A 371,228-nucleotide genomic window follows, 5' to 3' on the forward strand; every position below is an offset into this window, starting at 1 on the left:
CGCGCCATCGCCACACGCTACGAGAAGACTGCCGTCAGCTTCATGGGCGTCCTCTCCCTCGCAGCCGCCCTCGATTGGCTCAAGCGATGACACGCCCTAGGTGACGGTGCCACTTAGGCCTAAGCTGTCAGGATTGTTGGCCGATACACTCGGGCGCCAACGACAGAGAGCCGTCATGTGCTCCCGCCTCGGATGATGGGCGGCAAGCAATGACTGACAGCGAATCGAATCGCCAGGGCGTGACTGCGCTCCGCTCAGCCCCTCGCTATCGGGCGTTTCTCCTCGACATGAACGGTCGGATTCTCCGTGAGAGGCGGATCGATGCGCTGTGTGATGAGGACGCTATTTCCGTTGCTGCCACCATGATGGATGGCAGGGCAATCGACCTTTGGGACGGCCTACGCTTCATCGAGCATTTCCCGCCGATTGATTGAGACCCTGGGCAGCGGTGCTAGGCACTCGCACGAGGGCGGCCAAGCAGTTCACCCCCGCCGCCCGCATCAGCCGCCGCCGGACCTCAACTCTCCCTACTGCACCCGACCCTCGCCTGCCGGCTCGTCGAGGTTCCGCGCGATCACCCGCCCAACTCGAAGCATCAGGACCCGCATGATCGCGTCGAGGTGCGGGTCGGCGAGGGTGAAGATGTCCTCGGCGAGCGCGAGGGTCCGTTCCCCCATCTGCTCGCGGGCTGCGGCGTCCAAATCTTTAGGCTCTTGCGGGTCGGACATTGCGGCTCCTGGTTGCAGATGCGTAATCAGGCACACGTGAACGGCAGCGTCTAGGCTTGGTAGTTTCATAAGGACCGGGGTCGTTACCGGCCCGCCATCTCAACCGCCCTGCAGGCTCTCCGCGAAGTCCTCCGGGATCTCGCCGAACTGGCCGAGAATCGTCGCCGCCTCAAGTTCACCGGTCTTTTCGTCCGCCACAACCTTCAGGGCCGCCTCTCATAGCGCCTGGCCGGCAGCCAGCTTGGCCGCGTGGCGATACTCGCTCGGCGTCATTCCGAAACGGTCCCTGAATCGGCGGGAGAAATGCGCCTGACTTGAGAAGCCGCATCCATACGCGAGCATGCCGAGGGCAGTGCGACCAAAGGAGGGATCTGCCAAGCGCAGGGCTGCGATCTCCAACCGCCGTCCCCAGATCCAGTCGGATACGGAACGGCCTCGTTCGTGGAAGAGCTCCTGCAGTCGGCGCAGGGATACGCCAACCGCCGCCGCGAGGTGCGGTGGGTCGAGCGTCTGATTGTGCAGGTTGGATTCGATGTAGGCCTTGGCCCGCTGCACCACCAAGTTGCTGTGCACATGCTTTGGAACATCGCTCGCCATATGCTCAGCAATGCCGGCCACGATGAGGTCAATTCCTATGGAGGCCATCCGCGCCGCCGCATCGGGGGCAAGACGGGACTGGACCCGAACATACTCGTTGAAAAAAGCTGCGGCGATCGACGTAGATGCCTGGTTCGCCCCGATCGTCATGCAAGAGAACAATTTGACGGACCCAAGCATGCCTTGCAGCCGGTCTCGGGGAATTTCTAGGATCAGCGAACTGCTGTCGGCCCGCGTAGCCATGACCGTCGGGATACGGTCGAGAACCACGATCTCCCCCGCCCGCTGCACAGCTTGCCGATCACCTTGCAGGCTCGTCACCTCGCCATTGAGTACAAAGCCGACGGTGAGCGTGTCGTGCTTGTTGTGACGGCGGATCGTATCAGGCGTCGCAACCGTTCGCATGGCGCTCTGGGTCACGCGGGTGATTATCAAGGGACCGACATCAGCGGCCTCCAAGGTCCCGTTGAATGGACGATGATCGAGTGGGGTCAGCTCAACGGGAACAATTCGCTCAACGACCGCCTCCTGCCACGTCTTGAACGCGGTCCGAGGTGAGACGTCAGCAGTTGAAAGGATCGTCCGCATCACCTCCTCTACCTCGAAACCATTGCGCTTAGGTCTTGAACCCGAGGATAAATTTTTATGCTGTCGGGTATTCAGCGCTGCAAATCTTCGTGCCACTGCATGAAATCAAATTCCAAATGGCCGGCCGTGGCGCTACAGCAAGGCAAGCCCCATCACAACCGTCATGATGCCACTGGAGGGCTCACCGCGGGCTGATCGGCCAGCTTGACCGCGAGCGCAGCGGCCCACTCATGGCGGCGATGGACGAATGCAACAGGCGCTTCGGGCGGGGGTCGGTGGTGCCAGCGCGCGCAGATGCGCAGCCCACGCTACACCACGCAGGTGGCCGAGCTGCCGACGGCGCACGCGTGAGGGGCCGAGATAACGACCCCGCCGCCCGATCTGATCACGGGCCGGCGGGGTGGGACGCCCATCTCACGCTCGAGCCGATACGCAACTTGGCTCAAGGTCAGGATGCGGACAGCGAGTTATTGTCGGCTCAAAGGGCCAGTGGCGGACATCTCCCGATTCGGGATCACACCTTCTCCGGCCGGGCGAGCAGGATCGCGGTGCGTACGGCCTCGGCGAGGTCGATCCGGTAGCCCTCGCCGAACAGGAACGCCGACGTGCTCGGGTCAACCATGAAGGCGTCCACCGCGGCGGCCCCATCCGCTACGGCGGACACCTCTCCGGCGACGTCACCAGGCTGTAGAGGTTGCACACCCGCTCAGGTCCCCGCCGGCAAGCCGCCCTTCGCTGCCGTGTCTGTGGTCGATTGCCGCATGTCGGCCGAGCGGGACCGCGAGAATGTGCTGCCCAGGCGCTGCCCAACCAGAAAAAGCGCTGACGGCATGAAAGCCGCAGCGCCATCTAACTTATTGATTTCGTTGGGAAGAGCGTGGTGCTGCTGGACAGGATTGAACTGTCGACCTCCTCATTACCAATGAGGTGCTCTACCACTGAGCTACAGCAGCGGGGTGTCCGGGGTTCGCCGCGGCGTCTCCGTCTGGACGAGCGGGGGATTAGCCCATCGTTTCCGGCTTGGCAATCGCCTGGGCGGACTCAATCGCACCGCCGGTGAACTTTCGTGTCGGCTTCCGATTTCAGCGCAACACATCCGCGTCGCGCTTGCACGCGGCACGGATGATCGCGGCGAGGCCCGGTTCGGCCACGGCGTCGGCGGCCTCGGTGGGCGAGAACCAGTGATCCTCCCGCTCGTCCTTCTCGGGCCACGATTTCAGCTGCTTGCGCACTTCGAGCGGGAAGACCTTGACCTGACACAGGACGGAATCACGGCTCTTCAGGCGTTTCTCGTAGAGATAGAAGCCGAGCGGACGCTTGCCGATGGAACCGATGAGCCCGGCCTCCTCGTAGGCCTCGCGGGCGGCCGCCTCGAAAGGCTTGCGCCCTTTCATCGGCCAGCCCTTCGGAATCACCCAGCGTCGGCTCTCCCGCGAGGTGATGAGCAGGATGGTGTAGGTTCCGTCACGCATCCGCCGGTATGGCAGTGCGCCCACCTGCCGCCGAGGCTCGCGGTCCGTGTCGGCCAAGGTCGCGTTCATCGGGGACAAACGCCCGGGAGCCTTGCGGGTTCGCCGGACGGGCGCTTTCCCGTGCTCGTCCGCCGGGCAGGAGGCGTCGGTGCTCCGGCCATGAGACCGACGAGACGGCCGACTTCGTTCGCGTTCGGTGTCCGCACCGCTGGTCCTCGAAGATCGATGATCGAACGAGGGCATAGCCGCCGTCCGCTCCCGCTTCCATGGAGATACTTACCCGGCTAAAATAGGGCGGTCCGAGACACACCGATGCCGCTGTCGCGAACGGCGCGCGGATGAGGGGAGAGACCGCAACGCCGAAGGATTCCTGGCGTGCCGCAGCCGAATGCCCGGCTTCCGCCGCATCTCCTGAGCCCGAAGACCCGGCGGAACCCCTGCGAGGGGCGTTTACCCGGCGGCGCTCAGATTCTCGATGAGGGCATTGAGGTCGGCCCGCATGGCCTGGACTTCGGGTTCGGACATGTTGAGCTGGCACATCACCGATTCCCGCACGGTCGTGGCCTCGCCCCGCAACGCCCGGCCTTGCGGGGTGAGGGCGATCTCGACCTCGCGCTCGTCCGTGCGTCGCCGGCTGCGCAGGAGGAACCCCGCCGTTTCGAGGCGCTTCAGGACTGGCGTCAGGGTCCCGGAATCGAGGCGCAACCGTCGGCCGATCTCCGAGACCGTGATGCCGTCCGTCTCCCACAGAACGAGGAGGACGAGATATTGCGGGTAGGTCAGGCCCAGGCGCTCGAGCATCGGACGATAGGATTTCGTCATGCGATGGGCCGCGGCGTAGAGGGCGTAGCAGAGCTGATTGTCGAGGAGCAGGGGATCGATCTGCGGAGGCGTTTCTGGAGCAGGAGCGTCGACCATGCCAAACCATGCCATCTGTTCCCGGGCCGTGAATGGAGCGGCTGGGACCCTGCCGAAAAACCGGGCCGGGAAACCTGTGACGAAAAATCTGTCCGGGAGAACAGGATAGCCGACCTGGGACGTTCCGGTATATGGCCGATCCACCCCCATCCGCGGTGAATACACGCATATCCCGGACCGGCCGGCGCTTTTTGCTTGTGAGGCCGCTCCCGTCACGCTTCGGCGGGCGCGGACATGCGAGCGGCCGCATCCGGCATCACCGTCGCGAGAGGACCGGAGGCCACGAGGCGCCCGCCATCGAGGACGTGGACCGTATCGGTGCCCAAGAGGCTCGTGAGGCGGTGGGCGATGAGAATGATGGTGCGGGTGCCGTTCAGGGACGCGAGGGCACCCATCACCGCCGCCTCGGTCTCGCCGTCGAGGGCGCTGGTGGCTTCGTCGAACACGATCACGTCGGGGTCGTGGTACAGGGCCCGGGCGATGCCGAGGCGCTGGCGCTGACCGCCGCTGAGGCGGATGCCGCGTTCGCCGACACCCGCATCGTAGCCCCCGTCGAGGCCCAGCGCGACCTCGTGGAAGCCGGCGAGCCGCGCGGCCCGCTCCACGGCGGCCTCGTCCACGGCTTCGGGCGAAACGCCGAGGGCGATGTTCTCGCGCACGGAGGCATCGATGAGGAACACGTCCTGGGGCACGTATCCGATGCGGTTCTGCCAGGCCGGCAGGGTCTCGGCGTCGAGGGGGACGCCGTCCACGGTGACGGACCCGGTGGTGGGCGTGAGGAGGCCGAGGATGAGCCCGACCAGGGTCGACTTGCCCGATCCCGTGCGGCCGACGAGACCGACCGTGGTGTTGACGGGGATCGTGAGATCGATGTCCCGCAGGGTCGGACGCTCGGGCGTGTAGTCGAAGCCGATGCCGGTCAGGCGGATGTCCCTCCGAAACGGCAGGCGCGTCGCCGGGCGCGGGCGCGGCGTCCGCTCGCCGGCGAGTTCGTCCACCACCATCCTGACGGCCGGGAGGTAGAACCGCAGGAGGGCAAGCGACGTGAAGATGTTCTGGAAGGCCGGCAGCATCCGGTAACCGGCGAAGGCGAACAGGCCGAGCAGCGGGAGCAGCCCGGCGGTGTCGAGGCCCTGGGAGAGGGCGAACAGCACGACCACGATGACCCCGCCGAAGGCCAGGGATTCGATGACGAAGCGTGGCAACTGGCCCGTGAGCAGGCTCGCTGCGGTGGCCTTCGCGTAGGCCCGGGCGGGCCCGTCGAACCCGGCGGCGAAGGCTTCGGCCCGGCCGTAGAGCTTGAGTTCGGTCAGCGCCCCGAAGGTCTCCTGCACCACGCGGTAGCGCCGCTCGTTGTCCGCCACGGCCCTGGCCCCGAGGCGGGCGAGGCGCACCCGCATGACGAGGTAGAGCAGCACGTAGAGGCCGCCGAAGCCGCCGCCGAGGATCAGGGCGAGGCGGGGTGCGTAGAAGATCAGGAAGGTGACGACGGCGAGCGCCGAGACGCTGCGCGAGGCGATGACCGTGGTGGGGGTGAGGACGCCGACCACGAGGCGGTCGGTCTCGCTCAGCACGTTCTTGGCGAGTTCGGCGCTGTTGGCATGGGCGAAGAACAGGCGCTCGCGGTCGACGTAGCGGGCGAGCAGGCGCCGGGCGAGGCCGTAGCCCGTGAGGTTGGTGAACAGGAGCTGCGCGAAGGTGAGGCCGGCATTCACCACGCTGGTGGTGAGGATGGCGGCCAACGCCGCCCCGCCCGTCACCATGAGGAAGGTGCGGTCGTCGGTCAGGCCGAGGCCGTCGCGCAGGGTCGCGAGATAGGGGATGCGGCTGGCGGCGGACGGGTCGCCCACGAGGGTCAGGAACGGCACCACGGAGGCGACGCCCACCACCTCGAACAGGGCGGCGCAGGCGAGGCCGAGGGCGATGAGGGCGAGCCGGCGCCGGTCGCGCGGCCGCAGGACGCGCACGAGGTCGATCAGGGCGCGCATGGCGGGGCTCCTCGGGTGAAGGCTCCGGCGGCCCTGCGGACGAGACCGTCACGATCGGGGGCGGAGCCACTCGGCCCTGCCCCTTAGAGGATTTTGACGCCCATTGAAGCCGGCCGACCGCGAATCGCAGCCGGCCGGCCCGGTCAAGGGCCCGAGCCGGCGGCCGCGCGGGTGAAGGCGTCGGCGCCGATGTCGTCGGTGCCCGTCATTCCCAAGGTCTCGATGAGACGGCCCCGGGCGCGGCTGACCCGGCTCTTCATGGTGCCCACGGCGACACCGCAGATGGCGGCGGCCTCCTCGTAGGTGAAGCTCTGGGCGCCGACCAGCACCAGGGCCTCGCGCTGGCTCAGGGGAAGGCCGTCGAGGGCGGCCTGGAACTCGCGCATCTCCACCCGGATCTCCTGCTCGGGCAGGCTGGTGAGGCGAGCCGCATGGACACCGTCGCCATCCTCCACCTCGCGCTTGCGCTTGCGCTGTTCCGAATAGAACAGGTTGCGCAGGATGGTGAACAGCCACGCGGTGAGGTTGGTGCCGCGCTGGAAGCTGTCGGCCTTGGTCCAGGCCCGCACGAGGGTGTCCTGGACGAGGTCGTCGCTGCGGTCGAGGTTGTAGGTCAGCGAGTACGCGAACGCCCGCAGGGCCGGGATGGCGCCGAGGAGGAGATCGCGCATCTCGGCGTCGGCTCCGCCCTGGGGGGCAGCCGGCCGGATCGATGGGCACGTCATTGGGACCCCTGCGAATCGGATTGCGACGACAGGCTGTCGAGGAGCGCCGTGAAGCGATCCGGCAGCGGCTGATGGAGGACGTCCCCGTAGAGCAGGCGCAGGTTGCGCCCGATCCGGCGCCGCGCTTCGCGTCCCAACGGCGGTGCCGGTTCTCGGACCGTGGGCGGCAGAGCTGGAATGATCCCCGACCCGTCATGCGGAGCTGCCGTTGCGGGAACGGCGTCGAGGCCTGAATCGCTCGCGTGTCTGGTCATCGCTGCCCATTGTCCGAGGGCGGATGCGCGGCGCCGTGCTTTCGTAAGGCATGCACCGCCGGCCCTGCGTATCGGGGCCGTATCCGAAATCCTATCGACGGCGGTGCTAACGAAGAGCGATTTAACGTGTACTGAAAAATGCATTCATCGGATCTTAAGCCCCTGAATCCGGAGGCTTGTTTCCGAACTGTTGCTGATCGAAAACACAGGCCGATCAAGCTCGGCCATAAGGAAGGCTTAAGCGGAGCGATCTGTCTGTTCGCTGAACGCGGGTCCTGCCGGCGCGACCCCGCGATGTACGGGCAGGGAGAGGCCGGGGCTTGCGCAGGGCGGAGCGCGCTGGTAGCGCAACCTTCAGCGCCGGTTTAGCTCAGCTGGTAGAGCAACCGCCTTGTAAGCGGTAGGTCGCGAGTTCAAGTCCCGCAACCGGCACCACTTTTCCGATCCAGATTCGACCGCCCGACACTGGGTCGTCATTCCGGCGCACCGCATGCATTGCCGTGGCCGGCCGTTCCGGCCTATCCCACCCCATGACCGAAAAGCTGACGATCCTCGCCCTGTGCGATCTCGGACTCATCGCGGAGGCCGAGGTGGAGGCCGCCATCGCGGCCTTCATGGCCGATCCGATGGCGCTGCCCTACACGTTCAAGGAGGGCTACCGGCTCAATCTCGGCAAGGCGATACGCCGACACCCGGGTGCCAACGATTTCGTCAACCGCTCCGACGCCGGCCCGCAGCTCAAGCGTCCGTTCGTGCGCGCCGCCATCCTGCAGGCCCGGCCCGAGCGGGAATAGGTCTACGCCTCGGCCTCGCGGGTGTCCTGCCAAGCCCGGAGGCCCGCGAGGGTGACGACGTGACCGGGCCAGGCGGTGCCGGACAGCAGCGTGTGCGGCGCGTCCGGTTCGCCGAGGTCCGAAACGGCCGAGAACGCGCCGTCGAGGCGGTGGGTCCCGGTGTAGCGGCTGCGGGTGGCGATGACCGGCAGCCCGGCATCGAGGGCCGAGCGGATGCCGGCCACGGAATCCTCGAACGCGATGGCCTCGGAGGCATCGACGCCGAGGCGCGCCAGGGCGAGTTCGAACACGTCGGGCGCCGGCTTCTTGCGGGCGGCCTCGTCGCCGCAGGCGATCACGTCGAAGGGGACGTCGCCCCGGGGGAAGTTCATCCGCAGCAGGGCCTCGACGTTGGGCCGGCTCGTGGTGGAGGCGACGGCGAGACGCAGGCCGGCGGCCCGGGCTTCCGCGACGAGTCGGGCGATGCCGGGGCGCAGGCCGAGGCGCCCGTCCTCCACCAGTTCGCCGTAGATCCGGGTCTTCCGATCGTGGATCTCGGCCAGGCGTGGACGAAGGGTGGGCAGATCCCCGGCATGCCGGGTCTCGACGTAATGGGCGAGGCGCTCCTTGCCGCCCATCACCGCGAGCAGGTCGGCGTAGAAGGCCGAGTCCCAGGACCAGGGCAGGTCCATCTCGGCGAAGGCCTGGTTGAATGCCTGCCGGTGGAGGTCTTCCGTTTCGGCCAGCGTCCCATCGACGTCGAAGATCAGCGCCCTCAGCATGACACCGGATCGCCGCCGGCATTGGCGCGGATCGCCGCGATCCGGTCGGCGTAGCCGGCCGGGCCACCCTTGAACACGGCGTTGCCGGCCACGAACGCGTTCGCGCCGGCCCGCGCCGCGAGCCCCACGGTCTCGGGGGTGATGCCGCCATCGACCTCGATGTCGAGGGGACGGCCGGCCGCCATGGCGCGGATGCGGGCAATGGTCTCCAGGGTCGAGGGGATGAAGCTCTGGCCGCCGAAGCCCGGATTGACCGTCATCACCAGCACGAGGTCGACCATGTCGAGGAGGGGTTCCACGGCGGAAGCCGGCGTGCCGGGGTTGAGGGCGATGCCGGCGCGCTTGCCGAGGTCGCGGATGGTTTGGAGCGAACGGTGGATGTGGGGACCGGCCTCGACATGGAACGAGATGGTGTCGGCCCCGGCCTCGGCGAACGCCGCGAGGTAGGGATCGGCCGGGGCGATCATGAGGTGCACATCGAAGGGTTTCGTGCTGTGGGGCCTGAGCGCCTTCACCACGGCGGGCCCGAAGGTGAGGTTGGGCACGAAATGCCCGTCCATCACGTCGAGGTGGATCCAGTCGGCCCCGGCTTCCGAGACGGCGCGCACCTCGGCGCCGAGCTGGGCGAAATCCGCCGAGAGGATCGAGGGCGAGATGATCGGGCTGGTCACGGTTCTGTCCTCTCGGGCGCGCGGCGCCCTTCAACGCGTGCGGCGTGCGCCTCACGCCAGGCGGCGCGGTTCCTACGCCATACGGCGCTTGCGCTCGACGAGTTGCATGATGATCGGGGTCAAGATGAGCTGCATGGCGAGGTCGAGCTTGCCCCCCGGGATCACGATGGAATTCGCCCGGCTCATGAACGAGCCCTGGATCATCGAGATGAGGTAGGAGAAGTCGATCCCCTTGGGGTCCTTGAACCGGATCACCACCAGGGATTCGTCGGCGGTGGGAATCCACCGGGCGATGAACGGGTTCGAGGTGTCCACCGTTGGCACCCGCTGGAAGTTGATGTCCGTCCAGGTGAATTGCGGGCAGATGGTCTGCACGTAGTCGGGCATCCGCCGCAGGATCACGTCGGTGACGGCCTCCGTCGAGTAGCCCCGGGTCGAGCGGTCCCGGTGCAGCTTCTGGATCCATTCGAGGTTGATCACCGGCACGACGCCGATCTTGAGGTCGGCGTAGCGGGCGAGATCGACGTTGTCGTCGACGACGCAGCCGTGCAGGCCTTCGTAGAACAGGAGGTCCGAGCCCGGCGCGAAGCTCTCCCACGGGGTGAAGGTGCCGGGCCGCGTGCCGTAGAGTTCGGCGGCGGCCGCGTCGTGGACGTAATGCCGGGTGCGGCCCGTGCCCGATTCGGCGTAGGTGCGGAACACCTCCTCGAGCTCGGGCAGGAGGTTGGCGCGCGGCGCGAAGTGGCTGAGGGTCGGTTCGGCCGCCATGGCCTTGCGCATGGCGATGCGGTCCAGGGCGTGGAACGCGTCGCCCTCGATATAGACGGCGCTCACGTCCTCGCGGCGGAAGATCTGCTCGAAGGTGTTGCGCACCGAGGTGGTGCCCGACCCCGACGAGCCCGTGACCGAGATGATGGGATGACGCGACGACATGCGTTCTGGCCCAGGCGACCCCTACCGCTAGCCGCGCATCAGGCCGCGCTGCCCGAACAGGGGCGAGCGCCCGGCCGCCGGATTGCGGCCGCCATAGTACTTGGCCACGCACGCCACCTCGTCGGCCGAGCCGAAGATCAGCGGCACGCGCTCGTGGATGGCGCTCGCGCAGATGTCGAGGATGCGGCGCTCGCCGTCGATGGCGCCGGCGCCCGCCTGTTCCATGAGGAAGGCGATGGGAGCGGCCTCGTAGAGGAGGCGCAGGCGCCCCTGCGCGTAGCCCTTGCGATTGTCGCCCGGGTACAGGAACACGCCGCCGCGCAGGAGCACGCGCTGGGCGTCGGACACGAGGGAGCCGAGCCAGCGCATGTTGAAGTCCTTGTCGAGGGGGCCTTCCGCGCCGCGCAGGCAATCCTCGATATAGGCCTTCACGGGGGTGTCCCAGTGGCGGGCGTTGGAGGCGTTGATGGCGTATTCCTTGGCCGCAGCCACCACCTCCATGCGCGGGTGGGTCAGGCGGAAGGCGCCCTCCGCCCGGTCGAGGGTGTAGGTCTGCGTGCCGTGGCCGAGGGTCAGCACCAGGGAGGTGGCCGGACCGTAGGTGACGAAGCCGGCGGCGCGCTGGAGGGTGCCGGGCCCCGTGAACGAGCCGAGGGGGTTCTCGGGCGTCGAAGCCGTCGGCCAGATGCCGAAGATCGAGCCGACCGCCATGTTGACGCCGATGTTCGACGAGCCGTCGAGGGGATCGATGGCCACCGCCAGCGGTGCGCCGGGGTTGAGAAGCATCACCCCTTCGGATTCCTCCGAGGCGACTTCGGAAACGGGCGCCCCGCGCAAGGCCTCGGTGAAGCGCTCGTGGGCCAGCACGTCGAGGAATTTCTGAACGTCGCCGTCGCTGTTCTGCGCGCCCTGGGCGGCGAGGTCGCCGGCGAGGGCACCGCGCCCGATCACCGTGCTGACCTCGATGGCCGCCGTGGCGCAGGCCGCGATCACCTCGGCGACATCGGACAGCGTCGGGTCGGCGGCGACGGCCGCGGCGAGGCACGCATCGAGGCGAGACCCGATCTCCAGAGATCCCATCGACATCGGCTCACCTTCTCTCAGGATTCATCGTCCGCACGTAGGCCACCGCCCACGCCGCGTTTTCATCTCCTTGCCACGAGTGGGCCCGTGACAACCAGAGCGCCGGAGGGCGCGTCCTCATCAAAACAAGGAATTTGAAAAAACTTGCGGGCGGTTCCAAAAAAACTAAAACCGGCCCATGCGCAACCTTTCCCTGAAGCAGCTCCAGGCCGTCGCGGCCGTCGCCCGACTGGGCACGATGACCCGGGCGGCCCAGGAACTCAACGTCACCTCCGCCGCCCTCTACGCGCGCATCCGCCAGTTGGAGGAGGAGGCGGGCCTCCTGCTGTTCGACCGGACCCCCACGGGCCTCAGGCCCACGGATGCGGGCCGGGAGATGCTTTGGGCCATCGACAGCATCAACACCGTGCTGGAAACCTGCGCCGACCGGCTGGAGACCCTCAAGGGCGGCGCTGGCGGGCGGGTCGCCATGGGCGTGGTCTCCACGGCGAAGTACTTCGCCCCCGGCATCATTTCGGGCTTCGTCGGCACGCATCCGGCCGTCGAGATCAACCTCGCGGTGGGCAACCGCGGCAACATGGTCGAGGCCCTGCGCAACTACGAGATCGATTTCGCCATCATGGGCCGGCCACCGCGGGATTTCGCCATCGAAGCGGAGACCTTCGGTGTCCACCCCATCGTGGTCGTCGCGGCGCCGAGCCACCCTTTCGCCGGCCGCACCGGATTGACCCGGGAGGATCTGGCCCAGGAATCCTTCCTCGTGCGCGAGGAGGGGTCGGGCACCCGCACGGTGTTCGAGGAGTTCATGAACGGCATCATGATCAAGCGGGCGCGCCTCGGCATCGATTCGGGCTCCAACGAGACCATCAAGCAGGCGGTGATGGCGGGCTTGGGCATCGCCCTCATCTCGGCCCACACGGTGGCGGCCGAACTCGGAAGCGGCCGCCTCGTCCTCCTGGACGTTCAGGGATTGCCGATCCGGCGCGACTGGTACGCCGTGCGCCGGGCCGACAAGGTGCTCGGCCCGGCCGCCGCCGCGTGCTGGGATTACGTGGTCAAGGATGGCGGCCGCTGGCTGCCGCAACTCGCCCTGGTGCCGCGGGTCTCGGCGGTCACCGCGGAGTTCGAGGCGTGAGCGCGGGCGTGGTGGTGGTGGGTGCCGGGCAGGCCGGCTTCCAGCTCGCCGCGTCCCTGCGCGAGGCGGGCTACGCCGATCCCATCACGCTGCTGGGCGACGAACCGGATCTGCCGTATCAGCGGCCACCACTGTCGAAGGCCTATCTCGCGGGCAAGACCGACGCGTCCGGCCTCGAACTGCGCCCGGCGGCGTATTTTTCGGATCATCGCATCCACCACCGCCCCTCCGTGCGGATCGACGCCATCGACCGGGCGGCGCGGCGCGTGCTGTGCGCCGACGGGACGGCCGTGGCCTACGATCACCTCGTCCTCGCCACGGGCGCGCGCAACCGGGCGCTGCCGGTCCCGGGCGCCGACCTGGCCGGCGTGTTCCAGCTGCGCGGACGTGCCGACGCCGACGGTCTGAAAGCGGCCCTCGTCGATGCCCGTTCGGTCGCCGTCGTCGGAGCGGGATTCATCGGGCTCGAATTCGCGGGCATCTGCGCCGCGCGCGGCCTGTCCGTCACCGTTCTCGAATCGGCGGAGCGGCCGATGGCCCGGGCCGTCTCGGCCGAGACGGCGTCGTTCTTCACCCGCGCCCACGGGAATGCCGGCATCCGCTTCCTGTTCGGGGCGGGCGTCACCGCCATCGAGGGGGAGAAGGGGGCCGAGACCGTGCGCCTGCGCGACGGCTCATCCCTCGCGGCCGATCTCGTTCTCGTCGGCATCGGCGTGATCCCGAACCAGGCGTTGGCCGAGGCGGCCGGACTCGCCGTCGGGGACGGCGTCCACGTCGATGCGTTCCTGGCCACCGACGATCCCGCCGTCTCCGCCATCGGCGATTGCGCCCGAGCCCCGAGCCGCTTCGCCGATGGCGCGTCCGTCCGGATCGAATCGGTGCAGAACGCCCTCGATCAGGGTCGGTGCCTCGCCGCGCGCCTCGTCGGCCGGCCCGCCGCCTACGACGCGGTGCCGTGGTTCTGGAGCGACCAGGGTCCGCACAAGCTGCAGATCGCGGGCCTGTCCGCTCCGTCCGACGCGGCCGTGGCGCGGCCCGTCGCGTCGGGGCTCTGCGTGTTCCGCTTTCGCGAAGGCCGGTTGTCCGCCGTCGAGACCGTGGATCGCCCCGGCGACCACATGGCCGCGCGGCGCATCCTTGCGCAGGGTCGGACCTTGAGCCCCACCGCGGCCGCCGATCCCGCCCACGATCTCAAGGCGCTGGCGACGGGGCGGTGACGTCCTAAGCAGGGTCTCGTTGGCAAGCCAACGCGAACCTGCTTAGCTTATTGATCTGTCGCAGGTTTTCGACGCGAAACCGGTGACCACTTTTGCGAAACCTGCTCAGCGGTCGTTCTCGGTGGTGAGCGCACCGAGGCGGGTGCCCTCGTCGCCGCCCCGGTCGCTCAGGCGCACGCCGGCCGAGCCGTCCTCCGTGAACACGACTCCCGCCGCCATCAGGGCGCTGCGCAGGGCCTCGATCTGTCCCGAGGCGAGGTCGCTCCCGCCCGATTCGAAGGATTCGACGGTCTCCTCGCCGAACCCGACTTTCCCGGCGAGATCGCCCTGAGACCAGTCGAGCAGCGCACGGGCCGCGCGCGACTGCGCCGCGCTCATGGTGTTCGGGTTCATGCCGCTCGCTCCGCCCTCGTCCGATCCCGCCACCGTGCATCCCTCGTTCGCCGTCAGGCCGTCTCGCCTGACCCGACAACGGAGGATGAGCGCCTTCGTTCAACGCAAACCGCTGCGATGGTCCGTGGACGGCTGGAAATCACCCTTCACGGGGTCTTGACCATATTTGTGCTGGAATCTTATCCGATTGGCCCTGGCGCAGGCTCGCTCCGTCGACGGTCCCGCGCGCTCCGCCGCTGCGAATCGTCCCGCGTGAACGAGTGAATTTTCGTCCACCGACGCGACGCGTGCGCGCTTGAACTGAGAAAGGGCCGAGGATGAGAGCGATCCTGATCGCCGCGATGGCCGGTGCCATTGCGGCCAGCGCGGTGACCACCGCCACGCAGGTGCGGGCCCAGATGGGCGGCAACGTCACCGGCTTCGGCAAGGACGCGCGCGAGAAGCCTGAGAAGAAGCAGTATGTGCCCGCCGCCAAGGCGCAGGAGAAGATCTTCCCCCTCGACGCGACCTGGACGGCCGTGAGCCTCAACGGCAAGGCGTTCAGCGGCAACGACCGGCCGAGCTTCATCGTCGACAAGCAGTACCGTGCCCGCGGCTACGGCGGCTGCAACACCTTCGCGGCGACCGCCTTCCCGCTGAAGGAGCAGCACCTCGCCGTCGGCCCCCTCGCGCTGACGAAAAAGCCCTGCGACAAGGGCCTGGGCGCCAGCGAGCAGGATTTCTTCATCGCCCTGCGGACGGCGGCACAGTGGGACCTCGTCGGGTCGCAACTCGTGATCAAGAGCCAGAAAGGCGAGCTGCGCTTCGACCGCGCTCTCTGATCGACGCCGGTTCCTCTGTTCTCGTGGCGTTAAGCCTGCGTTGAGGACGATCCGGACTCTGCGGCTCGAGTTTACCCCTCGTTCAACGCCCCCGGCGCCTGCTGATCCCCATGGCAGGCACGGGGAATTCGATGGGAACGCGGCTGGAATGGACGACGGGAAGCCGCGGATTGCGGGCCGGTGCGCGTGAGGACACGCGCTACACCTTCCTGTCCGGGCCGCATCCCAGTGCCCTCGTCATCGCTTCCGCGAGCGGAGCCTTCGCCACCCTTGCCGTTCTGTGCGTCGCCCTCCTGCGGGCCTGATGCGGGGACGACCATGATGCCGGGCGCCTGATCCCTTGCGCCCCGCGTGTCACGTTATCTCCGGCCTGCGCACGGGCGGGGCCGAGACCATGCTGGTCGCCCTGTGCGGGGGCCTCTTGGCCCGGGGCATGCCTCAGCACGTGGTGAGCCTGACCGGCGACGGCCCCAACGCCGCCGCCCTGGAGCGCCTCGGTGTGACCGTCCATCGCCTCGCCCCGCGCGGGGCCGCCGGCTCCGCCGTCGCGCTGCTGCGCCTCGCGCGGCTGATCCGGTCCCTGCGTCCCGCGGTGGTGCAGGGCTGGCTCTATCACGGCGACCTGTTCGCCGCCGGCGCCCACCGCCTCGCCGGGGCGCCGCGGGACGCGCTCCTCGCCTGGGGCCTGCGCAATTCCGACATCGATCATGTCCGCTACGGCCGCCTGCTCGCCATCGGCCGGTGCCTATCGGGCTGGCCCGGCCTCGTCGTGTCGAACAGCCAGGCGGGGGTGGATTTCCATCTGGCCGAAGGCTACCGCCCGCGCCGCCTCGCCGTCATTCCCAACGGCATCGACACCGTGCGCTTCCGGCCCGATCCCGCCGCACGGGCCGCCCTGCGCCGCGAACTCGGCTTGTCCGACGAGGCGGTGGTGGCGATTCACGCGGCCCGCCTCGATCCGATGAAGGACCACGCCACCCTCCTGGCCGCCGCGGCGTGCCGGCCGGAGGTCCACTTTCTCCTGGCCGGGGAGGGGACGCTCGGCCTCGACCTGCCGGCCAATGCCCGGGCCCTAGGCCGGCGCGACGACCTCTGGCGAATTCAGGCGGCGGGCGACATCGCCGTGTCGTCCTCGGCTTTCGGTGAGGGCTTCTCCAACGCCGTGGCCGAGGGCATGGCCGCCGGGCTGGTACCGGTCGCCACTTCCGTCGGGGATGCCGGCGCGATCCTGGGTGGCCTCGGGTGCCTCGTGCCGCCGCGTGATCCGGCCGCCCTGGCGGAAGCCCTCCGGGCGATGGCGACCCTGCCTGCACCCGCCCGCCGGGCCGCAGGCCTCGCCGCGCGGGCGCGCATCGAGACGGCCTACGGGGTGGGCGCGATGGCGGAGCGCTTCCTCGCCGCCTGGATCGCAGCGGGCGCGGTGATCGGTGGAGGTGGTCCTCGAACGGGTGGCGGGGAATGAAATTCCAACTTTGTCGGAATGGGCAGCACAAAGATTCTAAGTCGCCCACGGAAGCCGGTTGACGGAGAAGATTTCCCTTTGCCCGCAGGCTGTTGGCGATTGCCTCGCCCCCGCCGACGCGATATCCCCCGGCGCGAGACCGAAACGCCCGCGACAGGAGATCACCATGGCCGAGTCCGTCCACGCCGCCACCCGCACGCCCGGCCACGGCCATATCTTCGGATCCATCACCGAAACCATCGGCAACACGCCCCTGGTGCGCCTCAACCGCATCACCAAGGAGCGCGGGATCGATGCCGAGATCCTGCTCAAGCTCGAGTTCTTCAACCCCATCGCCAGCGTCAAGGATCGCATCGGAGTCAACATGATCGACGCCCTGGAGGCGTCCGGCAAGCTCAAGCCCGGCGGCACCCTGGTCGAGCCGACCTCCGGCAACACCGGCATCGCGCTGGCGTTCGTGGCGGCGGCGCGCGGCTACCGCCTCATCCTCGTCATGCCCGAGACCATGTCCCTGGAGCGCCGCAAGATGCTGGCGTTCCTCGGTGCGGAGCTCGCCCTCACCCCCGGCCCGCAGGGCATGAAGGGCGCGATCGCGAAGGCCGAGGAGCTCATCAACGAGATCCCGGGCGCGATCATGCCGCAGCAATTCTCGAACCCGGCCAATCCGGAGATCCACCGCAAGACCACGGCCGAGGAGATCTGGAACGACACCCAGGGCCAGCTCGATGCCTTCGTGGCGGGTGTCGGCACCGGCGGCACCATCACGGGCGTCGGCTCGGTCCTCAAGCCCCGTCTGCCCGGCCTCAAGGTCGTGGCCGTGGAGCCGACGGATTCGCCGGTGATCTCCGGCGGCCAGCCCGGCCCCCACAAGATCCAGGGCATCGGCGCCGGCTTCATCCCGGACAACCTCGACCGGTCCGTCGTTGACGAGGTGATCACCGTCTCGAACCAGACCGCCTTCGATACGGCGCGGCTGCTCGCCAAGCTCGAAGGGATCCCCGGCGGCATTTCCACCGGCGGCAACGTCGCCGCGGCCCTCGAACTCGCCGCCCGCCCGGAATTCAAGGGCAAGCGCATCGTCACCGTCGCCTGCTCCTTCGCCGAGCGCTACATCTCCTCGGCTCTGTTCGAGGGCATCTGAGACCGCCTGTGGGGCACGGCCTTTCCCGTGTCCCACCCGCCGGTTTCGGCGAAGCCGTGAGTCCAGGCCACCGACCCCTCGACCAGAACGGTGTGATCCCTTGGCCTCCACGGTGCTCTATCATCTTCGGCGCGGTGCCCGCCGACCGTGGGTGCGGGTCGCCCTGTTCAGCGTGGCGGGCGTGGGCGCGGCCCTCGCCTCGGCCCTGCTCGCCCCCCTGATCCCGCCCGATCTCGGGAACTCCATCGGCGCCAACGCCGTCGACCAGATCCTGTCGCTGCTCGCCACCAGCATGCTGCCGGTGGCGACGTTCTCCCTGGCCACCATGGTCCAGGCCTATGGCGGCGCCACCAACACCGCAACTCCGCGGGCCGTGACGTTGCTCATGGAGGACACCCGCGCCCAGACGGCGGTGGGCAGCTTCATCGGCGCGTTCGTCTACGGTGTCGTCGGTCTCATCGCCCTCAAGGCCCATATCTACGGCGAGCAGGGCCGCGTGATCCTGTTCGGCCTCACCCTCGTCGTCCTCGTACTGGTGGTGGTGACGCTGGTGCGCTGGATCGACACCCTGTCGCATCTCGGCCGCGTCGGGGAGACCATCGACGCCATCGAGGTCGCCGCGAGCGACGCCATCCGGCGGCGGGCGGACGCGCCCTATCTCGGCGGCCTGCCCTGGTGTCCGGCGCCCGCAGGCGCGACCCGGATCGTGGCGGCGCGCGCGGGCTACGTCCAGCATGTCGACGCCGCCGGCCTTCAGGCCGCCGCCGAGGCGAAGGGCCTCGTTGTTCACGTCGCGGCTTTGCCGGGCCGTTTCGTTCATGCCGGACGCCTGCTGGCAGAGATCGCCGCCCCGACCCATGGACCCGTCGACGACGCGACGCAGGCGCGTCTCGTCGCTGCTTTCGTCATAGGGGCACGCCGCACCTTCGACGACGATCCCCGCTTCGGCGTCATCGTCCTCACGGAGGTGGCCTCTCGGGGCCTGTCGAGCGCCATCAACGATCCCGGCACCGTCGTGGACGTGCTCGGGGCCCTGGTGCGCGTGCTCGCCCTCTGGAGCGAGCGGAGGGCCATGGCCCCGGCCGCGCCCCTCCATCCGCGCCTGCGCGTGCCCGGCATCACCACGGACGAGTTGTTCGAGGACGCGTTCGCCCCCATCGCCCGCGATGGGGCCGGTACGGTGACGGTCGGCCTGCGCCTGCAGAAGGCGCTGTCCGCCCTGTACGCGGTGGGTGACGCGGAGTTCGCCCGCGCGGCGCGGCATCACGCCGACCTCGCCCTCGTGCGGGCGGAAGCGGTTCTGTCCATCCCGGCCGATCTGGCGGTCCTGCGGGCGGCCCGCGACGATCTCGGTCGTCCGGATTGAAGCAACCGGGCGCCCCCAGGCGCCGTTGTTCCCGTAACCACGGAGGACACCCATGACCGACGAGCCACGCGAGCGCCCCTCGCTGAAGGATTTCGACGCTTACGCCGATCGCAACGGCCAGGATCTCGGCCAGGACGACGCCCGCGACATCGGCCTTCCCTCCCGGACGCAGGCGGACTTGAGGGGCGATCCGTCCGGCGAGGTGGAGACCGCGCGTATCGCCTCGGGCACGCCCGGCTCCGATGCCACCGACGAGACCGAGGCCGAGACGCCCCCGGAGAATCTGCGCCGCCTCGGCGATGCCGCGCAGAAGTCCGGTGGCCCCGAGGGTGCCGCCGCCGAGGCCATCGATCGGGCGACCGCCCCGGTCGGCACCGACGCGAAGGCCTAGAATCATGGTGGAGAAGTCCAATCCCACCGACGCCGCCACCCGCAAGCCCGACGACGACGTCGGCACCCCCGGCGAGCCGGCCGTAGGCGGTGGCGGTCACACCGCCGATCAATCCGCCATCACCGACCAGACCCCCGGCGGCCTCGCGGACGGGCAACGCAAGGATGACTGGGACCAGGGGGGTGCCCCGGGCCGCAATCCGACCCCTGTCGGCGGATCCTCGGACGGACAATCCGACCGCAGGCGCTCCTGAACCACACGGGTTCCCGCCGAGCATCGAGGGTGTCCGCCTGTGGTGGGCCCGTTCGATGGGCCGGCGTGGACCCGACTCGCCGGATATGCCAAACGAGCGCCCGGGCGAAACTCATTCGCACGGCTCGAGCAGGACTTCATGCGGCGCTTCTCCAGGACGATCGCGGATTTCTCCAAGTCCCGTGCGGCGCGACCTTCGCCCAAGACGATCCGTCTCTTCGACAAGCTCTTGGATCGGACGTTCTACCTCGCCGACAATCCGGACGTCGCGGCGCAGGGCACCGATCCCATGCGCCACTTCATCGAGCACGGCGAGGCCGAGGGGCGAAGCCTTCATCCGCTGTTCGATCCGGTCTGGTACCGGGAGACCAACCCGACGGCCGGTCCGCTTCCCCTGCGGCACTTCCTGTCCGGCCAGGGGGGCGATCCGCATCCGCTCTTCGACGGCCGGTGGTACCGCCAGACCTATCCGGACGTGGTCGGCTCGAACCTCGATGCCTTCCTCCACTACATCGCGCACGGTGCCCGCGAGGGCCGCGATCCGCATCCGCTGTTCGATACCGCCTGGTATGTCGCACGCCATCCCGAGGCCCGCCGCGCGCCCCTCGTCCATTACCTCTCCGGGCAGGGGACCTGGCCGCATCCGCTGTTCGACGACGTCTGGTACCGACAGGCGCATGCGAAGTCCCTCGCCAGCGGTCTGAACCCCCTTGTCCAGTACGTCGCCGGGGGATGGCGCGAGCACAATCCGAACCCGTTCTTCCACCTCTACTGGTATTCCGATCAGGTGCCCGAACTGGCCGGGCGTGCGAGCAATCCGCTGATCCACTATGTGCGGACCGGTGAAGCCGCCGGCCTCCAGCCGCATCCGCTGTTCGATCCCGAGTGGTACCGCGCGCAATGCGCCGGAGCCGCCCTGCCCGGCGAGCCCCTGGCCTCGCCCCTGGCCGATTTTCTCCACCGGGGTGGTCCCGCCGGCTTGAGTTCGCACCGGCTCATCGATCCGGCCTGGTATTATTCCGTCAATTCCGACGTGGCGGAACAGAACGTTCCGGCGGCGCGCCACTACCTCGCCTATGGCTGGGTCGAGGGCCGCAATCCGCATCCGCTGTTCGACATCCATTACTATCGGCGCACGAACCAGGACGTCGCCGATGCCGGCCTGGAGCCCCTGACGCACTACGTCGCCAATGGATTTCGCGAGGGCCGCAGCCCGCATCCGCTGTTCGATACCCGCTTCTACGGGCGGCACAGCCCCGACGTGATCGAGGCCGGACGCGATCCCCTGACCCATTACCTCACCTACGGCGCCGCCGAGGGACGCGACCCGAACGGGTTTTTCGATTCCCTCTGGTACATGCGCCAGCACGAGAGCCGGCTCGAGAACGGCAGCCTCAACCCTCTGATCCACTACCTCTCGGCCGGCGCCCGCGAGAACCGCGATCCCGGCCCGCTCTTCGACCGCGAATTCTACCTCGCGCATAACCAGGACGTCCTGCACGCCGGCATCGATCCGCTCCTGCACTACATGACCGGTGGTCATGTCGAAGGCCGTCAGACCCGGCCGCCCGACCGCTGGAGCGAGATCTGCTCGGTCACGGACATTCCGAGCGAGATCCGTCGCGACCCGCCGCCCCTGGCCGACCGCGATGTCTGCTTCTTCGTGACCTACACCCCCGACGGACGGGTCCACGACCACACCCTGACGTATCTCTCCGCCCTCAAGGCCGAGGGGCTGACGGTGGTGGTGATCGTGGCGACGGACGGTCTGTCGCGCGCCCTGCCGCCGGACCTCGACGCCATGGACGGTCTGCTCGTCCGGATCAATCACGGCTGGGATTTCGCCGCCTGGGCGGCAGCCATCGCGGCCTTCCCCGATGTGTGGAAGGCCCGTTCCCTCATCCTGACCAACGACAGCATCTACGGGCCGGTCGATCGCGGCGATTTCGCCCGGGTGATCGCCCGCGTGCGCACCAGCGAGGCCGATCTCGTCGGCCTCACCGACAGCTACCAGGCTCGCCCGCACCTGATGAGCTACTTCATCGGGCTCACCCGCACCGGTCTCGCCGCACCCGGCATCCGGCGCCACTGGGCGAACGTGAAGAGCATCCGCGACAAGCTCGAGGTCATCAAGGCCTACGAGATGACGCCGCTGGCCCATTGGGACGAGGAAGAGGTCGCCGTCGAAATCCTGTTCCCGACGGACGACGACGAGGACCTTCCCGTCAACCCGACCCTCGTGCGCTGGCGCGAACTCCTCGCGCGCGGCTTTCCGTTCCTGAAGGTCCAGCTCCTGCGGGACACCCTCGAACAGGCCGACCCCACGGGTTGGGAAACCACCCTCGACGGCAACCCGACCCTGCGCGGAGCCATCGAGCGGCACCTCGCCGTCGTCGCCCCGACGGCCATGATCCCCCCGAAGGGTGTCGCTGTCCCCGGACCGGATGTCGACGCCGGCAGCATCCTCGAGGACGAGCCCGAAGCGGTGGCCGCGCCCGAGGCGAAGCCCGGGCCGACCCTGCGCCCGGTGCCGGCGCCGCGTCGGCGCTTCAAGCGCAACGTCGCGGGGCAGACGTTCTACGGTGCCACGCAGAGCATGCGGCCGCGCGAGGCCACGGATCTCGCCCTCGAAGTCCCCTTCGCCTACGGCCCCGCGGCGGCGGGCGGCCCCGTGGCGGTGATCCTCCACGTCTTCTATCCGGAGATGATGCCCGAGCTGCTCGGGCGGATCGCCAACATTCCCGTGCGGGCCGACCTCTACGTCTCGACGGACACCCCCGAGAAGCAGGCCGCCATCGAGGCATCGTCCGCCGCCTACGCGAATGGGTCCGTCGAGGTCCGAGTGTTCCCCAACATCGGCCGCGACATCGCCCCGACGCTCATCGGATTTCGCGACGTCTTCACGCGCTACGACACCTTCCTCCACATCCATTCGAAGAAGTCGCCCCACGATCCGCGCTTTGCCGAGTGGCGGGACTACCTCCTCGACAACCTGCTCGGCTCGCCCGAAGTCGTCGCCTCGGTCCTGCGCCTGCTGGCCGAGGGTGATGTCGGCGTAGTGTTCTCGCAGCATTTCGGCGAGGTGCGCCCCCTCCTGAACTGGGGTTACGATTTCGACTTGGCAAAGGACCTCCTGGCCAGGGCCGGCGTGACCCTGCGCAAGGACTACGTCCTCGATTTCCCGTCGAGCTCGTTCTTCTGGGGCCGCACCGCCGCCCTGAAGCCCCTCCTCGAAATCGGGCTCGACTGGTCGGACTTCCCGGCGGAAGCCGGGCAGATCGACGGAACCCTGGCGCATGCCATCGAGCGCTCGCTGCTGTACTTCGCCGAGGCCGCCGGCTTCCGCTGGACCAAGGTGGCACGCGCCGGCACCGGCACGGACGAGACCCTGGTTCCCGTGCCCACGGAGGCCGACGTGGCGACGGGCCTGACCCGGGTCTATCGTCCCCTGCTCGGCAATCCCCTGCGGCCGAGCCAGCAGCGGCACCTGTTTCCCGACGTGACGCCCGTGGCGACCCGGTCCGATCCGAGCTCTCGCCCGCGCCTCAACCTCGTGCTGCCGACCCTGCACCCGAAGCACATCTTCGGAGGCATCACCACGGCCCTGCGCACCTTCGAGGGGCTGGCGGCCGCACTCGGCGACGGCTTCGACCGCCGGATCATCTGCGGCTACGTCCCCATCGACCTCGAAACCATGGCGGGCATGCCCGATTACCGCCTCGTCTCCCTCGGCTCGCCCTACGACGCGTTCCCGCGCACCGTCGTCGACGTCAACGATGTCGACAGCGGCGAATTGCCGATCCGGGCCGGCGACATCTTCATGCCCACCGCCTGGTGGACCGCCACCAGCAGTTATCTGTTCCAGGAAGCACAGGGCCGCTACCACGGCCGCGAACTGCCGGTGCTGTACCTGATCCAGGACCACGAGCCGGGCTTCTACGGCTGGTCGTCGAACTACTCGATGTCGCGGGCCACCTACGCCAACCCCGACAAGACCATCGCGCTCATCAATTCGGAAGAGCTGGCGAACTACATGCTGCGGCACTACGCACTGACCGATGCCAGCATCGTGCGCTACGCCGCCAATGCGAAGATCCGCGGCGCCTTGAGCGTGAAGAAGCGCGAGCGCATCATCCTCGTCTACGGGCGTCCCTCGACCCCGCGCAACTGCTTCGAGACCCTGTGCGCCGGCCTCTCGCTCTGGCAGCAGGCCGAACCGACGGTGGCGGCGAAATGGCGGATCGTCTCGGCGGGCGAGGATTACGATCCCGCACGGGCCGGCGGCGTCTACAACCTCGAGGTCTGCGGCAAGCTCTCCCTGGAGGATTACGCCGACATCCTCAGCCGCGCCTCCGTCGGCGTGTCCCTGATGGTGTCGCCGCATCCGAGCTATCCGCCCCTGGAGATGGCCCATGCGGGCCTGCGCACGATCACCAACGCGTACGAGTGCAAGAATCTGAGTGAGCGCAGTCCCAATCTCACGTCCCTCGATTCGCTCACGCCCGACACCCTGGCGCAAGCGCTCACCGCCCTGACGCGGGAAGCCGAGGCGGAGATCGGCCGTGTCCGGCCGTTCTGCGAAATCGCTGCCCTGCCCTGCCCCCTGCCGGATTACGACCCGGCGGTCCTGGCAGAACGCCTGCAGGGTCTCGTCGGGGCGCCGGCGGAGGCGTGACCGCTTTCGGCTGACCGTCGAACCCCGGAAGATCGGGGGCCCCGCCCAGGGTGGCCCTGCGCAACGGTTCGTCGGCGCTCGCGATGCCTTCGAACCGGAGGCGAATGGCGGAGGCGCCGATCGCGGCACCCTCGCGGCCGTCATCCGGGGACCGGGGAGGGGACCCCAGCCCGGATGGGAGGCCGCTTGGCAGCCCTGTCATTCTATGACCATGTGCGCGGGGTCGGGGACGGGTCTCCCCGCACAGGGGAGGCGGCTTGAATGGCGATCGACGGGATCCAGGTTCTGGTCCGGACCGTGACCGGCCATGAGGCCGCGATCCTCGAATCCTGGCTCGGTCTCCTGAAATCGGGCGGCTCCCTCCAGACCGGGCGCATCCGCGAGGTCGAACTCCAGGCCCAGGCCCGTACCGTGTTCGGGCAGTTGCGCGACGCCCTGGCGTCCGGAGAGGGCGATGGGCACGCGGCCCCCTACGAGACCCTTCGGGAGACCCTCGCGGATATCTCGCGCTCCCGGGCGATCCAGGGCTTCACGCCCACCGACACGGCCAATTTCGTGCTCTCCCTGAAGGAGCCGATCCTCATCGCCCTGGATGCGGCCAACGCCGGCGACTTGGCATCCCTCGTCGCCGGCACGCGGGCGGCCAACCGGCTCCTCGACGGCCTCGGCCTCTACACCATGGAGGTGTTCCAGACCGGCCGCGAGGAGGTCATCGGCCGACAGAGCCAGGAGATCGCCGAGCTCTCGACGCCCGTGGTCCAGCTCTGGGACGGCATCCTCGCCCTGCCGCTCATCGGCACCCTCGACAGCGCCCGCACGGGCGTCGTCATGGAGAACCTGCTGCAGGCCATCGTCGACGAGGAGGCGGAGATCGCCATCATCGACATCACCGGCGTGCCCACCGTCGACACCCTGGTGGCCCAGCACCTCCTCAAGGCCATCGCCGCCGCCCGCCTCATGGGTGCCGACTGCATCATCTCGGGCATCCGCCCGCAGATCGCCCAGACCATGGTGCATCTCGGCGTCGAGCTGAACGTCGTCTCGAAGGCGACCCTCGCCGACGCCTTCGCCCTCGCACTCCGGCGCACCGGCCGCACCGTGGTGCGCCGCGCCGCGCCCGCGCCCGTCGCGGCCGACGACCGGCGCTGACGGTCCATGGACCGGATTCCGATCCTCAAGCTCGGTGGCGCCCTCATCGTCACCATCCAGGTCGACATGCACGACCGTCTCGCCATGGCCCTCGAGGAGGACCTGACGAGCCGGATCGCGGCCACGGGCGCGCGCGGCGTGCTCATCGAGATCTCGGCCCTCGAGATCGTCGATTCGTTCATCGGGCGCATGCTCGACAACATCGCCGCCATCTCCCGGGTGCTCGATGCCGAGACCGTGGTGGTGGGCATGCGTCCGGCCGTCGCCATCACCCTGGTCGAGCTCGGATTGACCCTGACGGGGATCAAGACGGCCCTGAACGTCGAGCGCGGCATGGCCCTGATCCAGGCCCGCCTCGACGAGGACGGCGACCTGGGGAACGCGCGTGCTTCCCGCGAAGATTGAACTCCTCCCCATCCGCTCCGGCGACGACGTGGTCCGGGTCCGTCAGGCGACGCGCGCCCGCGCCATCGAGATCGGCCTCAGCCTCGTCGATCAGACCAAGATCATTACCGCCGCGAGCGAACTCGCCCGCAACACCCTCGATTACGGCGGCGGCGGCGAGGTTACCGTCGAAGTGGTGCAGGCGGGCGGGCGCCGGGGCGTGCGCCTGACCTTCGAGGACAGGGGGCCGGGCATTCCCGACATCGCCCGGGCGCTCACCGACCACTACACCACCGGCGGCGGCCTCGGCCTCGGCCTCGGGGGAGCCAAACGCCTGTCCAACGAGTTCCATATCGAATCGACGCCCGGCGTCGGCACCCGCGTGGTGATCGCGCGCTGGAAATGAGCATGATCTCCGTTGCAGTCACCGAGTCGAGCCAGGTGGCCGACGCGCGCCGCCGTGCCGTGGCCTGCGCGCACGACCTCGGCTTCGACGAGACGGCGAGCGGACGCGTGGCCATCGTCGTCACCGAACTCGCCACCAACCTCGTCAAGTACGGCAGCGCCGGCGAGATGCTGCTCGGCCCGTTCCAGGACGAGAGCGGGACCGGTGTCGAAGTCATCGCCCTCGACAAGGGGCCGGGCTTCGCCAACCTCGACGAGGCCCTGCGCGACGGGCATTCCACCGGTGGCAGCCCCGGCACGGGTCTCGGTGCCGTACGCCGCCAGTCGCAATCCTTCGACATCGCCGCTTGGCCGGGGCGGGGCACCGGCCTCGTCGCGCGAATCCAGGCGGATGCCCGTGCGGCCCCTGCCCAGCCGTCCCACGGCGCCGTGGCCGTGCCCCTGCGCGGCGAGGAGGTGAACGGCGACGCCCATTGCTTCCTCGGCGCGGGGGTGGGCGAGGAGGTGGGCTGGACCCTCCTCGTCGCCGATGGCCTCGGGCACGGGCCGCAGGCGGCACAGGCCTCCACGGAGGCGGTACGCCTGTTCCGCAAGAATCCCGAGGCCGCGCCGGGCGAAATCCTGACCATCGTCCATGCGGGCCTGCGCCACACGCGCGGCGGGGCGGTGACGATCGCCCGCTACGAGCCCAACCGGGGTGTGGTGACGGTCGCCGGCATCGGCAACGTCACCGGCGCGGTGGTGAGCGGCGCAACCGTCCGGCGCACGGTGTCGCTCGCCGGCACCGCCGGGCACGTCGCCCGCCGCATCCAGGAATTCGAGTATCCGTTCCAGGCCGACGACCTCTTCGTGCTGTGCTCGGACGGCCTCGTGACGGGCTGGTCCCTCGACGGCTATCCGGGGCTCAACGGCGCCCATCCGAGCCTCATCGCCGGCATCCTCTATCGCGATTTCGCGAGGGGGCGGGACGACGCCACCGTCGTGGTGGTCCGGGGCATCACGCCATGACGCTCGCCCTCGTCTCGATGCGGATCGAGGGCGAGGACGATGTGACGGCCGTACGTCAACGGGCCCGCCACCTCGCGGAGCATCTCGGCTTCGGCGTGCAGGATCAGACCCGCATCGCCACGGCTGTGTCGGAGATCGCCCGCAACGCCTACGGCTACGCGAAGGGTGGCCGGGTCGAGTTCCGCCTGGACCTCATCGGGGGAAGCCAGGCCTTCGTCATCCGCATCGCCGACCAGGGGCCGGGAATCGCCGATCCCGCCGCCATCCTGGAGGGGCGCTATCGGTCGCGTACCGGGCTCGGCCTCGGCCTGATGGGCGCGCGCCGGCTCATGGACCTGTTCGACCTCGAAACCGAACCGGGCCGGGGCACCCGCGTCACCCTGGGCAAACGCCTGCCGGCGGGCCTGCCCGCCCTGACCGCACCGCAGGCGGCGGCCATGGTCGACGCCGTCGCCCGGGCCCAGCCCGACGATCCCCATGCGGCCATCCGCGAGCAGAATCAGGCCCTCCTGCGCAGCCTCGCCGAGATCGCCGAGCGCGAGGAGGAGGCCCAGCGCCTCAACGCCGAACTCGCCGAGACCAACCGCGGCGTTGTCGCCCTCTACGCCGAACTCGAAACCCAGGCCGGTCAGCTGCGCGAGGCGGGCGCCACCCTGGAGGCGCAGGTCGCCGCCCGCACGGCGGAACTGGCCGAGGCCAATGCACGCCTGCGCGCGGAAGCCGCCGAGCGCGAGCGGATGGAGGAGGATCTTCGCCAGTCGCAGAAGATGGAGGCGGTCGGCCAACTCACGGGCGGCATCGCCCACGATTTCAACAACCTGCTCACCGGCATCGTCGGCTCCCTCGACCTGATGCAGAGCCGGATGGCCCAGGGACGCCACGAGAACCTACAGCGCTACATCGAAGCCGCCATGTCCTCGGCCAACCGGGCGGCGGCCCTCACCCACCGCCTCCTCGCCTTTGCCCGGCGCCAGCCCCTCGACCCGCGCGCGACCGACGCGAACGCCCTCATCGTCGGCATGTCCGACCTGCTGCGCCGGACCATCAGCGAGTCCATCGACCTGCGGATCGAGACCGATCCCGGTCTCTGGCCGACCCTGTGCGATCCGAACCAGCTCGAGAACGCGATCCTCAACCTCGCCATCAATGCCCGCGACGCCATGCCGAATGGCGGCACCCTGTCGATCCGCACGAGCAATGCGCGTTGGGACGAGGCCGAATCCGGCAAGCCCGGCGATCGCTCCGAGTATGTCCGCATCCGCGTCGCCGATACCGGGACCGGCATGACGCCGGAGGTGATCGCCCGGGCCTTCGACCCATTCTTCACGACGAAGCCCCTCGGGCAGGGCACGGGCCTCGGCCTGTCGATGATCTACGGCTTCGCCCGCCAGTCCGATGGCCATACCCGCATCGAGAGCGTGGTCGGGCAGGGGACGGCCATCACCCTCTATCTGCCGCGCCACCGGGGCGAACTCGACGAGACCGTCCCGGACGCGACGGTGACGACGCGCCCGCGCGGCGACGGACAGACCGTGATGGTGGTCGAGGACGAGCCCGTGGTGCGCGACGTCATCATGGAGGTGCTCCACGACCTCGGCTACCGGGCGATCCAGGCCGTGGACGGACCCTCGGGCCTGCGCGCCCTGTCCGTGGCGGGCCGCGTCGACCTCCTCGTCACCGATGTCGGCCTGCCGGGCCTCAACGGGCGCCAGCTCGCCGATCAGGCCCGCCTGGCCCGTCCCGATCTCAAGGTCCTGTTCATCACCGGCTACGCCGAGAGCGCGGCCGTCTCGGCGGGCTTCCTCGAACCCGGCATGGCGATGATCACCAAGCCGTTCTCGGTGGACACCCTGATGACCCGCATCCAGGCGATGATCCGCGATCCCGTGGTGTGACGGGCGGGCTCCCTGCGATGGAAGGCGTCATCCCTCCGTCGCATCCTCCTTGTGCGGCCGCAGTTCCGGCACGCCGTGGTCGATCCCGGCCTCGACGGGGGCCGAACGGCTCTCGACGCGGGTGCTGTCCACGAAGATGCGGGCTTCGCCCTCCTTCAGGCCGAGGCTGCGCAGGGCGTAGAGGGTCATGCCGAAGGCGAGTTCGCGTTCGGCCATGAGCACGAGGCCCACCCCCCGCTCCTCGAAATGGCGCCGCTCCGTGTCGCTGTGGGTGCGCACCAGGGTATCGATCCCCGGGCTCATCTCGCGGGCGAGTTCCACGAGGCGCCGCGTCGTGTGCGGCTCGGGCGTCGCGATGACGATGATCCGCGCCGCCTCGATATCGGCCGCGTGCAGGATCCCGGGCGCCGTGGCGTCGCCGAACACCGCCTCGATGCCGTCCTTGCGCAGGTCGAGGACCCGGCGGCGGTCGCGGTCGACGACGATGTAGGGCAAGTCCCAGGCCTTGAGCGCCTTGCCGATGGTGCTGCCGACGCGGCCGTAGCCGACGACGATGGCGTGACCGCGCCGGGAAGCGGTCTCGAGGGAGACGGCCAACGCGTCCACGCCGCGCCGCTCGAAGCGCGCGGCCAGCTTCGGCCGGGCGGCGACGGACCGTCCGACCCAGTCCGTCAGGGCGAAGAACAGCGGGTTCAGGGTGATGGACAGGATCGCGCCGCCGAGAATGAGATCGCGTCCCTCCGTCGGCAGGAGTTTCAGCGACAGGCCGAGGCTGACGAGGATGAACGAGAACTCGCCGATCTGGGCGAGACTCGCCGCGATGGTGAGCGCCGTACCGAGGGGATGCTTGAAGGCCAGTACGATGGCCACCGCCGCCGCGGACTTGCCGACCAGGATCACGCCGAGCACCGCCAGCACCGACAGGGGCTCGCGGATGAGGATGCCGGGATCGAACAGCATTCCGACGGACACGAAGAACAGCACCGCGAAGGCATCCTGCAGGGGCAGGGAATCGGCCGCCGCCTGATGGCTGAGATCGGATTCGGCGAGCACCATGCCGGCGAAGAAGGCGCCCAGCGCGAACGAGACGCCGAACAGCTCCGCCGAACCGAAGGCGATGCCGAGCGCCAGCGCCAGGACCGCGAGGGTGAACAGTTCGCGCGAGCCCGTGCGCGCCGCCTGATCGAGGAGCCAGGGCACCACCCGGCGGCCGCCCACCAGCATCACCACCGCGAACACCGCGACCTTGGCGAGGGTCAGACCCAGGGTGAGCCAGATGTTGCCGTCGCCGACGTGGTGCGCGCCGCCCGCACCCTCGCCGCCAAGGGACGGCGCCAGCGCCGGCAGCAGCACGAGGGCCAGCACCATCGCCAGATCTTCGACGATGAGCCAGCCCACGGCGATGCGGCCCTTGTCGCTGTCGAGGAGGCGTCGTTCCTCCAGGGCACGCAGGAGCACCACGGTGCTGGCGACCGACAGGGCGAGGCCGAAGACGAGGCCGGCCCCGACGCCCCATCCCCAGGCCCAAGCCAAGCCTCCGCCCATGGCGGTCGCCGCCGCGATCTGCACGATGGCGCCCGGCAGGGCGATGGTGCGGACCGCCATCAGGTCCTTGATCGAGAAATGCAGGCCGACGCCGAACATCAGCAGGATCACGCCGATCTCGGCGAGTTGGCCGGCAAGCGCGCTGTTGCCGACGAAACCCGGCGTGTAGGGGCCGACGAGGACACCGGCCAGCAGGTAGCCGACGAGGGGCGGCAGCCGAAGGCGCTGCGCCAGCATCCCGCACACGAAGGCGAGCACGAGGCCTAGGGCAATGATGGCGATCAGCTCGGTCGCATGCGGCACGGGGCGTCGGTCTCCAGTCGAGGTTGCGCGGGATCGGGCTACCGGTCGCCCCTTCGCCCGTGTCGCGGGCAGGGGCAAGCATCGTTCCAGCCTCCTAACGACGCGGATCGTTAAAATCCGTGCCGTGAGTCACCCTGGAAGGAGGATCGGGCATCCTGGATGCGCCGATGGATATTGAATTCACGTTCGCGTGAAACTTCGGTGACTCCTGGCCGGTTGTCGAGGGGGTAGCGTGCCGCGTCGCGGGCCAGCGCCTGGAAGGACGAAGGTATGGCAGAGCGCAACGACGCCGAGATTTCCGACGGTACGGCCCCGAACGGTCCGACGATGGTCTGGACCCTGGCCCTGGCGACGGCGCTTCTCGGCTTGGTGGCGCTTCCGCGTCGGACCGGACGGGAGGCCCGAACGGAGCGTCCGGAGCCCACCCGCGAGCCTTCGCCGTCCCATGCGGGGGCCGACGCCAAATCCGTCGCCCGGGCCGAGCCGGAGCGGGGACGCGGAGCCTCGAAACCGTCCGAGATTCCCGCCAAGGGCTGGAAGGACATCGCCCTGCGGGTCTTCCACGACATCTCCGAGAACGCCATCGTGTCGGTGGCGGCGGGCGTGACGTTCTACGTCCTCTTGGCGATCTTCCCGGCGGTGGCGGCCCTCGTGTCCTGCTACGGCCTCGTCGCCGATGTCGCGACCATCAACGATCATCTCCAGAACCTGCAGGGCATCGTGCCGTCCGGCGCCCTCGACATCATCGGCGACCAGGTCAAGCGCATCGCCGAGAAGGGCGACACCACCCTCGGAATCACGTTCTTCACCGGCATCGCCCTCTCGCTGTGGAGCGCCAATGGCGGGATGAAGGCGGTCTTCGCCGCCCTCAACGTCGTCTACGAGGAGCGTGAGACCCGCAACTTCGTCTGGCTCAACCTGCGCTCCCTCGCCTTCACCGCCGGCGCCCTGCTGTTCGTGGTCCTGGCGCTGGTGGGCATCGTCGTGGTGCCGGCGGTGATCGGCATCGTCGGCCTCAGCACCGAGGCCTGGTACATCGCCCTCCTGCGCTGGCCGGTGCTGCTGCTCGCCGTGCTGGGTGGCCTGGCGCTGCTCTATCGCTACGGCCCGAGCCGGGATGCGCCGCGCTGGCGCTGGGTGACCTGGGGCAGCGCCCTCGCGGGGGTCGCGTGGCTCGTCACGTCCCTCGGTTTCTCCTGGTACGTCGCCAACTTCGGCAAGTACAACGAGACCTACGGCTCGCTCGGGGCCGCCATCGGCTTCATGACCTGGATCTGGATCTCCACCACCATCGTGCTCGTGGGCGCCGAGATCAACGCCGAGATGGAGCACCAGACGGAAGTGGACACCACGGTGGGGGCGGAGCAGCCGCTCGGCACCCGCGACGCGCGGATGGCCGATACGGTGGGCGCAGCGCGCTGAGGGGCTTCGAGGTGCTTCAGCCGATCCTGGATTTCAGCTAAGGTCCTTTTCATGGACCGTGCAGCCGCCATTAATATTCTACGAAGCCACGAGGGCAAGCTGCGGAAACGCGGTGTTCGGCACGCTGCTTTGTTTGGCTCAGTCGCACGGGGCGATGCCACGGCAACGAGCGACGTCGATGTCGTGATCGTGCTCGACCGTGAGACCGTGCGTGATGTGTACGACTATGTCGGCGTCGTCCATTTCATCGAAGACATGTTCCCCGTCACCGTCGATGTCGCCAATCGCGAGACTTTCAAGGAGCGTGTGCGCCAAAACGCTGAACGCGACGCAATCGATGCTTTCTGAGCGCGAGCATTCTGCGTGCAGCGATATTATCGCGAATGTCGAGAAAGGTCGCCGCTTCACTCGTGGGATGACATACGAGACGTTCGCTGCCGATGAGCGCACGGTCTACGCAGGGGTGCGTTGTCTCGAAATCAACTCTGAAGCGAGCCGGCGCCTCACGGCGGAAACCAAAGAGCGGCACCCGCATGTTCCTTGGCGTGTGGTCGCCAATGCGGGAAACGCCTATCGACACGGCTACCATCGCGTCGAACTCGACATGATGTGGTTCACGCTCACGGAGCGCCTGGACGAACTCGTCGCAGTCTGCCGTATCGAAGTCGCGTCGACACCTCCTTAGGGTCGGCAAACTCACGAATCCCTCTCTCGAACCTGCTTGGCCGATGACCGCTGTCTCCTCCGAAAAGCCCGTCGGCCCCGGCGATCAGATCATCCTCGTCGATGGCTCGTCGTTCATCTTCCGCGCCTACTTCCAGTCGATCAACCAGGACCAGAAGTACAACACCCGCCCCTCCGACGGCCTGCCCACGGGCGCGGTGCGATTGTTCTGCACCAAGATCGCCCAGTTCGTGCAGGAAGGGGCGGCGGGCGTGATGCCGACCCACCTCGCCATCGTGTTCGACAAGTCGGAAGGCTCGTTCCGCAAGGAACTCTATCCCGACTACAAGGGCCACCGGCCGGACGCGCCCGACGACCTCAAGCGCCAGATGCCGCTCATGCGCGATGCCGTGCGGGCCTTCGGCCTCCAGCCCATCGAGCTCATCCGCTACGAGGCCGACGACCTCATCGCCACCTATTCGCGTCAGGCCGAGGCGCGGGGGGCCGGCGTCATCATCGTCTCGTCCGACAAGGACCTGATGCAGCTCGTGGGCCCCCTGGTGCGGTTCTACGATTTCGAGTCGGGCACCAAGGGCAAGGCCGGGCACCGCCCCGAGCGCAACCTCGACCGCGACGCCATCATCGCCAAGTGGGAGGGGCTGACCCCCGAGCAGATCAGCGACGCCCTGGCGCTCATCGGCGACACCTCGGACAACGTGCCGGGCGTGCCTGGCATCGGCCTGAAGACGGCCGCCGCGCTGATCAAGGAATACGGGAGCCTCGACGCGCTGCTGGAGCGGGCGGGCGAGATCAAGCAGCCCAAGCGCCGCGAGACCCTGCTGGCCAGCATCGATCAGGCCCGGCTCTCGCGAAGGCTCGTGGCCCTCGAAGAGAACGTGCCGGTTCCGATCCCGTTGGACGACCTGCGCCTGCCGAAGCCCGATCCGCAGAAGCTCGTCGGCTTCCTGAAGGCCATGGAGTTCAACACCCTGACGCGGCGCATCGCCCAGATGCTCCATGTCGACCCCGAAGCGGTGCAGCCCGATCCGGCCCTGCTGCCCCAGCGGGCCGAGGCCGAGGACGCGCCCTTCGCGGCGCAGGCCCTCGGCGACCCGGTGCCCCTGGCCCCCGGGGAGAGGCCTGAGATCGATCCCTTCGCCGATCTCGGTCTGCCCGATGTCGCGCCGAAAGCCCGCCGATCCTCCGAGGCGACGCCCGCCGACCTCGTGGCGGCGCGCGCGGCGGAATCCGTCAAGCCGTTCGACACCGCAGCCTACGAGACCATCGGCCTCGTCGAGCAGCTCGACGCCTGGATCGCCGAGGCCGAGGAGGCGGGAATCGTCGCCGTGGACACGGAGACCGACGCCCTCGACGCCATCAATTCCAATCTCGTCGGCATCTCGCTCTGCGTCGCGCCGGGGCGCGCGGCCTACATCCCCCTGCGCCACCTCGATCCCGTCATGGCGAGCGAGGGCGACCTGTTCGGCGACGCCAAGGCCGCCACCGACGTGTTCCAGCCCGCCGCCGGGCAGATCGATCTCAAGGTGGTGATCGCCCGCCTGAAGCCGCTCCTCGAGAATCCGGGCGTGCTCAAGGTCGGCCAGAACCTCAAATACGATCTGTCCGTGCTCACCCGCTACGGCATCGACGTGGCGCCGTTCGACGACACCATGCTGATCTCCTACGTGCTCGATGCCGGCAAGGGCGGCCACGGCATGGACGAGCTCGCCCGCCGGCATCTCGGCCACCAGCCGATCACCTTCACGGACGTGGCCGGGACCGGCAAGGCGAAGATCACCTTCGACCGGGTGCCCCTCGACAAGGCCACCGCCTATGCGGCCGAGGACGCCGACGTGACCTTGCGCCTATGGCGGATGATGAAGCCGCGCCTCGTCGCCGAGAAGCGCGTCACCGTCTACGAGACCCTGGAGCGCCCCCTGGTGTCGGTGGTCGCCCGCATGGAAGCGCAGGGCATCCGGGTCGACCGCAACATGCTGAGCCGCCTGTCGGGCGACTTCTCTCAGATCCTCGTGCGCCTCGAGGAGGAGATTCAGGAGGATGCGGGCGAGAAAATCCAGGTGTCGTCGCCGAAGCAGATCGGCGACATCCTGTTCGGCAAGATGGGCCTGCCCGGAGCCAAGAAGACGCCGAACGGCCAATGGGCGACGCCCGCGACCCTGCTCGAGGAACTGGCCCAGGCCGGCCACGAGTTGCCGAAGAAGATCCTGGAATGGCGCCAGCTCGCCAAGCTGAAATCCACCTACACGGATTCGCTGCAGCAGCATGCGGACCGCGAGACCGACCGGGTCCACACCTCGTTCTCGCTCGCCGCCACCACCACGGGCCGGCTGTCGTCGTCGGACCCGAACCTGCAGAACATCCCGATCCGCACGGAGGAGGGCCGTCGCATCCGCCGCGCCTTCGTGGCGGCGGAGGGCAATCGGCTGATCTCGGCCGATTACAGCCAGATCGAACTGCGCCTCCTCGCGCACATCGCCGATATCCCGCAACTGCGCCAGGCGTTCGCGGACGGCATCGACATCCACGCGGCCACCGCCAGCGCCATGTTCGGCGTGCCGCTGTCCGAGATGACGCCGGACCTGCGACGCCGCGCCAAGACCATCAACTTCGGCATCATCTACGGCATCTCGGCCTTCGGGCTCGCCGACCGCCTCGGCATCGGCCGCGAGGAGGCCGGCGCCTTCATCAAGCAGTATTTCGAGCGCTTCCCCGGCATCCGCGACTACATCGACACCACCAAGCGCCTGTGCCGCGATCTCGGCTACGTCACCACCCTGTTCGGCCGGGTGTGCCACTATCCGCAGATCCGTTCCAACAACCCCAACGAGCGGGCGAGCGTCGAGCGCCAGGCCATCAACGCCCCGATCCAGGGCTCCGCCGCCGACATCATCCGCCGGGCGATGATCCGCATGGAGGACGCGCTCAAGGCGGAGAAGCTCAACGTGCGCATGCTGCTGCAGGTGCACGACGAACTCGTGTTCGAGGCGCCGGAGGACGAGGTCGAGAAGGCCCTGCCGGTGATCTCTCGGATCATGGTCGAGGCACCGGCGCCCGCTTTAACGCTGCGGGTGCCGCTGGTGGTGGAGGCGCGGGCGGCGTTGAATTGGGAGGAGGCGCACTGAGCTACCGCAAAAGGTCCTCAGCCTTCGAAGGTTATGTCCGAACCGATCAGCAGGTGGCGGGCATTCTTCGGAACCGGGAAACCGTAGCCATCGCCGGCCTGCTCCCATACGAGATGGCCGGCGCGATGATGAGGGCTCCGATAGGGATCGAAGCCGATCCGTTGCAGGGCCAAGTGCAGGGCCTGAACTTCGTCGACCCCGGTGGCGAAGCTGCTCACTCGGCCGTCGGGCCAGTGGAAGTCGTAATGGCAGGTCCAGGCGCCTTCGTCGGGTTCGGGGCCGCCGAGTTCAATCACGACATCGGTCGTGATGTTATCCTTGATCAGTCTCAGCGTTCTCGACGCAACGATCATCGGCGACTCCCGAGTTTCAGAACGGCCATCCGACCTGTCCATCGGCCGAGGATACGAGGAAAGGCCCGGACATGTCCGCTTCGACGCCCGGATCTCGCAGCCCTCTCGCTCTGGGGCATGCACGCATAACGTGAAGCTTGGTGCGCTGCAGCACAGCCATGCACTCCAAGCGGGAACACCCCCCTTAAGAAAGCGTTGCCGGCGGACGACACGTTCCATCACCACAAGCGCCATCAAGGCGCGTGAGGACATTTTCCGCCATGATCAACACCAAGCTTCTCGCTGCCCTCGGCGTCTCCTTTGCCGCCCTCGCCACTCCGGCGCTGGCCCAGGAGCCCCTGTCGTTCCGCGTGGCGCCGCAATACGACGCCAACTCCGTCGAGGCCCGCGACACCTCGGCCTTCCGCTCCGCCGCCCTGAAGTCGGATGCGGTCAGCATCGAGTCGAGCCGCATCGCCCTGGAGCGCTCGCGCAACCCGAACGTACGCAACTACGCCAAGAACGTGCTGGTCGAGCGCGAGGCCACCACCAAGGCGCTGCTGCCCGAGGGTACCTCGCTGACCGCCGGCGGCACCGTCGTCTCCGACAGCCAGCCCTTCGAGACCCGCTTCGACAACCCCGTCGGCGTCGTGCTCGCCCCGGTGACCATCTCGGCCTCCATCGCCCAGAAGATCGTCGGCGGCGTGCTCGGCGGCGTCGGCCTCGTCGACAACAGCCCCGGTGAGCCCGGCCGCCGCGTCGCCATCGGCCCCGAGGGTCAGGCCCGCATCGACAGCCTGAAGAACGCCCGCAGCGCCCGCGAGTTCGACCGCACCTACGCCCGTCAGCAGGCCCGTTCGGACGCCCGGACGTTGGGCCTGTACGAGGCCTATTCGCGCAACGGCGACAACGCCCAGGGCCGCGAGTTCGCCAATCAGGCGCTTCCCTACATCGCCAACCAGCACGGCCACTCGGCGGTCTTGGCCGATCGCATCGGCGGCTGATCCGCACCGCGTCTCCTAACGAAAGGGCCGCCCCGATGGGGCGGCCCTTTCTCGTTTCAGATGGCGGCGGCCGGGTCTCCGCCGAGGGGATTGCCCTCGTCCTCGTTGCGAGGGTCGGCCCTGCGGCGGGACCCGCGATCGAGGAGCGAGCGGCCGAGCGCCCGGAACGGCGCGGTCAGCCGCCGCGCATCGTCGGCGCGCTCCATGAAGCGCTCGCCGTTGCGGATCTCCTTGTCGAGCTTCGCCATGGTGCGGGCCAGCGCCGGGTCGTCGTCGTCGAGCCAGACGTCCACCGTCCGGGCGAAGGCGATGACCACGCCCTGAAGCTTGAGGCGCCCGAGCGGCCCCTCGGTGTTGATGCCGGCCGCCGCCAGCATGAAGCGGTGCGAGTTCAGCGCGACCCCATTGAGGGCCAGCATCGAGAGCGGATCGCCGCGCAGGGACTGGGAGATGCGCCGAAGGGCGTCCTTGTAGGGCGTCATCGCATCGAGGCGGCGCATGAGCACGTCGAACAGCCGCTCGCGGGTCGGCTCCTCGGCGAGATCGGTGCTGTCGCCCTCCAGAACCTTGCGGTCGATGATCCTGGCGAGTCCACCCAGGACCGCCCCCTTCGACGGAAACAGGTCGCGGAACTCGGCGAGACTCAAGCCCGCCTCGCGGGCGATGTCGCCGACCTCGATGTCGTTCCAGGGCTGCTCGGCGGCGAGCCGCATCAGGGCTTCGACGGCCGCCTCGCGGGGCGAAGATTTCGGCGCGGCCGGTGCCGTGTCGGTGGCGTCGCTCTCGGCGGCATGACGCGGGGAAGATTTGGGCATGGATGGTCCTCGGGGAGTGCGATCCTCGTTCGTGTCCCCGCCCATGTAGGGTGACGGCAGCGGCCTCGTTAGGGCAAAGACCCTACCCGGACAATTCGCCCGCACGGTGCCGCCCCGCCGCCACCGCCTCGCGCAGGAGGTCGGACACGCCGCCGTCCCGCATGAGCACCGCCAGGGCGGCGGCCGTGGTGCCGCCCGGCGAGGTCACGTCCTGGCGCAGGAGCCCGGCGTCGCGGTCCGTGGCGTCGAGCAGCGCGCCGGCCCCCGCGACCGTGGCGCGGGCAAGGCGCGCCGCCATGTCGGCTGGCAAACCGGCGGCGACGCCCGCCTGCGCCATCGCCTCGGCCAGCAGGAACACGTAGGCCGGGCCCGAGCCCGAAACGGCGGTGAGCGCGTCGAGGAGGCCCTCGTCGTCGAGCCATTCCACCGAACCGACGCTGGCCAGCAGGGCCTCGGCCTCGACGCGCCGGGACGGCTCCGTGCCGGCACTCGCCACGGCGCCGGTGGCCCCCCGGCCGATGCTGGCCGGCAGGTTCGGCATGGCCCGCACGATGGCCCGCACCCGCGGCAAGCGTGCCTGCAGGTCGGCGATGGTCTTGCCCGCGAGGATCGAGACCACGAGGGTGCGCGCATCGGCGAGCCCCGCCAGCATCGGTGCGGCGGTGTCCAGGCCCTGCGGTTTCATCGCCAGTACCAGGGCGTCCGAGGCCGGCACGGTGGCGGGGTTGAGGGCGAGCCCCCGCGTCGCGCACAGGGCCTCGACCTCGGGGGAGGGATGGGGATCGAGAACCGTGGTGCGCGCCGCATCGAGTCCGCCGGCGAGCCAGCCGGCGAGCATCGCGCCACCCATCTTGCCGGCGCCGACCAGGGTGAGGGAGGCGGGAAGCCGGTTCACGCCTCGCCTTCAGTCTCGAACAGCACGGCGTCGAGTGATTCCCGCGCGGACTTGCCGGCCCAGATCACGAACTGGAACGCCTGATAGTAGCGCTCGCACGCATCCACGGCCGATTTCAGCATCATGGTGCATTGGTTCTGGGTCGGGGTGGAGCCGCCGGTGAGCAGGAGCGAGTGGCGGAACATCACCACGCTGTCCGTGGACCACAGGTCGAAATGCCCGACCCAGAGCTGCTCGTTGATGAGCGACACCAGCCGGAGCACCTCCGTGCGGCGGCGCTCGGGCACCTTGAGGTCGAAGGCGCAGGCCACGTGCAGGGCCTCCACGTCCTCGATCCAGGTGAAGGCGACGTGATAGTCGGCCCAGCGCCCGGCGACCGACACCGACATCTCGTCGGTCTCGGCCCGGTCGAAGATCCAGTCGCGCAGCGACGCGAGGCGCTCGACGATGTCGAGGGGGTGCTCGTGCCGGTCGTGATCTTCGATGTGGAGTTGGGTCATGGCGGTCCAGTTTGGCGATCCGGCACGGATCGTCGGCGTGTTGTGAAGCGGTCTGACGCCCCCGCGTCGCCGTCTTCCGCGATCGGCCAAGCTCATCCCGCGGCGGATGCGTTCGGCGTCAGTCGAGAACGGAACAGGGTGGTTCGAAGCAGGGGCGAATCAGGTCATAGGTCACTATAGACCGTGCCGGACTCGGCTTTCAAAGCGCGCCCGGAAGCCGGTGAACAGGAAAGCGACTGTCCACCGTTCCTTCCTGTGCACAAGCGCCGCGCCCTCCGCAGGAGGGGACGCCGGGTTTTCCGGGTCGACCTCAGAGGATCTCGGTCGCGCCCGCCGCCGGCTCGGAGCCGCGTTCGGCTTCCAGGGCGGCGACGCGATGGGCGAGGGCATCGTTCTGGCTGCGCAGGGCGGCGACCATGTCGCGCAGGACGTCGAGTTCCTCCCGGGAGGCGATGTCCATGTCGCGGATCAGGCGTTCGAACTGCGCCTTGACCACCGTCTCGGCTTCGCGGCGCACCCCTTGGGCGGCACCGGCGGCGTCGGTCATCAGGCGGGCGAAATCGTCGAACAGGCGGTTGGTGCCGGGCCGGTCGGAGCTTTGCATCGGTCGTCTCCCAAAGGGGGCCGCGCTCCGCATCCACGAGCGTCACGAAACCGGCGTCCTATCGCAACGACATAAGAATCGGCACCGTGTCCGGCAATCCGTCGCCGGCAATCCGTCACCGCGATGCGCTGGCCGCGAAACAGCCGGTTACAAATCCGTGGGCGCCCGGCCCTTCGCCATGCGGGTGCGAGCCGCCATAATCGATGCAGTACACTCCGAGGCTCAACGACCCGCGTCATGACCCAGCCGGCGACCCCTCACATCCTCGTGGTCGAGGACGACCGCGAGATCAGCGCCCTGGTGGCGCGCTATCTCCGGGCCAACGCGTGCCGTGTCACGATCGCGGGAGACGGTCCCGCCATGGACCGGGCGCTGGCGGAGGCCCGCGTCGATCTCGTGGTCCTCGACCTGATGCTGCCGGGCGAGGACGGTCTGAGCCTGTGCCGCCGCCTGCGCACCACCTCGAACGTCCCGATCCTGATGCTCACCGCCAAGGCCGAGGAGATCGACAGGATCGTCGGCCTCGAGATCGGTGCCGACGACTACCTCGGCAAGCCGTTCAACCCCCGCGAACTCCTGGCCCGCATCCGTGCCATCCTGCGGCGGGGCTCGGCGGGGGAGGGCGAGGACGAGGGCGGTGTGCGCCGCCTGCACTTCCTCGACTGGACCCTCGACGTGTCGTTGCGCCAGTTGCACAGTCCCGAGGGCGCCCGCATCGCCGTCACGGGTGCGGAATTCGATCTTCTCCACGCCCTGTGCCTGCGGCCGGGCCGCGTGCTCTCGCGCGACCAGCTCCTCGACCTGACGCAGGGACGCGCCGCCGGCCCGTTCGAGCGCAGCATCGACGTCCTCATCAGCCGCATCCGCCAGAAGATCGAGCGCGATCCGCGCAGCCCCGAGATCATCCGCACCATCCGCTCGGGGGGCTACCTGTTCACGCCGGAGGTCACGCGCACATGAGGGCTTTCGCCAGACGCCACCTCGCCGCCCTGTGGCCCGGCAGCGTCGCCGGTCAGATCGCGCTCCTCATCGTCGCCGCCATGGTGGTGACCCACGCGGTGGCGACCCTCGCGTTCTTCACCCTGCGCGAGCCGTGGCGGCCCGACGATCACCCCGGCGTCGCCGCCACCCGGATCGCGACCCTGGCGCGCCTCCTCGACGCCACGGCGCCGAACGCGCGCGACGCCCTCCTGCGCGGTGCCGCCAGGACCCTGCCGACCCTGCGCATCGCCCCGTGGCCGGCTTCGGCGCCCGAGGGGACGGCGAGCGAGGCCCTGGCGTCGCACACGGTGGTGCAGCGGGTGCGCGACGGATTCGGACGGCCGCTGGCCATCGCCGATCTCGACGCCGCCGACACCCCGCCCGGCATCCGGGTCGGGATCACGACGCCGGAGGGGGCGCGCTTCTCGGCCCTCGTGCCCGACGACGACCGACCGCCGATCCGGCAGGGGGCCCTCGTGGTCACTTTCCTGTTCCTCGCCGTGGTGCTGTCGCTGATCACCATATGGGCGGCGCGCGCGCTGACCCGGCCGCTCGCCCGCCTCGCCCAGGCCGCGGAGGCGTTCGGCACGCGCATGAACGTGGTGGCCTTGCCGGAGAACGGGCCCCAGGAGGTCATCGCCGTCGCCCAGGCCCTCGACCGTATGCGCGCCCGGGTGCGCCGCCTCGTCGACGACCGCACCCAGATGCTGGCGGCCATCAGCCACGATCTGCGCACGCCGATCACGCGCCTGCGCCTGCGCGCCGAATTCATCGAGGACGACCACGCCCGGACCATGACCCTGCGCGACCTCGACCAGATGAACGGCCTGGTCGAGGCGGCCCTGTCCTTCGTGCGTGACGGCCAGACCGGCGAGGGGCGCGCCGTGACGCTCATCGACGTCGCCTCCCTGGTCCAAACCGTCAGCGACGCATTCGCCGATATCGGCGCCGATGTCCGCGTCGCGGCCAGCCGCCACGTTCTCGTGCGGGGCCGGCCGGAGGAACTGCAGCGCGCGGTGACGAACCTCGTCGACAACGCGGTGAAGTACGGCGGCGGCGCGCGTCTGGGCATCGTCCAGACCGAGCATCGGGTGCGGGTGGACGTCAGCGACGACGGTCCCGGCATCCCCGATGCCGAGCGCGAGGCGATGCTGCAGCCCTTCGTGCGCGGGGACCGGGCACGCAACCTCGACACGGCGAGCGGGTTCGGCCTCGGCCTGTCCATCGTGGTCGCCATCGCGGAGGCCCATGACGGGCGCCTGACCCTGATCAACCGCAGCCCGCGCGGTCTCACCGCCCGCCTCGAACTGCCCCTCGCAGCCGGGGCGGTCCGGCCCGGCTCCGACCGGATCGCGGCAGAATAGGCAGCAACAAAATGGCGGTGCGGCCCGGGAACAGTGGCAGCCTTAAAGATTCTAGGTGTTCAGTCCCGCGGTGCGACGGCCCCAGTTTAGCTGATCTGGCTGCATACGGGGAGGCGTTAGGGGACGGGTTCTTCATGGCTGCACCACGACCACGCACGCGGTCAGAACAGCGCTACGGCGATCGAAATATTCGCTTGAAGATCCTGCCGCACAGCGTGGACTGAACTCCAAGTCGGTCGCGAAGTGGTGCAAACGTACCTTCGTGCATGACGCTGCGATGGGACCGAAGACGCCGCGCTCGACCGTGCTCACGACCGGAGAGGAGGCGATCACCTTTGCCTTCCGCCGGTACACCATCCTGGCCGACAACCTGCCGAGCCTGGGCAGACGATCCAAGCCACATCGTTCAGGGCCCGTGCGATCACCCGGCGCCGCGGGACGGTCCTATCCCGATCCTGGAACGCCCGCGTCGGCCGCCATGGAGCAGGAGAGGTCGCTCGACGACAGGGCCTCGGCCACGAACCGGTCGAACGAGGCCACGCAGCGCGGCGTCAGGTGATGGAACACGCCGGCTGTCCCCGAGCGCTCCACCAGGCCCGCGCCCTCGGCATCGCGCAGGACGTTGCGGACATGGGAACGGGACATGCCGAACCGCGCCTCGAGGTCGGAGAACGAGAGTTCGCGCACCGGCCTGTCCGGCCCCGTGGCGCCGAGCTCGACGAACTTCATCAGGATGTGGATCGCGCATTCGACAACACCGGCGCCCTCAAGGCGTCGTCGAACGCCATCGGCGGCAGCGCGACGGTCAGCCTGACGGGCGTGAGCGACACGGCCAAGCTCGGCCTCGGCAGCACCACGACGATCAACCTCATCGGCAGTGCCAAGACGGCCACCGCCGCCGGTCTCGTCGGCGAGATCCAGAAGGCCATCGACAACGACACCGGCCTCAACGGAAAGGTGAAGGTCAGCCTGGGGAGCGACAACAAGCTCGCCTTCTCGACGGTGGCCTCCGGTGCGGACCAGAAGCTGACGATCAAGGCCGCCGGGACCGCCGATACCTGCCTGGGGCTCAACACGGCCGGCGCCCTCAAGGGCAGCGGCACCGACAAGGGCGGAAGCCTGGGCGCCAGCTCGGTGCGCTCGACCCTCGCGACGCAGTTCAACAACCTGCTGACCCAAATCACCCAGCAGGCCAAGGATTCGAGCTACAACGACGTCAACCTGCTGTTCCGCAACGGTAGCAACGCCTCCGAGAATACCCTTCACGTCAGCTTCAACGAGAAGAACACCTCGGCCCTCGACATCCAGGGCGTGAAGTTCGACGCGGAGGGCCTCGGCCTCACGGCGACGACGGGCAACTTCCAGACGGACGAGGAGATCAACGCTGTCATCGAAAAGCTCACGAGCGCCACCACCACCCTGCGGACCCAGTCCTCCACGTTCGGCGCCAACCTCTCGGTGGTGCAGAACCGGCAGGATTTCACCAAGAACCTGACCAACAGCCTCGACACGGGGGCGGCCAATCTCACCAACGCCGATCTCGACGAGGAGGCGGCCAACTCGCAGGCGCTCTCGACCCGCAACTCCCTGGCGGTCTCGGCCCTGTCGCTCGCCAATCAGGCGCAGCAGGGCATCCTTCAGCTCCTGCGGTAAGCCACGGCGATCCCGAAAGCGAGGAACCGCCCGTCTCCCGGAGAGGCGGGCGGAAGGCGGTCGAGGCCGGCGCGGCGAGGGGCTGGATGCCGCGGGTCCTCGAACCCGACCGGCTCCAGCGACGACAGACCCCAGGGCAGCTGCAACCCCCGGGAGGGACGTCGGGACCGGGCCGGTCCCGACGTACGACTGCACACACGTGGCGGCGGGCGCCGCGTTACGAATCCTTCAGTCATGCACGGCTTATGGAGAGGGGCGAGCGCGCCGACGCGCCGTGCTCGGCTCAGACGAGGAACGACATGGCGGCCGAACTCGCGATCGCGGAGATTGCGGACGATGCGGATTGGGATCGGCGGGTCTGGGCTCGGCCGAGGGCAAACATCTACTGCGCCACACCTTGGGGATCCTACAAGGCGCGGCGCGGCCTGACGGTCCGGCGCGCGGTCGTGACCGCCGATGGCGAGGAACTCGCGTTCGTGCAATGGCAGGAGCGTCGCAAGGGACCGGTCCGTTTCGTCCATGTCCAGGGTGGACCGTTGCTGACCGGTGCGGGCGAACGCCGTGCGGAAGCGGTGTTTCGGAGCTTCGTCGCGCATCTCGATCTCGGGCGGCTCGATCTCCTCGCCATCGACTACGAGGGGTTCGAGAGCCAGGATGCGACGCTCGCGCTCCTGATGCTCGGTTTCGCCCCCGTCGTCCAAGCGCGCGACCACACGTTCGAACTCGACTTGGACCAGGACCTCGAAACGATCCGGGCGGCGATGGACCCGCGCTGGCGGGGGCATCTGCGCAAGGCCGAGCGGAACGCCGACCTGACGACGCACTTCCTCGAGGAGCGCACGGAACGGCTGGCGGCGTTCGACGACTTCACGGCGATGTACGCGCGCCTGCGGCAGCGCAAGGGGTTCGCGACCACCCTCCAGCCCGACGCCTATCGCGAAGTCGCAGCCAGCGACCCGCGCGTCCTCATTCTCGATGTGCGTGAGAAGGGGGAGCGCGTCCTCGTACGGATCGCCCACCTCTCGGCCGAGCGCTGCACCGACTTCTACGCGGCCTCGAACGATCGTGCCCGCGCCACGAGCGCTGCCAGTCTCGCGGTCTGGCGCCTCGTCGAGCGGGCCAAGGCGGAGACGTGCCACGTGTTCGATTTCGGCGGGATCGATCCGGCTTCGAACCGGGCCGTCTTCGACTTCAAGCGCGGTCTCGGGGCGACGGTCGTGCAGCACGATCCGCTCTGGATCCACGCGAAATCGCCGGCGGTCCAGAAGGCGGCCGGCCTCCTGCTGTCGCTGCGCTGAACGCCGCGTGCCGCATGGCCGTCGGGGGCGCGGCCGCATGGTCCTCGGAGCCGCACCTTCGCCGAATGCCCGGAACGACGCATCGTACCGCGGTTCAGGACATCCGGGCGGCGGTTTGGCTCAGCGCGGAGTGGCGATAGTCGCGCGGGCTCAAACCGTATCGATCGCGAAAGCGGCGCGAGAAATGGGCTTGGCTCGCGAAGCCGCATCCATGGGCCAACTCGCCCAGTTGCACGTGAAGGCAGGCCGGATCGGACAGGCGCTGCGCCGCCCGCTCCAGCCGCTGGTGCCAGATCCAGGCCGTGACGTTGTGCCCGTGCTCGCGGAACAGCGCCTGGAGTTGACGCAACGAAATACCCACCGCCAAGGCGACCTGCGACACGTCGAGGCCCGGGTCGCCGAGATGGGTCGCCACATAGGCCTTGGCCCGTTGGACCGTCAGCGTCCCGTGCAGGGCCTTGGGCGTCTCCAGCGCCATGCGCTCGGCGAGGCTCGCGGCCACGAGGTCGATGCCGATGGACGTCATGCGTTCGGCCGCATGCGGCGTCAGCCGATGCCCCACGCTCATGAGATTGCGAAAGTAGGACCGGGCGAGAATCGTGACCGGCCGGCTGCCATCCATCGTCAGACCCGCGAAATGGCGCGCCGCGCCCAGCTGGTTCTCCAGGCGGTCCCGGGGGATCTCGATGGCCAGCACGTCCGAACGATTTCCGTGCTCGATCCTCCAGGGCGAGTTCGTGTCGCGTATGGAGAGATCGCCGGGTCTGTCGGTCGTGGAATGCCCATTCTGTTCCGAACTGACGGTGCCGGACAGCACCAGGCTCAGGAATAGCTTGTCGGTCCTGTTGTTCTGGTGCCGGATCGTTCGTGAGTTCGTCGCGCACTTGAGGTTGCTCAAGCCGAACTGCGTGAAGGACATTCCGCCGACGCTGGTACCTTCGATCACCGCATCGAACGCCTGGTCGTTCAGACGGCTCTGATCCATGGGAACGAGACGATCTTCGCAGATCTCCCGCCAGAGGCCGAAGCGGTCCTGAGACTTCACGTCGTTTGTCGAGAATATCCTCTCCAAATTCATGATCCTGCTGCACGCGTGCGGGGAACCCGCCGAGGACTGTCATGCCCTCCCCGATCGGAATGGCGCTTCGCTCCCGGGACGGCACACCCGATCGTGTGTTCGCATCGGCGACTGCGGGCAATGCGAACCCGTCCGGTGGCGACAATCTTAACATGGATCAGCATCGAACGGGAAGGCGAGCCCCTCGGCTGCGTTCGCCGGGATCCTCGCGACCCGGTCCGCGGGATCGCGGCGATCGATGGGTTTCGGACCAGGTGCGAGACTTCGGACCGGGACGCCGAACGCGGGATTCGGTTAACCCCGCGGCCAGGCTGTCGGGTTTCGATTCAAACGAACGGTTCTTCGCCGCGTTGTTCGTCTGCGCTGTCCCGAAATCGATGCCGGTTGCGCAGCGGCTCATGAGTGAAATTCCGCGATGATCCATCAGCTTGTCTATTACAGCCGTAACGCCGTTCTTGGTAACGATCGTGCCATGCTGACGAACCTGCGAGAGATCGTGTCGGCCTCCCAGCGAAACAACAGCCGCGATGGGATCACCGGATTCCTGATTTTCGACAAGACATGGTTCATCCAGGTCCTCGAAGGGGAACAGGCGCAGGTGAGTGCGACCTACACCCGCATTGCCCGCGACCCGCGGCATATGACGGCCACGATCATGGATGCCCGCAATGTTCAGGGCCGGTCCTTCCCGAACTGGACCATGGGCGGCGCCATGCGGACGCCCGAAGTGGAAGAAGTCTATCTCGGGCACGGCATCGGCAGTGCCATTGATCCGACCCGCCTGAAGAGTGCGACGATCATCGGGCTGGCCCTCGATCTCCAGGCCTTCGACGCCGCGAAACGTCAGAACCAGCGCCTCGCGAGCTGACGATCCGCCTGCGGGCGGCCCGTGCCGTAATCGGGTGCCGCCTTTTCTCGGGTCATGTCGGTCGCGGCGTACAGTGCACCGATCGCTGCCACCGACACAGAAATCTCCCCTCGTTTCAGGGCGAACCCCACCGCATGCGGCCGAGCCTGCGTCTGGGTGGGGTGCGCTCGGCGACGATCGCTCATCGTTCGGATGATGCATCGTACCGGCAATCGGTGGCACCGGATCCCGGGGGAGGGAAATATAGTAATAATAATATAAATTTAGTGATTTGATGATCTTTTGAGTGGGAGGTTCATAGGCTGGATCTTGAGAGATAAGCGAAGGTCCGTGATTTTAAGGACGGCAATTCAAATGTAGCGCTCGAGTTTTTCAGGAATGCGTCTTGGCGTATCGGGACGCGCGACCGCTTTGATCCTTGTGCTCGTCTTTGCCGGTTTCGCCGCCTGTTCCGCGTACATCTACCGCTCGCAATCCGCGGCTTTGCGCGCCGATGTGCAGACCAACATGTCCGCCTTGAGCACGACCGCTGCACGTGCTGTCGGCAACTGGCTTAGCGGCAAGCTCGACCTGACCCGGCTGATGGCCCAGCAGGTGACCATCGCGGGCACCGGTTCGAATACGGACGATATCCTGAATGCGCCAATCGCCCGCGAAGCTTTCGTGCTGAACTTCTTCGGGCGCGCCGACGGCTACTACACGAAGATGCCGAAGAGTGAGATCGCAGCCGGCTACGATCCCCGCCAGCGCCCCTGGTACAAGGGCGTGGTCGAGGCCAACGGTCCCGCGCTGACGGAGCCTTACGTCTCTTCGACCTCGAAGCAGCTCACGATCACGGCTTCGGCGCCGGCCGCCAGTGGAACGGGCGGCCTCATCGGCGTGGCCGGCAGCGATTTCGACCTCGGGGCCCTCTCCAAGATGATCAACGAGGTCGAGACCGACGGGCATGGCTACGCCTACCTCGTCTCCGGCGCCGGCAAGATCCTGATCCACCCGCGCGCCGATCTGATCGGCAAGCCGCTGTCCGAGCTGCTCGGCGGTTCCCCGCCGAAGATCGGCGGGTCGCCCGTCGAGACGCGCGAGGGCGAGCGGGCGACGCTCACGGTGTTCGCGCGCGTGCCGAACCTTCCCGCCGCCCTCGATTGGTACGTGGCCCTGTCCGTGGACAGCGCCAAGGCCTTCGCGCCGGTGATGCACCTGTTCGAGATCATGGTCGTCGCGACCCTGGCCGTGCTGCTCGTCCTCGCCATCGTCGTCAGCCGGATGATGGCCGTCACCGTCGCACGTCCGCTGAAGCGCCTGGTGACCGCCCTGGAGCAGATGGCCCAGGGAGCCGTGGACGCCAAGATCGCCGAAGCCGGCCGGCATGACGAGATCGGTGCCGTCGGGCGCGCGGTCGAGGGGATCCGCGGGATGGTGGCGCGCAAGGCACTCGAAGAGGCCGAGCGGAAGCGGCTCACCGAGGAGGTCGCCGCGGCCGAGCGCAAGCGCACGATGATCGCCCTGGCGGATGGCTTCGAGGCGGCGGTTGGCGGGATCGTCGGTCTGGTGTCCTCCTCGGCCACCGAACTCCAGGCGACGGCACAGAGCATGACGGCGACGGCGTCCGAGACGGCCGTGAGATCGACGGGCGTCGCGGCCGCCGCCGAGGAGACCGCCACCAACGTCAACACGGTCGCGGTTGCGGCCGAGGAACTCGGCGCATCGGTGCAGGAGATCGCGCGGCAGGTGGCGGGTTCGGCGAATCTCGCCCAGACGGCGGTTCTCGAAGCCGAACAGAGCGCGCATCTGGTCCAGGAACTGCACGAGGCGGTGTCGCAGATCGATGCCGTGGTCGGGTTGATCTCGACGATCGCAGGCCAGACCAACCTTCTCGCCCTCAACGCCACCATCGAAGCGGCGCGGGCGGGCGCCGCGGGCAAAGGATTCTCCGTGGTCGCCGCCGAGGTGAAGGCCCTGGCCGACCAAACCGCCCGGGCGACCGGGGAGATCACGGGCCACATTCGGCGTATCCAGAGCTCGACCGGTCAGGCCGCCTCGGCGATCGACGGCATCGGCACGCGCATCCGTGAGATCGACGGCCTGGCGACATCCATCGCGTCGGCGGTCGAGGAGCAGGAGGCGGCGACGCAGGAGATCGCCCACAACGTCGTGCAGGTCGCCAGGGGTACGAGCGAGGTGACGGACAACTTCGCCAGTGTGGCGCGCGCATCGGAGGATACCGGGGCCGCCGCGAGCCAGGTGCTCGCATCGGCGTCCGAGCTGTCGCGGCAGTCGGAACACCTGGCCGCGGAGGTCGGCCGGTTCGTCGCACGGGTGCGCGCCGCCTGAGATCGGGGCGAGGGACCCGGGGCCGCGAGCAGACCCCCGGACACGGGCGAGCGCCGGCGGGATCGGGGCTTTCCGCATCGGCCCTTCACCGCGATCCGCGCAGGCGCTCAGGGCTGCCGCTCGGTCGTCCGCCGCCAGCGGCCCGGGCTCATGGCCTCCTCACGGGCGAAGACCCGGGTGAAATGGCTCTGATCGGCAAAGCCGCAGGCGAGGGCGATCTCCGCCAGGGACCGGTCCTGCGCGCGCATCATCACCTTGGCGCGGGCGACGCGCTGGCGCACCAGCCATGCATGCGGAGATGTCCCTACGGACTGCCGGAAGGCGCGCGTGAAGTGACTTACCGACAGGCCGCACGCCGCCGCCACTGCTCGCAGGCACGGAGCAGCGCCGAGTTCGGCGCGAATGCGCTCCTGCGCGAGCCGAACCTGCCAGGGCGCCAGGCCGCCTCGGGTGCGTGTGGGGGTGTGTCCGGCCTCCGCATGGACACCGAGCAGGTGAGCCGCCAGGGCGCGGGCGAGCTGGATGCGGAAGATGGCGGCGCCGCGGTCCGGGCGATCGAGGGTCGCCACGGCGCTCGCCGCGAGGTCGTGAATGGTGGGGTCCACCAGGGTCCGGCCATGCACCGGTTTCAGGGCCTCCATGGGGTCGAGATCGCGGAGGCCCATGCTGTCGGCCACGTCCGCCAGAACCCTGCTCGACAGCCAGACCTGGACGGTTCCGGCGCGATCCCGGCAGACGGACCGGGCGCGGATGTCGAGGAGGATCACGGCGCTCGGACAGATCCGCTCGGGTGCCCCTTGATCGCCGCCGCCCCCGTACGGGCTGCCCGGATGGTCCGCCAGCGGCACCTGGAGCACCAGCCCGTCGCGCGGTAGGGTTGGACGACGGTGCGCTCCCGTCGGCGCCTTCGTTCGCCAATCGACGAAGGCGATGCCGTCGGTCCCCCTGTCCGGCCGTCCGCCCTGCCGGATCCGGGACCGGTCCCCGCTCCGGGGCGGTGTGTCCAGGACAATCGGAGTGCCGCGCGAGCGTCGGCCGGGGGTTGGGTCCGTCGGGGCGATGGTCGCACTCCGCATGCTGCCGGAATCTCCTCACGAGCCTCTGGTCGAACTCGTTCTGCGTGGGGAAAGCGTACCTTGTCTCTCGGCATCCTGCTCGGCCATGTCCTCCGGGCCGGTTGCATGCGACAGCCGAGATGATGAGCCTGGCAGGGGCACGCGCGATGCCGCATTCCTTCAAGTCGCGCGCCGATTCGGCAAGCCGTTTTACCCCCGAGCCCCCATAGCTCCGGTCGGCGGTCGCGAGGGATCGCGTCGGTTTCGCCGTCGCCCGGCGGAGCCGAACGGAGGGACACCGAGCCATGCCGATCGGAGGCACACCCATCCCCGGAAAACGCCTCGCCGCCGCCCGGCTCCGTACCTTCAGGCCTATCGTCGCGCAGGTCCCCGCGAGCCTCGACCGGGTGTCGAGCCATGCCTTTGTCTGCAACGTCGTCGCGATGACGGCCGCGCTTCGGCACCCGCCTGCATTCCGGCTCGAACGGATGCACACCGGGACCCGCGTGACGACCATCGAGATCGCCGAGGATTACGGCGACGCGTCTAGCCTGGGAATCGACGACGCCGAAACGATGTTCGGGGCTTCCGAAGATCACCGAGATGGTCTCAACTGCATCACGCGTGCCCGTAACGGCCACGACGTTCGCTTCCTTTAGGACAGGACACTCTCCATGGCCTATGTCACCACCGCCGACGGTGTCGAGATCTTCTACAAGGATTGGGGCCCCAAGAGCGCCCAGCCGATCGTGTTCCACCACGGCTGGCCGCTCTCGTCGGACGACTGGGACACGCAGATGCTGTTCTTCCTTCACCAGGGCTACCGCGTCGTCGCCCATGACCGGCGCGGCCATGGCCGCTCGGCGCAGGTCGATGGCGGCCACGACATGGATCACTACGCCGCCGATGCCTTCGCGGTGGTCGAGGCACTGGATCTGCGAAACGCCGTGCATATCGGCCATTCCACCGGCGGCGGCGAGGTGGCCCGCTACGTGGCACGGCACGGAGAGCCCGCCGGCCGCGTCGCCAAGGCGGTGCTGGTCTCCGCCGTACCGCCGCTCATGCTGAAGACGGACGCCAACCCCGAAGGCCTGCCGATCTCGGTGTTCGACGGTTTTCGCGAGGCCACCGCCGCGAACCGCGCGCAGTTCTTCCTCGACGTTCCGACCGGACCTTTCTACGGCTTCAACCGCGCGGGCGCGACCGCACAGCCGGGCGTGATCCAGAATTGGTGGCGCCAGGGCATGATGGGCAGCGCCAAGGCCCATTACGAGGGCATCAAGGCGTTCTCCGAGACCGACCAGACCGCGGACCTTCAGGCGATCTCCGTCCCGACCCTGGTGCTGCACGGCGAGGACGATCAGATCGTCCCGATCGCCGACGCGGCGCTGAAGTCGATCGGGCTGCTGAAGCACGGCACCCTGAAGACCTACCCGGGGTTCTCGCACGGGATGCTCACGGTGAACCACGACGTCGTCAATCCCGATCTCCTGGCCTTCGTGAAGGGCTGAGCGCGATCGTCGCGGGGGTCGTCTCACGCGCCCCTGAACCGTCCTCGGCGCGAGCGCGCCGGTCCGCATCCTCGTCGGGACGCCGGAGCAAGCGAGCCGGTCTTGACCGAACATCACAGACAGGAGATCACCCCATGAGCTGGCACGGTGCCGACGATCCGATCCCGGGCGATCATTTCACCTGCGACGCGATCAAGACCCTGATCGTCCCGCGCTCGCGCGACCTCGGTTCGTTCGCCGTGCGCAGGGCCCTGCCGTCCACCGAGTGTCGGATGGTCGGGCCGTTCATCTTCTTCGACCAGATGGGGCCGTCCGAGTTCCTGCTCGGCCAGGGCATGGACGTGCGGCCCCATCCCCATATCGGCCTGTCCACCGTGAGCTACCTGTTCGAGGGCGAGATCATGCACCGGGACAGCCTCGGGACCGAACTGCCCATCCGCCCGGGCGAATTGAACTGGATGACGGCGGGCCGGGGCATCACCCATTCGGAGCGGACGGGACGTGACCTCCGGAAGACCGGTTCGACGCTGTTCGGGCTCCAGAGCTGGGTCGCCCTCAGCGGCCGGGACGAGGAGACCGCCCCCGCGTTCGAGCATTACGAGGCCGGGGCGCTGCCGGTCCTGACCGGAGAGGGCAAGACCGTCCGGCTCATCGCCGGCGAGGCCTTCGGTGCGAGATCCCCGGTACGGACCTCGAGCCCCATGGTCTACGCAGACGTGGCCCTGGAGGCCGGCGCGGTCCTGCCCCTCGACCCGACCTACGACGAGCGGGCGATCTACACGGTCTCGGGCGCCATCGAGATCGCCGGCGACGGCTTCGGGCCGGGCCAGCTTCTCGTCTTTCGACCCGGCGACCGCATCAGCGTGCGGGCGACCGAGGCCGCCCGTTTCATGGTGCTGGGCGGCGAACCCATGGATGGGCCGCGCCACCTCTGGTGGAACTTCGTCTCGTCGCGTCCCGAGCGAATCGAGCAGGCCAAGGAGGATTGGCGCCAGGCCCGCTTCGACACGGTTCCGGGTGAATCCGAGTTCATCCCCCTGCCTGAAACCCCCGCGCCCGTCCGCTACCCTTGAGCGTGCCTGCGCGGCCGGTCATGCCCGGTCCGAATCCCCCGTCACCGAGATCGAGACTTCATGGCTGCTGAAGCATCCGGCGCTGCCGGCGAACTCGTCCAGGTCGTCGCGCTCCTGGCGGCGGGCGTGATCGCCGTCCCGCTGTTCAAGCGCATCGGTCTCGGCTCCGTCCTCGGTTACCTCGTGGCGGGGTTGTGCATCGGCCCGTTCGGCCTCGGCCTGTTCACGGACGCGCACGCGATCCTGCACGTGGCCGAACTCGGCGTGGTGATGTTCCTGTTCCTCATCGGCCTGGAGATGGAGCCGTCGCGGCTCTGGGGCATGCGGCGCGAGATCTTCGGCCTCGGGTTGGCGCAGGTCGGAGCCTGCATCGCAGCCCTGACCCTCGTCGGCCTCGCCATGGGCTTGTCCCCGGCCGTGGCGTTCGTGGCCGGGACCGGCTTCGTGCTGACCTCGACGGCCATCGTCATGCAGCTCCTCGAAGAGCGCGGGTCCCTCTCGACCCCGAAGGGACAGCGCATCGTCGCGATCCTGCTGCTGGAGGATCTCGCCATCGTGCCCCTCCTCGCCATCGTCGCGTTCCTCGCGCCGGGCGGTGCAGCGGCGAGTACGGCCGACCGGGCCTACGCCATCGGCCTCGCGCTCCTGTCCGTGGCCGCCCTGGTCGCGGCGGGACGCTGGCTGCTCAATCCGATGTTCCGCCTGCTGGCGGCGTCGAAGGCGCGGGAGGTGATGACCGCGGCCGCGCTGCTCGTCGTGCTCGGCTCGGCGCTGGCCATGCAGTTCGGCGGACTGTCCATGGCCATGGGCGCGTTCCTGGCCGGGGTGCTGCTCTCGGAATCGAGTTTCCGGCATCAGCTGGAGGCCGATGTCGAGCCGTTCCGCGGCATCCTGCTCGGCCTGTTCTTCCTCGGCGTCGGCATGTCCCTCGATCTCACCGTGATCGGGGCAAACTGGGCGCTCATCCTGACGGGCGTCGCCGCCTACATGGTGGTGAAGAGCGTCGTCATCTACGGGATCGCGCGTCTCCTGCGGGCGTCCCACGCCGAGGGCGTCGAGCGGGCGGCCCTGATGGCGCAGGGCGGCGAGTTCGCCTTCGTGCTGTACGCCGCCGCCGCGGGCGTCGGGATCATCGACGGCACCACCAACGCGATCCTGACCGCGACCGTCATCCTCTCCATGGCGCTCACCCCCCTGATGGTGATCGCCTACGACCGCCTCGGACCGAAAGCGTCCGTATCGACGGACGGCGTCGAGGTTCCGGAGAACCTCGTCGGCAGCGCCCTGATCATCGGGTTCGGGCGCTTCGGGCAGGTCGTCAGCCAGCCGTTGATCTCGCGGGGGTGCTCCGTCTCCATCATCGACACCGATCCCGCGCAGATCCGCGTGGCCGAGGCGTTCGGGTTCAAGGTCTATTACGGCGATGGGACACGCCTCGACATCCTGCATGCGGCGGGCGCCGCGACCGCGCGGACGATCCTGATCTGCATCGACGACCGCGACGCCGCCAAGCGGATCGCCGCGATCGCGCGGGCCGAATTCCCCCTGGTTCCGGTCCTCGCCCGGGCCCGGGATCGCGAGCACGCCATCGCGCTCATCCGGGCGGGCGTCGCGTATCAGCTCCGGGAGACGTTCGAATCGGCCCTGGCTTTCGGCGAGCAGGCCCTGCTCACCATCGGCGACGATCCGGACGCCGCGCACGCGGTCATGGCCGAAGTCCGCCGCCGGGACGTGGAGCGCCTCGACCTGGAAACGGCGGGCGGCCTCTACGCCGGACGCGACCTGATCCAGGGGAACTCGCACCACGCGCCGAAGGCCCCCGGCGATTCTCCGTAAGGGATGCGCGCGAGGAACAGGGCTCGTTCGCCGCGTCGGCATACTTCCTCGCTGGGACGAGGCGCCGTCGCATGGCCGGCGCCACGTGCCGAGATTCGCCGCCGCCGTCACCGGGCGCTTTGCCCGGGAAGCCGACAAACACGCCCGCGGGAAGCCGAGGGGCGGAATCGTTAGGGCCGCCCGCCGAGACTCCCGGCGCGCGCCGAGACCCGGGTCAGCGCCATCGCCATCGCCACGCCGAACCCCCCTCCGGCGCCCTTCACGAGGAAGTCGCCCATCCGGCCATGCCGTGTCGCCTCGATCATCTGGAGAGCCTCCAGCCCGGCTCCCGCCAGGGTGACCAGAGCCAGGACCTCCCAGCGTCGCTGCGGGTATCCGTAGGCGAACAGGAAGCCGAGGGCGGCGAACGCGCCGAACCGCTCCAGGCCGACGGGCGCGCCGCTCACCGGCCGCAGCCCGATGGGGGCCAGGGTCGCGAAGATCAGAGCGGCCAGGAGAAGCCATGCGAGGGGCCGGGCGAGGTTCGTCATGGCAGCCGGTGTGCAGGGCCAGCTTGGCGGCACTGAGGCGGATATGACGGTTCGGTGAACGGCACGGGTTTGCGACGCCGGAGCAAGGGGTTGAAGGTCTTGGTGGAGGGAATGCCGGTCGGTCCGAGACGGAGACCGGACGATGCGGGAAAGCCTCGTTGCCGTTTCCGGGAAGCTCACTTCGGTGCAGGGATGCGGAAGAGGCGTTTGGTCGTAGCCCATCGAAACGCACGGATCGTGAATTTTCCCTATGGAACTGCGTCATCTGCGCTACTTCGTGGCCGTGGCCGAACATCTCAGCTTCACGGCGGCTGCCGAGAGTCTTGGCGTCGCGCAGCCGCCGTTGAGCCAGCAGATCAAGGATCTCGAGGCCGAGATCGGGACCGAGCTGTTCGAGCGCACGACGCGCCGCGTCTCCTTGACGCCCGCCGGCCAGGACTTCCGAATCGAAGCCCTCGCCATTCTGGCGAAGGCCGGCGAGGCCATGGGCCGGGCGCGGGCCATCGGCGCCGGCACGGCCGGCATCATCAATGTGGGGCTGACGGGCTCGATGCTGGCCGGGCCCCTGGGCGCCTCGATCCGCGTGTTCGCGGAACGCTATCCCGACGTCGATCTGCGGATCCACGAGATGTCGCCCGACCGGCAGATCGCGGCCCTGAGGACCGGGCGGACCGATGTCAGCTTCCTGCGCTGCCCGCCGCGGGACCTGGATCTCGTCAGCGAACTGGCCTGGGAGGAGACCGTCCGCCTCGTCCTGCCGAGGGGGCATCGGCTCGCGACGGAGACGATCGCCCTAACGGACCTCGCGGCGGAGAACTTCGTCTTCCTGCGGCTCCACGATTCGCTGTTCGCCAAGTACCTCTGGACCTGCTGCGTTGAGGCGGGCTTCACGCCCCGGATCTCGCATCAGGTGGTCGAGGCCGCGTCCCTGACCAGTCTCGTGGCGGCGGGGCTGGGCCTCGCCATCATTCCGGAATTCGTCGCGCGGCTGGCGCACCGGGACGTCGTCTATCGACCGGTCGCCGGACGGCCGATCCGGGCCGACGTGCACGCTCTGTGGACGAAGGCACGGGCGCCCCTGATCGAGAACTTCATCGCCCTGGTGCGTCTCGGCAGCGTGCGGTTCGCGGAGGAGATCCGGACCGGCGCGCGGTGAGTGCGGTCACCCCTGCGCCCACCGGTGACGTTCGCCCGTGCGCCGGGAATCCTATCGGGCGGGTGAAGCGGCGAAGGGGATCGATCCGGGCGGGATCGGGCCCGGTGGAACGGGACCGGTGGGCAGAGCGGGCGCGACCTTCGGCGGCGCAACCTTGGGCGTCGCCGTCCTCACCGGTCCCGCCTGGGGCGACACGATTCCGGCGGCGGCCGGCTTGATGGTTCGGCCCGTCGGGCGCGGCGTGATCGAGCCCGTGGTCGCCACCTCAGGCATCGGTACCGCCGGGCTGTCGATGCCGTAGATGTCGTCGCGGAAATGCGCGCGGCCGTCCGGCGTCGCGTAGCCCGTGAGGTACACGAAGGTCACGGGGATCTGTTTCGGCAGCTTGATGTCGAGGCGCTCGTTGGTGGCGATGTGGCTCTCGATCTCCATGGGGCCCCAGGTCGAGGCGCCGCCGTTCGGGCCGGGGGTGCCCTCGAGCAGCCAGCCGGCCAGTTCCTTCACCTGCGCCACCCGCACGCAGCCGTGGGAGTGGAACCGCACCTCGCGGGCGAACAGGGATTTCGAGGGCGTGTCGTGCATGTAGACCGCCTGTTTGTTCGGCATGTCGATGCGGACCTGGCCGAGGGAATTGTCGAGGCCGGAATCCTGCCGCAGGGTGTAGTTCGCCGCCTTCTCGCTGGCCCAGTCGAGGGTGGTCGGATCGACCTCCACGCCGCCGGGGCCGAGGATGCGGATGCGCTCGCGGGCGAGGTAGCCCGGGTCTTTCCGCATCTTCGGGATGATCTCCTTCTTGATGATCGAGACCGGGAGGGTCCAGGTCGGGTTGAGGTTCACGTCGGTGATGCGGGCCTCGATGCGCGGCGTCGCCTTGTCGGGCTTGCCGACCACGGCGACGTACCGGCGCACCACGACGCCGCGCTCCACCGCCTCGACGGTGGCGGAGGGGATGTTCACCACCACGTAGCGGTCGCCGAAGGCGAAGGTCGACCCGATCTGCCGGGCGGCCGACGCGGCGAGCTGGCGCTGGCGGGTGGCCGCCGGCACGTTGAGCGCCGCCACGGTCTGGCGGCCGATGAGGCCGGTCTCGGGCAGGCCGTGCCGGGCCTGGAAGCTCTTCACCGCCGCCACCAGGGGCGCATCGAGGAGGTCCGAGGCCGGCGCGTCGGCGGGCAGATCGCCGACCAGCGCGAGGTGCTTCCGGAGGGCGAGAATCGCCGGATCGCGGGCCCCGGCCTTGACCACGAGGCCCGGCGGCAGGCTCGCCCACCCGCCGGCATCCGCCATGGCCTGATAGCGATCGGCCATCTTCAGGGTGTCGAGGAAGGTGGCGGGGCTGAGCGTGGGCGCCGGATCGGCCGAGACGCGGGCGACCACGAGGGGCGGCAACTCGCGCGACTTCTTGGGCGCCGCCTCCTTCGAAGCCGCCTCCTTGGCCAGAGTCCCGGCATCCGGCGTGCCCACCGGTACGATGGCCTGCACGGCCGGCGTGGCCGGGGCCGAAGCCGCCAGGGGATCGAGGCGCGGGGCCTCGTTCGTCGAGGCTTCGCTCTTGGGAGTCTCGCTTCTGGCCGGCTCGGCCTTGATCCTGGGCTTCGCGAGCGGCTTCGACGGAACGGGTTTCGGCGGCACGGGCGCGTCCTGCGCCATCGCACCCGTGGCGACGGCGAGGGCCGACAGGCTCGCGCACAGGGCGGTAACGAAGAGAACGTGGCGCGAAAGCATCGCGGATCCCCGAAGCGACTATCGTCCACGACCATGCGGCGCGAGGGTTACCAATCCCCTGCCGTGCCGGCCGCGCCCGTGACGCCTCCACCCACCCGCCCTACCTCATGGGCGAAACCGCACATGGGGAGACGGGCATGCAGGCGAGCGACGCTCGGGTCGGCCGGGGTTCAGGGGAGCATCCGGCCCTTCGCGCGGGCGGCACCGCCGTCGTCACCGGAGCGGCGAGCGGGATCGGCCTCGCCGCCGCCACGCGCTTCGCCGCCGCCGGCATGGCCGTGTGGCTCGCGGATCTGCCCGGTGACGCCCTCGAGGGCGCGCGCGCCACGGTGGCGGCGGCCGCCCCGGGGAGCGCCCCGATCCGGGCGCTCGCGACGGATGTGGGCGACCGGCACGCCGTGGAGGCCCTGCGGGACGTGGCCTCGGCCGAGGGACCGCCGGCCCTCGTCCTGCTCAACGCGGGCATCGAGGCGGGCGGCACCCTGTTCTCGGACGCCGACACCTGGCGGCGCATCCTCGACACCAACCTGTGGGGCGTGATCAACGGCCTCCACGCCTTCGCGCCGGCGATGATCGACGGGCCCGAGCCCGGTGCCATCGTGGTCACCGGCTCGAAGCAGGGCATCACCACGCCGCCCGGCAACACGCCCTACAACGTGTCGAAGGCGGGCGTGAAGGCGGTGACGGAGGCCCTCGCGCACGACCTGCGGAACCGCACGGGCGCGCAGGTCAGCGCCCATCTGCTCATCCCGGGCTTCGTCTATACGGGCCTGACCCGGGCCCGCGGCGTGGCCGAGAAGCCGGCGGGCGCCTGGACGCCGGAGGAGACCGTGGATTTCCTCCTCGCCGGGATGGCGCGCGGCGACTTCTACATCCTGTGTCCGGACAACGAGACCACCCGCGCGCAGGACGAGAAGCGCATCGCCTGGGCCGCCGGCGACCTCATCGAGAACCGCCCGGCTTTGTCGCGCTGGCACCCGGATTTCTCGGAGGCGTTCGCGGCATTCATGAAGACGTAAGCCCCCGGACATCGGGGAGCGCCCGCTGGCGAAGCTCTTGCTTGCGGTCTAAGCCTTGCGCCACGCTCCGTGGGTGGCCGGGCAGGCCCGGCCCCGCGGACCCCGTGCGAACCGAACCCGGGAGCCGCCCTTGGCCACCATCATCCCCGTCGCCTCCTTCGATTGCGTCGTGTTCGGCGCCACCGGCGACCTGACCACGCGCAAGCTCCTGCCGGCGCTCTACTATCGGTTCAAGGACGGGCAGATCCCCGGCACCAGCCGGATCATCGGCGCCTCGCGCTCGGAGATGAGCGCCGAGGCGTTCCGCGAGCGGGCGCGCGACGCCATCAAGCGCTTCGTGCCGGCCGCCGATGTGGCCGAGGACAGGCTGTCCGCCTTCCTCGACCACCTCGACTACGTCGCCGTGGACGGGGCCGGCGACGACGGCTGGGAGGATCTCGCCGCCAAGCTCGCCGAGCGGCCCGATCAGGTGCGGCCCTACTACCTCGCCACCTCGCCCGACCTCTACGGCTCCATCTGCCGGAACCTCGCCGCCCATGGGCTCATCGGCGAGAAGTCGCGGGTGGTGCTGGAAAAGCCCATCGGCAAGGACCTCAAATCGGCCCGCGCCATCAACGACGCCGTCGGCGAGGTGTTTCCCGAGGAGCAGATCTTCCGCATCGACCACTACCTCGGCAAGGAGACGGTCCAGAACCTGCTGGCCCTGCGCTTCGCCAACACCATCTTCGAGCGCCTGTGGACGGCCGACGTCATCGATCACGTCCAGATCACGGTGGGCGAGACCGTCGGCGTCGAGGGGCGGGCCGGGTACTACGACACCTCGGGCGCCCTGCGCGACATGGTGCAGAACCACATGCTCCAGCTCCTCTGCCTCATGGCGATGGAGAGCCCGCTGTCGCTCGACGCCAACTCCGTGCGCGACGAGAAGCTCAAGGTGCTGCGCGCCCTCAAACCCATCACCCCCCACGACGTGCAGACCGTGACCGTGCGCGGGCAGTACGGGGCCGGCGCCGTCGCGGGCCAGCCGGTGGAGAGCTACCGCACGGATCTCGGCGGCGACGCCCAGAGCCGGACGGAGACCTTCGTCGCCCTGAAGCTCGAGGTGCAGTCCTGGCGCTGGGCCGGGGTGCCGTTCTACCTCCGCACCGGCAAGCGGCTGCCCCAGAAGCTGTCCGAGATCGTGGTGCAGTTCCGCGCCTCGCCGTTCTCGATCTTCCCCACGGAGGCGTTCGGGCGCGAGCCCAACCGCCTCGTCATCCGGCTCCAGCCGGAGGAGGGGATCAAGCTCGAGGTGATGACGAAGGATCCCGGTCCCGGCGGCATGCGCCTCAGGCCCACCAACCTCGACATCTCCTTCGAAGAAACCTTCAAGCAGCGCTACCCGGATGCCTACGAGCGCCTGCTCATGGACGTGGTGCGCGGCAACGCCACCCTGTTCATGCGCCGCGACGAGGTCGAGGTCGCCTGGGCCTGGGCCGATTCCCTGCTCAAGGCCTGGGCCGACCGGCCCGAGCCGCCCCGTCCCTATCCGGCCGGAAGCTGGGGGCCGACGGCCGCCATCGCCCTGATCGAGCGAGACGGGCGCACGTGGCACGAAGAAGTGCGATGAAGAGATAGGAGAGCACCCCTATTTGAACCGCCTGTCCCTCGACACTTGGACAGGCGGCTCCTAAAATGGGAAGTATAGGCCTTTCGACTTTTAGAATTGCTGACTGATGAACAAGATCGAGCCGGGCATCGGCATCAACCGGCGTTATCTGCACGACGAGGTCGTCGATCGGATGCGGGATCTCATCCGCTCCGGTGAACTCGAGCCGCGCGCTCGTATCAACGAGAGCGAATTGACCGAGCGCTTCGGCATCTCGCGCACCCCCTTGCGCGAGGCCATCAAGATCCTGGCGACGGAAGGTCTGCTCGAACTCCTCCCCAATCGCGGTGCGCGGGTGGCGAGCCTGTCGCAGTCCGAGATCGAGGAGATGATCGAGGTCATCGCCGGCCTGGAGGCCACGGCCGCCGATCTCGCCTGCCGCACCATCACCGACGAGGAGATCGCCGGCATTGAGGGCGATCACCGCGCCATGGTGGCCGCCTGGAAGGCCGGGGAGGAGGGGGCGTATTTCGGTCTCAACCGCGCGATCCACGAGGCGATCATGGCGGCGAGCCGCAACGCGATCCTGGGTGGCCTCTACGCCAGCCTGTCGGGGCGTATCCAGCGCTCGCGCTACGCCGTGCACCAGACGGCGGAGCAATGGGCGCGGGCGGTGTCCGAGCACGAGCGGATGATCGAACTCCTGCATGCCCGCGACGGCGAGGCCCTGGCCCGGCTCGTGCGGGCTCATATCCGCGCCAAGACCCCAGTCATCGCCGAGAATTTCGGCGCGACCTGAGCCCCGCTGCGCCGATCACGCGGCGTCGTTGATCGCCCGCAGACTCGCGACGAGATCCGAGAATCGGTCGCCCTGCACGATCACGTGGGCGCGCAGCCGCTCCGCCGCGCCCGTCTCGTCGCCCGCCACGATGGCGGCCACGATGGCTTCGTGTTCGGCGAGCGACTGCCCGAGGCGGTGACGCGCCCGAAGCTGCATCCGACGGAACGGCGCGAGGCGCCGATGCAGCAGCCGGGCCTGCTCGGCGAGGAACCCGTTGCGGCAGGCCTGATAGACCACCGTGTGGAACACGTAGTTCTCGTCGTAATAGCGCTCCGGATCCTGGGCCTCGGCCGCCGCCGCGCAGGCCGCGAGGGCCGCTTTGAGGGCCGCCTCGTCGGCCGGGATCAGGCGGCGCGCGGCGAGGCGTCCGCACGCGGCTTCGATCTCCGCCATGGTCTCGAACATGGCGATGAGAAGCTGCGGGTCGGGGGCGCTGACCAGCGCGCCGCGGCGCGGCTTGATCTCCACGAGTCCCGTCATCGCCAGCTGCAGCAGGGCCTCGCGGATCGGCGTGCGCGACACGCCGAAGCGTTCCGCCAGTTCCGTCTCGTCGAGGCGGGCGCCGATGGCGAGGCGGCCGTCGACGATCTCCGTCTCGATGGTCTGGCGCAGGCGAAGGGACTGGTTCATGCGCTCGGGTTCCATCGGTCCGGTTCCTTCGCCGTGGGCCTGCCCTTCGCCGGGACGGTTACTGCTGTCTACCTTATGCAACCCGGTTGACAAAATATACAAGGCGTCGTTCTCTGGTATAAAGAGCGGGCAGCGCAGTATAAATGCTGCACCGCAAAATGGGCGGGCGGCCAGCTTGCCGAAGGAGGAAGACGCCATGACGTTGACACGCCGCACCCTCGTCGCCGCCGGTCTCGCCGCGCCCGCCATCCTGTCCCTCGGCTCGCGGGCCCGGGCGGCGACCACCCTGAAGATCTCGCATCAGTTCCCCGGCGGCACCATCGACGAGGGCGACTTTCGCGACCGCGCGTGCCGCAAGTTCGCCGCGGCCCTGGCCGAGCGCTCGAAGGGCGCCCTGGAGCTCCAGGTCTATCCGGGCTCGTCCCTGATGAAGACGAACGCCCAGTTCGGCGCCATCCGCAAGGGCGCCCTCGACATGACCCTTTACCCGAGCCCCTACGCCGGCGGCGAGGTGCCGGAGATGAACATCGGCCTGATGCCGGGCCTCGTCACCTCCTACGCGCAGGCCACGGCCTGGAAGACCGCCCCCGTCGGCCGCAAGCTGACCGAGATCCTCGAATCCAAGGGCGTCGTGGTGGTCTCCTGGGTGTGGCAGGCCGGCGGCGTCGCCAGCCGCGACCGGCCGCTCTTCACGCCCAGCGACGCCAAGGGCCTCAAGGTCCGGGGCGGCTCGCGCGAGATGGACCTGATGATGAAGGCGGCGGGCGCCGCCACACTCTCGATCCCGTCGAACGAATCCTACGCCGCCATGCAGACCGGCGCGTGCGATGCCGTCATCACCTCCTCCACCAGCTTGATCTCGTTCCGCCTGGAGGAACTCTCGAAATCCCTCACCTCGGGGGCTCAGCACACCTATTGGCTCATGTGGGAGCCGATCATGATGTCCAAGATCGTGTTCGACCGCCTGCCGAAGGACCAGCAGGACCTCATCATGACCATCGGCGCCGAGCTGGAGGCCTTCGGCCAGAAGGGCGCCAAGGACGACGACACCCGAGTCGAGCAGGTGTTCGCCAAGGCCGGCGCCAAGGTGCAGCAGCTCGACGAGAAGACCCTCGGCCAGTGGCGCGACATCGCCAAGGACACCGCGTGGAAGGACTTCGCGGGCAAATCCGCGAGCTGCGCCGAGCTCCTCAAGCTGGCGGAGCAGGTGTCGTGAGCCACGCCTTCGACGCGGCCTCCGCCGCCTCCGAATCCGTACGGGCCGCGCCCGAACCTCGCGTCCCCGGGCTGCTCGGGGCCATCGACCGCGGGATGAAAGCGATCAACGGCGTGGTGATGATCTTCGGCGGGCTCGCCCTCGTCGGGGCCTGTCTCGTCCTCAGCTACAGCGTGTTCGTGCGCTACTGGCTGAAGGAGCCCACCGACTGGCAGGACGAGATGGCGGTGTTCCTCATCGTCGGCGCGACCTTCTTCTCGGCGGCCGCCGTCCAGGCCAAGCGCGGCCACGTCGCCATCGAGGCGCTGAGCGGCCTGCTCTCGCCGCGGGTCAACCGCGCCCGCCTGCTCATGGCCGATCTCGTCAGCATCGTGTTCGTGACGTTCTTCGCCTGGAAGAGCTGGAGCCTGTTCCACGAAGCCTGGGTCGACGGGCAGGTCTCCCAATCGACCTGGGGGCCGCCGCTCTGGATTCCCTACGCCCTCATGGCTTTGGGCATGAGCTTCCTGTCCCTGCAGTTCCTCCTGCAGATCGCCGAGGCCCTGAACTACGGCCCCCGTTCCGCCGGCTGGGCGAACCCGAAGGTCGGCCTCGGGGCCGACCTGAACGCCGATCCCCTCAAGACGAGCCCCCACCCATGAGCGTCGCGGCCATCGGCTTCCTCTACGCGGGTGCCACCCTCAGCGCGATGCTGGCCGGCATCCCCATCGCCTTCGCGCTGGGCTTCGTGGCGCTCGCGTTCATGTACTTCTTCATGCCGGGCGCCTCCCTCGATACGGTGGCGCAGAACGTCTACGAGGAGATGGCCTCCATCACCCTCTTGTCGATCCCGCTCTTCATCCTAAAGGGCGCGGCCATCGGCCGTTCACGAGCCGGCCAGGACCTCTACTCGGCCATGCACGCCTGGATGCACCGCATCCCCGGGGGGCTGGGCATCGCCAACGTCTTCGCCTGCGCGCTGTTCGCCGCCATGGCGGGGTCCTCGCCCGCCACCTGCTCGGCCATCGGCTCGGCGGGCATCCCGGAGATGAGGAAGCGCGGCTACTCGCCGGGCTTCGCCGCCGGCATCATCGCCGCCGGCGGCACCCTCGGCATCCTGCTGCCGCCCTCCATCACCATGATCCTCTATGCGGTGGCGGCCGAACAGTCGCTCGGGCGCCTTTTCCTCGCCGGCATCGGGCCGGGCCTGCTGCTGGTCGGCCTGTTCGCCGCCTGGTCGGTCTATCGCTTCCGGGCCGAATACGCGGCCGCGAAGGACGCCTTCGAGCGCAACGGCACCGCCTCGCCGATCCTCGCCGAGGACACCTACAGCATGCGCGAGCGCTTCTCGACGCTGCCGCGGGTGCTGCCCTTCGTGGTGCTCCTCACCGGCGTCATGGTCGCCCTCTACGGCGGCTACTCCACGCCCTCCGAGACGGCGGGCCTCGGCGGTCTCCTGGCGCTCGGCCTCATCGCGGTCATCTACGGCGTCTGGCGCCCGAAGGACGTGAACCCGATCCTCGCCGCCACCTTGCGGGAATCGACCATGCTGATGCTCATCATCGGCATGTCGCTCCTTTACGCCTACGTGATGAGCTACCTCCACATCTCGCAATCGGCGGCCAACGCCATCGTGGCGCTGCAGCTCTCGCCCTGGGTGCTGCTGGTGACGATCCTGGGCCTCGTGATCCTGCTCGGCTTCTTCCTGCCGCCGGTCTCGATCATCCTGATGACGGCGCCGATCATCCTGCCGCCCCTGAAGGCCGCCGGGTTCGACCTCGTCTGGTTCGGCGTCGTCATGACCATCACCATGGAGATGGGCCTGATCCACCCGCCGGTCGGCCTCAACATCTTCGTCATCAAGAACATCGCCCCCGACATCCCGCTGAAGGACATCATCTGGGGCACGCTGCCCTTCGTGATGCTGATGGCGGTGGCGATCCTGATCCTCTGCCTCGTCCCTGGCATCGCCCTGTGGCTGCCGAACTGGCTGCTGCCCTCCACGCGATAGAGCGAACCAGCCTCGAAACGGCTGGGCGGCCCGGACCTCTGGTTCGGGCCGTTCGCTTGCGTCTGATCACAGATCGATCCCATTGTAACACGACAAATTTGTCGTTACATTTTTGCATGTCGATTCGCTTCGCATGGGACGCGGCCAAGGCCGAAAGCAATCTGCGTAAGCATCGCATCAGCTTCGAGGTTGCGTCCCGCGTCTTTGCCGATCCTTACGCATAGAGTTCGCAGGATCGGATCGAGGACGGTGAGTATCGCTGGCAGACGATCGGCCTCGTGGATGGCGTCATGATGGTGCTGGTCGCTCACACGATCTTCGACGCTGACGATGGAACGGAGATCGTTCGCATCATTTCGGCTAGACATGCCGACCGGCAGGAGCGCAAGCGCTATGAACGAGACCGATCCCGTCATCTTTGAACTCGACCTGCACCGGCCCGCCGCCCTCACGCCGGAACAACGCGCGGAGTTGGAGGCGCTCGCCGCGACGCCGGATTCTGAGATCGACTACAGCGATATCCCGCCGCTGACGGAGGCGTTCTTCGCCAACGCCCAGCGCAATCCGTTCTACCGTCCGATCAAGGCTCAGGTCACCGTTCGCCTCGACGCGGACGTGCTCGCTTGGCTCAAGACGGGCGGGCGCGGCTACCAGACGAAGCTGAACGCGATTCTTCGGCGTGCCATGCTCCAGGACGCTCCGCCGAAGTGACCGGTTCTCACCGCCCCCGCCAATCCGGCGCCCGCTTGCCCAGGAACGCTTCCATTCCCTCGCGAAAATCGGCGCTCGTGTAGCAGAGGCGGATGAGGTCGTCGCCGGGGCGCTCGCCGGCCGTGTCGTCGGCGTCCTGAAGCCGGCGCAGGCCCTCCTTGGTGGCGTGGAGGGTGAGGGGCGCGTGGCCGGCGACGAGGGTGGCGAGTTCGGTGGCGCGGACCGCGAGGGCATCTGCATCCGCCACCACCTCGCCGACGAGGCCGATGGCCAGCGCCTCCTCGGCCCCGACGAGGCGGGCGGTGAAGATCATGTCCTTGACCCGGGCCGGGCCGACGAGCCTGGAGAGGCGCTTCAGGTTGGCGAGCGACAGGCAGTTGCCCAGCGTCCGCGCGATGGGAAAGCCGAAGCGCGCGTCGCGGGTGGCGACCCGCAGGTCGCAGGCCGCCGCGATGGCCGCCCCGCCGCCCGTGCAGGCCCCCGCGATGGCCGCGATGACGGGCACCCGCAGGCGCTCGAGGGCACCCATCACCCGATCCATGAACCGCTCGTAGTCCAGGGCGTCCTGGGCCGAGGCGAAGCCGCGGAACTGGGCGATGTCGGTACCGGCCGCGAACGCCTTCTCGCCCGCGCCCGTGATCACCAGCACCCGCACGGACGGGTCGGCCTCGATCCGCGCGCAGCGGTCGATGATCCCCTGATACATCGCGAAGGTGAGGGCGTTGCGGGCCTGGGGCCGGTTGAGGACGATGCGGGCGATGCCGGCCCCGTCCTGCGTGAACAGGAGCTCGTCGGTGTCGCGCGCAGGGCTGGTCATGGCGGGTCCGGGGTCGCGTGGAATTCCAGCCCCGGGTCTGCCCATCCCGGCGGCCCGGATCAACCCGGGGAGCGGCCGTCTCAGAACAGGCTCGGCACGAACATCTCCGGCGGGACCGGCTGGCGGGCGTAGTCGTCGTGGCGCTCGCGCTCGGGCAGCTGGACGGTCGGGTGCGCCACCGCGCCGTAGGGGATCTGCGACAGGAGGTGGGCGATGCAGTTGAGCCGGGCCTTCTTCTTGTCCACGGCCTCGACCACCCACCACGGCGCCTCGGGGATGTGGGTGCGGGCGAGCATCACTTCCTTGGCCTTGGTGTAATCCTCCCACAGGCGGCGCGACTGCACATCCATCGGCGAGAGCTTCCACTGCTTCAGCGGATCGTGGATCCGCATGGTGAAGCGCAGCTCCTGCTCCTCGTCGGTGATCGAGAACCAGTATTTCAGCACGATGATCCCTGAGCGCACCAGCATGCGCTCGAATTCCGGCACGGAGCGGAAGAACTCCTCCACCTCGTCGGGCGTGCAGAAGCCCATCACGCGCTCGACGCCGGCGCGATTGTACCAGGAGCGGTCGAACAGCACGATCTCGCCGCCGGCGGGCAAGTGGGTCACGTAGCGCTGGAAGTACCATTGCGTGCGCTCGCGCTCGCTCGGGGCCGGCAGGGCGGCGACGCGGCAGACGCGGGGGTTGAGACGCTGGGTGATGCGCTTGATCGCCCCGCCCTTGCCGGCGGAATCCCGGCCCTCGAAGATCACGACGACGCGCAGCTTCTGAGCCTGCACCCAATCCTGCAGGCGCACCAGCTCGTGCTGGAGCCGGAACAGCTCGCGGAAATAGCGTCGGCGGTCCATCTGCGGCGCGCGTGGACCGTCCCCGACGGCATCGGCGAGGCGTTCGAGACGCTCCTCCTCCATCTCCATTTCGAGTTCTTCGTCGAAATCGTCGGCGACTTCGCGGCGGATCGCCTCGATGTCGAAGGTGCCTGCCCGTTGCCCCTGATCCATTGCCGCCGTCCCGCCCGTCGCTCGAATCCCGATCGCTGGCGTTAGAGCAGGCGCGTGTGACAGTGCTGCTACGGGCGATCGGTGCGCCATCGGTCTATGGGTGATGCCGCCGGCCGCCGGCGCCGAACCCGGCCGTGTCGCCCTCGAAAAGCCGCCGCCCCTCCGCAACTGTCATCGAAGCGTCACGTCCCGTCGCGAACGGTGCGCGCCAAACACCACGGAGCCTTTTCCCGCATGGACTTCTTCCGCCGCTTCACCGTGCTGATGTGCGCGCCGAACTTCGATCCGGACGATCTCGAGGGCGTGCGCGTCCAGCAAATCCTCACCTCCATCGAGAAGCTCGGCTTCGAGGTGGTGCGGGCGCGGCGCGTCGAAGATGCGGCCATCGCGGTCCAGACCGACGCCGCCATCGGCTGCATGGTGGTGGATTGGGGCAAGCGCGGGCTGGACGGCAAGGCGGCGGCGCTCATCAACCTCATGCGGAAACGCGGGCTGGAAATGCCCATCGTGATCATGGTCCGCCGCAAGCGCCTGGAAGACATCCCCGTCGAGGTGCTGGACTTCATCGACGGCTACATCTTCCTTGCCGAAGAAACCCCCGAATACATCGCCCGCGGCCTCGTCAGCCGGGTGAAGCAATACGCCGAGACCCTGAAGACGCCGTTCTTCGGCGCCCTGGTCGACTACGCCGAGCAGGGCAATCAGCTCTGGACCTGTCCCGGCCACAACGGCGGCATCTTCTACAACCGCTCGCCCATCGGCCGCATCTTCGTCGAGCACCTCGGCGAGGCGATCTTTCGCGACGACCTCGACAATTCCGTCCTCGATCTCGGCGACCTCCTCGTCCACGAGGGGCCCGCCCTGAAGGCGCAGAAGGAAGCCGCCGTCATCTTCGGGGCGGAGAAGACCTACTTCGTCCTCAATGGCACCTCGGCCTCGAACAAGATCGTGCTGTCGGCCCTGGTGGCGGAGGGCGACCTCGTGCTGTTCGACCGCAACAACCACAAGGCCGCGCATCACGGCGCCCTGTTCCTCGGCGGCGCCGTACCGGTGTTCCTCGAGACCGATCGCAACTGCTTCGGGTTGATCGGCCCCATGTACGCCGAGGCCCTGGACGAGACGGCGATCCGCGAAAAGATCCGCACCAATCCCCTGGTGAAGGACCCCGACGCGTGGAAGCGCGAGCGCCCGTTCCGCGTGGCGGTGGTCGAGCAATGCACCTACGACGGCACGATCTACAATGCGCAGATGATCCTCGATAAGATCGGGCACCTCTGCGACTACATCCTGTTCGACGAGGCCTGGGCGGGCTTCATGAAGTTCCACCCGCTCTTCGCCGGGCGCTTCGCCATGGGCCTGAAGGGGCTGGACGAGACCTCGCCGGGCATCATCGCCACGCAATCGACCCACAAGCAGCTGGCGAGCTTCTCCCAGGCCTCGCAGATCCACACCAAGGACAGCCACATCCGCGGCCAGACCCGCCGCATCGAGCACCGGCGCTTCAACGAGACCTTCCTCGTCCACGCCTCGACCTCGCCGTTCTATCCCCTGTTCGCCTCCCTCGATGTGGGCGCGCAGATGATGAAGGGCCGCTCCGGCGTCGTCCTCTGGGACGACACCATTCGGCTCGGCATCGAGTGGCGCAAGAAGGTCCGGGCCATCCGCCGCGAGTTCGAGGAGAAGGAGGGCGATCCCCTCCGCCGCTGGTTCTTCGACCCCTTCGTGCCCGACACCGTGAAGGGCCCGGATGGCAAGGTGCCGTGGGAGAGCATCTCCACGGACGAACTCGCCAGCAACGCCAAGTACTGGGAATTGACTCCGGGCGCGGCCTGGCACGGCTTCACGCACGTGGTGCCCGATTATGCCATGACCGACCCGAACAAGCTCACGGTGCTCACCCCGGGCTTCGACCGGCGTACAGGTGAATACGCCGAGCACGGCGTGCCCGCGCCCATCGTCGCCCAGTACCTGCGTGAGAACCGCATCGTGCCGGAGAAGAACGACCTCAACTCGCTGCTCTTCCTGCTGACGCCGGGCGTCGAATCCTCCAAGGCCGGCACGCTGATCTCGGGCCTGGTCGCCTTCAAGCGCCTGCACGACGACAACGTGCCGCTCGAAGAGGCGATGCCCGAGTTCGTCCGGCGCCGGCCCAACCGCTACAAGGGCGTGCGCCTGCGCGATCTCTGCGCCGATTTCCACGCCTTCCACCGTGAGGCCGGCACCAGCGCCCTCCAGCGCAAGCAGTTCGAGCCGGGGCACCTGCCCGAGATGGTGATGACGCCCAAGGAAGCGGTGCAGCAGCTCACCCGCAACAACGTCGATTACGTGCCCATCGCGGAGGCGGAAGGGCGCGTGGCGACGACCTTGCTTCTGGTCTACCCGCCGGGCATCGGCACGGTGCTGCCGGGCGAGCGATTGGACGAGCGGGCGAAACCCATGCTGGATTATTTCAAGATGTTCGAGCGCTCCGCGAACCTGTTCCCCGGGTTCGAGGCCGAGATCCAGGGCGTGTTCCGCAACGTGGATCCGGACGGCACGATCCGGTTCCACACGTATGTCATGCGCGAGACCCGCTGATGCCGGCGCTGGCCGGCGACCCCGACCTCGTCATCCGACCCTCGTCGGATGCCGACGTGGCGGACATGGTGGACATCTACGCCCACCACATCCGGCGCGGGGTCGGCGATGTCGGCGATTTCGAGGAGGATCCGCTCCATCCGGACGACCTCAAGAAGCGCCGCAAGGCCATGCGCAAGAAGCGCCTGCCGCACCTCGTCGCCGACCGCGACGGGGTGGTGGCCGGCTACGCCTACGCGGTGCCGTTCCGCAAGCGGCCGGCCTACCGCTACACCCTCAAGCACTCGATCTACGTCCACCACGAGCACCTGCACGCCGGCATCGGCCGGCGCCTGCTGCCGGCCCTCATCGAGGCCTGCGCGGCCGGCGGCTACCGCCAGATGATCGGCTACATCGACGCGAAGAACGAGGCCTCGTTGCGCCTGCACGAGGCCTGCGGGTTCGTGCGCGTCGGGCTGCTGCCGGCGGTGGGCTACAAGTACGGCCGCTGGAGCGACAGCGTCATGGTACAGTGCGCCCTGGGCTCCGGCGCCACCGACCAGCCCGGCACCTGGACGCGTCCCGTCGAGGTGGTGGTGGCCGGCCACGACTGGATCGGCAAATAGCCGGTCACCGAGGAGCCTACTCGGCGTCCCGCCAACCGCTGCCATGCCACAGCCGCACGGTCACGGTGGCGGCGCCGTCCGCGATGACGATGCGGTTGTAGGCGTTGGGTTCGGAGCCGCGCAGGCGGGTCGAGGTGGCCGAACCCGCTTGGACCGCGAGCAGATGCCCGCGTCGGCCCCGCATGACGCCCCGGTCCACCGTGTCGTTCGCAGCACCCGAGGCGTCGGCTTCGGCGAACCGGGCGTAGTGCCGGTGGAGGTGGCCGGCGAGGGTCAGTCCGACGCCCTGGCGCCGGAACGCGGCGAGCGCCAAGTCGGCGCGGCCGACGAGGCGGGCTTCCTCGTCCCAGGGCGGCGGCATGAACGGGTGATGTCCCACCACAATCCGGAACACGTGCGCCGGCATGGCGGCGAGCCGCGCCTCGGCCTGCACGATCTGGCGCCGCCGGATCTTGCCCTGCGACCAGTCGGCCTCGGGCGCCCAGGTCCGCACTGTGTTGAGGCAGACGATGCCGATCTCGTCGTCGAGATGGGTCGGCTCCGTGCTGGGCGCGATGTAGCGGCGGTAGCGCGCGAACGGCCGGAGGAAGCGCTGCACGAGGTGGAACGGCGAGATGTCGTGGTTGCCCGGCACGGCGATCCACGGCGCGTCGAGGCGTGCCAGGAAGGCCCGGGCCGCCGCGTACTCCACCTTGCGCGCACGCATGGTGAAATCCCCCGACGCGATGACGAGGTCGGGACGATCGCGGTTGAGTTCTGTGATGAGCCCCTCGACCACGGCCGGGTTCGTTCGGCCGAAATGCAGGTCCGAGATGTGGGCGAGGCGCCGCAACGCCGGTTTATTGCTGGGCGCGGTTGATGATCGCCTGGAGCGCGCGAGCCACGGGCTCGGTGACGGTCTTGCGGTACTTGCGGTGAACCAGCTGGCCGTTGTGGTAGATGTCGTGCTCCACGTAGAGCTTCTCGCCGTCCCAGCGGACGATGTTGTCCGTCTCGGTGGTCTCCTCGACGCCGAGATCCTCGCGGAAGGTCACGCCACCGGCTTGCGCAAACATGGTCGGTCCTGGGCTCGATACGGCTGGCGTCGCCGCGGTGTCAGTGTAGGCACCCGCCGCGCCCGACGCTACCCGTCCCGCATCCTCAACGCACCGTGACCTGATCCTTGATCCGCTCGTAGGTCGCCCGGCTCAGGACGCGCTTCGACAGGAGCTGATCGACGGACGCGTAGGGCCGCTTCTGCACGATGGAGCGGCCGATCATGCCCCCGCCCTTGAGGCCGTTGAGCTCGGCGACGCTCGCGGTGTTGAGATCGGCGATGGCCATGGCGCGCGGGCCGGCATTGTCGGACGCGCTGGCGACCTCCCCTTCGCCCGCGGCGATCGAGGGCTCGAACGTCAGGGGGGCGGATGGGGCGGATCTGGCGGGCACGGACGGCGTCGGGGGCGTGGGCGTCGGTGCGAGGGGAGGGGGCATCGGAGCGGCGGATGCGACAGGGGCCTGCGGTATCGGCTGGACGGGCGCCGGGGGGGCTGCCGGAACGGGCGCAGGGTCGGCACGGCGCACGGTGCGCGGTGGATCCACCGGCACGGCCGCGGGCCCCGGATCGGGGTCGACGGTCGCGGGCGACCAGTAGCGCTGGACGATTCCAGCCAGCCCGGCCGCCACGATCAGGAGAACCACGACCCGCAGGAAGGCTGAACCGCTGAGCATTCGGTGGCGGCCTCGGATACGAGAAACGATCCCTCGTTTATCATGGGTTACAGGTCGATGCCCCGGCGCGGACGCGACGGGCGGCAATCTCCTGTCGATAAAAGCCTCTTTTGCCACCCGTCCGATCGCACGGGGATCGTCCGATCTCTCAAGGCACCGGCGCCACGGCCTGCGACAGCCCGGCACCGCCGGCCGGGATCGACGCATGGGCCCGGCCCCGCCATGGTCCGCGCCGATGCCAGCACCCCGTCCCGACCCCGCTCCCTCCACCGCGCCGCCGGACGGTGCCCTCGCCGAGCGCTTCGGCGCCCTGCGCCATCTGCCGGCCCTCGCCCGCCTCGTCTACGCCGCGAGCCCGCGCCTGCTGCCGGCGAGCCTCGCCCTGCGGCTCGCCCGGGCGAGCCTGCCCGTGTCGATGCTCTACGTGGCGAAACTCATCCTCGACGCCATCGTGGCCGAACATGCCCGACCGCACCCCATCGGCCTCGGCATCGACGCCTGGATGGCCGATCCGGCCTTGAGGCACCTCGCCGGACTCGTCGTCCTCGAATTCGGACTGGCGATCCTGTCCGATCTTCTGGGCCGTGCCAGCACCCTCGTCGACGGCCTAGTCGCCGATCGCTACGGCAACGCCGCCAGCCTCCGGCTCATGCGCCACGCCGCCGACCTCGATCTCGCCCAGTTCGAGGATGCGGCCCAGCAGGACCGCCTGGAGCGGGCGCGCCGGCAGGTCACCGGCCGCTCGAACCTGCTGTTCCAGCTCTTCGGCCAGGGGCAGGACCTCATCACCCTCGCGGCCTTCGCCATCGGGTTGGCGGCCTATGCGCCCTGGCTCATCCTCCTCGTGGCCCTGGCCCTGGTGCCGGCCTTCCTCAACGAGACGTACTTCAACCGCCAGGGCTACCGCCTCGCCTGGACACGCACGCCGGAGCGGCGACAGATCGATTACCTGCGGACGCTGGGTGCCAGCGTCGAGTCGGCCAAGGAAGTGAAGCTGTTCGGCCTCAACGGCTACATCGCCGAGCGTTACGGTGCCCTCGCGGAAAAGCTCATCGCCGACAACCGGGACCTGGCCCTGCGCCGCGCCGCCTGGGGCGGCGGCTTCGCGGCCCTCGGCAGTCTCGCCTATTACGCAGCCTATGCCACCCTGGTCTGGCGTACGGCGGCCGGACAATTCTCCATCGGGGATCTCGCGTTCCTGGCCGGATCGTTCCAGCGCCTGCGCTCCCTCATCGAGGGCCTGCTGCAGGGGGTCTCGCAGATCGCTTCCGGGGCACAGTACCTCGACGACCTGTTCGCGTTCTTCGCCCTCGTGCCGTCCGTCCGCTCGCCGGCCTCGCCGATTCCACTCCCGAACCGTATGGTCGAGGGAATCGTCTTCGAGGATGTGGGCTTCCGCTATCCGGGCACGGATGTCTGGGCGGTGCGCCACCTCGGGTTCCATCTTCGCGCCGGCGAGGTCCTGGCGCTCGTCGGCGAGAACGGCGCCGGCAAGACGACCATCGTCAAGCTGTTGACCCGGCTCTACGACCCGACCGAGGGCCGGGTTCTCCTCGATGGACGCCCTCTCCCGGACTACGATCTCGACGCGCTGCGCGCCCGCATCGGCGTGATCTTCCAGGATTTCGTGCGCTTCAACCTCACCGCCGGCCAGAACGTCGCGGTGGGCCGGATCGAGGCCCGCGCCGACGAGGCGCGCATCGCCCGTGCGGCGCGGCGCAGTCTGGCCGACGCCGTGATCGCACGCCTGCCGCTGGCCTACGACCAGCCGCTCGGCAAGCTGTTCGCCGAAGGCGTCGACCTCTCCGGCGGCCAGTGGCAGAAGATCGCGCTCAGCCGCGCCTACATGCGCGAGGCCGAGATCCTCATCCTCGACGAGCCCACGGCAGCCCTCGACGCACGGGCCGAGTTCGAGGTGTTCCAGCGTTTTCGCGACCTCAGCCACGGGCGCACGGCGGTGATCATTTCCCACCGCTTCTCCACGGTCCGCATGGCCGACCGCATCCTGGTTCTGGATGGTGGCCGGGTCCTCGAAGCCGGCACCCATGCCGAGCTGCAGGCCACGGGCGGCCGATACGCCGAACTGTTCGAGCTGCAGGCGGCCGGCTATCGCTGACGCCGTCCCGCGCCCGCGTCAGTCCCGCAGGCTGTCCATCTGCGCCCGGTAGTCCGGGGCCAGGTTCAGGCCCAGGGGCGCGTCCATGGTGGGTGGCGGATTGCGCACGCAGGCCTCCAGATACGCGATGGTATCGAGGATCACCGCTTCGCTGAAGGGTTTGGCGATCACACCGACCGCTCCCTCGAAATCCTCGGAGAAGCGCCGGGCGTTGGCGGTGACGAACACGAGCATGGCATCGGATTCGTCCCGCAGGGTCCGGACGATATCGAGGCCGGACGAGCCCCCGCGCAATTGCAGATCGACGAACACGATGTCGGGCTGGGTTTCGCGCGCCAGGCGGATCGCGCCCTGTGCCGTGTCGGCGGTCCCGACGACCGCGTGACCGCAATCCTCGAGGAGAAATTCGAGCTGCATCGCGACGAGGGCTTCGTCTTCCGCGATCAGGACCCGAAGGGGTTCGCTCACGCTGTCTCCCTGCTGGTGGCGGTCTCGAGCGGCAGGCGGATGTCGATCCAAGTTCCGGGCCGCGCTCCGGTATTGGCAGGCTGCCAAGCGATACTCGCGTTCAACTGACGTGCCAAGCTTTCGATGAGGCGTTTGCCGAAGGAACGATTGCCCAGGACTTCGCGCGGCATCCCGACCCCGTCGTCGCAGATCCCGACGATGAAATGATCGCCGTCGGGTTTCACCACGATGGACAGCAAACCCTGCGCTTCGCCCGGAAAAGCGTGCTTCAGGGCGTTGGTGATGAGCTCGTTCATGATCAGGGCGATGGGGGGCGCCTTCTCGACCGGGACCTCAACCGCTTCGAGGTCGAAATGCAGGCCGATGCCGGCCCGGCCCGAACCGCGGACGAGATCGGAGGCGAGCTCGCGGGCGAATTCGGCCACATCGAATCGACGCACGTCCTGTGATTGGTACAGCCGCTTGTGGACCGTCCCGAGGGCTTCGATCCGGGTCAGCATCGTCTTCATCGCCTCGCGCGCCGCCGGATCGACGATGGCACGGGTTTGCATGGTCAGGAGCGAGGCGATCATCTGAAGATTGTTCTTCACGCGGTGGTCGACCTCGTGGACCAGCATGGTCTTCGCCGCCAGCGCCTCGGTCAGATCCTGTGTCCGCTTGCCGACCTCGCGCTCGAAATGTTCCTTCTCGTGCTGGATGCGCTTCTGGGCATCGACGCGTTCGGTGATGTCGAGCTGCGAGGCGAAGAAGTAGAGCAGTTCGCCCGCCTCGTTGATGACTGGGCTCATGTAGAGGGCGTTCCAGAACGTCGTGCCGTCCTTGCGGTAGTTCAGGATGTCGATGGAGATGTCGCGCCGCGCATCGACGGCCTCGCGGATCTGGCGAACGGCGTTGGGATCGGTGTCGGCGCCCTGCAGGAATCGGCAGTTGGTGCCCATGATTTCGTCTCGGCGATAACCCGAGAGCCTGAGGAAGGCGTCGTTGACGAACACGATGGGATTGTCGCCCCGGCGCGGATCGGTGACGATCATCGCCATGCGCGTCGCGCGAATGGCGGCGGCGAAGGGATCGCCCTTGCCGTGCTCGACCATCAGGTCGTCCGTGAGGTGCCAGGCGTCGTCCCGTTCCATCGTCCTGCCTTCTGCTGGAGGCCCGGGACCCCCGGGCGATCCTGTTCGTGCCGCTCGTTCTCGCTGTGCACCCGCTTGGTGTCCCCGCTTGCCGAAAGTCCCGGCGCGCGGAGCCGCAGGGTTTGCGCCTCGGGCGATGGCGCCGAACGGGTTTTCGTGACGGGTTTTCGTGGAGGCGCCAGTCCGATCCGGTTCGTAACCGTGACCGTGCACCGCTTTAAATTCGGGACGCGGGTGAAAGTTCAATCCGTCCAGTAACCTGAAGCGGCGACCACGCCTCAGGCCGCCGGCGACCGGATGTGTCCCCGATACCACGCCTCGACGGAGAAGCGAGACGGGCCGGAACACCCCAACGGCCAAGCTGGTTCTCGTGCTACGTAGATCCGGTGGGATCGGGCGGTTAGGAAATATCGATGTCTCGTCGTCTCGGGTGGTCGCGCGGCGTCCTCGCCCTTCTCCTTGCCGGTCAGCTCGGCGCCTGCGGCTCCACGCCCCGCGTTTCCTACACGGCGAGCGAGGCCGCCGCCGCCACGGTGCCGGGCATGGACCTGTCCGTGCGCGCCTACGCGGACGCGTCCGAGACGACCTTCACGGAGATGGCCGCCCGGCCCGAGAACAAGAAGGTGCCGTTCGCCTATCTCGCCCTGTCGGGCGGCGGTGGCGACGGGGCCTACGGCGCCGGAATTCTCAACGGCTGGACGGAATCCGGCAAGCGCCCGGAATTCTCCCTCGTCTCGGGTGTCTCCACCGGAGCGCTCATTGCACCCTTCGCCTTCGTCGGCCCCGAATACGACGCGGTCCTCAAGGATATCTACACGAGCGGCGTCGCCTCCACCCTGGTTCAGTCGCCGAGCGTCGCCAATGTTCTGTTCGGCTCTGGTCTGTTCGGCGATGGGCGCCTGCGCGACCTCGTCCGCCGTTACGTGACGCCGGACCTGCTCGCCGCCATCGCCACCCAGCACGCCAAGGGCCGCCGCCTCCTCGTGGTGACCACCAACCTTGATTCCCAGCGCGCCGTGATCTGGAACATGGGCGCCATCGCGACCAATGGCGGACCCACCGCCCTGGACCTGTTCTCGGACGTGCTCACGGCCTCCGCCAGCATCCCGGCGGTGTTCCCGCCCCAGCTCCTCGACGTGCAGGCGGAGGGCCGTGCGTTCCAGGAAATGCATGTGGACGGCTCGGTGGTGACGCCGGTGTTCACCCTGCCGCAATCGTTCCTGCTGCGCGACGGGCGCTTCAAGGCCGGCGCGAAATCCGACATCTACGTGATCATCAACGGTCGTCTGGAGCCGGAATTCGACCTCGCGCAGAACAACACCCTGTCCATCGTCGAGCGCTCGTTCACCACGGCGAGCCGTGCCCGCAGCCGGGCCACCATGGCCACGACCTACGCCTTCACCCGGTCCAACGGCATCGGCTTCAACCTCACCTACATCGACGAATCGGCGCCCAACACCACCGCGGCCCGGGGCTTCGACACGGGCTACATGCGCAGCCTCTACGAGAGCGGCTTCCAGGCCGGGCGCACCGGCACGTTCTGGCGCAAGAACGTGCCGACCGCGCCCCTGCTGAAGACCGTCGCGGAAGCCCGCTGAGGCGGCACCACGCATCACGAGGGCCACCCCTGTTGGGGTCGGCCCGGGTCTCCGGAGCCGAGAACGAGGGCCACCCCTGCGGGGGTGGGTCTCGTGTCTCATGCTGCAATGCGATAGGAAGCCGGTTCCCCGTGGGTCGCTCGTGAGCCCGCGCCCCTTCGGCGAACCGTGGCTGCATGATCCAGATCGAAGACCTCACCTTCAGCGCCTGGGGCCGGCGCTTTTTCGACCGCGCGAGCGTCGCCATCCCACCGGGCTCCAAGGTCGGGCTGGTGGGACGCAACGGGGTCGGCAAATCGACCCTGTTCAAGATCATCCTCGGCGAGTTCCAGCCCGACGGCGGCGCGATCCTGCTGCCGAAGACCGCCCGTGTGGCGAGCGTCGACCAGGAGCACCCGGCGACGCCCATCAGCCTCATCGACACGATCCTCGCCGCCGACACGGAGCGCGAGGCCCTGAACGCCGAGCTCGAGACCGCCGAGCCCGAGCGCATGGGAGAGATCTACGGCCGCCTCATCGAGATCGACGCCGACCGGGCGCCCGCGCGCGCCGGCGAGATCCTGGCCGGCCTCGGCTTCTCCGTGGCCGACCTCGAACGCCCTATGGCCGAGTTCTCCGGCGGCTGGCGCATGCGGGTGGCCCTCGCCGCCGCACTGTTCGCCGAGCCGGACATGCTGCTCCTCGATGAGCCGACCAACTACCTCGATCTCGAAGGTGCCCTGTGGCTGGAGGCGCGGCTGAAGCGCTATCCGCACTCGGCGCTCATCATCAGCCACGACCGCGAACTCTTGAACAATTCCGTCGACGCCATCCTGCACGTGGCCGGCGAGAAGCTCGAGCTCTACACGGGCGGCTACGACGACTTCGAGAAGCGCCGGGCGGAGAAGGCCCGTCTCCAGGCCTCGACCAAGGTGAAGCAGGAGGCCGAGCGCGCCCACCTGCAGAGCTTCGTCGATCGCTTCAAGGCCTCCGCCTCCAAGGCCGCACAGGCCCAGTCGCGGATGAAGCGTCTGGCCAAGATGGAGCCCATCGCCACCACCATCGAGGAGCACGTGGCCCCGTTCCACCTGCCGTCGCCGAAGCGGCCCCTGGCGCCGCCCCTCATGCACCTCACCGGCGCCAGCATCGGCTACGGCGACGACGCGCCGATCCTGCGCGACCTCAACCTAACCCTCGACGTCGACGACCGCATCGGGTTGCTCGGCGTCAACGGGGCGGGCAAATCCACCTTCGCCAAGATGGCGGCCGGTGCCTTGTCCGTCCGCGACGGCCGGATGGTGCGCGAGGGGCGCGTGCAGGTCGGCTGGTTCCACCAGCACCAGATCGAGGCCCTCGATCCGAAGGACACGCCGCTCGCCATCATCCGCCGCGAGCGACCCGACGACAGTGAATCCGCCCGCCGCGCCAAGCTGGCGAGCTTCGGGCTTCCCTTCGACAAGCAGGAGACCACCGTGGACGCCCTGTCGGGCGGCGAGCGGGCGCGCCTGCTCCTGAACCTCGTGGCCATGCAGGCGCCGCACCTGCTCATCCTCGACGAGCCGACCAACCACCTCGACATCGACAGCCGCCGGGCGCTCCTCGATGCGCTCAACGATTACGGCGGGGCGGTGATCCTCATCACCCACGATCGCTCGCTGATGGAGCTCGTAGCGGACCGCCTGTGGCTGGCGGCGGACAACACCGTGACGCCGTTCGCCGGGGATATGGACGATTACGCGAAGTTCGTTCTCGACCGCACCCGCGCGGGTCAGCGCGCGCCGGGGCAGGGGCGGGAGAAGAAGGGCAAGCGCCGGGCGGCGTGAAACTGACGCTTCTTCGACCTCGAACTTCATCCTGAGGTGCCGCGAAGCGGCCTCGAAGGAGGACTCCAGGGAACGCGGCGCCTTCTGAAACCCTTCTTCGAGGCCTCCGCTTCGCTCCAACGCCTCAGAATGAGGAGGCGGGAGGGGAACACTGAAACGCCGCCATCCCGAGGGACGGCGGCGCTTTAAAATTCCTACTTGCGCAGCAGCTTGGTGACGAGGCGTCCGATCGGGCTGCTCGACTCGTAGTTGCGCTCGTCGCGCACCACGGGGCGGTCCTCGTTGCCGAGGATCTTGGTGACGAGGCGTCCGATGAGGCTCATGGCTGGCTCCGGGTGTCGAGGGGAGCGCCGGCGATAACGGCGCAGCTTGACCCATCAACACGCAGGTCCCGATACCTGTTCCCATGGGACGCGCGCCGTGACGGCATCGGCCTTGCTGGCGAAGGCCGAAACACGCGAGGCCGGATGACCGACAAGCTGCTCCACGCCGGCGCGAGCCTGGCCTTTCTCCTCGTCGTCGGGATCCTGTTCTCGACCGACCGCCGGGCGATCCGCCCCCGGGTGGTGCTCTCGGCCCTCGCCCTTCAGGTGACGCTCGGGGCCCTCGTGCTGTTCGTGCCCTGGGGACGGGCCGGGCTCGCGGCGGCGGCCGGCTTCGTCCAGACCGTGCTCGGCTATGGCGACCGCGGCACCGCGTTCCTGTTCGGCGGCCTCGTCGAACCCAGGATGTTCGAACTGTTCGGCGGCAGCGGCTTCATCCTCGCCTTACGCATCCTGCCGCAGATCCTCTACGTCTCCGCCCTCATCGCGGTCCTGTACCATTTCGGCGTGATGCAGGCGGCGGCCCGTGCCGTCGGGTCGGTGCTGCGGCGCGTGCTCGGCACCTCGCCCATCGAGACGTTCTCGGCCGTCATCACCATCGCCATCGGCCAGAGCGAGATCGCCATCGCGCTGCGACCCTTCCTCATGGCGCTGACCTCGGCCGAACTCTTCGCCGTGATGTCGAGCGGGGCGGCCTCGACCGCCGGTACCATCCTGGCCGGCTACGCGGCGCTCGGCGTACCCATGGAGTACCTCTTGGCGGCGAGCGTCATGGCGATTCCGGGCGGCCTGCTCTACGCCAAGATCCTGGTGCCGACGACGGAGCCGACCCGCATCGTCTCCACCCACGTCACCTTCGGCGAGACCCGGGCCGTCAACGTCATCGAGGCGGCGGCCGACGGCACCCAGAAGGGGCTGGGGGTGGCCGTGTCCGTGGGGGCGATGCTCATCGCGTTCACGGGCCTCATCGCCCTGCTGAACGGCTTCGCCGGCTGGGCCGGCGGCGTGTTCGGATGGCCCGGCCTCAGCCTGGAAGGCGTGCTCGGCGCCGCCTTCGCGCCCCTGGCCTGGCTTCTGGGGGTGCCCTGGAGCGAGGCCGGCTTCGTCGGAGGTGCGCTCGGCCAGAAGATCGCCTTCAACGAGTTCCTGGCCTACGCCCGGATCTCGCCCGTCCTCAAGGACGGCAGCCTCGATCCCCGCACGGGCGCGATCCTGTGCTTTGCCCTGTGCGGGTTCGCCAACCTCACCTCGGTGGCGATCCAACTCGCCAGCCTGTCGAGCCTGGCGCCCGAGCGTCGTCCCGAGATCGCCCGGTTCGGCCTGCGGGCGATCCTGGCCGGGACCCTGTCCAACCTCACGAGCGCGGCCCTGGCGGGCCTGTTCATCGGAGGGTGAAACGCGAAATTTCCGTCTGACATGCGAAGCGCGCGCGGAGGGCTGCACCCCGCGCGCGCTTCGAATTGTCGAGCCTGGCTCAAGCCGCCTTGCGGGCCACCAGGGGGACGGGCAGTTCGATGTCGACGCCGAGGGTCGAGACGTCCTTGCCCCGGTCCAGGCGGATCTGGACCTTGTCCTGTTCGACGATGACGTGCTTGGCGATCACCGCGAGGATCTCTTCGCGAAGAATCATCACGAGGTCGGAGCCGCCGGCATTCCCGCGCTCATGCGCGAGGATGAGCTGCAGGCGGTCCCGCGCCACCGGCGCGGACCCCCGCCGGTTGAACATCTTGCGAAGGCTCATGCCGCCCTCCGGGTGAACAGCTTGTTGAGAAGGGACTTCTTGTCCGACGGAATCGCCATCGGCACCGTATCGCCCTTGAGGCGGCGGACCGCGTCGATGTAGGCCCGCGACGGGGCGCAGAGCGGGTTGTTGAGGGTCACCGGGCAGCCGACGTTGGAGGCGCGCAGGACTTCCATGCTCTCGGGGATGATGGCCAGCAGCGGGATCGAGAGGATCTCGAGCACGTCATCGATCTTGAGCATGTCGCCCCGGTCGGCCCGGGCGGCGTCGTAGCGGGTGAGGATGAGGTGCTTCTCCATGGTCTCGCCGCGCTCGGCCTTGAGGGTCTTCGAATCGAGGAGCCCGATGATCCGATCCGAATCGCGCACCGAGGAGACTTCCGGATTGGTCACCACCACGGCGAGATCGGCGTGGCGCATGGCCAGCGTCGCGCCGCGCTCGATGCCGGCGGGCGAATCGCAGATCACCCAGTCGAACTTTTCGCGCAGCTCGTTCATGACGCGGGCGACGCCCTCGTCCGTGAGCGCGTCCTTGTCGCGGGTCTGCGAGGCGGGCAGCAGGGAGAGGTTCTCCAGGCGCTTGTCGCGGATGAGGGCCTGGTTGAGCTTGGCGTCGCCGTTGACCACGTTGATGAGGTCGTAGACCACGCGGCGCTCGGCGCCCATCACGAGGTCGAGGTTGCGCAGGCCGACGTCGAAATCGACCACCGCCACGCTCTGGCCCGCCTGCGCGAGCGCCGCACCGAGGGCCGCCGTCGTCGTCGTCTTGCCGACGCCGCCCTTGCCTGATGTCACGACCAGAATCTTGGCCATACGAGCTGTCTCCCTCAATCCAAGGATGCGAATTTGATGGCGCCGCCATCGAGCCAGATCTGCACGGCCTGGCCGCGCAGGTGGGTGCCCATGTCCTCGGCCGTGCGGACGAGGCGGTCGATGCCGAGGAGTTCGGGCTCGAACTTGCGGCAGCAGATGCGGGCGCGGGGGTTGCGGGCGGCGCCGGCGATGGCGCGCCCCCGCAGGGCGCCGTAGACGTGGATGGACCCGCCGGCGAGGATCTCGGCCCCCGAGGAGACCGAGCCCATCACGGTGACGTCACCGGTGGGGTGGACGATGGACTGGCCCGACCGCACGGACCCTTCGATGGTCAGCGAAGTCGTGGCCGGCTCCGGAGGCGCCGGCGGCTCCTCCGGCACGGTCGGGATCTCGACGGTCGAGACCCCGCGGCCCGCGCCGAGCCAGGGCGGGCGCCCCGGACCGACGAGGGGAAGTTCCGAGCCCTCGATGCCGAGGATGCGGATGCGGCGGCTGCCGAGATCGGCGAGCAGCCGGTCGAGGCCGGGGGCGTCCGGCGCGAGTGCCGCGACGTCGAGGATCAGGGCGCGCCCGTCGAACAGCGTCGGCGAGCGCTTCAGGGCCTCGTCCAGATCGGCGAACCAATCGGGAAGCGGCAGCTCCGGGGCCAGGACGAGCGCCTTGAAGGCACGGCCACGAAGCTCAACGGATCGGCGGGGAGTGGGGGCGCTGGTCACGGCGTCTCGCGATTCCTTACCAGACCATTGATGCCCGGTATGGTTACCGCTTCGTTAACGAGCCGTGTTCAAAGGATTAAAGATTGCCCCTGTCCCGGGATACCGTGATCCCCGGAGCACAGGACGGGCCCGGTGAAGGAAACAGGCTGGGCCGAAGCGGGGCGCCGGGCCGAGGCTCGCTCAGTCGAGAGCCGCCACCTTGATGGTGTCGCCCTCGAGCCGCACCTGCGCAGGCAGGCCGCGCTGGACGGGCCCGAGGTCGTCGGCCGTGCGGTAGAGGCCGTCGATGGCGATGAGTTCGGGCTCGAACTTGCGGCAGGTGATGCGCGCCTCCGGGTTCCCCGCCGCCCCCGCGATGGCCCGCCCCCGCAGGGCGCCGTAGACGTGAAGCGAGCCGCCCGCGATGATCTCGGCGCCGGACGCCACGGAGCCCATCACGGTGATGTCGCCGTCGAGATGCAGCACCGTCTGGCCGGAGCGCACGGGCGCGTCGAGGATCAGGGAGCGGGCCGGCGCCGGTGACGAGGCCACCGACATCCGGGCCTCGGGCGCCTCGGCCTCCGGAGCCGCAACCTCCTCCACGGGGCGTCCGCCGGCCAGGGGCGGCGGCAGGCCGTCGCCGAGGAGACCGTGCGCCGCACCCTCGATGCCCATCACGGTGACGTTGCGGCCGGAGAGGTCCGCCACGAGGGCCCGCAATCCCTCCCGGTCGAGGCCGGCGCCCGAAATTTCGAGGATCACCGGCCGCCCGACGAAGAAGGCCGGCGAGCGCCGGGCGAGGGCGTCGAGTTCCTCCAGCCATTCGGCCACCGGCGGCACCGGCGCGAGGACGAGGGCCATGAACGAACGGCCGCGAAAGCGGATCGGGGGGCGGGCGGGGTTCGACGGACTGACGGCGGAACTTGCGGACACGACATCTCTCTTCCGAGGGGAGGGGCCGCGGCCCGTTGTGAACGGAAGCCCCGAAATGGTTCTTGGCCGGCGAAGTGGTTCTCGGCCGACATGTTAACCCGGAGCGAGTCTCCGAGTGGACCTCCATTCGGACCGTCAACACGATTTGAAACGGCTTATTCCACGGCTGCGCTCTCGGTCAGAAGGAGGGCTGCGGGAGGTTTCGGCAAGGACACCGATATTCAGCAAAGCAACTTTGGAATGGTTCCATAACATACTGATTGCCCGCGTAAGTGGGAGATCGGTATAGCGGAGCGCATCCAATCTGAGACGGCGGTGCGTAGCCTCGGGGCGATGGTCCCGGCCTTGCCGTCCGTGCGACCGCCGATCGAAAGTGCCGCCGATGCCGGACGAAACCGCCCTGCGAAACCCCGGTCGAGGCCTTGGCTGGCGTGTGCGTGCCGCCGTCGCCGGCCGCGTCGTGCTCGCCACCTTCGGCGGTTACGCCATCGCGGCGCTGTCCACCGCGTTCCTGTCCCTCGTGCTCCCCATGGTCCGCTCCGAGGCCGTGGCGACGGCGACCCTGCTCAGCTTCGCCGTCATGGTCGGCGCCGTGGTCTGGGTGTTCGCCGCCCGGACCCTCGTCCGGGCCGCCCTCGGCCTCGCCATTCCGGGCATCCTGCTGGGCGGCGGCCTGTGGCTCGCCCTCGCCCTCGTGGATACGGCGTCGCCGGCATGAAGCAGGGGTTCCGCCAATCCATGGCGTGGCTGCACACCTGGGCCGGTCTCGTGACCGGCTGGGTGATGTTCGCCGTCTTCATGACCGGCACGGCGACCTACTACCGGACCGACATCTCCCTGTGGATGCGCCCCGAGCTGCGGGCCGCCGCCGTCGAGCCGGGAATCGCGGCCGAGCGCGGCGCAGCCTACCTTAAGGTCCACGCGCCGAAGGCCGTGTCGTGGTTCGTGTCCGTGCCGCAGGAGGATCGGCCCCTCATCGGGGTGTACTGGCTCGACAGCTTCGAGGCGCCGATCCAGCAGGCGACCCTGGACGCCGAGACCGGCGCGCCGACCACGGCGCGGGCGACGCAGGGCGGCGATTTTCTCTACCGCTTCCACTACGAACTGCAGATGATGCCCGAGATCGGGCGCTGGATCGTCGGGGCCAGCGCCATGGTGCTGCTCGTCGCCCTGGTCTCCGGCATCGTCACCCACCGGCGGATCTTCGCGGACTTCTTCACCTTCCGGCGGGACCGATCGGCCCAGCGCGGCTGGCTCGACGCCCACAACGTCACGGGTGTGCTCGCCCTGCCGTTCCACCTCATGATCACCTACACGGGCATCGTCACCCTGGCGTTCACCCTCATGCCCTGGGGCGTCGCCTCCGCCTACAAGGGCGACGCCATGCGGTTCTTTGTGGAGACCGGGCAGACTCCGGCCTGGCGCGCCGCCGCCGGGCGCCCCGCCGAGGCCCTCCCCCTGGCACCCCTGATGGCGCGGGCGCAGGCGGAGGTGTCCGAACCCCTCGAAATGGTCATCGTCAACAATCCGGGCGACGCCGCCTCTACGGTGGCGGCTGTCTTCGAAGAGCCCAAGGGCCTCGCCCACCGCCACCCGCAGGTAGTGTTCGAGGCGGTCTCGGGCGCGGTGATCGCGCGCCTCGGGACCTTGAAGCCCGTCGCCCACGTCTTCACGAGTTTCCTCGGCCTGCACGAGGCGCATTTCGCCGGGCCCGCCCTGCGGGTGCTGTTCTTCCTGTGCGGCCTCATGGGCTCGGCCACCATCGCCACGGGCCTCGTCCTGTGGGCGGTGGCGCGAGCGCCGAAACCCGGCACCGCGCCGGGCTTCGGCCTGCGCCTCGTGCGCGGCCTCAACCTCGGTACCATCCTGGGCCTGCCCATCGGAATCGCGGCGTTCTTCCTCGCCAACCGGCTCCTGCCCGTGGCCCTGGAGGCGCGCGCTACCTGGGAGGGCGGGGTGTTTTTCGGTGCCTGGGGGCTCGCTGCCGTCGTCGGTCTCCTGCGCCCCCACGACCGGACCTGGCGTGAGATGGGCACGGCCGCCGCCCTCCTGTTCCTCGCGATCCCCCTCGTGAGCGCCCTCACCACGGACCGAGGCTTCGACTTCATCGGGTTCGACGCCGCGATGATCGCCATCGGCCTCGCCCTGGCCTGGGGCGCCCGCAAGGTCTCGCGGTATCGCGGTCCGGCCCGCACCCGCCCGGCCACCGCCCCCGAATCCCTGGCTCGCGCATGACCCCGTCCTCCGTCGCCCTCAATCTCGCCCTCAGCTTCGCGGGGCTTGCCGCCCTCTGCCTCGCCATGGACCGCCACCACCGGGCGATCTTCCACGGCGCCCCTTCGCGGGCACGGGCGCGGGCCCTGCGCTGGACCGGCTGGTGCGGGATCGCCGCCTCCTTCGCCGCCGCCGTGATCACGGCGGACTGGAATTTCGGACCGGTGCAGTGGATCGGGTCGCTCACGGGGGCGGCGCTGATCCTCGTCGGCCTGGTCTCGTACCGGCCGCGCTGGATCCGCCCGGCGGCCCTGGCTGCCCTGCCGCTCGCCGCCGCCGCGGCTTTCCTTACCTGAAGTGTCCTGCCTCACCTGAAGTGTCCTGCCTCACCTGAAGCGTCCTGCCTCGCCCGAGGCGCCGGGGCGTCCTATCGTCGGCCGATCCGACAGGAGTGCCGATGCCCCTCGACCCCGCCCTCACCGCGCGCATCGCCGCCTCCGTCGCGGCGGGATTCCCCGAGCAGGTCGCCCACACCCAGGCCCTGGTGAGGTTCGGGTCCGTCCGGGGCCATGAGGGCGCGATCCAGGATTTCGTGTTCGATGCCTATGCGGCGCGCGGCTACGCGCCGGAGCGCCTCGCCCTCGACGGACCGGCGCTGGCGGCCCATCCGGGCGCCGGACGGGTGACGGAGGCGCAGTCGCGCGCGCCCCTGGTGATCGCGACGCATCGGCCCCGCGACCCCGTCGGCCGCTCCCTCATCCTCCAGGCCCATGTCGACGTGGTGCCGACCGGCCCCGCCGATCTGTGGACTCACGCGCCGTTCGATCCGGTCATCGACGGCGACTGGCTGTACGGGCGCGGCGCCGCCGACATGAAGGCCGGTCACGCCGCCAACCTGTTCGCCCTCGATGCCCTGCGCCGCATCGGCCTCCAGCCCGCCGCACCGGTCATCCTGCAATCCGTGGTCGAGGAGGAATCCACCGGCAACGGCGCCCTGATGACCCACTTGGCGGGATACCGCGCCGACGCCGTGCTGATTCCCGAACCCGAGGACGAGAAGCTCGTGCGCGCCAATGTCGGCGTGCTGTGGTTCACCGTGGCGGTGCAGGGCCGCCCGACCCACGTGCGCGCGATGGGCGCCGGCGCCAACGCCATCGATGCCGCTTACCGGGTCGTCGGAGCCCTGCGCGCCCTGGAGGCACGCTGGAACGCCGACAAGGCTGGCCGGCCCCATTTCGACGGCGCGGCGGACGCCATCAACCTCAATGTCGGGCGGATCGAGGGCGGCGACTGGGCTTCCTCGGTGCCGGCCTGGTGCCGGATCGCCTGCCGCATCGGCCTGTATCCGGGCGTGGCGGCGGCGGACGCCGCCCGTGCCGTCGCGGACGCGGTGGCGGCGTTCGCCCGCACCGACCCGTTCCTCGCCGCCGCCCCGCCCGTCGTCACCTTCGACGGTTTCTTCGCCGAGGGCTACTTCCTCGAACCGGGCTCGGAGGCCGAGGCGGTGCTGGCCGCAGCGCACGCGGGTGCCACGGGCCAGCCGCTCCAAAGCTTCATGTCCCCGAGCTACCTCGATACCCGGGTCCACGCCCTCTACGACCGGGTGCCGGCCCTGTGCTACGGCCCCATCAGCCACGATATTCACGGCTGCGACGAGCGCGTGAGCCTCGCCTCCGTCCGGCGCGTCACCACGGCGATCGCGCTGTTCGTCGCCGAATGGTGCGGGGTCGAGGCGATCGCGGCGGACTGATCCGGCCGACCGCCGCCGGGTGACGGCCCCGTCCGCGACGCCATGTGGACGGGTGGGTCTGCGTCCGATCGGACCCCTTTTGCCGGTCCCGCGCGCACGCTACCACTCTCGCCCGTGACACAGTTCCGCTTCATCCCCCGTCTGGTACGCCGCGCGACGCGCTTGTTCCCTCTCGCCATCGGGCTCCTGCCCCTGGCGACGCCGGGTGCGGCCCAGGCCCCCGATCCGGCCTGCTTCCCCACCGCCGGGGGCGCCCTGGAGATCTGCCGGGGCGGCGAGGCCGAGGGCGTGTTCTTCGCGCCCCGGGGCTGCGAATCGGCCTCGAACGTGCAGATCGTCCGCACCGCCGGACGCACCGGGCGGCTACAAGCCATCTACCAGGCCGAGGCGCCCATGGGTGGACGGCGCGGGGGCGAAACCTGCCCAGCGCGCCGCGTTGTCAGCCCCCTCGATGGCGGAGCCGTCCGGTCGGGCGCGATGCCCGAGCAACTCGCTACGGTCATGCCGCCGACAGAGGCGCGCCTGTGGGAACTGGCCCGCGTGGTTCGCCGCGAGCCGCGGAGCCGCCGGCGCGGACGCGAGCAGGCTCCGGTCATCGTCGAGGCGGCGCCCGAGGGGATCGCCGCGCGCCATCCCATGGTGGTGGCCGGACGCGATTGGAGCGGGGACGACTACTCCTACGTCTTCCTCCTCACCACCGTCCCGAGTCCGAGCGGAAATCGCCATGCCCTGATGCAGGCCCGCACCGCGGATTTCGAGCGCTTCGACATCCGTGGGCGAGCCGAGGACGGGGTCGCCTGGGTGCCGTTCACCCCGGAGGGCGGCAAGCGGCGCCGATCCCGGCGCGGCGGCGGCGCGCCCGCCCCCAGCGCCGTCCTCGACGAGACCGGCGCGCCCGTCGTCGGCCATTGCCCGGGCGAAGGGTTCGACCGGAACGACCTCGTCGGCTCCATCAGCGTGGTCGATCGGGTCTACCATTACTTCTACACCGACGTGCTGCCCACCGATTGCGACGCTCCCATCGCCCGGCGCCGCCTCGGCCTCTACCTGCGCACGAGCCGCGACCTGACGGCCGACCGGCCGTGGTCGTCGGCCCGCCTCGTCGCCGAGCCCTTGCCGGGCCAGGCCCTGGTGCGCGTGGCCAAGGCCAAGGGCATGGACCGATGGGCCGTGGCCTACAGCTGCAACCGGCCGGCCAACACCATGGACGGCCCGGTGGCGGATCTCTGCGTCCAGTACACGGCCGACTTCGCCATCGGATCGCTCGCCGGCCTGACGTGGTATTCCGAGCCCGTGGCGATCATGCGCTCCCCGGCCTATCTCGGCCTGCGTTCGGGCGGCGACGGCAGCGGCCGCTACGGACGAGCGCAGCATTTCTGGATGACCGACCGCTACGGCAACCTCGACACCCCGGGGAGCTATCCGGCGAAGGCCGGCTTCATCACCTGGCTCGACCGTCTCGCCCCGGGCTATGACGAACCGGGTCCGTCCTCGGTCTTCGGCCGGCCGGTCTACTGGGGCACGTGGTCCGTGCGGCCGGCGGAGGCGCGGTGAGCCTGCCCCGAGTCCGGCTCCGCGTCCGGCGGGAAGCCGCCATGCCCAGGCTCGGAGCTCCGCCCCCTTGCCGGAACGCCCGACACCTTCTATTGCGACGCGATAGCTCGATCCCGTGACCCGGCGCAGCCGGCCGCATTCCTGCGGCCCGTCGCGTGACGGGCTCTTCTCGCTTCCGGATACCCTATGAAGCTTCGCAACATCGCCATCATCGCCCACGTCGACCACGGCAAGACGACGCTCGTCGACAAGCTGCTGTCGCAGTCGGGATCGTTCCGCGAGAACCAGCGCGTCGAAGAGCGCGCCATGGATTCCAACGACCTCGAGAAGGAGCGCGGCATCACGATCCTGGCCAAGGCCACTTCGGTCGTCTGGAAGGACACCCGCGTCAACGTCGTCGACACCCCCGGCCACGCCGATTTCGGCGGTGAGGTCGAGCGCATCCTCTCCATGGTCGATGGTGTGATCGTGCTGGTGGATGCCGCCGAAGGCCCGATGCCGCAGACCAAGTTCGTGGTCGGCAAGGCCCTCAAGATCGGCCTCAAGCCCATCGTGGCGATCAACAAGGTCGACCGCCCCGACGCCCGCATCACCGAGGTGGTGAACGAGGTGTTCGACCTCTTCGCGGCCCTCGACGCCACCGACGACCAGCTCGACTTCCCGATCCTGTACGGCTCGGGCCGCGCCGGCTGGATGGCGACCTCGCCCGACGGTTCGCAGGAGGACGGCCTCGCGCCCCTGTTCGACCTCGTGCTCGCCCACGTGCCCCAGGCCAAGGTCGAGGAAGGCGCGTTCCGGATGCTCGGCACCCTGCTCGAGGCCAACCCGTTCCTCGGCCGCATCATCACCGGCCGCATCGCGTCCGGCACGGTCAAGCCGAACCAGGCCATCAAGGTCATGGACCGCACGGGCAAGCTCGTGGAGACCGGCCGCGTCTCGAAGATCCTGGCGTTTCGCGGCCTTGAGCGTTCGCCCATCGAGATCGGTGAGGCGGGCGACATCGTCTCCATCGCGGGCCTCGTGAAGGGCACCGTCGCCGACACGTTCTGCGATCCGCAGGTCGAGACCCCGATCCAGGCCCAGCCGATCGATCCGCCCACCGTCACGATGTCCTTCATCGTCAACGATTCGCCCCTCGCCGGCACCGAGGGCGACAAGGTCACGAGCCGCATGATCCGCGACCGCCTGTTCAAGGAGGCCGAGGGCAACGTCACGCTCAAGATCGAGGAGGCCGAGGACAAGGATTCGTTCTACGTCTCGGGTCGCGGCGAATTGCAGCTCGCCATCCTCATCGAGACCATGCGCCGCGAGGGCTTCGAGATCGCCGTGTCGCGTCCCCGCGTGGTGCTGTCGAAGGACGAGGACGGCGGCGTGCTGGAGCCCGTCGAGGAGGTCGTGATCGACGTCGACGAGGAGTATTCCGGCGTCGTCGTGCAGAAGATGTCCGAGCGCAAGGCCGAGATGATCGAGATGCGGCCGTCGGGCGGTTCCCGCCTGCGCCTCGTTTTCCACGCGCCCACCCGTGGCCTCATCGGCTATCAGGGCGAGCTCATGACCGACACGCGCGGCACCGCGATCATGAACCGCCTGTTCAAGGCCTACGAGCCCTACAAGGGCGAGATGATGGGCCGCCGCAACGGCGTGCTGATCTCCAACGACAAGGGCGAGGCCGTGGCCTACGCCATGTGGAACCTGGAGGATCGCGGCCCGATGATGATCGAGCCCGGCGCCAAGGTCTATCAGGGCATGATCATCGGCGAGCACAACCGCGAGAACGACCTCGAGGTGAACGTGCTCAAGGGCAAGAAGCTCACCAACATCCGCACCACCTCGAAGGACGAGGCCGTGCGCCTGACCCCGCCGATCCGCATGACCCTGGAGCGCTCGCTCGCCTGGATTCAGGACGACGAGTTGATGGAAGTCACGCCGAAGTCGATCCGCCTGCGCAAGACCTACCTCGACCCCAACGAGCGCAAGCGCTTCGAGCGCTCGGGTGGCGCCGCGTAACGCGCCGCACCATTGGACTGGGGAAAAGGCCGGGCATTTGCCCGGCCTTTTCTTTTTTGCGAAACTCGCGCGCGGACCACATCGGGTGTGCCGATGTCCGGGCGACATCGAAACGCCGCAGCGGAGGTTTCGAAGTGAACCACCCCAAGCTGTCGGCGCTGCTCGTCGGCGCCTTGACCGCGATCGGTACCTTCGCCGCTGGCCTCCTGGCGTTCAGTCTCGGCATTCGCTGGCTTGCGACGGCCGACGGGGAGAAGGCCGCGTTCATGATCTGGATCTTTTCGCCCGTTCTGATCCTAGCCCTTCTAGGGAGTGCTGGGCTGGGCCTCTGGCAATCGCATCACCGTTATCGCCGCAGTCTGAATGGGCGCCATTGCGGATCGAAAAGTCCGGCGGGGTCGTGATGAGATCGACTTCGGATCGCGCGAGCGCGACCGGCTCCCCCGCCTGGAAGGTGTGGGGACACGCGTTTCACCACGTCACCGAACTCATCCGGCGGCGACCATGTCATTCCGCCTTCGCCCGCTCCCGCAAAAGATACTTCTGCACCTTGCCCGTCGCGGTCTTGGGCAAGTCCCCGAACACGATATGGCGCGGCAGCTTGTAGCCGGCCAGCCGCTCGCGGCACCAGGCGATGAGGGCGTCGGCCTCGAGGGTAGCGCCGGGTTTGAGTTCGACGAAGGCCATGGGGGTCTCGCCCCATTTCGGGTCCGGCCGGGCGACCACGGCGGCGGAGGCGATCGCCGGGTGGCGGAACAGGGCGTCCTCGACCTCGATGGAGGAGATGTTCTCGCCGCCCGAGATGATGATGTCCTTCGCGCGGTCCTTGAGCTGGATGTAGCCGTCGGGGTGCTTCACCCCGAGGTCGCCCGAGCGGAACCAGCCGCCCTTGAAAGCGGCCTCGGTGGCGGACGGGTTCTTGAGGTAGCCGCGCATCACCACGTTGCCGCGGAACATCGCCTCGCCCATGGTCCTCCCGTCGGCCGGTACGGACTCGCAGGTTTCGGGATCGCGGATGTCGAACCCTTCGAGCACGGGGTAGCGCACGCCCTGGCGCGCCATCTTCTCGGCCCGCGCATCGGCATCGAGGGCGTCCCAGTCCCGGTGCCAGGCGTTCACCACCGCCGGTCCGTAGGTCTCCGTCAGCCCGTAGAGGTGGGTCACGTCGAAGCCGGCCGCCCCCATGGCGGCCAGCACCGCCTGGGGTGGCGGGGCGGCGGCGGTGAGGAAGGCGACCCGGTGGGGGAGGGGGCGGCGCTCGCCGTCGGAGGCTCCGAGGAGGAGCTGCATGACGATGGGCGCGCCGCACAGATGGGTGACGCCGTGCTCGGCGATCGCCGCGTAGAGCGCCCTGGCCCGCACCTGCCTGAGGCAGACATGGGTGCCGGCCACCACCGAGAGGGTCCAGGGGAAGCACCAGCCGTTGCAGTGAAACATCGGCAGGGTCCAGAGATAGACCGGATGCTGCCCGAGGTTGCCGGTGATGACGTTGCCGAGCGACAGCAGGGCCGCGCCGCGATGGTGATAGACCACCCCCTTGGGGTCGCCCGTGGTGCCGGAAGTGTAGTTCAGCGCGATCGCGTCCCACTCGTCCGCCGGCATCGCCCAATCCGCCGCCGGATCGCCCTCGGCCAGAAGCGCCTCGTAACCGAGGCTGCCGACGGCCGAGCCGTCGCCGGTGAAGACCGGATCGTCGACGTCGATGACGAGGGGTTTCACCGTCGCCTGCGCCAGGGCGCACGCGACCACCGTGGAGAATTCCCGGTCGATGACGAGGATCTTCGCTTCGCCGTGATCGAGGCAGAAGGCGAGGCCGGCGGCGTCGAGGCGGGTGTTCAGGGTGTTGAGCACGGCGCCGGTCATCGGCACCCCGTAATGGCACTCGATCATCTCGGGCGTGTTGGCGAGCAGCACCGCCACGGTGTCGCCCCGGCCGATGCCGCGTGCGGCCAGGGCCGCGGCGAGGCGTCGGCTGCGCGCGTAGAGGTCGGCGTAGGTCCGGCGCAGCGGTCCGTGGATCACCGCGACGTGGTCGGGAAACACCCGCGCCGCGCGATCGAGGTAGCTCAGGGGCGTGAGCGGCTGATGGTTGGCCGGGTTCTTGTCCAGATCCCGGTCATAGATCGAGGGTCCGGCGGCCGGGGCCGAATCGGAGGTGTTCATGGCGTGTCTCCCTTTCGGGATACCGTACCGGTCGGCCTTCGGCCGACAAGTGGCCCCGGCCGGCAAAGGTCCTTCGGTCGACAAGGGGCCCCGGCCGGCAAGGGACGCCCCGCAAAGGGCGCGTCAGCCGCCGCCGGGATCGGTCTCGTCGTCCGGCGTGCCGCCGCCCTGGGGGCCCGCGCCGGGCTTGCCGTCGGTCTTCTCGTTGGGGTCCATCACCGCGTCCGGGGCCGCGTTGGCGGGCTTACCCTGAGGGCCCTTCCGGGTGTCTTTCGCGGCATCCTGAGACGTGTCGTCGTGATCGTCGGCCATGGGCGTCCTCCTCGGTGTTCGCTCCTAACGCGCCGCACCGAAGGCGGTGCCCGGCGCTTCGGCCTCGGCAAGGCGAAGGATGGTGGCGCGCAGCCAGCGATGGGCCGGATCGTCGTCGTAGGAGGCGTGCCACAGCATCGAGATCGCCACATCCTCCAGTTCCACGGGGGCCGGGCTGACGCTGAGCCCGAGTGCCCCGGCGAAGAAGGTGGCGAGGCGCGCGTGCATGGTGGTGATCACCGGGGCGCTGCGCACGAGGAACGGCACGGCGAGGAAGCGCGGCGTCGTCACCGCCAGGGTCCGGCTCATCCCGAGTTTCGCCAGGGCGTCGTCCACCACCCCGTGGGCGGTCTCCTTGAGGCTGGTGAGGACGTGGGGGAAGCGGACGTAATCGGCGAGCGAGATCGGGGGCGTGATGCCGACGAGGTCGGCGTTGAACATGCAGAGGTAGTTGTCGCGGTAGAGCAGGCGGCGCTTGTGATGCGTCTGCCCCTCCGTGAAGAAGCCGATGCCGAGGTCGACCCGGTCGGCGTCGAGCTCGTGCAGGATGCGGATGCGGTCGATGGAGCGCAGCAGCAGGCTGATCCCGGGCGCCTCCGCCCTCAGGTAGGCGAGCAGCCGGGGCCCGAGCAGCACCTCCGCGCTGTCGGGCAGGCCGATGGTGAAGGTGCGCGTGACCGTGCGCGGGTCGAACACCGCGTCGCGCCGGACCAGGGACTGCACCTGCCGCAGCAGGGTGCGGACGGGCTCGGCGAGCGCCAGGGCGCGCGGCGTCGGGCGCATCCCCTCGGGCGCCCGGGTCAGGAGTTCGTCGCCGAACAGCACCCTTAGGCGCGCCAGCGAAGAGCTCATGGCGGATTGGCCGATGCCGATGCGTGCGGCCGCGCGGGTGACGCCGCGCTCGGACAGGAGAGCGTCGAGGGCCACCAGGAGGTTGAGGTCGATCCGTGATAGATCGACATGGTCAATAGTCATTATCGATGCGTTCTGTTTGATCCATGGTGCACCGCACTGCATATCGGGTCCAGACGCAAGGGCACACCGCTTCTTGCCCACATCGCGAGACCCGACACCATGACGTTCCGGACCTTCACCGCCGCCGCCGCCCTCGCCGCCGCCCTCACGGGCACCGCTTCGGCCGAGACCATCAAGCCGCTCGATGGCGGCAGCATCAACCTCGGCGAACTCGCCGGCGTGGCCTATTACACCGCCGAGCCCAAGGGCTACCGGGTCGTCGTGACCCTGGCCCGCACGGATGCCGCCCGCGCCGTCCGCTTCGAGACCGTCCTGGCCTCCGGCCAGAGCGTGACCCTCTCGACGCCGCAGGAACGCGGCGCGGCCGCCGAGGCCGTCGAGATCAGCCGCACCGGCGACACCGTCGCCGTGTCCCGGCCGCGCCCGGCTCCGACCCGGGAAGCGGCGGCCCTCGACTGAAGGGTCTCGCCGTTGCCGCCCTTCGCTCTCCCGGCCCGTCCCGGCCGGGAGAGTTTTTCGTCGATCCGGTGACAAGTCGGGCGTGCTGCACCTCGAATGGTACCCATCGCTGTCTTTTTCACCTGGGCGCGGGTGGTTGCACGGGCCACAATAGCGGGAACACCGTCACCGACCCAGGACCGATTCATGCGACGCACCGCACCGGCCACCCTTCTGGCGCTCCTCATGGCGGGAAGCCTGCCCGTCGCCGCCCTGGAAGGCCCGGCTCCCGCCGCGCCCGGCACCACCGCCCCGGCGGCTGTGACGGCAAAACCACGCGTCGTCATCGTCGCCACCGGCGGGACCATCGCGGGGGCGGGGGCGGATGCGGCCAACAGCGCCACCTACCAGGCCGCCAAGGTGCCGGTGGACAAGCTCATCGCCGCCGTGCCGGCCATCGCGGGCGTGGCCGACGTGCGCGGCGAGCAGGCGTTCCAGATCGCCTCCGAGAGCTTCACCAACGCCCAACTCATCCAGCTCGCCAAGCAGATCTCGGCCCTGGTCAAGCGCGACGACGTCGACGGGGTGGTCGTCACCCACGGCACCGACACGGTGGAGGAAACGGCCTACTTCCTCGACCTCGTGGTGAAGACCGACAAGCCCATCGTGATGGTGGCTTCCATGCGCCCCTCCACGGCGATCTCGGCGGACGGGGCCCTCAACCTCCTCGACGCCGTCGTGGTGGCGAGCGCCAAGGAGGCGCGCGCCAAGGGCGTGCTGCTGACCATGAACGACGAGATCCAGGCCGGCCGCGACAGCACCAAGCGTGTCAACATCAAGCCCTCCGCCTTCTTCAGCCAATGGGGACCGCTGGGCATGGTGGTCGAGGGCAAGACCTACTGGTTCCGCGCCCCGGTGAAGCGCCACGGCACCACCTCCGAGTTCAATATCGACGGGATCGACAGCCTGCCCGAGGTCGCCATCGTGTACGGCTCCGGCAACATGCACCCGGAGCCCTACACCTCGGCGGTCGCGGGCGGCGCCAAGGCGATCATCCACGCCGGCACCGGCAACGGCTCGGTCGCCGGGTACCTCGTCGACACCCTGAAGGACCTCCGCGCGAAGGGCGTGCAGATCATCCGCTCGTCGCGCGTCGGCGACGGCTTCGTCCTGCGCAACGCCGAGCAGCCCGACGACAAGTACGACTGGGTGGTGGCCCATGACCTCAACCCGCAGAAGGCCAAGATCCTGGCCGCGGTGGCGCTGACGAAAACGCAGGACACGAAGGAGCTGCAGCGGATCTTCTGGGAGTATTGAGTGGCGGATGACCGGCGGTCGAGGGACGGCGGCGGACGTGCCGCTCGACACCCGTCCCCTCGATTCCGGAAGATCTCGGAGGCGGATATGGGTCTTCCGTCTCACGACGCCTGTTTTAAGATGCCAACCGGATGAGGCTTGGCGCTATCGACCTTGCGGTTTGCAACCCGCCCCACGGGCCGCTCCGTCCGCGCTCCGAATGCACCAACTCGACGTCTTCTGCCATGCTTCGGCTCGGGTTCGGGCAATGCTCGGTTCGCAAGTCCGAAGCGCTCCGTCCTGTTCCAGCTAGTTCCAGGGCACGCGCTTCGTTCATCACGAGCAGTGCTGCGAACCGACTCCACAGGTACGAACCGGCCGGATTGAGTGGTCGACCCGAAGCCGCATCGGACTTTCGTGGATTCCGATCGGCGTCCAGCAGGCCGTCGACCCGGATTGCCTTTGCTAGGCGACGGCTCGGGAGAAGCCACGTCGCGCCCTCACGCCCTGGCGCGTCAGGCAGCCTTCACAATCAGGCCGCCTTGACGGTTTGGAGGAACCGGTTGACCTCGCCTCCGAGTTGATTGGCTTCCTGCGCCAGTTCCGAGGCCGAGGCGAGGGCCCGGGCCGCCGCCTCGCCGGTCTCGCCGGCCGAGTGGGCGACGCCGCCGATGACGGCCGTGATTGCCCCGGTACCGGTGGCTGCCTCAGCCACATTGCGAATGATCTCCTGGGTCGCCGATCCCTGCTGGTCTACCGCCGAAGCGATGGCGTCCGCCGTCCGGCTCATCGTGCGGATCTGCGCAACGATCGCCTCGATGGCCGTTACCGCCTCACCGGTCGTGCCTTGAATCGCGTTGATCTGCTGCGTGATGTCCTCGGTCGCCCGGGCGGTCTGGTTGGCGAGCTCCTTGACCTCTGCCGCCACGACCGCAAAGCCCCGTCCGGCTTCCCCGGCGCGCGCCGCTTCGATGGTTGCGTTGAGGGCCAGGAGGTTTGTTTGGCCGGCAATGCCGGAAATCATTCCGACGACGTCTCCGATCCGGGCTGCGCCCGTGCTCAAAGCATGAACCAGGTGACCGGTGGCGTTGGCTTGACCCACCGCGCCCTGTGCCACCCGCGCCGATTCCGCCACCTGGCGACCGATCTCCTGAACGGAAGCGCCGAGTTCCTCGGCGGCACAGGCCACTTGGCTGACGTTGTGCGCGGCCCTCTCGGCGGCGCCGACCACGGACATGGCCCGGTCCGTCGTGCCCTCCGCCGTCCCCCGCATGACCCGGGCGGTGTCCTGCATCGCCGCCGCCGCTTGCGTGACCCGGCCCAGGATGCCGCTCACCGTGGATTCAAAGTAGTGGGCGGTCTGCTGCATGGCGGCCCGGCGCTGCGTATCCGCTCCGGCCCGCATCAGGACGGTCTCCGATTCCAGTGCCCGCATCCGCTCCATTTGCTCCCGGATCGCGCCCTCGGCGGCAGCTTGTGCGGCGAACACCGTCGCGATGGTGCGCGCGATCCAGGCCAGCACGCACGTCTCGAAGATTAGCATGACAGCATGGAGTACCACGCGTGCCGTGTCCGAGTTCTTGGCTCCACCGGGAAAGATCAGCGCCGGCATCGCGATGTTCACCGCGAGATGGTGACCGGCGATGGCGGCGGCGCAAACGACAAGAACGGTCCAGTCGCACCACGCGATCAGCACTGCCAGGCAGACGAAGAAGTACATGTGCAGGTCGATCTGCCAGAGATGCCCCGTCAGCGCAGAGATCAGGATCGCGGCCATTTGAACGAGCGATAGGCTGCAGACCAGGCGGGTGGCCAAGCCTGTCGGCGAGTTCCACCACACCAAGGTGCTGAGTCCAGCCAGGAGGCCGGCGACCACGAGGGGTACCGTCGGCGCATTTCCAGCGACCCAGGCGCTGAATGCGATGACCGGGAGATGCATCCAGAGGAGGGTGATGAGATATCGGCCGAAAATTTGCCGGAGAGAATCCAGGTTCGTCATCGCGGGCCGGGGTCCATTGCGCTGGTCAGATTCGGGAGGATGGCGTGCAGGCTGTGGCAAACTGGGCGTCTATGACGAGCCAAGCTCCGGAGGCGTAGAGGCGAGCGACAAAATCGGTCGACCCGGCCCGCACCACGAGGACATTGTCCCAGCCGCCGAGACGCAGAATGGTGCCTCCAGCCCGTGCCACGATGGCTGCTGTGTCGCGCCCAGGCGGACCAATCACAGCCACGGTGTCCGAGGTCGGGACCGCCATGACGCTGACCGGGAGAACCAGGATCGCGAGCGCCGTGCCCCAGAGGAGGAGCAAGCCTGCGCGATTGGATGATGTGACTTGTGTCACTGGCGAAACCGGATCGATTGAATATGATCTGTGTTAGTAGGGACTACGTTCTAAAAAACTGTTACGGATTGTTTTTATTGTCGAATTGTATTCGCTCGGATCTCTAGTAAATACGAATATACGCAAGAATAAGTCATTGCATTTGATGTCTTGTTTTTGTGGCGATCGATTCTACCGGAGGTTATGCTACAGGTGCCCTCGAAATAAATAACAACCGAAATTTATCGAGCCTTGATCGTATTGTGGTACCTGTTGCGAGACTTGGAATCTGACGATATCGAATTATGGCCGGACCAGGCGCGAGGCCGCGGTATTTGCCGCCTAGCATCATGCGCACTGCGTGCCGTCTCCCATTTCGCGAGTTTCTCATCGTGCTTTCCGCCATCGCGCGTCGGTTTCCGCAGCGTGATAGAAACGTCTGGCTGATACGAAGAAGCGGGACTCGTCGTACGGTTCGTCCCTGTATACCTGCACGACCCGCTGAACTATCTCGCATTCGACGACCTGCAGGGACGAGCGAGGCGTCGCATTCGATCGCCGCACTGTGAACCGCTTGGTTGTGGTCGTCGCCCCGTCGACCAATGCGCCACGACGGCAAATCTGCGGCCTCAGGCCTGCATCGGCGGTGCCGCTGCCGAATGGGGACGGGCGGAATGCTATTCCTGACTGGCGATCGAAGGGGCAGCCTGCCTCTGCCGACGACGGCGACGTCGGTCTCTCACGTCAGCCAATACCGCTCCGGCTTGAGCGCCGGAGGGGCCGGCTCGCCGAGCGCGTCGAGGACGACGCCGTCGAGGGTATGGAGGAGAGCGTCCAACGGCAGATCGTTGGGCTCCGTGCCGAACGGCTCCTCGAGTTCGTCGCCGAGGGCATCGAGGCCGAAGAACGTGTAGGCGACGAGGGCCACGGCGAGCGGCGTCGCCCAGCCGAGGGAGGCCGCGAGGCCGAACGGCAGCAGCAGGCAATAGAGCCACGCCGTGCGGTACAGGAGCAGGGTGTAGGCGAACGGCAACGGCGTACCGTGGATGCGCTCGCACACGACCTGCGCCTGGGAGAGGGCGGCGATCCGCTGTTCGAGGAGGCCGAACAGCACATCCGTGAGGGCGCCGGTTCGGTAGGCCCCGGCCAGATCGGCGGTGAGGCGCGCCAGCACAGCATCGGCCGCGCTCGGCCCCCGGACGAGGGCGTCGGCCTCGCCGGGCGGAAGCCAGGGGCTCGCGGCCGCGACCTCGTTTCCGCCCCGCACCTGGGCATGGAGGGCATGGGCGAACCCCGAAATCCGCCGCAGGACCCGTCGCCGCAGGTCCTGATGCTCCGGCTCGGGCAGGAGTGCGGCCAGCAGGCGGGCGATCCCCCGCGTCTCGACGATCAGCGAGCCCCAGGCCCGGCGCGCCTCCCACCAGCGATCGTAGCAGGCGCCGTTGCGAAAGCTCAGGAAGATCGAGAGGGCCAACCCGATGAGGGTGAACGGCCCGACCCCGGCGGTGATGGGGAAGGCTGCGGGCCACCGCATCTCCGCCGCCACTACGGCGAGCGCCACGGCGGTGATGCCCAGAACTTTCGGCGCCACCTGCGGCAGGATCGAGCCGCGCAGGGTGAACAGGATCGTCAGAAGACCCGGACGCGAGCGGACGATCATTCTTTTGGATGCTTCGGTGTTCGAGCGCGAGAACCCTCCCCCCCCGCTGCGGGGGAGGGTGGCCCGCGTGAGCGGGTCGGGAGAGGGGAGCGCTGCCCTCTGCGAAAAGGTCGCGCCGCCCCTCTTGCGGGACTTCGTCCCGGCCCGCCCGCTCCGCAGGAACCCTCTCCCGCAGGCGGGAGGGGGTTTTTTACGCCGCCGACGCGATGGCCGTGGAGGCGCGGCGGACCTTCTTGTCGAGGCCGTCCACGAAGGCGTGGGCGTCCTCCTTGCGCTCGAACACGTGCGGGGCAAGCCCGCGCCGGTTGAGGGCTTCTTCCATCTTGAGGCGCAGGAAGGCGCTCGTGGCGTAGCGGGTGGTGGTCGCGTAGTAATTCGCCGCCAAGTATTGGATCATGCTCGCGTAGTCGTCGTAGAGGTTCTCGTTGATGCGGAACCCGTCGTGGTTGACCACGGAGTTGACCCGCTGGCCGGCCTTCTTGCAGGCGCCGACCAGAACCTTGCGCAGATCGTCGATGTCGCTCTTCACGCGGGCATGCCAGCCCTCGAGGTTGACGAACAGGATGTTGCGCTCGGAATCGTAGCTGACGCGCTCCGACAGGTTGAGGTTCAGGAGATCGGCGAGGAGCTCCATCGGCTCGTCGCGGAACAGGCGCGCATCCATGAGCGCCGGCTGCTTGATGATGGGCGTGAAGCCCATATGGGGCAGGATGTCCCGCTCGATGTCGATGCCCGGCGCCACCTCGATGAGTTCCAGGCCTTCGTCGGTGAGCTGGAACACGCAGCGCTCGGTCACGTAGATCACCGGCTGCGAACGCATCTGCGCGTAGGAGCCGCTGAAGGTGATCTGCTCCACCTGGGGCAGGAACTTCTGCGCGCGCCCCTCGGTGACGATGCGGAGCTTGCCGTCCTCGATCACCGTCTCCAGGCCGCCCACCGTGAACGTGCCGGCGAAGACGACGCAGCGGGCGTTCTGCGAGATGTTGATGAAGCCGCCGCAGCCGTTGAGGCGGCCGCCGAACATGCTGGTGTTGACGTTGCCGTGCTGGTCGCACTCGGCCAGCCCGAGGCAGGTCATGTCGAGGCCGCCGCCGTCGTAGAAGTCGAACATCTGGTTCTGGTCGATGACGCAGTCGGCATTCGTCGCCGCGCCGAAGCTCGACCCGGAGGCCAGCACGCCGCCCACCGCCCCGGCTTCCGTGGTGAGGGTGATGTAGGGCGTCACCTTTTCCTCGTTGGCCACCGCCGAGATGCCCTCCGGCGCGCCGACGCCGAGATTGACCACGCCGTTGGGCGGCAGCTCGAAAGCCGCGCGCCGGGCGATGATCTTGCGGGCATCGAGCGCCATCTTCTTCATGCCGGTCACCGGCACGCGGATCTGGCCGGCGAGCGCCGCATCGTGCTGCACGCCGTAGTTCATCCGGTGCATCTCGGGCTCGGCCAACACCACGCAGTCGACGAGGATGCCGGGCACCCGCACGTCCTTCGGCAGCAGAAAGCCGTCGTCGACGATGCGCTCGACCTGGGCGATGACGATGCCGCCGTTGTTGCGCGCCGCCATGGCCTGGGCGAGGCAGTCGAGGGTGAGCGCCTCCTTCTCGAAGGAGATGTTGCCGGCGGGATCGGCCGAGGTGCCGCGGATGAAGGCGACGTCGATCTTGGTGGCGGTGTAGAACAGCCACTCCTCGCCATCGACGTCCACCACCTTGACGATCTCGTCCTGCGTCAGGGTGTTGACGCGGCCGCCGCCGTGCCGCGGATCGACGTAGGTGTGGAGGCCGACCTTGGAGAACAGTCCCGGCTGGCCGGCGGCGCAGGCGCGGTAGAGCTGCGAGATCACGCCCTGGGGCAGGTTGTAGCCGGTGATCTTGTTCTCCTGGGCCGCCTTGGCGACCTTCGGCATCCGGCCGAAATTCGCCGCGATGACGCGTTTGAGCAGGCCCTCGTGGTGGAGACGCCCGGTTCCGAGGCCTTTGCTGTCGCCGGCACCAGCGGTCATGATCAGGGTGAGGTCGCGCGGGGCGCCGGTCTCGACGAAGCGCTTCTCCAGGGCGGCGTGCAGCGCCTCCGGAATGCAGCTCTGAACGAAGCCCGTTGTGGTCACGACATCGTTCTGCCGGATGAGCGCGATGGCCTCTTCCGCCGAGATGACCTTATTTTTCTTCATTGCCCCGTTCTCCTCCCCGTGCCTCCACTGTCGATTTCAGGCGGCAGGATCTATTGTGCCGGTTTCGGTGTCGTGGAAGTCTTGTTGGCTGAGCCGAGCGTAGAGGCCGCCCCTCGACTTCGCAAGAGTGTCACGGATCGTGGTGCGGTGCGTTTAAGCGCTGTTGCGCTGCACATATGCATTGTGCCCGAACTATCCCCGGGACCTGTTTCCAGACCCTGGAGGGGCTCGGGACGGGTATCGCGGCTGGCCATGACTGGCGAAGTCGCTGGTCGTCCCAAGATTATACATTATTACGGGTTGGATTGGCCTCCGAGAAGCCGGTCCTTGTCCACGCTCAGGGCCGTGGCGATCTCGGCCAGGGCTCGATGCTCGACGGCGCTGATGCCGGCCTGATCGGCGACATCGGCGGCAATGAGGAACACCGCCTCGCGCTGGCCCGCCTCGCGCCCGACGAGCCCCGCGACGTGCTGAAGGTTCTCCGCGCGGCCCGCCCGGGTGCGCGCTCGCTCCAGGGCCTCGAACAGCTCGGCTTCGAGCTTCAGGGTGTCGTAGCCCTTCTCGAGGATCGGGTTGGCCCGCATGCCCGCGAGTGCCGTCTCGACCTCCTCTTCGTCGATCTCGCTGTCGGCCAGGATGACGTTGGCGGCGGCCGAGACCGCCGCCTCCATCAGCACCCGGTCGCCGACATAGGCGGCGACGTTCTGCGTGAAGCGTCCGACGAGGTCCTGGATCAGTCCCATGATGCTCCCTGTTTCGGTTTGGCGTTTCGACTTGGTTTCGACTTGGCGTCACGCCTTGGCGGTACCGGGTGCGGCGCGACCGCAACAGACGGCCGGACGGTGACGGGGCGCCACCCCACTTAACAAAAAATTAACCATTTTCTTAACAAAACGATACCACCAAACAGCGCCGCGTCGCGGCGGATGTGTCGAGGATAGTCCAGGTTTCGTCCGGGTTATCCAAGTGTCCGTCGACGCCGTACGAAGTACGATTCAAGATCAAACCGAAATCGAAGCAGATTGGGCGCACGGCTGTGCTTGGCCGGGCGAGCCCGCATGCGTGGAGCGAGACGGCGTCATGTACATCGTGGTCGATGAGCGTAGCTGCGTGGCGAGCGAGACCGTTGCGGGCTTCGGCGCCCAGGGCGTCACCGCCCACAGCCTCGCGGCGGACGCGTTCCAGGCCTGGCTCGACACCGCCCCGGCCGGAGACCTCGCCGCCGTGCAGGGTTTCGTGCTCGGCGAATCCGCGAACCGGACCCGCAGCACCGCGGCGATCCGCAGCCTGTCGCACGCCCCGATCATCGCCCTCAACGAGACCCGCTCCCTGGAGCAGACCCTCGACCTGTTCACCGCGGGCATCGACGACGTGGTGCGCCGCCCGGTCCATGTCCGCGAGATCCTCGCCCGTGCCGAAGCCATTCGCCGGCGGATGGGCCGGGGCGAGGGGCAGGGCGCGGCCCAGGACAAGGCCGGCCGCCTCAAGATCCACACCGACGGCCGTGATCCCGAGATCGACGGCACCAGCCTGACGCTGCCCCGGCGCGAGCGCCACATCCTCGAATATTTCGCGCGCAACCGCGGCCGCCAGCTCACCCGCGCCCAGATCTTCAACGCCGTCTACGCCGACCACGGCAGTGATGTAGAGGAGAGCGTCGTCGAGGGCCACATCAGCAAGCTGCGCAAGAAGCTGCGGATGCGGCTGGGGTACGATCCCATCGAGGCCAAGCGCCTGGCGGGGTACACCTTCGTCGGCTGAGCTCGGTCTTCTCCGGCAGCCACGAAAAAATTCACGCTCCGGTCGGAGCGTGGGTTTTCGTTTGGGCGATGCCGTCCCCGGACCGGAGCCCGGGGACGGGGACCGGTCTTACCGGAACAGCGCGAGCACGCCCTGGCTGGAGGAGTTGGCGATGCTGAGCGACTGCACGGCCAGCTGCTGTTGGGTCTGCAGGGCCTTGAGCTTCGTGGACTCCTCCTCGATGTCGGCATCGACCAGGATGCCGATGGTGCGGTCGTTGGCCTTCATCAGGGTATCGACGAAGGTCTTCTGGCCGTCGATCTGAGTCTTGTTGGCGCCAAGCTTGGTACCAGCGTCAGTCACCTTCGCAAGCGCCTTGTCCACCTGAGTGATGATTTTCTCAAGAATTGAGTCTGTTACATTCGTAATATCAATCGATTTGACGGAAAAAGTGGTCGGTCCGTCGACCGTATCAAGTATTCCTTTGGACGATGCAGACCCGGCAGCCGTACCTTTGCCTGTCGTTATGGCGGTCGTGAGACCAAAGCCGACTTCTTTGGTTGCGACGGATGTATTCGATACATCTATTTTTGCGGCGCTACCGGTATCCGAGGAGGTGAATACGAGTCGGCCGACTGAATCTAGGGAAGCACTGACCTTTGCCACGCCGATGCTGGAAGCGGCAATCTGATTATTGAGGGCATCCACGAATTCGCTCGTCGTGACGTTCTTCACGTCCTTGGCGGCGCTGGCCATGCTGGTGGCGTCGAGAACCAACGTAGCGGTGCCGCTGCTGCTTACGATCGTCAGATTGACGGCATTGGCTGCCACGCTGAAGTTGGCTGTTCCGGCGGTCGCTCCGGTGGCGAATAGCGAGGTGCCGCTAAGCGCCTTGTCACCGGTGAGCTGAGCCACAGTTGCCGCAGTGGCGGTTGGGGTCGAATTTACGTCGTAAAGCTTAATGGCTTTCACGTCGACGATGATCTTCGAGAAGGTCACAGTTCCCGCAGTGTCACGGGAGAATCCAGCGACAATGCTTTGGTCAGGCTTGTACACGGCTGTGTTCGCGGAATCCACCGAGAGCCAGTTCTGACCGCTGGAATTCGAAGAATTCGCAGTGGCCTGCATCTTGTTCTGGATGGCGGTAATCTCGGTCTGCACCTTCGAGCGATCAACGCCCGGCTGCAGGGCGGTCTGCAGCTTGGCGCGCATGTTCTGCAGATCGGTGATGATGCTGTTGAGGCCGTTATAGGCCGTATCGACGGCCGAGGAGCCGAGGCCGAGGGAGTCCTTCACGGCGCCGAGGGAGGCGTTGTCGGTGCGGACCGTGGTGGCGATGGACCAGTAGGCGGCGTTGTCGGCGGCGTTCGACACGCGCTGACCGGTGGAGACCCGGTTGCTCGTCATGTCGAGCTGCGAATTGATGCTCTTCAGGGTCGTCAGCGCCGTCATCGCGGCGTTGTTGGTCAGCAGGCTGGTCATGGCGGGTGTGATCCGGGACTGAAATTCTACGGGAGTTTCTGTAATTCGGCAGTCGGCCGACCTGTCGTGAAAAGCGCCCGAAGATAAATGTCTTCGTTCTCAAGTCACGATTCATTACATTCCGGGTTTTCGCCGGACCAGTGGGGCGACATCATGTCTATGAACCGGATCGGTTCATCCACTGCACTCGCATCGAACTCGTGCCGGTTCCGTGGGGAGAACCGTTTGTCGATGGATGCATTCTGCGGGGAGCGCGTTAGCAAGCGCTTAAGCGCACCGGCCCGGCCCTGTGCCCGAATGCACCGTCTCACACCAGATCCGGTCGATCGCTTCGCGATGCGGATTTGGGGTTCGCTCAGGCGCCGCGCGGGCTGCCCGAGACTGTCCCCGAATGGATCATCCGGAAAACAGTCTCAGGGGGCGGGATCGCCTGCCGGTGCGAACCGCACGCCCGCGACCTCGCCCCGCTGCCAGCGCAGGCGGACCGACACCGTCCTGAGGTCGTGGGCGGCGATGACGAGATCGAAACTGTCCGGCAGGGGGATGGGGCGCGACAGCACGATCTTGGCGCCCGCCGGTGAAAGATCGCGCACCACGCAGGGCAGGAGCGTGTCCGGCCCGAGGACGATCCGGCCCTGCTGCATCACCCGGTGGCGTCGGGGCGAGCGCGGCCGTACGGTCCCGGCCCGACCCTCCGCCTCGCGCTGTCCGTCCGTCATTCGCCCTGACCCCCACGCCGCTCGCTGCGGCTATCACTCATCATCGTTAACGACTCGGCCGCATGCGCCCGAGGAGGCCGGCCGGATTAACCTTTCGTAAACCATATCCACGCAACGTTCGGGGCTCAGGAACTCCTTCGCTCCAGGCGCCATGCCCGTTCGCCTCACACCCGTGCCCGCCCATCGCCGTCCGCTCGCCGGGGCCCAGGCCCTGCGGCGCGCCCGCGACGCGGCGTTCGAGCGGGCGGCCATCGGGGTCTGCCTCGTGCTCGCCGCGGCGTCGAGCGGGTTCGCCGTCTACACCATCACCAGCGGCACCCACGACTACGCCGTGCAACGCTTCCTCCCGGCCTCCATCGGAACCTTCGCCTGGAAGAAGCCCGTCGCCCCCGTGCGGACCGCCGTCCTCGATCTCGACCCGACCACCACCGGCGCCCTGCCCGACCGGGCCGCCGGCCCCGAACTCGGCCGTTCCGACCCCGCGGACCGGGCCGGGCCCGGCGTCGCGGCGCGCGGCTACGTCCTGCGCCGGGTCTCCGGCGACGGGGCCTGGGTCGAAGGTCCGAACGGCCTGAGACAGATCGTGCCGGGCGCTGTCCTGCCCGGCGCCGGCCGGGTCATCTCGATCCAGCCGACGGGGGCCGGCTGGGTCGTCGTCACCTCCGAGACCATCATCGGGCCGACACGGCTCTGACCCCCGCCCCTCATCCAGGCCGGATCAAACGATGATCGCCCGCGCCGCCCCTATCCTCGTGCGCGCGCCCCGGGCCGCCGACCGGGAGACCTTCGCGTGCTGAGCACCTTCACGAACTACACGCTGATCACCAAGGACCTGACGGCCTCCCTGGCCCGCAAGGCGGCAGCGCCCGAAGTCGCGCGCGAGACGGCGTATTTCCAGGCCAACATCGGCGGCGTGACCTCCATCGACGCCTTCCTCGGCGACCGCCGCCTCTACTCCTACGCCATGAAGGCGTTCGGCCTCGAGGACATGACCTACGCCAAGGCGTTCATGCGCAAGGTCCTCACCGAGGGAACGGACACGCGGGCGAGCTTCGCCAACCGCCTCGCCGACGACCGCTACGTCGCCTTCGCGCGCGCCTTCGACTTCGCACAAGGGGCCTCCGCCACCGGCCGCGCGGGTACGATCACCGAGGCGGGCCCGACCGCCGCCGGCACCGCGCAGCTGAACGGTGCCCTCGACCTGTCCGGAACCTTCGACTTTTCCGGCACCAACGCGGTCTCGTTCCAGCTCTCCACCCGTGTCGATGCCGCGACGACGAGGTCGGCCACCATCGTCCTGTCGAACAAGACCCTGGCGTCCGTCGTCCAGAACCTGTCCCAGGTCACGGCCGAGGAGATCGCCGCCGCCATCAACGGGCAGATCGCCGCCTCGGGAGACGGCAACCTCGCGGGCAAGGTCCAGGTGGGCATCGGTGTCCGCAGGAACCTGTTCTTCGAGACCACGGCCTACGCCAACCTGGGCGCGGATGGCGTCGCGGGCGGCACCGGCCTCGCGGCCGACACCCTCTACGAGGCCGGCGGCACCAACCGGACGCTCGCGATCCGCAACGTCGCCCCGTCGGGGGCCGGGCAAACCCCCCTGGACATCGGCTTCGGCACCGATCTGCCCATGGACGCGAAAGCCAAGAGTGTCACCGAGGCCTACCTGCGCCAGACCCTTGAGAGCGATGCCGGCGCCGAGGACACCGGCGTGCGCCTCGCCCTCTACTTCGCCCGCATGGCGGGGGGCGCCACCAGCGGCTACGCGATCCTCGGCGACTCGGCCCTGTCTCAGGTGGTCAAGACCGTGCTCGGCCTGCCCGCCGGCGGAACCTCGTCCGAGGCCCTCGCCCGGCAGGCCGAACTCATCGAGAGCAAGGTCGATCTCGCGAGCTTCCGGGACCCACAGAAGCTCGATCAGTTCATCAAGCGCTTCACCGCGATCTGGGATGCGCAGAACAACACCGCGTCCGATCCGATCCTCGCGCTGTTCGGGAACGCCTGAGCCATGCAGAACGCCCTCTACGTCGCGCTCTCGGGCCAAATCGCTGTCGAGAAGCGCATGAATGCGGTGGCCAACAACGTGGCCAACCTCGCGACCTCCGGTTACCGCGCCGAGGACACCAAGTTCTCGGCCCTCCTCGCCCAGGCGAGCAAGGGCGCGATCGCCTTCGCCTCCTCGGGCGACACCTACATCCAGACCAAGTCCGGCCCGGTGACCAAGACCGATTCCCCCCTCGACGTGGCGATCCAGGGCGATGCCTGGCTCAGCGTCGGCGGCGCGAGCGGGCCGGTCTATACCCGCGATGGCCGCCTGACGATGGACGCCACGGGGCGCCTGCGCAACGTCAGCGGCCTGCCGGTCCTCGACGCGGGCGGCGGCCCGATCCTTCTCGATCCCCAGCAGGGACCGCCGACCATCGGCCGCGACGGCAGCGTCTCGCAGGGCGTGAACCAGGTCGGCTCCATCGGCCTGTTCACCCTCGACCCCAAGGGCACCCTGCGGCGGGCGGAATCGAACGGCGTGGCTTCGAGCCTTCCGGCCCGGCCCGTCCAGGATTTCACCCGCACCGGCATGGTCCAGGGCTTCGTCGAGGGTTCGAACGTCAACCCGATCCTCGAGATGACGAAGCTCATCACCATCCAGCGCGCCTTCGAGAGCGCGGCCAACCTCACCGCCGAGACCGAATCCTCGTTCCAGGGCTCCATCCGTTCCCTGAGCCCGCAGGGCTGAGGTGATGCAGGGCGAACCCACCGAAGCCGCTGCCGGCCCGGACGTCATCGACCGGCTTGCCGCCGCCCTCGCCTCCGGGCGCGAGGCCCTGCCCCTGGTCCGGGTCGCGGGTCCGATCCAGGAAGTCACCGCGACCGCCGCCCGGGTCGGCGGCGTCGCCCCCTTCCTCAAGCTCGGCGACCGGATGGGTTTCCGGGTCGGCGGCCGCGAGCAGGTCGGCGAGGTGGTCCGCATCGATGCCGGCGGCGTCACCCTGAAGCCGTTCGAGGCGCGCATCGAGGCGGGGATCGGCACGCCGGCCTATCGCCTCGGCGACCCGACCCTGCGGCCCCATGCGGGCTGGAAGGGCCGGGTCGTCGACGCGCTGGGGCGCCCCATCGACGGGCGTGGCACGCTCGTGCCGGGACCGCGCGCGGTGCCCATCGACGCTGCTCCGCCGCCCGCCATGGCGCGCGGTCGGGTCGAGGCGCCGCTTCGCACCGGCGTGCGGGCCCTCGATCTGTTCACCCCCCTGTGCCTCGGGCAGCGCATCGGCATCTTCGCGGGCTCGGGCGTCGGCAAATCCACGCTGCTCGCGATGCTCGCCGGCGCCACCGGCTTCGACAGCGTCGTCGTCGCCCTGGTGGGCGAGCGCGGCCGCGAGGTGCGCGAGTTCCTCGAAGGCCCGATGGCAGGCAACCTCGACAAGGCCGTGGTGGTGGTCTCCACCGGCGACGAGAGCCCGATGATGCGGCGCCAGGCGCCCAAGGTCGCCATGGCCATCGCCGAGGCATTTCGCGATGCCGGCGACTCCGTGCTGCTCATCGTCGATTCCGTGACCCGCTACGCCCATGCGGCCCGCGACGTCGCCCTGGCGGCGGGCGAGCCGGCGGTGGCCCGGGGCTACCCGCCGAGCGTCTTTTCGGATTTGCCGCGCCTCCTCGAACGGGCCGGCCCCGGCCGCGACGGTTCCGGCTCCATCACCGGCATCTTCTCCGTGCTGGTGGACGGCGACGACCACAACGACCCCGTCGCCGACTCGATCCGCGGCACCCTCGACGGTCACGTGGTCCTCGACCGGGCCATCGCCGAGCAGGGCCGCTACCCGGCCGTCGATCTCCTCAGCTCGATCTCGCGCCTCGCCACCGCCGTGTGGACGCCCGAGCAACGCGAACTCGTGCGTCGCCTCAAGGCGATGATGGCGCGGTTCGAGGAGACCCGCGACCTCAGGCTCATGGGCGGCTACCGCGCCGGCGAGGACGCCGAACTCGATCAGGCCATCCTCCTCGTGCCGCGCATCTACGAGGCCCTGCGCCAGGAGCCCGGCATGGCCCCGAGCGCGGACGCCTTCCTCGAACTCGCCCAATCCCTACGGAGCTGACGCCCAAGGACGCGACCAGCCCCGCGCAAGCCATCCTGCCTTTAGTGCCGTCCAGCACGGCCCGCCGTTTCACCGAGGTCATCCCATGAGTCTCATCAGCGTCCTGCGCACCGGCGTCTCCGGCATGAACGCGCAGTCGAGCCGCATCTCGACGGTGGCCGAGAACATCCAGAACGCCGGCACCACGGGCTACAAGCGCACCGGCACCGAGTTCTCGTCCCTCATCCTCGATTCCAGCAGCACCGGCGATTACAATTCCGGCGCCGTCGAGACGGTGATCCGCCGTTCGGTCTCGGCGCAGGGCCCCGTCTCCTTCACCACCTCGAAGACCGATCTCGCCATCCAGGGCAACGGCTTCTTCGTGGTTCGCGACAGCAACAACGCCACGTCGCTGACCCGCTCGGGCAACTTCGTCGAGGACGGACCAACGGGAAACCTCGTCAATTCCGGCGGCTTCACCCTCATGGGTTACGCGGTGGGCGAGAACGGCGAGGCGACGCCGGCCCTCAACAGCACCGCCAACATGGTGCCGGTCAACGTCTCCACCCTCGGGATGAGGGCCACGGCGACCAAGGCGGCGACGATCAGCGGCAACCTACCAGCCGACGCGGCCCCCCTGGCCGCCCCCTTGTCGGATAAGGTCTACACCAAGAAGACCTCCATGGTGACCTACGATCAGCTCGGCAACAAGGTCACGCTCGACATCGTCCTCGGCAAGACCGCAACGGCCAACCAATGGCAGGCGCAGGTCTACATTCCGGGCAACGACACGGCCCTCGCGACCGTGACCCTGGGCTTCGATGCCAACGGCCAGATCTCCGATCCGGCGGCCGTCACGGCGGCGGTCTCCCGGTTGGCCGCCGCCAACGGCACGTCGATCAACCTCGATATGTCGAAGATCACCCAGCTCGCCGGCAGCTACGATCTCACGGGCACCGCAGACGGCAAGGCGCCCTCGGCGGTGACGGGCTCGGACTTCGCTTCGGACGGCTCCGTCTATGCCCTCTACGAGGACGGCAGCCGCGCCCTCGCCTTCAAGGTGCCGCTGGCCAACGTCGCGAGCCCCGACAACCTCGAGCCGCGCGCCGGCAACATCTACCTGCCCACCAGCACCTCCGGCGACCTCCAGATCGGCTTCGCCGGCCTTTCCGGGCTCGGTTCCATCAAGTCGAGCGCCCTGGAGCAGTCCAACGTCGACGTCTCGTCCGAGCTCACGGCCATGATCGAATCCCAGAGCGTCTACACGGCGAACTCGAAGGTGTTCATGACCGGCAACGAGCTCCTCGAGACCCTGATGAACCTCAAGCGCTGACGCGTCGGCCGGCACCATCGCGGCGGCCGGCCCCGCGCCGATCCCTGGACGTCCCGGCCTCTCCGTCCGCATCGCCTCCGACACGCGCGCTCCCTCAGGAACCCCACGATGGGCCTCTCCCTGGCGCTCAACAGCGCCCGCACTTCCCTGGCGGCCTCCGCCGCGCAGATCGCCGTCACCGCGCGCAACACCGCCGGGGCGAACGATCCGTACTATGCGCGCCGGATCGCGACGGTTGTCACGGCGGGGGGCGGAAGCGCCGTCAACGTCCTGCGGGCCGCCGACGCGGCCCTGTTCGGCCGCAAGATGCTCGCGACCTCCGAGGCCGCCGGCAGCCAGGCCGTGCTCGATGGTCTCCAGACCTTGAGCCAGACCATCGGCGACACCGATTCGACAACGTCGCCGGCCGCCCGCCTCGGTGCTCTCAACGCCGCCCTGCAGGCGGCGGCCAACAAGCCCGATTCCGTCGAGTTGGCACGCAACGCCGTCGAGGCCGCCCGCGATCTCGCCGGGAGCCTCAACACGGCCGCCGCGGCCGTCCAGACCGTGCGCCAGCAGGCCGATACGGCCATGGCGACCTCCGTGGTGCGGATCAACGATCTGCTCGTCTCCTACGAGGCGGCGAATCAGACCGTCACCCGCGGCACCGCCATCGGCGCCGACGTCACCGATGCCCTCGACGACCGCGACCGCATCCTCACCCAGCTCTCCGAGGAGATCGGCATCACCACGGCCGTCCGCGCGGGCAACGACGTGGCGATCTACACCGACAGCGGCGTGCCCCTGTTCGAGCGCGGCGCACGCAAGGTGACCTTCGAACCGACCGCTGCGTTCAGTGCCGGTTCGACGGGCAAGGCCGTCATGATCGATGGCGTGCCCGTCACCGGGGTCGCCTCGCCGATGCCCGCCCGCTCGGGCCGGATCGTCGGCCTCGCCACCCTGCGCGACGACGTCGCCGTGCGTTACGAGACCCAGCTCGACGCCCTCGCGGGCGGGCTCGTCACCGCCTTCGCCGAACCCCGCACGAACGGCACGGGACCGGCCGCCCTGATGGGCCTGTTCACGGACGGATCCGCGGGGGTCCCGGCCCGGTTGCCCGTCGCCGAGACGGGGCTCGCCGCCAAGATCCGCATCAATGCCGCCGTCGATCCCCGCATGGCCGGCAGCGCCCTCGACACCCTCCGCGACGGCGGGATGAACGGGGCCGACTACCGCAGCAACACCGGTGCCGCCGCTTATGCCGACCGCCTGCGCGGCTTGGTGTCCGCGCTCGGCGCCGACCGCACCTTCGATGCCGCCACCGGCCTGCGCACCAGCGACAGCCTGCTGTCCTTCGCCACGGGGTCGGCCGGTTGGCTCGAAGGCCAGCGCAAGTCGGCCGCGTTCCTGGCCGATTACGAATCGACCCTGCTGGCGCGCACGAGCGACGCCCTGTCCAACGCGGTGGGGGTGAACACCGACGACGAGACGGCGAGGGCGCTCGAACTCGAACGGTCCTACACCGCCTCGGCCAAGCTGCTGACCCTGGTGAACGACCTTCTCAAGACCCTGATGGATGCGGTGCGATAATCGCCATGCGGATGAATGCCACCTCGACCTTGAGTCTCTGGAACGCACCGCGCACCGGCGCCCAGCGAATGCAGACGGAGATCGCACAGGGCACCAAGGAGCTCGCCACGGGCCGTCACGCCGATGTCGGCCTCGAACTCGGCAGCCGGACCGGCCTGGCCCTCGGACTGCGCCAGCAGAAATCGGAGCTTCAGGCGCTGCAGGACGGCAATGCCGGGGCGACCCTGCGTCTGAGCACGACCCAGGCGGCGCTCCAGCAGATCCAGGCGGCCGCGGATTCGACCCTCAAGACCCTCATCGGCGTACCGGTGGCGGACCGCGCGGCCGTGGTGAAGGACATGGCCGCGAGCCAGCTCGCGGCGCTGACCGCCGTGCTGAACACCGCCGCCGACGGCCAATCCGTCTTCGGGGGGACCAACACGGGGGCGTCGCCCATGACTGCCTACGGAGCCGGATCGGCGGCGAAGTCGGCCGTCGATGCGGCCTTCACCCTTGCGGGCGGCACGTCCATGAGTGCCGCAGGGATGGAGGCCTTCCTCGCGGAGGGCGGCCCCCTCGACACCCTGTTCGGCAACGGCGCCTGGAAGGCCAGCTGGTCGAAGGCGTCGGATACCACCCTCGACAGCCGCATCTCCCTCAGCGAGACCGTGGAGACGTCCGCGACGGCCAATGCGCCCGCCATCCGCCGGCTCGCCATGGCCTACGTCGTCGCGTCGGGCCTCGACCTGTCGCGCCTGCCGGCCGACGTGCAGGCCGTCGCGACCGATCGGGTCGCGGGCCTGCTCGGCGAGGCGAGCAAGGGGCTGGTGTCGATCCAGGCCAATCTCGGTCGCGCGCAGGCGCGGATCTCCGATGCGAACACCCGTCTCGATGCGCAGAAGGCGCTCCTCGACAAACAGGTGCAGGCGATGGAGGGGATCGATACCGCCGAGACCAAGACGCGGATCGACCAGCTGACGACCCAGATGCAGATTTCCTACTCCCTGACCGCCCAGCTGCGTCAGCTGAGCCTGGTCTCCTACCTCTGAGGCGACCCTTTCCCGGCGCGGCGGCCTGGCCGGTGCGCGGGACACGACAGCCCCGAAACGCGACAGCGGCGCGGCGGGCCCGGACACAACGAGGCGGATTGCCATGTACCAGTTTTCCTACGCCGAGATTCTGGAAGACGCCCCCGAGATCGGCCGCGAACGCGAGCGCGCCGCCTTCGACCGGGCGCTCGATCTCATGCGCATCGCCGATCATCCGGCGGCGGCCGTGGCCGACCGGACGGCGGCGGCCGAGTTCATCCAGAAACTCTGGGCGGTCCTCATCGACGACCTCACCAGCCCCGAGAACGCCCTGCCCGAGGCCCTGCGCGCCGACCTCGTGTCCCTCGGCCTGTGGAGCATGCGCGAGTCCAATGCCGTCCTCAGCACGCCCACCCATGGCTTCTCCGCGCTGATCGAGGTCAACGCCTCGATCCGCAACGGCCTGCGGTGAGGTCCGGCATGCGCCTGTCCCTGCGCGCCGGCGAGCGGGTCTTCATCAACGGCGCCGTCCTGCGCGTCGACCGCAAGGTCTCCCTCGAACTTCTCAACGATGCGACGTTCCTGCTGGAGACCCACGTGCTCCAGCCCGAAGAGGCGACGACGCCCCTGCGCCAGCTCTACTTCGCGGCCCAGACCATGGTGATGGAGCCCGCCAACGCCGCGCGCGCACGCGACCTCTACCGGACGCTCCAGGCCGGCATCCTCGCGGCCGTGACCGAGCCGGACATCCGCGACGGTCTCGCGGCGGCGGGCGCCTGCGTCGAGGCCGACCGTCTCATCGAGGCGCTCAAGCTGATCCGCGGCCTGTACAGGGCGGAGGCGGCCCTGCTCGCCGAAGCCACCGGCATCGCCGGGCCTGAGCTCTCCGCCCCACCCGCGCGCGGCCCCGGCCGCGCGCCATCTCTTCCCCGCACGGCCTGAAGGCCCTCACCCCGGAGACCCGCTCGTCATGGCCGTCGGAAGCAGCACCAGCACCCCCCCTACACAGACGGCCACGGCCGCCACCGCGGCCAAATCCGCGAGCGGCGTCGCTGCCTCGATGAACGCGGACACGTTCCTGACCCTGCTCATGGCGCAGCTCAAGAACCAGGATCCGACGAAGCCGATGGATTCCACCGCCTATGTCGGTGAGCTCGCCACGTTCTCGCAGGTCGAGCAGGCGACGAAGACCAACTCCAAGCTCGATTCCCTGCTGTCCTCGAGCTTCCTCTCGCAGGCGGACCAGATCATCGGCCGCACCATCACGTCCGCCGACGGCAACACCACCGGCGAGGTCCAGTCCGTGAAGATCACGAGCGAAGGCGCGCTCGCCCGCCTCACCAACGGCAAGGACGTCCTGCTCGCCGAGGGCATCTCGCTCTCGCAGTGAGGTCCACTCACCCCACGGGTGAAATCCGTGTAGGACCGACAACGGGCGGGACGCGGCAGCGACCCATCAGGGATCACCACGCGAGAAAGGTCAGCGGATGAACGAGGTCGATGCCCTCGAACTCGTGCGCGCCGCGATCTGGACGGTGATCGTCGGCGCCGGCCCGGCGATCGGCGCGGCGATGCTCATCGGCATCGCCATCGCGCTACTGCAGGCGCTCACACAGATCCAGGAGGTCACCCTGACCTTCGTGCCGAAGATCGTGGTGATCCTGCTCGTGCTCCTCATCACCTCGTCGTTCATCGGCGGCCAGATCTCGACCTTCGCCGAGGCCACCTACGGGCGCATCGTCACGGGGTTCTGACGGGCGTCGCCGGTGCCCCCCGGCGGTCTTCGCGGGCCGCTGGGCGAATGCCGGTCCGGCGTCAGGAATTGTAGGTCACCAGGGCGACCACCCACGACCCGTGTTCATGCACGAGGGTATGGGCCTCGGTGTCGTTCGCCGTGGCGCGATCCGGATCGGACTTCTCGATCTTGTAGACGTCGTAGCTCGCGGACTTGCTCGCGGGACCGACGTGACCGAAGCCGCGGGGAGCCCGTCGGAATTGGCGGTCGAACAGACAGACCGCGTCGACGGGCGAATCGACATCGCCGGCCTGACCAAACCGAGCCGTGTCGCCGTAGACCTGTCCCGTCGCCTTTTCGATCGCGATGAAGCGCGCCATTCCAATCCTCAATTGTGACCCTGCGGCCGAGGTGGTGCCACGGAGCGCCCGCTGCAAGCGCGAGGCCTCAATTGATCGGAGAGCCATCCGGCCGCGCCGAGTGGGGGAAGCCCCGGCACAAAGCGCTCGGGAGGAGGCGGAACGCGTGCTTCGCTTTCCTGCGGCACGGCGTTCCTACGACACGGCCTTCAGCTTGTCGGCCATGAACTGCACCTTGTCCCGGCGCGACGAGAACGTCATCGTGAAGAACACTGCACGATCTTTGTATGTCGTTGTCGATGGACAGCTTATGCTCTGAAACACCGGGGCGCAGTGGACACGGTGTCCAGTTTGTCCTTCACAAAGCGCGCCCATTTTGCGCACTTGCGCCCATCGTGGGCGCGGCCCGCGCGCATCATTCTGCAGCGTCCAGTAGGCCCGCGGAAATTTTCTCGACCGCTTCTCTGGTCGCTTCCGGCGCGTGATGGCGATAGACCCGCTCGGTCATGGCGATCGTGTTGCCGAGCAGATCGGCGATGTGCGCGATCGGCACCCCGCGGCGCGCCATCTGCGTGGCCGCCGTATGCCGGAGAACGTGCGGGCTGACGTCGGCCACCTCGGCGTGCTTCGCGATCAGCTTGATCACCGAATAGGGGTCGTTCGTCGTATCCAGCACGAACTCGGTCCGGCGCTCGGCGTAGGCGCGCTTCAGGACCGGCAGGAGCGCCGACGAGATCGGCGGCGATGTCCGGCGCTTCTTCGTCAGCCGGCGGCCCGGCACCGCGTAGTGGATGACACCGGTCTCGAAGTCGACGCGGTCCCATGTGAGCTGGCAGATGGCCGTCTTGCGGGCCGCCGTCTCGAGCGCCAACCACAGGAAGCGCTCGCCGCGCGACAGACGCGGGCCGGTGCGCAGGGCCTGCGCGGAGTTCAGAAGGCGCTGCATCTCGGGGATCTTGAGCCAGCGGTCGCGCGGGGCCGACGCCGTGGGCAGCCCGACGTCCGGGACATCGGCCTTCGCGATGAGCTTGCGGCGCCCGTGCGCGCACCAATTCAGGCAGGCCATCAAGATCGCGAGCTCGCGGCGCGCGGAGCCCGACACAGCCGGCCGGCCGATGCGCCCGGTCGCGCGCTTGTGCTCGTAGCTGTCGAAGGCGTTCTGGTTGAGCTGGGCCAGGGTCAGCGGGCCGAAGTGAAGCGAAAGCCGCCGCCACACGGAATCGAGCTGCTTGGCGATGACGGTTTTCGTCTCGACGTGCTCTTTGCGGTAGATCGGCCACAGATCGGCGACGGTCAGCGCGGCGGCCGCTGCTTCGGGTTCGGCGCCGGCTGTCTTCAGCCATTCCGTGAGATAAATCTGCGCCTTATAAAATTCCGTCTGGCGAGTGCTCTCACGCTTGCTTCGTCGGCCGACTGTCCAGTGGACATAGTAGACACCGTTGCCAGCGCGCTTGAGGGTCGGATCTGACATGTCGACCTCACGTGCTCTTCGAGATCCGCCGCGTCGATCAAGACGGGTCGCCCGGGCCGGTAGGCCAGCTTGCCGTCGAGACGCAGGCGCTTGATGGTCCACACGGAGCAGCGCAGCAGCGCCGCCGCCTCACTTTGCGTTAGAAGCCGCTGCATCGTCGTTCAGGATCTGCAGGATCTTCGCGCCGGCGTCGACGCTGACGAGCCGGTTCACGCGCAGCCACGCCTTCGTCTGGTCGGCCGACGAGACACGGAACTCGACAGACGGGGTGTCTTCTTCGATCGCGTCCTCGACGCGGCTCGGCCGCAGCGTGTCCATCGGGACGTTCAGAGCCTTGGCGAGCCGCGAGACGTTGATGTCGGTCGGCACGGCGTGGCCCAGGATATAATTCGAGATGCTGCCGCGCGTGATGCCGGCGCGGCGGCCGAGCTCGCTCTGCGACCAACCCTTCTTCAGCATCAGGTCGTAGAGCTTCCGGCCGAACGCTTCACGGCTGATCTCACCCGGTGCGAGCGGGTGAACGTCGTTGCCGTCGTTTTGCATGTGTATCCGGTTATTGGCAGCCATGATTCGCGTCCTCTCTTAGCTCGTATCGGTCTGTATGTCACGCTCTTGAGGGTGTCAAAGACATTTTGTCCATTTTGGCGGTTGACGCAGGACATTTTGTACTCCACCAATTGACATACAAATTCGCCTTAAGTTCGCATAGGGGTTGAAACCGTGTTCGACGGACGGGCGTTCATTCGCGGCGAGTTTGGATCGGCATCCGCCGTTCTTGATTTGTTCGATCGTTACGGGCTCAATGGCCCGGAGGCAGCCACAGTGCAGCAGTGGTGGCGCCGCAGCAGTGTGCCGGGTAGTTGGCTCGCGCGCTGTCTCTGCCTGCTGGAAATCGAGCACGGCCGCCCGGTTTCGCTAACAAAGTACATGACGAACGGGGGAAGCTGTGAGCGATGAGAGCCGCCAAAACGAGATTCGATGGTTCTGGACGCTGTCGCAAGGACTGCTCTGCGGCAACGAAATGTCGATATGGGAGCTGGTCGACGAGCTGCGCATGCTGCAGACCATGACGGATCAGCCGGCGCTGAAGGTCCGCTGCGCTGCGCTGATTCGTGAGCACGAGGTGTTTCTGGAAGGGAGAACGGCTTCGTGACGACCGACGTGTCCAATGTGTATATCACGCCGTACGTCACGATCCGGCTCGACGGCGCTCCGATGGGCAAGGAGCGCGTCCGGTTTTCCCGGGCGTCGGGCCGGACTTTTACGCCCGAGCGGACGGTTGCCTACGAGGGCCGGCTGGCCCTGGCGGCGCAGCAAGCGATGAACGGCCGGCCGTTGCTCGAAGGGCCGCTGGCCGTCGACATCGTGGCGAACATGCCGATCGCCGAGAGCTGGCCGAAGAAACGGCGTGCGGCGGCCCTGGACGGGACCGAGCGGCCGACGAAGAAGCCCGACGCCGACAACGTCGCGAAAATGCTCGACGCGCTCAATCTGGTCGTGTGGCCGGACGACGGCCAGGTCGTCGATCTCCGGGTGCAGAAGTTCTACAGCGCGGCGCCGTCGCTCACGGTGCGGGTACGACAGATTGGACCGGACGATGAGCAAAGGGTGGACATGCACGCGCTGCGATTATCGCTCGGCGGAACCGCCGCCGTACTGCGGCCGGACGCTTTGCCCGTCGCCGAGGGAAAAGACGTCTTCGGCTGACCCCGTGATCGAGCGGCGCTCAACGCTGATGACGGCTATGCGGATTGACGGCATGATCGTCGTGTCGGCCGACGGCAAGCCTGTGCTCGAGATGACCGATCGCAACGCCGCGTTTTTGATCGCTCGTTTGGCTGTCACCCTCGGCGATAATTTTGCTTGACGCCGTTGTCCATTCTGTCCACTGTCCTGACATACACCTGATATACACGCTGAACCTGACGGGCTGGATTGCCGCTGTGATTCCTTATCCACATCAAATCGCGGATGGACGCTGGCTCGCGGATAGAGCCACGGCGCTCAACGCCTCCGATTGCCGGACTGGTAAGACGGGCACGGCTATCATCGCCGCGGACATGATTCTGGCGGTTCGCATCCTAGTCGTCACGACGGCCTCCGGTCGGGCGGTCTGGCGCAAGGCGTTTCAGGAGTGGCCGGCGTTCCCCCGCAGCGTCAGCATCGACCCGAGCGTGGCCGACGTTCAGATTCTGTCTTGGGCCGGCGCGACGCAGGCCGAGAAGCGTGCCGCGCTGCTGAAACAGCGGTTCGACCTGCTCATCCTGGACGAGAGCCACGCCGCAAAGTCCTTCGACGCCGCCCGGACGTGCTCAGTCTATGGCGACCCCCGGAGTGCCGGTGATGAGGTCGCCGCCGCGGTAGCCTTAAGAAGTCGAGCGGCGGTCGTCTGGTGCCTCTCCGCTACCCCGTGCGCCAACAGCCCGGCTGATCTGTACCCGATGATGCGCTCGCTCTGCCCGGAGCGCTTGGCCGCGCGCGGCGACATGCCGGACGTTCTCAGCCACGCAGCCTTCATGGACCGGTACGTCATCACCCGGCCGAAGCGGATCTCGCGATTCCGGTCGATCGACGTGGTCGTCGGCGGGCAGAACCTGGAAGAATTGCGGACCCGGCTCGACGGTTTCGTCAACCGGCGCACGCAGGCCGACGTCGGCATCCGGGCGCCGATCTATGAGACGCTGCCGCTACTGGTGTCGGAGAAGCAGCGGCGTGCCCTCGACAATGTCGATACCATCGCCCTGCTGAAGGCCGCCGACGAGGGCGACACCAAGGCGCTGGAGATGCACCTGGGACCGCTGCGGCGGCTGACCGGTGAGATCAAGGCGAAGGCCGTCGTCGAGGCCGTGAAGGAAGCGCTCGACAACGGGCTCGACAAGATCGTGCTTATGGCGTGGCACACGGACGTGATCCTGGCTCTCGGCCTCGCGCTCATGGATCGCGGCGTCGCGTTCATCGACGGATCGACCTCCGCGAAGCACCGCGAGGAAGCCGAGCAGCGGTTCCGGGATCTGCCGAACGTCCGCGTCTTCATCGGCCAGATCCAGGCCGCCGGCGAGGCGATCGATCTATCTGCCGCATGCGAATTATGGTTCGTCGAGAGCTCCTTCGTACCGAAGGACATGGCGCAGGCCGCTCTCCGGATCACCAACCACACGCAGCGCCGACAGGCGTTCGTGAAGGTCTGCACCCTCGCCGGGTCCATCGACGAGGCGCTGCAGTCGTCCCTGATGCGGAAATGGTCCGCGATACGAGAGGTGCTCAAGTGAGCCTACAGATCATCTTCACCACGGAACGCGGCCCTGACATCGGCTCGTCGGCCGACCAGGTCGCCGAGGCCCTGGCTGCCATCGGCTTCATCCGCCGCCCCGAAAATATCACGCTGGACACGGCGCCCGTCGTCACGCCTGTGTTGTCCAATCTGTCCACTGACACGGTGGACAAACCGTCAGACCAGCAGCCCGCGTACAGCGCCGCGGCGGCCGAAGCGGAGACGCGGCCGACCGCCGACAAGCCGGCGCGTGAGCGCGGCAAGCCGTCGGCCGGGCGGAAGCGCCGCACCGCCGAGGAGGTCGCGGAGGACGAGGCGGCCGACGCCCGGGACAACGCCGCGGCCGGCGTGCCGACGATCGCCAGCATGACGACGCTGCCGGCCGACAGCACTCCCGAGCAGGTTGCCGAGGCGTTCGCGAACCTGAAGTCGGGCGCGGCGATCAGCACTGGCGAGGAGCGCGTCGGCCCCGAGGACGATGCCCCGGAAGTCCAGGCGCAAGACGCAGCCGACGAGGCCGCCGAAGCGGAGGGCGGCAAGATCCAGGACATGCTGACCCACGACGATCTGCGCAAGGCGATGGGCGACTACGTCACCCGGTACGGCATGCCGGCGGCTCAGATCGACGGACCTACCATCTTCAACGCGGCGCTGGGGGACGTCCCGGCCGGCGCCGTGGAGAAGGACGGCACGACCCCGGCGACGGCCTGGCGCATGACGCTGGTGCCGGACACGCAGGAGGCCCTCGGGAAGGCCGTAGGCGCGTGGCGCGAGGCTCTCGCGAAGAACCCCTGGAAGCGTGACGCGGTGGGAGGCTGAGATGGCAGACAGTCCCGCCAACATCGAAGTCGCGGTTCATATGTCCATGACGGCGCCCGTCGGGCGGCCTTACGTCCAGCTCTTCTTCAGAGCACCGAACGGCGAAGAAGCAGAGTGTCAGATCGACCTGCTCACGGAAATCACCGGGGCTGAATTTGCCGCCATCAGAGACGCTGGTGACGCCACTGCTGAAAGCGAGTTGTGGCGTCGGTTGCAGAAGACAATCACGACGTGGGCGGGGGACTTCGATGTCGTCATCACCTGACCACGGCGCCCGCGATCACGCCGTCTGGTCGGCCTCGGCAACCGCGAGGAACTGGCAATGTGCCGGAGCGCTCGCGCTCACGATGAACACCCCCGAGCAGCGCGAATCCATCCACGCGGCTCGGGGCACCGCCACGCACCAGGTAGCCGAGAAGATGCTGCGCGGCGGCCCCACGCCGAAGCTCGGCGACATCGAGGCCACCAAAGGGCACCAGATCGAGGTCGACGAGGAGATCCTGGCTTCGGCCGAGATGTACGTCGGCTACGTCATCGACACGGTTCGGTGTTCCGGCGCGGGTACGGCCCCGCTCCTGATGATCGAGCAGCGCTTCGATCTCGGCCCTCTCGGCGGCCCGTTCGAGGCCGGCGGCACGGCGGATGCGGTGATCTACGACGGCTACCTGAAGCGTCTGCAGGTGATCGACCTGAAGCACGGCATGGGCGTCGTGGACGTCAAGGGCAACCCGCAGCTGCGGACCTATGCCCTTGGGGCTCTGCTCGCCAACCCGGGCCTTGCGGTCGACCAAGTCACGGTGACGATCGTCCAGCCCCGGGCGCCCCACCGTGACGGCAAGATCCGGTCGGAGACCTTCCACGTCGCCGATCTGATCGACTGGACGGCCGATCTGTTGGTCGCGATGCGGCGGTCGAAGCAGGCCGCCGACGAGCATGCAGCGTGCGGCGGCAACGCCGTGCTGCTGGAGGCGTGGGCCGAGAAGTGGCTGCGCCCCGGGAAATGTAAATTTTGCGCGGCCGAGGGCTGGTGCCCGAAGCTGCGCAAGAAGTCCCTCGATGTCGCCGGGCTGTGGTTCGACGACATGGACCGGCCAAAGCTCAACGCTCCGGCCGAACAGAGCCCCGAGGCCGTCGCACGCGATCTGGCGGCGCTCGACATGCTGGAGGACTGGATCAAGGCGCGGCGGGCGTACGCGCACGCTCTCGCCGAGGCCGGCACGCCGCCTCCCGGGTATCGGCTGGTCGACAGCTACGGGCACCGCAAGTGGGGTGCTCCGGAAGCCAAGATCGTCGCCGATCTGAAAGCGGTCGCCGGCCTGGACGCCGACGACGTCTACGATCGCAAACTGAAGACCCCCGCCGCGATCGACAAGATTGTCGGCAAGGCGGGGGCCGAGAAGCTGAAATCCATGTGGCTAAAGCAAATCACCGGCAGAACGCTCGTGAAGGCCGACGCCACGGATCGCCCCGATGCGCCCGCGATGGCGGATCGGTATTTTGAAGCAACGGAGTAACTGACATGGCAATGGCACGCAGCGACGACTTCAAGACCCCGGCCTGCCGGGTTTCCTACGCGCAGCAGCTGTTCAAGCCGCGTGCGGCCAAGAACAGCACGACCAAGAAGTACGGCTGCACGCTGATCTTCCCGCTCTCGGCCAAGGCCGTGCTCGAGAAGGTCGTCGCCGAGGTCGTGACGGCGCAGTGGGGTGAAAAGGGCATCGCCCGGGCGAAGGCCGGCGGCATCCGTCTTCCCTTTCTGGCCGGTGACGGCAAGGAGGCCCGCTCGAAGGAGACCGGCGAACTGCACCCCGGCATGTCGGCTGATGTGTTCTTCATCCGGACGCAGGCCAACGAGGACCGCCCGCCCGTGGTGCGCTTCCGCTCCGCGACGATCCCCGCCACCGAGGAGGAGGTCTACAGCGGCTGCTACGGCTTCGCGGTGCTGAACGCCTTCGCCTGGAACAACAGTGAGAGCGGCGACGGCGTCTCGTTCGGCATCGGCTACTTCCAGAAGACCGGCGATGGTGAGCGGCTCGGCGGTGGCGGCGGTGTCGACGTCGACAAGTACTTCGAGAAGATCGCGGACGAGGGCGCTGCCCCGGCCGAAACGAAGTCGGGCCAGGGCGCCGGCGGCCTGTTTGGCTGATCTGTACTGTCCATTTTGTCTACTGTCGCCGGGTGACACCGGCGGCAGCCCCGCCCATCAGGAGCAAAGATCATGACCTACGACACACCCCGCGGCATGCCGCTTTCGGATCACCCTGGCGCCAACCCGAACCGCGGCCGGTTCGGGAAGCGTGGCTACACCGGCATCAGCTACAAAAGGGGCGAGGGCCGCGACCGGACCACTGTGTTCGGCATCGGCGACTGCTCGCGCTGGCTGCCCCACGCCAGCAACCGCGAAGCCACCCGTCGCCTCCGGCAGATGGAGGCGCGCCGTGGCTGAAGAAAGCCTCCTGACCGCCGCCCGCCGGATCGTGCGCTTCATCCGCATCGATGACGCCCACGGCGGCCTTCTCAGCACCGAAACCGTCCAGGCCGCCGACACGCTCGACAAGCAGGTCCGCCGTGCGGCCGCGCAAACCGACGCGCCGACCCCTGCCCTGAACGAGGAGATCTGACCGATGACCGACAGCACGCCCGGACCGGGCCACAACAGCGTCTCCGCCGACCAGCTCAAGAGCTTCATCGAACGGGTGGAGAGCGTCGATTCGGAGATCGCCGATCGGCAGAGCGACCGCCGCGAGATCCTCGCAGAGGCAAAAGGGTCAGGATTCGACACGGCCGCGATCCGCAAGCTGATCCAGATCCGGAAGCAGGACCGCGCGGAGCGCCAGGAGCAGCAAGCCATCCTGGAGATGTACGCGCAGGCCCTCGGCATGGGGGACGTGTTCGCGTGATCGGCCCCGAGGAAGCCAACCGCCGCGGTCTCGGCCTGGCCCGCGGCGCGATGATCGCCATCAGCGTCGAGCTGGTCGTCGTTCTGGTCTTCGCGTGGTGGGTAGCGTCGTGAAGGAGCAGCCCTGGCACGCGAAAGCTCGGGAGATGCTGGCCGCCGGCGCGACCCACACCGTCACGTCGGCGGCCTGCGGCATCTCCACGACGACATTGGCGCGATTCACCAGCCCGGCCTACCGGGCCGCGCAGCAGAAGAAGTCGGTCGAGCGCAACCGGGAGCGGTACGCCACCGATCCGGAGTTTCGGGCGCGAGCCCTGGAAACGAACAGAGAGCGCCGTCGGCGCTGGCGCCTGCGCAAGGACGCCAAGTGCGAGGCCTACGATTCGGGCCGCCGCTACGAGGACGTCTGCGCCGCTTGGGACATCACCCCGTAACCCGCCACCACAGGAGACCGTCATGAAGCGGTACGAAGTCACCGACGTGTTCGGGACCGTGCACGAGATCAACTGCGATTTCATGTTCAACAACGGCGGAGAGATCGTCTTCCGATCCGGCGAGCGCGGCTCGACAGAGCTGGTCGCCACCTTCGCGTCCGGCCAGTGGGCCTCGTGCATCAACGTTACGAAGCGCGAGAAGACGGGAGCTGCTTCATGAGCCGTTGGCCCGTATTCCTCATGCAGCACGCCGAGCTCGCGGCGTCGCAATCCAAGGACACCACCCAAGTCGGCGCGTGTCTTGTCGCTCCCGACGGCCGGACGAGCCTGCTGACCAGCTACAACGGCCCGCCGGCCGGGGTCGAGGACCGGCCGGAGCGGCGCGAGCGCCCCGAGAAGTATCTGTGGGCGAGCCACGCCGAGCAGAACCTGGTCGCCAAGGCAGCCAAGCACGGCGTCCGGACCGAGGGCTGCACCGTCTACGCGACGCACCATCCCTGCGCGGCGTGCGCGCAGTCGCTGATCCAGGCCGGCATCGTCTGCGTGATCGTCGGCCCGGGCGAGACCCGTATGCCGAGCGAGCAGTTCGAGGTCGCGAGCGTGATGTTCGCCGAGGCCGGCGTGACGAAGCGCTGGCTGCGCGAGGGGAGCATTCAGGTATGACGCTTGACCAGCTTCTCGCCGATGCGGCGGCCCGAGGCCTCACGCAGTTTTCGCTGAACCGGATGCACAGCCGGGAGGCGATGTGGCAGGCCTCGTCACGCTGGACGTGGTCCGACGGCTTTCGCATCGCGATCCAGCCCTCGCCGGAGGCCGCCGCTGCGGAAGCACTGTCGGCGCAGCCCGTGTCGGACCAGCGCGGGCGCGCGCCGGAGCTGCCGGCCGTCGTGTCGGTGTTCGACTGATGGCCGCCTACTACAACGAGATCGACCCCTACGCGGCGGCTTGGCTGCGCAATCTGATCGCTGCGGGCCACATCGCGCCCGGCGACGTCGATGAGCGGAGCATTCTGGATGTTCGACCCTCCGAGCTGCGCGGATACGAGCAGTGCCACTTCTTCGCCGGCATCGGTGTATGGAGCCGCGCACTGCGGCTCGCGACATGGGCCGACGACCGCCCGGTCTGGACCGGCTCCTGCCCCTGCCAACCTTTCAGCGCGGCAGGCAAAGGAGGCGGGTTTGCTGATGAGCGGCACCTTTGGCCCGCATGGCACCACCTCATCCGAGAGTGCCGCCCTGCGCGAGTTCTTGGCGAGCAGGTTGATGGCAAGGACGGCCGGCTGTGGGTCGACCTTGTTCAAACTGACCTGGAAGCGGACGGCTACGCCTTCGGGCCGATCGTACTCCCTGCTGCGGGCGTCGGTGCTCCGCACCCCCGGCACAGAACATGGTTCGTGGCCGACGCCGACGGTGATGGACGCGAACCGGGGCGCCAAGGATTCGCGCCCGTGGGACACCGGCCGGCCGCTCAACCAGATCGCGGCCTTGGCCTCGTGGGCGACGCCGGCCGCCAAGGAAGCGGGCGGCACGCCGGAGCAGTTCCTGGCGCGCAAGGTGAAGGCGCGGGAGAACGGGGCCGAGCTTGGCATCAGCTTGACCAGCTTGGCGCTGCAGGCGCAGCTGTCCACTTGGGCGACACCGGCGAACAGAGATTATCGCACGCCGAACTTGAAGCCCTACTCGGAGCGGGGCGGGGGAGCGAAGGGGCAGCAGCTCAACAATCAGGTCGTACATTCTGGTCCGGCCCTGACTGGCTCTTCTGCCGAGACGGCAAGTGGCGCCCGGTTGAACCCGGCACATTCCCGCTGGTTGCAAGCGCTCCCGCCCGCATGGGACGCCTGCGCGCCTATGGCAACGCGATCTGCGCGGAAGCCGCGAAAGCCTTCATCCAAGCCGCCGATGCCGCTCTCGCTGACCGGCGGAATCTTCGACTGACGGACGTGTTCGCATGAGCCTGGAAATCGACTTCGAGACCCGCAGCGACGTCGATCTGCGGAAGCACGGTGCATATCGCTACTTCGCGTCGCCGCACACGGCGCCGCTCATGGCCTCCTACAAGCTGGACAACGGCCCGGTGCGGCGGTGGCGTCCGCCCGCGCCATGTCCGGCTGATATCGTCGCGCACGTCGAAGCCGGCCGGACAGTCGTCGGGCACAATGTCTCGTTCGAGCGCGGGCTGTGGCAGAACGTGCTGACGCCCCGCTATGGATGGCCGGCGCTGCGGCTGGAGCAATGCCGCTGCACGGCCGCCACGGCCGCCGCCATGTCGCTGCCCCGCGCGCTCGGCGATCTCGGGGCGGCGCTCGGCCTGGACGTGCAGAAGGACAAGGAGGGGTCGAAGCTGATCCGCCGCTTCTCCCTGCCGCGCAAGCCCCGCGGTGACGAGCCGCCCGGGCTGTACTTCAACGACGCGACGACCCACCCCGACGAGTTCGAGCGCTTCCACGACTATTGCGACGTCGATGTGGAGACGGAAGCCGCCGCCGATGCCCGCATGATCCCGCTGTCCGACGAGGAGCAAGAGCTGTGGATCATCGACCAACGCATCAATGATCGGGGCATCCGAGTCGACGTCGTCTCGGCGCGCGCCGCGCTGGCGTTGGCGGACGAGGCCAAGCGCCAGCTCGACCGGGAGATGCGGCTGGCGACCGACGGCTACGTCCCGGCGTGCTCGCAGCCGGGCAAGCTGGTGGAGTGGGTGCAGGGCCAAGGCGTCGGCCTGCCGTCGGCCGCGAAAGCCGAGATCGAGGAGCTGCTGGAGTGCGACGACCTGCCGGCCAACGTGCGCCGGGCCGTCGAGATCCGCCAGGAAGCCGCCAAGACGTCGGTGGCGAAGTTGTCGTCCTTCCTGGATCGCGCGTCTGATGACGGACGGATCAGGGGGGCCTTCCTGTTCTGCGCGGCGGGCACCGGCCGATGGTCGAGCGTCGGCGCGCAGTTGCACAATCTCCCCCGCCCTCGAAAGGAATTTGGCGATGCACACCTGGACCCCGCCGCTCTATTTGGAGCGATCCGAACATCAGATCCGGGCTGGCTGCGGGATTTGTACGGCGAAGTTCTTGGCCGACCCTTGTGGCTTATATCGGACGCGCTACGCGGTTTCCTTTGGGCTGGAGCAGGGAACGATCTACTCGTGGCGGATTATAGCGGCATTGAAGGTGCCGTAGCGGCTTGGGAGGCCGACGAAGCTTGGAAGGTCCAGGCGATGTTCGACCTGATCGCCGACCCGACCCTGCCCGATCTATACCGGCGCTCGGCCGCGGGCATCTTCAACGTGCCGGTCGATCAGCTCGGCAAGAAGGACGTCCGGCGTCAGGTCGGCAAGGTGTCCGAGCTCAGTCTGCAGTACCAGGGCGGCGTCGGCGCTTTCCGGTCGATGGCTCGGAATTACAGCCTGAAGATCGATCCGGTCTACGCCCCGGTGTGGGCGGCCGCCGACGAAGAGCGCCGGGAGAAGGCGGTCAAGCGCTACGAGGCGTGCTGCAAGCGCGGCGACCCGACGACGACCGTGCTGTCGCGCGAGGGCTGGCTGGCCGCCGAGCTGGTCAAGGTCGGCTGGCGCGCGACGCACCCGGCAATCGTCGGCCGCTGGTCCGGTCTCGAGGACGCCATCCGCGCCGCGATCCAGGCGCCCGGCCAGATCCAGCACGTCGGCCGGTGCTCGTACGTGGTGAAGATGGGCTTCCTATGGTGCCGGCTGCCGTCCGGCCGCTGCCTGGCGTACGGGGCGCCGCGGCTGCGCTCGATGGTCTGGTTCCGTCGGACCGGCATGGATTCCGGCGAAGTCATGGCGCGCGTCGAGGCCGAGGCCGCGGAGCTGGCCGGCGAGGGCAAGATCGACGGGGAAGCGAAGAAGGCCGCGACCGCGCTCGGGGTGAACAGCGTCACCAAGAAGTGGGAGCGCTTCGGGCTGTACGGCGGCCTCGCCTTCGAGAACATCGTGCAGGCCATCGCGCGCGATCTGCTGGCCGAGGGCATCAAGGCGTCGGAGGCCGCCGGCTACCCGGTCATCGGCCACGTCCACGACGAGATCATCACGGAAGTGCCGCGGGGCTTCGGCGACGTCGCCGAGTTCGAGCGTCTGATCTGCGAGCTGAAGCCGTGGGCCGCCGGCCTGCCGCTCACGGCGAGCGGCTGGCGTGGGAAACGCTACCGGAAGGACTGACAGGCGTGCGCTCACTGGTTATGGTCCGGCACTTCCGCGCCGGACCGGCGCCACGCCAGGACCGCCACATGTCGCTGAACCAGTATTTTTGGGCCAACAAGGACCGCCCCATCCGCAAGTGGGCGCACTACCTGCCGCTCTACGAGCGCTACTTCCGTCCGTTCGTCGGCCGCAGCATCGTCTTCCTGGAGATCGGCTGCGGCAACGGCGGCTCGTCGCAGATGTTCAAGCATTATTTCGGGCCGACCGCGAAGCTCGTCAGCGTCGACATCCGCGAGGAGTGCAAATCCTTCGGGGACGAGCAGGTCAGCGTCCGGATCGGCGACCAGGGCGACCCGGCGTTCATGCAGTCGCTCGTCGACGAGTTCGGCGCGCCCGACGTGGTGCTGGACGACGGCAGTCATCTCTCGCCGCACATGATCCGGTCGTTCGAGTACCTTTATCCGCGCATGCCGCGCGATGCCCTGTACATGGTCGAGGACGTTCACGCCTCCTACTGGACGGACTTCCAGGGCGGGCTGCGGACACCCGGCGCCTTCATGGAGCGGGTGAAGGAGACCCTGGACGAGCTGCACGCCCACTGGACGCGGGGCGAGCTGCCAGAGACGGAGATCGGTCGGATGACCCGTGGCATCCACGTCCACGACAGCATCGTCGTGTTCGAGAAAGGCGCCTTCGTAAATCGCTCGGATCAGTTCATTCCGAACGTGGAGGGGGCGACGCGCTGGTGACAAGCTGAGCGCTACGTGACCTGAACCCACCCGTCGACCACGTCGTAGACGAACTCCTGCGACCCGCCCGTCAGGATCGCGACCGGCGTCCCAAGGTTCACGTTGAGGACGTTGAGCGCCCCGAGGATCGTCCCCAGCGTGTTGCGCTGTTTGATGCGGAACGAGGCGCCGGGGAACGCCATGTTCGTGGACAGCGTGAGCTTGCGCGTGGTGCCGAGCGGCACGTTGCCGTCGAGCAACAGGATCGAGGGCGTCTTGAGCGCCTGAAGCGTCATGTCGGCCGCCACCGTCTGCTTGGCGGCGAACACCGGCCGAACGGGCTTCCAGTACATCATCGCGCCCGTGCGCGCGGCCAGGACGAGATCGGTCGTGGATCCGAACAGGTCCGTGACGCGGGCGTACTTGCCGAGGTTGTCGGCGGGCGGCGGCAGCGTATCCACGAGGAATGAGCCGTCCAAGATCGTCGGGATGCCGGGCATCGCCCCGACGATCTGCCGAACGTCTTCCTCGAATGTGAGCGGTCCACCGGACAGGGGCATGGCTGGGGGTCCTAGTAGGGGGCTCGGATGGCGGCGAAGATCAGAGAACCGGCTGATCCATAAAGCTGGCCGGCGGGCACCGTTACCCCCGAAGGCGATACGGGGACAGCAAATCCAAGATCAACTTCGGCGTTGCTAAGATTTGCGTAAAGAAACTTCGCAGTCGGAGAAAAGCCACGCGAAGCATCAATTATGTACCATTGCCCCGTAGTGTCTGTGCGCTTAAACATGATCCACTGCGTCAGCCACGGAAGCGGGATGCTGACCGACCCGTCCGACGCAATCGCTGCGCCCCCACACTGCACAATCCCGTCTGCGCTCGGATCGTGCGCGAAGAGGTAGGCGACGTAGGTTTGGCCGGCAGCGTTGAGAGATTGTCCGACGCTTATCGTGGTATCGGTTGCCGCGCTTGGGTAGAACAAGGCGTTTGCGGGCTGTTCCGGGGCGGTGTCGTTTAGAAGCAGTCGAGCCGTTGCCGACGACAGGGACCGGTGCGTCACCTGCCAGTTCTGATTTGCGACGCTTCTCGCCTTACCAATCACCATCCCCGGCACAACACCAAGCCCATGCGGGATCTGCCTGTTGCTCGTGCCGTCACCCGTCCATGTGACTTCTACAGCGAATTTGGGGGCGAACTTGAAAGAGTATCCAACAGCAGTGGTGCCATTCGCATAGCCGCTATCATAAAACCCGCCGGTCCTATTCTCTGAGTATCCCGCAGGAAATGCTTGCTCTGCGATAGTTTGGTCAGTGCTTAAAACTTTTCCCGCGCCTCGGATTTTGTCAAAGAGGTAATGCGTCCCTACAGCGTTTCTGGATTTTTCCCATGTAAAGTCGGGATCGAATGTCGTCGCGTGGAAGTTATTGGCGGCTCCAGTATGAGTATATAAACTCGTCGCGAACACGTCCTGCGGCTTCAGGATCGCTCCACCGCCGCCACCGATGGGCAGCCCGAGGGATCGGCGGGTGTTGAATTTGAACCCCACGGCCTAGCTCGCGAGATACGAGTACGGAACCGACGCCGTGCCAGACACAACCGAAATCAGGCCCGTGCACAGCGTGTCGGCTTCCGTGACGTACAGTTGGCCGGCAGGGACCGAAATCATCCGTTTCGTCGTGGGCGTCGTCGTAACCGCGGCGGTGGTGTCGGCCGCCACGTTGATCCGCAGCACGATCACCGCCGCGCCGAGGTTCTGGAATTCGAATTTCTTCCGGTTCGCGTCGGCGGCTAGGATCTGTGATGCCGTGCCTGCCGTGGCGCTCGTCGTGCCGCCGCCTTCTGCGAGCGTGGCGCGCTGAACGGTCGTCGCTGTCACCGCACCCGTGACCGGCACCGGCACGCCACCGTTGACGCCCTGCACCGCCTGCGCCTGCGTGCCAGCCGTACCGGGCGCCGTGACCGATCCGGTGGATCCGCTGCCGCCGCCTCCCGTCCCGGTCGCGGGGTCGATGAGGTTGGCGTTTGAATCGGCGAGCTGGACGACGGGGTACTTGTTGACGGGCATCTCGAGCTCCTAGAAGCGGTGGTCAGACGCCCGGGCGCCCGCGGAAAGACGTGACGGCGCCGCCGCTGGCCGGCAGATACAGCTCGGCGGCCGCGGCCGGACCGGGCAGAACCGCCTTCTGCGTGTTCAGCACCAGCGGCGGGTTGGCCCGGGGCAGGCCGAAGTGGATCGGGTACGGCCCGAGCAGCACGCCGCGCGGGGCCGCCGACCAGGTGAATCCGGTGTTGTTCGTGACCGTGATGTCGGAGGCGTTGAACACGAAGCCGACCAGGCCGACGAACTTGTCGGCCCCGACCGTGACCATGTTCTCGCTGGCGAGACCGGCGTTGGCGCCCGTGTAATCGGTCTGCGTGGTGCCGGCCGGATAAGCAATCGACAGCGTGCCGCCGTTCGGGACGTCGGCGGTGATCCGGACCGGGCCGACGTGAGCGTAGTTGGCGGTCGTGCTGATGGGCATCGTGGTCTCCAGTCGCGCGGGCGTACCGTACCACTGTCCATTCTGTCCGTCGACACCCATGGACAAAGCGTCAATAGTGACATACATCTGACATACACTTTGACCCACGGAGGAGACGATGAACGTCAACAAGCCCAAGGACACGACCGTCACGACGATGCGTCTGTCGCGTCACGTCATGGCGGCGGCCGCGCGCAAGGCCACGCAGAAGGGAATCAGCCGGACGCTCTACGTCGAGCAGCTGATCCGGCGCGATCTGCGCATGCCCGAGCAGGACATCGAGCCGGGCGCGGGGGTGTTCGCGTGACGCTTGACGCCCTGCGCGCCGCGATGCCCGACTGCGGTTTTGCCGTCTCGGCGTACGAGCCCGGCGGCGACGTCACGCTCGAGGTCATCGCGCCCGACGGACAGACCTTCCAGTTCGTCGGCCCGACCGAGGCCGCCGTGATCGCCCGGGCTCTCCCGGGTGCAGCCGAGCCGGCGGCCCCGTCGGCAGAGATAACCGACCCCGCCGCACCGTCCATTTTTGATTGAGGAGCTCCCACCCATGACCACCCTGACCAAATCCGGGCAGCATCTCGCGAATGCGCCGAAACCCCGCGACTATTGGGCGATCGTCGGCCTGACCCCGACCGACGAGCACGGAAACAACAGCGCCCGCGTCATCGACCGGTCTCCCGACTGCAAGGACCGGGACGTCTGCGTCGAGATCCTGACTGAGGACGATGGGGATGATCTGGCCTGGGCGGAGGGCAAGCCGGCCGGCCTCTACCGGATCACCGTGCACCCCTACGGCGACGGGGACAGCTACGACTTGAACGTCACCGGGGCCGAGCTGCTGTTCCCCCTCAACGCCGCCGCAGAGATCCCAATGCCCGCTGAGGGAGCGGGCCTGCGGGAAGCCAGCGAGCAGATGGTCATGGCCGGTTACGACCACTGGCGGCAAGCTAAGCCTCCAGGCCTATTTGCCGGACCGAAGTCTGAGATTGAATGGATGGAAGGGATCATCAACGCCGCACTTTCGGTCCGTTCAAGCGAGTCGGGCCGCAATCACGTCAACACGCCACGCCCCACTGGCAATAACGCCGATGAATGGAACGCTTGGCTGGCCGAGCATTCTGGCTACGGCACAGCCTACATCGCCGTCCAGATCGCTCAGGCTCTGGACGCAGCCGCCCTCGCCAGCCCGCAACCCGCTGTCGAAGGGCCGATCGCGGCGGGGGTGAATACCCTCGACACGGTCGATCTGTCGGTTCGATGCTCTTTCTGCGTCACCATATTGGGCGAGCGCGTGAAGGACCGCTATTGCGTCAATTGCAATCCGCCCCCTCCCAGGACCACGCCCCCGGCAGACCCCAAGCCTACCGTTCCGGGGAACGATGCGGGGATGCGGGAGGCGACGCACTGCGCCTACCGAGCCGGCGCGGTTTGGGCGAGCGAGAACCCTATCCATGCCGACATGCCGGCACAGCGGACTATCGCCGCTGACCGCTACATCTCGTCCCTCGCCCCACAGACCGGATCGGCGGGGGAAGACCCCAAGACGCCGGATGCCGGGGGAGGGTTCGGCGACGGTCGGCGCATTTGCGAGGCGCTGGGCTTCGATCCTGCGAACCATCACAACGCGCTCAAGTGCCCATACTGCAACCCGGATGGTCTGAAGTTCGCCGCCCCGGTGGGTGAAGACGAGACGGGGGTGCGGGAGGCCGCGCAATTCGTGCACGATACCTTCGCCCGTGACCTCGCGCAGGGCTACAAGACGAAGGACAAGGATTTCGCCGTCGCAATCTTGGGGGCCGCCCTCTCCGCCGCCCCAGCAGCACGGCCAGGGGACGGGGTGGGTATCCCGCAAGAAATCCGCGATCTGCATACAGACGCTGCCGTAGCTAAGCGGGCGTATGAGGACGGTACCGGCTCCTGGTCGGATTACGCCAGAGCCCGCACGCTGTTCGAGTGCGAATGCTGCACGTGGATCGAGGGGCAACTCGCCGCCGCACCGGACGCTGACGGAGGCCGGGCGTGATGGCGCTGATCCTCCCGACCAAGACGCCAGCGGCAACCCGCGACGCCATCATCGAGTGGCTGAAAGATGAGGCCGGCTTCCATCGCGACACGGCGCGGTTCTGCTCCGGCAAACGGGCACAAGCGGCACGGCTCGCCGAAGCCGACCTCGTCGCGAGCCTTGCCGAGAGTTTGGCAAAGTACCGTACGCCGGATGAGGCCAAGGCCGCCGCTATCACTTCGGAGCCCTCCGCATGACCGCCCCCGAAGACCAGAACGGCCTGCGCGAGGCGCTGGCGAGGGCAGAGGCCGAGCGGGACGCGGCGCAGAAGCTAGGCGACGAGTGGTACGCGGCCTGGGAGTGGTCGAACCAGAGCGCCATTCGCCAGGGCGTGAAATTGGCCGCCGCCGAAGCCGAGATCACCCGCCTCAAGGAGGGGATGGAGGGGTTCGTACTGGTTCCGCGCGAGCCGACGGCTGAGATGCTGAGTGCGGGAGCAGCCGGATCGGGCGAGGACAGCGAAGCCGTGGCGGCGGGTGCGTGGGCCGCTATGATCGTCGCCGTCGATCCCGGCTGACAAACCCGACGGACACATGCGACAAACGAAAAAGCCGGAGCGCTGTAGAGCACTCCGGCTTCCCCTCATCCCGCCACAGGATATCGCTCGAATGACAGAGTTCCCACCCGTCGCTTCCGCGCGCCGCCATTGTATGGCGCTGCACACCGCAGAGCAAGACACAATGGACGGATCGCGGTCATGAGCGAAGCACCGAAAGAGACCGTCGGCGACGGCTTCCGCACCCTTTGGAATCTCGGCTACCGGTACCTCGTGCCGGTTGTGCCTTTTAACGGCGTGCTGTCGCCTCGCTCCCATCTGGCGAAGAGGAAAGGCGACGTCCGCGGCAAGGCCCCGGGGCTGCGCGGATCCGATGGCGAGTGGTACGGGCTGAAGGGCTGGCAGACGGCCACGCCCACAGAAGCCGATCTCGCCACATGGTTTTCGATGGGCGCCGGCGTCGGCTTGCGGCTCGGGCTGCAGCACGACGGCACGTATCTGTTCGCCGTCGACGCCGACACACTGGATCGCAAGTCGGCTGAGACCGTCGCCGCCGAAGTCCAGGCGCGCTTCGGCCTGGTGCCGGTCCGGATCGGCCGCTCGCCCAAGGCGCTGTACCTGATCCGGTGCCGCGGCCCGCTGCCGTACCGCTCGCTGGTGTTCGAGCACGGCTGTATTGAGGTGCTCGGCGAGGGCAAGCAGTGCGTGATCGTCGGCATCCACCCCGTGACGCTGCTGCCGTACCGGATCACGCGCCCGGCGCACGGCGGCCTGCCGGCGTTGGCCGCTCTGCCGATCCAGGACGCATCGGATATCGACGGGCTCTTGAGCGACTTGTCGGGTGTGCTGCCGAAGCCGGAGCGCGTCTACGGCGAGCACGGCATAACGAACCGCGCATCCGTCGACCAGGAGCGGCTCAAGGGCGATCTGGAGCTGGTCCGGAAAGCCGTCGAGGCCATCCCGAATCGCTACCCGGCCGACGGCTACGCATGGTGGATCAAGATGGCGGCGGCCGTGCGTGGGGCGTGCCAAGAGGACGACGGCTTCGGGCTGGAGCTGTTCGAGGAGTTCTCGGAGCGCGCCGACATGGGCGGGGCGGACGCGGCCGAATCCGCGACCCGGGTGTACCGATCGATCAACGCGCCGTTTGCCGTCGGCGCATCGCTGCTGTTCGAGTGGGCCGAGGAGCGCAGCGAGGGCCGTTTCGGCCGATCGGATTTGTGGTTCGACGGTGATGCGGCGGCCGAAGTTCAAAAAGAATTTGGGGGCGGGGACGATGGCACAAATCGCTTTTTGGAAGGAGTAGGCGCGAAGCCGGCCAAGCTGCGCCTGGAGTTGCTATCGGCTGTCGCCGAAACAGCACTGACCGTCGCGGCCCGGCCGCTGGTCAAGGGGCTCTTGGATTGCGGGGCGATGACCATCCTCTATGGAGAAAGCAATACGGGTAAGACGTTCGCCGCGATGGACCTGGCGTTCCACGTGGCGTCCGGGCGCCCGTGGGGTGGGATGCGCACCGCGGGCTTGCCTGTGGTCTATGTGGTGGCCGAAGGCGGCAACGGTGCGCGCAAGCGTGCGGCGGCTCTGATCGCGAAATACGGCCCGTGCGACGGCTTCCACTTCGTGCTGTCGCCCGTGAACCTATTGGATCCGGCGGCCGACCTGGGGCCGCTGATCGCGCTCTTGAAGAGCGTCGACGGCCTTGGGCTTGTGGTGCTGGACACGCTGTCTCGCGTCATGGCGGGCGGTGACGAAAACAGCTCGGTCGACATGGGTGCGCTCGTTCGGCACCTGGACGCAATCCGGGCCGTGACCGGCGCGCACGTGCTCGTCGTCCACCACACGGGCAAAGACACCGCCAAGGGCGCCCGCGGGCATTCGCTGTTGCGTGCGGCCACCGACACCGAAATCGAGGTCACGGTCGGGTGCATCGGCGTCACGAAGCAGCGCGACCTCGACAAGGAGTACGTGACCGGCTTCGACTTGGTGCCCGTGACGTTGGGCGTGGACGGCGAAGGCGATCCCGTCACGTCCTGCACCGTATCACTTCGGCCGATGACGCGTGGCGGCTTGTCGGTGGATCAGGGAAGGCAGGAGGAGGCCCTGGAGGTGCTTCGGGGGCACGTGTGGCGGGAGGACGTGCGGTCCCCCGATTGGGTCGGCATCCCGATTGCGGGGGTTCTCGGCCTACCGATCTATACAACCGACGATAAAAGGGCTGTGTCCGCGGTTGTGGAAAAGTGGATCGCGGAGGGCGTGCTGGAGAAGCAAACGAGGGGCGATAAGCTACGTCGGCCCCGTGTGTATGTCACGGTCAAGGCCTCCGTTTTTGACTGATCCGCTCCAGTCCGCTCCAGTTGCTCCAGTCCGTAAATAACTGGAGCGGAGCACTGGAGCATCCCCGCTCTGCTCCAGTGCTCCACTCCACTCCCCCACGAAGTGGGAGTGGATGCACTGGAGCAGGGTGCTCGGCCGAGTGGAGCAGGTTTGAATTAGACTGGAGCGAAAAGACTGGAGCAGGCCGACGGCACGCAAAAGAAAGGGGCGCCGGTCAGGGCGCCCCACGGATTCGGATGATGAGCTTGTATGTCAGGACAGCTAGGCGTCCGATAATGAGCGGGCCGATTGCAACCGCTAACACCAGGCCGAGAAACAGCTGAATGGCGCCGATCATGCGTCCGCGTCCGAATCGTCGGCGCTGAGGTGGGGCCAGAACGCCCACGCAACGAAGCAGGCGAACCAGAGTGGGCTCAGAGCCCCCAGGACGGCGGTGACGATCAATTGGCTGTCGGACATGGGCGGAACTCCAAACAGGCGCTGGCGGGGTGCGTGGGGCGATTGTAGAGGGTGTCTATCGGCGGGGTTGGACGGAATGGACAGTTCAGGCGAACTAACGGCCGCCTAGAACGCCACCTTCTCCGTCTCGGGCGCGGTAGAATGCATGAAGCTTTGCGATGAAATCCTGCCATGCGGATTCGATGATGGGGTGCGCGGCGAGCTCGGCGTCGCGGGACGTGTCGTCGTTCCGGCGGCAGTTATCGCCTGCCACGTGCGAGCAAGCGCGGAAGTAGTGCCATTCGTCATAGCCGGGGAAGGCGGTGGCTATGGCGGCGTGAAACTGCGCCTCGGCGGCTTGGTACGTGGTGCGGAGATCCTGCAGCGAAACGGTCATGGCGGTGTCTCTCGGGGTTGGCGTGTCGGTTGCGGTGTTGGACGGAATGGACAGGTCAGGCCGGGATCGGGCAATGGCGGTTGGAGCCGTGGATGCGGTAGTGCCGAGCCGTGTGGATGGCGCAGCGCTTAGCGCTTTTGCCCGTCATTGCAGTGGCTTCGCTTAGCGTCACAATGGCGTATACGTGTGCCGTCGGAGTGTAGTTGATTCGACGGACGCCGTTGAGCTCATGAGCAATAGAGCCGTGGCGAAACTCAAGACCGATGCTCGAGTTAAGGTGAAGCTGATACTTGGCTGAGTCTTGGTTGACCAAGAGGCGGCAGGCACGGAACCAGATTTTATAGGCGGTCTTGCACATGGCGGTGTCTCTCGGGGTTGGCGTGTCGGTTGCGGTGTTGGACGGAATGGACAGTTCAATCGATAGAAACGGTCGCTTCCCAGGCGCCAGGCTTGCCAATGTAGGTTGACGAGCTGTTTCCGTAGCAAGCGGCGTAGACACGGCGCCAACGGCCGTTCCAGCGCACCTCAAAGGAGGTTGGCAGTTTAGGCCCATAGCCTGTCACGGTGCGGCCGGAACGCGGGGCCTCGCTTTCACGGAACGGGACCGAAACGGTTTGGCGGGGCTCAGAGTCGGTACCGAAGTGGAGGTAAGCAGACTTGAACATGGCGGGCTCCTAAGTGGCTGGCGGGGCGGGTGTCTCGCCGTTGGTGTATGTCACTTGTATGTCAGCCATGGATGGTCTGTCAATCGACAAAATAGACAAAACGTCTTTGAGGGCGCATTTTCATGTTTGCGCGAAGTGAACGCCGTTAACATGCGCAAACGGCACAACATGTTGTGTAGGCCACGCGAATGCCCTCTAAATCTGGTGACATGACGCGGCAAGAGACGGTGTTCGTGAAGGAGTACGCTCGCACCAGTGATGGCGTCTATGCGGCCGCGAAGGCCGGTTATGGGTCGCCCGGGCCGCGCGCTACGCAAAACCTGCAGAAGCCGGCCATCAACGCCGCGATCCGGGCCGAGCAGGAAGCCGCGCTGCATAACGAGCTCGTTCCGCTGGCGTTGGGCCGGCTCCGCAAGATCCTCGAGGACGACAACATCGCACCACAGCACCACATTGCCGCCGGCAAGGTCGTGCTGGGGGCCGCTAAGGGCACGACGGACACCGCCACGGGCAAAAGTCTGTCCGAAATGAGCTTGGCCGAGACGGAAGCCATGCTTCTCGCCCTCAAGGCCGAGCACGGGCGCCACCAGGCCGAGACCCTCGAGCCGATCGAGGCCGCACCGCCTGAACACGACGTGATGAGCTGATTGCGCGCATCCGGTGCGCCCAACAGTGCGCTAAGTCATTGATCTATAAGAGACAGCAATGTTCTGTCTAAGAGCATTGCGCCCCGATCCGGCTCGATGGAGGGGCGGTGCCGACCCCGGGCCGGGCCCCGGCACCAGTCCGAACCGACTTCGTCAGCCGACGCCAGACGCCCGGAGAAATTTGCGGTCCGCAGATCCGTCCTGACATACAAACTGGACATTGCGTCCGCACCGCCGTACAGATTGGACGCCGACGCGCCCGTGGCGAGAGCCACGCTACTGCGCAGCCACGCCGGGGTTCGACACCCCAAGCACCCCCGGTTCGGGGCAAGGGGTGGACGCATCGGCACGCCAACCGCCACGGAGATCCGACATGACCGACGCACAACGCGAAGCCACCGTTCAGATGATGAACGCCATCGTGGCCGTTAAGCACTGCCCGCCAGACCTCCGATTCCGCGCCGAAAATCTCGTCGAGAAGCTCACGCTCGGACCGGCCGATCCGATGGCCGACTTCCTGCGCAAGTTCGCCAGCGGCGCAAAGCGCTGAACGGGGAGATCCAGCATGAACATCGGCGACCAGCAGAAGCTTCTTGTCCAGGAGGCCCAGCGCCGGCGGGCCGCCGCACTGGCGGACTACGAGCGCCGGCAGAGCCCGGCCCCAGCGAACGTCGACGGCCCGATTGCAAGCATTCCGCTCTCCACCCCGGTGCAGGCCGCCGACACGGCCTGTTCGACGTCCGACAGCTCGGGATCGCGTGGGGGCGGCGAATGAGCGGCTACCGCAAAATAATCGAGAGCGCCTACGGCGACGCGCCGGACAACTTCCACGTCGCGCGCAGCGGCGATGAGCTTCACGTCGATCTGACGTACCCGCCGCGATCCGATGCCGAGAACCGCGGCCAGGTCCGATACCTCGTGTTCGATCAGGAGAGCGTCCGAGCCAGCGACGGCATCCGGATCAGCTACGACTATGACCGGGACGGGTACAAGATCGAGCAGGCCTCGACCTTCTCGTGGGAGGCCGACGATACGGTCTGCGATCAGGACTGGCAGGAAGTCGCGTTCATCCAGGCGTGGGGCCGGCAGCGGCCGGAGGACGGCGAATGATCCGCCCGGACCCCGACCAGCTGGCCGACCGGCTCGAGAAGGAGATCACCGGCGGCGCCTTCCTGTTGATCGGGCCCGAGGAAGTGGCGCTGTGCGTCGCGGCGTTGCGGTTTTACGCCCCGTGGGCGTCGAAGCAGCCGGCAGGGGCCGTCGAACAGCCGACGCTGCGCACGCCGGACACCGCCCGGCCCGTTCATCCGAAGCTGGCCGAGGTGCTCGACAGCTATGGGGCGGCCGGGAGGGTTGCGGAATGACGTATCCTTGCCTCGACTATCGCTTCGGCAGTAGCACCGGCGCCCAGCCGGAGCGCGACGCGCAGCAGTACGTTCGGACGCCCGAGGAGATGGCCGAAATGGCCCGGGCCGCGCGGCAGCACCCGCAGAACGCCTACATGCGGGAGTTCTACACCCGGCAGGCCGCCGAAACGCCGGCCGGCGACGTCATTGACGGCGAGTACACGGTCGTTGACGTGCCCCTGCTCGGTCCGCCCGACGACCAGGCCGACGAATAGGCCCCGTCTATCGGCGTATGGCGTTTGTCCACTGTGTCGTCTATTGTCCCTCGACAGCGGTGGACAAGCCATGCCCGATCCGGACAAATACGAGCGCGATTTCAGCTTCGAGGGGTTCCAGAGCGGGAATCCGACCTCGTCGCAGCCCGGAATTCGCATCGACGACGAGCTCGACACGATCTCGGCCGCCATCGGCGGCGTCGTCGATGCGCTGAAGAACGTCCGGCGCTCCGACGGCAAGCTGCCGAACGGGATCGTCACGCGGGACACGCTTTCGCCCGCGCTTTCGTTCTCAGTGACCGGGCCGACCGACGCGTATATCCAGGCGCAGCTCACAGCAGCCGCCGCCGCCGGGTTCGCCACCGCGTTCGCGGGCAAGCTCGACGTGGGTTCGCCCCTGATCGAGCTTCGATTCCCTTCGACCGACGGCATCGCGCGGGTGGCGAAGCTGGCGGTCGACGCCAACGGCCGCTTCGGGTGGTCCGACGGCAGCTGGACCGCGTACGCCCCCGTCGTCAGCGCCGGCGCCGGCGTCGTCACGTCGTCCACGGCCGAGGGCCGGTATGTCCAGCGCGGCAAGGAGGTCTGGTTCCGGGTCAAAGTGGTGATCGTCTCGAACGGCTCGGCGTCCGGCTACCTGGCCGTGACGCTGCCTTCGCCTCCCGTAACGGGCGACGGAATTTCGTGCGTCGTCGCCGGCCGGGTTCAGCCGGCGGGCGCCATGCTGGTGGGCGTGATCGGCGAGACCGGCAACAGCGTCAAGATCCATCGCTTCGACAACACCTACCCCGCCACCGACGGCCAGACCGTCGTGATCTCCGGCACCTACGAAGCGGCGTGAGCGGAACATGACCCCGCAGTTCAAACGCGCCGTCGAAACCTACGGCCCCCGCTTCATGGCGGATCTCGGACTGTCGCGGCTGCATGTCGGCGGCGTCTTCGGCAATCTGGCCGTCGAGAGCGCGCAGTTCACCGCCAACCAAGAGAAGAGCCCGACCGTAAAAGGTTCGCGCGGCGGCTGGGGCTGGCCGCAGTGGACCGGCCCGCGCCGGCGCGCGTTCGAGGCGTGGGCCGACGCCAACGGGTTCAAGCGCGACGACTGGGACGGCTTCTACGCCTACATGCTGTTCGAGCTGCGCGGGCCGGAAAAGGCCGCCCTGGCGCGCCTGAAGCGCACGAAGACGCTCGACAGCGCCACGTCCGCGTTCATGCTCGGCTACGAGCGCCCCGGCGTGCCGCACGAGCAGAAGCGCAAGGACTTCGCGCTGGAAGCGCTGCGCGTGCTCGACGCCAAGATCGGAACCCCGCCCCCGGCCGCCGACCCGGTCGTCACGAAGCCGGCGAAGCCCCTGAACACCGTCTCGCCCGTGCCGATCGCCTCCGACGCGCAAGTCATGCCAGCGCCGAAGCCCGGGATGTTCACGTGGCTGTTCCGTAAGCGCGTCGTGGCGCCCGACAGCGCGACCGTGCTGCACGTGCAGACGCAGCTCCAGCAGCGCAACTACTACCTGAACGGGCTGCTCGACGGCATCGACGGCCAGAAGACGCGAGACGCGGTCGCCGCCGCCCGCAAGGACAACGGGCTCGGCGACGGCGGCATCGACGAGGCCTTCCTGGTCGCGCTGCCGAAGATGCCGGCGCGCCCGGTCTCGACATCGCGTGGCAACTTGACGATTCCCGAGATGACGGCGCATGCGCCCGAGCGCGCCGCGCCGCCCTCGACCCTGCTGAAGATCGGCGGGCTGCTGCTCGGCCTCGGCGGGGCCGACGCCGCGCAGACCAGCGGCGTTCTGAACAGCGTGCAACAGACCGCCGACACGGCCGGCAGCGTGCTCGCCAGCCTGCAGAGCGTGATCGGCGCTCTTCGCAGCGTCGTCGGCTTCGTGGTCGAGTACCGCTGGGTCTTCATCGTGGCGGCCGGGCTGTGGGCGGTGCTGGAGGGCGTTCGCTACTTCGTCACCCTGTTTCGAGACATCACGCAGGGTCGCCGCTGATGCTCGACGATCTGTGGACCGTCACGAAGGTGCTCGGGACGCTCTACGCCATTCTTTTTGCTGCGGTCGTTTTCGTGACCGCCCGGAGTCGTTGATGGAAGGGTTCTCGTGGACGATTTCGGGCGCGACGATCCTTGTCGTCTTGGGTTGGGTGTCTTCGATCGTCGCGCTGACGTGGCGCCGGAGCGGCGAGGAAGCGACGGAGCGCGGAAAGGTCTCGTCGGCGCACAAGCGGCTCGATGAGCTGGAGAAGCGTCTGAGCGGAATCGAGGAGGAGGTCGATATGCGGGTCTCGACGCTGCAGGCATCCTCGACGCTCCTGCGGGAACAGCAGCACGAGTTCCGCCAGGAGGTGGCGCGCAGCTACATCACCCGGGACGAGGTCAACAAGGTCGAAGGCCGATTGCACGAGGGCCAGTCCCGCATCGTCGACCGCATGGACAAGATCGAAGAGCGGATCGCCCAGATGCAGGACAAGATCCTGTCGGCGATCCAGGCGCAGAAGACCGCATGAAGAAGCCCCGCCCCGGCCCGGTCAACCCGAACACCGGCAAGCCGCTCTACAAGTTCGACCCGAACGAGGCCCGCAAGGCCGCCCAGGAGGCCGAGCGCGATCGTCTGGCCGGCATCCGCGCGCTGGAGCGGCACGCCGCGGCCCTGAAGTCGGCCGACCGCTTCATGCCGTTCGTCAAGTTCACGATGCCGGACCCGGAGGCGCCCGACGACGTGAACCGGTCGCGCTACAAGAACGCCCGGCACCACGACGCCATCGCGCGCGTGCTCGAGGAGGTCGAGAAGGGCGAGATCCAGTTCCTGATCCTGACGATGCCGCCGCGCCACGGGAAGACGCAGCTGGTGTCCCGGCATCTGCCGGCGTGGTTCATCGGCCGACACCCGGACCAGAACGTCGTAGTGGCGGCCTACGGCGACGAGCTCGCCATGGACATCGGCGCCGAGGTGCGCGCGATCATGGGCACCACGCAGTACCGCTACGCCTTTCCCGGCGTCCAGTTGCGTCGCGGCGGCGCCGCCAAGGACCGCATTCAGACCACCAAGGGTGGGCTGATGGTGTTCGTCGGCCGCGGCTCGAGCCTGACCGGCCGCGGCGCCCATCTGCTCATCATCGACGACCTGATCAAGGACGACAAGGAAGCGCAGAGCCAGACGATCCGCGATCAGGCCTGGTCCTGGTTCACGAAGGTCGCGATGACCCGCCGCATGGGCAAGAAGCTGGTGGTGATGACGTTCACGCGCTGGCATGCCGACGATCCGATCGGCCGGCTCACGAACGACAACGCCGAGGAGAACCCGTACTTCAACCCGGCGCTCGCCAAGAAAATTCGGGTCATCAACTTCCCGGCCTACGCCGAGGAGGACGACCCGCTCGGTCGGCCCGTCGGCGCGCCGCTGTGGCCGGACGGCCCGGACCAATTCGACGAGACCTTCCTGGAGGAACAGCGTGCGATCGACCCCCTTGGCTTCTCGGCCCTCTATCAGCAGCGCCCTTCCGTTGCTGATGGCGTGCTTTTTCGGCGCGAAAACATCCGACGGTATCACCCCGTCGATCTCCCGAAGAACCTCCGTTATTACGCCGCCAGCGACCACGCCCTCGGCCTCAAGCAGCGCAACGACCCGAGTTGCTTCGGGCTGGCCGGGGTGGATGAAGACGGCAACCTGTACCTGACGCAGGTCGATTGGCGGAAGATGCCGACCGACGCCGCCGTCGAGAGCATGCTGGTCATGGCCGGCGGCACGAACAGGCCGTTGCTGTGGTGGGCCGAGCGCGGGCACATCTCGCAGTCGATCGGCCCCTTCCTGCGCAAGCGCATGCAGGAGACCGGCACGTACATCAACATCCGCGAGGTGACGCCGGTCGGCGACAAGGCGCAGCGCGCGCAGTCGATCGCCGCACGTATCGCGCAGGGCAAGGTGTTCCTGCCGATCGGGCCGCGGTGGGCCGACGCCGCGATCGAGCAGCTCATGGCCTTCCCGAACGCGGCGCACGACGACTTCGTCGACATGATGAGCCTGTTCGGTCTCGGGCTGCAGAGCCAGTTCCGCGCCTCGGCGCCGGCCAAGAAGCCCGAGGAGCCGGCCTTCGGCACGCTCGGATGGGTGAAGCTGATGGACAAGTACAAGAACGAGCAGCGGCGCGCCGCGAACGCAGGAGGCTTCTGATGGACGACGCTCGGTTTTCCAAAATGGCGCAAGGTCTGTGGAAGGCCGCGTCGATGACCGCCGACGAACTCGCGTCTCGCAAAGGCGAGGACGATATGTTCGTGAAGATCAAGCGGAACGGTGAACGGCTCGACGGATGCGCCGGACACGATTTCGAGCCGGACCCCGAGTGGCGAACAGCGAAGCGGCCGGTTCTCGGGCGCACCGTTCACTGCCGCGTCTGCGGCGGCGACATGAAGATGAACGACGCGATGTACTACCTGCGCGGCGTCGCGCACGGCACCGGTCGCGACTACAAAGCCATGATCGAGCAGATCTGGCCGCCGAACGCAGGGGGGATCTAGCATGTTCGACGAGACCGAGACCGTCGATCCGGCGGCCACCCCGCAGCCTGCCGCGGACACGGAAGTGTCAGCGCAAGACCAAGCGCTCGTCCGTACGATCCACCAGCGGATCAAGGAGGACGCCAAGCACCACGAAAAGGCGTTCAAGCAGATGCGCCGCGACATGCACGTCGCGAAATACGGGCGGCTGCCCGGCGCCTCGACCGACAACTACACGGCCAACATCGCCGGCCGCCACGTGAAGCAGAAGACCGCCGGGCTCTACGCCAAGAACCCGAAGGCCACCGCGCGCCGGCGCGAGACGCTCGACTACGAGCTGTGGGACGAGAACCCGCAGACGCTGCAGCTCGCCTACCAGTCGGTCATGCAGTTTCAGGAGCTCCAGGCACAGGCCACCGCCGCGGCTGCTGCGGCCCCGATGATCGACCCGAAGACCGGCCTGCCGGTCCAGGCCGACATCCCGGTCACGGCCGACATCGAGCAGGCGCAGGCGCTGCTGGCCGATTTCCAGCGCGGCACGGCGCAGCGCACGATCATCCAGAAGACCGGTCGGACGCTCGAGATCCTATTCGCGCAGGCGCTCCGCGAGCAGAAGCCGCTCGACTTCAAGATGGGCATGAAGAAGCTGGTCCGGCGGGCCTGCACCACCGCCGTCGGCTACGTCGAGCTCGGGTTCCAGCGCGAGACCGGGCCGCGCCCGGGGATGGCCGAGCAGCTGGCCGACCACCGCGCCCGCATCGACCACATCAAGAACCTGGCGCAGGGCGTCGCCGACGGCGATCACGTCGAGGGCGATTCCGAGCTGGCCGAGCTGGAGCACGCCGTCGCGGCGCTCGAAGCCGAGCCCGAGGTCGTCGTGCGCGAGGGCCTGATCGTCGACTTCCCGATGTCGACGAAGGTGATCCCGGACAAGCTGTGCAAGAGCCTCGTCGGCTTCGTCGGCGCCCGGCACATCACCCTGGAGTACCTGTTCAGCCACGACGAGGTGAAGGAGCTGTTCGGCGTCGACCTGCCGAAGAACGCCACCGACGACAGCTCGGACAAGAACGGCACCCTGGCCGGCGACGAGGACGACGGCACGTCCCCGCAGATCGACATGGATTTCGACGACGATTCGAGCGGTCGCCGCAAGGGCAACGGCGGCATGGTCAAGGTGTTCAAGCACTACGACAAGCCGTCCGGGCTGGTCTATTTCCTTGCCGAGGGGCACCAGAAGTTTCTAAGAACTCCGGCGGCGCCGGACGTCTTCGTCGAGGACTTCTGGCCGGTCTACGCGCTAACGTTCAACGACGTCGAGCACGAGGACGAGCTGTACCCGCCGTCCGACGTGGCGCTGCTGCTCGACATGCAGCTCGACTACAACCGGTCCCGCCAGGGCAAGCGCGAGCACCGCAAGGCGGCCCGGCCGCGGTGGGCCTATCCGAACGGAGCCATCAACGACGAGGATATCCAGAAGCTCAAGAGCTGCGAGCCGTTCGAGGCCGTCGGCCTGAACATCGACGCGCAGACGAAGCTGACCGAGATCCTGCAGCCGATTCCGGTCCCGGGCGTCGACCCGAACCTGTACGACACCGGCGAGATCTTCCAGGACACGCAGCTCGTCGTCGGCACGCAGGAGGCGCAGTTCGGCGGCGTCAGCAAAGCCACCGCCACCGAGAGCGCTATCGCGGCCAACTCGTCGGCCTCCTCCGACGGCTCCAGCGTGGACGATCTCGACGCCTTCTTGAGCGTCATCGCCCGGGCGAGCGGCCAGATCCTGCTGCGGGAGGTGTCGCAGGAGACGGCACTGAAGATCGTCGGCCCGGGCGCCGTGTGGCCGCACCTCACGCTGACCGAGATCGCCGAGGAGCTCTACCTGGAGATCGAGGCCGGCAGCACGGGCAAGCCGAACCAGGCCGTCCAGGTGAACAACGCGAAGACGATCATCCCCTTCCTGCTGCAGACCGGTCAGATCGATCCGATGTGGCTGGCGAAGTACATGATCCGCATCCTCGACGACAAGATCGACATCACCGATGCGGTGATCGCCGGCATCCCGTCGATCGTGGCGCAGAACCAGAACAAGCAGGCCGCCACGGCGGACCCGGCCGCCGATCCGACCGCGCAAGGGCCGGAGGGCGCGACGAACGGGCCAGCCCCGCCCGGCGGCGAGGGTGGCAGCGACGCCGCCTTCGGCAGCAACCAGGTGTAGCTTCTGTCTATCGTCGCTTGTCGACACGATAGACAGAATGTATGGTGCAGTTCTCGAACCCTGGAGCCACGATGTCCGAGCAGGACGGGATCACCGAACTCGACCCGATCGAAGACGCGGGTCCAGGCAACGATACGGACGCGGCAGCGAAGCCCGAGGGTCAGCCGCCGGATAGCGCGAAGTCGTCCGACGCGCAGGACGCAACCAACGCCGACGACGATCTGCTGTCTGTTGCCCGTGAGGTCATCAGCGGCAAGGTCAACAAGGCAGAGGCGGCCTCGTCAGCCGAGAACCCGGAAGCCGAGCCGACGACCGGCTCGCAGGTCGCAAAAGAGCCCGACGACGAGAATTTCTCGGACGTCCCTTTCCACAAGCACCCACGGTTCAAGCAGGTTCTCGGCCGGATGAAGGCCGCGGAAGTTGACGCGGGCCGCTACCGCAACGTCGACCGGTTCATTTCTTCGCAAGGCATGGGTGCCGAGGAGGCCGCAGAGGCTCTCGTCATCGCCGGCCTGATGAAGAACAACCCGGCCGAGGCGTGGAAGCAGCTGCAGCCGATCCTACAGAATCTGCTCGTCGCCGCGGGCGAAGCCTTGCCGCCCGACCTTCAGCGCCAAGTCGATGCCGGGGAACTCCCGCACGCCGCCGCGCTGCAGATCAGCCGGGCCAACGCATCGACGCAATCGCTGCGCACGCAGCAGGAGCTTCGGGACCAGCAGGCCGAGACGGAGCGACGGACGTCGCACGCATCGTCCCTGAGCAAGGCCGCCGACGATTGGGAAGATGAGCGGAACGTGAAAGACCCGAACTTCCCGGCGAAGTTGCCGGCGCTGCATCGGGAGATCGCGTGGCTACATCGGTCGGAAGGCGTCCCGAACTCCGTTGACGGGGTTAAGGACCAGCTCAAGCGCGCCTACGAGACGATCAACAAGGAATTTCGGCCTCCGACCCCGACGGCACAGCCGCGTCGCCAGCCCATCCGACCCATCGTGGCGGGAAACCAGCCGGCAGCGTCTGCGCAGCAAAAGCCCGTGTTCAACTCGACGCTCGACATCGTGCGTTCCAAGGTGAACCAGGCCGCCGCCTCGTAAAGGTACGGACCTATGCCCATCTCCCCCGACGTCCTCGTCGAGATCAACAACACCACCCTCGAGAACTACATCGACAAGGGAAAGGTGTTCAAGCAGAATGTCTCGAACAAGCCGCTGCTCAAGGACTTCAACGCCAAGGCCGGCGCCTTCGCCGGCGGCAAGGAGTTCGTCTCCTTCGCCGTGAAGGACGGCCGTGGTGGCGGTACGCTCCAGGGCTACAGCTACGACGACCAGGTCAATTACTACGACCCGGCGACCATCAAGCGTGCCCGCTTCCCCTGGCGTGAGCACCACCTCGGCGTGACCCTGACCCACACTGAGCTCAAGATCGACGGCATCGACATCAACGAGGACGGCGCCGACCAGTCGACCACGGAGATGTCCGGCCGCGAGCAGTTCGCGCTCGCCAATCGCCTCGACGAGGTGATGGACACCATGGGCGAGGACTACGCCTTCAGCCTGAACCGGCTGATGTACGGCGACGGCACGGCCGACGTGAAGGCCATCGCCGGCATCCGGTCGATCATCCTGGACAACCCGAACCTCGGCATCACCGGCGGTATCAACCGCGCGACGACCCCGTACTGGCGCAACCGCGCCGCGACGGCGGCCTTCGGCGCGGCCGGCGGCCAGCCCGCGATCACGTCTTCGCCGGCCAACGGCGGCTCGCTGATCGCCTTCCTGGAGAAGGAGGATCGCCAGCTCCAGCGCTACCGGAAGGGCACCACCTCCCGCATGCTCTACGCCGGCTCCGACTTCCTCGGCGCCTACCTCAACGAGATGCGCTCGAACGGCTTCTACACGCAGACCGGTTGGGGCGACGGCAAGAAGGTCGACGGTGCGATGGGCGGCCCCGCCTGGCGCGGCACGCCGATCGAGTACGATCCGACCCTCGACGATCTCGGCCTGTCGAAGCGCCTCTACGTGATCGACATGAGCCCGGGCGGCATCCGCATGCTCTACATGAACGGCAACCGGATGAAGAAGCACAACCCGGCCCGGCCGTACGACCGCTACGTGATGTACAACGGCATCACCATGACGGGCGTGATGATCGCCAAGCAGCTCAACACGTCCGCGGTGTACGACATCGCCTAGCACGACGCCCGACACAATGGACGGCCGCTGACCCGGCCGTTCTCCCCCGATCCCCATCACGGAGGGCGTCATGCCTCTGACCACAACCTCGAACTACGCGACCGTCCGGACGACGCTCGCGGCCGACGTCGCCAATGCCGGCACCTTCACCGTGCCGTATCCGACCGGGACGGTGCAGGCCGACTACCAGGGCGCCAACGCCGGCAACACCTCGGACAACATGCTCGTGTTCGACCCGAGCGGCGACAAGTACGTCGGCGCGCAGATCGGCTTCGCCTACGGCGCGTCGAACGTGACCGTGACGAACAACTCGGGCGTCACGTTCGCCGCCGGCCGCACGGCCGTCGTCGGCCTGCCCCGCATCGACCCGATCCAGCGCTACAACGGCCCCAAGGCCATCATCTAAGGGAGGCCGAGCGTCATGGAATACGCAAACGTCATCGTGAAGCTCGCCGGCGAGGCCGACAACACGGTCCCGAAGTATGGCGTCACCGCGGCCGAGATCGCCGTGCTGCTCGCCATCCACGGGCCGGACTCGGTCTACGACATCGAACCGATCGACCCTCCGAAGGATGAGGACGGCAAGGTCGTCAAGGTCCGGAACCGTGATGAGCTGGTGCGCCTGCGCGAGACCTACTCGTCGCAGAACTCCCGGCCGGTCGTCGAGGCGCTCTTCCCGGGCGCCGCGGCGCGCGTCCACGAGACCATCGGTGAGCTCGACCTGCCGGAGGAGCTGTTCAAGCCGAAGACCCGTGCGAAGCCGAAGCACGAGACTTCGACGTCGGCTGCCGACAAGCCCGATCGGGAGACCGTCGGCCAGACCCGCAAGCCCGCCAAGGGCGAGAAGGGTTCGGCCTCGGCGAACGAGCAGGCCGAGGCCGACGGCATCACCGACGTCCTGAGCTGACCCGTCATGCGGGGAAAGACGCTGGAGAAGCTGATCGACGATCTGCGCGCTGAAACGCGCCTGTCGTTGAACCCGGCCCACAACGCCAACGACCGCGAGCTGCAGGTCAAGCACCTGCAGCGGACGCAAGAATGGCTGTGGGACGACTACGACTGGCCGCACCTGCGCGTCGAGCGCAACGTGCCGATCCAGGCCGGGCAGCGTTTCTACGACTTCCCCGCAGACTTGGCTCTCGATCGCGTCGAGAAGCTGGAATATTTCGCCGACGGCGCTTGGTGCCGCCTGCAGCCCGGCATCGAGGGCGCACACTACTCGATGCGCAACAGCGACCTCGGCGAGCGCGAGTGGCCCCCGCGGCGCTGGCGCTTGTCCGAGAACGAGGACTTCGAGGTCTGGCCGATCTCCGATCGCGACTTCGACCCGGCCACGCAGGACGGGCAGCTCAAGTTCACCGGCATCCGGAATCTGAAGAAGCTCGTCGACGACGCCGACCGGGCGGATCTCGACGACCGCATCATCGTCCTGTTCGCGGCCGCCGAGCGCCTCGCCGCCGTCGGGGCGAAGGACGCCAAGCTCAAGCAGGACATGGCGCTTAAGCGCTTCGCGCGGCTGCGCGGCGAGCTGCAGATCACGCGCCGCTTCCGCATGTTCGGCGTCGGCCAACGCAGCCGCGGCCGCTTCGGTTTGCCGATCGGCAGCGGCGGAGGTGCCTACGTGCCGCCCTCGACGCCGCAGCTGACCTACCCGCTCGAGCCGGTCTACGTTCAGGTGCCCGTCGATCTTCCTGACAACATTCGCATAGACAAGCAGGAATTCTGATGGTCGATCAAATCATCAGGGCGGAGTTCGACTTCTCGAACACACCTGGCGCTATGCCCAACCGCGCGATTCCGCAGGGCGGCGCCGCGATCCAGCAGGCCGACGGCAAGCTGCTGACGATCAAGCCCAACGGCACGCTGCGTGTCACCGATATTCGCGACATCGTCGAACAGCTCGCGACCGGGCCGCTCGCCACGGTCCTCGGGCGCAAAGCCGATCTCGTCGACGGTCTCGTACCGCTTACGCAGCTGCCGCCGGGTCTCGGTGGCGGCGGTGGCGGCCCGATCACGCTGTCTCAGATTTCAGATCTATCTTCATTTTGGCGTCCGCTCCTTTCGGGAGGCCAAGCTGTCGCGCGAACGGCCTTAGGTCTTGGGGCGGCGGCGTACCTGGCGGTGGGCGTCTCAGGTGGCGTGGCGGCGTATGACGACCCCCGGTTCGGTACCGGCGGCGGGGGCGGCGCGCCTTCGACGGTCACAGCTTCGCAGATCAGCGACGCAAGCGGTCTCGGCCGCTCTGTCCTTACGGGGTCTCAGTCTCAGGCTCTTACGGCCCTCGGGCTGTCCACCGCCACGACGACCGCGACGCTGTCGGGGCTGTCGTCTTCGCTCGCCGGCATCACAGTGAAAGCCGACCCCCTGCCGGCGTGGGCGACGTTCAAAACGAACAACGACAGCTTGCTCGTCAACGCCAACGGGGCGCAGGGCTACATCTGGCCCGGCGGCGGCGACTACGCTTGCATGTCGGCGATCACGGGCGCGCTGCGCTTGCCTGTCGAGGCCGGCGCCAACAACATCAACGGCGGCCCGGCCATCATCATCGCGTCCGGGGTGATGGGCCTCGCGCTTTCCGAGTGCCTGAACAACGTCGTGGTCGGCGGATATTTCAGTGGCGGCTGCACGCTCGATCAGGGCCGGGCCTGGGGCATCAACACGACGGTTGCGAACGGAGACCGGCGCGGCCTTGGCGGGTACGTCGGCAAGAACGGCCAGTTCATCTCGGCAGAGATCGATCTTAACCTCAACACGCCGCCGGGCGGATGGGCAGGCACAAACGCGTACGGCGCATCCATCGTTGCCGTAGCGCAGTCGCAGCCTGACGGCGGCTTCACCGGATTGCACATCTCGGCAATTGATATCGGGCCTAAGATCGGCTGGAAAGAGGCGATCCGCACCGATCCCGGAGCGTGTGACGAGTTCGCTCAGATCCACACGCAGAAGTATCTCGGCGCCGGAGCGTCCGGGTCTCAGAAACTACACTTCATTTCATCTCCGTCTACGAACCAGTTCCGGCACGGCTTTATCAGTCAGTCGCCGGGCGGCGACTTGATAATTCAGCCGGACATGTACAACGGTTCGGGCCAATTCACAGTTGCGAACAGCACTCTGCAGGCCGCTTGCACGATGCATCCGACCGGCGGGTTCAACGGGCCCAGTATCTATGTCTCAGGCAACATGAGCGCGGGTGGGAACGGGGGTGTGTCGGGCAATTTCGCGGTTGGTGCTCTGACGCAGACGCAGCTGCTGACTGTCGGCAGCACGGCCTCGTTCAACGGGGACGTGAACGTCAATGGCGGGCTCCTGTCGACGAGCCGCCTTCGCTTCGGCAACGCCGATGTTCAGGTGCAGGCGCCAGGCGGCGGCCCCATCCCGAACGGTTTCAAAGCCCTCATGGTCGCAGGATAAGGATCACCCATGCTCGTCGACTTCGACACCGAAATCACCGACGCTCTTGGTCGAGTTCAGTATGAGCCCGAGCTGAAGCCGAACGGCCGACCCATGACCGAGATCATTGACGGCGTCGAGGCGGTGAAGATTTCACCGATTACGATGCGGATGATCTGCGTTACTGCTCTGACGCGCGCATGGCCGGACGAGAAGCTATCCGAGACCGTCGCGTTCGATCGATTCATGCTCGCCGTGAAGATCTCTCCCGGCGGACGTGTGGACCTCACGTTGGCCGAGCGCGGCGCGATCCAGACCGCGACCGACAACTGGCGCTCGCAGTCGCCCGTCTTTATGGCCCGCGCACGTCTCCTGCTCGATACGAACTCCGCAGAATAGGATCGCTACGTCCATAGTCGCGATCAGCAGGAAAAGACAAAACCGCCGATGAGCACGATTTGGGTCCAAGAGTTCACTGGCGGCCTCGACACCCGGCGCTTGCCGGAGACGACGGTCGGCGGCGTGCTCATCAAGGCGCGCGACGGCCACATCACCCGGGGCGGCGAGTTCGAGCAGCGCGCAGCCTTCGTGAAGACCCACGACCTTCCGGCCGGGACGATCGGGCTTGCCTTCAGCCTGACCGGTCCGGTCGTGTTCGGTAGCGCGGCGCCGCCGGCGCTGCCGGCCGGAATCACCTACCAGCGCCTGCAGCACCCCGACGGCCTGGCGCTCGCCAGCGTGCCGTCGACCGATCTGTACGCCGGCAAGCTCTACGCCGTCGGCGTGTTCTCGGACGGCAGCCGATTCCACTTCTACGATGGCGTGCGGGTTGCCGATTGGTTCGACGGTCGCGCCCGGGCGTCGGTCGCGGTTGGCGGCAGCGGCGATCAGACGGCGACGCAAGCGACGGCCTACGCCGACGTTCTCGGCGGGGCCGCGGCGCCGGATCCGCCCGTCGCGGACCAGCCGACCGACACGATCAGTTCGATCACCGTCGCCGGCGTGCCGGTCATCGGAGCGCCGATCCAGCACACCGGCAACAACGTCACGACGGCGACGGCCGTCGCAGCGGCGATCAACGCTTTCAGCTCGACGCCCGACTACACGGCGACGGCCAGCGGCGTGCGCGTCACGGTGAGAGCCGTCACGCCCGGCGCGGCGGTGAACGGGCAGCCGATCAGCGTCGTCACGACCGGCAACTTCACCGTCGGCAACGGCGTCACCTTCACCGGCGGACGCGATGGCGTCGTCTCGCGATTGGAGAGCCTCACCGTCGGATCCACCGCGATCATTCCGGGTCCGGTGGCGTACGCCGGCAGCAACGAAGCCACGGCCGCCGCCATCGCGCAGGCCATCAACACGTTCGTCTCCTCGCCGGACTACAGCGCCAGCGCCAACGGCGCCACGGTCAACATCCTGTCGGCCACGGCCGACGCCGCGCAGAACGGGCTACCCGTCAACTCGCTCACGTCCGGTAACCTGACGATCACCCCGGGCTCGACCACGATGCAGGGCGCGACGAGCAGCGGCCAGCTGCTGATTCCGGGCGATTTCGTCCGGACGATCGGGACGAAGGTCTATTCGACGTCCGGGCCGAACCTGCACTTCTCGGGCATCGGCGCGCCGACGAAGTGGTCCACCGACACGACGGGCGCCGGGTTCATCGACTTCTCGGCGCAAGCCTCGGGCCTGGAGCAGCTCTACGCGGTGGCCGAGTACCAGCAGTTCGTCGCGGTCTTCGCCGAGCGCGTCACCAAGATCCAGTACGTCGACCCTGATCCGTCGCTCAACAAGTCGTCGCAGACCCTGCGCAACACCGGCACGGCCAGCCCGCGCAGCGTGACGCAGTTCGGCGACAACGACATTTTCTACCTCGACGAGAGCGGCGTGCGCTCGCTGCGCGCCCGTGACAGCTCGAATGCGGCTTCGACTTCCGATGTCGGCGTGCCGATCGACAGCCTGATCACGGCGAAGCTCGCCTCACTCGGCCCGGGCGAGCGCAGCCGCATCATCGGCCTGATTGAGCCGCGCGACGGCCGGTTCTGGCTCATCGTCAAGGACACCGTTTTCGTCTTCTCGTTCTTCGCGGGGGCAAAAGTCAGCGCATGGTCGACCTATCAGCCGGGCTTCGACATCATGGATGCGGGCGTCTTCCAGCGCCGCGTCTACGTCCGCACCGCAAATTCGATCTATGTGTATGGCGGCCTCGGGGCGGCTCCGGCGTACGACGAGACCGTAGCCGAGGCGTGGCTACCCTACCTCGACGCGAGCAAGCCGACGACGGTGAAGACCCTGGAGGGGGTCGACGCGGCGGTCTCCGGCCGATGGGACGTCAGCATCGGCATGGAGCCGACCAACTTGGCCGCCGAGGACGAGATTGGGCAGGTCTTCGAGACGACGTTCCGGCGCAACCGCATCCCGGCGAGCGGGCAGTCGACGCACTTCAATCTGCGCTTCCGCAGCCGCGGCGTCGGCCCGCACAAGCTGGCCGCTGCCGTGATCCAGTACGCCGGGGACGCGCCAGATGCTAAGACTTGAGGCGGCCGACTACACGGACGTCGTCCAGGTCGCCCACCGCATGCGCGAGCGCGACGTGCAGGAGTTCCTGGCGGTGTCGCACGCCGCCGACCGGGCCGAGCTCGCCGAGCAGCTGGTCAAGCGTTTCGGGCAGTCGGTTGAGCTGATCGCCGCCCGGGTCGACGGCGAGGCCGTTGCGGTCGGCGGTTGCATGCAGCATCGGCCGAACGTCGTGACGCTGCTGTTCTTCGCCACCGACGGCTTTCCCGCCGCGGCGCTCGGCCTGACCCGGTTCATCACGCGCGTTCTGTTCCCGGAGGTGAAGGCCGCCGGCGCGCACCGGATCGAGTGTGTGAGCCACGTCGAGCATCGCGACGCGCACCGCTGGATCGAGATGCTCGGGTTGCGGCGCGAGGCCGAGCTTAAAGGCTTCGGCCGGGCCGGAGAGACCTTTCTGCAATTCGCGTGGACGCGCTGATGGACGTCCGCCCCGCAACCGCCGGTGACGAGGCCGCGATCGTCGAGATGGCGGCCGTCGCCGTCCCGGAAACGTTCCCGCACCTCAACTTCAGCCCGACCCGCACGCGGGAGAGCTTCCGGCGCTCGCTGGCCGATCAGGCACCGGTCTATTTCGTGGTCGAGACCCCGGCCCGACAGGTCGTCGGCTTCCAAGTCGTGGCGTGGGGGAACAGCGACTTCTCGACCGCGCTCGTCGTCGAGCAGCGCGTCATCTTCGTCCGGCCGGAGTTCCGCGGGTCCGACGCCGCGGCCAGCCTGATCCGACATCTTGTCCAATGGGCCGAGCGACTTGGCGCGGACGAGATGTATGTTAATGTCGCGAGTGGCCGTAGGCAGCAATCGACAGCGCGGTACATCAGGCGGTTCGGCTTCACCGATGTCGGGTCCGTTTTACGAAAGACGAGGCAGCCGTGACGCAGCTTTTCACGCCCCCGAGCAACAAGCAGGCGAACCTGGCGCGGTTGGACGAGGGCCTGCGCCAGCAGCGCGTCACCGAAGGCACCGGGGCGATCAACTCGACCTTCGACGGCCAGTTCAACGACGACTATTTCAACGGCCGGACGCAGGCGTTCAACGACTACGCCACGCCGCAGCTCGAGGAGCAATACGGCAAGGCCAAGAAGGCGCTTACCTTTGCGCTCGCCCGTGACGGCGGCCTGGATTCGTCGAACCGGGCGTCGCGCGAGGGCGAGCTGCAGCAGGCCTACGACACGGCCAAGCGCGGCGTGGCCGACCAGGCGCTGTCGTACGGCAACCAGTCGCGCTCGCAGATCGAGGAGGCCCGGGCCGGCCTGATCTCGTCGCTCAACGCCTCCGGCGACGCCAGCCAAGCGGCCACCGGCGCGATCAACCGCGCGCAGGCCCTATCCCAGCCGACGGCGTTCTCGCCGATCGGGCAGCTCTTCGGCGACTTCACGTCGAGCCTCGGCACGCAGGCCGCCGCCGAGCGCGCATCGGCCGCCACGGGCGGCGCGCTCTACAAATCACCCTACGACACCGGGCTGTTCTCCAGCTCGGGCAGCGTCAGGAACTCCCGCTGATGTGCGATCCCGTCACCCTCGGCAGCGCCGCCCTCATGGGCGCATCGACGCTCGCCAACTCGGCCGCGTCCGGCCAGCAGGCGCGCGCCCGCGACAAGGCGCTCGGCGCCGAGCGGCAGCGCCAGGGCGAGTTGCAGCGGCAGGCCGAAGGCGTGCAGGAGAAGTCGCGCGGCCGGTACGACGACTTCGCCGGCAAGGAAGACGCACGCGCCGGCAAGCTCGGCGCCTACTTCAACAAGGGCCTCGGCGAGGAGCCGACGGCTGTGGGTGCCGGGTCCGGCGCGCCGAGCGACGCGCTGCCGGCCTCCGGCTCCAATCTTGTCGTTCAGGAGCAGGCCAAGCAGGGCGGCAAGGCCCGCGCCTACGGCCAGCAGCAGGGCGCCGCGCTCGGCGAGCTCCGCTCGTTCGGTGATCTTCTCGGCGAGACCAGCCGGGGCCAAGCCCGTGACGCCGGCGAGATCGGCCAGATCAACAACTTCCGCCAGGGCTCGGCGGCGGTCACGCCGTACGAGCTGGAGGCCGCGAACGCGAAGGGCTCCGGTCTGAAGCTGTTCGGCGACCTGCTCGGCGGCGCCGGCCAGATCGGCATGACGGCCGGGCTCACGAAGAACGTGGCCGGCGTGGGTGGCGCTGCGCCGGCCGCCGGCGGGGCATCGCTGCCGTCCTTCGCGCAGCCGCAGGCCACCGCCCCGATGTCGCTCGGGAGCATGATGTTCGGCGCCATCCCGTCCTTCGCCTCGGGCAACAACGCATACAAGGTGGTCTGATGGCTGTCCGGTTGAGCCGCTTCTACAACGACGAGGGCATCGGGCGCGGTTTTCAGAACATCGCCGGCGCGCTCGCGCCACCCGACGCCAGCGATCAGCTCGCCGGTCAGAAGGCGCTGGAGATCCGCGACAAGGGTTTGCGGCTGGCCGAGCTCTACGCGAACACGCAGGACCCGCAGTACGATCGGCGCGCGACGCTGCTCGGCCTTCAGACCGGATCGCAGAGCCTGGAGGCCGTCGGCCTGAATAACGCCACGACGCGCTCGACGAACGCGGCCGACAACGCCCGGGCGATTCAGCAGGAGGCGATGCGGCAGTCCGGCGACACCGACCGGACGATGCTGGCTCCGGTCGCGCAGGACGCCACGCGCTTCGTCCCGGGCCGGATCGCCAAGATGTACGGCGTTCCCGAGCAGCAGTACGGCTCGGCCTCGCTGCAGCCCGGCGAGAAGGTCGTCAGGGCCGACGGCTCGGAACTGCAGGGCACTCCGAAGCCGCTCAGCACCGACGAGGTTCAGGCCGGCGCCATGCAGGTGCTGCCCGCCAACGACCTGCGCAGCATCATCATGGGCAAGGCGCCCGTCGAGAACGTGCAGACGCCCGACGGCCCGCGCGTCCAGTACCGCGACCGGGCCGTCGGCTCGGCGCCGGCGGCGACACCGGTCACGCCGCAGAACGCGACGAACTACCAGACGCCCGACGGCAAGCAGGGTACGGCCGTGCTGCGCGACGGTGTGCTCATGGACAGCCAGACCGGACAGCCGATTCCGGCCGGCTCGAAGCAGTTCTCGACCGCCGTCCAGGGCGGCCAGGACGCGACCGGAATCGGCGCGGCGAACGTCAACAAGGCCGGTCAGCAGCTCCTCGACCTGGATCTGGCCGACGCCGCAATGGATTCCTACGCGCAGCTGCTGAACGAGACGCCCGGCGCGCAGGGCGCGCTCGGCGCGGCGCGGCGATCCTTCCAGGATCTCGTCGCCACCGGCGGCGAAGCCGGTCAGGTGCTGCAGAAGCAGGACGCCGAGGTGCGCCGGCTGGTCGGCGAAAACCGGTTCTCACCCGAGGTGCTCCAGCGCTTCGGCGGCTTCGATCCGAAGCTGTCGGCGGTCGAGGGCGCCCGGCAGCGCGCGATTGCGCTCCAGGCCGCCGCATCGGGTGGCGGGGCGCAGGTCTCGAACCGCGACGTCGAGCGCGTCGAGGCCGAGATCGGCGGCGGCGGGCTGCTCGCGAACAACAGCTCCTCGCTCGCCAACATCGCCCAGGCCAAGCGCACGAACGCCCTGGTCCGGTCGAAGCTCGGCGTCGCCAACCCGACGGCCGCGGGGACGTTCCCGGGCGGCGGCCCGGCGCCAAGCCCTGCACCGGCGGCCCCGACGGCCGCGGTGGCGGAAGAGTGGACGCGTGGGCCTGACGGGCGGCCGGTGAGGAAGAACTGATGCCGCGCACGATCAACTTCGAGGGCCGCGCGATCACCGTCCCGGACGACTTCTCGGATGACGAGGTCGCCGGCGTGCTGTCGGCCCCGGCCGCCGCGCCCGCGGCGCCGAACGACGACCGTCCGGCCGCTGTCGCCACGGCGGAACAGCCCGCGCGCGTCGAGAAGCCGGCGCTTGCAGGCGACAGCATGGCGGGCGTGGCGAAGGCACTCCCGCAGGGCGCCGTCTCCGGTCTAGAGATGTTGATGGACGCGCCGGTCAACATCATCAACCAGGCGCCGCGGCTGCTGAACATCAACGGCGGGCTCATCAACAAGATCATGGGCCGCGAGGTCGTGCCGACCTTCGGGCCGATCAGCGACAACCCGCTCCTGCCCTCCGACATCATCCAAGCCCCGGGCCGGGCGCTCGGCGTGAAGAAGTACGAGCCGCAGGGGCCGATCGAGCGCATCGCCGACCGCGTCGGCCAGGAAGTCGGCGCCTCGGCTCTGCCCGTCGTCGGGTCCGTCGCGGCCGGCGCCCGCATCGGCGCGGCCGGTGCCCGGCAGATGATGACGGGCGAGAGCGTCGCGCAGCGCATCCTTGGTCCGATGGTCGAGGCCGGAGCCGTGAACCCGGCCGGTGTCGTCGGCCGTGAGACGTCCGGGGCGGTCGCGGCCGGGCTCGGCGCCGGCGCCGCCGTCGAAGCCGTGACACCGATCTCCGACGGCGCCGGCGCGCGCTCGTCGGCCGACTTCGCCGGATCCGTCGCGGGCAACACCGCGCTCGCGCTGGCCCGCCCGATCTTGGGCGGCATCGGCTCGCTGGCGGGCGCGGCCGCCGGATCGAGCAAGTTCGCCGACGACGTCGCGCGTAGCGAAGTCGCCAACGATCTGCTCGCCAACTCCACCACGGCCCAGCGCCAGGTCCAGGCCGGCGTCGACCGCGGCACGATCGACGCGCAGCCGCTGGCCGATCAGCTTCGGCGCCCGGCCGAAGTCGAGCAGGTTATTCCCGGCTACCAGGCCGACATCGCGGACCGCTCCGGCGACCCCGGGCTGGCGGCCTACGTCTACGGCAAGACGGCGGCCCGGCCGGGCCTCGACACCGGCCGGCGCGTGGCGAATCAGCAGGTCGTGAGCGAGCGTGTCGACGGCCTCGCGCCGACGGGCAACGCCGGCCAGTTCCGCGAGGATCTCCAGGGCGGCGTCGACCGGCGGCTGTCCGATGTGGATCTGCAGGCCGAGACGGCGCAGCGCACGCTCGAGGAGCAGATGCAGCGCCTGACCGCCACGATGACCGGCGAGGCCCGCGGCGCCGATATTCGCGCGGCGCTCCAACGCGCGGCCGAAGAGGCCCGGGCAGGCGTGCGCCAGGCCTACGAGCCGATCAACAACTCGGCCCAGCAGATCGACGTCAAGCCGCTGGCCGAGCGCTTCGGCGCGCTGGACGAGGGTCTGAGCGTGGCCGAGCGCCAGCGCTTCCGCCCCGCCGAGGCCGACATTCCGCAGCGACTGATCGGCCCCGCAGAGGCCGCCGGCCCCGTCGATACGGGTCTCCTCGACGCCTCCGGCAAGCCGATCACCCGCGAGCCCCGGCCCGGCAACAGCCAACAGCCGATCAACGAAGTCACCGGCCTGCGCGCCTCGCTGACGGACGACGCCCGGGCCGCGCGCTCGGCCAACCGCCCGGCAGAGGCCCGGATCATCGATCAGCACGTCACCGCGCTCGACGACTACTTCGACGAGGCGATCCCGGAAGGTCTGCGCGGCCAGCTCGACACGGCGCGCGCGGCGCGCCGCGACGTGGCGGACCGGTTCGAGCGGCCGGGCCGGGCCGTCGCCGAGGTGCTGAAGGAGCGCCAGGGCGTCCCGACCGTGAAGGACAGCGGCGTGGCGCCTCGGTTCGCGCAGCCCGACGAGGGCAACCTGTCCGATCTGCGAGATCTCATGCGCGAGGCCGGCGGCGATGCCGGTGTGCGCCCGGCCCTGCGCGACCAGTTCTTGGCGAACGTCCGGGACCGCGGCCTGCTCGACCGGCCGGAGCAGCTCAACGCTTACCTGGACCGGCACGCCACGCTCCTCGACCAGCTGCCCGGGCTGCGCGACGAGATCACGGCGGGTGGAACGGCCAGTCGCGGCGCCGCGGAAGCGCGCACGGCCGCCGACACGACGCGCCGCGAGCTGACCACGCCCGGGCGCTCGCCCGAGGCCTCGTACCTGAAGTACGACAACACCGGCACGGTGGAATCGATGCGGACGGTGCTGAAAGACCCGCGCCCGGAACAGGCCGCCGACCGGCTGCTCGCCACGTCCGGCACAGACCCACAGAACGCCCGGGCGGCGTTCTGGGAGGTGCTCCGCAAGGAGGCCACGAACCAGGGCGGCGTGAACGACCGCGCGCAGATCAACGGCCTCGCCGGCTCGAAATTCCTGTCGGACCCGCGCAACAAGGCCGTGGCCGATCGGCTGTACCGGGACAATCCGGAGCAGCTCAAGGACATCACGGATGTCTTCGATGCGCTGGCCGGGTCCGGGGCGGCGACGCGCGCCCGGCGGCCCGGGTCGTCCGGCACGGCGCAGGGCATGAACGCGGGCTACGACGCCTCGCTCTCGGCCTCGTCGATCACCAGCCGCATCCGGTCGATCAACCGCGGCCAGCTCTCGCCGACCGTGGCCGGCGTCGACCTGCTCGCGACCTACCTGCGCCGGAAGTCGGCCGGGCTGCAGAAGGGCGCGATCGAGCGGCTCCAGGACGAGGTGATCCAGAACCCGCAGCTCGCGGCGAAGCTGCTGGAGGACTACAATCCGGCGAACTTCGCGGCCCAGCGCCGGGAGCTGCTGACGGTCGGCGGCGTGCGCGCCACGGAGACGCTCCGGCTCTTCGACGCGGCGAACGACGAGGAACAGCGGCCCGAGGCGGCGGCCGTACGCCGGGCAGGAGAACGCTGATGGCCGAGGATTTCGCATCCGCTCTCCGCGCTTCGGCGCAGCGGCTCAACATCAACCCGGTCGATCTCGGGACCGTGATCTCCTACGAGACCGGCGGCACCTTCGATCCCTGGCAGAAGGGGCCGACGACCAAGTGGGGGCAGCACCGCGGGCTGATCCAGTTCGGCGAGCCGCAGCGCAAGCAGTTCGGCGTCTACCAGGGCCAGAGCGCGTCCGAGCAGCTCCCGGCTGTGGAAAAGTACCTGCTCGCGTCCGGGTTCAAGCCCGGGATGGGGATCAAGGATCTCTACTCGACGATCAACGCCGGCGGCCCGGGGCGATACAACGCGCGGGACGCTGCGGCCGGCGGCGCGCCCGGTACGGTCGCCGACAAGGTCGAGCAGCAGATGGCCGGGCATCGCGCCAAGGCGGAAAAGCTGCTCGGCGGCGCGTTCGCTCCTGCGGCTGCGCAGACACAGCCGACGGGCGGCGGCCTCGGCGAGAAGTTCGGGCAGGCGCCCCAAGCAGGAACGGCGCTGGCCGACGCGCTGCCGGGTGCTACGCTGCCGACCGGGGCGTTCGCGATCCCCGTGGCGGTGCCGGACCCGGCGGCCCAGGCCTACGGGCAGATCGCGCAGCAGTTCACACAGCGGCAGCAGGCCGACGCCACGGCCGAATCAGCGCGGCGCGCGGCTCTGTTCGGGGGTGGGCTGGGGCGGCTGTACGGATGAGCTGCGCCCAAAAGTGCGCCCAAACAGGTGTCGGTGGACAAACTGAAACACGGTCTAAGTCTCTACAGCGTATAGTGATCTGCACCTGTCTTGGTTAGTTTCGTGAAGAACACGCGGTCGACACCGAGTTCGGCGAGGCGGGCCTCGCAGGCTTCGGCGAGTGCGCAGATCTCGCTCAGTTCGCCCTCGATGTTGGTGCCGTTGGCATGCATCTCGGCGGTGAGCGGGCTGGCGTCGATGATCGCCTTGATTTCCCGCACGTAGGGCGAGACCGACGGGCCGACCCCCATGGGAACGATGCACAGATCCGCCACGACCTTCATGTGACGACTTTCATGGGCTTGTCTCCCGTGCGCCCGACCTTCGGGCGAGGCGCCCTTCTATCACGGCCGGCCGTGCCCGGGGCGATGAAGCGGCACGCCCCCATCCCCACGCAAGCTTGAACCGCGACAAGGCCCCGTTCATTCACGGGGTAGGCATCCGCCATGGCGGCAAGCGACGCGATCGTCATCGAGCGCAAGTCCCAGCGGGATATCGGCTTTGCCGCCGGGATCATCGCCATCCTGGCGATCCTGTTCCTGCCGGTGCCGGCGATCCTCCTCGACATCGGGCTCGCCTTCTCCATCGCCCTGTCGGTGCTGATCCTGATGGTGGCCCTCTGGATCAAGAAGCCGCTCGAATTCTCGGCCTTCCCCACGGTGCTGCTCATCGCGACCCTGCTGCGCCTCGCGCTCGGCATCGCCACCACGCGACTGATCCTGGCCAACGGCCAGCACGGGGTCTCGGCTGCCGGTCACGTCATCCAGGGCTTCTCGCAGTTCGTGATGAGCGGCGACTTCGTCATCGGCATCGTGGTGTTCCTCATCCTGATCACGGTGAACTTCCTCGTCATCACCAAGGGTGCCACCCGCATCGCCGAGGTCGGGGCGCGCTTCACCCTCGACGCCATCCCCGGCAAGCAGATGGCCATCGACGCCGATCTCAACGCCGGCCTCATCGACGACAAGGAGGCGCAGGGGCGCCGCCGCGAACTCGAGGAGGAGAGCGCGTTCTTCGGCTCCATGGACGGCGCGTCGAAGTTCGTGCGCGGCGAGGCCATCGCCTCGCTCATCACCATCGCGGTCAACGTCTTCGGCGGCATCATCATCGGCACCACCCGCCACGGCATGCCGCTGGGCCAGGCGGCCGACGTGTTCACCAAGCTCTCGGTCGGCGACGGGCTCGTCTCGCAGATCCCGGCCCTGATCGTCTCGCTGGCGGCGGGCCTCCTCGTCTCGAAGGGCGGGACCCGGGGCACCGCCGAGCAGGCGGTGATGGGCCAGCTCGGCGCCTATCCGCGCGCGCTCGCCGTCGCCGCCGCCCTGATGTTCCTGTTCGCCCTGGTGCCGGGCCTGCCCTTCCTGCCGTTCATGGTCCTGTCGGGGCTGATGGCGTTCACCGCCTACGCCATCCCGAAGAAGATCGCCGCGCAGAAGGCCGTGGTCGATGCCCGGACACTCGCCGTCGAGGACCAGAAGCAACTCGCCGCCCGGGAATCCCTGTCCGTCAAGGAATCGCTCAAGACCCCCGAGATCGAGCTCTGCCTCGGGCGCCAGATCTCGGCCCAGTTCGCCACCTCGCAATCCGAGCTGTCGCATCGGGTCGCGAAGATGCGCCGCAAGTTCGCCCGCCAGTACGGCTTCGTCGTCCCCGACATCAAGCTCACGGACAGCATTGCGCTGGCTCCGAAATCCTACCAGATCCTCATCCACGGCACCGTGGCGGCGACCCAGGAGATCCGCCCAGGCCAACTCCTCGTCGTCGTTGGCGACGGACCCGTCCCGGATGTGCCGAGCGACGAAGTCCGTGAGCCGGCCTTCGGCATGAAGGCCCGCTGGGTGCTCGATTCCTACGGGGCCGAAGTACGGCGCGGCGGCTTCGAGCCCATCGACGGCGCGTCCGTGCTCCTCACCCACCTGTCCGAGGTCATCCGCAACAATCTGCCCCAGCTCCTGTCCTACAAGGACATGCGCGGCCTCCTCGACCGCCTCGACCCCGAGTACAAGCGTCTCCTCGACGAGATCTGCCCGTCGCAGATCTCGTATTCGGGCCTCCAGGCGGTGCTGAAGCTCCTGCTCTCCGAGCGGGTCTCGATCCGCAACCTCCACCTCATCCTCGAGGCGGTCGCCGAGATCACGCCGCACGCCCGCCGCGCCGAACAGATCGCCGAGCACGTGCGCATGCGCATCGCCCAGCAGATCTGCGGCGATCTCGCCGAGAACGGGACGCTCGCGGTGCTGCGGCTCGGCAGCGCCTGGGACCTCTCGTTCCACCAGAGCCTCAAGCGCGACGCCAAGGGCGAGGTCGTCGAGTTCGACATCGATCCGCGCCTCGTCGAGCAGTTCGGCACGGAAGCCGGTGAGGCGATCCGCAAGCACATGCGCGAGACCCGCAGCTTCGCCCTCGTCACCGCGCCGGATGCCCGCCCCTACGTGCGGATGATCATCGAGCGGCTCTACCCGACGCTCGCCGTGCTCTCGCACCTCGAGATCGCCCGGGGGGTGGAGATCCGGTCCCTCGGGACGATCTCGTAAGGCCACTGCGCGTGGTCGCCGGGGCACCCGAGGGCATTCTGGCCGCCTTCCTGATCTTCTGCCGGGTCGGCGGGTGCCTCCTCGTGGTGCCGGGCTTCTCCAGCCCGCGCGTGCCCGGGCAGGTCCGCCTGCTCATCGCCCTCACGGCGTCGCTGGCCATGACGCCCCTGATCCAGCCGCTGTTCCAGGGCCGGCTGGCGGCACAGGACCCGGCCACCACCCTGGCCTGGATCGCCAGCGAGACCATGACGGGGCTCGTGATCGGCTTTCTCGGACGGATCTTCTTCACGGTGCTGGAAACGGCGATGAATGCCGCCGCCACCATGGTGGGGTTCGGCGGCATGCCGGGCTCCGTGGCCGAGGGGACCGATCCGGTACCGGCGGTCGAGGCCCTGATCATGATGGCGGCCACCGCCCTGCTGTTCGCCGCAGACCTGCATTGGGAGCTGTTTCGCGGATTGGTCGATTCCTACGCTCGCATCCCGCCGGGCGAGGGCATCGGCACCCAGGCCGCCCTGGTGCGGATCGTCGATCAGATCGGCACCGCCTTCGTGCTGGCGTTGCGCATCACCGCGCCGTTCATCGTCTACGCCGTGGCGGTGAACCTGACCGCCGGCTTCATCAACAAGCTGGTGCCGCAGATCCCGGTCTACTTCATCGCGACGCCGTTCATCATGTTCGGCGGATTGCTGCTGCTCTACTACCTCTCGAACGAGTTCATGACGCAGTTCCTCATGGGTTACGTCGACTACCTGCGACGGGGTTAGGGCATGGCCGTCACCACCCGCCAGCGCCTGGAGCGCGCGCGCCGGCTCCTCACCGTGCAGGAGCAGATGCGGGGGATCGCCGAGCGCGACCTCGCCGCGACCCGGCGCGACATCGCCCGCGTCGAGGCCGACCGCGCGGCGATGCTCACGACGCTTGCCGGCGAGACCATGCACGGCCTGTTCCTCGATGCCGCCGCGCGCCGGCTCAGGGCCCTGGCCGGGGAGGCGACGCAACTCGACGCCACCGCCACCCATCGGGCCGGGCTCGTGCGGGAGCGGGGCCTCGCCGAGAAGCGCGTCGGGCGCCAGGTCGAGGCGCTGGCCGAAACCCGCGCCCGCGAGCGCGAACGGGCCGACATGCTGGAACAGCTCGACCTGCTGGCCGCCCGTGGCGGCGCCTCGTGAGCATTCCCGACGCACATCTTTCCGACGCAAGCCTTTCCCACGCAAGCCTCCCGAAAGCCACGGGGCCTATCCCCTATCGCCGACGGGCCATTCCCTTCGAAGCGTCGCGGCAGCCATGAGCATCTCCACTCCCACCGATATCGTTCTCGACGTGGCCCGGGCCGCCGATCCGGCGCGCTACCAGGAGGCGACGGCCAAGCTGTCTGCGCCGGGCGCCACCGATCCGGCCGCCTTCAACGACGCGTACCGCATGGCCGGCACGTCCGTGCACATGCCCCTCGACGCGCGCTCGACCCTCACGGCACTCCAGACCGACAACGTGATCTCGGGCGCGGGCAAGATCGGCGATCCCTACAAGCAGTTCGAGGCCTTCGTCCTGCGCCAGTTCGTCGAGACCATGATGCCGTCGAAGGCCGCGTCGGTGTTCGGCAAGGGCAATGCCGGCGGCATCTGGAAGTCGATGCTCGCCGATCAGATCGGCACCCAGGTCGCCAAGGCCGGCGGCCTCGGCATCGCCAAGATGCTGGAGGCCGCGCGTCCCCTGGAGAAGACGTCGCTGGACAAGACCGCCCCGGACAAGATCCGCCCGGCCGGCTCGGTCGATCAAGCGACGGGCGCGTGAAAGGACCGACCATGCTGATCGCATCCCTGAAGCGGCTCGAAGCCGTCGTCGCGGCCGAGACGGAAGCGCTCCTGACCCACCGTCCGTTCGATCAGGAAGCGGTGAACCTGCGCAAGAGTCAGAGCCTTCTCGAACTCACCCGCCTGACCCGGGGCCTCGACCCGGACCAAATCGCGCCCGAGGTCGCCGACCAGCTCGCGCGCCTGAGCCGGGCGTTGAACCGCAACCAGGGCGTCGTCGGCCAGCACCTGCGCGCCGTCGAGGAGATCTCGGAGATCGTCACCCAGGCGATCCGGGATTCGGAATCCGACGGCACCTATTCCGGCCACCTGCGCCGTTGATCCCCTATCGGCACCAGGCGTGAGCGCATGAAGACTGTCCTGACCGGCCTGTGGATCTGCGCCGTCACCATCCTGTCCTGCTACGGGGCGGTGACCTGGGGCAGCGGTCTGTTCGCCAAGAAGGAGGAGCCGTATCTCGAGGGTCTACAGTACCAGAAGCTGCCGCCGATCAATGTTCCCATGGTGGTGGACGGCAAGGTGCAGGGTTACATCGTTGCGGTTCTTGTCTTCACTGCCGATGCGCGGTTGATGCACACTCTTCCGGTGCCACCCAACGCCTTCGTGGTCGACGAGACCTTCCGGCAGATCTACGCCGACCCGCAGATCGATTTCAAACGCCTGTCGCGTTACAACGTCACCCAGCGCCTCGCGGAGGTCCGCAAGGCGGTCAACGCGCGACTCGGCGCCGACGTGGTGAAGGATGTTCTCGTCGAGGAGTTCAACTTCGTCGCCAAGCGCGAAGTCCGCTCGTGACGCGAAGGTCTCCCCGGCCCTGGAGGCCGGAGAGACCAAAAACTACTTCAGGCGGGCGGCGGCCCAGGCGATGTGATCGGCCATGAAGGTCGAGATGAAGTAGTACGAGTGATCGTAGCCCTCGCGCATGTTGAGGGTCAGGGCGATCCCGGCCGTCTTGCAGGCCTCGTCGAGCAGCCAGGGGCGAAGGCCGTCGTCGAGGAAGCTGTCGGCCGTACCCTGATCGACCAGGAACTCCGGGAAGCGGTGGCCGTCCTCGATCAGTGCCGTGGCGTCGTGGGCGCGCCATGCGGCGGGGTCGGTTCCGAGGTACTTCTCGAAGGCCGGCTTCGACCATCCGGCCGTGGAGGGCTGGGCGATCGGGGCGAAAGCCGAGCAGGACTTGAAGCGGTCGGGATAGGTCAACGCGATGGTCAGCGCCCCGTGGCCGCCCATGGAGTGGCCGAAGATGCCCTGGCGGGTCATGTCGGCGGGGAATTCCTTGGCGATGAGGGCGGGCAGCTCCTCGGTGACGTAGCTCCACATCCGGTAGTTCGTGGCGTAGGGCGCCTGGGTGGCGTCAACGTAGAACCCGGCGCCGGAGCCGAACTGCCAGTTGCCGTCCTCGTCGGGGATGCCGGGCCCGCGCGGGCTGGTGTCGGGCGCCACGATGATCACGCCGTGCTCGGCCGCCGCCTTGCGGTACTCGCCCTTGTCCATGACGTTGGCGTGGGTGCAGGTGAGGCCCGACAGGTACCACAGCACCGGCACCGGACCGTTCTCGGCCTGGGGCGGCACGAACACCGCGAAGGTCATCGGACAGCCGGTGGTCGTCGCATCGTGCTTGTAGACGCCCTGCGTGCCGCCGTGGGCGCGGGCCTTCGAGATGGTTTCCATGTGTGCTCTCCTGCTGGGGGCATGGATTTTCCCTCCCCACAAAGGGGGAGGGAGGCAGTGTCAGCCAAGATCCGTCTTAGTATACCACCACCGACCGGATCGACTTGCCCTCGTGCATGAGGTCGAAGCCGTGGTTGATGTCTTCGAGCGGCATGGTGTGGGTGATCAGATCGTCGATGTTGATCTTGCCCTCCATGTACCAGTCGACGATCTTCGGCACATCGGTGCGGCCGCGCGCGCCGCCGAAGGCCGAGCCCTTCCAGACGCGGCCGGTGACGAGCTGGAACGGACGGGTCGAGATCTCCTTGCCGGCCTCCGCCACGCCGATGACGATCGACTCGCCCCAGCCGCGGTGGCAGCATTCGAGGGCCTGGCGCATGACGTTGACGTTGCCGGTGCAGTCGAACGAGAAATCGGCGCCGCCGCCCGTGGCGTCGAGGATCGCCGCGACGACGTGATCGTTGCCGATCTCCTTCGGATTGATGAAGTGGGTCATGCCGAACTTGCGGGCCATCTCCTGCTTGTCCGGATTGATGTCGACGCCGATGATCTTGTCGGCACCGACCATCCGGGCGGCCTGGAGCACGTTGAGGCCGATGCCGCCGAGGCCGAACACCACCACGTTGGCGCCGGGCCAGACCTTGGCGGTGTAGATCACCGCGCCGATGCCGGTGGTGACGCCGCAGCCGATGTAGCAGATCTTGTCGAAGGGGGCGTCTTCGCGGATCTTCGCCAGGGCGATGGCGGGGAGGACCGTGAAGTTCGAGAAGGTCGAGCAGCCCATGTAGTGGAACACGGAGTTCGAGCCGCCCGGGCTGCCGCCGGTGGAGACGCAGGAGAAGCGCGAGGTGCCGTCCGGCATCACGCCCTGGCCCTGCGTCGCGCGGATCGCGGTGCAGAGGTTGGTGCGCTGCGACAGGCAGGACTTACAGCTGCGGCATTCGGGCGTGTAGAGCGGGATGACGTGGTCGCCGACCTTGAGGTCCGTGACGCCGGCGCCGACTTCGCGGACGATGCCCGCGCCCTCGTGGCCGAGGATCGCCGGGAATTTGCCCTCGGAATCGAGGCCCGACAGGGTGTAGGCGTCGGTGTGGCAGATGCCCGTGGCCATGAGTTCGACGAGAACCTCGCCGGCCTTGGGTCCTTCGATATCGATCGTCTCGATGGTGAGGGGCTTCTTGGCCTCCCACGCCACCGCTGCGCGCGTCTTCATACGGATGCTTCTCTTGTGCTTGGCGATCACGGGCGGCGTCGAACTGCCGACTCTTCGGCTCGCGGCATCTTGACGATGGCGATCCGAACGGCCCGAAAATCTGGGTCGTGTGATGATGGTTATGGCGCGGATATGCAACGCCTTGACCGCGCCGTGTCGCGCGGACCTGCCTTGCGCCGTTCGCTCGGGATCAGCGTCCCGCGAGCAGGCCCGACACCGCCGCCTCGGTCACGAGGCGGGCGAGGCGCGCTTCCCCGGATGCATCGGACCCGAGGATGACGCCGCCGCAGGCCCCGGTCCGGCCCGCGATGGCGTAGCGCAGGACGCTCGCCGGTCGGAGCGGCCCGCCGCCGTCCGAGACGAAGCCGCGCAGGCCGCCCGGGTGTTCGTTGCAGCCGATGGCAAGGGACAAGCCCGCCGTCCGGCCCGTCAGCGCCACGGGCACGACGGAGAGTCGGGCGCGGCCGGACTGCGCCATGGCCCGGCGCGGGCCGGCTAGGGCCGCGACGATGTCGGGGCCGAAATGGACGAGGCCCTCGAACGTCACCGGCCCGTCACCGGCCGTGAACCGGTCGAGCACGGCGAGGCCCGAAAGGTCGTCGAGGAGGACGAAGACGCGGCGGTGATCGTAGGCCGGCCCGTGCACGGTGGTGGCGATGGCGCAGGCCTGGGCGCCGTCGAGGCGGATGGCCCCGGCGAGCCGGGCCGCGCCGGCCCCGGGTTCACACCCGTCCGGCCAGGCGACGTTGTGGCCATGGGCCGACAGGATGTGGTGGCGTGCCGGCCCGGTCTCGATCTGTGCCGAGCCCCCGGCCTCGACGACCCAGCGCACGCCCTCGCTGGCATGGACGAAGGAGGTGCAGTCGCGGTGCCCCTGACCGGTGGAGGTCTGGCCCGTGAACGTGCAGGCGAAGTGGGACCAGCCCCGTCCGGGGGCATCCGAGCGGGCCGCGATCATGTCCGTCCCGGCATCCGACGGCAGGGGCGGGGCACTCGCGGCGGGGCGACCGCGCGGGTCGCGGCGCTCGGCCACCAAGGTGCTTCCGGAGCGTGCCACGAGGCGCCCGATCCAGCCCGCCGCATCGCCGTTGGCGGGCGTATCGCCGAAGGGCGGCAAGCGTCCCCCCGGATCGAGGAGGCCCGCGAGGCCCGGCAGGACCTTGGCGACCCGGCCTGAGAGAAACCCCGCGAGGCCGTCGTCACCCACGCTCCGGGCGAGCACCCGCAGGAGGGTCGCGAGTTCGAGGCGCTGGTGGAGGGACGGCGCCGCGAAACGCCCCTCGGCGTCGAGCTGGCTCTCCACGCCGGCGCGCAGGCCCGCCTCGGCGAGGCCGAGCCAATGGGCGGCCAGGGGCAGGCGCGGCAGGGCGCGGGCGACGCCGTGCAGCACCGCCGCCGCCTGAATCTGGTGCAGCGAGCGCCCGAAGGTGTTCTGGCCGACGATCTCGGCAAGGGCGAAGCCATGGCGCACCACCTCGCCCGTCAGCACCAGGGCGGCGGCACTGCCCGGCGTGCCCGCACGCCCGAGGAGATGGACGAGGGTTTCGGTGCGGGTCGCAAGGGCCGAGGGGTGCAGGGCGAGGCCGTCGGCGGGCGACCCCCACGGGTTGGCCCGCGACCACGACACGGCGAGGCCGAGGGCCGTGGCCGCTCCCCCGGGCGTCCCCGCCAGGGCGACGAGCCAGCCGAGACCCTGGTATTCGATCCGCCATGCCACCGACCGGAAGGGGTCTTCGCTCCAGTCGGGTCGCTCGGGCACCGTCCACGCCGTCTGCGAACCGAGGCGCAGGACCCGGTCGAGGCCCGTGCGCGGGGCGCCTTCATCGCCCTGGAGATCTCGCGCCAGGGCGAGCACCTGCGGGATCGCGGCCGCCTCCGGGCCCGGGCACCAGCCGGCGATGGAGGCGACGGGCAGGTCGAGGCGCTCGGCGAGGCGGGCGAGGAAGTCCGGCGCGTCGAGGGCATCGTCGCCGCACAGGTTCTCCAGGCGCAGGCGATCCTCGAGGGCGATCTCGGGAGCGGCGAGCAGTTCCGCGTCCGGGCTCCCGGCGTCCCAGGTGGCAAACCCCACTTCGACCCGCTCCGCACCCGGCACGGGGGCGAGTTCCAGGGTGAAGCGCCGGGCCTGCTGGTGCGCGGAGAGATCAACGAGGGCCCCGAGGGACGGCACCGAGATCGTGCCCGGATAGGGCGGTTCCAGCGCGGCGCCGGCGGCGTCCCGGTAGACCACGCGCGCCAGGGCCGCGTGGCTCCGCGGGACGGCCGTGAAGATCTGTCCCCGCAGGACGAGACCGCAGCCCGGCACCAGGGCATGGACGATCCAGTCCGGCTCCGGCGCGAGGCGGCGACGCACGCGCGGGGAAGGGGAGGGGCCGCCCTGGGCCAGGGTGGCCTCCGCCACCGTGAACGGGCGTGTGTTGCGCCAAGAGCGGATGGTGACGGTGATCGCGGCGGCGGGGGCCGGCAGCAGGAAGGCCAGCCGGCAGATGCCGGCGCGCAGGGCCCGGGCCTCCGCCGGCAGGTAGGCCGGTCCGGGAATCCAGGTGCCGTGCGGGTCGAGGAGGGTCCGGTCGAGGCCCGGCACGTGGTCGAGATCGAGGCTCGATCCGTCGGGGGCCAGGCAATCGATCCCCACGAGGGCGAAATCCAGGGCGCCCGCGGCGGCTTCCTCCGCATCCCAGCCGAGCCGGAAACGCAGGCTGCACCACGCGTCGCCGGTGAGGTCGGGGAAACCGAACACCACCCGCGAAAACCGGTTCTTGGCCGGAATCCAGTGCTCGTCCTCGCCGGGGCCGACGGTCGCGCCCGCGGCATGGCGGGACGCCTGCGGGCGTCGGGCGTCGGGACCGCTCAAGCGGATCGACCGGGGACGCGGGGCGGAAACGGGACCGGCATGGGACGCCTGATGAGAGGGCTCGGCGCGTGGGCGCAGCACGATCGAAGGGAGGGTGGCACTGAGGCGCAGCCGATGACCCTGTCAAGCCGCCGGCCGGGCCACGTCGCGCGTCAGCCTGGGACAAGATTGGTTCCCTAGGAAGCGGATATCGAATGCATTCGGAGCGCGCGGTGACAGGCGTCTATCTTTTCGACCTCGCCTCGCAGCAGGCCCGGTATCTCGGCGTGCGGCAGGCGACCATCGCCAGCAACGTGGCGAACGCCAACACACCCGAATACAAGGCCCGCGATGTCGTGCCCTTCGCCGACGTGATGGCCCGCACCGGCGCCGCCGGTCTCGCGATGACGGCGAGCACCCACGTCGCCTCGGAAGAGGGACGCATCCCCACGAAGCCCGTCACGGCGGCGGACGCCTGGGATGCCTTGAGCACCGGCAGTTCCGTGAGCCTCGAGCAAGAGATGCTCAAGGCCGGCGAGGTCAGCCGCGACCACGGGCTCAACATGGGGATCGTCAAGGCATTCGACCGGATGCTGAAGGCGGCGGTGCGCAGCTGATGATCGATCCCCTCGCCGCCTCGACCCGTTTCGCCAGTGCCGGCATGGAGGCGCAGTCCCTGCGCCTTCGCATCGCCGCCGAGAACGTCGCCAACGCCCAGTCGGTGGGCGATTCCCCCGGCGCCGACCCCTATTCGCGCAAGACCGTGAGCTTCAGCGCCGCCATGGACCGCGCCGCCGGCGGGGCCAGCGTCAAGCTGCGCAGCATCGGTACCGACACCAGCCCGTTCCGCATCGAGCGCGATCCGGGGAGCCCGGCGGCGGATGCCGAGGGCAACGTCAAGCTGCCCAACGTCAATGCCCTGATCGAGATGGCCGACATCCGCGAGGCCAACCGCTCCTACGAAGCCAACGTGCAGGTGATCAAGCAGGCTCGCGCCATGGTCTCCAGCATCATCGACCTCCTGAGAACGTGAGTTTGCGCCGATGATCGAAGCCCTCGCCTCGCTTTCGGCCTTCGACAGGGCCGCCGGCCTTTCCGGCCCCAGCGCCGCCGCCCCGTTGCGGCCGGCGAGTTTCGCCACCATGCCGGCAGCGTCCACGGGCGGCGCCCTGCCGGGGGCCGATTTCGGCGACGTCATGGCCCAGCTCGCCGCCGGGGTCCGCACCTCGCTGCGCACCGGCGAGGCCACGGCCATCTCGGGGATCCAGGGCAAGGCCTCGACGCAACAGGTCGTGGAGGCGGTGATGTCCGCCGAGCAGAGCCTGCAGACCGCCATCGCCGTACGCGACAAGGTCGTCGCCGCCTATCTCGAACTCAGCCGCATGGCGATCTGAGGTCGGCGCAGCGCCTCACGACAAGAACCGGTTCCCCTTGTTCGGGCTGAGGCTCGAAGGACTCCCAAAACCATGAGAGCACTTGCCATCGCCGCGACGGGCATGAACGCCCAGCAGATGAACCTCGAGGTCATCGCGAACAACATCGCCAACCTGAACACCACCGGGTTCAAGGGCGCGCGGGCCGAGTTCACCGATCTGCTCTATCAGGCCGAGCGCCAGCAGGGCGTCCCGAACCAGGCCGGCCAGGAGCCGGTGCCCGAGGGCGCGATGCTCGGCCTCGGCGTGCGCACGGCCGCCATCCGCAACCTGCACCGGCAGGGGCCGCTCGCCAACACCGCCAATCAGCTCGACATGGCCATCAACGGGCGCGGCTACTTCCAGATCACCAACCCCAACGGCGAGATCAACTACACCCGGGCGGGCTCGTTCAACCGCAACAACACCGGGCAGCTCGTGACCCTCGAGGGCTACACCGTCGAGCCCGCCATCACGATCCCGGCCAACGCCGTCGACGTGGTGATCAACGGGTCCGGTCAGGTCTTCGCCAAGATCGACGGTCAGGTCCAGGCCCAGAACATCGGCCAGCTCTCGCTCGCCAACTTCGCCAACGAATCCGGTCTCGAACCCCTCGGAAACGGCCTCTATCGCGAGACCGCCGCTTCGGGTGCCGCCGTGGTGGGGGTCGCGGGCGACCTGAGCTTCGGCAAGATCCAGCAGGGATACCTCGAGAGCTCCAACGTCGATCCGGTGAAGGAGATCACCAACATGATCACCGCCCAGCGCGCGTTCGAGATGAATTCCAAGGTGATCCAAGCCGCCGACGAAATGGCCGGCACGGTCTCGAAGGGCATCCGCTGAGTCAGCGGGCGCCGCCCATCCCGAACCCACCCCGATTCCGACGCCATCGAACCCGGCCGGCGACGGCGGACCGCCCGCGCCCCGCGCGCCCGCCGCCCGGCCCTTCACAGCGAGGCACGACCACCATGGGCCATACGACTTTCGGCGGCGGATTCGCGGGTGGCCTCACGGGCCTGGCCCTGGCGCTCGCCTGCGCCGTCCCGTTCGGCCCCGTCTCGTCCCGGGCCACCGAACTGCTCCTGCCGGTGCCCACCGTGACGATCTACGCCGGCGACGTGATCAAGCCGGGCATGCTGCGCCTCCAGGCCTACCCCGAGAGCTTCAAGGCGCGTACCGCCGTCATCGACGCGCCCATGGCCATCGCCGGTCGTACGGCGCGGCGGATGCTGCTGCCGGGCGAGCCCGTGCCCGTCAACGCCGTCGAGGATCCCCGCCTCGTGAGCCGCAACGTGGCGACCCAGATCGTGTTCGAGGAGCAGGGCCTGCTCATCACCGCCGTCGGTTCGCCCCTCCAGAACGGGGGACTCGGCGAGACCATCCGGGTGCGCAACGCCGATACGGGACGCATCGTCCTCGGCACGGTGATGGCCGACGGACGCATCCGCACCGGCTCCGGCCAGTGATGCGCCTCTGGTTCCTCGCCCTGGCGCTTGTCCTGGCCGCGCTGCCGGCGCAGGCCATGGGCACGCGCATCAAGGACATCGCCAACCTCAAGGGCGTGCGCGACAACCAGCTCGTGGGCTACGGCCTCGTCACCGGCCTGCAGGGCACGGGCGACACCCTGCGCAACGCCCAGTTCACCGAGCAATCCCTGCAATCCATGCTCGACCGCATGGGCATCAACGTCCGCGATGCGCGCCTGCGCACCCGCAACGTCGCCGCCGTGATGGTGACGGCCGACCTGCCGCCCTACACCGGCACCGGCTCGCGCATCGACGTCACCGTGACCTCCCTCGGCGACGCCACCTCCCTCAAGGGCGGCACCCTCTTGATGACGCCCCTCATGGGCGGCGACAGCCTGACCTACGCCGCCGCGCAGGGACCGCTCGCCGTGTCGGGCTTCGCCGTGGGCGGCGCGGCAGAAACCATCACGCAGGGCGTGCCCACCGCCGGGCGCATCCCCAACGGTGCGATGATCGAGCGCGAGGTGCCGGGCACCTTCCGCGACCTGCCCGAACTCGTGTTCGAACTGAAGAACCCCGACTTCAAGACCGCCACGATGGTGGCCGACGCCATCAACGCCTACGCCCTGCAGCGTTTCCGCCGCCGGGTGGCCACCGCCCGCGACCAGCGCGCCATCGCGCTCATCCGCCCGCCGCAGGTGACGCAGACCCGGTTCATCGCCGAGATCGGCGATGTCACCGTCCAGCCCGATGCGCCGGCCCGCGTCGTGGTGGATCAGCGCACCGGCACCGTGGTGATCGGACGCAACGTGCAGATCTCCACCGTGGCCGTAACGCACGGCAACCTGACCGTACGGGTGACGGAAACCCCCGAGGTGGCCCAGCCGGCACCGTTCTCCAACGGCGTCACGGCCGTGGTTCCGCGCACGGAGGTCGCCGTCAACGAGCAGTCCGGCCGCATGGCGATCATCGGCGGGTCCGATCTCCAGACCCTGGTGCGGGGCCTCAACAACGTCGGCCTGAAGCCCAGCGACATCATCTCGATCCTCCAGGCGGTGAAGACCTCCGGGGCCCTGCAGGCGGAGCTCGTGGTTCAATGAGTTCGACGAAGGCTCTGCGAATCGCCGGCGAGGCGGCCCGGATGGTCGTCCCGGGCCACGCGCGGACGGTTCCGTCCCGGGGGCTTGCCCCGATGGCCGTGCGGATGCTGGTTTGCCTGGGGCTGCTTGCCGTGGCCTCCCTCGCTCTCGGTCCCGTGCGCGCCCAGGGCAGCAAGCCTGAAGGTGGCAAGCCTGCGGTGTCCGGCCTCAATCCCGGCCCGTTTCCGAAGTCGGCTCCGGGCAAGTCCAAACTCGCCGACACCAAACCGATCGACACCAAGCTGGTCGAGTCGAAGCCGGCCGAGGTGGCGCCCGACGCCGTGCGGCTTCCCGAGGTCGCTCAGGTGGCCGAGGTCCGGTTGCCCGAAGCCCCGGCCGCGCCGGAGCCGGCCAGATCCGCGTCCGCCAATGCCACCCCCGCCAAGCCGTCGCCCTACTGCGCCAGCATCGCGGACGCGGCGGCCGATGCCCGCTTCGCCTGGCAGAAGGAGCAGCTCGCGATCCTGGAAAAGCAGGTCGACGAGCGCATCCGGCGCCTCGAGGAGAAACGCGCCGAGTACGAATCCTGGCTCGCGCGCCGTAACGAGTTCCTCGCCAAGGCCGATACCGGCGTGGTGGCGATCTACCAGAAGATGCGCCCCGACGCCGCCGCCCTCCAGCTTGCGAACATGCCCGACGAGGGCGCGGCCGCGATCCTGACGAAGCTCAACGCCCGCACCGCGAGCGCGATCCTGAGCGAGATGGAGGCGGCCCGCGCCGCCCAGCTCGCCCGGATGATGACCGATGCGGGCAAGAAAGCCCGTGAAAGCGAGAAATCCTGATGCCTGCCACCCGTCTGCGCGCCGGCTTCGTCCTGGCGCTCCTCGCGCCTGGGCTCGGGGCCTGCAACACGCCCATGGCCCAACTCGGCCAGCCGCCCCTCCTCACTCCGATCGGCACGGGTCTGTCCCCGCCGCGCGAGGCCCTGCCCACCACCTTCGGTTCGCTCTCGCGCCGGACCTACCACTCGACTTGGTCGCCCTCGAGCGTCGACCTGTTCCAGGACCCGCGTGCGCGCAACATCGGCGACGTGATCACGGTGTCGATCCTCATCGACGACAAGGCCCAGTTCGGCAATTCGAGCGACCGCTCGCGCAGCCAGAAGTCGAGCCTCGGTTTCGATTTCGGCTACGGCGTCTCGGCGCTCAGCGACAAGGCGACGGCCGATGCGGGCATCCGCTCCGGCACCGAGACCAAGGGGGCGGGCAACATCGACCGGTCCGAGGTGCTGCGCCTGTCGGTCGCCGCCATCGTCACCGAGCAGATGCCCAACGGCAACATGGTGATCTCGGGTTCGCAGGAGGTCCGGGTCAACAACGAGGTGCGCGTGCTCAACGTCGCCGGCATCGTCCGCCCGCGCGACATCTCACGCAAGAACACCATCGACTACGACAAGATCGCCGAGGCGCGCATCTCCTACGGTGGGCGGGGGCGCATCACCGACGTGCAGGGCCCGAGCGTCGGCCAGCAGGTCTTCGAAACCCTGGCCCCGTTCTGACGCCCCCCTGAAGCGGAGACGCACGCGATGGCGGCCAAGGACGACACGAAGAAGGGCGGCGGCAAGGGCTGGATCGCCGCCCTGGCGCTGGTGAGCCTCGTCGCCATCGGCACCGGCGGAGGCTTGGGGATGTATCTCCTCTCCAAGGTCGAGAAGGCCGTCGACAGCAAGACGAAGGAGGCCGAGAGCAAGGCGGTGAAGGTGCTGAAATACACCGGTGATCTGGCCCTGCGCCCCGTCGGCTCCGTGGTGACCAACCTCGCCGATTCGGGTGATGCCTGGGTGCGCCTCGAATCCTCCGTGGTGTTCAAGACCGGCGCCGTCCCCAATCCCGATATCGCGCTGGCCGAGATCCGCGCCGACATCGTCGCGTATCTGCGCACGGTCTCCATGCGCCAGATCGAGGGAGCCAGCGGCCTCCAGCACCTGCGCGAGGACCTCAACGAGCGCGTCGCCCTGCGCACCAAGGGTCAAGTGCGTGAACTGATCGTCGAGATGCTGGTGGTGCAATAGCGGGCACCTTCCCTCCCCCTTGCGAGGAGGAGAGCCGCCAGGATCGACGCGGGCGCGACCAACGGAAAACCCCATGAGACGCATCACCACCCTGGCCTTCGCGGCCGCAGCGACCCTCGCCTTCACGGGCGTGGCCGGCGCGCAGTCGGCCACCGGCCTGCCGGCCCTCGATGCCCTGCTGCCGGCCGGCAACGGCGCCGCGAGCGGGCGCATCCTGCAGCTCGTGGCGCTCCTCACGGTGCTGTCTCTGGCGCCGGGCCTCCTCGTGATGGTGACGAGCTTCACCCGGTTCGCCATCGCGTTCTCGTTCCTGCGCTCGGGGCTCGGCCTGCAAAGCACCCCGGCCAACATCTTCCTCGTGTCGCTGTCCCTGTTCATGACGTTCTACGTCATGTCGCCGACCTTCGACCGGGCCTGGAACGAGGGGCTGCGGCCGCTGACCGAGAACAAGATCACCGAACTCGAGGCGATTCCGAAGATCGTCGAGCCGTTCCGCGAGTTCATGGTGGCGCATGTCCGCCCCAAGGACCTCCAGACCTTTACGGATCTCGCCAGCCGCACCATCCCGAAGGCCGAGGGCGGCGAGACCGTCGACCTGCGCATCCTGATCCCGGCCTTCATGATCTCCGAGTTGCGGCGCGGCTTCGAGATCGGCTTCCTCATTGCCCTGCCGTTCCTCGTCATCGACATGATCGTGTCCACGGTGGTGATGTCCATGGGCATGATGATGCTGCCGCCGACGGTGATTTCCCTGCCGTTCAAGGTGCTGTTCTTCATCCTCATCGACGGCTGGAACATGCTGGTGAGCGGGCTGGTGCGATCATTCTTTTAGGCGTTCCCCCGAAAGGTTCCCGTCCGGCATCGCATTTCGATGATGCGGCGCAATCTCCGCGCAAGGCAGCATCGTGAAAAGAGCTCCATCAGATCGCGGGTCTGAAGCGGAGCAGCCCACCGAATGTCCGGTCTCCAACACGCCGAACGCCTCTGGAACAACATCCTCGCCCTCGGGGGACGGCGGATCGCCGCCCTCTCGCTCATCGGCGTGGTGGTCTTCCTCGCTGTCGGTCTCGGGGCGTACTACCTCAGCCGCCCGGCCCAGGAGACGCTCTACACCGGCCTCAGCCGTGAGGATGTCGGGCGCATCGGCAGCGTCCTGAAGGACGCCAACATCCCGTTCGACGTGAGCGCCGACGGCGCCGCCGTCCTCGTCTCCTACGGCAACACCGCCACGGCCCGCATGCTGCTGGCCGAGAAGGGCCTGCCGCAGAGCGCGAAGTCCGGTTACGAGCTGTTCAACGATCTCGGCTCCCTCGGCATGACCTCGTTCATGCAGGAGGTCACCCGCGTCCGCGCCCTGGAGGGCGAGATCGCCCGCACCATCCAGGGCATGAAGGGCGTGAAAGCCGCCCGCGTCCACATCGTCCTGCCCGACCGCGGTTCGTTCCGCCGCGACCAGCAGCCGCCCTCGGCCTCCGTCGTCGTCCGGACCGAGCCCGCCGACGACGTCAGCGGCGCCCAGTCCATCCGCCACCTCGTCGCCTCGGCGGTGCCCGGCATGAAGCCCGACCGCGTCACCGTGATCGGCTCCGGCGGCTCGCTGCTCCTGTCGGGCGACGACACCAACGCCCAGCCGACCGGCAAGATGGCGACCCTCGAGAAGACCATCGGGCACGAGGTTCAGGACAACATCCGCCGGACCCTGACCCCCTACCTCGGCGTCGGCAATTTCGAGGTGAGCGTCGCCGCCCGCCTCAACACTGACAAGACCGTCAAGAACGAGACGATCTTCAACCCGGACCAGCGCGTCGAGCGCTCGACCCGGGCCGTGCGCGAGACCGAGAACGCCCAGAACCGCAACGCCGCCAAGACCACCTCGGCGGCCCAGAACCTGCCCGACGCCCGCACCCGCTCGGACGGCAACGACTCCTCCAGCAACGAGACCCAGAAGCGCGAGGATCTCACCAACTACGAGATTTCCTCGCAGACGATTCAGACGGTGAGCGACGGCTACGCCATCCGCCAGATCTCCGTCGCGGTCCTCGTCAACCGCGCGCGCCTCGCTTCCCTCGCCGGCCCAGACGCCACCAAGGCCCAGATCGACGCCCAGGTCGCCGAGATCGAGCAGCTCGTCGGCTCGGCCGCCGGCTTCAACAAGGAGCGCGGCGACAACGTCAAGGTCGCGGCCGTCGGCTTCGTCAACGACGGCCAGCCCCTGGAGGCCGTGCCGCCGCTGGGGATCATGGACGTGCTGATGCGCCAGTCGGCCACCCTCATCAACGCCGGCACCATCCTGCTGGTGGCCGGCCTGCTGATCTGGTTCGGCCTGCGCCCGGCCATGCGCGCCATCCTCGAAATCCCCGCCGCCCAGCAGGAAGAGGTTCTGGCGTTGGCCGCCGCGACGGCCGCCGCCAACGGCAACGCGGCCCTTGCCGACGGAACCGCGCCGGGGCTGGCCCTCGGGAACAGCGCCGTCGGCGCCGGCGATGTGCCGAGCCTCGCCGCGCCCGCCGGTGGTGTCGCCGGCATGATCGAGGACCTCGCCGACAAGCTCGCCCGCTCGCCGCAGAAGCGACTGGAGCAGATGATCGAGACCGACGAAGCCCAGGCCGCCGAGATCCTGAAGCGCTGGCTCCTGCGTGAGGCCGCGTGATGGCCCCCGCGATCGCCCGCCTGCTCCCCGACTTCTCCGTCCCCGCGACCGCGTCCCGCCCTCCGGCCGCACCCCGTGCGTCGGCGAATTCCGACGCGTCCGAAGGTCTTGCCGTTCTTCTGCGCGTGCCCTCGCCGGCCGTCCCCGCTCCCCCACCGGAGGACCGGGCCGCGCTTCTCAAGGACGCCGAAGCCCGTGGCCGGGCCGAGGGGCGCACCCAGGCGCAGGCCGAGTCCGCCGCCGCCCTGGCCTTCGCGCAGGCCGATTTCGACGCCCGCCTCGCGGCGGCCCGCGCGGATTGGTGCGCGGCCGAGAGCGATCGCCTCGCTGCCGGATTCTCCGCCGCGATCCATGCCCTCGGGGGCCAGCTCACCGACCGCGTCGGAAATCTGCTGGTGCCGGTGCTGACGGCCGGCCTCCGGCGCCAGGCCGTGGACGAACTCGCCCTGACCCTCGCCCAGCTGCTCGGCGATCCGCGCCACGCCCCCGTGCGGATCGGTGGGCCGGCCGACCTCCTCGACGCCCTCGCGGGCAAGCTCGGCGCGGTGGAATCGACCGTGGCCTTCAGCCCCTCCGAGACCGTCGAGGTCACGATCCAGTCGGACCAGACTTTGATCGAAACGCAGCTCGGCGCCTGGGCCGGACTGCTCACCGCCGCCGTCGAAGGAGCCTAGCGTGATGGCGGACGATCACCACGAGATCATCATCATCAAGCGCCACGCCGACCACGACGAGGGTCACCACGGCGGCGCCTGGAAGATCGCGCTCGCCGACTTCATGACGGCCATGATGGCCCTGTTCCTGGTGCTGTGGCTCATCGGCTCCACCACCAAGGAGACGAAGACCGCCATCGCCCAGTACTTCAATCCCGTGAAGCTCGCCGACGTCACCTTCGATCGCAAGGGCGTGCGCGATCCCACCAACACCCCCGGCGAGCCGTCCCCCGAGGACGGCAAGGCCGAGGAGGCAGGTGGCAAGGGGGATGGCAAGGCAGAGGGGAAGGGCGACGGCAAGGGCGCCGATGCGGCCCCGGGCAGCCGTGCCCGCGAGGCCGCCCTGTTCCAGGACCCCTACGCGGTCCTGGCCAAGCTCGCGGCGGACGCCGAAGCCGAATTCTCCAGCGCCGACACCGTCGCCTCCGAGACCGGCGAGCCCGGCATCCGGGGCGGCGAGGCCGCGCGCGATCCGTTCGATCCGCTCTACTGGCAGGTCGCCCCCGTGGCGAAGGCACGGACGGAGCAGCCGGGCTCCGCCGCCACGGTCAGCCCCCTGCCGCAGGAGGGCCGCCTCGACGCGCGTGCCGCGACTGCGCCGGCCAAGGGCACCGCATCGACCGGCGCGCCGAAGCCCGCGCCGATCCAGCTCGCCTCGGCCCTGCCCGAGGACGGCGAGATCCGTTTGCCCGCCCCCCTGCCGATGACCCCGAAGCCCGCCGAGGCCGCTGCGCCGAAGCCCACCAAGGAGAACCGGGAGAAGGAAAACCGGGAGGCGAACGCGGTCAAGGCCGCGGCGGACGCCGCCGAGACGGCAGCCGTCGCCGCCCTCAAGGCCGAGATCGCCAAGGCGGTGCAGACCCAGGGCAACGCCCCGGCGCCCCGTGTCGAGGTGCGCCGCACGGGCGAAGGCATCCTCATCAGCCTCACGGACGATGTGAGTTTCAGCATGTTCGGCGTCGGCTCGGCCGAGCCCCAGGCCAAGGTGGTGCGCGCCCTCGAACAGGTCGCCCGCATCCTCAAGGACCGGCCCGGCCAGGTGATCGTGCGCGGCCACACCGACGGGCGCCCGTTCCGCTCCGAGACCTACGACAACTGGCGCCTGTCCTCGGCTCGGGCCCAGATGGCCTCCTACATGCTCGTGCGCGGCGGCCTCGCCGATGCGCGCCTGGAGCGGATCGAGGGCTACGCCGACCGCCAGCCGCGCAACCCCGCCGACCCGAAGGCGGCCGAGAACCGCCGCATCGAGATTCTTCTGCGCGGGCGACCCGAGTGACATCGGTGCCGAAGGATCGCCGGGGCTCTCATAGTCGCGACGGGCTCCCTCTCCTGGAAGGAGAGGGTCGGGGTGAGGTGCGTGGCTTCTCCGGAAAGGTCGCACACCTCACCCTGTCCCTCTCCTGGAAGGTGTGGGGACCCGTGCCCGGATCGACCTGGTGGGCGAACGCGAAGCTGCGGTCGCGCCTCGCCATCGTTGCCTTGGCCATGGGCCTGTGCGCGCAGCCCCCTGCGTACGCCGCCGATTCCCACGGCGGTGGCGGACACGGCGCGGCGCCGGCCGCCCCCATCGATCCCCTGCCGGTCAAGCCCTACACCGTGCCCGTCGAGATGGTGCGGACCCTGCAATTGCTGCAGGATCGGATCGCCCAAGGGTCGGGGCCGGCGCATACGGGCCAGCGCGCCCTCCTGGCCCATGCCGAGGAGCGGATGCGCGCCCTCGAACCGGAGGCCTGGGCCGATCCGGTCAACATCCGCGCGGCCGTCACCTTCGCCCTCGGTGGCGGCGGCCCGGCGCTCCTGCGCCACATCCTCGCCTCGTCCAAGGTTCCGGCGGACAGCACGCCCCTGGTGCTCGGCTCCCTCGCCTTCCTAGAAGGGCGCGAGAAGGAAGCCCGCACGCTCCTGACGAAGATCGACGCCGCCTCCGTGCCCGTGGGCCTCGGGGCGCAGCTCGCCCTGACCCAGTCGGCCCTGGTGGTGCGCGACGACCCCGCCCAGTCGATCCGCCTTCTCGACCTCGCCCGTCTGCTGGCACCCGGCACCCTGGTGGAGGAGGGGGCGCTCCGCCGCGAGATCTTCGTCCTGGCGCAGGGCAACGACCTCGTGAAATTCGAGGCCCTGGCGATCCAGTATCTCCGCCGGTTCCGCCACTCAGTCTATGCCGGCAACTTCCGCCGGCGTTTCGCCGCCGCCCTGACCCGCCTCGATTTCGGGGCCGAAACCGGCCGTTTCGCCCGCCTGCAGGCGATGCTCGACGAGATCGAGCCCGAGGGGCGACGCGACCTCTACCTCCTCGTGGCCCGCGCCGCCCTCGACCAGGGCAAGAACGCCACCGCGATCTTCGCCGCCGAGCGCACCGTGACCCTGACCGAGCCGGGCTCCGTCGCGGCGATCCGGGCACGCCTCTACCGGGCCGCCGCCCTCGTGGTGGTGGACGGCCGGTTCGAGGAGAGCGTCGAGACCCTGCGGATGACCGACCGCAGCGTCCTCGCGGCGGCCGACCGCGACCTCCTCGATGCGGCGCTCGCCACCGCGCGGGAGATCCGCGACGTGCCGGGCGTCCCGGACGCGCCCCCGCCTGCGCCGGAGCCGTCCCGGCTCGCTGCCCGCGAACTTCCGACCACGCCCGCCATCGCCCGTGCCCAGGGGGCGATCGGCCAGATCGACGACCTGATGAGGAAGAGCGGCCGATGAACACGTTCGCTGCGATGAAGCCGGCGCCTCGTCCGGCCGAGGCCGTCGCAATCCGAAGCGGGGCGGAAGCCGTCGAGGCGTCGGCGGACGGCGTCGCCGAAGCGTTCGGTGCCGTCCTCGGCGCGCTCCAGGAGGGCCGTCCCGCCAAGGAGACGGCCGGTCGCGCGGATAGGGCCGGCGACGAGGCGGCGTCCGGCGCGGGCCCGTCTCCGGTTGAACCGGCCAACCCCCTCCTCGGCCTCGTCGCCGCCGTCGATACGGGCACCGTCCCGCAACTGTCGGCGACCACCATGGACCCGGCGGCCCTCCACGCGCTCCTCGCGCGGGCGGTACCGGGCGCCGTCCCTGCTCCCGTCCTCGCCCCCGCCGTGGCGCCCCGCGCGACCGCTGAGTCCGACCAAGCCGTGTCCGCGCAAGGCGCGGCCGTCCCGGTGGGCGTGGCGGACCTCGCCGCCGGGATCGCTCTGGCGGCCGGGGGGAGTGGGCAGGCCCGGAGCGGCCCGGTCCAGACCGCCCCGATGCAGGATGGTCCCACCCGGGCGGTTTCGGTCGAGGCCGATGCCGTGTCGCGGACCGTTGCCGAATCCCGTCCCCAGGTGACGATCCTCCAGCAGGAGACGCATTTCGCGCCGGTGAGGCCGAGGCTCGTCGCCGGGCAGGCCGCCGCGCTCCCCGCGTCGGCGGGCCAGGCCGGCGCCACCCCGGCGCCCGTCGCCCCCGCGCCGATCCTCCCGACCCTCGCCGCCGCCGTGGCGGACGCCGTGCCCGCGCGCGAGGCGGCATTGCCCCTCGGCGCCGCCGTCGGCGCTGGTGTGGCCGCCGTTTCCGCACCGACAAGCGCCCCGGCTGCCGCACCGTCCGCCATCGACCCTACGGTGCCCCAAGCCGTTGCCCCGGTGCCCCAAGCCGGTGCTCCGGTGCCACCGGCCGGATCGCTGCCCGCGCCGTCGGCCGAGCCATCCGGCAAGCCGCGCCGGGCCGAGGCCGCACCGGCCACGACGGAGACCGCGACGGTGGCCTCGCCGACGGTCCAGCGCCTCGCCGGCCAAGCGCTTCCCGTCGAGGCCGCCCAATCGACGGCTGGAGACGTTCTCACCGCCGAGGCCGGTCCGCGCGAGACCATCGCGCCCGTCGCCACGGCGCCGGCGGGCACCCTGCCGTCCGCCGCCCTCGGCGAGCCGGTCCGTCAGGTCGCCGAGGCCGTGGCCGCCGAACTGGCCCGTCCGGCGGCCACGGCCACAACCGCCGCCGCGACGCCCGGCACCGAGGGACCCCTGCGGCTCCTCACCATCCAGCTCCGGCCGATGGATCTCGGCACCGTCCTCGTGCGGATGCGCCTGCGCGACGGCCAGCTCGAGATGAGTCTCCATGCCAGCCGCGAGGAGACGGCCGCCCTCCTGCGCCAGGACGGCGCCCTCCTCACCGACCTGCTGCGCAACTCCGGCTACCAGCCGGACACCATCACCATCGCGTCGAACGGTGCCGGCGCTCCGTCCCAGGGCGAGGGCGGTCGTCCCGGTGCGGGGACGTCGTTCCAGCCGGGTGGCCAGGGCGGCCAGGCGCAGGGGGGCGCCAACCCCGACCAGGCCCCCCGGCGCGGGGGCGACACGCATGCGGATGAGCGAGCAGACCTGACCCATGAGCGGACCCATGAGACGATTTCTTCCGGCCCTGACCGCAGCGGCCTGTACCTTTAGGGGGATCTCGGCTGCGGTCGGGACCGCCCAGGCGGGTGTTCCCCCGGTGGCGAGCACGATCTGCGAGCGTGAGATGGCGGGCGCGGCGGCGAAGCACGGCGTGCCCCTCGGCGTCCTCTATGCCGTAGGCCTGACGGAGAGCGGCAACCGCGGCTCGCTCCAGCCCTATGCCATGAACATCGCCGGCAAGGCGTATTTCGGCACCAACGCGGCCGATGTGGTGGCGCGCCTCGGCGAGGCTCAACGCAACGGCGTGAAACTCGTCGATCTCGGCTGCATGCAGATCAACCATCATTACCACCGGGCGAAGTTCACATCCCTGGAGGGGATGATCGACCCGGCGCAGAACGTCGAATACGCCACGCGCTTCCTGAAGGAGCTGAAGGCGCGCGAGGGCAGCTGGACCCTGGCGGTGGCCCGCTACCATGCCGGGCCCAACAACAATCCCGCCCAGAAGACCTATGTCTGCCGGGTGATCGCCAACATGGTGGCGTCGGGCTTCGGCGGTTGGACGCCGGGGGCCAAGACCTTCTGTCAATGAGCGGCACGTGGCGGGGTCGGCGGGCTACCCAACGAAGGTGTAGCCCATGAAGCGCTTGGCCTCGATGGGGTCGAAGCCGAGCCGGGCGGAGAGCTTCTTGCGCAGCTTGCTCACGTGCCCCTCGATGACGCTCTCCTCGACGCCGTTGCTGTAGACGCCGTAGACCACGTTGTAGATCTGCGTCTTCGTCATCCGCTTGCCCCGGTTGCGCACGAGGCATTCGAGGATGTGCCGCTCGCGACGCGGCAGGGCCAGGACTTCGCCGTCCACCTCCGGATCGCGGCCGTCGAAGAACACCTTGAGGCGTTCCGTGGGGGCGGGCACGTCGCGAGGCGGGAGGGGAGCGCCGCCGTTGACCCGGCGCCAGATCGCCTCCGACCGGGCCAGGATCTCGCGGACATGGACGGGTTTGGGCAGCACGTCGTCGATGCCCGCCTCGAACAGCAGCAGCGTCTGGTCGAGGGACCGCACGTCGCTTAGCGCGATGATCGGTGCGCGCGAGAGCCGGCGGATGGTGCCGGCGCACCTGGCCCTGTCCTCGAAATCACCCAGCAGGAAACCCTGAATCGCTTCACGGTCCAGGCGCGAGGACGCCTGGAACCAATTGGCGAACTCGTCCGGTGCCAGACCGAGGGACGAGATGCCCTCCCGGTCGAAACTGGCCTTGTACCCGGCGTTCACCGATTGCCGGGTGTCGACCAAGATATACATCCATCGCCTCCGACGTCGTGATGGTCAGCCCGCCGGGCTGCCATTCTCCCCCAGTGCTCCGGTGACGTCGTTGACCGGAGCGACTTGTGATCGTTCTGCCTTGGCTGGCTCTGCGATCGAAGAAAGATCGCAGAGCCTATTAATCCTTGCCGAGTCTCCGCTTCTGTAGTTGCGAAGTTATCGCCGATCTTCGCGCTAAAGGCTCGATGGAGATAGAGTATTTTCAATATTGCCCGGCACGAGCCGCTTTATCCAGGTCTGCGTACGATCTGTGGTTGTTCGGTACGATGTCGTCCAAAGCTTTGCGTCATCCACCGATTCGCGTCTGCCGGATCATCCATGTCTGGCGCGCCAGGACAGGTCAATGCCCGATCCCCATAGGTCAGAGTTCCATCACCCGGCATCCATGGGCGTGGGCTCCGATCAAGTCTTGGTGGAATCCTAAAAAACGACGATCTCGGAGACCGTGTGCCCCGTCGCCGAGCGCGATCAGCCTGCCACCGGGGCGAGCCGAGCCTCGGCCAGGGCGCTCGCGAAGCCGTCGAGGCAGAAGCCCGGTCCCTCGTCGGCCAGAATGCGCTGGATCGCCACACCAACGTAGACGCCGTCGAGGACGAGCTTGAAGAACACCGTCACGGGGGCGGTGACGAACTCCATGTCGAGGACGACGGTGAGGGAGCGTCCCCAGTCGAAGCGCACGTCGGCTCCGTCGGCATAAGCGATGGTCGCTTCCTTGAAGAACGGCTCGGCCGAGGAAGCGACGAGGTCGGCGATGTTGCCGTGGCGCTCGCCCTGCACCCATCCGATCAGGATGCCGCCGTCGAGGAGGCACAGTTCCGCGATGAAGTCCCGGATCGCCGTGGCGAACACGCGCTCGGCCGCCGCGAGCACGTCCGCGGTGTCGCCCTGGTGGGGGCTGGGCACGGTGTCCGGCAGGGGGTCCAGCATGGGCAAAACGCTCATCAGCGGGCTTTCGAGAACAGGAAGAACAGGACCTGGGCCACGGCGCTATAGAACTCCGCCGGGATCATCCGATCGATTTCGACACTGTCGTACAGGGACCTTGCGAGAGGCTTGTCTTCCACCACCGGAACGCCGTTCGCCTCGGCGATTTCGCGGATGCGCAGGGCGAGGAGGTCCTTGCCTTTGGCGAGAACCAGGGGGGCCGGCTGCTCGTCGCGATTGTAGCGGAGCGCAATGGCGTAGTGGGTCGGATTCGCGATCACCAGTGTGGCGTTCTTGACGTTGGCGAGCATGCGCTTGCGCGAACGGTCCTGGGCCATGGAGCGCAGGCGCCCCTTGACCAGGGGATCGCCCTCGGCCTGCTTGTGCTCGTCCTTGAGATCCTGCTTCGACATCCGGATCGAGCGCTGCCAGCGCAGGCGCGACCACACGAGGTCGGCCGCCACGATGACGATGGTGGCGATGCTGACCACCGACACGAGGCGGATCGCCACGGTGAGGATCAGTTCGGGGATCTGGCTCGGGTCGGAGAACATGGCATTCACGGCTTTGTTGCCCTCCGAGCGCAGGAGCAGCAGGGCGACGATGGTGACGCTCAAGAATTTAAAGAGCGATTTCAGGAACTCGACCTGACCGGCCTTTCCGAAGATCCGTCCCCAGCCCTTGGCCAGCGAGATCCTGGACCATTGCGGCCGGATGCGCTCGCCGACCACGCTCGGCACGTTCTGCACCAGGGAGGCGACGAGGCTGCACCCGCCGATGATCGCCAGGATCGGGAGCAGGAATTTGGCCGCCGACAGGGCGGTGCCTTCGAGGATGCGCGCGGCGTCCTGGCTGTTCTCCAGGGCGAAATCGCGCGGGTGGTCGATGAACGTCATGAGATCGCGCACCAGGGGGGCGGTCCCGTCGCGCACCACGAGGCTCAAGGCGATGAGCATCCCGAGGATCGAGGCGAACACGGGCGCTTCGCGGGAGAACGGGACGTCGCCCTTCTCGACGGCGTCGCGCACCCGTTTCTCGGTGGCGTCCTCGGTCTTGCTCTCCTGATCGTCAGACATGCACGGGGCCGCGCAACGCGGGCGCGGTCCGGTCGGCGATGCCCAGACCCGTCATGCGGTGCGGCGCCTCAGCGGACGAGGGGCTCAACCTCGCCTCCGGCATTGATCTCGATGTCGCCGCGCCCGGCCATCTCCATGGCGAGATCCGTGATCGAGCGCCGGGCTTCCAGCACGTCCTTCTGCGCGGCCGGCTCGCCGCCGTTGAGTTCGTGCTCGACCATGCGCTTCACGCGCGCCGACAGGGCGCTCAGAACCACAGTGCGGAACTCGGCGTCCGTGCCCTTGAGGGCCATGACGAGGCGGTCGTTCGGCACGGCGTCGAACAGGGTGGTGCGCGCGCGCGGCGCCAGCTTGACGATATCGTCGAAGGTGAAGAGCAGGCCCTTGAGGATCTCCACGGATTTCGGCCTGGATTCTCCGAGACTCGTCAGCACCTCGTCGATCTGCGTGCGCTCCATCTTGTTGATGATGTCGGCCATCTTGGCGTGGGTGTCGGCCCCCGAATTACGCGAGCCGTTGATGAGGAAGTCGTCGTGCAGCGCGCGCTGGACCGCTTGCATGATCTCGTCGACCACGGGCTTGAACGTCAGCATCCGGCGCATCACCGTGTTGCGCAGGGGCTGGGGCAGGTGGGCCATCACCTTGGCGGCGGTGGCGGGCCTGATCCGGGACAGGATCAGGGCCGCCGTCTGCGGATGCTCCTTGACGAGGGTGCTCGCGAGCACGGTCTCGGAGACCTCCGACATCCGCTCCCAGACGGACCGGGTGGAATCACCGCGCACATCGGCGAGGATCTCGGCGAGCTGGGCCGCGGGAATCAGACCGGTGAGGAGCTTCTCCACCTCCTGCACGGTGCCGACGAGGCTGCCGCCGTTGGAGAACTCGCCCGAGAACGCATCCACGATGGTGTCGAGCTGACCGGCGCTGACGGAGCCGAGCTGCATCGCCGAGCGGGTGATGCGCTTGATCTCGTCGGCCTCGAAATATTTCAGCAGGCGGCCGGCCGCCGGCTTGCCCATGGCGAGCAGCAGGGCCGCGACCTCGTCCACGGGGGCGAGCTGGCGCGGAAGGCCCGGCGGCGCTTGCGGAATCGGCACGCTGCCCACGCTCATCGGCTCAGCCATTCTGTCCGGAATCCGCCGGGCCGACGATCTCCGTCAGGGAGACGCCGAAACGGGAATTGTCCTCCTCGACCACGACGATCTCGCCACGCGCGACCACGCGGCCGTTCACGGTGACGTCGACGGGCTCGCCGACCCGGTGGTCGAGGGAGACGATGGCGCCGCGCCCGAGCTTCATCAGGTCGGCCACCGGCATGGTCGCCGAGCCGAGGACCACCTGGATCAGCACCGGGATGCGCAGGATCGAGTCGATGTTGCGGTTGTCGCCGATGCGCGCCTCGGCGGCCGGGGCCGGAGACGCCGCCGTCACGGTGGGAAATACGGGGGCGGCGCCCGCCGGGGCGGTCTCCGCGTCGTCGAAGGGGCTGTTGCTCATCGTCCGCTCGTGGAGGGGTGACGTCGTGCGTCAGGATCGGAGGCGTCGGGGATCAGAGTCGGTCGAAGGCGCGAGATGGTCAACCGCCCGGGACCCGCGCCTGCCGGGCGAGGTCGTTCGCAAGGGCCCGGCGGCCGTTCTCGAGGGCGGCGAGGGTCGTGCGCGCCTCCTCGATCTTGCCGTCGAGGGCCTCGAGGATCGCCCGCCCCTCCGTGCTGAAGCCGCGCACGGCTTCGCCCGCCTGGCTCAGGGCGTGGCCCGACTGGGTGAGGATACGGCCGTACTCGGCCTGGGTCCGGTCGAGGCGCTTGAGCTTGAGATACATCGGCACCACGCAGGCGCTCGTCGCGATGAGCGCGAGGAGCAGGATGGTGTCAACCAGAGGCGTCATGGCACGAGGCCTTCCTTCTCGGGGGCGATGGCTTCGTCGATGCGCAGGACGTAGGAGCCTTGCGCCTGCCCCATATGGCACCAGAACAGCGGCCTGTCGTTGCCCTCGAGCTTCACCCGCGTGGTCGGGGTGGCGTCGAGCCCGATGACTTGGCCGACCTTGAGTGCGGAGATCTCGCCGAGGGTCAGGGTGCGCTCCTCCAGCACGGCGCGGAGCGTCACTTCCGCCTTCTGCACCTCGGCCGCGATCTGCTGGCTCCAGATGGGATCGCGGGCCACCGATTCCCCGGTGAGCACCTTGGACAGGCTCGGGCGCATGGGGTTGATCACCGATTGCGGGATGATGAGGAACATCTCGCCGCTGCGGTTGAGCGCCTGGAGCAGGAACTTCGCTTCCACCGCCTTGTTGCCGCGCCCGCCGATGACGGCGAACTCCATACGGGTCTCGGTCCGTTCCAGGCGGAACGGTGTGGCGGCCACGAGGGAGAACGAGGACTCGAGCGCCTTGCCGACCTGCTCCAGCACGATCTGGGCGATGCGGGTCTCGATGCCGGAGAACGGGCGCTCGTCCTCCACCGGCGGCTCGCCGCCATCGGACCCCAGCAGCACCTCCACCATGGTGAAGACGAAGTCGCGGTCGAGGCCGACGAGGATGTGGCTGTCCCAGTCGGGCGCGTGGAAGAGGCCCGCGATGGCGTTGTTGTCGTAGGCATCGAGCAATTCGCCGATGCGGCCGCTCTGGATGCCGCCGAGGGAAAAGTGCACCGGCGAGGCGACGAGGTGCTTGAGGTTGTCCGAGCAGCCCGTGGTCAGGCGGTCGAACACCACGCTGAGCATCGGCAGGCGGTCGAGGGACAGGCCGCCCGCCTCGATGAGGCGTGCGCGGATGTCGGTGTTCGGCGGTTTCTGGCCGGAGGGGTCCTCCGCTGGGGGGACCTGGGGCGTATCCATGGTCAGGCAGCCTCGCGCTGGGCACCGCCGTTCACGGTGGCGTTCTCGACCTCGTCGATGGTGGGGCGGTCGCTGAGCGAGATGCCCTTGCGGCCGTGCTCGACGGCGATCTGCGGCACGGCCCCGCTCATGTACGCGAGCAAGCTCTGTTTGACGATGATGTAGACGTGGGCCTGCTTCTCGCGGATCACCTTGATCTTCGTCGCGAACGGCGCGAGCACGCCGTAGGACATGAACACGCCGAAGAAGGTGCCGACGAGCGCGGCGCCGATGAGGCCGCCGAGGATCTGGGGCGACTGGTCCAGCGCCCCCATCGCCTTCACGATGCCGAGCACCGCCGCGACGATGCCCAGCGCCGGCATCGCCTCCGCCACCATGGTGACGGCGCCGTAGGGCTTGAGCCGGTCCTTGCGGTAGCCGTTGATCTCCTCGTCCATCAGGGCCTCGATCTCGTGGGCGCGGGCGTTGCCAATGAGGATCAGGCGAGCGTAGTCACAGATGAACAGGACGAGGTCGGCGTTCTTGGCGATGGCCGGATAGGCCTTGAACAGGTCGGAATTCGCCGGATCGTCGAGGTGGGGCTCGACCTCGTTGCGGGGCTTGGCCTTCAGCTCGCGCATGAGGGCGTGGAGGAGGCCGAGAAGCTCGAGGTAGTCCTTGCGCTTGGGCACCTTGCCGGTGAGGGCGTCCATGCTCGCCTTGCCGGAATCCACCACCGTCTTCATCGGGTTGGCCATGACGAAGGCGCCGGCCCCCATGCCGCCGATGATCACGAACTCCCAGGGCTGCCAGAGCACTTCGAGGTGCCCGCCCATGGCGACGAACCCGCCGAGCATGCAGCCGATTCCGATGACGAGGCCGATGACAATGCCCAAGGTCTTTGGCCTCCGCCGGTGTGAACGCGTGTCACGTCCTGAGCGGCGGAGGTACGGCGGCAGGCTTGTGCGGGGCTGGGACCCCTCAACGCGCGGGCGGCACGCGTTCCCGACCCTTGGCGGTCGTCGGGAACAGGACCGTCCCGGCCACGAGCCCGAGGAATGCGGCGAGCCCGAGCCGGCCCCAGCCCGCGGGTTTCCCTCCGTGCGGCTTCGCCCGTGCTCGCGCGCCGGGCGAGGCGGTGTGGGGGCGTTGCCGGTCGTGGGCTTCGTCGAGGCTGCTCATGGGGATCAACGCCTTGGCGGCGGCCGCGTTGCCACGTCGCATGGGGCCGGCCTATAAACGCCGCCCATTCCCGATGCCGCGTGCCGTCGAGGAGGCCCGGCCTCCTCCGGCGCCGCTCCTTTTCGCGAGAGTCGATCACCCCATGGCCGGCCATTCCCAGTTCAAGAACATCATGCACCGCAAGGGCCGCGTCGATGCGGTCCGGTCCAAGATCTTCGGCAAGCTCGCCCGCGAGATCACGGTGGCGGCCAAGCTCGGCCTGCCGGACCCCGCCATGAATGCGCGCCTGCGCGCCGCCATCATCGCGGCCCGCGCCGAGAACGTGCCGAAGGACAACATCGAGCGCGCCATCAAGAAGGCACAGAGCGCCGATTCCGAGAATTACGACGAGATCCGCTACGAGGGCTACGGCCCCGGCGGCGCCGCCCTCATCGTCGAGGCGCAGACGGACAACCGCAACCGCACCGCCTCCGACGTGCGCTCGGCCTTCACCAAGTCCGGCGGCAGCCTCGCCGAGACCGGCGCCGTCTCGTTCATGTTCGATCATGTCGGCGTGGTGGAATTCGACGCCGGAGTGGCGGATGCCGACACCATGCTGGAGGCCGCCATCGAGGCCGGCGCCGACGACGTGCGATCGGATGCAGACGGTCACGAGATCACCTGCGCCCAGGACGCCTACGGCGAGGTCTCCAAGGCCCTTGAGGCGCGCTTCGGCGAGCCCCGCCGCACGGCGCTGGTCTGGAAGGCCCAGAACACCATCGAGGTCGACGACGAGACCGGCGAGAAGCTCCTGCGTCTCGTGGAGGTGATCGAGGATCAGGACGACGTCCAGAACGTGTTCGTGAACTTCGCCCTGTCGGAAGCCCTGATGGAGAAGCTGGCGGGCTGAACGGCCCCGTCTCGTCGCAGGGGCGGTTTCCGGGTTGGCAGTTTCCGGGTTGGCAGTTTCCGGATTGGCAGTTTCATTGCGTCGCGGTGAGACTGCCCCTTGAGCCCGCGTGAGACGCTCCGTGCCGCAAACGCCCAGCCCCGACCTGCACGATGTCGTGCGGGAGATCGCCGAGGAGATGCGGGTCCGGCCCGACCGGGGCGAGGTGGCGACCTACATTCCCGAACTCGCCCGCGTCGACGCCGGCGCCTTCGGCCTCGTCGTCATCGATGCCGACGGCACCGTCGCGTCCGGCGGCGACGCCGACGTGGCGTTCTCGATCCAGAGCATCTCGAAGGTGTTCACCCTGACCCTGGCCCTCGGCATGGTCGGGGACCGCCTGTGGCGCCGGGTCGGGCGCGAGCCTTCGGGCAGCCCGTTCAACTCCATCGTCCAGTTGGAGCGCGAGCGTGGAATTCCGCGCAATCCCTTCATCAATGCGGGCGCCATCGCGGTCACCGACGTGATCCTGTCGGGACATCAGCCGCGGGAGGCCTTGGGCGAGATCCTGCGTTTCATGCAGTTCCTGGCCGAAGATCCGAGCATCGCCATCGACGAGGCCGTGGCGGCTTCCGAGCTACGCACGGGTTTCCGCAACGTAGCGCTCGCCAATTACATGAAATCCTTCGGCGTCCTCGACAACCCAGTGGATTTCACCCTCGGCGTCTACTTCCATCACTGCGCCATCAGCATGACTTGCCGACAGCTCGCCACGGCGGGGCGCTTCCTCGTGCATTCGGGGCGGACACCCTCGACGGGTCATTCCGTCGTTTCGGCCGAACGGGCGCGCCGCATCAATGCGGTGATGCTCACCTGCGGGCATTACGACGGTTCGGGCGAGTTCGCCTACCGCGTCGGCCTGCCCGGCAAGAGCGGGGTCGGCGGCGGCATCCTGGCCGTGGCGCCGGGGCGTGCCTCCATCGCCGTGTGGTCGCCCGGCCTCGACGCCTCGGGCAATTCCCACCTCGGCCGGATCGCCCTCGAAGCGCTCACCAAGCGCCTCGGCTGGTCGATCTTCGGCGTCTGATCGGGCACTACGGTGTCCGGGTCTGATCCGTGTCCGGTCAGGCCTTGCGGGAACGGTCCGAATCCAGCAGCGCGGCTTCGTGATAACCGCAATCGACGTACGTGGCAGGCGACTGCATCGGCTTGGCATCGACAGGCGAGCGGCCAGAATCCCGGCGCTCCGTTCCGAGGCGTCCCCCGACGGGGAAGGCATAGATCTTCGCGGTTTCACGGGTGGCGGAGGGCGTCATGGAATGGGATCTCCTTCGGAGCGAGGCTGGTGGCGCCGCTCGATCACTGTTCATAATATAGCTCCTTCGACGCGGAATTGCGCGGCCTGTCGCGAATAAAAGCATTGTTTGCCGGAAATATGCGCAACGGCAGGATTGCAAAAACAGCGAGCAATATTGTTCGCCCAAAGCTCACGGCGGGTCCGGGCTAGATTTTCGCGGGCCTGTCGGCTCGCGTTACTGGCGAATGATTGCCCAAGAACATGGCATGGACACGGTATGATGAATAAATTAGCAATCTGAATAAAATTTGTGCAGAAGCTGCCCGTTCCTGAGAGAAGCAAAGGCGGGGCGGGCTTCACGTCGCTCGTGTTGCTGCGAACGTGAATTGGCATAGCAAATGCTTTTGCGAGGGCGGCAGTTCCCTGGGGCGGCCGACGGTCCGCGCTTGCCGGTGGTCCGCACCGCGAACGGAAGAGAGACTTCACGATGACGAAGTACAAGCTCGAGTACATCTGGCTGGACGGCTATACGCCCGTCCCCAACCTGCGCGGCAAAACGCAGATCAAGGAATTCGACGGCTTCCCGACCCTCGAGCAGCTTCCCATGTGGGGCTTCGACGGCAGCTCGACCATGCAGGCCGAGGGCGGATCCTCCGACTGCATGCTGAAGCCCGTGCGCCACTTCCCCGACACGACTCGCAAGAACGGCGTCCTGGTGATGTGCGAAGTGATGATGCCCGACGGCGTCACCCCGCACGCCTCCAACAAGCGCGCCACCATCCTGGACGACGACGGCGCCTGGTTCGGCTTCGAGCAGGAGTACTTCTTCTACAAGGACGGCCGTCCGCTCGGCTTCCCCACCGCCGGCTACCCCGCGCCCCAGGGCCCGTACTATTGCGGCGTCGGCTACAAGGAAGTCGGCTCCATCGCCCGCAAGATCGTCGAGGAACACCTCGACCTTTGCCTCGACGCCGGCATCAACCACGAGGGCATCAACGCCGAGGTGGCCAAGGGCCAGTGGGAGTTCCAGATCTTCGGCAAGGGCTCCAAGAAGGCCGCCGACGAGATGTGGGTCGCCCGCTACATTCTCCAGCGCCTGTGCGAGAGCTACGAGATCGACGTCGAGTACCATTGTAAGCCGCTGGGTGCGACCGACTGGAACGGCTCGGGCATGCATGCCAACTTCTCGACGGAGCACCTGCGGACCGTGGGCGGCAAGGCCTACTTCGAGGCGCTCATGGCCGCCTTCAAGGACAACCTCGACGACCACATCGCCGTATACGGCCCCGACAACCACATGCGCCTGACGGGCAAGCACGAAACCGCGGCCATCAACGAGTTCAGCTACGGCGTCGCCGACCGCGGCGCCTCGATCCGCGTGCCGCACAGCTTCGTCAACAACGCGTACAAGGGCTACCTGGAGGACCGCCGTCCCAACAGCCAGGGGGACCCCTACCAGATCGCGTCGCAGATCCTGAAGACCGTGGCCTCCGTGCCCACGGCCGCCGGGGTTTCCGCCGCCGCCTGACGCCTGCCCGATCCGGGACGCCTTTCCCGTCCCTCATGCCGAGAACGGCGCGGCCCTCACCGGGGTCGCGCCGTTTCCATGTTCGAAGGGGCGCCGGCCGTGCGCCGATGGATCGGCCGGACCGGGTTTGGAGAAACCCCTCGTTCACGGTATGTGCCTAACGCTCGACGCTGGCGCCCTCCGCGCCCCAGGGCTCCGACGCAATGACCGCTCCCGTCCGCATCCTCGGTATCGATCCCGGACTGCGCCGCACCGGCTGGGGCGTGATCACCGTCACGGGCACGAAGCTCGCCTATGTCGATTGCGGCGTGGTGACCTCGGACGGTGAGCTTCCACTGGCCCTGCGCTTGCGCGAACTGCACGAAGGCATCACCCGTGTGGTGCGGGGCTTCGCGCCCGACGAGGTCGCCGTGGAGGAGACCTTCGTCAACAAGGACGCCCAGGCGACGCTGAAGCTCGGCCATGCCCGCGCCGTCGCCCTGCTGGTGCCGGCGCTCGCCGGCCTGCCCGTGTCCGAATACGCCGCCAACCTCGTGAAGAAGACGGTCTGCGGCGCCGGCCATGCCGACAAGGTCCAGATCCAGGCGATGGTGAAGTTCCTGATGCCGAAGGCCGAGTTCAAGACCGCGGATGCCGCCGACGCCCTCGCCATCGCCGTCACCCACGCCAACCATCGCGCCTCGCATGCCCTGAAGAGCCGGCATGCCCCCGTACCCGGCATGAGCGCGCTTGCGGCCTCCCGCATCGCCGCGGCCTTGGCCAAGGCGGGTTGATCGCCGTTCGCCGTCCGGTTCGTATCGCGTCGGGAATCGTGATTCCGGGGAGAAAAGACCGGCTTGGGGAAGAGTTGCTACAATTCTTCCTATCCCACGAGAGCGATCGAAAGACTCGCGATTCCACGATGCCCGAGGGCGGCACAAGTGAGATCGATGAGCCAACAGCACGCAAAACCCCATCATCACAAGGTGGTCGTTCCGGCCCTGTGCTGGGGGCGGGGACGCTCCGAGTTCTATGCGGTGACGGATATCGTCTCCCCGGACGGCATTCGTTTTCGTTCCGCCACAAAGCCCCTCGTCGACGAAGAACTGACCTGCAACATCCGCCATATCGGCACCGTCGAAACCCGCGTGGTGAGTATCGGCGATCGGGCCTTCATCGTGCGCGTTCTCGCGCGAATGCAGGCTATGGCGAGCGTCGCGCGCGAATTACGCCAGCTGTCCGAGCAACAGGAGGCGCCCGTCCCCGTGCGCGTCCATCCCCGCGTGACGCCCCTGGAAACGGACGTGACCATCGAGCTCACCGATGGCCGGGTCCTGCCGGCCAAGCTCCTCAACGTCTCGGCATCCGGCGTCGCCTTCACCCTCGATGCGCAGATCGACATCGGCGCATCCATCACCATCGGCCGGACGGCGGCCCGCGTCGCCCGCCATTTCGACCACGGCATCGGTGCGGTGTTCGACCGGGCGTTCGCGCCCCAGGCCGTCGACCGGCACATCACCCTGTGAGCCCCGCCGGCCTCGTCCGGTACCCGGTTCGGCCGAAATTCAGGGCACGGCCTTGAACTCGCCTTCGAGGCGCAGGGTCACCTCGTCGCCCACCATCGGCAGGTAGGCGGTGATGCCGAACTCCGAGCGCTTGATCACCGCCCTTCCGTCGAAGCCGACGGTGTAGAGCTTGTCGACGGGGTGAAGCCCGGCCTGGTTGAACGTAGCGTCGAACGAGACCGGCTTGGCGACGCCCTTCAGGGTCAGGGTGCCGTTGACCCGCGCCGTGGTCGGGCTCGTGGGCTCCACGGACGTGCTCACGAAGGTCGCGGTCGGAAATTTCTGCGTGTCGAAGAAGTCCGCGCTCTTCAGATGCGTGTCGAGCCGGTCGTTGAGGCCGGTGATGCTGGGCGTTCCCACCGTGACGCTGAGGCGGCTCTTCTCCGGCGCCTTCGCGTCGAGGCTCGCGTCGGCCGCCACGTCGGTGATTTGGCCGTAATAGGTCGAGAAGCCGAGATGGCTCAGGGACCACGTGATCTTGCCGTGGGCCGGATCGAGCTTGTAGCCCCCCGGTCGCACCTGCGTCGGGTCGGTGGTCGGCGAAGGGGGCGCCGGGTCCTGCGCATGGGCGAGCCCCGGCAGCGCCAGGACGAGAACGGTGGTACTGCGCAGCACGACGGCGCGCAGGCCCGTTCGCACAGCGATGATGACGGATCCGTGCTTCATGTCGCCCCTCCAATTCCCCGGCCGCCCGGCCCTGTCCCGGGCATCGCGCCGACCCCTCTGATAAGAGACTTCGCATGATCGGCAAGCTGAAGGGCCTCGTGGATTCCTACGGAGAGGATTTCGTGATCCTCGATGTCCAGGGCGTCGGCTACGTGGTGCATTGCTCGGCGCGCACGCTGCAGCGGATGCCCGCCATCGGCGAGGCCGCGCAACTCGCCATCGACACCCATGTTCGCGAGGACATGATCCGCCTCTACGGATTCCGCTCGGACCCGGAACGCGAGTGGTTCCGCCTGCTCCAGACCGTGCAGGGCGTCGGCTCGAAGGTGGCGCTGGGCCTGCTCTCCGTGCTGGAGCCGGAGGCCCTGGCCTCCGCCATTGCGCTCGGGGACAAGACGGCGGTGGCCCGCGCGCCCGGCGTCGGCCCGCGCCTCGCTGCCCGGCTGGTGGCCGAACTCAAGGACAAGGCCCCGGCCTTCGCCCCCATCGATCCATCCGTCATCCCCCTCAACGGTGCCGTTCAGGACCGCTCCGCACCCCAGCCCGTGGCCGATGCCGTCTCGGCCCTGGTCAACCTCGGCTACGCGCCGGTTCAGGCCTCGGCTGCCATCGCGGCCGTGCTGGCGGGCGCCGGCGAGGGCGCCGAGGCCAAGACATTGATTCGATTGGGCCTTCGCGAACTTGCCCGCTGAGACGGAGTGGCGAAGGCCCGAGGCCGGATCGAAACCTCGTGAAAAGATGGCTGGCGCGCAACGTAATTGTCCGCTTGACGATGGCCGCCGGAATTGCCAGATCTTCCTTCAAGTACTAAGGTGTTGAAAACAAAGCAGTTTCCAATAATTCTAATGTAGCGTCCAACATGGTGGCCGGGTTGAGATTTTCCCGCCACCCTCCCCAACGGCACGATGCCCAGCGCGAGTTTCGGTCCCGCATGATCGTCTGTTCCTGCAACGTCCTGTCCGACAACGCGGTCCGTGCCTGCCTCCATCGCGGCCCGGATTGCCCCCGCACGCCGGCCCAGGTCCAGGCCTGCCTCGGCTGCAGTCCGAAATGCGGGCGCTGCGCCCGCACCATCCGCTCGATCATGCAGAACGCCCTGCAAGCCGCCCTCGAGGAGGCCGGCCATGCGTGTTCGACGACTTGCGCAACGGGCTGTAGTTTGGTCAAGCTCCAAACTGCGGAGGAAGGGATCGCCGCCTGAGCGCCTGTGCGAGGCGCCACGTTCCCTTCCGGCACTGATATGCCTCAAGGGAGAATGGGCGGATGAAGGGTGATGCGAAGGTCGTCGAGTACCTCAATCGGGGGCTGCGCAGCGAACTGACGGCGGTGAGTCAGTACTGGCTCCATTTCCGCATGCTCAACGACTGGGGCTACATCGATCTGGCCAAGTTCTGGCGCAAGGAATCCATCGAAGAGATGCAGCATGCCGATCGCTTCGTCGATCGTATCCTGTTCCTCGACGGCTTTCCCAACCTGCAGGAACTCGATCCCCTGCGGATCGGCCAGAACGTGCAGGAGATCATCGAGTGTGATCTCGCCGCCGAGACCGAGGCGCGCGCCCTCTATCTCGAGGCCGCCAAGTACTGCGATTCGATCAACGACCGGGTGTCGAAGCGCCTGTTCGAGGATCTGGCCGAGGACGAGGAAGGCCATATCGACTTTTTGGAGACCCAGCTCGAGCTGATCTCCCAGGTCGGCCTGCCGCTCTACGCGCAGAAGCACATCGGCGGCCTGGAAGCCATCGCGCCGGAAGCCGAGTGATCCGACGACACGCCGCGGCGCCCAGGGCGCCGCGGTCCTGTTCAAGCCTCAAAAACACCCCAATAGGCTTCGCTCAAGGGCAGGGACGCTTGGATCGCGAAGAGTTCGAGCGTCGCGTCGAGTCCATCGATGACCCGAAAGCCGTTCCAGGCCCCGCCGACCCGGTCGTAAACTTCGATGTGCGGTCGGTCGCGTGCCACGAGGACGTAATGCTGCAGAGCCGGAAGCTGCTGGTGGATTCGCCACTTCTCAAGGCGGTCGCGTGCCTCGGTGCCGGGGGAGAGCACTTCGATCAGCACCGTGGGATTGTCGACCGAAGTGGCGCCTGCTTGGATTCCGCCGCAGACCACGAGAACGTCAGGCAACAACGCGGCGTCGAGGGGGCGGCTCTTTAGATAGAACGTCTCGGCAAACGTCTGGCAGGATGAGCCTTTCGCACGAAAGCCCTGGTGAAGGTGGCTTGCGATGTTCTGCACGATCCGACCGTGCTCCCAGCGTGCGCCGACCATCATGCGGACCACGCGCCCGCCGATCAGCTCCCAGCGCTCGTTGCGCGGCTTGTCGGCCAGCAACTCCTCGAAGTCGTCGAAACCCATCATCTCGAAGTTCGCGAAGGCGTTGCCCATCGTGCGCTTCCCTGGCGGCCACCCGCCGACGCCACGAATGTAGCGCGATCCGCGCCGGTGTGCGACATCGGCCGGGAGAACAGATGCCGGACGCCAGGCCCCGCCGGGCCCCACCGAGAGCCCGTGTGAGCAAGCTTCCCAAATCTCCGAAATCGCCGACCCTCCACCCGCTGCCGGACTCGCTCCTCACACCCGAGCGCCGCGAGGACGATCTCGAATCGTCCATCCGCCCCTTGAGTCTGGCCGAGTTCATCGGCCAGCGCGCGGCGCGCGCCAACATGAGCGTCTTCATCGAATCGGCGAAGAAGACCGGTTCGGCCCTCGATCACGTGCTGTTCGTCGGCCCGCCGGGCCTGGGCAAGACCACCCTGGCGCAGATCGTGGCGCGCGAGCTCGGGGTGAATTTCCGCTCCACCTCCGGGCCGGTCATCGCCAAGGCGGGGGATCTCGCGGCCCAGCTGACGAATCTGGAAGAGCGCGACGTGCTCTTCATCGACGAGATCCACCGCCTCAACCCGGCGGTGGAGGAGATCCTCTATCCCGCCATGGAGGATTACCAGCTCGATCTCATCATCGGCGAGGGGCCGGCGGCGCGCTCGGTGAAGATCGAACTGCCGAAGTTCACCCTCGTGGGGGCGACCACCCGCGCCGGCCTGCTGACCACCCCCTTGCGCGACCGCTTCGGCATCCCGATCCGCCTCGAATTCTACGATGTCGACGAACTCGAACTCATCGTCCGGCGCGGGGCCCGCGTGCTCGGCCTCGGCATGTCGGAGGAGGGCGCCAACGAGATCGCCAAGCGCGCACGCGGCACGCCCCGCATCGCCGGACGCCTGCTGCGCCGCGTGCGCGACTTCGCCATCGTGGCCGACGCGCCCACCGTGACGCGGGCCATCGCCGACAGGGCGCTGCAGCTCCTCGACGTCGACCCCGCCGGCCTCGACGTCATGGACCGCAAATACCTGACGATGATCGCCAAATCCTTCAACGGCGGCCCCGTGGGCATCGAGACCATCGCGGCGGCCCTGTCCGAGCCGCGCGACGCCATCGAGGACATCATCGAGCCCTATCTGATCCAGAAGGGTTTCGTGCAGCGAACCCCGCGCGGGCGCATGCTGACGCCGCACGCGTTCCGCCACATGGGCTTCCCCGAGCCCCGCCGCGATCCGGGCTCGCAGTTCGGCTTGTTTCCCGCAGATCCGGAGGCGTGAAAGAGCCGCTTCGCGCGTCGTCACAGGAGACCCGCCCCTTGAGCGAAATCGATCTCTCCGGCGTCCATCGCCTGCCCGTGCGGGTCTATTACGAGGACACCGATTTCTCCGGCTTCGTCTATCACGCGAGTTATCTGCGCTTCATGGAGCGCGGGCGCACGGAACTGTTGCGGATTCTGGCGGGCGATCAGTCGGACCTGCACCGGGATGCCGCCGGCCTGCACTTCGTCGTGCGCCGGATGGTTCTCGACTTCGCGCGGCCCGCGCGGATGGACGACCTCCTCGACGTGCGGACCTGGACCGCCGCCATGAAGGGCGCCTCCATGCATCTGGCCCAGGAGGTCCGGCGCGGGGACGATCTCCTGGTCACGGCCGAAGTGGTGGTGGCCTGCGTGCGGGACGCCCGCGCGATCCGGCTGCCGGACGGACTGCGCGCGGCATTCGGTCGTGCAGCTGGACCTGCTTCCTCAACCAATCCTTAACCCTGACGGGCGCTTAAACTGTCTGACGCAAGGGCACGGTCGCACCGCAACCACGGCGCGGCACGGCCCTTACTTTCGACAGATTCGCGGACCATTGAGCGTTGAAATACCTCAAGGTTCCGGTTGACGCGCGACGACCGGCCACCGGTCCGGCGGCGGTCCCGCCCTGGGGTTTTTCAAGGATCGTGTCATGAACCCAGCCGATGCCATGCAGGCCATGCCGGCCCCCGACATGACCCTGCTGGGCCTGTTCCTGCAGGCCCATTTCGTGGTCAAGGTCGTGATGGTGGGTCTGCTGGGCGCCTCAGTCTGGTGCTGGTCGATCATCGTCGACAAGACCCTGCTGTTCCGCCGGACCAAGGCCGAGATGGATGCCTTCGAGGAGGCGTTCTGGTCCGGGCGTTCCCTCGAGGAGCTCTACCGCTCGTTCAACGACAAGCCGGCCGTCGGGCAGGGCGCCCTGTTCGTGGCCGCCATGCGCGAGTGGAAGCGCTCGTTCGAGGGCTCCGGCCGCCAGATCCAGAGCCTGTCCCAGCGCATCGACAAGGTCCTCGACGTCACCATCCAGCGCGAGGTCGAGCGTCTCGAATCGCGCCTGCTGTTCCTCGCCTCCATCGGCTCGGCCGGCCCGTATATCGGCCTGTTCGGCACGGTCTGGGGCATCATGACGGCGTTCACCTCCATCGCTGCGTCGAAGAACACCTCGCTCGCCGTGGTGGCGCCCGGCATCGCCGAGGCCCTGTTCGCCACCGCCATCGGGCTGTTCGCGGCCATCCCCGCCGTGCTCGCCTACAACAAGCTGCAATCGACGGTGTCGAAGCAGCAGTCGCGGCTCGAGGGCTTCGCCGACGAGTTCTCGGCCATCCTTTCCCGCCAGATCGACGAGCGCCTGTCGCTCGTCGCCTGACCCCAGCAGAACCGAGGGACGATCATGGGCATGGCCCACGGCGCGGCACAGGGCGGGGGCGGACGGCGGCGGCGCGGCCGGCGCCAGGGCGCCATCAACGAGATCAACATGACGCCGTTCATCGACGTCGTCCTCGTGCTGCTCATCGTGTTCATGGTGGCGGCGCCGATGATGACGGTCGGCGTGCCCCTGGACCTGCCGCAATCCAAGGCGAGCCCGCTCAACTCCGACACCAAGCCGGTGACGCTCTCCATCCGCCAGACCGGACAGGTGTTCCTCGGCGAGGACGAACTCGGCGACGACAGCATCGTCCCCAAGCTCACCGAGGCCTCGAAGTCCGGCTTCGAGGAGCGCGTCTTCGTGCGCGGCGACAAGCGGGTCGATTACGGCCGGGTCGCCCAGGTGATGGCGATCGTGACCGGCGGCGGCTTCAAGAAGGTCGCCCTCGTCACCGAGCCCGATCAGAAGTAGCGGGCGCGCAGTCGTGAAGCTTCCCTTCAAGCGCAACGAACCGGGCATGTGGATCTCGGCGGGGGTTCACGTCGCCGTGCTGACGGCGGCGATGCTCACCGTCGCGGCCCCGGCCTTGCCCGATGCGCAGGAGGGCGTGCCCGTCGAGGTGATGACCGAGCAGCAATATTCCGAGCTCACCAAGGGCGAGACCAACGCCGACAAGCCCCAGCCGGACGCCAAGCCGCGGGCCGACCGCAAGGCGGACAAGGCCGAGGAACGCGAGCCCGAGAACGCCAAGGTCGATGCCCCGGCCCCCCCGAAGCGCCCCGCCGACATGAAGGTCGCGAGCGCCGAGGAGATGCCGCTGCGCGTCAACGAGCCCGACCCCGACAAAGAGGCCAAGGCGCCAGAAGCCAAGGCGCCAGAAGCCAAGGCGGCAGAAGCCAAGGCTGCCGAAGCCAAGGCTGCGGAGGCGAAGGCCGCGAAGGCGGAAGCGGCCAAGGCCGAAGCCGCTCGCGCCGCCAAAGCCGAGGCTGCGGCGGAGGCGAAAGCCGCCGCCGAAGCGAAAGCCGCCGCGACCGCCAAGGCGGAGGCGAAGGCGGCCGCCGTGAAGCGCGAGCAACTCGCCCAGCTCATCGAGAAGGAAGAGGCCGAGGCCGCCGCCGCCGCCAAGGCGGAGGCAGCCAAGGCCGAAGCCGCCAAAGCCAGGAAGGCCGAGGCCAAGGCCCGCGCCGAAGCGGAGGCCAAGGCCGAGAAGGCGGAAGCCGAAGCCAAGGCGAAGGCCGAAGCGAAGAAGGCCGAAGCCGAGCACCAGAAGGAAGTCGCCGAGGCGAAGGCTGAAGCCGAGGCAGCGGCCAAGGCGGACGCGGCCGCGAAGGCCAAAGCGGAGGCCGCCGCCAAGGCGAAAGCCAAAGCCTTGGCGGATGCGAAGGGCAAGGCCGATGCCGAGGCCAAGGCGAAGAAGCAGGCCGAGCTCGCCGAAAAGTTCAGCGCCGGCGATATTCGCCAACTGCTGGCCTCCAAGGCGCCGTCGCAATCCACCGGCGCCACCGGCCGCGACGTGCAGCGCACGGCCTCCCTCGGGGCGGCCTCGGGCAATTCGCAGCGCCTGTCGCCGTCCCTGCGCGAGGCCCTCGTCGGCATGCTCCAGCAACAGATCGAGCGTTGCTACGTCGCCCCCCCCGGTGCGGCGCAGGGCGTGATCCTGCCGATGCTCGACATCCGCCTGAACCCGGACGGCGGCCTGACGACGGAACCCAAGATCATGCGCGGCGGTGCCAACGCCGTCGATCGCTCCATTGCCGAAGCGGCCCAGCGTGCCGTGCGCCGCTGTGCGCCCTACAAGATCCCCGCCCAGTACGCGCCGTATTACAACGACTGGAAGGCGATCAACGCGGAATTCGAGTTTTCGCGGGTCTGATGCGCCGGCCTCCATCCGCCGATCCGGGCCGTTCCTCGGTGCCGTGAGCCCGCCCGCGCGACATCGCCCTCGCGCATGGCGGTCCCGGCGCCGCCCCGGACAGACACTCCCAGAACTTCGGACATCCCCATGCTCTCAATCCCGCTTCCGCGCCTGGCGCCCTTCCTCGCCGCCCTGGCGTTCGTGCTGTTCGGCTTGACCGGGCCGGCGCGCGCGCAGCTCAACCTGCGCATCGGCGGCGGCGCGTTCCAGCCGATGCCCATCGCGGTGACCGACTTCTCCGGCGATCCGAGCCTCGGACTCCTCGTCTCCAGCGTTGTGACGAACAATCTGCGCCGCTCCGGGTATTTCGTGCCCGTCGAAAAAGCGAAGTTCCCCGAGAGCCCCGGCTTCGATGCGGTGCCGGGCTTCGACAAGTGGCGCACAGCCGGCGTGCAGGCCCTGGTGACGGGCCGGGTCTCGCGCGATCCCTCGGGCAAGCTCAAGGTCGAGTTCCGCCTGTGGGACGTGACTTCGGGCCAGCAGATGACGGGCCAGCAATACGGCGCCGACACCGCCAATGCCCGGCGCACGGGGCACCTGATCTCGGACGCGGTCTACACCAAGATCACCGGCCTCGGCCCCTGGTTCGACAGCCGCATCGCCTTCGTGGACGAGTCCGGCTCGAAGGAGAACCGCCGCAAGCGCCTGATGGTCATGGATCAGGACGGCGCCAACGTGCGTGCGCTGACCAACGGCGACACGGCCGTGGTGGCCCCGCGCTACTCGCCCGCGACCCAGGACATCGCCTTCATGACCCAGGCGACGGGCCAGCCGCCGCGCATCCAGGTGATCAACCTCGAAACCGGCAGCCGCCAGGCGGTGGGCAAGGCCGGCTCCATGAGCACGAGCCCGCGCTTCTCGCCCGACGGCCGACGCTTGGTCATGAGCGTTCAGGAGGGTGGCAACGCCGACATCGTGGTGATGGATCTCGGCTCCAAGGCACAGACGCCGATCACCAACGGCAACGCCATCGACACCTCGCCGACCTTCTCGCCGGACGGCAGCCAGATCGTCTTCGAATCCGATCGCGGCGGCTCGCAGCAGGTCTACGTCATGAGCGCCACGGGCGGAAACCCGACCCGGATCTCGTTCGGCGAAGGTTCGGCGTCGCAGCCGGCTTGGTCGCCACGGGGCGACCTCATCGCCTTCACCCGCCAGCGCAAGGGCGGCTTCGCCATCTGCGTGATGAAGCCGGACGGCTCGGGCGAGCGCGTGCTCACGGAAGGCTTCCACAACGAGGGCCCGACCTTCGCGCCCAACGGTCAGTACGTGCTGTTCTTCCGCGATCCCGGCGGCCAGGGCGGCGGCAAGCTCTACATGGTCGACATCACCGGCAAGGTGGAGCAACCGGTGCCGACGCCGTCCTACGCGTCCGATCCGACGTGGTCGCCGCTGCTGGCGGGCAAGTAGGACCGGGCAAGTCAGGGCTACCAGTCCGGCTCGAGGCGGGGCGGCGCCAAGGCCGTATCCCGTCTCGTGGCGGCGGTCAGCAGCGTGGCCTGCTCGCGCAGGGCGCGCGGCAGGGCGGCCAGGGCCGGATCGTCGAAGCGCAGGTGCGGGAGGCGGCTGGTCACGAGACCCGCGATGAGTTTCGCCTGTGCCTGATCACGCTGCCGCTTGAGTGGCTCGCGGTCCTCGCGGCCCGCGAGCCAGAGCTTGTGGAGGGCGAACGCCCGTGGGTCGGGAACCACCATGGTCAGGGGGTAGCCGCGTGCGTCGATGACCGTTGCCGTGGCCTTTGGACTGCTCACAAGCCAGCCCAACCCCTCGATCTCCACCGCTTCGAGGTCCGTCGCCTCGGTCCCGATCCGGCTTCGCAGTGGCTTGGCCATCCAATCCTTCATCGCCGGCATGATGAGATCGACGAGGTAGCCGTCCCGGTTGACCGCCCGGACCCCGCTCCGCCCCAGGACCTCGAACGAGCGATCGACCTTTCGCAGGAGGCCCACCACACCCGTGGCCGAGACCTCGGGCGCGAGGAGCCGGAGGGAACGCCGCGCGTCGAACAGGAGATCGACATCCGCCGTCGCGAGATGCGCACCGGCGATCTGCACGCCTGCCAGCCGTTCGTAGGCGAACAGGGCATTCGTCCCCACGACCTCGATACCGGCCCCGATGAGCCCGGCTTGGTCCAGGGCGCGAAGGATACGCGCCGCGATCACGGGCAGGCGCCCGAGGTTCAGGGCGCGATTGACCGGCGCCATGGCGTCGAGACGTGCGGTGAGGCCCGCGATCCGCTCCTGTAGCTGCGCCCGTCCCTCATGGAACCCGGTGGCCATCGCCTCCGTCTCGGGTGTGCGCGGCCCGAGGGATTTCCAGGCCTCGTACCGCTTCCGGTAAAGGTAGTCGCGCCCACCCACGGTCTTCCACGACATCGAGCCCCTGTACCGTCGCGCCCACTCGCCCCGCGCCATCGCGAAGCCGGAGAACACTTGGTCGACATCGATGGTCTGCCGTGCCTGATCGCCATTCAAGTCACTGAGGGACATCGGATTATCCCTAAAGCAGGCGTTTGCTGCCGTCAGAGGGATAATGACGCAACCCAAGCCGAGAAGCGACTGATTTTGCAGGGATTATCCATATTCCGACGAGAATGGTACGCGGGAGGGATAATCGGCGCCTCACCCCACCGGCAGCAGCCGGTCCCGCGCCTTGAGCGCCGGGAAGATCCGCCCCCAGGCGGCGGCCACCAGCAGCGTCGCGAGGCCGCCGAGCACCACCGCCGGGACGGCACCGATGAGGGCGGCCAGGGTTCCCGATTCGAACTCGCCGAGTTCGTTGGAGGCGCCGATGAAGACGGTGTTCACCGCCGAGACTCGGCCGCGCATGGCGTCGGGCGTCTCGCCCTGGACGAAGGTCTGGCGGACATAGACGCTGATCATGTCGGCGGCCCCCGTCACGAACAGGCAGGCCATGGACAGGGGAAGAGAAGTCGAGAGACCGAAGCCGATCGTGGCGAGGCCGAACACCCCGACGGCCTGGAGCATGCGGAGCCCGGCATGGCGCTGGAGCGGCCGGTAGGCGAGATAGACGGCCACCAGCACGGCCCCGGCCGCCGGCATGCTGCGGAGCGCCCCGAGGCCGAGGGGGCCGACATGCAGCACCTCGGCGGCGAAGATCGGCAGGAGGGCGGTGGCGCCGCCGAGCAGCACCGCCACGAGATCGAGGCTGATGGCGCCGAGCACCACCGGGTGGTCGCGGATGTAGGTGAGGCCGGCCGACAGGGTCGCCCAGGTCACCGGCGGACGTTCGGTGACGGGCGCGGGGCGGAAGCGGATGGCCGCGATGAGGGCGCTCGCGAAGGCGAAGCTGAACGCGGCCGTGCCGAACACCACGGCCGGGCCGAGGACGTAGAGGAGGCCACCCAGTGCCGGCCCGAGGATCGACGCGCTCTGCCACAGCGAGGCGTTCCAAGCGATGGCCGAACCGAACAGGGGGCGCGGCACCAGGGTCGGCAGCAGGGCCTGGAGGGCCGGGTTGGCGAAGGCGCGGCCGGTGCCGATGACCACCACGAGGGCGTAGATCGGCCAGATCGCGCCCGTGCCGTAATGGGCGAAGGCCAGGAGCCCGAGATCGGCCGCCGCCAGGGTGGCGTAGGCCAGGGACGCCACGAGGCGGCGGTCGTAGGTGTCGGCGACATGCCCCGTGACCAGGGCCGAGAGCATGGCGGGCAGAAAGCTCGCCAGCCCCACGAGGCCGAGCGCCAGGGCCGAATGGGTCAGGTCATAGACGAACCAGCCCACCGCGACGGCCTGCATCTGGAAGGCGAGGCCGGTGAGGAAGCGGGCGGCGCCGTACAGGCGAAAGTCGCCGTTGCGGAACACGCTCCAGCGCGGCGCGGAGGGTTCGATCATCGGGTCCGTCGGATCGTCGTCGGGTCGCTCAGCGCTCCTGTGGAGCCAGGGCGGCGCTGCGGGGCAGGGCGGGCAGGATCGCGAGGGCGTCCAGCACCGTCCCGGCCGTCAGGATTTGTGGGAGGACCACGGGGGCGGTCTTGCTCGCATAGAGGAGGTAGAGCGGCACGCCGCTTCGGCCGTGACGGGCGAGGAACGCGGTGATCTCGGGGTTCTGATTGGTCCAGTCGCCCTTGAGGTAGACCACGCCGCGCGCCGACAGCGCGTCGCGCACGGCTTGCGTCCCCAAGGCCGTGCGTTCGTTGACCTGACACGAGATGCACCACGCCGCCGTCATGTTGACGAAGACGGGTCGGCCCTCCGCCAGCAGCGCGTCGAGCCGCGCCTGGGTGAACGCCTCCGTGCCGTCCGCGCGCGCGACCGCGCCGGCGCGGTCGTGGGACAGGTTCAGGGTGAGGAGAGCGAGACCCGCGAGGGCGGCCAACGCCGTGCCCCGCGCGATCCAGCTCCAGGCCGGGCGGGCGCCGTGCCCGCGCTCCCAAACCCACGCGGCGAAGCCCACGAGCACGAGGCCGAACAGGGCGGCGAGCAGCCCGGACGGTCCGACCTGCTGCGCCAGCACCCAGATCAGCCACGCGGCCGTGGCGTAGATCGGGAAAGCCAGGACGCCCTTCAGAACATCCATCCAGGCACCGGGGCGCGGCAGGGCGCGCAGGGCGGCGGGCCATGCGGTCAGGACGAGGAAGGGCAAGGCGAGGCCGAAGCCGAGGCTCGCGAACACCGCCAGACCCACGGCCGGGGCCTGCGTCAGGGCGAACCCCACGGCCGACCCCATGAAGGGCGCCGTGCAGGGGGTCGCCACCACGGTGGCCAGTACGCCGGTGAAGAACGAGCCCTGCAACCCCGCGCGGCGGGTCAGGCCGTCGCCGAGCCCGGCGATGCCGCCGCCGAGATGAACGACCCCGGACAGGCTCAGACCCATGCCGAACAGGAGATAGGCGAGGGCCGCCACCACCACGGGCGATTGCAGCTGGAAGCCCCAGCCGATGCCGGCGCCCGCGCCCTTCAGGCCGATGAGCAGACCGGCCAGACCGAGAAAAGCCGCGAGCACGCCGGCCGTGTAGGCGACGCCGTGGAGGCGGACACGGGCGGGGGATTCCCCCGAATGCCGCACGAGGCTCAGGATCTTGATGGACAGGACTGGGAACACGCACGGCATCAGGTTGAGCACGAGTCCGCCCAGGAATGCGAGGCCGACGGCGCTCCACAGGGTCAGGCCGTCCTCCTCCGGCGGCATCACGGGGGCGGCCATGGTGTCGGCGGCCGGTGCGGCGAGAGCCGGGGCCTCGCCGACGGCATAGGCGCGCCGGACGGTTCCTCCGGGCGTCGCCTCGTCGAAGGTGAGCACGCCGGGAAGCGTCGCCGGCGGCGCCGCGTCGTCGGGGTTGCCCCGAACCAGCGAGAGCCGAAGGCCGGCGGAATCGATCTGCACGTCCTGCGCGGCGGCGTTCTCGATGGCGGTTTCCGCATAGGGAAAGAACGCCACCCCCGAAACGGCATCGGGCGCGAGGCCCGGCGCCTCCACCGTCAGGGTCAGGCGATCCTTCGTGGCGGCGGTCCGCACCGGCCAGGGCGACGGCACTGGCAGGGCGGCGCGGGCCTGCGCGAACAGCGCGCGGGTCTGCGGATTGGTGCCGGTGCTGGTTCCGGCCTGCGCCACCGGAAGGGCGAGGCGCAGGTCCGCCGTGCCCGGCACGCATTCCCGTTCGCAGACGAGGTAGCTCAGGTGGGCCTTGAGGGTGACGGGCTTGCCCGGCGCCAGGGCCTCGGGCGGCGTCACCTGCGCCAGCAGGACGGTCTCGCCCTCGTAGCCGAAGTTCATCAGGTGGGCGACGGGGATGCGGTGGGGTGCCGGCCAGTCGAGGGCCCCGGCCGCGAAACCCGCGGGCAATGACCAGCCGACCTCGGGCGGCAGGCCCGAATCCCCGGGGTTGCGCCAGTAGACGTGCCAGTTCGGCCGCATCACCATGCGGATGCCGACGGTGAAGGGCTCGCCGGGGCGGATCGCGGCGGGTTCGGCCACGAGGCTCGCGGTGACGAGGTCGGACGGGAGCTTGAGCCCCTGGGCGGACGCGCCGGCGAGGCCGGACAGGCTGAGCGCCAGCAAGGCGAGGAACCGGATCATGACGTCCCTGTGCGTCGCCCGTGACGATGGGGCGTCGCCCGTCGCTATAGCACGCCGCGCCCGGGGCCGAGCGCATCGACTTGCCGCGCCCCATCGGGCAGGATTCTGCCAGTGATGAATGTCGCGCGTCGCTGCGCGATCCGGGAGATCTCCATGAGCCTCAAGAGCAAGACCGCAATCGTGACCGGCTCCACGAGCGGCATCGGCCTCGCCATCGCGCGGGGCTTCGCCCGGGAAGGCGCCGACGTGGTGCTGAACGGGTTCGGGTCGCCGGAGGCCATCGAGACGGCCCGGGCCGGGATCGAATCCGAGTTCGGCGTGCGGGCGATCCACTCGGCCGCCGACATGACCAAGCCCGACGAGATCGCCGGCCTGATCACCCTCGCGGAGGAGACCTTCGGGGCCGTCGACATCCTCGTCAACAACGCCGGCGTTCAGTACGTCTCGCCCATCGAGGACTTTCCGCCGGAAAAGTGGGAGCTCATCATCGCGCTCAATCTCTCCTCGGCGTTCTACACCATGCGGGCCGCCATTCCGGGCATGAAGAAGCGGGGCTGGGGGCGGATCATCAACACCGCCTCGGCCCATTCCCTCGTGGCCTCGCCGTTCAAGTCGGCCTACGTGGCGGCCAAGCACGGCATCGCCGGCCTCACCAAGAGCGCGGGCCTGGAACTCGCCACCCACGGCATCACGGTGAACTGCATCTCGCCGGGCTACGTCTGGACCCCCCTGGTGGAGAGCCAGATCCCCGACACCATGAAGGCGCGCGGGCTGACCGAGGAGCAGGTCATCAACGACGTGCTGCTCAAGGCCCAGCCGACCAAGGAATTCGTCACCGTCGATCAGGTCGCGGCGCTCGCGGTGTTCCTGTGCTCGGACGCGGCGAGCCAGATGACGGGCGCCAACCTCGCCATGGATGGCGGCTGGACGGCGCAGTAGGACGCTCCGGGTCGCGCCGCCCCGGTGGGGCGGCGCGTTGGACTCTTCAGCGGCGGTGGAGCAGCAGGGCGAGGCCGTAGCCGACGGCGCCCGCGAGCAGGAGCGCGATGAAGGGATTCTCCTCCACCCGCGTCTCGACGGCCCGGGTGCCATCGCGGAAATAGGCGCCACCACGATCCTGAATGCGCTCGTAGGCGTCGCCGGCGTAGTCGCTGACGTTGTCGGCGACGTCGCGCACGGTGTCCTTGGCCTGGCCGTAGGCGTCCTGGGCGCGCCCCTGCGCCTCGCGGTAGCGCCCCTCGACGGAGTCGCGCTGTGACCCGAGGGCGTCGCCCACGGCCCCCTGCACGCGGCCGCCGAGATCCTTGGCGGTTCCGACGATGCGATCCGTGTCCACCATGATGCGTCTCCTCGTTGAGCTTCGATGCGGGTTCGATGCCGCCGGGGCGTGGCACGCCCGCATCCGACGTTCACAGAACGCCCGAGATCCGATTGGGCACCGCATCGATCGGATTTTCTCGGTGCTTCCCGCCGACAGGGTGAACCGACCGTCCCGCGAGGAGTCCGCGGGCCACCGTCACCAGGGCGGCCGCCAGGGTCTCGACGGCCGGTGCGCGCCGCAACCCGAGACGCCCGGTCGGCGGTAGGGGCGGAACGTGGACGAACAGCACCGGGATGTCCTCGGCCAGCGCCCGGTAATACGCGGCGTTGCAGAGGTAGCGGCCGGCATCATGGGACGGGATCGCCCGGATGCCGTTGCGGCGCAGGGCCACGAGGGCCTGCGCGGCGACGTGCGCGCGGCGCTCTGACGGTCCGTCCGCCAACAGGGCGAGGCATCGCGCAAGGGCCCCCGATGCGTCCGGGAATAGCCGGCTCGCCCGGTTTCGCGCCCGAAACTCGACCCGGACCCGCGTGGCGCGGCGCGCCACGCCCAGCATCAGCACGGCGGCCGGTGGCTCCCTGAGGGCGGGAACCAGATGGGTCGGAATGGCCCCATAGGTGGTGGGTAGGACGAGGAGGCGGACATCGCCGCCCGCGAGGCCGTGGCGGCGGGCGAGGGCGACGAGGCGGCGCGCCACCACGGCGCTCGGGTTCACGGGCACGCCGGGGAACGGCCCGAACCCGGTGACGAGGAGGTGGCCCCGGCTCAAAGGCCGATGAGGGTGGCGATGGCCTCGGCCCCGGCGGCGGGGGAGGATTCGCCGCGCGACACCCCCGCCTCGGCCTCGGCCGTCTGACGGCGGACTTCGGCGGACCCGACGAGGCGCTGGTGCAGGCGCTCGTGGACCAGCGCCCACATCCACTTCACGTCCTGGGCGCGGCGCTTCTTGGCGATCTCGCCCGTAGCCGTGAGCTTGTTGCGGTGGTCGACGACGCGGTCCCACATCCCGTCGAGCCCCTTGTTGTTGAGGCCCGAGACGGTGACCACGGGGGGCGTCCAGGTCGAACTCGGGGCGCTGAGGATGTGGAGGGCGGCGCGATATTCCGAGGCGGCCGCACTGGCCCGGCGCTCGCCCTCGCCGTCGTCGGCCTTGTTGACGGCGATCATGTCGGCGAGTTCGATGATGCCCTTCTTGATTCCCTGCAACTCGTCGCCGGCGCCCGGCAGCATGAGGACGAGGAAGAAGTCGGTGAGATCGGCCACCGCCGTCTCCGACTGGCCGACGCCCACGGTCTCGACCAGGATCACGTCGAACCCCGCCGCCTCGCAGAGCAGCATGGTCTCGCGGGTCTTGGCCGCGACGCCCCCGAGGGTTCCCGACGAGGGGGAGGGGCGGATGAAGGCGTTGGGATCCAGTGCCAGGCGCGCCATGCGGGTCTTGTCGCCGAGGATCGAGCCGCCCGTGCGCGTCGAGGACGGATCGACGGCCAGCACCGCCACCTTGTGGCCGGCGGCCGTGAGATTGGCGCCCAGCGCGTCGATGGTCGTCGACTTGCCCACCCCCGGCACTCCCGTGATCCCGACCCGGATCGCGCGGCCGGTCTGGGGCAGCACCGCAGCGATGAGGTCCCGCGCCACGGCGCGATGGTCGGCGCGCTTCGATTCCGCCAGGGTGATGGCGCGGGCGAGGGCAGCCCGGTCGCCGGCCAGCAACCGATTGCGCAGGGCGTCGATGTCGAGGGCGGGCGGCGGGGATGAGGAGAGGGCCATGCCCACTTCTTGCCGGGCCGACCGGCATTCGTCGAGGGGGCGTGCTGCCTATTGCGCGACGCGCCCGCCTTTGTCCGCGCCGATGTTCGGTGTGGGACTGGGGCCACAGGCGCGCCTATGCCCGCAATCCACACGGCCCACGGCCACGTTCGCGCCGCGCCATGGTCACGATCGTCCGCGACAGGTTAGCACCGCACGACGGCCGGGTTTCCCGGCCCTCCACCGCCCAGGGTTGTCAGACCGCATGAACCGAACCATTCGGCCGACCCGACGCAGCCTCGTCCGCCTCGCTACCCTCCTGGGGCTCGCCAGCCTGGCGCCGGGCTTGTCCGGCTGCGTCACCGAGGACCTCGCGACCGGCTCGTCCGCCCCCGAGCGGCAGTCGAACATCGATGTCAGCCCCGTGCTTCTCGTCGCCACCACCCGCAAGCCGGTGGGCAGTCCCCCGAAGAGCCCGTATTTCAGCTCCGAGCGCGGCCGGGGCCTGAGCTTCGCCGAGGTGCGTCTGTCCGCACCCGACCGCTCGCTCATCGGCAAGGTCTCCTCCGTGGTCACCGGGGATTGGGGGGTCGCGGCGGTGCCGCAGATCGAGACCGGGCCGGGCGCGGCCGGTGCCTTCGCCCAGGCCGCGTTCGGCCGCGACGTGCTCATTTACGTCCATGGCTACCGCGAGAGCTTCCAGTCCGCGGCCCTCAGCGCAGCCAAGCTCTCCGATGGTATCCGCTTCCGCGGCGCCTCCGCGCTGTTCACCTGGCCCTCCGCCGCCGCGACCTTCGATTACGGCTACGATCGCGAGAGCGCCCTGTGGTCGCGCGACGCCTTCGAGGATCTGCTCAAGGCCCTGGCGAACTCGCCGTCGGGCGGCCGAATCAACATCGTCGCCCATTCCATGGGCACGCTCCTGACCCTCGAGACCCTGCGGATGCTGCGGGCCGAGGCCGGCGAGGCGGCCATGGCCCGCATCGGCGCCGTGGTGCTGGCTGCCCCCGACATCGACATCGACCTGTTCACCTCCGCCATCGAGCGCATGGGACCGGACGTGAAGAAGGTCACGGTGATCTCCTCCACCAACGACAGGGCGCTGGAGCTCTCCGGCGCCATCGCGGGTGGTATCGTCCGCGCCGGCGCGGCCGACCGCGAGCGCCTGGAGGCGCTCGGCGTGCGCGTCGCCGACGCCTCCGATTACGGCGGCGGCCTGATCAACCACGACCTGTTCCTGTCGAACCCGGAGGTTCAGGGCGTGGTCAAGCGTGCCATCAGTCGAGGTGCTGGCGGAGGCAGCTGAGCCCAGGGGCCCGTTCGGCGCGGGATGGCGGTCGGCGTGGGGCTTGGCGCGCAGGCCGTTGCCCCCTACACGGTCGGCGGCCCCGTAAGGCTGAATCGATCCCAGGGCGGCGTCCTCCGACGCCGTGCGGCCGGCGCGCCCCGCGCAACGACGTTCGAGAGGAATTCGCGATGTTCACACTCGAGATCGATGGCGTGGCCATCGCGGTCATCAACGGTTCCGAGGAGGTCGCCCGCGATCTCTTCACCTGCGACGGCTTCAAGGACGACATCCAGGCCATGAAGAGCGACGGCAAGGTGCTGTGGAACGGCACCTCTCCGCTCAAGATCCGCGCCGCCACCGAGGAGGAGACGGAGATCTTCGAGGACGCCCTGGCCGAGGATGACTCGGAAGAGGACGAGCCCTTCGAGCCGGATGCCCGCCACGCCGAGGCCGCTTCGAACGACGACGCGGAAGAGGATGACGAGGACGGTGAGGACGACGCCGACATCGTCTTCCTCGTGGATATCGACGAGGATGCGGGTCTCGACTCCTGAGGGTTTCGGCAACATCTTCAACGTGGCCGTGCCCGATTCAGGGCACGGCTCATGGGTCCTGGCCGTCAGGCTCGCCCGACGCGAACGGGCACGCCCCTCGCCGATACCCCTCTTCGGGGGACGGCTCCGTTCAGGTCCGCAGGCCGGCGGCGATGTTGTGATTGATGCTGATGAGCGCGGAAAGCTTCTCGGCGCTCGGCTCGATCAGCGTGTCGATCATGCGGCGGAACACGAACACCGACAATTGCGCGATGCTGGTCTTGATCGGCTCGGGCAGTGGGCTGTCGGGTGCCGTCGCCGCGCCCGCGATGATCGTCCAGACCTTTTGATTGAAGTTGAGCGCTTCGGGGAGGCCGCCCTTCTGGTTTTCCCAGTCGGCTTGAACGGCCTGGAGGCGCGATGCGGCCTTGATCAGGACGGCGGCTTCCGCCTCGCGCGGCGATAGGGCCGTCTGTGACACCTTCGCGTAGGCACTGGCCCCGTACGACATCCTGCGTTCTCCCCGACTGCCGCGATTCGAGCCGTCCGCGACCGACGAGACCGTATGGGGTTCATTCTTAAGAGACTGTAATCCGGTCTTCGCCGCAATCATGCCGAGAAGCTTGACCAGGAAGGGCCGGTGATCGCGGGCCGGCCTCTGTCCGCGCGGCGATCGCGGGATTTCCGACCCATGATGAATTTTGTTTTCGGTACGGTGGCGGGGGCGCTGCTGGCCGGCATCCTCACCGTCGTCGCCGTGCGCCAGCCTGGCGTTCAGAGCAGTCTCGGGCTGTTTCCGGTGTCCACGGCCCCGATGCTGCCGGCTGCCCGGTCACCCGGACCATCACCGGATGCCCGCGCCAGGAACGAAGCGGCCTGTCGCAACGGGCCGGCCGAAGTCGGCAAGGCCGACATGCTGTTCAACCGCAAGCGCTTCTGGCTCGTGGCGCCTTGATCCCGGCCGACGCCGGACAGGCCTGCCTTGGAGAAGCGTTCTCTTACACGCTGCTCAGCAGAAACATCACCATGGTGGTCGCGACGGTGGTGCTGAGGAAGCCGCACAGGGCTGCCGCGAAGGACGGGCCCGTGGCATCGATCATGGCATTGGAGCCGAGGACGGAATTGGCGTTGGACTGGGTGGCCGAGACGTTCATGGGCGTGGACCTTCAGGGCAGCGAATCGCGCGCCGCTTGTTCAGACTTGTGAAACGAATGGTTCCGGGCGTGTGTGCGTGGGCGCACGCGCTCAGTCGCAGCGATTGACCTTCTTGGCGATGCGAAGGTTCCGCGCCTCAGTCCGCAGATCGATGGCGGTGACTGCCGCACCGCAATCCTCGAACGCATCCCGGGCATCGGCGTACCGATCGCCGATTTCGTCGAGGGTATCGCAGACGCGGTCGTGGCTGCCGATGCGGGCTTCCTGCCGGGCCTGGAACCGCAGGGCGTTGGCTTCCTCGACCTTTCGCTGGCCCTCGAAGCAGGCTGGCGCGGCCAGAGCCGGCACGACGGCCACGACGGTGAGTCCGATGGCGAGAAGCGGTGAAAACAGAGCGTGACGCATGGGATACCTCGGCGGCAGACGTCTCGAGGAACAGGACGGGTGCAAGGTGACGCTCAGGCTGATCCAAAGTTATGGATCGATCCGAAGTCTTGGATCCGGCCCGCCGGTCATCCTGCGTTCATGCCCCAAGAACCCCCGATCTACGGCGAAGGTTCCGCTTTTCGGCTGCTCACTTTCCGGGCGCGGCGCGAGGCGAGGATTGTTGGAAGATCCACCGGCGTGAAGCCCTGCGCATCGACGCCCACGTCGTACTGCTTCGGGATCGGTGTCAGCTTGGCGTGCGAATGCCCGTGGAGGTCGAGGGCGCCCCGGCCCATGCCGTTCCAGGTTCGGAACGCATAATGGCACAGCACCAGGGGCCGTTCGTCCACGACGATCTCGGCATAATGGCCGACACTGGCCCAGCCCGGCGCATGCAGCGTTTCCGGCCCGTCGTTGTTGCCGACGATGAGGTGCTTCGTACCCTTGAGCGAGGTGAGGATTTCGGAGATTCGGCCCGGCGCGGGTCGCAGGGCGACATCGCCGAGATGCCAGACCGTGTCGCCGGGCGCGACGACGGCGTTCCAATTGGCGATGAGCGCCGCGTCGTGGGCCGCAAGGTCGGGGTAGGGGCGCCGGTCGATCCGCAGCACGCGCGGATCGGAGAAGTGCGTGTCGCTGGTGAACCAGACGGTCATGCCGGAACGTCGCTCCGAGAAAGGCAGGGCGGTCCTCGGAAGCGAGGCGGGATCACGCCGTCCGACCCCGGGCTCAGCGACCGGGGCTGAAGCGCAGGGGCACGGTGACCGCGAGGCTGCTGATCGTGACGCCTGCCGGGGCCGCCGGCAGGGACCCGCGTACGGTCGCGAGCGCCGCACTGTCGATGGCGCCGACACCACTGCTGCTCGACAGTCCCGAACTCAGCACCTGCCCGGAACGCGACACGGTGAACCGAACCACGGCAACGCCGCCGCTGGTTCCCGCCGCCGCACTGGCGTTCATGCGACCGCGGATCGCCGAGCTGAGGGCGCCCTGCCAAGCGCGGAGCGCGTTCGCATCGTTGCCGCCGGCGGCCGCACCCGCGCTGCTCTGACGCGAGGCCGAGGCCGAGTTCTGGCGTGCGCTGCCCTCGCTCGCAGCGGCGGCGGCGCGGCGTGCGGCCTCACGGGCCGCCTTAGCCTTCGCCTCGGCCCGGGCCTCCTGCAGCGCTTCGCGGCGCTCCTCCTGTTCGGCCTTGAGCCGTGCCTCGCGGTCGGCCTTGCGCTTGGCCTCACGCCGCGCCTCGAGGATCTTGGCTTGATCCGGCTTCGGTTTCACCACCTCGACGGGCTTCGGCAGCTCCTGGGCCACGGTGGGTGGAGGGGGTGCCAGAGCCGGCGCGGTCTCGGCCGTGGACGCGATCACCTGATCCTCCGGCGGCGGCTCGTTCGCCACCTCGACGGGCGGCGTCGGAGTCGCTTCCGGCGGCTCGGCCATGGTCGTCGCCTCGGGCGCGATCATCGCCGTATCGGGCGGCGGCGGTGCCGTCGCCTCGGGCGGTGTCACTTCCGTGGTCTCCAGCGGCTTCTCCTGCTGGACCGTCTCGGGCGTCTGCACCGGATTGGCTTCGGGCGGCGCCGACACGGAGGCGGCCTGCTCGGCCGGGGCTTGGGTGTCGGCCTCCGTCATCTGCGGCGCGAGGTCGATGGTGACGATATTCTCGCCCGGGGGCGCCTTGGGCTCCGGCTGGAACAGAGTGAGGGCGATCAACCCGGCCGCGTGCAGGCCGAGGGCGACGAGGAAGGCTGCGGCGAGACCTGACGGGCCGCGCCGATCCGGATCTCCGGTCGATGCGAGGACGCTCATGGGGCTATCGGGCCGTTCCGGTCGCGGGTACTGCGGCGGCCGGCGCAGACGGCAGGGCGCCACCGGGCGATTGGGCGATGAGCGAGACCTTGGTGAAGCCCGCCTGGCCGACGAGGCCCATCACTTCCATGATCTTGCCGTAGGGTACCTCGCGATCGCCACGCACCAGCATCACCTGGGAGGGGTCCTCGGCGGCCAGGGCCCGCAGGCGGGGCAGGATGCCCTCGGGGGTCAGCTCCTCCTTCGCGAGGTAGGGCTTGCCCTCCTTGTCGATGGAGATCTCCAGGGGCTTCTTGGCCTGAGCCACCTTCTGCGCCGTGGTCTTGGGGAGCTGTACCGGCACGCCCGTGGTCATGAGCGGGGCGGCGACCATGAAGATGATCAGCAGCACCAGCATCACATCGACGAGGGGCGTGACGTTCATCTCGGACATCGGCGCGCCGTCGATGCCGTCGTCGTCGTCACCGCCGCCGGAGCGGATCGATCCCATGGCCATGCGTCGCCCTCCGGGGCTTCGGGCGGGCGGCCGGCAGCCCGGCGCCGCGTTCCCGCGAAATCGAAATTCGTCCGGAACCGGGATGGCCCCATGGATCGGGGGCCGCCGGTCTTCCGGGGTTCAAGGCCGGCCCGCCCGCGCGAGGCGGACATTGGTCGGTGATACGGGTCGGTGATACGGTTCGGCTATTCGGCGGCGGCGGCGCGGCTGTGAACCGTCCGGTCGCGGGCCAGACGGTTGCCGAGGGTGCCGATGGAGGAGACGAAGCTCGCCTGGACTCGTCCGATGTCGTTGATGAGCTTGTTGTAGGCCATCACCGCCGGGATCGCGACGACGAGGCCGATGGCGGTGGCGAACAGCGCCTCGGCGATGCCGGGCGCCACCACGGCGAGCGACGTATCCTGGCTCTTCGCGATGGACGAGAACGAGTTCATGATGCCCCACACCGTGCCGAACAGCCCGATGAAGGGCGCGGTGGAACCGGAGGTCGCGAGGAGCGGCAGGCCCGTCTGCATCGCCTTCAACCGCGTGGTGAGGGTCGCGCGCATGGCGCGCTCGATGCGGTCGCGGCGCTCGGCGCGCGTCTCGCTGCTATCCTGATCGCGCCACGCCTCGATGGCGGCCGCCGTGATCTGCGCGTCCATCCCCTTGCCGGATGCTTCCAGGGCGCCGCCCGAGCGCACCAGGGTGTCGAAGGCCTTCGCCTGGCGCTTGGCCGCGGCGATGCGGACGATCTTCTCGAACACCACCGTCCAGCAGGCGATGGAGGCGACCACGAGCAGGATCATCACCGATTTGACGATCGGGTCGGCCTGGAGAAACAGGCCGAGGAACGACATGTCGTGGGAGACGCCTGCGGGCGCGGCGGTCGGATCCATGGGGATGTCTCTCGGTTCGGTTTCGGATCAGCGGACGAAGGGCGCGGCAGTCTTGCTGTCGGTTTCGATGCGTTCGAGGCAGGTCTCGCGGCTGGCGTCGCCGCCCTCGCAGGCCAGGACATCGTTGAGGAGCACCCGGCCGATCTTCGGGCAGGCCAGGGCCGGGAAGTCGAACAGGCGGACCATGGTCTTGCGCTCCTGCACGGGGCCGAGCTCGACGGCGAGGCGCTTCTGCGCGACACCGTCCGTGTCGAAGGCGAACAGATCGACCTTCAGGGATTTCAGGGCCGCACCCCGGCTGTTGTCGACGAGAAGGTAGGTCCGGCAGGATTCGCCTGCGGGCTCCAGGCGGTTCAGTTCGAGCTTGAGCGAAGCGGGCTTGGTGTCCGTGCTCTTGGCTTCCTGTGCCACCGCGTAACCCGTCCAGCCGGCCAGGATGGCGGTGCCGAGACAGGCCGTCCGAACCGCATTCCGGACCTGTTCCCTGACCATGCAGCGCACTCGATCCATCACGGTTCCGTTTCCTCGAACGATGGGCGGCACCGCCGCGCCGGACTTAAACCTTGGGATGACCCGCGATTCGCAGCGTGTTTCCGCCGGGAACGTCATGGTCGGCAATCATGACCCGGTGATCGGTCGGCGCCGCTCAAGTCGTCGCTTCCCAAAGGGAACGCGAACCGGCGCGGCACGGCCAAGAGCCCCGCAATCCGTCGGTCGATTGGCCGTGGCAATATCCGAATTCGCGGTGCCAGATCAAGCGCAGTGCGGAATATCAGAGTAATTCCAAACTGTTACCTGACCGAATACAGGGCCACGCTGGAAAATTGCCGATTGATCCTGGTTGTAGTTTCCTGATTTGCCCGGCGAACATCGCCGGGTCTTCTCTCGGTCAGCTCGTAGGACGATCGTGGTCGGGTTCGATCGGCGAGTTCGACGGGAAGGCTCGCGAAAGGGACCGTCCTGGATGTTCGGAGCCAAGCCCTTGATGGGGCTGCCCTTGATGAGGCTTGGTGCCGCCTCCATATCGGGTTCACCGGCGAACGATCGTCGGCGGGGGGTGCTGCCGCAGGCGGGCTTCCCGAACACCGCAGACGTGCCTCTCCACGAAGTGCCTCCTCCATCGTCCCCGGGGCTTCGCTTGAAGGACATCCATCCGTGACCACGCGGCCTTCCCCGTTCGGACATCCGTTCCTCCTCGGTTTCGATGAGATCGAACAGGCCCTCGACAGGGTGTCGAAGGCCGCCAACGATGGATATCCGCCCTACAACATCGAGCGGGTGGCCCGCAGCGACCGGGAGCCCGAGCGGCTTCGCATCACCCTCGCGGTCGCGGGCTTCACCCGCGATCAGCTCGACGTGATGCTGGAAGAGAACCAGCTCGTGGTCCGCGGCCGGCAGATCGACGAGAAATCGCGTCAGTTCCTCCATCGCGGCATCGCCGCGCGCCAGTTCCAGCGGGCCTTCCTGCTGGCGGACGGCATGGAGGTGATGGGGGCCGACCTGTCCAACGGTCTGCTGTCCATCGACCTGACCCGACCCGAGCCGGACCGGGTCGTGCGCAAGATCGCCATCGCATCCCGCGACGACGTCTGACGGGACGCCCGTTTTTCATCCGGGTCGGGCCAGACCCGACCCCGCTCTGCCAGAAGGAGAGCCGACCATGACCGCATTCAGCCAGAATCCCATCACCGGCGCAGATCTCGATCCGGCGGAGTTCAACGCCGCCGACCTCGCTGCCCTGGGCGAGGGTCACATCGCCTACGTCCGCGCCATGAGTTCCGACGAGGTCACGCGCCTGTTTCCGCAGGCGCCGGAGTTGACCCCCGGCCTCGACCTCTTCGCCCTGCTCTCGGCCAGCGGGGCGCCGATCTTGCTCGCCGATTCCCGTGACGCCGTGGTGGCCAATGCCATGGCCAACGATCTCCACACCGTCAGTCTGCACTGATTTCTTTGTTCGGGTAGATCTCCGTCACTGCCGCCAGGAGCCGGGCGAGGTCCTGGGGCCGCGACAGGCGGTGGTCGCCATCCGCCACGAGGGTCAGCACCGTGTCGGCCCGAGGCAGGCGCTCGACGATGCGCAGGGCATGGGACCAGGGGACATCCGGGTCGTCCATGCCCTGCAGGATACGAACCGGGCAGCCAGGGTCGAATTCTCCCCCGAGCATTGCGTGCCGGCGCCCGTCCTCGATGAGGGCACGGGTGATCGGCACCGGGACGGGGTCGTATGCGCTCGGTCGCGCCCAGAAACCGTCCCGCTCGATGGTGGCACGGATTTCCGGCGTGAACCGCTTCCACATCAGGTCTTCGGTGAAATCCAGGGCCGGGGCGATGAGCACCAGTCCTGAGGGGGCGTCTTCGCCTCGCGCGGCCCGGTCCCGGGCGGCGAGACAAGCGATCCAGCCACCCATGGACGAGCCGACGAGAAGCGGCCGCTGCGGCGCGCAGGCGGAAATCACCGCGACCGCGTCCTCGACCCAGGTCGAGATGGTGCTGGACGCGAAATCGCCCTCCGATTCGCCATGACCCGTATAATCGAACCGCACCAGGGCGCGTCCCGTTCGCCGCGCCCATCCATCGAGCGCTTCGCCCTTGGTGGCCCGCATGTCGGAGCGGAAGCCTCCGAGCCACACCACGGGCGGTCCCTCTCCGGGCCGATGGAGCACGGCGATGCGTCGTGCCGCGTCTCCGCTTCCGACATCGAGGAAAGTCGGCGCCTCGTCGTTCGGCTGCGGCATCGGCTTATCCCCGTTATCCAAGAACCATCGTGTTGCGTGCTCTGCATTTGCCTTTCGTTTACCGGGCCGTAAAGCACGCCGCCCATGCTGACACCCATGACCGAAGCCCGCGACGGACGTTTCCGCCCCCGCCCCGAACCCTCAGGTCCCGTCATCGGGCCGGCCTGCGGAGCCGCGTCATGAATGGCGATCCGCGCGGCGGCACCTTCCCGGGGGAGGGTGCGCCGCTCTCGGGCAGAACCATCCTGCAGATCATCCCGGCCCTCGATGCGGGCGGGGCCGAGCGCACCACCGTGGACGTGGCCGCGGCCCTCGCGGCTGCGGGTGCGCGCGCCCTCGTCGCCACGGAGGGCGGTCGGCTGGTGGGGGAATTGCAGGCCAAGGGCGGCATCTGGCTGCCGTTTCCGGCCGCCGCGAAGAACCCCGTCGCCATGGCGCTGAACATCGGGCGCCTCGCTCGGCTGTGTCGGCGCGAGGGCGTTCAGATCATCCATGCCCGATCGCGGGCGCCGGCCTGGGTCGCACTCGGCGCGGCACGTCGCCTGAAACTGCCCTTCGTCACGACCTACCACGGCAGCTATTCCGGCCGCACCGGGGTGAAGGTGCTGTACAATTCGGTGATGGCGCGCGGCGACGTCGTCATCGCCAACTCGCACTACACCGCCGACCTGATCCGCACGCTTCATCCGGATCAGGCGGGCGACCGCGTCCGGGTGATCCACCGGGGGACGGATCTCGCGCTGTTCACGCCGGGCGCCGTGGCGCCGGCCCGGGTCGAAGCCCTGCGCCGGGCCTGGGGCGTGGCGCCGCACGAGCGCGTGGTGCTGCTCGCCGCGCGCCTCACGGCCTGGAAGGGCCAGCGCGTGCTCATCGAGGCGGCCGCCCTCATGCGCGACCGCGGCGTCGCGGATGTCGCCATCGTGCTCGCGGGCGACCCCCAGGGGCGTGTCGCCTACGAGCGCGAGCTCGATGCCCTCATCGCCGCGCGCGGCCTGCAGGGCATCGTCCACCGGGTCGGGCACTGCACGGACATGCCGGCGGCGTTCCGCGCCGCTTCCGTCGTGGCGGTTCCCTCCGTCGAGCCCGAGGCGTTCGGCCGCTCGGCCGTGGAAGCTCAGGCGCTGGGCACGCCCGTCGTGGTCTCGGATCTCGGCGCCGTACCGGAGACCGTCCTGGCGCCACCGGAAGTTCCGGCCGGCCAGCGCACGGGCTGGCGGGTGGCACCGGGCAACGCCTCGGCCCTAGCCGATGCCCTGGCCGAGGCGTTGACCATGGGCGCCTCGGCGCGGGACGCGATGACCCGGCGCGGCCGGGCGCACGTGGAGGCGCACTTCTCCCTCGAGGGCATGGTCGGCGACACCCTTGACGTCTATGCCGACCTCCTCGCCAATTGCCCGTGAAGCGCCCGTGATCGTCCCGGATCACCCGGGGCGTGAACCAAACCCGGCCGCCCGAGTTGACTTGAAGAAAAGTTCAGCCAAGGTGTCGGACCGGAATCCGGAGCGATTGGTGGCCAGGATCGACCCCATGGGGTTGGGGTTCGCAGGCTGCCGTTTCGTCGTTTCATCAGGAGATTGAAGCCATTCGTAGACCTATGAGAGCTATGCCGGCCCCGCAGAAGGACGGGCCGCGCGCCAACCGGGACATCCGCGGCGTTCGCGAAGTGCAGCTCATCGACGACACCGGTCAGAACCGGGGTGTGGTCGCCTTCTTCGACGCCCTCGCGTTGGCCGAGGAAGCCGGCCTCGACCTCGTCGAGATCGCGCCCAACTCCGTTCCTCCCGTCTGTAAGCTCCTCGATTACGGCCGCTTCCGCTTCAACGAGCAGAAGAAGCAGAACGAGGCCCGCAAGAAGCAGAAGACGGTTGAGGTCAAGGAGATCAAGCTGCGGCCCGGCATCGACAAGCACGACTACGACACCAAGATGAAGGCCGTGGTTCGGTTCTTCGAGGAAGGCGACAAGGTCAAGGTGACCCTGCGCTTCCGCGGCCGCGAGATGGCGCACCAGGACATCGGCCTGCGCCTGCTCGAGCGGGTGAAGAACGAGACCCAGGAGATCGCCAAGGTGGAGAGCGAGCCGATGCTCGAGGGCCGCCAGATGATCATGATCCTGGCGCCGCGCTGACGCGCGAGGCCCGTTCGGATTCGACGATCCGCGCCGCTTTCCCCCGGGGAGGCGGCGTTTTTCATGATCGCTTCCCATTCGGACGCAGAGGTCCCCCTCCCCGCCGGGGGAGGGGGATGAATGTCCCTACTTCACCACCGAGACCTGCGCGTCGCCCGTCCGCCGCAGCACATTCACCGTCACGTCGCCGCCGTAGCGCTGGAAGCGCAGGTCCACCCGCGAGGTGCCGAGCTTCAGATTGAAGATCGACACCCCGTCGAGGAAGGCCGGCAGGGTCGGGTTCTTCAGGCGGATGCGGTTGCGATCGTGCTGGAGTTCGAGGCCGATGCAGGCGGCGAGGAACGCGAAAGGGGCCGCCGCCGCCCAGGCCTGGGGCGAGCACGCCACCGGGTAGGAGACCGGCCCGCGCTGGTGCCTGCGCATGAAGCCGCAGAACAGCTCCGGCAGACGCTTCTGGTCCTGGTAGAGGGCGGTGTCGAACATGCCCTCGAAGATCCGCGAGGCTTCCGGCTTCAGGTCGTAGCGGGCGAGCCCCATGGCCACGAGGGCGTTGTCGTGCGGCCAGATCGAGCCATTGTGGTACGACATCGGGTTGTAGCGCGCCTCGCCGCGCGCGATGGTCCGCACACCCCAGCCATTGAACCCATCCTTCGACAGGAGGTTGGCGGCGACACTCGCGGCGCGCTCCGGCAGGGCGATACCGGTGAAGAGGGCGTGCCCGGCATTCGAGGACCGCACGGCGCATTGGCGCTTCTCGCCATCGAGCGCGAGGGCGTAGGTGCCGATCGCCTCGCACCAGAACGCCTTGTCGAAATCCGCCCGCAGCTTGGCGGCTTCGGCCGTCAGGCGCTGGGCCAGGGCATCGTGGCCGAGCAACGTGGCGAGCGTCGCCATGCCGTTCTTGGCGGCATAGACGTAGCCCTGGACCTCGCACAGGGCGATGGGACCCTTGGCGAGGTTCCCGTCCGTGTGGAAGATCGAATCGTGGCTGTCCTTCCAGCCCTGGTTCTCGAGGCCCTTGTCGGTGTCGCGGGCGTATTCGACGAAGCCGTCGCCGTCCCGGTCGCCGTACTGGTTCATCCAGTCGAGGGCGAGTTCGAGAGCCGGCCAGATCCGCTCGATGGTCTCCCGGTCGCCGGTGACGGCGTAGTATTCCGAGGCCAGCATCACGAACAGCGGCGTGCCGTCGATGGTGCCGTAATAGTGCCGGAACGGCACCTCCCCGAGCATCGCCATCTCGCCGCGCCGGGTCTCGTGCAGAACCTTTCCGGGCTGGGCGTCGGCGGCGGGATCGATGGCCTTGGCCTGGGTCGAGGCGAGGTAGCGCAGGACGCCCTTGCCGAAGTTCGGATCGATCCACAGGGCCATCATCGCCGTGATGATGCCGTCGCGGCCGAACACCGTGGAGTACCAGGGGATGCCGGCGAAGGGGTAGATCCCCTCCGGCGTGCGGCTGGCCAGCATGTAGAGATCGGCGGTGGCGCGGCAGGCGGCCTCGTTGAACTGGTCGTTCGACGAGATGATCGTGGTGATGCCGGCCGTGAGCTGCCGCAGGTCGCGGCGCGAATCGCGATACGCACGGGCGAAGATCACGCCCTCTGCCAGGCCCTTGGGGTGGCGGGCCGTGGCCGACGAGCCGGCGGCGTGCGACAGGCCAGCCGCGGCATCCTCGCCCACCTTCTCGGCGGCCGGTGCACTGGTGTAGGCCCGGTGCGATTCGAAAACCGTGCGGATGAAGAGCGAGGCGCGTCCACCCGGGGGCAGGGAAACCTCGAAGGTGACCTTTCCCGGCTCGATGTGCTTCGGTTTTGGGCCGAAATGCAGGCTCGTGGTCCGCACCACCTCGTCGAGGCCGGCATAGCGGAACTGCACTTCCGACTCGCTCGCCACCTGAACGCTGCGCTTGCCCCGCACCGGGCGGTCCATGCCGCGGACTTCGAAGAGATCACGGAAATCCGCGTCGAAGCTCACGCCGATCTTCAGGGTCCAGTGGCGCGAATCGTAGTTGCGCAAACCGATCCGATCGTAGCACGCGCCCTTGAACAGAAACTTTGTGCGCTCGATGGCGATGAGCTCGCGCGGGATCGTGGTCTCGTCGTGGGCGTCGAGGCGGATGTCGGGCGTCGTCATGTCGACGCTGAGCGCGCCGTTGTCGTCCTGCATCACCGAGGACAGGAGCAGGGGGCGCTGATCCTCGATAGTGAAGTGCAAGCGCGAGAGGTAGCGCGTGTCCTGGAAGTACAGGCCCTCGGGGCCGGGCAGCACGCCGATGTCGCCGTAGCTGTCCAGCACCGCGAAGGCCTCGCCGTACTTCAGGGAGCGCAGCGGGCGCTCGACCAGGGAGGTGTGGGCCTCGATATGGTACTGGGGCAGGACCGCGTCGGCATCCTGAAAACCATGGTTCAGCGGCCCGTCCGTCGTGCCGGGTGCCTGTTCGGGAGTCGCCGTGAAACTGTCAGCCGCCATGCCCGAGCGTCTCCGGATGGGTGAGGATTCGCGAATCGTCTGATCGCGATGGGTCTGGAATCGAAAGGCCGCCCGTTGCGGTATGCGACGCGGGCGGCCCTCAGAGAGGAGAGTTAGTGCGGCAATCGTACGACGCCAACCCGGAAAAAGGCTCTGCAAGCCCGATGCCGGGTCCGCCTCAGGCCGGCATGGCGGCCACCGAGATCGACGGCAGGGACGAGCCGTTGAGATCGCCGTAGCGGGGCGAGAAGGCCGCCGCGTGGGGCATCTTGATCACGTCGGCCTGATGGGCGAGCAGGCTCTCGTAGGCGGCGACGTACTTGCGGACCATGCACTCGGCGGTGAACTGGGTCTCGAAGTGGCGGCGCACGCCGGCTCGGCTCATGGTCTTGACCGTGTCGACGGCCGCAACGGCATCGTCCATCGAGTCGCACAGCACGCCCGAGATACCGTCGGCGATCACCTCCGGCACGGAGCCGTTGCGGAACGCGATGACCGGGGTGCCGGCCGACATCGCTTCGATCATCACCAGGCCGAAGGGCTCCGGCCAGTCGATGGGGAAGGCCAGGGCCAGGGCGTTGCCGAGAAAATCCTTCTTCTGTTCCTCGTTGATCTCACCGATGAACTCGACGAGCGGGTGGTGGATCATCGGCTCGATGACCTCGTCCCAATAATCCTGGTCGGCCTTGTCGACCTTCGCGGCGATCTTCAGTTTCACGCCGGAGCGGATCGCCATCTCGATGGCGCGGTCGGGGCGCTTCTCGGGGGAAATGCGACCGAGAAAGGCGAGATAACCGCCCTTGGCCTCGGGGTAGAACGGGCAGTTCTGGGCCGGCAGGCCATGGTGGATGGTGGACGCCCAGTTCACGTTCTTCGGCATCGGCTCGCGCTGATTGTCGGAGATCGACACCAGGGGCATGCCCGTGAAGGTACGGTAGACCGGCATGAAGTCCGGCACGTCGAGGCGGCCGTGCATCGTGGTGATGCACTTGTGGTTCAGATCCTCGAACATCGGATATTGCAGGAGGTCGATGTGGAAGTGCAGCACATCGAACTCGTGGGCGCGCTTGTGGACGTGATGCAGCATGGCGAGATGGCTCGCCGTGTGGTCGCGGTAGCCAAGGAGGCGCAGGCCTTCCGGCGTGCACGCCGCGAGCTTGGCCGAGGTCTCCGAATCACCACTGGCGAACAGCGTCACGTCGTGACCCTGACGGACGAGCTCTTCCGTGATCCAGGATACGACGCGCTCGGTGCCGCCGTAGAACTTCGGGGGGACCGCCTCCGAGAGCGGAGCAATCTGGGCAATGCGCACGAAGCGTCTCCTGTGAGGTCGAATATGCGCCGACCTAACGCGATCCGGCCTGAGTGGGACATGAATGAAACCCACGGCCAAGGTTATGGTTCCTCCGGGAGCCCCGGCGCCATCGCTGTTTTGCGATGCCGCATGGATGTCCCCGCAATCCCGGGCGCGGGGGGGCTGTGCGGATCGGTCATGTTGCCGGTTCGTCCCGTAGTCCTAACTCAATGACATGTGCGAATTTGTGCAATGCGAGCCGCCCTTGTTTCACCTCCGGGGGTCGTCTAAGCCTCCGGCCAGCGCAGTCTGGCATTGGAGCAATTCCATCCGGCGGGACGCTCCCGGGGCAGTACGGCCTTCGGCGCACACGAGAGGTCCCGCATGACCGGCCTGATGGCGGATTACCTGCCCCTCATCGTCTTCATCGGCGTGTCGCTGTTCATCGCGGCAGCCCTGCTGGTGGCGCCCTTCCTCGTCGCCTACAACAGTCCCGATCCGGAGAAGCTCTCGGCGTACGAGTGCGGCTTCAACGCTTTCGACGATGCGCGCATGAAGTTCGATGTGCGCTTCTACCTTGTGGCCATCCTGTTCATCATCTTCGATCTCGAAGTCGCATTCCTGTTCCCGTGGGCGATCACCTTCGGTGAACTCGGATGGTTCGGCATGTGGTCGATGATGGCCTTCCTCGGCGTTCTGACCGTCGGCTTCGTCTACGAGTGGCGCAAGGGCGCCCTTGAGTGGGACTAGCGCCCACGAATCGTCGTCGCGTCGCCGAACCGTCCGAAGCCTGATCCCGAGAAACCGATGGCCTTCAGCCCCGACCTCTCCCGCGCCCCGGCGATCGCACCGGCTCCCAAGGGGATCATCGATCCCAACACCGGGCGCCCCATCGGCGCGGACGATCCGACATTCCTGTCGATCAGCAGCGAACTCGCCGACCGCGGCTTCCTCATCACCTCGACGGACGACCTCATCAACTGGGCCCGGACGGGCTCGCTGATGTGGATGACGTTCGGGCTCGCCTGCTGCGCCGTCGAGATGATGCAGATGTCGATGCCGCGCTACGATTGCGAGCGCTTCGGCTTCGCCCCGCGCGGCTCTCCGCGCCAGTCCGACGTGATGATCGTCGCCGGCACGCTCACCAACAAGATGGCTCCCGCGCTCCGCAAGGTCTACGACCAGATGCCAGAGCCGCGCTACGTCATCTCCATGGGGTCGTGCGCCAATGGTGGTGGATATTACCACTATTCGTACTCGGTGGTGCGCGGTTGCGACCGTGTAGTGCCCGTCGACATCTATGTGCCGGGCTGTCCGCCGACCGCCGAGGCGCTTCTCTACGGTGTGCTGCTTCTGCAGAAGAAGATCCGCCGCACCGGCACCATCGAGCGCTGAGGGGCTGATGAGCAACGGCATCACCATCCGCGCGCACACCGCCGCCGCTTCGGGCGCGGATGCGCTTCAGGCGCTCAGCGACCATGTCGGCGCCGCCCTCGGCCCGGCCGTGGTCGCCCGGACCATCGCGTTCGGCGAGCTGACCCTCGAGGTGCAGGCGAGCGACATCGTCTACGCGCTGACCTACCTGCGCGACGATCCCGCCTGCGCCTTCCGTTGCTTCATCGACATCTGCGGTGCGGATTATCCGAGCCGCGCCAAGCGGTTCGACGTGGTCTACCACCTGCTGTCCCTGCGCCATAACGCCCGCATCCGGGTCAAGGTGCAGACCGACGAGCAGACCTCGGTCCCATCCGTCATCGACGTGTTCCCGGCGGCCAACTGGTTCGAGCGGGAGACCTACGACCTCTACGGCATCCTGTTCTCGGGCCACCCGGATCTGCGCCGGCTGCTGACCGATTACGGGTTCGAGGGGCACCCCCTGCGCAAGGACTTCCCGCTCACGGGCTTCGTCGAGGTCCGCTACGACCAGGATGAAGCCCGCGTGGTCTACGAGCCTGTGAAGCTGACGCAGGAATTCCGGAACTTCGACTTCCTCTCGCCGTGGGAGGGCACCGAGTACGTGCTCCCGGGCGACGAGAAGAAATCGGCTTGAGCGGCGGAGCGAGGCCATGACCGAGCACAACATCCGCAATTTCGCGATCAATTTCGGGCCGCAGCACCCGGCGGCGCACGGCGTACTGCGCCTCGTGCTCGAACTCGACGGCGAGATCGTGGAGCGTGTCGATCCGCATATCGGCCTGCTGCATCGCGGCACCGAGAAGCTCATCGAGCACAAGACCTACCTGCAGGCGACGCCGTATTTCGACCGGCTCGACTACGTCTCGCCCATGAACCAGGAGCACGCCTTCTGCCTCGGCATCGAGAAGCTGCTCGGGCTTCAGGTGCCGCGCCGGGCGCAACTCATCCGGGTGCTGTTCTGCGAGATCGGCCGCATCCTCTCTCACCTCCTCAACGTCACCACGCAGGCGATGGACGTCGGCGCCCTCACGCCGCCGCTCTGGGGGTTCGAGGAGCGCGAGAAGCTGATGATCTTCTACGAGCGCGCGTCGGGCGCTCGCCTCCACGCCAACTACTTCCGGCCCGGCGGCGTCCACCAGGACCTGCCGCCCGCCCTCATCGACGACATCGAAGCGTTCATCGATCCGTTCCTTCAGGTGGTCGACGACCTCGACAACCTCGTCATGGGCAACCGCATCTTCAAGCAGCGCAACGTCGACATCGGCATCGTCACCGTGGACGAGGCCATGGCCTGGGGCTTCTCGGGCGTGATGGTGCGCGGCTCGGGCATCCCGTGGGACCTGCGCAAGTCCCAGCCCTACGAGTGCTACGAGGAGATGGAGTTCGACATCCCCGTGGGGAAGAACGGCGACACCTACGATCGCCAGGTCATCCGCATGGAGGAGATGCGCGAATCGGCGAAGATCATGCGGCAATGCTGCGTGAAGCTGCGCGAGCCCGCCGGGCAGGGCCCCATCGCGGCGACCGACGGCAAGTTCGCGCCGCCACCCCGCCGCGAGATGAAGCGCTCGATGGAAGCGCTGATCCACCACTTCAAGCTCTACACCGAGGGCTTCCACGTCCCGGCCGGCGAAGTCTACGCGGCCGTCGAGGCGCCCAAGGGCGAGTTCGGCGTCTATCTCGTCGCCGACGGCACCAACAAGCCCTACCGCTGCAAGATCCGCGCTCCGGGCTTCGCCCATCTCCAGGCCATGGACTGGATGTGCCGCGGCCACATGCTGGCCGACGTATCCTGCGTGCTCGGCACGCTCGACATCGTGTTCGGCGAGGTGGACCGGTGATGGGACGCAAGGTTTCGAACTGATGGCTAACCGCAGACTCGCCCCCGCCGCCGAGCAGCCCCAAAGCTTCGCGTTCTCGTCGGAGAACGCCGAATGGGCCAAGGGCCAAATCGAGAAGTACCCCGAGGGCCGTCAGGCTTCGGCGGTGATCCCGCTGCTGTGGAAGGCGCAGGAGCAGAATGGCGGCTGGTTGCCGCGCGCCGCCATCGAGTCGGTGGCCGATGAACTCGGCATGCCGCATATCCGCGTGCTCGAAGTCGCGACCTTCTACACGATGTTCGCCCTGGAGCCGGTGGGCCGGTTCTGGATCCAGCTCTGCGGGACCGTGCCGTGCGATTCCTGTGGGGCGCGCGAGTTGAAGGATTACCTCCAGGCCCGCCTCGGCGCGCCGGGCCATGTCAGCGCCGACGGCAACTTCTCCTGGCTCGAGGTCGAGTGCCTCGGCGCCTGCTGCAACGCGCCGATGGCGCAGATCAACCAGGATTACTACGAGGACCTGACGCCCGACCTGCTAGGCGCGCTCATGGACGACCTGGCCGCTGGCCGCCCTGTGAAGATCGGCTCGCAGGTCGGACGGACCTCGTCCGAGCCCAAGGGTGGGGCCGATACCCTAGTGGACGCGACCCTGTTCGACGGCTCGCGGGTCGGCGCCTGGCGTCAGCGCTTCGAGGACAAGAAGGCCGAGGAGAGCAGCGAGCCCTCGGGCAAGGCCGAGGCGGCTTCCTCCGAGCAGCGCGCCGCCGCTGATCCGAAGCCCGCCCGTCCGGATGCCGGACGCGCCGTCGAGGGCCGGTCCACCGATGCGCCGGCCCAGCGCTCGGCGTCCGGGGAGAAGCCGGTGAAGTCCGGCGACGAAGCCGAGGCGGCCGACCCCGCCGAATCCACGGCCCGGCCGGGCAAACCGGCACCGACGCCGGCCGAGTCCATCGCGCGAGCCGAGGCGGCCGGCGCCGAGGCCGGCAGGCAGTCCGACTTGCCGCGGGATGAGCCGCCACCCCAGCCCGAGGCGTCGGGGGCGAGCGAAGGCGTGAGCACGGACGGGCCGAAGACGGCTCCGGCCGAGACGTCCGGGGACAAGCGCCCGGCTCCGAAGAGCGAGGGGAACTAGCATGCTCTCCGATCAGGATCGCATCTTCACCAACCTCTACGGCCTGCATTCGCCGGGTCTCGACGAGGCCAAAAAGCGGGGCGCCTGGGACGGCACCAAGTTCCTGCTCGAGATGGGCCGCGACTGGATCATCGAGGAGATGAAGCAGTCGGGCCTGCGCGGGCGCGGCGGCGCCGGCTTCCCCACTGGCCTCAAGTGGTCGTTCATGCCGAAGAAGTCGGATGGGCGCCCGCACTACCTCGTCGTCAACGCCGACGAGTCGGAGCCCGGCACCTGCAAGGACCGGGAGATCATGCGGCACGATCCGCATCTTCTCATCGAGGGTTGCCTGCTGGCCTCGTTCGCGATGGCGGCGCATGCCTGCTACATCTACATCCGTGGCGAATACGTCGCCGAGAAACATGCCCTGCAGAAGGCCGTCGACGAGGCCTACGCGGCACGGCTCGTCGGCAAGGACAACGTCCACGGTTACCCGTTCGACATCTACGTCCACCACGGTGCGGGCGCCTACATCTGCGGCGAAGAGACGGCGCTGCTCGAGAGCCTCGAAGGCAAGAAGGGCATGCCGCGCCTGAAGCCGCCGTTCCCGGCCAATATGGGCCTCTACGGCTGCCCGACGACGGTGAACAACGTCGAGTCCATCGCGGTGGCCGGCACCATTCTGCGTCGGGGCGGGGCGTGGTTCGCTGGACTCGGTGGCAAGAACAACACCGGCACCAAGCTGTTCTGCGTCTCGGGCCACGTCAACAAGCCCTGCAACGTCGAGGAAGAACTCGGGATCACCTTCCGCGAACTCATCGACAAGCATTGCGGCGGCATGCGCGGCGGCTGGGACAACCTGCTGTGCTCGATTCCCGGCGGCTCCTCGGTGCCCCTGGTACCGGCCGAGCAGATCATCGACGCCAAGATGGACTTCGACACCCTGAAGAACCTCGGCTCCGGTCTCGGCACTGCGGCGGTCATCGTGCTGGACCGCTCCACCGACATCGTCTCGGCCATCGCCCGCATCGCCTACTTCTACAAGCACGAGTCCTGCGGCCAGTGCACGCCGTGTCGCGAGGGCACCGGCTGGATGTGGCGGGTGATGCTGCGCATGGCCGAGGGCCGAGCCCAGCGCCGCGAGATCGACATGTTGCTCGATGTCACGAAGCAGATCGAGGGCCACACCATCTGCGCGCTCGGCGACGCGGCGGCCTGGCCGATCCAGGGCCTGATCCGGCACTTCCGGCCCGAAATCGAGAAACGCATCGATCGCTACAGCGCCAACCCGCATTCCGACCCGGTGCCGATGGCGGCGGAGTGATCCGTAGCCCACGCCAACCCGAATTCGAACCCGAGACCCACGCATGACCAAGATCGTCGTCGACGGCACCGAGGTCGATGTTCCGGCGGATTACACGCTTCTCCAGGCGTGCGAGATCGCGGGCGCGGAGATCCCGCGTTTCTGCTTCCACGAGCGGCTGTCCATCGCTGGCAATTGCCGGATGTGTCTCGTCGAGCTCAAGGGTGCGCCGAAGCCCGTGGCCTCTTGCGCCTACGCGGTGAAGGATTGCCGGCCCGGACCCAACGGCGAGCCGCCGGAGGTCCTGACCCGCTCCGGCACGACCAAGAAGGCCCGCGAGGGGGTGATGGAGTTCCTCCTCATCAACCACCCCCTCGATTGCCCGATCTGTGACCAGGGCGGCCATTGCGACCTGCAGGATCAGGCGATGGCCTACGGCGTCGATTCGACCCGCTACGGCGAGAACAAACGCGCGGTGGAAGAGAAGTACATCGGTCCGCTGGTCCGCACGGCCATGAACCGCTGCATCCACTGCACCCGCTGCGTCCGCTTCCTCGCCGAAGTCGCCGGTGTGCCGGATCTCGGCGCCATCGGGCGCGGCGAGGACATGGAGATCACGAGCTACCTCGAATCCGCCATGGGCTCCGAGCTCCAGGGCAACGTCGCCGACCTGTGCCCCGTGGGTGCGCTGGTCCACAAGCCGCAGAGCTACGAGGTCCGGCCCTGGGAGCTGTCGAAGACCGAGTCCATCGACGTGATGGACGCGGTGGGCTGCGCCATCCGGGTCGACGCCAAGGGCCGCGAGGTCATGCAGATCGAGCCGCGCATCAACGAGGCGGTCAACGAAGAGTGGATCTCGGACAAGACCCGCCATGCCGTCGACGGCCTGCGCATGCAGCGTCTCGACCGGCCCTACGTCCGTGAGAACGGCCGCCTGCGTCCGGCTTCCTGGGGCGAGGCCTTCGCGGCCATTGCCGCTAGGGTGAAGGGTACGGACGCCAAGCGCATCGGCGCCATCGTGGGCGATCTCGCGGGCGTCGAGGAGATCTTCGCGCTCAAGATCCTGATGACCGCCCTCGGCGTGACCAACCTCGACAGCCGGCAGGCCGGCGAGACGCTCGATCCGGCCTGGGGCCGGGCCGCTTACACCCTGGGTACGACGATCCCGGGCATCGAAGACGCCGATGCTATCCTCCTGGTCGGGACGAACCCTCGTCTCGAAGCCTCCCTCCTCAACGTTCGCATCCGTAAGCGCTGGCGCATGGCGCCGCTCGCTGTTGGCCTCATCGGCGAAGCGGTGGACCTGACCTATCCGCACACCTATCTGGGCGCCGGGCCGGAGACCCTGGCGGAGGTCGCCTCCGGACGGCACAGTTTCGCCGAGGTGCTGAAGGCCGCGAACCGGCCCCTCGTCATCGTCGGCATGGGCGCCCTGTCGCGGCCGGACGGCGCGGCGATCCTTGCCGCCGCTGCGGCGCTCGCCAAGGACATCGGCGCTGTGACGCCGGACTGGAACGGCTTCGGCGTGCTTCATACGGCCGCCGCCCGCGTCGGCGCCCTTGATCTCGGCTTCGTGCCGGGGGAGGGCGGGCTCGACCTCGCGGCCATGATTCAGGGCGGTGCCCTCGACGTACTGTTCAATCTCGGCGCCGACGAGGTCGAGGTCGGCCCCGGTGCCTTCGTGGTCTACCAGGGCACCCACGGCGACCGCGGCGCCACCCGCGCCGATGTGGTTCTGCCGGGGGCGGCCTACACCGAGAAGAGCGCGACCTACGTCAACCTCGAAGGCCGTGTGCAGATGACCAACCGCGCCGGCTTCCCGCCCGGCGACGCGCGCGAGGATTGGGCGATCCTGAGGGCACTGTCCGACGTGCTCGGCCAGCGCCTGCCGTTCGATTCGCTGGGTGCCCTGCGCCGGACGCTCTACGGGGCGTATCCGCACCTCGCCGCCCTCGATACGGTGGCGCTGAGCGACGCCGTGGCGGCGGTCGATGCCCTGGCCGGCCTCGGCGGTACGCCCGACCGCACGGCTTTCGCGCCGGCGGTACCGGACTTCTACCTCACCAACGCGATCGCCCGCGCCTCGCGGGTGCTCGCCGAATGTTCGAGCCTCGCCCGCGTGCGCGGCCTCGAAGCCGCCGAATAGGGATTTTCTCCGATGACCTTCTGGGAAATCCTCGGCGCCGTGCTGCTCATGGCCTTCAAGAGCTTCGTGCTCCTGGCGCTGCTCCTCGTCTTCATCGCCTACGCGTTGCTCGCCGACCGCAAGATCTGGGCGGCGGTGCAGTTGCGGCGCGGCCCCAACGTGGTCGGCCCGTGGGGCCTGTTCCAGTCCTTCGCCGATCTGCTCAAGTTCGTCCTGAAGGAGCCGGTCATTCCGGCCGGCGCCAACAAGGGCCTGTTCCTGCTGGCGCCGCTGGTGTTCGCGACCCTGGCGCTCGCCGCCTGGGCGGTGATTCCCTTGGCCGAAGGCTGGGCGCTCGCCGACCTCAACGTCGGTATCACCTACATCTTCGCCATCTCGAGTCTCGGCGTCTACGGCGTGCTCATGGGCGGCTGGGCCTCGAACTCGAAATACGCATTCCTGGGCGCGCTGCGCTCGGCGGCGCAGATGATCTCCTACGAGGTGTCTCTCGGCTTCGTCATCATCTGTGTGCTGCTCTGCGCCGGCTCGCTCAACCTCTCGCGCATCGTCATGGCGCAGGACACGTCGCTCGGCATCCTCGGCTGGTACTGGCTGTGGCTGTTCCCGATGTTCATCGTGTTCTTCATCTCGGCCCTCGCCGAGACCAATCGCCCGCCCTTCGATCTGCCGGAGGCCGAATCGGAGCTCGTGGCCGGCTACATGGTCGAGTATTCCTCGACGCCGTACCTGCTGTTCATGCTCGGCGAGTACGTGGCGATCATGACCATGTGCGCGCTCGGCACGGTGCTGTTCCTCGGCGGTTGGCTCTCGCCGATCCCGTTCGCGCCCTTCACCTGGGTGCCGGGCCTGATCTGGTTCGCCCTGAAGGCCAGCTTCCTGTTCTTCATGATCGCCATGGTGAAGGCCATGGTGCCCCGCTACCGCTACGATCAGCTCATGCGGCTCGGGTGGAAGGTGTTCCTTCCCCTCTCGCTCGTCTCGGTCGTCGTCGTCGCCTTCGTGCTCAAGCTGACCGGCCTCGCGCCGGGCGCCTGACATCATCCAATGGGAGATCCGAGCCATGAAGCTCGATCAGGTCGCCAAGGGCCTTCTGCTCAGGGAGTTCGTGACGGGGTTCGCCCTCGCCATGCGCTACTTCTTCAAGCCGAAGGCCACCATCAACTACCCCTTCGAGATGGGGCACCGGGGGCCGCGCTTCCGGGGCGAGCACGCCCTGCGCCGGTATCCCAACGGCGAGGAGCGGTGCATCGCCTGCAAGCTGTGCGAGGCGATCTGCCCTGCCCAGGCCATCACCATCGAGGCCGGCCCGCGCCGCAACGACGGCACCCGCCGTACCACGCGCTACGACATCGACATGGTGAAGTGCATCTATTGCGGCATGTGTCAGGAGGCGTGCCCGGTGGATGCCATCGTCGAGGGGCCGAACCTCGAATTCTCCGTGGAGACCCGCGAGGAGCTGCTCTACGACAAGGACAAGCTCCTCCTGAACGGCGACCGCTGGGAGCGCGAGATCGCGCGCAACCTCGCCGTGGACGCGCCTTACCGGTAAAGCCGGCGGCTCCGCGGTTGTGCACCGCAGGGCCGGGTTCTATAGACGGGCGGCCTGTCCTGGCCCTGCGAGCGGCTTGCACGGGCCATGGACGAATCAACGGCAGAAGGGGCTGTCCTCGGGACGGCTGATCTCCACAATCGCATGAGTGCAGCCGCAGCCTTCTTCTACCTGTTCGCCGGCGTGACCGTCGCTTCGGGCTTCATGGTGATCGCCTCGCGCAATCCCGTCGCCTCGGTGCTGTACCTCATCCTCGCCTTCGTGAACGCCGCCGGCCTCTTCGTCATGATGGGCGCCGAGTTCCTCGCGATGATCCTCGTCGTGGTTTATGTCGGTGCCGTCGCGGTGCTGTTCCTGTTCGTCGTGATGATGCTCGACGTGGACTTCGCCCAGCTGCGACAGGGCTTTCAGCGCTACCTGCCCATCGGCGCGCTCATCGGGGCGATCTTCCTGATCGAGCTGATCCTCGTCGTCGGCTCCTGGAGCATCGATCCCGATCTGCTGCAGGCGCCCCTGGGGCCGCTCGCCAGCACCGAGGGCGTCACCAACACCCAGGCCCTCGGTCGGGTGCTCTACACCGATTACGTCTTCTACTTCCAGCTCGCCGGCATGATCCTCCTGACGGCGATGATCGGTGCCATCGTGCTCACCCTGCGCGACCGGCCCGGCGTCAAGCGCCAGAACATCTCCGTGCAGAACGCCCGCACGCAGGCCGATGCGGTGGAGACCCGCAAGGTGCCCTCGCGCCAGGGCGTGGAAGTCTGATGGCGGATTCCGGGAGACCCATCCGATGATCGGCCTGAGCCACTACCTCACCGTCGCGGCGATCCTGTTCACCCTCGGGGTGCTCGGGATCTTCATCAACCGCAAGAACGTCATCGTCATCCTGATGTCCGTGGAGCTCATCCTCCTCGCGGTGAACATCAACCTCGTGGCGTTCTCGACCCATCTGAACGACATCACCGGCCAGGTCTTCGCCCTGTTCGTGCTCACCGTGGCGGCGGCCGAGGCAGCCATCGGACTCGCCATCCTCGTCGTGTTCTTCCGCAACCGCGGCTCCATCGCGGTCGAGGACGTGAACATGATGAAGGGTTGAGTACGCCGACCAGATCCAGACCCGATCGAACGGGGCTCAAACGGGCCGCGGGCGGTGACACGAAGACAGGGCTCGTTCGCGAGACTCCGCGCGTAGCGCGGGACTAGCCACGACCCAGGAGGCCGGACAAGCCAGCGATGTATCACGCGATCGTCTTCTTCCCGCTCATCGGCGCCCTGCTGGCCGGTCTGTTCGGCCGTCAGCTCGGCCCCAAAGTGTGCGAAGCCATCACCACCGGGCTTCTCGCTTTCTCGGCATTGCTCTCCTGGGGTGTGTTTCTCGAGATCCCGGGGACGGAACACGCCACGCGGGTTCAGGTCGCGACGTGGTTCACCGCGGGTGACCTCGTGGTCGACTGGGCCTTCCGGATCGACACCCTCACGGCCGTCATGCTGGTGGTGGTCACCTCAGTCTCGACCCTCGTCCACCTCTACTCCATCGGCTACATGGCCGAGGATCCGCACCGGCCGCGCTTCTTCGCCTACCTGTCGCTCTTCACCTTCGCCATGCTCATGCTGGTGACGGCCGACAACCTCGTGCAGATGTTCTTCGGCTGGGAAGGCGTTGGCCTCGCCTCCTACCTGCTGATCGGGTTCTGGTACGAGAAGCCCTCGGCCAACGCCGCCGCCATGAAGGCCTTCATCGTCAACCGCGTCGGCGATTTCGGCTTCTCGCTCGGCATCTTCCTCGTGTTCGTCCTCACGGGCTCCGTCGCCTTCGAGGGCATCTTCGCCCGCGCGCCCGAGATCAAGGACGCGACCTTCCACTTCCTCGGCTACGACTGGAGTGCCTGGACGCTCGCCTGCCTGCTGCTTTTCATGGGGGCCATGGGCAAGTCGGCGCAGTTCCTGCTCCACACCTGGCTGCCCGACGCCATGGAGGGGCCGACGCCGGTCTCCGCCCTCATCCACGCCGCCACCATGGTGACGGCCGGCGTGTTCATGGTCGCGCGCCTGTCGCCGATCTTCGAGCTGGCCCCGAACGCCCTCGTGGTCGTCACGGTGATCGGCGGTATCACGGCGTTCTTCGCCGCCACGGTCGGCCTCGTGCAGAACGACATCAAGCGGGTGATCGCGTACTCGACCTGCTCGCAGCTCGGCTACATGTTCGTGGCGCTCGGCGTCGGCGCCTACTCGGCCGCCGTGTTCCACCTCTTCACCCACGCCTTCTTCAAGGCGCTACTGTTCCTCGGCGCCGGCTCGGTCATCCACGCGATGCACCACGAGCAGGACATGCGGAACATGGGGAATCTCCGCCGCTACATCCCGTTCACCACCGCGATGATGACCATCGGGACGCTGGCGCTCATCGGCTTCCCGTTCACCGCAGGGTACTATTCCAAGGATGCCATCATCGAGGCGGCCTACGCCTCGACCCGGCCGGGTCACACCCTGGCGTTCTTCGCCACCGTCATCGCCGCCCTGATGACCTCGTTCTATTCCTGGCGCCTGTTCTTCATGACCTTCGAGGGACCGGCGCGCTGGGCCGGTCACGGAGCCGCGCATCACGGCGATCATCACGCGGTGGCGCATGCGGGGACATCCGCTCAGGCCGACGGGGCGCCGGGCCACCACGAGGGTGTCGCCCACGACGACAAGGGCCACGACGTGGAGCCCGCCTCGCACAGCGCCATCGAGCACCACGACCATGCGCACACGCCGCATGAGAGCCCGCTGGTGATGACGATCCCGCTCGGCATCCTTGCCTTCGGTGCCCTGTTCGCCGGCCTGATCTTCAAGAACCGCTTCATCGGCGAGGGCATGAACGAGTTCTGGGGGCATTCCCTAGGTCACGGTCCCGACAACCACATCATGCACGACATCCACTCGGTGCCAGCCCTGGTGGCCTACTCGCCCGCCATCATGATGCTCATCGGTTTCGTCCTGGCGTTCTGGATGTACATTCGCCGGCCCGAACTGCCCGGCCAGCTCGCCGCCCAGCAGCCGAGCCTTTACCGGTTCCTGCTCAACAAGTGGTACTTCGACGAACTCTACGATCGGATCTTCGTTCGACCGGCCAAGGATTTCGGCAAGTTCCTCTGGAAGGAGGGCGATGGCCGGGTCATCGACGGCATGGGTCCCGACGGGATCGCCACCCGCGTGATGGACGTCACCCGCGGCGTCGTCCGGCTCCAGACCGGCTACGTCTACCACTACGCCTTCGTCATGCTCGTCGGTGTCGCCGGCTTCATCAGCTGGTACATGCTCACCGGCCTGCCCAAGGTCGCACATTGATGGTCGCGAAGAAGCACGGGAGCGCCCGCTAGATGTTCGGCCTCGGAATCCTCTCCGGCCTCCTGATCGTGCCCCTGTGCGGCGCGGCTTTCATCCTCACCCTTGGGGACGACACGGAGGCCTCGAAGCGCAACGCCCGCTGGGCGGCCCTCGCCACCACGCTCCTCACCTTCCTCCTGTCCCTGGTGGCCTGGAGCCGGTTCGACGCGACCACGTCGAGCTTCCAGCTCATCGAGACCCATGCGTGGCTGACCGAGTCGATCCGGTTCAAGCTCGGCGTCGACGGCTTCTCGATGCCGCTGATCCTGCTGACCACGTTCCTGATGCCGTTCTGCATCGGCGCCTCGTGGCTCTCCATCGATAAGCGGGTGAAGGAGTACTACGTCGCCTTCCTCGTCCTCGAGACGACGATGATCGGGGTGTTCCAGGCCCTCGATCTGGTGCTGTTCTATCTGTTCTTCGAGGCAGGCCTGATCCCGATGTTCCTCATCATCGGCATCTGGGGCGGCAAGCGGCGCATCTACGCCAGCTTCAAGTTCTTCCTCTACACCCTGCTCGGGTCCGTGCTGATGCTGCTCGCCATCATGGCGATGTACTGGCACGCCGGCACCACCGACATCCCGACCCTGCTGCACACCCGCTTCCCCACGGGGATGCAGACCTGGCTGTGGCTCGCCTTCTTCGCCTCCTTCGCGGTGAAGATGCCCATGTGGCCGGTCCACACCTGGCTGCCCGACGCGCACGTGGAGGCGCCAACCGCCGGCTCGGTGATCCTGGCGGGCATCCTGCTCAAGATGGGCGGCTACGGCTTCATCCGCATCTCCCTGCCGATGTTCCCCGACGCATCCCTCGCTTTCGCCCCGATGGTGTTCGCGCTCTCGGTCGTCGCGATCATCTTCACGTCGCTGATCGCGATGATGCAGACGGACATCAAGAAGCTCATCGCCTACTCGTCCGTGGCGCATATGGGCTTCGTCACCCTCGGGCTGTTCACCCTCAACGAGCAGGGTATCCAGGGCGCCCTGTTCCTGATGATCTCCCACGGCATCGTCTCGGGCGCGCTCTTTCTCTGCGTCGGCGTGGTCTACGACCGGATGCACACCCGCGAGATCGCCGCCTATGGCGGCCTCGTGAAGCGCATGCCCCTCTACGCGGCGGCCATGATGGTGTTCACCATGGCCAACGTCGGCCTCCCCGGCACCTCGGGCTTCGTCGGAGAGTTCCTCGCCATGATGGGCGCCTTCAAGGCCAACCCCACGGTGGCGTTCTTCTCGGTGTTCGGCATCATCCTGTCGGCGGGCTACGCCCTGTGGCTCTACGCCCGGGTGATCTACGGCAAGCTCGAGAAGCCCAACCTCCAGGGGATTTTCGATCTCGATCTGCGCGAGAAGATCATCATCGCGCCGCTCGTCGCCCTGACGATCTACTACGGGGTCCATCCGGCCCCGATCCTCGACACCTTCGCCCCGTCGACGGAGGCCTTGATGCAGAGCATGAAGACCGCGCTCTCGAACACGCAGACGGCGGCCGCCCTCCCGCCCGTCGCGCGCTGAAAGCTTCGATCCGATGACCGTCGCCCAATCCGTCCTGCCCGCGCTCTGGCCCGCCCTGCCGGAATTGATCCTCGGCGTCGGCGTCCTCGTCCTCGTCCTCTACGGGTCGTTCCGGGGCGAGCGCTCGGCCGAGGGTGTCAATGTCGGCGCCCTGCTGCTGCTGGTCTTGGCCCTGTTCGTGGTCATGTCCCAGCCGGGCACCAAGGTGACGACGCTGAACGGCTCGTTCATCGTCGACGGCTTCTCGAAGGTGATGAAGGCCCTGATCCTGCTGGGCTCCGCCGCCTCGATCCTGCTGTCGCGCGACTACTTCCAGCGCGAGCGCATCGACCGGTTCGAGTTTCCGATCCTCATCGTGCTCTGCGCTCTGGGCATGATGGTCATGGCGTCGGCCAACGACCTGATCTCGCTCTATCTCGGCCTCGAACTGCAGTCGCTCGCCGCCTACGTCATCGCGGCCTTCCACCGCGACAACCTGAAATCCACCGAAGCCGGCCTGAAGTACTTCGTCCTCGGCGCGCTCTCGTCGGGCATGCTGCTTTACGGCGCGTCCCTGGTCTACGGCTTCACCGGCACGGTTTCGTTCCCCGGCATCGTCGCGGCCCTGAACGACACCACCGTCGGCTTCGGTCTCGTTCTCGGCATCGTGTTCGTCGCCGCCGGCGTCGCGTTCAAGCTCGCCGCCGTGCCGTTCCACATGTGGACGCCGGACGTCTACGAGGGCTCGCCGACGCCCGTCACCGCGTTCTTCGCCTCGGCCCCGAAGATGGCCGCCATGGCCATGACCGTGCGGATCTTCATCGGCGCCTTCCCGGACGTGACGGCGGTCTGGCAGCAGATCATCGTGTTCGTCGCCATCGCCTCCATGGCGCTCGGTTCGTTCGCCGCCATCGGACAGCGCTCCATCAAGCGGCTGATGGCGTATTCCTCCATCGGCAACGTCGGCTACGCCCTCGTCGGCCTGGCGGCGAGTTCGCAGGCGGGCATCAGCGGCGTGGTGATCTACATGATCATCTACCTCGCCATGACGCTGGGCGCCTTCGCCGTGATCCTGTCGCTCCGCCGGGGTGGACAGATGTTCGAGACGGTCGACGACCTGTCGGGCCTGTCGCGCACCCACCCGGTTCTGGCCTTCTGTCTGGCCGCGATGATGTTCTCCCTCGCGGGAATTCCGCCGCTCGCCGGGTTCTTCGCGAAGTTCTACGTCTTCGCTGCGGCCATCGAGGCCAACCTCGTGGCGCTCGCCATCATCGGCGTCGTCACCAGCGTGGTCGGGGCGTTCTATTATCTCCGCCTCGTCAAGGTGATGTACTTCGATGAGCCGTTGGCACCCTACGATCCCATGGCGCCCGGCCTGCGCATCGTGCTCGGCCTCTCCAGCGCCGTGGTGATCCTGTTCGTGCTGCTGCCGGCGCCCCTCGTGGGGGCCGCGGGGGCGGCCGCGAAGTCGCTGTTCGCCGGGTCCTGAGGCGCGAGCCTTGAGCGGCTACCACCTCGGAGCCCTGGCGCGGGCGGCCGGACACCGGCTGCACGTTCACGACTGCCTCGGCTCCACCAACACCGAGGCCTTGGAGCGGGCGCGCGACGGCGAGGCCGGCCCCCTCTGGGTGGTCGCCCATCGCCAGACCGCAGGGCGCGGCCGGCGCGGAAACAACTGGGCCTCCTTGCCCGGCAACCTCACCGCCAGTGTGCTCTGGCCGGTGCAGGACGTCGATCCAGCTGTGGTGCCGACCCTGGGTTTCGTCGCCGGCGTCGGGCTGATGGCAGCCTTTCGCCAAGCCGGCGTTGGCAGCATCGCCTTGAAATGGCCCAACGACATCCTGGCCTCCGGGGCCAAGCTCGCCGGCCTCCTCCTCGAAGCCGAGACGCTCCCTGGTGGGCGCCGCTGCGTGGTCATGGGCTTCGGCGTCAACGTCGCTGCGGCACCGGAGGGCTTGCCTTATCCGGCTACGTGCCTCAGGCAGATGCGGCACGCCACGCGCGCCGAGGATCTGTTCGTCGAACTGACGGATGGGATCGTCGACGCCGCGCGAGTATGGGATCGTGGCCGGGGATTCTCAGAAATCCGCGAACGCTGGATCGCCGACGCTGCCGGACTCGGCGCGAGGGTGACCGTTCGGACCGGCGACACCCGCGTGGACGGAATTTTCGAGACGATCGACGGGGCCGGGCGGCTCGTTGTCCGATCGGAGGATGGAACGCGACGGACCGTGACGGCGGGCGAGGTGCATCTGGGTACGGCCGCGACGGCGGCTTGAGGTTCAAGTGAAAATGACGACAGGGCAAGACGAACTCGTCTTCGTGCCGCTCGGCGGCGTGGGCGAGATCGGCATGAACGCGGCGTTGTACGGCTTCGGGCCGGCCAAGCGCCGCAAATGGATCATGGTCGATTGCGGCATGGGCTTTGCCGGGGAAGAGGGCTTTCCCGGCATCGACCTGATGTTCCCGGACCTGAGCTTCATCGAGGAGCGCAAGGACGATCTCCTCGGGATCTTCATCACCCATGCGCACGAGGACCATATCGGCGCCATCGGTGAGCTGTGGCCCAAGCTCAAGGCTCCGGTCTACGCCACGCGCTTCGCCAAGAACCTTCTGGAGGCCCGTCGCCTCAGCGAGCCGGGTGCTCCGAAGGTGGTGCTCAAGGAGATCCAGGCTGGACGCCGCGTCCAGCTCGGCCCCTTCGACATCGAGTACATCCCCGTCTCGCACTCGATCCCCGAGTCGAACGCGGTGGCCATCCGCACGCCCCACGGCCTGCTGCTCCACACCGGCGACTGGAAGCTCGACCCGACCCCGATCCTCGGCGACGTCACCTCCGAGGCGACGTTCCGGGCGTTGGGCGACGAGGGCATCCTCGCCATGATCAGCGATTCGACCAACGTGGTGCGCGAGGGGCGCTCCCCGAGCGAGGCCGAGGTCGCCGCCACCCTGCGCGAGCTGATCTCGGAAGCGCCCCACCGCGTCGCGGTCACCACCTTCGCGTCCAACGTCGCCCGGATGCGGGCCGTCGCCGAGGCCGCTCAGGCTTGCGGCCGCGAGGTCGTGGCCGTCGGTCGTGCCATGGATCGGGTCATCGGCGTCGCCCGCGAATGCGGCTTCCTCGACGGCCTGCCCGAGTTCCGCTCGGCCGACGCCTATGGGTATCTCCCACGCGACAAGGTGGTGTGCCTGCTCACGGGTTCGCAGGGCGAAGAGCGCGCGGCCCTGGCCCGTGTCTCGCGCGACGACCATCCCGACGTGACCCTGGCCGCCGGCGATCGGGTGATCTTCTCCTCCCGTGCCATCCCGGGCAACGAGCGGGCCGTGGGTGCGATCATCAACGATCTCATCAACGCCGGTATCGAGGTGGTCACCGACCGGACCAAGCTCGTCCACGTCTCGGGCCATCCCCGGCGCGACGAGATGGCCGAGATGTACGCCTGGACCCGGCCGCAGACGGCGATCCCCGTCCACGGCGAGGCCCTGCACCTCGACGAGCACGCGCGATTCGCACGGGCCCAGGGCGTGCCGAACATCGTCAAGGCCCGCAACGGCAGCGTCGTGCGCCTCGCGCCCGGCACGCCGGAGATCGTCGATCACGTCAAGGCCGGCCGCCTGTTCAAGGATGGCAACATCCTCATCGACGCCAAGGACCGGGCGATTCCCGAGCGGCGCAAGCTGGCGCAGGCCGGCCTCGTCTCCGTCGCCATCGCCATCGACGAACAGGGCGAAGTCCTGGGCGAACCCGCCATCGACATCATCGGCCTGCCCAATCGCGGTCGGACCGGTCAGCCCATGCTGGACGTGGTGATCGAGTGCGTCTCCCGAACCCTCGGCGGTCTGTCGAAGGCCAAGCGTAAGGACGCCGAGGCCGTCGAGAAGGCCGTCGACCGGGCGATCCGCTCGGGCGTCAACGAAGTCTGGGGCAAGAAGCCCGCCTGCCACGTCCAGGTGGTCGAAGTCTGAGCCTCACGCCCCTCTCTCCCCGCGCGGAGAGAGGGGCGCGCCAGCGGATTCATCACGGAGGGAGCAAACATGATCGGACGCCTCAACCACGTCGCCATCGCCGTGCGCGATCTCGATGCCGCTTGCGCCATCTATCGCGATACCCTCGGCGCCACGGTCACCGAGCCGCTGCCGCAGCCCGAGCACGGCGTCACGGTCGTGTTCGTCAACCTGCCCAACAGCAAGGTCGAGCTCATGGCCCCCCTGGGCGAGGGCTCGCCCATCGAGGGCTTCGTCGAGCGCAATCCGAACGGCGGCGTCCACCACGTCTGCTACGAGGTCGACGACATCCTGGCGGCCCGCGACAAGCTCAAGGCACAGGGCGCCCGCGTGCTCGGCACCGGCGAGCCCAAGATCGGCGCCCATGGCAAGCCGGTGCTGTTTCTCCACCCCAAGGACTTCCTCGGGACCCTCGTCGAGCTGGAGCAGGTCTGACCCGCATGGGCGCCGTTCTCAACGCCGTCGCCGCCTCGACCTTGCGGACGCTGGCGGCCATGCTGCTGGTCGTCGGCCTCGTGGTCGTCGTGGCGGTGAGCCAGTTCAAGCTGACGGTGATCGGCGCCTTTGCACTCTACTTCGTCGTGTGGTGGACGCTGTTGTTCGCGATCCTGCCGATCCGAAACCAGGCGGAGACCGATCCGGCCCGGGTCGTGCCGGGCCAGGATCCCGGCGCTCCAGCCTCCCCGCGCCTGCGCGAGAAGGCGCTCTGGACCACACTGCTCGCCAGCGTGGTGTTCCTGATCGCGATCCCGGTCTTCGAGCTGGCCGGGCTGTAGTCGCATCGGCGGCGCGTCCGGAAGGCGGGCATAAAAAAAGCAAGGCCTGAGCCTTGCTTTTGAAAAGACGGTCGATGGCGCAGCCTATTTATCTCACGCATCTTGACGGCGTGGCGGCTGATTTTTCCTCCCAAGACTCGGGCACGTCGCGGCCACTCGAGGGCTTTGCGACCAGCACCGGGCGCTTATAGGAATAAGAATTCCCATTGTCACGTCTCCGGGGATGGAGTTCGGCGTTTTTCTACCGGAAACGCACCAAACTGTTATCCGCCGCACCGAGGCGGCCACCGGCGGGGATCACAGCGGCCTGCGGTGTCGCCCGGCTGCGCTTGTATTTTCCCGGTGCAATGTGTTGTGTGCCCCGGCGTGCCTGACATCGGGGCACGCTGGTCCAGGGCCTTCCATGCGTCTCTCCCGCTATTTCCTCCCCACCTTGCGCGAGACGCCCAAGGAGGCCGAGATCGTCTCGCACCGGCTGATGCTGCGGGCCGGCCTCGTGCGCCAGGAATCCGCGGGCATCTACGCTTGGCTGCCGCTGGGCCTGCGAGTACTCAACCGCGTCTGCGCCGTGATCCGCGAAGAGCAGGACCGGGCGGGCGCCATCGAGCTCCTGATGCCGTCCATCCAGTCGGCGGACCTCTGGAAGGAATCCGGGCGCTACGAGGCCTACGGCAAGGAGATGCTTCGCATCTCCGACCGTCACGACCGCGAGATGCTGTTCGGCCCCACCGCCGAGGAGGTCGTCACCGAGATTTTTCGCGGGAGCGTGAAATCCTACAAGGACCTGCCGAAGAATCTCTACCAGATCTCGTGGAAGTTCCGCGACGAGGTGCGGCCCCGCTTCGGCACCATGCGTTCGCGCGAGTTCCTGATGAAGGATGCCTACTCGTTCGATATCGACCAGGCGGCGGCGCGCCACGCCTACAACCGCATGTTCGTGGCGTACCTGCGCACCTTCGCGGGCCTCGGGCTGAAGGCGATCCCCATGCGGGCCGATACCGGCCCCATCGGCGGCGACCTCAGCCACGAGTTCATCATCCTGGCGCAGACGGGCGAGAGCGAGGTGTTCTGCGACCGCCAGTACCTCGACTTCGAGACTCCGCCGGTCACCACGGACTTCGAGGATGTCGCCGGCCTCCAGGGCACCGTCGACCGCTGGACCTCGCACTACGCCGCCACCAGCGAGATGCACGAGCCGGCTGCCTTCGCGGAGGTGTCGCAGGACAACCAGATGGCCGCGCGCGGCATCGAGGTCGGGCACATCTTCTACTTCGGCACCAAGTATTCCGAGCCCATGGGCGCCAGGGTCACCGGTCCCGACGGGGTCGAGCGCCCGGTTCATATGGGTTCCTACGGCATCGGCCCGAGCCGGCTCGTGGCCGCCATCATCGAGGCCTCCCACGACGAGGCCGGCATCGTCTGGCCGGATTCCGTGGCACCGTTCGACGTGGCGCTCATCAACCTCAAGACCGGTGACGCGGCCACCGACGCGGCCTGCACGGAGATCCAGGGCACCCTGGAGGCCGCCGGCCTCACGGTGCTCTACGACGACCGCGACGAGCGTCCGGGCGCCAAGTTCGCCACGGCCGACCTCATCGGCCTGCCCTGGCAGGTCATCGTCGGGCCGCGCGGTCTCGCCGAGGGCAAGGTCGAGATCAAGCGTCGGGCCGGCGGCGAGCGCGAGACCATCGCGCCCATCGATCTCCTCTCCCGCCTGAAGCGGGTCTGACCCCGCCATGGCAGCGGCGTTGATGGACCGGCTGAAGGGAGCCGGCGCCCTGTTCCGGCGCGGCAGCACGCCACCGTTCGCCGGGTTCGAGTGGATCCTCGCCGGGCGCTACCTGCGCGCGCGGCGGCGCGGCGGCGGCGTGTCCGTGGTGGCGTTCTTCTCAGTGCTGGGCATCGCCCTCGGCGTCGCGACACTCATCATCGTTCTGTCGGTGATGAACGGCTTCCGGACGGAATTGCTGTCGAAGATCGTCGGCATCAACGGGCACGTCTTCGTCACGCCGATCGATCGCCTCTTCACCGATTTCGAGGACCTCTCCGACCGTCTGGCGAAGGTCGCGGGGGTGCGCGCCGCGATCCCCCTCGTCGAGGGGCAGGCCTTCGCCTCCTCGCCGTATGGGGGCAGCGGCGTCCTCGTGCGCGGCATCCGGGCGGACGACCTCGACAAGATCGGCTCCATCGCCAAGAACATCCGGGGCGGCACCCTGGCGGGATTCGAGGACGGCACCGGCGTCGCCATCGGCCGGCGTCTGGCCGAGGCTCTCGGGCTGCAGGCGGGCGACAACATCACCCTGTCGACGCCCAAGGGCGCGACGACGCCGTTCGGCACGGCGCCGCGCACCAAGTCCTACGTGGTCAAGGCGATCTTCGAGATCGGCATGACCGAGTTCGACGCCACCTTCGTGTTCATGCCGCTCGCCGAATCGCAGGCCTTCTTCAACCGCGACAACGACGTCAGTCTCATCGAGGTGTACCTCGACAACGCCGACGGGGTGGCGGCCATGCGGCCCGACCTCGAGATGGCGGCAGAGCGTCCGGTGCTCCTCACCGACTGGCGCCAGCGCAACCGCACCTTCTTCGGGGCGCTGGAGGTGGAGCGGAACGTGATGTTCCTCATCCTCAGCCTCATCGTGGTGGTGGCGACCCTGAACATCGTCTCGGGGCTGATCCTCCTCGTGCGCGACAAGTCGAGCGACATCGCCATCCTGCGCACCATGGGGGCCACGCCCGGTACGGTGATGCGGGTGTTCCTCATCAATGGGGCGTTGATCGGCGTGGTCGGAACCCTCAGCGGCCTCGGCCTCGGCATCCTCATCACCCTCAACATCAAGCCGATCCAGCGCGTGCTGTTTCCCTCCGCCTGGGACCCCACCGTGCGGTTCCTCGCCGAGATTCCGGCGGAGATGAATTCGAGCGAGATCACCGTGGTGGTCGTCACCTCCATCGTCCTGTCGCTCGTCGCGACCCTGTATCCCTCTTGGCGCGCCGCCCGGCTCGATCCGGTGCAGGCCCTGCGCTACGGCTGAGCGAAAGCTTTAGGATTCCCATGACCACGACAGCCGATGCGTCCGGCGTGCAGCCGGTCCCGGCCCTGTTCTTCGCCAAGGTGGAGCGGCGCTACACCCAAGGGGCCGGGGCCCTCGATATCCTGCGCGGCGCCGATTTCGCGATTTGGCCCGGCGAACTCGTCGCGCTGGTCGCCCCCTCGGGCGCCGGCAAATCGACCCTGCTGCATATCGCCGGCCTGCTCGAGCGGCCCGATGCCGGCGAAGTCTTCCTCGGCGGCCGGCCCACCGCCGCCATGGCGGATTCCGAGCGCACCCGCATCCGCCGGGAGGAGATGGGCTTCGTCTATCAGTTCCACCATCTCCTGCCCGAGTTCTCCGCCCTGGAGAACGTGGTGATGCCCCAGCTCATCCGCGGCCTGTCGGGCAAGGAGGCCAAGGCCCGGGCCACCGAACTCCTGAGCTTTCTCGGCCTCAAGGATCGCCTGATCCATCGCCCGGCCGAGCTCTCCGGCGGCGAGCAGCAGCGCGTCGCCATCGCCCGCGCGGTCGCCAACGGGCCGCGCCTGCTCCTCGCCGACGAGCCCACAGGCAACCTCGACCCGCACACCGCCGCGCACGTCTTCGGCATCCTCGTCTCGCTCGTGCGTGCGTCCGGCCTCGCCGCCCTGGTGGCCACCCACAACATGGAGCTCGCCGCCCGCATGGACCGGCGCGTGACGATCCGCGACGGCTTGATCGAGCCGCTGGACTGATACGGTTTCCGGATGATCGATACCGGAACAGTCTCAGGCAGCCCGCGCGACACCTGAGCGAAGCCCCAATCCGTAATCGCAAAGCGATCGACTGGTATGAGGCGGCGGCGCCGATCGTCCGTCGCGCGCGCCTTCGGTCAGCCGGTGATGCGAAACCGTCCGCCCCAGGCCTACTCGGCGGCGACGCGAAGGTGGGCCGCCTGATCCGACGCGTTCTCGGTCCCGTCGCGCCAGCCCGCGCGGACCGGGGCGAGCGCCACCTGGTTCCGGCCGTTGTGCTTGGCGCGGTACAGGGCCGTGTCGGCGGCCTTGACGAGGTCGGCACTGTTGCTGGACGTGCTCGGCACGGAGGAGACCCCGAAGGAGGCGGAGATCTTCGCCCCGTGCGCGCCCGACAGATCCTCGATCCGGGCGCGGATCTGCTCTGCCTTCAGGGCCGCATCCGGCAGGTCGCAATCCGGCAGGAACACGATCATTTCCTCGCCGCCGTAGCGGCACGCCACGTCGGTCTCCCGCAGGGCGCCGACGATGGCGGCCGCGGCCTCGCGCAGCACGGCGTCGCCGGTGGCGTGGCCGTGCTCGTCGTTGAGGCGCTTGAAGTGGTCGAGGTCGATCATGATCACCGAGACCTTCCGGCCCTCGCGTTCGGCCAGGCGGACGTAGCGGTCGAGGCTGTCCTCCATGTAGCGCCGGTTGTAGAGGCCGGTCAGCGGGTCGCGCAGGGCCTGATTGCGCAGCTTTTCCCGCAGCGCGATGTTCGAGAGCGCCAACGACATGGCGTCCCCGAGGGCCGAACTGAGCGGCAGGATGGCGGCGAGGCGCTGCTCCGCGTCCGAGCCCTCGGCGAAGACCTGGAGCAGGCCGAGATTCTCGCCCCGCGCGACCATGGGGATTTCGAGGGCCGCGAAGCCGGAGGCGTGATGCTCGCAACACAGCGCCCTGGCGCCACTGCGGTTGATGTGCGGCTTCCCGCGCTTCATCGCCCAGCACTGATTGATGGTGATCGATTCGGGCAGGGGCTCTCCGGCGTCGCAGGCCCAGGAGGTCGACAGGATGAGACGGTCGCGGGAATTGTTGAACACGTAGAGCGCGCCGCCGAACCCGCCGATGAGTTCGCCGGCCGTGGCCCGCAGGACCGCATTGGCGTCGTGGTGGTCGGTCGCGCTCTGGAGCATGTCCGTCATCTCGAACAGGTGCCCGACCTGCGTGCGCGAGGCGTCCATCGCCTGGATCGCCGCCGCCCGGGCCTGCGCCTCCCGCGCGCCGGAGCGGAAGGCGAAGATCATCATGCCGGCGATCACGAGCTGGGACAGGAGCACCACGCTCTTGCCGATCTCGATCCGCGTCTCGTGGTCGGCGAAGTGGGAGTTCCAATCGGCCAGGAAGCTTTCGAAGGCATGACGCATCTTCCCCATCAGGGCGGCGCTCCTGCGGTCCCCGAGGAGGCCCTGGGCTTCGTCCAGCTTCCCGGCGCGCACGCGTTCGAGGGCGTCGGTCCAGATCGCCTCGAGGGATTTCAGGGTGGCGTCCGCCGACAATCCGGTTCCGTCCGGCGCCTTGAGGAAGCGGTCGAGCCGCGCGAGGTGGGAATCGCGCCGGCTGTGGAGTGCCTCGAAGGCACGGCTGTACTCGCCGTACTCGCCATCCCGTTCGCCGATCGCCCGATTGAGAACGTAGGCCTCCGCATCCATCAGGGCTTCCTGCGCGATGCGCATCTGCCGTCCGCCTTCCCGCAGGTCGATGAGCGCCTGCTGGTGCGCGTTGGTGTAGAAGAAGCCTGAGAGCACGATCGTGATCATGACCACGACGAGGCCAACCTGCGCCAGGAGGCGCCGCCGGGCGTTGCCGCGCCGTTCGAGGGGACCGGCGGTCCCCCGTGCGTGTTCGTTGACGGCCATGTTTCCAACCGGCTCCGCGCCCGGGTCCATCGACACCTCGCCGCACTGGGGCATGGATCCGCTTTCTTCCGGTGAAAGAAGATGGCTAAGAAAATCCGTATTTCGGTCGATACGGTCTTCCCCGCTTCGTCCGCCGCGTGACCCGGCGCACCCCTGGCGCCGGAACGTGCTGCACCGCGGCAAGTTGACGTGCGATCCCGCGCGGTGGGCCGCGTGCGGGGCACCGGAGATTGGGACGATGAGCACCGACGCCGCACACGACACGCCGCCGCCGAGCGACAGCCCGACCGCGCCGCCCTGCACCCTCGTCATCTTCGGCGCCTCGGGCGACCTCACCAAGCGCCTGCTGATGCCGGCCCTGTACAATCTCTCGGCCGGCAAGCTGCTCGACGACGGCTTCAAGATCATCGGCGTCGACCACAACAGCAACACCGACGAGGGCTGGCGCGAGAGCCTCTCGCAGACCATGCAATCCTTCACCACCGACAGGACGTCCGAGTTCCACCCCGACCACATCGACGAGACCGCCTGGGGCTTCGTGCGCGACCGCCTGCATTTCCGGCACGGCGATTTCGCCGAGGCCGGGACCTTCCGGGATCTCGCCGGGGTGCTCACCGGCAACGTGGTGTTCTACCTCGCGGTCTCGGCCCGGTTCTTCGGTCCCATCGTCGAGCAGCTCGGGGCGGCCGGGCTCCTGAAACAGGCGGATGGCGCCTTCCGCCGGGTGGTGGTGGAAAAGCCGTTCGGCAGCGATCTGGCGTCGGCCAAGGCCCTGAACGCGACGCTGCTGGCCCAGGGCGACGAGACCCAGTTCTTCCGCATCGACCATTTCCTCGGTAAGGAGACCGTGCAGAGCATCCTGGCCCTGCGCTTCGCCAACGGCCTGCTGGAGCCGGTCTGGCGCGCCGAACACGTCGCCGCCATCGAGATCACCGCCGCGGAGACCATCGGGGTGGAGGAGCGCGGTGCGTTCTACGAGCCCACCGGCGCCCTGCGGGACATGGTGCCGAACCACCTGTTCCAGCTGCTGTGCATGGTCGCCATGGAGGCGCCCGACAGCCTCGCGGCCGAGGCCGTCCGCGACGCCAAGAGCCGGCTCCTCGAAGCCATCCGGCCGATCCCGCCCGAGGACGCCGTGCGGGGCCAATACACGGCCGGCACCGAACTCGGCAAAGCCGTGATCGGCTACCGCGACGAGCCGAACGTGGCGGCGGAGTCCGGCACCGAAACCTACGTCGCCCTGAAGCTCACCATCGATACCCCGCGCTGGACCGGCGTGCCGTTCTACCTGCGCACGGGCAAGCGCCTGACCGACCGGGCCACCGAGATCGCCGTGCACTTCAAGAGTCCGGCGCACTCGCCGTTCTCTACGACCTCCGGGATGGTGCCCGATATCCTGCGCCTGCGCATCGATCCCGAGCAGGGCATGAGCCTCGGCCTCAACGCCAAGCGGCCGGGCCCCGAGATGCGCCTCGGCCGGGTGGTCGCCACCTTCGATTACGGCGATTTCTTCCACGAGACCCCGAGCGTCGGCTACGAGACCTTGCTGTACGATTGCATGACCGGGGACGCGACCCTGTTCCAGCGCGCCGACGGGATCGAGGCCGCCTGGACGGCCGTCGAACCCCTGCTGGCGGCGTGGCGGGACTCGCCCGTGGCGTTCTACGCCGCCGGCAGCGACGGGCCGGATGAGGCCACGGCTTTGCTCGCCCGCGACGGCAATTCCTGGCTACCGCTCGGCGAGGCTTGAGCGCACCCCGCCCGGGCCGACCTTGCTCGGTCCGGGTTTGCGTCGGCCCACCTCGCGCACCGGCGTCAGCTCCGACAGCTGGTCGTGGTGGAGCAGCACGACGTTCGTCGCCGCCGCGAGCTTGCGCGCGGCCGGGGTGAAGCCGGCATTCGACACCACCGCCGCCATGTCGCCCGACCAGTAGCGCAGGGCGGCGGCGATCTCCTGCACGGCGCCGTTGCCCACCGGCTTGCCGTAGCGCTTGCACTGGACGACGAGGCGTACGCCCGCGCGCTCCGCGACGATGTCGGCGCCCTGGTCGCCGCTGGCCTGGGTCGCCCGTGCGTTCCAGCCGGCCTCCCGCAGGCGCTCGGCGCAGAAGCGCTCGTAGGCGATGCCCTCCTCCGGCGCATCGGCCTCGTCGGGCAGCGGATACGCCGCGGCGGCGCGCTCGATGGTGGCCAGGATCGTCTCCCAGAGGGCGTCGCCCTCCTCGCCGTAGCCCCTCGCATCGAGGGCGGGTAGAATCGTCCGTTCGGCGAAGTATTCGCGTTCGCGTACCCATCCGTCATCGATCCGATTGCCGTAGGCATCGACGAAGCACTCCTGGCGCCTGCGTAGAGCCAGCGTCGCGGCGTGCTGTCGGGCAAGGTTTCGGATGAGGCGGCGGATGCGCCGGGGGCGGTCGAGGCGGTGCAGCCCGATGGCGGCGAGGCAGACGCCCGTGGCGATTAGGGCCGGCGCGCCGTAGACGAACGCGGCGGCGCCCCCGGCGAGGCCGGTCCAGAACAAGCGTGCGACGAGGCGCGAGCGGCCCGGCATGGAGGGTTCCCGATACGGGCCGCCGGGCCATCGGGGCCGGGCTCACGGCCGCGCCGGAGAACCCTGGCACGCGCCCCTTGCGCGATCTCTAACGCCCCCCGGGCGCCGACGTTTTGGAGTGGATAACACGGGGCCGGCCCCGGTTCGCCTGGGACAAGCCCTCGGCCCGGATCGAATTCGCACCGGGCCGGCGCGTCACGCCACGCGGTCGCGCAAGGTTTCGCCGGATGCCCTGCCGGCGATGCTTTGCCCTGCCGGGGATACTTGAGCGGCGTCGAACGGGGCGGATGGCCCGGTGCGACGCCGTCGGGGCTCACGCGTCCGCGGCGACCTTCGGACGACGGCCGCGGGCCACGGCGGGCTTGGCCTCCGTGGCCTTGGCTTCGGTCGACTTGACGTCGGCGGGCTTGGCTTCGGCGGCGGCGGCGATCTGCTTGCGACGCTGCTGGCCCAGGCCCATGTTTTTCGCCAGTTCCGAACGGGCGGCCGCATAGTTAGGCGCCACCATCGGATAGTCGCTCGGAAGGTTCCACTTGGCGCGGTACTGGTCCGGCGTCATGTCGTATCGCGTGCGCAGGTGGCGCTTGAGCGACTTGAACTTCTTCCCGTCTTCCAGGCAGACGAGATAATCGGGCGTGATCGAGCGCTTGACCGAGACGGCGGGGGTGAGCGGCTCGCTCTTCTCTTCCGCAGCGGGGGCCGTGAGGCGCCCGAGGGTCGCGTGAACGGACGCGATGAGGCTCGGGAGCTCGACGGCCGGCACCGAATTGTTGCTCACGAACGCGGAAACGATGTCCGCTGCGAGTTCGATGTAATCCGGCATTGTCTCGTCATCCACCTTCATCATCCACCCCCATTGATACAGTGCCCGGAATTTTCGGCGACCAGGCAATCTTTAGCGCCGTGGTCACGTGAGCAATCAAAAATCCGTGACTAGGAAGCTACTATGACGCCGTAAGTCGAAGCGCAAGAGGCATAGGAATGTTCGCTGGTAATGCGAACTTTAACTACCTAAGCGAACCGCGACTATGGAACGGTGTTCAACAACCGTAACTGGGTTCGAAAAAATCCAAGACGGCTGCTTGGGTACCAAATTGTATTCATTTCAGTTGGTGCCGGTTCGTCGTCGATTCGGCCGATCAGCACTCGAAGATCGAACAAGTCTGTACGTTTTTTACCAAAACAGACCGCTCGGGCCCCCGAACCACCGAAACCGTGGGTTCGCCCCCGATCTCGGCCGGGTCCGGACGGGCGGAGCGCGAGACCGCCGCCCGGGCCGGGTCAGCGCGGGGCCGGCCCGTCCTGCGCCCGCAGGCCGTAGGTCTTGAAGCGCTCCACCGTCCGGGCGATCTCGTCGTCGGGCAGGATCACGGGCGCCCCCACCTGCAGGGCGATGGCGTATTGCCGGCACAGGGCCTCCATCTCCACGGCGAGCCACAGGGCCTTGGCGAGGTCCGGCCCTGTGGCGATCATGCCGTGGTTGGCGAGCAGGCAGCCGCCGCGTCCCTCCAGGGCTTCGAGGGCGAGGGCGGAGAGTGCGTCGGTGCCGTAGGGGGCGTAGGGGGCGCACCGGATCGTCGGCCCGCCCACCGCCGCGATCATGTAATGCACCGCCGGAATCGTGCGGCCGCACAGGGCGAAGGCGGTGCAGTAATCCGGGTGGGCGTGCACCACGGCGTGGACGTCCGGCCGCCGGGCCAGGATATCGCGATGGAAGCGCCATTCCGAGGACGGGGCGAAGCGGTGGTCGTAGGTGCCCGCGAAGGTCATCGGCACGATGCTCTCCGGGGTCAGCGCCTCGGCCGGGACGCCGGAGGGGCTGACGAGGAAGCCGTCGCCGTGCCGCACGGAGACGTTGCCGGAGGTGCCCTGGCTCAGCCCGAGGGTGAGCAGGTCGCGCATGGCCGCGACGACGCCGCGGGCCGCTTCCATCCGGTCCGGCTCGGCGGCGTGAGCGCTGTCGGAAGCAGGAATTCGGCCGTCGCCGGAAGGTGTCGCTTGCGAAGGTGTCTCTTGCATCGAAACGTCTCCAGGGGTTGGGTCCGGGGGCGGTGATCCGAGCCGGGATCGGACGCTGGAGGCGCGCGGGGCGATCGGCCAGCCGAAATCCGTCGGGTCGCTCGGCGGCCCACGAAACTGAGGTGATTCATGAGTACCACTCCATGAGTACCACTCGATGAGTACCTACCGCTTCGACGCCCTGCTGGCGCCCCGCAGCATCGCGGTGGTGGGCCTCGCCGGGCCTGGTGCGGCCCTCGGCGCCGCCGTTCTGGAGAACCTCGCCCGCGCCGGGAGCAAGAGGCCGATCTGGGCCGTCAATCCGCAGAGCCCCCTCTCTGGGGAATGCCTGATCTGCGTTGCTAACATATGTGAAACCGCAGAGCCCCCCGAACTGGTGGTGGTCACCGCCCCGGCGGGCGAACTCGTCGCCTGGGTCGGGGCCGCCGGACGCCGGGGCGCCGCCGCCGCCCTCATCCTCACGCCCGACGTGCCCCTCGACCTGTTTGCGGCCGTGCGCGCCGAGGCGCGGCTCCACGGCCTGCGCCTGCTCGGCCCCGGCAGCATCGGCCTCGCCGTGCCGCGCGAACGCCTCGACGCCAGCCTGCTGGCGCAGGCGCCGAAGGCCGGCGACCTCGCCCTCGTCTCGCAATCCGGCACGGTGGCGGCCGGCATCGTCGCCTGGGCGGCGCGCCGCGACGTCGGGTTCTCGGCGGTGCTGTCGCTCGGCACCGCCTGCGATATCGACATCGCCGATTGCCTCGACCACCTCGCCGCCTGCTTCCACACCCGCGCGATCCTGCTCTCCCTCGACACGATTCCCGATGCGCGGAAATTCATGTCGGCGGCCCGCGCCGCCGCCCGCGCCAAGCCCGTCGTGGTTCTGCGTGCCGGGCGCCACCGGGCGCCGACCCGCCACGTCGTCACCCACACGGGCGCGCTCGCCCGGCCCGACGCAGTCTACGAGGCCGCGTTCCGCCGCGCCGGCCTCCTCAGCGTCGACAGTCTCGATGCGATGTTCGCCGCCGTGGAGACCCTCGGGCGCCAGCGCCCGTTCCCCGGCCACCGCCTCGCCATCCTGGGCAACGGCCGCGGTATCGCCGCGCTCGCCGCCGACCGCCTCGCCGACCGGGGCGGGACGCTCGCGGCTGGCAACCCCGTCGAACTCGGCATCGCCGCCGGACCCGAGGCCTACGCCGCCGCCCTCGAGCCCCTGCTCACGGCGCCCGGCCACGATGCGGTGCTGGCGGTGCACGTGCCCACCGCCCGCTCGGGCAGCGCCGCCACCGCGACGGCGCTCGCCGAGACCGTCGCGCGGGTGCGCAAGAGTAGCCAGGGGTCGGGCGGCCAGCGCAAGAAGCCGGTCTTCGTCGCCCTCATCGGCGACGACCCCGAGGCCGCCGCGGTGCTGGCGGCCGCGAACATCCCGGGCTTCGCCACGGAGGCCGACGCCGTCGACGGGTTCCTCAACCTCGTGCGCTACCGCGAGGCGCAAGGCGACCTCATGCGCACGCCGGATTCCCTGCCGCGCGATTTCTCGCCCGATGTGGACGCCGCCCGCGCCATCGTCGCCCGCGCGGTGGCGGGCGGCCAGACCTGGCTCGACCCCGTCGACGTCGCCGCCCTGCTCGCCGCCTACCGCATCGCCAGCGTACCCCTGACGCTCGCCCCCGACGCGGACGCCGCCGCCACCGCCGCCTGGGAGATCATCGCGGCGGGCGGCACCGTGGCCCTCAAGGTGGTCTCCCCCGACATCGTCCACAAATCCGATGTCGGCGGGGTCCGCCTCGATCTCACGAGCGAGGCGGATGTCCGGGCGGCGGCCGCCGACATCCTCCGGCGCGCGCGGCGCTTGCGCCCCGAGGCCCGCATCACCGGGTTCGCCGTGCAGCCCATGATAAGACGCGGCCAGCAGCGCGAACTCATCGCCGGCCTCGCCGAGGACCCGACCTTCGGCCCCGTGGTGGTGTTCGGCCGGGGCGGTACCGCCGTTGAGGTCATCGACGACCGGGCGCTCGCCCTGCCGCCCCTGGATCTGCGCCTCGCCTCCGAACTCATCGACCGCACCCGCGTCGCCCGACGGTTGGCGGCCTACCGCGACGTGCCGGCGGTGGACCGCCACGCCGTCGCCCTGGTGCTGGTGAAGCTCGCCCAGCTCGCCGCCGATTGCCCGGAGGTGCGCGAGCTCGACATCAACCCCCTGCTGGCCGACGCGACCGGCGCCCTGGCGCTGGACGCCCGCGTGATGGTGGCCCCGGCGCCCCCCGGCCGCGGCGCCGCGCATCCGCGCTTCGCCATCCGCCCCTATCCGGTGGAGTGGGAGCGCCGCCTCACCCTCAAGGGCGAGGCCATCGCCGTGCGCCCCGTGCGGCCCGAGGACGAGGCCCTGTTCCTCACCTTCTTCCAGTCGGTGAGCGCCGAGGACCTGCGCCTGCGCTTCTTCGCCCCCGTGCGCGACTTCAACCACGCCTTCCTGGCGAAGCTGACCCAGCTCGACTATTCCCGCGCCATCGCCTTCGTCGCCATCGACGCCGCCGGCACCATGCTGGGCGCCGTCCGCCTCCACGCCGACGCCAACCACGACAGCGGCGAATACGCCATCCTCATCCGCGGCGACCGCAAGGGCACCGGTTTGGGGCATGCGCTGATGAGTTTGATGATCGACTGGGCCAAGGCTGAGGGAATTTCGCGGGTGGAGGGGACGGTTCTCAGGGAGAACCGTCCGATGCTGGCGGTGTGCAAGCAGTTGGGCTTCACCACCCGGCCGGATCGGGAGGATGCAGGAGTGGTGAAGGTGTCTTTGGCGCTGGAACGGTAGGGCAGCAACGATCGGCCTATCCGCAGGAGGGGCTGTTGCAGGTGGCGAGCGGAAGTTAACCCCTTGCTGTTTAGCGGACGTTCCGTCTCCGACTCTTGTCGGTCATACGGCCATCTATGAGTACTTCTTGACAGCAGCCATCCATCCGTCAGAGCTTCCGGCGGTTGCGCTGTTGGTTTTAGCTACGCCGACGGGATGTTTTTTCAAAAAAACGCATGACGATTTTAGCTTCCGAGTCATAGAGCGATTTTTTCACTGTAACACTTACGCAACACGACCCCTGCAAGATGAAATAGATTATAACGCTTCTAGGCCCAAGCTCAGGCATATTTGAATTCCTATAAACTAGTCCTGTGTGATCGGCGCCTAGTGAGCTTGACCGCGTATGTTTCTAAATCGTAACGGGCACAATTAACCTAAGCTGGTTGGCGTCCGTGAGAGTGCCGAGAAAAATGACTAAAAGAAGCACGACGCTGGCCGCGTCCGCTGCCTTCGTGCTTGTCGCGCAATCGGGTTCGTTGGTCAGTTTTGGGCCCACTTCAGCCGTAGCCCAGCTTGCCGCAGATGCTTCACAAGAGGTGCAGCTCGACGAGCTTTCGGTGGCCGGCACCGGAGGGCCCGCGGGCGGAATAGCACGCAAGGTCGATGGCTATCTTGCACGGGACAGCGTCAGCGCGACCCGCACTGACACGCCGATACGGGAGGTGCCCCAGACGGTCGTCGTTGTGCCGGATCGGGTTTTGCAGGACGCCGCCGCGACGCGGGTCGACACCGCTCTCGATCTTGCCGGCGTCGGCCGGGCCAACAACTTCGCGGGCCTTGGCCTGACGGAGTTTACCATCCGTGGCTTCAGCACGGGTGAGTACTACCGCAATGGCTTCCCGATCAACCGGGGCTACCCGCCCTCGCCGGACGTGGTCTCCATTGAGCGGATCGAGGTGCTGAAGGGCCCGTCCGCCTTCCTATACGGACGCGGCGATCCCGGCGGCACCTTCAACATCGTGACCAAGCAGCCTTTGGCCGAGCGCGCCCTCGCGATCGGCACGCAGTTCGGCAGCTTCAACCAGAAGCGCAGCACCTTCGATGCCACTGGCGCCCTCGACGAAGAAGGCCGGGTGCTCGCTCGCGTTACAGGCGCCGTTGAGGACAACGGTAGTTTCCGCGACTTCGTACACAGCGACCGCTTCTACCTCGCTCCCGTCATCGCCTGGAAGCCCACCGCTGACACCACGATCACTTTGGAGGGCGAGTTCGTCAGCACGGCAGCGACCTTCGACCGGGGCGTCGTACCAATCAACGGCAACATCCGCGCCCTGCCACGCAACCGCTTCATCGGCGAGCCTGGCATCCCGCCGGTGCGCAACGACAACGCCCTCGGCCAGCTGCGCATCGAGCACAAGCTCGATCAGGACTGGGTGGTCACTGCCGGCGTCCAGGCGCTGGGTGGGAGCCTCGTCGGCGACGGCGTGGGCGCCATGAATGTCCTCAGTGATGGGCGTACCTTGCGCCGAACCTTCGAGCATCGCGACTTGAGCTGGTCGGACCTCGACCTGCAGCTCAACCTCGCGGGCAAGTTCGAGACCGGCCCCTTTCGCCATACTCTGCTGATGGGCTTCGAGTACGACACGTACAACTATCGCGAGATCTTCAACCGCTCGAACGCGAACCTCTTCCCCTTCACCCTCGACCTTTTCGCGCCCCGCTACGGGCAATCCGCCCGGCCGCCTCTCGCCTCGATCACGAACTTTCTGCAGAACACCGAGAGCTTCGGTGGCTACGTTCAGGACCAGATCGACCTCACCCCACGCCTCCATGCCCTTCTGGGCGTGCGCGTGGAGAACCTAAGCCTCGTTTCCACCGACTACCGCACCGGCCGCACCACGAGCCTGCAGGACACTGTCGCGACCCCGCGCTTCGGCCTCACCTACGATCTCACCGATGAGGTCTCGGTCTACGGCAGCTACGGCCGTTCCTTCCTGCCGAATACCGGCACGGATCGCTCGGGACGCCCCTTCGCTTTCCAACAAGGCGAGGGCTACGAGGTCGGAGCCAAGCTCAGCCTGCTCGACGGGCAACTGAGCGCCACGGCGGCTCTGTTCGACATCCGGCGCACCAACGTCCTCACGGCCGATGCAGTCGATTCAAACTTCAGCGTGGCGGCGGGCGAGGTGCGCAGCCGGGGCTTCGACCTAACCGTCGCTGGGTATCTGGCACCCGGCTGGCGGGTAATCGGCACCTACACCCATGCGGATGCCGCCGTGAGCCGCGACAACACGCTGCCCATGGGTACGCGGATCGCCAACATCCCTGCCGACACCCTCGCCCTGCAGAGCGTCTACGAGTTCCAAGGGGCAGAGTTGCGGGGACTCGGTCTTGGTGGCGGCGTGACTTATGTCGGTCAGCGCGTGGCCGGCACCGCCCTATCGACCTTTCGTCTGCCGGACTACACGGTCTTAAGCCTGATCTCGTACTATTGGATCACTCCACAGGTGCGGGTCTATGTCAACGTCGACAACCTACTCGATACGAACTACTACGACCGCGCCTTCCAAAACCGCTACGCTACACCGGGTACGCCGCGCACGATCATGGGTGGTGTCGCAGCACGCTTTTAACCTCTATCTTTGCCAACAAGGTGATTCTGCAACGGATCACCCATCTGTTGGGCGTCTACGACCGCTGTAACGCTTGAATTGCCGGTAAGCGGACCAGCTGAAATCCACCCGACCCGGTTGTAGGTCTTCGTCCACCAAGCTGCTCAGAAGTGGTGCCAGCGAGGATCGGCAAAGTGTCGAAAGCTGTCCATTGCCGTCTCAGGCTGTTCGAATCCGAGATCTTGGCCTGCTTACGAGAGCTGGCAAATCTGTATTCTTCATCTGCTCATGAGTCGGGTCGGCCTGTTTGTTGGGTAGGGGTGCTCCGGTTCAGTCTCGCCAATCGCGTGCGGTGCCATCCAACGCGAAGCGGAAAAGTCATCTCCGAGCAAATGCTGCAGTGCTCTTTGAACGATTGGCGCCGTACGATTTTTACAATTCTGCTTCACCGGCCCGAGCCTCCTGATTTTGTAGAAGCATGATCCTCCTGAAAAAGGATCAGATTTGCTAAATCCCGAACAAGCGCGTACAAACTCAAAACCAGCTCAAAACCAGAGTTTGTCGCGCCTCGATCCGGAGACGGGTCGGGGAGATCAAAGTCTGTCGATTGGGTTGGTCGGGAGGTGGCCGCGCACGATCGCGTGGACCTCTGACATATAAGCCCGCAAGGGCGAAGGAATACGATGGCTGTCGGTACTGTTAAGTGGTTCAACGAGCAAAAGGGTTTCGGGTTCATCCAGCCGGATGACGGCGGCAACGACGTGTTCGTGCACATCTCGGCCGTCGAGCGCGCCGGCATGCGCGGCCTCGCCGAGGGCCAGAAGGTTTCCTACGAGATGGAGACCGACAAGCGCAGCGGCAAGCAGTCCGCCGGTAACCTCCAGACCGCGTGAGCCACTTCGGGTCCGGGGTGCCGCACCGAACGCCCGCTCCGCGCCAGTTCTCCGTCTCGGTGGAACGGCGCAGGGTGAGCCCGGTGCAAGCCAGCCCGGCCTGACGTCGCAAAGGGCCGCTCCCCATTCGGGGAGCGGCTTCTTACGTTGTGGAAGACCAAATCTTTTGCCGGCACCCGGCCGGCGCAAATCCAGGATCCTGTGTGAGCCAATTCAACGAAAATTCCATGACCGACCGCCTCAAGGCGGCCAACGAGGCCCGTCAGGCGGCCCTCGCGCGCTTCCGCGATCGCCCGCCCGCCGATGATCCCGCCGTCTTGGCCCGCAAGGCCGAGCGCGAGCAGATCGTCCGCGACCGCGAGATCCGGACCCGGGCCCGCGACGAAGCCCGCGCCGCCGCAGAAGCCCAGCGCGTCGCCGAAGCCGATGCCGAGCGCGAGCGTCTCGCCGCCGAGGCCATCCGCGCCGCCGAAGAGAAGGTCGAGCAGGCCGCCGCCGCCCGCCTCGAGCAGAAAGCCCTGCGCGATGCCCGTTACGCGGCCCGTAAGGCTAAGGCGCGGAAGTAACACCGGCGCAGCCCGGGTGTGCGCCGCGTGCCGACCGTTCCACACCGGGGATGGAACGGCGCGCGCTGCACCCCATGCGCCGGGTTTTTCGGCGCGGACCGCCCCACGAGACGACGCGCGGCGCGCGCTTTCGCGCCGGCTCACCACGGAGTCACCCATGTCCCATAAGTTCAAGCTCGGCCAGCGCGTGCGCCGCGCCCGCCTCGGCTACGCCGACGCCAAGACCGACACGGGGGACATCTTCGAGATCGTCCGCCTCGTCCCCGAGGACCAGACCGGCGAGCCGTTCTACCGCATCAAGTCCGGCACCGGCGAGCGCGCCGTCCGGGAAGGCGAAATCGCCCTAGCCGGTTGATCGCGTTGGGGTTTTCGCTCTCGGCAAACCCCTAAAGGACACCCTCGCGGATCGCCCCCGGATCGGCCAGGGCATGCAGCATCCGCGCCGCGTTGTGGGCGAACCGCAGGGTCACGGCCTTCCGCCGCGCCCCGCTGAGCGGGTGCTCCTCCGGGTCGCGCAGGATCGCGGCCCCGAACGCGTCGGCGACGATGAGCCCGGCCTCGTCCGGCGTCAGTGTCGTCGAGAGCGTTTCGGGAATCGCGAAGTAGAACCGGTCGCAATACTCCCGGTACTCCGGCCATTTCCGATCCGCCTTGAAGTCGGCGACGCTCGATTTGATCTCGATGATCGTCAGGCGCCCCGCCGGACACAGGGCGATAACATCGGCGCGCCGGCCGTTGGCCAGCGAGAACTCCGGAATCGTCACGTGCCCCAGTTCCGAATACAGCCGGCGCACGCCCCGTTGCACCTGGAGCGCCGTCGCCGACTGGCGGCGATCGACGGGGAGAACGGCTCCGTTGGGAAGGATCGCGTGGGCCAGGGCAGCGGACATGGATGTTCCGATTCGGGACTGGCCCCTAAGAACCAGTCCGCGCCCGGCTTGTCACCTGCGACCCCTGAGCACGTACCGGCTTAAGCCTTGAAATAGCTCAACAATCCGGCGCCCGGCGCCAGCATCACGAAGGCCCAGACCAGGGCCGACAGCACGTTCGCCACCTGGAACGGCAGGCGTTTGACCCCGAAGATGCCGGCGATCAGCGGCACCACCGCCCGCGCCGGCCCGAAGAACCGCCCGATGGCGACGCCCCCGGCCCCCCATTTGCGGCAGAATTCCTCGCCCTTCGCCACCAGGGCGGGGTAGCGCGTGAGCGGCCACATCCGCTTGGCCCCCTCCTTGTAATAATGGCCGAATTCGTAGGAAATCCAATCGCCGAGCGCCGCCCCGAGCGCCGCCGCCAGCATCACCGGCACGAACGGAATCCCCACCGTCCCCATGAGCGCGCCGATGCCGAGCAGCAGCACGGTGGCGGGCACCAGCAGCGACAGGAACGCCAGGGACTCGCAGAACGCCAGCACCCCGACGATGAGCGGCGTCCAGCCCTGATGGGCCTCGACGAAGGCGAGGGTCGAGGTCTTGATGGCGTCGAAGTCCATGGATCGTCCGAGGGTGCGAGGTCGTGAAAAACGAGCTAAGGGAAGGCTTTATGGAGGACCGGCCCGCTTGAACATCCTCTCGATCCAGTCTCACGTCGCCTACGGCCACGTCGGTAACGCATCCGCGGTGTTTCCGATGCAGCGCCTCGGCGTCGAGGTCTGGGCGATCCACACGGTCCAGTTCTCCAACCACACCGGCTACGGCGCCTGGCGCGGCCGGGTGTTCGACGGCCCGGCCATCGAGGACCTCGTCGCCGGCATCGCGGAGCGCGGCGTACTCCACACCTGCGACGGCGTGCTGTCGGGCTACATGGGCTCGGCCGATATCGGCACCAGTATCGTGCACGCGGTGACCGCCGTCCGCGCCGCCAACCCGCGCGCCCTCTACGCCTGCGACCCCGTGATGGGCGACACGAACCGGGGCATCTACGTCCGCCCGGGAATCCCGGAATTCATGCGCGATCAGGCACTTAGACTTGCCGACATCGCGACCCCGAACCAGTTCGAGCTGGACCATCTCTCCGGGCTGCCGTCCCGCACCCTCGATGAGGTCAAGGCGGCGGTGGCGGTCCTCCACGGCCTCGGCCCCCGGGTGGTGCTCGTCACCTCCCTCGCCACCGAGGCGACGCCGCCGGACTCCATCGACCTCCTGGCCGGGGAGGGCGGGCAGTTCTGGCTCCTGCGCACGCCGCGCCTCCACCTCGACGTCAACGGCGCGGGCGACGCCATCGCGGCGCTGTTCCTCGTGCACTACGCCCGCACGGGCTCGGCCGCCCTGGCGCTCGGCATGGCCGGCGCCTCGATCTACGGCCTCCTGCGCCGCACGGCGGAGGCGGGCTCGCGCGAGATCCTCACCGTGGCGGCGCAGGACGAGTTCGTCGCGCCGAGCGAGACGTTTCCGGTCGAGCCGGTCTAGGTTTCAAGTCCTTGAGAGGTAGGGAAAAATGGCCCGACGCTTCGTGACGCTCGACGTGTTCACAGACACTGCGCTCGCCGGCAATCCCCTCGCGGTGGTGCTCGACGCGGACGGGCTCGACGGCCCCGCCATGCAGGCCATCGCGGGCGAGTTCAACCTGTCCGAGACGGTGTTCGTGCTGCCCCCCGACAATCCCCGCCACCGGGCACGCCTGCGCATCTTCACCCCGAAGGCCGAGTTGCCCTTCGCCGGCCACCCGACCCTCGGCGCCGCCGTGCTCCTCGCCCTGCGGGACGAACGCGCCACGCTGACCGACGCGCTGGCCTTCGGCCTGGAGGAGGGGATCGGCACCCTGTCGTGCCTCGTCGAAACCGGTACAGGCCGCGGGCAGGGGCGCTTCCGCATGCCGGTCCTGCCGGACTTCGTCGGCGACGGCCCCGAGCCGGACGTTCTGGCCACGGCCCTCGGCCTCGCACCCGCCGCCATCGGCTTCGGGCGTCATGCCCCGAGCCGGCATTCGCTCGGCCCCGACTTCCTGTTCGTGCCCGTCGGGTCGCCCGAGGATCTGGCCGGTGCCCGGCTCGATCCGGCGGCCTCGGCCACCCTCGGGGACCCTGCGGCCCTCTACCTCTACACGCCCGACCCCGATGCGCTTGGCCGGCAGTTCCAGGCCCGGATGTTCGCCCCCCACATCGGCGTGCCGGAGGACCCGGCCACGGGCTCGGCGGCGGCCGCCTTCGCCGGCGTGATGATGCAGTTCGAAGCCATGGGAGACGGAACCCATGATCTCGTGCTGCATCAGGGCGTCGCCATGGGCCGCCCGAGCCGGATCCACGTCCAGCTCGGCATCGTATCCGGTGCGCTTCAGGCCATCGAAGTCGGTGGATCGGCGGTGATCGTCATGGAGGGAACGCTCCATGTCTGAACGCCCCGCCCAATCCGACGGCTTCACCTTCGCGCGCCTCGAAAGCCTCGAGGCGCGCCTCGTGCCCTACGACTGGGCCTGGGCCCGGGACAATTCCGACGCCATCGCGGCGCACTGGGCCGAGCGACAGGCGGCGAAGCCGGCCCTGTTCGATGGGCCCGTGCTCCTCGGCTGCGCCTGCACCGTCACCGACGGCGCCTGCACCATCGATCTGTTCGAGGCGGCGTTCTCGGAGTTCCTGGCCTTTCGCGACGGCGGATCACCCGATCCCTCCGTCACCAACGCGTTCGCCGCCATCGTGCCGTGGTCGCGCGACGGCGCCGCCGTGCTCGGCGTCATGGGGCGCGACTCCGCCAATGCCGGACAGATCTACTTTCCGTGCGGGACGCCCGACCCCTCGGACGTGCGCGCGGGCCGCCACGTCGATCTCGCGGGGAGCGCGACCCGGGAATTCTTGGAGGAGACGGGCCTGCGCGTCCCATCCGATGCGCCGGCGAACTGGGTACTGGTCAGCGGCGAGCGACAGCACGCGTTCCTGCATCCGGTGGACTTCCCCGAGGAGGCCTCGGCCCTCATCGCCCGCATGGAAGCGCACCGGGCGGCGGAGGCCGAGCCGGAACTCGCGGACTTCGTCGCGGTGCGCTCCCGCGCCGACCTCGACGCGGACCGGATGCCGGGCTTCGTGCGAGCCTACCTCGCCGCGTCCTGCCGGTAGCCGTAGCGTGCCTTGGCGGCCGCGAGCAGGCCGAGGGCTTCGCGCTCCTGGCCGCCCTGGCACGTCTCGGCCGCCCGGCGCAAGTCGGCGCTGAAGCGCTCGCCCACGGACGCGTTGAGGTTGCCCGTCGCGACATCGCTGTCGACCACGGCCTGGGTGCGGGCGATGGCGGGCCCGCACCCGTTGCCCTGCGGCAGGGGAGGGGCGAGCACGGCCGCGGGCGCCGCCACGACGGGCGGCGCCGAAGCGCTGGGCTTGCAGGCACCCACGAGGGAGACGGCGATGAGCGTTGCGAATGCGCGACTCGCGCGGTGCAGTATCACGACGGCTTCCCCCGAATGGCACGGCTTGCCCTGAATGGCACGGCTTGAAATCGCCTGGGTTGTGCCCCCGGGAAAACGGCCGGTCAATCGGAGGAGCGGCCCACGCGCCGTCGCGGTACGATTCCGCGACGGCGCACCTGTGAATGCCGCAAGGCGACGCCCTCGGGCCGCTGCGAAGCCGCTACTTCGACTTGTCGGCGATGGCCTTCAGTCCGGACTCGTAGATGCCCGTGATGGCATCGACGGCGACGGCGTCGGGAGCGCCCTTGGCCTTGAAGCTGCCCGTCCAGGTCACCGTGGCGCCGCTGGCCTTCGGGGCGACGGAGAGGGTCGAGCTGTAATCGCTCACGGGCAGGGGGCCCGAAACGATGGCGTAGGTGTAGGCCATCTTGGCGTCGTCGCGGGCGGTCTGCGACTCGACGATGGTGCCACCGCCCTTTAGGCTGAGGGTACGCAGGGTTTTGCCGCCGTCCGTGGACAGGGCACATTTCTCGATGGCGGGGTGCCATTGGCCGATGCCGCAGAAGTCGCCGATCACCGACCACACCTTGGCGGGAGCAGTCTGGACATCGACGGTCTTCGTCACGTCGAGGGCGAAGCTCGGCAGAGTTCCGGCGAGAAGCGCGCAGACGGGCAGGGCGAGCGTGATCGTGAGGCGGCGTGACATGGCGGCGTTTTCCATCCGGGTTTTCTTGATGTTCATCTCGCGTGGAACGGTTTCATTGGTTCCACGCGGTTTGAAAGCTAGGCTTGAGCCGCCACAAGGCAATGACCGGGGATCGTCTTCGGGGCCGAGAACTGTTGTCGGACCACTCGCTCGGGGTGTTCCGTAGACCGATCTCCGCCCTGCCTGACGCTTCCGATGCCCCGCTGCTTGTCAATCCGTTTGGCGAGGGCTAGGGAAACCGCATTCGCAATCGTCCGGCGCGTCCAGCGAGCACGGTTGCCCCTCGGGAGAGACGAGCCTTGGCCAGCGCCGGCTCCATGGTCAGCCGCACCGGCGCCGCGCACGCGGCCATGCGGTCCCGTGCGCGTGTTCCCGCGCTTCTTACCCTCGGTCTGCTGCTTATCCGCCCCTGAGGGCCGTCCGGGCATGCGCCTGGGCTCTCAGGGGACGCGTACTTACCCGTATTCGGGCTCCGCCACGACGCGCGAGCCGTTTCCAGGCGCCGTGTCCTCAGGGCTTCGCGCGCCGCGACAGGATCAATCCCATGGCCAGTTCCAGCACACCGACGCAGAAAGACCGCGTTCTCATCTTCGACACGACTCTGCGCGACGGCGAGCAATGCCCCGGCGCGACCATGACCCTCGACGAGAAGCTGGCCGTGGCCGACCTCCTCGATGCCATGGGCGTCGACATCATCGAGGCCGGCTTTCCCATCGCCTCGCATGGTGATTTCGAGGCCGTGGCCGAGATCGCCCGCCGGGCCAAGCGTGCCACCATCGCGGGCCTCGCCCGGGCGATCCCCGCCGACATCGCCCGCGCCGGCGAGGCCGTCCGCCATGCCAGGCGCGGACGCATCCACACCTTCGTCTCGACGTCCCCGATCCACCTCGCCCACCAGATGCGCAAGAGCCAGGACGAGGTGGTCGAGATCATCCTGAAGACCGTGGCCCAGGCCCGCGACCTCGTCGAGGACGTGGAATGGTCGGCCATGGACGCGACCCGCACGCCCATCGACTACCTGTGCCGCTGCGTCGAGGCAGCGATCCGCTCGGGCGCCACCACCATCAACCTGCCCGACACCGTGGGCTACGCGACACCCGACGAGTACCGGACCATGTTCCGGAGCGTGCGCGAGCGGGTACCGAACGCCGACCGGGCGATCTTCTCGGTGCATTGCCACGACGACCTCGGCCTTGCCATTGCCAATTCCCTCGCCGGCATCGAGGGCGGCGCCCGGCAGGTGGAATGCACGATCAACGGCATCGGTGAGCGCGCCGGCAACGCGGCCCTGGAAGAGATCGTGATGGCCATCCGCACCCGCGGCGACGCGATGCCCTATGAGACCGGTATCGAGACCACGATGCTGACCCGGGCGTCCAAGCTCGTCTCCCACGCGACGAACTTTCCGGTTCAGTACAACAAGGCCATCGTCGGCCGGAACGCCTTCGCCCACGAGAGCGGCATCCATCAGGACGGGATGCTCAAGCACACCGAGACCTACGAGATCATGACGCCGGCCTCGGTCGGCGTGGCCAAGACCTCCCTGGTGATGGGGAAGCACTCCGGCCGCGCCGCCTTCCGCTCCAAGCTGGAGGAACTCGGCATCACCCTGAGCGACAACCGCCTGCAGGACGCCTTCGAGCGCTTCAAGGCCTTGGCCGACCGCAAGAAGCACGTCTACGACGAGGACATCGAGGCCCTGGTCGACGAGAATCTCGCCACGGCCCACGACCGCATCCGCCTCGTCTCCCTCTCGGTGATCGCGGGCACGCATGGGCCGCAGCGCGCCACCCTGAAGCTCGCCATCGACGACCGGGTGATCACCGAGGAGGCCGAGGGCAACGGCCCCGTGGACGCGGTGTTCAACGCCATCCAGGCCCTGGTGCCGCACGTGGCCGACCTCGAACTCTACAAGGTCGATGCCGTCACCGAGGGCACCGACGCCCAGGCGGAGGTCTCCGTGCGTCTCAAGAGCGGCGACCGCAGCGTCACGGCCCGAGGCGCCGATCCCGACACCCTGGTGGCCTCGGCCCGCGCCTATCTCTCGGCCCTGAACAAGCTCGAGGCCTCGGCCGTGCGCCTCCACGCCCAGTCTCCGATGACGACCTCGTAAGGCCCCCTTGGCCGGATCTAGAAAATCGACCCCAGGGGGTGGACACCCCTGGGGGGCTTTGGTATCAGCCACCTCGTCGCGGCGGACTTGGTGGGCCGCAGCGACCGCCGCAAGGCGCGGGTGCATAGCTCAGTTGGTAGAGCAGCTGACTCTTAATCAGCGGGTCCAAGGTTCGAACCCTTGTGCACCCACCAATACAATCGATGATACTGGCCGCTCTTGTGTGGTCGGTCAATCGATAAGTATCAGACTTATTATGACCGATAATTTGAGTGGGCCATTGTTTCCCGGGGTGGGGAAATCCGGTCGGATTGTTGTCCGTGCTCGCGCCCGAGCGTAAATCCAGGCGACTCTGTTCACGGCCCATCGTCGTCGCGATGGCGCAGTTCCGTCATCGGAACATGCATTCGATCGCGTTCCGCCGTCTTTCCATCCTGTCTCACGTGGTGAGACCCGCGATCGGCGGGGTCTGAAGCTCGCGCCGAGAACGCGTTCGTTCCGCTACCTCCGTGGATGTCGGTGTCGTGCGGCTCGGCACAGTCGTTCGACAATCCACGACCAAGCTCCGGACGTCGGAAGGCGAGAACCTGCGGGTTTCCTCCATCCTTCGTGAAATCCTCAGAACGGCTACGGTAGATTTCAATCCAACTGCAGTCCCTGTGCGGCGAGCAGGTTTGGAACCTCCCCCCAAGCGACCGGATTGGCTTCTGTACCGATGACGGTGCCAAACCTGCGGAGGTATTCATGGCGCAACAGGTCGAGGTCGATGCGAATGCTCTGATCGATGCCCCACTGGGAGTCGACGGCACGCACGAAATCACGTCGGACCTCGCCTATCAACGCCATGCGATCGTGAACGTGATCTTCTACGGTCCCGTCGGGGCGGGTGATCGGGCCTGGACCCTCATCGACGCCGGGATCGGTGGCTCCAAATCGGCCATCATGAAGGTTGCGGCCGAGCGGTTCGGCCCAAACGCCCGTCCGGCGGCGATCGTGCTGACCCATGGCCATTTCGATCATGTAGGGGTCGTCGAGGATCTCGCACGCGATTGGGACGTGCCGGTTTTCGCTCATCCGCACGAGCATCCCTATCTCGATGGTTCCGCATCGTACCCTCCGCCCGATCCGACCGTCGGTGGAGGTCTCATGTCCCGTCTGTCACCCCTCTATCCAAGGACGCCGGTCAATGTTTCCGCCCAGCTTCGCAGCTTGCCGGAGGATGGCTCCGTGCCGTCCATGCCGGGCTGGCGCTGGATTCACGTTCCGGGACACTCCGTCGGTCAGATTGCCCTCTGGCGCGAATCCGACGCAACCTTGATTGCGGCCGATGCCTTCGTGACGACCGCCCAGGAATCGGCTTACGCGGTCGCGTTCCAGGAGCCCGAGCTTCACGGTCCGCCCATGTACTTCACGGTCGATTGGGATGCTGCACGGCGCTCGGTCGAGATCCTGGCGGCCCTCGAACCGCAAAGGGCCATCACGGGTCACGGGCGTCCCCTGGAGGGGCAGGTCTTACGGGATGCCCTTCATGCCCTCGCCAGCAACTTTTCGCAGGTCGCCGTGCCGAAACAGGGGCGTTACGTCGATACCCCGGTCCGTTCGCAGGATGGATCGGCCTACGAGACATCGTAGTTCTTCAACCGCCCGAGATTACGGGTACCGAACCATCCCGCGTTGTGACGGCTTTGTCGACCGGGTTCAGCGATGCGATCCTGGGCCCACGCAAGTCCGGTACGGTCAACTCGATATCGTCCAGCACCCGATTGGCTGCGTCGACGAGGCGGTCAGCCGCTCTGCCGATCAGGGGCCGAAGCGCTTCGGCCAAGCGCGTGAGAAGGGTCTGCTCGACGCCAGGATGGATCCGCACATTCGCCTGCTTGGCGTAAGCTGCAAAAACACGCTCCGCCATATCACGTGCGGTGCGATCGACATCCGGGGTATCTGGCACGGGAGACTCCTGGTTTCGAGCCAGAATTGGCTTCGATCCGGCACAGATAGGTTTCGAAAGGCATGCCGCCAGGGCTTCCTCAGGAGCCGAACGAAGACGTGACGACGAGGTACCTGCCTCACGGGGGCGGCCGGGAATGCGGCGATACGGACAGGAACGGCGACTTCGAGGGTTGCGTTGACCGCCCGACCTCTCATTCCCAACGGGATCTTTCCATGCTTCGCGCCCTCACCACGGCCTGCCTGATCGTTGCCTCATCCTGCGCGCTCGCGCCGCTCGCGCAGGCTCAGGATTCGACGACCAAGACAACCAACAGCGTCGTTCGCGAACACATGGAGGTCGTCGGCTCCGACAAGGGGCATGTCGGCACCGTGGACAAGTATGACGGCAAGGACATCAAGCTCACAAAGAGCGATTCCGCCGCCGGTGGACAGCATCATCTGATTCCATCGTCCTGGGTCGGTACGCTGAACGGGAACACCGTCATCCTGAACAAGACTGCTCGTGAGGCGATGGCCGAGTGGAAGGTATCGGATCGCCCGGAGGGCGATGTAAAGAAGTAACGGATGCGTTCTTTTCTCGTATACAGCAACCCCGCCGCTCACCTTTCTTCGCGAGCCGGCAGGGCGTCTTGTCCCTGGAAGATGCCGGGTGAGACATCGCATGGTCCGCGGGAGGTACGGCTCAGTTGTATCGAATTAGACCATGGACTGGCTTCAGGATGTTTCCTGAAGTCACAGGATTGACCCTCAGGTTTTGTGTCGGATCCTATGAAGTAACAAAAAATAGCGGGAGTCCGACCTGCGATCTGTATGCCGATTTACTCTTTGAACAAGGCTTTAATGGATCGTTTGGCGAGCATGGCTGTCTGGCGAGCCGATGTAAGGATTTTGTGGATCCAAGAAGAGTCAGTGTCGGAACTGGGAAGCCGCAAGGCAGTCCCTTCAGGATTGTAATCCCTCCTTTGATTCGAGGCGGATTTCTTCATTCGAGTTGGACGGTCAAATGTTTCACCCGTCGCATGTATTGCTGCTAAAGCCGCCATGCGTAATCGTTCGATCTCTACACGATACAACAGGGTCGAGTTGGTTTTTTCAGTCGGAGAGCACTGATTGATCAAGGTATGTCGACGAAGTCCGGCGATGGACGATTGCACCTGATTGACCGGGTTGAGGCACACAACCGCCGTTCCTGCCGTGCTGAAGAGGGTGTTGTGAAGGCCGGACCCCGACTCGCCGATGATCACGCGCGCACTGGCGAAAAGTAGAATCTGGTCTTGCCATTTCATGCTTTCAGGACTGACGATCTGAACGCCGAGTTCGTCCATGAGCTGAAACACTTCATCTTCGTTGGCAATCGTTCGAGCATAGCTCCGGCTGGTCTGCCGAAAGCCTTGACGTGTCACATAGATTAGTTTCGAATTATGTTTGGATTTCTTGCGCGCCTCGGTGACTAAAGGGTGGTTGAGAAGGTACGCGACGAAGTCGTTCATTGCGGGGTGAAAATAATGATTGTTGTGTAAGAGTGATGGAATCAGAGCGTGCTCAATCTGAAGATTTTCCTCCGCAAAACTATGATATACACTTTTGTTTATGCCGAAGAAATCACGCAAAATTGTGATCGCAAATTGCGGCGTTCCATGGGGTATGATGATATTTATAGCATCTAAATTTTCGGTCAGGAGCTTGGCCATCCAAATTCTGGGAAGAATATCCAGAAGCCAATGCCCATAAACGTCGTGAACAACAGATATCGCTACAAGAGATACGCCATCGATCTTCCTGTGGGGCAAGGAAGAAATCAGGTCCCATGGCCCCGTGCTGTCTATTTGGTGGCGGACATATTCAGGTATGAGATCTGACTCATCGACGAGATTTCCTTCAACGAAGAGAAATGCCAAGCTTCGTAATTCTGTTTTTCTCAAGTAATAAACTCCAACGGTACCTATCGTTGGTGCTATGGCCGCAATACTATTGAAGTGGTCTTCGGTGTTTGATCCGTTTTGCAGGGCAATTATAGCCGCAGGATATGATGCAGCACTTTCATAGATAACGTACTTTGTGCTTTCACTGTCCAGTTTTAAAATATCGACGTTGCCGGCATATGGCGTTAGGGGCAGCGCTCCGAAACGGTCGAGTTTGGGCATGAGTTTAATCTAAATCTCGGTTGAGCAGGTGCCATGTTAGAATCGACGCCACGGTCGGCTCTTGTCTTGGGCAGCATGGCGCAGTGGGAATTTTGTCAGAGCCACCGAGCAAATCCTCTGCATCCACCATACACGCTCGCTTGAATCACGCCCGGGGGAGGCACGACAATCTCGGTACTGTGTGCGGGGAGTCTCCGTTGCAGTCTCGATAGACGCTTCCCGGAGGCTACCTTGTGTGAATGCAGAACTCAAACAGGCATCCGCCGCGATCCATCCATTACGTCGGAGTCTGCAACGACTGCTACTACAATGCCCACCGGATCTGCGGAGGTCGACGCATCATTCATCAGAGATGGAAGTCTATACAACCTGCGATGTAGGGCCAAATGACGTGGTCATCTTCGCCGAGGGTGATGAACCCCAGGCCATGGCCGAACGAAATGCTACGGACCTTGACGCACGATGGTTGTCGGGCCCGTGCGGCGAATGAACCGATTTCTCAGGAGCAGGTTCCAGAAGCCAGGCTGCGCCGAGCAGATTACAGGGGTCATGACATCCGTCGCTGTGGCTTCGAAGTTTTCAGCCCTGTTTGAGCCGATCCTGTTCTTCAGTGAAAATCACGGCTCCGGTACACCCTCCGATCGGGTGGCGCGGAGAAGTCCGTGGTTTCGGGCGGAAGCTTGAAACCGCCCTCGCGCAGGCTGCGGAGTTCGGCGGTGAGGTCGCGGAAGCGTTCGGCGAGGAGATGGACCACAAGTCCCTGGCGCTGGATGCGGCCACGCACGGCGAGGAAGCGTGCACCCATGGCGACGGCGCGATGAGCCTCGAACACCTTCGCCCACACGATGACGTTGGCGATGCCGGTTTCGTCCTCGAGAGTGAGGAAAACCGTCCCATGGGCCGTGCCGGGCCGCTGGCGGGTTAGCACGAGCCCCGCCACGGTGACGCGGGCGTTGTTGGGCACCCGCATCGAGTCGTGGTGGTCGCGGGCGGGAATCGCACCGATCCGGGCGAGCCGCGCCCGGAAGAACGCCACCGGATGACCCTTCAGCGAGAGCCCGGTGGTGACGTAATCCGCGGCCACGTGCTCGGATTCGGCCATGGCCGGCAGGGCCAAGGTGGGCTCGGCCCGAAACAGTCCGTCATCGGCATGAAAGGCGAACAGCGGTAGCGGCGCTTCCAGCAGGTGCGCGCGCCGGTCCGTCGCGGTCCAGGCGGCGGCCTTTCTGGAGCTTGTACCCTCCAGGGTCCGTACCGCCCACAGGGCCGCGCGCCGATCGAGGTCGAGGGAGCGGAAGGCATCGGCCTCGGCCAAGCGTTCCAGGGCGTTGCGCGGCAGGACGAGGGCCGCCTGCAATCCCTCGATGCTGGCGTAGCCGTTGCCGCGAAGGGCCACGAGACGGCGCATGGCGACCTCCGACACGCCGCTGATCTGGCGCAGGCCGAGCCGCACGGCGAGCCGTCGGGGAACCTCCGGGGGTGGGGGCTCCGAAGCCGGTTCCAGGGTGCAGTCCCAGTCGCTGGCGTTCACGTCGACCCCGCGCACCTCGACCCCGTGGGCGCGGGCGTCGCGGACGAGTTGGGCCGGCTGGTAGAAGCCCATGGGCTGGGCGTTGAGGATCGCGGCGAGGAAGACGTCGGGGTGCCGGCACTTCATCCAGGCCGAGGCGTAGACGAGGAGCGCGAAGCTCGCCGCGTGGCTCTCGGGAAAGCCGTAGGTGGAGAACCCCTCGATCTGCTTGAAGCAGCGTTCGGTGAAGTCGCGCGGGTAGCCGCGCGCCACCATGCCCTCCACGAACTTGGTGCGGAAGTTCACGATCTCGCCGTTGTGCCGGAAGGTCGCCATGGCCCGGCGCAGGCCGTCGGCCTCGGACGGCAGGAACCCCGCCGCCGTGATGGCGATCTGCATGGCGTGCTCCTGGAACAGGGGGACGCCGTAGGTTCGCTTGAGCACGCTCTCGAGTTCGTTCGCCGGACCTTGGCTCGGATGGGGCGAGGGGTAGACGACCGGCTCCAGGTTCTGCCGCCGGCGCAGATACGGATGCACCATGTCGCCCTGGATCGGGCCGGGGCGGACGATGGCGACCTGCACCACGAGGTCGTAGAATTCGGCCGGTTTCAGGCGCGGCAGCATCGACATCTGCGCCCGGCTCTCGACCTGGAACACGCCGACGGAGTCGGCCTTCGACAGCATGGCGTAGACGGCCGGGTCGGCAGGCGGGAGGTCGGAGAGGGTCGGGTAGTCGTGGCCGTAGTCGCGGGCGAGGAAGTCGAGGCCGCGCTTGAGGCAGCTCAGCATGCCCAGCGCCAGGATATCGACCTTCATCAGGCCGAGCACGTCGATGTCGTCCTTGTCCCACTCGATGAAGGTGCGGTCCGCCATGGCGGCGTTGCCCACCGGCACGGTCTCGTCGAGGCGCCCGCGCGTGAGCACGAACCCGCCGACATGCTGCGACAGGTGGCGCGGGAAGCCGATGAGGGCGTGGGCGAGATCCAGCGCCTGCCGGATCGCCGGGTTCTTCGGGTCGAGGCCGGCCTGCTCGACATGGGCGTCGGGCAGGGCGGCGCCCCACGAGCCCCACACGGTGTCGGCCATCAGCCCGGTGATGTCCGAGGTGAGGCCCAGCACCTTGCCGACCTCGCGGATGGCGCTCCGCGGCCGGTAGTGGATCACCGTGGCGCAGATGGCGGCGCGGTCGCGGCCGTAGCGCGTGTAGAGGTATTGGATCACCTCCTCGCGCCGCTCGTGCTCGAAATCGACGTCGATGTCGGGCGGCTCCGCCCTGTTCTCCGAGATGAAGCGCGCGAACAGCAGGCGGATCTCGGTGGGGTCCACCGCCGTAATGCCGAGGCAGTAGCACACCACGGAATTGGCGGCCGAGCCCCGGCCCTGGCACAGGATGCCTCGGCTGCGCGCGAACTCGACGATGTCGAACAGGGTGAGGAAGTAGCGCGCGTAATCCATTTTCGCGATGAGGCGGAGTTCCTCCGCGATCGTCACGGCGATGTTCTCGGGAATTCCATCCGGGTAGCGCCATCGGGCGCGCTCGTGGACCTTGTCCGTGAGGTAGCCCTGCGGGGTCCAGCCCGGCGGCACCGGTTCGTCGGGATACTCGTAACGGAGCTGATCGAGGGAGAAGCCGCAGGCCTGCGCGATCTCCACCGTCCGCGCGATGGCATCCGGATGCTCGGCGAACAGCCGCGCCATGGCGGCGGGGGCCTTGAGGTACCGCTCGGCGTTGGCCTCCAGCCGGTAGCCGGCCTCGCGCAGGGTGCAGCCGGCGCGGATGCAGGCGAGGATGTCTTGCAGGGGGCGCCGGCCGGGCACGTGATAGAGGGCGTCCGATACCGCCACCAGGGGCGCGCCGAGGCGGTTTCCCCACTCGGCGAGGCGGCCGAGGCGCCGGCGCTCGTCGCCGCGATGGCGGTGGCTGCCAGCGAGAAACGTCCGCCCCGGCGCCGCCTCCGCCAGGGCGGCGAGGCGGTCCGCGAAGGCGCCGCCCGGGACCTCCGGCGGCATATCGTCCGACGGCATGGCGATGAACATCTGCCCCGCGCTCGCCCCCAGCATCTCGGCGAAGGAGAAGTGGCAGGCGCCCTTCTCCGCCCGGCGGTTGCCCAGGGTGAGGAGGCGGCACAGGCGGCCATAGGCGTCCCGGTCCATGGGGTAGGTGACCGCCTCGAACCCGCATTCCGTCACCAGGCGCACGCCGACCAGGGTGCGGACGGAGGGTTCCCCGGCCTTGGCCCGGCGCAGGCCCTCCGCATAGGCGCGCACCACGCCCGAAAAGGTGTTGCGGTCGGCGATCCCGATGGCGACGAAGCCGAATTCGGCCGCCCGCGCCACCATCTCCTCCGGGTGCGAGGCCCCGCGCAGGAAGGAGAAGTTCGTGGTGACCGCGAGCTCGGCGTAGGGCGGCGTCATGCTCCCGCCCGGCGGGGAGGCGGCTTCACGCGAACATCCCGTGGACGAACCAGCCGACCGTCTGGGCCCGGGCAAGCGTCTGGGCTGGAGGAAGCGTTTGCGCCGGGGAAGCCGCCTGCCGGTAGACCCACAGGCGGCGACCGGCCTCGTCCTCGACCACGTAATAGTCGCGGGTCGGGGTGGCGCCCGACCACCATTCCCCGGCGATGCGCTCGGGGCCCTCCGCATGGGCGACCCGGTGCAGGCGTCGGCGCCAGCGGAAGCGCTGGGGCGGCCCATCGGGGGCGAGAACGTCCTCGGCCGCTTCGCTGCGGGTGAGGAGAACGAGGGGCCGGGGCAACCCCGCGCCGGCCCGGGCCGGACGGTGCAGGGCGATGCGGGTCACGCGCCACGGCTCGGCCGTCTCGGCCCGCTCGGGCACGTGGCTCTCGTGATGCGCGAGGCGCAGGATGCCGCGCCCGAGGCGCTGGCGCAGGGCATCGGCGAGACCCGCCGCGCCCGTCGCCGCGCGGCCATCCCCCGAGAGATCGCCCTGACGCGCGGTGACCGGGCCGGTGCCGACCACATCGAGGCGCACGGTCTCGAAGCCGAAGCCGGCATCTAGGGCCGCCCCGAGGCGGTCGAGGCGGAGGTCGAGGAGCCGTCCCACCAGCACCGGACAGCGGGTCGGCTCGCTCAAGGCAAGGTCGAGGGTCCGGATCACGCCGTCGACCCGGTGCAGGGTGAGGCGCAGGGCCCGTGCGCCGAGGCCGGCGGCCTCCAGGCGCGGGGCGACGGTCTCCATGAGGCGCGTCGCCGTCGCCACGATGGTGTCCTGATGGCCGATGGGGTCGAGGAAGCCGCGCGCGGCGCCGAACGCCAGCGGTTCGTCGAGGGGGGCCAGGGGGTCGGGCCGGTGCCCGAGGGCCTGGTCGAGGCGCCGGATGAGGGTGTCGCCGAACCGCCGGACCAGGGGCGCACGGGGGGCGTCGGCGAGGTCGCCGATCCGGCGCAGGCCGAGGCGGCCGAGGGCCGCGGCCGCCTCGGGGTCGATGCGCAAGGCGAGGACGGGCAGGCCGCGCAGGGCATCGGCCTCGCCGCCGGGGGGTACGTGACCGCCGGCTCCGTGGCGGGCAAGGGCGAAGGCGCAGCCGGGATTGCCCGCGAGGGCGAGGCGCGCCGGCAGACCGTTGGCGCCGAGGCGCCGGGCGAGGTCGGCCATCAACCCGGCCTCGCCACCGTAGAGGTGGCTCGCCCCCGCGACGTCGAGGAAGAACCCGTCGCGACCCTCGGCCTCGCCGAAGGCCGCGACGCTCGGGGTGTAGCGCTTGGCCCACAGGCACAGGCGATCGAGAGCCGCCGCGTCGGCCTCCGGATCGGCCGGATGGACCGCGAGCAGTGTGTTCAGGCGGGCGCGGGCGCGGGCCAGGGGCTCGCCGGGGCGCAGTCCCAGGGCCCGGGCTCGGGCATCGACGGCGGTGAGGCGCAGGCCCGTCGCTTCCCCGGCGGCGACGACGAGGGGGGACGCATCGTCGTGCGAGCATGCGCGGTGGGGAGACCCATCATGGCCGCCCTGCGCGAGGCCCGCATGCGCCCGCCTCAGGCGGGTGACCGGCCAATGCTCCAGCCAGACCGAAACGATGCGCGGCATGATCCCACTCCAGAAGCCAATCCCCCGTCCGTCCGTTGCGGCAGCGGTCGAGCCGCACCCGCCAGCACGGCCGCTCGATGCAGCCGAACCGGTCGCGCAGGGCCTTGCCGGCGGCGATCCGCCACCGGGTCGCGGCCACGTTGGGGCTCTCTGCCCCCGCCGGGCGTAGGACCACGAGGAGGCCGTCCGTGCGGGCCCCGGCCAGATGCAGCCGCCGGCTCTGGATCAGGGGGATGCCGGCATCGACGAGGCCCGCCACCGCCGCAAGACCGCCCCCGGCGGCGGCTTGCCCCCCGTTGCCTGCGGCTGGGCCACCGTTGCCGCCGGCCCGCAGGGCCTCCTCCAGGGCGCGGTAGACGTCGCGGTCGCTGCCCGCCTCGAACAGGAGCAGCCGGTCCGGGTCGAGGCCGAGGCCAGCGAGGCCGTGGCCGTAGGGCATCGGATGCCCCTTCGCGATGACGAGGAGCGCCTCGCCCCGGACGGCGGCGAGGCGCCGGGCGACGAGGGCAAGGGCGAAGCCCAGGGCTGCCGGCTCGTCGCCCTCGGCCGCGGGGGCGACCTCGTGGAGCTGGCCGAGGCCGAGGCCACCGCCGGGCAGGTGCCCGTCGACGGCGTGGACCCCGAAGGACAGGGTCTTTCGCGGGGCGTCCCGACCATGGTGAAGGGCCACGCGCGCCCGCAGGGATGCGAGCCGTGCGGGAACGTCGGTCGCATCCCCATCCGCCCGGTGGGACGCATCCGGGGATTGGGAATGGGGGTGGGGGCGTTGCGACATCCGGGTGGCTCCATGGCCGGATGATAAGAACAAAACAGGAACATATTCAACCGATTTCCCGTGGCCTTGCCCTCGGCCTGCGACTTCTCGGCGTTCCGTCCCTGTCGCCAGAGGTTTGGCCTGTGGAGGGCTGTGGATGCGTGTGGACGGAGCGCCCGACGTGGTGGGAGCCGCGATCGCGCCTGCGGTCGATTACGTAGCTTGACCCTGGGGAACGGGCAGGGCAGCAATCCAGGCCGCCGCGCGCGAGACGCGGGCTCAGCCGGGAGAGAATGCATGCGCGTCGATCGCGTCCTCGTGGTCCTGTCGGGCCTGTTCGTGTGCGCCGGACCGATCTCGGCCCAAGCCCAAGCCCAGGCTCAGCAGGTCAAGCCGCAAGCCCGCCGGGCGCAGGCCCCGTCCCAGCCGATCCAGGTCTACGACGCGCGCTTCGAGAACGGCGACCTGCGGATCTCCGGCAGCGTGCGCAAGGCCGGCACCACCGTGATCCTCGACGAGGACATCTCCGTCATCGCCGACAGCCGGGGCCGCTTCGTCTTCCGCCTGCCCCACATGCCGAACAATTGCGTCGCGACCCTCAAGGCGGGCGAGGACGAGCGCGAGGTGGTGGTGGGCAATTGCGGTCCGGCGGGCCAGCCTGGGCCGAAGGGAGAGGCGGGTGCCAAGGGGGAGCCCGGCGCCAAGGGGGAGCCCGGCGCAAAGGGCGAGGACGGCGCCACCGGACCTCAGGGCGTCGCCGGCCTTCAAGGCTCACCCGGTCCTCAAGGCGTTCCGGGCGCCAAGGGCGAGACGGGTCCGAAAGGCGAAGCGGGTCCCAAGGGTGACACGGGTCCCAAGGGAGAGATTGGTCCCAAGGGCGACACGGGTCCGAAGGGCGAAGCCGGCGCCAGGGGCGCTGCCGGTCCGCAGGGCCCGGCCGGCGTCGCGGCTCCGGTGGCCGCGTCGTCGCCCCTGCGGGCGGTGCGTCAGGAATCCTGCCCGGCGAGCGGTTGCGCCGTGACCTGCGAGACCGGCGAGACCCTGGTCTCGGCCTATTGCCTGCCGACCGGCATCCCGACCATGAGCAAGGGCACCGGCGCGGCCTGCCCCTCCGAAAGCCAGGGGCTGGTGGCCGTCTGCGGCCGCCTCTGATCCGCCGCCGCGTCCCCGCGAATGCGGAGAGGCAGCCGGATTCCCATCACGGGCGCGCCATCCAGGCGCGCATCCCCTCCGCCGCCGCCCGGCCGCTGGCGAAGGCCCCCTGGAGCAGGTAGCCCCCCGTGGGGGCGTCCCAGTCGAGCATCTCGCCGGCCACGAACGTGCCGGGCCGGGCGTTCAGCATGAAACGGTCGTCGACCTGCCCGAACGGCACGCCGCCGACGGACGAGATCGCGCGTTCGATGGGGCGCGGGGCCAGGAGACGCAGGGGCGCGGCCTTGATCAGGGCCGCGAGGGCCGCCGCATCGCCGGGGAGCGTCGGGCCCGCCGCTTCGCGCAGGAACCCGGCCGCCACGGGGGACAGCCCGGCGGCCTTGCGCAGGCGGTTGGCGAGCGATTCGCCGGGTCTGGTGTTGCCCAGGGCCCGCGCCAGGGCGGCTTCCGCGAGGTCGGGGCGCAGGTCGAGGCTGATGGCGCCGCCCATCCCCTCGGCGAGGGCCGCCCGGATCGCCTGGGAGGCCGCGTAGAGGGCACCGCCCTCGATGCCTTCCGCTGTGATCATCGCCTCGCCGCGAACCCGATGTTCGCCCACGCTCAGGGCGATGCGCTTGAGGGGTTGGCCGGCGAAGCGATCGGCGAACACAGGCGACCAGGCGACGCAGAAGCCGACATTCGAGGCCCGGAGCGGCGTCACCGGAATGCCCTGGCCCTCCAGCACGGGCACCCAGGCCCCGTCCGAGCCGAGGCGCGGCCAGCTCGCGCCGCCGAGCGCCAGCAGCAGGGCGGCGGGACGAGCCGCGACCCGCCCCTCCGGCGTCTCGAACAGCACCGCCCCCGTCTCCGACCATCCGACGAAGCGGTGCCGGGTGCGGAGCGTGACGCCGAGGCCGTCGAGGCGCGCGAGCCAGGCCCGGAGCAGGGGCGAGGCCTTGAAGCTCTCGGGAAACACCCGGCCGCTCGACCCGACGAAGGTCGGCTGGCCGAGATCGGCGCACCATGCCCGCAGGGCCTCCGGCGGAAAGCTCCCGACGGCTCCGGCCAGGGTCCCGTCCTGCGGCTGATAGCGGGCGAGGAAGGCGGGCAGGGGTTCGGAATGGGTGAGGTTGAGGCCGCCCCGCCCGGCGATGAGAAGCTTTCGCGCGGGCGACGGCATCCGGTCGTAGACGGTCACGGCATGGCCGGCCCGCGCCAGAACCTCCGCCGCCATCAGCCCGGCCGGGCCGCCGCCGATCACCGCCGGGCCGCTCTCGTGGTGTTCCGTCATCCGAACTCCGGTGGATCCCGCGCCGCTCGCCCCCGGCAAGCCCGTGGCGCGGGGGCCCTGTCAAGCGCCGCCCTCGATTCGCGTCGCCCTTGATTCGCATGCACCCTGGCCCCAACTCCGGCCCATCGGCTGCGGGCCCCTCTGGCGGGATGCTCTATGATGCGTTCCGTGATGTCGGAGCCGATGCTTTCTCTTCCTCAAGAAGCATCGACGGTCCGCACATGGAACTTCTCACCTACGAATGGCTCGGCAAGCCGGTCTGGATGTGGCTCGGCTTCCACGCCCTGGTCGCGGGTCTGCTCGCCTTCGATCTCGGGCTCCTGCACAAGGACAAGAACCACGAGATCGGCGTGAAGGAGAGCCTGCTCCTCACGGCGTTCTACTTCAGCCTCGGCCTCGTCTTCGGCGGCTGGGTGTGGTGGTACCTCGGGCCGCAGGCGGGGCAGGAATACGTCGCCGGCCTCGTGGTCGAGAAGTCGCTGTCCATGGACAACGTCTTCGTCATCGCCGTCATCCTCACGGCCCTCAACATCCCGCGCGCGGCCCAGCACCGGGTGCTGGTCTGGGGCATCCTCGCCGCCGTGCTCCTGCGCGGTCTGATGATCGGGCTCGGCGCCGCCCTGGTGCACCAGGCCGCCTGGGTGCTGTCGATCTTCGCCGCCTTCCTCATCTTCGCCGGGCTCAAGATGCTGTTCTCGAAGGAGGAGGAGCCCGGCGACATCAACGAGAACCGGGCCGTGCGCTATCTGCAAAAGGTCCTGCGCATCACGCCCGAACTGCACGGCCAGCGCTTCGTGGTGCGCAAACCCGATCCGAAGACCGGCAAGCTCGCCCTGTGGCTGACGCCGATGGCCCTGGCCCTCATCCTCGTCAACGGCGCCGACGTGATCTTCGCCGTCGACAGCGTGCCGGCGATCTTCGCCATCACCACCGACACCTTCGTGGTCTACACATCCAACATCTTCGCCATCCTGGGCCTTCGTGCGCTCTACTTCGCCCTGGCCGCGATGGTGGACCGCTTCGCCTACCTCAAGACGGCGCTCGCCTTCATCCTGATCTTCATCGGCACCAAGATCGTGGTCGCCGACACGTTCGACCTCGTCCACGTGCCGGCCTGGGTGTCGCTCGCCGTCACCGTGGTGCTGCTGGTGGCCGGCGTCAGCTACAGCCTGTGGCGCACGCGGGGCGAGATCCGCCCCGACGCTTCGGAAGCGGACAAGGCCCCGCACCACGCCTGAGGGGAGGGGGCTCTCCCCCCTCCTTCAACTCCGGCCCGGCAGGGCTGCGATGAGATCGCGCAGGGTGGTGATGGTGGAGGCGTCGGCGACCCCGTCGACCCGGGCGGGGCGGAAGTGGCGCTGGAACGCGGTGACCACCGCTCCGGTGCGGGCGTCGAAGACGCCGGTCACCGGCAGGTCGTAGCCGTAGAGGGCGAACATCGCCTGAAGCGCCTCGATGGGCTGGCCGGAATCGCCCTGGGAGAAGAAGCGCCCGTCGCGGATCGGCGTCGGCGTCACCCAATGACCGATGCCGGCCCGCGCGAGGCGGTCCCATGGGAAGTGCTCGCCGGGGTCCTCCTTGCGTTCGGGCGCGATGTCGGAATGGGCCAGCACCCGGTGGCTGGGCACGTTCCAGCGCCCGGTCAGGTCGCCGCAGAGCGCGATCACCGCCGCGATCTGCGCCTCCGGATAAGCCGGCAATCCGCCCGCATGGCCGCCGTTGACGATCTCGATGCCGAGCGACCGGGAATTGACGTCGGTGATGCCCGCCCAGGTGGCCTGCCCGGCATGCCAGGCCCGGCGGCCCTCCGGCACCATCTGCACCACGCGGCCATCCTCCAGCACCACGTAATGCGCCGAGACCTCCGCCACCGGATTGGCAAGGCGCTGCAGGGCGGCCGCCGCACTCTCCATCCCGGTGTAGTGCAGGATCAGCAGGTCGACGGGGCCGCTCCGCCGCTCGCCGTGGTTGGGCGAGGGGTGGACGGAGGTGGCGAGGGGGCTCTCGGCCGTCGGCTTCATCGCAAACCTCGCTCGGCGGCGATCCGGTCGTAGGCCGCGTTGATGGCGGCCAAGCGCCGGGTGGCGATGGTCACGGCCTCCGGCGGCAGGCCGCGCGCCATGGCCCGGTCGGGGTGATTTTCGATGGCCAGGGCGCGGTGGGCCGCCTTGAGGGCGGCGTCGTCCACCCCGTGGTCGAGCCCGAGCACCGCGTAGGGATCGTCCGACAGGCTGACGTGGCGTGCGGCGATGCGGCGGAAGGCCGGCTCGTCGAAGCCGAAGGTCTCGGCCACGGCGCGCAGGTAGCGCTCCTCGGCCTCGTGGATCGCCCCATCGGCCTTGGCGATGTGGAACAGGCCGTCGAGGACGTCCTCGAGCAGGCCCGGTTCGTCGTGGAAGGTGGTGGCGAGCTGGCGCGCATAGGCCTCGAAGCCATTGGACGTGCCCTTGGCGAGATCGAACAGGCGCTGAACCCCGGCGCGCTCGCGTTCGCCCACCTGCACCACCTGGGCGAACGCCTCGATTTCGGAGGGCGTCACCACGCCGTCGGACTTCGCCATCTTGGCGGCGAGGGCCACGAGGCCCGTGGTGAACACCACGTCGCGGGGCGTGGTGCCGAACGGAGCGCCCTCGCGGTCGACGAGGAAATGGCCGGCGACCCCGCCGACGAGACCGCCGATCGGTCCGCCGACGGCGAGGCCGAGACCCGCACCCCCGAGCTTGCCCCAGATGCCGATGCTCATCGTTGGAGACTCGGGCGGGATCTCGGAGCGGACCTCGCGGCCGGGCGCGGCAGGGCAGGGGCGGGGAGCGGGGGCATCGGCGGCCGGGCGGGAGAGGGATCGTGAGGCGCCCTTATACCGGAGGGGTCCGGCGATGCGAGGGGTGACGACAAACGAAGGAAGGGCCGGAGCGTGTGCCCCGGCCCTTCCCGAACTGCGTGGTCCGCCGCGCCCGGAGGCGCGGCATCCCATGGATGAAACTCAGCGGCAGTACACGTCGCCGTAGGCGTCGCGGTAGGTGCCGTAGGGGCAGCGCGGGGCGGTGGAGGCGCCCACGATGGCGCCGCCGGCGCCGCCGATGGCCGCACCCGCGAGCGCGCCGCCGGCCCGGCCAGTCGCCGCGCCGCCGATGGCCGCACCCGCGAGCGCACCGAGGCCGGCGCCGCCGAGGGCGCGATCCTCGGGGGTGTTGCAGGCACCGAGCGAGAGGGCGAGGGCCCCGGCGAGGGTGGCGGCGATGAGCTTCTTCATGGTGCGAGACTCCCGTAGGCGTGGTGGTGTCCGGTCTTGGGCCGGTCCGAATCGAGGCTTGAGCTTAGCTATTCCGCTCAAGGAATGCACGTCCTACGGCTAAGGTTCCCGCCGACGTGGGCTGCGGTCGAAGTTTCCGCATTCGGGCCGATGGTTCGCGGCGCTTTCCGTTCGAGCCCGAAATCCGGTAGGGGTGTGGCCTGTCCGAGAGGTTCCCATGCTGCGCGCCACCACCCTGATCCGCAAAGCCGCCGTCCGCGCCGACGCCGTCGTCGATCGCGTCACCCTCGATCATGGCGCCCGTCAGGCCCTGCCCGCGACCCTGACGGGCGTCGGTGGCCTCGGCTTCACGCCGGCGCTGGCCAAGGCGGCCGGCCTCGAGGACGGCGACGCCTTGCGGCTGGAGGACGGACGCCTGATCCTCGTGGAGGCGGCCCCCGAAGCCCTGCTGGAGGTTCGCGCCACCAACCCCGCCCGTCTGCTGCGCCTCGCCTGGCAGCTCGGCGGCAGCCACGTTCCGGCGGAGATCGCCGCGGAGGTGCTCTACGTCCCGGCTTCGGCCGCCGAACTCGTGCGCGGCCAGGGCTGCACCGGAACCCCCGTGACCCGCGCCTTCAAGCCTGAGCGCGAGGCCCACGACCACAGCCAGTGCGGACACGATCACGGCCATGATCACGCGCACGCGCATTCCCACGGCGAGGCGGGCCAAGCGCATGGGCAAACGCATGGGCAAACGCATGGGCAAACGCATGGGCAAACGCATGGGCATGACCACGGCCACAGTCATGATCACGCGCATGACCACGGCCACACTCATGATCACGCCCACCAGGATCACGGCCACGTCCACGGGCCGGACTGCAAGCACGATCACTGACCGTCCGCCGCGGTGAAGCCGCGCTCGACTCCCATGGCGATGCGATGATTTCCGACGACCTGCGCTTCTCCATCGCGCCCATGATGGATTGGACCGACCGGTACTGCCGGGCGTTCCACCGCACCCTGTCGCGGCGTGCCCGGCTCTACACCGAGATGGTCACCACCGGGGCGGTGCTGCACGGCCCGCGCGACCGCCTGCTCGGCTTTGCCGCCATGGAGCATCCCGTGGCGGTGCAACTCGGCGGCTCGAACCCGGCCGATCTCGCCGCCTCCGCGCGGATCGCCGAGGATTTCGGCTACGACGAGGTCAACCTCAACGTGGGCTGCCCGTCCGACCGGGTGCAGGACGGCCGCTTCGGCGCCTGCCTCATGCGCGAGCCCGCATTGGTGGCGGAGTGCGTCGCCGCCATGAAGGCGGCGGTCTCGGTCCCCGTCACGGTGAAGTGCCGCATCGGCGTCGACGACCAGGACACCGAGATCGCCCTCGACGCCCTCGCGGAGGCGGTGATCGCGGCCGGCATCGACGGCCTCGTGGTGCATGCCCGCAAGGCCTGGCTCCAGGGCCTGTCGCCGAAGGAGAACCGCGACGTGCCGCCACTCGACTACGATCGGGTGGCGCGGCTGAAGCGGGCGCATCCGGGGCTGCCCGTCGCCATCAACGGCGGCATCGCCACCATCGCGGACGCCAAGGCGCAGCTCGCGCATGTGGACGGCGTGATGATCGGGCGTGCCGCCTACACCGATCCGGCGATCCTCCTCGACATCGATCCGGTGCTGTTCGGAGAGGCGGCCCCAGTGGCCGACGCCTTCGCCGCCGTTGAGGCGTTCGTGCCGGTGTTGGCCGACTTCCTCCAGGACGGCGTGCGCCTGCACGGGGTGACCCGGCACATGCTCGGCCTGTTCAACGGCCGCCCCGGTGCCCGGGCCTACCGCCGGCATCTTTCGACCCGTGGCCTCGACCCGGAGGCCGGCGTCGAGATCCTTCGGGAGGCCGTCGCCCTGGTGGCGCGGGCGGAGGCCGAGCGGGATCAGGCGGCTTAGGAACCGCGCAGGATCAGCCGGTCACCGCGCACCTCGAAGCCGGACAGGCGGTCGAGGAAGCTCATGCCCAGGAGATTGTCGCGTAGGGCCCCCGGGCGGCTGACCAGGGCCGGAACCCGGCGCTCGACGATGGTGCCGACCCGCAGCGATTCGAGGAAGACCGGGGCCGCGACCGTTGTGCCGTTGGCGGTGGAGACCCGCACAGCGAACTCCGACGCCGTCGGGCGGATGCCCAGGGCTGCCGCCGTCTCGGCCGTGAGCACCACCGCGCTCGCGCCCGTGTCGAACTGGAAGCCGTGGGACTGGCCGTTGATCTCGGCGCGCACGTGGAAATCGCCGTCCGCCCGGCGGGTGATGGTCACGCTGCCGTCGGTCCCGACCACGGCGCTGCCCGGCCGGACGGCGCCCAGGATCCGCGCGCCGACGGTTCGGGCGTCGTCGCGGTAGGCGTAACCGGCGACGAGGGCGAGGGCGAGGACGCCCCAGATCAGTGCCGCGCGGAGGTTCGCCCCGAGATTGCCCCGGAACTGGTGCCAGAACCCGGCGACGATGACGGCCAGCAGGCTGCCGCTGACGGCGAGACTCGCCAACTGGTCTGGCTCCAGGCCGACGACGCTCTGATTGTCGTGCGAGAACACCAGCACGGCGAGCACGATTCCGAGGGCGACGAGCGCCAGACCGACGACGCTCATGGGGTCGCTCGGGTCGGTACGTCTCGATCCGGTGCAGCCCGGTTCGGGTAGGCCTGGCGCAGGCGCTCGGGCAGCCCGGCCATCACCGCCCGCCGCTGGGGCTCGGACAGCGACCCCCACAGGGCGATCTCGTTGCGCGTGCGCCCACACCCCTCGCACAGGCCCGAGACCGCGTCGAGCAGGCAGAGCTTGGTGCAGGGACTGGAGGGTTTCGCGGCGGCCTGAATCATCCCGGCGTTCATGCCAGCCGGTGCGCCCCGGGATCAAGCCCGGTTGGGTCCGCGCGGAGCCTCACGCCGGCACCATGGCCACGAGGCCCAGGAGGGCGGCGATCTCGGCCACCTGCTGGCAGGCGCCGATGACGTCGCCCGTCTGGCCCCCGATCCGGCGCCGGGCCAGCGCCGTCACCGCCAGGGCGCCCAGGCCGGACAGAAGCAGCATGAGCAGAACGCCGCCGACGGGCAGGCCGAGAAGTCCGCCGAGGAGCGCCAGGGTGAGGGCGAGGGCACCCGCTATCGCGACGGCGGGGCGCCCCGGCCGACCGACGCTGGCGGCGGCACCGTCGCGGCGTGCGGGGACGAGGAGCACCATCGGGGCGAGGGCGGCGGTGCGCGACAGGGCGGCGGCGAGCACGAGGGCGAGGGCCGCGCCGCTCCCCGTCCGGTCGAGGAGGGTGGCGAGCGCCCCGATCCGCAGGGCGAGGGCGAGGACGAGGGCGACGCCCCCATACGCACCGATGCGGCTGTCGCGCATGATCTCGAGACGCCGCTCCCGGGTGGTGCCGCCGCCGAACCCGTCGGCGACGTCGGCCAGACCATCCTCGTGCAGGGCGCCGGTGATCAGGACACCCGTGGCCACCGCCAGGGTCGCGGCGAGGAACGGCCCGAGGCCGAGCCCCCAGGCCGCCAGCAGCACGAGACCACCGGGCAGAGCCAGGACGAGACCGGCCAGGGGCAGCATCCGGGGCACGCGGGTGAAATCCGGAGCGGCATGCGGGTCGCCCTCGCCGGGCAGGGCCGGCACCGGCAGGCGGGAGTAGAAGCGCAGGCACGCAGCCCCGTCGTAGGCGAGGAGGGCCCCCGGGAAGGCCGGCTCGTCCCGCGCATCCTCGCCCATCGCCACGTCGTCCCGCCTTCACCGCCACCCGCCCCGCCGTTATAGCTCCGGGCACAGGCGGCCCGCCATCCCGGCGCAGCGTCCGCCACCGGATCCGCGCCATGACCCAAGGGCCATCCCCCGAGCAGACCCCGTTCGGCGACATCCGCCGGCTCCTCGACGCCCTGCCGGGCCCGGACCGGGACGCCGTCGCCATGGTGGCCGAGCGCGACGCCACCCTGACGAAGCCCGCCGGGTCCCTGGGGCGCCTGGAGCATCTCGTGAGCTGGCTCGCCGCCTGGCAGGGCAAGGGCCAGCCGAGCCTCGACCGGCCCCTGGTCTGCGTCTTCGCCGGAAGCCACGGCGTCGCGGCGCGGGGCGTCTCGGCCTATCCCACCGCGGTGAACCGCCAGATGCTCGAGAACTTCGCCGCGGGCGGCGGCGCCATCAACCAGATCTGTGCCGCCTACGGCCTCGGCTTCAAGGTGTTCGACCTCGCCATCGACCTGCCGACCGGCGACATCACCACGGAGGCCGCCTTCGACGAGAAGGCCTGCGTCGCCACCATGGCGTTCGGCATGGAGGCGGTGGCCGCCGGGACCGATTGCCTCGCGGTCGGCGAGATGGGCATCGGCAACACCACCGTGGCGGCGGCGATCTACGCCGCCCTCTACGGCGGCGAGCCCGCCCACTGGGTCGGGCGCGGCACGGGGGTGGACGAGGCGGGCCTCGCCCGCAAGGTCGCGGCGGTGGAGGCGGCCCTCGCCCACCATGCGGGCCATCTCGACGATCCCCTCGAGGTGCTGGCCCGCCTCGGCGGCCGGGAGATCGCCGCCATCGCGGGGGCGATCCTCGCCGCGCGCCTGCAGCGGGTGCCCGTGGTCCTCGACGGCTACGTCGCCACGGCGGCGGCGGCGATCCTGCACGCCCTCGACCCGTCGCTCCTCGACCATTGCCTCGCCGGTCACGTCTCGGCCGAGGGCGCCCATGCGGACGTGCTGGAACGCCTCGGCCTCGTGCCGCTCCTGGCCCTCGGGATGCGGCTCGGCGAAGGATCGGGCGCGGCCCTGGCCGTCGGCCTCCTCAAGGGCGCGCTCGCCTGCCACCGCGACATGGCGACGTTCTCCCAGGCCGGCGTGTCGGAGCGCTCGGCCGGTTAAGCGAGCAGGCGGTCGAGGCGCATCCGGGTGATCAGGGCGATCTCGTCGAGGGCGCTCGCCGCCTCGTCCACTGGGTCCCGAAGCACGCGCGTTTCGAAGATCCGAAGGATCTCGGCCCGGTCGCGGCCCCGCACGGCGACGATGAACGGGAACCCGAATCGCTCGCGGTAGGCGGCGTTCAGGCGGTCGAAGGCGTCCGCGTCGGCGGGTGGCATGCGGTCGAGGGCGGCGCTGCCCTGCTCGCTCGCCGAATCGGCCGTCATGCTGCGCGCCCGCGCCTCCGGGCCGGCGAGTTCCGGGTGACCGTCGAGGAAGGCGCTGCGCGCCGCCGCCGGGGCCGCCCACACCACGGCCATCATCGCCCCGTGCAGGTCCGCGACGCTCGCGAAGGGCCGGGCCGGGAACGCTCCCTCGGCCACCCAGGCGGCATGCTCGAACACGCCGCCCAACAGGGCTACGAAGGCCTCACGGTCGAGGTGATTCAGGGTGGCGAGGTCGGTCATGCGGCGTCAGCTTCCCCGATAGGTCGCGCAGTTGCCGGGCGTGCACAGCATCGGCACGTGATAGTGCTGCTTCACGTCGAACACCGAAAAGCGCACCACCGGGTTGTCCACGAAGATGTCGGCCTCGGTCACGCCGGGCTTGGCTTTCAGATAGGCGTCGATGTGGAATTCGAGCTGGTACTGGCCCGCCCTGGCTTCGTCGCCGGGCAGGATCGGCTTGTCCGTGCGCCCGTCCGCGTTGGTGACGACGGATTTGACGAGGCGCCACGCATCGCCCTCCCTCACCGAGAAATCGATGCGCACGCCCGGTGCCGGGCGGCCGCGATCGGCGTCGAGGACGTGTGTGGTGATGCCGGCCATGGGGTGTCGTGTCTCCGGGAGGGCGTCGCGTGTGTGGGGTCAGCTGCCGCGGTAGTAGGAATAGCCCCACGGCGTGAACAGCACCGGCAGGTGGTAGCGCTGACTCGCGTCGCGGATCACGAAGCGCACGGGCACGAGGCCGAGGAAATTCGGGCTCGGGAGGGTGGCGCCGGTCTTGGCGAAATACGCCTCGAAATGCATGAGCAGCTCGTAATGGCCGACCTTCAGGGCATCCTCCGACAGGAGCGGTTCCGACGTGCGGCCGTTGGCGGCCGTGGTGACGGTCTTGATCGGCCGGTAGGCGTCGCCCTCGCGGATGGAGAGGTCGCAGACCATGCCGGCGCCGGGCGTGCCGTGGAAATTGTCGATGGCGTGCAGGGTCAGGCGTGGCCCGAGCCCGGCCTGGGTCACCGGCGCCGTCGTCAGGGCGCCGGGCTGGGACGGGCTCGCCGGGGGCGGATTCGCCTGCGCCAGGGCACCCGGAACGGCGGCTAGGGCGACCCCGCCGATCCCAGCGCCGACGAGGCTCCGGCGCGTCAGGGCAAATCCGTCGAATTCCTGTCCGGCGACGTCACGTCGATCCGTTCTGCGTCGATCCATGGAAGGCTCCTTGGGCGGGTCCGGCTCACGCCACCGCGACGCGCGGCTCCGGTGCGGGCGTCTCCGGGGCGGGCGTCTCCGGGGCAGGCGGCTCGGGCGGGACGAAACTGAGGATGAGGACGAGGGCGATGCCCTCGACGGCGGCGACGATCCACAGGCCGGTGGAGACCGAGCCGGTGAGTTCGCGCAGGAATCCCATGGCGGCGGGCGCGCCGAAGCCCGCGAGATTGGCCACCGAATTGATCAGCGCGATGCCGGCGGCGGCGGCCGAGCCCGCTAGGAACCGGCCGGGGATCTGCCAGAACACCGGGATCGCGCTCATGGTGCCGACGATGGCCACGGTGAGGGCGACGACGGACAGGGCCGGGCTCACGGGTACCAGGAATCCGAGGAGCGCGATGGCCGTGGCGCCGACGAGGGCCGGGACGCCGCAATGCAGCCGCGCCTCGCCGGAGCGGTCGGAATGAAGGCCGTTGAGGATCATGCCGGCGCCGCCGCACAGGTAGGCGCCCGACAGGATCCAGCCGATAGTGAGCGGATCGGTGAAGCCGGCCTCCCGCACCACGCTCGGGCCGAAGAAGGTCAGCGCCGAGTTGGCGGTGACGATGCAAAAGAAGATCGCGATGCACTGCCAGACGCGGGCATCCTTCAGGGAGGCCAGGATGCGGTGCTCGCGGGGCCCGAGGGCCGCCGCGTCGCGGGCCAGATCCGCCACCACCAGGGCCCGCTGCGTGTCCGTGAGCCACAGGGCCTTCGCGGGCCGGTCGGTCAGATAGAACAGGGTGACGAGGCCGGCGAGGATCGACGGGATGCCCTCGATGAGGAACACCCACTGCCAGCCGGCCCAACCGTTCACGCCGTCCATGCCGGTCATGATCGCACCGGCGAGCGGCCCGCCGATGACGCCGGCCAGCGCCGAGGCCGACATGAACAGGCCGAACACCCGCGCGCGTCGCTCCGTCGGATACCAGTAGGTCAGGAACAGGATCACGCCCGGATAGAACCCGGCCTCGAACACGCCGAGCAGGAAGCGCAGCGCGTAGAACCCGGCCGGCGTCGTCACGAACATCATCGCCACGCAGCACGCGCCCCACAGAAAGGTGATGCGGGCGATGGTCCGGCGGGCGCCGATGTGTTCCAGGAGCAGGTTGCTCGGCACCTCGCAGAGGAAGTAGCCGAGAAAGAAGATGCCCGCGCCGATGCCGTAGACCGTCTCGCTGAACTTCAGGTCGGCGAGCATCTGCAGCTTGGCGAAACCGATGTTCACCCGGTCGATCCACGACAGGATCCACAGACCCATCAGGAACGGCAGCAGCCGCCAGGTGATCCGGCGGTAGGCCGCGTCGAGGTCGGTAGGGAGGCCGGCGTACGGGGGGAGGGCGGTCCGGGCTGTCTGGCTCATGGTCCCCGTCCCCGCGGCCCGATTCGGCCCAGCCGATCGTCGCGGCGGCATCCTTCGGGACGAAGCAACATACGGACCAGGGACGGCGCCTGGAAAGAGGAGATCCGCGCTCCGGCTCCCGTCGGGGCCTCAGGCCGCCCGCGCCGCCGAGCGTCCGCGCTTGGCGTCCGCCGTGGCCTTGTCCGAATCCTGGCTCATGAGATCCTGGATCGGCAGGTCCCCGCCCCGCAGGTCCCCGCCCCGCAGGTCCCCGCCCGGCAGGTCCAGCGCCGGGAGGGTATCCATGACCCGGCTCGCCGGGAAGGTGACCACCACCTCGGTGCCCTCGCGCGGCTTCGACTGCAGCAGGAAGTTGCCGCCGTGGAGATCGACGAGACCCTTCACGATGGGCAGGCCGAGGCCCGAGCCCTGCTCCGCCGTCTTGATGGCGAGGGACCCGCGCCCGAACGACGACATCACCGTGCCGAGCTCGTCCTCCGGAATGCCCGGTCCGCTGTCCTTCACGCTCACGTATTGCCCGCCGGACGAGGTCCAGCCGACCTTGATGGTGATCTCGCCGCCCGGCGGGGTGAACTTCACCGCGTTCGACAGGAGGTTGAGGATGATCTGGCGCAGGGCCCGCTCGTCCGCCCACAGGCGCGGCAGGCTGTCGTCGATGAACTCGTGGAAGGTCTGGCCCTTGCTGCGTGCGCGCAGGCCGACCATGTGGCGGCACTCGTCCACGGCGAAGCCGAGCTGGATCGCCTCCTCGTTGAGCTCGTAGCGCCCGGCCTCGATGCGGGAGAGATCGAGGATCTCGTTGATCAGGTTGAGGAGGTGCAGGCCGCTGTCGTGGATGTCGGCGGCGTATTCCTTGTAGGACGGCGCGACGTGGGCGCCGAACACCTCGTTCTTCATCACCTCCGAGAAGCCCAGGATGGCGTTGAGCGGCGTGCGCAGCTCGTGGCTCATGGTGGCAAGGAACCGGCTTTTCGCGAGGTTGGCTTCCTCGGCCCGGCGCCGCGCCTCGTCGGAATTGGCCTTGGCCTGCTCGAGTTCGCCGAAGATCGCGTCCTTCTCGGCCTGGGATTTCAGGGCCCCCACCGTCGAGGCGTAGACCCGCCGGGCCAGCCCCATGAAGAACACCTGCGCGCCCACCACCATGGTGACCAGCATCGCCGTGTCCATGTCGTGCGAGAACACGAGGAGCGACAGGGCGGCGATGTTGAGGGGAATGAGGGCGGCCACCGCGGCCGCCGGCAGAGTCGCGGCGAGCATCGTCGACACCGCAGCGACGATGAGGAGGCCGAACAGAACGAAGGTGCGGGCCCCCGGCGCGGTGCCGACGAGGATCATCAGGGCCCAGGACGTGCTCTGTACGGCCTCGCACACCATGAAGTAGCGCCGCCACACCGTGACGGAGACCGCCTCCGGGTCCTGCGCCAGGAAGCGCCGGGTGGCGAACATCGACAGGGCGACGGCCGCCAGGAGACAGGCCGCCCACACGGCCGCCACGGGGGGCGGCACCCAGAGGGCGGAGCCCCCCGCGATGGCGAGGCCCAGCAATGCCAGGGGAATGACCGCGCCGGCCCGGTACTGGGCATAGACGCGCACCAGCTCGTAATCGAAGGCGCGTTCCAGCCCGCTCGTCGAGGTCAGCTTCTCGCGGGCCGAGCGCATTTCGCGCGCGACCTCGCGGCGGCGCACCGCCTCCGGGGCGGCCGGGCCGCGCCCACGCTGAATCATCTCCGCTGTCAGGTCGGGCATTACCGTCTTGAGGATCGCGCGAAGGGGCGCTCGCACCCCATGGGGGACCGCGAGCATGTCGGAACACGACCCCTGCGAGACTGACCCGGATATGTTAAGAACGGCCTGCCGCGATCCGCGGCATTGTCTCGATTCCGGACGCTTCGGCGGCGTGATCGGTCGTCGGCGTGGACAAGTCCTGTGTGGTGGCGCACACGAATCGCGCCGTCAGCGGTCTAGCATCGTTCCAAATTACGAATTCGGAGCACGACCCATGGTGAAGCTGACCGTCAACGGCGTCGCCCATAGCGTCGAGGCCGATCCCGAGACCCCGCTCCTCTGGGTGCTGCGCGACCACCTCGACAAGACCGGGACCAAGTATGGCTGCGGCATCGCGCAGTGCGGCGCCTGCACGGTCCACCTCGACGGCCAGCCCGTCCGCGCCTGCCAGACCCGGATCGGCGACATCGGCGAGGGCAAGGTCACCACCATCGAGGGCGTGTCCGGCAAGGTCGCCGAGGCCGTCCGCACCGCCTGGCGCGGCCTCGACGTGGTCCAGTGCGGCTACTGCCAGTCGGGCCAGATGATGTCGGCCATCGGCCTTCTCTCGGGCAACGCGAAGCCGACGGATGCCGATATCGACGGGGCCATGGACGGAAACGTCTGCCGTTGCGGCACCTACCAGCGCATTCGCGCGGCGATCCACGAGGCGGCGCGCAGCCTCGCCTGATCGTCCCCCTGCCCGAATCCTGAAGACCCGTCCGAATTGGAGTCTGCCATGCTGAAGGTCCGTCAGGCCCTGGAGACCGTCCCCTCCCGCCGCGCCTTCCTGGGCGGGGCCACCGTCGCGACGGGGGCGATCCTGCTCGGCTTCACCCTCGGCGGCCCGCGCCAGGCCCGCGCCGCGGGCGGTCCCGACCTCACCGGCGGTCCGGCGAAACCGAACGCCTTCGTGCGGATCGCCGCCGACGACACCGTCACGGTGATGATCAAGCACCTCGACATGGGCCAGGGCAACACCACGGGCCTCGCCACCATCCTGGCCGACGAACTCGACGCGGATTGGGCCACCGTCCGCACGGCCTTCGCCCCGGCGGATGCGGCCCTCTACAGCAACCTGCTCATGGGCCCCGTGCAGGGCACGGGCGGCTCCACGGCCATCGCCAATTCCTGGCTCCAGCTGCGCCGGGCGGGTGCGGCCGCCCGCGCCATGCTGGTGGCCGCCGCCGCCGAACGCTGGAAGGTCCCGGCCGGCGAGATCACGGTCTCGAAGGGTCTGGTGCGCCACGCCGCCTCCAACCGGCAGGCCCGCTTCGGCGAGCTCGCCGAGGCGGCCGCGGCGCAGCCCGTGCCGCAGGAGCCGACCCTCAAGCGTCCGGACCAGTGGACGCTCATCGGTACCAAGGTGCCGCGCCTCGATTCGGCCGCCAAGACCGACGGCAGCGCCACCTATTCCATGGATATCCGGCGCCCCGGCCAAGTCACGGCCGTGGTGCTGCACGCGCCGCGCTTCGGCGGCGTGGTGGCGACGGTGAACAGCAAGGCGGCGCGGGCCATGCCGGGCGTCCTCGACGTGGTGACGATCCCCACCGGCGTCGCGGTGATCGCCAAGGACACGTGGTCGGCCATCAAGGGCCGCGAGGTGCTGGACGTGACCTGGGACGATTCGGGCGCCGAGACCCGCTCGTCCGACGCGATCCTGGCCGAGTACCGCGAGCGCCTCAAGAGGCCCGGCATCGTCGCCTCGGAGCGTGGCGACGCCGGCGGCGCCATCGGCAAGGCCGCGAAGGTGCTGGAGGCGGAGTTCACCTTCCCCTACCTCGCCCACGCCTCCATGGAACCCCTCAACGCCACCATCGAGCGGGCCCCGGACGGCACCTACGACGTCTTCGCCGGCTGCCAGATCCAGACCATCGAGCAGGCCGTGGTGGCCGCCACCCTCGGGGTGACCACCGACAAGGTCCGCCTCCACACCCAATGGGCCGGCGGCTCGTTCGGCCGGCGCGCGACGCCGAGCGCCGACTACTTCGCCGAGACCGCCGCCATCGTGAAGGCGACGGGGGGCAAGGCCCCGGTCCATCTCGTCTGGACCCGCGAGGACGACATGGCCGGCGGCTACTACCGGCCGATGGTGGTGCACAAGCTCAGGGCCGGCCTCGACGCCGCCGGGGCGGTGGTCGGCTGGGAACACCGCATGATCGGCAAGTCGATCATGATCGGCTCGCCCTTCGAGGCGATGCTGGTGAAGAACGGCGTCGATTCGACCTCCATCGAGGGCGCGTCCGACACGCCCTACGCGTTGCCGGCCTACCGGTTCGAGGTCAACAACGCCCGCGAGGGCGTACCGGTGCTGTGGTGGCGCTCGGTGGGCCACACCCACACGGCGCACGCCATGGAGGTGTTCATCGACGAGTTGGCTCACGCCGCCGGGGCCGATCCCGTCGCCTACCGGCTCGCGATGCTGAAGGGCGCCCCGCGCCTCTCCGGCGTCCTGACGCTCGCCGCCGAGAAGGCCGGCTGGTCGAACCGACCTTCGGGCAAGGGGCACGGATTCGGCGTCGCGGCCCACGAATCCTTCGGCTCCTATGTCGCCATGGTGGCCGACGTCACCGCCGACGAAGCCAAGCTGAAGGTCAACCGCATCGTCGCCGCTGTCGATGTCGGTATCGCCGTCAACCCGGACATCATCCGGGCCCAGGTCGAGGGTGCGGTCGGCTTCGCGCTCTCGTCGGTCCTTCGCAACCGGATCACCCTCAAGGACGGGGTGGTGCAGGAGCGCAACTTCGACACCTATGAGCCGACCCGCATGAGCGAGATGCCGGTGGTCGAGGTTCACATCATGCCGTCCACCACGGCGCCCACGGGCATCGGCGAGCCCGGCGTGCCGGTCATCGCCCCGGCGATCTCCAACGCCGTCTTCGCCGCCACGGGGCGGCGCCTGCGATCCCTGCCGCTGGATCTCGGCGGGCTCAAGGGCGTCTGACCACCGTCGTCGGAAGTCACGGGCACAAGGCCCGTGACGTCAATCATGGATTGTCAATCTCTCGCTCGTAGACCGGACGGACAACGACCGGTTTCGAGCGATCAGATGCTGTCCTGGGTTCCGTCGATCTTCAAGCGGTTTACTGGCGTTCAGCAGCCGTCCCGGCCGCGCAGCATGGACACTGCGCTCTTGCCGGCGATCCTGCGCATCGGCAACCGCACCTATGCCTGCGACATCGTCGGTCAGGTCAGCGACAAGACCCTGGTGAACCTGCGCCGGGACGTGGTCATCGGTCCGAACGAAGCCATCGACATCAAGCTCGATCGCGACCGCACCTATCGCCGGTTCAGCGTACGGTGGAAACACGGTCTCCAGATCAGCGTCCAGCCCATTACGTCCTGGGCCGCACCGAAGGCGCAGACCTCCTGAGCCGGGACCCCTCGGATTTCGTGAGCTAGGCGCGGCCGGCCGAGCCGATGAAGGTCACGCCGGATCGATCGCGAAAGCCATGCCGAGGCCCGGTCCCTGATCCGCATAATCGACGAGGGCGTAGCCGCGCTCGGCTAAGGCCGCCTCCAGGATATCGTGGTGCTTGCGGAACATCTGGCCGATGGCCAGCGGCGTCAGGCGCGGGTTGCCGCGTCGCAGTTCGTCCACGCCGACGTGCAGCGGCGCGCCGCCCCGGTCCGCGATGCGCACCAAGGCGGCGGCCAGATCCGCCGCCTTGGTCTCCGACGCCGATTTCGCCTTGAACGCCATATCGTCTCCCGTCCCGGCGCGCCTGAGGCCCCCCGCGCGGACGTGGTCCGCTCCAGGAATCCTCGCCAGAGATCCGACAACGACCTTGGACCGGGAAGGGATTCCGATCCAGGGTGCTGCCGGTCATGCACGCTAGTTGGGGTGGAACACCACCTTCACGCAGCCATCCTTCTTGTCGCGGAAGGTCTTGTACAGGTCGGGCCCGTCGGCGAGATTCGTGGAGCGGTGCGTGATCATCGACGTCATGTCGATCTTGCCCGCCTGGATCAGCTTGGTCAGCGGTTCGAGGTAGCGCTTCACGTGGGTCTGGCCGCTCTTCATGGTCAGGCCCTTCTGCACGATCATCCCCATGTTGATCGGGATCGGCCCGCCATAGACGCCCGGCACCGAGACGATGCCGCACGGGCGCACGGCCTTGATCGCCTCCATGAGGGCGTAGGGCCGCTCCGTCGAGGTGAGCTTCTCCTGGATGGTGTTGACGATGGAGGCGAGGCCATGCCCGGCGCTGGCCTCCATGCCGACGCAGTCGATGACGGCGTCGGCCCCCTCGCCCTTGCTGATCTCCTTGATGCGCTCGAACACGTCGTCGTTGGCGTAGTCGATGATGTCGGTGGCCCCGTAGGTCCGGGCGAGGGCGAGGCGCTCCGGCACCGTGTCGATGGCGATGATGCGCTCGGCGCCCATGATCTTGGCCGACTGGATCGCGAACAGGCCCACCGGACCGGCACCCCAAACGGCGATGATCTCGCCGCCCCTGATCTCGCAATGCTCGGCGCCCTGCCAGCCTGTGGGCAGGATATCGGTGAGGAACAGGAGCGATTCGTCGTCGACGCCCTCCGGCGCCAGCATGGGGGCGACGTCCGCCATGGGCACCCGGACGTACTCGGCCTGGCCGCCGGAATAGCCGCCGGTGAGGTGCGAGTAGCCGAACAGGCCGGCGGTGGGGTAACCGAACTGGGCCGCCGCCATGGCGCCGTTACGGTTCGAGCGCTGGCACACCGAGTAATTGCCGAGGCGGCACTGGCGGCACTCGCCGCAATTGATGTTGAACGGCACGACGATACGGTCGCCCTTTTTGAACTTGGTGAAGCCGGCGCCGACCTCGACGACCTCACCCATGAACTCGTGGCCCAGCACGTCGCCGCTCTCCATGGTCGGCATCTGGCCGTCCATGAGGTGGAGGTCCGAGCCGCAGATGGCGCACGAGGTCACCTTGATGATGACGTCGCGTGTGTCCTCGATCCTCGGGTCCGGCACCGTATCGCACCGGATGTCGCCCTTGCCATGCCAACACAGTGCCTTCATCCGGAACGTCCTCTGCGATGTCGCGTGGCAGTCCGAGCGATCCGATCCCAGAGATTCAGATCGAAATCTTGATCCGATCGGTCGGCCACTACCGATGATGCTTCGATACCGGATTCAAGACGCTTGGCCGGGGATATGTTCCGATTTTCAGGTCCGCAGGAACGTCGCAAGATCGTTCGGCCGGTGCTCGCCTTGAATCCGCGCGAGCGCCCGCGGTCCACCCTCTCGGGACCCTGATGGTCGGCTCCGGGATCGCCGCCGCGGCCGGATCACCGACCCTCATCCGCAGCTGCCACCTCGGCATCGGCAGAGTTCGGCATCGGCGGGAGTGAGGGAAATCGGTTCGATGCGTCGTTCGCCATCGGCCCAGGCCGGAAGCAGTCGTCTCGGCCCTGTCCAGGGCCGAGGCGCGCCCCTATCTCCGGACCATCATGCAACCTGTTCCGGATTTCGACGCGACGGCCGCGTCCCTGCGCGCCTGCCGGATCTGCCGCGACGCGCCGGTCTATGGGCCGCCCTTGCCCCAGGAGCCGCGCCCCATCGTCCAGGGCCGTTCCAGCGCGCGCCTCTGCATCGCCAGCCAGGCGCCGGGCAACCGGGCCGACAAGAGCGGCGTCCCGTTCATGGACCCCTCCGGGATTCGCCTGCGCGACTGGCTCGGCCTCGACGAGGCCGCGTTCTACGATGCGTCGCGCCTCGCCATCGTGCCCATGGGTGCGTGCTTTCCGGGCTACGACGCCAAGGGTGGGGACCGCCCGCCCCGGCGCGAATGCGCCGAGCGCTGGCGGGCCGAGCTGTTCGCGGGGCTGCCCAACCTCGACCTGATCCTCGTCATCGGCCAGTATGCGCAGGTGTGGCACCTCGGGCGGTCGAAGGGCGGGCTCACCGAGACCGTCCGGGGCTGGCGCGCCGTCCTGGCGGCCCCGCGCCGGCCGCGCGTGCTGCCCCTGCCGCACCCGTCCTGGCGCAACAGCGGCTGGCTGAAGGCCAATCCGTGGTTCGAGGCCGAGCTGCTGCCGGTTCTGCGGGCGGAGGTGGCCGCCGCGATGGCGCCGCGTTGACACCGGGCTCCCGACGCGGGATGGCCGCCCGACGCTTCCAGGCCGAAGGACCCGACGATGCCCGCCATGCTCGATCCGCGCGACCGCCTCATCGTCGCCCTCGACGTCGCGACGGTGGCTGAGGCGGAAGCACTGGTGGAGCGCATCGGCGACGCCGCGACCTTCTACAAGATCGGCTACCGCCTCGCCTATGCGGGCGGGCTCGCCCTGGTGCCCCGTCTCGCCGCCGCCGGCCTCAAGGTGTTCCTCGACCTGAAGCTCCACGACATCGGCAACACCGTGGAGGAGGGCGTGCGGGCGCTGTCCGACCTCGGGCCGACCTTCCTCACGGTGCATGCCTATCCGCAGACCATGCGGGCGGCGGTGCGGGGACGCGGCACCGGCGGCCTGCGAATCCTGGCCGTCACTGTGCTGACCTCCTACGACGAGGCCGATGCGCAGGAGGCCGGCTACGCGCTGCCCATCGCCGACCTCGTGGCGCAGCGCGCACGCCAGGCAGACGAGGCCGGGATCGACGGCATCGTCTGCAGCGCCGTCGAGGCGGTCTCTGTCCGGGGCGTGGTCGGGCCTTCGCGCCTCATCGTCACCCCCGGCATCCGCCCGGCCGACAGCGGCCTCGGCGACCAGAAGCGGGTGATGACGCCCGGCGAGGCCCGACGCGCCGGTATCGACCATGTGGTGGTCGGGCGCCCGATCACTGGCGCCGCCGATCCCCGCGCCGTCGCGCAGGCCATCGTCGCCGACATGGCGTGATGCGGGATCAGGCGGGCGCGCGCAGGCTTCTCAGCAGAAAGGCGATCATCGCCTCGACGGGGGGAACCCCGGCATCGGGGTAGCGACTGACGAGGGTGGGATGGCAGTAGCGCAGCACCGCCGTATGCAGGCAGGCGGCGGCGGTCGCTGGATCGTCCACCGCGAATTCACCCGCCGTGATCCCGTCGCGCACCAGGGTCTCGATCATCGAGCCGATCCGCTCGATATGGTGGGCGCAGACATCCCAGCTTTCGGCGACGGCGGCCTCGACCATCTCGTGCATGCGCGGGTTGGCGTCGCAGCGCTCGACGCAGGCCCGGTGCAGGACCAGAATCACGCTCGTGAGCCGTGCGCTTGCACTTTGCCCGGGCCCCTGCGCCGCGATGGCCACGCGCTGCTCGGTCTCGTCCATGAGACGCTTGATCACGGCCTCGTGGATCGCCTTCTTCGAATCGAAGAAACGATACACGTTGGCCGGACTCATCCGTAGGGCGCGCGCGATGTCGGCGACGGTGGTCTTCTGGTAGCCGATCTCCCGGAACGCCTTTTCGGCGGTTTCCAGAATGCGGCACCGGGTCATCGGCGCCGCTTCGTGCGGAAGAGCGAGGTCGTCGGGGAGGGCGGTCACGGGTGCCGCTGCGGTGGTCATGGCATCACGCTAGGGGGCGGCCCAGGCAAGGTCAAAGGCTCAAAGAGCCCTCGACGCACGTGACGCGGGGAGTGTGCCTTACGAGCCGAACTGCGATCCGAGCTGCTCCAGATATTCGGCCAGATCGACTCCGCCGACGCGCTTGCCGTAATCGAACCGCATGCCCTGCTGAATGTCGACACTGCTCGACTTGGTCGTCAGGGTAAAAGGCTTGACGCAGATCCAGGCGCCGTCGTGGCGATGTTGGAAGAAATTCAGGATCTCGTGCTTGGCCATGGCCGGGTTCCCCTCTGTCTGGGGAATCAACGGCCATCAACCGCAACGGTTCACTCGAGGCCCGAATTTCGACATGTTTCGAAAAAAGGTGGCCGATGCGGTCGCGTTCCTGACCGTCGTTCACACGGATCGGAGCGGCGTCACCCGAATCATCTCGGCTCGCCCTGCCTCGCAACGGGAAAGGAAACGCTATGATGAAGCGCTACGCGCGTCCGATGATGCCCGATGAGATCGCGGCCGTACCGGACGCCGAGATCGATTTCAGCGATGTGCCGGAACTCGATGAGGCGTTCTGGACAAACGCCAAGCTCGTCGAGCCGGATCGGACGCAATCCGTCACGCTCCGGGTCAAGACATCGGTCCTCAATGCCTACGAGCAGCAGGGGCGAGGCTACCAGACGCGCATGAACGCCGTTCTGGAAAGCTATGCCCGTGCGACGCTCAAACATGAGTGAGGGAGCGAGACATCCCCGCTCCCTCGCCGCAACTCAGGCCGCGCTCTTCAGCGGGCCGATCTTCTCGTGGAAATCCGGGCCGTTGACCGTCTTCGTCACGTAGCCGTCGCGGATGAGGTAGTCGCCGAAGCGCTCGCCGGGCTGCTTGTTCTTTGCGTAGGCCGCGAACAGGGGATCGAGGATCGTCTTGATCTCGGAGGCGGTGACGTCCTCGCCGTAGAGCTTGCCCAGGCGCGAGCCGTCGAAGGCCGCCCCGAGATAGAGGTGGTAGCGCTCGGGACCGCGACCCACGAGACCGATCTCGGCGATGAACGGCCGGGCGCAGCCGTTGGGGCAGCCGGTCATCCGGATGGTGATCTCGTCGTCCTGCAATCCGTGGGACGCGAGGCTGGTCTCGAGCTCGGTCATCAGGTCGGGCAGGTAGCGCTCGCTCTCGGCCAGCGCGAGGCCGCAGGTCGGCAGCGCCACGCAGGCCATGGAGTTGCGGCGGAGTGCGCTCGCACCCTTCATCATGCCGTGCTGGTCGACCAGGGCCTCGATCTCGGCACGCTTCTCGGACGGCACGTTGGCGATGATGACGTTCTGGTTGCCGGTGAGGCGGAAGTCGCCCTCGTGAATCTCGGCGATGCGGCGCAGGCCCGTGAGCAGCTGCGGGCCGTTCTCGTAATCCTTGATCCGCCCGGAAGCGACGTAGAGCGTCAGGTGGTGGCGGCCGTCGTCGCCCTCGGTCCAGCCGTAGCGGTCGCCGTTGCCCGTGAAGGTGAAGGGCTTCGGGTCGGCCAGCGGCTTGCCGACGCGCTTCTCCACCTCGGCCCGGAAGGCGGCCAGCCCGTAGCGCTCGATGGTGTACTTCAGGCGGGCGTTCTTGCGGACCTTGCGGTTGCCCCAGTCGCGCTGCACCGTCATCACGGCCTCGGCCGCCTTCAGGGCGTCCTCGGGCGCGACGAAGCACATCACGTCGGCGGTGCGCGGGAACGTGTCGGTCTCGCCGTGGGTCATGCCCATGCCGCCGCCGACCGTGACGTTCCAGCCCGTGACCTTCCCCTTCTTGTCGAGGATCGCGATGAAGCCGAGGTCGTGGGCGAAGATGTCGACCTCGTTCGAGGGCGGCACCGCGATCACGGTCTTGAACTTCCGTGGCAAGTAGGTCTTGCCGTAGACGGGTTCGATCTCGGCCGCGTCCTCGCCGCCGACCACGCGCTCGCCGTCGAGCCAGATCTCGCGCCAGGCGCTGGTCTTCGGCAGCAGGGAATCCGAGATGTTCTTGGCGAGATCGTACGCGACCTTGTGGGCGCCCGACTGCGCCGGGTTCGTCGCCGACATGACGTTGCGGTTGACGTCGCCGCAGGCCGCGATGGTGTCGAGCAGCGTCGCGTCGATGGCCGCCATCGTGCGCTTGAGGTTCGACTTGATGACCCCGTGATACTGGAAGGTCTGGCGCGTCGTCGCCCGCAAGGCCCCGCCCGCATAGACCGTGGCGATCTCGTCCAGCGCCAGCCACTGCTTCGGTGTGACGACGCCACCGGCGATGCGCAGGCGGATCATGAAGCTGAAGGCCTTCTCGAGCTTCTTCTTGGTCCGTTCCGCGCGGATGTCGCGGTCGTCCTGCATGTACATCCCGTGGAACTTCACGAGCTGACCGTCATCCTCCGAGATGGCGCCGGTGGCGTGCTTCAGGAGCCCGTCGGCCAGGGTCCCGCGCAGGTAGCCGGACGCGATCTTGAGGTGCTCGTTGTGCGCGAGGCCGGCCAACCGGGCGGCTTCCGCCTCGGTGATGGGACGGTCGGTCGGCGGGGTCTCGTAGAGGCGGGGAGGGGTCTGCTCGGCCATGGCGGAATTCCGATACAATCAGTGTCGATCGCGAGGCTCGCATCGCTCGCGGATCGCTCAGTGGAGTCGTGCTCTCGGATGCTGTCCGCCGCGTCATTCCAGGGCGCCGTAGGCGAACCCGGAATCCAAAAAACACAAGTCGCGGTTCAGTCGGCTCCGTCGGCGGTTCTGGGTTCCGGGCTCGCTATCGCGCCCGGAACGACGGTGTGATCCTCAGTAGACGTCCTGCTGGTAGCGGTGGGCGCGCTCCAGGGCCGCGACCGCCGCCTCGGCATCGGCCGGGGTGAGGGCCTTCACTTGCTGATAGGCGCGCACGACGGCGCTGCGCACGTCCTTGGCCATCCGGTTGGCGTCGCCGCAGACGTAGAAGCTGGCGCCGCCGTCGAGCCACGCCACCAACTCCTTGGCGTGATGGTCGATGCGGTCCTGGACGTAGATCTTCTCCGGCTGGTCGCGGGAGAAGGCCACGTCGATCTGCGTGAGCGACCCGTCTTCGAGGGCGTCCTGCCATTCGAGCTGATAGAGGAAGTCGTGGGTGAAGTGGCGGTCGCCGAAGAACAGCCACGAGCGTCCGGGAGCTTCCACGGCGCGGCGCTCCTGCACGAAGGCGCGGAACGGCGCCACGCCGGTGCCGGGGCCGACCATGATGATGTCGGTGGCGGGGTCCTGCGGCAGGCGGAAGTGGCGGTTCGGCTTCAGCTTCACCCGCAGCTTGGCGCCGTTCTTCACCCGGTCGGCCACGTGGGTCGAGGCGACGCCGGAGCGGGCCCGGCCATGGGTCTCGTAGCGCACGGCGGCGATGACGAGGTGGACCTCGTCGCCGACTTCCTTGCGCGATGAGGCGATGGAGTAGGCGCGCGGCGGCAGGGGCCGGGTGATGGTGCTGAGGTGTTCGGCCGTCACCTTAGCCGGGAAGCTCTGGATGAGGTCGATGAGGTGGCGGCCCTCGATCCAGGCCTTGGCTTCGCCGCTGTCGATGAGCTTCTGCGCCTCGGCATGGCCCGTGGCCTTGGCGAAGCGCTCCACCGTGGTGGCCGACAGGGTGGTGATGTCGCGCTCGGCGAGCAGCGCCCGTCGCAGGGCGTCGTCGCCGGAGAGCCCCGTCGCGGTCAGGATCTCGTCCACGAGGGCGGGGTCGTTCTCGGGGTAGATCTCGAGGCTGTCGCCCGGCTCGTAGGCCGGCGCGCCGTCCTCGAATTCGAGGGCGATGTGGATCGTCTCCTTGTCGGAGCGCGACGAGTTCAGGTTCACGTGGTCGACGACCTCGACCACCCGGGGCTCGCGGCTCGGCTCGGCCTCCTCGTCGTCCTCGGCGGCGCGGGCGGCGAAGTCGACGGCCACAACGTTGTCGGCGCTCGGCGCCGGGGCCAGGGCCTTGAGGGTGTTCTTGATCCACTCGGCGGCCGGCTTGTCGAAGTCGAGGTCGAGGTCGGCGCGCTCGTATGCGCGCTTGGCGCCGAGCGCCTCGAAGCGGGCATCAAGCGCCTTCCCGATGGCGCAGAACTCCGCGTAGGAGGTGTCGCCGAGCGCCAGCACGGCGAAATCGATGCCGTCGAGGCGCGGCGCGCCGTCCCCCATGAGTTCGCCGTAGGCCCGCATGGCCCGGGCCGGGGGCTCGCCCTCGCCCCAGGTCGCCGCGATGGCCACCACGTGCTTCTCGCCCGCGAGCGACGCCACGTCGAGATCGAAGAAATCCACGATCTTGGGCTTGAACCCGTTCTTGCGGGCGAGTTTGGCGACATCGCTCGCGAGCTTCTCCGAATTGCCGGATTCGCTGGCGAACAGGATGGTCAGGGGCTCGGCCGCCTTCGGGGGGGCGGCGGGCGCGGCGGCGGCGGGCTGGCCGCCCGCGGCGTCGAGGCCTGCGAGGAAGCCGGCGAGCCAGGCCCGCTGGATCGGGGTCGCGGCGCCCAGGACGGCGTCGAGGCTCGCCCGTTCCTTGTCTTCGAACGGGGCCGTGCGGGGGAGGATCGCGTGTCGTGCCATTGGGAAAGCCATGTCGTCCTGAGCGGCCGCGCTGCCAACGGAATGTCCGTTTTACAGAACGACGTCACGGTAGAAGGAGCTGCCTGCGGTTGCGCCGCAAAACAGAAGTTCGTTCTCTTGTGCCTATTCCCCCGCAACCACCGACAGCGTCGGCATGAAGCGTCCGCTGGCCGGTGGAGCCGGCAGGGGCAGGGCGGTGGTGGACTTCACCTTCTCCATGGCGAAGCGCGATGTCACGTTCTTCAACGGCAGCGTCGCGATGAGATGCTTATAGAAGGTGTCGTAGGCGCGCATATCGGCCACGACGACGCGCAGCATGTAGTCCACATCCCCGGCCATGCGGTAGAATTCCAGCACCTCCGGCATGGCCGAGACGGTCTCGGCGAAGCGCTCCAGCCACTCGCGGGAATGGTCTGCGGTCTCGATGGAGACGAACACCGTCAGGCCGAGGCCGAGTTTCACGGGATCGAGCACGGCGACGCGCCGGTCGATGACCCCATCGGCCTCCAGGCGCTGGATGCGCTTCCAGCACGGGGTCTGCGACAGGCCGACCCGCTCGCCGATGGTGGCGATGGAGAGCGTGGCGTCGTGCTGCAACAGCCCGAGGATCTTCAGATCGATCGCATCCAAGGTGGCCTCGTGTCGGTTCCGGGATCGGCGCGGCGTGCGGACGAGCACGGCGCACGACCCTTATGAGAAGGATCTTTCCTTGTCAGGCAACCATGACGGGATCGGGCCGTTGGCCGATCGCACCGCCCACAGGGCCGGGATGTCCGGCACGCAGGCTGTGATGCCTTGACAGCGTTCGTTATAGCGAACATTTCAATCGTCAGACAAGCGGACATTCCGAACACCGTCATGAGCTTTCCCCTGGAACACGCGGCGCGCGCCCTCGCCGACGGCATGGCCGGCCTCGACCTCAAGGGCCGCATCGCCCTCATCGAGGCGACGGTACCGGGCCGCCTCGTCTTCACCACGAGCCTCGGCATCGAGGATCAGGCCCTGACGCACGCGCTGGCGATGAACAAGGGTCGTACCGAGATCGTCACCCTCGACACCGGCCGGCTCTACCCCGAGACCTACGACACCTGGACCGAGACCGAATCGGCCTACGGCATCCGCATCCAGGCCTACGCGCCGGAGCGCGAGGCCGAGGAGCGCTTCGTGCGGGAGGAGGGGATCAACGGCTTTCGCCAGTCGGTGTCCGCGCGGCAGGCCTGCTGCGGCTTCCGCAAAGTCGAGCCCCTGGGGCGGGCGCTCGCGGGCGCCGCCGGCTGGCTGACGGGCCTGCGCGCCGGGCAATCGGCGAACCGGGCCGACACGCCGCTGGCCGAAGCCGACGAAGCGCGCGGCCTCATCAAGATCAACCCGCTCGCCGACTGGAGCCGGGCGAATGTCGAGCGCTTCGTCTCCGACAACTACATCCCCTACAACGTCCTGCACGACCGCGGCTTTCCCTCCATCGGCTGCGCCCCCTGCACCCGCGCCATCAAGGTCGGCGAGGACGAGCGTGCCGGCCGCTGGTGGTGGGAGCAGGCCTCGAAGAAGGAATGCGGTTTGCACATCCACGCCCCAGAGGCCGACGTTCAGCCTGGCCAGGAGCCGGCGGCATTCGAAACCCCGACCCACACGAACGCCCCGGAGATGGCCCGATGAGCGCCGCCCTCGCAGCCACCCGCGCCGAGCGCCTCACCCACCTGCAGCGCCTGGAGGCCGAGAGCATCCACATCATGCGGGAGACCGTCGCCGAGACGGAGAACCCGGTGATGCTCTACTCCATCGGCAAGGATTCCTCGGTGCTGCTGCACCTGGCCCTGAAGGCGTTCGCGCCCGGCCGCCTGCCGTTTCCCCTGATGCACATCGACACGACGTGGAAGTTCAAGGAGATGATCGCGTTTCGCGATCAGCGGGCCAAGGATCTGGGGCTCGACCTCATCGTCCACACGAATCAGGAGGGTCTGGCGCGCGGCGTCGGTCCCATCAGCCACGGGTCGGAAGTCCACACCGACGTGATGAAGACGCAAGGGCTGCGGCAGGCGCTCGACAAGCATAAGTTCGACGCGGCCTTCGGCGGCGCGCGCCGCGACGAGGAGGCGAGCCGGGCCAAGGAGCGCATCTTCTCGCTCCGTACGGCCCAGCACCGCTGGGACCCCAAGCGCCAGCGCGCCGAGCCGTGGCACGTCTACAACCTGCGCAAGAAGCGCGGCGAGTCCCTGCGGGTGTTCCCGATCTCGAATTGGACCGAGCTCGACGTCTGGCTCTACATCGAGCAGGAAAACATCCCGATCGTGCCGCTCTACTTCGCCAAGCCCCGCCCGGTGGTGGAGCGCGACGGCCAGCTCATCCTCGTCGACGACGACCGCCTGCCCCTCGAGCCCGGCGAGACCCCGAAGGACATCTCCGTCCGCTTCCGGACGCTCGGGGATTATCCTCTCACGGGCGCCGTCGAGAGCGACGCCGCGACCCTGCCCGAGATCATCGGCGAAACCCTGGCCGCCCGCACCTCGGAACGCCAGGGCCGGGTCATCGACAAGGACGGGTCCGGCGCCATGGAGCGCAAGAAGCAGGAGGGCTATTTCTAAGATGACCATCCATCAATCGCCCGAGGCCTTCGGCTATGACAGCTTCCTCGCCGCCCATCAGAGCAAGGAGGTGCTGCGCTTCATCACCTGCGGCTCGGTGGACGACGGCAAGTCGACCCTGATCGGCCGGCTCCTGCACGACACCAAGCAGATCTTCGACGATCAGGTCACCGCCCTGCAGCGCGATTCGCGCAAGCACGGGACGCAAGGGGCCGAGATCGACCTCGCGCTCCTCGTCGACGGTCTCCAGGCCGAGCGCGAGCAGGGCATCACCATCGACGTCGCCTACCGGTTCTTCTCCACCGACAAGCGCTCGTTCATCGTCGCCGACACCCCCGGCCACGAGCAGTACACCCGCAACATGGCCACCGGCGCTTCCACGGCGGACGTGGCCGTGATCCTCGTCGATGCGCGTCAGGGTCTGACCCGGCAGACGCGCCGCCACGCGCTCCTCGTCTCGCTGCTGGGCATCAAGCGGGTCGCCCTCGCCGTCAACAAGATGGACCTCGTCGGCTGGTCGCAGGACAAGTTCGCGGCCATCACTCAGGCGTTCGACGCCTTCGCGGCACCCCTCGGCTTCACCGAAGTCCGGGCGATTCCGCTCTCGGCCAAGAACGGCGACAACGTCGTGCTGCCGGGCGCCGCCGTGCCCTGGTACACGGGCACGCCGCTGCTGCAGTACCTCGAAGAGGTGCCCGTGCGCGTCGAGGAGCAGGCGGCGCCGTTCCGCATGGCGGTGCAGTGGGTCAACCGGCCGAACTCCGAGTTCCGGGGCTTCGCCGGCCTCATCGCCAGCGGCCGCGTCGCCCCCGGCGACAGCGTCGTCATCGCACCCTCGAACCGCACCTCCACCATCGCCCGGATCTACACCGCCGACGGTGACCTGCCGCACGCGGTGGAGGGCCAGTCCGTGACCCTCGTGCTGGCCGACGAGGTCGATGCCTCGCGCGGCGCCGTCATCGCGGCGGCCTCCGCGCCGATCCGCGTCACCGACAGTCTCGGCGCCCGCCTGTTCTGGGCCGCCGAGACCGAGCTGAACCAGGGCGCGACCCTGCTCGCCAAGATCGGCACCGTCACGGTCAACGCCGTGGTCAGCACCATCCGCAGCCGCCTCGATCCCGAGACGGGGCAGGCCGAGCCCGTGACCCGGCTCGTCGCCAACGACATCGGCGACGTGACCCTGACCCTCGACCGGCCGGTGCCGGTGGACGCCTACGCGCAGAACCGCGACACCGGCGGCTTCATCCTCATCGACCGCGAGACCACGGACACGGCGGCGTTGGGTCTCGTCCAGGCGGCGTCCTCCGCCCCGAAGCCGGCGGAGACCAACGTCGCCGAATCCGAGCCCTTCGAACCCGTCAAGTCCGGCGGCCTGCTCTCCGGCATCAAGCGCCTGTTCGGCGGCTGATCCTTCGGCCCGACCCGCCCTCGCGCCGCCGTCCCCTTGCGGGGGCGGCGGCGTTGTCGTGTCGGAGGGTGACGGGCGCGGCGGCGATGTGCGAAACGGCTGACCCCGTCGTCCATCAAAGGATCGGTTTGTAGGAAAAATGGCGAAATTTCACTTCGTCGAGGATTACGAGCGCTACGTCGCCGACCTGATTCGGCAGCATCCCATCGACACGGCCATGAGTCTGGCGGTCGGCGGCTCGTACGCGAGCGTCGGCGCCATCGAGTGCGAGATCCTGCTGCACGCCGGCCTGGCGCCCGGCATGGCGGTGGTCGATCTCGGCTGTGGCAGCGGACGCCTCGCCGTGGCCCTCGCAGACCGGATCGCGGTCGGCTATCTCGGCCTCGACGTGGTGCCGGCCCTCCTCGACTACGCGCGGTCGCGAACGCCGCGGGCCTACAGGTTCGTCCTCAACCGCGCCCTGTCCCTGCCCGTCGAGGCGGCGTCGGTGGATGTGCTGTGCGCCTTCAGCGTGTTCACCCACCTTCTGCACGCCGAGACCTACCTCTACCTCGAGGATGCCCACCGGGCCCTGCGTCCCGGCGGCCGCGTGGTGCTCTCGTTCCTCGAATTCGCCATCCCCGACCATTGGGCGGTGTTCGACAAGACCGTGCAGGCCCAACGCGCCAGCACGGTGCCCCACCTCAACCAGTTCATCGAGCGCAACCAGATCACCGTCTGGTCCCAGCGCCTCGGCTATGCGCACGTGGCGATCATCGACGGCAACACCGCGCCCTGGCCTTCGGGCGAGCCGCTCGGGCAGTCCATCGCGATTCTCACCAAGGGGTGAAACTTCGAGCCCCTTGCAGTTCCCGACGTTGTCGTCAGGCCGGCTGAGCGTCTTCTGCGGACGCGCTGTCGAGGCGGATATGCAACGTGGCACCCGTCGCGTCGGCGAAGCGGCGGAGCGAGGTTGTTGTGGGGGCGGATTTCCCACTCTCCCACCGGGCGACCATGGCCTGGGACGTGCCGATACTCTGGGCGACTTCCGCCTGGGAGAGGCGCGCGCGATGACGGGCCTCGGCCATGGCGAATGCCAAGTCCATCACCGGCGATACTGCGTCCCGCGCGGCCCGGTAGTCCGGCTCGGCATTCCACCGTTCGCGGACGGTCTTGAACGGAATCGCCATCACACCACGCCTTTCGCTCGCTCTTCGGCCAGATCCAGCCACCGCTCGGTGTTTTCCGGGTCTTCTTCATGAAAGCGGCCACGATCACGACGCGCTTGCCAGTCCGCGAGAACGCCCTCGTCGAGGACATCGACTGTCCAGCTCATGCCCATGAACTTCTATCAAAAATGGCATTGCGCAATGCGGTCCCGGTGAACTTGCCCCGCTTTCGAACGGCGACTACGGTCCCGCCCGTCCGAAAACCGCGCAAAACTACCGGAGTTCTCCCATGGGCTTTCTCGCCGACGCCCTGTCGCGTGTGAAACCGTCCGCGACCATCGCGATGACGCAGAAGGCGCGCGAACTCAAAGCCGGCGGGATGGATGTCATCAGCCTGTCCGTGGGCGAGCCGGATTTCGACACGCCCCAGCACATCAAGGATGCGGCCGTGGCGGCCATCGCGCGCGGCGAGACCAAGTATACGCCCGTCTCCGGCATCGTGCCCCTGCGCGAGGCCATCGTGACGAAGTTCAAGCGCGAGAACGGCCTCGACTACAAGGCGTCGCAGACCATCGTCGGCACCGGCGGCAAGCACGTGATCTACAACGCCCTGCTCGCCACCCTGAACCCCGGCGACGAGGTGGTGATTCCGCGTCCCTACTGGGTCTCGTACCCCGAGATGGTGGTCCTGTGCGGCGGCACGCCGGTCTTCGCCGAGACCACCATGGAACACGACTTCAAGCTCCAGCCGGAGGAGCTGGAGCGGGTGATCACCCCGAGAACGAAGTGGATCATCCTCAACTCGCCGTCGAACCCCTCGGGGGCGGCCTATGCGCGGGACGAGATGAAGCGGATCACCGACGTGCTCCTGCGCCATCCCCAGGTCTGGGTCCTTACCGACGACATGTACGAGCACCTCTGCTACGGCGATTTCGAATTCGTCACCCCGGCCCAGGTCGAGCCGAATCTCTACGAGCGCACGCTCACCATGAACGGCGTCTCGAAGGCCTACGCCATGACCGGCTGGCGCATCGGCTACGCCGCCGGCCCGGAAAAACTCATCAAGGCCATGGATTTCGTCCAGGGTCAGCAGACCTCGGGCGCCTGCTCGATCTCGCAATGGGCGGCGGTGGCGGCCCTCGACGGGCCGCAGGCGCACCTCGCCGAGTTTCGCACGGCGTTCCAGGCGCGCCGCGACCTCGTGGTGTCGATGCTGAACCAGACCCAGGGGTTGAAGTGCCCGACGCCCGAGGGTGCGTTCTACGTCTATCCCTCCTGCGCCGAGGCGATCGGGCGCAGGGCGCCGTCCGGCAAGGTCATCGAGACCGACGAGGACTTCGTGGTCGAGCTGCTCCAGGCTGAGGGCGTCGCCGCCGTCCACGGCTCGGCCTTCGGCCTCGGGCCGAACCTGCGCATCTCCTATGCGACCTCGAACGCCGCCCTGGAAGAGGCGTGCACCCGCATCCAGCGGTTCTGCGGTTCGTTGCGGTAACCATCGTCGGTCGACCCGCGCCCGGGGCTCCTGCGGCGCGGGGACCAATTGCCGGCTCCCGGCCCGGCGCCTACATCGACACTCCCTGCCGCCGATGCGTTCGATGGTTTCGCGGACCCGCTCGGGCCTCGCATGGTGGCGGGGCCTGTCGTGACGGGGCGGTGCGGACCAGTTCTCTGCACCGTTCCTGTGAGGCCTAGTGGGCCGGGTTGCGGCAGGCGTGTCACGGATGCGGGGAACAGGAACCGCGGCCGTGGCGCAAGGCCCACCCTTTTCACCGCGTCCCGCTCCGTCCGTTGCTGCCCGTCCGGTGTTTGGCCGCCGGGACCGTGTGCGGCCCGATCCGGGACGGTGAGCCGGGTTGGACGGGGCCGTTCGTTAACGCTCGTGGGTGAAGATGCTCCAAGGCCGGGGAACCGGTCGCGTGCCACCGCGTAGCTTCGGGCCTGACCACAATGAGACGCCTCCTCACGGGTGGCATCAAGGCGATCCTCGCCATCGCCGCGCTCTCCACCGCCGCCCATTGGACCATGCGCCTGCAGCGCGAGCCCGCGCCCCGGCCCGTGGCGGCGCTTCCCGATCCGGTGACCACCGGCTCAATCGACGCGCGAAAGCCCGTCGCGGGCCCGGCCGCCGCGTCGGCGGACGTGACCCGCGGTCTCGACCAGCGCCGCCTGTCGGAACTGTTCGCCGGCACCGCACCCGAAAAGGCCAAGGTGCAGAAGGCCGCCGTCAAACGCTGACGGGACTTCCGCAGGGGCGCGCCGCTGCGACCGCGACGACCACGTTTCCGGAACCCTCCGCCCGGGGCATGTGTTGGTCAGCGCATTCCCATCGCAGGAGAGTCCGCATGGCCAACCCCGGCCTACCGATCCCCGAACCCTTGCCCGGCGGCATTCCGGGCGACCTGCCGGCGCCCCCGCCGCCCGACGAGCAGCCGGATATCGGCCCCACCGGTCCGCGTACGCCCTATCCGGTCAACGATCCGGGCATCGACGAGCCGACGGGTCCGGGGTCCGAGCCGGATTACCTGCCCGGTGGCCCGACCGATCCCGGCGTCCGGATGTAACCGTCCGCTCAATGATCCCCGTGCGAGGCACGCACGTCGCGCGGGGCACTGAGGATTTCCGAGAGGCTCGTCACCACGTGGCGGGCCTCTTCGTCCGTCAGGCGCAGCTGGAACGGCGGCAATGCCCCGGCCTGGAGGGCGACCACGGCCTGCCCCTGCTCGTCCGTCCCCACCTCGATGGCCGAGGAGGTCACGTCGAGCATCGCCAAGTCCTCGTCCAGCTCCTCCGGCCCGTCGGTGTCGTCCGGCTCGTCGATGGCCGTGAGGAGATGGCCGACGGCCCGCACCAGGGCGCGGGCGGCACGCGCATCCATCACCACCGCCGTCGCCTGGTCGTCCTTCTGGAAGGAAAGCTGGATGTTCGCGCCTTCGAGGGAAACCGAGATGCCCGCCATGAACCGCCTAACTGCCTCGTCACCGAACCGCCCCCGCCCATTCCGGTCCGCGAAACTCCCACGGGCGAGGCGGGACGCGGCGGAGATGGGCATCGACGGCGCTCAAGAGTGCCTTACAAAATCCCCGTCCGCCACCGGTGCGCGCGTTGGGCGCGGCGGAGCGGAAGGCGTTTCGGAAAGGGACACTAACTGCCTGGACCCGAACCCTTATATGCACCGGGACGCCCGGGATTCCCAGCGGTCGGCGCCATTGCCGCAGGCCATTCGAAGGCATCCGTGAGCCGGCACGCCTTGTTGCGGCCGCATGAACCGACTACATATCTCATCAGCGGGTTTCGGTGAGCCGGGCGCTTGTACACCCAAGCGTTTCACGTCCTGCTGATCCCCGTCAGGACGTTTTGAAGAGGATCTACGTTGCCGTATCCCCAGGATCCGGTGGCCAGATCGACGAACGATACGAGGATCTATTCGTGAATACCGGCACTGTTAAGTGGTTCAACGAGACCAAGGGCTACGGCTTCATTCAGCCTGACGATGGCGGCAAGGACGTTTTCGTCCACATTTCCGCCGTCGAGCGTGCAGGCATGCGCAACCTCATCGAGGGCCAGAAGATCTCTTACGAGATCCAGACGGACAAGCGCAGCGGCAAGGACTCGGCTGGTAACCTCCAGGCGGCCTGACGCCCTCGGCGCCAGCCCTCGGGGCTGGCGTCACCAACGGTCCTCGTGAAGAGCCGTTCACCGTCGGTCATCGATCACGCGTTCCGGATGGGAACGATGGCTCGATCCGGCACCCCGCAGCACCAAGCGACGATACCGGACCCGTTAAGGGGTCCCGCACATCACGACACCTGAAAGTACACAAGAAAAAGCATGTTGTTCGAATACACCCGACGCAGAAGCGTCCGTTCGCCCGTCACCGACGCGGCGACCTTCCGGGTGGACCGTCTCAAGCAGGCCGCGACGCGCGGCGCCAAGACGACCGACCTGAGCCATCTCATCGACACCTCCTACAACTATCATTCGGCCCGCGAACTGCGCTGGCACCTCGCCGAGCGGTTCGGCATGGCCCCCGAGGCCGTGGCCCTGCGCGAGCACGCTTGAGCACCGGCGCGCGGACCCGGTTTCGCTGAGCGAAACGGTTTTCCGCGTTCGAACGGGCGCCGATCGGGTCGCCCCCGTCTCGGCTCCCGACGGGCGCTCCACCCACCTCCAGACGACCGGACACCCCCTCTCCTTCCAGAGGGGGCATCGTCGTGTCGAGCGCGGACTCGGACCTTCCGCGTCGTGGCGACCCTCGTGGGTCGCGCCCCTCGACGACCCTAGCCGCGGGCCAGGGCTTCCACCGTCTCGGCCCGCAGGCCGTCCGGCAGGGCGATGAGGGCCCCGTGGACCGGGTCCGGGCGGTTGTAGGGCGTGGGACGGCCTGACAGGTCGCTCACCGAACCGCCGGCCTCGCGCAGGAGCAGGTCGGCGCCCGCCAGATCCCAGTCGCGGGCGTCCGACGACACCAGTCCGACATCGATGGAGCCGTCGGCCACCCGCGCGACGCGTAGGGCCAGGGATGGCACGCGCTCGACCACGACGAAATCCGGCTTCACTCCGCCCTGGGTCGCGCCGCGTGCGAGGCGCTCCATCATCGGTTTCGGGCCCGTCACGCGCGCGCCCGCGAGGGCCGCCTGCGCGGAGGCGCGGAGGGGCGCGCCGTCGCGGGTCGCCCCGAAGCCCGCCGCCGCCTCGTAGAAATGTCCGCTCACGGGCGCATGGACGAAGCCGAGCACCGGCTGGCCGCCGGCCAGAAGCGCCACGGAAATCGACCAGTCCGGGTGCCCGGTGAGGAAGGCCCGGGTGCCGTCGATGGGATCGACGATCCAGACGAGGTCGGCCTTGAGGCGCAGCGCGTCGTCGGCCGTCTCCTCGGAGAGCCACGCCGCCGCCGGCAGCAGAGCGCTCAGGCGGATCTTCAGGAACGTATCGACGGCGACATCCGCCTCGGTCACCGGCGAGCCCCCGGCCTTCGACCAGATCCGCGCGCCCGTCTGCTCGCCCGCCCGGAAGAACGGAAGCGCGAGGCCGGCCGCCTCGCGGATCGCGTCGCGCAGGGCCGGCACGAGGGCGTGCACCTCGTCCCGGACTTCGACGGGTCCTCGGGCGTGGGCCGCATCCGGTCCACCCGTGGCGGGTGGTACGCTCGTATCGGGCATGCGACTCCTGTCGGATCGGGGTTCTGGCGAAAAAGGCGTTGGGGACGGAGCAGGGAGGATGCCACGCGGCAGGCCGATGCGCCGTCCCGTCCGTTGTAGGGTGCCGGGTCGGCCGCCACAAGGATTGCTGCGCAGAGGTCGATACGCTTGGATCTCGGATATCGCGGCAAGGAACCGTTGAGCATTCTTGGCATCAAGCCCGCGTCCATATTCGCTTAACGCTCACTCTTAAGGTCGCTGGAGGAGGTTAGACGCAATTCTGCTTGTCATAGACGGGCGGTCCAGCAGAGGCCGTTGCCAGCAACAGGGTCACCGGGCCATGAACACTTTCGCAAGCACGAACACTTTCGCAAGCATGAACACCGTCGCCAACCTGAACCACGCCGCCGACGCCGCCACCGTTCAGGCCCTGCCCGCCTTCGTCGCCGCCCGTCTGCCGGTGATCGGCCGCACCGGTGCGCTTGCGCCCACCGGCGTCGCCCTGGCCTTCTCGGAGGACGCCAGCGACACCTGCGGCGAGGATCGCTTCGATCTCCTCCTCGTCGGCGCGGACAGTGCCGTCATCGGTCGCCTCGGCCCGTTCTGCGAGGACGAGGTGGTGGCCCTGTGGCGGGATGTTGCCGGCAAGTCCGGCCTGGCCCGGATGATCGTGAAGGAGGACGGCAGCCTCGCCGCCGTGTCGCGTCAGATCGGCCCCGTGGCGCTGGGCCTGACCCGCACCCGCCGCCGCCACGGCCTGCTCTCCGGCCGCCGCCCGCGCTTCCTCGTGCGTCGCAAGACCGGCTCGCTGCCGGTGCGCCCGCTGATCCATCGCGGCGAGAGCGAGATCGCCTGCGGGGGCGTCTGCTGAACCTTATCCCGTCCAGGCCCGCAGGCCCGCGTCGAGCGCTAGACCGGCGAACAGGATCAGGCCCGCATCGCGGTTCGATCGAAACAGCATGAGGGCGCCGCGCCCGTTTCCCGCTTCCAGGCGCCGGATCTGCCATCCGAGATGGGCGGCGAACCCGGCGACGCCGAGGAACCCCACGGGGCCGGCCCCCGCCCGCCAGGCGGCGACCCCGACGAAACCCGCGGCGGCGGCGTAGCAGGCACCGATGGCCGGCTTCAGACGCGGTCCGAAGGTGCGGGCCGAGGAGCGGATGCCCGCGATGGCGTCGTCCTCGATGTCCTGTACCGCGTAGATCGTGTCGTACCCCACCACCCACGCGATGGTGCCGGCGTAGAGCAGCCAGGCTGGGGCATCGAGACGGCCGAACACCGCCACCCACCCCATCAGCGCGCCCCACGCGAAGGCGAGGCCGAGGACGAGCTGGGGCATCGGCATCACCCGCTTCATGAACGGATAGATCGCCACCGGCAGGAGCGACGCGATGCCGACCAGGACGGCGTCGGCGTTGAACTGCAGCAGCACCGCCAGGCCGACGAGGGTCTGGAGACCGAGGAACGCCGCCGCGTGCCGGGCCCGAACCTGGCCGGAGGGAAGGGGGCGCGAGCGGGTGCGCTCCACCTGCGCGTCGAGGTCGCGGTCGGCGATGTCGTTGTAGGTCGAGCCCGCGCCGCGCATGGCCACGGCGCCCACGAGGAACAGGAAGAGGTGGAGCGGGTTCGGAGCCGTGCCCGCGGCGAGGCCGGCCAGGGCCGCCGACCACCAGCACGGCAGCAGCAGCAGCCACCAGCCGATGGGGCGATCGATGCGGGCGAGGCGCAGGTAGGGGCGCGTCCGCCGCGGCGCCCAGCGGTCGACCCAATGCCCGGCGACGGCATCGGCGACGGGGTGTTCTTCGGATGGGGGGGAGCGGGTCACGCGCATGCGGGACCGGGGGTGCTGGGAACGCCAATCATCCCGCGGCGTATGGCGGGCAATGCCCCGACGAGACAAGTCGCCGGGCAAGTCGCCAGGAAAGGCGCCGGGACTGCGCGATCAGAGTGCGCCCTGGGGCATCTTCATCGCACCGGTGAGGCCCGGGCCGCCGAGGAGGCCGCCGCCACCGCCGCCGTTCTGGGCCTGGGCGCGGCCCTGGGCTTCCATCTTGGCGGCCTGGGCGGCGATGCCGCAGATCTTGGTGCGGATGCCGCCGACCTTGAGATGGTCGGCCTTGAAGCCTTCCGCGAACGAATCGGGGATCGAGCACCACTCCTTGTTGGCGGTGATCCACTTCATCCCCTCGGAGCCGTTGTTCTGGAGCTTGCCGAACAACGCGCAGGCTTCCTGCGGGGTCATCTTCTTCTTCGAGTTCGAGGCGGAGTTCGCCTTGGCCACGAGGTCCTTGCGGGCCTGCAGGGTCTTCTGGATCTCGCCGCACTCGACGGCCTGCGCGAAGGCGGTCTGCGAAGCCAGCACGGAGCCGGCCAGCACGGAGCCGGCGAGGACGACGGCGACCGTCGCGATATGCTTGAACGACATGCTCTGACTTCCCTTAAAGTCTCCCCGACGCCCCGACGGGAGCTCTGCCCCTGACCGCCGGCGCGATGGCCCGATCCGCTGCGGGGACGCGATGCGTCCCGCGCGATTCGAAACCCCGAAAGGCGTTTCGCCATAGGAATGTGGCGTCTTTCGAGTCGCAAACCGCGCCGGCCGTTCGGCCGTGGGCAAAGCGCACAAAGTCGGCCCGCGTGGCTCTTTGGCCACAGGCGGCGCGTTGACAGGCTTCGAGCGCCACGCGACCACCCCCGCATGGCCGCCTACGATTTCACCGCCCCCCGCCTTCACGTCGAGGCCAGCCTCGCGCCGGACGTGGTCCTGCCCCTCGACCGGGCGCAGGCGAACTATCTGCTCAACGTCCTGCGCCGGGGGCCGGAGGATCCGGTGCTCTTGTTCAACGGACGCGACGGCGAGTGGCGGGCCACCCTGGCGCAATCCGGCCGCAAGAGCGCCGACCTCGTGGTGCGGGAGCGGACCCGTGGCCAGACGCCGCGCTCCGACCTGCACTACCTGTTCGCGCCCCTGAAGAGCGCGCGCCTCGACTACCTCGCCCAGAAGGCCGTGGAGATGGGGGCCGGCACCATCCGGCCCGTCTTCACGCAGCGTACGCAAGGGGAAAAGCTGAACGCCGAGCGCCTGCGCGCCAACGCCGTCGAGGCGGCGGAGCAGTGCGGCATCCTCAGCCTGCCGGACCTTCCCCCGGCCGTGCGCCTGCCCCAGGCCCTCGCCGACCTCGCGCCCGAGCGCCTGCTCGTGTTCTGCGACGAGGACGCGCCCCTGTCCGATCCCATCGCGGCCCTGCGCGGGGCAGCCGACCCGGGCGCGCCCCCGCCCCTCGCCGTGCTGGTCGGGCCGGAGGGCGGGTTCGCGCCGGACGAGCGCGCGCTCATCGCGGGCCGGCCCAACACCGTCGCCCTGTCCCTCGGACCCCGCATCCTGCGGGCCGATACGGCCGCCGTCGCGGTGCTCGCCCTGGTGCAGTCGGTGCTGGGGGACACACGCTGACGCCGCGCGCCGTCGCGCGCGTTGTTCGCGCCGCGGGCGTGGATTAAGGAGGCGGCATCCCGACGGGGCGCAACCGACCCCAGGTCGACCGGCCTTTCATCCGACCCTATTCACCACGAGGCCAGCGCATGGCGCGCGATACGTCCGACACGACGCCGCTGACGACGCGGGATGAACTGATCGCGTGGTTCGCCGAGGGCGAGAAGCCGCCCGCGCGCTTCGCCATCGGTACCGAGCACGAGAAGGTTCCGTTCTACCGCGACGGCAACCGCCCGGTCCCCTACGCCGGGGATTCCGGCATCCGCGCCCTTCTCGAAGGCCTCGCGCGCGAGACCGGCTGGGAGGCCATAGAGGATGCGGGCCATCTCATCGGTCTCGCGGGCCAGGAGGGCGGCGCCATCTCCCTGGAGCCGGGCGGGCAGTTCGAGCTCTCCGGCGCGCCGCTGGCCGACGTGCACGCCACGGAATCCGAGTTGCGCACGCACCTCGAGGCCGCCAAGCGCGTGGCCGACCCCCTCGGCATCGGCTTCCTCGACCTCGGGATGAGTCCAAAGTGGACTCGCGAGGAAACGCCCGTGATGCCGAAGAGCCGGTACAAGATCATGGCCGGCTACATGCCGAAGGTCGGGACGCTCGGCCTCGACATGATGCTGCGCACGGCCACCGTGCAGGTGAATCTCGACTTCGCGTCGGAGGCCGACATGGTCGCCAAGATGCGTGTCGCCCTGGCGCTCCAGCCCGTCGCCACCGCGCTCTTCGCCAATTCGCCCTTCACCGACGGACGGCCCAACGGCTTCCTGTCGCGCCGCTCGGAGATCTGGCGCGACACCGATCCCGACCGAACCGGCATGCTGCCCCGCGCCTTCGCCCCGGGCTTCGGCTACGAGGCCTATGTCGACTGGCTCCTCGACATGCCGATGTACTTCGTCAAGCGCGGCGAGACCTATCACGACGTCTCCGGCGCCTCGTTCCGCGACCTGATGGCGGGCCGGCTCGCGGCCCTGCCGGGCGAGCGCGCCACGGTGTCGGACTGGGCCAACCACGCCTCGACGGCCTTTCCCGAGGTGCGCCTGAAGCGCTTCCTCGAGATGCGCGGCGCCGATGTCGGCGGCCCGGCGATGATCGCCGCCCAGGCGGCGTTTTGGGTCGGGCTGCTCTACGACGACGCGGCGCTGGCCGCCGCCTGGGACATCGCCAAGGGCTGGAGCGACTGCGATCGCGAATGCCTGCGCGCCACGGTGCCGCGCCTCGGCCTCGCCGCCCGCATCGGCGGACGGCCCCTCGGCGCGGTCGCGGCGGAAGCCCTGGCGGTGGCCCGCTCGGGGCTCGCCGCCCGGGGGCGCCGCGACGCCCAGGGGCAGGACGAGACCCGCCACCTCCAGCCCCTGGAGGCCATCGTCGCCGCCGGGCGCTCGCGTGCCGAGGGCTACCTCGCGGATTACGAGGGCCGGTGGCAGCGCTCCGTCGAGCCGGCCTTCACCGAGTGCGTTTTCTAGGGAATTTGACGCGGATCCGATCGCGCCGATTGTGAAAGGCTTGACTGTGTTCGTTCGGGAACGGTTCAGGCACGATGCCGTTCATAGGGATATCTGATCGCAAGCCGGAGACGTTCCGCATGTCGCGCATCCTGTCCCTCGCCCTCGCGGGCACCACCGCCCTCGGTTTGTCGGCGGGCTCCTTCACCTCCGCCCAGGCGGCCCCGTTCCCGGCCCTCAACGCCGGCCAGATCGCCGGTGAGCGCGCCGGCGTCGAGAGCGTGCGTTGGCGCGGCGGCTACGGCGGCGGCTATTACGGCGCCGGCTACGGCCGGGGTTACGGCCGTGGCTATTACGGCGGTTACCGTCGCGGCCCCGGCATCGGCGGCGCTCTCGCGGCCGGTGCGGCCCTCGGCATCATCGGCGGCGCCATCGCGGCGAGCCAGGCCCCGCGCTACGGCTACTACGACCGGGGCTATGTCGGTGCCGGTTACGGCTACGGCGCTCCGGCGTATGGCTACGGGTACGGTGCCCCCGCCTACGGCTACGCCGCGCCGGCCTACAGCTACGGCTACCCGGCCTACGGCTACTGAGGGCGGCGGCCGTCCCGGCGGTGAACGCCGGGCTTCCATCCCGACATCACCCGTCGACGGCTCCCGGGCCGCGACGGGTTTTTTCATGGCGCCAGAGCTGATGCCCGCTGAACCGCCCGATCCTGTCGAACTCGACCTGTCGGGCCTGAAATGCCCGCTGCCGGTTCTGCGCACCCGCAAGGCCCTGCGGCGCCTGCCCCCCGGTGCCGTCCTGGCGGTCCTGAGCACGGACCCCCTGGCGGCCATCGACATCCCGCATCTCGTGCGGAGCGAGGGCGACGCGCTGCTGGACCAGGAGCGCCGCGACGGCGCGATTCGATTCACGATCCGGCGCGGCCCGGACTGAGGCCGCCTCATTCGTGCGCCAACGCACTGCTAAGGCCCGCGCGTCGGCCGTCCCGCATCGGACGGCGCGTGAGGAAAGAGCATGGCGCCTGTCATCCGTGGCACTCGGATCCTGCATGACGGCTGGAGCCGGTTTCTCGTCGCCGAGGTGACGATGCCGGACGGAACGCGTCTCGCCCGTGAGATCGAGGATCATGGCCGCGCCGTTGCCGTGCTGCCCTACGATCCGGTGCGCGGCGTGGCGCTCCTCGTCGAGCAGTTCCGGCCCGCGGCCCTCTACGCCGCCGGGACCGAATCCCTCTTCGAGGTTCCGGCCGGCCTCCTCGACGAGGCCGATCCGGAGGAGGGCGCGCGGCGGGAGGCCTACGAGGAGGTCGGCGTGCGCCTCGGGGCCCTGGAACGCATCGCCTGCGGCTGGAGCATGCCGGGCATCTCCACGGAGCAGATGGACCTGTTCCTCGCCCCCTACGGCGCCGACGACCGCTCCGGTCCGGGCGGCGGCCTCGACGCCGAGCACGAGAACATCACCGTGCACGAGATGGATCTCGCCAGCCTCAGCGCCATGAGCGACCGGGGCGAGATCACCGACATCAAGACCCTGCTCCTCGTCTACGCCCTGCGCCTGCGCCATCCCGACCTGTTCGCGGCAGCCTGAGGGGGCCTTCCGGCGCGGCGCCGGTCCCTAAGCAGGTCCACGTCGGCAAGCCAACGTGAACCTGCTTAGCTCTCTGATCTGTCGCGGGTTTTCGACGCAGAGCCGGTGACCACTCTTGCGAAACCCGCTCAGGCGTCGACGGCGCGGAAACTCCGGGCGCCGACGGGTGCGGCGGGGCTGCGATCCATCGCGTCACGGCGGTCGCGGCTGGCGCCCCGCAGCAGGGCGAGGCCGGCCCCGAGGGCGAGGCCGAGCGCCAGGGCGACGGGCAGGATCACCTTGGGCGAGGGCGGCCAGCTCCGCAGGCGCGCCGGGGTCGCGGCCGAGATCACCCGGACGTTGGAGCTGTTGAGGCGCTCCTGCTCCGAGGTTTCCCGTGCCCGCTTGAGGAAGGTCTCGTAGACGGCGCGCCGTGAGTCGAGCTCGCGCTCCAACTCGCGCAGGCCCACGTTGGCGCGGTCGTTCCCGGAGGTCTCCACCTTGGCCCGGTCGAGGCTCTTGCGCACGGCGGCTTCGGTGGCGGCGGCCCGGTCGTAATCCTTCTGCGAGGTGTCGATGATCCGCTCCTTCTCGCGCTGGATCATGCGTTGGAGATCGCGTTGCTGGGCGAATTGCTCGGCCATGGCCGGGTGGCGCTCGCCCAGCCGCGTCGCGAGTTCGGCGGTGTTGCGGGACAGGCTGGCGTAGGATTGCCGCAGGTTCTGCATCTCGGTGGATTGCAGCATCTCCGGCAGGGAGGTGCCGGCCTCGCCCGCCCGCATCCGCCTGGCTTGGTCGAGGCGCGACTGGGCTTCGGCGGTGCGGATCGTGGCGGTGACGAGCTGCTGGTTGAGGTCGCTGAGCTGCTGGTCGCTCAGAAGACGGCCGCTGGTGGTGACGAGCTTGTTCGCCTCCCGGTACCTCACCACCTTGCCCTCGGCCTCCTCCACCCCGCGCCGCAAGCTGGTGAGGCGGCCCGAGAGGGCGTCCGAGGCCCGCCGCGCCGCGTCCATCCGCGCACGGGCCTCCTCGGCGAAGTAGGCGTCGCCGATGGCGTTGGCGATGCGCGCCGATTTCTCCGGGTCGAGGGTCTGCACGTAGACGTCGATGACGAAGGTCCGCTCCGCCCGGCGCACGCCGAGCTTCGTCCGCAGGGTGTCGAGGGCGATGTTGACCGGGTCGCGGCTCGCCGGCGGCGGATCAAGGCCGAGGAGTTGCTTGACGCCGATGACGACGGGGTTCGTCGAAGGGGTCCGGACGAATTCGTCGTCGGTGGCGAGCTTGAGGCGTTCCACCACCCGGCCCAGGACGCTGTCCGACTGGATCACCCGCGCCTGGCTCTCGGCGATGGAGACGCCGCTGTCGGCCTGCGGCGACCGGGTGGTGAGGTCGTTGGCGATGACGGAGAGATCGGTCGGATCGACGAGGATCTGCAGGACCGAGGTGTAGGCCGGTTTCAGCAGTCCGAGGCCCGCGACCGCGAGGGCGACGGCGATTACGCCGGCGAGCACGATGAGGCCGAGGCCCCGCCGGAGCCGGCGCAGGATGGCGGCGGGCTCGGGTGCCGAGGACGGGCGCTCCATCGCGATCGGTTCCCCGCGTATCGTAGTCCCGAAGTCGAACATCGTCCCGTCTCCCGACCGTCCCGCTTCCGGGGTGTCGCCCCGCCCTCGCTCCGCTTCATCCGGGGAACGACCGTACCGATTTGGCACAGGCGCTCCCGTCGTCGACGTGGATGCGGGGTGGTTCAGCAGCGGGCGTGCCAGCCCGCACCGTCCCGGTTTCGCGTTGCCCCGGCTTCGCGTCGGCCGAACCGGAACGGATGAGCGTCGCATCGCGGACGGGCCTCACGGAGCCGTCCGCGGCACCGGCAAACCCTACGAACGCCCCGGTGTAGAAGACGCTATCGCGACGCCGACCTCCACGGGGATTCCTGTGGGGAACCTCGATGACAGGGGGGTATGATTACCGAACTCTGCCCGAATCCCGCATGCGACCCCGTGGCTCGGTCCGGCCGGGGGGGCGCAGGCGACCCCTCAGGAGGCCGGAACGACGCCGTCCGGCGCGTCCGCGTAGGCCGCCGTCCCCCGGTCGAGGAAGCTGCGGAAACGCGCCGCGTCGGCGGTCGCGAGACCGTTCCAGCGGGCCACGTTGGCCCGCGATGCCCGCGCCGCCTCGGGCAGCCGCGTCCGCGCCCAGGCGGCGATGCGGGCGGCCGTGCCCTCCGGGTCGTCCGGCGCGACGAACAGAGCGGAGTCTCCCAGCACCTCGGAGAACACCGCTCCCTCGGGGGCGACCACGGGCAACCCGCCGTGCTGGACCTCGAGGAGGGGCAGCCCGAGGCCCTCGGCCTTCGAGGTGGACAGGAGAAGGTGACAGCTCTCGGCGAGGCGGCGCAGGCCGGCATCGTCGACGTAGCCGTGCAGGGTGAGGAAGGCGGGCGGTGCGTCGAGGAAGGCGTGGCGGCCCCAGCCGACCCGGCCGACCACGTGCAGTTCCGCGCGGATGCCGGCGGCGTTCAGGGCCGCCACGATGGCGAGGGCGGCCGGATAATCCTTGCGCGGTTCGATGGTGCCGATGGCGAGGATGCGCAGGGGTAGGGCCGGATCGTAGGCCGCCGTCCGCGCCAGATCAGCGAGGCCGAAGACGTCGCGTACCCCCGGCCGAAGCAGCGCCACGAGGGCGTCGCGCCGGCACACGTCCCGCACCGCCAGCCCGGTGGTGCGTGAATTGACGAGGAAGCGGCGTCCGAACCGCATGGCGAAGGCGAAGCTCGGTGCCATGTAGAGCCGGCTCTTCCAGCTCAGGTCCTCCGGCCGGGTCAGCAGGAAGGTGTCGTGAACGTAGGTGACGCAGCGGGTGCCGAAGGCGATGCTCAGGGGGCTCGGCGGGAAGCCGGGGAAGACGAACAGCGCCGAGCGGTCGGCGAGCGCCCGTGCCGGCAGGCCGAGATGCTGGGCCAGCATCATCCCGGGTACACCGCCGCTGCGCACGGAATGGACCTCGTGCGGGGCGAGGTTCGCGGCCGAGAACAGGTCGAGGGCGACCCGCTCGATCCCGGTGACGTGGCCGCGCAGGTTGCTCAGGTCGAGATAGACCCGGCGCGGCGCCGGCGTCGCCGTCAGGGCGAGGGCCGCACTCATCGCGCGCGCCGCGAGGGGCTGGCGAGAAGACTGCCCACGTACAGGACCCGGCGAATCCAAAGCGGCAGGTCCCGGCCGAAGACGGCGCGCTTGGCCCGGCGCAGGAGGCGGATCGGGGCGGGGGAGGGGCCCGGCACGGTCCCGGTCTCGCCCGGATGACGCACCCGCGCGAAGGCGAACCGGCCGAGCATGGCCGGCGCGAAGCGCAGGCGCCCGTCGGCGGGCGCCGGGATCAGGCCCCGTGCGACGAGGACGTCGTTGAACCGCAGGGCGGCGGCGGCATGGCTGAACCGGCCCTCAAAGGCGATCCGCGCCTGCGCGCCGAGGCGCCGGCGCCGGGCTTCGTCGGCGATGAGACCGGCGAGGGCGGCCGCGAGGGCGCCGGGCTCCTGCGGGACGAGGACGCCCGAGACGCCGTCGATCACCGCGCTGGTGAGTCCGGAGGCCCGGTAGGCCACGGTGGGAAGTCCGCACAGCCCCGCCTCCACGGGGGTCTGTCCCAGGGTCTCGTTGAGGCTGGCGGTGAGGTAGATGTCGCAGGCGCCGTACCACGCCGCCAGACCGGCCTCGTCGCCGACGGGACCGGCGGCGAACAGGTCGGGCAGGCCGAGGGCGTCCGGATCGTCGAGGCGTCCCACGGCGACGAAGCCGACACCCGGCCGCGCGACGCGGCGCAGGGTGGCGACGAGGTCGGCGAACCCCTTGCCGGGGGCGTCGGCGATGACGGCGGCGAACATCACCAGCACGCCGTCGACGGGCAGGCCGAGGCGTCTGCGCAGGGCCGTCCGGTCGCCGGGCCGGAAGGCCCCCGTGGGAAACGCGAGGTCGATCCGGGCCACGGCGGTGCCGGCAGGCGCGTTGGCACGGGTGTACTCGTGGGTCCAGGCCGAGTTGGTCAGGAGCAGGGGGCCGCCGGGACCGGCGAGGTACGCCCGCTTTTCGGCATGGACGCCCGCGATCCGGGACGGTGCGAGGTAGGGGTACTGCGTCGGGGTCGGGCAGCCCGCGTCGCAGCCCGTGGCGAGGCGGGTGCAGTCGCACGGGAAGGCGCAGCGCCCGGTGATGGGGAACAGGTCGTGCATCACGACGGCGACGGGAAGGTGTGCGGCGAGGCGCGCGAGGAGGCCGAGCCGGCGCGTCGCGCCGTGGATGTTGCCGACGAGGAGGAGATCGTGGCCCCCGTCCCGGATCGCCGCCTCGGTGCGGGGGAAACGGTCCTGCCACTCGGCTCTCGCCGGCACGGCCTCGTCGAACAGCCGCAGGCCCGTCACCCGATGCCCCGACAGCGCGAGGGCTTCGGCGAGGCGGCGATGGGCGATGCCCGCCCCGCCGCCGGCGCCCTGGTCGGTCAGGGCCGCGATGGCGAGGCCGGCGGGCTGCGGAGGCGGGGCCTGACCCTCCGGCGCGCGCTGGAGCAGGACCGGGCGCCCGACCCGCGCCAGCCGCAGCCCCGCGAGGCGTGGCCACAACGCGGCGACCGGAGACGGCTCGGCGAGGTCGAGGCCGCCGGCCGCGCGGATCGCCGCCCGCGACAGCAGGCATTCGCCGCCGGTGAAGGGGCCGAGGCGTCCGGCCGGAACCCGGCCGTCGAGGGGGCCGGGCGCCTGCGCGACCGCATCGAGGCCCAGAACCGTTTCGCCGAACACCACCCGCAGGCCGGTGACGACGTCCGCCGCCGCGAGGGACGCCTCCAGGGCGAGGGACGCGAGGGCGCCCGGCGCCAGGAGGTCCCCCGCCCGCAGGACGAGGACGAAATCCACGGACGGATCGGACAGCAGGGCGGCGACGCGGGCCGTTGCCTCGGGTCCGGGCGGGACGTGATGGTGCTGGAGCGGCCGGTAATCCTGGCCCGCCACGGAGGCGTCCGTGCCGGCGAGGCCGGGCGCGCCGGGGGGCGACGGCGTGAGGATGTGCAGATTCGGCCAGGGCCGTCCGTCCGGAAGGGTCGCCGGAACGGCTCCGTCCTTGGCTCGTGGCCCGAAGGGCCACCCGGCGACGCCATGGCCATCGTGTTCGCGCATGACGACGGTCACGTCCGTGATGGGGTGCCGCCGAGACCTCGACACGCCGAACCAGCCCCAGCCTTTGGCCGAGGGTGGGAGGAATTCATGAAGAATTGCTTGTGCTCTCTGAGCCGGGAAGACCGCTCTCCCGGGGAGAGCTGGTCGGAGTGGCAGGATTTGAACCTGCGACCCCCACGTCCCGAACGTGGTGCGCTACCAGACTGCGCTACACTCCGAAGGCCGGCGCGCTGCGCCGACGAGCGGACCTATAGCGAGGCCGACGGCGGCCTGCAAGCGGATCGTTGCCCGGCTGCGCGCTTTCTTCGATGTGTCGACGGTCAGGTGCCGATCCGGTCGGCCCAGTCGGGCGACAGGGCCGCCAGGGCGATCGCCGCCCGGGGAATCGCGAGGGCCACGGCGCCGACCGTGCCCGGTGCCGGCGCGAGGGCGGCCAAGGTCCAGGCGGAGGCCGGTCCATCCGCATCGTCGACCTCCAGCAGGGCCGCAGGGGCGGGTGGGACCGCGACGGCGAACCCGTTCAGTGGCCGCGACAGGCCCGCCCCCACCGCCTTCACGAAGGCTTCCTTGGACGTCCAGCAGGCATAGAACGCGGCCTCCCCGTCGGATCCGTGGGCTTCGAGGGCGGCGATCTCCCGGGGATGGAAATGGGCGCGGGCGATCCGCAGGGCATCGGGCATCGGCCGCGGCACCTCGATGTCGACCCCGATCCGCCCCGTGGGCGAAAGGGCCACGAGGGCGTGCTCGCCCGAATGGGACAGGTTGACGTCGAGGCGTCCGGCCTGCGCACCGGCGAGGCTCGGCCGTCCGAACGCGGAGACCGAGAAGGACAGGGTTCGCGCCTCCGCCTCCAGGGCGCCGGCCAGGAGGAGGCGCAGGGCCGCGTGGCTCGCGATGAAGCGATCCCGGTCGCGGGCCTGCAGGAACCGGTCGGCGCGGAGCGTCTCGTCGCGGTCGAGGAGGGCGAGGCAGGCGGCGCGGCGTGCGGCGTCGAGGCGAAGGCCTGCATGCCAGACGATGGCGCCCCCGAGCCAACCGGGCTCACGGACTGGCCAATCCGAGACCGGCCAATCCGAGACCGGGAATGCGCTTCCGGGAGGACCCGTCACCGCCCGCGCGAGACGGGAAGTCGTCGTGGCGTGTCGCGACGGCTCACGGCGACGAGGATCAGCAGATACCCGATCTCCACCACGGCGAGGGCGCCCACGAACAGGCCGATTGCGGCCTGCACCGACAGGCGGTGGTGAAGGGAGACCAGCAGCACCGCCGAGGCCGAGAGGGCGATCAGGGTCGGCAGGACCATGATCGATTTCCAGGGGAGGGGGTCTCGGTCGTTCATCGGCTCGATCACACTTCCGTGCCCGAGCGTAACGCGACCGCCGCGGGTAGCGAAAGATGCCGGATCGATAAAATTGTACCGAACCTCACGCTGTTGCGTGGGTGTCACATTCAGAAACGAAAACGGCGCCGCCCCGGATATCCGACCCGACGCGACGCACAGATCCAACCGATATGCCTCGTTCCTACGAGAGCTCGAGAGCCGTCAGGCGTAGACGTTGCCCGCCGTCTGCGGGAATCGCTCGGCGAGGGCCCGGCGCAACTTCTCCAGGGCCCGGTTCTCGATCTGGCGCACGCGCTCCTTCGAGATCCCGAGGCGCAGGCCGAGGGCTTCCAACGTCGCCTGATCCTCGGCGAGACGGCGCTCCTTGAGGATGCGCAGTTCGCGCTCCGACAGCACGGCCAGGGCTTCGTTGAGCCAGGTCAGGCGGCGCTCGCCGTCGACCTGGGCCGAAACCGTCTCGTCGGGCAGGGCCGCACCGTCCACGAGGAAGTCCATCCGCTCGGACGAGGCCTCACTCTCCTCGCCGACGGGGGCGTTGAGGGACATGTCGGGCCCCGACAGGCGCGCGTCCATGAGGGCGACATCCTCGCGGGAGACGCCGATGGCGGTGGCGATGCGGCGGTGGATCTCGTCGCCGACATGCTCCTCGGTGGATTGCATGAGTCGGGCACGGAGGCGCCGCAAATTGAAGAAAAGGGCCTTCTGGGCCGAACTCGTGCCACCGCGAACGATGGACCAGTTGCGCAGGATGTAATCCTGGATCGAAGCGCGGATCCACCACGTGGCGTAGGTCGAGAACCTGACCTCCCGCTCCGGCTCGAACCGGGCGGCGGCCTCCATCAGACCGACATGCCCTTCCTGGACCAGATCCGCCATCGGCAGGCCGTAGTGGCGAAAGCGGCCCGCGATGGCGATGACGAGGCGCATGTGGGCCTCGATCAGGCCGTGCAGGGCGCGCTCGTCGCGCTTGTCCTTCCAGCGGACGGCGAGGCCGCGTTCTTCGTCACGGGCAAGGAAAGGCGCTTCCATCGCCGTGCGTATGAACTGACGCCGTATCCCAGCGATGTCCGCCATCCCCGCCTCCGCCTCGTTGAAACGTTCGCTTCTGCCGCAAGATCGGAACGTCCCATTCGGGGGCGAACACACAGTCTTTGCGTGGCGACTGACAACGGAGGCGTCGCGGCGATTGTTCCCGCATCGCGCCTTGGTGAATACAGATCCGCGCAGGGGCAGCCGGGATCGGTACGAAAAAGCCCGGCGCTGCTGCGCCGGGCCCGGATCTTCGTATCGATTCAGATGGAGCGGATGCGGCTCAGGCCGCCTCTTCCTGGATCTCGTCGGCCTCGGCCTCACCCTCGGCTTCCGCCTCGCCCTTGGCGCGGCGCGGCGACTTCGCCAAGCTCTGCTCGATGAGCTTGAGGGCCTCGGTCTCGGTGATGCGGTTCACCGAGGAAATCTCGCGCACGATGCGATCGAGGGCGGCCTCGTAGAGCTGACGCTCGCTGTAGGATTGCTCGGGCTGGGCCTCGGAGCGGAACAGATCGCGCACCACCTCGGTCACCGAGAGCAGATCGCCCGAATTGATCTTGGCCTCGTATTCCTGGGCCCGGCGCGACCACATGGTGCGCTTGATCCGGGCGCGGCCGGTGAGGACGTCGAGGGCCTTCTTGACGAGCTCGGGCTCGGCGAGCTTGCGCATGCCGACGCTGTTGGCCTTCGCGGTGGGCACGCGCAGGACCATCTTGTCCTTCTCGAACGAGACGACGAACAGCTCGAGCTTGTACCCGGCGATCTCCTGCTCCTCGATGGCGGTGATGCGGCCGACACCATGCGCCGGATACACGACCGCTTCGCCGGTCTTGAAGCCTTGCCGGCCCGTTGCCGTCGTCTTCTTGGCTGTGGTCATGCGAGAAGCGCCTCCAGAACATCGCGCGGAATCGATCGCCGCGCCGAACCGTAACTCCCGGGGTGGGTCACCCGGCCTCAGCCCCTTGGCCGGAAGCCGATCCTCGAAAGAGGCCGGACCCACGGATTCCCGGGCTAACCGACACAGCGCAACGAAAGACCGTCCGCCGAAGGCGCCACGCGCCTCCAGCGGTCGATCGCATGCGACCTCGTTTTCTCAAGCTTGCGAGAGAGCCATCTGTCGAGGGCCGGAGGCAGCACGTCGGGCACGAACGACGGCAGGCCATAGGCATAGCACAATCGTGCCGCCGAATCAAAGGATTGCCGGCACAGGCTCACCCGGCGTCCAACGCGAATCCCCGGCGATCGCATCGCTTTGACGCAGGCCGGGACGCGCGAGCGGCATCGGGAGCGGCAAGCAGCGGACGGTTCGACCCGGCATCCGGCGCGGTCTCCCGGGCGCGACGATCCACCCGGCGCCATGGGCGCGGCAGGCGGTCGAGGCGGGGTCTCGTTCGTCCTCGACGCGTGTCAGTCGCCTTTGCCGGGGCTCGCCGAGAAGTGCGCCTCGAACTTGCCGGCGACCCCGTCCCACTCCTTGGCGTCGGCGGGGGCGTCCTTCTTCTGGGTGATGTTCGGCCAGGTCTTGGCGTAGTCGGCGTTGACCTTCAGCCAGGTCTCGAGGCTCGGCTCCGTGTCGGGCTTGATCGCCTCGGCGGGGCATTCCGGCTCGCACACGCCGCAATCGATGCATTCGTCGGGATGGATGACGAGCATGTTGTCGCCTTCGTAGAAGCAGTCCACCGGACACACCTCGACGCAGTCCATGTACTTGCACTTGATGCAATTGTCGGTGACGACGTAGGTCATGGGGCCTTCAGTCCTCGATCCGCGCCGGCCCGGACCGCGATGGGGAAACCCCGCCGACCCGATGGCCTTGCAAATCCGTTGACGCTTTGGCTGGTGCGGGTACCCGCTCCGCCTGATGGGGCAGGCTCTAGACCCTGGCCGAAGGGCTGACAAGCGCGGCAACCCGGCCCTGCGCAGTCGACGGCACCGGTGTCGTACGGGGGACACGGGGTGTTCAGCCCGGCGGCGTGTCGACGGCGGTCGTATCCAGGGAGGCCGTGTTGAGATCGGCATAGAGCGTCTGGGCTTCCGGCGCGCCGCCGCGGCGTTCGCCGAGGTCGAGCACCCGCACCAGGGCGGTGGTGTGGGCCGCCGCCACGGTGACGACGTCGCCCACCGCGATGGCGGTGGCCGCCGCGTCGGCCCGACGTCCGTTCACCCGGACGTATCCCGCCTCGACGAGGCCCGCCGCGAGGGTGCGGGTCCGCGCGAAGCGCGCGAACCACAACCATTTGTCGAGACGCTGGCGCCCCGGCTTCATCGCTTCATGTGCGCCTCAACGCTTGTTCCCCTCGCCCGCCTCGAGCTGGGCCTTGAGGGCGGCCAGCTTGGCGAAGGGCGAATCCGGGTCCGGGGCCCGCTCGCGGCGCTGCGGCCGCGGCTCGTCGCGCGGCGCCGCACGGGGTTCGTCGCGCCGGTCGGGACGGGTCCGGCCCGGCTCGAAGCGCTCGCGGCGCTGGGGACGACCGTTCTCGGGCCGTCCACCCTCGCGGCGTCCGCCCTCCGGACGCTCGCCGCCGGGGGCACCACCACGCGGGCGTCCCTGACCGTCGGACGCACCGGCACCGGCCTGACGGCGCTGATCCGGCCGACCTTCGCCGGGGGCGCGGTTGGGAGCCGCACCGTCGCGGTCGCGACCACCACCACGCGGGCGGTTCTGACGCGGGGCGCTACGCTGCTGGCGCTGAAGCCGCCAGACCTCGACGGTGACGATCTCCGCCGCAGCGGCCTCGTCCTCGGCGCCTTCGCTCGTTGCGTCCTCGCCCTCAGCGCCGTCGGCCGACACGGCCTCGGTGGGGTGCTCGGCCGCGTCGGCGAGGCTGGCGGCCTCGGCCACGGGCTCGGGGGCCGGCTCAATTGTCTCGGCAGTCTCGTCCGAAGTCGTGTCTGCCGAAGTCGTGTCTACCGAAGTCGTCTCGGGCGTGGTCGCTTCTTCCGAGGTCGCTTCTTCCGAAACCATCGCCGGCTCCGGTGCGGTGGCTTCGATGGGGTTCTCGATCAGGGGCGTCGCCACGGCGTCGGCCGTCGCGCCGGGCTCGATGGCGGCATCCACGGCCGTGGCGCCGTCGTGGCCCTCGGCCGCCTGAGCGGCTTCACCCTCTGCAGTGGGGGCATCGTCGTTCGCGGCGCCGTCCCCGGTCGTCGCGTCGGCCGTGTCATCGGCCGGCACGCTCACCTGTACGGGCTGGGTCGAGGCCGCGGGCAGCAGCGGCACGGTGATGGCCGGGCCCGGACGGGTCTCCGGGGCGTAGCCGAGCGACTTCAGGATCGAGGCGAAATCCTCGCCCGAGCAGCCGACCAGCGAGGTCATGCCCACGGTGGCCACGAAGGCGTCGCCGTCGGCGGTGCCGGCGGGCGCCTCGCCCGGGGTGGTGCCGGGGCGGTAGGCGATGGCCGGGCGGATGAGATCGGCGAGGCGCTCAAGGATGTCGACGCGCACGGCGCGCTCGCCGCACACCCGGAAGCCGGCGGCGCGGTAGAGGCCCTTGGCGATCTCGGGGTCGACCTTGATCGAGGTGCGGCCGGAGCTCGCAAGATGCGCGATCTCGTCGAGGCCGCGCTGGTCGAGGCCGCCGTTCTTGAGGGCCCAGAGCTGGGCCGCCAGGGTCCGGGGCGCCGGCTTCAATAGGGCCGGCAGGAAGATGTGATAGGCGCCGAAGCGCACGCCGTGGCGGCGGAGCGCCCCGCGGCCCTCCTGATCCAGGGTGCGCATCTCGTGCATCACCTTGGACCGTTCCAGGACGCCCAGCGACTCGACCACCTGGTAGCCGATGCCCTTGGCGAGGCCCGTGAGGTCGGCCGCCGTCTCGATCTCCATGAGCGGCCCGAGGAGCCGCACCACGTGGGCCTTGAGCCAGGCGGTCAGCCGGCCCTCGACCTTGTCGCGGGCGGGGCCCGTGAGCTGCTCGTCGGCCAGCAGGCGCACGTGCGGCTCGAACAGCTTGTCGCCGGGCGTCAGCTTGGCCACCGGGTCGCCGGTCCAGCGCACGACGCCGTCGTGGCTCAGCACCAGGGACGCGTCGGCGGCGGCCGAGAACCGCTCGGCGCGGGCCTCGATCTCGCCGGCGAGCGCCTTCTCGGCCGCGCTGCGCAGGGTCTTGGCCTCATGGCCCTCCGCGCCGGGGTCCGGGACGAACTGGAAGCCATGCAGATGGCCGACATGCTGTCCCTCGACGGTAACGTCCCCGCCGGCGGTGATCTCAGCTTCCAACATCGTATTCTCTCTCAAGCGCCGCATCAGGACGCTGGTACGCCGGTCGACGAAACGACTTGCAAGGCGTTCGTGCAGGGCGTCGGACAGCCTGTCCTCTACCCGACGCGTCTCGCCCTGCCAATGCACCGGATCGATGAGCCAATCCGGCCGGTTCGCCACGAAGGTCCAGGTCCGCCCCTGCGCGATGCGCTGGGAGAGCGCGTCGATGTCGCCGTCGGTGCGGTCGATCATCGCCACGTGCTTGGCGAACCAGTCATTGGGAATGCGCCCGGCCATGCCCCGCATGAGGAAGCGGAACAGCTGGGCGACGAGGTCGGCATGGGTATGGGGATGGACCTTGCGGTAGTCCGGCACCCCGCACACATCCCACAGCCGCTTCACCGTGGCGGGTGTGGAGGCCATGTCGCGGATGTCGTCCTCGCGCATGAGGATTTCCAGCGCCGACTGGTCCTCGCCCATGGGGGCACGGGTGAGGCCGCGTTCGCGCGGGTGCTCGTCGAGGCTCGCCTGCAGGGCCTTGAGGGAGGAGAAGTCGAGGTCCGGGTTGCGCCATTGCAGCACCCGCAGGGGCTCGAAATCGTGGGTCTCCAGGGCCTCGATCATCTCGGGCTCGAAGGGGGCGCAGCGCCCCGTGGAGCCGAAGGTCCCGTCCGAGAGGTGGCGCCCGGCCCGCCCCGCGATCTGCCCCATCTCGGGGGGCGTGAGCTTGCGAAAGCGCGTGCCGTCGTACTTCCAGTTCGCCGCGAAGGCGACGTGGTCGACGTCGAGGTTGAGCCCCATCCCCACCGCATCCGTGGCGATGAGGTAATCGACCTCGCCGGACTGGTAGAGCTCGACCTGGGCGTTGCGGGTGCGGGGCGACAGGGCGCCGAGCACCACCGCCGCGCCGCCGCGCTGGCGCCGGATCAGTTCGGCGATGGCGTAGACCTCCTCGGCCGAGAACGCCACGATGGCCGTGCGCCGGGGCAGGCGCCCGAGCTTCTTCTCGCCCGCGAAGGTCAGCTGCGACAGCCGGGGCCGCGTGGTGGTGTGGACGCCGGGGATCAGCGACTGCACCAGGGGCAGCATGGTCGAGGAGCCGATCAGCAGGGTCTCCTCGCGCCCGCGCTGGTGCAGCAGGCGGTCGGTGAAGACGTGGCCCCGGTCCATGTCGGCGGCGAGCTGGATCTCGTCGATGGCCACGTAGGCGACGTCGAGGTCGCGCGGCATCGCCTCGATGGTGGAGATCCAGTAGCGCGGCCGGTCGGGTTTTATTTTTTCCTCACCCGTGACGAGGGCGACCTTGTCGACCCCGACCTTGGCCACCACCCGCAGGTAGACCTCGCGCGCCAGCAGCCGCAGGGGCAGGCCGATCATACCCGTCGGGTGGGCGAGCATCCGCTCGATGGCGAGGTGGGTCTTGCCGGTGTTGGTCGGCCCGAGCACCGCCGTGACGCCGCGTGCGCGGGCCTGCGGGGGGAGGGAGGGGCGGAGCATGGGCGCGGGGCGGTCCCTTCGGCGAGACAGGCCGGCGACGGTGAACGTGTCGCGCGGGAAAGGCCCGATCAGTCGCCCCGGCGTGGGCGACGTGGCGGTCCACGCTCATATGGGGCGCCGGCGCCGGTTCCGCCAAGGCCATCGGGGCCAGGTCGGCCCGCGTCGTAACCGCCGCCCGGGTCGTATCCCCCCGGACCCGCACCGCCGAGGCCCGGCACGCCGTAGATCTCGATCCGGGTCCGGGCCGGCGGCGCCGCGAGGTCGGCGCAGAGGGTGTCGGGCATGGCCGTGAGCGGCCTGCCCCGGGGGCGGCGCCCCTCCACCACCTCGGCCGAGGAATAGGCGTCGCCACCGCACCCGGAATCGTCGGTGCTCAAGGGGGCCGCCGCGGCGGGGCCGGCGGCGAGCAGGAGGGCGAGGACGGGACGGAAGCGTCGCATCCGCAGGGTCAGCGCTGCTCGCCGAGGCTCGCGAGGGTGCCGGTCGTGGGCGCCCCGGCCGTCGTCGTGCCGCCGCTGCGGTTCCAGCGCGTCGCCTCGATGATGTTGGTGCCGATGGTGGTGCGCACGGAGATGCGGATCGGCAGGAGCACGCGGGTGCCCTCCACGGGCGCGAGCCACACGGACATGTCGCGGTTGTCCTCCATGAACTTCACCCCCGGCCGGTCGGGCCGGTGACCCGCGATGGCCTGGTAGCGGGCGTTGCAGACGAGGATCGGCCCCGAATAACCCGGCTTCTCCACCGTGCGGGTCTCGCCGTAGCTCAGCACCACGTCGAAGCGGGTGGCGCCGTCGAAGACCGGCAGGGTGCGGTTGCAATTGGCCGGGTCGATGAGCTCGCCCCGGGCCACGGCGGGCATCATCAGGGCGCTCGCCGGATCGATGACGCCGCGCTTGTTCTCGGGCGTGATCGGCACGCGGTCGCCCATGTCGACCAGCGGCGGGGTGATTTGGGCCTGGGTGACGGTGCCGCGCGCCAGTGCCATCCGCACGGCGATGCCGGAATTCGAGGTCTTGGTGGAGATGGCGAAGGCGCTCGGCTGCGGTCCGGTGGCGATGAGGCCGCTGGCGCGGGCCGAGCCCATGCCGCCCGTCACCGCGCCGACGAGGCCCGTGAGGCGGGCCGACACGTCCATGCGGTAGCGCGTGCTCTCGAAGGCCCCCGTCACCTGGGCGGTGCCGATGGGGATGCCGGCGAGCGCGATGCCGTAATCGACGGTGACGTTGGCGGGGGCGGCGGCGGACGCCTTGGGGCGCGCCTGAACCGGCGCCGTCGCGACCATGAGAGCGGCGAGAGCCGCGAAGGAAAGGCTGGCGCTGGGGAAACGCTGGGCGCACATGGCTGGGAACTCGGGGTGCTGCGAGGATGCCCGGTCGAGACGCGGCCGGGTCCGTAGTCCCGCATCGTCCGCTCCCATGGTTAACACATCGTTGGACCCGTGCCAGCTTGACCGTGCCGAGGCTGAAAAAGGCCGCGATGCCTTGACGCCTGGGGCACCCTTCCCCTATAGGCTCGCGCCTTCAATGAGAACGCCGCTCCACCGGGCTTGGCGTGCGTGAGACCCATTCGCGGGTGTCCCGCCATCGCCCTGTCGGACATGCGGAACGAACCGGGAAGTTTGATTATGTCGCGCCGTTGCGAACTCACGGGCAAAGCCGTGCAGACCGGCCACCTCGTGAGCCACTCGAACCGCAAGACCAAGTGCCGGTTCCTGCCGAACCTGTGCCAGGTCACCCTGCAGTCGGACGCCCTGAAGCGTCGGGTGCGCCTGCGCGTCACCGCCCATGCCCTGCGCTCCGTCGAGCACCGTGGCGGCCTCGATGCCTTCCTCATCAAGGCGCGCGAGATCGAGCTGTCGCAGACGGCCCGCCTGATCAAGCGCGAGCTGCACAAGAAGCTCGCCGAGGTCGAGACCCCCGTCGCCGCCTGAAGGCCGACGGGCCGGCCCCTGAGCCGGACCAGACATCTCAGTCGAAGCCGTCGCCCGCTTGAGTGCGGGCGGCGGCTTCGTCGTGTCCGGGGTGTCTCCGGTCGCGCGCGGGTGGGGCGCCGCGACCCGGATTGACGCTGTACCGCCCGGATTGTACCGATCGGTACAGCGCTGGCGAATCGGCGCGCCAGGAGTTCGCATGTCCGACGCCCGTCCGCCCCTGCCGCCCTTCACCCGCGAGACCGCGATTCAGAAAGTCCGCGCCGCCGAGAACGGCTGGAACGGCCGCGACCCCCACAAGGTCGCCCTGGCCTACACGCCCGACAGCCGCTGGCGGAACCGCTCGGAGTTCTTCACCGGGCGCCCCGCCATCGTGGCGTTCCTCGAGGCGAAGTGGGCGCGCGAGCACGAGTACCGGCTGATCAAGGAGTTGTGGGCGTTCACCGAGAACCGCATCGCCGTGCGCTTCGCCTACGAGTTCCACGATGCCGCCGGCGCATGGTTCCGCACCTACGGCAACGAGAACTGGGAGTTCGACGCCAACGGCCTGATGCGGATGCGCCACGCCAGCATCAACGATCTGCCCATCACCGAGAACCAGCGTCTGTTCCGCTGGACGCCTGGCCCGCGGCCGGAGGATCACCCGGGGCTCACCGAACTCGGGCTGTGAGCGCCGCGGCCCCGGGCGCGCGGGAGGCGGCGATCCCGGCGCTCGCGGAGGTGTTTCGCGAGTATGGCTACGCCGGGGCCAGCCTCGCCCTGCTCGGTGCCCGCGCGGGGCTCGGCAAGGGCAGCCTCTACCACGCCTTTCCCGGCGGCAAAGCCGAGATGGCGGACGCCGTCCTCGACAGCATCGGCGCCTGGTTCGAGGCGGAGATCTACGCAGCCCTGCGGGACGATCCCGACCCCCGCGCCGCCATCCGGCGCATGCTGTCGGAGACGGATGCGTATTTCCGCTCGGGCCGGCGGGTCTGCCTCTTCGGCGCCCTCGCCCTGTCGGAGGGGCGGGACCGATTCGGGATGCGGATCGCGGGGTATTTCGCGGCGTGGCGGGATGCCCTCACGGGAGCGCTGCACCGCGCCGGCCGGGCGGAGGCCGAGATCCTGGCCGAGGACGCCGTCCTGGCGATCCAGGGCGGCCTCGTCCTGGCCCGCGCCCTCGATGACCCGCACGTGTTCGGGCGGCTTCTCGGCCGCCTGGAACGTCGCCTGTGCGGGGTCTAGCGCCGCCCGCCCCCGCGTGAGGCTTTGCGCCCGCCGTTGCCCGCATCCTCCTCGAACAGCTCCGCCAGCTTCTCCGTCATCGCGCCGCCGAGTTCCTCGGCGTCGATGATGGTCACGGCGCGGCGGTAGTAGCGGGTCACGTCGTGGCCGATGCCGATGGCGAGGAGCTCGACGGGGGAGCGGGTCTCGATGTCCTCGATCATCCAGCGCAGGTGGCGCTCGAGGTAGTTGCCCGGATTGACCGACAGGGTCGAATCGTCCACCGGCGCGCCGTCTGAGATCACCATGAGGATCTTGCGCTGCTCCGGCCGGGCGATGAGGCGCTTGTGCGCCCAATCGAGGGCCTCGCCGTCGATGTTCTCCTTCAGAAGCCCCTCGCGCATCATCAGCCCGAGGTTCTTTCGCGCGCGGCGCCAGGGAGCGTCGGCGCTCTTGTAGACGATGTGGCGCAGGTCGTTCAGGCGACCGGGCGCGTTCGGCTTCGACGCGGCGAGCCACGCCTCGCGCGATTGCCCACCCTTCCACGCCCGGGTGGTGAAGCCCAGGATCTCCACCTTGACGCCGCAGCGTTCCAGGGTCCGCGCCAGGATGTCGGCGCAGGTGGCCGCCACGGTGATGGGCCGGCCGCGCATGGAGCCGGAATTGTCGAGCAGCAGGGTCACGACGGTGTCGCGGAAGTTCGTGTCCTTCTCCTGCTTGAAGGAGAGGGGCTGGAACGGGTCCGTCACCACCCGCACGAGGCGGGCGGGGTCGAGCTGGCCCTCCTCGAGGTCGAAATCCCAGGCGCGGTTCTGCTGGGCCAGGAGCCGGCGCTGGAGCCGGTTGGCGAGGCGCCCGACCACGCCCTGCAGGTGGGCGAGCTGCTTGTCGAGGTAGGTCCGCAGGCGTGCCAACTCCTCGGCGTCGCAAAGGTCCTCGGCGTGGATCACCTCGTCGAAGCGGGGATTGAACACCTTGTAGTCGGGGCCGCGGGCCTCGTTGCCCCGAGACGAAGGCGGCCGCCAAGCCTCCGAGGCCTCCTCCGATTCGGCGTTCTCGGCCTCCTCCGGCAGTTCGCCGGACGGGGCGTCGGCCGATTCGGTGGCGCCCTCCTGGAGGTCGTCGGAGGCCTCTTCCGACACCTCCATCTCGGCGCGGTCGCCCTGCGACTGCTCCTCGGCCTCTCCCTCGCTCGGGGTCTGCTCGTCGTCCTGGGACTCGCCCTCGTCGTCGTCGTTGTCGTCGTCCTCGGGGTCGAACGGCGTCTCGTCGGCCATGTCGAGGGAGCTGAGGAGGTCGCGCACGGAGCGGGCGAAGGCGCGCTGGTTCTCGAGTGCGCCGATGAGCCCGTCGAGGTTCGGCCCGGCCTTGTCCTCGATATGGGCGCGCCAGAGGTCGACGATCTTCTGCGCCGCCGGCGGGGGCGCCTGGCCGGTGAGGCGCTCGCGCACCATGAGGGCGACGGCGTCCTCCATGGGGGCGTCGGCCCGGTCGGTGATCGCCTCGTACTTGCCGCCGCGATGGTAGCGGTCCTCCAGCATGGCGGAGAGGTTCGAGGCGACGCCCGACATCCGCCGCGCGCCGATGGCCTCGACCCGGGCCTGCTCGACGGCGTCGAACACCGCCCGCGCGCCGGAATTCTCGGGCGCCAGACGGCGATGGACGGCCACATCGTGGCAGCCGAGCCGAAGCGCCATGGAATCGGCGTTGCCGCGCAGGATCGCCACGTCGCCGGGCGTCAGCTTGCGCGGCGGTTCGGGCAGGCGCGCCTTGTCGCCGGTCAGCGCCGGCCGGTCGCTGGCATAGACCACCTCGACCTCGGCCCGCTTGGCGATGGCGCGCAGGCAACCGGCCACCGAGCGCTTCAGCGGTTCGGCGACGGGCTCGCGGCGTTCGCCGGCTTTGCGGTTGGAGATGCTCACGGGCGCTGCTTCTTCACCGAGTCAAAATCGAAGGGCCGGTTCAGGATGTCGTCCCATTCGTAGGGGCATTCGGAGGGAAACTCATCCGGCGGGAGGTGCGTCTCGTCGGACGCCCAGTCCCGTGCGTCCGGGTAGGCGTTGCCCAGAGCCTCGTCGATGCGCGACTTCAGGCCGGGGTTGCTCGCCAGAATGCGCTCGTAGCGGCGACGCTGCTCGCGGATCGAGAAGATCCAGCTCGGCGTACGGTGCTCGGGCTGCTGATCCCATTTGAGCATATGCATCACGAGGACGCGCAGGGCGCTTTGGAGTTTGCCGAACTCGCTCTCGGACAAGCTCTCCAACTCCTCGGCGATATGATCGAGATCGAGCGCATCGACCCGCCCGGCACGGAGAAGCGCGACCTGCTCCTGCACCCAGGTGTAAAGGTCGTCCTCGTAGCGCGTCCGGCCGGGGAACACCTCCCCCGTACGCGGTCCGCCCTTCACAGCCGGCTCGCCCATCGCGTCCTCCGCAAAAGATTCCCTAGCTCAGGGCCACGTTCGAGGCGCTCTCGGGCAGGTCCTTGCCGAAGGCGCGCTGGTAGAATTCCGCCACGAGGGTGCGCTCCAGCTCATCGCACTTGTTGAGGAACGTCACCCGGAAGGCGAAGCCGATATCCTGGAAGATGTCGGCGTTCTCGGCCCAGGTGATGACCGTGCGGGGGCTCATGACCGTCGACAGGTCGCCGTTCATGAACGCATTGCGGGTCAGATCGGCCACGCGCACCATCTTGCTGACGATCTCGCGGCCGCCGTCGCGCTGGTAGTGCAGGGCCTTGGACAGGACGATGTCGACCTCGCGGTCGTGGGGCAGGTAGTTGAGGGTGGTGACGATGGACCAACGGTCCATCTGGCCCTGATTGATCTGCTGGGTGCCGTGATAGAGGCCCGAGGTGTCGCCGAGGCCCACGGTGTTGGCGGTGGCGAACAGCCGGAAGGCCGGGTGCGGGCGGATGACCCGCTTCTGGTCCAGCAGGGTCAGGCGGCCGGAGAGTTCGAGGACGCGCTGGATCACGAACATCACGTCGGGCCGGCCGGCATCGTACTCGTCGAACACCAGGGCGACGTTGTTCTGCAGGGCCCAGGGCAGGATGCCGTCCTGGAAGGCGGTGATCTGCTTGCCCTCCTGTAGCACGATGGCATCCTTGCCGACGAGATCGATGCGCGAGACGTGGCTGTCGAGGTTGATCCGGATGCAGGGCCAGTTCAGGCGGGCGGCGACCTGCTCGATATGGGTCGACTTGCCGGTGCCGTGATAGCCCGTGACCATGACGCGGCGGTTGCGGGCGAAGCCCGCCAGGATCGCCAGGGTGGTCTCCCGGTCGAAGATGTAGTCCGGGTCGAGGTCGGGCACATGCTCGTCGGTCTTCGTGAAGGCCGGAACCATGAGGTCGAGGTCGATGCCGAAGGCCTCGCGCACGGAGACGGTCCGGTCGGGCAGCGAGGCGGGCGAGACGTCAGAGAGCATACGGGACCTCGTGGAGCGGGCGCCGGCGGGACCGGAACACGCGGGGGGCTGTGTCGGGCGAGAGGGGCGCGACGCGCGCGGAGCCGCTTTCGCCCCGTCATCTAGGGGACGGCGCCGGGGGACGCCAAGGGTGGATGCCACACGAAAGAGACGTGGTCGGGCACGATATAGGGCGCCGCGCGCCGATTGCCGCCCAGGCCCGGGCCGACCAGACCTGCAAATCCGACCGGATCCCGAAAATCCACGCAGGGTTCGTGCCGCTCTCAGCACAACCCGGCGGCGCGCAGGGCGTCGTGGGCGCGGATGATGTCGCGCAGGCGCTCCTCGAACGAGCGGTCGCCGCCGTTGGCGTCGGGGTGGAAGCGCTTCACCAGCACCTTGTACTGCGCCTTGATGGCCGCCGAATCGGCGTTCTCGTCGAGCCCGAGGACGTCGAGGGCCTTGAGGGTGGCCGAGGAATGGCGCGGCCGGCGCGGCTCGGGCGCGCGCTTGCGCCGGGCGGTCTCGCCGACGCCCTCGGCGCGCAGGATGTCGAGGGGATCGACATAGGCCCAGTCGCGCGTGGCCTCGGGCTTCGGCTTCGCCGCGGCGGTGGCGGGGTTCACCCCCATGGCCCAGGTCGGGCGATGGCCGATGATGGCGTCCTTCTGGAAGGCCTGCACGGCGGCGTCGTTCATGCCGTCGAAGTAGTTGTACGTGGCGTTGTAGGCCTTCACGTGGTCCATGCAGAAGCGCCAGTACTGCCCCTCCGCCTTCCGGCCCTTGGGGGCGCGGTAGAGCCCGGGGTTCTGGCAGCCGGGCGTGTCGCAGCCCTGCGCCGACGCCTTCTTGGGCTCGTCGCAGGTGCGCTTGATGCGGATGCTGTCGAACAGGGGCGAGTTGAGATCCATGATGGGGCGATTATGAGAGGGCGGGTCGCAGACACAAGAGCGCCGGGCCTGATGCCGCATGCGGCCATCGGGGGTTGACGGGAGCGGCGGCCAAGCCCCCGAACGAGCGAGCCCCGAACGCGAGATCATTCGCCCGGAAGGAGACCGCACCATGACGACCATGAGGGACTGGATCGACGAGACCTTGCGATCCGCGCTCGCGCCGACGCATCTCGACGTGATCGACGAATCGCACCTGCACGCCGGCCATGCCGGGGCGCGGCCCGAGGGCGAGACCCATTTCAGACTTGATGTCGTCTCGGCGGCGTTCGACGGCAAGAGCCGGGTCGAGCGCCACCGCCTCGTCAACGGCGCCCTCGATCCGGCGTTCAAGCGCGGCCTGCACGCCCTGGCGGTGCGGGCGCGGACGCCGGCCGAGGCCGCCTGATCGAACGGGCCGGAGACCGTCGCCGTGGCGCTTCAGTGCACGCCCCAGATCAGCATCGACGAGGCGGAGCTGGAGGAAAGCTTCGTGCGCGCCTCGGGCCCCGGCGGGCAGAACGTCAACAAGCTGTCCACCGCGGTGCAGCTGCGCTTCGATGCGCGGCGCTCGCCGTCCCTGCCCAACGCCGTCGCGGTGCGGCTGATGCGGCTCGCCGGCCGGCGCCTGACGCTGGACGGCATCATCGTCATCTCGGCCCAGCAGCACCGGACCCAGGACCGCAACCGGGCCGATGCCCGCGAGCGCCTCGCCGCCCTGGTGGCGGAGGCCGCCGTGCCGCCGACCCCGCGCCGGGCCACGCGCCCGACCCTGGCCTCGAAGAAGCGGCGCCTCGACGAAAAGTCGAAGCGCTCCGACACCAAGCGCCTGCGCGGGGACCGGGGCGACGGGTGATCCCCGACACCCGCCCGCCTCAGGGCGTCGGGGCGGCGGTGCCGTCCGGCGGATGGTGCTCGACCTCGCCGCTGACGTAGGGGCTGCCGGGCTTGGCGATGGTGAGCACCAGGGCGATGACCGCGAGCAGGGCCGCCAGGGCCGCCGGGAACAGGAACGCGTCCTCTCCGTAATGCATCTGCAGCACGCCGCCGATGACCGCGCCGGTGCTGAGCGCCGCCCACAGGGGGGCCTGGATCCAGAACGACGGCGCGACCACGCCGAGGAGCAGGTTGGCGAGCCCGGTTCCGAACCGCACCACGGCGCCGGTGACGTAGGTGAGCGCCAGGCTGCGGCCGCCCTCGTCCTGCAGGGTCGCGTTCTGGAGGCCGAGCGCGATGACGATGGGATAGGCGTGGAGCGGGAACGCGAAGGTGCCGTGGGGCACGATGAGCCCGACGGTGAGCAGCACCGCCTGGAGCAGCAGCAGCACGGACAGGCGCCAGCGCCCGACCCAGGCTGCGATGAGCGTGCCCGCGAAGGCGCCGAAGCAGAACAGGATGATGACGGAGGCGACGCGCGAGGTGCTCTCCCAGTCGAATCGGCTGACCGACACGCCGAACCGCGTGGTGTTCCCGCTCATGAACGACATGAACAGCTGCGAGAATTCGAGGAAGCCGATGGAATCGGCGCAGCCCGCCACGGCCGAGAGGGCGAGGGCGAACGGGATGCGCGTTCGCGCGCTGGCGGGAAACGCCTTGCTCTGCGGGTCTGCCATGGAATCTCCAGAGGATCGGCCCCGGGGAGGGGCAGGGAAACGGCCCGACGCGGGGACGACGCCACGACGCGGGATTGCCGGTCCCCATACGCGCCCGGGCGCGCGATGGGATTCCGGGAGGCTGTCGAATCTGGCCATGGCGTGCCGTGCGGCACCTGTCCACCGTTCCGCCTCACGGGGACGGGATGATCGGCTGACGTTCGCGTGATCCGGCTTGCCGGCGACCCACCCTCGCCCGTGATCCGAACTCGCCCGGGATCCGGACCGGATCAGCCGGGCCGGCGGGCGACGACGATGCGTCCCGGGACGGGCAGGCCGCGTTCGCGCCGGAGGGTCGCGGGGTCGAGGCATTCGAGGACGAGGCCGGCCCGCGCCACGGCCCGTTCCACCAGGGCGTCGCCATGGGCGTAGCGGGCGTCCGCGCCGAGCACGAGGCCGTCGCCTGCATGGGATTGCACGCTGAAGCCGAGGCGCCCCCCCGGCCGCAGCACCCGCGCGGACCCCGCTAGGAGGTCCGTGAGTCCGCCCACGTAAATCATCACGTCGGCGGCGGTGACGAGGTCGGTCCCGGCGTCCGGTTCCGCCGCGAGGCCCGCCACGAGGTCGGCCTCCACCAGGCGGGCGTAGCGCTTCCCCCGCGCGGCCTCGGCCAGCATGAGGGGCGAAAGGTCGATGCCCGTGAGGTGGCGCGCCCGGTCGCCCAGGGCCGCGCCCACGAGGCCGGTGCCGCAGCCGAGGTCGAGCACGGTGTCGTAGACCGCCGGCGCGTCCGGCAGGCGATCGAGGGCCGCGACGAGGAGTTCGGGGGCCCGGTAGGCGAGGTCGTCCACGAGGTGGCGCTCGAACCGTGCGGCGTAGGCGTCGAACAGGGCACGGATGTAGGCCGGGGAGATCGCCCCCAGAACGTCGCCGTCGCCGTCCTCCCGGCGGCCCGCGCCGATCTGCGCCAGGGCGAGCCGGGCGCCCTGCACGTCCTCGGGGTCGAGGTCGAGGGCCGCCGCGTAGGCCCGCAGCGCCGCGTGGTGGTCGCGAAGGTCGCCGTGGGTGACGTAGCGGGCCTCCCGCGCCCGGCCGAGGAGGAACCAGGCCGGGGCGTAGCGGGGCGCGATCTCCAGGGTCTGCTCCGCCATCTCGGCGGCCCCCAGGGCATCGCCCTCGGCCAGGCACCCCTCGGCGTAGGCGTAGCGTCTGTCGGCGAGGAACTCGCCGGAACCGGAGGGGCGTGACATGCTGGGTGGGGGCGGCCGCTTCGCTCGGGGATCGGGCGCCCTATATGCCGCGCCGATGACCTTCAGCGCCAGCGATCTCCTCACCCTGACCCGCGAGGGGCTCTACTGCCCCCTCGGCGATTTCCACGTCGATCCGACCTGGCCCGTGCCCCGGGCCCTGATCACCCACGGCCACGCCGACCACGCCCGTGCCGGCCACGGGCAGGTGCTCGCCACGGGCCAGACCCTGCGGATCATGGCCGTGCGCTACGGCGAGGATTTTTGCGAGGCCCGCCAGGAGGCCAAGCTCGGCGAGGACATCCGCGTCGGCGACGTCACCGTCCGCTTCGCCCCCGCCGGGCACGTCCTCGGCTCGGCCCAGATCGCGATTCAGGCGCGGGGCGTGCGCGTCGTGGTCTCGGGCGACTACAAGCGCGCGCCCGATCCGACCTGCCTGCCCTTCGAGGTCATGCCGTGCGACGTGTTCATCACCGAGGCGACCTTCGGCCTGCCGGTGTTCCGCATGCCCGACACCCGGGACGAGGTTCAAAAACTCCTCGATTCCGTGGCGCTGTTCCCCGAGCGCGCCCACATCGTCGGCGCCTACGCGCTCGGCAAGGCCCAGCGGGTGATGGCCCTGCTGCGGGAGGCCGGCTACGACCGGCCGATCTACCTCCACGGCGCCATGGAGAAACTGACGGAGCTGTACAAGCAGGAGGGGATTCCGCTCGGCGAGACCCCCAAGGTCGTCGCGGCCGAGCGGGGCAAGCTCCACGGCGCCATCGTGCTGTGCCCGCCCTCCGCGATCCAGGACGTGTGGTCGCGCAAATTCCCCGATCCCGTCGCCTCCTTCGCGTCGGGCTGGATGCGGGTGCGCGCCCGCGCCCGCCAGAAGGGCGCCGAACTCCCCCTGTGCATCTCCGACCATTCCGACTGGCCCGACCTCTGCCGCACGATCCGGGAGACCGGGGCCGGGGAGGTCTGGGTGACCCACGGGCAGGAGGACGCCCTGGTGCATTGGTGCGGGACCCAAGGGATCGAGGCCAAGCCCCTGCACCTGCTGGGCTACGGCGACGACGGCGAGGCCGAGCCGGGCGTCGCGGAGGTCGCCGCGTGAACCACTTCGCCCTCCTCCTCGACCGCCTCGCCTACGAGCCGCGCCGCAACGCCAAGCTGCGTTTGCTGCAGGATTACTTTTCGCGGACCCCCGATCCCGAGCGCGGCTTCGCCCTCGCGGCCATGACCGGCAACCTGACCTTTCGCGAGGCGAAGCCCGCGATGATCCGCGGGCTGGTGGAGGCGCGGGTCGATCCGGTGCTGTTCGCCCTGTCGCACAACTACGTCGGCGATCTCGCCGAGACCACGGCGCTGATCTGGCCGGCGCCTGGCGTCACGGCTTCCCTCAATGCCCTTACGCCCGGGCGTGGGGATGCGCCCCCGCCTCTCGGCCACAACAACTCGCCGCCCCACATCCCGACCCTGGCGGAGGTGGTCGAGACCCTCGCCACCGTGAAGAAGACCGAACTGCCGGGGCACATCGCCGAGTGGCTCGACGCCCTTGACGAGACCGGGCGCTGGGCGCTGCTCAAGCTCATAACCGGGGCCCTGCGCGTCGGCGTCTCGGCGCGTCTGGCCAAGACCGCCGTAGGGGCGCTCGGCGGCCACGAGGCCGACGCGGTGGAGGAGGTCTGGCACGGGATGGTGCCGCCGTACCTGAGCCTGTTCGCCTGGGTCGAGGGGAAGGCCGAGCGCCCCACCACCCTCAACCCGGCGCCGTTCCGGCCACCGATGCTGTCGCACCCCATCGATGCGGAGACGGACTTCGAGAAACTCGATCCGGCGGCGTTCTCGGGCGAGTGGAAGTGGGACGGCATCCGCGTCCAGCTCTCGGGCGGCCGCGACGAGGCGGGAAGCCAAGTCGCGCGGGTCTATTCGCGCACGGGCGAGGACATCACCGGCGCGTTCCCGGATCTGGCGCAGGCCATCACCTTCACGGGCACGCTGGACGGCGAATTGCTGATCCTGAAGGAATCCCGCGTCCAGAGCTTCAACGTCCTGCAGCAGCGCCTCAACCGCAAGGCGGTGACCCCGAAGCTCCTGGAGGAATTTCCCGCCCATGTCCGGGCTTACGACCTGCTCACGGCGGAGGGCGCGGACCTGCGCCCGCTGCCCTTCGCCGAGCGCCGCGCCCGGCTTGAGACGTTCGTCGCCGCCCTCGACCATGCCCGGATCGATCTCTCGCCCCTCGTGCCCTTCGCCACCTGGGAGGATCTGGCTGAAGCGCGTGCCGATCCTGCCGCCGTGGGGGCGGGGGAGGATGCCGACGCCATCGAGGGCGTGATGCTGAAGCTGCGCGACAGCCCCTACCTGCCCGGCCGCCCCAAGGGGCCGTGGTGGAAATGGAAGCGCGAGCCCCACCTCGTCGACGCCGTGATGATGTACGCCCAGCGCGGCCACGGGAAGCGCTCGTCGTTCTACTCGGACTACACCTTCGGCGTCTGGCGGCCCCGCCAGGACGGCAGCCTCGAACTGGTGCCCGTCGGCAAGGCCTATCACGGCTTCACCGACGCGGAACTGGCCAAGCTCGACCGCTACGTCCGCAACCACACGGTCAAGCGCTTCGGCCCCGTGCGCGAGGTCGCGTACGGCCTCGACGAGGGGCTGGTGCTGGAGATCGCCTTCGAGGGCGTGCAGCGCTCGACCCGGCACAAGTCCGGCGTCGCGCTTCGCTTTCCCCGCGTCCACCGCATCCGCTGGGACAAGCCGGCGGCGGAGGCCGATCGCATCGCCCTCCTCGAAACGATCCTGGCCCGGGGGACGAGCGAGATCGCCCCGGGCGCCACCCTGGAGATCCCCTCATGACCCGTGCTGCCCGCATCGGCGAACTCGACGGCTTCCGGGCGGGCCCGGTGAGCCGGCAGGCGAGCGCCCGCCTCGTGGTGGCGACGGAGGGCCCCGGCTTCACCGATATCACCGACCGCGTCGCCGCGTTCGTGGCCCGCAGCGGCGTCGCGCACGGTGTGCTGACGGTGTTCTGCCGGCACACCTCGGCCTCCCTGACCATCCAGGAGAACGCCGACCCGGACGTGCAGACCGACCTCATGACCGCCCTCGACGGGTTCGCCCCGCGCCACGGCGCCTACGTGCACGGCAGCGAAGGCCCGGACGACATGCCGGCCCATATCCGCACCCTGGTGACGGATGCGAGCCTCGCCGTGCCGGTGCTGGACGCCCGCCTCGCGCTGGGCACCTGGCAGGGTATCTATCTCATCGAGCACCGCGACCGGCCGCACCGGCGGGAGGTTGTCCTGGCGGTTGTGGGAGGATAATTGATACTGTTAGGGCCTGTCGTCGCCTGAACAGATTGGCTGGGCTTGCGTTTTCGTCTCTCTGATGGAGGAGGGACGATGCTGAGCGACGCGCAATGGGCTGATCTGGNTAGGGCCTGTCGTCGCCTGAACAGATTGGCTGGGCTTGCGTTTTCGTCTCTCTGATGGAGGAGGGACGATGCTGAGCGACGCGCAATGGGCTGATCTGGAGCCTCTGGTTGAAGCCTGCCGGCCCAAGGCCAAAACGCCTCCGCAGGATCTGCAGCGCACGCTCTCGGCCATCCTTTGGCGGCATCAGAACGGAGCCAAATGGCGAGCTATTCCCGAGGAATTGGGACCCTGGTGGCGGGCTGCCCAGATCTTCATCCGCTGGTCGCGTGCCGGCGTCTGGGAGCGGCTTCTTCACCTCGTGCAGGAGCGCGGTGTCCAACTCGGTATGGTGTTCCTCGACGGCACGAACGTTCGGGCGCACCAAAAGGCGGCGGGAGCCGCCAAAAGGGGGGATCTGCAGCCGAGCGAGACGCTCGTGAAGCTGTCGGCCGCTCGCGTGGCGGGTATGGCACCAAGGCTTGCGTGATCGCCGACGGGCAGGGCCGCGCCATCGCCTTCCGGCTGGCGCCCGGTCAGGCCCATGAACTTCCTCACGCTGTTCCCCTGCTCGACCAACTGCCGGGGGTGCCCAAATGGGTCGTGGGGGATCGCGGCTATACCAGCCACGTCTTTCGCGAACACATCTGGGATATGGGCGCTCGGCCTGCGATCCCGCCTCAGCGCCACGAAGCGCCCGTGGCCTGCCCGGATTGGATCTACAACAACCGTAACCAGGTCGAGCGTCTCTGGGCCAGGCTCAAAGAGTGGCGCGCCATCGCCACACGCTACGAGAAGACTGCCGTCAGCTTCATGGGCGTCCTCTCCCTCGCAGCCGCCCTCGATTGGCTCAAGCGATGACACGCCCTAGGCGCCATCGCCACACGCTACGAGAAGACTGCCGTCAGCTTCATGGGCGTCCTCTCCCTCGCAGCCGCCCTCGATTGGCTCAAGCGATGACACGCCCTAACCGTCCCGACGTCGAAATCGGGTGCCTAGCAAAACTGGAGGTCGCGGTGCTCCTGCCCAAGGGCGTGTTCCGGGGCACCTGCTCCGCCCGAACGAATGCCCGATGAACGGGAGCCGCGGACGGCGATCACGGCGGCATGGAAGACGAGAACACGATGCTGACCCGCCTGAGCCGCGCCTTCCTGAAGGTGTTCCCTACCATCCTTCTCGTCGTCGTGGGCCTGATTGCAGCCGTGTTCCGGAAACGGTCGGGGCCTAGGAAGGGCGCGACGACGCTCGTCCCGGTACCCGCCAGGCAAACTGCGCCTCCGGTGCGTCGCCGCGGGGCTGCCATCGCGCTCCTCGCCCTCCTCATCGGGATCGGGCTGATCCTAGCCTTGGTCGGCGGTGATGGCGCCCTTTGGCGGCTCGGGTCCCCGCTTCCCTTCTCGAACGGCGAAGGCGGGCGACCGGTGGCGGCCCTATCGCGGCCAGAGGTCGACGCCAGCAGAGGAAACACCTCGGAAGCGGTCGCTCGGGATAGACCGGCGATTGAACGAACGCCGGGCGAACCAGGCGTGGCGATGGCTCCCGGCACCCCTGACCCAAGTTCCCCATCGTTCGATACCGTCCGCGTCGAGCCAAACGGGGAACTCGTCGTCGCCGGGCGAGCGACGCCGAACGGCACCGTGGAGCTCTTAGTCGACGGCAAACCCACCGCCCGGGCGGTCGCCGATGGGAACGGCCAGTTCGCCATCGTCCCGCCGGCCCTCCCGGCCGGCAACAGCGAGGTCGGCCTTCGGGCCACCGATGCGGAGGGCATCGTTCGCCAATCGCGGGACAGCGTCGCGGTGGCCGTCGCGCCATCGCGCGATGACAAGCCACTGGTTGCCCTGACCTCGCCCGACAAAGCCACCGTGGTGCTGTCGCAACCGGGTTCATCACGGACGGTGATCCGGTCGGTTCCCGATGCCGTGTCCGCTCGACGGACGACGGCGGACGCCGCATCCCCGTCTCGGCGAGGCTCCGGCGAAGTTGCTCCGAGCTATAGCGCCTCGAACGCCATTGGCGAAAACGATGCTGTCCGGCCCGGCCGGACCGGGGTCGGCGACGGCCCCGACGCGAAGGTCTCGGATCGAACCGCATCCAAAGGGATCGGGTCCCCCTCCTCGGAGGCGCCTCAGGCCCCACCACCGGAGCGGGCAGTCGGGACGGGATTGTCGGAGGCCCCCACCAAGGTCGTCAGCGTCGATGCGCAGGAGGGCGGCCGGCTGTATGTCAGCGGCCAGGCTCCCGCCGGTGCGACAGTACGGCTCTACCTCAACGATACCCTGATCGCCCCCGCCACGGTTGGTCGGGACGGCAGCGTCACCTTCACCATCGGTCGAGGCGTCAAGCCGGGGGACTACAAGGTCCGGCTCGATCAGGTCGATGCCGCCTCGGGGAAGGTCCACAGCCGCGTGGAGGTACCCTTCTCGGTTCCTCATGACGCCCGGATCGCGGGGACGGGCCGTTCGGTCCCGGCACCACCCGAGGCATCACCCGGCGGGCAGGTGGCGTCGAACGCATCCCAACCAGCGGCGGTCGGGCGGCAAGGCGCGAACAAAGGCACGTCTGAGTGGCCTCGGGATTCCATATCCAGCATGTCGGCGACAAAGCCATCATCGGATAATATGAGCGTTCCGCTCAGGCCCAACGCTGTCCCCGGCGCCGTCTACGTGCCTGAGGTGAGGACCGCCCGGATCGAGCGCGGCGACAGCCTTTGGGCGATCAGCCGGCGGACCTACGGCGAGGGTGACCGCTACACGGCGATCTACGACGCCAACCAGGACCAGATCCGCGACCCAGACCTGATCTATCCCGGTCAGGTCTTCGTGCTGCCGGCCGAGGACGCCATCGATGCCGGTCTGGGCGAAAAACGCGGCTGAGGAGAATCAAATCATGACCAAATTCACCAAGGCCGTGACCTACGTCCTCGCCGCCGCGGCCGTCTTCATGCTCGTCATTGTCGTCCTGCAATCCACGAACATGCTGGCGAGTTCATGAGACCGCGGAGGGCCCATGGGTTCTTGTCGCACGTCGGCTTTGGTCGGGAGCATGCACGGAAAGCTCCGGTTCGAACCTGATGGTCCTTGATCCTTGCACTGACGGAATGGTGTAGGAACGGTATCGTCGCAACGATGTTTCCGGACCCTCAGCTTAAGCCGGAGGCGTCCATGCGTATCATGCCGTCTATCCTGACTATCTTTTCAGGGCAGAAGAGTGCGAATTTTTCCAGAACGGGGAAAAACGGCCGCATCCGCATTCACGCTGCTCGTCGTGAGGATTATGCCAGCATCTATCCAAGCGGACAGAGCTACACCTGGGGAGGGCCGACCACGGCGTCGAACGGGTTCGCGCCGGCTATAGGCTACGACGCTTACCACGGCGGCAACGGCTACTGACCCTGTGACGTGTTGTACCACACCCAACGCCGGAACGGCTGACTAGGCGAGGTTGTTTCTGGCCCACATCTCGAAAGACAGGAGCTATCGAATGCGCAAGCTCGCACTTGCATCCACAGCGCTGCTCGGCCTCGGCCTGCTGGCATCGGCACCTGCCGAGGCTCGCGGCTGGGGCGGTGGCTACGGCCACGGCGGCTATGGCTACGGCGGCGGTTACCGCGGTGTCGGCTTCCGCGGTGGTTACGGTGGGTATCGTGGTTACGGCGGCGGCTATGGGCGCGGCTACGGTTATCGTCGCGGCATCGGCCCAGGCGCAGCCATCGGCCTCGGCATCGCCGGGCTCGCGGCGGGTGCCATCGTGGCGAACAGCTACGGCGGATACGGCTATGGTGGATACGGCTACGGTCGTCCGGTCGGGTACTACGGCGGTGGGTATGGCTACGCGCCTGCCTACGGTTACGCACCGGCTTACGGTTACGCACCGGCTTACGGTTACGCACCGGCTTACGGTTACGGCTATCCGGCCTACGGCTACGGGTACTGACCCGGGAGCGTTAGCGTCCCGCCATCTGTCGTAGCGGGCTCTGGTAAGAATGTAGTGAGCATGGATCTCTCCATGCTCACTACATTTGTACTATTATGTACTTCTCGAATAAACAGACATTGACTGAAAAAATAACCGGCGCCATCTGAACATAATAAGAAGATCCGGGTTGGTCACCTGATCAACTAAAGGATGCAAATGTCACGTTTCAAAATGCTTTGCGGTGCCGCCGCCCTCTCGACCCTCGGTCTTATGAACACCGCCGCATTCGCGCAGGAAGGCGGCCCCTGCTCGGATGACATCGCCAAGCTCAAGCGCGAACTCGGAACCCAGGTCGGCATGGGGGCGCCGGTCTCGCAACCCGACACCGGTCAGCGCAAAGGGCCGAACGACGGATCGGCCGACCAGACAGCGAGCACGACCGCATCCGCGGCCAAGCCGGTCGGGAACGCCGAGACGGATCGCGCCCAGCAGGGCGGGGCGTCCAAGGCAACGGGCGGATCACCGGGGACTGTCGGCGGCGTCTCGGGACCCGTTGCGGCGGCCGCCGGGACCGGTCTGGCCGACTCGGTCGCGAGCGGGCGGATCGCCACCTCACCGGCCGACGTCCGGGCGCAGTCCGAGAACAAGCCGACCGCCGCCGTCGAAGCATCCAAGGGAGGCGAGCCGTCCGCCTCGGCGAAGCTGTCCGACGAGGACAAGGTTTCGCAGGCCAAGACCGCTCTGCAGCGCGCCACTGATCTCAACGCCAAGGGCGATCAGTCCTGCCGCGACGCAGTCCAGCAGGCCCGCTCATTGATGCCTCAGCAAGGTCGCTGAACGGCCCCATGTCCACAACCCGAGCGACGTGCTCGGTATAGTCGATTGCGGGGCGGCCAGGCCGCCCCGCGCAGGTGGCTTAGGCCTTGCCGGTGACCTTGTCTGCGACGTGCTGTGCGCCGTCCTTGACGTCGCCGGTCGTCTTCTGGGCTTCGCCCTTGAGCTCTTGGGCCTTGCCCTCAGCCTTCAGCTTGTCGTTGTCGGTGACGTTGCCGAGGCCCTGCTTCACGTTGCCGACGGCCTCGTTGGCCAGACCCTTGATCTTGTCGGTGGTGCTGCTCATGGCGGTTCTCCATCGCGACCGGGCCGGCCACGGGAACCTTGAACGGCCATGGCCCGAACGCCGTTCCAAGTGTCCGGTAACGCTTACGAGACGCAGTCCTTCCCGATCCGCATGATCGGCGGCATGGCCACGGCGACGGAGCCGATGGTGTTCGCCACCCTGCGGTTCTGCGTGCTGATCGCCTCGACCATCCGCGTTGGGGCCGGAGCCCGGGCCGTTGATGCGGTCGATGCAGATGCCTATTGCAGGAAAATGGCTTCGAACGCTCGGGCGATGATCGGGAGCGCCACCGGGTTGCGCAACCTTCGTGGGCGGGGCGTCGGGGAAAAGGCGGTGGCATCCGCCGACGATGCGAGCCTTGTCGGTTCAAGTGAGCTGGCGTCGGCGGCCTGGCACTCCTACGCCGCCACGACACAGCATCGTAGCGTGCTCTAAACGTCAACGAGGCCACGCCTATGTGGAAGTGGCCTCGCTAAACCTAAGGTTTTACAATGCGGAACTTTGGTCCTCAAAGCGGATCATTGAGCCCGAGAACAAACACGAGATCAGCAGCCTGAGTTGATGCGGCATCATCGATCCTAATCGGAAATTTGATGTCGAGCTTGAGCGCCAGCGGTCGCTAAAATTCTGCATCTCGTCAATCTTCAAGAAAGCGTCGGCTTTACATATTTTCCGGCCGAAAGCAGACGGGCAGTAATCCACCCGACCCGGACGTAGTTCATCCCCACCGAGCCGCCGCGAAGCGGACCATCCGAGGGTCTGCGAGGGGTCGGATGCGGACGGTACCAACCGTTAGGTTCCAACTACCAGTCCCTTCCGCTGCCACGTCCATCGGAAGGTACATAAACTCGTCCGCCACCCGACCGTGATGGTTGCTGGAGTCCGGTGAAGCGTCCCGAACACGTTCACGGTCGCGCGCTTCCACCACCTCGTGGTCGCCTAACGGGGGCTGAACGGCGCGGTTCAGCATGGGTTCGAAGCGCGAACATAGAACGCCGTCACCCCGACAAGGGGCGATGCCCCACCCCACCGGCATCGCCAGGAACCGGCCCCGTCCGGGCACGCCGAGCATCTCGCGGCTCGGGTCGGCAAACGACACCCCAGAAAGATCCACATGAACGATACGCAGACCATCACCGGCACCGTCTGGGCCGTCTTCGGGCACCGCTTCGCCATCAAGGCCAAGGACGTACGTGTCCTTGCGGACCTCGGACCGAAGGGCGCCGAGGGCATCGCAATCGCCAATGGCGACACGGTCACGATCACGGGAGAGCGCAAGCCATCGGAGACCAAGGTGACGTCCATCACCCTTAAGGACGGCATCGTCCGCGAGATCGCGTGGCCGAAGAAGCCTCACGAGGAAAAGGCGGACCATGCCCCGGCCGATCCGGCTGCGGCCCTCGCGGCGGTCAAGGCCGATGGCTACGCCGCCGAGGGTGAGCCGGCGCGCAAGCCGAAGCATTTCGAGATCGTCGGGGCGAAGGACGGCGTCCGCCACGAGATCCACGTCGAGCTCGACGGCAAGATCCGGAAGGTCAAGCCGCTCGCCGCCTGAGGGATGGACCCGATCCCGACCTCGGCCCGGCGGGCGGGACCGGCGTCGGAGCAAGGCCGATCACGTTTCGTCGCCATAGCCGAAAATCCGGCGCTCGGCCGGAGCCGACGGGTGTCCCGTCGGTTTGTTCCCCCGGATCGGGCCTTGCACCGATCCGGCCCGTTGCCCGAGGACCGATATCTTGGACGTCATCCATCCCGACCCGCCGATGCGCGAGGAAATTTCGCGCGGCTTCTACCCGGCGTTCGAGGGCAAGTGGCGTAGGGCCGAGGTGATCGGCCGTTGGGCCATGATCGCCTTCGTCGCCGCCAACGTCCTCGGAGCGTTTGGCCAGGGGCTGTTCAGCGAGCGCGCCGTTGCCAACAACGATGCCTCGATCCGTTTGCGCTACGAGCCGGTCGTCCGGTTCGGCGCACCCACAAAGGTCCAGTTCGATACCCGCGTCCCGCCCGGCAGCGACAAGGTCGCCGTGACCATGGCCAAGGGATTGGCGGACCATTTCGGACTTGAGAGCATCATCCCGCGCCCCTCGCGCTGGGAGGCGGGCGCCGACAGCATCCGCATGGAGTTCCCCGTGGTGAAGGGCCAGGAGCGGGTCACCATCCTGTTTGCGGGCTCGCCGGGCTTCCGCGGCGGCGTCGAACTCTGGGCACGCCTGGATGCGGGCGAGACCCTGTCCTGGTCCCAGTATTCGGTCCCGTAGCCATGAGCACCGTCTTCAAGGCCGCGGCGGCCTACCTCGTCGTCCTCTTCGTCATCCGCCTCATCGGGCGCCGGACGGCGAGCCAGCAGGCCCCCATCGACATGGTGGTCCTCTTTCTCTTCGGCGGCATGAGCGTCAGCGCCGTGCTCGGCGACGACAAATCGTTCGTGGGCGCGATGAGCGCGATCTTCACGGTGGGTCTGATGCACGTCGCTGTGTCGTGGCTGAAGCTGCGCTACGTCTGGTTCGAGCGCATCTGCGACGGCACGCCCATCGTGGTTTTTCGCGATGGCGATTGGGACGGTATCCAGATGCGGCGCCTGCGCATGCAGCAGGCCGATGTCCGCACCGCCGCCCGCCAGCAGGGGCTCGAAGACATGGACCAGGTCGCGGTCGCGGTGGTCGAGCGGGACGGCAAGGTCTCCATCATCGAGAAGGAGTGACGTACGGCGCCTGGGCCGGGTCCCTTCGCGAGTCCGTGGTGCCCTCGCCCCGTGATGCAGATCCGGCACGCGGCCAATGAGACGGGCAACCACCGTACGGCCAACGTGTTGTCGATGGCACCCAGCGGTCCGCGGCGCGTCGATCCGCGGCCCGGCGTCGGCGAGCGCACCAGCCCCCGCCAACGAGCCGCAGCATGACCGATCCGACGACGCCTCCTTCCGAGGTCGCAGACACCCGGCGCCTCGATGCCCTCCGGGACTACGACATCCTCGACACGCCTCCCGAGAAGGGCTTCGACGACATCGTCGAGTTGGCTCGCATGACCTGCGCCGCGCCGGTCGCCCTCGTCAGCCTGGTCGCGGGAGATCGGCAATGGTTCAAGGCGCAGTCCGGCTTCGCGCCCCGCGAGACGTCACTCGACAAGTCGGTCTGCGCCCATGCCCTGGCCGAGCCCGACCTGCTCGTCATTCCCGACCTGACGCTGGACCCCCGCACCCGCGACAATCCCCTCGTCACGGGCGAGCCGCACATCCGCTTCTATGCCGGTGCTCCGCTGCAGGCCGCCGGCGGCGAGCGGCTGGGAAGCCTCTGCGTGATCGACACCGTCCCCCGGCCGGAAGGGCTCACCGAGCGCCAAACCTCGGCGCTACGAGCGCTCGCCGGGCAGGTAATGACACAGATGGACCTGCGGCGGTCGGTCGTTGAACGTGAGCGCATCCTGTCGGGCCAGGCGGTGCTCATCGCGCAACAGGACGCCTTGATCGCCGCCCAGGCCGCGGTCACCCGGGCGGCCGGAAACCGTGAGGCCATCCTCGACGCCCTCGTCGCCGGCGTCATGAAAGCAGTTCCCCAGGCCGAGGGTGGCGTCATCGAATTGCGCGACGGGGACGAACTCGTCCACCGCTCCGGACACGGATCGCTCGCCCCGCATGACGGGCTGCGCCTGCCGCTGGAAGGCAGCCTGTCGGGCCACTGCCTGACCTCGGGCAAGCCGGTGCTGTGTCCCGACGTACTTCGGGACCCCCGGGCCAAGCGCGACCTTATTGAACCCCTGGGGGTACGATCAGCCATCTACGTTCCGGTCTCGCGAGGAGACACCAACGTCGGCGTGCTCAAACTGCAATCGAGCCGGCCGGATGCGTTCTCGGGAAGCGACCTGCGCGCCGCGACCCTATTCGCAGCAACCATTCCGGCCGGCTTGGCCGAGGCGGGCGAGGCCGAGGCCCGTCGCGGCATGCGCGCGAGCGAGGCCACCCTCAGGACCGTGATGGAGACCCTGCCCGTCGGCGTAATGATCGCCGAGGCCCCGTCCGGGCGCATCGTCGGCCACAATGACCGCGTCGCCGCCATCCTCGGCCATGGCGTGATGCCGACGGAAGCGGACGGGGGACCGGATCGCTGGGTCGGCTTCCACGCCGACGGACGACGGGTCGAAGCCGACGAGTGGCCCCTGCTGAAGCTTGCACGGCACGGCAACGGCGAGGCCGAGCTTGAGGTCGATTACCAGCGTGGCGACGGCCGGCGCGCCTGGGTCGGGTTCACCGGCGCCCCGATGCACGATGCCGACGGCGTCGTCGTGGGGAGCGTCGTGGTGGTCACCGACATCGACGAGCGCAAGCGGGCGGAACTCCTGCTCGAAGCCGCCAAGCACGCCGCCGAGGAGGCCAACCGGGCGAAAAGTGAGTTCCTCGCCAACATGAGCCACGAGCTGCGCACCCCGCTCTCGGCGGTGATCGGCTACTCCGAGATGCTGCAGGAGGAGATGGAGGATCTCGGGCACGAGAGCCTGCTTCCCGACATGCGCAAGATCGAGGCGAACGCGCGCCATCTCCTCGGGCTCATCAACGACGTCCTCGACCTCTCGAAGATCGAGGCCGAGCGGATGGAAACCTACGTCGAGGACTTCGCCGTTGAAACGGTCGTGCGCGACGTCGCCTCGACGGTCGAGGCCCTGGTCGCGGCCAAGGGCAATGCCCTGACCCTGGACCTCGCCCACGGACTCGGCGAGGCCCGCACCGACGTGACCAAGCTGCGCCAGTGCTTGATCAACCTCCTCAGCAACGCCGCGAAGTTCACGGAAGGGGGGCGGATCACCCTCACGGCCGAGCGGACCGAGCGCGACGGCGTTGATTGGCTCACCTTCCGCGTCGGTGACACCGGCATCGGCATGAGCCCGGACCAGCAGGCGCGGCTGTTCGAGCGGTTCACCCAGGCCGACGCCTCGACGACCCGCAAGTTCGGCGGCACCGGCCTCGGCCTCTCGATCACCCGGGCCTTTGCGACCATGCTGGGCGGGGACATCTCAGTCGAGAGCCAGGAAGGCAGCGGCACCACCTTCACAGTCTCGATGCCCGCCCGCATCGTCGGGTCCCAGGACGAGGACCCGGCCGTGGACCCCGCCGGGGGGACGGCCCCCGAAGACGGAACCGCCGGGCCCGGTGTCGTCCTCGTCGTGGACGACGATCCGGCGACGCGGGACCTCGTCGCCCGCTTCCTGGAGCGTGACGGGTTTAAGGTTGCCGTCGCCATCGACGGCCGGGAAGGCCTCGAACGCGCCCGGGCTTTGAGGCCGAGGGTCATCCTGCTCGACGTGACCATGCCGCAGATGGACGGCTGGTCGGTGCTGCGGACGCTGCGGGGCGACGCGGAGCTCGGCGACACGCCCGTGATCATGGTGACGGTCTTGGACGAGCAGAACCTCGCCTTCTCCCTCGGTGCCACGGACTACCTGCAGAAGCCCGTGGATTGGGACGAGCTCCACGGGGTGATGGATCGCTTCCGCCCCCAGGTCCACGAGGGACCCCTGCTCGTCATCGACGACGACGCCGACACCAGAGAGCGGATGTCGACGCGGCTGTCCAAGGAAGGCTGGCTGGTCGCAACGGCGGAGAACGGCAAGGCCGGACTCGCGGCGGTGATGGCCGAGCGACCCTGCCTGATCCTCCTCGACCTGATGATGCCGGAGATGGACGGGTTCGCCTTCCTGGACGCCATTCGGGCCAAGCCGGCATGGGGGGCGATCCCGGTGGTGGTGCTGACCGCCAAGGACGTCGACGGCAACGACCGCCGCCGCCTGGCCGGTCAGGCCGACCGAGTCCTTCGCAAGGGCCAGGTCGGCCTAGACGATCTCCCCGCCCTCCTACGTTCGCTCGTCGCGCCGTCCCAAATGGCGTGATGCCTTCGCCGGGAGGGCGACCGGCTTCACGGGTGAACTACGTTGTCATTCACGTCTCGCAGGGAAACACATGGCCCACGTCCTCGTCATAGGTGCCAGCAAGGGCATCGGCCTTGAGACTTCCAAGGCGGCCCTCGCCGCCGGGCATCGCGTGCGGGCGTTCGCCAGATCAGCCGGAGGCATGACCCTCTCGGGGGCGGGCCTGGAACGGTTTTCCGGGGATGCCCTCAACGCCGGTGACGTCGCTTCGGCCCTCGACGGCATCGACGTAGTTGTTCAGGCGCTCGGCGTGCCGATGAGGAACCTGCTCGGGCCGGTGACCCTGTTTTCCGATGCGACCAACGTGCTGGTCCCGGCGATGGAGAAGGCGGGCGTCCGCCGGGTCATCGCCGTAACAGGCTTCGGCACGGGCGACAGCCGCGACGCCATCGGCCTGCTCCAGCGCGTCCCGTTCCGCCTCGTCTTCGGGCGGGCCTACGACGACAAGGACGCCCAGGAGATGCGCATCCGCAGGAGCGATCTTGCCTGGACCTTCGTCAGGCCCGGCGTCCTGACGCCCGGATCGGCGACCGGTCGCTACAAGGTTCTTTCCGAACCGTCTTCGTGGCGCAACGGGCTGATCTCCCGGGCCGACGTGGCGCACTTCATCGTCGGCGAGATCGACCGCCCGTCCTACGAGCGTAAGGCCGTAGTGTTGGTCGGCTAGTGGGCAAAATCCGACGGTGAAACCTATGTCTGGGGTCTGCTTCCGACCCATGCCAGACGCCCGGACCATCCACGTCTCTTCCTGGAAGCCGTCGTTCTTCGGCCGTCCGGTAAATCCGCTTGACGCACTCTTCTGTGGTGTGCGCCATCTCTGTCCGACGCTCTAAATCGCGTCGCTTCCAAGCAGCGCGGCGGTCGTGCGATGCCGCTCAAGTTCGTTGCGCAGGTAATTGATTCCGCCCTCCTGCAACCTGCGCAGTGTGTCTGGATCGGTCTCCCGATCCCGGCGCATGGAGACGAAGAACTCGAAGCCGCCTGGCTCGACCCCCGACACCCGGTTCATGACAAACGGTAACAGCCCGAGTCGTGTCGCTCCCGCGACCAAGTCMAGAAACGAACGCGACGTTACCACCCAACAATGGGCGGGCACGTAAGCTCCGGACTGCGCCCGAGCCGCCTCCGCGCGGGCGTGCRCCAGGCCTGCATCGCCGGCCATGCGCGGCGCATGCGCGGCATCCTCGCCATTCCAAATTTGTTCGGGTGTGATCGATCGGACCTCGGAGGCGTGGGCGAACACCTGCCGTGGACTCGGTCGCGTCAGGCCCATCAGNGCATCCTCGCCATTCCAAATTTGTTCGGGTGTGATCGATCGGACCTCGGAGGCGTGGGCGAACACCTGCCGTGGACTCGGTCGCGTCAGGCCCATCAGGTCCGCCTCGACCAGTTCGGCCAAGGTGCTCACCGGCCGTGTGGCGTCGCAGGTAAAGCGCTTGTCCGGCAGGGACAGGTTAAGCACCCCGCCCGGGCGCAACGCCGTGTGGATGCCGCGCAGCCACCCGAGCAGGTCGGGTACGTAATGGCCAACCTGACTAGCAATGGCGAAGTCGTAGCCGTCCCGGCCGAGCACATCGACGAGGGCACCCGAGTTGMTCCAAGCGCGGTCGATCGGCGCCGTCCCAGGTTGGCCSGCTCCCGCATCGAGATCGCGGTCGACGTAAGTGATGCGAAGCCCGTCGGGCAGCGGCGTCGGGTTGTTGGMCGGGCCGAACTCAAGGCCGCGCCCTTCGGGAAGACCGATGTCGTGCGTCAGCCGGGCCAAGCGCCTGTCAGAGGCCCGGCGTGACAGGAAGGCGTCGAGTGAGAGGGAGCCGGGTCGCACGTCCRCGTCTCAGCTCCCTTGCAACTCCGGCGTCCTTCGGCTCAGGCRACGAGTGCTGCGAGCCCGTCGCGWGCGTCCCAAGCACWGTGCGCGCTCAGTTCCGCCGCGAAGACCGTATCGAGCCGCGCCCGCTCCGCCTCGACGAGGGGGCCGTCGACCGCCACCGGACGGCAGCGGCCAGCCAGGCCTGGTGCTACGAAGTCGGGGTTGTGCAGGGCGTGGTCGGAGCCGTCGACRAAGAACGGGCGGTCGCCCCCGTCGATGTAGCTCTCGGCCGGCAGACCTTCGGCGAGCAGGATGTCGTGGGTCTCGAGCTCGACGTGCCAGTAGGTGACGCTCGTGGCCGGCTCGCGGACGATGGTGGTGCCGTTGATCAAGCACATGATCGGTACGAGCACGCCGCTCTCGTT

Annotated in this window: 385 protein-coding genes, 4 tRNA genes and 9 pseudogenes; 247 read left to right on the plus strand and 151 right to left on the minus strand. The window is 68.6% G+C overall.

Annotated elements, in window-relative coordinates; translation table 11 throughout:
* Together ASF22_RS23665 and ASF22_RS07905 are read left to right on the plus strand one after the other, a co-directional pair.
* Window positions 1-90: pseudogene (locus tag ASF22_RS23665) on the plus strand (IS5/IS1182 family transposase); the annotation flags it as partial.
* Window positions 91-209: 119 nt separating this feature from the next.
* The gene (locus tag ASF22_RS07905; RefSeq protein WP_056263202.1) at window positions 210-434 is read left to right on the plus strand and encodes a hypothetical protein; all 225 of its coding nucleotides are present in this window, start codon (window positions 210-212) and stop codon (window positions 432-434) included.
* Between the two features lie 93 nt (window positions 435-527).
* Here the strand turns inward: ASF22_RS07905 and ASF22_RS07910 are convergent, their stop codons facing one another.
* Both ASF22_RS07910 and ASF22_RS07915 read right to left on the minus strand, forming a co-directional pair.
* On the minus strand, window positions 528-701 hold the full coding sequence (locus ASF22_RS07910; RefSeq protein ID WP_156647636.1) for a hypothetical protein: 174 nt from the start codon (window positions 699-701) through the stop codon (window positions 528-530).
* Window positions 702-944: 243 nt separating this feature from the next.
* Window positions 945-1,913, minus strand: coding sequence for a helix-turn-helix domain-containing protein (locus ASF22_RS07915; RefSeq protein WP_056263209.1), 969 nt, complete (start codon window positions 1,911-1,913; stop codon window positions 945-947).
* 121 nt (window positions 1,914-2,034) lie between these two features.
* On the opposite strand from ASF22_RS07915, the pseudogene ASF22_RS22865 reads away from it, so the two are divergent.
* A pseudogene (locus ASF22_RS22865) lies at window positions 2,035-2,264 on the plus strand (DUF4113 domain-containing protein); the annotation flags it as partial.
* A 527-nt stretch (window positions 2,265-2,791) separates the two neighbouring features.
* On the opposite strand, the gene ASF22_RS07920 reads toward ASF22_RS22865, so the two are convergent.
* The 6 genes from ASF22_RS07920 to ASF22_RS23670 all read right to left on the minus strand — a co-directional run bounded on the left by ASF22_RS07920 (window position 2,792) and on the right by ASF22_RS23670 (window position 7,270).
* A tRNA-Thr gene (locus ASF22_RS07920) sits at window positions 2,792-2,866 on the minus strand.
* Window positions 2,867-2,995: 129 nt separating this feature from the next.
* Window positions 2,996-3,454 carry an NUDIX hydrolase gene (locus ASF22_RS07925; RefSeq protein WP_056263212.1) on the minus strand — a complete coding sequence of 153 codons (459 nt, stop codon included), beginning with the start codon at window positions 3,452-3,454 and terminating at the stop codon, window positions 2,996-2,998.
* Between the two features lie 381 nt (window positions 3,455-3,835).
* Window positions 3,836-4,303 carry a MarR family transcriptional regulator gene (locus tag ASF22_RS07930; protein ID WP_056166100.1) on the minus strand — a complete coding sequence of 156 codons (468 nt, stop codon included), beginning with the start codon at window positions 4,301-4,303 and terminating at the stop codon, window positions 3,836-3,838.
* Between the two features lie 212 nt (window positions 4,304-4,515).
* Window positions 4,516-6,291, minus strand: a complete 1,776-nt coding sequence (locus ASF22_RS07935; protein ID WP_056263216.1) for an ABC transporter ATP-binding protein — start codon at window positions 6,289-6,291, stop codon at window positions 4,516-4,518.
* A 143-nt stretch (window positions 6,292-6,434) separates the two neighbouring features.
* Complete coding sequence (locus ASF22_RS07940; protein ID WP_056263218.1) at window positions 6,435-7,016, minus strand: sigma-70 family RNA polymerase sigma factor; 582 nt, start codon at window positions 7,014-7,016, stop codon at window positions 6,435-6,437.
* The gene (locus ASF22_RS23670) at window positions 7,013-7,270 is read right to left on the minus strand and encodes a NepR family anti-sigma factor (protein WP_156368981.1); all 258 of its coding nucleotides are present in this window, start codon (window positions 7,268-7,270) and stop codon (window positions 7,013-7,015) included. Before ASF22_RS23670 ends, ASF22_RS07940 begins: the two co-directional genes overlap by 4 nt.
* 359 nt (window positions 7,271-7,629) lie before the next feature.
* Between ASF22_RS23670 and ASF22_RS07945 the strand changes: the two genes are divergently transcribed.
* Window positions 7,630-7,705: transfer RNA gene (locus tag ASF22_RS07945), tRNA-Thr, on the plus strand.
* A 95-nt stretch (window positions 7,706-7,800) separates the two neighbouring features.
* The gene (locus ASF22_RS07950) at window positions 7,801-8,064 is read left to right on the plus strand and encodes a hypothetical protein (protein ID WP_056166109.1); all 264 of its coding nucleotides are present in this window, start codon (window positions 7,801-7,803) and stop codon (window positions 8,062-8,064) included.
* Between the two features lie 2 nt (window positions 8,065-8,066).
* Here the strand turns inward: ASF22_RS07950 and ASF22_RS07955 are convergent, their stop codons facing one another.
* The 4 genes from ASF22_RS07955 to ASF22_RS07970 form a co-directional block, all read right to left on the minus strand.
* Entirely contained in the window at window positions 8,067-8,825 is a 759-nt protein-coding gene (locus tag ASF22_RS07955) for an HAD-IA family hydrolase (RefSeq protein ID WP_056263221.1), read from the minus strand.
* On the minus strand, window positions 8,819-9,496 hold the full coding sequence (gene rpe / locus ASF22_RS07960; RefSeq protein ID WP_056263223.1) for a ribulose-phosphate 3-epimerase: 678 nt from the start codon (window positions 9,494-9,496) through the stop codon (window positions 8,819-8,821). The genes ASF22_RS07955 and rpe overlap by 7 nt, the downstream gene beginning before the upstream one ends.
* Window positions 9,497-9,568: 72 nt before the next feature.
* Window positions 9,569-10,429 (minus strand): phosphoribulokinase, encoded by an 861-nt coding sequence (locus ASF22_RS07965; protein ID WP_056166118.1) that lies wholly within the window; start codon window positions 10,427-10,429, stop codon window positions 9,569-9,571.
* 27 nt (window positions 10,430-10,456) lie between these two features.
* The gene (locus tag ASF22_RS07970) at window positions 10,457-11,515 is read right to left on the minus strand and encodes a class 1 fructose-bisphosphatase (RefSeq protein ID WP_056263226.1); all 1,059 of its coding nucleotides are present in this window, start codon (window positions 11,513-11,515) and stop codon (window positions 10,457-10,459) included.
* 175 nt (window positions 11,516-11,690) lie between these two features.
* On the opposite strand from ASF22_RS07970, the gene ASF22_RS07975 reads away from it, so the two are divergent.
* Both ASF22_RS07975 and ASF22_RS07980 read left to right on the plus strand, forming a co-directional pair.
* A complete protein-coding gene (locus tag ASF22_RS07975; protein WP_056166124.1) occupies window positions 11,691-12,647 on the plus strand; it encodes a LysR family transcriptional regulator in 957 nt (318 codons plus the stop codon).
* A complete protein-coding gene (locus tag ASF22_RS07980; protein WP_056263229.1) occupies window positions 12,644-13,864 on the plus strand; it encodes an FAD-dependent oxidoreductase in 1,221 nt (406 codons plus the stop codon). The genes ASF22_RS07975 and ASF22_RS07980 overlap by 4 nt, the downstream gene beginning before the upstream one ends.
* 105 nt (window positions 13,865-13,969) lie before the next feature.
* On the opposite strand, the gene ASF22_RS07985 is transcribed toward ASF22_RS07980, so the two are convergent.
* Window positions 13,970-14,257 carry an XRE family transcriptional regulator gene (locus ASF22_RS07985; RefSeq protein ID WP_244472873.1) on the minus strand — a complete coding sequence of 96 codons (288 nt, stop codon included), beginning with the start codon at window positions 14,255-14,257 and terminating at the stop codon, window positions 13,970-13,972.
* Window positions 14,258-14,574: 317 nt separating this feature from the next.
* Here ASF22_RS07985 and ASF22_RS07990 point away from each other — a divergent pair, with 317 nt between their 5' ends.
* The 14 genes and pseudogenes from ASF22_RS07990 to ASF22_RS24785 all read left to right on the plus strand — a co-directional run.
* Window positions 14,575-15,078 carry an META domain-containing protein gene (locus ASF22_RS07990; RefSeq protein ID WP_056166130.1) on the plus strand — a complete coding sequence of 168 codons (504 nt, stop codon included), beginning with the start codon at window positions 14,575-14,577 and terminating at the stop codon, window positions 15,076-15,078.
* A gap of 131 nt (window positions 15,079-15,209) precedes the next feature.
* Window positions 15,210-15,383: a hypothetical protein gene (locus tag ASF22_RS23675; RefSeq protein WP_156368832.1), complete on the plus strand. Its 174-nt coding sequence runs from the start codon at window positions 15,210-15,212 to the stop codon at window positions 15,381-15,383.
* Between the two features lie 35 nt (window positions 15,384-15,418).
* Window positions 15,419-16,540 (plus strand): glycosyltransferase, encoded by a 1,122-nt coding sequence (locus tag ASF22_RS07995; protein WP_156647637.1) that lies wholly within the window; start codon window positions 15,419-15,421, stop codon window positions 16,538-16,540.
* 166 nt (window positions 16,541-16,706) lie between these two features.
* Window positions 16,707-17,681, plus strand: a complete 975-nt coding sequence (gene cysK, locus ASF22_RS08000; RefSeq protein WP_056166134.1) for a cysteine synthase A — start codon at window positions 16,707-16,709, stop codon at window positions 17,679-17,681.
* 100 nt (window positions 17,682-17,781) lie between these two features.
* Window positions 17,782-19,047, plus strand: coding sequence for a DUF2254 domain-containing protein (locus tag ASF22_RS08005; RefSeq protein WP_056263234.1), 1,266 nt, complete (start codon window positions 17,782-17,784; stop codon window positions 19,045-19,047).
* Between the two features lie 52 nt (window positions 19,048-19,099).
* Window positions 19,100-19,438: a hypothetical protein gene (locus ASF22_RS08010; protein WP_056263239.1), complete on the plus strand. Its 339-nt coding sequence runs from the start codon at window positions 19,100-19,102 to the stop codon at window positions 19,436-19,438.
* A gap of 4 nt (window positions 19,439-19,442) precedes the next feature.
* Window positions 19,443-19,691 carry a hypothetical protein gene (locus tag ASF22_RS08015; RefSeq protein WP_056263240.1) on the plus strand — a complete coding sequence of 83 codons (249 nt, stop codon included), beginning with the start codon at window positions 19,443-19,445 and terminating at the stop codon, window positions 19,689-19,691.
* A 138-nt stretch (window positions 19,692-19,829) separates the two neighbouring features.
* Complete coding sequence (locus ASF22_RS08020) at window positions 19,830-24,365, plus strand: rhamnan synthesis F family protein (RefSeq protein ID WP_056263243.1); 4,536 nt, start codon at window positions 19,830-19,832, stop codon at window positions 24,363-24,365.
* Window positions 24,366-24,626: 261 nt separating this feature from the next.
* Window positions 24,627-25,514 (plus strand): STAS domain-containing protein, encoded by an 888-nt coding sequence (locus tag ASF22_RS08025; protein ID WP_056263246.1) that lies wholly within the window; start codon window positions 24,627-24,629, stop codon window positions 25,512-25,514.
* Window positions 25,515-25,520: 6 nt separating this feature from the next.
* Window positions 25,521-25,919 carry an STAS domain-containing protein gene (locus ASF22_RS08030; RefSeq protein ID WP_056166151.1) on the plus strand — a complete coding sequence of 133 codons (399 nt, stop codon included), beginning with the start codon at window positions 25,521-25,523 and terminating at the stop codon, window positions 25,917-25,919.
* A complete protein-coding gene (locus ASF22_RS08035) occupies window positions 25,900-26,304 on the plus strand; it encodes an anti-sigma regulatory factor (protein WP_056263248.1) in 405 nt (134 codons plus the stop codon). The genes ASF22_RS08030 and ASF22_RS08035 overlap by 20 nt, the downstream gene beginning before the upstream one ends.
* Before the next feature lie 2 nt (window positions 26,305-26,306).
* A complete protein-coding gene (locus ASF22_RS08040) occupies window positions 26,307-27,311 on the plus strand; it encodes an ATP-binding SpoIIE family protein phosphatase (protein WP_056263249.1) in 1,005 nt (334 codons plus the stop codon).
* 17 nt (window positions 27,312-27,328) lie between these two features.
* Window positions 27,329-27,685 (plus strand): annotated as a pseudogene (locus ASF22_RS24780) (anti-sigma regulatory factor); the annotation flags it as partial.
* A gap of 357 nt (window positions 27,686-28,042) precedes the next feature.
* Window positions 28,043-29,206 (plus strand): annotated as a pseudogene (locus ASF22_RS24785) (ATP-binding protein); the annotation flags it as partial.
* 27 nt (window positions 29,207-29,233) lie between these two features.
* On the opposite strand, the gene ybaL reads toward ASF22_RS24785, so the two are convergent.
* On the minus strand, window positions 29,234-31,054 hold the full coding sequence (gene ybaL / locus ASF22_RS08050) for a YbaL family putative K(+) efflux transporter (protein WP_056263253.1): 1,821 nt from the start codon (window positions 31,052-31,054) through the stop codon (window positions 29,234-29,236).
* 270 nt (window positions 31,055-31,324) lie between these two features.
* Between ybaL and ASF22_RS08055 the strand changes: the two genes are divergently transcribed.
* The 4 genes from ASF22_RS08055 to polA are packed head-to-tail and all read left to right on the plus strand — an operon-like array spanning window position 31,325 to window position 36,282.
* A complete protein-coding gene (locus ASF22_RS08055) occupies window positions 31,325-32,476 on the plus strand; it encodes a YihY/virulence factor BrkB family protein (protein ID WP_056263255.1) in 1,152 nt (383 codons plus the stop codon).
* A 51-nt stretch (window positions 32,477-32,527) separates the two neighbouring features.
* Complete coding sequence (locus tag ASF22_RS08060; protein ID WP_056263257.1) at window positions 32,528-32,824, plus strand: nucleotidyltransferase domain-containing protein; 297 nt, start codon at window positions 32,528-32,530, stop codon at window positions 32,822-32,824.
* Entirely contained in the window at window positions 32,814-33,161 is a 348-nt protein-coding gene (locus ASF22_RS08065; protein WP_056263259.1) for a HepT-like ribonuclease domain-containing protein, read from the plus strand. Before ASF22_RS08060 ends, ASF22_RS08065 begins: the two co-directional genes overlap by 11 nt.
* Before the next feature lie 43 nt (window positions 33,162-33,204).
* Window positions 33,205-36,282 (plus strand): DNA polymerase I, encoded by a 3,078-nt coding sequence (gene polA, locus ASF22_RS08070; RefSeq protein WP_056263261.1) that lies wholly within the window; start codon window positions 33,205-33,207, stop codon window positions 36,280-36,282.
* 17 nt (window positions 36,283-36,299) lie between these two features.
* Here the strand turns inward: polA and ASF22_RS08075 are convergent, their stop codons facing one another.
* Complete coding sequence (locus tag ASF22_RS08075; protein WP_056263263.1) at window positions 36,300-36,635, minus strand: hypothetical protein; 336 nt, start codon at window positions 36,633-36,635, stop codon at window positions 36,300-36,302.
* A 260-nt stretch (window positions 36,636-36,895) separates the two neighbouring features.
* Between ASF22_RS08075 and ASF22_RS08080 the strand changes: the two genes are divergently transcribed.
* Window positions 36,896-37,618, plus strand: a complete 723-nt coding sequence (locus ASF22_RS08080) for a DUF4142 domain-containing protein (RefSeq protein ID WP_056263264.1) — start codon at window positions 36,896-36,898, stop codon at window positions 37,616-37,618.
* Between the two features lie 56 nt (window positions 37,619-37,674).
* Here the strand turns inward: ASF22_RS08080 and ASF22_RS08085 are convergent, their stop codons facing one another.
* From ASF22_RS08085 to ASF22_RS08100, 4 genes are all read right to left on the minus strand, one after another.
* Window positions 37,675-38,433: a hypothetical protein gene (locus ASF22_RS08085; protein WP_056263266.1), complete on the minus strand. Its 759-nt coding sequence runs from the start codon at window positions 38,431-38,433 to the stop codon at window positions 37,675-37,677.
* Window positions 38,434-38,515: 82 nt separating this feature from the next.
* Window positions 38,516-39,328 (minus strand): pyrroline-5-carboxylate reductase, encoded by an 813-nt coding sequence (gene proC, locus ASF22_RS08090; protein WP_056263268.1) that lies wholly within the window; start codon window positions 39,326-39,328, stop codon window positions 38,516-38,518.
* A complete protein-coding gene (locus tag ASF22_RS08095; RefSeq protein WP_056088634.1) occupies window positions 39,325-39,828 on the minus strand; it encodes a YbjN domain-containing protein in 504 nt (167 codons plus the stop codon). The genes proC and ASF22_RS08095 overlap by 4 nt, the downstream gene beginning before the upstream one ends.
* A 310-nt stretch (window positions 39,829-40,138) precedes the next feature.
* Window positions 40,139-40,432: an accessory factor UbiK family protein gene (locus ASF22_RS08100; protein WP_056166187.1), complete on the minus strand. Its 294-nt coding sequence runs from the start codon at window positions 40,430-40,432 to the stop codon at window positions 40,139-40,141.
* A 237-nt stretch (window positions 40,433-40,669) separates the two neighbouring features.
* Here ASF22_RS08100 and ASF22_RS08105 point away from each other — a divergent pair, with 237 nt between their 5' ends.
* Together ASF22_RS08105 and ASF22_RS08110 are read left to right on the plus strand one after the other, a co-directional pair.
* Window positions 40,670-41,392 (plus strand): response regulator, encoded by a 723-nt coding sequence (locus ASF22_RS08105; protein ID WP_056166190.1) that lies wholly within the window; start codon window positions 40,670-40,672, stop codon window positions 41,390-41,392.
* A complete protein-coding gene (locus tag ASF22_RS08110; RefSeq protein ID WP_056263271.1) occupies window positions 41,389-42,777 on the plus strand; it encodes an ATP-binding protein in 1,389 nt (462 codons plus the stop codon). Before ASF22_RS08105 ends, ASF22_RS08110 begins: the two co-directional genes overlap by 4 nt.
* Before the next feature lie 444 nt (window positions 42,778-43,221).
* On the opposite strand, the gene ASF22_RS24790 is transcribed toward ASF22_RS08110, so the two are convergent.
* On the minus strand, window positions 43,222-43,506 hold the full coding sequence (locus tag ASF22_RS24790) for a MarR family transcriptional regulator (protein WP_056166196.1): 285 nt from the start codon (window positions 43,504-43,506) through the stop codon (window positions 43,222-43,224).
* A 6-nt stretch (window positions 43,507-43,512) separates the two neighbouring features.
* On the opposite strand from ASF22_RS24790, the gene ASF22_RS08120 reads away from it, so the two are divergent.
* Together ASF22_RS08120 and ASF22_RS08125 are read left to right on the plus strand one after the other, a co-directional pair.
* Window positions 43,513-44,430 carry a flagellin gene (locus tag ASF22_RS08120; RefSeq protein ID WP_056263272.1) on the plus strand — a complete coding sequence of 306 codons (918 nt, stop codon included), beginning with the start codon at window positions 43,513-43,515 and terminating at the stop codon, window positions 44,428-44,430.
* Between the two features lie 299 nt (window positions 44,431-44,729).
* Window positions 44,730-45,728, plus strand: coding sequence for a GNAT family N-acetyltransferase (locus ASF22_RS08125; RefSeq protein WP_056263274.1), 999 nt, complete (start codon window positions 44,730-44,732; stop codon window positions 45,726-45,728).
* Window positions 45,729-45,822: 94 nt separating this feature from the next.
* Here ASF22_RS08125 and ASF22_RS08130 read toward each other — a convergent pair whose 3' ends face one another.
* A complete protein-coding gene (locus ASF22_RS08130) occupies window positions 45,823-46,806 on the minus strand; it encodes a helix-turn-helix domain-containing protein (protein WP_082478756.1) in 984 nt (327 codons plus the stop codon).
* A gap of 415 nt (window positions 46,807-47,221) precedes the next feature.
* On the opposite strand from ASF22_RS08130, the gene ASF22_RS08135 reads away from it, so the two are divergent.
* Both ASF22_RS08135 and ASF22_RS22870 read left to right on the plus strand, forming a co-directional pair.
* Window positions 47,222-47,674: a BLUF domain-containing protein gene (locus ASF22_RS08135; RefSeq protein WP_056166206.1), complete on the plus strand. Its 453-nt coding sequence runs from the start codon at window positions 47,222-47,224 to the stop codon at window positions 47,672-47,674.
* A 378-nt stretch (window positions 47,675-48,052) separates the two neighbouring features.
* Entirely contained in the window at window positions 48,053-50,005 is a 1,953-nt protein-coding gene (locus tag ASF22_RS22870) for a methyl-accepting chemotaxis protein (RefSeq protein ID WP_082483581.1), read from the plus strand.
* 107 nt (window positions 50,006-50,112) lie between these two features.
* Here the strand turns inward: ASF22_RS22870 and ASF22_RS24510 are convergent, their stop codons facing one another.
* A complete protein-coding gene (locus tag ASF22_RS24510; RefSeq protein ID WP_056263276.1) occupies window positions 50,113-50,862 on the minus strand; it encodes an AraC family transcriptional regulator in 750 nt (249 codons plus the stop codon).
* Between the two features lie 503 nt (window positions 50,863-51,365).
* On the opposite strand from ASF22_RS24510, the gene ASF22_RS08150 reads away from it, so the two are divergent.
* From ASF22_RS08150 to ASF22_RS08165, 4 genes are all read left to right on the plus strand, one after another.
* A complete protein-coding gene (locus tag ASF22_RS08150) occupies window positions 51,366-51,719 on the plus strand; it encodes a hypothetical protein (RefSeq protein WP_056263278.1) in 354 nt (117 codons plus the stop codon).
* A gap of 15 nt (window positions 51,720-51,734) precedes the next feature.
* Entirely contained in the window at window positions 51,735-52,571 is an 837-nt protein-coding gene (locus ASF22_RS08155) for an alpha/beta hydrolase (RefSeq protein ID WP_056263279.1), read from the plus strand.
* Between the two features lie 134 nt (window positions 52,572-52,705).
* Window positions 52,706-53,644, plus strand: coding sequence for a pirin family protein (locus ASF22_RS08160; RefSeq protein ID WP_056263281.1), 939 nt, complete (start codon window positions 52,706-52,708; stop codon window positions 53,642-53,644).
* A 60-nt stretch (window positions 53,645-53,704) separates the two neighbouring features.
* On the plus strand, window positions 53,705-55,480 hold the full coding sequence (locus ASF22_RS08165) for a monovalent cation:proton antiporter-2 (CPA2) family protein (RefSeq protein WP_056263283.1): 1,776 nt from the start codon (window positions 53,705-53,707) through the stop codon (window positions 55,478-55,480).
* 170 nt (window positions 55,481-55,650) lie between these two features.
* Here ASF22_RS08165 and ASF22_RS08170 read toward each other — a convergent pair whose 3' ends face one another.
* Window positions 55,651-56,010, minus strand: coding sequence for a hypothetical protein (locus tag ASF22_RS08170; protein WP_056263285.1), 360 nt, complete (start codon window positions 56,008-56,010; stop codon window positions 55,651-55,653).
* A gap of 250 nt (window positions 56,011-56,260) precedes the next feature.
* Between ASF22_RS08170 and ASF22_RS08175 the strand changes: the two genes are divergently transcribed.
* Window positions 56,261-57,166, plus strand: a complete 906-nt coding sequence (locus tag ASF22_RS08175; protein WP_056263286.1) for a LysR family transcriptional regulator — start codon at window positions 56,261-56,263, stop codon at window positions 57,164-57,166.
* Between the two features lie 51 nt (window positions 57,167-57,217).
* Here the strand turns inward: ASF22_RS08175 and ASF22_RS08180 are convergent, their stop codons facing one another.
* Window positions 57,218-58,891, minus strand: coding sequence for a L,D-transpeptidase family protein (locus tag ASF22_RS08180; RefSeq protein ID WP_056263289.1), 1,674 nt, complete (start codon window positions 58,889-58,891; stop codon window positions 57,218-57,220).
* 137 nt (window positions 58,892-59,028) lie between these two features.
* On the opposite strand from ASF22_RS08180, the gene ASF22_RS08185 reads away from it, so the two are divergent.
* The 3 genes from ASF22_RS08185 (at window position 59,029) to ASF22_RS08195 (ending at window position 62,297) form a co-directional block, all read left to right on the plus strand.
* Entirely contained in the window at window positions 59,029-59,910 is an 882-nt protein-coding gene (locus tag ASF22_RS08185; RefSeq protein WP_056263291.1) for an SDR family NAD(P)-dependent oxidoreductase, read from the plus strand.
* 130 nt (window positions 59,911-60,040) lie between these two features.
* Window positions 60,041-61,519, plus strand: coding sequence for a glucose-6-phosphate dehydrogenase (gene zwf / locus ASF22_RS08190; protein WP_056166233.1), 1,479 nt, complete (start codon window positions 60,041-60,043; stop codon window positions 61,517-61,519).
* A 106-nt stretch (window positions 61,520-61,625) separates the two neighbouring features.
* On the plus strand, window positions 61,626-62,297 hold the full coding sequence (locus ASF22_RS08195) for a GntR family transcriptional regulator (protein ID WP_056166234.1): 672 nt from the start codon (window positions 61,626-61,628) through the stop codon (window positions 62,295-62,297).
* Window positions 62,298-62,312: 15 nt separating this feature from the next.
* On the opposite strand, the gene ASF22_RS08200 is transcribed toward ASF22_RS08195, so the two are convergent.
* Complete coding sequence (locus tag ASF22_RS08200; protein WP_056166922.1) at window positions 62,313-62,969, minus strand: GntR family transcriptional regulator; 657 nt, start codon at window positions 62,967-62,969, stop codon at window positions 62,313-62,315.
* Window positions 62,970-63,165: 196 nt separating this feature from the next.
* Here ASF22_RS08200 and dctP point away from each other — a divergent pair, with 196 nt between their 5' ends.
* The 5 genes from dctP (at window position 63,166) to ASF22_RS08225 (ending at window position 66,886) form a co-directional block, all read left to right on the plus strand.
* Window positions 63,166-64,185 carry a TRAP transporter substrate-binding protein DctP gene (gene dctP / locus ASF22_RS08205; protein ID WP_056263293.1) on the plus strand — a complete coding sequence of 340 codons (1,020 nt, stop codon included), beginning with the start codon at window positions 63,166-63,168 and terminating at the stop codon, window positions 64,183-64,185.
* A complete protein-coding gene (locus tag ASF22_RS08210; protein ID WP_056263295.1) occupies window positions 64,182-64,826 on the plus strand; it encodes a TRAP transporter small permease in 645 nt (214 codons plus the stop codon). Before dctP ends, ASF22_RS08210 begins: the two co-directional genes overlap by 4 nt.
* On the plus strand, window positions 64,823-66,175 hold the full coding sequence (locus ASF22_RS08215; protein ID WP_056166245.1) for a TRAP transporter large permease: 1,353 nt from the start codon (window positions 64,823-64,825) through the stop codon (window positions 66,173-66,175). The genes ASF22_RS08210 and ASF22_RS08215 overlap by 4 nt, the downstream gene beginning before the upstream one ends.
* Window positions 66,176-66,468: 293 nt before the next feature.
* Entirely contained in the window at window positions 66,469-66,597 is a 129-nt protein-coding gene (locus ASF22_RS25295) for a hypothetical protein (RefSeq protein ID WP_348271134.1), read from the plus strand.
* Window positions 66,569-66,886: a BrnA antitoxin family protein gene (locus ASF22_RS08225; RefSeq protein ID WP_056263297.1), complete on the plus strand. Its 318-nt coding sequence runs from the start codon at window positions 66,569-66,571 to the stop codon at window positions 66,884-66,886. Before ASF22_RS25295 ends, ASF22_RS08225 begins: the two co-directional genes overlap by 29 nt.
* Before the next feature lie 7 nt (window positions 66,887-66,893).
* Here ASF22_RS08225 and ASF22_RS08230 read toward each other — a convergent pair whose 3' ends face one another.
* Window positions 66,894-67,703 carry an enoyl-CoA hydratase/isomerase family protein gene (locus tag ASF22_RS08230; protein WP_056263298.1) on the minus strand — a complete coding sequence of 270 codons (810 nt, stop codon included), beginning with the start codon at window positions 67,701-67,703 and terminating at the stop codon, window positions 66,894-66,896.
* An 80-nt stretch (window positions 67,704-67,783) separates the two neighbouring features.
* Entirely contained in the window at window positions 67,784-68,707 is a 924-nt protein-coding gene (ppk2, locus tag ASF22_RS08235; protein ID WP_056166255.1) for a polyphosphate kinase 2, read from the minus strand.
* Between the two features lie 234 nt (window positions 68,708-68,941).
* Here ppk2 and ASF22_RS08240 point away from each other — a divergent pair, with 234 nt between their 5' ends.
* Both ASF22_RS08240 and ASF22_RS08245 read left to right on the plus strand, forming a co-directional pair.
* Entirely contained in the window at window positions 68,942-71,284 is a 2,343-nt protein-coding gene (locus ASF22_RS08240; protein ID WP_056263300.1) for an Orn/Lys/Arg decarboxylase N-terminal domain-containing protein, read from the plus strand.
* Window positions 71,284-71,889: a GNAT family N-acetyltransferase gene (locus tag ASF22_RS08245; RefSeq protein ID WP_056166260.1), complete on the plus strand. Its 606-nt coding sequence runs from the start codon at window positions 71,284-71,286 to the stop codon at window positions 71,887-71,889. The genes ASF22_RS08240 and ASF22_RS08245 overlap by 1 nt, the downstream gene beginning before the upstream one ends.
* A 16-nt stretch (window positions 71,890-71,905) precedes the next feature.
* On the opposite strand, the gene ASF22_RS08250 is transcribed toward ASF22_RS08245, so the two are convergent.
* The 3 genes from ASF22_RS08250 to ASF22_RS08260 all read right to left on the minus strand — a co-directional run bounded on the left by ASF22_RS08250 (window position 71,906) and on the right by ASF22_RS08260 (window position 73,599).
* Window positions 71,906-72,721 carry a metallophosphoesterase gene (locus tag ASF22_RS08250; protein ID WP_056263302.1) on the minus strand — a complete coding sequence of 272 codons (816 nt, stop codon included), beginning with the start codon at window positions 72,719-72,721 and terminating at the stop codon, window positions 71,906-71,908.
* Window positions 72,722-72,728: 7 nt separating this feature from the next.
* Window positions 72,729-72,944 (minus strand): hypothetical protein, encoded by a 216-nt coding sequence (locus tag ASF22_RS08255; protein WP_056166264.1) that lies wholly within the window; start codon window positions 72,942-72,944, stop codon window positions 72,729-72,731.
* 85 nt (window positions 72,945-73,029) lie between these two features.
* On the minus strand, window positions 73,030-73,599 hold the full coding sequence (locus ASF22_RS08260; RefSeq protein ID WP_056263303.1) for a helix-hairpin-helix domain-containing protein: 570 nt from the start codon (window positions 73,597-73,599) through the stop codon (window positions 73,030-73,032).
* A gap of 235 nt (window positions 73,600-73,834) precedes the next feature.
* Here ASF22_RS08260 and ASF22_RS08265 point away from each other — a divergent pair, with 235 nt between their 5' ends.
* Window positions 73,835-75,715 (plus strand): ABC transporter ATP-binding protein, encoded by a 1,881-nt coding sequence (locus ASF22_RS08265; protein ID WP_056166925.1) that lies wholly within the window; start codon window positions 73,835-73,837, stop codon window positions 75,713-75,715.
* 18 nt (window positions 75,716-75,733) lie between these two features.
* Here ASF22_RS08265 and ASF22_RS08270 read toward each other — a convergent pair whose 3' ends face one another.
* Both ASF22_RS08270 and ASF22_RS08275 read right to left on the minus strand, forming a co-directional pair.
* A complete protein-coding gene (locus ASF22_RS08270) occupies window positions 75,734-76,183 on the minus strand; it encodes a response regulator (RefSeq protein WP_056166270.1) in 450 nt (149 codons plus the stop codon).
* Window positions 76,180-77,661: a histidine kinase dimerization/phosphoacceptor domain -containing protein gene (locus tag ASF22_RS08275; RefSeq protein ID WP_280137409.1), complete on the minus strand. Its 1,482-nt coding sequence runs from the start codon at window positions 77,659-77,661 to the stop codon at window positions 76,180-76,182. The genes ASF22_RS08270 and ASF22_RS08275 overlap by 4 nt, the downstream gene beginning before the upstream one ends.
* Before the next feature lie 65 nt (window positions 77,662-77,726).
* Here ASF22_RS08275 and ASF22_RS08280 point away from each other — a divergent pair, with 65 nt between their 5' ends.
* Together ASF22_RS08280 and ASF22_RS08285 are read left to right on the plus strand one after the other, a co-directional pair.
* A complete protein-coding gene (locus ASF22_RS08280) occupies window positions 77,727-78,911 on the plus strand; it encodes a patatin-like phospholipase family protein (RefSeq protein ID WP_056263307.1) in 1,185 nt (394 codons plus the stop codon).
* Window positions 78,912-79,087: 176 nt separating this feature from the next.
* Window positions 79,088-80,713 carry an ABC-F family ATP-binding cassette domain-containing protein gene (locus ASF22_RS08285; protein ID WP_056166280.1) on the plus strand — a complete coding sequence of 542 codons (1,626 nt, stop codon included), beginning with the start codon at window positions 79,088-79,090 and terminating at the stop codon, window positions 80,711-80,713.
* Between the two features lie 194 nt (window positions 80,714-80,907).
* Here ASF22_RS08285 and ASF22_RS08290 read toward each other — a convergent pair whose 3' ends face one another.
* On the minus strand, window positions 80,908-81,036 hold the full coding sequence (locus ASF22_RS08290; protein ID WP_056087800.1) for a hypothetical protein: 129 nt from the start codon (window positions 81,034-81,036) through the stop codon (window positions 80,908-80,910).
* Between the two features lie 144 nt (window positions 81,037-81,180).
* On the opposite strand from ASF22_RS08290, the gene ASF22_RS08295 reads away from it, so the two are divergent.
* Window positions 81,181-82,431, plus strand: coding sequence for a nucleoside transporter C-terminal domain-containing protein (locus tag ASF22_RS08295; RefSeq protein ID WP_056263309.1), 1,251 nt, complete (start codon window positions 81,181-81,183; stop codon window positions 82,429-82,431).
* Window positions 82,432-82,510: 79 nt separating this feature from the next.
* Here ASF22_RS08295 and minE read toward each other — a convergent pair whose 3' ends face one another.
* The 4 genes from minE to minC (ASF22_RS08315) all read right to left on the minus strand — a co-directional run bounded on the left by minE (window position 82,511) and on the right by minC (ASF22_RS08315) (window position 85,145).
* On the minus strand, window positions 82,511-82,777 hold the full coding sequence (gene minE / locus ASF22_RS08300; RefSeq protein WP_056087796.1) for a cell division topological specificity factor MinE: 267 nt from the start codon (window positions 82,775-82,777) through the stop codon (window positions 82,511-82,513).
* Window positions 82,774-83,589 carry a septum site-determining protein MinD gene (gene minD / locus ASF22_RS08305; protein ID WP_056166289.1) on the minus strand — a complete coding sequence of 272 codons (816 nt, stop codon included), beginning with the start codon at window positions 83,587-83,589 and terminating at the stop codon, window positions 82,774-82,776. Before minD ends, minE begins: the two co-directional genes overlap by 4 nt.
* A gap of 14 nt (window positions 83,590-83,603) precedes the next feature.
* The gene (gene minC, locus ASF22_RS08310; protein WP_056263311.1) at window positions 83,604-84,305 is read right to left on the minus strand and encodes a septum site-determining protein MinC; all 702 of its coding nucleotides are present in this window, start codon (window positions 84,303-84,305) and stop codon (window positions 83,604-83,606) included.
* Between the two features lie 180 nt (window positions 84,306-84,485).
* Window positions 84,486-85,145, minus strand: coding sequence for a septum site-determining protein MinC (gene minC / locus ASF22_RS08315; RefSeq protein WP_056166294.1), 660 nt, complete (start codon window positions 85,143-85,145; stop codon window positions 84,486-84,488).
* 454 nt (window positions 85,146-85,599) lie between these two features.
* On the opposite strand from minC (ASF22_RS08315), the gene ASF22_RS08320 reads away from it, so the two are divergent.
* The 7 genes from ASF22_RS08320 (at window position 85,600) to ASF22_RS08350 (ending at window position 93,146) form a co-directional block, all read left to right on the plus strand.
* Entirely contained in the window at window positions 85,600-85,935 is a 336-nt protein-coding gene (locus ASF22_RS08320; protein ID WP_056166297.1) for a hypothetical protein, read from the plus strand.
* Entirely contained in the window at window positions 85,932-87,452 is a 1,521-nt protein-coding gene (locus ASF22_RS08325) for a PepSY-associated TM helix domain-containing protein (protein ID WP_056263313.1), read from the plus strand. The genes ASF22_RS08320 and ASF22_RS08325 overlap by 4 nt, the downstream gene beginning before the upstream one ends.
* Window positions 87,449-87,787, plus strand: a complete 339-nt coding sequence (locus ASF22_RS08330) for a DUF3325 domain-containing protein (protein ID WP_056166302.1) — start codon at window positions 87,449-87,451, stop codon at window positions 87,785-87,787. Before ASF22_RS08325 ends, ASF22_RS08330 begins: the two co-directional genes overlap by 4 nt.
* 101 nt (window positions 87,788-87,888) lie before the next feature.
* On the plus strand, window positions 87,889-89,181 hold the full coding sequence (locus ASF22_RS08335; protein ID WP_056263315.1) for an ArgE/DapE family deacylase: 1,293 nt from the start codon (window positions 87,889-87,891) through the stop codon (window positions 89,179-89,181).
* Between the two features lie 162 nt (window positions 89,182-89,343).
* Entirely contained in the window at window positions 89,344-90,735 is a 1,392-nt protein-coding gene (locus ASF22_RS08340; RefSeq protein WP_056263316.1) for a hypothetical protein, read from the plus strand.
* A 186-nt stretch (window positions 90,736-90,921) separates the two neighbouring features.
* Window positions 90,922-92,742, plus strand: a complete 1,821-nt coding sequence (gene typA / locus ASF22_RS08345; protein WP_056166316.1) for a translational GTPase TypA — start codon at window positions 90,922-90,924, stop codon at window positions 92,740-92,742.
* 134 nt (window positions 92,743-92,876) lie between these two features.
* Window positions 92,877-93,146, plus strand: coding sequence for a hypothetical protein (locus ASF22_RS08350; protein ID WP_056166319.1), 270 nt, complete (start codon window positions 92,877-92,879; stop codon window positions 93,144-93,146).
* Between the two features lie 103 nt (window positions 93,147-93,249).
* Here the strand turns inward: ASF22_RS08350 and ASF22_RS08355 are convergent, their stop codons facing one another.
* The 3 genes from ASF22_RS08355 to ASF22_RS08365 form a co-directional block, all read right to left on the minus strand.
* Entirely contained in the window at window positions 93,250-94,905 is a 1,656-nt protein-coding gene (locus tag ASF22_RS08355; protein WP_056263318.1) for an acyl-CoA synthetase, read from the minus strand.
* A 123-nt stretch (window positions 94,906-95,028) separates the two neighbouring features.
* A complete protein-coding gene (locus tag ASF22_RS08360; RefSeq protein ID WP_056166324.1) occupies window positions 95,029-95,217 on the minus strand; it encodes a hypothetical protein in 189 nt (62 codons plus the stop codon).
* Window positions 95,218-95,241: 24 nt separating this feature from the next.
* Window positions 95,242-96,192 (minus strand): LysR family transcriptional regulator, encoded by a 951-nt coding sequence (locus tag ASF22_RS08365; RefSeq protein ID WP_056263320.1) that lies wholly within the window; start codon window positions 96,190-96,192, stop codon window positions 95,242-95,244.
* A gap of 99 nt (window positions 96,193-96,291) precedes the next feature.
* Between ASF22_RS08365 and ASF22_RS08370 the strand changes: the two genes are divergently transcribed.
* Together ASF22_RS08370 and ASF22_RS08375 are read left to right on the plus strand one after the other, a co-directional pair.
* Complete coding sequence (locus ASF22_RS08370) at window positions 96,292-96,651, plus strand: hypothetical protein (protein WP_056263322.1); 360 nt, start codon at window positions 96,292-96,294, stop codon at window positions 96,649-96,651.
* A 186-nt stretch (window positions 96,652-96,837) separates the two neighbouring features.
* Window positions 96,838-97,947, plus strand: a complete 1,110-nt coding sequence (locus ASF22_RS08375) for an asparaginase (protein ID WP_056166331.1) — start codon at window positions 96,838-96,840, stop codon at window positions 97,945-97,947.
* A gap of 511 nt (window positions 97,948-98,458) precedes the next feature.
* On the opposite strand, the gene ASF22_RS08380 is transcribed toward ASF22_RS08375, so the two are convergent.
* The 4 genes from ASF22_RS08380 to ASF22_RS08395 form a co-directional block, all read right to left on the minus strand.
* Window positions 98,459-99,925 (minus strand): methyl-accepting chemotaxis protein, encoded by a 1,467-nt coding sequence (locus ASF22_RS08380; protein ID WP_056263324.1) that lies wholly within the window; start codon window positions 99,923-99,925, stop codon window positions 98,459-98,461.
* 1,061 nt (window positions 99,926-100,986) lie between these two features.
* Entirely contained in the window at window positions 100,987-101,907 is a 921-nt protein-coding gene (locus ASF22_RS08385; protein ID WP_056263326.1) for a bestrophin family protein, read from the minus strand.
* Window positions 101,908-102,097: 190 nt separating this feature from the next.
* On the minus strand, window positions 102,098-104,074 hold the full coding sequence (locus ASF22_RS08390) for a CoA-transferase (RefSeq protein WP_056166344.1): 1,977 nt from the start codon (window positions 104,072-104,074) through the stop codon (window positions 102,098-102,100).
* A 293-nt stretch (window positions 104,075-104,367) separates the two neighbouring features.
* Window positions 104,368-104,817: a tellurite resistance TerB family protein gene (locus ASF22_RS08395; RefSeq protein ID WP_056263329.1), complete on the minus strand. Its 450-nt coding sequence runs from the start codon at window positions 104,815-104,817 to the stop codon at window positions 104,368-104,370.
* A 337-nt stretch (window positions 104,818-105,154) separates the two neighbouring features.
* On the opposite strand from ASF22_RS08395, the gene ASF22_RS08400 reads away from it, so the two are divergent.
* Window positions 105,155-105,835: a response regulator transcription factor gene (locus ASF22_RS08400; protein ID WP_056166348.1), complete on the plus strand. Its 681-nt coding sequence runs from the start codon at window positions 105,155-105,157 to the stop codon at window positions 105,833-105,835.
* Window positions 105,836-105,943: 108 nt separating this feature from the next.
* Here the strand turns inward: ASF22_RS08400 and ASF22_RS08405 are convergent, their stop codons facing one another.
* Both ASF22_RS08405 and ASF22_RS08410 read right to left on the minus strand, forming a co-directional pair.
* Window positions 105,944-107,296 carry a flagellin gene (locus ASF22_RS08405; RefSeq protein ID WP_056263331.1) on the minus strand — a complete coding sequence of 451 codons (1,353 nt, stop codon included), beginning with the start codon at window positions 107,294-107,296 and terminating at the stop codon, window positions 105,944-105,946.
* 413 nt (window positions 107,297-107,709) lie between these two features.
* A complete protein-coding gene (locus ASF22_RS08410) occupies window positions 107,710-108,015 on the minus strand; it encodes a PilZ domain-containing protein (RefSeq protein ID WP_056263332.1) in 306 nt (101 codons plus the stop codon).
* Window positions 108,016-108,166: 151 nt separating this feature from the next.
* Between ASF22_RS08410 and ASF22_RS25180 the strand changes: the two genes are divergently transcribed.
* The 11 genes from ASF22_RS25180 (at window position 108,167) to ASF22_RS08465 (ending at window position 117,751) form a co-directional block, all read left to right on the plus strand.
* Window positions 108,167-108,709 (plus strand): hypothetical protein, encoded by a 543-nt coding sequence (locus ASF22_RS25180; RefSeq protein WP_244473653.1) that lies wholly within the window; start codon window positions 108,167-108,169, stop codon window positions 108,707-108,709.
* A 96-nt stretch (window positions 108,710-108,805) separates the two neighbouring features.
* Window positions 108,806-110,020 (plus strand): DUF1217 domain-containing protein, encoded by a 1,215-nt coding sequence (locus ASF22_RS08420; protein ID WP_056263335.1) that lies wholly within the window; start codon window positions 108,806-108,808, stop codon window positions 110,018-110,020.
* A gap of 3 nt (window positions 110,021-110,023) precedes the next feature.
* Window positions 110,024-110,749 carry a flagellar basal-body rod protein FlgF gene (flgF, locus tag ASF22_RS08425; protein ID WP_056263337.1) on the plus strand — a complete coding sequence of 242 codons (726 nt, stop codon included), beginning with the start codon at window positions 110,024-110,026 and terminating at the stop codon, window positions 110,747-110,749.
* 4 nt (window positions 110,750-110,753) lie between these two features.
* Window positions 110,754-112,109 carry a flagellar protein export ATPase FliI gene (gene fliI, locus ASF22_RS08430; protein WP_056263339.1) on the plus strand — a complete coding sequence of 452 codons (1,356 nt, stop codon included), beginning with the start codon at window positions 110,754-110,756 and terminating at the stop codon, window positions 112,107-112,109.
* An 85-nt stretch (window positions 112,110-112,194) separates the two neighbouring features.
* Window positions 112,195-113,421 carry a flagellar hook protein FlgE gene (locus ASF22_RS08435; RefSeq protein ID WP_056263340.1) on the plus strand — a complete coding sequence of 409 codons (1,227 nt, stop codon included), beginning with the start codon at window positions 112,195-112,197 and terminating at the stop codon, window positions 113,419-113,421.
* 108 nt (window positions 113,422-113,529) lie between these two features.
* Window positions 113,530-114,990, plus strand: coding sequence for a flagellar hook-associated protein FlgK (flgK, locus tag ASF22_RS08440; protein ID WP_056263343.1), 1,461 nt, complete (start codon window positions 113,530-113,532; stop codon window positions 114,988-114,990).
* A 5-nt stretch (window positions 114,991-114,995) separates the two neighbouring features.
* Entirely contained in the window at window positions 114,996-116,018 is a 1,023-nt protein-coding gene (locus tag ASF22_RS08445) for a flagellar hook-associated family protein (protein ID WP_056263345.1), read from the plus strand.
* Between the two features lie 103 nt (window positions 116,019-116,121).
* Window positions 116,122-116,469 (plus strand): flagellar biosynthesis regulator FlaF, encoded by a 348-nt coding sequence (gene flaF / locus ASF22_RS08450; RefSeq protein WP_056166375.1) that lies wholly within the window; start codon window positions 116,122-116,124, stop codon window positions 116,467-116,469.
* 8 nt (window positions 116,470-116,477) lie between these two features.
* Window positions 116,478-116,939, plus strand: coding sequence for a flagellar biosynthesis repressor FlbT (gene flbT, locus ASF22_RS08455; protein ID WP_056263347.1), 462 nt, complete (start codon window positions 116,478-116,480; stop codon window positions 116,937-116,939).
* Window positions 116,940-116,967: 28 nt separating this feature from the next.
* Entirely contained in the window at window positions 116,968-117,387 is a 420-nt protein-coding gene (gene flgD, locus ASF22_RS08460) for a flagellar hook assembly protein FlgD (RefSeq protein ID WP_056166380.1), read from the plus strand.
* Between the two features lie 97 nt (window positions 117,388-117,484).
* The gene (locus ASF22_RS08465) at window positions 117,485-117,751 is read left to right on the plus strand and encodes a flagellar biosynthetic protein FliQ (protein WP_056166382.1); all 267 of its coding nucleotides are present in this window, start codon (window positions 117,485-117,487) and stop codon (window positions 117,749-117,751) included.
* A gap of 61 nt (window positions 117,752-117,812) precedes the next feature.
* Here ASF22_RS08465 and ASF22_RS08470 read toward each other — a convergent pair whose 3' ends face one another.
* The 4 genes and pseudogenes from ASF22_RS08470 to ASF22_RS08480 all read right to left on the minus strand — a co-directional run bounded on the left by ASF22_RS08470 (window position 117,813) and on the right by ASF22_RS08480 (window position 120,129).
* Complete coding sequence (locus ASF22_RS08470; protein WP_056263352.1) at window positions 117,813-118,112, minus strand: hypothetical protein; 300 nt, start codon at window positions 118,110-118,112, stop codon at window positions 117,813-117,815.
* A gap of 394 nt (window positions 118,113-118,506) precedes the next feature.
* Complete coding sequence (locus ASF22_RS24800) at window positions 118,507-119,562, minus strand: site-specific integrase (protein ID WP_056263354.1); 1,056 nt, start codon at window positions 119,560-119,562, stop codon at window positions 118,507-118,509.
* A 65-nt stretch (window positions 119,563-119,627) separates the two neighbouring features.
* Window positions 119,628-119,717 (minus strand): annotated as a pseudogene (locus ASF22_RS24805) (DNA-binding protein); the annotation flags it as partial.
* The gene (locus ASF22_RS08480; RefSeq protein WP_082483584.1) at window positions 119,692-120,129 is read right to left on the minus strand and encodes a helix-turn-helix transcriptional regulator; all 438 of its coding nucleotides are present in this window, start codon (window positions 120,127-120,129) and stop codon (window positions 119,692-119,694) included. The gene ASF22_RS08480 and the pseudogene ASF22_RS24805, both read right to left, overlap by 26 nt.
* Before the next feature lie 379 nt (window positions 120,130-120,508).
* Here ASF22_RS08480 and ASF22_RS08485 point away from each other — a divergent pair, with 379 nt between their 5' ends.
* The 18 genes from ASF22_RS08485 (at window position 120,509) to ASF22_RS08565 (ending at window position 131,880) form a co-directional block, all read left to right on the plus strand.
* Window positions 120,509-120,715, plus strand: a complete 207-nt coding sequence (locus ASF22_RS08485) for a hypothetical protein (protein ID WP_056263358.1) — start codon at window positions 120,509-120,511, stop codon at window positions 120,713-120,715.
* Window positions 120,712-121,269, plus strand: coding sequence for a RusA family crossover junction endodeoxyribonuclease (locus ASF22_RS08490; RefSeq protein ID WP_056263360.1), 558 nt, complete (start codon window positions 120,712-120,714; stop codon window positions 121,267-121,269). Before ASF22_RS08485 ends, ASF22_RS08490 begins: the two co-directional genes overlap by 4 nt.
* A 4-nt stretch (window positions 121,270-121,273) precedes the next feature.
* The gene (locus ASF22_RS23685; protein ID WP_156647638.1) at window positions 121,274-121,429 is read left to right on the plus strand and encodes a hypothetical protein; all 156 of its coding nucleotides are present in this window, start codon (window positions 121,274-121,276) and stop codon (window positions 121,427-121,429) included.
* Window positions 121,422-122,831: a DEAD/DEAH box helicase gene (locus ASF22_RS08495; protein ID WP_156647639.1), complete on the plus strand. Its 1,410-nt coding sequence runs from the start codon at window positions 121,422-121,424 to the stop codon at window positions 122,829-122,831. Before ASF22_RS23685 ends, ASF22_RS08495 begins: the two co-directional genes overlap by 8 nt.
* On the plus strand, window positions 122,828-123,652 hold the full coding sequence (locus tag ASF22_RS08500) for a hypothetical protein (RefSeq protein ID WP_056263364.1): 825 nt from the start codon (window positions 122,828-122,830) through the stop codon (window positions 123,650-123,652). The genes ASF22_RS08495 and ASF22_RS08500 overlap by 4 nt, the downstream gene beginning before the upstream one ends.
* A gap of 1 nt (window position 123,653) precedes the next feature.
* Window positions 123,654-123,917, plus strand: coding sequence for a hypothetical protein (locus ASF22_RS08505; RefSeq protein WP_056263366.1), 264 nt, complete (start codon window positions 123,654-123,656; stop codon window positions 123,915-123,917).
* Window positions 123,901-125,166, plus strand: a complete 1,266-nt coding sequence (locus ASF22_RS08510; protein ID WP_082483585.1) for a DUF2800 domain-containing protein — start codon at window positions 123,901-123,903, stop codon at window positions 125,164-125,166. The genes ASF22_RS08505 and ASF22_RS08510 overlap by 17 nt, the downstream gene beginning before the upstream one ends.
* A gap of 5 nt (window positions 125,167-125,171) precedes the next feature.
* Window positions 125,172-125,798, plus strand: a complete 627-nt coding sequence (locus ASF22_RS08515; protein ID WP_082483587.1) for an ssDNA-binding protein — start codon at window positions 125,172-125,174, stop codon at window positions 125,796-125,798.
* A gap of 72 nt (window positions 125,799-125,870) precedes the next feature.
* A complete protein-coding gene (locus tag ASF22_RS08520; protein WP_056263372.1) occupies window positions 125,871-126,098 on the plus strand; it encodes a hypothetical protein in 228 nt (75 codons plus the stop codon).
* A complete protein-coding gene (locus ASF22_RS08525) occupies window positions 126,091-126,273 on the plus strand; it encodes a hypothetical protein (RefSeq protein ID WP_056263374.1) in 183 nt (60 codons plus the stop codon). Before ASF22_RS08520 ends, ASF22_RS08525 begins: the two co-directional genes overlap by 8 nt.
* A gap of 3 nt (window positions 126,274-126,276) precedes the next feature.
* Window positions 126,277-126,552 (plus strand): DUF2312 domain-containing protein, encoded by a 276-nt coding sequence (locus ASF22_RS08530; protein ID WP_056263375.1) that lies wholly within the window; start codon window positions 126,277-126,279, stop codon window positions 126,550-126,552.
* Between the two features lie 109 nt (window positions 126,553-126,661).
* Complete coding sequence (locus ASF22_RS08535; RefSeq protein WP_156647641.1) at window positions 126,662-126,985, plus strand: hypothetical protein; 324 nt, start codon at window positions 126,662-126,664, stop codon at window positions 126,983-126,985.
* A 22-nt stretch (window positions 126,986-127,007) separates the two neighbouring features.
* On the plus strand, window positions 127,008-127,205 hold the full coding sequence (locus ASF22_RS08540; protein ID WP_056263377.1) for a hypothetical protein: 198 nt from the start codon (window positions 127,008-127,010) through the stop codon (window positions 127,203-127,205).
* Window positions 127,202-127,648 carry a deaminase gene (locus ASF22_RS08545; RefSeq protein ID WP_056263379.1) on the plus strand — a complete coding sequence of 149 codons (447 nt, stop codon included), beginning with the start codon at window positions 127,202-127,204 and terminating at the stop codon, window positions 127,646-127,648. The genes ASF22_RS08540 and ASF22_RS08545 overlap by 4 nt, the downstream gene beginning before the upstream one ends.
* Window positions 127,645-127,890, plus strand: coding sequence for a hypothetical protein (locus ASF22_RS08550; RefSeq protein ID WP_056263380.1), 246 nt, complete (start codon window positions 127,645-127,647; stop codon window positions 127,888-127,890). Before ASF22_RS08545 ends, ASF22_RS08550 begins: the two co-directional genes overlap by 4 nt.
* Window positions 127,890-128,936: a DNA cytosine methyltransferase gene (locus ASF22_RS08555; RefSeq protein ID WP_082483588.1), complete on the plus strand. Its 1,047-nt coding sequence runs from the start codon at window positions 127,890-127,892 to the stop codon at window positions 128,934-128,936. The genes ASF22_RS08550 and ASF22_RS08555 overlap by 1 nt, the downstream gene beginning before the upstream one ends.
* The gene (locus ASF22_RS08560) at window positions 128,933-131,149 is read left to right on the plus strand and encodes a hypothetical protein (RefSeq protein WP_056263382.1); all 2,217 of its coding nucleotides are present in this window, start codon (window positions 128,933-128,935) and stop codon (window positions 131,147-131,149) included. The genes ASF22_RS08555 and ASF22_RS08560 overlap by 4 nt, the downstream gene beginning before the upstream one ends.
* Before the next feature lie 5 nt (window positions 131,150-131,154).
* Window positions 131,155-131,880 carry a class I SAM-dependent methyltransferase gene (locus ASF22_RS08565; RefSeq protein ID WP_244474229.1) on the plus strand — a complete coding sequence of 242 codons (726 nt, stop codon included), beginning with the start codon at window positions 131,155-131,157 and terminating at the stop codon, window positions 131,878-131,880.
* A gap of 11 nt (window positions 131,881-131,891) precedes the next feature.
* On the opposite strand, the gene ASF22_RS08570 is transcribed toward ASF22_RS08565, so the two are convergent.
* Genes ASF22_RS08570 through ASF22_RS08580 form a run of 4 tightly spaced genes read right to left on the minus strand, consistent with a single transcriptional unit; the run spans window position 131,892 to window position 134,381 of the window.
* A complete protein-coding gene (locus ASF22_RS08570; protein ID WP_056263384.1) occupies window positions 131,892-132,419 on the minus strand; it encodes a hypothetical protein in 528 nt (175 codons plus the stop codon).
* 11 nt (window positions 132,420-132,430) lie between these two features.
* Complete coding sequence (locus ASF22_RS23690; RefSeq protein WP_156647642.1) at window positions 132,431-133,405, minus strand: hypothetical protein; 975 nt, start codon at window positions 133,403-133,405, stop codon at window positions 132,431-132,433.
* Window positions 133,406-133,408: 3 nt separating this feature from the next.
* Window positions 133,409-133,924, minus strand: a complete 516-nt coding sequence (locus tag ASF22_RS08575) for a hypothetical protein (protein ID WP_056263386.1) — start codon at window positions 133,922-133,924, stop codon at window positions 133,409-133,411.
* Window positions 133,925-133,946: 22 nt separating this feature from the next.
* On the minus strand, window positions 133,947-134,381 hold the full coding sequence (locus ASF22_RS08580; protein ID WP_056263388.1) for a hypothetical protein: 435 nt from the start codon (window positions 134,379-134,381) through the stop codon (window positions 133,947-133,949).
* 118 nt (window positions 134,382-134,499) lie between these two features.
* Here ASF22_RS08580 and ASF22_RS08585 point away from each other — a divergent pair, with 118 nt between their 5' ends.
* From ASF22_RS08585 to ASF22_RS08610, 6 genes are all read left to right on the plus strand, one after another.
* Window positions 134,500-134,688: a hypothetical protein gene (locus ASF22_RS08585; protein WP_056263390.1), complete on the plus strand. Its 189-nt coding sequence runs from the start codon at window positions 134,500-134,502 to the stop codon at window positions 134,686-134,688.
* Window positions 134,685-134,915, plus strand: a complete 231-nt coding sequence (locus ASF22_RS08590) for a hypothetical protein (RefSeq protein WP_056263392.1) — start codon at window positions 134,685-134,687, stop codon at window positions 134,913-134,915. The genes ASF22_RS08585 and ASF22_RS08590 overlap by 4 nt, the downstream gene beginning before the upstream one ends.
* Before the next feature lie 13 nt (window positions 134,916-134,928).
* A complete protein-coding gene (locus tag ASF22_RS08595) occupies window positions 134,929-136,404 on the plus strand; it encodes a hypothetical protein (RefSeq protein WP_056263393.1) in 1,476 nt (491 codons plus the stop codon).
* A complete protein-coding gene (locus ASF22_RS08600; protein WP_056263395.1) occupies window positions 136,404-136,640 on the plus strand; it encodes a hypothetical protein in 237 nt (78 codons plus the stop codon). Before ASF22_RS08595 ends, ASF22_RS08600 begins: the two co-directional genes overlap by 1 nt.
* Window positions 136,637-136,960, plus strand: a complete 324-nt coding sequence (locus ASF22_RS08605) for a hypothetical protein (RefSeq protein ID WP_056263397.1) — start codon at window positions 136,637-136,639, stop codon at window positions 136,958-136,960. Before ASF22_RS08600 ends, ASF22_RS08605 begins: the two co-directional genes overlap by 4 nt.
* A gap of 180 nt (window positions 136,961-137,140) precedes the next feature.
* Window positions 137,141-139,273 carry an AAA family ATPase gene (locus ASF22_RS08610; protein WP_056263399.1) on the plus strand — a complete coding sequence of 711 codons (2,133 nt, stop codon included), beginning with the start codon at window positions 137,141-137,143 and terminating at the stop codon, window positions 139,271-139,273.
* A gap of 333 nt (window positions 139,274-139,606) precedes the next feature.
* Here ASF22_RS08610 and ASF22_RS25185 read toward each other — a convergent pair whose 3' ends face one another.
* From ASF22_RS25185 to ASF22_RS23695, 3 genes are all read right to left on the minus strand, one after another.
* On the minus strand, window positions 139,607-139,732 hold the full coding sequence (locus tag ASF22_RS25185; protein ID WP_280137410.1) for a hypothetical protein: 126 nt from the start codon (window positions 139,730-139,732) through the stop codon (window positions 139,607-139,609).
* 94 nt (window positions 139,733-139,826) lie between these two features.
* Window positions 139,827-140,108 (minus strand): hypothetical protein, encoded by a 282-nt coding sequence (locus tag ASF22_RS08615; RefSeq protein ID WP_056263400.1) that lies wholly within the window; start codon window positions 140,106-140,108, stop codon window positions 139,827-139,829.
* 55 nt (window positions 140,109-140,163) lie between these two features.
* Window positions 140,164-140,466, minus strand: a complete 303-nt coding sequence (locus ASF22_RS23695) for a hypothetical protein (RefSeq protein ID WP_156647643.1) — start codon at window positions 140,464-140,466, stop codon at window positions 140,164-140,166.
* 540 nt (window positions 140,467-141,006) lie between these two features.
* Between ASF22_RS23695 and ASF22_RS08620 the strand changes: the two genes are divergently transcribed.
* The 27 genes from ASF22_RS08620 to ASF22_RS08745 all read left to right on the plus strand — a co-directional run bounded on the left by ASF22_RS08620 (window position 141,007) and on the right by ASF22_RS08745 (window position 165,246).
* Entirely contained in the window at window positions 141,007-141,420 is a 414-nt protein-coding gene (locus ASF22_RS08620; protein WP_210166648.1) for a hypothetical protein, read from the plus strand.
* 373 nt (window positions 141,421-141,793) lie between these two features.
* On the plus strand, window positions 141,794-141,970 hold the full coding sequence (locus tag ASF22_RS23700) for a hypothetical protein (protein ID WP_156647644.1): 177 nt from the start codon (window positions 141,794-141,796) through the stop codon (window positions 141,968-141,970).
* Between the two features lie 15 nt (window positions 141,971-141,985).
* Window positions 141,986-142,195 carry a hypothetical protein gene (locus tag ASF22_RS08625; RefSeq protein ID WP_056263406.1) on the plus strand — a complete coding sequence of 70 codons (210 nt, stop codon included), beginning with the start codon at window positions 141,986-141,988 and terminating at the stop codon, window positions 142,193-142,195.
* Window positions 142,192-142,530, plus strand: a complete 339-nt coding sequence (locus tag ASF22_RS08630; protein WP_056263407.1) for a hypothetical protein — start codon at window positions 142,192-142,194, stop codon at window positions 142,528-142,530. Before ASF22_RS08625 ends, ASF22_RS08630 begins: the two co-directional genes overlap by 4 nt.
* The gene (locus tag ASF22_RS08635; RefSeq protein WP_056263409.1) at window positions 142,527-142,784 is read left to right on the plus strand and encodes a hypothetical protein; all 258 of its coding nucleotides are present in this window, start codon (window positions 142,527-142,529) and stop codon (window positions 142,782-142,784) included. Before ASF22_RS08630 ends, ASF22_RS08635 begins: the two co-directional genes overlap by 4 nt.
* Window positions 142,781-143,041, plus strand: coding sequence for a hypothetical protein (locus tag ASF22_RS08640; protein ID WP_056263410.1), 261 nt, complete (start codon window positions 142,781-142,783; stop codon window positions 143,039-143,041). Before ASF22_RS08635 ends, ASF22_RS08640 begins: the two co-directional genes overlap by 4 nt.
* A gap of 70 nt (window positions 143,042-143,111) precedes the next feature.
* Entirely contained in the window at window positions 143,112-143,882 is a 771-nt protein-coding gene (locus ASF22_RS08645; protein WP_056263412.1) for a hypothetical protein, read from the plus strand.
* A 7-nt stretch (window positions 143,883-143,889) separates the two neighbouring features.
* Window positions 143,890-145,035, plus strand: a complete 1,146-nt coding sequence (locus ASF22_RS23705; protein WP_156647645.1) for a phage tail tip lysozyme — start codon at window positions 143,890-143,892, stop codon at window positions 145,033-145,035.
* Between the two features lie 13 nt (window positions 145,036-145,048).
* Window positions 145,049-145,549, plus strand: coding sequence for a hypothetical protein (locus ASF22_RS08655; protein ID WP_156647646.1), 501 nt, complete (start codon window positions 145,049-145,051; stop codon window positions 145,547-145,549).
* Entirely contained in the window at window positions 145,546-147,213 is a 1,668-nt protein-coding gene (terL, locus tag ASF22_RS08660; protein ID WP_056263416.1) for a phage terminase large subunit, read from the plus strand. Before ASF22_RS08655 ends, terL begins: the two co-directional genes overlap by 4 nt.
* Window positions 147,213-147,557, plus strand: coding sequence for a hypothetical protein (locus ASF22_RS08665; protein WP_056263419.1), 345 nt, complete (start codon window positions 147,213-147,215; stop codon window positions 147,555-147,557). The genes terL and ASF22_RS08665 overlap by 1 nt, the downstream gene beginning before the upstream one ends.
* 1 nt (window position 147,558) lies before the next feature.
* Window positions 147,559-149,748 carry a hypothetical protein gene (locus ASF22_RS08670; protein WP_056263420.1) on the plus strand — a complete coding sequence of 730 codons (2,190 nt, stop codon included), beginning with the start codon at window positions 147,559-147,561 and terminating at the stop codon, window positions 149,746-149,748.
* Between the two features lie 71 nt (window positions 149,749-149,819).
* Window positions 149,820-150,839 (plus strand): hypothetical protein, encoded by a 1,020-nt coding sequence (locus tag ASF22_RS08675; protein WP_156647647.1) that lies wholly within the window; start codon window positions 149,820-149,822, stop codon window positions 150,837-150,839.
* Window positions 150,840-150,851: 12 nt separating this feature from the next.
* Window positions 150,852-151,937, plus strand: a complete 1,086-nt coding sequence (locus ASF22_RS08680) for a phage major capsid protein (RefSeq protein WP_056263424.1) — start codon at window positions 150,852-150,854, stop codon at window positions 151,935-151,937.
* Window positions 151,938-152,007: 70 nt separating this feature from the next.
* Window positions 152,008-152,343: a hypothetical protein gene (locus tag ASF22_RS08685; protein WP_056263426.1), complete on the plus strand. Its 336-nt coding sequence runs from the start codon at window positions 152,008-152,010 to the stop codon at window positions 152,341-152,343.
* A 15-nt stretch (window positions 152,344-152,358) separates the two neighbouring features.
* Window positions 152,359-152,844 (plus strand): hypothetical protein, encoded by a 486-nt coding sequence (locus tag ASF22_RS08690; protein ID WP_056263427.1) that lies wholly within the window; start codon window positions 152,359-152,361, stop codon window positions 152,842-152,844.
* Window positions 152,845-152,850: 6 nt separating this feature from the next.
* A complete protein-coding gene (locus ASF22_RS08695) occupies window positions 152,851-153,663 on the plus strand; it encodes a hypothetical protein (protein WP_056263429.1) in 813 nt (270 codons plus the stop codon).
* Entirely contained in the window at window positions 153,663-155,348 is a 1,686-nt protein-coding gene (locus tag ASF22_RS08700) for a hypothetical protein (RefSeq protein ID WP_056263430.1), read from the plus strand. The genes ASF22_RS08695 and ASF22_RS08700 overlap by 1 nt, the downstream gene beginning before the upstream one ends.
* A gap of 9 nt (window positions 155,349-155,357) precedes the next feature.
* Window positions 155,358-155,726 carry a hypothetical protein gene (locus ASF22_RS08705; protein WP_056263432.1) on the plus strand — a complete coding sequence of 123 codons (369 nt, stop codon included), beginning with the start codon at window positions 155,358-155,360 and terminating at the stop codon, window positions 155,724-155,726.
* Window positions 155,727-155,774: 48 nt separating this feature from the next.
* On the plus strand, window positions 155,775-157,865 hold the full coding sequence (locus ASF22_RS08710) for a hypothetical protein (RefSeq protein ID WP_056263434.1): 2,091 nt from the start codon (window positions 155,775-155,777) through the stop codon (window positions 157,863-157,865).
* A gap of 40 nt (window positions 157,866-157,905) precedes the next feature.
* On the plus strand, window positions 157,906-158,322 hold the full coding sequence (locus ASF22_RS08715; protein WP_056263436.1) for a hypothetical protein: 417 nt from the start codon (window positions 157,906-157,908) through the stop codon (window positions 158,320-158,322).
* Window positions 158,322-158,777, plus strand: a complete 456-nt coding sequence (locus tag ASF22_RS08720; RefSeq protein WP_162239533.1) for a GNAT family N-acetyltransferase — start codon at window positions 158,322-158,324, stop codon at window positions 158,775-158,777. Before ASF22_RS08715 ends, ASF22_RS08720 begins: the two co-directional genes overlap by 1 nt.
* The gene (locus tag ASF22_RS08725; protein ID WP_056263440.1) at window positions 158,774-159,403 is read left to right on the plus strand and encodes a hypothetical protein; all 630 of its coding nucleotides are present in this window, start codon (window positions 158,774-158,776) and stop codon (window positions 159,401-159,403) included. The genes ASF22_RS08720 and ASF22_RS08725 overlap by 4 nt, the downstream gene beginning before the upstream one ends.
* Window positions 159,403-160,170 (plus strand): hypothetical protein, encoded by a 768-nt coding sequence (locus ASF22_RS08730; protein ID WP_056263442.1) that lies wholly within the window; start codon window positions 159,403-159,405, stop codon window positions 160,168-160,170. Before ASF22_RS08725 ends, ASF22_RS08730 begins: the two co-directional genes overlap by 1 nt.
* Complete coding sequence (locus tag ASF22_RS08735) at window positions 160,170-161,606, plus strand: hypothetical protein (RefSeq protein WP_156647648.1); 1,437 nt, start codon at window positions 160,170-160,172, stop codon at window positions 161,604-161,606. Before ASF22_RS08730 ends, ASF22_RS08735 begins: the two co-directional genes overlap by 1 nt.
* Window positions 161,606-164,536, plus strand: coding sequence for a hypothetical protein (locus tag ASF22_RS08740; protein ID WP_056263446.1), 2,931 nt, complete (start codon window positions 161,606-161,608; stop codon window positions 164,534-164,536). The genes ASF22_RS08735 and ASF22_RS08740 overlap by 1 nt, the downstream gene beginning before the upstream one ends.
* On the plus strand, window positions 164,536-165,246 hold the full coding sequence (locus tag ASF22_RS08745) for a hypothetical protein (RefSeq protein WP_056263448.1): 711 nt from the start codon (window positions 164,536-164,538) through the stop codon (window positions 165,244-165,246). Before ASF22_RS08740 ends, ASF22_RS08745 begins: the two co-directional genes overlap by 1 nt.
* Before the next feature lie 62 nt (window positions 165,247-165,308).
* Here the strand turns inward: ASF22_RS08745 and ASF22_RS08750 are convergent, their stop codons facing one another.
* Window positions 165,309-165,569 (minus strand): MTH1187 family thiamine-binding protein, encoded by a 261-nt coding sequence (locus ASF22_RS08750; protein ID WP_056263449.1) that lies wholly within the window; start codon window positions 165,567-165,569, stop codon window positions 165,309-165,311.
* Between the two features lie 162 nt (window positions 165,570-165,731).
* On the opposite strand from ASF22_RS08750, the gene flhA reads away from it, so the two are divergent.
* The 6 genes from flhA (at window position 165,732) to ASF22_RS08780 (ending at window position 170,428) form a co-directional block, all read left to right on the plus strand.
* Window positions 165,732-167,819 (plus strand): flagellar biosynthesis protein FlhA, encoded by a 2,088-nt coding sequence (gene flhA, locus ASF22_RS08755; RefSeq protein WP_056166391.1) that lies wholly within the window; start codon window positions 165,732-165,734, stop codon window positions 167,817-167,819.
* Between the two features lie 11 nt (window positions 167,820-167,830).
* Window positions 167,831-168,586 (plus strand): flagellar biosynthesis protein FliR, encoded by a 756-nt coding sequence (fliR, locus tag ASF22_RS08760; protein WP_056166392.1) that lies wholly within the window; start codon window positions 167,831-167,833, stop codon window positions 168,584-168,586.
* A 3-nt stretch (window positions 168,587-168,589) separates the two neighbouring features.
* Window positions 168,590-168,991, plus strand: coding sequence for a hypothetical protein (locus tag ASF22_RS08765; RefSeq protein WP_056263454.1), 402 nt, complete (start codon window positions 168,590-168,592; stop codon window positions 168,989-168,991).
* A gap of 115 nt (window positions 168,992-169,106) precedes the next feature.
* The gene (locus ASF22_RS08770) at window positions 169,107-169,613 is read left to right on the plus strand and encodes a rod-binding protein (RefSeq protein ID WP_082478754.1); all 507 of its coding nucleotides are present in this window, start codon (window positions 169,107-169,109) and stop codon (window positions 169,611-169,613) included.
* Window positions 169,614-169,624: 11 nt separating this feature from the next.
* Entirely contained in the window at window positions 169,625-169,954 is a 330-nt protein-coding gene (locus ASF22_RS08775) for a hypothetical protein (RefSeq protein WP_056166399.1), read from the plus strand.
* Window positions 169,955-169,981: 27 nt separating this feature from the next.
* Window positions 169,982-170,428, plus strand: a complete 447-nt coding sequence (locus ASF22_RS08780; RefSeq protein WP_056263457.1) for a hypothetical protein — start codon at window positions 169,982-169,984, stop codon at window positions 170,426-170,428.
* Between the two features lie 42 nt (window positions 170,429-170,470).
* Here ASF22_RS08780 and fghA read toward each other — a convergent pair whose 3' ends face one another.
* The 3 genes from fghA to ASF22_RS08795 all read right to left on the minus strand — a co-directional run bounded on the left by fghA (window position 170,471) and on the right by ASF22_RS08795 (window position 175,371).
* Window positions 170,471-171,304, minus strand: coding sequence for an S-formylglutathione hydrolase (gene fghA, locus ASF22_RS08785; protein ID WP_056263460.1), 834 nt, complete (start codon window positions 171,302-171,304; stop codon window positions 170,471-170,473).
* Between the two features lie 76 nt (window positions 171,305-171,380).
* Window positions 171,381-172,517: an S-(hydroxymethyl)glutathione dehydrogenase/class III alcohol dehydrogenase gene (locus ASF22_RS08790; RefSeq protein WP_056263705.1), complete on the minus strand. Its 1,137-nt coding sequence runs from the start codon at window positions 172,515-172,517 to the stop codon at window positions 171,381-171,383.
* A gap of 190 nt (window positions 172,518-172,707) precedes the next feature.
* A complete protein-coding gene (locus ASF22_RS08795; protein WP_056263461.1) occupies window positions 172,708-175,371 on the minus strand; it encodes a heparinase II/III family protein in 2,664 nt (887 codons plus the stop codon).
* A gap of 194 nt (window positions 175,372-175,565) precedes the next feature.
* Between ASF22_RS08795 and flgB the strand changes: the two genes are divergently transcribed.
* From flgB to ASF22_RS08875, 16 genes and pseudogenes are all read left to right on the plus strand, one after another.
* Entirely contained in the window at window positions 175,566-175,967 is a 402-nt protein-coding gene (gene flgB / locus ASF22_RS08800; RefSeq protein WP_082478753.1) for a flagellar basal body rod protein FlgB, read from the plus strand.
* Window positions 175,967-176,383, plus strand: a complete 417-nt coding sequence (flgC, locus tag ASF22_RS08805; protein ID WP_056263463.1) for a flagellar basal body rod protein FlgC — start codon at window positions 175,967-175,969, stop codon at window positions 176,381-176,383. Before flgB ends, flgC begins: the two co-directional genes overlap by 1 nt.
* Before the next feature lie 10 nt (window positions 176,384-176,393).
* Window positions 176,394-176,744 (plus strand): flagellar hook-basal body complex protein FliE, encoded by a 351-nt coding sequence (locus ASF22_RS08810; RefSeq protein WP_056166413.1) that lies wholly within the window; start codon window positions 176,394-176,396, stop codon window positions 176,742-176,744.
* A gap of 72 nt (window positions 176,745-176,816) precedes the next feature.
* Window positions 176,817-177,605, plus strand: a complete 789-nt coding sequence (gene flgG / locus ASF22_RS08815; RefSeq protein WP_056166416.1) for a flagellar basal-body rod protein FlgG — start codon at window positions 176,817-176,819, stop codon at window positions 177,603-177,605.
* A gap of 125 nt (window positions 177,606-177,730) precedes the next feature.
* Complete coding sequence (flgA, locus tag ASF22_RS08820; protein WP_082483590.1) at window positions 177,731-178,228, plus strand: flagellar basal body P-ring formation chaperone FlgA; 498 nt, start codon at window positions 177,731-177,733, stop codon at window positions 178,226-178,228.
* A complete protein-coding gene (gene flgI, locus ASF22_RS08825) occupies window positions 178,228-179,328 on the plus strand; it encodes a flagellar basal body P-ring protein FlgI (RefSeq protein WP_056166419.1) in 1,101 nt (366 codons plus the stop codon). Before flgA ends, flgI begins: the two co-directional genes overlap by 1 nt.
* Before the next feature lie 434 nt (window positions 179,329-179,762).
* Window positions 179,763-180,149 (plus strand): annotated as a pseudogene (locus ASF22_RS25300) (MotE family protein); the annotation flags it as partial.
* A complete protein-coding gene (gene flgH, locus ASF22_RS08835; RefSeq protein ID WP_056166424.1) occupies window positions 180,149-180,865 on the plus strand; it encodes a flagellar basal body L-ring protein FlgH in 717 nt (238 codons plus the stop codon). The pseudogene ASF22_RS25300 and the gene flgH, both read left to right, overlap by 1 nt.
* 27 nt (window positions 180,866-180,892) lie before the next feature.
* Entirely contained in the window at window positions 180,893-181,378 is a 486-nt protein-coding gene (locus tag ASF22_RS08840; protein ID WP_056166427.1) for a flagellar basal body-associated FliL family protein, read from the plus strand.
* 73 nt (window positions 181,379-181,451) lie between these two features.
* Entirely contained in the window at window positions 181,452-182,210 is a 759-nt protein-coding gene (gene fliP / locus ASF22_RS08845; RefSeq protein WP_056166428.1) for a flagellar type III secretion system pore protein FliP, read from the plus strand.
* Window positions 182,211-182,333: 123 nt separating this feature from the next.
* Window positions 182,334-184,028: a flagellar basal-body MS-ring/collar protein FliF gene (gene fliF / locus ASF22_RS08850; RefSeq protein WP_056166431.1), complete on the plus strand. Its 1,695-nt coding sequence runs from the start codon at window positions 182,334-182,336 to the stop codon at window positions 184,026-184,028.
* Window positions 184,028-184,702: a hypothetical protein gene (locus ASF22_RS08855; RefSeq protein ID WP_056263465.1), complete on the plus strand. Its 675-nt coding sequence runs from the start codon at window positions 184,028-184,030 to the stop codon at window positions 184,700-184,702. The genes fliF and ASF22_RS08855 overlap by 1 nt, the downstream gene beginning before the upstream one ends.
* A gap of 4 nt (window positions 184,703-184,706) precedes the next feature.
* Window positions 184,707-186,017 carry a MotB family protein gene (locus tag ASF22_RS08860; protein ID WP_056263467.1) on the plus strand — a complete coding sequence of 437 codons (1,311 nt, stop codon included), beginning with the start codon at window positions 184,707-184,709 and terminating at the stop codon, window positions 186,015-186,017.
* Between the two features lie 77 nt (window positions 186,018-186,094).
* Window positions 186,095-187,435, plus strand: coding sequence for a chemotaxis protein MotC (locus tag ASF22_RS08865; RefSeq protein WP_280137411.1), 1,341 nt, complete (start codon window positions 186,095-186,097; stop codon window positions 187,433-187,435).
* Window positions 187,432-189,132, plus strand: coding sequence for a flagellar hook-length control protein FliK (locus ASF22_RS08870; protein ID WP_056263470.1), 1,701 nt, complete (start codon window positions 187,432-187,434; stop codon window positions 189,130-189,132). Before ASF22_RS08865 ends, ASF22_RS08870 begins: the two co-directional genes overlap by 4 nt.
* Window positions 189,086-189,673, plus strand: coding sequence for a lytic transglycosylase domain-containing protein (locus ASF22_RS08875; RefSeq protein ID WP_082478751.1), 588 nt, complete (start codon window positions 189,086-189,088; stop codon window positions 189,671-189,673). The genes ASF22_RS08870 and ASF22_RS08875 overlap by 47 nt, the downstream gene beginning before the upstream one ends.
* Before the next feature lie 24 nt (window positions 189,674-189,697).
* Here the strand turns inward: ASF22_RS08875 and ASF22_RS08880 are convergent, their stop codons facing one another.
* From ASF22_RS08880 to ASF22_RS08920, 9 genes are all read right to left on the minus strand, one after another.
* Window positions 189,698-190,384, minus strand: coding sequence for a response regulator transcription factor (locus ASF22_RS08880; protein WP_056263472.1), 687 nt, complete (start codon window positions 190,382-190,384; stop codon window positions 189,698-189,700).
* A 489-nt stretch (window positions 190,385-190,873) separates the two neighbouring features.
* Window positions 190,874-191,347, minus strand: a complete 474-nt coding sequence (locus tag ASF22_RS08885) for a hypothetical protein (RefSeq protein ID WP_244474231.1) — start codon at window positions 191,345-191,347, stop codon at window positions 190,874-190,876.
* A complete protein-coding gene (gene flhB, locus ASF22_RS08890) occupies window positions 191,347-192,405 on the minus strand; it encodes a flagellar biosynthesis protein FlhB (protein ID WP_056166451.1) in 1,059 nt (352 codons plus the stop codon). The genes ASF22_RS08885 and flhB overlap by 1 nt, the downstream gene beginning before the upstream one ends.
* A 68-nt stretch (window positions 192,406-192,473) precedes the next feature.
* Window positions 192,474-193,529 carry a flagellar motor switch protein FliG gene (locus ASF22_RS08895; RefSeq protein WP_156398760.1) on the minus strand — a complete coding sequence of 352 codons (1,056 nt, stop codon included), beginning with the start codon at window positions 193,527-193,529 and terminating at the stop codon, window positions 192,474-192,476.
* Entirely contained in the window at window positions 193,522-193,902 is a 381-nt protein-coding gene (gene fliN / locus ASF22_RS08900) for a flagellar motor switch protein FliN (protein ID WP_056166453.1), read from the minus strand. Before fliN ends, ASF22_RS08895 begins: the two co-directional genes overlap by 8 nt.
* Window positions 193,903-193,981: 79 nt before the next feature.
* Entirely contained in the window at window positions 193,982-194,293 is a 312-nt protein-coding gene (locus ASF22_RS08905) for a hypothetical protein (protein WP_056263474.1), read from the minus strand.
* Window positions 194,290-195,243, minus strand: a complete 954-nt coding sequence (locus ASF22_RS08910) for a FliM/FliN family flagellar motor switch protein (RefSeq protein ID WP_056263476.1) — start codon at window positions 195,241-195,243, stop codon at window positions 194,290-194,292. Before ASF22_RS08910 ends, ASF22_RS08905 begins: the two co-directional genes overlap by 4 nt.
* Before the next feature lie 2 nt (window positions 195,244-195,245).
* Entirely contained in the window at window positions 195,246-196,118 is an 873-nt protein-coding gene (gene motA, locus ASF22_RS08915; RefSeq protein ID WP_056166462.1) for a flagellar motor stator protein MotA, read from the minus strand.
* 85 nt (window positions 196,119-196,203) lie between these two features.
* Entirely contained in the window at window positions 196,204-196,446 is a 243-nt protein-coding gene (locus ASF22_RS08920; RefSeq protein ID WP_056263478.1) for a hypothetical protein, read from the minus strand.
* Between the two features lie 100 nt (window positions 196,447-196,546).
* Between ASF22_RS08920 and ASF22_RS08925 the strand changes: the two genes are divergently transcribed.
* A complete protein-coding gene (locus tag ASF22_RS08925) occupies window positions 196,547-197,293 on the plus strand; it encodes a YebC/PmpR family DNA-binding transcriptional regulator (protein WP_056263480.1) in 747 nt (248 codons plus the stop codon).
* Between the two features lie 121 nt (window positions 197,294-197,414).
* On the plus strand, window positions 197,415-198,359 hold the full coding sequence (locus tag ASF22_RS08930; protein ID WP_280137412.1) for a glutaminase: 945 nt from the start codon (window positions 197,415-197,417) through the stop codon (window positions 198,357-198,359).
* 37 nt (window positions 198,360-198,396) lie between these two features.
* Here the strand turns inward: ASF22_RS08930 and ASF22_RS23710 are convergent, their stop codons facing one another.
* Window positions 198,397-198,588 carry a DUF2735 domain-containing protein gene (locus ASF22_RS23710; protein WP_056166471.1) on the minus strand — a complete coding sequence of 64 codons (192 nt, stop codon included), beginning with the start codon at window positions 198,586-198,588 and terminating at the stop codon, window positions 198,397-198,399.
* A 468-nt stretch (window positions 198,589-199,056) separates the two neighbouring features.
* On the opposite strand from ASF22_RS23710, the gene ASF22_RS08940 reads away from it, so the two are divergent.
* From ASF22_RS08940 to ASF22_RS08950, 3 genes are all read left to right on the plus strand, one after another.
* The gene (locus tag ASF22_RS08940; protein ID WP_056166474.1) at window positions 199,057-200,097 is read left to right on the plus strand and encodes a glutamine synthetase beta-grasp domain-containing protein; all 1,041 of its coding nucleotides are present in this window, start codon (window positions 199,057-199,059) and stop codon (window positions 200,095-200,097) included.
* A gap of 203 nt (window positions 200,098-200,300) precedes the next feature.
* Entirely contained in the window at window positions 200,301-200,870 is a 570-nt protein-coding gene (ruvC, locus tag ASF22_RS08945; protein ID WP_056263481.1) for a crossover junction endodeoxyribonuclease RuvC, read from the plus strand.
* 156 nt (window positions 200,871-201,026) lie between these two features.
* Window positions 201,027-201,602, plus strand: a complete 576-nt coding sequence (locus ASF22_RS08950; RefSeq protein ID WP_056263484.1) for a PilZ domain-containing protein — start codon at window positions 201,027-201,029, stop codon at window positions 201,600-201,602.
* A gap of 39 nt (window positions 201,603-201,641) precedes the next feature.
* Here the strand turns inward: ASF22_RS08950 and ASF22_RS08955 are convergent, their stop codons facing one another.
* Window positions 201,642-202,307: a YceI family protein gene (locus ASF22_RS08955; RefSeq protein ID WP_082478748.1), complete on the minus strand. Its 666-nt coding sequence runs from the start codon at window positions 202,305-202,307 to the stop codon at window positions 201,642-201,644.
* Window positions 202,308-202,381: 74 nt separating this feature from the next.
* Here ASF22_RS08955 and ruvA point away from each other — a divergent pair, with 74 nt between their 5' ends.
* From ruvA to bfr, 3 genes are all read left to right on the plus strand, one after another.
* Window positions 202,382-202,999 carry a Holliday junction branch migration protein RuvA gene (gene ruvA, locus ASF22_RS08960; RefSeq protein ID WP_056263486.1) on the plus strand — a complete coding sequence of 206 codons (618 nt, stop codon included), beginning with the start codon at window positions 202,382-202,384 and terminating at the stop codon, window positions 202,997-202,999.
* A gap of 239 nt (window positions 203,000-203,238) precedes the next feature.
* Window positions 203,239-203,508, plus strand: a complete 270-nt coding sequence (locus tag ASF22_RS08965; protein WP_056089217.1) for a (2Fe-2S)-binding protein — start codon at window positions 203,239-203,241, stop codon at window positions 203,506-203,508.
* A gap of 62 nt (window positions 203,509-203,570) precedes the next feature.
* Window positions 203,571-204,068: a bacterioferritin gene (bfr, locus tag ASF22_RS08970; protein WP_056166488.1), complete on the plus strand. Its 498-nt coding sequence runs from the start codon at window positions 203,571-203,573 to the stop codon at window positions 204,066-204,068.
* Between the two features lie 41 nt (window positions 204,069-204,109).
* On the opposite strand, the gene ASF22_RS08975 is transcribed toward bfr, so the two are convergent.
* Window positions 204,110-204,694, minus strand: a complete 585-nt coding sequence (locus tag ASF22_RS08975; protein WP_056263488.1) for a Uma2 family endonuclease — start codon at window positions 204,692-204,694, stop codon at window positions 204,110-204,112.
* Window positions 204,695-204,819: 125 nt separating this feature from the next.
* Here ASF22_RS08975 and ruvB point away from each other — a divergent pair, with 125 nt between their 5' ends.
* From ruvB to tolB, 6 genes are all read left to right on the plus strand, one after another.
* Window positions 204,820-205,905: a Holliday junction branch migration DNA helicase RuvB gene (gene ruvB, locus ASF22_RS08980; protein WP_200918674.1), complete on the plus strand. Its 1,086-nt coding sequence runs from the start codon at window positions 204,820-204,822 to the stop codon at window positions 205,903-205,905.
* Between the two features lie 38 nt (window positions 205,906-205,943).
* On the plus strand, window positions 205,944-206,387 hold the full coding sequence (ybgC, locus tag ASF22_RS08985; protein WP_056166494.1) for a tol-pal system-associated acyl-CoA thioesterase: 444 nt from the start codon (window positions 205,944-205,946) through the stop codon (window positions 206,385-206,387).
* 190 nt (window positions 206,388-206,577) lie between these two features.
* Entirely contained in the window at window positions 206,578-207,294 is a 717-nt protein-coding gene (tolQ, locus tag ASF22_RS08990) for a protein TolQ (protein ID WP_056089202.1), read from the plus strand.
* A gap of 24 nt (window positions 207,295-207,318) precedes the next feature.
* Window positions 207,319-207,765 carry a biopolymer transporter ExbD gene (locus ASF22_RS08995; RefSeq protein ID WP_056263490.1) on the plus strand — a complete coding sequence of 149 codons (447 nt, stop codon included), beginning with the start codon at window positions 207,319-207,321 and terminating at the stop codon, window positions 207,763-207,765.
* Window positions 207,766-207,778: 13 nt separating this feature from the next.
* A complete protein-coding gene (gene tolA, locus ASF22_RS09000) occupies window positions 207,779-209,167 on the plus strand; it encodes a cell envelope integrity protein TolA (protein ID WP_244474232.1) in 1,389 nt (462 codons plus the stop codon).
* Window positions 209,168-209,296: 129 nt separating this feature from the next.
* Window positions 209,297-210,619 carry a Tol-Pal system beta propeller repeat protein TolB gene (gene tolB / locus ASF22_RS09005; RefSeq protein WP_082483593.1) on the plus strand — a complete coding sequence of 441 codons (1,323 nt, stop codon included), beginning with the start codon at window positions 209,297-209,299 and terminating at the stop codon, window positions 210,617-210,619.
* Between the two features lie 17 nt (window positions 210,620-210,636).
* Here the strand turns inward: tolB and ASF22_RS09010 are convergent, their stop codons facing one another.
* The 3 genes from ASF22_RS09010 to ASF22_RS09020 form a co-directional block, all read right to left on the minus strand.
* Window positions 210,637-211,698 carry a nucleotidyltransferase domain-containing protein gene (locus ASF22_RS09010; RefSeq protein ID WP_056263492.1) on the minus strand — a complete coding sequence of 354 codons (1,062 nt, stop codon included), beginning with the start codon at window positions 211,696-211,698 and terminating at the stop codon, window positions 210,637-210,639.
* Between the two features lie 132 nt (window positions 211,699-211,830).
* Window positions 211,831-213,063, minus strand: a complete 1,233-nt coding sequence (locus ASF22_RS09015; protein WP_056263494.1) for an MFS transporter — start codon at window positions 213,061-213,063, stop codon at window positions 211,831-211,833.
* Between the two features lie 28 nt (window positions 213,064-213,091).
* Window positions 213,092-215,248, minus strand: a complete 2,157-nt coding sequence (locus tag ASF22_RS09020) for a protein-disulfide reductase DsbD domain-containing protein (protein WP_056263496.1) — start codon at window positions 215,246-215,248, stop codon at window positions 213,092-213,094.
* Window positions 215,249-215,401: 153 nt separating this feature from the next.
* Here ASF22_RS09020 and ASF22_RS09025 point away from each other — a divergent pair, with 153 nt between their 5' ends.
* Complete coding sequence (locus ASF22_RS09025; protein ID WP_056263723.1) at window positions 215,402-216,187, plus strand: 3-hydroxybutyrate dehydrogenase; 786 nt, start codon at window positions 215,402-215,404, stop codon at window positions 216,185-216,187.
* A 46-nt stretch (window positions 216,188-216,233) separates the two neighbouring features.
* Here the strand turns inward: ASF22_RS09025 and ASF22_RS09030 are convergent, their stop codons facing one another.
* From ASF22_RS09030 to meaB, 3 genes are all read right to left on the minus strand, one after another.
* A complete protein-coding gene (locus ASF22_RS09030) occupies window positions 216,234-216,587 on the minus strand; it encodes a CsbD family protein (RefSeq protein ID WP_056166510.1) in 354 nt (117 codons plus the stop codon).
* 70 nt (window positions 216,588-216,657) lie between these two features.
* A complete protein-coding gene (locus ASF22_RS09035) occupies window positions 216,658-217,338 on the minus strand; it encodes a hypothetical protein (RefSeq protein ID WP_082483594.1) in 681 nt (226 codons plus the stop codon).
* Window positions 217,335-218,339, minus strand: a complete 1,005-nt coding sequence (gene meaB, locus ASF22_RS09040; protein WP_056166512.1) for a methylmalonyl Co-A mutase-associated GTPase MeaB — start codon at window positions 218,337-218,339, stop codon at window positions 217,335-217,337. The genes ASF22_RS09035 and meaB overlap by 4 nt, the downstream gene beginning before the upstream one ends.
* Before the next feature lie 244 nt (window positions 218,340-218,583).
* Between meaB and ASF22_RS09045 the strand changes: the two genes are divergently transcribed.
* Together ASF22_RS09045 and ASF22_RS09050 are read left to right on the plus strand one after the other, a co-directional pair.
* Window positions 218,584-219,624: an alpha/beta hydrolase gene (locus ASF22_RS09045; RefSeq protein ID WP_244472865.1), complete on the plus strand. Its 1,041-nt coding sequence runs from the start codon at window positions 218,584-218,586 to the stop codon at window positions 219,622-219,624.
* 170 nt (window positions 219,625-219,794) lie between these two features.
* Window positions 219,795-220,160: a hypothetical protein gene (locus tag ASF22_RS09050; RefSeq protein WP_056166514.1), complete on the plus strand. Its 366-nt coding sequence runs from the start codon at window positions 219,795-219,797 to the stop codon at window positions 220,158-220,160.
* 130 nt (window positions 220,161-220,290) lie between these two features.
* On the opposite strand, the gene flaF (ASF22_RS09055) is transcribed toward ASF22_RS09050, so the two are convergent.
* Complete coding sequence (gene flaF, locus ASF22_RS09055) at window positions 220,291-220,752, minus strand: flagellar biosynthesis regulator FlaF (RefSeq protein ID WP_244474233.1); 462 nt, start codon at window positions 220,750-220,752, stop codon at window positions 220,291-220,293.
* A gap of 78 nt (window positions 220,753-220,830) precedes the next feature.
* Here flaF (ASF22_RS09055) and ASF22_RS09060 point away from each other — a divergent pair, with 78 nt between their 5' ends.
* Window positions 220,831-221,094 (plus strand): hypothetical protein, encoded by a 264-nt coding sequence (locus tag ASF22_RS09060; RefSeq protein WP_056263501.1) that lies wholly within the window; start codon window positions 220,831-220,833, stop codon window positions 221,092-221,094.
* A 43-nt stretch (window positions 221,095-221,137) separates the two neighbouring features.
* On the opposite strand, the gene ASF22_RS23715 is transcribed toward ASF22_RS09060, so the two are convergent.
* The 7 genes from ASF22_RS23715 to ASF22_RS09090 form a co-directional block, all read right to left on the minus strand.
* Complete coding sequence (locus ASF22_RS23715; RefSeq protein WP_156368826.1) at window positions 221,138-221,293, minus strand: hypothetical protein; 156 nt, start codon at window positions 221,291-221,293, stop codon at window positions 221,138-221,140.
* Between the two features lie 91 nt (window positions 221,294-221,384).
* Window positions 221,385-221,699 (minus strand): hypothetical protein, encoded by a 315-nt coding sequence (locus ASF22_RS09065; RefSeq protein ID WP_056263503.1) that lies wholly within the window; start codon window positions 221,697-221,699, stop codon window positions 221,385-221,387.
* A 140-nt stretch (window positions 221,700-221,839) separates the two neighbouring features.
* Entirely contained in the window at window positions 221,840-222,376 is a 537-nt protein-coding gene (locus ASF22_RS09070) for a metallophosphoesterase (RefSeq protein ID WP_056263505.1), read from the minus strand.
* 73 nt (window positions 222,377-222,449) lie between these two features.
* On the minus strand, window positions 222,450-223,523 hold the full coding sequence (locus ASF22_RS09075) for an energy transducer TonB (protein WP_056263507.1): 1,074 nt from the start codon (window positions 223,521-223,523) through the stop codon (window positions 222,450-222,452).
* Window positions 223,524-223,527: 4 nt separating this feature from the next.
* Entirely contained in the window at window positions 223,528-224,019 is a 492-nt protein-coding gene (gene tolR / locus ASF22_RS09080) for a protein TolR (protein ID WP_056166527.1), read from the minus strand.
* A 185-nt stretch (window positions 224,020-224,204) separates the two neighbouring features.
* Window positions 224,205-224,897, minus strand: coding sequence for a MotA/TolQ/ExbB proton channel family protein (locus ASF22_RS09085; RefSeq protein ID WP_056166530.1), 693 nt, complete (start codon window positions 224,895-224,897; stop codon window positions 224,205-224,207).
* A 27-nt stretch (window positions 224,898-224,924) separates the two neighbouring features.
* A complete protein-coding gene (locus ASF22_RS09090) occupies window positions 224,925-225,407 on the minus strand; it encodes a hypothetical protein (RefSeq protein WP_056263509.1) in 483 nt (160 codons plus the stop codon).
* A gap of 645 nt (window positions 225,408-226,052) precedes the next feature.
* On the opposite strand from ASF22_RS09090, the gene ASF22_RS09095 reads away from it, so the two are divergent.
* Both ASF22_RS09095 and ASF22_RS09100 read left to right on the plus strand, forming a co-directional pair.
* The gene (locus ASF22_RS09095; protein WP_056166536.1) at window positions 226,053-226,490 is read left to right on the plus strand and encodes an Hsp20 family protein; all 438 of its coding nucleotides are present in this window, start codon (window positions 226,053-226,055) and stop codon (window positions 226,488-226,490) included.
* A 67-nt stretch (window positions 226,491-226,557) separates the two neighbouring features.
* Window positions 226,558-226,842 carry a DUF1150 domain-containing protein gene (locus ASF22_RS09100; protein WP_056089138.1) on the plus strand — a complete coding sequence of 95 codons (285 nt, stop codon included), beginning with the start codon at window positions 226,558-226,560 and terminating at the stop codon, window positions 226,840-226,842.
* On the opposite strand, the gene ASF22_RS09105 is transcribed toward ASF22_RS09100, so the two are convergent.
* On the minus strand, window positions 226,829-227,632 hold the full coding sequence (locus ASF22_RS09105) for an alpha/beta hydrolase (RefSeq protein WP_056263512.1): 804 nt from the start codon (window positions 227,630-227,632) through the stop codon (window positions 226,829-226,831). The genes ASF22_RS09100 and ASF22_RS09105 overlap by 14 nt on opposite strands.
* Window positions 227,633-227,811: 179 nt before the next feature.
* On the opposite strand from ASF22_RS09105, the gene ASF22_RS09110 reads away from it, so the two are divergent.
* Window positions 227,812-229,032 carry a glycosyltransferase family 4 protein gene (locus ASF22_RS09110; RefSeq protein WP_056263514.1) on the plus strand — a complete coding sequence of 407 codons (1,221 nt, stop codon included), beginning with the start codon at window positions 227,812-227,814 and terminating at the stop codon, window positions 229,030-229,032.
* A 203-nt stretch (window positions 229,033-229,235) separates the two neighbouring features.
* Window positions 229,236-229,757, plus strand: coding sequence for a translation initiation factor IF-3 (gene infC / locus ASF22_RS09115; RefSeq protein ID WP_238223988.1), 522 nt, complete (start codon window positions 229,236-229,238; stop codon window positions 229,755-229,757).
* A gap of 126 nt (window positions 229,758-229,883) precedes the next feature.
* Here infC and ASF22_RS09120 read toward each other — a convergent pair whose 3' ends face one another.
* Together ASF22_RS09120 and ASF22_RS09125 are read right to left on the minus strand one after the other, a co-directional pair.
* Window positions 229,884-232,223, minus strand: a complete 2,340-nt coding sequence (locus tag ASF22_RS09120; protein ID WP_056263516.1) for a glycogen debranching N-terminal domain-containing protein — start codon at window positions 232,221-232,223, stop codon at window positions 229,884-229,886.
* 178 nt (window positions 232,224-232,401) lie between these two features.
* Complete coding sequence (locus ASF22_RS09125; RefSeq protein WP_056166546.1) at window positions 232,402-233,535, minus strand: glycosyltransferase family 4 protein; 1,134 nt, start codon at window positions 233,533-233,535, stop codon at window positions 232,402-232,404.
* 366 nt (window positions 233,536-233,901) lie between these two features.
* Here ASF22_RS09125 and ASF22_RS09130 point away from each other — a divergent pair, with 366 nt between their 5' ends.
* The 21 genes from ASF22_RS09130 (at window position 233,902) to ASF22_RS09230 (ending at window position 256,271) form a co-directional block, all read left to right on the plus strand.
* The gene (locus ASF22_RS09130) at window positions 233,902-234,267 is read left to right on the plus strand and encodes an NADH-quinone oxidoreductase subunit A (RefSeq protein ID WP_056089121.1); all 366 of its coding nucleotides are present in this window, start codon (window positions 233,902-233,904) and stop codon (window positions 234,265-234,267) included.
* 57 nt (window positions 234,268-234,324) lie between these two features.
* A complete protein-coding gene (locus ASF22_RS09135) occupies window positions 234,325-234,912 on the plus strand; it encodes an NADH-quinone oxidoreductase subunit B (RefSeq protein ID WP_056166548.1) in 588 nt (195 codons plus the stop codon).
* 7 nt (window positions 234,913-234,919) lie between these two features.
* Window positions 234,920-235,567 (plus strand): NADH-quinone oxidoreductase subunit C, encoded by a 648-nt coding sequence (locus ASF22_RS09140; protein ID WP_056166550.1) that lies wholly within the window; start codon window positions 234,920-234,922, stop codon window positions 235,565-235,567.
* Window positions 235,568-235,583: 16 nt separating this feature from the next.
* Complete coding sequence (locus ASF22_RS09145) at window positions 235,584-236,774, plus strand: NADH-quinone oxidoreductase subunit D (protein WP_056166553.1); 1,191 nt, start codon at window positions 235,584-235,586, stop codon at window positions 236,772-236,774.
* A gap of 22 nt (window positions 236,775-236,796) precedes the next feature.
* Window positions 236,797-237,882, plus strand: coding sequence for an NADH-quinone oxidoreductase subunit NuoE (nuoE, locus tag ASF22_RS09150; protein WP_056263521.1), 1,086 nt, complete (start codon window positions 236,797-236,799; stop codon window positions 237,880-237,882).
* A gap of 1 nt (window position 237,883) precedes the next feature.
* Window positions 237,884-239,185, plus strand: coding sequence for an NADH-quinone oxidoreductase subunit NuoF (nuoF, locus tag ASF22_RS09155; RefSeq protein WP_056263522.1), 1,302 nt, complete (start codon window positions 237,884-237,886; stop codon window positions 239,183-239,185).
* 43 nt (window positions 239,186-239,228) lie between these two features.
* Complete coding sequence (gene nuoG, locus ASF22_RS09160) at window positions 239,229-241,310, plus strand: NADH-quinone oxidoreductase subunit NuoG (RefSeq protein ID WP_056263524.1); 2,082 nt, start codon at window positions 239,229-239,231, stop codon at window positions 241,308-241,310.
* Window positions 241,311-241,322: 12 nt separating this feature from the next.
* Window positions 241,323-242,345 (plus strand): NADH-quinone oxidoreductase subunit NuoH, encoded by a 1,023-nt coding sequence (gene nuoH / locus ASF22_RS09165; RefSeq protein ID WP_056263526.1) that lies wholly within the window; start codon window positions 241,323-241,325, stop codon window positions 242,343-242,345.
* A gap of 25 nt (window positions 242,346-242,370) precedes the next feature.
* Complete coding sequence (gene nuoI, locus ASF22_RS09170; RefSeq protein WP_056166568.1) at window positions 242,371-242,859, plus strand: NADH-quinone oxidoreductase subunit NuoI; 489 nt, start codon at window positions 242,371-242,373, stop codon at window positions 242,857-242,859.
* A 144-nt stretch (window positions 242,860-243,003) separates the two neighbouring features.
* On the plus strand, window positions 243,004-243,624 hold the full coding sequence (locus ASF22_RS09175) for an NADH-quinone oxidoreductase subunit J (protein ID WP_056166570.1): 621 nt from the start codon (window positions 243,004-243,006) through the stop codon (window positions 243,622-243,624).
* Between the two features lie 25 nt (window positions 243,625-243,649).
* Window positions 243,650-243,955 (plus strand): NADH-quinone oxidoreductase subunit NuoK, encoded by a 306-nt coding sequence (gene nuoK, locus ASF22_RS09180; RefSeq protein ID WP_056089088.1) that lies wholly within the window; start codon window positions 243,650-243,652, stop codon window positions 243,953-243,955.
* A gap of 137 nt (window positions 243,956-244,092) precedes the next feature.
* Window positions 244,093-246,189 (plus strand): NADH-quinone oxidoreductase subunit L, encoded by a 2,097-nt coding sequence (gene nuoL / locus ASF22_RS09185; RefSeq protein WP_056263527.1) that lies wholly within the window; start codon window positions 244,093-244,095, stop codon window positions 246,187-246,189.
* 32 nt (window positions 246,190-246,221) lie between these two features.
* Complete coding sequence (locus ASF22_RS09190; RefSeq protein WP_056166576.1) at window positions 246,222-247,742, plus strand: NADH-quinone oxidoreductase subunit M; 1,521 nt, start codon at window positions 246,222-246,224, stop codon at window positions 247,740-247,742.
* A gap of 13 nt (window positions 247,743-247,755) precedes the next feature.
* Entirely contained in the window at window positions 247,756-249,210 is a 1,455-nt protein-coding gene (nuoN, locus tag ASF22_RS09195) for an NADH-quinone oxidoreductase subunit NuoN (RefSeq protein WP_056263529.1), read from the plus strand.
* Window positions 249,211-249,220: 10 nt separating this feature from the next.
* Window positions 249,221-250,000 carry a biotin--[acetyl-CoA-carboxylase] ligase gene (locus tag ASF22_RS09200; RefSeq protein ID WP_056166582.1) on the plus strand — a complete coding sequence of 260 codons (780 nt, stop codon included), beginning with the start codon at window positions 249,221-249,223 and terminating at the stop codon, window positions 249,998-250,000.
* Between the two features lie 13 nt (window positions 250,001-250,013).
* Complete coding sequence (locus ASF22_RS09205) at window positions 250,014-251,687, plus strand: ribonuclease J (protein WP_056263531.1); 1,674 nt, start codon at window positions 250,014-250,016, stop codon at window positions 251,685-251,687.
* 69 nt (window positions 251,688-251,756) lie between these two features.
* On the plus strand, window positions 251,757-252,161 hold the full coding sequence (mce, locus tag ASF22_RS09210; RefSeq protein ID WP_056166588.1) for a methylmalonyl-CoA epimerase: 405 nt from the start codon (window positions 251,757-251,759) through the stop codon (window positions 252,159-252,161).
* A 5-nt stretch (window positions 252,162-252,166) separates the two neighbouring features.
* On the plus strand, window positions 252,167-252,502 hold the full coding sequence (locus ASF22_RS09215) for a DUF1467 family protein (RefSeq protein ID WP_156368825.1): 336 nt from the start codon (window positions 252,167-252,169) through the stop codon (window positions 252,500-252,502).
* 403 nt (window positions 252,503-252,905) lie between these two features.
* Window positions 252,906-254,231: a proline--tRNA ligase gene (gene proS, locus ASF22_RS09220; protein ID WP_056166593.1), complete on the plus strand. Its 1,326-nt coding sequence runs from the start codon at window positions 252,906-252,908 to the stop codon at window positions 254,229-254,231.
* A gap of 7 nt (window positions 254,232-254,238) precedes the next feature.
* A complete protein-coding gene (locus ASF22_RS09225; protein ID WP_056166606.1) occupies window positions 254,239-255,537 on the plus strand; it encodes a lipoprotein-releasing ABC transporter permease subunit in 1,299 nt (432 codons plus the stop codon).
* Between the two features lie 20 nt (window positions 255,538-255,557).
* The gene (locus ASF22_RS09230; protein ID WP_056166610.1) at window positions 255,558-256,271 is read left to right on the plus strand and encodes an ABC transporter ATP-binding protein; all 714 of its coding nucleotides are present in this window, start codon (window positions 255,558-255,560) and stop codon (window positions 256,269-256,271) included.
* Between the two features lie 170 nt (window positions 256,272-256,441).
* Here ASF22_RS09230 and ASF22_RS09235 read toward each other — a convergent pair whose 3' ends face one another.
* Window positions 256,442-258,169, minus strand: coding sequence for a GGDEF domain-containing protein (locus ASF22_RS09235; RefSeq protein WP_056263724.1), 1,728 nt, complete (start codon window positions 258,167-258,169; stop codon window positions 256,442-256,444).
* 238 nt (window positions 258,170-258,407) lie between these two features.
* Here ASF22_RS09235 and zwf (ASF22_RS09240) point away from each other — a divergent pair, with 238 nt between their 5' ends.
* Window positions 258,408-259,919, plus strand: coding sequence for a glucose-6-phosphate dehydrogenase (gene zwf, locus ASF22_RS09240; RefSeq protein WP_056263533.1), 1,512 nt, complete (start codon window positions 258,408-258,410; stop codon window positions 259,917-259,919).
* On the opposite strand, the gene ASF22_RS09245 is transcribed toward zwf (ASF22_RS09240), so the two are convergent.
* The 3 genes from ASF22_RS09245 to ASF22_RS09255 all read right to left on the minus strand — a co-directional run bounded on the left by ASF22_RS09245 (window position 259,899) and on the right by ASF22_RS09255 (window position 262,652).
* The gene (locus ASF22_RS09245) at window positions 259,899-260,720 is read right to left on the minus strand and encodes a restriction endonuclease (protein WP_056263535.1); all 822 of its coding nucleotides are present in this window, start codon (window positions 260,718-260,720) and stop codon (window positions 259,899-259,901) included. The two genes, zwf (ASF22_RS09240) and ASF22_RS09245, sit on opposite strands and share 21 nt — an antisense overlap.
* Before the next feature lie 313 nt (window positions 260,721-261,033).
* A complete protein-coding gene (locus tag ASF22_RS09250) occupies window positions 261,034-261,564 on the minus strand; it encodes a MucR family transcriptional regulator (protein WP_056166975.1) in 531 nt (176 codons plus the stop codon).
* A 437-nt stretch (window positions 261,565-262,001) separates the two neighbouring features.
* Window positions 262,002-262,652 (minus strand): class II aldolase/adducin family protein, encoded by a 651-nt coding sequence (locus ASF22_RS09255; RefSeq protein ID WP_056263537.1) that lies wholly within the window; start codon window positions 262,650-262,652, stop codon window positions 262,002-262,004.
* A 244-nt stretch (window positions 262,653-262,896) separates the two neighbouring features.
* On the opposite strand from ASF22_RS09255, the gene ASF22_RS09260 reads away from it, so the two are divergent.
* The 5 genes from ASF22_RS09260 (at window position 262,897) to ASF22_RS09280 (ending at window position 269,944) form a co-directional block, all read left to right on the plus strand.
* Window positions 262,897-265,536, plus strand: a complete 2,640-nt coding sequence (locus ASF22_RS09260; RefSeq protein WP_056263539.1) for a GNAT family N-acetyltransferase — start codon at window positions 262,897-262,899, stop codon at window positions 265,534-265,536.
* A gap of 452 nt (window positions 265,537-265,988) precedes the next feature.
* Window positions 265,989-268,151 (plus strand): TonB-dependent siderophore receptor, encoded by a 2,163-nt coding sequence (locus ASF22_RS09265; protein ID WP_200927120.1) that lies wholly within the window; start codon window positions 265,989-265,991, stop codon window positions 268,149-268,151.
* A 662-nt stretch (window positions 268,152-268,813) separates the two neighbouring features.
* Window positions 268,814-269,023, plus strand: coding sequence for a cold-shock protein (locus ASF22_RS09270; protein WP_056088410.1), 210 nt, complete (start codon window positions 268,814-268,816; stop codon window positions 269,021-269,023).
* 203 nt (window positions 269,024-269,226) lie between these two features.
* Window positions 269,227-269,589 carry a DUF6481 family protein gene (locus ASF22_RS09275; RefSeq protein WP_274533775.1) on the plus strand — a complete coding sequence of 121 codons (363 nt, stop codon included), beginning with the start codon at window positions 269,227-269,229 and terminating at the stop codon, window positions 269,587-269,589.
* Between the two features lie 157 nt (window positions 269,590-269,746).
* A complete protein-coding gene (locus ASF22_RS09280; RefSeq protein WP_056166631.1) occupies window positions 269,747-269,944 on the plus strand; it encodes a hypothetical protein in 198 nt (65 codons plus the stop codon).
* Window positions 269,945-269,975: 31 nt separating this feature from the next.
* On the opposite strand, the gene ASF22_RS09285 is transcribed toward ASF22_RS09280, so the two are convergent.
* A complete protein-coding gene (locus ASF22_RS09285) occupies window positions 269,976-270,479 on the minus strand; it encodes an MmcB family DNA repair protein (RefSeq protein ID WP_056263541.1) in 504 nt (167 codons plus the stop codon).
* A gap of 80 nt (window positions 270,480-270,559) precedes the next feature.
* Window positions 270,560-271,081: a DedA family protein gene (locus ASF22_RS09290; protein WP_056263543.1), complete on the minus strand. Its 522-nt coding sequence runs from the start codon at window positions 271,079-271,081 to the stop codon at window positions 270,560-270,562.
* A 67-nt stretch (window positions 271,082-271,148) separates the two neighbouring features.
* On the opposite strand from ASF22_RS09290, the gene pdxY reads away from it, so the two are divergent.
* The 3 genes from pdxY to ASF22_RS09305 are packed head-to-tail and all read left to right on the plus strand — an operon-like array spanning window position 271,149 to window position 273,637.
* Entirely contained in the window at window positions 271,149-271,997 is an 849-nt protein-coding gene (gene pdxY / locus ASF22_RS09295) for a pyridoxal kinase PdxY (protein WP_056263546.1), read from the plus strand.
* Between the two features lie 28 nt (window positions 271,998-272,025).
* Window positions 272,026-272,922, plus strand: a complete 897-nt coding sequence (locus tag ASF22_RS09300; protein WP_056263547.1) for a PhzF family phenazine biosynthesis protein — start codon at window positions 272,026-272,028, stop codon at window positions 272,920-272,922.
* The gene (locus tag ASF22_RS09305) at window positions 272,915-273,637 is read left to right on the plus strand and encodes an NUDIX hydrolase (protein ID WP_056263549.1); all 723 of its coding nucleotides are present in this window, start codon (window positions 272,915-272,917) and stop codon (window positions 273,635-273,637) included. Before ASF22_RS09300 ends, ASF22_RS09305 begins: the two co-directional genes overlap by 8 nt.
* Here the strand turns inward: ASF22_RS09305 and ASF22_RS09310 are convergent.
* Window positions 273,613-273,957 carry a hypothetical protein gene (locus ASF22_RS09310; RefSeq protein ID WP_056263726.1) on the minus strand — a complete coding sequence of 115 codons (345 nt, stop codon included), beginning with the start codon at window positions 273,955-273,957 and terminating at the stop codon, window positions 273,613-273,615. The two genes, ASF22_RS09305 and ASF22_RS09310, sit on opposite strands and share 25 nt — an antisense overlap.
* Window positions 273,958-274,141: 184 nt before the next feature.
* Window positions 274,142-274,627 carry an SRPBCC family protein gene (locus ASF22_RS09315; protein WP_056166980.1) on the minus strand — a complete coding sequence of 162 codons (486 nt, stop codon included), beginning with the start codon at window positions 274,625-274,627 and terminating at the stop codon, window positions 274,142-274,144.
* A 544-nt stretch (window positions 274,628-275,171) separates the two neighbouring features.
* Here ASF22_RS09315 and ASF22_RS09320 point away from each other — a divergent pair.
* The 3 genes from ASF22_RS09320 to ASF22_RS09330 all read left to right on the plus strand — a co-directional run bounded on the left by ASF22_RS09320 (window position 275,172) and on the right by ASF22_RS09330 (window position 278,372).
* Entirely contained in the window at window positions 275,172-276,740 is a 1,569-nt protein-coding gene (locus ASF22_RS09320) for a 2-isopropylmalate synthase (protein ID WP_056263550.1), read from the plus strand.
* A gap of 118 nt (window positions 276,741-276,858) precedes the next feature.
* Window positions 276,859-276,934 (plus strand) — tRNA-Lys (locus tag ASF22_RS09325).
* 550 nt (window positions 276,935-277,484) lie between these two features.
* Entirely contained in the window at window positions 277,485-278,372 is an 888-nt protein-coding gene (locus tag ASF22_RS09330; protein WP_056263552.1) for an MBL fold metallo-hydrolase, read from the plus strand.
* 4 nt (window positions 278,373-278,376) lie between these two features.
* On the opposite strand, the gene ASF22_RS09335 is transcribed toward ASF22_RS09330, so the two are convergent.
* The gene (locus tag ASF22_RS09335) at window positions 278,377-278,688 is read right to left on the minus strand and encodes a hypothetical protein (RefSeq protein WP_244474234.1); all 312 of its coding nucleotides are present in this window, start codon (window positions 278,686-278,688) and stop codon (window positions 278,377-278,379) included.
* 332 nt (window positions 278,689-279,020) lie between these two features.
* Between ASF22_RS09335 and ASF22_RS22885 the strand changes: the two genes are divergently transcribed.
* Window positions 279,021-279,251, plus strand: a complete 231-nt coding sequence (locus ASF22_RS22885) for a DUF2171 domain-containing protein (protein WP_056263728.1) — start codon at window positions 279,021-279,023, stop codon at window positions 279,249-279,251.
* A 257-nt stretch (window positions 279,252-279,508) separates the two neighbouring features.
* Here the strand turns inward: ASF22_RS22885 and ASF22_RS22890 are convergent, their stop codons facing one another.
* From ASF22_RS22890 to ASF22_RS09355, 4 genes are all read right to left on the minus strand, one after another.
* On the minus strand, window positions 279,509-280,834 hold the full coding sequence (locus tag ASF22_RS22890; protein WP_082483596.1) for a glycosyltransferase 61 family protein: 1,326 nt from the start codon (window positions 280,832-280,834) through the stop codon (window positions 279,509-279,511).
* 607 nt (window positions 280,835-281,441) lie between these two features.
* Window positions 281,442-284,759: an error-prone DNA polymerase gene (locus tag ASF22_RS09345; protein WP_056263556.1), complete on the minus strand. Its 3,318-nt coding sequence runs from the start codon at window positions 284,757-284,759 to the stop codon at window positions 281,442-281,444.
* Window positions 284,760-284,784: 25 nt separating this feature from the next.
* Window positions 284,785-286,389 (minus strand): DNA polymerase Y family protein, encoded by a 1,605-nt coding sequence (locus tag ASF22_RS09350; RefSeq protein ID WP_056263559.1) that lies wholly within the window; start codon window positions 286,387-286,389, stop codon window positions 284,785-284,787.
* The gene (locus tag ASF22_RS09355; RefSeq protein WP_056263561.1) at window positions 286,301-287,164 is read right to left on the minus strand and encodes a hypothetical protein; all 864 of its coding nucleotides are present in this window, start codon (window positions 287,162-287,164) and stop codon (window positions 286,301-286,303) included. The genes ASF22_RS09350 and ASF22_RS09355 overlap by 89 nt, the downstream gene beginning before the upstream one ends.
* Window positions 287,165-287,440: 276 nt before the next feature.
* Here ASF22_RS09355 and ASF22_RS09360 point away from each other — a divergent pair, with 276 nt between their 5' ends.
* Complete coding sequence (locus tag ASF22_RS09360) at window positions 287,441-288,295, plus strand: collagen-like protein (protein WP_056263563.1); 855 nt, start codon at window positions 287,441-287,443, stop codon at window positions 288,293-288,295.
* Window positions 288,296-288,341: 46 nt separating this feature from the next.
* On the opposite strand, the gene ASF22_RS09365 is transcribed toward ASF22_RS09360, so the two are convergent.
* Window positions 288,342-289,565 carry a TIGR03862 family flavoprotein gene (locus ASF22_RS09365; protein WP_056263565.1) on the minus strand — a complete coding sequence of 408 codons (1,224 nt, stop codon included), beginning with the start codon at window positions 289,563-289,565 and terminating at the stop codon, window positions 288,342-288,344.
* Between the two features lie 221 nt (window positions 289,566-289,786).
* Between ASF22_RS09365 and ASF22_RS09370 the strand changes: the two genes are divergently transcribed.
* A complete protein-coding gene (locus tag ASF22_RS09370) occupies window positions 289,787-290,803 on the plus strand; it encodes a TerC family protein (protein ID WP_056263568.1) in 1,017 nt (338 codons plus the stop codon).
* A gap of 24 nt (window positions 290,804-290,827) precedes the next feature.
* Here the strand turns inward: ASF22_RS09370 and ASF22_RS09375 are convergent, their stop codons facing one another.
* From ASF22_RS09375 to ASF22_RS09385, 3 genes are all read right to left on the minus strand, one after another.
* Complete coding sequence (locus ASF22_RS09375; protein ID WP_056263571.1) at window positions 290,828-291,586, minus strand: N-acetylmuramoyl-L-alanine amidase; 759 nt, start codon at window positions 291,584-291,586, stop codon at window positions 290,828-290,830.
* On the minus strand, window positions 291,583-292,308 hold the full coding sequence (locus ASF22_RS09380) for a molecular chaperone DjiA (RefSeq protein WP_056263573.1): 726 nt from the start codon (window positions 292,306-292,308) through the stop codon (window positions 291,583-291,585). The genes ASF22_RS09375 and ASF22_RS09380 overlap by 4 nt, the downstream gene beginning before the upstream one ends.
* A 240-nt stretch (window positions 292,309-292,548) precedes the next feature.
* Window positions 292,549-292,818, minus strand: coding sequence for a hypothetical protein (locus ASF22_RS09385; protein ID WP_056088870.1), 270 nt, complete (start codon window positions 292,816-292,818; stop codon window positions 292,549-292,551).
* A gap of 217 nt (window positions 292,819-293,035) precedes the next feature.
* Here ASF22_RS09385 and ASF22_RS09390 point away from each other — a divergent pair, with 217 nt between their 5' ends.
* A complete protein-coding gene (locus tag ASF22_RS09390; RefSeq protein ID WP_056263575.1) occupies window positions 293,036-293,695 on the plus strand; it encodes an urease accessory protein UreE in 660 nt (219 codons plus the stop codon).
* A 44-nt stretch (window positions 293,696-293,739) separates the two neighbouring features.
* Window positions 293,740-294,738, plus strand: coding sequence for a tRNA dihydrouridine(20/20a) synthase DusA (gene dusA, locus ASF22_RS09395; protein ID WP_082483597.1), 999 nt, complete (start codon window positions 293,740-293,742; stop codon window positions 294,736-294,738).
* Here the strand turns inward: dusA and ASF22_RS09400 are convergent.
* The 3 genes from ASF22_RS09400 to cobS (ASF22_RS09410) form a co-directional block, all read right to left on the minus strand.
* Window positions 294,735-295,430: a TIGR02281 family clan AA aspartic protease gene (locus ASF22_RS09400; RefSeq protein WP_056263578.1), complete on the minus strand. Its 696-nt coding sequence runs from the start codon at window positions 295,428-295,430 to the stop codon at window positions 294,735-294,737. The genes dusA and ASF22_RS09400 overlap by 4 nt on opposite strands.
* The gene (locus ASF22_RS09405; protein WP_056166988.1) at window positions 295,427-295,660 is read right to left on the minus strand and encodes a DUF1289 domain-containing protein; all 234 of its coding nucleotides are present in this window, start codon (window positions 295,658-295,660) and stop codon (window positions 295,427-295,429) included. The genes ASF22_RS09400 and ASF22_RS09405 overlap by 4 nt, the downstream gene beginning before the upstream one ends.
* A 61-nt stretch (window positions 295,661-295,721) precedes the next feature.
* On the minus strand, window positions 295,722-296,546 hold the full coding sequence (cobS, locus tag ASF22_RS09410; protein ID WP_056263580.1) for an adenosylcobinamide-GDP ribazoletransferase: 825 nt from the start codon (window positions 296,544-296,546) through the stop codon (window positions 295,722-295,724).
* A gap of 101 nt (window positions 296,547-296,647) precedes the next feature.
* Between cobS (ASF22_RS09410) and cobT (ASF22_RS09415) the strand changes: the two genes are divergently transcribed.
* Window positions 296,648-297,685 (plus strand): nicotinate-nucleotide--dimethylbenzimidazole phosphoribosyltransferase, encoded by a 1,038-nt coding sequence (cobT, locus tag ASF22_RS09415; protein WP_056263582.1) that lies wholly within the window; start codon window positions 296,648-296,650, stop codon window positions 297,683-297,685.
* Here cobT (ASF22_RS09415) and uraD read toward each other — a convergent pair.
* The 5 genes from uraD to ASF22_RS09440 all read right to left on the minus strand — a co-directional run bounded on the left by uraD (window position 297,682) and on the right by ASF22_RS09440 (window position 302,296).
* Window positions 297,682-298,188, minus strand: coding sequence for a 2-oxo-4-hydroxy-4-carboxy-5-ureidoimidazoline decarboxylase (uraD, locus tag ASF22_RS09420; RefSeq protein ID WP_056263584.1), 507 nt, complete (start codon window positions 298,186-298,188; stop codon window positions 297,682-297,684). The genes cobT (ASF22_RS09415) and uraD overlap by 4 nt on opposite strands.
* Before the next feature lie 6 nt (window positions 298,189-298,194).
* A complete protein-coding gene (gene uraH / locus ASF22_RS09425; RefSeq protein ID WP_056166698.1) occupies window positions 298,195-298,548 on the minus strand; it encodes a hydroxyisourate hydrolase in 354 nt (117 codons plus the stop codon).
* A gap of 39 nt (window positions 298,549-298,587) precedes the next feature.
* The gene (gene uraH / locus ASF22_RS09430) at window positions 298,588-299,148 is read right to left on the minus strand and encodes a hydroxyisourate hydrolase (RefSeq protein ID WP_082483598.1); all 561 of its coding nucleotides are present in this window, start codon (window positions 299,146-299,148) and stop codon (window positions 298,588-298,590) included.
* A 25-nt stretch (window positions 299,149-299,173) separates the two neighbouring features.
* Window positions 299,174-300,550 carry an MFS transporter gene (locus ASF22_RS09435; protein ID WP_056263585.1) on the minus strand — a complete coding sequence of 459 codons (1,377 nt, stop codon included), beginning with the start codon at window positions 300,548-300,550 and terminating at the stop codon, window positions 299,174-299,176.
* Window positions 300,551-300,679: 129 nt separating this feature from the next.
* Window positions 300,680-302,296 (minus strand): HAMP domain-containing sensor histidine kinase, encoded by a 1,617-nt coding sequence (locus tag ASF22_RS09440; protein ID WP_156647649.1) that lies wholly within the window; start codon window positions 302,294-302,296, stop codon window positions 300,680-300,682.
* 253 nt (window positions 302,297-302,549) lie between these two features.
* Between ASF22_RS09440 and ASF22_RS09445 the strand changes: the two genes are divergently transcribed.
* The 3 genes from ASF22_RS09445 (at window position 302,550) to ASF22_RS09455 (ending at window position 305,687) form a co-directional block, all read left to right on the plus strand.
* The gene (locus ASF22_RS09445) at window positions 302,550-303,005 is read left to right on the plus strand and encodes a (2Fe-2S)-binding protein (RefSeq protein ID WP_056166708.1); all 456 of its coding nucleotides are present in this window, start codon (window positions 302,550-302,552) and stop codon (window positions 303,003-303,005) included.
* Between the two features lie 48 nt (window positions 303,006-303,053).
* Window positions 303,054-305,258 carry a xanthine dehydrogenase family protein molybdopterin-binding subunit gene (locus ASF22_RS09450; RefSeq protein WP_056263591.1) on the plus strand — a complete coding sequence of 735 codons (2,205 nt, stop codon included), beginning with the start codon at window positions 303,054-303,056 and terminating at the stop codon, window positions 305,256-305,258.
* A gap of 105 nt (window positions 305,259-305,363) precedes the next feature.
* Window positions 305,364-305,687: a hypothetical protein gene (locus ASF22_RS09455; RefSeq protein WP_056263592.1), complete on the plus strand. Its 324-nt coding sequence runs from the start codon at window positions 305,364-305,366 to the stop codon at window positions 305,685-305,687.
* 54 nt (window positions 305,688-305,741) lie between these two features.
* Here the strand turns inward: ASF22_RS09455 and ASF22_RS09460 are convergent, their stop codons facing one another.
* Window positions 305,742-306,017, minus strand: a complete 276-nt coding sequence (locus ASF22_RS09460) for a hypothetical protein (RefSeq protein WP_056166716.1) — start codon at window positions 306,015-306,017, stop codon at window positions 305,742-305,744.
* A gap of 132 nt (window positions 306,018-306,149) precedes the next feature.
* Window positions 306,150-307,322, minus strand: coding sequence for a zinc-dependent alcohol dehydrogenase (locus tag ASF22_RS09465; RefSeq protein WP_056263594.1), 1,173 nt, complete (start codon window positions 307,320-307,322; stop codon window positions 306,150-306,152).
* A 431-nt stretch (window positions 307,323-307,753) separates the two neighbouring features.
* Here ASF22_RS09465 and ASF22_RS09470 point away from each other — a divergent pair, with 431 nt between their 5' ends.
* Together ASF22_RS09470 and pyrF are read left to right on the plus strand one after the other, a co-directional pair.
* Complete coding sequence (locus ASF22_RS09470) at window positions 307,754-308,383, plus strand: uracil-DNA glycosylase family protein (RefSeq protein ID WP_056263596.1); 630 nt, start codon at window positions 307,754-307,756, stop codon at window positions 308,381-308,383.
* A gap of 57 nt (window positions 308,384-308,440) precedes the next feature.
* Window positions 308,441-309,136: an orotidine-5'-phosphate decarboxylase gene (gene pyrF / locus ASF22_RS09475; RefSeq protein ID WP_056263599.1), complete on the plus strand. Its 696-nt coding sequence runs from the start codon at window positions 308,441-308,443 to the stop codon at window positions 309,134-309,136.
* 7 nt (window positions 309,137-309,143) lie between these two features.
* Here the strand turns inward: pyrF and ASF22_RS09480 are convergent, their stop codons facing one another.
* Together ASF22_RS09480 and ASF22_RS09485 are read right to left on the minus strand one after the other, a co-directional pair.
* Window positions 309,144-309,785: a TetR/AcrR family transcriptional regulator gene (locus tag ASF22_RS09480; RefSeq protein WP_082483599.1), complete on the minus strand. Its 642-nt coding sequence runs from the start codon at window positions 309,783-309,785 to the stop codon at window positions 309,144-309,146.
* Window positions 309,786-309,863: 78 nt separating this feature from the next.
* On the minus strand, window positions 309,864-310,061 hold the full coding sequence (locus ASF22_RS09485) for a hypothetical protein (protein WP_056166727.1): 198 nt from the start codon (window positions 310,059-310,061) through the stop codon (window positions 309,864-309,866).
* A gap of 191 nt (window positions 310,062-310,252) precedes the next feature.
* On the opposite strand from ASF22_RS09485, the gene ASF22_RS09490 reads away from it, so the two are divergent.
* A complete protein-coding gene (locus ASF22_RS09490) occupies window positions 310,253-310,516 on the plus strand; it encodes a BrnA antitoxin family protein (protein WP_056263601.1) in 264 nt (87 codons plus the stop codon).
* 33 nt (window positions 310,517-310,549) lie between these two features.
* Here the strand turns inward: ASF22_RS09490 and ASF22_RS09495 are convergent, their stop codons facing one another.
* From ASF22_RS09495 to ASF22_RS09505, 3 genes are all read right to left on the minus strand, one after another.
* A complete protein-coding gene (locus ASF22_RS09495; RefSeq protein WP_056263603.1) occupies window positions 310,550-312,346 on the minus strand; it encodes an NADPH-dependent assimilatory sulfite reductase hemoprotein subunit in 1,797 nt (598 codons plus the stop codon).
* Between the two features lie 213 nt (window positions 312,347-312,559).
* On the minus strand, window positions 312,560-314,332 hold the full coding sequence (locus tag ASF22_RS09500; protein WP_056263606.1) for a flavodoxin domain-containing protein: 1,773 nt from the start codon (window positions 314,330-314,332) through the stop codon (window positions 312,560-312,562).
* Between the two features lie 123 nt (window positions 314,333-314,455).
* Entirely contained in the window at window positions 314,456-314,962 is a 507-nt protein-coding gene (locus ASF22_RS09505; RefSeq protein ID WP_056263733.1) for an Lrp/AsnC family transcriptional regulator, read from the minus strand.
* A 228-nt stretch (window positions 314,963-315,190) separates the two neighbouring features.
* Between ASF22_RS09505 and ASF22_RS09510 the strand changes: the two genes are divergently transcribed.
* The 4 genes from ASF22_RS09510 to ASF22_RS09525 all read left to right on the plus strand — a co-directional run bounded on the left by ASF22_RS09510 (window position 315,191) and on the right by ASF22_RS09525 (window position 319,151).
* Window positions 315,191-315,988, plus strand: a complete 798-nt coding sequence (locus ASF22_RS09510; RefSeq protein WP_056263609.1) for a phosphoadenylyl-sulfate reductase — start codon at window positions 315,191-315,193, stop codon at window positions 315,986-315,988.
* Entirely contained in the window at window positions 315,985-316,914 is a 930-nt protein-coding gene (cysD, locus tag ASF22_RS09515) for a sulfate adenylyltransferase subunit CysD (RefSeq protein WP_056166742.1), read from the plus strand. The genes ASF22_RS09510 and cysD overlap by 4 nt, the downstream gene beginning before the upstream one ends.
* A 1-nt stretch (window position 316,915) precedes the next feature.
* Window positions 316,916-318,322, plus strand: coding sequence for a sulfate adenylyltransferase subunit CysN (gene cysN / locus ASF22_RS09520; RefSeq protein ID WP_056263610.1), 1,407 nt, complete (start codon window positions 316,916-316,918; stop codon window positions 318,320-318,322).
* Window positions 318,323-318,461: 139 nt separating this feature from the next.
* Window positions 318,462-319,151 carry a class I SAM-dependent methyltransferase gene (locus ASF22_RS09525; protein WP_056263612.1) on the plus strand — a complete coding sequence of 230 codons (690 nt, stop codon included), beginning with the start codon at window positions 318,462-318,464 and terminating at the stop codon, window positions 319,149-319,151.
* A 34-nt stretch (window positions 319,152-319,185) separates the two neighbouring features.
* Here ASF22_RS09525 and ASF22_RS09530 read toward each other — a convergent pair whose 3' ends face one another.
* Complete coding sequence (locus ASF22_RS09530; RefSeq protein WP_056263615.1) at window positions 319,186-319,491, minus strand: helix-turn-helix transcriptional regulator; 306 nt, start codon at window positions 319,489-319,491, stop codon at window positions 319,186-319,188.
* Window positions 319,491-319,637 (minus strand): hypothetical protein, encoded by a 147-nt coding sequence (locus ASF22_RS23725; protein WP_156398756.1) that lies wholly within the window; start codon window positions 319,635-319,637, stop codon window positions 319,491-319,493. The genes ASF22_RS09530 and ASF22_RS23725 overlap by 1 nt, the downstream gene beginning before the upstream one ends.
* Window positions 319,638-319,759: 122 nt before the next feature.
* On the opposite strand from ASF22_RS23725, the gene ASF22_RS09535 reads away from it, so the two are divergent.
* The 3 genes from ASF22_RS09535 to ASF22_RS09545 all read left to right on the plus strand — a co-directional run bounded on the left by ASF22_RS09535 (window position 319,760) and on the right by ASF22_RS09545 (window position 322,031).
* Window positions 319,760-320,962 (plus strand): pyridoxal phosphate-dependent aminotransferase, encoded by a 1,203-nt coding sequence (locus tag ASF22_RS09535; protein WP_056263617.1) that lies wholly within the window; start codon window positions 319,760-319,762, stop codon window positions 320,960-320,962.
* A gap of 455 nt (window positions 320,963-321,417) precedes the next feature.
* Complete coding sequence (locus ASF22_RS09540; RefSeq protein ID WP_056263620.1) at window positions 321,418-321,705, plus strand: hypothetical protein; 288 nt, start codon at window positions 321,418-321,420, stop codon at window positions 321,703-321,705.
* Between the two features lie 107 nt (window positions 321,706-321,812).
* Window positions 321,813-322,031, plus strand: a complete 219-nt coding sequence (locus ASF22_RS09545; protein ID WP_056166762.1) for a hypothetical protein — start codon at window positions 321,813-321,815, stop codon at window positions 322,029-322,031.
* An 8-nt stretch (window positions 322,032-322,039) separates the two neighbouring features.
* Here ASF22_RS09545 and ASF22_RS09550 read toward each other — a convergent pair whose 3' ends face one another.
* Complete coding sequence (locus tag ASF22_RS09550) at window positions 322,040-322,426, minus strand: hypothetical protein (protein WP_056166767.1); 387 nt, start codon at window positions 322,424-322,426, stop codon at window positions 322,040-322,042.
* A gap of 470 nt (window positions 322,427-322,896) precedes the next feature.
* On the opposite strand from ASF22_RS09550, the gene ASF22_RS09555 reads away from it, so the two are divergent.
* Entirely contained in the window at window positions 322,897-323,106 is a 210-nt protein-coding gene (locus tag ASF22_RS09555) for a cold-shock protein (protein WP_055956856.1), read from the plus strand.
* 192 nt (window positions 323,107-323,298) lie between these two features.
* Window positions 323,299-323,529 carry a hypothetical protein gene (locus ASF22_RS09560; RefSeq protein ID WP_056166770.1) on the plus strand — a complete coding sequence of 77 codons (231 nt, stop codon included), beginning with the start codon at window positions 323,299-323,301 and terminating at the stop codon, window positions 323,527-323,529.
* Window positions 323,530-323,747: 218 nt separating this feature from the next.
* On the opposite strand, the gene ASF22_RS09565 is transcribed toward ASF22_RS09560, so the two are convergent.
* Window positions 323,748-324,629 carry a 3'(2'),5'-bisphosphate nucleotidase CysQ gene (locus tag ASF22_RS09565; RefSeq protein ID WP_082478733.1) on the minus strand — a complete coding sequence of 294 codons (882 nt, stop codon included), beginning with the start codon at window positions 324,627-324,629 and terminating at the stop codon, window positions 323,748-323,750.
* A 355-nt stretch (window positions 324,630-324,984) separates the two neighbouring features.
* On the opposite strand from ASF22_RS09565, the gene ASF22_RS09570 reads away from it, so the two are divergent.
* Window positions 324,985-325,479: a DUF6101 family protein gene (locus ASF22_RS09570; protein ID WP_056166776.1), complete on the plus strand. Its 495-nt coding sequence runs from the start codon at window positions 324,985-324,987 to the stop codon at window positions 325,477-325,479.
* A 3-nt stretch (window positions 325,480-325,482) separates the two neighbouring features.
* On the opposite strand, the gene ubiA is transcribed toward ASF22_RS09570, so the two are convergent.
* Window positions 325,483-326,433: a 4-hydroxybenzoate octaprenyltransferase gene (gene ubiA / locus ASF22_RS09575; protein ID WP_244474235.1), complete on the minus strand. Its 951-nt coding sequence runs from the start codon at window positions 326,431-326,433 to the stop codon at window positions 325,483-325,485.
* Between the two features lie 117 nt (window positions 326,434-326,550).
* Complete coding sequence (locus ASF22_RS09580; protein WP_244472856.1) at window positions 326,551-327,033, minus strand: hypothetical protein; 483 nt, start codon at window positions 327,031-327,033, stop codon at window positions 326,551-326,553.
* Between the two features lie 270 nt (window positions 327,034-327,303).
* Between ASF22_RS09580 and ASF22_RS09585 the strand changes: the two genes are divergently transcribed.
* The 5 genes from ASF22_RS09585 (at window position 327,304) to ASF22_RS09605 (ending at window position 331,124) form a co-directional block, all read left to right on the plus strand.
* Complete coding sequence (locus ASF22_RS09585; RefSeq protein WP_056166782.1) at window positions 327,304-328,056, plus strand: 16S rRNA (uracil(1498)-N(3))-methyltransferase; 753 nt, start codon at window positions 327,304-327,306, stop codon at window positions 328,054-328,056.
* 128 nt (window positions 328,057-328,184) lie between these two features.
* The gene (locus tag ASF22_RS09590; protein WP_056166784.1) at window positions 328,185-329,552 is read left to right on the plus strand and encodes a glutamate--cysteine ligase; all 1,368 of its coding nucleotides are present in this window, start codon (window positions 328,185-328,187) and stop codon (window positions 329,550-329,552) included.
* Window positions 329,553-329,671: 119 nt separating this feature from the next.
* Window positions 329,672-330,124 carry a hypothetical protein gene (locus ASF22_RS09595; protein WP_056263624.1) on the plus strand — a complete coding sequence of 151 codons (453 nt, stop codon included), beginning with the start codon at window positions 329,672-329,674 and terminating at the stop codon, window positions 330,122-330,124.
* Between the two features lie 100 nt (window positions 330,125-330,224).
* Window positions 330,225-330,470: a sulfurtransferase TusA family protein gene (locus ASF22_RS09600; protein ID WP_056263735.1), complete on the plus strand. Its 246-nt coding sequence runs from the start codon at window positions 330,225-330,227 to the stop codon at window positions 330,468-330,470.
* 81 nt (window positions 330,471-330,551) lie between these two features.
* Window positions 330,552-331,124 carry an NUDIX hydrolase gene (locus tag ASF22_RS09605; RefSeq protein WP_056166792.1) on the plus strand — a complete coding sequence of 191 codons (573 nt, stop codon included), beginning with the start codon at window positions 330,552-330,554 and terminating at the stop codon, window positions 331,122-331,124.
* Window positions 331,125-331,252: 128 nt separating this feature from the next.
* On the opposite strand, the gene ASF22_RS09610 is transcribed toward ASF22_RS09605, so the two are convergent.
* From ASF22_RS09610 to ASF22_RS09670, 13 genes are all read right to left on the minus strand, one after another.
* On the minus strand, window positions 331,253-332,686 hold the full coding sequence (locus tag ASF22_RS09610; RefSeq protein ID WP_244473663.1) for a GumC family protein: 1,434 nt from the start codon (window positions 332,684-332,686) through the stop codon (window positions 331,253-331,255).
* Window positions 332,687-333,139: 453 nt separating this feature from the next.
* Complete coding sequence (locus ASF22_RS09615) at window positions 333,140-334,246, minus strand: glycosyltransferase (protein ID WP_056263626.1); 1,107 nt, start codon at window positions 334,244-334,246, stop codon at window positions 333,140-333,142.
* Complete coding sequence (locus tag ASF22_RS09620; protein ID WP_056263737.1) at window positions 334,243-336,267, minus strand: glycosyltransferase; 2,025 nt, start codon at window positions 336,265-336,267, stop codon at window positions 334,243-334,245. The genes ASF22_RS09615 and ASF22_RS09620 overlap by 4 nt, the downstream gene beginning before the upstream one ends.
* Before the next feature lie 141 nt (window positions 336,268-336,408).
* A tRNA-Pro gene (locus tag ASF22_RS09625) sits at window positions 336,409-336,485 on the minus strand.
* A gap of 102 nt (window positions 336,486-336,587) precedes the next feature.
* Window positions 336,588-337,376 carry a 4'-phosphopantetheinyl transferase superfamily protein gene (locus ASF22_RS09630; RefSeq protein WP_056263628.1) on the minus strand — a complete coding sequence of 263 codons (789 nt, stop codon included), beginning with the start codon at window positions 337,374-337,376 and terminating at the stop codon, window positions 336,588-336,590.
* Window positions 337,373-337,570, minus strand: a complete 198-nt coding sequence (locus ASF22_RS09635) for a hypothetical protein (RefSeq protein WP_156368810.1) — start codon at window positions 337,568-337,570, stop codon at window positions 337,373-337,375. Before ASF22_RS09635 ends, ASF22_RS09630 begins: the two co-directional genes overlap by 4 nt.
* Window positions 337,571-337,810: 240 nt before the next feature.
* Window positions 337,811-338,683: an RNA polymerase factor sigma-32 gene (locus ASF22_RS09640; RefSeq protein WP_056171967.1), complete on the minus strand. Its 873-nt coding sequence runs from the start codon at window positions 338,681-338,683 to the stop codon at window positions 337,811-337,813.
* Window positions 338,684-338,921: 238 nt separating this feature from the next.
* Window positions 338,922-339,515: a CarD family transcriptional regulator gene (locus ASF22_RS09645; RefSeq protein ID WP_056263635.1), complete on the minus strand. Its 594-nt coding sequence runs from the start codon at window positions 339,513-339,515 to the stop codon at window positions 338,922-338,924.
* Between the two features lie 530 nt (window positions 339,516-340,045).
* On the minus strand, window positions 340,046-340,384 hold the full coding sequence (gene fdxA, locus ASF22_RS09650) for a ferredoxin FdxA (protein WP_056171963.1): 339 nt from the start codon (window positions 340,382-340,384) through the stop codon (window positions 340,046-340,048).
* A gap of 214 nt (window positions 340,385-340,598) precedes the next feature.
* Window positions 340,599-340,904: an RNA-binding S4 domain-containing protein gene (locus ASF22_RS09655; RefSeq protein ID WP_056171960.1), complete on the minus strand. Its 306-nt coding sequence runs from the start codon at window positions 340,902-340,904 to the stop codon at window positions 340,599-340,601.
* Window positions 340,905-340,919: 15 nt separating this feature from the next.
* Entirely contained in the window at window positions 340,920-344,333 is a 3,414-nt protein-coding gene (locus ASF22_RS09660; protein WP_056263637.1) for a helicase-related protein, read from the minus strand.
* Window positions 344,334-344,401: 68 nt separating this feature from the next.
* Complete coding sequence (locus ASF22_RS09665) at window positions 344,402-344,773, minus strand: hypothetical protein (RefSeq protein ID WP_056263639.1); 372 nt, start codon at window positions 344,771-344,773, stop codon at window positions 344,402-344,404.
* 8 nt (window positions 344,774-344,781) lie between these two features.
* Window positions 344,782-345,615, minus strand: a complete 834-nt coding sequence (locus tag ASF22_RS09670) for a DUF3108 domain-containing protein (RefSeq protein WP_056263739.1) — start codon at window positions 345,613-345,615, stop codon at window positions 344,782-344,784.
* A gap of 342 nt (window positions 345,616-345,957) precedes the next feature.
* Here ASF22_RS09670 and rpmB point away from each other — a divergent pair, with 342 nt between their 5' ends.
* From rpmB to ASF22_RS09685, 3 genes are all read left to right on the plus strand, one after another.
* Window positions 345,958-346,263, plus strand: coding sequence for a 50S ribosomal protein L28 (gene rpmB / locus ASF22_RS09675; RefSeq protein WP_056087207.1), 306 nt, complete (start codon window positions 345,958-345,960; stop codon window positions 346,261-346,263).
* A gap of 199 nt (window positions 346,264-346,462) precedes the next feature.
* Window positions 346,463-346,933 carry a nuclear transport factor 2 family protein gene (locus ASF22_RS09680; RefSeq protein ID WP_056263642.1) on the plus strand — a complete coding sequence of 157 codons (471 nt, stop codon included), beginning with the start codon at window positions 346,463-346,465 and terminating at the stop codon, window positions 346,931-346,933.
* The gene (locus tag ASF22_RS09685; RefSeq protein WP_056263645.1) at window positions 346,930-347,487 is read left to right on the plus strand and encodes a TetR/AcrR family transcriptional regulator; all 558 of its coding nucleotides are present in this window, start codon (window positions 346,930-346,932) and stop codon (window positions 347,485-347,487) included. Before ASF22_RS09680 ends, ASF22_RS09685 begins: the two co-directional genes overlap by 4 nt.
* On the opposite strand, the gene cobT (ASF22_RS09690) is transcribed toward ASF22_RS09685, so the two are convergent.
* The 4 genes from cobT (ASF22_RS09690) to ASF22_RS09705 form a co-directional block, all read right to left on the minus strand.
* Window positions 347,484-349,388: a cobaltochelatase subunit CobT gene (cobT, locus tag ASF22_RS09690; RefSeq protein WP_056263646.1), complete on the minus strand. Its 1,905-nt coding sequence runs from the start codon at window positions 349,386-349,388 to the stop codon at window positions 347,484-347,486. The genes ASF22_RS09685 and cobT (ASF22_RS09690) overlap by 4 nt on opposite strands.
* Window positions 349,385-349,888 (minus strand): DUF29 domain-containing protein, encoded by a 504-nt coding sequence (locus ASF22_RS09695; protein WP_056263648.1) that lies wholly within the window; start codon window positions 349,886-349,888, stop codon window positions 349,385-349,387. The genes cobT (ASF22_RS09690) and ASF22_RS09695 overlap by 4 nt, the downstream gene beginning before the upstream one ends.
* Before the next feature lie 22 nt (window positions 349,889-349,910).
* On the minus strand, window positions 349,911-350,894 hold the full coding sequence (gene cobS / locus ASF22_RS09700; protein WP_056171938.1) for a cobaltochelatase subunit CobS: 984 nt from the start codon (window positions 350,892-350,894) through the stop codon (window positions 349,911-349,913).
* Window positions 350,895-351,157: 263 nt separating this feature from the next.
* Complete coding sequence (locus ASF22_RS09705) at window positions 351,158-351,784, minus strand: DnaJ domain-containing protein (RefSeq protein WP_056263650.1); 627 nt, start codon at window positions 351,782-351,784, stop codon at window positions 351,158-351,160.
* A gap of 151 nt (window positions 351,785-351,935) precedes the next feature.
* Between ASF22_RS09705 and ASF22_RS09710 the strand changes: the two genes are divergently transcribed.
* Together ASF22_RS09710 and arfB are read left to right on the plus strand one after the other, a co-directional pair.
* Entirely contained in the window at window positions 351,936-352,211 is a 276-nt protein-coding gene (locus tag ASF22_RS09710) for a BolA family protein (RefSeq protein WP_056171935.1), read from the plus strand.
* Between the two features lie 24 nt (window positions 352,212-352,235).
* Window positions 352,236-352,658: an alternative ribosome rescue aminoacyl-tRNA hydrolase ArfB gene (arfB, locus tag ASF22_RS09715; protein WP_056171932.1), complete on the plus strand. Its 423-nt coding sequence runs from the start codon at window positions 352,236-352,238 to the stop codon at window positions 352,656-352,658.
* 19 nt (window positions 352,659-352,677) lie between these two features.
* Here arfB and ASF22_RS09720 read toward each other — a convergent pair whose 3' ends face one another.
* Both ASF22_RS09720 and ASF22_RS09725 read right to left on the minus strand, forming a co-directional pair.
* The gene (locus tag ASF22_RS09720; RefSeq protein WP_056171930.1) at window positions 352,678-353,415 is read right to left on the minus strand and encodes a YoaK family protein; all 738 of its coding nucleotides are present in this window, start codon (window positions 353,413-353,415) and stop codon (window positions 352,678-352,680) included.
* A gap of 269 nt (window positions 353,416-353,684) precedes the next feature.
* Complete coding sequence (locus ASF22_RS09725; RefSeq protein WP_056263652.1) at window positions 353,685-354,644, minus strand: methyltransferase domain-containing protein; 960 nt, start codon at window positions 354,642-354,644, stop codon at window positions 353,685-353,687.
* A 55-nt stretch (window positions 354,645-354,699) separates the two neighbouring features.
* Here ASF22_RS09725 and ASF22_RS09730 point away from each other — a divergent pair, with 55 nt between their 5' ends.
* The 9 genes and pseudogenes from ASF22_RS09730 to ASF22_RS09760 all read left to right on the plus strand — a co-directional run bounded on the left by ASF22_RS09730 (window position 354,700) and on the right by ASF22_RS09760 (window position 362,794).
* Window positions 354,700-355,740: a ligase-associated DNA damage response exonuclease gene (locus ASF22_RS09730; protein ID WP_056263653.1), complete on the plus strand. Its 1,041-nt coding sequence runs from the start codon at window positions 354,700-354,702 to the stop codon at window positions 355,738-355,740.
* On the plus strand, window positions 355,737-357,485 hold the full coding sequence (locus ASF22_RS09735; protein ID WP_056263655.1) for a cisplatin damage response ATP-dependent DNA ligase: 1,749 nt from the start codon (window positions 355,737-355,739) through the stop codon (window positions 357,483-357,485). The genes ASF22_RS09730 and ASF22_RS09735 overlap by 4 nt, the downstream gene beginning before the upstream one ends.
* Complete coding sequence (locus ASF22_RS09740) at window positions 357,482-357,952, plus strand: secondary thiamine-phosphate synthase enzyme YjbQ (RefSeq protein WP_056263657.1); 471 nt, start codon at window positions 357,482-357,484, stop codon at window positions 357,950-357,952. The genes ASF22_RS09735 and ASF22_RS09740 overlap by 4 nt, the downstream gene beginning before the upstream one ends.
* Window positions 357,953-358,130: 178 nt before the next feature.
* Window positions 358,131-358,900, plus strand: a protein-coding gene (locus ASF22_RS09745; protein WP_156647651.1) for an IS5 family transposase whose coding sequence is annotated in 2 segments (ribosomal slippage) — window positions 358,131-358,446 and window positions 358,446-358,900 — 771 coding nt in all. Because the reading frame shifts where the segments join, the coding sequence is not laid out codon by codon here.
* A gap of 12 nt (window positions 358,901-358,912) precedes the next feature.
* Window positions 358,913-358,999 (plus strand): annotated as a pseudogene (locus tag ASF22_RS23730) (IS5/IS1182 family transposase); the annotation flags it as partial.
* Window positions 359,000-359,145: 146 nt separating this feature from the next.
* Complete coding sequence (locus ASF22_RS22900; RefSeq protein WP_244474236.1) at window positions 359,146-360,915, plus strand: LysM peptidoglycan-binding domain-containing protein; 1,770 nt, start codon at window positions 359,146-359,148, stop codon at window positions 360,913-360,915.
* A gap of 288 nt (window positions 360,916-361,203) precedes the next feature.
* A complete protein-coding gene (locus ASF22_RS23735) occupies window positions 361,204-361,431 on the plus strand; it encodes a hypothetical protein (RefSeq protein ID WP_156647652.1) in 228 nt (75 codons plus the stop codon).
* Between the two features lie 91 nt (window positions 361,432-361,522).
* Window positions 361,523-361,975, plus strand: coding sequence for a hypothetical protein (locus ASF22_RS09755; protein WP_056263660.1), 453 nt, complete (start codon window positions 361,523-361,525; stop codon window positions 361,973-361,975).
* Between the two features lie 252 nt (window positions 361,976-362,227).
* A complete protein-coding gene (locus ASF22_RS09760; RefSeq protein WP_244474237.1) occupies window positions 362,228-362,794 on the plus strand; it encodes a hypothetical protein in 567 nt (188 codons plus the stop codon).
* Window positions 362,795-362,873: 79 nt separating this feature from the next.
* Here ASF22_RS09760 and ASF22_RS09765 read toward each other — a convergent pair whose 3' ends face one another.
* Window positions 362,874-363,077, minus strand: coding sequence for a CsbD family protein (locus ASF22_RS09765; protein ID WP_056166843.1), 204 nt, complete (start codon window positions 363,075-363,077; stop codon window positions 362,874-362,876).
* Window positions 363,078-363,125: 48 nt separating this feature from the next.
* On the opposite strand from ASF22_RS09765, the gene ASF22_RS09770 reads away from it, so the two are divergent.
* From ASF22_RS09770 to ASF22_RS09795, 6 genes are all read left to right on the plus strand, one after another.
* Window positions 363,126-363,512, plus strand: coding sequence for a hypothetical protein (locus ASF22_RS09770; RefSeq protein ID WP_056263663.1), 387 nt, complete (start codon window positions 363,126-363,128; stop codon window positions 363,510-363,512).
* A gap of 679 nt (window positions 363,513-364,191) precedes the next feature.
* On the plus strand, window positions 364,192-364,632 hold the full coding sequence (locus ASF22_RS09775) for a hypothetical protein (protein WP_056263665.1): 441 nt from the start codon (window positions 364,192-364,194) through the stop codon (window positions 364,630-364,632).
* A gap of 181 nt (window positions 364,633-364,813) precedes the next feature.
* Complete coding sequence (locus ASF22_RS09780; RefSeq protein ID WP_056263667.1) at window positions 364,814-365,335, plus strand: hypothetical protein; 522 nt, start codon at window positions 364,814-364,816, stop codon at window positions 365,333-365,335.
* Window positions 365,336-365,337: 2 nt separating this feature from the next.
* Entirely contained in the window at window positions 365,338-365,778 is a 441-nt protein-coding gene (locus ASF22_RS09785) for a YetF domain-containing protein (RefSeq protein WP_056263668.1), read from the plus strand.
* Between the two features lie 194 nt (window positions 365,779-365,972).
* Window positions 365,973-368,954: a response regulator gene (locus ASF22_RS22905; protein WP_082483601.1), complete on the plus strand. Its 2,982-nt coding sequence runs from the start codon at window positions 365,973-365,975 to the stop codon at window positions 368,952-368,954.
* Between the two features lie 70 nt (window positions 368,955-369,024).
* Window positions 369,025-369,660 carry an NAD(P)H-binding protein gene (locus tag ASF22_RS09795; RefSeq protein WP_056263671.1) on the plus strand — a complete coding sequence of 212 codons (636 nt, stop codon included), beginning with the start codon at window positions 369,025-369,027 and terminating at the stop codon, window positions 369,658-369,660.
* 162 nt (window positions 369,661-369,822) lie between these two features.
* Here the strand turns inward: ASF22_RS09795 and ASF22_RS24815 are convergent.
* From ASF22_RS24815 to ASF22_RS24825, 3 genes and pseudogenes are all read right to left on the minus strand, one after another.
* Window positions 369,823-370,269, minus strand: a pseudogene (locus ASF22_RS24815) (hypothetical protein); the annotation flags it as partial.
* Between the two features lies 1 nt (window position 370,270).
* A pseudogene (locus ASF22_RS24820) lies at window positions 370,271-370,818 on the minus strand (methyltransferase domain-containing protein); the annotation flags it as partial.
* Window positions 370,819-370,859: 41 nt separating this feature from the next.
* The coding region (locus tag ASF22_RS24825) for a Hint domain-containing protein (protein ID WP_244474238.1) at window positions 370,860-371,228 on the minus strand (369 nt) is incomplete at its 5' end.

Source organism: Methylobacterium sp. Leaf87, from assembly GCF_001422775.1.
Classification (GTDB): Bacteria; Pseudomonadota; Alphaproteobacteria; order Rhizobiales; family Beijerinckiaceae; genus Methylobacterium.

Coding starts and splice junctions, on each gene's coding strand:
- ASF22_RS09365 (WP_056263565.1), bottom strand. CDS start 289,565: ATGACGGAACACCACGAGAGCGGCCCGGCGGTGATCGGCGGCGGCCCG.
- ASF22_RS08385 (WP_056263326.1), bottom strand. CDS start 101,907: ATGATCGTCCGCTCGCGTCCGGGTCTTCTGACGATCCTGTTCACCCTG.
- ASF22_RS09765 (WP_056166843.1), bottom strand. CDS start 363,077: ATGAGCAGCACCACCGACAAGATCAAGGGTCTGGCCAACGAGGCCGTC.
- ASF22_RS09615 (WP_056263626.1), bottom strand. CDS start 334,246: ATGAGTGCGGCCCTCGCCCTGACGGCGACGCCGGCGCCGCGCCGGGTC.
- mce (WP_056166588.1), top strand. CDS start 251,757: ATGATCGGACGCCTCAACCACGTCGCCATCGCCGTGCGCGATCTCGAT.
- ASF22_RS08435 (WP_056263340.1), top strand. CDS start 112,195: ATGAGTCTCATCAGCGTCCTGCGCACCGGCGTCTCCGGCATGAACGCG.
- ASF22_RS09560 (WP_056166770.1), top strand. CDS start 323,299: ATGTTGTTCGAATACACCCGACGCAGAAGCGTCCGTTCGCCCGTCACC.
- cobS (WP_056171938.1), bottom strand. CDS start 350,894: ATGCTCTCTGACGTCTCGCCCGCCTCGCTGCCCGACCGGACCGTCTCC.
- proS (WP_056166593.1), top strand. CDS start 252,906: ATGCGTCTCTCCCGCTATTTCCTCCCCACCTTGCGCGAGACGCCCAAG.
- ASF22_RS08545 (WP_056263379.1), top strand. CDS start 127,202: ATGAGCCGTTGGCCCGTATTCCTCATGCAGCACGCCGAGCTCGCGGCG.
- ASF22_RS09260 (WP_056263539.1), top strand. CDS start 262,897: ATGAGTACCTACCGCTTCGACGCCCTGCTGGCGCCCCGCAGCATCGCG.
- ASF22_RS08575 (WP_056263386.1), bottom strand. CDS start 133,924: ATGCCCGTCAACAAGTACCCCGTCGTCCAGCTCGCCGATTCAAACGCC.
- ASF22_RS09250 (WP_056166975.1), bottom strand. CDS start 261,564: ATGAAGGTGGATGACGAGACAATGCCGGATTACATCGAACTCGCAGCG.
- ASF22_RS09455 (WP_056263592.1), top strand. CDS start 305,364: ATGCTGTCCTGGGTTCCGTCGATCTTCAAGCGGTTTACTGGCGTTCAG.
- ASF22_RS22885 (WP_056263728.1), top strand. CDS start 279,021: ATGGAGGTCGTCGGCTCCGACAAGGGGCATGTCGGCACCGTGGACAAG.
- ASF22_RS22900 (WP_244474236.1), top strand. CDS start 359,146: ATGGAAGACGAGAACACGATGCTGACCCGCCTGAGCCGCGCCTTCCTG.
- ASF22_RS09570 (WP_056166776.1), top strand. CDS start 324,985: ATGAACACCGTCGCCAACCTGAACCACGCCGCCGACGCCGCCACCGTT.
- ASF22_RS09245 (WP_056263535.1), bottom strand. CDS start 260,720: ATGCCGGGCCGCTCGCGCCTCGTCGCACGCTTGTTCTGGACCGGCCTC.
- ASF22_RS07965 (WP_056166118.1), bottom strand. CDS start 10,429: ATGTCGTCGCGTCATCCCATCATCTCGGTCACGGGCTCGTCGGGGTCG.
- ASF22_RS09300 (WP_056263547.1), top strand. CDS start 272,026: ATGGCCCGACGCTTCGTGACGCTCGACGTGTTCACAGACACTGCGCTC.
- flgF (WP_056263337.1), top strand. CDS start 110,024: ATGCAGAACGCCCTCTACGTCGCGCTCTCGGGCCAAATCGCTGTCGAG.
- cysK (WP_056166134.1), top strand. CDS start 16,707: ATGGCCGAGTCCGTCCACGCCGCCACCCGCACGCCCGGCCACGGCCAT.
- ASF22_RS09330 (WP_056263552.1), top strand. CDS start 277,485: ATGGCGCAACAGGTCGAGGTCGATGCGAATGCTCTGATCGATGCCCCA.
- ASF22_RS08690 (WP_056263427.1), top strand. CDS start 152,359: ATGGAATACGCAAACGTCATCGTGAAGCTCGCCGGCGAGGCCGACAAC.
- ASF22_RS09315 (WP_056166980.1), bottom strand. CDS start 274,627: ATGTCACGCCGCCTCACGATCACGCTCGCCCTGCCCGTCTGCGCGCTT.
- ASF22_RS08670 (WP_056263420.1), top strand. CDS start 147,559: ATGTTCGACGAGACCGAGACCGTCGATCCGGCGGCCACCCCGCAGCCT.
- ASF22_RS08095 (WP_056088634.1), bottom strand. CDS start 39,828: ATGACCCAACTCCACATCGAAGATCACGACCGGCACGAGCACCCCCTC.
- ASF22_RS09440 (WP_156647649.1), bottom strand. CDS start 302,296: ATGCCCGACCTGACAGCGGAGATGATTCAGCGTGGGCGCGGCCCGGCC.
- ASF22_RS09670 (WP_056263739.1), bottom strand. CDS start 345,615: ATGGTCGCGACGGCGCCGGTTCAGGCGCGCCCCAAGGCGTCCGCCGCC.
- ASF22_RS08855 (WP_056263465.1), top strand. CDS start 184,028: ATGGCCCCCGCGATCGCCCGCCTGCTCCCCGACTTCTCCGTCCCCGCG.
- ASF22_RS09755 (WP_056263660.1), top strand. CDS start 361,523: ATGCGCAAGCTCGCACTTGCATCCACAGCGCTGCTCGGCCTCGGCCTG.
- ASF22_RS08610 (WP_056263399.1), top strand. CDS start 137,141: ATGAGCGAAGCACCGAAAGAGACCGTCGGCGACGGCTTCCGCACCCTT.
- ASF22_RS08390 (WP_056166344.1), bottom strand. CDS start 104,074: ATGAAGAAAAATAAGGTCATCTCGGCGGAAGAGGCCATCGCGCTCATC.
- zwf (WP_056263533.1), top strand. CDS start 258,408: ATGAGCACCGACGCCGCACACGACACGCCGCCGCCGAGCGACAGCCCG.
- ASF22_RS08215 (WP_056166245.1), top strand. CDS start 64,823: ATGAGCGTCGCGGCCATCGGCTTCCTCTACGCGGGTGCCACCCTCAGC.
- ASF22_RS09105 (WP_056263512.1), bottom strand. CDS start 227,632: ATGCCGCAGCCGAACGACGAGGCGCCGACTTTCCTCGATGTCGGAAGC.
- ASF22_RS08225 (WP_056263297.1), top strand. CDS start 66,569: ATGAACGAGACCGATCCCGTCATCTTTGAACTCGACCTGCACCGGCCC.
- ASF22_RS07940 (WP_056263218.1), bottom strand. CDS start 7,016: ATGACGTGCCCATCGATCCGGCCGGCTGCCCCCCAGGGCGGAGCCGAC.
- ASF22_RS23705 (WP_156647645.1), top strand. CDS start 143,890: ATGACCCCGCAGTTCAAACGCGCCGTCGAAACCTACGGCCCCCGCTTC.
- ASF22_RS08065 (WP_056263259.1), top strand. CDS start 32,814: ATGCTTTCTGAGCGCGAGCATTCTGCGTGCAGCGATATTATCGCGAAT.
- ASF22_RS23725 (WP_156398756.1), bottom strand. CDS start 319,637: ATGAGCTGGACAGTCGATGTCCTCGACGAGGGCGTTCTCGCGGACTGG.
- ASF22_RS08885 (WP_244474231.1), bottom strand. CDS start 191,347: ATGAGCGTTTTGCCCATGCTGGACCCCCTGCCGGACACCGTGCCCAGC.
- ASF22_RS09785 (WP_056263668.1), top strand. CDS start 365,338: ATGAGCACCGTCTTCAAGGCCGCGGCGGCCTACCTCGTCGTCCTCTTC.
- ASF22_RS08680 (WP_056263424.1), top strand. CDS start 150,852: ATGCCCATCTCCCCCGACGTCCTCGTCGAGATCAACAACACCACCCTC.
- minC (WP_056166294.1), bottom strand. CDS start 85,145: ATGGCCCTCGTCCTCGCGCCGGTGCCGCCGGTGGCCGAATGGCTGGAG.
- fliP (WP_056166428.1), top strand. CDS start 181,452: ATGAGACGCATCACCACCCTGGCCTTCGCGGCCGCAGCGACCCTCGCC.
- cysN (WP_056263610.1), top strand. CDS start 316,916: ATGACCATCCATCAATCGCCCGAGGCCTTCGGCTATGACAGCTTCCTC.
- ASF22_RS09470 (WP_056263596.1), top strand. CDS start 307,754: ATGCAACCTGTTCCGGATTTCGACGCGACGGCCGCGTCCCTGCGCGCC.
- ASF22_RS23670 (WP_156368981.1), bottom strand. CDS start 7,270: ATGACCAGACACGCGAGCGATTCAGGCCTCGACGCCGTTCCCGCAACG.
- ASF22_RS09135 (WP_056166548.1), top strand. CDS start 234,325: ATGGCCTTCAGCCCCGACCTCTCCCGCGCCCCGGCGATCGCACCGGCT.
- ASF22_RS09205 (WP_056263531.1), top strand. CDS start 250,014: ATGACGACAGGGCAAGACGAACTCGTCTTCGTGCCGCTCGGCGGCGTG.
- ASF22_RS09255 (WP_056263537.1), bottom strand. CDS start 262,652: ATGGAAGCGGCCCGCGGCGTCGTCGCGGCCATGCGCGACCTGCTCACC.
- ASF22_RS23710 (WP_056166471.1), bottom strand. CDS start 198,588: ATGACGCCCTCCGCCACCCGTGAAACCGCGAAGATCTATGCCTTCCCC.
- ASF22_RS08375 (WP_056166331.1), top strand. CDS start 96,838: ATGCGACGCACCGCACCGGCCACCCTTCTGGCGCTCCTCATGGCGGGA.
- ASF22_RS08975 (WP_056263488.1), bottom strand. CDS start 204,694: ATGGGCAACGCCTTCGCGAACTTCGAGATGATGGGTTTCGACGACTTC.
- ASF22_RS09710 (WP_056171935.1), top strand. CDS start 351,936: ATGACGACCATGAGGGACTGGATCGACGAGACCTTGCGATCCGCGCTC.
- ASF22_RS24790 (WP_056166196.1), bottom strand. CDS start 43,506: ATGAAGTTCGTCGAGCTCGGCGCCACGGGGCCGGACAGGCCGGTGCGC.
- ASF22_RS08730 (WP_056263442.1), top strand. CDS start 159,403: ATGTGCGATCCCGTCACCCTCGGCAGCGCCGCCCTCATGGGCGCATCG.
- ASF22_RS09110 (WP_056263514.1), top strand. CDS start 227,812: ATGAATGGCGATCCGCGCGGCGGCACCTTCCCGGGGGAGGGTGCGCCG.
- ASF22_RS08665 (WP_056263419.1), top strand. CDS start 147,213: ATGGACGACGCTCGGTTTTCCAAAATGGCGCAAGGTCTGTGGAAGGCC.
- dusA (WP_082483597.1), top strand. CDS start 293,740: ATGATTTCCGACGACCTGCGCTTCTCCATCGCGCCCATGATGGATTGG.
- ASF22_RS08185 (WP_056263291.1), top strand. CDS start 59,029: ATGCAGGCGAGCGACGCTCGGGTCGGCCGGGGTTCAGGGGAGCATCCG.
- ASF22_RS08040 (WP_056263249.1), top strand. CDS start 26,307: ATGATCTCCGTTGCAGTCACCGAGTCGAGCCAGGTGGCCGACGCGCGC.
- ASF22_RS08840 (WP_056166427.1), top strand. CDS start 180,893: ATGGCGGCCAAGGACGACACGAAGAAGGGCGGCGGCAAGGGCTGGATC.
- ASF22_RS08920 (WP_056263478.1), bottom strand. CDS start 196,446: ATGCGACGTGGCAACGCGGCCGCCGCCAAGGCGTTGATCCCCATGAGC.
- ASF22_RS09065 (WP_056263503.1), bottom strand. CDS start 221,699: ATGCGTCACGCTCTGTTTTCACCGCTTCTCGCCATCGGACTCACCGTC.
- ASF22_RS08360 (WP_056166324.1), bottom strand. CDS start 95,217: ATGGCCGACGATCACGACGACACGTCTCAGGATGCCGCGAAAGACACC.
- ASF22_RS09775 (WP_056263665.1), top strand. CDS start 364,192: ATGAACGATACGCAGACCATCACCGGCACCGTCTGGGCCGTCTTCGGG.
- ASF22_RS08260 (WP_056263303.1), bottom strand. CDS start 73,599: ATGCTCAGCGGTTCAGCCTTCCTGCGGGTCGTGGTTCTCCTGATCGTG.
- ASF22_RS25295 (WP_348271134.1), top strand. CDS start 66,469: ATGGTGCTGGTCGCTCACACGATCTTCGACGCTGACGATGGAACGGAG.
- ASF22_RS09565 (WP_082478733.1), bottom strand. CDS start 324,629: ATGCCCGATACGAGCGTACCACCCGCCACGGGTGGACCGGATGCGGCC.
- minE (WP_056087796.1), bottom strand. CDS start 82,777: ATGAGCCTTCGCAAGATGTTCAACCGGCGGGGGTCCGCGCCGGTGGCG.
- ASF22_RS08740 (WP_056263446.1), top strand. CDS start 161,606: ATGCCGCGCACGATCAACTTCGAGGGCCGCGCGATCACCGTCCCGGAC.
- nuoE (WP_056263521.1), top strand. CDS start 236,797: ATGGCTAACCGCAGACTCGCCCCCGCCGCCGAGCAGCCCCAAAGCTTC.
- ASF22_RS09600 (WP_056263735.1), top strand. CDS start 330,225: ATGCCCGCTGAACCGCCCGATCCTGTCGAACTCGACCTGTCGGGCCTG.
- ASF22_RS08520 (WP_056263372.1), top strand. CDS start 125,871: ATGACCTACGACACACCCCGCGGCATGCCGCTTTCGGATCACCCTGGC.
- ASF22_RS09045 (WP_244472865.1), top strand. CDS start 218,584: ATGAACCGAACCATTCGGCCGACCCGACGCAGCCTCGTCCGCCTCGCT.
- ASF22_RS09290 (WP_056263543.1), bottom strand. CDS start 271,081: ATGGACTTCGACGCCATCAAGACCTCGACCCTCGCCTTCGTCGAGGCC.
- ASF22_RS08895 (WP_156398760.1), bottom strand. CDS start 193,529: ATGGCTGAGCCGATGAGCGTGGGCAGCGTGCCGATTCCGCAAGCGCCG.
- ASF22_RS09405 (WP_056166988.1), bottom strand. CDS start 295,660: ATGATTCAGGCCGCCGCGAAACCCTCCAGTCCCTGCACCAAGCTCTGC.
- ASF22_RS09215 (WP_156368825.1), top strand. CDS start 252,167: ATGGGCGCCGTTCTCAACGCCGTCGCCGCCTCGACCTTGCGGACGCTG.
- ppk2 (WP_056166255.1), bottom strand. CDS start 68,707: ATGGATCAGGGGCAACGGGCAGGCACCTTCGACATCGAGGCGATCCGC.
- ASF22_RS07975 (WP_056166124.1), top strand. CDS start 11,691: ATGCGCAACCTTTCCCTGAAGCAGCTCCAGGCCGTCGCGGCCGTCGCC.
- ASF22_RS08700 (WP_056263430.1), top strand. CDS start 153,663: ATGGTCGATCAAATCATCAGGGCGGAGTTCGACTTCTCGAACACACCT.
- terL (WP_056263416.1), top strand. CDS start 145,546: ATGAAGAAGCCCCGCCCCGGCCCGGTCAACCCGAACACCGGCAAGCCG.
- ASF22_RS07925 (WP_056263212.1), bottom strand. CDS start 3,454: ATGAACGCGACCTTGGCCGACACGGACCGCGAGCCTCGGCGGCAGGTG.
- flgG (WP_056166416.1), top strand. CDS start 176,817: ATGAGAGCACTTGCCATCGCCGCGACGGGCATGAACGCCCAGCAGATG.
- ASF22_RS09460 (WP_056166716.1), bottom strand. CDS start 306,017: ATGGCGTTCAAGGCGAAATCGGCGTCGGAGACCAAGGCGGCGGATCTG.
- ASF22_RS09015 (WP_056263494.1), bottom strand. CDS start 213,063: ATGATCGAACCCTCCGCGCCGCGCTGGAGCGTGTTCCGCAACGGCGAC.
- ASF22_RS09640 (WP_056171967.1), bottom strand. CDS start 338,683: ATGGCGGACATCGCTGGGATACGGCGTCAGTTCATACGCACGGCGATG.
- ASF22_RS07990 (WP_056166130.1), top strand. CDS start 14,575: ATGAGAGCGATCCTGATCGCCGCGATGGCCGGTGCCATTGCGGCCAGC.
- ASF22_RS08995 (WP_056263490.1), top strand. CDS start 207,319: ATGGGCATGGCCCACGGCGCGGCACAGGGCGGGGGCGGACGGCGGCGG.
- minD (WP_056166289.1), bottom strand. CDS start 83,589: ATGGCCAAGATTCTGGTCGTGACATCAGGCAAGGGCGGCGTCGGCAAG.
- ASF22_RS09130 (WP_056089121.1), top strand. CDS start 233,902: ATGACCGGCCTGATGGCGGATTACCTGCCCCTCATCGTCTTCATCGGC.
- ASF22_RS08965 (WP_056089217.1), top strand. CDS start 203,239: ATGATCGTCTGTTCCTGCAACGTCCTGTCCGACAACGCGGTCCGTGCC.
- ASF22_RS08085 (WP_056263266.1), bottom strand. CDS start 38,433: ATGCCCAAATCTTCCCCGCGTCATGCCGCCGAGAGCGACGCCACCGAC.
- ASF22_RS08010 (WP_056263239.1), top strand. CDS start 19,100: ATGACCGACGAGCCACGCGAGCGCCCCTCGCTGAAGGATTTCGACGCT.
- ASF22_RS09585 (WP_056166782.1), top strand. CDS start 327,304: ATGGCCGCCTACGATTTCACCGCCCCCCGCCTTCACGTCGAGGCCAGC.
- flgK (WP_056263343.1), top strand. CDS start 113,530: ATGGGCCTCTCCCTGGCGCTCAACAGCGCCCGCACTTCCCTGGCGGCC.
- ASF22_RS09145 (WP_056166553.1), top strand. CDS start 235,584: ATGACCGAGCACAACATCCGCAATTTCGCGATCAATTTCGGGCCGCAG.
- ASF22_RS09590 (WP_056166784.1), top strand. CDS start 328,185: ATGGCGCGCGATACGTCCGACACGACGCCGCTGACGACGCGGGATGAA.
- ASF22_RS08880 (WP_056263472.1), bottom strand. CDS start 190,384: ATGTATATCTTGGTCGACACCCGGCAATCGGTGAACGCCGGGTACAAG.
- rpmB (WP_056087207.1), top strand. CDS start 345,958: ATGTCGCGCCGTTGCGAACTCACGGGCAAAGCCGTGCAGACCGGCCAC.
- ASF22_RS09370 (WP_056263568.1), top strand. CDS start 289,787: ATGGAACTTCTCACCTACGAATGGCTCGGCAAGCCGGTCTGGATGTGG.
- ASF22_RS09795 (WP_056263671.1), top strand. CDS start 369,025: ATGGCCCACGTCCTCGTCATAGGTGCCAGCAAGGGCATCGGCCTTGAG.
- ASF22_RS08320 (WP_056166297.1), top strand. CDS start 85,600: ATGCCGGACGAAACCGCCCTGCGAAACCCCGGTCGAGGCCTTGGCTGG.
- tolQ (WP_056089202.1), top strand. CDS start 206,578: ATGAACCCAGCCGATGCCATGCAGGCCATGCCGGCCCCCGACATGACC.
- ASF22_RS08285 (WP_056166280.1), top strand. CDS start 79,088: ATGATCCAGATCGAAGACCTCACCTTCAGCGCCTGGGGCCGGCGCTTT.
- ruvC (WP_056263481.1), top strand. CDS start 200,301: ATGACCGCTCCCGTCCGCATCCTCGGTATCGATCCCGGACTGCGCCGC.
- ASF22_RS09265 (WP_200927120.1), top strand. CDS start 265,989: ATGACTAAAAGAAGCACGACGCTGGCCGCGTCCGCTGCCTTCGTGCTT.
- flhA (WP_056166391.1), top strand. CDS start 165,732: ATGGCGGCAAGCGACGCGATCGTCATCGAGCGCAAGTCCCAGCGGGAT.
- ASF22_RS09360 (WP_056263563.1), top strand. CDS start 287,441: ATGCGCGTCGATCGCGTCCTCGTGGTCCTGTCGGGCCTGTTCGTGTGC.
- ASF22_RS08540 (WP_056263377.1), top strand. CDS start 127,008: ATGAAGCGGTACGAAGTCACCGACGTGTTCGGGACCGTGCACGAGATC.
- nuoK (WP_056089088.1), top strand. CDS start 243,650: ATGATCGGCCTGAGCCACTACCTCACCGTCGCGGCGATCCTGTTCACC.
- ASF22_RS09465 (WP_056263594.1), bottom strand. CDS start 307,322: ATGAAGGCACTGTGTTGGCATGGCAAGGGCGACATCCGGTGCGATACG.
- ASF22_RS08910 (WP_056263476.1), bottom strand. CDS start 195,243: ATGGATACGCCCCAGGTCCCCCCAGCGGAGGACCCCTCCGGCCAGAAA.
- ASF22_RS09350 (WP_056263559.1), bottom strand. CDS start 286,389: ATGCCGCGCATCGTTTCGGTCTGGCTGGAGCATTGGCCGGTCACCCGC.
- tolB (WP_082483593.1), top strand. CDS start 209,297: ATGCTCTCAATCCCGCTTCCGCGCCTGGCGCCCTTCCTCGCCGCCCTG.
- ASF22_RS08110 (WP_056263271.1), top strand. CDS start 41,389: ATGAGGGCTTTCGCCAGACGCCACCTCGCCGCCCTGTGGCCCGGCAGC.
- ASF22_RS08370 (WP_056263322.1), top strand. CDS start 96,292: ATGACGTTCCGGACCTTCACCGCCGCCGCCGCCCTCGCCGCCGCCCTC.
- meaB (WP_056166512.1), bottom strand. CDS start 218,339: ATGGCCCTCTCCTCATCCCCGCCGCCCGCCCTCGACATCGACGCCCTG.
- ASF22_RS08780 (WP_056263457.1), top strand. CDS start 169,982: ATGAAGACTGTCCTGACCGGCCTGTGGATCTGCGCCGTCACCATCCTG.
- ASF22_RS08480 (WP_082483584.1), bottom strand. CDS start 120,129: ATGGCTGCCAATAACCGGATACACATGCAAAACGACGGCAACGACGTT.
- ASF22_RS09595 (WP_056263624.1), top strand. CDS start 329,672: ATGTCGCGCATCCTGTCCCTCGCCCTCGCGGGCACCACCGCCCTCGGT.
- ASF22_RS09375 (WP_056263571.1), bottom strand. CDS start 291,586: ATGAAGCCGACGGCCGAGAGCCCCCTCGCCACCTCCGTCCACCCCTCG.
- ASF22_RS08770 (WP_082478754.1), top strand. CDS start 169,107: ATGAGCATCTCCACTCCCACCGATATCGTTCTCGACGTGGCCCGGGCC.
- bfr (WP_056166488.1), top strand. CDS start 203,571: ATGAAGGGTGATGCGAAGGTCGTCGAGTACCTCAATCGGGGGCTGCGC.
- ASF22_RS09140 (WP_056166550.1), top strand. CDS start 234,920: ATGAGCAACGGCATCACCATCCGCGCGCACACCGCCGCCGCTTCGGGC.
- ASF22_RS08025 (WP_056263246.1), top strand. CDS start 24,627: ATGGCGATCGACGGGATCCAGGTTCTGGTCCGGACCGTGACCGGCCAT.
- ASF22_RS25180 (WP_244473653.1), top strand. CDS start 108,167: ATGCCCGTTCGCCTCACACCCGTGCCCGCCCATCGCCGTCCGCTCGCC.
- ASF22_RS09305 (WP_056263549.1), top strand. CDS start 272,915: ATGTCTGAACGCCCCGCCCAATCCGACGGCTTCACCTTCGCGCGCCTC.
- ASF22_RS09175 (WP_056166570.1), top strand. CDS start 243,004: ATGAGTGCAGCCGCAGCCTTCTTCTACCTGTTCGCCGGCGTGACCGTC.
- ASF22_RS08905 (WP_056263474.1), bottom strand. CDS start 194,293: ATGACGCCTCTGGTTGACACCATCCTGCTCCTCGCGCTCATCGCGACG.
- ASF22_RS09075 (WP_056263507.1), bottom strand. CDS start 223,523: ATGAGCGTCCTCGCATCGACCGGAGATCCGGATCGGCGCGGCCCGTCA.
- ASF22_RS07935 (WP_056263216.1), bottom strand. CDS start 6,291: ATGCGCGCCCTGATCGACCTCGTGCGCGTCCTGCGGCCGCGCGACCGG.
- ASF22_RS09010 (WP_056263492.1), bottom strand. CDS start 211,698: ATGTCCCTCAGTGACTTGAATGGCGATCAGGCACGGCAGACCATCGAT.
- ASF22_RS09525 (WP_056263612.1), top strand. CDS start 318,462: ATGGCGAAATTTCACTTCGTCGAGGATTACGAGCGCTACGTCGCCGAC.
- nuoI (WP_056166568.1), top strand. CDS start 242,371: ATGAAGCTCGATCAGGTCGCCAAGGGCCTTCTGCTCAGGGAGTTCGTG.
- ASF22_RS09605 (WP_056166792.1), top strand. CDS start 330,552: ATGGCGCCTGTCATCCGTGGCACTCGGATCCTGCATGACGGCTGGAGC.
- ASF22_RS24800 (WP_056263354.1), bottom strand. CDS start 119,562: ATGTCAGATCCGACCCTCAAGCGCGCTGGCAACGGTGTCTACTATGTC.
- ASF22_RS08775 (WP_056166399.1), top strand. CDS start 169,625: ATGCTGATCGCATCCCTGAAGCGGCTCGAAGCCGTCGTCGCGGCCGAG.
- ASF22_RS07970 (WP_056263226.1), bottom strand. CDS start 11,515: ATGTCGATGGGATCTCTGGAGATCGGGTCTCGCCTCGATGCGTGCCTC.
- ASF22_RS09770 (WP_056263663.1), top strand. CDS start 363,126: ATGGCCCGAACGCCGTTCCAAGTGTCCGGTAACGCTTACGAGACGCAG.
- ASF22_RS08075 (WP_056263263.1), bottom strand. CDS start 36,635: ATGATCGTTGCGTCGAGAACGCTGAGACTGATCAAGGATAACATCACG.
- ASF22_RS08280 (WP_056263307.1), top strand. CDS start 77,727: ATGTCTCGTCGTCTCGGGTGGTCGCGCGGCGTCCTCGCCCTTCTCCTT.
- ASF22_RS09705 (WP_056263650.1), bottom strand. CDS start 351,784: ATGGATCTCAACTCGCCCCTGTTCGACAGCATCCGCATCAAGCGCACC.
- ASF22_RS09085 (WP_056166530.1), bottom strand. CDS start 224,897: ATGGATCCGACCGCCGCGCCCGCAGGCGTCTCCCACGACATGTCGTTC.
- ASF22_RS08150 (WP_056263278.1), top strand. CDS start 51,366: ATGCCGATCGGAGGCACACCCATCCCCGGAAAACGCCTCGCCGCCGCC.
- ASF22_RS08325 (WP_056263313.1), top strand. CDS start 85,932: ATGAAGCAGGGGTTCCGCCAATCCATGGCGTGGCTGCACACCTGGGCC.
- ASF22_RS08055 (WP_056263255.1), top strand. CDS start 31,325: ATGGCAGAGCGCAACGACGCCGAGATTTCCGACGGTACGGCCCCGAAC.
- nuoN (WP_056263529.1), top strand. CDS start 247,756: ATGACCGTCGCCCAATCCGTCCTGCCCGCGCTCTGGCCCGCCCTGCCG.
- ASF22_RS09580 (WP_244472856.1), bottom strand. CDS start 327,033: ATGTCGTTCAAGCATATCGCGACGGTCGCCGTCGTCCTCGCCGGCTCC.
- nuoL (WP_056263527.1), top strand. CDS start 244,093: ATGTATCACGCGATCGTCTTCTTCCCGCTCATCGGCGCCCTGCTGGCC.
- ASF22_RS08570 (WP_056263384.1), bottom strand. CDS start 132,419: ATGCCCCTGTCCGGTGGACCGCTCACATTCGAGGAAGACGTTCGGCAG.
- ASF22_RS08515 (WP_082483587.1), top strand. CDS start 125,172: ATGGCAATGGCACGCAGCGACGACTTCAAGACCCCGGCCTGCCGGGTT.
- tolR (WP_056166527.1), bottom strand. CDS start 224,019: ATGGCCATGGGATCGATCCGCTCCGGCGGCGGTGACGACGACGACGGC.
- ASF22_RS07915 (WP_056263209.1), bottom strand. CDS start 1,913: ATGCGGACGATCCTTTCAACTGCTGACGTCTCACCTCGGACCGCGTTC.
- ASF22_RS08955 (WP_082478748.1), bottom strand. CDS start 202,307: ATGAAGCACGGATCCGTCATCATCGCTGTGCGAACGGGCCTGCGCGCC.
- ASF22_RS08810 (WP_056166413.1), top strand. CDS start 176,394: ATGATCGAAGCCCTCGCCTCGCTTTCGGCCTTCGACAGGGCCGCCGGC.
- nuoH (WP_056263526.1), top strand. CDS start 241,323: ATGACCTTCTGGGAAATCCTCGGCGCCGTGCTGCTCATGGCCTTCAAG.
- ASF22_RS09190 (WP_056166576.1), top strand. CDS start 246,222: ATGTTCGGCCTCGGAATCCTCTCCGGCCTCCTGATCGTGCCCCTGTGC.
- ASF22_RS08130 (WP_082478756.1), bottom strand. CDS start 46,806: ATGAATTTGGAGAGGATATTCTCGACAAACGACGTGAAGTCTCAGGAC.
- uraH (WP_082483598.1), bottom strand. CDS start 299,148: ATGGATCGACGCAGAACGGATCGACGTGACGTCGCCGGACAGGAATTC.
- ASF22_RS08550 (WP_056263380.1), top strand. CDS start 127,645: ATGACGCTTGACCAGCTTCTCGCCGATGCGGCGGCCCGAGGCCTCACG.
- ASF22_RS08200 (WP_056166922.1), bottom strand. CDS start 62,969: ATGAACCAGTCCCTTCGCCTGCGCCAGACCATCGAGACGGAGATCGTC.
- ASF22_RS08605 (WP_056263397.1), top strand. CDS start 136,637: ATGACCGCCCCCGAAGACCAGAACGGCCTGCGCGAGGCGCTGGCGAGG.
- pyrF (WP_056263599.1), top strand. CDS start 308,441: ATGCCCGCCATGCTCGATCCGCGCGACCGCCTCATCGTCGCCCTCGAC.
- uraD (WP_056263584.1), bottom strand. CDS start 298,188: ATGACCGACCTCGCCACCCTGAATCACCTCGACCGTGAGGCCTTCGTA.
- ASF22_RS08335 (WP_056263315.1), top strand. CDS start 87,889: ATGCCCCTCGACCCCGCCCTCACCGCGCGCATCGCCGCCTCCGTCGCG.
- fghA (WP_056263460.1), bottom strand. CDS start 171,304: ATGGAAACCATCTCGAAGGCCCGCGCCCACGGCGGCACGCAGGGCGTC.
- ASF22_RS09355 (WP_056263561.1), bottom strand. CDS start 287,164: ATGTCGCAACGCCCCCACCCCCATTCCCAATCCCCGGATGCGTCCCAC.
- ASF22_RS08870 (WP_056263470.1), top strand. CDS start 187,432: ATGAACACGTTCGCTGCGATGAAGCCGGCGCCTCGTCCGGCCGAGGCC.
- ASF22_RS09435 (WP_056263585.1), bottom strand. CDS start 300,550: ATGAGCCAGACAGCCCGGACCGCCCTCCCCCCGTACGCCGGCCTCCCT.
- ASF22_RS08015 (WP_056263240.1), top strand. CDS start 19,443: ATGGTGGAGAAGTCCAATCCCACCGACGCCGCCACCCGCAAGCCCGAC.
- ASF22_RS08940 (WP_056166474.1), top strand. CDS start 199,057: ATGACGAAGTACAAGCTCGAGTACATCTGGCTGGACGGCTATACGCCC.
- ASF22_RS07950 (WP_056166109.1), top strand. CDS start 7,801: ATGACCGAAAAGCTGACGATCCTCGCCCTGTGCGATCTCGGACTCATC.
- ASF22_RS09725 (WP_056263652.1), bottom strand. CDS start 354,644: ATGTCACGCCCCTCCGGTTCCGGCGAGTTCCTCGCCGACAGACGCTAC.
- ASF22_RS08530 (WP_056263375.1), top strand. CDS start 126,277: ATGACCGACAGCACGCCCGGACCGGGCCACAACAGCGTCTCCGCCGAC.
- ASF22_RS09385 (WP_056088870.1), bottom strand. CDS start 292,818: ATGAAGAAGCTCATCGCCGCCACCCTCGCCGGGGCCCTCGCCCTCTCG.
- fliN (WP_056166453.1), bottom strand. CDS start 193,902: ATGAGCAACAGCCCCTTCGACGACGCGGAGACCGCCCCGGCGGGCGCC.
- ASF22_RS25185 (WP_280137410.1), bottom strand. CDS start 139,732: ATGTCCGACAGCCAATTGATCGTCACCGCCGTCCTGGGGGCTCTGAGC.
- ASF22_RS08625 (WP_056263406.1), top strand. CDS start 141,986: ATGAACATCGGCGACCAGCAGAAGCTTCTTGTCCAGGAGGCCCAGCGC.
- ASF22_RS08695 (WP_056263429.1), top strand. CDS start 152,851: ATGCGGGGAAAGACGCTGGAGAAGCTGATCGACGATCTGCGCGCTGAA.
- ASF22_RS08560 (WP_056263382.1), top strand. CDS start 128,933: ATGAGCCTGGAAATCGACTTCGAGACCCGCAGCGACGTCGATCTGCGG.
- ASF22_RS08465 (WP_056166382.1), top strand. CDS start 117,485: ATGAACGAGGTCGATGCCCTCGAACTCGTGCGCGCCGCGATCTGGACG.
- ASF22_RS08635 (WP_056263409.1), top strand. CDS start 142,527: ATGATCCGCCCGGACCCCGACCAGCTGGCCGACCGGCTCGAGAAGGAG.
- ASF22_RS09100 (WP_056089138.1), top strand. CDS start 226,558: ATGACCGCATTCAGCCAGAATCCCATCACCGGCGCAGATCTCGATCCG.
- ASF22_RS09730 (WP_056263653.1), top strand. CDS start 354,700: ATGACCTTCAGCGCCAGCGATCTCCTCACCCTGACCCGCGAGGGGCTC.
- ASF22_RS08230 (WP_056263298.1), bottom strand. CDS start 67,703: ATGACCAGCCCTGCGCGCGACACCGACGAGCTCCTGTTCACGCAGGAC.
- ASF22_RS08735 (WP_156647648.1), top strand. CDS start 160,170: ATGGCTGTCCGGTTGAGCCGCTTCTACAACGACGAGGGCATCGGGCGC.
- ASF22_RS08355 (WP_056263318.1), bottom strand. CDS start 94,905: ATGAACACCTCCGATTCGGCCCCGGCCGCCGGACCCTCGATCTATGAC.
- ASF22_RS08600 (WP_056263395.1), top strand. CDS start 136,404: ATGGCGCTGATCCTCCCGACCAAGACGCCAGCGGCAACCCGCGACGCC.
- ASF22_RS08580 (WP_056263388.1), bottom strand. CDS start 134,381: ATGCCCATCAGCACGACCGCCAACTACGCTCACGTCGGCCCGGTCCGG.
- ASF22_RS08080 (WP_056263264.1), top strand. CDS start 36,896: ATGATCAACACCAAGCTTCTCGCTGCCCTCGGCGTCTCCTTTGCCGCC.
- ASF22_RS09285 (WP_056263541.1), bottom strand. CDS start 270,479: ATGTCCGCTGCCCTGGCCCACGCGATCCTTCCCAACGGAGCCGTTCTC.
- flhB (WP_056166451.1), bottom strand. CDS start 192,405: ATGTCTGACGATCAGGAGAGCAAGACCGAGGACGCCACCGAGAAACGG.
- ASF22_RS09610 (WP_244473663.1), bottom strand. CDS start 332,686: ATGGAGCGCCCGTCCTCGGCACCCGAGCCCGCCGCCATCCTGCGCCGG.
- ASF22_RS09020 (WP_056263496.1), bottom strand. CDS start 215,248: ATGATCCGGTTCCTCGCCTTGCTGGCGCTCAGCCTGTCCGGCCTCGCC.
- ASF22_RS08030 (WP_056166151.1), top strand. CDS start 25,521: ATGGACCGGATTCCGATCCTCAAGCTCGGTGGCGCCCTCATCGTCACC.
- ASF22_RS09400 (WP_056263578.1), bottom strand. CDS start 295,430: ATGAGCGTCGTCGGTCTGGCGCTCGTCGCCCTCGGAATCGTGCTCGCC.
- ASF22_RS09060 (WP_056263501.1), top strand. CDS start 220,831: ATGATGAATTTTGTTTTCGGTACGGTGGCGGGGGCGCTGCTGGCCGGC.
- ASF22_RS09270 (WP_056088410.1), top strand. CDS start 268,814: ATGGCTGTCGGTACTGTTAAGTGGTTCAACGAGCAAAAGGGTTTCGGG.
- flgI (WP_056166419.1), top strand. CDS start 178,228: ATGCGCCTCTGGTTCCTCGCCCTGGCGCTTGTCCTGGCCGCGCTGCCG.
- ASF22_RS08470 (WP_056263352.1), bottom strand. CDS start 118,112: ATGGCGCGCTTCATCGCGATCGAAAAGGCGACGGGACAGGTCTACGGC.
- fliI (WP_056263339.1), top strand. CDS start 110,754: ATGCAGGGCGAACCCACCGAAGCCGCTGCCGGCCCGGACGTCATCGAC.
- fliF (WP_056166431.1), top strand. CDS start 182,334: ATGTCCGGTCTCCAACACGCCGAACGCCTCTGGAACAACATCCTCGCC.
- infC (WP_238223988.1), top strand. CDS start 229,236: ATGCCGGCCCCGCAGAAGGACGGGCCGCGCGCCAACCGGGACATCCGC.
- ASF22_RS08950 (WP_056263484.1), top strand. CDS start 201,027: ATGAGCCAACAGCACGCAAAACCCCATCATCACAAGGTGGTCGTTCCG.
- ASF22_RS09030 (WP_056166510.1), bottom strand. CDS start 216,587: ATGGTGGACACGGATCGCATCGTCGGAACCGCCAAGGATCTCGGCGGC.
- ASF22_RS09390 (WP_056263575.1), top strand. CDS start 293,036: ATGCTGCGCGCCACCACCCTGATCCGCAAAGCCGCCGTCCGCGCCGAC.
- ASF22_RS08505 (WP_056263366.1), top strand. CDS start 123,654: ATGGCAGACAGTCCCGCCAACATCGAAGTCGCGGTTCATATGTCCATG.
- ASF22_RS09380 (WP_056263573.1), bottom strand. CDS start 292,308: ATGAGCATCGGCATCTGGGGCAAGCTCGGGGGTGCGGGTCTCGGCCTC.
- ASF22_RS09070 (WP_056263505.1), bottom strand. CDS start 222,376: ATGACCGTCTGGTTCACCAGCGACACGCACTTCTCCGATCCGCGCGTG.
- ASF22_RS09510 (WP_056263609.1), top strand. CDS start 315,191: ATGAGCTTTCCCCTGGAACACGCGGCGCGCGCCCTCGCCGACGGCATG.
- ASF22_RS09490 (WP_056263601.1), top strand. CDS start 310,253: ATGATGAAGCGCTACGCGCGTCCGATGATGCCCGATGAGATCGCGGCC.
- ASF22_RS09535 (WP_056263617.1), top strand. CDS start 319,760: ATGGGCTTTCTCGCCGACGCCCTGTCGCGTGTGAAACCGTCCGCGACC.
- ASF22_RS23700 (WP_156647644.1), top strand. CDS start 141,794: ATGACCGACGCACAACGCGAAGCCACCGTTCAGATGATGAACGCCATC.
- ASF22_RS22905 (WP_082483601.1), top strand. CDS start 365,973: ATGACCGATCCGACGACGCCTCCTTCCGAGGTCGCAGACACCCGGCGC.
- ASF22_RS08170 (WP_056263285.1), bottom strand. CDS start 56,010: ATGACGAACCTCGCCCGGCCCCTCGCATGGCTTCTCCTGGCCGCTCTG.
- ASF22_RS08860 (WP_056263467.1), top strand. CDS start 184,707: ATGGCGGACGATCACCACGAGATCATCATCATCAAGCGCCACGCCGAC.
- ASF22_RS08180 (WP_056263289.1), bottom strand. CDS start 58,891: ATGCTTTCGCGCCACGTTCTCTTCGTTACCGCCCTGTGCGCGAGCCTG.
- ASF22_RS08715 (WP_056263436.1), top strand. CDS start 157,906: ATGCGCGAGCGCGACGTGCAGGAGTTCCTGGCGGTGTCGCACGCCGCC.
- ASF22_RS09760 (WP_244474237.1), top strand. CDS start 362,228: ATGAACACCGCCGCATTCGCGCAGGAAGGCGGCCCCTGCTCGGATGAC.
- ASF22_RS09445 (WP_056166708.1), top strand. CDS start 302,550: ATGGTGAAGCTGACCGTCAACGGCGTCGCCCATAGCGTCGAGGCCGAT.
- ASF22_RS08380 (WP_056263324.1), bottom strand. CDS start 99,925: ATGACGAACCTGGATTCTCTCCGGCAAATTTTCGGCCGATATCTCATC.
- ASF22_RS09050 (WP_056166514.1), top strand. CDS start 219,795: ATGTTCACACTCGAGATCGATGGCGTGGCCATCGCGGTCATCAACGGT.
- ASF22_RS09655 (WP_056171960.1), bottom strand. CDS start 340,904: ATGAAGCCGGGGCGCCAGCGTCTCGACAAATGGTTGTGGTTCGCGCGC.
- flgB (WP_082478753.1), top strand. CDS start 175,566: ATGCATTCGGAGCGCGCGGTGACAGGCGTCTATCTTTTCGACCTCGCC.
- ASF22_RS09530 (WP_056263615.1), bottom strand. CDS start 319,491: ATGGCGATTCCGTTCAAGACCGTCCGCGAACGGTGGAATGCCGAGCCG.
- ASF22_RS09720 (WP_056171930.1), bottom strand. CDS start 353,415: ATGGCAGACCCGCAGAGCAAGGCGTTTCCCGCCAGCGCGCGAACGCGC.
- ASF22_RS23695 (WP_156647643.1), bottom strand. CDS start 140,466: ATGTGCAAGACCGCCTATAAAATCTGGTTCCGTGCCTGCCGCCTCTTG.
- ASF22_RS09540 (WP_056263620.1), top strand. CDS start 321,418: ATGAGACGCCTCCTCACGGGTGGCATCAAGGCGATCCTCGCCATCGCC.
- ASF22_RS09320 (WP_056263550.1), top strand. CDS start 275,172: ATGGCCAGTTCCAGCACACCGACGCAGAAAGACCGCGTTCTCATCTTC.
- ASF22_RS08295 (WP_056263309.1), top strand. CDS start 81,181: ATGACCGACAAGCTGCTCCACGCCGGCGCGAGCCTGGCCTTTCTCCTC.
- ASF22_RS09545 (WP_056166762.1), top strand. CDS start 321,813: ATGGCCAACCCCGGCCTACCGATCCCCGAACCCTTGCCCGGCGGCATT.
- ASF22_RS09280 (WP_056166631.1), top strand. CDS start 269,747: ATGTCCCATAAGTTCAAGCTCGGCCAGCGCGTGCGCCGCGCCCGCCTC.
- ASF22_RS08395 (WP_056263329.1), bottom strand. CDS start 104,817: ATGGGACTGATCCAGGACCTCGTCGGACGCTTCACGCAGAACGTCGCC.
- ASF22_RS22870 (WP_082483581.1), top strand. CDS start 48,053: ATGCGTCTTGGCGTATCGGGACGCGCGACCGCTTTGATCCTTGTGCTC.
- ASF22_RS07985 (WP_244472873.1), bottom strand. CDS start 14,257: ATGAACCCGAACACCATGAGCGCGGCGCAGTCGCGCGCGGCCCGTGCG.
- ASF22_RS08720 (WP_162239533.1), top strand. CDS start 158,322: ATGGACGTCCGCCCCGCAACCGCCGGTGACGAGGCCGCGATCGTCGAG.
- ASF22_RS09230 (WP_056166610.1), top strand. CDS start 255,558: ATGACCACGACAGCCGATGCGTCCGGCGTGCAGCCGGTCCCGGCCCTG.
- ASF22_RS08365 (WP_056263320.1), bottom strand. CDS start 96,192: ATGACTATTGACCATGTCGATCTATCACGGATCGACCTCAACCTCCTG.
- uraH (WP_056166698.1), bottom strand. CDS start 298,548: ATGGCCGGCATCACCACACACGTCCTCGACGCCGATCGCGGCCGCCCG.
- ASF22_RS07955 (WP_056263221.1), bottom strand. CDS start 8,825: ATGCTGAGGGCGCTGATCTTCGACGTCGATGGGACGCTGGCCGAAACG.
- ASF22_RS08640 (WP_056263410.1), top strand. CDS start 142,781: ATGACGTATCCTTGCCTCGACTATCGCTTCGGCAGTAGCACCGGCGCC.
- ASF22_RS09480 (WP_082483599.1), bottom strand. CDS start 309,785: ATGACCACCGCAGCGGCACCCGTGACCGCCCTCCCCGACGACCTCGCT.
- ASF22_RS09485 (WP_056166727.1), bottom strand. CDS start 310,061: ATGGCCAAGCACGAGATCCTGAATTTCTTCCAACATCGCCACGACGGC.
- ASF22_RS08165 (WP_056263283.1), top strand. CDS start 53,705: ATGGCTGCTGAAGCATCCGGCGCTGCCGGCGAACTCGTCCAGGTCGTC.
- dctP (WP_056263293.1), top strand. CDS start 63,166: ATGACGTTGACACGCCGCACCCTCGTCGCCGCCGGTCTCGCCGCGCCC.
- ASF22_RS08330 (WP_056166302.1), top strand. CDS start 87,449: ATGACCCCGTCCTCCGTCGCCCTCAATCTCGCCCTCAGCTTCGCGGGG.
- ASF22_RS23715 (WP_156368826.1), bottom strand. CDS start 221,293: ATGAACGTCTCGGCCACCCAGTCCAACGCCAATTCCGTCCTCGGCTCC.
- ASF22_RS08265 (WP_056166925.1), top strand. CDS start 73,835: ATGCCAGCACCCCGTCCCGACCCCGCTCCCTCCACCGCGCCGCCGGAC.
- ASF22_RS09235 (WP_056263724.1), bottom strand. CDS start 258,169: ATGGCCGTCAACGAACACGCACGGGGGACCGCCGGTCCCCTCGAACGG.
- ASF22_RS08750 (WP_056263449.1), bottom strand. CDS start 165,569: ATGAAGGTCGTGGCGGATCTGTGCATCGTTCCCATGGGGGTCGGCCCG.
- ASF22_RS08510 (WP_082483585.1), top strand. CDS start 123,901: ATGTCGTCATCACCTGACCACGGCGCCCGCGATCACGCCGTCTGGTCG.
- flgH (WP_056166424.1), top strand. CDS start 180,149: ATGCCTGCCACCCGTCTGCGCGCCGGCTTCGTCCTGGCGCTCCTCGCG.
- ASF22_RS23735 (WP_156647652.1), top strand. CDS start 361,204: ATGCGTATCATGCCGTCTATCCTGACTATCTTTTCAGGGCAGAAGAGT.
- ASF22_RS09635 (WP_156368810.1), bottom strand. CDS start 337,570: ATGGTCCTGCCGACCCTGATCGCCCTCTCGGCCTCGGCGGTGCTGCTG.
- flgA (WP_082483590.1), top strand. CDS start 177,731: ATGGGCCATACGACTTTCGGCGGCGGATTCGCGGGTGGCCTCACGGGC.
- flbT (WP_056263347.1), top strand. CDS start 116,478: ATGCGCCTGTCCCTGCGCGCCGGCGAGCGGGTCTTCATCAACGGCGCC.
- ASF22_RS08155 (WP_056263279.1), top strand. CDS start 51,735: ATGGCCTATGTCACCACCGCCGACGGTGTCGAGATCTTCTACAAGGAT.
- ASF22_RS08630 (WP_056263407.1), top strand. CDS start 142,192: ATGAGCGGCTACCGCAAAATAATCGAGAGCGCCTACGGCGACGCGCCG.
- flaF (WP_244474233.1), bottom strand. CDS start 220,752: ATGATTGCGGCGAAGACCGGATTACAGTCTCTTAAGAATGAACCCCAT.
- ASF22_RS08100 (WP_056166187.1), bottom strand. CDS start 40,432: ATGCAAAGCTCCGACCGGCCCGGCACCAACCGCCTGTTCGACGATTTC.
- ASF22_RS08175 (WP_056263286.1), top strand. CDS start 56,261: ATGGAACTGCGTCATCTGCGCTACTTCGTGGCCGTGGCCGAACATCTC.
- ASF22_RS09090 (WP_056263509.1), bottom strand. CDS start 225,407: ATGGATCGAGTGCGCTGCATGGTCAGGGAACAGGTCCGGAATGCGGTT.
- ASF22_RS08400 (WP_056166348.1), top strand. CDS start 105,155: ATGTACATCGTGGTCGATGAGCGTAGCTGCGTGGCGAGCGAGACCGTT.
- fdxA (WP_056171963.1), bottom strand. CDS start 340,384: ATGACCTACGTCGTCACCGACAATTGCATCAAGTGCAAGTACATGGAC.
- nuoG (WP_056263524.1), top strand. CDS start 239,229: ATGACCAAGATCGTCGTCGACGGCACCGAGGTCGATGTTCCGGCGGAT.
- ASF22_RS08405 (WP_056263331.1), bottom strand. CDS start 107,296: ATGACCAGCCTGCTGACCAACAACGCCGCGATGACGGCGCTGACGACC.
- ASF22_RS08240 (WP_056263300.1), top strand. CDS start 68,942: ATGGACTTCTTCCGCCGCTTCACCGTGCTGATGTGCGCGCCGAACTTC.
- ASF22_RS09225 (WP_056166606.1), top strand. CDS start 254,239: ATGGCAGCGGCGTTGATGGACCGGCTGAAGGGAGCCGGCGCCCTGTTC.
- ASF22_RS09550 (WP_056166767.1), bottom strand. CDS start 322,426: ATGGCGGGCATCTCGGTTTCCCTCGAAGGCGCGAACATCCAGCTTTCC.
- cobS (WP_056263580.1), bottom strand. CDS start 296,546: ATGGGCGAGGATGCGCGGGACGAGCCGGCCTTCCCGGGGGCCCTCCTC.
- typA (WP_056166316.1), top strand. CDS start 90,922: ATGAAGCTTCGCAACATCGCCATCATCGCCCACGTCGACCACGGCAAG.
- ASF22_RS08645 (WP_056263412.1), top strand. CDS start 143,112: ATGCCCGATCCGGACAAATACGAGCGCGATTTCAGCTTCGAGGGGTTC.
- ASF22_RS08105 (WP_056166190.1), top strand. CDS start 40,670: ATGACCCAGCCGGCGACCCCTCACATCCTCGTGGTCGAGGACGACCGC.
- ASF22_RS09680 (WP_056263642.1), top strand. CDS start 346,463: ATGTCCGACGCCCGTCCGCCCCTGCCGCCCTTCACCCGCGAGACCGCG.
- ASF22_RS08710 (WP_056263434.1), top strand. CDS start 155,775: ATGAGCACGATTTGGGTCCAAGAGTTCACTGGCGGCCTCGACACCCGG.
- ASF22_RS08445 (WP_056263345.1), top strand. CDS start 114,996: ATGCGGATGAATGCCACCTCGACCTTGAGTCTCTGGAACGCACCGCGC.
- ruvA (WP_056263486.1), top strand. CDS start 202,382: ATGATCGGCAAGCTGAAGGGCCTCGTGGATTCCTACGGAGAGGATTTC.
- ASF22_RS09740 (WP_056263657.1), top strand. CDS start 357,482: ATGACCCGTGCTGCCCGCATCGGCGAACTCGACGGCTTCCGGGCGGGC.
- ASF22_RS08555 (WP_082483588.1), top strand. CDS start 127,890: ATGGCCGCCTACTACAACGAGATCGACCCCTACGCGGCGGCTTGGCTG.
- ASF22_RS08745 (WP_056263448.1), top strand. CDS start 164,536: ATGGCCGAGGATTTCGCATCCGCTCTCCGCGCTTCGGCGCAGCGGCTC.
- ASF22_RS09660 (WP_056263637.1), bottom strand. CDS start 344,333: ATGCTCCGCCCCTCCCTCCCCCCGCAGGCCCGCGCACGCGGCGTCACG.
- ASF22_RS23675 (WP_156368832.1), top strand. CDS start 15,210: ATGGGAACGCGGCTGGAATGGACGACGGGAAGCCGCGGATTGCGGGCC.
- ASF22_RS08020 (WP_056263243.1), top strand. CDS start 19,830: ATGCGGCGCTTCTCCAGGACGATCGCGGATTTCTCCAAGTCCCGTGCG.
- ASF22_RS07930 (WP_056166100.1), bottom strand. CDS start 4,303: ATGGTCGACGCTCCTGCTCCAGAAACGCCTCCGCAGATCGATCCCCTG.
- ASF22_RS09450 (WP_056263591.1), top strand. CDS start 303,054: ATGCTGAAGGTCCGTCAGGCCCTGGAGACCGTCCCCTCCCGCCGCGCC.
- ASF22_RS09500 (WP_056263606.1), bottom strand. CDS start 314,332: ATGGCACGACACGCGATCCTCCCCCGCACGGCCCCGTTCGAAGACAAG.
- ASF22_RS08245 (WP_056166260.1), top strand. CDS start 71,284: ATGCCGGCGCTGGCCGGCGACCCCGACCTCGTCATCCGACCCTCGTCG.
- ASF22_RS08290 (WP_056087800.1), bottom strand. CDS start 81,036: ATGAGCCTCATCGGACGCCTCGTCACCAAGATCCTCGGCAACGAGGAC.
- ASF22_RS09695 (WP_056263648.1), bottom strand. CDS start 349,888: ATGGGCGAGCCGGCTGTGAAGGGCGGACCGCGTACGGGGGAGGTGTTC.
- ASF22_RS22890 (WP_082483596.1), bottom strand. CDS start 280,834: ATGCCCAAACTCGACCGTTTCGGAGCGCTGCCCCTAACGCCATATGCC.
- ASF22_RS09665 (WP_056263639.1), bottom strand. CDS start 344,773: ATGCGACGCTTCCGTCCCGTCCTCGCCCTCCTGCTCGCCGCCGGCCCC.
- ASF22_RS08615 (WP_056263400.1), bottom strand. CDS start 140,108: ATGACCGTTTCGCTGCAGGATCTCCGCACCACGTACCAAGCCGCCGAG.
- ASF22_RS09345 (WP_056263556.1), bottom strand. CDS start 284,759: ATGACGCCGCCCTACGCCGAGCTCGCGGTCACCACGAACTTCTCCTTC.
- ASF22_RS08685 (WP_056263426.1), top strand. CDS start 152,008: ATGCCTCTGACCACAACCTCGAACTACGCGACCGTCCGGACGACGCTC.
- ASF22_RS09120 (WP_056263516.1), bottom strand. CDS start 232,223: ATGGCGGCTGACAGTTTCACGGCGACTCCCGAACAGGCACCCGGCACG.
- polA (WP_056263261.1), top strand. CDS start 33,205: ATGACCGCTGTCTCCTCCGAAAAGCCCGTCGGCCCCGGCGATCAGATC.
- ASF22_RS08255 (WP_056166264.1), bottom strand. CDS start 72,944: ATGTTTGCGCAAGCCGGTGGCGTGACCTTCCGCGAGGATCTCGGCGTC.
- flaF (WP_056166375.1), top strand. CDS start 116,122: ATGTACCAGTTTTCCTACGCCGAGATTCTGGAAGACGCCCCCGAGATC.
- ASF22_RS08060 (WP_056263257.1), top strand. CDS start 32,528: ATGGACCGTGCAGCCGCCATTAATATTCTACGAAGCCACGAGGGCAAG.
- ASF22_RS08410 (WP_056263332.1), bottom strand. CDS start 108,015: ATGACGGACGGACAGCGCGAGGCGGAGGGTCGGGCCGGGACCGTACGG.
- ASF22_RS08160 (WP_056263281.1), top strand. CDS start 52,706: ATGAGCTGGCACGGTGCCGACGATCCGATCCCGGGCGATCATTTCACC.
- cysD (WP_056166742.1), top strand. CDS start 315,985: ATGAGCGCCGCCCTCGCAGCCACCCGCGCCGAGCGCCTCACCCACCTG.
- ASF22_RS09620 (WP_056263737.1), bottom strand. CDS start 336,267: ATGCGCGAACACGATGGCCATGGCGTCGCCGGGTGGCCCTTCGGGCCA.
- cobT (WP_056263582.1), top strand. CDS start 296,648: ATGACCCAAGGGCCATCCCCCGAGCAGACCCCGTTCGGCGACATCCGC.
- ASF22_RS08705 (WP_056263432.1), top strand. CDS start 155,358: ATGCTCGTCGACTTCGACACCGAAATCACCGACGCTCTTGGTCGAGTT.
- flgC (WP_056263463.1), top strand. CDS start 175,967: ATGATCGATCCCCTCGCCGCCTCGACCCGTTTCGCCAGTGCCGGCATG.
- ASF22_RS07905 (WP_056263202.1), top strand. CDS start 210: ATGACTGACAGCGAATCGAATCGCCAGGGCGTGACTGCGCTCCGCTCA.
- ASF22_RS08595 (WP_056263393.1), top strand. CDS start 134,929: ATGACCACCCTGACCAAATCCGGGCAGCATCTCGCGAATGCGCCGAAA.
- ASF22_RS08875 (WP_082478751.1), top strand. CDS start 189,086: ATGAGACGATTTCTTCCGGCCCTGACCGCAGCGGCCTGTACCTTTAGG.
- ASF22_RS08125 (WP_056263274.1), top strand. CDS start 44,730: ATGGCGGCCGAACTCGCGATCGCGGAGATTGCGGACGATGCGGATTGG.
- ASF22_RS08790 (WP_056263705.1), bottom strand. CDS start 172,517: ATGAAGACGCGCGCAGCGGTGGCGTGGGAGGCCAAGAAGCCCCTCACC.
- ASF22_RS08135 (WP_056166206.1), top strand. CDS start 47,222: ATGATCCATCAGCTTGTCTATTACAGCCGTAACGCCGTTCTTGGTAAC.
- ASF22_RS08765 (WP_056263454.1), top strand. CDS start 168,590: ATGGCCGTCACCACCCGCCAGCGCCTGGAGCGCGCGCGCCGGCTCCTC.
- flgD (WP_056166380.1), top strand. CDS start 116,968: ATGGCCGTCGGAAGCAGCACCAGCACCCCCCCTACACAGACGGCCACG.
- ASF22_RS08585 (WP_056263390.1), top strand. CDS start 134,500: ATGAACGTCAACAAGCCCAAGGACACGACCGTCACGACGATGCGTCTG.
- ASF22_RS08195 (WP_056166234.1), top strand. CDS start 61,626: ATGAACAAGATCGAGCCGGGCATCGGCATCAACCGGCGTTATCTGCAC.
- ASF22_RS09025 (WP_056263723.1), top strand. CDS start 215,402: ATGAGCCTCAAGAGCAAGACCGCAATCGTGACCGGCTCCACGAGCGGC.
- ASF22_RS09495 (WP_056263603.1), bottom strand. CDS start 312,346: ATGGCCGAGCAGACCCCTCCCCGCCTCTACGAGACCCCGCCGACCGAC.
- ASF22_RS08925 (WP_056263480.1), top strand. CDS start 196,547: ATGGCCGGCCATTCCCAGTTCAAGAACATCATGCACCGCAAGGGCCGC.
- ASF22_RS08675 (WP_156647647.1), top strand. CDS start 149,820: ATGTCCGAGCAGGACGGGATCACCGAACTCGACCCGATCGAAGACGCG.
- nuoF (WP_056263522.1), top strand. CDS start 237,884: ATGCTCTCCGATCAGGATCGCATCTTCACCAACCTCTACGGCCTGCAT.
- ASF22_RS09645 (WP_056263635.1), bottom strand. CDS start 339,515: ATGACCACAGCCAAGAAGACGACGGCAACGGGCCGGCAAGGCTTCAAG.